Annotated in this window: 368 protein-coding genes, 7 tRNA genes and 6 pseudogenes (2 of these 381 cut by a window edge); 151 read left to right on the forward strand and 230 right to left on the reverse strand. The window is 55.3% G+C overall.

Annotated features, from left to right (window positions below; genetic code table 11):
- Together K7J14_RS10620 and K7J14_RS10625 are read left to right on the forward strand one after the other, a co-directional pair.
- Positions 1 to 72, forward strand: the 3' portion of a protein-coding gene (locus tag K7J14_RS10620) for a hypothetical protein (RefSeq protein ID WP_230756003.1). 327 nt of this gene lie to the left of the window's left edge; 72 of the gene's 399 nt are visible here — the last part of the coding sequence; its start codon lies off the left edge, out of view; its stop codon occupies positions 70 to 72.
- Positions 69 to 1,580, forward strand: a complete 1,512-nt coding sequence (locus tag K7J14_RS10625) for a LeuA family protein (protein ID WP_230756005.1) — start codon at positions 69 to 71, stop codon at positions 1,578 to 1,580. The genes K7J14_RS10620 and K7J14_RS10625 overlap by 4 nt, the downstream gene beginning before the upstream one ends.
- Here K7J14_RS10625 and K7J14_RS10630 read toward each other — a convergent pair.
- The 8 genes from K7J14_RS10630 to K7J14_RS10665 form a co-directional block, all read right to left on the reverse strand.
- The gene (locus tag K7J14_RS10630) at positions 1,540 to 2,136 is read right to left on the reverse strand and encodes a GNAT family N-acetyltransferase (protein WP_230756007.1); all 597 of its coding nucleotides are present in this window, start codon (positions 2,134 to 2,136) and stop codon (positions 1,540 to 1,542) included. The two genes, K7J14_RS10625 and K7J14_RS10630, sit on opposite strands and share 41 nt — an antisense overlap.
- Complete coding sequence (locus K7J14_RS10635) at positions 2,058 to 2,372, reverse strand: hypothetical protein (RefSeq protein WP_230756010.1); 315 nt, start codon at positions 2,370 to 2,372, stop codon at positions 2,058 to 2,060. Before K7J14_RS10635 ends, K7J14_RS10630 begins: the two co-directional genes overlap by 79 nt.
- On the reverse strand, positions 2,365 to 3,930 hold the full coding sequence (locus K7J14_RS10640) for a sigma-54 interaction domain-containing protein (RefSeq protein ID WP_230756013.1): 1,566 nt from the start codon (positions 3,928 to 3,930) through the stop codon (positions 2,365 to 2,367). Before K7J14_RS10640 ends, K7J14_RS10635 begins: the two co-directional genes overlap by 8 nt.
- Before the next feature lie 1,386 nt (positions 3,931 to 5,316).
- Complete coding sequence (locus tag K7J14_RS10645) at positions 5,317 to 5,658, reverse strand: P-II family nitrogen regulator (protein WP_230756015.1); 342 nt, start codon at positions 5,656 to 5,658, stop codon at positions 5,317 to 5,319.
- Between the two features lie 16 nt (positions 5,659 to 5,674).
- On the reverse strand, positions 5,675 to 6,973 hold the full coding sequence (locus K7J14_RS10650; protein WP_230756017.1) for an ammonium transporter: 1,299 nt from the start codon (positions 6,971 to 6,973) through the stop codon (positions 5,675 to 5,677).
- Positions 6,974 to 7,186: 213 nt separating this feature from the next.
- Positions 7,187 to 7,759 carry a DNA-3-methyladenine glycosylase I gene (locus K7J14_RS10655; protein ID WP_230756019.1) on the reverse strand — a complete coding sequence of 191 codons (573 nt, stop codon included), beginning with the start codon at positions 7,757 to 7,759 and terminating at the stop codon, positions 7,187 to 7,189.
- Positions 7,759 to 8,373, reverse strand: coding sequence for a hypothetical protein (locus tag K7J14_RS10660; protein ID WP_230756021.1), 615 nt, complete (start codon positions 8,371 to 8,373; stop codon positions 7,759 to 7,761). The genes K7J14_RS10655 and K7J14_RS10660 overlap by 1 nt, the downstream gene beginning before the upstream one ends.
- 62 nt (positions 8,374 to 8,435) lie before the next feature.
- Positions 8,436 to 10,730: a methyl-accepting chemotaxis protein gene (locus tag K7J14_RS10665; protein WP_230756023.1), complete on the reverse strand. Its 2,295-nt coding sequence runs from the start codon at positions 10,728 to 10,730 to the stop codon at positions 8,436 to 8,438.
- A gap of 323 nt (positions 10,731 to 11,053) precedes the next feature.
- On the opposite strand from K7J14_RS10665, the gene K7J14_RS10670 reads away from it, so the two are divergent.
- From K7J14_RS10670 to K7J14_RS16150, 6 genes are read left to right on the forward strand one after another with little or no spacing between them, the layout of a single operon-like run.
- On the forward strand, positions 11,054 to 12,172 hold the full coding sequence (locus K7J14_RS10670) for a serine hydrolase domain-containing protein (RefSeq protein ID WP_230756024.1): 1,119 nt from the start codon (positions 11,054 to 11,056) through the stop codon (positions 12,170 to 12,172).
- Positions 12,173 to 12,180: 8 nt separating this feature from the next.
- Positions 12,181 to 12,999: an ABC transporter permease gene (locus K7J14_RS10675; protein ID WP_230756026.1), complete on the forward strand. Its 819-nt coding sequence runs from the start codon at positions 12,181 to 12,183 to the stop codon at positions 12,997 to 12,999.
- The gene (locus K7J14_RS10680; RefSeq protein WP_230756028.1) at positions 12,996 to 13,781 is read left to right on the forward strand and encodes an ABC transporter permease; all 786 of its coding nucleotides are present in this window, start codon (positions 12,996 to 12,998) and stop codon (positions 13,779 to 13,781) included. Before K7J14_RS10675 ends, K7J14_RS10680 begins: the two co-directional genes overlap by 4 nt.
- 6 nt (positions 13,782 to 13,787) lie before the next feature.
- Positions 13,788 to 14,783 (forward strand): ABC transporter ATP-binding protein, encoded by a 996-nt coding sequence (locus K7J14_RS10685; protein WP_230756030.1) that lies wholly within the window; start codon positions 13,788 to 13,790, stop codon positions 14,781 to 14,783.
- A 54-nt stretch (positions 14,784 to 14,837) separates the two neighbouring features.
- The gene (locus K7J14_RS16145; RefSeq protein WP_269062455.1) at positions 14,838 to 14,972 is read left to right on the forward strand and encodes a hypothetical protein; all 135 of its coding nucleotides are present in this window, start codon (positions 14,838 to 14,840) and stop codon (positions 14,970 to 14,972) included.
- A 54-nt stretch (positions 14,973 to 15,026) separates the two neighbouring features.
- Entirely contained in the window at positions 15,027 to 15,161 is a 135-nt protein-coding gene (locus K7J14_RS16150; protein ID WP_269062456.1) for a hypothetical protein, read from the forward strand.
- A gap of 303 nt (positions 15,162 to 15,464) precedes the next feature.
- Here K7J14_RS16150 and K7J14_RS10690 read toward each other — a convergent pair whose 3' ends face one another.
- Complete coding sequence (locus tag K7J14_RS10690) at positions 15,465 to 15,779, reverse strand: helix-turn-helix domain-containing protein (protein WP_230756032.1); 315 nt, start codon at positions 15,777 to 15,779, stop codon at positions 15,465 to 15,467.
- 54 nt (positions 15,780 to 15,833) lie between these two features.
- Here K7J14_RS10690 and K7J14_RS10695 point away from each other — a divergent pair, with 54 nt between their 5' ends.
- Positions 15,834 to 16,244, forward strand: coding sequence for a hypothetical protein (locus K7J14_RS10695; protein ID WP_230756034.1), 411 nt, complete (start codon positions 15,834 to 15,836; stop codon positions 16,242 to 16,244).
- A gap of 10 nt (positions 16,245 to 16,254) precedes the next feature.
- Positions 16,255 to 16,701 (forward strand): hypothetical protein, encoded by a 447-nt coding sequence (locus tag K7J14_RS10700; protein WP_230756036.1) that lies wholly within the window; start codon positions 16,255 to 16,257, stop codon positions 16,699 to 16,701.
- Between the two features lie 87 nt (positions 16,702 to 16,788).
- On the opposite strand, the gene K7J14_RS10705 is transcribed toward K7J14_RS10700, so the two are convergent.
- Both K7J14_RS10705 and K7J14_RS10710 read right to left on the reverse strand, forming a co-directional pair.
- Complete coding sequence (locus tag K7J14_RS10705; protein WP_230756038.1) at positions 16,789 to 19,383, reverse strand: DEAD/DEAH box helicase; 2,595 nt, start codon at positions 19,381 to 19,383, stop codon at positions 16,789 to 16,791.
- 3 nt (positions 19,384 to 19,386) lie between these two features.
- A complete protein-coding gene (locus K7J14_RS10710; RefSeq protein WP_230756040.1) occupies positions 19,387 to 20,961 on the reverse strand; it encodes a site-specific DNA-methyltransferase in 1,575 nt (524 codons plus the stop codon).
- 213 nt (positions 20,962 to 21,174) lie between these two features.
- On the opposite strand from K7J14_RS10710, the gene K7J14_RS10715 reads away from it, so the two are divergent.
- Both K7J14_RS10715 and K7J14_RS10720 read left to right on the forward strand, forming a co-directional pair.
- Positions 21,175 to 22,026: a sce7726 family protein gene (locus tag K7J14_RS10715; RefSeq protein WP_230756042.1), complete on the forward strand. Its 852-nt coding sequence runs from the start codon at positions 21,175 to 21,177 to the stop codon at positions 22,024 to 22,026.
- 11 nt (positions 22,027 to 22,037) lie between these two features.
- On the forward strand, positions 22,038 to 22,961 hold the full coding sequence (locus tag K7J14_RS10720) for a sce7725 family protein (RefSeq protein ID WP_230756043.1): 924 nt from the start codon (positions 22,038 to 22,040) through the stop codon (positions 22,959 to 22,961).
- 59 nt (positions 22,962 to 23,020) lie between these two features.
- Here K7J14_RS10720 and K7J14_RS10725 read toward each other — a convergent pair whose 3' ends face one another.
- Together K7J14_RS10725 and K7J14_RS10730 are read right to left on the reverse strand one after the other, a co-directional pair.
- Complete coding sequence (locus K7J14_RS10725) at positions 23,021 to 24,448, reverse strand: UvrD-helicase domain-containing protein (RefSeq protein ID WP_230756045.1); 1,428 nt, start codon at positions 24,446 to 24,448, stop codon at positions 23,021 to 23,023.
- Complete coding sequence (locus K7J14_RS10730) at positions 24,441 to 26,147, reverse strand: ATP-dependent nuclease (protein ID WP_230756047.1); 1,707 nt, start codon at positions 26,145 to 26,147, stop codon at positions 24,441 to 24,443. Before K7J14_RS10730 ends, K7J14_RS10725 begins: the two co-directional genes overlap by 8 nt.
- Positions 26,148 to 26,323: 176 nt before the next feature.
- Between K7J14_RS10730 and K7J14_RS10735 the strand changes: the two genes are divergently transcribed.
- Positions 26,324 to 27,484: an IS4 family transposase gene (locus K7J14_RS10735; protein WP_230756049.1), complete on the forward strand. Its 1,161-nt coding sequence runs from the start codon at positions 26,324 to 26,326 to the stop codon at positions 27,482 to 27,484.
- A gap of 281 nt (positions 27,485 to 27,765) precedes the next feature.
- Here the strand turns inward: K7J14_RS10735 and K7J14_RS10740 are convergent, their stop codons facing one another.
- The 4 genes from K7J14_RS10740 to K7J14_RS10755 all read right to left on the reverse strand — a co-directional run bounded on the left by K7J14_RS10740 (position 27,766) and on the right by K7J14_RS10755 (position 33,737).
- Positions 27,766 to 28,500: a hypothetical protein gene (locus K7J14_RS10740; protein WP_230756051.1), complete on the reverse strand. Its 735-nt coding sequence runs from the start codon at positions 28,498 to 28,500 to the stop codon at positions 27,766 to 27,768.
- Between the two features lie 151 nt (positions 28,501 to 28,651).
- A complete protein-coding gene (locus tag K7J14_RS10745) occupies positions 28,652 to 29,365 on the reverse strand; it encodes a hypothetical protein (protein WP_230756052.1) in 714 nt (237 codons plus the stop codon).
- Positions 29,366 to 29,541: 176 nt separating this feature from the next.
- Entirely contained in the window at positions 29,542 to 32,250 is a 2,709-nt protein-coding gene (locus K7J14_RS10750) for a heavy metal translocating P-type ATPase (RefSeq protein WP_230756054.1), read from the reverse strand.
- A gap of 35 nt (positions 32,251 to 32,285) precedes the next feature.
- Entirely contained in the window at positions 32,286 to 33,737 is a 1,452-nt protein-coding gene (locus K7J14_RS10755) for an urease accessory protein UreH domain-containing protein (protein WP_230756056.1), read from the reverse strand.
- Positions 33,738 to 33,936: 199 nt separating this feature from the next.
- Here K7J14_RS10755 and K7J14_RS10760 point away from each other — a divergent pair, with 199 nt between their 5' ends.
- Positions 33,937 to 34,410 (forward strand): DUF2318 domain-containing protein, encoded by a 474-nt coding sequence (locus K7J14_RS10760; protein WP_230756058.1) that lies wholly within the window; start codon positions 33,937 to 33,939, stop codon positions 34,408 to 34,410.
- Between the two features lie 12 nt (positions 34,411 to 34,422).
- On the opposite strand, the gene K7J14_RS10765 is transcribed toward K7J14_RS10760, so the two are convergent.
- Together K7J14_RS10765 and K7J14_RS10770 are read right to left on the reverse strand one after the other, a co-directional pair.
- Positions 34,423 to 35,847, reverse strand: coding sequence for a sensor histidine kinase (locus K7J14_RS10765; RefSeq protein WP_230756060.1), 1,425 nt, complete (start codon positions 35,845 to 35,847; stop codon positions 34,423 to 34,425).
- Positions 35,844 to 36,536 (reverse strand): response regulator transcription factor, encoded by a 693-nt coding sequence (locus tag K7J14_RS10770; protein ID WP_230756062.1) that lies wholly within the window; start codon positions 36,534 to 36,536, stop codon positions 35,844 to 35,846. Before K7J14_RS10770 ends, K7J14_RS10765 begins: the two co-directional genes overlap by 4 nt.
- Positions 36,537 to 36,732: 196 nt before the next feature.
- Between K7J14_RS10770 and K7J14_RS10775 the strand changes: the two genes are divergently transcribed.
- The 4 genes from K7J14_RS10775 to K7J14_RS10790 all read left to right on the forward strand — a co-directional run bounded on the left by K7J14_RS10775 (position 36,733) and on the right by K7J14_RS10790 (position 40,801).
- Positions 36,733 to 38,916, forward strand: coding sequence for a methyl-accepting chemotaxis protein (locus K7J14_RS10775; protein WP_230756064.1), 2,184 nt, complete (start codon positions 36,733 to 36,735; stop codon positions 38,914 to 38,916).
- A 59-nt stretch (positions 38,917 to 38,975) separates the two neighbouring features.
- Positions 38,976 to 40,178: an HD-GYP domain-containing protein gene (locus tag K7J14_RS10780; RefSeq protein ID WP_230756066.1), complete on the forward strand. Its 1,203-nt coding sequence runs from the start codon at positions 38,976 to 38,978 to the stop codon at positions 40,176 to 40,178.
- Positions 40,179 to 40,275: 97 nt separating this feature from the next.
- Positions 40,276 to 40,587: a hypothetical protein gene (locus K7J14_RS10785; RefSeq protein ID WP_230756068.1), complete on the forward strand. Its 312-nt coding sequence runs from the start codon at positions 40,276 to 40,278 to the stop codon at positions 40,585 to 40,587.
- Positions 40,577 to 40,801, forward strand: coding sequence for an SHOCT domain-containing protein (locus tag K7J14_RS10790; protein WP_230756070.1), 225 nt, complete (start codon positions 40,577 to 40,579; stop codon positions 40,799 to 40,801). The genes K7J14_RS10785 and K7J14_RS10790 overlap by 11 nt, the downstream gene beginning before the upstream one ends.
- Before the next feature lie 455 nt (positions 40,802 to 41,256).
- Here the strand turns inward: K7J14_RS10790 and K7J14_RS10795 are convergent, their stop codons facing one another.
- From K7J14_RS10795 to K7J14_RS10810, 4 genes and pseudogenes are all read right to left on the reverse strand, one after another.
- The gene (locus K7J14_RS10795) at positions 41,257 to 42,555 is read right to left on the reverse strand and encodes a transposase zinc-binding domain-containing protein (RefSeq protein WP_456243438.1); all 1,299 of its coding nucleotides are present in this window, start codon (positions 42,553 to 42,555) and stop codon (positions 41,257 to 41,259) included.
- Positions 42,556 to 42,794: 239 nt separating this feature from the next.
- Positions 42,795 to 43,151: a transposase gene (locus K7J14_RS16395; RefSeq protein WP_408033986.1), complete on the reverse strand. Its 357-nt coding sequence runs from the start codon at positions 43,149 to 43,151 to the stop codon at positions 42,795 to 42,797.
- A 200-nt stretch (positions 43,152 to 43,351) separates the two neighbouring features.
- Positions 43,352 to 45,478, reverse strand: coding sequence for a heavy metal translocating P-type ATPase (locus K7J14_RS10805; protein WP_408033995.1), 2,127 nt, complete (start codon positions 45,476 to 45,478; stop codon positions 43,352 to 43,354).
- A 637-nt stretch (positions 45,479 to 46,115) separates the two neighbouring features.
- Positions 46,116 to 47,060: pseudogene (locus K7J14_RS10810) on the reverse strand (transposase); the annotation flags it as partial.
- 590 nt (positions 47,061 to 47,650) lie between these two features.
- On the opposite strand from K7J14_RS10810, the gene K7J14_RS10815 reads away from it, so the two are divergent.
- A complete protein-coding gene (locus tag K7J14_RS10815; RefSeq protein WP_230756074.1) occupies positions 47,651 to 48,019 on the forward strand; it encodes an ArsR/SmtB family transcription factor in 369 nt (122 codons plus the stop codon).
- Between the two features lie 4 nt (positions 48,020 to 48,023).
- Entirely contained in the window at positions 48,024 to 50,390 is a 2,367-nt protein-coding gene (locus tag K7J14_RS10820; protein ID WP_230756076.1) for a heavy metal translocating P-type ATPase, read from the forward strand.
- Positions 50,391 to 50,667: 277 nt separating this feature from the next.
- Here the strand turns inward: K7J14_RS10820 and K7J14_RS10825 are convergent, their stop codons facing one another.
- The 4 genes and pseudogenes from K7J14_RS10825 to K7J14_RS10840 all read right to left on the reverse strand — a co-directional run.
- Positions 50,668 to 51,054: a hypothetical protein gene (locus K7J14_RS10825; protein WP_230756077.1), complete on the reverse strand. Its 387-nt coding sequence runs from the start codon at positions 51,052 to 51,054 to the stop codon at positions 50,668 to 50,670.
- A gap of 227 nt (positions 51,055 to 51,281) precedes the next feature.
- Positions 51,282 to 52,109, reverse strand: a pseudogene (locus K7J14_RS10830) (transposase); the annotation flags it as partial.
- Between the two features lie 258 nt (positions 52,110 to 52,367).
- On the reverse strand, positions 52,368 to 53,030 hold the full coding sequence (locus K7J14_RS10835; RefSeq protein WP_013102105.1) for a CadD family cadmium resistance transporter: 663 nt from the start codon (positions 53,028 to 53,030) through the stop codon (positions 52,368 to 52,370).
- Positions 53,031 to 53,404: 374 nt separating this feature from the next.
- Positions 53,405 to 53,944: pseudogene (locus K7J14_RS10840) on the reverse strand (transposase); the annotation flags it as partial.
- Positions 53,945 to 54,036: 92 nt separating this feature from the next.
- Between K7J14_RS10840 and K7J14_RS10845 the strand changes: the two are divergent.
- Positions 54,037 to 54,168 (forward strand): annotated as a pseudogene (locus tag K7J14_RS10845) (IS256 family transposase); the annotation flags it as partial.
- A gap of 95 nt (positions 54,169 to 54,263) precedes the next feature.
- Entirely contained in the window at positions 54,264 to 55,466 is a 1,203-nt protein-coding gene (locus tag K7J14_RS10850; protein WP_230756082.1) for an IS256 family transposase, read from the forward strand.
- A gap of 493 nt (positions 55,467 to 55,959) precedes the next feature.
- Here K7J14_RS10850 and K7J14_RS10855 read toward each other — a convergent pair whose 3' ends face one another.
- The 3 genes from K7J14_RS10855 to K7J14_RS10865 all read right to left on the reverse strand — a co-directional run bounded on the left by K7J14_RS10855 (position 55,960) and on the right by K7J14_RS10865 (position 57,582).
- A complete protein-coding gene (locus tag K7J14_RS10855; protein WP_230756084.1) occupies positions 55,960 to 57,099 on the reverse strand; it encodes a tyrosine-type recombinase/integrase in 1,140 nt (379 codons plus the stop codon).
- Positions 57,100 to 57,317: 218 nt separating this feature from the next.
- A tRNA-Pro gene (locus K7J14_RS10860) sits at positions 57,318 to 57,389 on the reverse strand.
- A 119-nt stretch (positions 57,390 to 57,508) separates the two neighbouring features.
- A tRNA-Asp gene (locus tag K7J14_RS10865) sits at positions 57,509 to 57,582 on the reverse strand.
- A gap of 150 nt (positions 57,583 to 57,732) precedes the next feature.
- On the opposite strand from K7J14_RS10865, the gene K7J14_RS10870 reads away from it, so the two are divergent.
- Positions 57,733 to 59,220 (forward strand): hypothetical protein, encoded by a 1,488-nt coding sequence (locus K7J14_RS10870; protein ID WP_230756086.1) that lies wholly within the window; start codon positions 57,733 to 57,735, stop codon positions 59,218 to 59,220.
- A gap of 4 nt (positions 59,221 to 59,224) precedes the next feature.
- Entirely contained in the window at positions 59,225 to 60,889 is a 1,665-nt protein-coding gene (locus tag K7J14_RS10875) for a 6-hydroxymethylpterin diphosphokinase MptE-like protein (RefSeq protein WP_230756087.1), read from the forward strand.
- A 29-nt stretch (positions 60,890 to 60,918) separates the two neighbouring features.
- On the opposite strand, the gene lepA is transcribed toward K7J14_RS10875, so the two are convergent.
- From lepA to ispE, 9 genes are all read right to left on the reverse strand, one after another.
- On the reverse strand, positions 60,919 to 62,724 hold the full coding sequence (gene lepA, locus K7J14_RS10880; protein ID WP_230756088.1) for a translation elongation factor 4: 1,806 nt from the start codon (positions 62,722 to 62,724) through the stop codon (positions 60,919 to 60,921).
- Positions 62,725 to 62,736: 12 nt separating this feature from the next.
- Entirely contained in the window at positions 62,737 to 64,440 is a 1,704-nt protein-coding gene (locus tag K7J14_RS10885) for a S1C family serine protease (protein WP_230756089.1), read from the reverse strand.
- Positions 64,433 to 66,466: a tetratricopeptide repeat protein gene (locus K7J14_RS10890; RefSeq protein WP_230756090.1), complete on the reverse strand. Its 2,034-nt coding sequence runs from the start codon at positions 66,464 to 66,466 to the stop codon at positions 64,433 to 64,435. Before K7J14_RS10890 ends, K7J14_RS10885 begins: the two co-directional genes overlap by 8 nt.
- Entirely contained in the window at positions 66,463 to 68,328 is a 1,866-nt protein-coding gene (ftsH, locus tag K7J14_RS10895; RefSeq protein WP_230756091.1) for an ATP-dependent zinc metalloprotease FtsH, read from the reverse strand. The genes K7J14_RS10890 and ftsH overlap by 4 nt, the downstream gene beginning before the upstream one ends.
- Before the next feature lie 7 nt (positions 68,329 to 68,335).
- Positions 68,336 to 69,685: a tRNA lysidine(34) synthetase TilS gene (tilS, locus tag K7J14_RS10900; RefSeq protein WP_230756093.1), complete on the reverse strand. Its 1,350-nt coding sequence runs from the start codon at positions 69,683 to 69,685 to the stop codon at positions 68,336 to 68,338.
- Between the two features lie 86 nt (positions 69,686 to 69,771).
- Positions 69,772 to 70,326, reverse strand: coding sequence for a 50S ribosomal protein L25 (locus K7J14_RS10905; protein ID WP_230756094.1), 555 nt, complete (start codon positions 70,324 to 70,326; stop codon positions 69,772 to 69,774).
- A gap of 102 nt (positions 70,327 to 70,428) precedes the next feature.
- Positions 70,429 to 70,501, reverse strand: a tRNA-Gln gene (locus tag K7J14_RS10910).
- Positions 70,502 to 70,580: 79 nt separating this feature from the next.
- Positions 70,581 to 70,871 (reverse strand): septation regulator SpoVG, encoded by a 291-nt coding sequence (spoVG, locus tag K7J14_RS10915; RefSeq protein WP_230756096.1) that lies wholly within the window; start codon positions 70,869 to 70,871, stop codon positions 70,581 to 70,583.
- Between the two features lie 60 nt (positions 70,872 to 70,931).
- Complete coding sequence (gene ispE / locus K7J14_RS10920) at positions 70,932 to 71,816, reverse strand: 4-(cytidine 5'-diphospho)-2-C-methyl-D-erythritol kinase (RefSeq protein WP_230756098.1); 885 nt, start codon at positions 71,814 to 71,816, stop codon at positions 70,932 to 70,934.
- Positions 71,817 to 72,000: 184 nt separating this feature from the next.
- Between ispE and K7J14_RS10925 the strand changes: the two genes are divergently transcribed.
- Complete coding sequence (locus tag K7J14_RS10925) at positions 72,001 to 72,264, forward strand: hypothetical protein (RefSeq protein WP_230756100.1); 264 nt, start codon at positions 72,001 to 72,003, stop codon at positions 72,262 to 72,264.
- 106 nt (positions 72,265 to 72,370) lie between these two features.
- Here the strand turns inward: K7J14_RS10925 and rsfS are convergent, their stop codons facing one another.
- From rsfS to K7J14_RS11040, 23 genes are all read right to left on the reverse strand, one after another.
- Positions 72,371 to 72,730 carry a ribosome silencing factor gene (rsfS, locus tag K7J14_RS10930; protein WP_230756102.1) on the reverse strand — a complete coding sequence of 120 codons (360 nt, stop codon included), beginning with the start codon at positions 72,728 to 72,730 and terminating at the stop codon, positions 72,371 to 72,373.
- 7 nt (positions 72,731 to 72,737) lie between these two features.
- Positions 72,738 to 73,931: an LCP family protein gene (locus K7J14_RS10935; protein WP_230756103.1), complete on the reverse strand. Its 1,194-nt coding sequence runs from the start codon at positions 73,929 to 73,931 to the stop codon at positions 72,738 to 72,740.
- Complete coding sequence (gene yqeK, locus K7J14_RS10940; RefSeq protein ID WP_230756104.1) at positions 73,931 to 74,527, reverse strand: bis(5'-nucleosyl)-tetraphosphatase (symmetrical) YqeK; 597 nt, start codon at positions 74,525 to 74,527, stop codon at positions 73,931 to 73,933. Before yqeK ends, K7J14_RS10935 begins: the two co-directional genes overlap by 1 nt.
- Positions 74,505 to 75,089, reverse strand: coding sequence for a nicotinate (nicotinamide) nucleotide adenylyltransferase (gene nadD, locus K7J14_RS10945; protein ID WP_230756106.1), 585 nt, complete (start codon positions 75,087 to 75,089; stop codon positions 74,505 to 74,507). The genes yqeK and nadD overlap by 23 nt, the downstream gene beginning before the upstream one ends.
- Positions 75,086 to 76,258 (reverse strand): GTPase ObgE, encoded by a 1,173-nt coding sequence (gene obgE / locus K7J14_RS10950; RefSeq protein ID WP_230756108.1) that lies wholly within the window; start codon positions 76,256 to 76,258, stop codon positions 75,086 to 75,088. Before obgE ends, nadD begins: the two co-directional genes overlap by 4 nt.
- A gap of 95 nt (positions 76,259 to 76,353) precedes the next feature.
- Positions 76,354 to 76,611: a 50S ribosomal protein L27 gene (gene rpmA / locus K7J14_RS10955; protein ID WP_230756109.1), complete on the reverse strand. Its 258-nt coding sequence runs from the start codon at positions 76,609 to 76,611 to the stop codon at positions 76,354 to 76,356.
- A 21-nt stretch (positions 76,612 to 76,632) separates the two neighbouring features.
- Positions 76,633 to 76,965 (reverse strand): ribosomal-processing cysteine protease Prp, encoded by a 333-nt coding sequence (locus tag K7J14_RS10960; RefSeq protein WP_230758878.1) that lies wholly within the window; start codon positions 76,963 to 76,965, stop codon positions 76,633 to 76,635.
- A gap of 12 nt (positions 76,966 to 76,977) precedes the next feature.
- Positions 76,978 to 77,292, reverse strand: coding sequence for a 50S ribosomal protein L21 (gene rplU / locus K7J14_RS10965; protein ID WP_230756112.1), 315 nt, complete (start codon positions 77,290 to 77,292; stop codon positions 76,978 to 76,980).
- 128 nt (positions 77,293 to 77,420) lie between these two features.
- Entirely contained in the window at positions 77,421 to 79,223 is a 1,803-nt protein-coding gene (argS, locus tag K7J14_RS10970) for an arginine--tRNA ligase (RefSeq protein ID WP_230756114.1), read from the reverse strand.
- 96 nt (positions 79,224 to 79,319) lie between these two features.
- Complete coding sequence (locus K7J14_RS10975) at positions 79,320 to 80,060, reverse strand: polyphenol oxidase family protein (protein WP_230756116.1); 741 nt, start codon at positions 80,058 to 80,060, stop codon at positions 79,320 to 79,322.
- A gap of 3 nt (positions 80,061 to 80,063) precedes the next feature.
- On the reverse strand, positions 80,064 to 81,770 hold the full coding sequence (locus tag K7J14_RS10980) for a DUF5312 family protein (protein ID WP_230756117.1): 1,707 nt from the start codon (positions 81,768 to 81,770) through the stop codon (positions 80,064 to 80,066).
- A 55-nt stretch (positions 81,771 to 81,825) separates the two neighbouring features.
- Positions 81,826 to 83,667: a methyl-accepting chemotaxis protein gene (locus K7J14_RS10985; protein WP_230756120.1), complete on the reverse strand. Its 1,842-nt coding sequence runs from the start codon at positions 83,665 to 83,667 to the stop codon at positions 81,826 to 81,828.
- Between the two features lie 206 nt (positions 83,668 to 83,873).
- A tRNA-Glu gene (locus K7J14_RS10990) sits at positions 83,874 to 83,945 on the reverse strand.
- Between the two features lie 40 nt (positions 83,946 to 83,985).
- A tRNA-Gln gene (locus K7J14_RS10995) sits at positions 83,986 to 84,056 on the reverse strand.
- Positions 84,057 to 84,105: 49 nt separating this feature from the next.
- Positions 84,106 to 84,639, reverse strand: a complete 534-nt coding sequence (locus K7J14_RS11000) for an adenine phosphoribosyltransferase (protein WP_230756122.1) — start codon at positions 84,637 to 84,639, stop codon at positions 84,106 to 84,108.
- Between the two features lie 53 nt (positions 84,640 to 84,692).
- Positions 84,693 to 85,709 carry a tRNA (adenosine(37)-N6)-threonylcarbamoyltransferase complex transferase subunit TsaD gene (gene tsaD, locus K7J14_RS11005; RefSeq protein WP_230756124.1) on the reverse strand — a complete coding sequence of 339 codons (1,017 nt, stop codon included), beginning with the start codon at positions 85,707 to 85,709 and terminating at the stop codon, positions 84,693 to 84,695.
- Positions 85,706 to 86,842, reverse strand: a complete 1,137-nt coding sequence (locus tag K7J14_RS11010) for a divergent polysaccharide deacetylase family protein (RefSeq protein WP_230756126.1) — start codon at positions 86,840 to 86,842, stop codon at positions 85,706 to 85,708. The genes tsaD and K7J14_RS11010 overlap by 4 nt, the downstream gene beginning before the upstream one ends.
- An 89-nt stretch (positions 86,843 to 86,931) precedes the next feature.
- Positions 86,932 to 87,759 carry a sigma-70 family RNA polymerase sigma factor gene (locus tag K7J14_RS11015; protein ID WP_269062458.1) on the reverse strand — a complete coding sequence of 276 codons (828 nt, stop codon included), beginning with the start codon at positions 87,757 to 87,759 and terminating at the stop codon, positions 86,932 to 86,934.
- Positions 87,760 to 88,042: 283 nt separating this feature from the next.
- Entirely contained in the window at positions 88,043 to 89,278 is a 1,236-nt protein-coding gene (locus K7J14_RS11020; protein WP_230756130.1) for a M20 family metallo-hydrolase, read from the reverse strand.
- 29 nt (positions 89,279 to 89,307) lie between these two features.
- Complete coding sequence (gene galE / locus K7J14_RS11025; RefSeq protein ID WP_230756132.1) at positions 89,308 to 90,291, reverse strand: UDP-glucose 4-epimerase GalE; 984 nt, start codon at positions 90,289 to 90,291, stop codon at positions 89,308 to 89,310.
- Positions 90,288 to 92,303 carry an ABC-F family ATP-binding cassette domain-containing protein gene (locus K7J14_RS11030; protein ID WP_230756134.1) on the reverse strand — a complete coding sequence of 672 codons (2,016 nt, stop codon included), beginning with the start codon at positions 92,301 to 92,303 and terminating at the stop codon, positions 90,288 to 90,290. The genes galE and K7J14_RS11030 overlap by 4 nt, the downstream gene beginning before the upstream one ends.
- Positions 92,303 to 93,628 (reverse strand): SH3 domain-containing protein, encoded by a 1,326-nt coding sequence (locus K7J14_RS11035; RefSeq protein WP_230756136.1) that lies wholly within the window; start codon positions 93,626 to 93,628, stop codon positions 92,303 to 92,305. The genes K7J14_RS11030 and K7J14_RS11035 overlap by 1 nt, the downstream gene beginning before the upstream one ends.
- 24 nt (positions 93,629 to 93,652) lie before the next feature.
- Complete coding sequence (locus tag K7J14_RS11040) at positions 93,653 to 95,881, reverse strand: MFS transporter (RefSeq protein WP_230756139.1); 2,229 nt, start codon at positions 95,879 to 95,881, stop codon at positions 93,653 to 93,655.
- 23 nt (positions 95,882 to 95,904) lie between these two features.
- Here K7J14_RS11040 and pepF point away from each other — a divergent pair, with 23 nt between their 5' ends.
- From pepF to hisF, 4 genes are all read left to right on the forward strand, one after another.
- On the forward strand, positions 95,905 to 97,752 hold the full coding sequence (gene pepF, locus K7J14_RS11045) for an oligoendopeptidase F (RefSeq protein WP_230756141.1): 1,848 nt from the start codon (positions 95,905 to 95,907) through the stop codon (positions 97,750 to 97,752).
- Between the two features lie 44 nt (positions 97,753 to 97,796).
- Positions 97,797 to 99,515: a RecQ family ATP-dependent DNA helicase gene (locus K7J14_RS11050; RefSeq protein ID WP_230756143.1), complete on the forward strand. Its 1,719-nt coding sequence runs from the start codon at positions 97,797 to 97,799 to the stop codon at positions 99,513 to 99,515.
- A 158-nt stretch (positions 99,516 to 99,673) separates the two neighbouring features.
- A complete protein-coding gene (hisH, locus tag K7J14_RS11055; RefSeq protein ID WP_230756146.1) occupies positions 99,674 to 100,309 on the forward strand; it encodes an imidazole glycerol phosphate synthase subunit HisH in 636 nt (211 codons plus the stop codon).
- Entirely contained in the window at positions 100,303 to 101,067 is a 765-nt protein-coding gene (gene hisF, locus K7J14_RS11060) for an imidazole glycerol phosphate synthase subunit HisF (protein WP_230756147.1), read from the forward strand. The genes hisH and hisF overlap by 7 nt, the downstream gene beginning before the upstream one ends.
- 350 nt (positions 101,068 to 101,417) lie before the next feature.
- Here the strand turns inward: hisF and K7J14_RS11065 are convergent, their stop codons facing one another.
- The 5 genes from K7J14_RS11065 to queD all read right to left on the reverse strand — a co-directional run bounded on the left by K7J14_RS11065 (position 101,418) and on the right by queD (position 106,470).
- Positions 101,418 to 102,005: a DUF4340 domain-containing protein gene (locus K7J14_RS11065; RefSeq protein WP_230756150.1), complete on the reverse strand. Its 588-nt coding sequence runs from the start codon at positions 102,003 to 102,005 to the stop codon at positions 101,418 to 101,420.
- Positions 102,002 to 104,125 carry a GldG family protein gene (locus K7J14_RS11070; protein ID WP_230756152.1) on the reverse strand — a complete coding sequence of 708 codons (2,124 nt, stop codon included), beginning with the start codon at positions 104,123 to 104,125 and terminating at the stop codon, positions 102,002 to 102,004. Before K7J14_RS11070 ends, K7J14_RS11065 begins: the two co-directional genes overlap by 4 nt.
- Positions 104,125 to 104,847 carry an ABC transporter permease gene (locus tag K7J14_RS11075; protein ID WP_230756154.1) on the reverse strand — a complete coding sequence of 241 codons (723 nt, stop codon included), beginning with the start codon at positions 104,845 to 104,847 and terminating at the stop codon, positions 104,125 to 104,127. The genes K7J14_RS11070 and K7J14_RS11075 overlap by 1 nt, the downstream gene beginning before the upstream one ends.
- A complete protein-coding gene (locus tag K7J14_RS11080; protein WP_230756157.1) occupies positions 104,844 to 105,824 on the reverse strand; it encodes an ATP-binding cassette domain-containing protein in 981 nt (326 codons plus the stop codon). The genes K7J14_RS11075 and K7J14_RS11080 overlap by 4 nt, the downstream gene beginning before the upstream one ends.
- 286 nt (positions 105,825 to 106,110) lie before the next feature.
- Complete coding sequence (queD, locus tag K7J14_RS11085) at positions 106,111 to 106,470, reverse strand: 6-carboxytetrahydropterin synthase QueD (protein WP_230756159.1); 360 nt, start codon at positions 106,468 to 106,470, stop codon at positions 106,111 to 106,113.
- Between the two features lie 62 nt (positions 106,471 to 106,532).
- Between queD and K7J14_RS11090 the strand changes: the two genes are divergently transcribed.
- Genes K7J14_RS11090 through K7J14_RS11100 form a run of 3 tightly spaced genes read left to right on the forward strand, consistent with a single transcriptional unit; the run spans position 106,533 to position 110,217 of the window.
- Positions 106,533 to 108,089, forward strand: a complete 1,557-nt coding sequence (locus K7J14_RS11090) for a UDP-N-acetylmuramoyl-L-alanyl-D-glutamate--2,6-diaminopimelate ligase (RefSeq protein ID WP_230756161.1) — start codon at positions 106,533 to 106,535, stop codon at positions 108,087 to 108,089.
- On the forward strand, positions 108,086 to 109,192 hold the full coding sequence (locus K7J14_RS11095) for a D-alanine--D-alanine ligase family protein (protein ID WP_230756163.1): 1,107 nt from the start codon (positions 108,086 to 108,088) through the stop codon (positions 109,190 to 109,192). Before K7J14_RS11090 ends, K7J14_RS11095 begins: the two co-directional genes overlap by 4 nt.
- Positions 109,189 to 110,217: a diaminopimelate epimerase gene (locus K7J14_RS11100; RefSeq protein WP_230756165.1), complete on the forward strand. Its 1,029-nt coding sequence runs from the start codon at positions 109,189 to 109,191 to the stop codon at positions 110,215 to 110,217. Before K7J14_RS11095 ends, K7J14_RS11100 begins: the two co-directional genes overlap by 4 nt.
- A gap of 8 nt (positions 110,218 to 110,225) precedes the next feature.
- On the opposite strand, the gene K7J14_RS11105 is transcribed toward K7J14_RS11100, so the two are convergent.
- On the reverse strand, positions 110,226 to 111,296 hold the full coding sequence (locus K7J14_RS11105) for a FecR domain-containing protein (protein WP_230756167.1): 1,071 nt from the start codon (positions 111,294 to 111,296) through the stop codon (positions 110,226 to 110,228).
- A 24-nt stretch (positions 111,297 to 111,320) separates the two neighbouring features.
- Between K7J14_RS11105 and K7J14_RS11110 the strand changes: the two genes are divergently transcribed.
- The 3 genes and pseudogenes from K7J14_RS11110 to K7J14_RS11120 all read left to right on the forward strand — a co-directional run bounded on the left by K7J14_RS11110 (position 111,321) and on the right by K7J14_RS11120 (position 116,383).
- On the forward strand, positions 111,321 to 112,265 hold the full coding sequence (locus K7J14_RS11110) for a hypothetical protein (protein ID WP_230756169.1): 945 nt from the start codon (positions 111,321 to 111,323) through the stop codon (positions 112,263 to 112,265).
- 52 nt (positions 112,266 to 112,317) lie between these two features.
- A pseudogene (gene murD / locus K7J14_RS11115) lies at positions 112,318 to 113,681 on the forward strand (UDP-N-acetylmuramoyl-L-alanine--D-glutamate ligase).
- 23 nt (positions 113,682 to 113,704) lie between these two features.
- On the forward strand, positions 113,705 to 116,383 hold the full coding sequence (locus K7J14_RS11120) for a CHASE2 domain-containing protein (RefSeq protein ID WP_230756171.1): 2,679 nt from the start codon (positions 113,705 to 113,707) through the stop codon (positions 116,381 to 116,383).
- A 148-nt stretch (positions 116,384 to 116,531) separates the two neighbouring features.
- Here K7J14_RS11120 and K7J14_RS11125 read toward each other — a convergent pair whose 3' ends face one another.
- From K7J14_RS11125 to dapA, 7 genes are all read right to left on the reverse strand, one after another.
- Complete coding sequence (locus K7J14_RS11125) at positions 116,532 to 116,966, reverse strand: hypothetical protein (protein WP_230756173.1); 435 nt, start codon at positions 116,964 to 116,966, stop codon at positions 116,532 to 116,534.
- A 58-nt stretch (positions 116,967 to 117,024) separates the two neighbouring features.
- Complete coding sequence (locus K7J14_RS11130) at positions 117,025 to 126,351, reverse strand: Ig-like domain-containing protein (RefSeq protein WP_230756175.1); 9,327 nt, start codon at positions 126,349 to 126,351, stop codon at positions 117,025 to 117,027.
- A 3-nt stretch (positions 126,352 to 126,354) separates the two neighbouring features.
- A complete protein-coding gene (locus tag K7J14_RS11135; RefSeq protein ID WP_230756177.1) occupies positions 126,355 to 129,828 on the reverse strand; it encodes a tetratricopeptide repeat protein in 3,474 nt (1,157 codons plus the stop codon).
- Between the two features lie 17 nt (positions 129,829 to 129,845).
- A complete protein-coding gene (locus K7J14_RS11140; RefSeq protein ID WP_230756178.1) occupies positions 129,846 to 131,768 on the reverse strand; it encodes a tetratricopeptide repeat protein in 1,923 nt (640 codons plus the stop codon).
- A 232-nt stretch (positions 131,769 to 132,000) separates the two neighbouring features.
- Positions 132,001 to 133,272, reverse strand: coding sequence for a diaminopimelate decarboxylase (locus K7J14_RS11145; RefSeq protein WP_230756179.1), 1,272 nt, complete (start codon positions 133,270 to 133,272; stop codon positions 132,001 to 132,003).
- Positions 133,269 to 134,360: an aspartate-semialdehyde dehydrogenase gene (gene asd / locus K7J14_RS11150; protein ID WP_230756180.1), complete on the reverse strand. Its 1,092-nt coding sequence runs from the start codon at positions 134,358 to 134,360 to the stop codon at positions 133,269 to 133,271. The genes K7J14_RS11145 and asd overlap by 4 nt, the downstream gene beginning before the upstream one ends.
- A 52-nt stretch (positions 134,361 to 134,412) precedes the next feature.
- Positions 134,413 to 135,300: a 4-hydroxy-tetrahydrodipicolinate synthase gene (dapA, locus tag K7J14_RS11155; RefSeq protein WP_230756181.1), complete on the reverse strand. Its 888-nt coding sequence runs from the start codon at positions 135,298 to 135,300 to the stop codon at positions 134,413 to 134,415.
- 171 nt (positions 135,301 to 135,471) lie between these two features.
- Here dapA and K7J14_RS11160 point away from each other — a divergent pair, with 171 nt between their 5' ends.
- The 13 genes from K7J14_RS11160 to K7J14_RS11220 all read left to right on the forward strand — a co-directional run bounded on the left by K7J14_RS11160 (position 135,472) and on the right by K7J14_RS11220 (position 150,684).
- The gene (locus K7J14_RS11160) at positions 135,472 to 136,749 is read left to right on the forward strand and encodes a YhjD/YihY/BrkB family envelope integrity protein (RefSeq protein ID WP_230756182.1); all 1,278 of its coding nucleotides are present in this window, start codon (positions 135,472 to 135,474) and stop codon (positions 136,747 to 136,749) included.
- Between the two features lie 51 nt (positions 136,750 to 136,800).
- Positions 136,801 to 138,630 (forward strand): glutamine--fructose-6-phosphate transaminase (isomerizing), encoded by a 1,830-nt coding sequence (gene glmS, locus K7J14_RS11165; RefSeq protein ID WP_230756183.1) that lies wholly within the window; start codon positions 136,801 to 136,803, stop codon positions 138,628 to 138,630.
- A gap of 46 nt (positions 138,631 to 138,676) precedes the next feature.
- Entirely contained in the window at positions 138,677 to 139,210 is a 534-nt protein-coding gene (locus K7J14_RS11170; protein WP_230756185.1) for a cysteine hydrolase family protein, read from the forward strand.
- A gap of 195 nt (positions 139,211 to 139,405) precedes the next feature.
- Positions 139,406 to 141,313 carry a glutamine-hydrolyzing GMP synthase gene (gene guaA / locus K7J14_RS11175; protein ID WP_230756187.1) on the forward strand — a complete coding sequence of 636 codons (1,908 nt, stop codon included), beginning with the start codon at positions 139,406 to 139,408 and terminating at the stop codon, positions 141,311 to 141,313.
- 191 nt (positions 141,314 to 141,504) lie between these two features.
- Positions 141,505 to 142,029: an RNA polymerase sigma factor gene (locus K7J14_RS11180; RefSeq protein WP_230756189.1), complete on the forward strand. Its 525-nt coding sequence runs from the start codon at positions 141,505 to 141,507 to the stop codon at positions 142,027 to 142,029.
- Positions 142,026 to 142,796, forward strand: a complete 771-nt coding sequence (locus K7J14_RS11185; RefSeq protein WP_230756191.1) for a hypothetical protein — start codon at positions 142,026 to 142,028, stop codon at positions 142,794 to 142,796. The genes K7J14_RS11180 and K7J14_RS11185 overlap by 4 nt, the downstream gene beginning before the upstream one ends.
- 10 nt (positions 142,797 to 142,806) lie before the next feature.
- Positions 142,807 to 145,203, forward strand: coding sequence for a caspase family protein (locus tag K7J14_RS11190; protein ID WP_230756193.1), 2,397 nt, complete (start codon positions 142,807 to 142,809; stop codon positions 145,201 to 145,203).
- A 35-nt stretch (positions 145,204 to 145,238) separates the two neighbouring features.
- The gene (locus K7J14_RS11195) at positions 145,239 to 147,806 is read left to right on the forward strand and encodes a TonB-dependent receptor plug domain-containing protein (RefSeq protein WP_230756195.1); all 2,568 of its coding nucleotides are present in this window, start codon (positions 145,239 to 145,241) and stop codon (positions 147,804 to 147,806) included.
- A gap of 14 nt (positions 147,807 to 147,820) precedes the next feature.
- Positions 147,821 to 148,627: a hypothetical protein gene (locus tag K7J14_RS11200; RefSeq protein ID WP_230756197.1), complete on the forward strand. Its 807-nt coding sequence runs from the start codon at positions 147,821 to 147,823 to the stop codon at positions 148,625 to 148,627.
- Positions 148,624 to 149,274: a MotA/TolQ/ExbB proton channel family protein gene (locus K7J14_RS11205; protein WP_230756199.1), complete on the forward strand. Its 651-nt coding sequence runs from the start codon at positions 148,624 to 148,626 to the stop codon at positions 149,272 to 149,274. The genes K7J14_RS11200 and K7J14_RS11205 overlap by 4 nt, the downstream gene beginning before the upstream one ends.
- Complete coding sequence (locus tag K7J14_RS11210) at positions 149,271 to 149,681, forward strand: biopolymer transporter ExbD (RefSeq protein ID WP_230756201.1); 411 nt, start codon at positions 149,271 to 149,273, stop codon at positions 149,679 to 149,681. The genes K7J14_RS11205 and K7J14_RS11210 overlap by 4 nt, the downstream gene beginning before the upstream one ends.
- Positions 149,678 to 150,082 (forward strand): ExbD/TolR family protein, encoded by a 405-nt coding sequence (locus K7J14_RS11215; protein WP_230756203.1) that lies wholly within the window; start codon positions 149,678 to 149,680, stop codon positions 150,080 to 150,082. Before K7J14_RS11210 ends, K7J14_RS11215 begins: the two co-directional genes overlap by 4 nt.
- On the forward strand, positions 150,079 to 150,684 hold the full coding sequence (locus K7J14_RS11220; RefSeq protein WP_230756206.1) for an energy transducer TonB: 606 nt from the start codon (positions 150,079 to 150,081) through the stop codon (positions 150,682 to 150,684). The genes K7J14_RS11215 and K7J14_RS11220 overlap by 4 nt, the downstream gene beginning before the upstream one ends.
- A 98-nt stretch (positions 150,685 to 150,782) precedes the next feature.
- On the opposite strand, the gene K7J14_RS11225 is transcribed toward K7J14_RS11220, so the two are convergent.
- From K7J14_RS11225 to K7J14_RS11240, 4 genes are all read right to left on the reverse strand, one after another.
- Positions 150,783 to 152,558: an AMP-binding protein gene (locus K7J14_RS11225; RefSeq protein ID WP_230756208.1), complete on the reverse strand. Its 1,776-nt coding sequence runs from the start codon at positions 152,556 to 152,558 to the stop codon at positions 150,783 to 150,785.
- A gap of 265 nt (positions 152,559 to 152,823) precedes the next feature.
- Positions 152,824 to 154,044, reverse strand: a complete 1,221-nt coding sequence (locus K7J14_RS11230; protein WP_230756210.1) for an adenylosuccinate synthetase — start codon at positions 154,042 to 154,044, stop codon at positions 152,824 to 152,826.
- Positions 154,045 to 154,056: 12 nt separating this feature from the next.
- Positions 154,057 to 155,502, reverse strand: a complete 1,446-nt coding sequence (gene guaB / locus K7J14_RS11235; protein WP_230756216.1) for an IMP dehydrogenase — start codon at positions 155,500 to 155,502, stop codon at positions 154,057 to 154,059.
- Positions 155,503 to 155,612: 110 nt separating this feature from the next.
- Positions 155,613 to 157,052, reverse strand: a complete 1,440-nt coding sequence (locus K7J14_RS11240; RefSeq protein WP_230756218.1) for a lyase family protein — start codon at positions 157,050 to 157,052, stop codon at positions 155,613 to 155,615.
- A gap of 115 nt (positions 157,053 to 157,167) precedes the next feature.
- On the opposite strand from K7J14_RS11240, the gene K7J14_RS11245 reads away from it, so the two are divergent.
- Positions 157,168 to 158,670, forward strand: coding sequence for a DUF1538 domain-containing protein (locus tag K7J14_RS11245; RefSeq protein ID WP_230756221.1), 1,503 nt, complete (start codon positions 157,168 to 157,170; stop codon positions 158,668 to 158,670).
- On the forward strand, positions 158,667 to 159,278 hold the full coding sequence (locus K7J14_RS11250; RefSeq protein WP_230756223.1) for a transcriptional regulator: 612 nt from the start codon (positions 158,667 to 158,669) through the stop codon (positions 159,276 to 159,278). Before K7J14_RS11245 ends, K7J14_RS11250 begins: the two co-directional genes overlap by 4 nt.
- Before the next feature lie 14 nt (positions 159,279 to 159,292).
- Here K7J14_RS11250 and yihA read toward each other — a convergent pair whose 3' ends face one another.
- The 17 genes from yihA to K7J14_RS11335 all read right to left on the reverse strand — a co-directional run bounded on the left by yihA (position 159,293) and on the right by K7J14_RS11335 (position 178,588).
- Positions 159,293 to 159,880, reverse strand: a complete 588-nt coding sequence (gene yihA / locus K7J14_RS11255) for a ribosome biogenesis GTP-binding protein YihA/YsxC (protein ID WP_230756225.1) — start codon at positions 159,878 to 159,880, stop codon at positions 159,293 to 159,295.
- Positions 159,881 to 160,773: 893 nt separating this feature from the next.
- Positions 160,774 to 161,802 (reverse strand): ABC transporter permease subunit, encoded by a 1,029-nt coding sequence (locus K7J14_RS11260; protein WP_230756227.1) that lies wholly within the window; start codon positions 161,800 to 161,802, stop codon positions 160,774 to 160,776.
- Positions 161,799 to 162,875: an ABC transporter permease gene (locus K7J14_RS11265; protein ID WP_230756229.1), complete on the reverse strand. Its 1,077-nt coding sequence runs from the start codon at positions 162,873 to 162,875 to the stop codon at positions 161,799 to 161,801. Before K7J14_RS11265 ends, K7J14_RS11260 begins: the two co-directional genes overlap by 4 nt.
- Positions 162,872 to 164,419: a sugar ABC transporter ATP-binding protein gene (locus tag K7J14_RS11270; protein ID WP_230756231.1), complete on the reverse strand. Its 1,548-nt coding sequence runs from the start codon at positions 164,417 to 164,419 to the stop codon at positions 162,872 to 162,874. The genes K7J14_RS11265 and K7J14_RS11270 overlap by 4 nt, the downstream gene beginning before the upstream one ends.
- Before the next feature lie 93 nt (positions 164,420 to 164,512).
- On the reverse strand, positions 164,513 to 165,502 hold the full coding sequence (locus K7J14_RS11275; protein ID WP_230756233.1) for an ABC transporter substrate-binding protein: 990 nt from the start codon (positions 165,500 to 165,502) through the stop codon (positions 164,513 to 164,515).
- Positions 165,503 to 165,625: 123 nt separating this feature from the next.
- A complete protein-coding gene (locus K7J14_RS11280) occupies positions 165,626 to 167,215 on the reverse strand; it encodes a response regulator (protein WP_230756235.1) in 1,590 nt (529 codons plus the stop codon).
- Positions 167,208 to 168,668, reverse strand: a complete 1,461-nt coding sequence (locus K7J14_RS11285) for a sensor histidine kinase (RefSeq protein WP_230756237.1) — start codon at positions 168,666 to 168,668, stop codon at positions 167,208 to 167,210. Before K7J14_RS11285 ends, K7J14_RS11280 begins: the two co-directional genes overlap by 8 nt.
- Positions 168,668 to 169,597: an ABC transporter substrate-binding protein gene (locus K7J14_RS11290; protein WP_230756239.1), complete on the reverse strand. Its 930-nt coding sequence runs from the start codon at positions 169,595 to 169,597 to the stop codon at positions 168,668 to 168,670. The genes K7J14_RS11285 and K7J14_RS11290 overlap by 1 nt, the downstream gene beginning before the upstream one ends.
- 229 nt (positions 169,598 to 169,826) lie before the next feature.
- The gene (ilvB, locus tag K7J14_RS11295) at positions 169,827 to 171,569 is read right to left on the reverse strand and encodes a biosynthetic-type acetolactate synthase large subunit (protein WP_230756240.1); all 1,743 of its coding nucleotides are present in this window, start codon (positions 171,567 to 171,569) and stop codon (positions 169,827 to 169,829) included.
- A 244-nt stretch (positions 171,570 to 171,813) separates the two neighbouring features.
- Positions 171,814 to 172,311, reverse strand: coding sequence for a sodium:solute symporter family transporter (locus tag K7J14_RS11300; RefSeq protein WP_230756242.1), 498 nt, complete (start codon positions 172,309 to 172,311; stop codon positions 171,814 to 171,816).
- A 374-nt stretch (positions 172,312 to 172,685) separates the two neighbouring features.
- Entirely contained in the window at positions 172,686 to 173,393 is a 708-nt protein-coding gene (locus K7J14_RS11305; RefSeq protein ID WP_230756244.1) for an ABC transporter ATP-binding protein, read from the reverse strand.
- Positions 173,393 to 174,148 (reverse strand): ABC transporter ATP-binding protein, encoded by a 756-nt coding sequence (locus tag K7J14_RS11310; RefSeq protein ID WP_230756246.1) that lies wholly within the window; start codon positions 174,146 to 174,148, stop codon positions 173,393 to 173,395. The genes K7J14_RS11305 and K7J14_RS11310 overlap by 1 nt, the downstream gene beginning before the upstream one ends.
- Entirely contained in the window at positions 174,148 to 175,233 is a 1,086-nt protein-coding gene (locus K7J14_RS11315; RefSeq protein WP_230756247.1) for a branched-chain amino acid ABC transporter permease, read from the reverse strand. Before K7J14_RS11315 ends, K7J14_RS11310 begins: the two co-directional genes overlap by 1 nt.
- Positions 175,230 to 176,123: a branched-chain amino acid ABC transporter permease gene (locus K7J14_RS11320; protein ID WP_230756249.1), complete on the reverse strand. Its 894-nt coding sequence runs from the start codon at positions 176,121 to 176,123 to the stop codon at positions 175,230 to 175,232. The genes K7J14_RS11315 and K7J14_RS11320 overlap by 4 nt, the downstream gene beginning before the upstream one ends.
- Before the next feature lie 109 nt (positions 176,124 to 176,232).
- Complete coding sequence (locus K7J14_RS11325; protein ID WP_230756251.1) at positions 176,233 to 177,393, reverse strand: ABC transporter substrate-binding protein; 1,161 nt, start codon at positions 177,391 to 177,393, stop codon at positions 176,233 to 176,235.
- A gap of 137 nt (positions 177,394 to 177,530) precedes the next feature.
- Positions 177,531 to 177,749, reverse strand: a complete 219-nt coding sequence (locus K7J14_RS11330; protein ID WP_230756252.1) for an LPXTG cell wall anchor domain-containing protein — start codon at positions 177,747 to 177,749, stop codon at positions 177,531 to 177,533.
- Between the two features lie 62 nt (positions 177,750 to 177,811).
- Entirely contained in the window at positions 177,812 to 178,588 is a 777-nt protein-coding gene (locus tag K7J14_RS11335; protein WP_269062459.1) for a 4-hydroxy-tetrahydrodipicolinate reductase, read from the reverse strand.
- Between the two features lie 155 nt (positions 178,589 to 178,743).
- On the opposite strand from K7J14_RS11335, the gene K7J14_RS11340 reads away from it, so the two are divergent.
- Both K7J14_RS11340 and K7J14_RS11345 read left to right on the forward strand, forming a co-directional pair.
- A complete protein-coding gene (locus K7J14_RS11340; protein ID WP_230756253.1) occupies positions 178,744 to 179,925 on the forward strand; it encodes a DHH family phosphoesterase in 1,182 nt (393 codons plus the stop codon).
- On the forward strand, positions 179,922 to 180,629 hold the full coding sequence (locus K7J14_RS11345) for an epoxyqueuosine reductase QueH (protein WP_230756254.1): 708 nt from the start codon (positions 179,922 to 179,924) through the stop codon (positions 180,627 to 180,629). Before K7J14_RS11340 ends, K7J14_RS11345 begins: the two co-directional genes overlap by 4 nt.
- Before the next feature lie 20 nt (positions 180,630 to 180,649).
- Here the strand turns inward: K7J14_RS11345 and K7J14_RS11350 are convergent, their stop codons facing one another.
- A complete protein-coding gene (locus K7J14_RS11350) occupies positions 180,650 to 182,329 on the reverse strand; it encodes a SulP family inorganic anion transporter (protein WP_230756255.1) in 1,680 nt (559 codons plus the stop codon).
- A gap of 85 nt (positions 182,330 to 182,414) precedes the next feature.
- Positions 182,415 to 182,894 carry a Cys-tRNA(Pro) deacylase gene (ybaK, locus tag K7J14_RS11355; RefSeq protein WP_230756256.1) on the reverse strand — a complete coding sequence of 160 codons (480 nt, stop codon included), beginning with the start codon at positions 182,892 to 182,894 and terminating at the stop codon, positions 182,415 to 182,417.
- Between the two features lie 89 nt (positions 182,895 to 182,983).
- Here ybaK and dnaE point away from each other — a divergent pair, with 89 nt between their 5' ends.
- Genes dnaE through K7J14_RS11375 form a run of 4 tightly spaced genes read left to right on the forward strand, consistent with a single transcriptional unit; the run spans position 182,984 to position 192,073 of the window.
- Positions 182,984 to 186,421, forward strand: coding sequence for a DNA polymerase III subunit alpha (gene dnaE / locus K7J14_RS11360; RefSeq protein ID WP_230756258.1), 3,438 nt, complete (start codon positions 182,984 to 182,986; stop codon positions 186,419 to 186,421).
- 17 nt (positions 186,422 to 186,438) lie between these two features.
- Positions 186,439 to 187,029, forward strand: a complete 591-nt coding sequence (locus K7J14_RS11365) for a YggT family protein (protein ID WP_230756260.1) — start codon at positions 186,439 to 186,441, stop codon at positions 187,027 to 187,029.
- On the forward strand, positions 187,030 to 189,105 hold the full coding sequence (recG, locus tag K7J14_RS11370; RefSeq protein WP_230756262.1) for an ATP-dependent DNA helicase RecG: 2,076 nt from the start codon (positions 187,030 to 187,032) through the stop codon (positions 189,103 to 189,105). It abuts the gene before it with no gap.
- 13 nt (positions 189,106 to 189,118) lie between these two features.
- Complete coding sequence (locus tag K7J14_RS11375; protein WP_230756265.1) at positions 189,119 to 192,073, forward strand: TolB family protein; 2,955 nt, start codon at positions 189,119 to 189,121, stop codon at positions 192,071 to 192,073.
- A 58-nt stretch (positions 192,074 to 192,131) separates the two neighbouring features.
- On the opposite strand, the gene K7J14_RS11380 is transcribed toward K7J14_RS11375, so the two are convergent.
- Complete coding sequence (locus tag K7J14_RS11380; RefSeq protein ID WP_230756267.1) at positions 192,132 to 193,748, reverse strand: CTP synthase; 1,617 nt, start codon at positions 193,746 to 193,748, stop codon at positions 192,132 to 192,134.
- A 249-nt stretch (positions 193,749 to 193,997) separates the two neighbouring features.
- Between K7J14_RS11380 and K7J14_RS11385 the strand changes: the two genes are divergently transcribed.
- Positions 193,998 to 195,536, forward strand: coding sequence for a DUF1846 domain-containing protein (locus tag K7J14_RS11385; protein ID WP_230756269.1), 1,539 nt, complete (start codon positions 193,998 to 194,000; stop codon positions 195,534 to 195,536).
- Positions 195,537 to 195,663: 127 nt separating this feature from the next.
- On the opposite strand, the gene K7J14_RS11390 is transcribed toward K7J14_RS11385, so the two are convergent.
- The 5 genes from K7J14_RS11390 to K7J14_RS11410 all read right to left on the reverse strand — a co-directional run bounded on the left by K7J14_RS11390 (position 195,664) and on the right by K7J14_RS11410 (position 199,771).
- Positions 195,664 to 196,926 carry an ammonium transporter gene (locus K7J14_RS11390; RefSeq protein WP_230756271.1) on the reverse strand — a complete coding sequence of 421 codons (1,263 nt, stop codon included), beginning with the start codon at positions 196,924 to 196,926 and terminating at the stop codon, positions 195,664 to 195,666.
- A gap of 93 nt (positions 196,927 to 197,019) precedes the next feature.
- Positions 197,020 to 197,358 (reverse strand): P-II family nitrogen regulator, encoded by a 339-nt coding sequence (locus tag K7J14_RS11395; protein WP_230756273.1) that lies wholly within the window; start codon positions 197,356 to 197,358, stop codon positions 197,020 to 197,022.
- 64 nt (positions 197,359 to 197,422) lie between these two features.
- Entirely contained in the window at positions 197,423 to 197,998 is a 576-nt protein-coding gene (locus tag K7J14_RS11400; RefSeq protein ID WP_230756275.1) for an ANTAR domain-containing response regulator, read from the reverse strand.
- A 185-nt stretch (positions 197,999 to 198,183) separates the two neighbouring features.
- Positions 198,184 to 198,840: an HAD family hydrolase gene (locus K7J14_RS11405; protein WP_230756277.1), complete on the reverse strand. Its 657-nt coding sequence runs from the start codon at positions 198,838 to 198,840 to the stop codon at positions 198,184 to 198,186.
- Between the two features lie 70 nt (positions 198,841 to 198,910).
- A complete protein-coding gene (locus K7J14_RS11410) occupies positions 198,911 to 199,771 on the reverse strand; it encodes a sigma-70 family RNA polymerase sigma factor (protein WP_230756279.1) in 861 nt (286 codons plus the stop codon).
- A 294-nt stretch (positions 199,772 to 200,065) separates the two neighbouring features.
- Between K7J14_RS11410 and K7J14_RS11415 the strand changes: the two genes are divergently transcribed.
- A complete protein-coding gene (locus K7J14_RS11415; protein ID WP_230756281.1) occupies positions 200,066 to 200,335 on the forward strand; it encodes a co-chaperone GroES in 270 nt (89 codons plus the stop codon).
- Positions 200,336 to 200,398: 63 nt separating this feature from the next.
- On the opposite strand, the gene K7J14_RS11420 is transcribed toward K7J14_RS11415, so the two are convergent.
- The 7 genes from K7J14_RS11420 to cfpA form a co-directional block, all read right to left on the reverse strand.
- Positions 200,399 to 201,769, reverse strand: coding sequence for a hypothetical protein (locus tag K7J14_RS11420; protein WP_230756282.1), 1,371 nt, complete (start codon positions 201,767 to 201,769; stop codon positions 200,399 to 200,401).
- 251 nt (positions 201,770 to 202,020) lie between these two features.
- Positions 202,021 to 202,452 carry a transcription antitermination factor NusB gene (gene nusB, locus K7J14_RS11425; RefSeq protein WP_230756283.1) on the reverse strand — a complete coding sequence of 144 codons (432 nt, stop codon included), beginning with the start codon at positions 202,450 to 202,452 and terminating at the stop codon, positions 202,021 to 202,023.
- A gap of 4 nt (positions 202,453 to 202,456) precedes the next feature.
- Entirely contained in the window at positions 202,457 to 203,539 is a 1,083-nt protein-coding gene (locus K7J14_RS11430) for an MOSP complex formation periplasmic protein, TDE1658 family (RefSeq protein WP_230756284.1), read from the reverse strand.
- A 67-nt stretch (positions 203,540 to 203,606) separates the two neighbouring features.
- The gene (locus K7J14_RS11435) at positions 203,607 to 205,397 is read right to left on the reverse strand and encodes an alanine--tRNA ligase (RefSeq protein ID WP_230756285.1); all 1,791 of its coding nucleotides are present in this window, start codon (positions 205,395 to 205,397) and stop codon (positions 203,607 to 203,609) included.
- Between the two features lie 262 nt (positions 205,398 to 205,659).
- Positions 205,660 to 208,893: a putative PEP-binding protein gene (locus K7J14_RS11440; protein WP_408033987.1), complete on the reverse strand. Its 3,234-nt coding sequence runs from the start codon at positions 208,891 to 208,893 to the stop codon at positions 205,660 to 205,662.
- Between the two features lie 11 nt (positions 208,894 to 208,904).
- The gene (locus K7J14_RS11445; protein WP_230756286.1) at positions 208,905 to 209,960 is read right to left on the reverse strand and encodes a hypothetical protein; all 1,056 of its coding nucleotides are present in this window, start codon (positions 209,958 to 209,960) and stop codon (positions 208,905 to 208,907) included.
- A gap of 116 nt (positions 209,961 to 210,076) precedes the next feature.
- The gene (cfpA, locus tag K7J14_RS11450; RefSeq protein WP_230756288.1) at positions 210,077 to 212,143 is read right to left on the reverse strand and encodes a cytoplasmic filament protein CfpA; all 2,067 of its coding nucleotides are present in this window, start codon (positions 212,141 to 212,143) and stop codon (positions 210,077 to 210,079) included.
- A gap of 153 nt (positions 212,144 to 212,296) precedes the next feature.
- Here cfpA and K7J14_RS11455 point away from each other — a divergent pair, with 153 nt between their 5' ends.
- Positions 212,297 to 213,223 (forward strand): vWA domain-containing protein, encoded by a 927-nt coding sequence (locus K7J14_RS11455; protein WP_230756290.1) that lies wholly within the window; start codon positions 212,297 to 212,299, stop codon positions 213,221 to 213,223.
- Between the two features lie 10 nt (positions 213,224 to 213,233).
- The gene (locus tag K7J14_RS11460) at positions 213,234 to 214,745 is read left to right on the forward strand and encodes a pallilysin-related adhesin (protein ID WP_230756292.1); all 1,512 of its coding nucleotides are present in this window, start codon (positions 213,234 to 213,236) and stop codon (positions 214,743 to 214,745) included.
- A 41-nt stretch (positions 214,746 to 214,786) separates the two neighbouring features.
- On the opposite strand, the gene K7J14_RS16235 is transcribed toward K7J14_RS11460, so the two are convergent.
- Genes K7J14_RS16235 through K7J14_RS11485 form a run of 5 tightly spaced genes read right to left on the reverse strand, consistent with a single transcriptional unit; the run spans position 214,787 to position 219,206 of the window.
- Positions 214,787 to 215,839 (reverse strand): SPOR domain-containing protein, encoded by a 1,053-nt coding sequence (locus K7J14_RS16235; RefSeq protein WP_230756294.1) that lies wholly within the window; start codon positions 215,837 to 215,839, stop codon positions 214,787 to 214,789.
- Entirely contained in the window at positions 215,836 to 216,144 is a 309-nt protein-coding gene (locus K7J14_RS11470; RefSeq protein ID WP_230756313.1) for a hypothetical protein, read from the reverse strand. The genes K7J14_RS16235 and K7J14_RS11470 overlap by 4 nt, the downstream gene beginning before the upstream one ends.
- 25 nt (positions 216,145 to 216,169) lie before the next feature.
- Positions 216,170 to 217,534, reverse strand: coding sequence for a tRNA (N6-isopentenyl adenosine(37)-C2)-methylthiotransferase MiaB (gene miaB, locus K7J14_RS11475; protein WP_230756316.1), 1,365 nt, complete (start codon positions 217,532 to 217,534; stop codon positions 216,170 to 216,172).
- The gene (folE2, locus tag K7J14_RS11480; RefSeq protein ID WP_230756319.1) at positions 217,531 to 218,325 is read right to left on the reverse strand and encodes a GTP cyclohydrolase FolE2; all 795 of its coding nucleotides are present in this window, start codon (positions 218,323 to 218,325) and stop codon (positions 217,531 to 217,533) included. The genes miaB and folE2 overlap by 4 nt, the downstream gene beginning before the upstream one ends.
- 11 nt (positions 218,326 to 218,336) lie before the next feature.
- Positions 218,337 to 219,206 carry a bifunctional 5,10-methylenetetrahydrofolate dehydrogenase/5,10-methenyltetrahydrofolate cyclohydrolase gene (locus K7J14_RS11485; protein WP_230756322.1) on the reverse strand — a complete coding sequence of 290 codons (870 nt, stop codon included), beginning with the start codon at positions 219,204 to 219,206 and terminating at the stop codon, positions 218,337 to 218,339.
- Positions 219,207 to 219,322: 116 nt separating this feature from the next.
- Here K7J14_RS11485 and K7J14_RS11490 point away from each other — a divergent pair, with 116 nt between their 5' ends.
- The 3 genes from K7J14_RS11490 to K7J14_RS11500 all read left to right on the forward strand — a co-directional run bounded on the left by K7J14_RS11490 (position 219,323) and on the right by K7J14_RS11500 (position 223,362).
- Positions 219,323 to 219,925, forward strand: coding sequence for a TP0733 family outer membrane beta-barrel protein (locus K7J14_RS11490; protein WP_230756325.1), 603 nt, complete (start codon positions 219,323 to 219,325; stop codon positions 219,923 to 219,925).
- Between the two features lie 19 nt (positions 219,926 to 219,944).
- The gene (locus K7J14_RS11495; RefSeq protein ID WP_230756327.1) at positions 219,945 to 221,045 is read left to right on the forward strand and encodes a hypothetical protein; all 1,101 of its coding nucleotides are present in this window, start codon (positions 219,945 to 219,947) and stop codon (positions 221,043 to 221,045) included.
- 85 nt (positions 221,046 to 221,130) lie between these two features.
- The gene (locus K7J14_RS11500; RefSeq protein WP_230756329.1) at positions 221,131 to 223,362 is read left to right on the forward strand and encodes an AAA family ATPase; all 2,232 of its coding nucleotides are present in this window, start codon (positions 221,131 to 221,133) and stop codon (positions 223,360 to 223,362) included.
- On the opposite strand, the gene K7J14_RS11505 is transcribed toward K7J14_RS11500, so the two are convergent.
- Positions 223,319 to 225,634: a putative bifunctional diguanylate cyclase/phosphodiesterase gene (locus K7J14_RS11505; RefSeq protein WP_230756332.1), complete on the reverse strand. Its 2,316-nt coding sequence runs from the start codon at positions 225,632 to 225,634 to the stop codon at positions 223,319 to 223,321. The genes K7J14_RS11500 and K7J14_RS11505 overlap by 44 nt on opposite strands.
- A 117-nt stretch (positions 225,635 to 225,751) precedes the next feature.
- Between K7J14_RS11505 and K7J14_RS11510 the strand changes: the two genes are divergently transcribed.
- Positions 225,752 to 226,384, forward strand: a complete 633-nt coding sequence (locus tag K7J14_RS11510; protein WP_230756335.1) for an adenylate kinase — start codon at positions 225,752 to 225,754, stop codon at positions 226,382 to 226,384.
- A gap of 23 nt (positions 226,385 to 226,407) precedes the next feature.
- Here the strand turns inward: K7J14_RS11510 and K7J14_RS11515 are convergent, their stop codons facing one another.
- Positions 226,408 to 227,598 carry a tRNA-dihydrouridine synthase family protein gene (locus K7J14_RS11515; RefSeq protein WP_230756338.1) on the reverse strand — a complete coding sequence of 397 codons (1,191 nt, stop codon included), beginning with the start codon at positions 227,596 to 227,598 and terminating at the stop codon, positions 226,408 to 226,410.
- A gap of 84 nt (positions 227,599 to 227,682) precedes the next feature.
- Between K7J14_RS11515 and K7J14_RS11520 the strand changes: the two genes are divergently transcribed.
- Positions 227,683 to 228,900, forward strand: a complete 1,218-nt coding sequence (locus tag K7J14_RS11520; RefSeq protein ID WP_230756339.1) for an FprA family A-type flavoprotein — start codon at positions 227,683 to 227,685, stop codon at positions 228,898 to 228,900.
- 120 nt (positions 228,901 to 229,020) lie between these two features.
- Complete coding sequence (locus K7J14_RS11525) at positions 229,021 to 229,452, forward strand: (deoxy)nucleoside triphosphate pyrophosphohydrolase (RefSeq protein WP_230756342.1); 432 nt, start codon at positions 229,021 to 229,023, stop codon at positions 229,450 to 229,452.
- Here the strand turns inward: K7J14_RS11525 and K7J14_RS11530 are convergent.
- Complete coding sequence (locus K7J14_RS11530; protein WP_230756343.1) at positions 229,423 to 230,133, reverse strand: N-acetylmuramoyl-L-alanine amidase; 711 nt, start codon at positions 230,131 to 230,133, stop codon at positions 229,423 to 229,425. The two genes, K7J14_RS11525 and K7J14_RS11530, sit on opposite strands and share 30 nt — an antisense overlap.
- A gap of 60 nt (positions 230,134 to 230,193) precedes the next feature.
- Here K7J14_RS11530 and K7J14_RS11535 point away from each other — a divergent pair, with 60 nt between their 5' ends.
- Entirely contained in the window at positions 230,194 to 231,774 is a 1,581-nt protein-coding gene (locus K7J14_RS11535) for an SH3 domain-containing protein (RefSeq protein WP_230756345.1), read from the forward strand.
- Here K7J14_RS11535 and K7J14_RS11540 read toward each other — a convergent pair.
- Positions 231,743 to 232,642 carry a formylglycine-generating enzyme family protein gene (locus K7J14_RS11540; protein WP_230756347.1) on the reverse strand — a complete coding sequence of 300 codons (900 nt, stop codon included), beginning with the start codon at positions 232,640 to 232,642 and terminating at the stop codon, positions 231,743 to 231,745. The two genes, K7J14_RS11535 and K7J14_RS11540, sit on opposite strands and share 32 nt — an antisense overlap.
- Positions 232,643 to 232,795: 153 nt before the next feature.
- Positions 232,796 to 234,100, reverse strand: a complete 1,305-nt coding sequence (locus K7J14_RS11545) for an MFS transporter (protein WP_230756350.1) — start codon at positions 234,098 to 234,100, stop codon at positions 232,796 to 232,798.
- Positions 234,101 to 234,508: 408 nt separating this feature from the next.
- Here K7J14_RS11545 and K7J14_RS11550 point away from each other — a divergent pair, with 408 nt between their 5' ends.
- The 5 genes from K7J14_RS11550 (at position 234,509) to K7J14_RS11570 (ending at position 238,842) form a co-directional block, all read left to right on the forward strand.
- Positions 234,509 to 234,862: a hypothetical protein gene (locus tag K7J14_RS11550; protein ID WP_230756353.1), complete on the forward strand. Its 354-nt coding sequence runs from the start codon at positions 234,509 to 234,511 to the stop codon at positions 234,860 to 234,862.
- Complete coding sequence (locus K7J14_RS11555) at positions 234,862 to 235,152, forward strand: type II toxin-antitoxin system RelE/ParE family toxin (protein ID WP_230756356.1); 291 nt, start codon at positions 234,862 to 234,864, stop codon at positions 235,150 to 235,152. The genes K7J14_RS11550 and K7J14_RS11555 overlap by 1 nt, the downstream gene beginning before the upstream one ends.
- A 133-nt stretch (positions 235,153 to 235,285) precedes the next feature.
- Entirely contained in the window at positions 235,286 to 235,678 is a 393-nt protein-coding gene (locus tag K7J14_RS11560; protein WP_230756358.1) for a (deoxy)nucleoside triphosphate pyrophosphohydrolase, read from the forward strand.
- Positions 235,675 to 238,512, forward strand: coding sequence for a DUF3427 domain-containing protein (locus K7J14_RS11565; RefSeq protein WP_230756359.1), 2,838 nt, complete (start codon positions 235,675 to 235,677; stop codon positions 238,510 to 238,512). Before K7J14_RS11560 ends, K7J14_RS11565 begins: the two co-directional genes overlap by 4 nt.
- 117 nt (positions 238,513 to 238,629) lie before the next feature.
- Positions 238,630 to 238,842 carry a hypothetical protein gene (locus tag K7J14_RS11570; RefSeq protein ID WP_230756361.1) on the forward strand — a complete coding sequence of 71 codons (213 nt, stop codon included), beginning with the start codon at positions 238,630 to 238,632 and terminating at the stop codon, positions 238,840 to 238,842.
- Positions 238,843 to 239,270: 428 nt separating this feature from the next.
- Here K7J14_RS11570 and K7J14_RS11575 read toward each other — a convergent pair whose 3' ends face one another.
- The 9 genes from K7J14_RS11575 to K7J14_RS11610 form a co-directional block, all read right to left on the reverse strand.
- Positions 239,271 to 239,504: a heavy-metal-associated domain-containing protein gene (locus K7J14_RS11575; protein ID WP_230756364.1), complete on the reverse strand. Its 234-nt coding sequence runs from the start codon at positions 239,502 to 239,504 to the stop codon at positions 239,271 to 239,273.
- Positions 239,505 to 239,539: 35 nt separating this feature from the next.
- The gene (locus K7J14_RS11580; RefSeq protein WP_230756368.1) at positions 239,540 to 241,429 is read right to left on the reverse strand and encodes a heavy metal translocating P-type ATPase; all 1,890 of its coding nucleotides are present in this window, start codon (positions 241,427 to 241,429) and stop codon (positions 239,540 to 239,542) included.
- A 12-nt stretch (positions 241,430 to 241,441) separates the two neighbouring features.
- Positions 241,442 to 241,747: a hypothetical protein gene (locus tag K7J14_RS11585; protein ID WP_230756371.1), complete on the reverse strand. Its 306-nt coding sequence runs from the start codon at positions 241,745 to 241,747 to the stop codon at positions 241,442 to 241,444.
- Between the two features lie 93 nt (positions 241,748 to 241,840).
- Positions 241,841 to 242,113, reverse strand: coding sequence for a Fic family protein (locus K7J14_RS16400; protein ID WP_408033988.1), 273 nt, complete (start codon positions 242,111 to 242,113; stop codon positions 241,841 to 241,843).
- 92 nt (positions 242,114 to 242,205) lie between these two features.
- The gene (locus tag K7J14_RS11590; RefSeq protein ID WP_230756375.1) at positions 242,206 to 243,015 is read right to left on the reverse strand and encodes a substrate-binding periplasmic protein; all 810 of its coding nucleotides are present in this window, start codon (positions 243,013 to 243,015) and stop codon (positions 242,206 to 242,208) included.
- 51 nt (positions 243,016 to 243,066) lie between these two features.
- Positions 243,067 to 244,596, reverse strand: coding sequence for a hypothetical protein (locus tag K7J14_RS11595; protein ID WP_230756378.1), 1,530 nt, complete (start codon positions 244,594 to 244,596; stop codon positions 243,067 to 243,069).
- Complete coding sequence (locus tag K7J14_RS11600; RefSeq protein WP_230756381.1) at positions 244,593 to 245,369, reverse strand: outer membrane lipoprotein-sorting protein; 777 nt, start codon at positions 245,367 to 245,369, stop codon at positions 244,593 to 244,595. Before K7J14_RS11600 ends, K7J14_RS11595 begins: the two co-directional genes overlap by 4 nt.
- Positions 245,366 to 248,116 (reverse strand): efflux RND transporter permease subunit, encoded by a 2,751-nt coding sequence (locus K7J14_RS11605; protein WP_230756383.1) that lies wholly within the window; start codon positions 248,114 to 248,116, stop codon positions 245,366 to 245,368. The genes K7J14_RS11600 and K7J14_RS11605 overlap by 4 nt, the downstream gene beginning before the upstream one ends.
- Positions 248,117 to 248,138: 22 nt before the next feature.
- Positions 248,139 to 248,810 carry a TetR/AcrR family transcriptional regulator gene (locus tag K7J14_RS11610; RefSeq protein ID WP_230756386.1) on the reverse strand — a complete coding sequence of 224 codons (672 nt, stop codon included), beginning with the start codon at positions 248,808 to 248,810 and terminating at the stop codon, positions 248,139 to 248,141.
- A 284-nt stretch (positions 248,811 to 249,094) separates the two neighbouring features.
- Between K7J14_RS11610 and gpmI the strand changes: the two genes are divergently transcribed.
- Entirely contained in the window at positions 249,095 to 250,753 is a 1,659-nt protein-coding gene (gene gpmI, locus K7J14_RS11615; protein WP_230756389.1) for a 2,3-bisphosphoglycerate-independent phosphoglycerate mutase, read from the forward strand.
- 147 nt (positions 250,754 to 250,900) lie between these two features.
- Here the strand turns inward: gpmI and K7J14_RS16240 are convergent, their stop codons facing one another.
- Positions 250,901 to 252,775 (reverse strand): methyl-accepting chemotaxis protein, encoded by a 1,875-nt coding sequence (locus K7J14_RS16240; protein WP_230756392.1) that lies wholly within the window; start codon positions 252,773 to 252,775, stop codon positions 250,901 to 250,903.
- Between the two features lie 56 nt (positions 252,776 to 252,831).
- Between K7J14_RS16240 and cyaB the strand changes: the two genes are divergently transcribed.
- Positions 252,832 to 253,407: a class IV adenylate cyclase gene (cyaB, locus tag K7J14_RS11625; RefSeq protein ID WP_230756395.1), complete on the forward strand. Its 576-nt coding sequence runs from the start codon at positions 252,832 to 252,834 to the stop codon at positions 253,405 to 253,407.
- Positions 253,408 to 253,814: 407 nt separating this feature from the next.
- On the opposite strand, the gene K7J14_RS11630 is transcribed toward cyaB, so the two are convergent.
- From K7J14_RS11630 to K7J14_RS11640, 3 genes are all read right to left on the reverse strand, one after another.
- Positions 253,815 to 255,134, reverse strand: a complete 1,320-nt coding sequence (locus K7J14_RS11630; protein ID WP_230756398.1) for an MFS transporter — start codon at positions 255,132 to 255,134, stop codon at positions 253,815 to 253,817.
- Between the two features lie 67 nt (positions 255,135 to 255,201).
- Entirely contained in the window at positions 255,202 to 257,889 is a 2,688-nt protein-coding gene (locus K7J14_RS11635; protein WP_230756401.1) for a beta-mannosidase, read from the reverse strand.
- Between the two features lie 73 nt (positions 257,890 to 257,962).
- A complete protein-coding gene (locus K7J14_RS11640; protein ID WP_230756404.1) occupies positions 257,963 to 259,012 on the reverse strand; it encodes a TRM11 family SAM-dependent methyltransferase in 1,050 nt (349 codons plus the stop codon).
- Positions 259,013 to 259,070: 58 nt separating this feature from the next.
- On the opposite strand from K7J14_RS11640, the gene K7J14_RS11645 reads away from it, so the two are divergent.
- Positions 259,071 to 260,939: a methyl-accepting chemotaxis protein gene (locus tag K7J14_RS11645; RefSeq protein WP_230756407.1), complete on the forward strand. Its 1,869-nt coding sequence runs from the start codon at positions 259,071 to 259,073 to the stop codon at positions 260,937 to 260,939.
- Here the strand turns inward: K7J14_RS11645 and K7J14_RS11650 are convergent.
- The 5 genes from K7J14_RS11650 to K7J14_RS11670 form a co-directional block, all read right to left on the reverse strand.
- The gene (locus tag K7J14_RS11650; protein ID WP_230758882.1) at positions 260,917 to 261,492 is read right to left on the reverse strand and encodes a response regulator; all 576 of its coding nucleotides are present in this window, start codon (positions 261,490 to 261,492) and stop codon (positions 260,917 to 260,919) included. The genes K7J14_RS11645 and K7J14_RS11650 overlap by 23 nt on opposite strands.
- A gap of 81 nt (positions 261,493 to 261,573) precedes the next feature.
- Positions 261,574 to 262,230 (reverse strand): regulatory protein RecX, encoded by a 657-nt coding sequence (locus tag K7J14_RS16245; protein WP_230756410.1) that lies wholly within the window; start codon positions 262,228 to 262,230, stop codon positions 261,574 to 261,576.
- Complete coding sequence (gene rpsI, locus K7J14_RS11660; RefSeq protein WP_330165612.1) at positions 262,196 to 262,585, reverse strand: 30S ribosomal protein S9; 390 nt, start codon at positions 262,583 to 262,585, stop codon at positions 262,196 to 262,198. The genes K7J14_RS16245 and rpsI overlap by 35 nt, the downstream gene beginning before the upstream one ends.
- Positions 262,586 to 262,603: 18 nt before the next feature.
- Positions 262,604 to 263,032, reverse strand: a complete 429-nt coding sequence (gene rplM / locus K7J14_RS11665) for a 50S ribosomal protein L13 (RefSeq protein WP_230756412.1) — start codon at positions 263,030 to 263,032, stop codon at positions 262,604 to 262,606.
- A gap of 150 nt (positions 263,033 to 263,182) precedes the next feature.
- Positions 263,183 to 263,431, reverse strand: coding sequence for a hypothetical protein (locus K7J14_RS11670; RefSeq protein WP_230756414.1), 249 nt, complete (start codon positions 263,429 to 263,431; stop codon positions 263,183 to 263,185).
- 110 nt (positions 263,432 to 263,541) lie between these two features.
- Here K7J14_RS11670 and K7J14_RS11675 point away from each other — a divergent pair, with 110 nt between their 5' ends.
- Positions 263,542 to 264,225: an AzlC family ABC transporter permease gene (locus tag K7J14_RS11675; protein WP_230756416.1), complete on the forward strand. Its 684-nt coding sequence runs from the start codon at positions 263,542 to 263,544 to the stop codon at positions 264,223 to 264,225.
- Complete coding sequence (locus tag K7J14_RS11680) at positions 264,222 to 264,548, forward strand: branched-chain amino acid transporter permease (protein WP_230756419.1); 327 nt, start codon at positions 264,222 to 264,224, stop codon at positions 264,546 to 264,548. Before K7J14_RS11675 ends, K7J14_RS11680 begins: the two co-directional genes overlap by 4 nt.
- 47 nt (positions 264,549 to 264,595) lie before the next feature.
- On the opposite strand, the gene K7J14_RS11685 is transcribed toward K7J14_RS11680, so the two are convergent.
- Positions 264,596 to 265,024 carry a hypothetical protein gene (locus K7J14_RS11685; protein ID WP_230756420.1) on the reverse strand — a complete coding sequence of 143 codons (429 nt, stop codon included), beginning with the start codon at positions 265,022 to 265,024 and terminating at the stop codon, positions 264,596 to 264,598.
- A 123-nt stretch (positions 265,025 to 265,147) separates the two neighbouring features.
- Here K7J14_RS11685 and K7J14_RS11690 point away from each other — a divergent pair, with 123 nt between their 5' ends.
- The 6 genes from K7J14_RS11690 (at position 265,148) to K7J14_RS11715 (ending at position 271,923) form a co-directional block, all read left to right on the forward strand.
- Complete coding sequence (locus K7J14_RS11690; RefSeq protein ID WP_230756423.1) at positions 265,148 to 265,966, forward strand: aldo-keto reductase family protein; 819 nt, start codon at positions 265,148 to 265,150, stop codon at positions 265,964 to 265,966.
- Positions 265,967 to 266,098: 132 nt separating this feature from the next.
- Complete coding sequence (locus tag K7J14_RS11695) at positions 266,099 to 267,226, forward strand: ABC transporter ATP-binding protein (RefSeq protein ID WP_230758889.1); 1,128 nt, start codon at positions 266,099 to 266,101, stop codon at positions 267,224 to 267,226.
- Positions 267,223 to 268,113, forward strand: coding sequence for an ABC transporter permease (locus K7J14_RS11700; protein ID WP_230756425.1), 891 nt, complete (start codon positions 267,223 to 267,225; stop codon positions 268,111 to 268,113). The genes K7J14_RS11695 and K7J14_RS11700 overlap by 4 nt, the downstream gene beginning before the upstream one ends.
- Entirely contained in the window at positions 268,110 to 269,000 is an 891-nt protein-coding gene (locus K7J14_RS11705; RefSeq protein ID WP_408033989.1) for an ABC transporter permease, read from the forward strand. Before K7J14_RS11700 ends, K7J14_RS11705 begins: the two co-directional genes overlap by 4 nt.
- 43 nt (positions 269,001 to 269,043) lie before the next feature.
- A complete protein-coding gene (locus K7J14_RS11710) occupies positions 269,044 to 270,096 on the forward strand; it encodes an extracellular solute-binding protein (protein WP_230756427.1) in 1,053 nt (350 codons plus the stop codon).
- A 27-nt stretch (positions 270,097 to 270,123) separates the two neighbouring features.
- A complete protein-coding gene (locus K7J14_RS11715) occupies positions 270,124 to 271,923 on the forward strand; it encodes a sensor domain-containing protein (protein ID WP_230756429.1) in 1,800 nt (599 codons plus the stop codon).
- Here the strand turns inward: K7J14_RS11715 and K7J14_RS11720 are convergent.
- Positions 271,902 to 272,816: a M15 family metallopeptidase gene (locus K7J14_RS11720; RefSeq protein ID WP_230756432.1), complete on the reverse strand. Its 915-nt coding sequence runs from the start codon at positions 272,814 to 272,816 to the stop codon at positions 271,902 to 271,904. The two genes, K7J14_RS11715 and K7J14_RS11720, sit on opposite strands and share 22 nt — an antisense overlap.
- Before the next feature lie 49 nt (positions 272,817 to 272,865).
- Positions 272,866 to 274,308, reverse strand: a complete 1,443-nt coding sequence (locus K7J14_RS11725; RefSeq protein ID WP_230756434.1) for an NFACT RNA binding domain-containing protein — start codon at positions 274,306 to 274,308, stop codon at positions 272,866 to 272,868.
- Positions 274,309 to 274,376: 68 nt separating this feature from the next.
- Here K7J14_RS11725 and metF point away from each other — a divergent pair, with 68 nt between their 5' ends.
- From metF to K7J14_RS11740, 3 genes are read left to right on the forward strand one after another with little or no spacing between them, the layout of a single operon-like run.
- Positions 274,377 to 275,249 (forward strand): methylenetetrahydrofolate reductase [NAD(P)H], encoded by an 873-nt coding sequence (gene metF, locus K7J14_RS11730; RefSeq protein ID WP_230756437.1) that lies wholly within the window; start codon positions 274,377 to 274,379, stop codon positions 275,247 to 275,249.
- Entirely contained in the window at positions 275,246 to 277,714 is a 2,469-nt protein-coding gene (locus K7J14_RS11735; protein WP_230756441.1) for a homocysteine S-methyltransferase family protein, read from the forward strand. Before metF ends, K7J14_RS11735 begins: the two co-directional genes overlap by 4 nt.
- Positions 277,711 to 278,580 (forward strand): hypothetical protein, encoded by an 870-nt coding sequence (locus K7J14_RS11740; protein WP_230756443.1) that lies wholly within the window; start codon positions 277,711 to 277,713, stop codon positions 278,578 to 278,580. Before K7J14_RS11735 ends, K7J14_RS11740 begins: the two co-directional genes overlap by 4 nt.
- Before the next feature lie 55 nt (positions 278,581 to 278,635).
- Here K7J14_RS11740 and K7J14_RS11745 read toward each other — a convergent pair whose 3' ends face one another.
- On the reverse strand, positions 278,636 to 280,684 hold the full coding sequence (locus K7J14_RS11745; RefSeq protein ID WP_230756446.1) for a DEAD/DEAH box helicase: 2,049 nt from the start codon (positions 280,682 to 280,684) through the stop codon (positions 278,636 to 278,638).
- 417 nt (positions 280,685 to 281,101) lie between these two features.
- Between K7J14_RS11745 and glnA the strand changes: the two genes are divergently transcribed.
- The 7 genes from glnA to asnB all read left to right on the forward strand — a co-directional run bounded on the left by glnA (position 281,102) and on the right by asnB (position 292,769).
- The gene (gene glnA / locus K7J14_RS11750; RefSeq protein WP_230756449.1) at positions 281,102 to 282,433 is read left to right on the forward strand and encodes a type I glutamate--ammonia ligase; all 1,332 of its coding nucleotides are present in this window, start codon (positions 281,102 to 281,104) and stop codon (positions 282,431 to 282,433) included.
- A 374-nt stretch (positions 282,434 to 282,807) separates the two neighbouring features.
- Positions 282,808 to 283,890 (forward strand): carbamoyl phosphate synthase small subunit, encoded by a 1,083-nt coding sequence (locus tag K7J14_RS11755; protein WP_230756454.1) that lies wholly within the window; start codon positions 282,808 to 282,810, stop codon positions 283,888 to 283,890.
- Positions 283,890 to 287,165, forward strand: a complete 3,276-nt coding sequence (gene carB, locus K7J14_RS11760; RefSeq protein WP_230756457.1) for a carbamoyl-phosphate synthase large subunit — start codon at positions 283,890 to 283,892, stop codon at positions 287,163 to 287,165. Before K7J14_RS11755 ends, carB begins: the two co-directional genes overlap by 1 nt.
- A 208-nt stretch (positions 287,166 to 287,373) precedes the next feature.
- Positions 287,374 to 288,351: a hypothetical protein gene (locus K7J14_RS11765; protein ID WP_230756461.1), complete on the forward strand. Its 978-nt coding sequence runs from the start codon at positions 287,374 to 287,376 to the stop codon at positions 288,349 to 288,351.
- Between the two features lie 23 nt (positions 288,352 to 288,374).
- Positions 288,375 to 290,237, forward strand: a complete 1,863-nt coding sequence (locus tag K7J14_RS11770; protein ID WP_230756464.1) for a methyl-accepting chemotaxis protein — start codon at positions 288,375 to 288,377, stop codon at positions 290,235 to 290,237.
- A 40-nt stretch (positions 290,238 to 290,277) separates the two neighbouring features.
- A complete protein-coding gene (locus tag K7J14_RS11775) occupies positions 290,278 to 290,874 on the forward strand; it encodes a MarC family protein (protein WP_230756468.1) in 597 nt (198 codons plus the stop codon).
- 194 nt (positions 290,875 to 291,068) lie between these two features.
- Positions 291,069 to 292,769: an asparagine synthase B gene (gene asnB, locus K7J14_RS11780; protein WP_230756471.1), complete on the forward strand. Its 1,701-nt coding sequence runs from the start codon at positions 291,069 to 291,071 to the stop codon at positions 292,767 to 292,769.
- A gap of 46 nt (positions 292,770 to 292,815) precedes the next feature.
- On the opposite strand, the gene K7J14_RS11785 is transcribed toward asnB, so the two are convergent.
- Positions 292,816 to 293,883: an HD domain-containing phosphohydrolase gene (locus K7J14_RS11785; RefSeq protein ID WP_230756474.1), complete on the reverse strand. Its 1,068-nt coding sequence runs from the start codon at positions 293,881 to 293,883 to the stop codon at positions 292,816 to 292,818.
- A gap of 125 nt (positions 293,884 to 294,008) precedes the next feature.
- Here K7J14_RS11785 and K7J14_RS11790 point away from each other — a divergent pair, with 125 nt between their 5' ends.
- Both K7J14_RS11790 and K7J14_RS11795 read left to right on the forward strand, forming a co-directional pair.
- Entirely contained in the window at positions 294,009 to 294,587 is a 579-nt protein-coding gene (locus tag K7J14_RS11790) for a TetR/AcrR family transcriptional regulator (RefSeq protein ID WP_230756477.1), read from the forward strand.
- A 99-nt stretch (positions 294,588 to 294,686) separates the two neighbouring features.
- Complete coding sequence (locus K7J14_RS11795; protein ID WP_230756481.1) at positions 294,687 to 296,069, forward strand: alpha-amylase family glycosyl hydrolase; 1,383 nt, start codon at positions 294,687 to 294,689, stop codon at positions 296,067 to 296,069.
- A 4-nt stretch (positions 296,070 to 296,073) separates the two neighbouring features.
- Here the strand turns inward: K7J14_RS11795 and K7J14_RS11800 are convergent, their stop codons facing one another.
- Positions 296,074 to 297,102 (reverse strand): SDR family oxidoreductase, encoded by a 1,029-nt coding sequence (locus K7J14_RS11800; protein WP_230756484.1) that lies wholly within the window; start codon positions 297,100 to 297,102, stop codon positions 296,074 to 296,076.
- 143 nt (positions 297,103 to 297,245) lie between these two features.
- On the opposite strand from K7J14_RS11800, the gene K7J14_RS11805 reads away from it, so the two are divergent.
- From K7J14_RS11805 to K7J14_RS11815, 3 genes are read left to right on the forward strand one after another with little or no spacing between them, the layout of a single operon-like run.
- Positions 297,246 to 298,133, forward strand: coding sequence for a hypothetical protein (locus K7J14_RS11805; protein ID WP_230756487.1), 888 nt, complete (start codon positions 297,246 to 297,248; stop codon positions 298,131 to 298,133).
- The gene (locus K7J14_RS11810; RefSeq protein WP_230756490.1) at positions 298,130 to 299,215 is read left to right on the forward strand and encodes a hypothetical protein; all 1,086 of its coding nucleotides are present in this window, start codon (positions 298,130 to 298,132) and stop codon (positions 299,213 to 299,215) included. The genes K7J14_RS11805 and K7J14_RS11810 overlap by 4 nt, the downstream gene beginning before the upstream one ends.
- Positions 299,216 to 299,224: 9 nt before the next feature.
- Complete coding sequence (locus K7J14_RS11815; RefSeq protein ID WP_230756494.1) at positions 299,225 to 300,037, forward strand: hypothetical protein; 813 nt, start codon at positions 299,225 to 299,227, stop codon at positions 300,035 to 300,037.
- A 20-nt stretch (positions 300,038 to 300,057) separates the two neighbouring features.
- On the opposite strand, the gene thrS is transcribed toward K7J14_RS11815, so the two are convergent.
- The gene (gene thrS / locus K7J14_RS11820; RefSeq protein ID WP_230756497.1) at positions 300,058 to 301,815 is read right to left on the reverse strand and encodes a threonine--tRNA ligase; all 1,758 of its coding nucleotides are present in this window, start codon (positions 301,813 to 301,815) and stop codon (positions 300,058 to 300,060) included.
- A 451-nt stretch (positions 301,816 to 302,266) separates the two neighbouring features.
- Between thrS and K7J14_RS11825 the strand changes: the two genes are divergently transcribed.
- From K7J14_RS11825 to ispF, 5 genes are read left to right on the forward strand one after another with little or no spacing between them, the layout of a single operon-like run.
- Positions 302,267 to 303,682: a hypothetical protein gene (locus K7J14_RS11825; protein ID WP_230756500.1), complete on the forward strand. Its 1,416-nt coding sequence runs from the start codon at positions 302,267 to 302,269 to the stop codon at positions 303,680 to 303,682.
- Positions 303,675 to 305,291, forward strand: coding sequence for a peptide ABC transporter substrate-binding protein (locus tag K7J14_RS11830; protein WP_230756503.1), 1,617 nt, complete (start codon positions 303,675 to 303,677; stop codon positions 305,289 to 305,291). Before K7J14_RS11825 ends, K7J14_RS11830 begins: the two co-directional genes overlap by 8 nt.
- A gap of 34 nt (positions 305,292 to 305,325) precedes the next feature.
- Positions 305,326 to 305,940 (forward strand): CarD family transcriptional regulator, encoded by a 615-nt coding sequence (locus K7J14_RS11835; protein WP_230756507.1) that lies wholly within the window; start codon positions 305,326 to 305,328, stop codon positions 305,938 to 305,940.
- 3 nt (positions 305,941 to 305,943) lie between these two features.
- The gene (locus tag K7J14_RS11840) at positions 305,944 to 306,684 is read left to right on the forward strand and encodes an IspD/TarI family cytidylyltransferase (RefSeq protein ID WP_230756510.1); all 741 of its coding nucleotides are present in this window, start codon (positions 305,944 to 305,946) and stop codon (positions 306,682 to 306,684) included.
- A complete protein-coding gene (ispF, locus tag K7J14_RS11845; protein WP_230756513.1) occupies positions 306,681 to 307,160 on the forward strand; it encodes a 2-C-methyl-D-erythritol 2,4-cyclodiphosphate synthase in 480 nt (159 codons plus the stop codon). Before K7J14_RS11840 ends, ispF begins: the two co-directional genes overlap by 4 nt.
- Before the next feature lie 17 nt (positions 307,161 to 307,177).
- On the opposite strand, the gene K7J14_RS11850 is transcribed toward ispF, so the two are convergent.
- The 10 genes from K7J14_RS11850 to K7J14_RS11895 all read right to left on the reverse strand — a co-directional run bounded on the left by K7J14_RS11850 (position 307,178) and on the right by K7J14_RS11895 (position 323,663).
- Complete coding sequence (locus K7J14_RS11850; protein ID WP_408033990.1) at positions 307,178 to 311,233, reverse strand: SpiroCoCo family coiled-coil protein; 4,056 nt, start codon at positions 311,231 to 311,233, stop codon at positions 307,178 to 307,180.
- A gap of 36 nt (positions 311,234 to 311,269) precedes the next feature.
- Complete coding sequence (locus K7J14_RS11855; RefSeq protein WP_230756519.1) at positions 311,270 to 311,959, reverse strand: HAD family hydrolase; 690 nt, start codon at positions 311,957 to 311,959, stop codon at positions 311,270 to 311,272.
- The gene (locus K7J14_RS11860) at positions 311,956 to 312,948 is read right to left on the reverse strand and encodes a hypothetical protein (RefSeq protein ID WP_230756521.1); all 993 of its coding nucleotides are present in this window, start codon (positions 312,946 to 312,948) and stop codon (positions 311,956 to 311,958) included. Before K7J14_RS11860 ends, K7J14_RS11855 begins: the two co-directional genes overlap by 4 nt.
- Before the next feature lie 15 nt (positions 312,949 to 312,963).
- Positions 312,964 to 313,365 carry an ExbD/TolR family protein gene (locus K7J14_RS11865; protein WP_230756523.1) on the reverse strand — a complete coding sequence of 134 codons (402 nt, stop codon included), beginning with the start codon at positions 313,363 to 313,365 and terminating at the stop codon, positions 312,964 to 312,966.
- A complete protein-coding gene (locus K7J14_RS11870) occupies positions 313,355 to 313,978 on the reverse strand; it encodes a MotA/TolQ/ExbB proton channel family protein (protein WP_230756526.1) in 624 nt (207 codons plus the stop codon). The genes K7J14_RS11865 and K7J14_RS11870 overlap by 11 nt, the downstream gene beginning before the upstream one ends.
- Before the next feature lie 65 nt (positions 313,979 to 314,043).
- Entirely contained in the window at positions 314,044 to 315,717 is a 1,674-nt protein-coding gene (locus K7J14_RS11875) for a hypothetical protein (protein ID WP_230756529.1), read from the reverse strand.
- Between the two features lie 3 nt (positions 315,718 to 315,720).
- Positions 315,721 to 316,731 (reverse strand): tetratricopeptide repeat protein, encoded by a 1,011-nt coding sequence (locus K7J14_RS11880; RefSeq protein ID WP_230756532.1) that lies wholly within the window; start codon positions 316,729 to 316,731, stop codon positions 315,721 to 315,723.
- Positions 316,716 to 317,627 carry a tetratricopeptide repeat protein gene (locus K7J14_RS11885; protein WP_230756535.1) on the reverse strand — a complete coding sequence of 304 codons (912 nt, stop codon included), beginning with the start codon at positions 317,625 to 317,627 and terminating at the stop codon, positions 316,716 to 316,718. Before K7J14_RS11885 ends, K7J14_RS11880 begins: the two co-directional genes overlap by 16 nt.
- A 56-nt stretch (positions 317,628 to 317,683) precedes the next feature.
- The gene (locus K7J14_RS11890) at positions 317,684 to 319,027 is read right to left on the reverse strand and encodes a hypothetical protein (RefSeq protein ID WP_230756538.1); all 1,344 of its coding nucleotides are present in this window, start codon (positions 319,025 to 319,027) and stop codon (positions 317,684 to 317,686) included.
- Positions 319,028 to 319,139: 112 nt separating this feature from the next.
- Positions 319,140 to 323,663 carry a 2-hydroxyacyl-CoA dehydratase gene (locus K7J14_RS11895; RefSeq protein WP_230756540.1) on the reverse strand — a complete coding sequence of 1,508 codons (4,524 nt, stop codon included), beginning with the start codon at positions 323,661 to 323,663 and terminating at the stop codon, positions 319,140 to 319,142.
- Positions 323,664 to 323,752: 89 nt separating this feature from the next.
- On the opposite strand from K7J14_RS11895, the gene murJ reads away from it, so the two are divergent.
- Positions 323,753 to 325,321, forward strand: a complete 1,569-nt coding sequence (gene murJ / locus K7J14_RS11900) for a murein biosynthesis integral membrane protein MurJ (RefSeq protein ID WP_230756543.1) — start codon at positions 323,753 to 323,755, stop codon at positions 325,319 to 325,321.
- A gap of 5 nt (positions 325,322 to 325,326) precedes the next feature.
- On the opposite strand, the gene K7J14_RS11905 is transcribed toward murJ, so the two are convergent.
- Positions 325,327 to 326,703, reverse strand: a complete 1,377-nt coding sequence (locus K7J14_RS11905; RefSeq protein WP_230756546.1) for an MFS transporter — start codon at positions 326,701 to 326,703, stop codon at positions 325,327 to 325,329.
- Between the two features lie 92 nt (positions 326,704 to 326,795).
- On the opposite strand from K7J14_RS11905, the gene K7J14_RS11910 reads away from it, so the two are divergent.
- On the forward strand, positions 326,796 to 327,926 hold the full coding sequence (locus K7J14_RS11910; RefSeq protein WP_230756549.1) for a M24 family metallopeptidase: 1,131 nt from the start codon (positions 326,796 to 326,798) through the stop codon (positions 327,924 to 327,926).
- On the opposite strand, the gene K7J14_RS11915 is transcribed toward K7J14_RS11910, so the two are convergent.
- Genes K7J14_RS11915 through K7J14_RS11940 form a run of 6 tightly spaced genes read right to left on the reverse strand, consistent with a single transcriptional unit; the run spans position 327,903 to position 335,471 of the window.
- Positions 327,903 to 328,283, reverse strand: a complete 381-nt coding sequence (locus K7J14_RS11915) for a DUF1667 domain-containing protein (protein ID WP_230758893.1) — start codon at positions 328,281 to 328,283, stop codon at positions 327,903 to 327,905. The two genes, K7J14_RS11910 and K7J14_RS11915, sit on opposite strands and share 24 nt — an antisense overlap.
- A 5-nt stretch (positions 328,284 to 328,288) precedes the next feature.
- Entirely contained in the window at positions 328,289 to 329,407 is a 1,119-nt protein-coding gene (locus K7J14_RS11920) for an NAD(P)/FAD-dependent oxidoreductase (protein WP_230756552.1), read from the reverse strand.
- Complete coding sequence (locus K7J14_RS11925; RefSeq protein ID WP_230756555.1) at positions 329,404 to 329,586, reverse strand: FAD-dependent oxidoreductase; 183 nt, start codon at positions 329,584 to 329,586, stop codon at positions 329,404 to 329,406. Before K7J14_RS11925 ends, K7J14_RS11920 begins: the two co-directional genes overlap by 4 nt.
- The gene (locus K7J14_RS11930; protein WP_230756558.1) at positions 329,583 to 331,031 is read right to left on the reverse strand and encodes an NAD(P)/FAD-dependent oxidoreductase; all 1,449 of its coding nucleotides are present in this window, start codon (positions 331,029 to 331,031) and stop codon (positions 329,583 to 329,585) included. The genes K7J14_RS11925 and K7J14_RS11930 overlap by 4 nt, the downstream gene beginning before the upstream one ends.
- Complete coding sequence (locus K7J14_RS11935; protein WP_230756561.1) at positions 331,006 to 333,936, reverse strand: tetratricopeptide repeat protein; 2,931 nt, start codon at positions 333,934 to 333,936, stop codon at positions 331,006 to 331,008. Before K7J14_RS11935 ends, K7J14_RS11930 begins: the two co-directional genes overlap by 26 nt.
- A gap of 17 nt (positions 333,937 to 333,953) precedes the next feature.
- The gene (locus tag K7J14_RS11940) at positions 333,954 to 335,471 is read right to left on the reverse strand and encodes a LamG-like jellyroll fold domain-containing protein (protein ID WP_230756564.1); all 1,518 of its coding nucleotides are present in this window, start codon (positions 335,469 to 335,471) and stop codon (positions 333,954 to 333,956) included.
- Positions 335,472 to 335,515: 44 nt separating this feature from the next.
- Here K7J14_RS11940 and uvrC point away from each other — a divergent pair, with 44 nt between their 5' ends.
- Together uvrC and K7J14_RS11950 are read left to right on the forward strand one after the other, a co-directional pair.
- Complete coding sequence (gene uvrC, locus K7J14_RS11945; protein ID WP_230756566.1) at positions 335,516 to 337,576, forward strand: excinuclease ABC subunit UvrC; 2,061 nt, start codon at positions 335,516 to 335,518, stop codon at positions 337,574 to 337,576.
- Positions 337,573 to 339,309 carry a capsule assembly Wzi family protein gene (locus tag K7J14_RS11950; RefSeq protein WP_230756568.1) on the forward strand — a complete coding sequence of 579 codons (1,737 nt, stop codon included), beginning with the start codon at positions 337,573 to 337,575 and terminating at the stop codon, positions 339,307 to 339,309. The genes uvrC and K7J14_RS11950 overlap by 4 nt, the downstream gene beginning before the upstream one ends.
- A 27-nt stretch (positions 339,310 to 339,336) precedes the next feature.
- Here the strand turns inward: K7J14_RS11950 and holA are convergent.
- The 6 genes and pseudogenes from holA to rpoN form a co-directional block, all read right to left on the reverse strand.
- Positions 339,337 to 340,346: pseudogene (gene holA / locus K7J14_RS16405) on the reverse strand (DNA polymerase III subunit delta).
- 19 nt (positions 340,347 to 340,365) lie between these two features.
- Positions 340,366 to 341,490: a HAMP domain-containing protein gene (locus K7J14_RS11960; protein ID WP_230756571.1), complete on the reverse strand. Its 1,125-nt coding sequence runs from the start codon at positions 341,488 to 341,490 to the stop codon at positions 340,366 to 340,368.
- Positions 341,487 to 341,753, reverse strand: a complete 267-nt coding sequence (locus K7J14_RS11965) for an HPr family phosphocarrier protein (RefSeq protein WP_230756573.1) — start codon at positions 341,751 to 341,753, stop codon at positions 341,487 to 341,489. The genes K7J14_RS11960 and K7J14_RS11965 overlap by 4 nt, the downstream gene beginning before the upstream one ends.
- Positions 341,754 to 341,765: 12 nt before the next feature.
- A complete protein-coding gene (gene hprK / locus K7J14_RS11970; RefSeq protein ID WP_230756575.1) occupies positions 341,766 to 342,755 on the reverse strand; it encodes an HPr(Ser) kinase/phosphatase in 990 nt (329 codons plus the stop codon).
- A 52-nt stretch (positions 342,756 to 342,807) separates the two neighbouring features.
- On the reverse strand, positions 342,808 to 343,098 hold the full coding sequence (locus K7J14_RS11975) for an HPF/RaiA family ribosome-associated protein (RefSeq protein ID WP_230756577.1): 291 nt from the start codon (positions 343,096 to 343,098) through the stop codon (positions 342,808 to 342,810).
- A 92-nt stretch (positions 343,099 to 343,190) separates the two neighbouring features.
- The gene (gene rpoN, locus K7J14_RS11980; protein WP_230756581.1) at positions 343,191 to 344,657 is read right to left on the reverse strand and encodes an RNA polymerase factor sigma-54; all 1,467 of its coding nucleotides are present in this window, start codon (positions 344,655 to 344,657) and stop codon (positions 343,191 to 343,193) included.
- An 84-nt stretch (positions 344,658 to 344,741) separates the two neighbouring features.
- Here rpoN and K7J14_RS11985 point away from each other — a divergent pair, with 84 nt between their 5' ends.
- From K7J14_RS11985 to K7J14_RS11995, 3 genes are all read left to right on the forward strand, one after another.
- Positions 344,742 to 346,082 carry a DUF1015 domain-containing protein gene (locus tag K7J14_RS11985; protein ID WP_230756583.1) on the forward strand — a complete coding sequence of 447 codons (1,341 nt, stop codon included), beginning with the start codon at positions 344,742 to 344,744 and terminating at the stop codon, positions 346,080 to 346,082.
- 91 nt (positions 346,083 to 346,173) lie between these two features.
- A complete protein-coding gene (locus K7J14_RS11990) occupies positions 346,174 to 347,007 on the forward strand; it encodes a PAS domain-containing protein (protein ID WP_230756586.1) in 834 nt (277 codons plus the stop codon).
- Positions 347,000 to 347,821: a PilZ domain-containing protein gene (locus tag K7J14_RS11995; protein ID WP_230756589.1), complete on the forward strand. Its 822-nt coding sequence runs from the start codon at positions 347,000 to 347,002 to the stop codon at positions 347,819 to 347,821. Before K7J14_RS11990 ends, K7J14_RS11995 begins: the two co-directional genes overlap by 8 nt.
- 2 nt (positions 347,822 to 347,823) lie before the next feature.
- Here K7J14_RS11995 and K7J14_RS12000 read toward each other — a convergent pair whose 3' ends face one another.
- From K7J14_RS12000 to K7J14_RS12010, 3 genes are read right to left on the reverse strand one after another with little or no spacing between them, the layout of a single operon-like run.
- Entirely contained in the window at positions 347,824 to 348,054 is a 231-nt protein-coding gene (locus K7J14_RS12000) for a cysteine-rich small domain-containing protein (protein WP_230756592.1), read from the reverse strand.
- A gap of 7 nt (positions 348,055 to 348,061) precedes the next feature.
- Positions 348,062 to 348,412, reverse strand: a complete 351-nt coding sequence (locus K7J14_RS12005; RefSeq protein ID WP_230756595.1) for a DUF4180 domain-containing protein — start codon at positions 348,410 to 348,412, stop codon at positions 348,062 to 348,064.
- Between the two features lie 18 nt (positions 348,413 to 348,430).
- The gene (locus tag K7J14_RS12010; protein ID WP_230756598.1) at positions 348,431 to 348,967 is read right to left on the reverse strand and encodes a hypothetical protein; all 537 of its coding nucleotides are present in this window, start codon (positions 348,965 to 348,967) and stop codon (positions 348,431 to 348,433) included.
- A 159-nt stretch (positions 348,968 to 349,126) separates the two neighbouring features.
- On the opposite strand from K7J14_RS12010, the gene K7J14_RS12015 reads away from it, so the two are divergent.
- Positions 349,127 to 350,275 carry a sodium ion-translocating decarboxylase subunit beta gene (locus K7J14_RS12015; RefSeq protein ID WP_230756601.1) on the forward strand — a complete coding sequence of 383 codons (1,149 nt, stop codon included), beginning with the start codon at positions 349,127 to 349,129 and terminating at the stop codon, positions 350,273 to 350,275.
- Between the two features lie 2 nt (positions 350,276 to 350,277).
- Entirely contained in the window at positions 350,278 to 350,409 is a 132-nt protein-coding gene (locus tag K7J14_RS12020) for an OadG family protein (RefSeq protein ID WP_230756603.1), read from the forward strand.
- Between the two features lie 389 nt (positions 350,410 to 350,798).
- Here the strand turns inward: K7J14_RS12020 and K7J14_RS12025 are convergent.
- The 3 genes from K7J14_RS12025 to K7J14_RS12035 all read right to left on the reverse strand — a co-directional run bounded on the left by K7J14_RS12025 (position 350,799) and on the right by K7J14_RS12035 (position 353,366).
- Positions 350,799 to 350,881 (reverse strand) — tRNA-Leu (locus tag K7J14_RS12025).
- 27 nt (positions 350,882 to 350,908) lie between these two features.
- The gene (locus K7J14_RS12030) at positions 350,909 to 352,975 is read right to left on the reverse strand and encodes a heavy metal translocating P-type ATPase (RefSeq protein ID WP_230756605.1); all 2,067 of its coding nucleotides are present in this window, start codon (positions 352,973 to 352,975) and stop codon (positions 350,909 to 350,911) included.
- 1 nt (position 352,976) lies between these two features.
- On the reverse strand, positions 352,977 to 353,366 hold the full coding sequence (locus K7J14_RS12035) for an ArsR/SmtB family transcription factor (protein ID WP_408033991.1): 390 nt from the start codon (positions 353,364 to 353,366) through the stop codon (positions 352,977 to 352,979).
- A gap of 83 nt (positions 353,367 to 353,449) precedes the next feature.
- Here K7J14_RS12035 and K7J14_RS12040 point away from each other — a divergent pair, with 83 nt between their 5' ends.
- Positions 353,450 to 353,863: a DUF2721 domain-containing protein gene (locus K7J14_RS12040; protein WP_230756608.1), complete on the forward strand. Its 414-nt coding sequence runs from the start codon at positions 353,450 to 353,452 to the stop codon at positions 353,861 to 353,863.
- Between the two features lie 65 nt (positions 353,864 to 353,928).
- Here the strand turns inward: K7J14_RS12040 and K7J14_RS12045 are convergent, their stop codons facing one another.
- The 4 genes from K7J14_RS12045 to K7J14_RS12060 form a co-directional block, all read right to left on the reverse strand.
- Positions 353,929 to 356,022, reverse strand: a complete 2,094-nt coding sequence (locus K7J14_RS12045) for a glutamine synthetase III family protein (protein WP_230756610.1) — start codon at positions 356,020 to 356,022, stop codon at positions 353,929 to 353,931.
- 163 nt (positions 356,023 to 356,185) lie between these two features.
- Positions 356,186 to 357,196, reverse strand: a complete 1,011-nt coding sequence (locus K7J14_RS12050) for a glycosyl hydrolase family 18 protein (RefSeq protein WP_230756613.1) — start codon at positions 357,194 to 357,196, stop codon at positions 356,186 to 356,188.
- Positions 357,197 to 357,271: 75 nt separating this feature from the next.
- On the reverse strand, positions 357,272 to 358,558 hold the full coding sequence (locus K7J14_RS12055; protein WP_230756616.1) for a solute carrier family 23 protein: 1,287 nt from the start codon (positions 358,556 to 358,558) through the stop codon (positions 357,272 to 357,274).
- 63 nt (positions 358,559 to 358,621) lie between these two features.
- Positions 358,622 to 359,299, reverse strand: a complete 678-nt coding sequence (locus tag K7J14_RS12060) for a YkgJ family cysteine cluster protein (RefSeq protein ID WP_230756618.1) — start codon at positions 359,297 to 359,299, stop codon at positions 358,622 to 358,624.
- Between the two features lie 151 nt (positions 359,300 to 359,450).
- On the opposite strand from K7J14_RS12060, the gene K7J14_RS12065 reads away from it, so the two are divergent.
- A complete protein-coding gene (locus tag K7J14_RS12065) occupies positions 359,451 to 360,260 on the forward strand; it encodes a transporter substrate-binding domain-containing protein (RefSeq protein ID WP_230756622.1) in 810 nt (269 codons plus the stop codon).
- A gap of 144 nt (positions 360,261 to 360,404) precedes the next feature.
- On the forward strand, positions 360,405 to 362,291 hold the full coding sequence (locus K7J14_RS12070) for a methyl-accepting chemotaxis protein (RefSeq protein ID WP_230756624.1): 1,887 nt from the start codon (positions 360,405 to 360,407) through the stop codon (positions 362,289 to 362,291).
- Here K7J14_RS12070 and K7J14_RS12075 read toward each other — a convergent pair.
- Together K7J14_RS12075 and gltB are read right to left on the reverse strand one after the other, a co-directional pair.
- Positions 362,288 to 363,748 carry a glutamate synthase subunit beta gene (locus tag K7J14_RS12075; protein ID WP_230756626.1) on the reverse strand — a complete coding sequence of 487 codons (1,461 nt, stop codon included), beginning with the start codon at positions 363,746 to 363,748 and terminating at the stop codon, positions 362,288 to 362,290. The genes K7J14_RS12070 and K7J14_RS12075 overlap by 4 nt on opposite strands.
- Positions 363,741 to 368,357: a glutamate synthase large subunit gene (gene gltB / locus K7J14_RS12080; protein WP_230756628.1), complete on the reverse strand. Its 4,617-nt coding sequence runs from the start codon at positions 368,355 to 368,357 to the stop codon at positions 363,741 to 363,743. The genes K7J14_RS12075 and gltB overlap by 8 nt, the downstream gene beginning before the upstream one ends.
- Positions 368,358 to 368,637: 280 nt before the next feature.
- Here gltB and K7J14_RS12085 point away from each other — a divergent pair, with 280 nt between their 5' ends.
- Positions 368,638 to 369,330, forward strand: coding sequence for an amino acid ABC transporter permease (locus K7J14_RS12085; protein ID WP_230756630.1), 693 nt, complete (start codon positions 368,638 to 368,640; stop codon positions 369,328 to 369,330).
- Positions 369,323 to 370,060, forward strand: a complete 738-nt coding sequence (locus K7J14_RS12090; RefSeq protein ID WP_230756632.1) for an amino acid ABC transporter ATP-binding protein — start codon at positions 369,323 to 369,325, stop codon at positions 370,058 to 370,060. Before K7J14_RS12085 ends, K7J14_RS12090 begins: the two co-directional genes overlap by 8 nt.
- A gap of 13 nt (positions 370,061 to 370,073) precedes the next feature.
- Here K7J14_RS12090 and K7J14_RS12095 read toward each other — a convergent pair whose 3' ends face one another.
- Positions 370,074 to 370,781 (reverse strand): YfcE family phosphodiesterase, encoded by a 708-nt coding sequence (locus tag K7J14_RS12095; protein WP_230756634.1) that lies wholly within the window; start codon positions 370,779 to 370,781, stop codon positions 370,074 to 370,076.
- Positions 370,774 to 371,637, reverse strand: a complete 864-nt coding sequence (locus K7J14_RS12100; protein WP_230756636.1) for a DUF3798 domain-containing protein — start codon at positions 371,635 to 371,637, stop codon at positions 370,774 to 370,776. The genes K7J14_RS12095 and K7J14_RS12100 overlap by 8 nt, the downstream gene beginning before the upstream one ends.
- A 65-nt stretch (positions 371,638 to 371,702) precedes the next feature.
- On the opposite strand from K7J14_RS12100, the gene K7J14_RS12105 reads away from it, so the two are divergent.
- Entirely contained in the window at positions 371,703 to 373,364 is a 1,662-nt protein-coding gene (locus K7J14_RS12105) for a Na/Pi cotransporter family protein (RefSeq protein WP_230756639.1), read from the forward strand.
- 2 nt (positions 373,365 to 373,366) lie between these two features.
- On the opposite strand, the gene K7J14_RS12110 is transcribed toward K7J14_RS12105, so the two are convergent.
- Entirely contained in the window at positions 373,367 to 374,029 is a 663-nt protein-coding gene (locus K7J14_RS12110) for an MBL fold metallo-hydrolase (RefSeq protein ID WP_230756641.1), read from the reverse strand.
- Between the two features lie 32 nt (positions 374,030 to 374,061).
- Between K7J14_RS12110 and K7J14_RS12115 the strand changes: the two genes are divergently transcribed.
- A complete protein-coding gene (locus K7J14_RS12115; RefSeq protein WP_230756642.1) occupies positions 374,062 to 374,805 on the forward strand; it encodes a hypothetical protein in 744 nt (247 codons plus the stop codon).
- Here K7J14_RS12115 and K7J14_RS12120 read toward each other — a convergent pair.
- A complete protein-coding gene (locus K7J14_RS12120; protein ID WP_230756644.1) occupies positions 374,740 to 375,642 on the reverse strand; it encodes a DbpA RNA binding domain-containing protein in 903 nt (300 codons plus the stop codon). The genes K7J14_RS12115 and K7J14_RS12120 overlap by 66 nt on opposite strands.
- A 45-nt stretch (positions 375,643 to 375,687) precedes the next feature.
- Positions 375,688 to 376,602 carry a GNAT family N-acetyltransferase gene (locus K7J14_RS12125; RefSeq protein ID WP_230756646.1) on the reverse strand — a complete coding sequence of 305 codons (915 nt, stop codon included), beginning with the start codon at positions 376,600 to 376,602 and terminating at the stop codon, positions 375,688 to 375,690.
- Between the two features lie 70 nt (positions 376,603 to 376,672).
- Between K7J14_RS12125 and eno the strand changes: the two genes are divergently transcribed.
- Positions 376,673 to 377,971, forward strand: coding sequence for a phosphopyruvate hydratase (gene eno / locus K7J14_RS12130; RefSeq protein WP_230756647.1), 1,299 nt, complete (start codon positions 376,673 to 376,675; stop codon positions 377,969 to 377,971).
- 107 nt (positions 377,972 to 378,078) lie between these two features.
- Here eno and K7J14_RS12135 read toward each other — a convergent pair whose 3' ends face one another.
- The 3 genes from K7J14_RS12135 to pulA form a co-directional block, all read right to left on the reverse strand.
- On the reverse strand, positions 378,079 to 379,452 hold the full coding sequence (locus tag K7J14_RS12135) for an MATE family efflux transporter (protein ID WP_230756649.1): 1,374 nt from the start codon (positions 379,450 to 379,452) through the stop codon (positions 378,079 to 378,081).
- A 202-nt stretch (positions 379,453 to 379,654) separates the two neighbouring features.
- Positions 379,655 to 380,260 carry an ATP-dependent Clp protease proteolytic subunit gene (locus K7J14_RS12140; protein WP_408033996.1) on the reverse strand — a complete coding sequence of 202 codons (606 nt, stop codon included), beginning with the start codon at positions 380,258 to 380,260 and terminating at the stop codon, positions 379,655 to 379,657.
- Positions 380,261 to 380,369: 109 nt separating this feature from the next.
- Positions 380,370 to 384,875, reverse strand: coding sequence for a type I pullulanase (pulA, locus tag K7J14_RS12145; protein ID WP_230756651.1), 4,506 nt, complete (start codon positions 384,873 to 384,875; stop codon positions 380,370 to 380,372).
- Between the two features lie 113 nt (positions 384,876 to 384,988).
- Between pulA and K7J14_RS12150 the strand changes: the two genes are divergently transcribed.
- Entirely contained in the window at positions 384,989 to 386,815 is a 1,827-nt protein-coding gene (locus K7J14_RS12150; RefSeq protein ID WP_230756654.1) for a glycoside hydrolase family 13 protein, read from the forward strand.
- Between the two features lie 77 nt (positions 386,816 to 386,892).
- Here the strand turns inward: K7J14_RS12150 and K7J14_RS12155 are convergent, their stop codons facing one another.
- A complete protein-coding gene (locus tag K7J14_RS12155; protein ID WP_230756657.1) occupies positions 386,893 to 388,731 on the reverse strand; it encodes a hypothetical protein in 1,839 nt (612 codons plus the stop codon).
- Between the two features lie 100 nt (positions 388,732 to 388,831).
- On the opposite strand from K7J14_RS12155, the gene K7J14_RS12160 reads away from it, so the two are divergent.
- The gene (locus K7J14_RS12160; protein ID WP_230756660.1) at positions 388,832 to 389,923 is read left to right on the forward strand and encodes a hypothetical protein; all 1,092 of its coding nucleotides are present in this window, start codon (positions 388,832 to 388,834) and stop codon (positions 389,921 to 389,923) included.
- The gene (locus K7J14_RS12165) at positions 389,920 to 391,203 is read left to right on the forward strand and encodes an OmpA family protein (RefSeq protein WP_230756663.1); all 1,284 of its coding nucleotides are present in this window, start codon (positions 389,920 to 389,922) and stop codon (positions 391,201 to 391,203) included. Before K7J14_RS12160 ends, K7J14_RS12165 begins: the two co-directional genes overlap by 4 nt.
- 39 nt (positions 391,204 to 391,242) lie before the next feature.
- Here K7J14_RS12165 and K7J14_RS12170 read toward each other — a convergent pair whose 3' ends face one another.
- The 3 genes from K7J14_RS12170 to pth are packed head-to-tail and all read right to left on the reverse strand — an operon-like array spanning position 391,243 to position 393,182.
- Positions 391,243 to 391,719 (reverse strand): hypothetical protein, encoded by a 477-nt coding sequence (locus K7J14_RS12170; RefSeq protein WP_230756665.1) that lies wholly within the window; start codon positions 391,717 to 391,719, stop codon positions 391,243 to 391,245.
- Between the two features lie 16 nt (positions 391,720 to 391,735).
- Positions 391,736 to 392,563: a nucleoside triphosphate pyrophosphohydrolase gene (gene mazG, locus K7J14_RS12175; RefSeq protein WP_230756667.1), complete on the reverse strand. Its 828-nt coding sequence runs from the start codon at positions 392,561 to 392,563 to the stop codon at positions 391,736 to 391,738.
- A 34-nt stretch (positions 392,564 to 392,597) separates the two neighbouring features.
- Positions 392,598 to 393,182, reverse strand: a complete 585-nt coding sequence (gene pth, locus K7J14_RS12180) for an aminoacyl-tRNA hydrolase (protein WP_230756670.1) — start codon at positions 393,180 to 393,182, stop codon at positions 392,598 to 392,600.
- 74 nt (positions 393,183 to 393,256) lie between these two features.
- Here pth and K7J14_RS12185 point away from each other — a divergent pair, with 74 nt between their 5' ends.
- Together K7J14_RS12185 and K7J14_RS12190 are read left to right on the forward strand one after the other, a co-directional pair.
- Positions 393,257 to 394,930, forward strand: coding sequence for a putative manganese-dependent inorganic diphosphatase (locus tag K7J14_RS12185; RefSeq protein WP_230756673.1), 1,674 nt, complete (start codon positions 393,257 to 393,259; stop codon positions 394,928 to 394,930).
- Positions 394,927 to 395,817: an RluA family pseudouridine synthase gene (locus K7J14_RS12190; RefSeq protein WP_230756676.1), complete on the forward strand. Its 891-nt coding sequence runs from the start codon at positions 394,927 to 394,929 to the stop codon at positions 395,815 to 395,817. Before K7J14_RS12185 ends, K7J14_RS12190 begins: the two co-directional genes overlap by 4 nt.
- Positions 395,818 to 395,905: 88 nt before the next feature.
- Here K7J14_RS12190 and K7J14_RS12195 read toward each other — a convergent pair whose 3' ends face one another.
- Complete coding sequence (locus K7J14_RS12195) at positions 395,906 to 396,691, reverse strand: hypothetical protein (protein WP_230756679.1); 786 nt, start codon at positions 396,689 to 396,691, stop codon at positions 395,906 to 395,908.
- Between the two features lie 87 nt (positions 396,692 to 396,778).
- Between K7J14_RS12195 and K7J14_RS12200 the strand changes: the two genes are divergently transcribed.
- Genes K7J14_RS12200 through K7J14_RS12220 form a run of 5 tightly spaced genes read left to right on the forward strand, consistent with a single transcriptional unit; the run spans position 396,779 to position 402,184 of the window.
- Positions 396,779 to 397,828 carry a BMP family ABC transporter substrate-binding protein gene (locus tag K7J14_RS12200; protein ID WP_230756682.1) on the forward strand — a complete coding sequence of 350 codons (1,050 nt, stop codon included), beginning with the start codon at positions 396,779 to 396,781 and terminating at the stop codon, positions 397,826 to 397,828.
- Positions 397,825 to 399,306: an ATP-binding cassette domain-containing protein gene (locus K7J14_RS12205; RefSeq protein WP_230756685.1), complete on the forward strand. Its 1,482-nt coding sequence runs from the start codon at positions 397,825 to 397,827 to the stop codon at positions 399,304 to 399,306. The genes K7J14_RS12200 and K7J14_RS12205 overlap by 4 nt, the downstream gene beginning before the upstream one ends.
- Entirely contained in the window at positions 399,303 to 400,346 is a 1,044-nt protein-coding gene (locus tag K7J14_RS12210) for an ABC transporter permease subunit (RefSeq protein ID WP_230756688.1), read from the forward strand. The genes K7J14_RS12205 and K7J14_RS12210 overlap by 4 nt, the downstream gene beginning before the upstream one ends.
- Entirely contained in the window at positions 400,339 to 401,190 is an 852-nt protein-coding gene (locus K7J14_RS12215; RefSeq protein WP_230756691.1) for an ABC transporter permease subunit, read from the forward strand. The genes K7J14_RS12210 and K7J14_RS12215 overlap by 8 nt, the downstream gene beginning before the upstream one ends.
- Before the next feature lie 52 nt (positions 401,191 to 401,242).
- On the forward strand, positions 401,243 to 402,184 hold the full coding sequence (locus K7J14_RS12220) for a hypothetical protein (RefSeq protein WP_230756694.1): 942 nt from the start codon (positions 401,243 to 401,245) through the stop codon (positions 402,182 to 402,184).
- Positions 402,185 to 402,301: 117 nt separating this feature from the next.
- Here K7J14_RS12220 and lysS read toward each other — a convergent pair whose 3' ends face one another.
- The gene (lysS, locus tag K7J14_RS12225; protein ID WP_230756697.1) at positions 402,302 to 403,888 is read right to left on the reverse strand and encodes a lysine--tRNA ligase; all 1,587 of its coding nucleotides are present in this window, start codon (positions 403,886 to 403,888) and stop codon (positions 402,302 to 402,304) included.
- 134 nt (positions 403,889 to 404,022) lie between these two features.
- On the opposite strand from lysS, the gene ppnP reads away from it, so the two are divergent.
- The gene (gene ppnP / locus K7J14_RS12230; RefSeq protein WP_230756700.1) at positions 404,023 to 404,340 is read left to right on the forward strand and encodes a pyrimidine/purine nucleoside phosphorylase; all 318 of its coding nucleotides are present in this window, start codon (positions 404,023 to 404,025) and stop codon (positions 404,338 to 404,340) included.
- Positions 404,341 to 404,344: 4 nt separating this feature from the next.
- Positions 404,345 to 405,037 (forward strand): DUF2786 domain-containing protein, encoded by a 693-nt coding sequence (locus K7J14_RS12235; RefSeq protein ID WP_230756704.1) that lies wholly within the window; start codon positions 404,345 to 404,347, stop codon positions 405,035 to 405,037.
- Here K7J14_RS12235 and K7J14_RS12240 read toward each other — a convergent pair.
- Positions 405,000 to 405,791, reverse strand: a complete 792-nt coding sequence (locus K7J14_RS12240) for a hypothetical protein (RefSeq protein ID WP_230756708.1) — start codon at positions 405,789 to 405,791, stop codon at positions 405,000 to 405,002. The genes K7J14_RS12235 and K7J14_RS12240 overlap by 38 nt on opposite strands.
- Positions 405,792 to 405,917: 126 nt before the next feature.
- Here K7J14_RS12240 and K7J14_RS12245 point away from each other — a divergent pair, with 126 nt between their 5' ends.
- Positions 405,918 to 407,129, forward strand: coding sequence for an adenosine deaminase family protein (locus K7J14_RS12245; protein ID WP_230756709.1), 1,212 nt, complete (start codon positions 405,918 to 405,920; stop codon positions 407,127 to 407,129).
- A 9-nt stretch (positions 407,130 to 407,138) separates the two neighbouring features.
- Here the strand turns inward: K7J14_RS12245 and K7J14_RS12250 are convergent, their stop codons facing one another.
- The 12 genes from K7J14_RS12250 to K7J14_RS12305 form a co-directional block, all read right to left on the reverse strand.
- On the reverse strand, positions 407,139 to 407,852 hold the full coding sequence (locus K7J14_RS12250; RefSeq protein WP_230756712.1) for a peptidase E: 714 nt from the start codon (positions 407,850 to 407,852) through the stop codon (positions 407,139 to 407,141).
- 140 nt (positions 407,853 to 407,992) lie between these two features.
- Positions 407,993 to 408,529, reverse strand: a complete 537-nt coding sequence (locus tag K7J14_RS12255; RefSeq protein ID WP_230756714.1) for a 3-isopropylmalate dehydratase small subunit — start codon at positions 408,527 to 408,529, stop codon at positions 407,993 to 407,995.
- A gap of 145 nt (positions 408,530 to 408,674) precedes the next feature.
- The gene (locus tag K7J14_RS12260) at positions 408,675 to 409,958 is read right to left on the reverse strand and encodes a 3-isopropylmalate dehydratase large subunit (RefSeq protein ID WP_230756716.1); all 1,284 of its coding nucleotides are present in this window, start codon (positions 409,956 to 409,958) and stop codon (positions 408,675 to 408,677) included.
- Between the two features lie 181 nt (positions 409,959 to 410,139).
- On the reverse strand, positions 410,140 to 411,144 hold the full coding sequence (locus K7J14_RS12265) for a LacI family DNA-binding transcriptional regulator (protein ID WP_230756720.1): 1,005 nt from the start codon (positions 411,142 to 411,144) through the stop codon (positions 410,140 to 410,142).
- Between the two features lie 20 nt (positions 411,145 to 411,164).
- On the reverse strand, positions 411,165 to 411,581 hold the full coding sequence (locus K7J14_RS12270; RefSeq protein WP_230756723.1) for an ACT domain-containing protein: 417 nt from the start codon (positions 411,579 to 411,581) through the stop codon (positions 411,165 to 411,167).
- A gap of 9 nt (positions 411,582 to 411,590) precedes the next feature.
- A complete protein-coding gene (locus K7J14_RS12275; RefSeq protein ID WP_230756727.1) occupies positions 411,591 to 412,895 on the reverse strand; it encodes a phenylacetate--CoA ligase family protein in 1,305 nt (434 codons plus the stop codon).
- 87 nt (positions 412,896 to 412,982) lie between these two features.
- Positions 412,983 to 414,278 carry a POTRA domain-containing protein gene (locus K7J14_RS12280; protein WP_230756729.1) on the reverse strand — a complete coding sequence of 432 codons (1,296 nt, stop codon included), beginning with the start codon at positions 414,276 to 414,278 and terminating at the stop codon, positions 412,983 to 412,985.
- 77 nt (positions 414,279 to 414,355) lie between these two features.
- Complete coding sequence (locus K7J14_RS12285) at positions 414,356 to 415,675, reverse strand: phenylacetate--CoA ligase family protein (RefSeq protein ID WP_230756732.1); 1,320 nt, start codon at positions 415,673 to 415,675, stop codon at positions 414,356 to 414,358.
- Positions 415,676 to 415,679: 4 nt separating this feature from the next.
- Positions 415,680 to 416,246 (reverse strand): indolepyruvate oxidoreductase subunit beta, encoded by a 567-nt coding sequence (locus K7J14_RS12290; RefSeq protein ID WP_230756735.1) that lies wholly within the window; start codon positions 416,244 to 416,246, stop codon positions 415,680 to 415,682.
- Entirely contained in the window at positions 416,243 to 417,907 is a 1,665-nt protein-coding gene (locus K7J14_RS12295; RefSeq protein ID WP_230756739.1) for a thiamine pyrophosphate-dependent enzyme, read from the reverse strand. Before K7J14_RS12295 ends, K7J14_RS12290 begins: the two co-directional genes overlap by 4 nt.
- A 56-nt stretch (positions 417,908 to 417,963) precedes the next feature.
- Complete coding sequence (locus K7J14_RS12300) at positions 417,964 to 419,409, reverse strand: sodium:solute symporter family transporter (protein WP_230756742.1); 1,446 nt, start codon at positions 419,407 to 419,409, stop codon at positions 417,964 to 417,966.
- Between the two features lie 124 nt (positions 419,410 to 419,533).
- Positions 419,534 to 420,718: a hypothetical protein gene (locus K7J14_RS12305; RefSeq protein ID WP_230756744.1), complete on the reverse strand. Its 1,185-nt coding sequence runs from the start codon at positions 420,716 to 420,718 to the stop codon at positions 419,534 to 419,536.
- A gap of 86 nt (positions 420,719 to 420,804) precedes the next feature.
- Between K7J14_RS12305 and alr the strand changes: the two genes are divergently transcribed.
- Complete coding sequence (gene alr / locus K7J14_RS12310) at positions 420,805 to 421,941, forward strand: alanine racemase (RefSeq protein ID WP_230756747.1); 1,137 nt, start codon at positions 420,805 to 420,807, stop codon at positions 421,939 to 421,941.
- A gap of 286 nt (positions 421,942 to 422,227) precedes the next feature.
- Here the strand turns inward: alr and K7J14_RS12315 are convergent, their stop codons facing one another.
- The gene (locus tag K7J14_RS12315) at positions 422,228 to 423,127 is read right to left on the reverse strand and encodes a hypothetical protein (RefSeq protein ID WP_230756750.1); all 900 of its coding nucleotides are present in this window, start codon (positions 423,125 to 423,127) and stop codon (positions 422,228 to 422,230) included.
- Position 423,128: 1 nt separating this feature from the next.
- On the reverse strand, positions 423,129 to 425,330 hold the full coding sequence (locus tag K7J14_RS12320) for a DUF4954 family protein (protein WP_230756754.1): 2,202 nt from the start codon (positions 425,328 to 425,330) through the stop codon (positions 423,129 to 423,131).
- 135 nt (positions 425,331 to 425,465) lie between these two features.
- Between K7J14_RS12320 and deoD the strand changes: the two genes are divergently transcribed.
- From deoD to K7J14_RS16255, 4 genes are all read left to right on the forward strand, one after another.
- Positions 425,466 to 426,170, forward strand: coding sequence for a purine-nucleoside phosphorylase (gene deoD / locus K7J14_RS12325; RefSeq protein ID WP_230756757.1), 705 nt, complete (start codon positions 425,466 to 425,468; stop codon positions 426,168 to 426,170).
- Positions 426,171 to 426,175: 5 nt separating this feature from the next.
- The gene (locus K7J14_RS12330; protein WP_230756760.1) at positions 426,176 to 426,391 is read left to right on the forward strand and encodes a hypothetical protein; all 216 of its coding nucleotides are present in this window, start codon (positions 426,176 to 426,178) and stop codon (positions 426,389 to 426,391) included.
- Positions 426,392 to 426,448: 57 nt separating this feature from the next.
- Positions 426,449 to 426,532: transfer RNA gene (locus tag K7J14_RS12335), tRNA-Leu, on the forward strand.
- Positions 426,533 to 426,645: 113 nt separating this feature from the next.
- A complete protein-coding gene (locus tag K7J14_RS16255; RefSeq protein ID WP_230756763.1) occupies positions 426,646 to 427,869 on the forward strand; it encodes a tyrosine-type recombinase/integrase in 1,224 nt (407 codons plus the stop codon).
- A gap of 240 nt (positions 427,870 to 428,109) precedes the next feature.
- Here K7J14_RS16255 and K7J14_RS12345 read toward each other — a convergent pair whose 3' ends face one another.
- From K7J14_RS12345 to K7J14_RS12385, 9 genes are all read right to left on the reverse strand, one after another.
- Positions 428,110 to 428,460: a hypothetical protein gene (locus K7J14_RS12345; protein ID WP_230756765.1), complete on the reverse strand. Its 351-nt coding sequence runs from the start codon at positions 428,458 to 428,460 to the stop codon at positions 428,110 to 428,112.
- A 101-nt stretch (positions 428,461 to 428,561) separates the two neighbouring features.
- The gene (locus K7J14_RS12350) at positions 428,562 to 428,954 is read right to left on the reverse strand and encodes a hypothetical protein (RefSeq protein ID WP_230756768.1); all 393 of its coding nucleotides are present in this window, start codon (positions 428,952 to 428,954) and stop codon (positions 428,562 to 428,564) included.
- 209 nt (positions 428,955 to 429,163) lie between these two features.
- Positions 429,164 to 430,360, reverse strand: coding sequence for a tyrosine-type recombinase/integrase (locus K7J14_RS12355; RefSeq protein ID WP_230756771.1), 1,197 nt, complete (start codon positions 430,358 to 430,360; stop codon positions 429,164 to 429,166).
- Positions 430,357 to 430,998: a hypothetical protein gene (locus K7J14_RS12360; RefSeq protein ID WP_230756774.1), complete on the reverse strand. Its 642-nt coding sequence runs from the start codon at positions 430,996 to 430,998 to the stop codon at positions 430,357 to 430,359. The genes K7J14_RS12355 and K7J14_RS12360 overlap by 4 nt, the downstream gene beginning before the upstream one ends.
- A 46-nt stretch (positions 430,999 to 431,044) precedes the next feature.
- Positions 431,045 to 432,145: a hypothetical protein gene (locus K7J14_RS12365; RefSeq protein WP_230756776.1), complete on the reverse strand. Its 1,101-nt coding sequence runs from the start codon at positions 432,143 to 432,145 to the stop codon at positions 431,045 to 431,047.
- Between the two features lie 562 nt (positions 432,146 to 432,707).
- On the reverse strand, positions 432,708 to 433,277 hold the full coding sequence (locus K7J14_RS12370; RefSeq protein ID WP_230756779.1) for a hypothetical protein: 570 nt from the start codon (positions 433,275 to 433,277) through the stop codon (positions 432,708 to 432,710).
- A gap of 126 nt (positions 433,278 to 433,403) precedes the next feature.
- Positions 433,404 to 436,547 (reverse strand): type I restriction endonuclease subunit R, encoded by a 3,144-nt coding sequence (locus K7J14_RS12375; RefSeq protein ID WP_230756782.1) that lies wholly within the window; start codon positions 436,545 to 436,547, stop codon positions 433,404 to 433,406.
- A gap of 172 nt (positions 436,548 to 436,719) precedes the next feature.
- The gene (locus tag K7J14_RS12380) at positions 436,720 to 436,950 is read right to left on the reverse strand and encodes a YjzC family protein (RefSeq protein WP_330165600.1); all 231 of its coding nucleotides are present in this window, start codon (positions 436,948 to 436,950) and stop codon (positions 436,720 to 436,722) included.
- A complete protein-coding gene (locus K7J14_RS12385; RefSeq protein WP_330165601.1) occupies positions 436,916 to 437,158 on the reverse strand; it encodes a DUF2188 domain-containing protein in 243 nt (80 codons plus the stop codon). Before K7J14_RS12385 ends, K7J14_RS12380 begins: the two co-directional genes overlap by 35 nt.
- Before the next feature lie 265 nt (positions 437,159 to 437,423).
- Between K7J14_RS12385 and K7J14_RS12390 the strand changes: the two genes are divergently transcribed.
- Both K7J14_RS12390 and K7J14_RS12395 read left to right on the forward strand, forming a co-directional pair.
- On the forward strand, positions 437,424 to 438,614 hold the full coding sequence (locus tag K7J14_RS12390; protein ID WP_230756789.1) for a helix-turn-helix domain-containing protein: 1,191 nt from the start codon (positions 437,424 to 437,426) through the stop codon (positions 438,612 to 438,614).
- The gene (locus K7J14_RS12395) at positions 438,607 to 438,957 is read left to right on the forward strand and encodes a type II toxin-antitoxin system PemK/MazF family toxin (protein ID WP_230756792.1); all 351 of its coding nucleotides are present in this window, start codon (positions 438,607 to 438,609) and stop codon (positions 438,955 to 438,957) included. The genes K7J14_RS12390 and K7J14_RS12395 overlap by 8 nt, the downstream gene beginning before the upstream one ends.
- A gap of 14 nt (positions 438,958 to 438,971) precedes the next feature.
- Here the strand turns inward: K7J14_RS12395 and K7J14_RS12400 are convergent, their stop codons facing one another.
- From K7J14_RS12400 to K7J14_RS12430, 7 genes are all read right to left on the reverse strand, one after another.
- A complete protein-coding gene (locus K7J14_RS12400; protein WP_230756794.1) occupies positions 438,972 to 440,144 on the reverse strand; it encodes a DUF4268 domain-containing protein in 1,173 nt (390 codons plus the stop codon).
- A 1-nt stretch (position 440,145) separates the two neighbouring features.
- Positions 440,146 to 441,585: a restriction endonuclease subunit S gene (locus K7J14_RS12405; RefSeq protein ID WP_230756796.1), complete on the reverse strand. Its 1,440-nt coding sequence runs from the start codon at positions 441,583 to 441,585 to the stop codon at positions 440,146 to 440,148.
- Entirely contained in the window at positions 441,582 to 442,463 is an 882-nt protein-coding gene (locus tag K7J14_RS12410; RefSeq protein ID WP_230756797.1) for an Abi family protein, read from the reverse strand. The genes K7J14_RS12405 and K7J14_RS12410 overlap by 4 nt, the downstream gene beginning before the upstream one ends.
- A 124-nt stretch (positions 442,464 to 442,587) precedes the next feature.
- Positions 442,588 to 444,234, reverse strand: coding sequence for a class I SAM-dependent DNA methyltransferase (locus K7J14_RS12415; RefSeq protein WP_230756799.1), 1,647 nt, complete (start codon positions 444,232 to 444,234; stop codon positions 442,588 to 442,590).
- 19 nt (positions 444,235 to 444,253) lie between these two features.
- A complete protein-coding gene (locus tag K7J14_RS12420; protein ID WP_230756801.1) occupies positions 444,254 to 445,039 on the reverse strand; it encodes a hypothetical protein in 786 nt (261 codons plus the stop codon).
- Complete coding sequence (locus K7J14_RS12425; RefSeq protein WP_230756803.1) at positions 445,039 to 445,932, reverse strand: reverse transcriptase domain-containing protein; 894 nt, start codon at positions 445,930 to 445,932, stop codon at positions 445,039 to 445,041. Before K7J14_RS12425 ends, K7J14_RS12420 begins: the two co-directional genes overlap by 1 nt.
- Before the next feature lie 356 nt (positions 445,933 to 446,288).
- Positions 446,289 to 447,281, reverse strand: coding sequence for a Fic family protein (locus K7J14_RS12430; RefSeq protein WP_230756805.1), 993 nt, complete (start codon positions 447,279 to 447,281; stop codon positions 446,289 to 446,291).
- A gap of 293 nt (positions 447,282 to 447,574) precedes the next feature.
- On the opposite strand from K7J14_RS12430, the gene K7J14_RS12435 reads away from it, so the two are divergent.
- The gene (locus tag K7J14_RS12435; protein ID WP_230756806.1) at positions 447,575 to 447,985 is read left to right on the forward strand and encodes a JAB domain-containing protein; all 411 of its coding nucleotides are present in this window, start codon (positions 447,575 to 447,577) and stop codon (positions 447,983 to 447,985) included.
- Between the two features lie 8 nt (positions 447,986 to 447,993).
- Here K7J14_RS12435 and K7J14_RS12440 read toward each other — a convergent pair whose 3' ends face one another.
- The gene (locus K7J14_RS12440) at positions 447,994 to 448,314 is read right to left on the reverse strand and encodes a helix-turn-helix domain-containing protein (RefSeq protein ID WP_230756808.1); all 321 of its coding nucleotides are present in this window, start codon (positions 448,312 to 448,314) and stop codon (positions 447,994 to 447,996) included.
- Positions 448,315 to 448,712: 398 nt separating this feature from the next.
- Here K7J14_RS12440 and K7J14_RS12445 point away from each other — a divergent pair, with 398 nt between their 5' ends.
- From K7J14_RS12445 to K7J14_RS12465, 5 genes are all read left to right on the forward strand, one after another.
- The gene (locus tag K7J14_RS12445) at positions 448,713 to 449,915 is read left to right on the forward strand and encodes an IS256 family transposase (protein ID WP_230756810.1); all 1,203 of its coding nucleotides are present in this window, start codon (positions 448,713 to 448,715) and stop codon (positions 449,913 to 449,915) included.
- Between the two features lie 354 nt (positions 449,916 to 450,269).
- A complete protein-coding gene (locus K7J14_RS12450) occupies positions 450,270 to 450,641 on the forward strand; it encodes a DUF6573 family protein (RefSeq protein ID WP_230756812.1) in 372 nt (123 codons plus the stop codon).
- A 106-nt stretch (positions 450,642 to 450,747) separates the two neighbouring features.
- The gene (locus K7J14_RS12455; protein ID WP_230756815.1) at positions 450,748 to 451,647 is read left to right on the forward strand and encodes a recombinase RecT; all 900 of its coding nucleotides are present in this window, start codon (positions 450,748 to 450,750) and stop codon (positions 451,645 to 451,647) included.
- An 11-nt stretch (positions 451,648 to 451,658) separates the two neighbouring features.
- Positions 451,659 to 452,234, forward strand: a complete 576-nt coding sequence (locus tag K7J14_RS12460; RefSeq protein WP_230756817.1) for a host-nuclease inhibitor Gam family protein — start codon at positions 451,659 to 451,661, stop codon at positions 452,232 to 452,234.
- A gap of 342 nt (positions 452,235 to 452,576) precedes the next feature.
- Entirely contained in the window at positions 452,577 to 453,134 is a 558-nt protein-coding gene (locus K7J14_RS12465; RefSeq protein WP_230756820.1) for a hypothetical protein, read from the forward strand.
- Positions 453,135 to 453,227: 93 nt separating this feature from the next.
- Here the strand turns inward: K7J14_RS12465 and K7J14_RS12470 are convergent, their stop codons facing one another.
- Positions 453,228 to 454,388, reverse strand: coding sequence for an IS4 family transposase (locus tag K7J14_RS12470; RefSeq protein WP_230752762.1), 1,161 nt, complete (start codon positions 454,386 to 454,388; stop codon positions 453,228 to 453,230).
- Positions 454,389 to 454,596: 208 nt separating this feature from the next.
- On the reverse strand, positions 454,597 to 455,757 hold the full coding sequence (locus tag K7J14_RS12475) for an IS4 family transposase (protein ID WP_230752762.1): 1,161 nt from the start codon (positions 455,755 to 455,757) through the stop codon (positions 454,597 to 454,599).
- Between the two features lie 210 nt (positions 455,758 to 455,967).
- On the opposite strand from K7J14_RS12475, the gene K7J14_RS12480 reads away from it, so the two are divergent.
- The gene (locus K7J14_RS12480) at positions 455,968 to 457,161 is read left to right on the forward strand and encodes an ATP-binding protein (RefSeq protein ID WP_230756823.1); all 1,194 of its coding nucleotides are present in this window, start codon (positions 455,968 to 455,970) and stop codon (positions 457,159 to 457,161) included.
- 2 nt (positions 457,162 to 457,163) lie between these two features.
- On the opposite strand, the gene K7J14_RS12485 is transcribed toward K7J14_RS12480, so the two are convergent.
- Positions 457,164 to 458,324 (reverse strand): IS4 family transposase, encoded by a 1,161-nt coding sequence (locus K7J14_RS12485; protein WP_230752762.1) that lies wholly within the window; start codon positions 458,322 to 458,324, stop codon positions 457,164 to 457,166.
- Positions 458,325 to 458,418: 94 nt separating this feature from the next.
- Here K7J14_RS12485 and K7J14_RS16260 point away from each other — a divergent pair, with 94 nt between their 5' ends.
- The 4 genes in view from K7J14_RS16260 to K7J14_RS12505 are tightly spaced (at most 23 nt apart) and all read left to right on the forward strand, a layout consistent with a single transcriptional unit that may run on beyond the window.
- Entirely contained in the window at positions 458,419 to 459,438 is a 1,020-nt protein-coding gene (locus tag K7J14_RS16260) for a sensor histidine kinase (RefSeq protein WP_230756826.1), read from the forward strand.
- Positions 459,435 to 460,064 (forward strand): hypothetical protein, encoded by a 630-nt coding sequence (locus K7J14_RS12495; protein WP_230756829.1) that lies wholly within the window; start codon positions 459,435 to 459,437, stop codon positions 460,062 to 460,064. Before K7J14_RS16260 ends, K7J14_RS12495 begins: the two co-directional genes overlap by 4 nt.
- Positions 460,057 to 460,707 (forward strand): HNH endonuclease, encoded by a 651-nt coding sequence (locus tag K7J14_RS12500; protein WP_230756832.1) that lies wholly within the window; start codon positions 460,057 to 460,059, stop codon positions 460,705 to 460,707. Before K7J14_RS12495 ends, K7J14_RS12500 begins: the two co-directional genes overlap by 8 nt.
- Positions 460,708 to 460,730: 23 nt before the next feature.
- A protein-coding gene (locus tag K7J14_RS12505; protein ID WP_230756835.1) for an Eco57I restriction-modification methylase domain-containing protein crosses the window boundary here: on the forward strand, positions 460,731 to 461,373 show its 5' portion. It continues 926 nt past the right edge of the window; only the first 643 of its 1,569 coding nucleotides appear in the window; its start codon is at positions 460,731 to 460,733; the stop codon falls past the right edge of the window.

A 461,373-nucleotide genomic window follows, 5' to 3' on the forward strand; every position in this document is an offset into this window, starting at 1 on the left:
GACGTGCCACGCTTCATAGAAGCCCTCGATTCGCTCGCCGCGATGGCGGGCGTGCAACCAGAAGACGCATGAACGGCCGCCGGATCGCCGTTCTTGACACCACGCTCAGGGACGGCGCCCAGGCTGCGGGAGCGGGTTTTACCCTCGCGGAAAAACTCGCCCTCGTGCAGGCTCTCTCCCTCCTCCGCGTAGACATCATCGAAGCAGGCTTTCCCGCCGCATCCCGCCGCGAATTTGAGGCGTGCTCGCAAGCCGTTTCGCATCTGGACAGCCGGTCCGGCGCGAAACCTGCCGTAGCGGTCATGTGCCGCTCGCTTCCGGAGGACATCGTCCGGTGCGGCAGGGCCCTCGGCGGAGCCGAAAACGGAATCATCCACCTCTCGCTTCCGGTCAGCGATCTGCATATGCAGGCCAAGTTCAAAGCCTCCCGGCGGGACATGCTGAAAAAGGCGGAGGACGCGATAGCTTTCGCGCTCGGCCATGCGAACGCGATAGAAATGGGAGCCGAGGACGCGACGAGGGCAGACCCCGAATTTCTCGCCGACTACTGCAGCTGCGCGATACGGGCAGGAGCGGGAATCGTAAACATCGCAGATACGGTCGGAATATCTACGCCCCGAAAAATGCAAAAGCTGATCGCTCGTCTGCTCGAACGGGTTCCGGGGTTCGCACGAGGGGAAGCTGTTCTTTCCGTACACTGCCATAACGATCTGGGACTCGCGACGGCCAATACTCTTTCGGCGATAGAGGCGGGATGCGGGCAAATCGAAACGAGCCTGCGGGGAATCGGAGAGCGGGCGGGCAACGCCGCTTTGGAGGAAATCGCCGCCGTCATCTGCGCGAACGCCTCCGCCTTTCCCATCGAGACGAACCTGAATCTCTCGATGCTCGCGGAGGCCAGCGCCCTGGCGGGAAAAATCTCGGGCCTCGGCATACCGCCGTTCAGGGCTGTCTGGGGATCGACCGCTTCAGCCCACGCTTCGGGAATACATCAAAGCGGAATCCAAAAAGACGCTAACACCTACCGGGCCTTCCAAAGCGAGCTGCTCGGATTTTCCGGCAGCCGCACGGCAATCTCTCAGTACTCCGGAAAAGCGGGACTCGCCGCGTTTCTAAAAGAATATGCCGCGATCGATCTTTCTCAAGATCCCGACGGCTCTTCTGACGCGGCGACTCAGATTCTCCGCCGGATAAAAAAAGAAGGGGCCGAATGCGGACTCGCCGAAATCCTCGGCGAACTGCGGCATGCCGGCCTCTACGATCTGCCGGTTCTTGCCGCGGAAGTCGCGGAAGACGCCCGTACCTGCGCACAGAAACCGATTCCCGCTCTGAAACAAACAATCGATGCTATGCGGCGCGATATCGAAAACTCGGGAGCGGATCTGCCGGAGCTCTCTGATTATTCGATCATCCAGGGGCCGCTCAAGGCGAGGGTATTTCTTGAATTCAGGCATCCCTGCCGGCCGGAAGAAACGCTCGCCTTCGAGAGAACGGGCGAGGACGCCATGGACACTGTTCGACGCTGTTTCCTCGACGCGGCTAATTCGACCAGGGCCCTGCGTTCAGCGCAAGGCTCATGACGGAAGCGGGGTCGGCAGACCAGAGGCTCCAATCACGGACGGGAGAGCCGCCGAGAGAACGATAAAAAGCTTGAGCCGGAATGTTCTCGTCTAACACCGCCCACTCAACGCTTGCGCAATCTTCTTCAGCGGCGATTTTCGCGAGCGTCCCCAGGAGAAAACGGCCGACGCCCTTCGACCGATGCGCATGATGGACAAAAAGATCCTCCACGAAAAGCTTTCGCCTCCCCGCGAACGTCGAATACCCGAAATACCAGAGAACAAAGCCCATCGTTGCTCCGTCGCCGGATGCGTCCGCGTTTTCCAAGTCGTCTGCAAAGGCCGCATGGACGACGCCGTTCGGATGCAGGGCGGAAAAAAGATCCGCCTCGGTTGAAACGCAGAGAGCGCCGAGCCTTTCGTATTTCGCGAGGCGGCGCACCCACGCGAGAACCTCGCCAGAGTCTTCCGGCGTCGCCGTTCTGAATACCACTGCCGCTACGCCCGGGCAGAACAGGAAGGCCCGCAGGACGCGGAGCAGGCGGCGCATGAGCTTGCGCTCGCCGCCCGGCCGCATGAGCCGTCCATCGCCTGGAACCATCCCTTCAATTCGTCGAGTTCCTCGGCCTCTTCGGCGTCGACGGCGCGGAGCTTCAAGCTGGAAAACGCGTCTGCGAGCTCATGATCCAGAAACCGATAGCCCGAGACGGCAAGCCAGAAACGGAATCCGTCGGCTCCGTCCGCGTTATACGCCTCGCCGCGGAAAGCCGCGTCGGAACGGCACCTCGCAATGCATCTAAAAGCGTCAATCATCGACATCTTCCGCCCCCTTGTCTTTCAATCCGTATTTGACGACGCGCAATCCCATCATGCGCTCGGTGATTCCCAGATTAGCCGCCGCGCGAGACACGTTTCCGCCCGTTCGCTTCAATTCCTCGCGAAGTATTTCCCGCTCGACCGATTCCATCGTTTCCTGAAGTCCGCCGGTTCGGGTATTCGGATCGCGGCGAGTCTTTTGCAATCCGGCCGGCAGATGGTAGCTGTGAAGATTTCCGTCGGTGGATAGGATGACGGCGCGCTCGATGCAGTTCTCCAGCTCGCGCACATTGCCCGGCCAATCGTACGACATCAACAGATGCGTGGCCGGAGCGGAAATGGAACGTATCTTCTTTCCATGCTCTTTGGAGAACCGTTCGATAAAATGATTCGCGAGCAGCAAGATATCCGTCTTCCGTTCGCGCAACGGCGGAATAACCAGCGGAAACACGTTTATTCTATAGAAGAGATCTTCGCGGAAGCGTCCTTCGGCGATAAGCTTCTCAAGGTTCCGGTTGGTAGCGGCGATGATCCGAACATTCACCCGAATGGTGCGGCATCCGCCGACGCGTTCGAATTCGCGCTCCTGCAGGACGCGCAGAAAGGTCGCCTGTACGGCCATCGGCATCTCGCCGATCTCGTCCAGAAAAATAGTGCCCCCGTCCGCAAGTTCGAACCGGCCTTTGCGCGCGTTCACTGCGTTCGTAAATGCTCCTTTTTCATGGCCGAAAAGCTCGCTCTCGATCAAGCTTTCGGGAATCGCCGCGCAATTGAGCTTTATAAAAGGGGCCTCCGCACGGGGAGAATTATAATGAATCGCGTGGGCAATGCGCTCCTTCCCTACCCCGCTTTCTCCCAGGAGCAAAACGGTCGCCCCGGTCGAACTGACCTGGTCGATCTGTTGATACAAGAGGCGCATAATCTTTGAATTCCCGATCACGCTGGAAGGCCTGTACTGCGTCTGGAGCGCCGCCTGAAGCCGCTCGTTCTCTTCGCGCAGCTTGACCATCTCCTCCTCGCGCGCCTGCCTGAGCCTGACGGCCTGGCTAATCGACGCCGCGATGATCATCATGAGCTTCATGATTCCGTCGAGGGTATTGTCCGGATTATAGGGAATGTCTATGCCGATGGCTCCGATTGCCTCGGTTCCGGCCTTGATCGGCACGCACACGAAGGAAATGCTTCTGGTATCCTGATTTCTCCGCGCGCCCGTCCTGTCCAGAAAGTCCGGCTCGTCCGCTATCCGCGGAATGGCCACCGGGTTCCCCGTCTCGATGACCCGCCCGATGATTCCTTCCCCCGGCTGATAATGGCCTTTCTCGATCTCTCCCATGCCGTAGCCCCAGGCTTCTCCGATCGTGATGTCTCCGCGGCTCCGGTTCAAAATGGTGATGATGCCCCGCTGGATGCCGACATGCCGGCCCATCGTCTCCATTACCGAATTGAGAACGGTTTCTATATCCAGGGACTGGGAAAGGATTGCGCTGATTTCATAGAGGAGGCTGAGTTCGCACGAACAATGCTCAAGGCGGGACATACACTGCAAACCGGTCATCGACTCTCCTCTGGAGATTCGGCCCTACCGGCTCGCGCAGGACAATCCGGTATACCAGATCATCCTGAATATTTATTCATAAATACTGCATAAATACGCTCTTTGTCAAGGGCAGGAAGGGATACGCGCACTACCTTTCACTCGCCGCAAGCGCGCCACGCTCACCCGCGCACCCTACCTTTCACTCGCCGGAAAGCGCGCCACGCTCACCCGCGCGCGCACTACCTTTCACTCACCGTAAGCGTGCCACGCTCACCCGCGCGCACCACCTTTCACTCGCCGGTAAGCGCATCACGCTCAATCGCGCGCACTACCTTTCACTCGCCGCAAGCGCGCCACGCTTTCCGCGCGCGCACTACCTTTCACTCGAGTGTAAGCGCACCACGCTTTCCGCGCGCGCACTACCTTTCACTCGCCGGTAAGCGCATCACGCTTAATCGCGCGCACTACCTTTCACTCGAGTGTAAGCGCGCCACGCTTTCCGCGCACCATACCTTTCACTCACTACAAGCGTACCACGCTCAATCGCGCGCACTACCTTTCACTCGCCGCAAGCGCATCACGCTCAATCACGCGCACTACCCTTCACCCCCGAGTAAGCGCTCCACGCTCAATCGCGCGCACTACCTTTCACTCACCGCAAGCGTGCCACGCTCACGCGCGCGCACTACCTTTCACTCAGCGCATGCGTACCACGCTCACCCGCGCGCACTACCTTTCACTCGCCGGTAAGCGCATCACGCTCACCCGCGCGCGCTACCTTTCACTCGCCGGTAAGCGCATCACGCTCACCCGCGCGCACTACCTTTCACCCGCCGCAAGCGCATCCCGCTCGATCGCGCGCACTACCTTTCACTCATCGATAAGCGCATCACGCTCTATCGCGCGCACGACCTTTCACTCGAGTGTAAGCGCATCACGCTCAATCGCGCGCGCTACCTTTCACTCATCGCAAGCGTGCCACGCTCACCCGCGCGCACTACCTTTCACTCGCCGCAAGCGCGCCACGCTCACCCGCGCACCCTACCTTTCACTAATCGATAAGCGCGCCACGCTCAATCGCGCGCACTACCTTTCACCCGCCGCAAACGTGCCCCGCTCACCTGCGCGCACTACCTTTCACTCGCCGGTAAGCGTATCACGCTCAATCGCGCGCACTACCTTTCACCCGCCGCAAGCGCGCCACGCTCACCCGCGCGCGCTACCTTTCACTCGCCGTAAACGTGCCACGCTCACCCGCGCGCACGACCTTTCACTCGCGGGTAAGCGCATCACGCTCACCCGCGCGCGCACTACCTTTCACTCGCCGGTAAGCGCATCCCGCTCACCCGCGCGCACTACCTTTCACTCACCGGTAAGCGCGCCACGATCGATCGCGAAATACGCTTAGCCGATCGCTTCGCTGCCGCGTTCGCCGGTGCGGATGCGTATGCATTGCTCAAGGGGCATCACCCAGATCTTGCCGTCTCCGATGCGGCCGCTGCGGGCGCCCTTGATTATGGCGTCCACGGTCACGTCGACGAACTCGTCGTTCACGGCGATATCAAGCCTGATCTTCTTAAGCAAGTTTATCTCGGTTATGGCTCCGCGGTACTCTTCGGTGAACCCCGCCTGCTTGCCGCAGCCCTGGGCCGGAGTAACGGTCATCTTGGTGACTTTCGCTTCCACGAGCGCCTTCTTCACATCGTCCAGCTTCTGCGGCTGGATAAGGGCAACTATCAGTTTCATCGCTGTCTCCTCCCTGTCAATCGATAATCTGGAAGCCGGCATAGGCTTCGGATGCGTGTTCCGAACGGTCGAGTCCGGTCAACTCTTCTTCGCGCGTAACGCGGATGCCGACGGTGTATTTCAGGACGAGCCACACGGCCAACGCGACCGCGAAAGAGAAACCGGCGACTGAAACGACGCCGATCGACTGTTTCGCCAGCAAGCCGAATCCGCCTCCGTTCAAGAGGCCGTTCCCCGTGGCGGTTCCGGTAATCCCGTCAATCGCAAACAGACCGACTGCAAGGGTGCCCCACATGCCGTTCATCAAATGCACGGAAAGCGCTCCGACCGGATCGTCGAGCTTGCGCTTATCGAAAAAGAGAACGCTGAACACGACGAGCACGCCGGAAACGAGGCCGATCATCGCCGCTCCGCCGACATCGACGAAGGCGCAGCCGGCCGTGATTCCCACGAGGCCGGCGAGAGCTCCGTTGATGATCATCGAAAGGTCGGGGCGTCCCAGCAGGAACCAGGAAGCGATCGTGGAGGAAAGAATCGCGACAGCAGCGGAAGTGTTGGTCGTCACCGCGATGTGCGCGATGGCGGAACCGTCGCCCACAGCCATAGTCGATCCGGGGTTGAAGCCGAACCAGCCGAACCACAGCACAAGACCGCCGAGCGTCACCATAGACATATTGTGTCCGAGTATCGGAACCGTCGAACCGTCGGCCCGGTACTTGCCGTGGCGGGGTCCGAGAACCATTACGCCCGCGAGCGCCGCCCAACCGCCGACCGAATGCACTACCGTCGAACCGGCGAAATCGAAAAAGCCGAGGTTCTGCAGCCATCCGCCGCCCCATATCCAATGCCCGGTCACCGGGTACATGACCGCGACCAGAATAAACGCGAACACGATGAAGGAAGTGAATTTGATCCGTTCGGCGACGGCCCCGGACACGATGGTCGCCGCGGTTCCCGCGAACACGAGCTGGAAAAAGAATTTCGCCCAAAAGGGAACCCGGGCCCACGAAATCGCGCCGAAACCCTCGTCCACGCCGCCGTTGGCGAAGAACAGATTCGTCAAACCGACGAAGGCGTTGCCGTCGCCGAACATCAATCCCCACCCGATGAACCAGAAGGAGAGGGAGGCGATCGCGAACACGATAAAGTTTTTGGAAAGAATGTTGACCGCGTTTTTGCTGCGGCACAGGCCGGTCTCGACCATGGCGAAGCCGAGATTCATAAAGAAAACGAGGAATGCCGACAACAGCACCCACAGAGTATCCAGTCCCATGATCAGGGTTTCGACTTGCGACAAGCCGCCGACTGCGTCCATAGGAACCTCCAAAGAAAGTGATCCTACGTCATTGTAGTCGGCGCCGCACCGCTCTCGAAACGGCAACCTGAATTGCGCAAAACATAGCCTGTTCGCCCGCCGTGAGTCAAGATCTCTAAAACATGAAAAAAAAGAGGCAGGACGGGCACCGGCGGGAGAGAGCAAAAAGTTCGGAGCCCCCTCAACCGAAAGATCAAAGGAGGCTCGCGATCGTCACGGGGAAGAAAGAGGGCGGTACCGGAAACAGTCTGTCGTGTGCGCGTTTATCAGGCCGACGGCCTGGGCGTAGGCCTGCATGATCGTCGACCCGACGAACTTCATGCCGCGTTTTTTCAAGTCCGCGGATATCGCGTCGGAAAGTTCGGAGGTCGTCGGTATCTCCTGGATAGTCCGATAGGCGGGCTGAAGCGGCGCGCAATCCGCAAAGCGCCAGAGATACGCGTCGAAGGAGCCGAACTCTTCGCGGATCTTCAGCACCGCGAGCGCGTTGGTTTTCACCGAACCGATTTTGAGCCGGTTTCTCACTATCCCCGGATTCGCAAGAAGCGCCTCCTCGTCGGAAGCGTCGATCTTCGAGCACCGTTCAATGTCGAAATCAAAAAACGCGCGGCGGTAATTATCCCGCTTTTTCAAAATCGTATCCCAGGAAAGCCCGGCCTGCGCGCCCTCGAGAATCAGCATCTCGAAGAGCAGCCGGTCGTCGTGTACGGGCACTCCCCAGTCCCTGTCGTGGTACAGCACGTAGGCTTCATTGTTCGGGGGAACCCAGGCGCATCGCGTTTCCATCAGGGCTTCTGCAGGCTGGAAAGAAGAATTTTGATTTCGTTATACGTCAGACGGTTCGGCCGTTTGCCGCCCCCGAGGTAATAATTGACTACCTCGCCGTCCGCTTCGACACCCTCGTTGTACACGTACTGGAAGCGCATCTGGATGTACTCTTCGGGAACCGCGGGAACGCCGTCTTTCGAGGACGAGGAGGAAACCTCGCCGTTCGCGAGAACGCGGAAATCCATGTACTGGCTTTCTTTCTTGTTCTTGTTGTCGTAGGCGGCAATCGCCTTTTCGAGCCAGGCGGCGAGGCGCTTCGCCGATTCGGGAGTGATTATCGTCCCGGCGGCGGCCTCGTCCAGCGGAACAACCTTCGCGCCCGGACTCGTTTTGCCCTCGCCGATGGAAACCATCGTTCCGTTCACGCGGTATACATAGAGCCTGTCGCCGGGAGTGCTCATCCTGCGCGCGACCGTATCTTCCGTCGCGACTCTGGATTGAACGGGAGCCATGCCGTAGAAGCCGACGGTTCCCGGCTCCGGCCCCCTCGATACGGAAGGAACGCTGAGGCAGCCGGCGGCTCCGACTGCGAGCAGAAGGGCGGGAATACAGTTCAACACACTTTTTATCATACATCCTCCAAGACTTTGCTCTATTTTGCCTTGGGAGGACCGATTCTGTCAAACACAGTTTTTCAGCTCGTCTTGAATCTGCCGATTTCGCCCGTTACGGACTGTATTGCCGAACGGTTTTCTGACGCGAGCGTTACCACCTGGGCGATCGCCTTGTTGATCTCGCCGGTGCCGAGGCTCATCTCGTCCATGCTTTCGCGGATGCGCTGAGTAATTTCGACCAGCTGGTTCATTTCCTGCAGAATAGCGCGGCTTCCTTCGAGTATCTGGCTCGCCCGGTCGTTTACAATGCCGCTTTCGTCCCGCATGCGGCTGAGGCTCTCAAGCACGCGCGAATTGCCCTGGCTTTGCTCTTCCATCGATGCGTGGATATGCCTCTGCTGTTCGGAAACCGTGGACACCGATTCGCGCACGCCGTTGAAGGCCTTTCCCGCGTCCTCGGAGGATACGACCACCTTGTCTATGGAAACCTTGAGGCTCTTCAATTCGCGGGAAATCGTCTTTGACTGCGCGGCCGCGTTCTCCGCGAGAACCCGGATTTCGTCCGCCACGACCGCGAAGCCGGCGCCGGCCTCCCCCGCGTGAGCCGCTTCGATGGCGGCGTTCATCGCCAAAAGATTCGTTCGCGCTGCGATCGAAGTAACGATCGTATTCGCCTCGGCGAGGCTCGCCGACTGGCCTTCTATCGCCTTAACCAAACCGATTACATCCGAAATGCGGGAATACCCTGTCTCAGAAACATCCTTGAGCTCAAAGAAGCGCTCGTTGTTTTTTTCCAGATTCCGCCGAACCGACTCGACGTTCGCGATCATCTGCTCGACGCTCGCGGAACTGTCGGTGATGCTTTCTGTCTGCGCGTCGAGGCCGCTCGAAAGAGCGTCGATATTTTTCGTGATTTCCTGAACCGTCGCGGAGGTTTCGTTCACACCTGCGGCCTGGCTCAGTACCTGTTGTTTCACGCTCTCGATATTCGCGTTGATCTGAAAAACCGCCGCGGACGTTTCTTCCATGTTCGCCGAAAGCTCTCCTCCCAGCTCTCCCAGCCGCATGCCGGACGTCCGTATCGAGGCTATTATCTCCTGAAGCATCGATATAAAGGTATTAAAATCCCTGGAGAGCTTGCCTATTTCGTCCTCGCCCGCGACCGGAAGCCGCTGGGTAAGATCGGCCTCGCCGCTGGAAATATCCTCGAGAGCCGCGGCGGTTCGCTTGATCGGCGCGACAAAGGCGCTCGAAAGATAGCTCACGAGGGCGACCAACAGCGCAGCGCCGATGATAAAAGCGACCACGAGCCGCCGGGTGAGGGACCGGGAGCCATCAAGAACTTCAGAACGGGGAATGGAGGCGGCGATTATCCAGGGTTCCTGGGCCGTACCCATGCGCAGGGGAACGAAGGTTTTCATGAAGGGTTGCGCGTCGTCGGAGGCGGGATACGGTCCGCTAACGGTATCGCCCATATTGAACGCTTCGATCAAGCTCGAAGAATACTCGGCCTCGAATTCCCGGGCTACCTTCCCCACCTTCTCAGGATCGGGATCGTACACAACGGTTCCCGTCGCGGAGAGAAGACGCAAATAGCCGGTTTTATACAGAATTTCATTGGAAAAAACGCTGATGAACTTGGACACCGGAATATCAACCCCGGCGGCGCCGAGAACCCTGCCGTAGCGGTTCTTTATCGGTACGACGAAGGACGTCATCACGGCCGGCTCTCCGCCGATTGTTCCGACGAAGGGTTCAAGTATCTGTTCAAGCCCGGTTTTCTTCGCGGTCTGGTAATACCCGCCTGAATACCCGGAATCGTAGCCGGTCAGAATTTCCCTGGTCGGAATAATCTCGAGATCCACGACCTTGTCGGCGCCGGTGTCCTTGAACTGGGCGAGATTGCTGTTCGTGTCGACAGAATTCGAGGGATCCATCGTCCAGCGGAGATTGAAGCGCCCGCTGGGGTCCTGTCCGCTCTGTCCCGCGTACTTCGCGTCGAGGCCGTCGAAAAGGCCCGGCTCCCAGAGAGTCCAGACAGCGTAAAAACGGGGATTGGACTTGAGCTTAACGAGGGCATAGCTTTCCGCGTACGCTCTCCTGTCCTCCGGAGCGATGGTTTCAAGATTCGCAAGAGTCGATGAAAGATCGCGCGCCGTCGAAATAACCAGATTCATCTCAGCCGCGAAGTTTGCGGCCTTTCCCGAGGCAAGCGCCCGCATATAGAGCTCCGCCGCGGCGGAACTGTTCTTTTCCGTGTAGTAATTGATATACAGAGCCGTAGTCGTATACATAGCAATAACCGCGGCCGCTATGCGCACCGCGATCTTAACCGCGAGCCGCGTCCTGAATCCACTCATATGGGCATCTCTCATAGTAAAAAGTATATAGGCCTCATCCCCGCTTGTCAAAGCTGGTTTACAGGTCAGTACATACAATGTACCAGATAATGGAGATTATGGATATAACGTAAATTCAGTACAAAGAGAGTATGATATTCCCCGACCCGGCAAGGTCGTTCATACGCGCCGGCTGCGCGGTTTTTTTTCGCCCCTGCTGCGACCTTCTGCCTCGATCTGACTCCGGAATACCTTGATCACAGGATCCGATACAGTAGAAAAAAAACGGCTGACAAGCGCGCGTTCCGGTAATAAACTAAAGTTCATGGTTTTTCGATCAAAAAAAAAGGAGAACGGATATGGCGCAATGGATGGAAGGAAAAATAGACGTATCGGCGGAGAAGGCCGGGTATGACGAAAAGAGGATCGCCGTCCTCGCTGACTATTACGGAAATCTGATCGACGCGGGGAAGATCCGGGCCGCAGGCTTCCTGATGGCCAGAAACGGAGGCGTATTCTGCCACCGCGCGGCCGGAGCCCATGAGTACTCGGATCCTTCGCCGGCGGTTAAGCCCGACGCGATCAAACGGATGGCGTCCATCACGAAGGTGTTCACGGCGGCGGCGGCGATGAAGCTGGTCGAGGACGGCAAGCTCTGGCTCGAGCAGCCGGTAAAAACCCTTATCAAGGAATTCGACACGCCCCTTCACGGGAATATCACGCTCTGGCATCTTCTTACGCACACTTCGGGGCTGCCGGCAGACGGCGGGTATTTCCTCGAGCCGTATCCGATCGACCATTACGAGTTCATAAACAAAAAAGACTGGATAAAGAGGCTGCTCGCCGGCCCCATGCAGGCGAAGCCGGGCTCGCAGTGGAATTACAGCACGCTCGGCTATTCGATACTGGGCGAGGTCGTCGCGCGGGCGGCTGGCATGAGCGTGGGCGATTATATCGAACAGGAAATATTCAAACCGCTCGGCATGACGAGAAGCTTCTTCACGCCTCCGGCCGAACTCATCGGCGAGATCACGACCACCGAAAAATGGGAGAAGGACGACCTTTCCGGCGCGCCGGGAAAGCGATATTACTCGCTCGGCGGTTTCGGCGCCTTTTCGACCCTGTCCGACCTTATGCGCTTCGCCCAGTGTTTCCTCAACGGGGGAACCTTGGACGGAAACCGCATTCTCGGCCGGAAAACCGTGGAAACCATGACGCGAAACCAGCTCGACGGAGTGCCGTCCTTCCACTGGGGAAAGAACTGCGTCAACTTCAGGCAGGGCTTGGGTTGGGCGTTTTATTGCGACGGCCCGACCGTTTCGCCTGAATGCTTCAATCACGAGGGATGGGGATGGTGCTCGCTCTTCGTCGATCCGGCAGAAAAGTTCATCTTCGCGGCTTTCACCAATACTCACGAAGACTGGAATCCGGCCGTCATGGTGAATCCGAGGACGATCGCGTTCTCGGGAATCCTGTAAGCAAGGCGATGCCGTCCATAGTCTCCGGTTTTAAAACCCTACGGGCGGTCGCCTTCGTAACCTGGAAGGAATGGGCCGCCTACCGTTCGCACATGCTCCTCTCGCTCGCGATCGGGCCGGCGTACTTTCTCGCCCAGGTCTTTATCTGGAAATCCGTGTTCGCGGGGAAGGAAACGCTCGGCGGCTTAACGCTCGAGGGAATGCTCCTTTACTACGGAGCGTCCTCGGTAATCTACTACCTCACGATGGACTTCGCAGACTGGAACCTGCAAATGCTTGTACGCACCGGCCGCTTCCTCACCTATATTCTCAGGCCGATGTCGCACCGGTTTTTCGCCTTCTCGCAAAAAGCCGGACACCGGATGCTCGGCTTCGTCTTCGAGTTCATTCCGGTATGGCTCATCTTTTTTTTCGTATTCAGGATTCCTCTCGTTCCCGCCCGTCCGTTCTGGGCGGCGCTGTCGATCGCTCTCGCGTTTGTAATCATGTTTCTCATCAACTATTCCGCCGGCCTCCTCGCCTTCTGGCTCACGCGCACGGACGGCATACGCGCCCTTATCAGGCTCCTGCGCGATCTCCTCGCCGGTGTGTTCATCCCGCTTTCCTTCTTTCCCGAGGCGGCACAAAAAATTCTCTTCTTCCTGCCGTTCCAGTTCACCAGCTATGTTCCGGTACGCGTATTCCTGGGCTCGTACGATCTCGCCGGCATACGCCTGGAAATTCATGAAATCGTCGGCCTGCAGGCGATCATGGCTCTGGCGATGTTCGGAGTCACGGAGGCGTTATGGAGGCTGGGGATCAAACGCTTTACCGGAGCCGGAGCATGAAAAACTGGACGCTCATGCTCTTTATCCGTTCGATCAGAACCTCCTTCGCCGAACGGGCGGCGTACCGGGGCGACTTTTTTCTGAGCTTCGCCGTTTCGTTTCTCCTGGAACTGGTGACGCCGCTGGTAACCCTGCTCGTGTACCGCTCGGGAACCTCGTTTCCCGGCTGGACGATGGAAGAAGCGATGCTCATCCAGGCGATATTCCTGCTCTCGAGAGGCATCGCGTTTCCGCTGTTCTTCGGCATGGTGTGGGTGGTCTTCGATCAGGCGGTACAGGGAAGCTTCGAGATAACCCTGCTCAAGCCCCGATCTCCGCTGCTGCTGACCATGCTCAGGGGAATCGATATCGAAGGACTCAGCCGTTTGCTCGGCGGCTTGCTGCTCGTAGCGCTCACTATCGGAAATCTGCCCAAGCCGTCCGCCGCGGGCTGGCTCGCCTTCGTCTTTTTCATGCCGCTTTCGGTACTCGTCCTTTTTTCGTTCGCGTTATTCATGGCAGGGAGTTTATTCGTCTGGATAGGCAACAGCCGGGTGTTTGAGCTTCTTGAGGCGGTGCTGGTTTTTTCCCGCTACCCCGGCTCGATCTATTCGAAACCCCTGGAGTGGGCGCTCGCGGCGGGCCTTCCCCTCTCGGCTATCGCGCTGTTTCCCGCGGAAGCTCTCCTCGGCAGATTCAGCGCGCAGATGTTTTTCGCCGTTCCCTCGTCTCTCGCTTTTTTCGCATTGGGACTGTTTTTCTGGAAATCAATGATCCGCCGTTACGCGGGCGGAGGAGGCTGAACTCTCATGCAGATCGATATTCAGGGTCTTACAAAGACATATACGACATGGAACCGGGGAAGCACGTTTTCCGAGGTGCTAAAAAGCCTCGTACGGAGGGAGAAAACCGATGTTCATGCCCTCAAGGGAATCGACCTCTCGATCGATTCGGGCGAGCTGGTCGGATTTTTAGGACCGAACGGAGCCGGAAAATCCACGATGCTCAAAATACTCACCGGAGTCCTCTATCCGACTGCCGGCAGCGTCTCGGTCATGGGCGTATGCCCGTGGAAGGACAGAAAAAAATACGTCGCGGGAATCGGCGCGGTTTTCGGCCAGAAATCCCAGCTGGTCTGGGATATACCGCCGGCGGATTCCTTCATGATGAACCAGGCGATCTACCGCATACCCGACGCCAGGTTCAGGCGGACGATGGACAGGCTCGTCGATATGCTTTCCGTGCGCGATCAAATGAAGCAGCCGACGAGGAATCTCTCCCTGGGAGAGCGCATGAAATGCGAGTTCATCATGGCAATGCTTCACGAACCCCGCATTGTGTTCCTCGACGAGCCGACCATCGGCCTCGATGTGATCGCCAAGGATAAAATCCGCGCCTTCATCCAGGAGATGAATCGGGACGGAGTCACCTTCATTCTCACCACCCACGATCTCGACGACGTCGAGCGTCTCGCGCAGAGAGTTATCGTGATCAATCACGGAAGCATCGTCTTCGACGACGGCATATCCGCTCTCCGGCAGCACTTCGGCGCGAAGAAAATCATTACGGCATCCTGCGCCGCCCCGTGCTTCGTTTCAACCGAGGATGGCGTTTCCGCGCTACCATCCGGAGTCTCGCTTCTCTCCCGCCTCTCCGAATCCGACGTAGTACTCGAGTGCGACACCTCGGTCATGGATCTCCCCTCCCTCATCCGCCTCGTTTCCGAAACCTTCGGGCTTCGCGATCTCGTCGTAGAGGATATTCCCATAGAGACGGTGATCAAGGAACTGTACGCGAAGGAATAAAAAAAGACCGACCGGCGATGCCGATCGGTCTTTTGTAAGTCGGGCAAGGGGGAATTGCCTTCCGTTCGCCGACTTCCTGTCGCCTCTCTCCAGGCCGCCCTCGCCGCCTTCCGCCGCCGTCCCTGGCGGCTCTTCCTCGCCTTCGCTCGGCGGCGGCTCACGATCAATTCCCCCTGGCCCTGGGAATAAAAAAAGACCGACCGGCGATGCCGATCGGTCTTTTGTAAGTCGGGCAAGGGGGAATTGCCTTCCGTTCGCCGACTTCCTGTCGCCTCTCTCCAGGCCGCCCTCGCCGCCTTCCGCCGCCGTCCCTGGCGGCTCTTCCTCGCCTTCGCTCGGCGGCGGCTCGCGATCAATTCCCCCTGGCCCGGGGAATAAAAAAAGACCGACCGGCGATGCCGATCGGTCTTTTTTAAGTCGGGCAAGGGGGAATTGAACCCCCGACCTCTTGGTCCCGAACCAAGCATTCCAAGTTGTCACCCTTTAGCATCGCTTAGCTTGTCGCTCGCTGCCTTCGCTAAATTATTACGGTGTAAAGACTTATTCTTCCACCGCTTAGTATACTTTAGTGCCCTTTAGTTTTTCAGTCAAGTTTTTCAGGTGCAAAATTAGGTGCAAAGAGGTGATTTTCGAAAATTAGGTGCAAGAAGAGGTGTAAAATGAAGGTAACCAAGTGTTCAGTCAGAAGTATCTTGAAATGATCGACAGGACAGTTTTCTTTGCTTCTTCCCGTTCTTCTATTGGATCATCAAAGAGCACAGCAGGACTGATATTAAGAGCAACGGAAAGCTTCAATATCGTGTGTAGATTTGGTTTTCGTTTACCAGTTTCGATAAAATTGACCATATTCTGAGATAACTTTGCCTTCATGGCTAGATCGAGTTGGGAGATCTTTGCTCGCTCCCTTTCCTCACGAAGTCGTTTAGCAAATCTCACTTCTTGATCCTCAATCGTGGAACTCATGTATGTATCTTTACTTTCTTTTTGTGTTGACACAACACACAAGACTAACTGATAATTACATACTATAAAATTTCCAAGGAGCTAATAATGGAACCGACAAACGATGCAAAAGATGAAATCAGCAACAATGAAACAGAAACCACCACTGCAATGCTCACCGATATGCTAAAAAACAACATCGGAGCGGTAGCTTTTTCTTCGATTTTTTCAATACTCACGATCATTAGTGCTTTTAGTGGAACAGCCGAGATTTCTGGCGGACAAGCAATAATTTTTGTTATTCTGTCACTCATGCTATGTCCCATACTTGGTTTTATTGGATTTTTAATCGGTGAGAAACTTCGAGATGCATTACATCCCGACTTTGTCATAACCTCAGGATTCATGAGTCTACTCAAAGAAAAGGTGTTTTGGGCAATTGGGCCTCAAGTTATAGGCGGATTCCTGGGTATCTTGATTGCATCAGGAATCATTCAGCTACTCGTCGGAATTGAGTAACTTATTGAGTATGAACATGATGATTAATAAACGGATCAATCACCCCGTTCTTCAAGGATTTCTCCTTGTACTTATGTCTATGCTCGTAATCTCCTGTGGTTCATCAAAGATCAAAGAGAAAATCATTGCTACCGGAACCTATACATATCAAGATGATAGAATAACTAGTATTTATGCTGATTCATATGATTCTGGTGATGGTCTAAAAAAGTTAAACCCACCTCAAGATATGACAACAAGAGAAAGATATAGAATTAGCAATAACACACTAGAACACTATAATCCTTCAGGAAAGAAGGATCATACTTTTCATCGCGAGGCTAATAGCAATGATCCCAATCCGTTCTTAGGTACATGGATGACCTTAAAAGATGAACTTGAGTACCAAGGGTATGGTTTCAAAATTATATTTACTGATAAAAATTACACCCTTTCATTAATCAGTATCGAAGAATAAACACCAGAACCTGAAATCTCAAGAAGCCTTAGTTACCCCATGGCATAATGCCATGGGGTATATCAATACTTCATTTCCAGTAAAAAACTACAGCTCTTTAATAACACCCATAAAATCATCCATCTTGAGAGCACCATCTATAAGTTTTTGATCAAAAACCATAAAATATTTATAGTTTCGACCGGCTGCCGCTTGCCATGCTTTGCCTAGTTTAAGCTTTTGTTCGGAATCTGAGTTGTCTCGATCATCGCCTTTGGTTTCCATGAGAATAATATTCCCCCGAGTAGTGACGATGATAAAATCGGGAAAATGATTAATCCATCCATTCAGCCAAAATCCCTTCCGCTCGATGTTGCGATGCCAGAAAAGGATGTTGTCAAGATTTGCGACTTCATTGATAACACGAAGTTCGAAATTATTCGGCTTATCCTCTTCGAGATACAGGCTCTTCGGGAGACCTGCTTTGGTATCAAGCGGTCCGATAGTCTTTGGGAACGTCCAGCTTTCATAAGCGTAAATACGATTTGCGGAAATCGCGCGGTCAAATTGCGTTTGCCCGTAAGCGGCGGAAAGTTGATCGATCTGAAGTTTCAGCTTTGATGCGAAGATGTATGGATTCTGTTTGACGGTTTCGAGCTGATCGGGGTTGAGAGCCGAGAATACCTTGAGTACGTATTCTTTGAGTTCTGCGTCCGAGACATGATCGAAACGCGATAATTGTGGATAGATTTTTGCAAAAAGTTCGCGCTGTTGATCCTTGGGGGAAAGCGTGTTCAGGAACTTTGCGAACGCCTCAAGTTCCTTTGTTGCTAAGCGCGTATACTCAGGCGTAGATTCTCCGAGTTCGTAGGATGCGAGATCGACGCTATAGGCTTCCGCCGAAGTGCCGTCCATCGACAGGTTTACCGCCTGGCGGGAAAGCTTGAAGTCCTTGAGAAAGGACGATTTGGTGATGATTTTTCTGCTTTCGTCCCCATCGTTGAAAAGGCCTGCGTCTATGTCTTCAAAGAATTGCGGGATACTGATAGATGCAGCTTTTTCGCGATATTGCGGTTTTATTTCGTACATATCATATGCTCCCTGTAGATCAAAGGGAACCGCGAGCGAGGGATTCTCTTTTGACTGTTCTATTACTTCATTCATCGCGGCTTCGGATTCTAGAGCGATATTCTCTATATCCGCCACAACCTGTGCGGCGTTTTGTTCTGCGGTATTTGGAGTAGGTGGAGTAATCGAATCGATCACGTCTGCCATTGCCAGTTCGCGAGTAGCTTTCGCAGGAGGAGGCGTTTCCTGTGTCTGCTCAATGGTTTGGCCATCCTTGATACGGTAATCGTTCTTGGAAAAACCGGCATGATTGAGGCCGGAAACGATGTTGTCGAGGGTATCAAGAAAGGCTGAAGACGATGTGAGTACATAGGACATGTTGAGCATCGCTTTCTTGTGCGAGCGGACATACGGCTGCCGGAGAATGCGGCCGAGAATCTGCTCGACATCGACCGGGCTTGTCCGATTTGCGACCGTCGCGAGGATGTAGGCGAAGGGACAGTCCCAGCCTTCTTTGAGGGCGTTGACCGTAATAATATACTTGATCGGGCAGGCGCGATCTTCAAGTGTGATATTCTTGAGCTCGTTCACGTCCGCTGTTTTGATGGCAATCGATTCCTTCGGAATACCGAAGTCAACGAGCTTGTCCTTGAGTTTCGAGAAGGTGAGAGTATCGTCTTTTGATTTTGGTTCCGCCTGGAACAGAACGATCGGCCTGATATACGAGCCGCCGCTCGCTTCTTCCTCATCGGCGAGCCGCTGAAGGTTTTCGCGCAGGGCGATAGCGTTTGCGATGACTTCCGTCGAGTCATGATTGTTATAGACGACGACGGGGAGTTTGACCATCTGCTCTTTCTTTAGAGCGAGCGCGTCAACGTAGCTTATGATATTGCTCGTGTCGCGCGGGGTCGCGGTGAGTTCGAGGATAAAGCCCGGATTGAGATTTTCCAGCATATCGATGCTCAGTGCCGAGCCTGCATTGTGGCTCTCGTCGACGACGATCATTGGCGTCAGCGTGTTCAGAACTTGAGCGAGAGATGTTGGATCGGCGTTGGCGATAGCCTTGTTGATCGTATACAGATTGGCAAAGGTACTCAGGTTTCCGTTTTCCTGATATACCTTTCTACCTTCTTTGTTCTGTGCGCGGAAAGAGTCGAAACTCAACACGATTACCGAAAGCAGCGAGCGGACGGCCTCAGGCGAAAAGCCCGTTCCTGAAAGCGCCTCGTCCTTTGAAAGGATTTGCACTCGCCCCTGAAAAAGCGCGTCGAGCTTCATCCGGTAGGGATGTTCGGGATTACGGAAGTTCTTGATTGTCTGGTCAAGGATGGTTAGCGACGGAACGAGCCACACTACGACTTTTGGCGACGCTGGACGCGCCTGAAAATATCGATGGATCCCGTGAACGCCCAGAAGGGTTTTCCCTCCTGCGGTCGGGACTTTGAGGCAGACTGACGGAACGCCTTTGATGATCTCGCGGAAGGCCTTCAGAGATCGGGTTCCCGTTCCGACGCGGATTTGTCGGTCTCGCCAGTAGTCATTAAATGCGTTCGTCATTGAAGGCGACTTATTCAGGTGGACGAGGAAATCGTCAAGATCGGCAAGGACTGTTTTCTGATATTTTTTAAGTTCCATTTTTTAATACCTCGATATGTCACGCGGGATTTTCTTGAACGTAATATTCCGCGATTTCAGATATTCGGAATCTATGGTGCATGAGTCGGCATAGATGACATACTGCTCATCCTTATCCCTGACGGTTTTCAGAAAGTCGAAGTCAAGAACGGTTTCTTGACCCTTGATGTAGTAGAAATAATACGAAACGCCAAAAGCAGATCCGAGATGGAATTTATTCTTGAGCTTTTTCGCGGGCAATGCAGACTTCGTTTCGGCATACCAGATATATTGCCTGAGTGCTTCGTCTTCTACTTCAGGATTGAGTGCGCCTTCTGCGGTGAATACTGCAGGGCCAAGCGTGAGATACGAGAACCCACCACCGGTCCCGGGAACTTCCTTGCCTTCTGCTCCATACCCATTGATAACGCGGCGAACACGCTCCGCCGTGATAGTTTCGGCATAATCTTCCATCTCGATCATGATGAACTTACGATGCCCGCCGTCTTCCTGATTGAGCTTGAGCACGGCATGGGCCGTAGTGCCAGAACCGGAGAAGGAATCAAGGATGATGGAGTCGGGATCATCAAGTAATTGAATTATTCTTGTTGCGAGTTGAATTGGCTTAGGTGTTTCGAAAGCTTTATTACCTCCAAAAAGTAACTTTAATTCTGCACTTGCATTTCGCGTACTACCACCAAAGTTGTAGGGCCACCACGTTTGGTTAACAACACCTTGTTTCACTTCTGATAGAAACTTCTTTTCCATCGGAAATTTTGCATCTCCACTTTTACCCCACCATATTCTGTTTTCATTCTCAAGTCGTTTCATTTCGTCAGGAGGTCGCCGCCAACTACTTCCTTGCGGCGGATAGACAGAATCACCAACTTTGTTTTTTATTGTATAGAAGTCTCGTTCACGATACTCAACTCGTGTTAATGGGGTTGGTAGCCAATTCCCTCTTGGGTCATTATCCGGATTGATATATGTGCTTAGTTGTTTTTCATCTCGTGTCAAAAGAGTAAGTTCACATAACTCGCTTTTTCTGTATAAAAGAATATGATTATGGGTTTCTGCAATACCGGAGGAATTATTGCCTGGAGTATCCTTTGATTGCCAGACAATATTTGCCAAGAAATTATTGATTCCAAAGATTTCATCACAGATCAATTTCAAATGTGCATGTTCCACGTCATCTATACTTATACTTATTGCTCCATCTTCTCGAAGCAATTTTTGCAACAGTTTGAGTCTCGGGTACATCATGCAAAGCCACTTGTCATGACGGGAAAGGTCTTCACCTTCTTTACCGACGACTTCGCCGAGCCATTTCTTGATCTTGGGATCGTTGACGTTGTCATTATAAACCCAGCCTTCGTTGCCGGTGTTGTAGGGAGGATCGATATAGATGAGCTTTACCTTGCCTTCGTACTGTGGAAGAAGGGCTTTCAATGCTTCGAGGTTGTCCCCGTGGATTATAAGATTATCTTTCGTGGCTTCCGCGTCGCCGAAGGAATATGAAGGCACAAGCGTGCGAAACGGCACGTCCAGATGGTGATTTATGACTTTATCTTTACCGATCCAGTTCAAAGTGGGCATGAAAAGGGCTCCATGGGTGATTTTGCTACGATTTAGTCTATTGTATCTTGAAAAAGGGGTGTTTACAAGAAATTTGAAGAAAATGGCTAAAGCAAACCCTAGTTTTAAGACGAAAATCAGGTTGTAATGAAGGATTTTGTAATAAAAAACGCATAAAAATCTTCCATAATTGAGACCGAATCTGTAGTATAATGCTCTTTAAGAGGGGTTTATATGGGAAATAACAACACATCTGTATTAAATCGTGTTTTTTCCCGAAACACTTTATCCGCAATTTTAGCGGGCAAAGAAGAAAATCCTTACGCTATAGCAGTTCGTCGATATGTCGATGACCCACAGGGGAAAAAAAACAGGCAAATAATCAGTGAAATATATCGCGTCCTGAATGAAGACCATCGCAATGAATATTTCTATAAAAACTCGTTACTGAATAACCTATTATTGCATGATCCGCATCATAATCTTAGGAACACCATCGCTTTGACTGAAATACCTGTTGGCCGATCTAAAGTCGATCTAGTTCTAATTAATGGGCTGGCTCATGTATACGAGATCAAAACAGAATTGGATAATTTTGATCGACTGGATTCGCAAATCAGCAATTACTACAAGGCCTTTGACCATGTCAGTGTCGTGACTTGCCAAGAAAACGTTGAAAAGCTTTTATCAATATTATCTGGAACTCATACAGGCATCGTTGTTCTTCAATCAGACTCGACCCTGGTTACCGTGAAGCCATCTGTAGAAGAACAATCTCAACTTGACCACGTCACAATGTTCAAGATTCTGCGCAAACAAGAATACTCGAATATTATTATGCAAGAATTCAAATCGCTTCCGGATGTCTCACAATTTGAATATTTTACTGCCTACAAACAACTTTTCTGTCAGATAGACATTAACAAAGCGTATCGTTTATTTCTCAGTGAGCTAAAGAAACGTAGCACAATTACTGAAGAGAAGTATTTTATGATACCTGACGAATTGAAGTCTTTGGTTTATTTTTCGAAATTAAAAGTAACCGATTTCGAAAAAATTGAGAGGTTCCTTCATTCCTATTTCTAAAGGAGAAGACTATGTATTATCCGTATCTCCGTGGGCGACAATATGAGTTAATTGCACTTAGAGAGATGTTGGAACATGATTTACTCGGTACAAATATCATACCGATCATCGAACCCGTTAAAGCCTCATCGACGCTAATTTCTACACTAGAAAGCTTTGTTGAAAAAAAGAAAGAGGTCATAGTTATTCAGAATCCAATGGCAGGGTCGTTTTCATCAGAAATTAGTCGAAAAGCGCCGTATAAAGAAAAATATGAGAAACAATCAAACGATGCGAATATTATTCCGGCGTTTCTTGTTGAACCTAAATCTGCCAACTTGCTTGGGCCTTTTGTCGAAAAAGAAACTAAGGACACACTATTAATTAGTAATGATATAGACACGTTGCCTTTCTTAAAATCACTTCAGAATAGCCCCCGAATAACCGCATTCGTAATCCCAGATGAGAGTACCTTCCGCAAAAATATCAGCGCAAACAAAATATCACTTGGAGATCATTTTAAAAAGCGAGTAAAAAATAGTTTGTATTCTGAGATAACAGATGAGTTCTTTACTCACGATCATCTTTCTTTTAGAGAAGATGGATATTCTGGTTACTCGGATTTTTCCATTATTGGCGATGATTATACCGAGAATGGATTTGCACCGTATGCTGTTGCGATTCACATGGTCTATTTTGACATGGAGAAGAACTTACGCGTTCATCACTTCGTTTCAGATACGAATGGTGATATTTACGACACCGCTGGAAAGTTTGCAGAGGCTTTGTTCAAGCTAGTCGAGTTTGATGAACTCGAAACCTGTAATACTTATGCTATTCGCATTTTCCGTGAATTATACGAGGGGCAGGAATATCCAGGCTTGGGAACAGTAAAGAAACTTGCGATAATGCATCATCTTGAATTGATAAAACAGTATTTTGATAATGTAAACTAAATTATTGTTTGCTGTTTGTCTGGCTACCAGCATAAGTTTTTTTTGGATATGATCGAAAATTACGGTATAGCAGTTTTTGTTGTTATTATAGTCAACGACTTAGAAGCTCTTGTTAGAGCAACATATAAGTTTTTTTCATCTGCAATTCCTGTGTCGATATAAATTGCATGATCATATTCGAGCCCTTTTACTAGTAGTGTGGTTCCGATTAATCGTGGAAATTTTAAAGGACGCCCAGATCGACGAAAGATTGCTTGATATGATTCATTAGCTTCTACGAATGTCCTTATTGATTTTGCTGACATAAGATCTAAAACACACATGAAGCGATTGAATAAATCACGTCGGTATACTTTGCAATCTGGTGTGTTTTTAAGTAATTTAAAAAAATCCCGCAGTGTGGTACTACAGGAGGAATTTATAAAGTTGTTTACATATTGTGTAAGTTCTGGAGATTTACTTTTTTTTGTGATCGTGGCGATCTCTCCTCGGATGGTTCCGGCCGCAAGAACCTTATCAATACCTGTAAAGCATTTCTTTGAAAAATCAATAATTTGCAAGACTTTAGCTTGATTTGAGATAGTTGTATCAAGTTTTTGAAATATTTTCTTTAGTTCATTGCACTCGACTTCCTCTATTGACGAGAATACACCGCCTAATGATCTAGCAAGATTGTGCCCGGAATTCTTTGATCGTTGATCACCAGAATAAATAACAATATAAGAACCCGTTTTCTGTAACGCTCCATAAAACAGCCGATTTTTTTGGGGATCTGAATATGATGACATCGAAATAGGCATCACTTTAACTTGCGGTGGTAATCCCCGAGAGAGATCAATTTTTCTATGAGCTTCAAGATTTTTCCTAGCTGTTATTAACCATTCAGCAAATTCAGTCGAATGTGCATTCTCCCATCGCCATGGTTTATCCAGTTTTCCTAAACAACGAAAGTTTGGGTATATATCACTTTCCCAGTCAACCGATTCGTCTGCAAAACTAAAGATTCCTTGCAATGGATCACCAAGAACCCTACACGGTAGAAGATTTGCGAGAAATAATAAAACAGAATGCTGTTGTTTTGAGCAGTCCTGATATTCATCAACATACACACCATTATAAGATTCTTGAATTATCTGTTGAATGAATATTTTGCGAAGCAAATATTCAGTAGAATCATAAAGTTTGTTCCACTCTGTTGAAGACGAAGGATTGAGGATATCCCATTGACTGGATTTGGGGTATGCAAGGCAAAATCGTAATGACCAACTCGCAATCGTATCTATTTCATATAAGGAATGATCAACGTTAAGCATTGCCATTTTATTACGCAAGGAATATACTCCTGCATAGGTATGCGTCAAAACAAGTTGCCGTTCTTTTGCTAGTTTAACCGCCATTGCAATTAGGTGAGTCTTGCCATAGCCAGCAGGCGCGATAACGTATCCATTTGTTCGACAGTCTGCAAGCGTTTTCGCCAATTCACTCATCGTTTAGAATCCATGTTTTGAGTTGTTTCATTTTGTCATACAAATCGCATGAAGAATAATCCTGAGAATCAAATAATTCTGATATTGTTAAAAATAATATCGATGCATTAGTAATATTCTTGAACCACTTTTTTTTATTTGCCACTTCCCCAATTAGTTTTCGCAAGTCCTGTGATTCTGGCCACTCTGAGTGCTGCTTGTCCAGGGTTCCGGGAAACACAGATAAAAGCTGTTCGCGTGCAGGTATACCAAGACCATTAATAGCAAAATCAAGGCAGGAAAGGACATAATTCCATGGTATGTCTAACATTATACGTTCCTCAATGGAGACATTCCCAGCCCAAACAAAAGTTGAAATTGATAAAGCTTTTAGTTCTGCACAGTCATAATCGGATAACTGGTCTTGAGCATCCGAATCCGCAAACACCGCGACTTCATATCCTAATTGTTTGAACACTTGTGCCGTTTTTTTTACTTTCCCTCCACCATTAGCATCTACCAATGCTACACCGAAATAAGCAAATGGATCAAAAGCTTTAGTTACCAAATAATCATCAAAGCCTCGCAGAAAACCAACTTCCGTGGCGCCTTCGCACACAATTACTTTTTTACTTAGAAAAGCTTCTGCATTTGCTCGAATCTTTCCTTGAATTTCAAGTTCGCGTAGTTGGTTATCGTTAGCAGATTGTATCGTAACTTCGCCATTATAATTGTGGACAATATATAGTTCATCAATTGTTAACTCGCGGAGTACAATTGGAGAATGAGTTGTTATGAAGTACTGCCCTGATTTATCATTTCGGATACACTTAATCAGACGAGATATTCTATTTGGTTCTAACCCATATTCAATTTCATCAATAAGAGTTATATGCCCGTTTTCGAGATTTTGTTGTTGAATACCACATAGCACTAGTCTGCGAGAACCCAATCCCAGCAATCGCAAAGGGATGTCCTTGTCATGTAACGCAATTCCTCCGACTTTCAGATTAATTGAGCTTATATCTAATTGTGCCTTATATGTTTCTGATACATGTACACCAAAATGTCGTGCAGCGACTTCTGCTTTTTTTGCAGCATGGTCAAAACCAGTAAGAACAGATCGATTCATATCAAAGGTTTGTTTCGCTTCACGTGCAGCCGAAACGAGAGATTCATCAATATTATCTGCTTCCGTTATTCGAGCAATTGCTGAACCTGATGACCATGACAATTGCCTCTCCGAAAAAGCTCCAATAATTCCAACGCAAGCCTTAATACGATCACTCGTCTTAAATTCAATACCATCTGGATTACGAGAATTAACTACAATCCATTTAGGTTCCAAGGCATTACTTACAGATAGCCTGATGGTGAGAACAATTTCAAGGGAATCATCTGGTTCATCGAATACCTTTTTTTCTTTTTTATTCCAACCACGAAGCATAAGTCCGTACTTCAAATCTGAAATGAACTCCGGAATGATTTCACCAATTGTTAATTCAATACAAAGTTCTTTAGTTACATCATTATTGAAGAAGTCTGAATCAAAAATAGAAAGATTCCAATTAGGATACAAACAGTATCGTATAGCCTCTAATATTGTCGATTTTGATGAATCCCCTTTACCGACCAAACAAAATACTGAATCAGCTGGTAACCCCCATTCAAAATGATTGACCCCTCGAAAGTTACTAATACTTATATATCGGATTTTCATTTTTTACCCTCGGTTGCTACAATTTTACACCCGGTTAATAAAAAGCAAAGGAATATATGCTCAATCTTAGACAATTTTCCACTGCTGTCCAAGATAAATAGAACTATTTTAAAAACCCGATTTCCGTGATACAGTTTTGTTACCACACAAACCTTTACCACAAAAGGAAATCGGGTATGAATAACTATAACACACTTTTTGGACAGCTTCTATCACAAGTTAAGAGACCTGAATTTGATAAACTGTGCAAAACGATGGAATCAGACAAATTCCGAAAAGATTTCAATACATGGGATCAATTCGTTGTCATGGCCTTTGCGCAAATAACTAGACAAAACGGCCTGCGTAGTATTCAAAATGCAATGAATTGCCAAAAAAAATCTTTTTACCATCTCGGCCTGAACAAAGAAATAAAACGATCAACGATTTCATACGCAAATAAAAATCACGGCTCCGAGTTTTTCGAGTCCTTGTATTATCAATTATTTTCAACGCTTGAGCGCGGCGCACGTAAGTTGACGGAAAAGAAACTGTATGCCGTAGATGCAACCACAATCGGATTTTCTCTGAATGATTTCCCATGGGCGAAATTCAGATCGACAAAAAGCGGTGTTAAGATCCATGTGAAATATGACGTTGGCGAATCAGTTCCGGAATATTTGTTCATTACTAATGCAGAAGAGCATGAGAACAATACGCTTGGAAAAATGAATCTTAAGAAAGGCGATATTGTTACCTTTGATAAGGGATACAATAACTACGCTCAGTTTTCTGATTTTTGTGATAACGGTGTCTATTTCGTTACCAGACTTAAAGATAATGCCTCTTACAAAGTAATTAAACGAAGAAAAACGCATACCACAAAGATATCGAGCAACCATATCATTCAGTTTACCGGCCAGGTTGCAAAAAGCAAATGCCCAAATGAACTCAGGCGTATTCGGACCGTTGATAATGAGACTGGAAGCGCAATTATTTTACTTACGAACATGATAAGCTGCAGCGCGGAAAAGGTTGCTGAAATATACCGAAAGCGTTGGCACATAGAACTCTTTTTCAAAACTATTAAGCAAAACCTGAAAATAAAACGTTTTTATGGAACCTCTGAGAATGCGGTAAAAACGCAGATTTGGATTGCTATGATCGTTTACCTTTTGTATATAATGCTCAAAAAATCGACAGGCAGTATAACGAAATGCTTCACACATTTTATTTCGGAAATCTCTGTTTCATTATTCCAACGTATTGATTTGAACCTTTGGTTTGCCGGGTCGTCGCCGCCAGTTTCTGTTCACGCTCCAGATGTCAGTTGTATGCAATTTGAGTTTTGTCTATGAAATTATCTTGGACAGCAGTGAAATGGCATTTCTAATTTAATGGAACCCGATCGCTCAAAATAGATGGCGAACTGATTTAAAGCCAATCACAAATCGGCATCGCCCATTTTACCTCAAACCAATCAGCGGTAGATTTCTTGGATAATCCATTCGCGGTCATATACAGCTCAGCGTGCCGATCTGAACCGGGTCGGTTGACATGCTCGGGGTGATGGATACAAGCAATCGACATATCCATCCCCTTATTTCAATTTGGAAGAATCTTACGGTTGATGAGCCTATTATTTCTTTCCTCCGCCCATCATGCCGCCGCGATTTCCATTCATCATGCCGCCTTGATAACCGCCCATCATACCACGGTCGAATCCCGAGAACTCATACGTTTTTCCCTTAATCGTTGCCTTGGTCACCGAGAAGTATGGCTGACCGTTGGCGTTCGTTGATGAAAACTCATAGCCTTCAAGTTTAAGGGTCGAACCGGCTCTAATATCATTATTATAGGCGTAGTAATAAAAATTCGGAAAATCTAGTATATATACGGTGGTTCCGGATTTAATAGCGGGTTCATCATTCACAAACGAGAGTTTCCCTTCCAGCGTCTTTTTTGTTGCCGCAGTCTGTAATCCGGGTGCACCCCACATCATGCCAAATCGACCCATACCCCACATACCGCCCATCGTAACGCCGTTGAGTCCACCTTTCAGGAGGTATTGCTGTCCCAGATCGGTATGGAATGCATTGAGCTGCGCCGAACCATCGCCACCGAGCATCTTGTCCATCCTGTCATGCATATCGCTATTGCCGATTATTTCTCCCATCACGGCATCGCCCAGTTCTTCCAATACGCCCGGATCAACCTTATCAACGGTGACTTGGTCTAAAGTCGTTACATTTTGTTGCTTTTCGATATCACCAACGATCGTGTCCAGAGAGCGAGGTTCAGCCATTCCCATTTGAGCGAATATGCCTATCCCGAGGCCCAATGAAAGGAATATAACCAGAATTCCCTTTTTCATACAAACTCCTTCTCCGTAGAACGGATATACCTCAAGTATATGATTTAAGGATGAATAGCAAAACATTCATGAAAGGTTTGGAATGAATTTGTCACGCCCCGAGACGACGATTGTCGTACCAAAAGCGTGACACGTATAGATGTTTCGAACTTTACTTCAAGTTGAAGGGTTTCAGGAGTTTGTCCACCTGAATGGTCTTTCCTGCATCATCTTTGGTCTCGACCTTTGCGAAAACCCAGCCTTCGATTTTTGAGGGATCAAGGCCGGCGGCAATAAAGGGCTCCGGATTCAGGACAAACACGATATCCTTATCATTTGTTGACAGATCCTTAGCCCACTCGAACATGTTTCCGTTTCCGAGTTTAACTCCATAGTGATCGAGCTTTTCATGATAGCCGACCCGGGTCCGCTGGAATTTCACGATTTCCGCGAAAGTGGCGCCGAGAGACTTCTTCGCGTCAGGAGCAGCCTTGTCCGAGCCAAGTTCGAAATGAATCATGAACTCGCCGTCCTCAATCTCATATTTAATTCCGTCAACGGCGGGCAGCTTGGCGATATCAAGGCCCGCGGCGATAAACGGCGCGGCGTCAAAGACAAACTCAGCGTCGGGTTTGTCAAGATCCGCACCCGAGGCGTTGTTCCGCGAAAAATCCGACGAGAACAGAACCTGATCGCCGTTCGGGGAAGCGAGACTCCAGGCATAATCCTCCTCAGACCATGCGACGCGCTGGTCAGAGGCCGCAATGACGGCTGCGAAGGATGTGTTCGCGACCTTGGCGACAACATCGGTTGAATTACAACCGGCGAGAGCGACGGCGGCAAATAATGCCGAGCCGATCAACATAATGACTTTGGCAATTTTCATATTGAACTCCTTTCGGTCTCAAAGGACCATTAAATAAAACGAAATTATTAACCTTCCTCTGTCGGCACGCGCACAACAGAATAATCCAATATACCTGCTCCTGCTCTACGGTTTTATCATACCTCCTCTATAGAAAAAACCTGAAGATCGGCTAGCGTCACAATACAACACAGCAATCAGCCAATAATCCGGGAAACCCGATATCCAGCCGTTGTCACCACATGAGTAAGCACGACATCATTGAGATTCGAACCCTGAACCAAAGCGCTTTGTCTCGAAAGATTGACGTCGACGCTTTCAACTCCAGGGACATCACTGAGGGCAGACTCAACTTTCATAGTGCAATGACCGCAGCTCATTCCCTCGATCATCAGCATTTTTTTGGCAGATGCCGGTTTTGTTTCATCCTTTTTTTGCGCGCTTGCCGGAACAACAGCAAACGCGGGCTTGAATCTCTTAAGCCGTAGCGCATTCGTCAGTACGGAAACGGAGCTGAGCGACATCGCGATCGCGGCAAAAATTGGATTGAGAAGCGGTCCACCGAATATGTGGAGAAGACCAGCCGCTATCGGAATGCCAAGCACGTTGTACGCGAATGCCCAGAAAAGATTCTGCTTGATATTCCGGATGACGCTCTTCGAAAGCTTGATAGCCGTCGGAACGTCCATGAGGTCGCTCCTCATGAGGACGATGGACGCGCTTTCCATGGCGACGTCTGTTCCGGAACCAATCGCGATGCCGACGTCTGCCTGCGCGAGCGCGGGAGCGTCGTTGATGCCGTCGCCGACCATCGCGACCCGCTTTCCCTCTTTCTGTATCTTGGCGACTTCGGCAGCCTTGTCCTGCGGCAATACCTCGGCGAGGACGCGGTCGATGCCGACCTGCCTTGCGATTGCCTCAGCTGTCTTTCGGGAATCGCCGGTAATCATGATGGTTTCGATGCCCATATCGCGCAGTGCCTTGATAGCCCTTGCGCTTGATTCTTTGACGACATCGGCAACGGCGATAATTCCGGCGTAAGAACCGTTGATCGCGATATGCATCGGCGTCTTGCCCTCCTCGGCGTAGGCGTCTGCCATGGAGGCATTAACCGTGATCCGGTTTACATCCATATGCTTGACGTTGCCGAGCAGGATTTCCTTTCCTTCCACCGTCGCCTTTATTCCATGACCGGGAATCGCCTCGAATGCCGCCGCCTGATATCTTTTATCAGTCCGCGCATCGGCTGCCTTCACGATCGACTCTCCGAGCGGATGCTCGGAGCCGCGTTCAGCAGCAGCCGCCAGGGCGAGAATCTCCGTCTCCTCAAAACCGTTCTCGGTATGGATATCCGTCATTTCTGGCTGGCCCTTGGTGATCGTTCCGGTCTTGTCGAATACGATCGTTTTTATAGTGTGCGCGGTCTCCAGGGCCTCGCCCGACTTGATGAGCACTCCATACTCAGCCCCCTTACCGGTGCCGACCATGATGGCGGTTGGGGTGGCAAGTCCGAGCGCGCAGGGACACGCAATGGTAAGAATCGCGACGAACACGGTCAGGGCGAACACTACGCTGGCCCCGAAGAACAGCCACAGTCCCGCCGACGCAATCGCGATTACGAAAACGATCGGGACGAAATAGCCTGAGACGATGTCGGCCATCGCGGCAATCGGCGCCTTCGATCCCTGGGCATCCTCCACCAGCTTGATGATGCGCGAGAGAACCGTATCGGCTCCCACTTTTGACACGCGGAACGTGATTGAGCCGTTCTTGTTGATCGAGGCGCCTATCACCCTGTCTCCCGGTCCTTTTTCAACGGGCATGCTTTCGCCGGTAATCATTGACTCGTCAATCGAGGTGCGCCCGGAAACGATATCGCCGTCAACGGGTATCTTTTCCCCGGGGCGAACCATCACCGCATCGCCGACCTCGACTTCCTCAATCGGAATTTCTATTTCAGCGCCGTTCTGAATGACAGTCGCGGTTTTAGGCTGAAGCCCCATGAGCTTTTTGATGGATTCCGACGTCTTTCCCTTGGAAATGGCCTCGAGCGTCTTCCCCAGCAGTATGAGGGTTATGATAATGCCGGCTGTCTCGAAATAGAGGCTCTCGACCATTTTGAAGTTTCCGTTGGCTATACTGACCGCTCCGTAAAGGCTATAGATCACCGCGGCAGAGGTTCCCATCGCGATGAGCGAATCCATGTTCGGCGCGCGGTGGATAATAGCCCGGAATCCGACGAGATAGAACCGATAGCCGGCGGCCAATACGGGTATCACGAGGGCGATTTCGATCAATGCGTAGCGCAGCGGATAGTTCATCGCGTTCATGAAGGAGGGAAGCGGCCAGCCGAGCATCGCGCCCATGGCGACGTAGAATAGCGGGACGGCAAAGGCTGCGGAAACCGCAAACTTCGCCTTGAGCGTCTTTATTTCGCGCTCCTTCTCTTCCTTGTGCGCGTCTACGGAAGCGCCCGATTCGATCGCCAGCGGCCGGTAACCGGCATTCGTGATCGCCTGCTTAATCTCGGATAGCCGTACCGCATCGGGATCATAGGTAATTGAAGCCCTTTCGGTCGCGAGATTGACGCTGACGTTTTTCACTCCCGAAACTTTCTTGAGCGCACGCTCTATCGCGGCGGAACAGGAAGCGCAGGTCATGCCGCCGACCGGTATGACGACCTGTTTGTCGACAACGTCATCGACTGCCTCGTAACCCGCTTTTGAGACAGCAGCCTTTATGGCATTCACGTCTACGGCCCCCTCATCGTAGGTCACCGAGAGTTTCTCGGTCGAGAAATTCACCGAGGCATCGGCTATGCCGGGCAGTTTCTTGACGGCCCGCTCGGAAGCCTGCGCGCACGCGGCGCAAGTCATTCCGTTTATCCGTAATTTTGTCGTTTGCATCTTGATGTATCTCCCTTTCTTCTTTTTCGTTTAGCTTACTGCGGCAGCGCGCAGCAGCCGCTTCCCCCCGGCAACGCCAGGGGTTCTTCCGGAAGGGTTGCGGACGGCTCGTTGCCGAGCGCGTCGGTCACCGTGATGGAGCTTCGAATCATGCCCATCCAGCAGCTGTACGCGACCCTTCCCGCCTTTGTCGGCGTAAACTCGATGACGTTATCCCCCGGAACGAGCTTTTTTCTCACATCGTACGCCGGAATCACGATTTCATTATTGCATCCATTAAGGTCCTCGGCTGAAATCCGAATCGTCCAGGTAAGCGGCAAGCCGGATTGAGCGGCAAACGGGACGTACTGACCGTTCCTGAACTCGGTAAGCACCGTCTGTTTCCCATCGGATACATCCGCCTTGATAAGCCTTGCCCTCGCGACATTACCCGTCGGTTCAAGGACAGCGGGCGAGGAAACCGTGATGGCCGGCAATGAAATTCCCGCCAGCGTTGCGGCCCGGGCGAAGGTTACGGCGCCAAGGAACATGACGAGGACGGCGCTCGCCTTTACCATAATCGGCACGAACTTTCGAGGCAGAAGCGTCGCGGTCAGGCCGAAGAGGAGCATCAGGGGAACCGTGCCCAGCGAGAAAACAAACATCGAAATCGCGCCGGCGAGAACGCTGCCCGTTCCTAGCGCATAGAGCTGCATAGTCTGGAGCGGCCCGCACGGCATGAGGCCATTCAGTATTCCGACGGCAAACGGTCCGCCTCGCCGCAGGCGGCGCGAGATCGCGCCCGCCGCCTTGCGAAGCGGGGCAGGTACGACTTTCCCGATTTGGGGGAATCCGCGGACAACCCCGAGCATTTTCAGGCCGAGGAGTATCATAAATGCGCCCGCGAGAGCCGCGATAATTCCCTTTGACGCGGATGAAAAATTAAATGTGGCTCCCAAAGCGCCAACGACAGCGCCTATGGAAGTGTATGACACGATGCGCCCGAGATTATAGAAGAGACCGGGGCGCAATCGGCGAAAACGCTCGCCCATCGATACGGAATTGGCCGCCGCTTCCGGACCTTGCATTCCGACGCTCTGCGAGAGCGCGATTCCGCCGCACATTGCGACGCAGTGGATGGACGTGAGCAATCCGATGACGAAAAGCATCGCGTATCCGACATTTGCGGTTATTTGCGGTATCGTGGAAAAAACGCCGCTTACGCTCGCAATCAAATACGCGGCAACGAGCAAAAGCCCGATTCCTAGGGCAATAGCCGTTGCTGCCTTGTTTTTCCGGCGAATCGGATATCCTATATTCTCGATGGCGTTTTCAATTCTCGATAAATCGATTTGATCCTCGTCATACTCGACGATTACCTGTCCGCTCTGAACGCGAGCCTCGGCGGAAAGGACACCGGATAACGCACGTAGCGTCTTTGTGATCCGTGACTCGCAGGCTCCGCACGTCATTCCATCGACATGCAGCATTATGCGTTTACTCTTCATCGCATGACCTCCAGCGCATTCCGCGCTTCATATGTCTCAGAGTATACGGCCCCTGTGTGAATCCATTGTGAACGCCATACGCTCATTGTGTGCGTTCGAGCACCAGTTTCTTGCGGCATTTCCCTGCTACACGTAAAAAGCATGAAGCGTTCACGGTGCGTTCATAGTCGTGTGATAAACATAGTGACAGGAGTCATATATGTCAAACAAGAATAATGCACGATGTATCGGCGTGTTGTTCAGCGCTTTTGCGCTGGCGTTTTCGGTGCAAACTGCGTTTGCGGAAACAAGCACGAAGAAAGCAGCCGATTGGGGTGTCGTAATCGACAAGAAAAAGGTTACGAATGTGGCCGCGTTCATTCCGTATACCGCTAACGGCACAAAGATGGAGCTTATTGCGATCAGGGCATCTGACGGAACGATCCGAACAGCCCTTAATACCTGTCAGGTCTGCTATAACTCGGGTCGAGGTTTTTACAAGCAGGAGGGCGACGTGTTCGTGTGCCAGAATTGCGGAAACAGATTCAAGGCCGATCAAATCGAGAAGATCAAGGGCGGCTGCAATCCTGTTCCGATCCTGAGTTCCGACAAGACAGACCTTGGTGATACCATAGGAATTTCAAAGTCATATCTTGAAAGCGTAACCCCCTACTTCGCACGATGGAAGAAATAAGCCGCTGGTCATTCATAGTCGCGGAAGCGACACGGTAAAAAGGGCGCCTCCTAAATCGGAGGCGTCAATTTCTATTGATCCTCCATGCGCTTTGACGATCTCGGACGCTATCGCGAGCCCTAACCCTCGCCCTCCTGATTCCGTCGATCGCGATTTATCGATCCGGTAAAAACGCTCGAATACGCGGGACCGCTCGCTGACGGCGATACCTGGACCGGAATCTCCCACGCTGAAACCGACGTTTTTATCGTCTTCATTCAATTCCTCAATGCGTATGGTTCCGCCCGCTGGCGTATATTTCATGGCGTTCGAAATAATATTATAGAGAACCTCGTCCAGCCGGAATTGATCGCCCCAAACTTCGTACGCTCTCGTGTCGCACTTCTTCAGAACGAGAGAGATTGATTTTTGCGCCGCGCTCGGTGCGAATAGCGTCATGGCTTTCGACGTCATCTCGTGAAGATTGACGGTGTCCCTTTCGAGCTTCAATTCGCCCGACTCGATGACTTCAAGCTCCCGCAAGGTATCGATGAGACGCGAAAGCCTGATCGTTTCTTCATGAACGGATTTCAGAGTCGAGACATCGAGCGGGTACACGCCATCAATCATACCCTCTATCATTCCGCGAATGAGCGTGACAGGGGTCCGTAGTTCATGCGCGGAATCGGCAATAACCTGCTTTTTTGCCGCATCGAGTCGCCTGATTTCGGCGGTCATTTCGTTGAATGAACGGGAGAGCTCCGCTATCTCGCTATCGCCATTTTCCGCAAGGGGGATATATACCTTTCCGTTCATGACGATCCGCGTGGCCTGCGCGAGGTTTGCAAGCGGTTTCGTGATCCGGGCGGCAAAAAGAATTCCGAGCAGTAGCGCGAGAAATGCGGCGATACTCGTAGAGAACGCGAGCGAGCGGGTAATATCTGAAAGAAACCGCTCGGAGACGCCGGTCAAAGAGGAATCGATCATTGATCCGACGAGCACGGTTCCTTCGCTTTTCGTATCGACGACAATCGGGATACCATGCGAGATATGCGTCCAGGGATGTACCGTGCCGATCAATTGTTTCGCCGTGTCGGCGACTATAACGCCGCGCGCGTCGACAATAACGATCCTGTCGGATAGGAGATCCATGAACGGCGTCGACGTATACGCGAGGATTCCGCCCTGATCGCGTGAACCATGCATTTTCGTATTGGCTATGTCGGAAAAAAGTCGGGGGAAATCCTCGAGGAATAGCTGCGCCTCGGTCCATGTGCCTTCAGCCTGATAATATTCCCCAAGCAGCCTGGCGTATACTTTCGCCTTCGCGGAATCGCCCGAGAAGACAAACGAGCGGAATAAAGTCTCGCTCGAATTCCGCACGAGATAAAAAGACAAGAGAGCGCCCAAGGCCGCAACCGCAAGGAAAGACAAGGTTAAGCGAAATTTGAGTTTCATTCGGTTTTTTCCATGAATCGGTATCCAGCCCCGCGCACGGTTTCGATGAACCGGGGATTGTCGCTGTTATCGTCCAGCGCTTTCCGGATATTCTTGATGTGCGCATCGATCGTGCGCTCGTAACCCTCAAAGGTCGCGCCCGACGATGCCTGCAAGAGTTCTAGTCGGTTCCAGACCCTACCGGGAGAGCGCATCATGAATACAAGTATATCCAATTGCGCCGTGGTCATTTCGATTGGCTTTCCGGCGACGGAGCAGATTCGTTTCTCGAGGTCGACCGATATGGCGCCGTAGACGACAGTCTTTATCGCCGATTCCGTTTTGCCTTCGCGTCGTCTCAGCACTGCTTTAACCCGCGCGACCAATTCCCGGGGACTGAACGGCTTCGAGACATAATCGTCTGCGCCGATTTCGAACCCGACTATGCGATCGATCTCGTCGGTTCGGGCGGTAAGGAAAATGATTGGAACGTCGGATGTTTTCCTGACTTCCTTCGCGACCGAAAGACCGTCGAGTTCCGGCATGTTGATATCGAGCAGCACGCAATCCGGCTTTTTCGTAATGATGTCCTCAAGCGCGTCCTTTCCGTTCAGTGCGCTGATTACGGTAAAACCGTCTGCCTTGAGATAATTTGCAATAAGATCGACGATTTTGGTCTCATCATCGGCTACGAGAACGGTCTTTTTCATATTTCCTCCGTGATTTTAGCCTATACTAAGTATATGAATGCCCGATGAATGGCATGCGCTTTTTATGCGTGGATTCGTATTTATACACTTATTCGTATTGTCGTATAAAATAATCCGCAGTACAATTTTCAATGAAATTATACTGTAGTAGTAGGAAATGACAAGGGATCACCCAACCCAGTTTCAAGGAGCATTTATGAGAGGAAAGAAATTAGGTGTAAAAATTGCGCTTCTCGTTGCCGGAATCGTCTTGATTTCGTACGCGGTCACGATATCCATAATCGCTTCTATGATAAAATCGTCGTCAGAAGAGGCCGCGTACAGTGAAGCAAAAGGATTAGCCCTGACGCAAGCGGCCGTTGCGTCCACTGAATTAACGTTCGTCCAGTCATCGGTAACCGAGTTATCGCGAATTCTCGCGATGTATGATATGTTTCCAGCTTCCTCCTCCATGTCGCTCATTGATGAAATGCTGAAAACCACTTTAATTTACGAACCACGGATCATAAATACCTGGGCCTTTTTTCTTTCCGGAAGCCTTTCCCGTACCGAATCAACCAGCTTCAGTTGGCATAATATGAAAGGTTCCATCATTAAAAAGACGGATATGTCGGAAGAACTTCCGAAAGACGCAAAATATGTTTTGGAATCGGGAAAACCCATTATTGCCGAACCCTATGCCATCGAAAAAGCTACAAATGATATGGAAGGTATGTCTGGTGACACGGAAATGAAGCAACTTGCCAGTAGCATCATCGTGCCCATAACCGATCAAAACGGGAAAATACTGGGCGTGGTAGGCGCGGATTTCAGCCTTTCATTCCTGCACGAACGGATGGGAAAGACCAAGGTGTTTGTGAATGGATATGGTGAGCTTTTGACAAACGATGCACGGGTCGTCATGGGAACGAAAAAGGTTCCCATCGGAGAGATTGCGCAGGAACTGGAGGATGACACCGGGGATCAAGTCAAAAAGACGATAGCGGATGGAGCTCCTTTTTCCCTTATAGCAAAAGGCGATGAGCATGGCGTCAAGGCATTTAAATATTTCGCCCCCGTCAATACCGGCATCACGGAATTTCCGTGGAGCTATCTCATTGTCGTCCCGTACAGCGAAATCATGGCAAAGGTATATCGACTTATATCATTGACGATAGTGATTGGACTTGCCTCGCTTGGAATCGTGATAGCGATTATTATGTTCGTCATCACTCAAATGATGCGGCCGCTCAATTTTACCATGGTCGCGCTCAAAGACATATCTTCGGGAGGTGGCGATCTCACGAAAAAAATAACGGTCGATCGAACCGACGAAATAGGAATGCTCGCTTCTCATTTTAATGTTTTTTGCTCATCACTGGCGTCGATGATAGGGAGCGTCATAACCGCGACAGAGCGGCTCGCAAGAACCGGTGAGGCGCTCGACCAAAACATGTCGTCAGTTTCATCGGCCATTACGGAAATTACTTCAAACGTACAGGAAATGCAGCAAGGAGCCACGCGGCAAACGCAGAGTGTTATTGCGTCGTCGGAAGCGACGACGCTTATCCTGGGAAAAATCGAGCGTCTGAAGGAACTCGTCAAACGGCAAGCATTGTGCGTTTCGCAATCATCCGCCGCAGTCGAGCAGATGATTGCCAATATCGGGATGATGGCCACGAATGCCGTTGACGCGGGAAAGCAATATGCCAGTCTTGTGCAGGCATCGGAAAGCGGCACCTCTGTCATTACCGATGTAAACCAGATCGCCCAACAAATTGCGGTTCAGTCCGCGTCTTTGAGCGAAGCAAACGAGGTAATCGCTTCCATTGCGTCGAAAACTAATCTATTGGCAATGAATGCAGCAATAGAAGCCGCGCATGCGGGTGACTTCGGAAAAGGATTTGCCGTCGTTGCTGATGAAATCAGGAGCCTCGCCGAAAGTTCAGCGGAACAGTCAAAAGGCATCGAGAACAATTTGAAGGCCATACAGGATTCTATCACGAGTGTCGTATCGGCATCGGAAAAGGCCGAAGTGACCTTTAATGATGTTCGAGAACGAATCACTATTCTCTATACATTGCAAGAAGAGCTTCAGAGAGCGATGGTGGAGCAGAAAGAAGGATCTACCTCGACATTGGAATCTCTCGCTGATATCAAAGGCGCAACCGCTGAAGTTGATTCAGCGTCGGAAGAAATGCGGACCGCTTCTGCTAAAGTAGTGAGCGAAATGGACTCATTGGTTTCCGCCAGCGAGGAGTTCAAGCGAGGAATGGAAGAAATTTCCATTGGTGCCTCGGAAATAAATAATTCGGTGTTGGCTGCCGCAGAGCTGACGAGAGAAAACCATGAGAATATTCTTGAGGTCTCGAATGTTACCAGCGGGTTCAAAATATCATGACAGGAATGCGAAGACGCTTTATTGGCAGGGTAAATATTCTTTTACAGTATTCTGTCTTCATGCTTTTCGTGATAATCGTTACCTCGATGATTCTTGGCTCGATTCTGACGAATTTTGTTCGCGGTCACATTATTCGCATGCATGGCGATTTCTATTCCCGAACGCTGTCTTTCGACGTTAATAAACTAATCGAGCAGGGATCGCAAAAAGATTTTACCGAGCTCATATCGAGGCTGGAAGCAAGTGGGCAATTGGTACATGCTCGCCATATCGCGATCTGGAACAGTAAAGGAACGCTCCTTTTTGGAGATGGTGAGTTTTTGCTTTCGTCAGCGACAAGGAGTGGATTCAGACGGGCGTTGTCGGGCGAATCTGATTTCCAGTATTTGAAAATCTCTGATAAGGAACCTCATAATTCCGAGATCGCCATCTTCTTGCCGGTCATGGATACCCATGGCGTTGTCAGCGGTGTTATCGCTTTCCATGAATCAGACACGGATTTATCCGTTGATCTGAAAGTCGCCGAGAGAAAAATCATTCTCTATATTTTCATCACGGGTTTGACTATTTACGCGCTTCTTTTCATGTTTTATTTCCGGTCGTACCGTCAACTCCGAAAAGCGACACAGCGGGTTGAACAAAGCCAGGACAGCATCATTTTCGCAATGTCCAGCCTATCGAGCCTGCGTGACCAGGAAACCGGAGGGCATCTGGAGAGGTGCAGCAAATATGTGGCTATTTTGGCGGAAAATCTTCGCAAAACGAAACAATTCAAACCATACATAACAAAAGAATACATACTGACCCTCGCCAGCGTAGCTCCATTGCACGATATTGGAAAGGTCGGGGTCGCGGATGCTATCTTGCGAAAACCCGGAAAATTAACAGAGCTTGAATTTGAAGAAATGAAACGGCACAGTGCGATGGGATCAGAAATACTCAAGATGGCACGAAACAGATTGTTGTTTCAATCGAATCTTGACCTTGCAATCGAATTGACTCGGCACCACCATGAGCGCTGGGACGGAAAAGGATACCCGGACTCATTGTCAGGCGGCTCGATTCCCTTGTCAGCGCGAATCATGGCTATCGCCGACGTCTATGACGCACTCAGATCGGAACGCTACTATAAGACCGGACTTTCCCATGACGAAAGCGTAAAAATAATCCTGGATGGGTCGGGAACGCAATTTGATCCCGAGTTAATAAGGGTTTTTCAATCCTGCCATCGTGACTTCGAGTCTGTTTTTTCTTTTCGCTGATTCACCAACTCCCTACGTTCAATTCATATGAGGTTCACACTGCTGTAGTAGATTTATATCGAACAACGGAAGGCCAAACGGCCTAAAGGAGATGAATATGAACTGCTGCGGTGGAAATCACGATCATGGAAATCATGACGATGGAAAGCATGTTGAGAAGAAATCATCGGGAATCAATCATGTTTTGATGACGGTACTTTGCTGTGGGTTGCCGATTTTGCTTCTGGCGCTCGTTCCTTTTATTGGCGGCCTGAACGGCAGCATCGGCGGATTCATTCAGCGGTATGCTTTTTTTCTCTGCCCCTTGATGATGGTTGGCATGATGCTGATGATGCACAGAGATCATCAATCACATGGTGAACACGAAGATCATTCTCGTAACGAGAAAAGGATAGAAGATGTTCGGTAATATTTGTTCCGGCTTTATGGGTTTGCATGGAATCGGAGGCTTCATTGTCATGGCGATTTTCATCGCAATCGTGGTTATCGCGTTGGTCGTTCTTTTCAAGGGCCGCGGGTCTGATAAAATGACTAACGACAGCGCCATGACAGAGTTGCGTTTGAGATTCGCCAAAGGTGAAATCACGCAAGAGGAGTATGAGAGAACCAGAACTTCTCTCTGAGCGTTCTGATTGCCTCATCGTCCCGGCTGCCATGTTTTGGCAGCCTTTTTTGTTTCCGGCGATCTTAATAACTCGTAGCTCCAGCATAATCCGAAGCACCGCGCTTTATAGAGCATGTGATAATCAGTTTGGGATAGTCAAACACTCATATTATCGAGTGTTTGACAAATATAGCAGATAATAACTGGTAGGAACTATCATTTCGGGATTTTTGCGGTTTTGAGTCAAAATTCGGTTTTTTCCCCCGAACTACAACTATTTTCCAGCCCGAACAACTGAACCAATCAAAAATTTTCGGCAACGCCGACACTGCGAAGTATAATTCCAGTCTATTTCTGCCGTCAAGCCCTGATTCACGCCAATGTGACAAAGCTCAAAGATATAACTCCCCCGTGAAGCCGTATGAACTCCGTTTTTGAGGTGTTATCCTGTTCTGCATAAACTTCGTTTGGGTATTATACCGAAACCAATTCCAGATGCGGGGGAGAACGAGCACAGACAGTCACTGGCTGATCTCGTTCTTGCTGACTTACCCATTCAATAATCTTGGTAAGCTCCTTGGGATCCTCGATTATTGCCACAACCGACATTGACCCGTGGCATCTTGGGCAAACAAACGGGTCAACTTCGTAGACTTTTTGTAACAACCTTGCCCAACTTTGTTTGCGTAGTTTAGACCATGCATCAGGGACTTGTACCGCTTCCTCATTCTCTGGCGGTTTTGCTTGAACAATTTGGGACTGGCTTGGGTGGTCTTTTTGCCAACCCTCTGGTGCCAATTGGTAAATATTGGGTCGCTGTTGCCACTGCTTACGGACTTTTCCAGCATATACTCCATAACGACGGACTAATTGAACCCGCCTCGGCGGTAAATGGGCTACCAGCTGGTCAACAAACTCAAAACCTTTGAAGGTTTCTGACTTTCCTTTGTAGAAGCCCTTTAGGCTGGCTGTCCAAATTACAGTGTCAGAAACTGGATCATACTGGATTTTTTCTGCACAGGTAGCGCCGCGAACGACATACTGCCCGAGGGCTTCACGATCAGCTTTGCTGAATAGTCTGGTTTCGCTCTCAATACTAAACCCAGAATGTTTCCAGTCTTTTAGCATGTTCACACGAGCCTGATTTATCAGTTCCTTTCGTAGAAACAAAGCCAAAATTGCTGCTTGCCAGACCTTGAGCATCCCTTCGTCGGCTCCGATTGGCAAATATATAAAGCGGTCGTACTTGGTAAACCCACCTTCCAGTACTAAAACATGCCAGTGCGGGTGGAATCGAGCGAATTCCCCAAAGGACTGGTAGCTGACGACAGATGCACATAGCAGTGGTCGCCCTGCAGCAAGGGAGAAAAATTCAGACAATAGCGAGAATATTAGCTTGGACACCTCTCCAAACAATCGTTTATCGGATTTAAAGTATGGTCTGAGAATCTTGGGAATCGTAAAAACAAATTGTCGATGCGGTAGATCAAGAAGCAAATCCTCGGATAGGTATTCAGCATAGAGTAAGGTTCGTTTTTGGTCGCACGAGGGACAAAGGTGGAAAACCTTGCACGAAAAAGGTCTGAAGTACGAATGGCCACAATCCTCGCAGCGAATTCGTGCAACACCTTTGGACCAGTCCGCACAATCAGTAAAATGCTCTAGGCGGTCAAGGATAGTTTGCGATGGACTGGCGTAGGCTTGGTAACGGGTTAGAGAATTGCGGACTATGGTCTGGATTATCCCTTCCCGATGGGGAATGTAGGTTCCCATATATATACATACGCAGAAAAACGATCATTTACTGGCAATTTGGAAGAAAAAAGCGGAAAATGTGGACTGACGCCACCTAACAAACGGTTTGAGCGGACTCGCGGGACAAGCCCGCTCGCAGCTCAACCGAATGTTAGCTGGACGCTTCGCGCAAGGAGAAAAGAATCATTTGAAATTATATTTTGCAGGTCCACTATTCAGCATTGCTGAAAAAACGGGGCTTCCGGGTTTTGTGTGGGTCATGCTTGAATTGCCCCATTGGGCAGCATAGAAAGGCCCCCTCTATGGAATAATATGGCCAAGCGAAAACGTGCTCGTGAACGAAAACCGCAGGCTCTGGATTTTATCTTTTGAATGGTTGCATTTGTCGATTCGGCTATGGCATTAGTTGCTTGCATTGTTATCGCATTGAGAATACCCCATAGATGACGACGGACCATTCTTCCAACTTTGATCATTGGAGACAAGCGTGATCGCGACATCCAACCAAGCAATTGCTTCCAGTTTTTCTCTGCAACGCCTCGGTATTTGAAATGCCAAAGCCCATTCGCCGTTTCCTTTAGAAATGTTGTAAACCATTTGGTTTCAAATAACAATTGAATGTTTACAAATTGAAAACCCGCAACTCAATAAAAAGAGCTGCGGGTAAAATTGTGTTAAGAATTACTATCCGATATTGTCCTTGAAATCAGGTCCAGATTAAAATGATGGAGTCCTGTTTTTTCTCGGAAATCCGTGGGTGTACGTATATCCTTGTACAGCACACCAGCCAGTGTTTTTTTGTTCCTGCTTCGTTTTATTTCGGGTCTAATCTCAAAAGCATTGCATTGATCGCAACAATAACGGTCGATAAGGACATGAGGACGGCGCCGAAGGCCGGACCCAAGGTAATGCCGATAGGAGCAAGGAGGCCAGCAGCAATTGGAATCGCGATAAAATTGTAGCCTGCTCCCCATACCAAGTTTTGTTTCATTTTACGTGTCGTCTTGTTTGCTAACTCGATAAAGGATTCAATATCCCCTGGATCAGACTGAGTAAGGATAATATCCGCAGAATCCAAAGCTACTTGCGTTCCAGCTCCGATTGCAATACCTACGTCTGCCAAGGCAAGGGAAGGTGCGTCATTGACCCCGTCTCCCACCATGATAACCGTCTTGTTTTGGTTTTTCATGGACTCGACCAGCTTGTACTTATCTTCCGGAGATTGATTGGCTTGGTATTGAATACCTAGAACTTCTGCAACTCCTTGTGCAGCTTCCTCGTTATCACCAGTAGCCATGAGTGGTTCAATTCCGTATTTTTTCAGCACCTCGATCAAGTTTCTGCTGGTTTCTTTCAGTTCATCTCCCAATGCGACAGCGCCGATTGCTTCATTATTTTCTACAAGGATACTTAAAGTAGCGCCTTTCGGAATATCCATACGCAATGCTTTTCCGTATGCCTTTTGGCTGATTAATTGATAGTGGTGGCCGTTCGCCTCCCCTTCTATTCCTGCTCCCGAAACGATTTCAATGGAGTCAAAGGAAACTGACTTAATGCCTTTTGCTTCAGCGTGGTTCACAATCGATTGGGCAATCGGGTGACTGGAGCCCGCCTCTATACCCGCCAACAAGCCTGTGATTTCTTCTTCAGAATATTTATCACTCAAAACAGTGACGTCCAACACTTTAAATTCACCAGTTGTTAAAGTACCTGTTTTATCCAATACCATAACATCCGCTTTAGTAGTTAATTCCAAAGCTTCTCTATTTTTAACCAGTAATCCTCGGCTTGCACCCAAACTAGTACTACGTGATACTACCAAGGGAATAGCAAGACCCAAAGCATGTGGGCAGGCAATAACTAACGTAGTCACAGTAAAGATAACGGCTGTAGGTAAATCTGCAATGATCATCCAGGCTACTAGAGCGATTAAAGCTACTACAACGGCAATGTAGAACAACCAGCTAGCTACTTTGTGAGCCACATTCTCTGCTCGAGATGGTTGGCTTTGTGCTTGGCTAATTAATGTTTGTACTTGTGAGATAAAGGACTTATCCCCTGTTTCTGTTACTTCTACATATAGGACACCACTACCATTTGTTGATCCACCAATGACTTGATCTTTAACATTCTTTTCGATTGGCTTAGATTCACCTGTTAAGAGGGCCTCGTTTACACGGGATTCTCCGCGAATAATGATACCATCAGCTGGAACATTTTCTCCTGCTTGAACACGGATAACATCTCCAACCTGAAGTTCAGACACAGGACGAGTTTCAATCGAATCATCTTCTAAAACAACATGAGCGTCTTTTGGCAATAATTCTGCTAGAGCTTTTTGCGCATCCCCTGCTTCACCCAATGCCTTCATTTCAATCCAGTGTCCTAATAACATGATTAAAAGTAACGTTGCAAACTCAAAGAAGAAGTCCATGACATGTTCTCCGGTCACATATCGAGCGGCCACTGCGTAAACACTATAGGCATAAGAAACCGTTATTCCCAAAGTAATCAAGGACATCATGCCTGGAGCTTTTGAATTAAACTCATCTTTCGCACCCATGTAGAATGGTTTTCCGCCATAAATGTATAGAATTGTTGCCAATACAGCTGCTACAACGTCTGCATAAGGAAAGATGATTTGGAAAGGCAACTGAATATCCATCAAAGGAGTAATGAGCAAGATTGCAATTCCTAATGGGAGTGACTTCAAGAAAATCTCCTTAAAGCTACCGTGATGGTGGTGGGCATGCCCTCCCATTGCGCCATGATCCATTTCACTGTGATCCATCGCACTATGGTCCATCTTGCCTTGATCCATATTGCTGTGATCCATATTGCTGTGATCCATATTGCTGTGATCCATCTTACTGTGGTCCATCTTGCCGTGATCCATATTGCTGTGATCCATATTGCTGTGATCCATATTGCTGTGATCCATATTGCTGTGATCCATCTTACTGTGATCCATCTTACTGTGATCCATCTTACTGTGATCCATCTTACTGTGGTCCATATTTCCATCTTTAAGATTGTTATCTTTTTTATTCATTATTGGCCTCCTTGTAAAATCATACATTCCGTGAACTTGAAAGACTGTTGAGCGCCTCTATACTTCAATGAGATAATTATTAACCATTTGGTTTCAAATAACAATTGAATGTTTACGGGTATTCGGATTTTATGTGTAGAGTTACAATTGATGTGAGACTTTCAAACTAAAAAATAGAATAGCGAATGGAATCCTGTAAAATAGAGTTACCACACTTTATAGAAAGGACACCACTCGCATGTCTATTATAACTTACACTCAACGGTTTTTGCCTCATGAACTTCACACTCGTTTCTATGCCTGTAAACTTTATTCTCAAAACAACGTTTCTGTCGCTTTCGTCACTCGACGTTATAAGAAAATTTTCGGCAACGCCGACACTGCGAAGTATAATTCCAGTCTATTTCTGCCGTCAAGCCCTGATTCACGCCAATGTGACAAAGCTCAAAGATATAACTCCCCCGTGAAGCCGTATGAACTCCGTTTTTGAGGTGTTATCCTGTTCTGCATAAACTTCGTTTGGGTATTATACCGAAACCAATTCCAGATGCGGGGGAGAACGAGCACAGACAGTCACTGGCTGATCTCGTTCTTGCTGACTTACCCATTCAATAATCTTGGTAAGCTCCTTGGGATCCTCGATTATTGCCACAACCGACATTGACCCGTGGCATCTTGGGCAAACAAACGGGTCAACTTCGTAGACTTTTTGTAACAACCTTGCCCAACTTTGTTTGCGTAGTTTAGACCATGCATCAGGGACTTGTACCGCTTCCTCATTCTCTGGCGGTTTTGCTTGAACAATTTGGGACTGGCTTGGGTGGTCTTTTTGCCAACCCTCTGGTGCCAATTGGTAAATATTGGGTCGCTGTTGCCACTGCTTACGGACTTTTCCAGCATATACTCCATAACGACGGACTAATTGAACCCGCCTCGGCGGTAAATGGGCTACCAGCTGGTCAACAAACTCAAAACCTTTGAAGGTTTCTGACTTTCCTTTGTAGAAGCCCTTTAGGCTGGCTGTCCAAATTACAGTGTCAGAAACTGGATCATACTGGATTTTTTCTGCACAGGTAGCGCCGCGAACGACATACTGCCCGAGGGCTTCACGATCAGCTTTGCTGAATAGTCTGGTTTCGCTCTCAATACTAAACCCAGAATGTTTCCAGTCTTTTAGCATGTTCACACGAGCCTGATTTATCAGTTCCTTTCGTAGAAACAAAGCCAAAATTGCTGCTTGCCAGACCTTGAGCATCCCTTCGTCGGCTCCGATTGGCAAATATATAAAGCGGTCGTACTTGGTAAACCCACCTTCCAGTACTAAAACATGCCAGTGCGGGTGGAATCGAGCGAATTCCCCAAAGGACTGGTAGCTGACGACAGATGCACATAGCAGTGGTCGCCCTGCAGCAAGGGAGAAAAATTCAGACAATAGCGAGAATATTAGCTTGGACACCTCTCCAAAGGACTTCGTGCCTGATGCGAACGTCGACGCGGTATTTTGTCATGAAAAAAGCGCTGTCTCGCGGGGTGAGGTCTTCGATACGGGCGACTTCTCCACCAAGGAAATATGGCATACCGCAACCCGAGTACGAGATGAACCGGTCTCATTCGTACACGATAATTTCCGCTTCTTCGCTGTTTCTCTTTGCCTTTGCGGCAGCAGAGGTTCCCGCCGCGACCGCGCCGATTATCAGTATTCGCATTGTCGACTCCTTCATATTGACGATTGTCTATATAATTGAAGATACGGCCCCAAGAAATGAGCGTCAATGTGCGAATGATGAGAAATTGGTTAAAAAAAACCGTATTTTCTCGACGCAAAATAGAACCAAACGGAATTATCCCTCCAGCACAAATATGGATTGATGAGCCACAATGCTTCACCGCTATCATTATATCTGTAGTGAGGAAAAATGATTACAAATACTGTTCCCACATGACGGTTCTGAGACTGGACAAACCTTTTGAGGCAGTTGATTAGTCATTGACTAATTACCTTCTAAAGATTAACATATTCTTGTATACGAATATGAGAATATGACAAAGAGGAGAGAAACAATGGATTTTGAAACCGAGGACGAATGTAAAATCCTCATAATCCATGAAGATCGCGTTATCAAGGCGCGTCGAGACATGCCAGACGAGAAGTTGCTTCAAAAAGCAGGGGACTTTTTTAAGGCGTTGAGTGATCCTGCACGTATCAAGATCGTAAACGCACTTTCGAGTACCGAAATGTGCGTCTGCGACCTGACGGCCGTATTGAACATGAACCAGCCGGCCGTATCCCAACACCTCAGGACTCTGAAGCAGGCGGGCATTGTAACGTTCCGGAAGGACGGGAAGGTGGTCTACTACTCGCTCCATGACGAAGAGACCAAGTCAATACATGAGAAGGTGATGCGGCATATTAATGCTGAAAAGGAGTAATCACATGAGAAGCGGAGATGAAGTTATTCGGGAGGACAGACAGGAATCAAGACGGAAGGTCTTCCATGTTGAAGGCATTACCTGCCTTGATTGCGCGCAGAAATTCGAGAAATCAGTAGCCGGCCTACCGGGAGTGAAAGCGGCGATGCTTAATACCATGGCGGGGAAGCTTACCGTGGAAGGTTCGTGCGACCTGGAGGCGATTCGCAAGCTGGGACGTGAAGAGGACTACAAGATCACTCCAATCACTGAGGCGCCGCCAGAGACTGAAACCCTTCTGCAGGTTGACGGCATCTCCTGCCTCGACTGCGCGGGGAAATTCGAGAAGGCGGTGAATGAGCTTCCGGGGGTGGCGTCGGCAAACCTCAATACTATGACCGGCAGGCTGACGGTTTCCGGCAGCGTCGATCTTGCGGCTATTCGCAGGCTAGGCAGCGAGGAGAACTATACCATCAAATCCGTCACGCAGGGAACGAAATCTAAGCCGCAAGTCAAGGAAATAGACTGGGACAAGCGCCGGGCAATCCTTTCCGGCATAGCCTTGATCGGCGGTTATGCGGCAGAGAAGCTCGGCGGCCCAATCTTTGCGTTTCTTCCACTCTACCTCATCGCCATCTTGCTTGGCGGCTGGTCCAATTTTAAGAAAGCGTCGCGCGCCCTTCCCCGCCTCAACTTCAATATGAGCGTTTTGATGAGCACCGCCGTCATCGGCGCCGTCGCCATAGGCCAGTACGAGGAAGGTGCCGTAGTTGCCTTCCTTTATGCGATCTCCGAGATGCTCGAGGAATGGACAATGGACAAAGCACGGCGTTCTATCCGCCAGCTCATGGACATCGCTCCCAAGATGGCGATAGTTCGGAGAAGCGACGGTGAGGCATCTATCCCGGTCGAGGAGATACTTGTTGGGGACGTGATGATTGTGAGTCCAGGCGAGAAGATCGCCATGGACGGAATCATCCTCAAGGGCGAATCCTCGATCAATCAAGCCGCGATCACCGGAGAATCCATTCCTGTAGAGAAGGGCCCTGGTGCCGATGTCTACGCGGGTTCACTCAATGCCCAAGGTTCGCTCGAGGTCAGGGTAACCAAGCTGGTTCAGGACACGACCATCGCGAAGATAATCCACATGGTCGAGGAGGCCCAGGGAAAGCGCGCACCGACACAAGCGTTCGTCGACAAGTTTGCCGCGATTTACACACCCATCGTAATGGCACTCGCCGTCGGAATCGTCTTCATCCCTCCTCTCTTTATGGGAGTGGCTTGGGCGCCGTGGATCTATCGCGGGCTCGCGCTCCTGGTTGTCGCGTGTCCCTGCGCCTTGGTGGTATCCACGCCGGTTGCTATCGTAAGCGCCATTTCCAATGCCGCAAAACACGGAGTTCTCATCAAAGGCGGAATCCACCTCGAGGAAGCCGGCTCTCTCAGCGCCATCGCGTTTGACAAGACCGGAACGCTGACTAAAGGCGAGCCGGCGGTAACGGACGTGGTACCTTTGGCGGGACAGTCCGACTATGAACTTCTGCAGATGGCCTCCAATCTTGAGGCCCGCTCTGAACACCCCTTGGCTGCTGCCATCGTCAAGTTTGCCGTGGCGCATGGACACAAGATCGATCCCGTCACCGATTTCACCGCCATAGCTGGCCGCGGTGCGAAAGGCACAATTTCAGGCGAGGCTGTCTTTATCGGAAACCCGCGCCTCTTCGCCGATCTCGGGATAACATTGTCCGCGAGGGTCGCGCAAGAAGTGGATCGTCTGCAGGGCGAGGGAAAGACGGTCATGGTCATCGGAAACGAGTCGAGGTATTACGGGCTTATCGCTATGGCTGATGAAGTCCGCGCTTCCAGTGCCACGGCCATAGAAGACCTCAAGCGGGCCGGTGTCCGGCACACGATTATGCTGACGGGCGACAACGGCGCCACCGCCAAGGCGATGGCCGCCCAGGTCGGCGTCCATGAGTATCGGGCCGAGCTCTTGCCTCAGGACAAGGTCACTGCGATGCAGGAGCTGATCGGGAAATATGGCAAAGTTGCCATGATCGGGGATGGAATCAACGACGCGCCGGCCCTCGCCTTATCCACGGTGGGTATTGCTATGGGAGGAACAGGTACCGATGCTGCAATGGAGACCGCCGACATCGTGCTGATGTCGGATGACTTGGTCAAGCTGCCGTTTACCATCAAGTTGAGCAGGAAGTCACTCGCCATCATTCGCCAGAACATTTCCTTCTCTTTGGTAATTAAGCTTCTGGCTGTGGTCGCCGTCCTCCCTGGATGGCTGACCCTTTGGCTGGCAATTCTTGCAGATATGGGTGCATCGATAGTCGTAACATTGAATAGCTTGCGACTGTTGCGCGTCAAGGATCGGGAATAAAGCGGAATGATGTAGGGGCATGAAACACTAGAATAATTGCATTTATAAGGGAGGCAGAAATGCCTCCCAAGAAGAGGAACGAACGATGAACTGCCCAAGGGTTCCCGGAGTTTGATCTACATAGGAGGAGTATCAATTCATTACACTGGTTGTGTCTGCCGAATCTCTACAATAGTTTGCCGTTATCTTGGCTTCTAATCAATGAGTGTGATGGATACAAGCAATCGACATATCCATCCCCTTATTTCAATTTGGAAGAATCTTGCGGTTCATGAGCCTATCGGTTCTTTCCTCCGCCCATCATGCCGCCGCGATTTCCATTCATCATGCCGCCTTGATAACCGCCCATCATACCACGGTCGAATCCCGAGAACTCATACGTTTTTCCCTTAATCGTTGCCTTGGTCACCGAGAAGTATGGCTGACCGTTGGCGTTCGTTGATGAAAACTCATAGCCTTCAAGTTTAAGGGTCGAACCGGCTCTAATATCATTATTATAGGCGTAGTAATAAAAATTCGGAAAATCTAGTATATATACGGTGGTTCCGGATTTAATAGCGGGTTCATCATTCACAAACGAGAGTTTCCCTTCCAGCGTCTTTTTTGTTGCCGCAGTCTGACTGGTAGGAACTATCATTTCGGGATTTTTGCGGTTTTGAGTCAAAATTCGGTTTTTTCCCCCGAACTACAACTATTTTCCAGCCCGAACAACTGAACCAATCAAAAATTTTCGGCAACGCCGACACTGCGAAGTATAATTCCAGTCTATTTCTGCCGTCAAGCCCTGATTCACGCCAATGTGACAAAGCTCAAAGATATAACTCCCCCGTGAAGCCGTATGAACTCCGTTTTTGAGGTGTTATCCTGTTCTGCATAAACTTCGTTTGGGTATTATACCGAAACCAATTCCAGATGCGGGGGAGAACGAGCACAGACAGTCACTGGCTGATCTCGTTCTTGCTGACTTACCCATTCAATAATCTTGGTAAGCTCCTTGGGATCCTCGATTATTGCCACAACCGACATTGACCCGTGGCATCTTGGGCAAACAAACGGGTCAACTTCGTAGACTTTTTGTAACAACCTTGCCCAACTTTGTTTGCGTAGTTTAGACCATGCATCAGGGACTTGTACCGCTTCCTCATTCTCTGGCGGTTTTGCTTGAACAATTTGGGACTGGCTTGGGTGGTCTTTTTGCCAACCCTCTGGTGCCAATTGGTAAATATTGGGTCGCTGTTGCCACTGCTTACGGACTTTTCCAGCATATACTCCATAACGACGGACTAATTGAACCCGCCTCGGCGGTAAATGGGCTACCAGCTGGTCAACAAACTCAAAACCTTTGAAGGTTTCTGACTTTCCTTTGTAGAAGCCCTTTAGGCTGGCTGTCCAAATTACAGTGTCAGAAACTGGATCATACTGGATTTTTTCTGCACAGGTAGCGCCGCGAACGACATACTGCCCGAGGGCTTCACGATCAGCTTTGCTGAATAGTCTGGTTTCGCTCTCAATACTAAACCCAGAATGTTTCCAGTCTTTTAGCATGTTCACACGAGCCTGATTTATCAGTTCCTTTCGTAGAAACAAAGCCAAAATTGCTGCTTGCCAGACCTTGAGCATCCCTTCGTCGGCTCCGATTGGCAAATATATAAAGCGGTCGTACTTGGTAAACCCACCTTCCAGTACTAAAACATGCCAGTGCGGGTGGAATCGAGCGAATAGGATTGGAAATTTCCCAAGCAGCACCTGCATTTCGATGAGATGTTAATTGGAAAAAACCATTGATAATGGGAATGGATTGCCCGTAGTCCATAAAATTTCTAACTAAATATTTAACAAACTGATCAATACTTAGTGTGAGAATAATGATCCAATACAAAGTCGTCACCTCAAAGTTTATTTTCTATAAAGATTTATACTCATTACTTTAAAAGGAAAGGGGATATAACAATAAAATTTTTGAACTATTACGGTTAATTAGGAATTTAAATTTACGAAGTCAGACCACAGGTTAGAAAATATATTATTTTCTGCCATGATATAAAATCCTAATCCTATAAACACAATTGGAATAACCCATCGGCCGTATTTCTCAAGTGTTTCAGAAACATATCTAAATCTTGCTAGACGATAGCCGATTAAACACCAAACCGCAACCATTATAAAGAAAGTAACAACTGTAATGACCAGTTGGTTGTTATTTAAAGTAGAAAAGAATGGAACATAAATTCCAATATTGTCTCCACCATTGGCAAATGTGATAAATGCTACACTTAAATAGAACTTATTAAATTTATTTAAACTAGAAAGAATAGCACCTTCATCTTCATCTTCACCCTTTATAAACAGTTTAACTCCTAAATAGATCGGGATTAGTCCTAATAAACCCACCCATTGATCAGGAATGAGTGTTACTCCAAATGTAGCTAAAAGACTGATTAAAACTAAAAGTGCAAAACCAAGATATTGACCAATGACTATATCTTTAGGATAAATACGATTTCCCTTCACCGTTCGTCCATTACTTGCTTTAGCTTGTGAACTTGCCTGAGAGAACAGCAACATCAAGACAAAAATGTCATCGATATTGGTTACTATAAAAGACCCTAAAGCAGAGAGAATGGTTAAAATTAAATTCATAAAAAAACTCCTTTTTAAATTGCTCCATAAACGGAATAATAGATATTTAGTTATGTTAGTTTGTTACACATTCTGTTATTCTACCTTATTTGATAGTAGATTACTGGTAGGAACTATCATTTCGGGATTTTTGCGGTTTTGAGTCAAAATTCGGTTTTTTCCCCCGAACTACAACTATTTTCCAGCCCGAACAACTGAACCAATCAAAAATTTTCGGCAACGCCGACACTGCGAAGTATAATTCCAGTCTATTTCTGCCGTCAAGCCCTGATTCACGCCAATGTGACAAAGCTCAAAGATATAACTCCCCCGTGAAGCCGTATGAACTCCGTTTTTGAGGTGTTATCCTGTTCTGCATAAACTTCGTTTGGGTATTATACCGAAACCAATTCCAGATGCGGGGGAGAACGAGCACAGACAGTCACTGGCTGATCTCGTTCTTGCTGACTTACCCATTCAATAATCTTGGTAAGCTCCTTGGGATCCTCGATTATTGCCACAACCGACATTGACCCGTGGCATCTTGGGCAAACAAACGGGTCAACTTCGTAGACTTTTTGTAACAACCTTGCCCAACTTTGTTTGCGTAGTTTAGACCATGCATCAGGGACTTGTACCGCTTCCTCATTCTCTGGCGGTTTTGCTTGAACAATTTGGGACTGGCTTGGGTGGTCTTTTTGCCAACCCTCTGGTGCCAATTGGTAAATATTGGGTCGCTGTTGCCACTGCTTACGGACTTTTCCAGCATATACTCCATAACGACGGACTAATTGAACCCGCCTCGGCGGTAAATGGGCTACCAGCTGGTCAACAAACTCAAAACCTTTGAAGGTTTCTGACTTTCCTTTGTAGAAGCCCTTTAGGCTGGCTGTCCAAATTACAGTGTCAGAAACTGGATCATACTGGATTTTTGTTAGTGTACAATTCTTTCTGTAAATTGGGTTGAAAAAAGCAGGCCGATCGGGCTCAAATGGTAAGTGACCAAACCAACCATAAGGAGAACCCGATGGCCTACGAATCAGAGTATACACTTTTGGAGCAAGTGATCCAGATGCTGGCAGCGAATGGGGACAATAAATTTTCTCGTGTTATCGAAGTGGTCGTCAATGAGGCCATGAAGATCGAGCGAGCAAAGGCTCGTTAGTGTACAATTCTTTCTGTAAATTGGGTTGAAAAAAGCAGGCCGATCGGGCTCAAATGGTAAGTGACCAAACCAACCATAAGGAGAACCCGATGGCCTACGAATCAGAGTATACACTTTTGGAGCAAGTGATCCAGATGCTGGCAGCGAATGGGGACAATAAATTTTCTCGTGTTATCGAAGTGGTCGTCAATGAGGCCATGAAGATCGAGCGAGCAAAGGCTCTCAACGCCGAACCATATGAACGCACGGAAGAGCGTACTGGGCATGCCAATGGATTTAAAGACAAGACGCTCAATCTTGCGACCGGGAAAGTCCTCTTGAAAGTACCACAAGTTCGCGGGATGGAGTTTTATCCCAGCTGCATCGAGAAAGGCATGCGCAGTGAGCGTGCTCTCAAGCTCGCCATCGCCGAAATGTATGTCAAAGGAGTAAGTACCCGCAGGGTCTCGGATATCGTCGAAGTTCTTTGTGGCACCGAAGTCAGCTCGTCCCAGGTCAGCAGGCTGGCAAAGGAACTCGATGAAGAGATTACGTCTTGGAAGGCGCAGCCTGTCGGACAGATTCAATACTTGGTACTTGATGCGACCTATGAATCGGTTCGCGTCGGTTCCCAGGTGGTCAAGCAGGCGCTTCTAGTGGCTATTGGCGTTGATTACAGCGGGAATCGGTATATTCTTGACGCCGAAGTCGCGAACAGTGAGGCAGAGGTAAACTGGCGTTCCTTTCTCGAGGGTCTCGTACGACGAGGGATGCACGGCCTGCGAATGATCACCAGTGATGACCACTCAGGACTGCGCGCTGCAATCGATGCTGTCTTCCCTGGAATTCTGTGGCAACGCTGCCAGTTTCATCTGCAGCAGAATGCCCACTCCTACGTCACGAAAAAAGATGACATCCCGCTGATAGCCGCTGATATTCGGAAGGTGTTCAATGCACCTGACCGCGAGAACGCGGAACGATATTTGCAACAGCTCGTTGAAAAATATCAAAAAACCCATCCGCATTTAGCGGCTTGGGCCGATGAGAATATACGGGAAGGATTGAGTGTATTCAACATCCCGGAGAATCACAGGAGGAAAATGCGAACATCGAATCTGGCAGAGCGCCAGATGAAGGAGATCAACAGGCGAACGAAAGTAGTAGGCGTTTTCCCGAATGCGGCCAGTTTACTTCGTCTCGCGGCTGCCATGCTGATCGAGCAAAATGACCAATGGCAGAATGATAAACGGTACTTGCCGGAGTCAAACGATCGACCTGCTTTGAACGAAATTTACAGAAAAAAGGTTGCATAATCGAAACTATCCGAACTTCTTTTTTCTTCTTCTTATATTCATTAACCTCAAAAGCATTCTGTATTATACGGGATAGCCTATCTTCGGTTAAACGCTTTTCTTGAATACCACCAAAGATATCGCTTGCGGGAATATCTAAATACCTAAGAATTATGTCCATCAATTCTAGACGATTAAATAATCCGTTAGAGTCCTTGGTTCGTTCGTATTGTTTTTTGAAAGTCGTAAAAGAGTCACCAATTCCACATACTTTGACCAAATGTTTATAGAGTTTTTCGACTCCACCTAGTTGTTCGACTCTCTTCTTTAAGAACACAATTCGATTATTGTGTGCAGTAATATACTCATGTTCATTCTGTCTATAAGTCGTAATATTCATGTTATTCCTCGTATAACTCATTTAATAAGGCGACAAATCTGTCGTTTTCACGACAAATTTTTTCTACACTTGAGACCCTCAAAATGTCTCCGTGCAGAACCCAAACAGCTCGTTTTATGCCTCTTTCCCCTGGGAAACAGCCTTTTCCATCCGAGCCTTCGTATCGGCAAAATCTACATATCCTTCCGCGTTCGTATATCGTCGAACCATATCCAGGGTCTTATGACCGCTTAGACGGGCTACGATAAAATCCGGTAATCCGGTACTCTGCGCGAGAGTCACAAAGGTATGACGGAGTCCGTGATAGACAAGGTTCCGATTTTTCCGTTCATCTTCAGTTATGCCCAGAAACTTCAGAATTCGTGTAAAGGCACGATTTATTGTGACAACATCACAAGGCTTCTCAGAATCCACAAGATTCGGTACGGCATAAATACCTGTTGGATAGAGAGAAACGACAGTTTTAAGAGTTTCGATTAGTATGGAGGGCACAGGAACCGAGCGAATGCTATCACATTTTGGTGCTTTCAAGCCTTCTTTTGTGTTTACGAAATTGTGTCGAACATGAATTATGCCCTTCTCAAAATCAATATCATCAACATGAAGACCTCTCACTTCGCCGCGCCGTAATCCGCCAAGCGCACCAAGCAGGAAAATCGCTTTCGCTCGATAGTCATCATTATAAGAGACTACACGAGAGAGCTCGTCAACGGTAATGACTCCGCGTTCTTTGGGTGTTTCTTCGTGACTTTCAACGGATAGAAGGGGATCAGGGATTCCTTTTTTTTTGCAGAAAACAGCCATCGGCCGTTTAATAGCAGCTAATCCAAGATTGATACTTCGCCCTTTTAAACCGGTTTCGGCGAGCTTATCAGCGAAGGCATCAAGTTCGATAGGCGAGATTTCACTCATGCGTTTGTCACGGAGAAATTCTTCGAAATGCTTGAGACCGTACACACCCGTATACCGGTAAGATTCCGAAAGGGCCTTTCCTTTCAGCTTCCGGGATTTAAAGTACGGTGAATTCTCAGACCAGAACTCGGAACAATATTGGAGTGCAAGTGGATCCGATGAAGACGGTATGATACCGTGATGTAAATCCGCTTCTGCAAGCCTCATAGCTTGCAGTTTAGTTTTGGCTTCGGGATAACTTTTCGATTTGATCGTGTTTCCCGATTCGTCTTTGAAGCGTACCTGATAGTACTGCTTCCCTTTCGTGTTCCGTCGCTTTAGGACGATAAAGGTTGAGGGCATAATTCTCCCCTGGCATCGCGTAACGACAAGTCACCGAAACGCAGGGTGAATTATCCGCTCACAAAGAGATAGTGAACCGGACTTTCCGACTTTAGAAGGGCCATGAAAAAAAGGTTTGCGATTTTTTTTGGTGCAAACCCAGGTGCAAAGTCTTAAACTTTCCACTCCATAGCCAGAGAACTGACTTGCAAATCCTTACAACATAAGGACTTTTTAAGTCGGGCAAGGGGGAATTGAACCCCCGACCTCTTGGTCCCGAACCAAGCGCGCTACCCCTGCGCTACTGCCCGTAGAACCGGTCCGGGAAGGACCGGCGTATATGTAAACAGGATCCCATTAGTAAGCCGCTTTGACGGATCCTGCTGCGGCGTTAGAAAAAAAAAGCCCGTCAGAGACTGACAGGCTTTAGCGGGAGCGACGGGGATTGAACCCGCGATCTCCGGCTTGACAGGCCGGCGCGATAACCAGCTTCGCTACGCCCCCGTGATGAGACTCACTATATAAAAAGGCGGAAAAAGTGTCAATAGCTTTTAACAAAAAAACGCGCGCGTTAAATTTCCTTTAATTGACAGAGGGTACCAGCCGTGATAATCTAGTTGCTACCTATATATCAGACGTCAAGAAGGAAGTTCTATGTCAGCCCTTAAAAAAAATTTGATCTCTATAGGAGCGGTGCTCATTCTCGCTCTTTCCGTAGTTGCATTTGTCTTCATACCGGCTCTTGGCGGCTCTTCCGCAGGAAAGACGATTTCTTTCGGCGAGTGGGACGGCAAACCCATTGAATACGCGCAGGACACCTACCTCGTGCGGCAAATTCAAGCCATTTCCGACCAGGTCGAAAGCCAGGGCCAGGAAATCAATCAATTTACGTACTATCAGATCATGCAGTCCGCTTTCAGGTCTGCTGCTGTCCGCATGGCGGTGCTCGACAGTCTGGAGGAAGTTAACTATAGACTTCCCCGCTCGATCGTCGACAAAAACCTTGTTTCCTATTATCTCGACGAAAGCGGCCGGTATTCAGCAAAGAAATTCAACGAAACTCCCGAAACAACGAGAGCCGGCTACCGTGCCGTCGTAACCGAGGAGCTCACCGCCCAGCGATATCTCCAGGACACGCTGGGAACCGCGGTTCCCTACGACGGGGAAAACACCCTCGTATACGGTTTGAAAACCTCGACTAAGGAAACAGATCTTATCAAGTCCATGGCCGGTCCTGAACGAAGCTTCGAATATGTAGCGTTCAACACCGCCGACTATCCGGAAGCAGAAGCCGCAGCTTGGGGACGCGAGAACAGCGCCCTCTTCGTAAAGCACAGCTTTTCCGTTATCACTTCCGATCAGGAAGCCGTAGTCAAGAAAGCAGCAGCAGCGGTCGCATCAGGCGAATCGACGTTCGAAGACGCCGTCGCGACCTGGTCCACGAAGGCAGGCACCGACGCAACCGGCAAGCTCCTTAAATCCTATCGCGCAGACATTAATCAGCTTTTTACCGACGCGGCAGATCTTGAAAAAGTTCTCGCTCTCGCAGCCGGACAAACCAGCGAAGTGATAAAGGCCGGCTCCGATTTCGCTATCGTCCGCTGCGATGCCGATCCCGTCCAGCCAGACTTCTCCGACAAGGCGCTTCTTTCCGCAGTCAACTCATGGATGAAAATCAATGAAAAAGGACGCATCGAAGACTACTTCGTCGCCCGGGCTTCCTCGTTCGCGGCGCAGGCCCGGACATCCGGTTTCGACGCGGCTGCCTCATCCTTCGGCATAGAGAAGAAAACAACGCCCTCTTTCACCATCAACATCGGAAATCTCGAAATCATGTCGGGCATTCCGTCGGATTCCAACCCCGAGCTTTCAGCCGCTGTAAGCGACGAACTTTTCTACAAGACGGCGTTCTCGCTGGCCTCAGGCGCGGTTTCAGAACCGGTCGCGCTGGGAAGCTACACCGTCGTCCTCAAGCTTCTTGAAGAAAAAGCGACCGATTCCCAGATGCTTGAAATGGTGCCCCTTTTCTACAACTACTATGCCACGAACTGGGCGCAGGAAACTCTTTCGAACATGGTCCTTGCCGACAAGCGCTTCAAGGACGATTTCATGACGACCTACCTCGAGTATTTCCTGAACTGATAGAGTGGCTGATTCTCACGAATCCCGCAACGAAGGGCCTCTCCTGGTTGATACCGGGAAAGGCCTTTCTGTTTCCTGGAAGGGAAGGTTTCTCTATTCTTCCCGAGATCCGGCGGCCCTTCCCGTCCGAACCGCCCTGCAAGCTACAATTCGCCCGGAAACGCTCGTATTGTGCCCCTCTCCCCTTTTAGGGTACGGCATGCGCGAACTCCTCGATGCCATGCCAGCCTCCTGCTCGATCCTCGCCCTCGAAGAATCGGAAGAACTCATGTCCGTAACTGCTTCGATGCTGCCCGCCTCGATAAAAGACAATCCCCGATTCCGCTGCTTTCGCCTCGATTCGCCCGCGCAGGCGCTGCATATAATAGAAGCCATTCAGGGATTTCCCTTCCGCCGCTGCCTTCGTCTCGATCTTTCGGGCGGAGCCGCTCTTAATCCGAATTTTTACCGGGAAGCTCACGCCGCGATAGACGAGCATCTATCGCGCTGGTGGAAAAATCGTTTCACGCTGATGAGGCTCGGCCGCGGCTACGGACGGAATATCTTCAGAAACATGCCAGCGCTCCTGAGAAGCAGATCTCTTCAGGATCTCTTTCCCGACGCAATGAAAAAACCGATATGCGTCTGCGGAGCGGGACCGTCTCTCGACCGGCTCCTGCCGGAACTCCTCGCGCATCGAGCGGATCTTTTCATTCTGGCAGTCGACGCCGCCGTACCATCCCTCATCTATTCGGGCTTGAAACCGGATCTTATACTGGTTCTGGAATCCCAATTCTGGATCGAAGAATCTCTGTACGCAGCCGCGCGTTCAGGAATCCCGGTTTTGGGGGATCTGACGGCCCGCCCGGGGGCCCTCTCGATACCGTCTGGACCGGCTGCTTTCTGCCTCACCGAATACGCCGACATGGCGTTTCTCAAGCGGTTGAAACAAGAGTTCCCGTTGCTTCCGCGGTTCATGCCTCTCGGCTCAGTCGGCTTGACCGCCCTGCAGGCGGCTCGCTCTCTAGCGCATCCGAACAAACCTGTATTATTCTGCGGCCTGGATTTTTCATGGAAAGCCGGGTATACGCACAGCCGGGAAGCCCCTGCTCCCGCGCGCGAACGGAGGGAACAGTCCCGCTTCAGACCCCTTCAAGGCGATCCTTCTGAACTGAAAACGGGAGTGCGCAGGGCGGCGGGAAAGCAGGGCGCGGCGTATACCGATCCCGCGCTTTCCGGATACGCGCAATCCGCAAGAGAAATGATGAAAACCGGTAGTTTCCTCGATCTGGGAGAAGAGGGGCTGCCGCTCGGAGTCCCGGGAATCCGGCTCGGCCGAGCGATAGCGGAATGGATGGATCCGAGCGCAGAAAAGAAAGCAGGGCTAGCGACCCGCACGCAACAGACAGGAGCATCGTCATCCCGAGCAGATTCTTTTCTCCGCACGGAAAAAAAGACACTGGAAAACTTGCGCGGCATTTTGACGGGAGAGTCCGGCGAAACAAACGATTCGACGCCGGAAGAACAGAGTCTCAGAGTTCTGGAGATTCTCCGAAGCTGCGACTATTTGTGGACGCATTTTCCCGACGGACATCGGGGTCCTTCGCTTGAAAAAGCATTTTTAAACCGGGTCCGCGTGGAGATCGAATACTTTTTGAAGTCGATCGATACCGCCCTTTCGGAACTTTGAAAGGGCGTACCGCGGTAATCTTGATTCGGTCAGTTGTCTTTGGTTTTCAATACAGCGAGGAAGGCGGACTGAGGCAGCTCTACGTCGCCGACCATCTTCATCCGCTTCTTTCCTTCTTTCTGCTTCTCGAGCAGCTTTCTCTTTCGTGAGATATCGCCGCCGTAGCACTTCGCAAGAACATCCTTGCGCAACGCGTTAACCGTTTCCCTTGCGATAACCTGGCTGCCGATCGCGCCCTGGATCGCGATCTTGAACTGCTGGCGGGTGATTTCCTCCCGCAGCTGTTCGCAGACATGGCGGGCCTTGTCGTAGGCGTTCCCCCTGAAAGAAAGCTGGGACAGGGCGTCTACCGGCTTGCTGTTAATCAGAATGTCTATCTTGCACAGATCAGTCGGTTTAAAGCCGATCACGTCGTAATCGAAGGAAGCATAGCCCCTGCTCACGCTTTTCAGCCGGTCGTAGAAATCGAAGAGAACTTCCGCCAACGGCATTTCATAGACGATTTCCACGCGCTTTTGATCGAGATACTGCATGTTCGTCTGAATGCCCCGTTTTTCGACGCAGAGGCTCATGATATTGCCGAGATACTGGCTCGGCGTAATAATGGAGGCGCGGATATACGGTTCTTCAGAGCTCTCGATTTTTCCCTCGTCGGGATAGGAAGCCGGATTGTCGCACATCATTTCCTCGCCGGTTCGCAAATGAATCTTATAGGCAACGGAGGGCGCTGTGAAAATGACGGCCTGATCGAACTCCCGTTCAAGGCGTTCCTGAACGACTTCGAGATGGAGAAGGCCCAGAAATCCGCAGCGGAATCCGTGGCCGAGAGCTATCGAAGAATCCTTCTCCCAGGTGAGGCTCGCGTCGTTGAGCTTGAGTTTTTCAAGCGCTTCGCGAAGCTCGTCGTATTCGTTCGTATCCATGGGATAAATCGACGAAAAGACAACCGGCTTGACTTCCTTGAAGCCGGGCAGAGGGCCGGCAATCGGATCGTCGGCGTCTGTTATTGTGTCTCCGACTCGCACGTCCTCGATCGTCTTGATTCCGGCGATGATGTATCCTACGTCCCCAGCCGCGAGCTCCTTGGAAGGAACGAGCTTGAGAATGAAAATTCCGGTTTCCTCGACCTTGTATTCTGTTTTCGAGTTCATGAACAGAATAGTCTCTCCCGGGCGGATCGTTCCGGTGAATACGCGGATGTGGATGATTACGCCGCGGTAGGGATCGTAGTGGCTGTCGAAAATAAGGGCGCTCAGCGGATCTTCCGCGCTGCCTGTAGGCGCGGGTATTTTCGCGACGATGGCTTCAAACAGCTCGTCGATTCCGGTTCCCTGTTTCGCCGACACAGGAACGGCGAGATCCGGATCAAGGCCGAGATCGTGTTCGATCTGTTTCAGGGTTCCCGGAATGTCGGCGGCGGGAAGATCGATTTTATTTATAACGGGCAGTATTTCCAGATTGTGTTCGAGGGCGAGATACATGTTGGACAGGGTTTGGGACTCGACTCCCTGAGCGGCGTCGACGAGAAGAAGAGCGCCCTCGCAGGACGCGATAGCCCGCGAAACCTCGTAGGTAAAGTCCACATGGCCCGGAGTATCGACGAAATTAAGAAGGTAGCGTTTCCCGTCCGCGGCGACATACGGAATCGTCACCGCCTGGCTTTTTATCGTGATGCCCCGCTCCCGCTCGATGTCCATATTATCGGTCATCTGGGCATGATAAAACCGTTCGTCTACGACCTTCGCTTTTTCAATAAGGCGATCCGCGAGGGTCGATTTTCCATGATCAATGTGGGCTACGATGCAAAAGTTGCGAATAAGCTGGGGATCAGTCATATTCGCATGATATTAGAAATAAGATGGACTGTCCAGAGACGCGGAAAGGCCGATGAAGGCGTCCAGATAGCCGCTTTTCCGCCGTTTGGTGTACAGCTGGAGAGCGACGTATCCGTCTTTATGCTGAACGTCCAGATTGCGAATTTCAACGACGTCCTGCTCGGAAAAGCCCGATTCGTCGGCGACGCTTCCGCGCACAACGGAACGAACCATGTACTTTTTCGAGTTTCCGACGCGCTCAAGGTCCAGCCCCATTATCGGCAGAAGAGCCCGGTTTTCGATATCGCGCTCGAATATGAGCGAGCCCGGCCGTTCGGGGCGTTTATCCACCATGACGAACCAATCGCGGTATTCCTGTTCAAGTTCGCCGGTGAGCGCCGGAATGCCGGTAACCCGAACGATAGTGCCCGGGCGTTCGCGGATAAGCGCGTACTGGAGCTCCTCCAGGTTTTTGACCGGTTGTCCGTTCAAGGCGGTGACGACCGCTCCCTGCGGGATGCCGGCGATTTCCGCCGGTGAACCCGGAACCGAATACACGACGCTAACCCCGCCGGGCGCGGATGTCCCCGGAAGCGCGATGCTCTTTCCGTAGACTCCGAACCATGAATGCGAGACTTTGCCGCCCTCGTAGAGAACCGGGAGGATCACCCGCAGGTATTCGACGGGAATGGCGAAATTAAGACCTTCATAGGTTTCTATTCCGGCGAATACGACTGCCTGCACGAGGCCGGCTTCGTCGACGATGGGCCCTCCGGAATTGCCCTGATTTATCGGCGCGTCTATCTGAAGCACGCTTCCCAGAGACAGGAGCCGGCGATTCAGGGCCGAAACGATGCCGGAGGTGAGCGTCTGCTCGAGGCCGGCAGGCGAGCCGATTGCGTATATGCGATGGCCCGTCTTCAGTCCCGCGGACGAGCCGAGGCTGAATATGGCGGGAGGCTCGATCTCGACCTTCAACAATGCGAGGTCGAGAACCGGGTCCCATCCGATTACCCGAGCGGGTATGCGAAGATCGGGATCCTGCGGGGTTTTAACGTACAGCCTGGAATATCCCTCATAGGAGGGATCGACCTCGCTGGAAATTACATGGTAATTGGTAATCAAATATCCCCGCTGATCGATATAGAAGGCCGATCCGATGACGCGGTTCGCGTACCCTACCCCGCTCTCGATTTTCAAGCCCTGATCGACCCATACGGTTACGGTGCCCTTGATCATGCGGGACACGACTTCAGATGAAGGCGCGTCGTCCTCTGGAGTAGACGCAAGAGGAGCGTCGAGCTCGGACAAGGTGCGGTTTCCCTCGTTTTTCCAGGACTGGTTTCTTCCATTAATAAGCTGGCTTTCGGTCCACGCGTCGCTCTTCATTCCCAAAGCGGCAAGCGAGCGGTAATAGCGGATTGCGTCGCTCCAGCGGCCCGACTCCACAGCAAGATCGAGTTCGGAGCGGACCTTGCGAGATGCTTCGGAATACAGCGACTCGACGTCGGAATAGCCGGAGGAATTATCGACAAGGGCGCGGGCGCGGGCGAGAGCCTCGACCGGATGATCGGAGAGAACCTTTCTCGTCTTCTCGATCTCGTACTGAATCGCCCTGTCGTCGGCATAGCTTACATAATACGGTTTTTCGGGCGTCGAGAGGCATGATTGCAGAAGGACGGAAACGGCAGCTATCAATACGCCGGAGCGCATCCGCGCCGGAAAATGCTTATTCATCGGAGATCTCCACATAGGTATTCCCGCCTGAACGGAGCACGACGCATACGCGGCCGTCCTTCAGGACAATCGTAGTAACAACTGAAGAGCCGGCAGGGTTAAGGGATTTCATAATAGAGCCCGAAAGATTCCGCGCATCGGAAGGAATGGAACCGAGCCACCACAGATCCGCGGCGGGATCGCGGAGCACCGGAACTATTCTTTCGCCCCTGCGTACAGAACGGGGCTTTCCGTCGGCGAGGCTGACAACGACGGGATCGCCGTTTTCAGGATGAACGAAGGCAAGGGTTTCGCTTCCGTCTGTTTTTTTCTTCCAGGAAATTTCCGATAATCCGTCCTCGTCCGAGTCCCAGAATATCGACGTATTTCCCGCAGAATCGGCTTCCTCGCGATATTCCATCACCCTGTTCGCGTTCGAATCGATCTCGATCCGCGATATTCCGGTCGCGGGATCGGAGAACGCATGAGTCTCGAAATAGCCGTCGCCGTCGCGGTCGGTCATAGTGCGGACGGGATAGCCCTTTTCATAGGCGGTCCATGAATACACGAGGCTTCCCTCGCGGGATTCCGAAGTAAGGGGCACGCCGTTCTGCAGCGAAACGCGGGTTATACCGCCGGGACGGGACGGATCGGTTTGCGTAAAAAAGGCTGAATGCGCGACAAGGGCTGTTTCAGTCGGCACTGACGACGAGGATTCCGGACGGTAGATGACGAACGGAAAGAGCGAATCGACGAAGGACGGCGAGTACGAACGGACGGGCGCCCAGGAAAGGGAAAGAGGCTTGAGCATATATTCCCTGCCGGAAACGGCTACCGAACGTAGGCGGGGATATCTATCCCAGACAGCATCTCCCCTTCCTCCCGCGAACGAGGCGCGAACTGGCAAACCTCCGTCGCACTCAAGCTCGTAATCTGCCGCGCCGTCCTGGTTTTGATCGACGCTGATCGTTTGGGGAAGACCCAGACGGTAGGAGATCCGCGCATCGATTATGCCGTCTCCGTTGACGTCCTGAAGAATCGTTCCATCATAACCCTTCATCATCGTCTTGAAGCGGGCGACGGCGGAGGGAGATCCCTGCAGGCGCGCATACCGCTCGAGCAAATCAAGGGGAATTCCGGAAGAGCTCAAGGACGACAATTCGTCGAGAGCCTCCTCGGAGGAAATGAGTCCGTATTCAAGCGCGTCGACCGCGGAGAGGGGATTCGGATCATGTTCGAGGCGGTCGGTCCTTCCCATTCCCCGATAGATTCTGATGTACCGCTCGCGCGCCTCCGGATCATGCAGAAATGGAACCGCAAGCAGATACAGCTCGCGATTCTGATTTTCCCAAAGATAGAGGCGGTCCACGATTTTCGAGGCCAGGGCAGCCGCATCGGGAGTCGGCGAAAGAACGCGTTCCCGCGTCATAAAAAGAGCGGGAAAGCGCGAGTCGAAGGGCCAGCGCTCCAGGGCGGCGGATACAGACTCGCGGGCTTCCGGGATTCTCCCCGAGCCGTAGAGGGCGAAGGCTTTCACGTAATCGGCGTCCGCGGATGACCGATCGGAGACGAGAGACAAGAGCGAAAAGGCGTCGGAGTAGCGGAGGGTTTCCGCGTAGAACCGGGCGCAAAGCGTTCGGGCTTCAACCGGATCGTAGGCTCGCCAGACCATGCCCTCGGAGAGAGCGGCTTCCAGACGCGCGATGACATCGGCGCGGGGAGAATCCATGGCGATGAGGGAAAGCGCTTCTATGTAGGGAAAATCGGCGAGCGCGCGCTCGTACGACGAGCCCATCGCCGCGTGAAGAGAAGCGGAAGCGTAATCGGAACGGGATAGGGCCTCGACGGCTTTTTCAAGAAAGTTGACCGCGGTCGGAGACAACGGGCGCGAGGGAAAATCCGTACGAACCGCGGCGATAACCGGCTGAGCGGACGGTTCGGCAGGAGACTGAGAGTGCAACCCCGCAACACAGGCTGCGAGGAAAACGGCGGCGGAAAAAAAACGCCCTCTATTGCAGAAGCATTCAGCTGCGCCTTTTGTCGTCACTTGCCGGCAACCCCTCCGGATGCAGGACCGAAGCCGAGCATCGCGCGAATTTCCGCGTCGTCGAGAGTTTCTTTCCGAAGGAGCTCCTCGGAAAGCGCGTCTAGCTGGTCCCGATGACCGGATAATATATCTTCGGCCCGTTTCCGGGTTTCATCCAGTATTTTTCTCACTTCCGAGTCGATCTGCTTGGCGGTGTCCTCGGAAAATTCCCGATGCCGGGCTATTTCCTTTCCGATGAAAATCGGTTCCTCCTCCTGGCCCCAGGCGACGGCTCCGAGGGCGGAAGACATGCCGTATTCGCACACCATGCGGCGGGCAAGCTCGGTCGCCTGCTGAAGATCTGAGCGGGTTCCGGTCGTAGTTTCCCCGTACACGAGGGTTTCGGCGACGTAGCCGCCGTAGCAGATCGCGATGCGGTCGAGAATCCATCCCTTCGCGCGCGAATAGGAATCGTTTTCCGGAAGGGAGATGGCGACGCCGAGGGCCTGGCCTCGGGGAATAATCGTAACCTTATGCAGGGGATCGGCGAATTCGAGGTGATAATGCAGCAGGGCGTGTCCGGATTCATGGACAGCGGTCATGCGCCGGTCGCGCTCGGGCATCACCATCGAGCGGCGCGCCACGCCCATCAGAAGCTTGTCGCGAGCTTCCTCGAAATCCGCTGAATCGACTGTTTCCTTATCCTTGCGGGCGGCGAACAAAGCGGCTTCGTTCACCAGGTTCGCAAGATCGGCTCCGCTCATTCCGGGTGTCGCCCGCGCGAAGCGTTGAAGGTCGACTTCGGGGGACAGCGGTATTTTCGAAGCGTGTATGCGCAGGATCGCCTCGCGTTCGCGGATGTCGGGCATCGCGACCACGACCTGGCGGTCGAAGCGGCCGGGACGCAAAAGAGCCGGATCAAGCACGTCGGGGCGGTTCGTCGCCGCGAGAATAATGACGCCGTCCTTGGTTTCGAAGCCGTCCATCTCGACCAGCATTTGATTAAGGGTTTGTTCGCGCTCGTCGTGGCCGCCGCCGTATCCGGCCCCACGCGTGCGGCCTACGGCGTCGAGCTCGTCGATGAAAATGATGCAGGGCGCGTTCTTGCGTCCCTGTTCGAACAGATCGCGCACGCGGCTCGCGCCGACTCCGACGAACATTTCGACGAAATCGCTTCCGGAAATATTGAAATACGCGACGCCCGCCTCGCCGGCGACTGCGCGCGCAAGCATGGTTTTTCCGGTTCCCGGCATGCCGACCAGAAGAACGCCCTTGGGTATGCGGGCGCCCATCTTCACGAATTTCTGGGGATCGCGGAGAAACTGCACCACTTCCTGCAGTTCATGCTTCGCTTCTTCCTGGCCGGCAACGTCGGCGAAGGCGATCTTCTTGGAACCCTCGTACCGATGAGCCCGGCTTTTTCCGAATTGAAAGGCCTTGTTTCCCTGACCCTGATTCTGGCGCATCATCATGACGAGAAATACGATGAGGAGAATCGACGGTCCGAGCTGGAGCGCGTAGAACCAGAGCGATACCGGCGTTTTTCCGCCGGCAACGCGTACCTTGTGCTCTTCGAGCAAGCTGAGGAGAGCCGGATCGTCGTAGGGAATAGAGGTGACGAAGAGTCCTTCGCTGTTGCGGACTTCGCGCAGCACTCCCTGTATCCGCGACCCGTCGACTATTTTGACGGATTCGACCTGATCCTTCTGCACGCGGGAAATAAACTCGGAGTACGATATTTCGCGGCCGGTCTCGCGGCCGATGCCGGTAAAGAGGAACAGAAGAAAGGAGGCGACGGCGACGATGAAAATAATCAGAGCGAAGCGTCCGCCGGCGGGGGATTCGCTTCCGCCGCCGCGATTATCAGAATCTTTTAGTGCCATGATTTCCTCAGTGAGTTGTTATCAAGTCGGGGAAGCCGTACGGAGATCCCCAGACAGCGCGGACGGCGCCGCCCGCTTCGATGACCGGAATCGAATCCCGCAAGTGCATCGGGACGGCCCAGTCAGTATATATCTTTTTCAAAACTTTCCGCTTTCCGTCGGCCCTTACGACGACATCTCCCGGCTTGCGGGAACGGATGGTCAGCGGAAGGGGGAAAACACAGTCGAGAGAGCCGATTCTCGCACCCGATCCTTCAGGAACGATCGCGACTAGGCCGTGCGGCAGCTCGCATTCGCACGGACCGGATACCAGCACAGGATAGCCTCTTTTGGTATTGTGTACAATATCGGAACCGAAGAAAACCCCGCTCCGATCGGATATGAAACGCAGGCTGGATCCTGAAATCCGTACTGAAGAATGCGCTTCGGGGCGGGGAGAAGCGGCGATGGACATCAAGAGTTTCGCAGGAACCCGGTGAGAGGTTTGCAGCAAAGCGAGGCCCGCTTTCAGGAAACGCAGACGCCGGGCCGGATGAAGGGCATAAAAACGATCGGGGGAACACGTAAGTCCTGATACTTCAATTTTCCACTCAGGATATTCTGTCGCGGAAAAAAAGGATTCGTCCAGCTCGGCATGAAGGAGGCCCGTTTGCACGCCGGTGCGCCATCCGGGAAACTCGGAGTCGAGAAAGGGCATCAGCCGAGAACGTATGTGATTCCGCCTGTAGGAAATGTCCGCGTTCGTGGAGTCTTCCCGCCACCGGATGTTTTCGCGCCTCAGCCAGGACTCGATGTCGGAACGCTCTAGATGCAGCAGGGGACGAAAAAAGCGGCCGCGGATGGTCTGTATGCCGGCGCGCGAGCCGCCCTGCAGAAATCTCATGAGGACCGTTTCCAGCTGGTCCGAGGCTGTATGGGCGGTGAGAACCCATGATTGCGGGCGGGATTCCAGGCACCGCTGGAAAGCCTCGTACCGCAGATGCCGGGCGGCGTCCTCGATGCCCTTGCCGCGCAAGGCAGCGCAGGAGAAAACCGCTCCCTCAGCGAGAATTTCAGTTCGACAGGGAACGGGGGGACTGAGGGACGCGCAAAGCTCCACGACAAAGCGGAGGTCGCCGCCGCTTTCGCTTTCCGGACGCAGCCGATGATCGACGGTGACGGCTTCCAGAAGATACCCGAAGCGGCTCCGCAACGAATGGAGGATCATCAGCAAAAAAACCGAATCGGCTCCGCCGGATATCGCCACGATGAAGAGAACGCCCGCTAACGACGGCAAACCCGTATATTGCAGAAACCGCGATAGAGATTCCTCGACTGCTTTTTCCTGTACGCCCTGCATATGCCCGCTCTTGCTCATTCTTTACAGAATAGCAAAAAAAAAGAGTCCCCGAAAGGGGACTCCCTGCAATTGAAAGCGCTTTAGGGCGCTTCCCTCATGCGATCTTACTTCGCCATGCGGATGGTGGCGATGGTTTTTTCCTTGTCGGAAAGGATCTTCACGCCTTCGGGAAGAACAATGTCCTTCACATGGAGGGAATGATTCAGCTCGAGGTTTGAAACATCGACGATAGCCTTCTCGGGAAGGTTTCTCGGAAGACATTCGACTTCGATTTCCTTCGTTCCGTGTTCGAGAACGCCGCCCTGGCGGACGCCGACGGGAGCGCCGGAAAGCTTGACCTGGATCTTGGTGCGGAGAATCTTGCCGGCTTCGACTACGTAGAGATCGACGTGCTTGACCTGATCCTTGATGATATCGTACTGGACATCCTTGACGAAGGCCAGGACATCCTTGGCGCCGTCGAGGCTTACATCGATGATGGTACTCTCGGTAATGGTGGCGAAAAGCTTGGAGAATTCCAAAGCATCGATATCCACCATGGTGGACTTGCCTTCGCCGTTATACATGACGGCGGGAAGCCTTCCTTCCTGCCTCAGAGCCTTGGCGGGTCCCTTTCCCATTTTGGTGCGGGTTCGCGCGGACAATTTCTTTTCGTTCATGATGAACTCCTTTCATTGCGTGCCCCTTCCCCGATGCAGCGCATCAGGATCTGAGCCTCGCATGATAAATAGAAAGACCGCCTCAAAAAACGGGCGGTCTTACTGGGACGGAAGGATTCGAACCTTCGGAATGACGGTACCAAAAACCGTTGGCTTACCACTTGCCGACGTCCCACTGCAGTCGAACACGGCGGAATCCCGACGGCCAGACTAACACACTCAACAGCGGCAAATATATCAGGAAAGCATAATTATTACAAGTCGGCCGGGTCGGCGGCTACGGTTTCCTCGATATTCCCTGCTTCGAATTCCGCTAACACCTTATCCTGAAGCCGGGTTCTGAAATCGGGGCAAATGGGATGCGCGACATCCTTATATTCTCCGGTCCGGATCTTGCGGCTGGGCATGGCGATGAACATCCCCGTTTTCCCTTCGATGATTTTAACGTTGTGAATCACGAAGCAATTATCGAATGTAACGGTAACGTACGCTTTGAGTTTGCCTTCCGTTGCGACCTTTCGGATACGAATATCGGTTATGTCCATACTTTTAACTCCTTTGCAGTAGAAGCACCAGGCGCGGGAAAATACCCGTTTACCATTGTACTACTGCATTCGGCCGGACGCAAGCAAAAGAAATTGAAAGCTTTTTTCGAAACGGCAGGAGGCCGTCGTCCATGCATCGCGAGCCACCCGGGCGTCGTTAAAAAGCCCGTACACCGATGATCCCGACCCGCTCATGTCGGCAACGGCAGCACCGGCGGAAAGAAGAAGCTCCCGGGCTTCGCGAATGACCGGGTAGCGTTCCTCCAGAGGCGCGGTAAAACTATTTAAAAAACCCCATGACGCAGGACTCCCCGCGTAGCGGGAGGGAAGCTCGGAGAGAGGAGGAACCGAAGACAGTTCTGCCCTGCCGGCAGAACTCCACTCGTCCACCAGACGATAGCCCTCCGGAGTAGAGCTGTGAACTCCCGGCCAGATCAACACGCCGAACAAATCGGTTCTGGATCTGATAGGGCTGATCAGCTCGCCGCGTCCGGTAACCACTGCCGCGCCTCCGTAGATGAAGAAGGGAACGTCGCTTCCTACCCGGGAACCGATTTCCGCGAGAGAGGCCTGACTCAAACCGGTTCCGGCAAGCGAGTCGAGGGCGATCAATACCGAAGCGGCGTCGGAGGAACCGCCGCCGAGGCCGGCTCCCGAAGGAATTCGTTTTTCCAGATCAACCCGGACTCCGGCGGTGAAACCGGTCGCCTCCCGGAAATAACGGACTGCCCGGGTTACGGTGTTGTCGGGAGGCAGTTCCATTCCCCGGCAAGCAAAATCGCAGGAACCCTGTACGTCCGTCAGAGAGACGCGAAGCTTGTCTGAAAGCGAAATTGATTGAAAGATGCTTTCAATTCCATGAAAACCGTCGGCCCTCGGGGCAAGAACCCGCAGATGAAGATTCAGTTTCGCCGGAGCGAATATGTCGATTTGCTGTATACTCACAGTCCGCGATTATACAACACCCCCGGACTTTGTCAAATTTCAACTTTTTTTTGAAAGAAATTGCGAGAAATGGAAAAAAAACGTTTGCATAGTTGACATACATGAATGGTCTCAATTATGTTTCAAGGGAACCGCATAAATGCCCTCCCGGCATAATCACTGTAAACGGACGGGAAGAAAACGAATGCTTACCAACATTGATCTAGAACGGGATTCCACAAGAAAAACGTACGTTTTCGAAGATGCGTACGACGACTACGAAGACGACGACTTCGAAGACGACGCTCAAGACGACTTCGACGACTTCGGCGACGAGGAATCGTTTGACGATGAAAGCGACGACGACAGCGATTTCGACGACTTCGGCGAAGACGATGACTTCGGGGACGAGGACGACGATTTCGACTACGAGGACGACGACCTCGAGTACGACGATTTCGACGAGTAAAGCCGTTCTATCTGCAAAAAAAAGGCCTGTCCGCCGATGCGGGACAGGCTTTTTTCTTTATGAGCGCAGCTTGATGCGGACCGAACCGGCGCGCATCAGAGAGGTCTTATTCGGCAAGCAGATTCGGCGCGCCGAACCACAGCTTTTCCAGATCGTAAAAGCCGCGCGCCATAGGCGTCATCAGATGAACAATGACCGGACCGAGATCAATCAAAGTCCACTCGTCGCCGTCGGGAAGCTTGCGGCGCGCCGGATGAATTTCCAGATCGAGAGCCTTAAGCTGCTCGTAAATGTTCTTTTGCAAGCCCCGGGAATGGGCGCCGCTGGTGACGGTAGCGATCACGAAATAATCAGCCCATGAATTGCGGCCGGTAACGTCGAGAACGACGACATCTACGCCCTTGTGATCCTGTACCAGCTTACCCAGCTGTACGGCTGCATCGCGCAGGGACACTGTCTTTTCCATATTACTCCTATCGTACGTAACGGCCATTGAAATCCCGGCCCAGGATGATGGTAAAATCTACAATCGCTTCAGTTCCGTAATCCTCAGGATTCGAAGCATCCACGCTCGCGGTTTGCATATTATCGCATTGAATGACTTGAGCTATCGAAGAAGCCACCGTCGCGTTACCTATTCTATCAATAATTACTGTTTTATCCAACTCGGACTCTTCGGCGTTGCCGACTCGTATTACGTCGTAGCCGAAGCTCTGATACAACTCCGAGGTGTTTTTAGCCAATCCCTGGCTGCGCGTACCGTTGAGGATTTCAAGAGAATACACCCGCTCCTGCGCCGCGCTTCCGTCGGATGCAAGGCCGCCGAGGGTCTGCTTGACGATATCCTTGAGCAATTGCCCGTCGTAGAACGGAAAGAGCATGTCTTTTCCGTCGACGTTTCGCAGCGATCCGGTAACTCGCTGGGGAACCAGACGTTCCGCGTCTATCTGCGATAGCTCTTTCAGCAGAAGGGATAAAGACGAATCGGGCACGTTCGCGTCCACGCAGGATCTTACGACGGGAAACACCGACTTTGAGAACACAAGCGAAGATTGATCTGACAGGGCTCTGAAAAAAGCGAGAATCGCGCGCTGCTTTCTCGCGGCCCGCTCTCCCTCCTGATCGAGTGGATCGCTGTAGCTTATATAGGTGCGCAGCTTATCACCGTCCAGGGTGACGCCGCCGGAAGGGAGCAGGACGCGCGCGTCGCCCTCCGTCAGATCCACAGGAGTCGGTATGAAGACCTCCAGACCGCCCAACAGATCCGTCATCCGGGAGAAGCCGTCCACAGTCATCGAAATGCGGAACGGAACGGATATGCCGGTCAAAGTTTCGATCTCCCGGCGGAAATCCTCGATTCCTCGTTCTGCGTACAGAGAATCGATCCGGTCGACCCTGCCGAGGCTGCGGATGATCAAGCCGGTTTCGCCGGGTATGTCGAACATGGCTGCCCGCTTGCTTCCGGGATAGTACGCCACTATGTTCGATGAAACGGGAATTCCCCCGTCCTCGAGCACGATGAGCACTTTCAGGAGCTTGTCGTTGGCCAGGGAATCCTTTAGCGGATCAACCTTCATGGAAAAAACGAGTATCGCCACTGCGCCGATGAGGATCGTCAAAATCGCCAACAGAAACACGATGCTCCTGTCCACCCGAAAACCTTTCATTAGGAAGCCCTCCCCTGCAGATTCGCGAACATTGCGAGCGTGGTCGGGGAAACGTTCTTTCCCCTCAGGGTAAGATAGCGGATATTGTCTTCAAGAACCAGCCGGACCATGCCTAATAAATCCGAACGGAGTATGATGTCCCGAAAGTCGGGAGACACGCCGCTCCTGCCGGGTTCGATTTTATCCGCGACGAAGACGATCATGCCCAGCGCGTCCAGCTCAGGATGGCCGAAGGTATGATGCCTCACCGCTTCCAATATCGACCGGTCCGCGACTCCGAAATCCCTTTCAAGCAATACGGCGGCGGCCCGACCGTGCAGAAGCGAGGGCTTGTCTGCTTCGATGGCCGACAGCGGCAAGTTGTCCGAGGAAGCAATTTCCAACAGCCACTGCTCCTTGCCGGACTTGCACATGTCGTGCGCCAATCCGGCGAGAAAACCCGACTCGGGAGGAAGACCGAACCTCAGGCATAAATCCCGGGACATTTCCGCAACCCTCAGGGAATGTTCGTAGCGCAACGGCGCGAGAACCGAGGAAGCATACGAATCGATGCGGGAAATCAAGGTTGAAGGGTCAGCTGTTTTGATAGAGAGCATTGTCTAAAATATACCGGTATACCGCTTCCGGGACAAGAGATTCCCAGGAAGCCTTTTCACGAATCCGGGAGCGGATGTCCGAAGAGGACGCGTCTACCAGATCGTTGGCGAGCAAGCGATGCGGAAACTCCGGAGCGGAATTCTGATCTCCGCCGGGACGGCCCGCGAGTATGATGTCCGCAAAATGGGGAATGAGATCGGCCTCGCGCCACTGCGAAAAACCGGAGGCGAGATCCCGGCCGATGACTAAACCGATTTTCCCTTCCAATGAAGACGAATACCTGAGGGTCAGCTCGCGCAAGGTTTCGATCGTCCAGGAGGTTCCGCCCCTTTGAATTTCGCAATCGTCGACCTCGAGCCAGGCTTCGCCGGCGACGGCAAGTCGCAGCATCTCAAGGCGCTGTTCCGGGGTAGCGCCTGAAGACAGAGCCTTGTGCGGAGGCGAAGCGGCTGGTATCAGGAACACCCGCTCGTAGCCTAACAGCGAGTGTACCGTTCGCGCCAGCGAGAGATGGCCGTTATGGACAGGATTGAAAGAACCGCCGAGGACAGCAAGGGTCACTTGCGCTTTCCTCTCCGTTTTCTATTCAAGCTGACGGTAGCGCCGAAACTATCAGAGTCTTCGGATTCTGTCGGCGATTCCGTCGGATTCTCGGGTTCGTCCGGTTCGACAGTCATAAAATGGGGAATTCCCGCATATTCCATGGCTGCTTTTTCGGCCTCAGCCGCGAGTTCTTCGGCCTTTCCGTTCACCATGCGGATGAACTCTTCCCTAACCTCGTCCAAACCCCACCGGTTATGCACCGATATGCCGAATATCTTGAAATCGGGATACCGTTCTACCAAAGCCGCGAAACGCTCCCTGCCTTCCGGTACGTCGAGCTTGTTGGCAATGATGACCCGATCCTTGGAAACAAGTTCTTCCGAAAAGTTTTCAAGTTCCGCGGTGAGTTTTTCGTACGAATCGAGATAGTCCTCGGAATCAAGATCGATAAGGAAGGCGAGGCCCGCCGAGCGCGAAATATGCTTGAGAAAGCGGAAACCGAGACCGAGACCGTCGGAAGCTCCTTCAATGATTCCGGGAATATCGGCAAGTATGATGTCCTGTTCTTCGTCGACCCTGAGGACGCCGAGATTCGGAATCTTGGTCGTGAACGGATAAGGAGCTATCTTGGGCCGCGCGTTTGTAAAAAAGTCGAGAAGAGACGATTTTCCCGCGTTCGGGAATCCGACGAAACCGATATCGGCGATGATGTTCAGCTCGACCTTCACAAGACGCGATTCGCCGGGCTGTCCGGGGAGAGCCGTTCGGGGAGCCTGATTCGTGGAGCCCTTGAAATGGACGTTGCCCCAGCCGCCGTTTCCGCCTTTCAGGAAGACGAAGCGGCCGGAATCTTCGAGACCGAAGTCGTGGATTAGCTCGCCTGTTTCAGCGTCGCGTATGAGAGTTCCGGGAGGCAGGAAGATGACGCAGTCTTCGCCGTCTTTGCCGTGGCACTTCTTTCCCTGGCCGTCGCCGCCGGTCTTTCCCTTGAATTTCTGTCTGTGGCGCAGATGAACCAGAGTTCTCAGGTTTCGGCGGACTTCGAAGATCAAATCTCCGCCCCTGCCGCCGTCTCCGCCGGAAGGTCCTCCATGAGGAATATATTTCTCGCGGCGGAAGGCTATGCAGCCGTTTCCGCCCTTTCCGGAAGACACTTCGATAAGCGCTTCATCAGCAAATTTCACCATATGCGTACACTCCTTCGGCGGTTCGAAGCTGATTCATAGCCTGAAAAGCCGAAAAAAAAAGCCGGCGTCGACCGCCGGCTTTCACTTCGTTCCGATCAAGCCTGAACCGGCTCGACAGAAGCAAGGTTTCTTCCCTTGCGGGAATGGTATTTTACCACACCGTCAACGGTTGCGAACAGGGTATCGTCTCTTCCGCAGCCAACATTGTTGCCAGGATGGATTTTAGTTCCTCTCTGACGAACCAAGATTGAGCCGGAAGTAACGATCTGACCGCCGAACACTTTTACTCCGAGATATTTCGGATTCGAATCGCGGCCGTTTTTGGCACCGCTACCACCTTTTTTGCGTCCCATATCAACCCTCCAACAAGTCTTTCAATAGTCCGATCCGGTTTCCACCCGCATTACGACCGCCTTCGGGTATTCTTTCTCGATAGAAGAAATCCCTTCGCGTAAAAAAGCGGCCGCATATTGCAGAAAAGGAAGATCCTCTTCCCTCCAGGCTGTTACGCGGAATGCGAGCGACCCGCGTCCAGCCGTTTCCGCTTCCGTCTCCAAACCGGATCGGGAAGCGAGCATTGCCAGGGTGGTTCTCAGCAGAACAGTGACCGAGGCGCACACAATGTCCGCGCCTTTCGCTCCCTGACCTGCGTGTCCCCGGGCGGAGGCGGAAACCAGATTTCCCGACGCTCCAAGGACCACACCCACGGCTATCAAGGCTTACGCCCCGATAATATTCTCTACGGTTATCATGGTGTACCGCTGGCGATGTCCGATCGTCCGGTGATAGTCTTTCTTCGACTTATACTTGTACACGATAACCTTTTTATCCTTGAAGCTGTCTCCGACTACTACCTGAACCTTAGCTCCGGATACGTAGGGAGCGCCGACCGTCGTCTTACCGTCGGCGGAAACCATCAGGACAGTGTCAATATCGATCTTGGCGCCTTTTTCGGCGTCGATCAGGTCAACCTGGATCTGGGCGCCTTTCTCGGCTTTGTACTGTTTACCCTTATACTCGACAAGTGCGTACATCTTGAACCTCTATACAAAAAATATTCGTTTCTCCGGCGTATTAACGGGTGTACACCGAAGGCACTTTACAACACGTATCCGCATTTATATAACGAAAAGGCCGACAACGTCAACCCCGCGGAACAATTCTACATCGTCTCCAGGAACGGCACCAGAACCAGGTGCATCGCGTTCTTCAACACGATCAGCGTCGCCCTCACCAGTTCAAGCCGGGTTCTGCCCAGATCCGCGCTGCCGGCGGTGATTATCGGGCAATCATGGTAAAAACGGCTGAAGCACTTGCAGATATCGTAGAGAGAAGCGGTAACCGCGCTCGGATCGTGGTTTTCAGCCGCCCGGGCAGCCTGTTTCGGGAAATCCTCCAGCGCTTTCAACAGTTCCCACTCGGCGTCGTGTACGAGAAGATCGGGCTTGACGGAACCGCCTGCAAGCGGTCCTTGAGTTAAAACGCCGTCCGGCCCGGGAGCGCCGCCTTCCTCCACCTTGCGCAGGATCGAAGAGATGCGGGCGCCCATATACTGAAGGTAGGGACCAGTGTTCCCCTGGAAGGAGAGCGATTCCTTCGGGTTGAAAATCATGTCCTTTGTAGGGCTCACCTGCAAGAGGAAATAATGAAGCGCGGCGAGGGCGATTTTCTCGGCAACCTCGGCCGCATCGCCGACGGCCTCTTCCCTGCCCTTCGAGGCGATTTCCTCGAGGGCGCCGTCGCGGAGACTGTTGATGAGATCGTCGCCGTCGACAACGGTGCCTTCGCGGCTCTTCATCTTGCCTTCAGGAAGATTCACCATGCCGTAGGAAAGGTGATAGAGATCGCGGGCCCACTCGTAGCCGAGGAGCTTCAGGACGTAGAACAGAACCTTGAAGTGGTACTGCTGTTCGCTGCCCACCACGTAGACCAGCTGGTTGAAATCCCAGTCGCCGTGGCGGTATATCGCGGTCCCGATGTCCTGCGTCATATACAGGGCGGTTCCGTCCTTGCGAAGCAGAACTTTTTTATCGAGGTTGATGGGAGAAAGATCGACCCAAACTGAACCGTCTTCTTCTTTATAGAAAATGCCCTTCTCCAGGCCCTCGAGAATTTCATCGCGGCCTTTCAGGTATGTTTCGCTTTCGTAATAGAGCTTGTCGAAGGAAATTCCCGTCCGCTCGTAGGTTTGCGCGATTCCCCGCTCAGCCCAGCTGTTCATCGTTTTCCATAATTTCAGGGTTTCGGCGTCTCCGGCTTCCCAGGAGCGCAGCAGCTCCTGAGCCTCCTGTTCGGCCTGTTCGGGATGCTCCTTCGCGTAAGTATTGTACGCGACGTAGCAGTCTCCGACGAATCGGTCGGATTTTACCCCGCGGGATTCGGGCGTTTCCCCTGCGAAAAACTTCTGGTACGCCAGCATGGATTTGCAGATATGGATGCCGCGGTTGTTGATGATGTTTACTTTATACACCTCGGCGCCGCAGAACGCGAGAATGCGCGAAACGCTTTCGCCCAGTGCGTCGTTGCGGAGGTGGCCGAGATGGAGAGGCTTATTGGTGTTCGGGCTTGAGAACTCGATCATGATCCGCTTGCCCTTCTGCGTTTCGGGTCGGCCCCAGGAAGAACCGGCGGAAATGATCGCTTCGAGGGTTTTGCCGGCGGCGGCACCCTTTGCCAGAAATACGTTCAGATACGGTCCGACCGCCTTCGCGGTTCCGAGGGCCTGGACGGCCGGATCGGAAGAAAGCAGGGCAGCCGCTTCCGCGGCGATTGCGGGAGGCGCCATGCGGAAGGTTTTCGCGAATGAAAAAAGAGGGAACCCCATATCGCCCATGGCGGGGTCTGGCGGAATCTCGGACGAAAGGCTTTCCGCCTTGATCTCCGGCGAATCCGGAGCCTTTGCGAGCCGCAAGGTTTCAAGAGCGCCGGCTACCAGCGCCCTCCATTCTGTCCGCATATCTGCCATGTAACATCTCCTCGAAATAGAGGTGTATAGTACACAAAAAGAGAGGCCGTTTCAATGAGGATCATCGGTTAAAAGGGCGTCGGCTACGCTTCGGACTTAGAAAAAACCGGCAAAGGCTGCCATCTGGACGAAGTTTCCTGCGCCCTGGCGGCGGGACGAGCCGTAGCGCTCATTGCAGGAGGTGCAAGACCCTGCGTCGAGCAGATGCTCGGGAAGAATGCCCCGCTCGAGAGAGTGCAGGCGATTCGCCTCAGCGAGAGACAGCCGCCACGGCCAGGGGCTCTTATCGCGCGCGCGCTGTTCGTCCAGTACGCAGACCGTTTCGCCGAAGGAGGTTCTGAACCAATCGGCGCGCTCCTGATCGACGGTATAGCAGCACGACCTGATATGAGGACCGAGAATCGCCCGGACATCGGACGGCTTCGAGCCCCACTGAACGGAAGCAAGCGCAAGGGCTTCGCCGATGATTCCCGTGCCCTTCCATCCTGAGTGAAGCACCCCGAAAAAGCCTGAGACCGGATCGTAGAGATACACCGGCATGCAGTCGGCGACGGTGACGCAGGGAACGAGCGAAGGGTTCCGCGTGAGGACGCCGTCGCCCTCGGGAAAATGCGAAAGATCGGATGCATCGCGGGAAACCAGGACGATTCGCGAATGAGTTTGGCTCGCGGAAGATACCCTGGACGGATCGATGCCGAGGGATGAAAAAAACAGAGAGCGGTTATCCGTGTCGCGAACCGCTTTTTGAGAGCCCGAGGGAGCGAGGCTGATGGCGCATTTGGGAGCCTCCGCGTCGGCATTCAGGCCGGGGAAGGAAAAAAACTCGACGGCTTCCATCGCCTATTCCTTTTCAATACGCTGGATTTCTTCCAGGATCTCGATGATGTCGCGCATGAGCTGGCGAACGCCGGCAAGGTCCTTTCTGAATTTATCGTTTTGCTTGCCCTGTATCGAAGCGAGATTAATCAGCGTTTCGTAGGGACCGCCCCTGACGACGTTGAGAACGCCGCCGAGAATCGCGTCCATGCTTCGGAAGGCCGATATGACCCGGCCGGCTATCATTTCGGCCTCGGACTCGATGGAAAGCATGAGATTTTCCAGCCGGGCCTTGCCCTTGACCGTCGCGATCTTTTCGCGCTGGATGAGCTCGAAGCCTTCGCCGATGTCTCCCTTGGGCGAGAGGCGGGTCTCGAAGGTGTCGAGAACCTGCTGTTGATGTTCCAGGGTGCTGAAGGCGTCGGTATACTCCACCAGATTCTCGCGTCGATAGAAATCGCCCTCGATCAGGAGAACCTTGAGCGGCTTCATTATCACAGCGGGGTAGAGTTTTCTGAAAACGCCCTTCAAAAAGGCGATTGTGAGCTCGCGGGACAGCGACAAAGGAAGCCACATCCCTTCCCAGGGATGGTACAGGAGCGAAGGCAGCTCAGGCAGATCGAGCATGGTCAGAATCCGCTTTTCCATCATCGCCTTGCGATGAAGCCGGCTCCATTCCGTCCAGCGGCCGTCGAACCGTTTTTTCCACGCGAGCTTGTAATATCCAAACCAATCTTCCCCGCCTTCAACCGGAGACGGGCTCCACGCGACGTCCCTCAACGTGAATCTGACGAAGCCGGCTACCGGCACCGTGGATTTAAAGCGCCGGATCGTGGTGAGGTGGGCGGTCGCCGAGTCTACGAAAGAGCGGCATTCCCGGTCGATGTCGAATTTATCTTCCCCGAGGCGGGGTTGGATGGAAAACAGAAAAAGGCTTTCGAGCAAAAGCACGGGAACCCGCTTTCCGCCCGCGAGGATGTTCGCGAGAGCCCTGACGTCCTCTGCGATGGAATCGACCAAACAGCCGTCCTTTCCGGAACCGACGAAACCGAAGCGGGCGATCATCCGGTCGAAGGCCAGATCGCAGAATGTCTTAAGCCATTCTATGGCCTGTGCAGACTGGTACATGCGCAAGCGTTCCTGTTCGGAGATGGACATGAAGGCCTTTTCCATCGAGCGTGTGATCGATACGCGCAGGTCCCTGCCCGGATCCTCCTGAAACGGCACGGCGAAGGGATCAGAAGCCTTGACCAGCTCGGCGTCGCAGTCCTTCATCAACAGGGATCCGAGTATGAGATAAAAACCGCCCTTATCGTTTTCGTACGCGGTGAGAAGGGAGCGGAAAAAAGCCTGAGACCGGCGAAGCTCGCCCAGCTTGACCTGAAATCCGGATGAATAGGTGCGCGTCCGCGGCTCGATCATATCCCCGCATACGCGGGAAAGATCCCTGCCGAGAACCCTGACCAAATGGTCGGCGTACGCCCGGGTCGGCGAGGAGGACGAAAGAAAAGCGCGCATTGTATACCAGAAACGAACCCAGACGGGCTGCTCCAAAAGCTGCGCTTCCGGCGATATGCGATCTTGTCCGGGAAGACGCTTTGATTCGGCTGAGAGATTCGATTCCGCCTCGGACAACTCGGACAATTCCGCGAGCTTGCGCAGCATGTCTTTCCGTTCAGCGGATTCAAGGGAGATGACCAGGCGTTCGAAGGTGTCAAAAGTTCCGTTCATACCCTTCCAAGTATGCCCCATATCGCTGTAAAAGACCAGCACATTTCAGTATCTGTCAGACCACGATGAAACGGGAGGTATCCGCTTCAAGATCGTTGATGAAGGACCTGTTCGACTCCGTCAAATCAAGAATGCTGGCGACCGCCTTATTGATCTCTCCCGTGCCTGTTAATATCTCAGCGTTATTATCGTTTACCAATGACGTAGTTTCGCTCAACCGCGAGACAGAAGTCTGGATCAGCGAGTTCGCTCCCCTCATCTCCTCGGCGGCGATGCGCACGCGAGAACCAATGGCTCTCAGATCGCTGATTCCCGTTAATAGAGAGGTGCTTCCGGCATTTTGTTCTTCAAGGGCGATGCCGACTCCGTCTATCAGCTCGCTGACCTCCCTCACGTGGGCAAGAATTCCATGGAACGAAGAGTTCGCTTCCTCGGAAAGACCGGAAACGACTTGAAGACGATCCTTCGCCTCGCGCAGATCCGCCGATACCCTTTTGGCCTGCTCGGACGACTGATTTGCGAGACTCCGGATTTCATCGGCGACGACCGCGAATCCCAGGCCTGCGCTTCCGGCATGAGCCGCTTCTATCGCCGCGTTCATCGCGAGCAGATTCGTCCGCGCGGCGATCATGCTTATGACCTTGGCGGCCGCAAGAAGATTGTCGGAAGATTCGTTTACCGACCGCACGGCCTCGCTTACCGAGTCTATCCGTTCCCTGCCGGAATCGGCGATGAGAACCAAATCGCCCGCGGCGGAGCTGACCTTTTCAGTGGTGGCGGCAAGAGAGGAAATATTTGCCAGCAATTCCTCTACGGAAGACGCAGAATGCTCGATGACTCCGGCCTGCCGATTGACTTCCGCATCAAGCTGCTTAGTCTGTCGATCTAATAAAACAACCGATTCCGCAGTGTTTTTTACCGCTATCTCCTGTGCCTCGAGATGCAGCTTGTTATCGGAAATTCGTTCATTGATGCGGAGTATGGACGCCGAGGTTTCTTCCATTTCCGCCGACAGCTCAAGACCCGTCCCGCGAAGCGCAGCCACTTTGATTTTTGTATCGCGTATGAGCAATGAGAGATTATCCCTCAATCTGTTTACAGACCCGGCAATGGCAGATATTTCATCCGAACCCGATTCCGGGACGGCTGCGGTTAAATCTCCGTTGCCCATGGGAATCAACGCATCTTCGATCAACGATACCCGCGAGCCGATGGATTTTCCGGTTAACAGGGTATACGCAGCGAGAAAAAGCGACAACAGAATCGATATCAAAACCGAAATCCCCACCCCGAGAGTCTTTCGTTGCTCGACAAGATCGGTTATCAGGGATTCCTGCTCCGCTATGGTAGTCGTCAAAGAAGTCATGGTTGCGGAAGCCCCTGCGATCTTGGTGAAGAATACATCGAGCCGTCCATACACGTCGCTTAAATCATATTTTTGTCGGGTATACTCGTTCGTATAAAAACGAATCAGAGGGACCGACTGAATTTCAAAAAAATAGCGTTTTACATCCATCGCCAACAGATCGTATATTTCCAAAACTTCGGAAGAAGCCGCATCGGCGAGAGGTCGAAGATTTTTTACTATTTGCACGGCTGAAGCGAGTTCGCCGCCCGCTGAATTCAATTCAGTTATTCCGTCAACCCGATCGAACGCCCGGTCCAAAACTTCAGAAGCCAGAACGAATCGTTCGCGGGCTCCGGCCATCGTATTGCTGTCGAGAGAATTGGTGGCGGCGGTAAAATCAACGCAAGCGCGGGCCAAATCCGAAAGAATGGACCGTTCGCGGTCTATGCGTTCCATGCTGCGAAGAGTCGCGATGAAAATAACGGTTACCAGCACTACGGCAATAACTACAAATACGGTTTGCGATAACAAGGTTCGTCGTATGGTCATACAGATCCCCTTTGATCATTAACGCTTCACGCAAATGCGTTAACGTTACCTCACTACTGTAAGCCATGTAAGCGGATTTGACAATTAGAAATGAATGGTTGTTGAACAGGCAGAATATGAAAGAGAAAACGTTTTCTATACCTACCGGTAGGTATAGCGGAGACGGCAACGGACAATAAAAAAGCGCCGCTTGTTAGCGGCGCTGCCGGTCCCTACGGGAATCGAACCCGTCTTTAAAGATTGAGAATCTTTTGTCCTAACCGATAGACGAAGGGACCATAAGGAACTTTCGACTGGCGAAAGGACCGTGAAAGCGATTTCCCCAGGGAGGATTCGAACCCCCACAAACAGAACCAGAATCTGTAGTGCTACCATTACACAACCGGGGAATGCAAGGCGAGAATGAAACTATCATTTCCGCCCTTCTTTGTCAACAGGTTATTCGCCCTGATATTCGATTAAAGTTGTGACTTCCGCGTCGCCGAGAACCTTCTGATAATTCAGAAACGGTAGTCCGACCACGCCGAAAAATCCCGCAACCTCGGCTCCGCCCTGCTCCAAAACGTTCTTGGCGGCGTTGAGAGTTCCGCCGGTGGCGATCAAATCGTCCATGACGAGAATCCGTTCTCCCGATTTCACGTCAGTCTGATGGACCTCGATCTCTGCGGTTCCGTACTCAAGCGCGTATTTGCATGCCCAAGTCTTTCCGGGGAGCTTTCCCTTTTTTCGGATGAGAATCAGCGGAATTCCCATGCGTTCGGCGAAGGGCGCCGCGAAAATGAAACCGCGCGATTCGATCGCGGCGATCGCGTCGATTTTACGATCCTTATAGATTTCAACCATGCGGTCGATGCAGAACCGGAACGCTTCGGGATTCACCAGAATGCCGGTAATATCGTAAAACAGAATTCCGGGTTTGGGGAAATCGGGTATTTTGCGGATCGCATCGTCGAGCGAAAAAGTGCTGTTCATGCCGAGAATAGTAGTACAGGAACGCCGATCGCGTCAACGAGAGGGAGAGACTCCTATCTGCGGCCGTTTTTTCGGAAGCCTTCCACGCGGGCGCTCGCCGTTTCGGAAAACGAACTGACGATGCCCCGGGAAAGATACTGATAGCCCAGCCCGGCGACCATGGCGGCGTTGTCCCCGCAAAGAGACAAGGGAGGGAATACGCACTCTATGTCCGTTCGTTCGGCTAAAAGCTTGCGGAGACGGGAATTGGCCGCCACCCCTCCTCCCGCGACGACGGTTGTCAGACCAGTGTCTTCGACGGCGCGGAATAACCGGGACAGCAGTATTTTTACAGCCGCTTCCTGAAAGGCCGCGGCGAGGTTTTCATCGGTTCGTGGATACGAGGGATTCCAAAACTGGTCGATCTGGTTTATCGCCGCCGTCTTGAGCCCGGAATACGAGACATCGTATCGATGTTCGCCCTTGTGAAGGGAGGGCATCGGGAAGGCGGCCGCGCGCGGATCCCCTTTTTCGGCGAGGCGGTCGATGACGGCGCCGCCCGGATATCCAAGGTTGTAGAATTTAGCGACCTTGTCGAAGGCTTCTCCCGCGGCGTCGTCTATTGAAGTCCCGAGAACTTCGATCTGGTCGTAGCCGGCGACTTTGCAGATGATCGTGTGTCCGCCTGAAACCAGCAGGCCGAGATAAGGATAGGAGACATCGGCCGCAAGATGAGCGGCATAGAGATGGGCGAGCATGTGGTTGACCGCGATGAACGGCTTTCCGAGGGACCAGGAGAGGGTTTTTCCGAAGGTCAGTCCCACCAGCAGGGAGCCCATGAGTCCCGGCCGGCCGGTCGCGGCGATTCCGTCGATTTCGCCGGGCTTTAATGAGGCTTTATCAAGAGCCTCGCGTACGACGGGCAGAATCCATTCAGTATGCTTGCGGCTCGCGATCTCGGGAACCACGCCCATCCATTCGGCATGAAAGGGAATTTGGGTTGCCACGACATTGGATATGATCGTTCTGCCGTCCTCTACGACAGAGGCGGCGGTTTCATCGCAGGAAGTTTCGATCCCAAGGATTTTCATTCCTCGAAATCTCCCTCCACGGCTATGCGGGCTATTGTGGAAAGAGAAAACCCTTGAGCCGCTAGTTCGGGGTACATTTCAACGAGTATATTCGCCAGATCATTGGACCAGATATGGCCTATCATGATGGCCGTTCCTTTTTTTTCCGCTATGTGCATGCCGTTGCGCACGGCTTCCATTATCTCGATCCGATCCTGGCTATTGTCAAGAAACACTGCACGCTCCCAAATGGTCATATTCAAATCCCGAGCCGCGGCCGGAGCGGCCGTCGCGGAATTAGTCCGGGAGTCGAGGAAATAAATACCCCGCTCCCGCGCGATCTCCAATACGGTCTTCATGGCTTCGCGGTCGGCGGTGATCATCGATCCTTCATGATTGTTCATGCCCGCTACCGGCCACACCTCGTCAAGATTTTCCCGCACCACAGCGCGGATCTCGTCGGCGCTCATGCCCTGCCTGATCGCGCCCGGACCCGGATCCATCTTGAGATTCAGGGCTTGCATAGGCTGATGAAGAATAATTTCCTTTCCCGAGGCTCTGATCCGTTTCGCCGCTTCCCGAGAATACTGTAATCCCGGAAGAACGGCAATAGTGCACGGAAAGGGAAGCCGGAGGAAGGGTTCAAGCTGGGCAAGATTATGTCCCGCGTCGTCGAAAACGAAAAGGAGAGTTCCCTTTCTCTTCGGAGGCAGCGGTTTTTCAACCGGGGGAGCCGCAGGCGCCGCGACCTTTAGCGGTTCCGTTTTTTGCGGAGGAACCGGTTTCCGAGGCTGCGGAGCCTTGACAGCCGGCGGAACGCCCCTTGCGCCGGCGGGTTCTTTGACGGGCGGCGGCGATTCAGGCTTTTGTGCCGGCGCGGTGCGCTCGACCGCCGGCGCTGCGACCGGGGAAGAAGCGGATGGCGCTTCGACCAGGGGCGAAGAAGCCGGCGACTCGCGAGCGGCGGACGGAGGAGCTTCCGGCGGCGAAGCCCCGGGAGATGACGGACGGGAGACAGCCGGAGCCGACGACGCCGGCTGTGCGGAAGAGGCTGACGGGTTTTCCGGAAAATGGCGTACGGCCAAAAGGACGGCGGATATAACAAAAACCGCCGCAAGGAGAATCAGGTTGAACCTGAATTCCGCGGCGGTCATTTTCTTTTTTTGCGTGCGGTTTTCTTTTTACGGGTTGTTTTCTTTGTCGGAGCCATCGGTCTCAAAGATAAAGACCGGAAGCTCCGCTGTCAACCGTATACGAGCTCCCGCAGTTCGGAGGATCGGGTTTTAAGCTTTCGAAGCGCCCTGAGTTCGATTTGCCTGATGGTTTCCGCTGAAACGCCGTACTGGCCGCCGATTGTCTTCAGAGTCTGCGGTTTTCCTTCGTTCTGCAGATTATACCGCTTCATCATGATGTCGCGTTCGGTATCCTTGAGATCCGATAAAATATTCACCAGCGAATCCTGCGTGTACTTTTTCATAAATTCTTCTTCAGGATTATAGGTGGTGTCCGGAATCAGATCCTTGAGGGAGGCTGAATCCTCTGAATCGAGCTGCACATCGAGGCTGGTCACCGCGCCGGAGCACCGCATGATCTCGCACACGTCGCGCAGGGAAAGATTAAGATGGTCGGCAAGCTCCTGTGCGTTCGGCAGGCGGGAGAGCTTCTGGAACAGCTCGGACGACGCGCGGCGGATCCGGTTCGCGAGCTCCTCCTTGCGGAACGGCAGGCGGATGAGCCTCTTTTTATTCGCGATCGCGCGGGTGATGGACTGTTGAATCCACCAGCAGGCGTAGGTAGAGAATCTGACATTGTAGCCGAATTCGTATTTCTGGGCCGCGGTGATCAGCCCGAGATTACCTTCCTGAATAATGTCGAGCAACGGCATATCAGGTGCGGCGTATTTTCTGGCCACGGTTACAACCAGACGCAGATTGGACTCGATCAGTTTTTTTCTAGCGCAAATGTCTCCAGCCTGTATCTTCTTCGATAATTCAAGCTCTTCATCAAAACTAAGCAACGGATACTTTCTGATTTCTTTAAGGTACTCATTTATTGAATCTTGATCGCACATAATGCCCCCGACACCTAATAAGCAAGAATCATGCCAAGTTCATCAGGAGTAAAACAAGATGTACATTTCTATATATAGTAACGGTTTTCATCCAGAGAGATAAAGGTAAAGGATGCAATACTGTATCCTTTCGTGCACAATAATGGCGAGAAACTGTATGATAAAGTGTTACAGCATTGTAAATTCAGGCAGATAAACGCGATGCATAACACAGAAAAAGGTAAAAAACAATAAAAAAGGGCCGATAATTCGGCCCCTGTATACAAAAATGCACAGCTCTGAATCAGGAAGGAAGGCCCTTGAGCATGAGCGCGCACATGACTGACGAGTCGCCGACAAGATTATCCAAAAGACAATATTCATTCGGCTGATGGGCTGTTTCATCCATTCTGCTCCACACCACGGCGTCGTACCCGGCGTTCCGCAAATAGGCGCCCACGGTTCCGCCGCCGATGCCGATGGGCCGTGCTTTCACCCCGTAGATCGTCTCGATCGCCGCGGAGAGCGCTTTCACGACGGGAGCATCTACCGGTGTCGAACGCGATTCGACGGCCTGTTCCTCGATCCAGGAAATAGACACGCCGTGTTTTTGTTCGACAAGGCGGACAAGCTCCGTTATCCTTGTTCGCACCTGAGACAGGGGGTAGCAGGGAAGAATGCGGCAGTCCATGCAGAACACGTCGTCTCCGGGAATCGTATTTATGTTCGGCACATTCGCTTCTTTTTTCGTCGGCTGGAAAGTTGACCGGTCGGGCTCGAACAGGGGATCGCGGCGGTCGAACTCCTGCTCAAGAGCGTTCAACCGGAGCGCCAGATCGCAGGCAGCAAGATGCGCGTTCGCGCCCTGATCCGGGCGGGAACCGTGGGTTTGCTTTCCCTTCGTGGAAAATTTCAGCCACAGAAGGTTTTTCTCGGCGACTTCGATGGTCGCGCCCTGTTCGTCTCCGCCGTCGGGTATCACGATGATGTCCTGGGGGCGGAAGAGGTTGTGCTCGCGCAGGAGGTACTGGATGCCGTAGGCGGATCCGACTTCCTCATCGGCCACGAACAAGAGTTTCACCGTATGCGACGGAACGATGCCGGTGCGGAGAAACGCGAGGGCGGCGAAAATGGAAGACACCAGACCCTGCTGGTTATCCTCCACCCCCCTGCCGTAAATTTTTCCGTTTTCTTCCTTCACTGTCCAGGGATCGGTGTTCCATTTCGACAGGTCTCCCGGAGGCACGACGTCGAGGTGGGTCATGAACCACAGAGTCCTCGAGGGATCCTTTCCCGGTATGGTGACGACAAGATTTGGCCGTGTGCCGGAGGGAACGCGGGAATCGGGCGCGTCGTAGCGTTCGAACGAGGAAAAGCCCATTTCGCGGAGCGCGAGGGCGAGGGCTTCGCACTTTGCCAGCTCTCCATCTCCGCCGGACTCGGGAGCCAGGGCGGGAACAGAAGTCAACAGCGTTTCAAGGGAGACCATCTCCCGAACCTGCGAGGCGATAAAGCCCTTCAGGGTATCAAGTTCATTCATGTTTCATCCTTACAAGACGTTCTTACGATTCAAACCTTCGGAGCTTTCGCGTTTTTGTACACGGCCCAGGTGGAGCTGATGAGGGTGTCCACATCAGAGTATCGGGGATTCCACTCGATCTTTTCTTTCGCAAGGGCCGATGTCGCGTACAGGGCCGAGGCGTCTCCGGGACGGCGGCCGACGTACTTGGCGGGAATCTCCTTGCCGGTGATTTTCCTGGCGGCTTCCACCATCTCGGTCACGCTGACTCCTGTTTCGCTTCCCAGGTTGACCGTCAAACTCTCTTTCCTGGAACTAATATACTCAAGCGCCTTGACGTGGGCTACCGCGAGATCGGAGACATGAACGTAATCGCGGATGCAGGTGCCGTCGCGGGTGTCGTAATCCTGCCCGAAAATCTGGAGTTCCTTGCGCCAGCCGGCGGCGACTTCCATGATGATGGGAAGAAGATTCTGGGGATTCCGCTCGAGGCCGGTGATTTCTCCCGAAGGGTCGTAGCCTGCCGCGTTGAAATAGCGAAGGGCAGCGAACTTGATGCCGCGGATGACGTCGTACCATTTGAGAAAGCGTTCGATTTCCAGCTTGGTAAAGCCGTAGTAGCTTTCGGGATTCGTAGGGTGCTTCTCGTCCATCGGCACATACTCGGGCTGGCCGAATGTTGCGGCAGAGGAGGAGAACACGATGTTTTTGCATCCGTTGGCGCTCATCGCGTTCAGGATGTTGAGGGTTCCGGTGATGTTGTTCACCGAATATTTTTCAGGCTCGGACATTGATTCTCCGACGGCCTTGAACGCGGCGAGGTGGACGCAGGCGTCGAAGCCCTTCGCGAAGGCCCCGTTGATGTCGTCAGGATGGCGTATATCTCCGGCGATGAAACCGGCGCCCGGAAAGAGGTTCCCGAGCTGGCCCGACGAAAGATTGTCGAAAACGGTTACCGCATGGCCCGCCGAAAGAAGCGCTTTAACTACGTGGCTGCCGATGTATCCGGCGCCGCCAATTACCAATACCTTCATGATTTTTCCTCCAATTGAAGCAGGACTTCTTCCCACTGGGCGGATAAATCCGCTGCCAGGGCTTCCAGTCTCTCTATTTCGCTTTGCACAAATTTACTTTTTTCGCCGTCGGAATAGACCGCGGGATCGCACAATTCGGCCTCCCGAGTCGTTTTTTCAGATTCAGCAGCCTCTATCTCCGAAAGAAGACGCTGCTCTTCCTTCTCGAGTTTTCGCCGTTCAGCCTTATAGCGCTTTTCCTCTTCATAGGAACGGGCCCCGGAAGAAGACTGAACCGAAACCGAAACGGAAGAAGCGGAGGGCGATTTCTTTCCGGAGGGCGAGCCTTCGCCGGAAAACGAGCCGGCAGCCTCGGCTTCCCGTTCGAGCTGCGATAGATAATATCCGTAATCGCCCGGAAAGTTACGCACGCGCGACGGAATTCTCGTTCCGGCATCCGAAGCTGGGTCTCCGGCGGTGAGTTCGAGAACCCGGGTAGCCAAACCCTGAATGAAGCCGCGGTCGTGCGAAACAAAGATCACGGTGCCGCCGAATTCCTTGAGCGCTTCAAGGAGGACGTCCTTGGAATGCAAGTCCAGGTGGTTCGTCGGTTCGTCCAGGATGAGAAGATTCAGAGGCTTCAGGAGAAGGCGCAACAGGGCGAGACGGCTTTTCTCTCCTCCGGAAAGCACGTTCACCGGCTTGTAGATATCGTCGCCCCGGAAAAGAAAGGACGCAAGCATGTCGCGGAGGCGGGGAATGAGCTCTAGAGGGGCTTCGGACTCCAGAAGATCGAGAATCTTTTCCGGACCGGTAAGGGTTTCCGCGTTGTCCTGGGAGAAATAGCCGGCGGCTACGCCAGATCCGAGGGTTACGGTCCCGCCGGTCGCCTGATCCTGGCCGGCGAGTATGCGCAGCAAGGTCGATTTACCGGCACCGTTGCGTCCGACAACGACGAGGCGTTCGTCTTTTTCCAGCACGAAGTCGAGATTGTCGATAATCAGCCGGTCGCCGTAGCTTCTGCGCAAGCCCTTGGCGGTAAGGACCAACCGGCCCGAATGCGGGGCTGGAGGAAAACGGAAGCGCATTTTCTTGAGGCTCTCCGGGATTTCGATCCGCTCGATTTTTTCGAGCCTCTTGATCCGGTCCTGCACCATGGCGGCCTTCGACGCGTTATAGCGGAAGCGGCGGATGAAATCCTCAGTGCGGGCGATTTCTTCCTGCTGCTCCTCGTATTTTTTCATAAGGGATTCGAGCTCCTGGGCCCGGATCTGTTCGTAGCGGGTATAGGTGCCGGCATAACGCTTCAGCGCGCCGCCGAAAAGCTCGTACACCTCGTTGATGGTGACGTCCAGAAAATACCGGTCATGGCTGACGATGAGAAAGCCGCCAGAGAAATCCGAAAGCCAGGACTCCAGCCAGTTGCGGGCCTCAAGATCGAGATAGTTGGTCGGTTCGTCGAGAAGAAGAATATCGGGCTTTTCAAGCAGGATCTTCGCAAGCGCGACGCGCATCTGCCAGCCGCCCGAAAACTCGGAGACGTTTCGGCCGAGATCCTCGAGCGAAAAGCCCAAACCAAGAAGCGTTTGCTCGGCAAGGGTGTGGCGGCGGTGCCAGCCCGATTCCTCGAGGGCCTGCTGGGCTTCGTGGTGCTCCTCGACCAGGCGAGCGATGCGTGTTTCGTCGCCCCCGAGAGAACCGGTGCGGGCAAGCTCCTCGCCCAGGGCTTCCATCCGCTCGAGCAGCTCGCGGCCGCGGGAAAAAGCCGTTTCGACTTCTTCGATCAAGGGCCGGCCCGTATGCACAATACCGGATTGGGGAAGATAGGACACGCGGGTGCCCTTCTGGATCGCCCGTTCTCCGCCGTCGGGAGCGATGGTTCCGGCGAGCACCTTCATCAGGGTCGATTTTCCCGAACCGTTGGCGCCGGCAAGGGCCGCGCGCGTGCCCGCGGCGAGATTCAAAGAGACGCTGTCGAGTATATCGCGATTCCCGAAGGCCAGAGAAACCCGGGAAAACTGTACAAAAGCCATTAATAAACCTCGTTTGCGGGACTGAAAAAGAGAACCGTGGGAGTAAGATTCCGGGACTGCACGAGAGCGTCCTTCACGGAAAGGACATGTTCAAGCTTCAAGCCCTCGGAGGAAAGCTGATACAGGAAGTGAATCCAGGAATCCGAGCCGTCGAACTTGAAGGAGAGCACGCCGTCGAAATCGCCGGACCAGGAAGCGGGAATAAACACCCTGTTTTCGACGCTGCCGCCCGCTCCGGAACCTGCCGGGATTATCTGCGGGCTTAGCAGCTGGTATCCGCTCCAGAGGAAGCGTCCGGTTTCGGGGAACTGCAGCACTCCGTAATTGCCTGAACTGAAGGCGCGGCTCAGCGAGCGGATAGATTCGAGAACCGAGTCCCGGCGGGCCCGCTCTTCGCTGACGAGAGACTCCGGAGAGGAATCCAGGGCGGCGAAATAATGAGCCTGGGGCATGCCGTTCTCGTCGGTAAACTGGACTAAAATGGAATTGCGGCGGCGAACCTGAACAGACAGCGTCGAGCCTTCGAAGCGGTAGTCTCCGTCGTCTCCCCGTACAACCGAGGAATACGGGAAGGTCCTGACGCCGGTTTCGTCTTCGATCCTGGCCACCAGGGAATCCCGGCCGGGGAAAAAACCCCATTGGGGACTGATTTTATCAAGATCGATGCGAGAGCTTTCGATCATCGTTCTCCAGGAATCAGGGTACCAGGCGCGGGAAAGAAGGTTCTCCAGCACCGGATCGGGTCCCGAGTCGGTCTGAACGATCTGTTCGCCGGTGTATTCCCGTTCGTCGATTATCGTCAGATTATAGGAATAGCACCAGCCCAGAGATCCGTCGTCCGTCATCACTTCGTACCAATCGCCCGGAAGAGCCGAGTTTCCCGACATGACGGGGGCGCCCTCTCCCTTGCGTACCAGTTTTATCTGCTGGCCCGCGCGGAGGCGGTATACCTGGCGCGCCGTGTTCTCGGGGGCGCTGCGTATCGGAAGCCCGTCGATCTTGACCAGGGCGTAGGTGTACCGGTATTCGGCGTCACGTTGAGCGGCTTTTCGGGCGGCGGAACGCGACTTATAGAGCTGTATCTGCCACAGAGGCACTTCGAGGCGGTCCTTCGAGTCTTTCGAACCGATTACATAGACTTTGCCGATATTCGACTGGACGAAAACGGGAACTACGTCTCCCGCGTGCAAATCATGATCGGGAACCGACCAGGCGAGAACGCCGTAGCCGATTTTTCCGCCGCAGGAAGACACTGCCAAGAGAGAGAGAAGGAGAAAAATCCTCAGGATGTTTGCAGAAAAGCGTCTGTTTAGAGAAAAAATCATCACCACACAATACCTCAAGAGGAGTTACTTTTCAATCAGGGCCGGATTGGCGAAAACAGAGAGAGCCCAATAACAGAGAAAAAACCTGAACGACTCCTGCCGGTTGAGGCCCGCGTCGAGGGCAACGCTCACCAAAAGAGCCGAATACACGCCGGTGCGGCCGCTTCCGTAATCGAGCACCCAGCGGACAAAGGCCGAATCCTGATTCACATCGCGGATGAAATCGCTCACGATCCGCTGCAGCCTTCCGTCGGTCCGGTGGAAGCGCGAGGAATACTCGTCGTAGACTTCCTCCAGAATTCGGGGAGCGGCCGGATGGTCGCCGATATATTGTTCAAACAAATAAAAGAAGCGCTTGGGTACGCCCATGAGCTGGGAAAGAATTAAAATCGTTTCGTCGGTTATGTGTGCGGGCAGAGCTTCGTTCCGGAGCAGGTCGAGGAGGATGGGAACCGAGGCCGCGGTGCCGTATTCCTCCATTGCCTGAACGCCCCGGATCAATAAAAAGGGATTGGCGGTCGTAAGGAGCATATCGCTGACCATGAACTGTCCCTTTCCGTCCTTGAGCCGCGCGAGGGCGAGCATCGCTTCGCCGACCAACCGATAGTCGGGGCTTTTCAGGGCTTCGCGAAGTTTGGGAACCGCCTGTGAAACGCCGAATTTACCCAGAAACCGGGCAGCGAGGGCCGCCGTCGAAAAGGCGCCCTCCTCGAGCTCCCTGAGCAGGGCGTCGCGGATGCGCGAATCGAGGCGGTCGAGGGAGGAGACGGACTGGAGCGCTTCATAGCGGACGGCGAAGCGCGGGGACGAAAGATGGTCGAGAAGGCCGGATACCGAAACCCGGGATTTCACCTCGCCGAGCTCGGCGATTATTTCCGTTTCCTCGTCGGGATCCTCGTTCGCGTCGAGGCGCCTGAGCAGGGTGAGGGCGCGCATGTCCCGGGGAGAAAACAGAATCGCGAGGGTGTCCTTGACCGGATAGCTTCCCATGTCCTGCAGCTTTCGCTGGACAAGGGAGCCGAGCCAGATGAGCAGCACGCTTGCGAGGAAGAAGACTCGGAAGGCCCAGAGCCAGGGAAGCCCCGCTCCGGTGAGGAGGTCGAGAAAGGCGCCGCCGAAGGCAGAGCCGAGGGCTCCGGTTCCTCCGAGTATGAAATAATAGAGCATGCTGAGATCCATGATGGATTCTTTGGGCACCATGGCGAAAAAGTAGGTTTGAGCGGCGTTTTCCTGGCCCGCGAAGCCCATGTTCGTAGCCGCGGCGAAGAGGCAGAGGAAAACGAGGGAGAACAAGCCGAAGCCGATTCCCGGGGCGATAAGGGCGGGAATAAGGCTCAAGAGGCTCACTGTGGAGAAAATGATGTACATGGGCTTGGAGCCGAGCCGGTCTATCGCCAGGCGCATCACCAAGCCCATAGCGAGGGCGCCGACGCTCGAACAGAGCGTGAAGACGGTAACGAGGCTGTCCGTCTGGCCGTAGACGGTTTTGCAGTACACGATGATGAAGGGGCGCGCCATGCCGATGCCGAGTCCCATGATCAGATAGCTCAGGAGGAATCGCCTGAAATTCGGCTGAGAGAAGGATTCCTTTACGCGAGAAGCGAATGAAGAGCTCGCACTTCCCGGCAAATCCCTGGGCTTGCCCGGATCGGGAAGCCGGTATAACAGGGATGAGGCGATGATGCCGGTAATGATGCCGACGAGGGTTACCAGATTATAGGTATGCACTCCCGAATCCATCCACAAAAGAGCCGCGAGGCCGATCGTGGCGATAAGGGCGGTTCCGTTATTGATGAGCGAGAGGCGCACGATGTACTCGCCCCTATCCTTCCCGGGGGCCAGCACTCCGATGACGGGATTATTCGCAATGAGGCCGACGCCCCGGAACAGATTGAACAGGAAGACGCACAGCAGGAGAATGAAAATCGCGGCCCGGTTTTGCCCGCGGGCCGCGAGGTACGGAATGAACAGGAGGGGAACGAGAGACCAGTTGCGGAGCATCCAGCTGTTCGCGAAGGTCCGCACGAGGGTGCCCCGGCGGAGGGCCGCCTTGCCGAGCGGGATGGCGAAGAACGACAGATACATGAAGGCGCCGAGCAAACCGACGACGGTTCCGCTCGCGCCGATCGCCATGGCGTACAGCGTGATCGTATTGCCCGTCACCAGGGCGAAGGAAAAAGAGTTCACTGCGCTGTATGAATCGAAGATTCGCCGGCCCTGTTTGATTCTGAAAGGCGACAGTTGCTCAGTCATTGTTTTAATTGTATCTTTTCTGAATGAAACAGACAACCATACCCGCACGCAAAGACGTGCCGGCTCAGGATCAGTGGGATCTTTCGTCCTTGTTCCCGGGCGATGCCGAGTGGAATACGGCGCTCGACCGATTCGCTTCATATACAGACGCCGTCAACGCCTACCGCGAAAAGCTTTGCCCCGCGGAGGGCTCAGCCGCGCATTCAGGCGGCAGCCCGGCCGACTGGGCCGCGGCGCTCTCGCTCTGGGAAGAGGCGCAGCGGCTCGCGGAGCGGCTCGGAAACTACGCCTTCCTCAAAAAAAGCGCGGACGAAAGCGACAGCGCGAACCTCGACCGCACGGGACGCTACCTCATGGCGGCGAGCGCCTTCGAAGCCGCGCTCAGCTGGGTAGTGCCCGCCCTCCAGGCCCTCGGCGAAGACACGGTCCGTTCATGGATTTCGCCGGACGCTCCGGAACCGCTCAAATCGTCCTTTGCGCCCTTCGCCGTATGGATCGAAAAACTCCTCCGCCTCAAGCCCTTCATTCTTTCCGAAAAAGAAGAGCGGATTCTCGCTCTCCAGCTCGAAGCCCATCAGGCTCCCCGGAACGCCTTCTCCATTCTGACGAACGTCGACATCGATTTCGGAACCGTCAAGACCGAGAAGGGAGAAGAACCGCTGAGCCAGACGACCTGGTCGAAATTCCTGGAGAATCCCGACCGGGCCGTGCGGAAGCAGGCCTACGAAAAATTCTACGGAGCCTACGACGCCCACAAGAACACCCTCGCGACCCTCTACACCGGCAGCGTGAATCAGGACGTGGCGACAGCGCGCATCAGGGGCTACTCCTCAGCCCGCAAAATGGAGCTCTTTCCCGACCATGTCGACGAAGCCGTCTACGACAATCTCGTCAAGACGGTGAGATCCAACCTCGCCCCGCTCCACAAGTACTACGCGGTGCGCAAGCGCGCGCTGAAAGTAGACCAGCTGCGCCACTACGACGTATACGTACCCCTCGTCGGAGAAATCAAATCGACGACCCCGTACGGTCAGGCGGTCGAACTGATAACGGACGCCCTCGCCCCCCTCGGCGCCGAATATACGGACACCCTGAAAAAGGGCCTCCTCGGCGGATGGGTGGACCGGTACGAAAACAAGGGGAAACGCTCGGGCGCCTTTTCCTCCGGCGGCTACGACGGCTACCCCTACATCCTCATGAATTACAAGGAAGAGGTGCTCAGGGACGTGTTCACGCTCGCCCACGAAGGCGGACACTCCATGCACAGCCACTACTCGGCTCGCAGCAACCCCTTCATGTCCTACAACTACACGATCTTCGAAGCGGAAGTCGCCTCCACCTTCAACGAAGACCTCCTCTTCCGCCGCCTCATGAGCACGGCCAAGGACGAACGCATGAAGGCATACCTCCTTTCAACCCGCGCGAGCGACATTCTCGCAACCCTCTACCGCCAAACCATGTTCGCCGAATACGAACACCGCGCCCACGCGCTCGTGGAAGAGGGAACGCCGCTGACGGTCGAACTGCTGAGATCCGAATACCGCAGCCTTCTGGAAACCTATTTCGGACCGGAAATGGCCTTCGAAAACGAAAGCGATCTCGAGGGCTTGCGCATCCCCCACTTCTACAACGCCTACTACGTGTACAAGTACGCCACCGGCATATCCGCGTCGCTCGCCCTCGCGGAACGGGTGTCCTCGGGAGGAGACCGCGAACGGGACGACTACTTCGCCTTCCTGAAATCCGGAGGCTCGCGCTACCCGATCGACGCGCTGAAAGTCGCGGGAGTCGACATGCAAAGCCCGGCTCCGATCGAAGCCGCCTGCAAGTCCTTCGCCGCCATCGTCGATCAGCTGGACGCGATTCTCTAAATAAAAACAGGGCAGGATCTTCGATATGGGCGTAAGTGTTCCGCATGGAACCTGTCCATATTGAAGATCCGGTTGTTCTGGCTGCCCGGAATACCTTTCACATTTCCTACCTCTATCCCTGGCAACGGCTCGTGATAGCCAACATACTCGACGCCCTTGCGGCCGGCGAACACGCCCGTTCCTGCTCCCGCCCCGGAAACGTTTCCCCCGATGCCGAGGAAGAGCTTTTCGACGAAGACGGCTGCCTCCGCGGCCGCCAGATCATCCTCCTTCCCACGGGGGCCGGCAAATCCCTGTGCTTCCAGATTCCCGCCCTCTTCGCTGCAGGCCCGACCCTCGTAATCTATCCCCTGCTCGCGTTAATGGGAGACCAGAAACGCCGCATGGACGAGGGAGGACTCGAGCCCGCGCTGTTCAGGGGAGAGCAGAGCGCGGAGGAGCGGGAGGCGCAGTATCGCCGCCTGGAGGGACGCGACGGAAAACCGCCGGCCCGGCTGGTCATCGCGAATCCGGAGGTGCTCGCCGGAGAAAAGGTATTGTCGCGGATCGCGGCGATGAAGCCGGCTCATATCGCGATAGACGAGGCGCACTGCGTCTCCGAGTGGGGAGACACCTTCCGGCCCTCGTACCTGGAGTTGGGCCGCATCATAGACAGGCTCGGCGCTCCGGCGGTTTCAGCCTTCACCGCCACGGCCTCGCCGCCGGTGCTGGAGAGGATCGCGGAGGTGCTGTTCGGCGGGCGGGCCCATCTGGTGCGCGGCGAGGCAGACCGTCCGAACATCCGCTACGAGGCGGTGAGTTGCAGAATGAAGGAGGCCGCGCTGGCGAGAACAGTGCATCGATCGGCGCGGCCCCTCGTCGTGTTTTGCGCGACCCGCGGCGGAACGGAGCGCACGGCCCGCCTCCTCCGGAGCGTGCTCGGAGACCAGGACATCCGGTTTTACCACGCGGGCCTCCAAAAGGAGGAAAAGATCGAAGTAGAAGCGTGGTTCCACGGCCATGACCGGGCGGTGCTCTGCACGACCTGCGCTTGGGGAATGGGCGTCGACAAGAAAAACGTGCGCACGGTGATACACCGCGATCCGCCCCCGACTGCGGAGGCCTATATCCAGGAAGCCGGCCGCGGGGGAAGGGACGGAGGCCAGGCTCGCGCGGTGCTGTTGTGGAGTCCATCGGATTCGGCGAGAATCCGGCGGATGAAGGACGGAGCGGCGAAAGAGCGAGCGAAGGTTCTTGAAAAAGCGGCCTCGGGAGCGGAATGCCGGCGGCTGGTTCTCCTCAAGGCGCTGGGCGATCCGCGCGCGGGCGGGGACGGCAAAGGCGGCGAAACCCTTGCCTGTTCGGGCTGCGATGTGTGCGGCGGTACGGCCGCTCCGCCCGGGAAGGAAAGCGAAGACGGGCAAATCGTATTGGATTTTATCAGGAAAAACGGAAAGGCGTATTCGGCGACGGAGGCCGCGGGAATGCTCGAAAACGAAGCGAACCGGGCTTCAAGACTGAAGGACGGCATCGAATACTGGGCGCGGGGATATTTTATATCCGCTCTTACGGAATTCGAAAAAGAAGGAACGCTTACTACTTATCAATACTGGCCGTGGAAGGACCGCATCGGAGCGGTCAATCCTCGCCATCGTCGACTTCTTCTTCGTCGTCCTCATCGGAATTTTTTTTCTTGTCTTCTTTCTTCGGTTCGGCGGAGGCCTTCACCGGACGAGGACGGGGAGGTCTTTTCCGGTAGCGGACGATCCAGCTCACGATGTTGATATAGAGGGCGATCACGATGGTCACGCCGAGCACTTCGGGGGACAGAATCACCTGTTTCAGCAAAATCAATAGTTCCATCAGTGTCATTGTATTCGCAGTATCGGCAGAGATCCGCTTGCGCTTGACCTCCATTCCCCCTGAACGATAGGATGGGCTCATGACTGGAATCGTGGACTATAACGCAGGAAATATCAGAAGCGTGGAGCTGGCTCTGCTCTCTCTCGGAGTCGAATACCGCATTTCCAAGAACCCGAAAGACCTTGAAGGTTCGGACCGCCTCATATTCCCCGGCGTCGGAGAAGCGAAATTCGCCATGCAGGAATTGAGGAAGACCGGGTTCGACGCCTTCCTTAAAGACTGGGCGGCCGCCGACAAGCCGCTACTGGGAGTGTGTCTCGGTTCGCAGATTATTTTCGACCATTCGGAAGAAGGCGACACGGCCTGCCTCGGCCTGATTCCCGGCCGCATCCGGAGATTCCCCGAAAACTTCCGGGGAATCGGGCTGAAAGTTCCGCACATGGGATGGAACGACATTGCCTATGCAAACGGCGGTTCTCCCCTTTTCGACGGCGTGCCGGAAGGCCGCGACTTCTATTTCGTCCACTCCTATTACATCGATCCGGCCGATCCGAAGGCGATCTCCGCGACGGCTGATTACGGATTCCCCGTTCCCTGCGCAATCAAGCGGGGAAATCTGGAAGCAGTGCAGTTCCATCCGGAAAAATCGTCCCTCGCGGGACTCAGGCTGCTTTCGAATTTCTGCGGAAAAACTTGGGGAGGCCCGGCATGCTGAAAAAACGAATCATCGTCTGTCTCGACGTGAAAGACGGCAGAACCACCAAGGGCGTGAAGTTCCTGGACAACGTGGACATCGGAGATCCGGTGGTCATGGCTGAGGAATACTACCGGCAGGGCGTCGACGAACTGGTGTTCTACGACATCATGGCGTCGGCTCGAGACAGGGGTCCGACGCTGGATCTCATCAGGCGGGTCGCCGAAACCATCCATATTCCCTTTTGCGTGGGAGGCGGAATCTCGACGGTCGAGGATATCAGAAACACCATTCTCGCGGGAGCGGAAAAGGTGAGCCTTAATTCTCCCGCCGTCAGGAACCCGAAACTTCTTACAGAAGGAGCGGCCATTTTCGGAAACCAGTGCATCGTTCTCGGCATGGACGCGAAAAAAGATCCGGGGATGCCTTCCGGCTACCGCATCTACGTGAACGGCGGACGCGTCGCGACGGACCTCGACGCCCTTGAGTGGGCTATCCGCGCCGAACGGCTCGGAGCCGGGGAAATCGTGCTCAACTCGATCGACGCCGACGGCACCCGAGACGGCTACGAACTGACAATCACCAAAATGATCAGCGAAAACGTCGGCATTCCCGTCGTCGCCTCAGGCGGAGCCGGAAAGCCGGCGCATATGGCCGAGGTCCTCGGTCCGGGCAAGGCCGACGCGGCGCTGATCGCCTCGATGGTCCACTCCGGCGACTATACGATCGGCTCGATCAAAGCCGACCTCGCCGCCCGCGGCATTCCCGTCAGAAGATAGCGGGGCGAGCACGTCAGAGTGCTCGCTTACCGCCAGCCGGTCGCTTACCGCAAGCGGGTCGCGCATACCGCCGGCGTGCTCGCATACCGCCAGCGTGCTCGCATACCGCCAGAGTGCTCGCGTGCCGCCAGCGTGCTCGCATACCGCCAGCGTGCTTGCGTGCCGCCAGCGTGTTCGCTTACCGCCGGCGTGTTTGCTTACCGCCAGAGTGTTCGCATACCGCCAGAGTGTTCGCATACCGCCAGCATGCTTGCATGCCGCCAGAGTGCTCGCATACCGCCGGCGTGCTCGCTTACCGCCAGCGTGTTCGCTTACCGCCAGAGTGTTTGCTTACCGCCAGCGGAATACGCTTACTGGAGTGCGGCGCCTTCGAGGGGCTGGTCGGCAGCTCCTTCGACTGAAGGCGGGGGCGCGGTTTCTTTCTGTTTCATATCTTCCAAAGTCTCCCCGAACCGGGTCGGAAAGTCGCCCGACACCAGGAGAATCTCGGAATTTCCGTCCGCGCGGAGGTAGGATTGGCTCGGAATCGATGCAGTCTTGCCCAGAACAAGGGCGCGAACTGTCTTGCCCTTCGCCTTCGCGGTAACGCGAAATGCGGCGTCGTCGGCAAAACCGAATCTTTCTCCGTCGCCTCCGGCGGAAACCACGCTCAACACCCTGATCGATCCAAGAGATTCCGCAAGGGATTTCGCCTTGGCCTGATCGGCGGGGACGCGGTCGGTGGATCCGTCCAGAGAGCCCGCCGTCCACACATCGCCGGTCAGGGAAAGGGACCAGGCGGTCCCGTCCGTTTTCTCGACCGCGATGAAATCGATGCCCTCGGCAATCAGGCTTTTCGGGGAATCGCGGCCGTCGAGAACAAGCTGGAACGCGTACACTGTCAAAAGGACCCCGAGGGCCCCGAGCAAAACCGCCTTCCGCGGCGCTATTTTCATCATTCGGCAACCTCCGTGTTATGAGTGCGGGCGGGCATGTATTGATCCTTGATGCGCTTCCTGCGAGCGACCCGCAGGCGCCACACAGCGAATCCTATCAGAATGACCGCCGCGGGGAGTCCGTACAGGTTCACCGCGCGGACGGCGTCCCGCTGAGCCTTGGTGGTTTTATCGAGGGTATTTAGGGACAGGCCCTTGGTCCGCATCGGGATAAGGTCGCTGTTTCCGTTCAGCCAGTCGATCGCGTTGCGCACGAGAATCGCCACCGGCTGGCTGCCTTTCTCGTCCATGACGGAGGGCGTGGTAATGGCGGAAGATCCGAAAATTGCCACGCGTCCGCTCTGGGCCGACGAAGAAAGATGTCTGGTAGCCGAGAGATCTGCCGATTGGACCGGGGACGCCGCCTGTTTTTTCCCGGCGTCGGCTTCGCCCTCCTCGGCCGGAATTTCAGTGGTAGGAGGAGACGCGAACGCGCTCGGGAAGGTTCCCTCGATCAAGGCGGCGAGGGTCTTCGATTCCATCGCGTCCTCGGAAGGCGGCATGATGGAATACGGATTCAAACTCGTGATCTTCTCGGGAATCCAGGATTCGCGGGAGGACGAGGCAAGCGGGGTAAAGCTCAAACCCTGAGAGAGAGAGGGAGCCGAAAGGGCGCCGGTTTGCAGGAAAAGCACGTAGGCGAGATTTTTGGAAACCGGATGCTTCGGGTTAAGACCCTCTTTCGGAAGCTGGGGCACATAGTAGAGCGGCACGTCGCCCGCTCCCTGCTGCCGCGCGACGTAGCAGGCCTTGTCCATCACGTAGGACGAGCTGAACTCGACTCCCCAAGCAGTTAAAAGCTTCTGCAGTCCGGTATCGATCGACTCATAGGTCGGCTGGGCGCCGTACATCTGCATTTGCTGGTCGGGCAGGATTTCCGCGATCGGATCAAGGAGGAGGAAGAGATTTCCGCCCCGCATGAGGAACTGGTCGAGGGCATAGAGCTCGTCTTCGGAGAAGGCGGAGCGCGGTCCGTTGATCATAATGGAAGACACCGCCGCAGGCACGTCCTGAACCTTTTCATACTCGGTCAAACTGTAGCGGTCCTGCACCAGAGACTGAAGCCGGGCGGCGCCCGAGCGCGCGTCCCAGAGGCTCTTTTCGCCGTGGCCGGTCAGATAGGCCGTTTCCACCGATCGGGAAAGGAGGCTCTGCAGGGCTCCTGAAATGGAATCTTCGAGCGTCTCGAGGCCGCGGATGCCGTAGCCGCCGAACAGACCGCGCGTTAATTCAAGGGGAATCGAAATAAAGCGGTCGCCCTTTTCCAGCGTGAGGCCGAGCAGACCCGAACCCTCGGGCGTTCCGTCCCTGCCTGCGGCCCAGCTTATCTTTTGCAGACCGTACTTGCCGACGAGGGCGTCCATGTCGAGCGGGGCGGGATCCACGGAAGAAAACACGATCCGGTTGCGGTTGCGCTTATTCACCCGGTCGAGGGCGGAGGACACTTCGCCCGGAAGCTCCTTGAAGCCGCCGATGCCGAATTTGCCGAGAGAAGAGGAAGCGTAGAGGGTGAGCTGAATCTTTCCGTCGAGGCCGGCGAGGGTGTCGTTCATGGCGATCATCCGTCCGAGCGTGGTGGTGAGCCGGTACTCGAGTCCCTCGGTCGTCGTCAGGGAGTCGAGCACCTCGGCCCCGTCGCCGTAGACGAGGACAAGGCCCATCCATGCGGATTTGAGCCCGACCTCGGTATCCTTGACCTCCTGCACCTGAACGTTCTGGAGCCCCCAGGCCTGCGCCTGCTGGCGGTTCTCCGCCTCCTCCATGTCCAGGAACTGATAGGCGAAGCGGCCCTTTTTCGCGTGTCCGCGGTATTCGGACAATAAATCGTCGAGATAGCTTTCAACGCTGTTGTACGGAGACGGCAGATTCTTCGTGAAATACACGCGCACGGACACCGGCTCTTCAAGCGAAGACACCAGCTCCCGGCTCGCCTGCGAAAGAGAATACGACCCTTGAGAGGTCAGATCGAGGCGGAAGAAAGCCCGCGCGCCGACGAGGTTCGCGAGCGCGATGACCAACACGAGCAACAGAAAATCGCTTTTCGGGCCCATGAGCCAGGCGCCGAATTTCTTAAAGGAATGCATCAGGCTGTCCTCCTGTCGTCGAGGTTGCGCACCGTCATCGCGAGGAACAGCGCGGTGAGAGATGCGAAGTACAGAAGATCGCGGGTGTCGAGTATGCCCCGGCTCACCGCCTCGAAATGGGAGGAGGAGCCGAGGAATTCCACCGGAGCGACCAAAAAGGGCGGAAGGAAGATCGCGAACTGATGCGCGAGCGTCAACATAATGCAGAGGGAAAACGCGACGAAGAAGGCAAGAATCTGGTTCTTCGTTACGGACGACGCGTACAGTCCGATGGAGGCGTACGCGGCGGCAAGAAAGAGGGCGCCCAGGTATCCGCCGGCAATCGGGCCCGGATCGGGATTGCCGATCATGCCGATGGAAAACACATAGGCCAGGGAGGGCGCGAGCATCCCCGCGACGAAGACCACGACGGAAAGAAACTTGGCCGCCGTCACATGGGCGCCGGTAACCGGCAGCGTGAGCAGGGTTTCAAGGCTGCCGCTCCGGGACTCCTCGGCTAACAGGCGCATCGTCAGCGCCGGAAGAAAAAAAGAAAAGAGAATCGGCAAGAGGGAAAAGAAGTTCCGCATCTCCGCCCGGTTTACCAGGAAAAAGGTCGGAAAAAACAGAAATCCGGAAAAGGCTAAAAAAAGCACCGTCACGATCCACGCGACCGGGCTCTGATACAGGGCGCCCAGTTCCCGCTTCAGGAGAACGGTCCAAACCGGTGATGAACGCTTCATGAAAGGTCTCCTCCAGAGGTGAGAGTTCTAAATACGTCTTCGAGCGAATTGCGCTCAAGGCCGAGCTCGTAGAGCGTCCAGCCCTTGCCGTGGACCAGGCGCGAAACCGCGCCGCGAAGGTCCCCGTCTCCCTCGACCGACACCACAGCGGAAGCGAGCTTCCCGTCCGGAGTGTCCTCTCCCGCGGCCGCTTGCCCTCCGTCTCCGGCGAAGCCGTCGACGGCGGACGCCCCGGCGGCTCCCTCAAGCGAACCCAGGGCCGCGGCGAGCTCGGCGGAAGAGCATCCCGCCGCCGACACGCGCACCGCGGAGCTGCGGCCGAACCGCGTTTTCAGTTCGCCGGTCGGGCTGTCCGCCGCGATCTTTCCCCGGGAAATAATGATGACGCGGTCGCAGAGCATCTCGACCTCGCCCAAAATATGAGTGGAAATAATGACGGTCCGGGTTTTCCCGATCTCGCGGATGAGCTTGCGCACTTCGATGATCTGGTTGGGATCGAGGCCGGACGTCGGCTCGTCGAGAATCAGGATTTCAGGATCCTGCATCAGGGCGTGCGCAAGGCCGACCCGCTGGCGGTAGCCGCGCGAAAGGTCGCTGATGTTTTTATGCATCACCTCGGCAAGGCCGCACATCCGTGCGAGCTGGGGAACGCGCTCGGAAGCGTCCACGCCCTGGACGGCCGCCACGTATTCGAGGTAATCCGCGGTGATCATGTCGGAATACAGGGGCGCCGACTCGGGCATGTACCCGATTTTCCGCTTCGCTTTTTCGCTGTTCGAAAGGATGTTTTCCCCGTCGATCAAAATAACGCCCGCGGTCGGCTCAAGGTAGCCGGTGATCATCCGCATCGTTGTCGTTTTTCCTGCGCCGTTCGGCCCCAAAAGCCCGACGATCTCGCCCTTCTGAATAGAAAAGCTGATGCCGTCGACCGCCGTAAAGGTTCCGAACCGCCGGGAAACCTGCTGAACTTCGATCATGTTTCCTCCGGTTTTTATATTGAATTCCAAAACTGTGCCGTTTAACAAAACACAAAAAAAAGCGCCGAGTTACAAAAACATTTCGGATAACAAAAAAATCGAGGCAGACAAAAGGACCTTCGGCGCGCCGGCCTCAGGCCGGCTCACGGGCCATGCGCGGAGCCCCCGCGAAGAAAGTCCTTGCAAGGGCGCGTCTCCCCTCCCCGCCTCCTGCCTCCGGTTCACAACCGAAAGCACTCACCCGATATAGCGAGCTGAGCTCGCAGCTGAATCTCAGTGAAAGCCCTCACCCTATGTAGCGAGCTCGGCTTGTCGGGGTTTCCCAGACGTCGACCGCGTAAAGAGGAACTTCGGGAAGCATGGACTTGAGCTCGATGAAAATGTAGGCGGCGATCCGTTCGGCGCTCGGGTTGCGGTCGAAGGCAGCCATATCGTTAAGGTTGCTGTGGTCCAGGGCCGCGCATACGTCCCGCAGCGCTTTTTTCAGCACGCCGAAGTCCACCAGCATGCCGCCTGAATCGAGGGTTTCCCCGCGCGCGTGGGCGTGAACCAGATAATTATGACCGTGCAGGCGCTCGCACTTTCCATGGTAATCGGACAAAAAATGGGCGGCCGCGAAATCGGCCTCTACTCGTATCTCAAACATGCTCCGATACTACCGGGAAGGTGTTGCAAACACAAGATGGGGTTGATACAATCTGCGTCAGTATGAGTAAAAGACTATCCAGCTTCCTCAACGCGATCCCCGTCATTTCCGTCTCCGGCAACGCCGACCCGAAAATTTCCTCCCTTGCATACGACTCCCGGAAAGTTCTTCCGGGCGCCCTCTTTTTCGCCCTTCCCGGCCTCCATGCCGACGGTGCGCGATTCATTCCCCAGGCGGTCGCCTCAGGAGCGAAGGCTGTCGTGCACGCGGGAACGCTCCCCGCCGAAAGCGGATACGCCGAGCCCGGCGTGGTCTACGTCAGGGTGGAAGATCCGCGTTTCGCCATGTCGCCGCTCTCGGCGGCCTTCCACGACCATCCGTCGCGGGACATGGCCGTCGTCGGAGTAACCGGCACCGAGGGAAAAAGCACCACGGTGTCCCTCATCTTCCAGCTGCTCCGGCTCTGCGGCGAGAAAGCCGGCTTCATCTCCACGGTGGATTATTCCCTCGGCGGGGAGGTTCTCCCCAATCCCGAACACCAGACGACGCCGGAAGCGGTCACCATCCATGAAAAGCTCGCCCGAATGCGGGAGTCAGGCTGCGCCTACGCGGTCATCGAATCCTCGTCCCACGGCCTTTCGCCCCGGACGAACCGCCTGGGAGACGTGCTTTTCGACGTGGGAGTGATGACGAACGTAACCCATGAGCACCTCGAATTCCACGGGACGCACGAACAATACAAAAGCGACAAGGCGAATCTCTTCCGCGCCCTCGACCTGCATGACCATCTGAAAGGCGGAAAACAGATTCCCTCCTTCGGAGTGGTGAACGACGAAGATCCTGCTGCCTCCTATTTCCGCGCCGCGACGAAAAAGTCCGTGTACGGCTTTTCCACCTGGGCCTCCACCAAGCAGGGAGGACTCTCCGCGGAATCCATCGAAGCCGATGCCGCCGGGGTGTTCTTCAAATTGAACGAATCCGGAGACCGTTCCTATCCGGTTCGCATCAACCTTCCGGGAGCCTTCAACGTCCGCAACGTCATGGCTACCGTCATCGCGGTCTCGGGACTCCTGAAAAAACCGGTGGCGGAACTGGTTCCCCTCCTCCCGCTTCTCAAGCCGGTCGCCGGCCGCATGACAGTCGTCGATCAGGGCCAGCCCTTCGAGGTCATCGTCGATTACGCCCACACTCCCTCGTCCTTTCAAGCCGTATTCCCCTCCCTGCGCAAGCGCATCGGAGGAAGGATCATCTCCCTGTTCGGCTCGGGAGGCGAACGCGACACGCTGAAAAGGCCTGAACAGGGCCGCATCGCCGCCGACTATTCCGACGTCATCATCCTCGCGGACGAAGATCCGCGCGGAGAAGACCCGGTAGAGCTCCTCGAAATGATCGCGGCAGGGTGCCCCGAGAAAAAGCGGAACGAGGAACTCTACATCATTCCGAACCGGCCCCAAGCGATCCGCAAAGCTTACTCCCTGGCGCAGCCGGGCGATCTGGTGCTCCTGCTCGGCAAGGGGCACGAAAACTCGATTATTTACAAGGATCGCACCGATCCGTACGACGAGATAGGAGAAGCCCGGACGGCTCTGGCCGAAATGGGCTACGGAGGAAAAAAATGAATATTGCGGTACTCTACGGCGGAAAATCCGGCGAACACGAAGTTTCGCTCCGCTCGGCCTCGGCCATCGCGCGGCACATCCCCGCGGAAGCCAACGGAGTCGTTCTCATCGGCATAACCAAGAACGGCGCCTGGCACCTCCAAAGCGGCGAAGCGCTTCAGAAAGTGCGCTCGGACCACTCGGCCCTCCTGACGGTAGAAGAAAGCCCGGAAACCCTCGTGTCGGTCGTGCCGGGAGCAGGCGGCGCCGGAGCCCTCAGATGCGCGGGCAAGGCAATCCCCGTCGACGTCGTGTTTCCCGTACTCCACGGAACCTTCGGAGAGGACGGAACAGTCCAGGGCCTCTGCGAAATGGCGGACCTCCCCTATGTAGGCGGCGGAGTCATGGCGAGCGCCGTCGCGATGGACAAGGAAAAAACGAAGATACTGTGGCAGGCGGCAGGGTTGCCGGTAGTCCCCTTCATCGCGGTCAAATATGCGCACTGGGTAAACGAGGCCGAACGGCGCCTCCTTGTCCAGAAGGCGGACAAGGAACTCGGCTGGCCGATGTTCGTCAAACCCGCCTGCGCGGGCAGCTCGGTGGGCGCCGCGCGCGCCTCCAACGCAGAAGAACTTGAAAAGCGCGCGGGAGAAGCCTTCGCCTGGGACGACAAAATCATCATCGAACCCTTCATCCCCGCCCGGGAAATCGAATGCTCGGTCACCGGAAACGAAGCTCCGGTAGCCTACACTCCGGGAGAAATCATCCCTACCCACGAGTTCTACGATTACGACGCGAAGTACAACGATCCCGACGGCGCATCGCTTAAAATCCCCGCGGACCTGAGCGATCAGACGACCAAGAAAGTACGCCAGATCGCGGTGGAAGCGTACAAGACGCTCGACCTCTCAGGCCTTTCCCGCGTGGACTTCTTCATCGACAAACGCAACGACGCCCTCTATCTCAACGAAATCAATACTATTCCCGGCTTCACCTCGATATCGATGTTCGCTAAAATGTGCGAGGCTTCCGGCCTCCCCTACCCAGATCTGGTGATGAAGCTCGTTCATTTGGCAAAAGCCCGTTTCGATGCCCGGAGAAATCTCAGGACCAGCCGCGCATGACGCTTCCCTTCTATAAGCTGCATATCGCGGGCAACGGATTCGTGCTTATCGACGCCGGGCAGGTGGAACAAGACCTGCTCGAACGCCGGAAAAAGGCGGAATCCGACGCCGCCAGGGCGGATTCGCGCGGATGCTCAGGCTGCGGAACCGGCGCCCACGCCGAAGACGGCGCAGCCTCGAAGGCAGACTCCTCTCTCTCGCCGTCGCTCAAAGACCCCCTCTTTCTCAGAAAAGCAGGAAGGGCGCTCTGCGACCGCCGCTACGGAGTCGGCGCCTCCGGCGTCATATTTCTGTGGCCTGACAACAGCGTGCGGGTGATAAACCAGAAGGGAGAGGACATGCATCGCCCGGACGACGCGCTCTTGTGCGCCGCGCGCTATGCCTACGACTCGGGAAGAGCCTTCGCCAGGGCGAAGGGACACCCCAACTCGCAGGCCCTGCGCTTCATGCTGCCGAGGGGCGAAGTTCTGCTGGATGTGCTGGGAGCCCATGAATTCCGTCTCGCTCTCGGCGCGCCCTTTTCGATGCCCGGAGGAATCGTCATCGACCCTGAAACTCCCCGGCCTCTTGAAACCCTGGAAATCGACGGAATCGGAACCGGCATGGCGGCCGTCCACGCGAGGGAAGATACGGTTATCGCCTTTCCCCGAAGCGGAGCTGAGCTTTCCTGGGAAACCTGCGTCCGCCTCGTTCAAAAAGCCTTCCCGGACCGGCGAGTTCAAACCATAATCGCCCAGGCGGTCACCGCCGAAACGCTGTCGATAAAAACTCATCCCCTTCCCGAATCCGGCGCGTGCGCCGCCGCCGCGGCAAGCTTGACCGCGGCCGCCTGCGCGGGCATGACGGGAATGGAAGCGCTCGTGCTGTTCACGGGCCGGGGGGTCGACTCCGGTTCCGAGGAAATACTCTCTCCGGACAGAGGAAACTCGAGGAGGCTCGGTGTTCAGTGGGATGCGAAAGCCAACGAGCTGTACGTCGTCGGCTCGGGCGGGTATCTGTTCGAAGGACGCTTCGACCTTCCCTAGCGCTCAGGCTACGGAACGAGCGAAGAAATGAGACCGAGCAGGGAACCGGTTCCGATCATCACGAGGCCGGCTGAAAGAGAGCGCTCGGGTATCGAAGACGCGGAATCCACAGACGCGTCGTACCAGGCGCCGGTTACGCAGGCGGTCGATCCGAGCGTCATAAGGCCCGCGACTGCCCACGAGGGAATCTGCCTGTTTCGCATGAGAAGCTCTTCTTTTCTCCACTCGGGACGTATGATCTCGAGAACCGTCCAGGAACCTTCCTTCCAGGTCCGCGGCTCGCGGGGCGGAGGAAGCGCCTCGGCAATCGGTTCATCAGAAGCGGGAAGAGCGGGATCGAGGCCGAGCACCGGCCGCTTGCCCCAGAATTGCTCGACTTCGCCGGATACCGGCTGAGACGACAAGGGAACCGGCGCTTCGGAAGAGGAGCCGGTTTCTATCACCCGCTCGACCATGTCGCCGCCGGAAAGCTCGACAGGCTCGGCGGCAACGCCGGAACCCTCGTCCGTTATTTCCGACACCAGAACAGCCCCGGAAAAGCAAAATACGCGGTGCGTCATGCGCACGCCCGCGGCGGAAGAGGCGTCCTGATCGACCAGAAGATCGCAGCCGAAATCAGTGCCGCGGACGCCCGCGACCAGGGTCGGGGTAGACAGCCTGAAGGACGAATTGCCCGACAATGTTGCTACCTTCGCGCGAATACGGCCGTAATGAAGCTCTCCGGAAGAGGAGCGGCCGGCCGAGTCGGAGGAACAGAGAAAGGAAGTGTTTTCCGCTATTTGAATCGAGGCCCTGGGCTCCCGCACGGACAATTCAAGAAAGGTGGAAGGTCCGGTCTGCAGGATGTCGCCTGAAATCAATCGGGTGCCGATCGCTTCCAGATCGTCGACCGAATACACGCGCCGGGAAGACCCGCGAAGCAGCGTAAAAGTCGAACCTTCTGCCCATACGATGGATCCGAAGACGGCGCCGCTTCCATCGGGAGCGGAAACAGCTCCTCCGCGCGCCTGGGACAACACGGCGACGGCAGGGAAGAGAATCAGGAAGAGCGCGCAGAGCAAAAGTCTTTCATTTCGCATAGTTATGGTATAGTATAAAGGCCTATGAATCGGAACACAAGCAGGATCGATGTACAATATACCTCCGATTCGGTGAATGAAACCCTCCCTCCCCGCCTTCCGGCTCCGGACGCAGGCGCATCCGGAACAGGAGAAACCGGCGTCATACGAACGCTCTGGTACAATCAGGGAGAGGATCAGTTTCTCCGGCTCGACGACTCCATAGAAGTCCCCTCCTTTCCGGTGCATCACGACATCCGCTCGCATCGTCCCCCCGTTTTATATGAAGAAAATCTCGCAAAGGTGCTGCGCCAATGCGTACGAGCAATACCCTCTCTTTTCGCCGGCACAACCTGGTATTTCGATCCCGTTTCGATACTGACGCCTTCGTTTTTCAGGATCGACGAATGGAATGGCGCCCGATATCTCTACGTGTGCCGCCTCGATCTCGCCGCCCGTCCCCTGGAAATGAACATCCTCGCGCAGGGCTCGAACGACCGGACGCATCAATACCTGAGCCGGCGGCTCTACTTCGAATGCGACTGGTTTCCACTCGCCGGCGGCCCGGAAGGGGCATTCGACATAGAAGCTTCGATTCCGGCTACCTGGAAGGGAGAAGCCGGCCAGGGATACATGATCCACGGGATCTGGATGGACTCGGACATCAACAAGTTTTTCAGCAAGCTGATCCTCCCCCCGGGGATCAGGAACCACCCGTATTATCCGCTCACCTGCAAGCGGCACTGCGTGAGCATGAACGCGGCCGGCCGCCGGAATCCGGGAGCGCTCCACGCGGCGAGAAGCTTCATCGAACCGGCGCTCGAGGACATTCTGTCGTACCTCAATACCTATTCCTTTTCGGAACTCGCGCCGCTGTTCGTCGGTTTAAAAAAAGATGTTCCCGAAGAGCTTTCGCAAGAATGGAAAAATCTCAGCGTACGCCCCTACCTCAACGAACAGGACAACAAGGAGTATCAAATTGTTTTTTAACCCGCCCCCTTTCAAAACCCGCTCTGATCTCGCAGGTCTCAAGGTCACCGTCATGGGGCTCGGCCTTAACGGCGGAGGTTTGGCGACCGCGCGTTTTTTCGCCGCAAGCGGAGCCCTGGTGACGGTTACGGACAAAAAAACCGCGGAAGAACTCGCTCCGAGCGTCGCGGCTCTCGGCGACTTCCCGAGCATCCGCTTCGTACTCGGCACGCACGAGCTTTCCGATTTCCAAAACGCGGACATCGTAGTGAAAAACCCCGGCGTTAAAATGCAGGGAAACGAGTACCTCGCGGCGGCGAAATGCATAGAAACGGACATATCGGTTTTTCTCCGCTTCAGCGCATCGCCCATACTTGCGGTAACGGGAAGCAAGGGAAAGTCCTCGACCGTCAGCGCGCTTCACTTCGGCCTCAATGAAACAGGACCGAAGGCCCTGCTCGGGGGAAACATCACCGTCAGCCCGCTCACCTTCCTCGACGAGACGGGACCGGACGTTCCTGTCGTACTGGAGCTTTCAAGCTGGCAGCTCGCGGACCTGCGGGGACGAGGACTCCTCAAGCCCCGCATCGCGATACTCACGCCCATCATGCCCGATCATCAAAACTGGTACGGCGGAATGGAGCCCTACGTCGCGGACAAAAAGCTCATATACGCGGACATGGATTCATCGTCGAACCTTCTGTGCAACCGGGACGACCAGTGGGGTCCCGTATTCGCAGAGGAAATAGCAGAAAAACAAAACGGCCCGCGCGTTCGCTGGTATTCAGGAGAACCGCTGGATGAATATCTTTGCGGGGCATGGCTCGACCCGGACGGCAGAGGCCTCATGAGGAGCGAACCGTGCGGAACGCCGGTAGAAATTCTTCCCGCGGAACTCTCCGTTCCCGGAAGCCACATGCGCCAAAATCTTCTAAATGCCGCACAGGCGATGGTGCTGTTCGGACGCGATCCGGCGAAGACAGCCGAAGCCCTGTCCCGGTTCCCGGGCATTCATCACCGCCTGGAGTTTTTCCACGAATGGGGGGAGTAAAACTCTACAACGATTCGGCAGCGACCATACCGGAAGCCGTCGCGGCGGCCCTCTCCTCGTTCAGCGAACCGGTCGTCCTCCTCTCGGGCGGCACCGACAAGAATCTCGACTTCGCTCCCCTCGCCCGGGAAGCGCACCGGGCGAAGGCCGTCTTTTTGCTGGCGGGAACGGGAACGGATAAACTGATACCCCTTCTGCGCGAACAGGGAGTCGCATTCAACGGCCCCTATCCCGATCTCGGCGCCCTTCTCGAAGCGGCGAAGAAAACCGCCCGGGCAGGCGACCGGGTCGTGTTTTCACCCGGAGCGACCAGCTTCGGACTCTTCCTCAACGAATTCGACCGCGGCGCAAAATTCAAGGAGACGGCAATCCGCGTGTTTTCCTGAAAAGGGTGTATACTGACGGCACCATGAAAAAGTACCTGCCCTTCGCGGTTCCCGTCGGTATAGTCCTGGTCAGCTCCCTACTGTTGTTTTCATCCCTGGACAGAAAAATTCAGGACCGGTTCCACCGCGCCCTCCCCCCCCTCAAGGAAGACCAATCGATCCTCCTTTTAAACGTGGACGATCTCGCGATCGAGCAGGTCGGCCTTTTCCCCTGGCCGCGGGACATCATGGCGGACGCGCTCGTCTTCCTCAAGGAGATGGGAGCCCGCACGATCGTATTCGATTTAAGCTACCTCGACCGAAGCCCGCTCAAGGTCGATCCGGTCTACATCCAAGAGGAGCTGCCGCAATACATCGAATGGCAATTTTCTGCCGTGGACGAAGCCGTCTCTCAGCTAGTAAACGCCTTCAGCGAAAGAAAAATCGACCCGTCCGATGCCGACGATTGGAAGGGGCAAATGCTGGACATTACAGCCGAGGCGCGCTCGGGAATCGAGACCTCGGTATCCTACGCGGCACGGGATGTCGATGAGTACCTCGCCAAGGCGCTCGGATTTTTCGGCAATTCCTGGCTCACGCTCACCATGTACTCGGCCGATGAACTGGGAGGTCCGGACAAGGCCTTCAGCATGGACGCCTACAATCTTCCCTGGCTCAGGGAACACATCGCGCTTTCGAACATCTATCCCGAAAACGACTCGAAAACGCCTGAACAGCTGTGCTTCCAGAGCGCGCTTCCAGTGCTGATGCAAAAGGCGCGCGGTGCCGGCTTCGTAAACGCGTATCCCGATCCGGACGGCTACAGAAGGCGCGTCCATCTGGTGATGAAGCACGAAGGCACCTATTACGGGCAGCTGGTGTTCATGCCCCTCCTGGACATGCTCGGAAAACCGGAAATCGAAGTTACAAACGACCGAATTGTTTTGAAAAACGCCCGCGTCGGCGAACGGACGAAAACGATCAGCATACCGCGCGACGAAGAAGGCTCGGTCATCGTAAACTGGCCGCGCAAGCAATACGCGGACTACCACGGCATTTCAGTGTGGCAGCTCATCAAGAACACTGAAAAAGAACGCGCTCTTCTGACAAATCTGAAGTCGATGGAAGAATACGGTTTTCTGGGATACTGGACGGAGGCCGACACGCCGACAGAGCTCTACGCCCGATGCGACTACCTCAAGGAAGAACTGATGGAAGCCGGAGCCGGCCGGAACGAGCTCTCCGCGGACGACTGGCTTGCCTCGCGCGCGGACTTTTTCTCCTCCGTGGAACGCCTGCTCTCGGCGGAATACGAGACGACCATTCTCTCGGACATCGACACAGCCGATCTGGAAACGAGGGACTATGTGGCGGACTTCTTCGCCGGCATGCGTACGCAGTTCGCAGAGCTGCTCGCGTACCGGGAGGAAACAAGGAAGGTAGCCAAGGACGCGTTCTGCATCATCGGAACCACCGCGACGAGCACGACCGATGAAGGCCTCAACACCTATCAGGAGCGTTTCCCGAACGTCGGCATCCACGCGACGCTCGCGAACATGATCCTCTCGGAAGACTTTCTGGACGACGCGCCGTGGATCGCATCAGTGCTCAGCGCGCTGCTTCTTTCCTTGCTGATGGGCTACCTGATCCGCCGCTACGATTCGAAGCGGTCTCTCCTCGCGGGAGCAGGAGTGATCGTCCTGTCCTGCCTCGTGCCCTTTCTCGTATGGAGATTCGCCAGGGTGTATTTAGGGGTCATCGTACCGCTGGTCTCGACCTCGGGAACATTCGTCATCCTCACCGGCATGAATTTCTTCAATACCGTCAGGGAAAAATCCTTCCTCCGCTCCGCATTCTCGCGGTATCTCTCTCCGGAAGTAATCAACGAAATAATAAACGACCCCTCTCGTTTGAACCTCGGCGGAGAAAAAAGGGAGATGACCGCGATATTCACCGACATCAGGGGATTCTCGGGGATTTCCGAGCGGATGGACCCGGCAGAACTGGTCAACCTGCTCAACCTCTATCTCACCGAAATGAGCGACATCATTTTGGCGAACAGGGGAACGATAGACAAATACGAAGGAGACGCAATCATCGCGTTCTTCGGCGCTCCCATAAAAATGGAGAACCACGCGTCCCTTGCCTGCAAAACGGCGATCCAGATGAAACGGGCGGAACGGCTTTTAAACAGGCGCATCAGGGACGAAAACCTGAGTCCGGAGCCGCTGTTCACCAGAATCGGAATCAATACCGGAGACATGGTCGTCGGCAACATGGGAACAGCGAACAAGATGGACTACACGATAATGGGCAACGCGGTCAATCTCGCGGCCCGGCTGGAAGGCGTCAACAAGCAGTACGATACGCGGGGCGTCCTTATCAGCGAACATACGCGCCGGCAGATCGGAGACGAGTTCCTGCTGAGGCGGCTCGACAGCGTGCGCGTAGTCGGGGTAAACACCCCGATACGGCTGTTCGAACTGTGCGACATCGCAAGCCAGGCCGTGGATGAAGCGATGGAAGAAGTTAAAAACTGGGAAGCCGCGATGGATATGTTCGAAGGCCGCCGGTATCAGGAAGCTTCACTTCTTTTCGAACGCCTTGCCGCGGCCGACGAAAACGATGGATGCGCACGGCTCTACTCCAGGAGATGCGCCGAGTTCATCGCCCGACCCCCCGAAGAAAGCTGGGACGGAGTGTTTAACCTGACCCAGAAATAAGACATCGCAGGACAAGGCCTCGCCGGCGCCGGAACGGGCATCCCGAGGCTGCAGGTTAATTGCAGGCTTTTGCCGTCAGATAAAAAAAACGCCCCCTCACCAGCGCGATTCGCTTTCAGGGGGCGTTCGTCTATGATTCGCAGGTTCGTTATTCTTCAACCCACTCGATATCGTTCGTAGCGTCGCTTGCGCGGGTGGACGCCGTCGATACGCTCGAACGTCCTTTTTCCAGCTCCGTGCCGGTCGAAGATTCCTTAACCTTGGCGCCGAGTTTTATGCCGCCTTTTGCTGATCCTGAATCCGCGAGCAGTTTTTCAAGAGCGCCTTTCTGCATGGCCTTTATGGCGACGTTCCGGTTTCCCTGCACGACGACCAGAGAGGAGTTCAAGCCTACGTTGACGACGGCGGTAGGAGCGAGAACCGAGTCTTTAAGCACCGGCTCCCATTTGCCGGGAGAAACCTCGCGTTCAACTTTTCCGGTTACGGATTGAACCGTGTATCCGCCGACTGCGGCGTCCTGGGCAGTCAGAAACGCGCCGAACAGTATGGTCAGAGCAAGGACGAGAATTGCCGACTTTTTCATTCTTCACCTCCAGTGAATCTAGCTTAAGTATAGATCAAACAACCTCTGCGAACAGCGTTCACAGCGTAAAATCCATCAATCCTGCGGGATCGAACCCGCGCCTCTTCATGTACGAATATACACCCATGAGAAGAGGATTATCGTCCAGAATTCGATATTCCGTAAAATTGGACGTTTTTTTTACGAAATCTCCGTTTTCACCGTCCTCTGCATCCCACACAGTGTTTCGCATGAGCGTATTGGAACCGGTTTTAACAATCGCCCGGGAAGCTGCGCGTTGTTCAGAGTTTTGCTTAAACCGGGCGAGAGAAGCCGCATGGCGGGCTGAAATACCGCTGTTCTGCGCATTGCGCACGACAGTATCCGTCGCGTCGCGTTCAGGCATCACCGGCACGAATAGAGCGTTCGGCTGCACGCTTCGAACGTCTTGAGCCGTACGCAGTTGAGCTTCAGCGGCTGATCCGTTCGTAGACTCGGTTGAAGCTCGGCGCGTAAAGACTGCCGGCTTCTCGGTCCAAAGAGCGGCCGCCTTCCCTTCATCGGCAATAGCTTCTTTGTACGCCCGCGCGAGATACGCTCCGTTCTCCTTTTCTGCAGCCGCGAAACGCGCCCCGATAACGCTCTCGTTCACCGCTCCGGCGCCGGTATAAAGCGCTACGGCGGCAGGGCCTGTCGTCAAGGTGTAAGAAAGAGTGAGCGTTTTAGCCTTCGCGTCGGTAAGAACGAGGGTATAGTTCCCGGCCGCCGTTACGCCGGTTATCGTGGAAGTTCCGGTTGCCACAGTTCCCGTAGCGGCGCCGCCGACAACGGTATTCGTTCCCGAGGACGCCCCGGCAAGACTCAAGCCGGAAACAATACCGGCTCCACTGTTCCACGACCAGTTCATCGGGTGGTTGACCCGGGTAAGGGTGTGGGTCGAATCGACATACGAAGCCTTGAAAAAAACCTGCGCCTCGTTGCCCACCGCATCCGTTATGGACATGCGATACAGGGTATCGTACGCGAGTCCGGTCAATTCGTTGTATGCGCTCAACGAAGTCCAACCCGTATCGGTATATTTCTTGTATTGACCTACGGCGACATCCGTTGTTGAAGACACCATTGACGAAGTGATTTTCCAATCGTCCGTGGTATCGCTGGAAGACCAGGACGCGAATGCCGGGGGCGTCGTGTCAGGGGTATACGTAACGGCAACTTCGGCATAATTTCCGACCTTGTCGAATACGTAGATCTTTGTTGAATCGGCAGTAACAAGGATTACGGAAGTTCCGGTCGGCAGCGCTGAGGGCGTTGCCGTCGTGCTAAAGCCGGAGATATCAGAGGCTCCGGATGCGACCGCAAGACTGGAAACATCATAGCGGTCCGCGAGGCGATACGTCAGGGTCGGAGGGGCGCCCGTAGCGAATAGAGCCGTTCCGCTATGCGTCGTTCCCGTTGCGGGAGTGCCCGAAAGCTTATGAGTACTGTCTACGACGGGAGCGGAAAGATCCTTTTGCCACTTGTCGCCGGTGCCGGTATTGATGATTTCAGAACTTGAGGTTAATCCGACGGCGTCTTTCAAATGAATATACAGAGAGGTTGAGCCGGATGTCGTCACGCTTGAAGGAATGGCGATACCGGTCTTGGCAGTTCCGCTCGTCCAGGTCTGGTCGGCACTCGAAGCCGCAGTCCAATTCGCCGTTGTGGGCGCCGTGGTTGAAGTTGCGATGAGCCAGAGTCCCGAGCCTGCTCCGCCGTCCGAAGGCGTAAAAGAAAAGGTTCCGTCCTTGATATATACGACGTTTGACGCTTCATACATCCAGGTATGCTCCGCAGGCGTGAACGCGGGCCCTGTCGTGACAGAAGGCGCGTTAGAGTCTTTCGCCCACTTAGTATAGGTCGCGTCGTAGCTGAGTTGTTTCTGCAAAATGTTCCCGACGCCGTCCTTGACGTAGAGATATACTGCCGTAGGAGTAGTCTCAACTAGGCTTGTAAAGTCTACAGTCCTGGAAGCGCCGTTCCAGGCGTTCCATCCGTTCGTTGCAGAACCTCCATCAATGGAGTTGGCGGTTGCGACGCTCGCCGCGTCCGCGGCCGTCGAGACAGCGTAGGAAACAACGTCTGAAAGAGCGTCGCTCGCGGCGAAAGTCGTTGTAAAGCCCTGCCCGTAGCAGGCGAGAGTCGCGCCGCTGCCGCCGCCGGCTAGCGTTCCGGTAGTCGCGGAGAAGGTCGGACCGGTAGTAATCGACGGATTCGCTTCATCGTGAACATACTGCACCGCAACTTCGGCATAGTTTCCAACCTTATCGAATACGTAGATCTTCGTAGAATCGGTTGTCGAAAGATCGACGCTGATTCCCGAAGGACGAACGCCCGGAGAGGAAGTCGTGCTGAAGCCCGAAATATCAGCGGCCCCCGCAGCAACCGCCAACCCGGTAATCGCATAACTGTCGGCAAGCTTGTACGTTAATTTCGGAAAAGCTCCAGCTGTGAACAAGGCCGTTCCGCTGTGTGCGCTTCCGGCGGAAGGAGTGCCGGAAAGAACATGCGTCGCGTCCACCACCGGAGGAGTCGCGTCCAGCCGCCAAACATCGGAAGAATCGGTATTCTGAAGACGAACCCCGGGAAGAACCCTGCCGGTATCGTCTTTCACATGGAGCCAAACGGCCTGCGCGGCTGAAGCGGAAATTACATCCGATATGTTCACCGTTACCGGCGTATTGTGAGTCCACGCAAGCGATCCCCAATCAATCGGAGCGGTCGAAGTCGCAGTAAATGCGTACAGCCCGGAGCCGACCCCGCTGTCTGTTACGGTAAATCCGAGGGATCCGGATTTCACGTACACGGTGTTGGTCGCCGTATCCTCGTCGACCCAGGTGTTCGCCACCGGAGTAAAGACAAGACCTGCACCGAGCGCGGGAACATCGTCATCCTTGCGCAGCGTAACCTTCTTCTCGCACGCAAGCGATGTATTCCCGACATTATCCACAGCGTAGAAAGCATACTCAGTCGCCGTTCCGGTCGCCGTAAGAGTAACGCCGCTTGTCGTTCCGGTCACATCGGTCGGGGTGCCGCCGTTGTTCCAGACAGCCTTGAAATGTTTCAAGAGAGATCCGGAATCCGAGCCGCCGCCGAGTGCGAACGTAATCGTGTCGTTAGCGGTGAACCACGTTTCGTTGGCAGTTCCTTCTGTATTCGGATTGATAAACTCACCCGTTCCCGCGGCATGAGCGCTCAAGGTCGGCTTTCCAGGAGACGTCTTGTCAAGGTTGAGCTCAAGCACGACAGGCGTCGCGTTCCGGTTCCCGACCCAGTCCCGTTCAGAGAAGCTATAGACTTTCCAAACGTTCTCCGCTACCGCGCTCACTTCCACAGTAGGCGTTTCGGCATTGTCGACGGTCCATGTCTCGGTACCACTGTCGATCGTATATCCGTAGCTCCTGAAACCGGATGGATTCGTTCCCGTATCGCCGGCGTTTCCGAGGACTACATTAAAGTTCGTATCCGACGGGACATAATACCTTCCTGCGGAGAAGAGATACGCATTCGCGGGAAGCGTGGGAGTAATGACAGGATCATTTGGACGCGTGGTATCAAGTCCTATGCTCGAGCTGCCTACGGAACCGGCGTCGGAATTATTCGCAGAGTCCCTCAGGGCAACAGTGACTGTCTTTGCTCCGTCCGCTGCCGTATCGGTGAGAGTCATTCCTGAGATAGTTACTGTCTGACTTATTCCGATCGGCAGGGTCTGGCCGTCTTTCACCGAGAGCTTCGTCGCGGTCCTGTCGAGTTTTGTTCCATCGTACGTTGTACCATCCCAAACAAAGGTCGCGGAAGATACATTCACTCCGGTAAAGGTCAGCTCGCTCAAGCCTGAAGCCGTTTCGGTAAACGTGAAGGATGCCGTCACCGAAGGCGAAGGAGTAAAGCCGGCCTTAACATCGGAAGTTGCGGAGGTCGCAGTGAGACCGCTGATCGCAGGAGGTGTCGAATCGCGGCTGAAAACTAATACATTTGAGGCATCAGAAACATTACCCATCGCGTCTTCAAAGGTAAAATACATCTGAGTGTCGTTAGTCGAATTTTCAGGAGCATAGGATTTCGTGAAAATATCGCCGCTTGCAACCTCTGAAACCGGAGAATCTGATTGCACATAATCGCCTGTACCGCCGAGTTTAATAAACTCATAAACCTTCACGATTCCGCTTCCGTCGGGATCTTCCGACGGACGATCGGTCGCACGGGCGCGAATGTAAAGAACATCGGTATTGCTGAGCCAATATCGTCCGCCTTCGTATCGATAGGAAGTACCGGCGGCGTTGGTGCACTCGACGGCCGTTATTACCGGCTTCCGCTGATCGTACACATGGCCGACGCGGTGGACCACCACGTTACCAACATTGTCGGGCACGGTAATTTCCGCGAAATACTGTCCGCTGAGAGTAAAAGTAGTATCGGCGGATGCCGGTAAAACGATGGTCGCAGAACCGTTTCCCGATTCATCGAGAACGATCGAGGAGGAAGAGCCGATTGCTGTTTCAGTTCCCGAAGCGCTCTTTCGATACAAGGCATATGCCGTGGAAGCTATTTCTGAACCGCTGCCGTCGCTCGCGCCGGAAAGAACCAGCTTGAACGAGGGATGGGTCGCGCCGCCGGTATACGAGTAATCATTCAGCGCGAGAGCCGTCGCGGCAATTGTCGAGAACGGTTTGCTATAGAGTGGTACGCCTGCGGTCGTCTGTACTGCCGTATTGAAGGTCGGCGCTGTAGTATCGAGAGTAACGGGCCAGGATTGGGACGCTGTGCGTCCCGACCAGTCGGAGATTTCCAGGTCGATGGATTTCTCGCCGTCTCCTGCAGTCAGTGATATTGGAACTGATTCAGTTTTGCTCGTCGCGGCGGAAGGAGCCGGAGCGGTGCCCCATGACGCATCAGCCACCGTCGCGAAATCCCCTGAAAGTTTGCGTTTATACAAGCCGGAAGTTCCGTCCGTTCCTGCAAGATCAAGAGTTCTATTCCGCGTATTGACGAAGCGCGTTCCTCCGCCGGAAGTGAAATCGACGCTCGCCAGGTCGAATCCGGTTATTACAGGATTTGCTTCGTCGAGATAGATAGACCCTGTTCCCGCCGCTCCCCCGTTGTTTCTCAGGGCGTCGGCTGCGGCAACGGAGAATGCCTTCAACCCGTCGCCCGCATCGAGAGTCGCCGCCAGTTCGACGGTAAATGCTGTTCCGGCGGGGAGGTTGTCGGTCGATGTGAAGGTAATCGTTTTACCGTCTGCAGAGATCGAGGAAACCTGAGCACCCGACGGCGGCGTAACAGCGGTAACCGTATACGGGCCCGCGAGCGTCAGCGTTTTTACACCGACTCCGGTTTCAGTGATGGAAAGCTTGATCCTGACAGTGCGCGTCGTAGTAAAGTTAGCGGCTCCAGGGAAGCCCATTCCGTCGATACGCTCGACTACGGCGGAAACCGTCGGGCTCGTCGTATCCAAAACGAAGGAATTCGTTCCCGCTGAATCTAGGTCTCGCGTCGAATGATTTCCGGCAAAATCCATCAGATGGATGTAGCCCTTGACCGCTGTATTCTGGCTCAGGATGGAGCTGAATTTCGCTGTTCCGTTCACGGCACCCGAACCATATAGATTCCAATTATCGCCGGTCAGAGCGTCATCGAGAACGGAAGAAGCAAGGGAATACACCGCATTCGACGAATCGACCTTCCATGCCCGCACGCCGGAACCGTTCAAGCCGTCGGACGGAGTAAACTGCATGGAAGGGGTTTTCCCGTACCGTTTCGAATGATGAACGACTTCGGTTCCTAATCCGGCAGTCAAAGCCGAAAAAACAGGACTCGTTTGATCGAGGGAAACCGTGAAGGATGCGGCGGTTCCGGAATCGCCTTCGTTGCCGGCTGCGTCTGCGAAGGCTGTTTTAATCTGATACTTGCTGCCGTTCGCCAGGGTAAAGGGTTTCGCCGCTACGGCTGACGAAGAAGAACCGTTGACGCCGCTGCCGCTCCACAGGTACCGAAGTGCCGGGTCTGCCGCGGCAGGCTCGGAGGCGGCGGCGCTTTCGGTGGAACCGCTTGTCACGGTTCCCGAGCTGTCTGTTTGAGTCCAGAGTATCCGACCGGAGGAAATGCCGGAGCCTTCGGGATCGACGGAAGGCCGGTCCGTAGCGGCTGTTCTGAAAATAACCTGGGGCGTATTCACGAAAAGAGTACCATCGCCCGCTTGATACACCAAAGAAGCCGCTCCGCTCACGTTGAACACTGCAGGAGCTGCCGAGAACGAGGGAGGAGTCCGGTCGAAGTAATACCCGGCTCGTGCGGCTTTTTTATTTTCGACGTTATCGAAGACAGCGACCTGCGCTATGTAGGTGCCGCTCGAGGGTCTGCCGAGTATCCCGTTCACGGGCAGGCTGACCGCTGCGGAGGAAGAACCGAGGGCGACTGTTTTCTCCGAACCCGCGACGAGATTTTCCGCGCCCGAGTTCGTTCTATAATAGAGCGAGAATTCATGAGCCGCGCCTGCTTTCACGCCGGCTCCTGCAGACCCGTCGCCGGGGGCAGGATCGGAAGCTGCAAGATCCAGCGTAAAGCCGGACGCGTCTGTTCCGTTCCCCGAAACACCTGCGATCGAATTAGAGGCGATCGTTATCGACCCGTTTTTTAACACGACGGTCGCGTCGGGAGGCGTTGCATCGAGCACGACGGAAAAAGATTTTCCACCGCTGTTGCCGGCATGATCCGCCGCTGAAATCATCAGTTTTTTTAAGCCGTCCGTTCCGGAAAGAGAAAGGGCCTTCGCCGGAGACGCGGCGTAGAGATTTTCCGCCGCGGCCGATATCGATTCCGCAATGCTTTCTGAAAGAGCCGACGAACCGGCATCGTTCGCGATCGCGTAGGATTTCAGGCCGCTCACTGCTTCACCCGCCGTTCGAGCTTCCGTTGCCGAGAACGAAAGCGTTACCGCATTTGAGGCGGACCACAAGGTTCCCGAGGAGTCGCTGTAATAACCCGACCCGGCAACAGGCGCCGTTATTGCGACGCTGCCGACGACGGGAGGGCGGTTGTCGAATACGATGCGGTTTCCGTTCGTCACGTCCGCGCTTGAAGAGGACAGGCGAACCCGGTCGCGGACGCGGAGGGTTATCGAACGGCTGTCGTTGACTGCGTCGATCTTGAGCTTTCCGCTGACGAAATACAAACCGTTTCCGAGATCGGTTCTCTTGACCATGCTAACCGAAAGCGCGCCCGAGGTTTGAGCTTCGCTGAGTATTTCCCCGCTTCCAGCCGAGAAATAATCCGACGTTGCGCTTCCGATGGAATAACTGAACGAGCCTACTCCGGAGCCTTGCCCGTCCGAAGCGATAAATCCGAAATACCATTCATCTGAATTCGAGTACTGCGAACCGGGGTTCGCCATGGCCGTACCGCTTTGAGACGGAGCGGAGGCCGCGCGGAGGAAGAACGAGGAAACGGTCGGATCGGTATTATCGAGGAAGGCGGAGTCCGACGAAGGAGAAGCGGTGATGTTTCCGGCCTTGTCCATAAACCATGCGTTCAGTGCATGGCTGCCGTCGGTATTCGACACAGTGCACGAAGCGGTGACACCGTCCGAGTATGCAGTCCAGCGCGGATCTGCGTACGAGGGAGCGGCAGAGCCTTCGGCGACGAGATACTTCCACATCCCGCTGAGCGAGTCGGAGGCCTGGAGAATCGCCTTGAATTCCGGCGATCCGAGCATGCGATACTCGCCGATTTCTGTCGTTCCCTGAATCGATACAGGACCTGTGCCGGAAGGAACAGGAGGAGTCCTGTCCAAGAGCAGACCGTTCACGGCAGCCGCCTCCGAAGCGTTGCCGAGATCGTCCCTGAACTTCACATAGAGGGGAATTGATCCGTCCGCGACAGCGGCGGGAATAGCGAGAGACATCGTTCCCGAGGCCGAACTCCACTCGTCGAATCCTGCAGACGAGTTGAAGCTGAACGACCATTCGACGTTCGCGGAACGGGTTCTCAAAACAGAATCGGAGCCCGCAAAACCGGAGTCGGTTATCTGATTCGAGCCGGGCAGGCGTATCTGATTATTCGCCACTCCGTTGTAGTAATTATTTAATTGTCCTTCGGGTTTGAGCAGAGCGCTGTTGGCCGCGGCGTCCGGGGCGACAGTGTCGCGAATGAAGCGATAGACGGGAGCGTCTGCGAGCGCGGTTCTGTTTCCGTTGCTGTCTGAAACCTGAAGAGCCAGGCTGACGACGCCGTCTGTCGTAGTTTGCAGCTGATACGCGAATACAGGAGCCGTAGAACCGTCGTTGTCGTCGTCTATGTAATCGAAATATTTCTCGACCGTTTGGCTTGATTCAGGAATCGTGCCGTCGGCCAGATGGGTAAGAGTCTCGGTTACATAGAGGCGGCTTACGCTCGCGATGGCGTCGGCCGCGTCGACCGATAGATACACGGTTCCCGCGGAACCTATGCGGTGGCTCGCCTCGTCTGCGGAATCGAAGAATACAGCGGCCTGGGAACCGGCATTGATTGCGTTAAAGAACGGAGCCTCGTTGTCTTCGCTCGCTCCGACGTAATACGTCCAGTTGTAGTCTTGCGCCATGGAAAGGCCGGACGAATCGAAGATCGCCTTATCGAGGGTTACCGCGATTTTTTTCATGGGAGGAATCGCGTCGGCGCCGGAGCGCGGCTGGATCGTCAAAATTTTACCGCTTGCGCTCAACTCGGGATCATAGAAATATTTTTCATACGATTCGAATTCCGAATCGGCTTCCAGAGCGCTTTCCGTTCCCTGGATGCCGATATTCTTGAAAAGCCCGGTTACGGAGTCGCGTTTCACCTGCGTTCCGTCTGTGCCGGTAGAAAAGATGAACGAGGAGGGATCGATCGCTTTAGAAAAATATACTTTTACCGGGAAATTTCGAACGACGGCGCTTTGCACGGAACTCTCGGGAAGCTTGCTGAGAACAGAGGGGCGCTTTTCGCATACCGGCATTATCTGCAGATCGGCTGATTCTATTTTCAGAGTCGCGGTGGTTTCAAGGGCTAAGGGATTGCCGAACTCGACGGCGTCGGCCAGCTCGGTATTGAGGTCGTTTCGATAAAATGCCGCCCAGCGGACGAAGCCGTAATTGTCGTCCACCTTCGTAAGATATAAATTGAAGGGAACACCGACCTTGACTGTCGTTACGCCCGAGGGAGTAGTGGTCGTACTGCCTGCGTTCGCGATCACACGGATATCGACTTTTGCAGCGTTCGCAACAGTCACTTCCTGTTTTATTTTCGCCTTGAAATCCTTGTCGCCGGACATGAAGTTATCGCATCCGTTCAACATGAACAGCGCGGCGACGAACAAAACAGAAGCCGAAAAAAATGATCCGTGTAATCGTTTCATAGCCTACTTCCTTTTATGCCGGTTAAACCGAAACCGGCGGAATCCATATCCGACAATTCCTCCGAGGCCGGCGAGAGCGCCTGCTAGGGCGGCTCCCAATGGCACACGGGAAGATTTCTGTACATCGTCAATCCTGCTGTCAGCAACGGTCGCAGCTTCCACAGGCGCGGCAGCTTCCACAGGTGCGGCGGCTTCCACAGGCGCGGCGGCTTCCACAGGCGCGGCAGCTTCCACAGGCGCGGCAGCTTCCACAGGCGCGGCAGCTTCCACTGGCGCGGCGGCTTCCACAGGCGCAGCAGCTTCCACAGGCGCAGCAGCTTCCACAGGCGCAGCAGCTTCCACAGGCGCGGCAGCTTCCACAGGCGCGGCAGCTTCCACAGGCGCAGCAGCTTCCACAGGCGCGGCGGCTTCCACAACGGTGTCAGCTTCCTCAGGCGCTGCGGCTTCCGCAACAGTCGCAGCTTCCGCAACTATCGCGGATTCCACAGGCGCAGCAGGTTTCACCGGAACAGGGGAAGGAGCCAGGAGTGGCGGCGGAACGACAGGGGGTATTACAGGCGGAACTACCGCCGGAATAGCAGGGGGAATTACCGGAGCGATTACGGGCGGAAGCAGCGGCGCGCTAACGGAGCGCGGCTCCGAAAAGAGGCTGAGTTCTGAGGCAAGCGAGCGGCGAACGGGAGGAGCGGACGCGACAATCATCGGCTCCCGGGAAGGAAGGTCTGGCGCGGGGGCAGACGCCGGAGACTCGGAAGAAACCGACGGCGCCTCCGAGATCGCTTCCGGAGCGGCGCGGGCGACGGGTGCCGGTTCAGCCGAGACAGTCCGAGCGGCTGACGCGATCGGTTCGGCAGCCGGATGAACGAGCGTTTCCGCTGCGACTGCGGGGGCGGTTTCCGGAGAAACGTCGGCGACGGGCGCCGGTTCGGCAGAGACATTCAGAGCGGTTGACGCGATCGGTTCGGCAGCCGGAGGAGCGAACGTTTCCGCTGCGACACCGGGGGCGCTTTCCGGAGTGGCGGAGGGAGGGGCGACAGCCGCGGATAAAGCGGCGTCAGCGAGCGGCTGCGGGATGGGGCTTGATTCGTCGGTGTCGGGGTCGCCGCCGACGCCCTCCGGAGAAGAATCTTGAGATTCTTTGTTTTCAGGGTCGGCGGAGGAAGCGAGAGAGGCTTGAACGATCGGGACTGCAGGAACCGCCGGGACAGCGGGAGGAAGAGGGGTTCCGCTTCCGGGATTGCCGTCGGCCGGAACCAGGGGAGAATCGCCGCGGACATCGGAGACCGGGACGCCGCGATCAAGGATTTCTTCCATGGAATTTTGAAGGACAGGAAGAGGGGGGCGAACCTGCGGAGGAGGAAGGGCGGCGCCGGTTTTTTCCGTCCCGGAAGATTCGCTCCAGACGGTGGTTTCAAGACGTTCGGAGAAGGACCAGGCGCGTCCGGTTTTATCGAAGAAGGAGCCGAGGTAGGAGAAGTCGCGGTAGAGCGCCATGTCGCGCGTGCCAAGTTCCGCGTAGAGGGCGTCGGAGTAGCCGAATTCGTCCATCTCGTAGTAGCAGCGCGCGGAGCCGAGCAGCGCTTCGTGAAGGGACTCGTCCCGCGAAAGCGCCCACGAGTAATAGCCCAGGGCTTCCGAATATTTCTGCTCCATGAAGGCGACGTTTCCCAGGTTGACCCAGGCTCGCGAATATCCCGAGCCGGCGGCGGCGGTGAATTGTTCTTTCGCCCGGGAGAGCATGCCGTAGCGGCCGTAAAGGATGCCGAGAGAGTTGCGAACTGCGGGGTCGTCTTTTTTGACGAGCTGAGCTTCGAAGCCGCGAACCTGCGGGCGGATGAGGCGCTCGACCAGGGTGTCGATGGATACGTCGAAGGCGGCGGCGGTTTTCGAGTCCTCCGGCAGGGAGAATCGGCTCGCGGCGCCGGGGACGCTCACCGGACGATACTGGGTCCAGGCGGATCTGACCGGATAGAGGGCGGCCTCTCCGCGGGAAAAGGCGTCACCCCACTCTTTCGCGCCGATGCGCCAGGCCTTCGCGAAGCCTTCCTTGGTGAGGGTGATTTCCAGGGGAACCCAGACCTCGCCGTCGACGACCGCGAACTGGGAGAGGTCTCCGAAGACCGAGAGCGCTTCGGCCTCGGTGAAGCCGGAATCGAAGCCGATGAAGATGTGGCCGGGTATGGTGATGAAGGAGGCGCGGACGCCGATTCCTTCCAGGAGAGAACAGAAGAGGATGGAGATGTCGTCGCAGTCGCCGCCGCGGTACATGAGGGTTTGATAGGGATATTGCAGGAAGTCGAGGGAGGACCCCGAGCCCGAGAGGTCGGCGTAGGAGCTGGCCGGATCGATGACGTAATTCAGGCCGTACTGGTTGAGAGATTCGAATATGCCGATCGCGTACTGCATGTTGCGGCTTAAGCCCGGCCGGAAGCGTTCCTGCACGACGGACGACACGTAGCGGGAAAACCAGAGGGCCGCGGGGTCCTTGGCCGACACGAAGGCGGCCGCCCTGCGGTCGTCCTCCCAGGACATCGCGTTGCGGTGCTGAACCGGAAGGCGCACCTGGATTTCCGTATGGCGCTTGGAACCGAGCACCTCGTAGGAGAGAAGAAAGCGGCCTTCGGCTTCGATGGATTCGGTCAGATTGAGCATGGCTTCGTTGAAAAAGGCGGTGAGCGGAATTTCCGCCGACTGCCCCGGAGCAAGAGATTCGATTTCGGCGCATTGTTTGGGGCCGCTCATGAACTGCTCGAGGTAAAAACTGCCGCGGACGCCGGTGATCGTCGTATCTTCATGGTTGGTGATCCGCACCGAGCCGAATGGATTGTCGTCGTACCAGGAGTAAAAGACGGGGAATACGTTGCCGGTTTTCACCGGTTCGGCGAGAACGCGGGCGCGGGGGGAAACGAGTTCGCCGATGTCGACCGAAAGTCCCATCCCCAAGGACACCGAGTTCATGAAGGGTTCGGGGGAGTACATGTAGTGCCTGGCTGAAAGGTTGACGGACGCGGCGAGAGACGGGGTAAGCCGCCAGGCCGCGGATGCTCCGGCCCCCGCGGCGATTCCCGAGATGCTTCCCGTCGGCGCCGAGGCGCTGTACACGCCGCCTTCGAGGTCTCCCCGGACCGAGAGCCGCTCTCCGATTCTGCGCCTGAGGGACGCGCCCAGCGTGCCCTCAGTCAAGGCGATGCTTTCACCGGTGTCGAGCGGTATTCCGGTGTAGCCGGCGCGGAGAAACACGGCAGACCAGGTCGACGGCTGAACGTCGAAAGCGCCGAAGACCGCCGGCCCGCTGCCGAAAAGAGGGGCGCCGAGGGGGCGGAATACTGGGCGGAGACGCGGAAGGCGAAGGGGCTTTCCGCGGGAAGCTGCGGCTGATGAACGAGCATGACGATGACGGCGAGAGGAGCCGCCTGTTGCAGGCGGAAAAGACGGCGAACCGTCAGGGCAATTCTGCTTTTTGAAACCGCGTTCCACGCTCCCATGAAAATCTCCTAATTCACCTGATCCGCGAGCACCCGTTCAAGGCCGCTCAACGCGCCGCGATTATCCTCCTGAATATCCAGCGCCCGGCGGAACCACCGTTCCGCGGAAGACAGATCTTTTTCGAGAAGAGCTATGTTTCCCAGATTAACCATCGCCGGAACCGACTGTTTGTCGGCGGCCAGGGCGTAGAATTTCTTAGCTTCCGCGTACATTCCGGCGCGGACATAAAGGAGGCCCAGCTGATTGTTGAGCGCCGGGGTCGATCCTTCGGCAAGGATTTTTTCCTGTATTTCGCGGATCTTCGGTCCGAATTCCGCGCCGATATAGCGGCGGAGATTCGTTTCCACGGCCGATGAAATAAGCGCTTCCTCGGGTTTGTCCGATTTGACGCCGCTGCCGGTTATGCGCGCCGCGGGATAGGAAAGCCAGGCCGAGCGGAGATCGACGAAGTCGACGTCCCTCCCCGCTTCCGCTTCCGATCCGATGGCGGAAACGGCCGTATACCAGCTGTTGATGAAGCCTTCCTTCAGGGTTTTGCAGGAAAGCGAAATCCAGACGCTGCCGTCGATATCCAAAAGACGGTCGTAGCCGGAGAACAGGCCTTCCGCCGCCGCGGCGTCGATGTCGAGAGCGAAGGCGACGACGAAATCTTCCGGCAGGGGAATGAAGGCGGTTCTGATTCCCACCGACTCCAGAAGGGCGGCGAAGAGGATGCCGATGTCGTCCAGATCGCCCGAGCGGTACGAAAGGGTTTGAAAGGGATATTGAATGCTGTCGAGGGCCGCCGGATCGAGATGGAAGGCTTCATAGGGAGTATCTCCGCCGTTTACGGCAAGTCCTGAAATCCTGAGGCTTTCGAACAGATACATGGCGAACTGCATGTTCCGGTTCAACCCTGTTCGCAGGCGGTCGCGCGCCATCCCGACGACGTATTTGGACAGGTCCAGAACCTCCGGCGCGTTCGGAGAAATGAATGAGGCAAGGATTCTGCTATCCGTCCATCTTGCCATATTTCTATTATAAGTCTCCACGACCACGGGGCGCACGGATTCCCGCTGTTCTCCCAAAACCGTGTAGGAAACGACCATTTCCGCGGGAAATTTTCCGTTTTCGGTGAATTGCTGAATGGCTTCGGAGAAATCGGCCGTAACGGGGATGTCGCCGCTCTTTCGTTTAGCGAGAACGGGAATGGAGCCGCAAAACACGGTGGAAGCGGTATAATCGCCGGCGCGAAAGCTGACCCGGACGTTCCTGATTTCGGCTGTTTCCTGATTGGTTATGCGTACCGATCCGAGGCTCGAATCGCGATACACCGAATACACAAGGGGAAAAACCGGTTCGTCCTGATGCAGGAGGGCATCGACTCCGCCTGTGGAAGATCTGGTGTCGAGCAGGTAGCGGAGGCTCAGTCCGGCAGAAAGGCCGCTGTACATCGGGCCGCCGGTCTCGTTGACGGAGGCGTTGAACAGGTAGGTCGACCAGCCGGCCGCCGCGGAAACGCTCATCGAAGGCGAAAAGCGGAAACCCGCTTCGCCCCAGGCGCGATACCAGAAATCGCCGTAGGTTTCGCCGTCGTAGAACCACTCGTAGATTCCGCCTGAAACGCCGGCTTGAGCGAATACGCGGGAAAACGGATAGGCGGAAACCGTAAGGGCCGGCCCGAAGCGGACGAACTGGGGAAGGGAGGACGAGGCGTCGACGCGGGTGAGCTCCCACCCGGCTTCAGGTCCGAGGCCGATCAAGCCGGCGAATATGAAGTCCGCGTTGAAGCTGCCGGAGGCGCCGAGGGAATAGAGCTCTTTCTGATCGCCGCCGAAGGGAATGCTCGCCTGCGGAGTCAACCGGAAAGCAATTTCCAAAGCCGCCGCCGGGCCGATGCAGAGAAGAATACTGATGAATACGAACACATGAACTTTTTTATTGGGAGCCATAGCCTTCCCCTCTCGTTGATCCGCATCCGCTAAATCCTGACATGTCCTGGATTTACGCTGACGCCGGTGCGTTGAGGATGACAGTATAGCCCCTCCAAATCATAAAAAACGTCCAGAATTCCTTCTATACGGTATTTTTTTCTGGACATCTGTTTCTTTTACATTCGCAGGGCGAAAAAAAACCGCCCCGCGCGGAAAGCGCAGGACGGTTCGGTATTTCAGCGGTTTTCTCTTACGCCTTGAAGCCCGGAAGCTTCTTGAAATCAAGCGTGGCGAAATAATCGTCGATGATTTCCTTGCGGCGGATTTCGATGATCTTTCCGTCTTCGCGCAGGAGAAGTTCTCCGGCGCGGAGCTTCGCGTTGTAGTTGAACCCCATCGCCCGGCCGTGGGCTCCGGCGTCGTGGATCACGACGAAGTCGCCCTTCTCGATTTCCGGAAGCTCGCGCTGAACTGCGAATTTGTCGCAGTTTTCGCACAGGGATCCGACCACGTCGTAGGTTTTAGACGCGGGAGCGTCTTCCTTGCCGACGACCGAAACATGGTGATAGGCGCCGTACATTCCGGGCCGCATGAGGTCGGCCATGCTGGCGTCGACTCCGATGTACTCGCGGTAGATGTGCTTCTCGTGGATCGCCTTCGTCACCAGCCAGCCGTAGGGTCCGGTGAAGGGCCGGCCGCACTCGAAGCAGATCCGGACCGGATCAAGGCCTGCAGGCTTCATGACGGCGTCGTAGGCGGCCTTCATTTTATCGGCGACATAGTCGTAATCGATCGCCTTCTGCCCCGGCCGGTAGGGAATGCCGATGCCGCCGCCCATGTTGATGAACTCGACGGCAACGCCGGTTTTTTCCTTGATCTCGACGGCGAGCTCGAAGAGCATGCGGGCTGTCTCGACGAAATAGTCGGGATTGAGCTCGTTGGAGGCCACCATCGTGTGCAGTCCGAAGCGCTTCGCTCCCCGTTTGGCGGCTTCCGCGTACGCTTCGAGAATTTGGGGCCGGGTGAGGCCGTACTTTGCTTCCTCGGGCTTGCCGATGAGGGCGTTGCCGTCGCGGAGGGGGCCGGGATTGTAGCGGAAACAGATAAGCTCGGGCAAACCGCCCAAGGCCTTGTCCAGATAGTCGATATGGGTGATATCGTCCAGATTGATTATGGCGTTCATCAGATTCGCGTAGACGTATTCCGATTCGGGCGTCTCGTTCGAGGTGAACATCACCTGATCGCCGGTAAGGCCGGACTTCTGAGCCAGAATGAGTTCGGGCATGCTGGAGCAATCCGCGCCGAGTCCCTCGGCCGCGAGAATCTTCATGATGAAGGGATTGGGGCAGGCTTTTACCGCGAAGTACTCGCGGAAACCGGGGAAGCGGGAGCTGAATGCGTTCATAAAACGCCTGGCGTGCTCGCGGATTCCCTTCTCGTCGTAGAGATAGAAGGGAGTCGGGTACTGCGCGGTCAGCCCGCGGAGATCCTGCAGAGTCAGCGGGAAGGATTTTTCGCTCATGCGAGGTACCCCTTCGCCTTGAGGAGTTCGGCGTTCAGGATTCCGCCGCCGGCGGCTCCGCGCACGGTGTTGTGCGAAAGACCGACGAAGCGGATGTCGAACAGGGGGCATTCGCGGAGACGGCCGACGGAAACGGCCATGCCCTTGTCCTCGTCGCGGTCGCGCCTTGGCTGCGGGCGATTCGCTTCTGAGCGCACGATGATCGGCTGGCGGGGAGCGAAGGGAAGGTCCAGCTCCTGGGGCAGGGCGCGGAATTCGCGCCAGATTTTTTCAACCTCTGCAAGGGACGGCTTCTTGTCGCCGAATTCGAGGCTGATGCAGGCAGTGTGTCCGTTGATGACCGGCACGCGGTTGCAGTGGGCGGAAACCTTGAGGCCGCCGAAGTTGACGATCTTTCCGTTCTCGACCTTGCCGAGAATCTTGAGGGGTTCCTTCTCGCTCTTTTCCTCTTCGCCGCCGATGTAGGGAACCACGTTGTCGATCATGTCGAGGCTGGGCACGCCCGGATAACCGGCGCCGGAGACGGCCTGCATGGTGGTGACGAACATGCGCTTCACCTCGTAGCCGGCCTGCATGAGGGCCCAGATGGGGGTCATGTAGCTCTGGAGGGAGCAGTTCGGCTTGACGGCGACGAAGCCCTTGTCCCAGCCGTGGGTTTTGCGCTGGGCGTCGATGACGGAAATGTGGTCGGCGTTGATTTCGGGGATGAGCATGGGAACGTCCTCCGACCAGCGATGGGCGGAGGCGTTGGAGACGACCGGAATGCCGAGGGCCGCGTACGCATTTTCCAGGGCCTTGATTTCGTCCTTGCTGTCCAGCTCGAGGGCGCTGAATACGAAGCGGCAGCGGCCGAGAGCCTTCGAGGCGTCGTTCGCGTCTTCGATGATCAGGTCCGCGACTCCTTCGGGGATGTTCGCGCCGAGCAGCCACTTGCTCGCGACTACCTCGCGGTAGCTTTTTCCGGCAGAACGGGGGCTCGCCGCGATATACGAGACTTCGAACCAGGGATGGTTCTGCAGAAGATAGATATAATTCTGGCCGACGGCGCCGGTGGCGCCGAGTATTCCTACGGGTATCTTTTGACTCATGATAAAAAACTCCTGTACGATGCTGTTCGGTTCGGCTTTACAAGCCGCGTTATCAAAGAATTCCGGCGGCCTGGAAGGCGGCGCGGAGCTTGGGAGCGTTAGCCGGATCGAGCGGAGCCAGAGGCAGCCGGAGAGATCCCGCGGGCAGGCCCTTCATGTTCATGACCGCCTTGATGGGAACCGGATTGGTTTCCACGAAGGCAGCCTTGAAGGCCGGAAGCAGCTTGTAATGAAGCGTTCGGGCTTTTTCCATGTCTCCGTTCACCGCAGCCGTCGCGAGGGCGGTTACTTCCGCCGGAGCGATGTTGGACACGACCGAAATGACTCCGTCGCCGCCGAGGGCCGCGAGGGGGAGAGTCAGCGCGTCGTCGCCGGAAAGGACGCTAAAGCCGGGCTTTTTTCGGGCGATGGTTTCGATGACTTCCATCATCTGGTTGATGTCGCCCGAAGCTTCATTGACTCCCGCGATATTCGGAAGTTCGGCGATGCGGGCGAGCAGAGCGGTGGAAATATTCTTGCCGGTCCGTCCGGCGATGTTGTATACGATAATGGGAAGACCCACTTCCGCGCAGGCGGCGAAATGCAGGAAAATTCCCTCGTCGTTGGGCTTATTGTAGTAGGGAGTCACGACCAGAGCGTAGTCGGCTCCCTTCTGTTTGGCGCGTTTGACGTATTTGACCGCATCCCGGGTATTGTTGCTCCCGGCGCCCACGATGACGGGAACCTTTCCTTTGGCTTCCTCCATGGCAATGTCGATCAAGGTTTCTTCTTCGCTCTCGTCCAGGGTCGGGGTTTCGCCCGTGGTTCCCAGGGGAACGATTCCGGAAATACCGCTTTTGAGCTGGAACCGCACCAGATCGCGGAATCCCTCGAAGTCGACTGAGCCGTCTTCCTTCATCGGGGTGACCAGGGCGGTGAATGCTCCACGCAGTTTCATCATATCGCGTCTCCTTATGAGATACCCTCCAACGCGCCGGAGGAGACTATCTCTTGCAATTTTATACCAGTTTATTACATATTTATGCATAATGACAAGGGGCTGGATGTCCTTACGCGCGAAAGAATGCGCGCAATACACACGAATCGACAAAAGAGAGTATACTCGGTAGCCATGAAAAAGATGCTCAAAAACCCCGGAGAGCTGTTCAGAAAAATCTGGATTACCTCAGGCGCCTTCCTCGAGAACGATCTGTTTACCTACGCGGCCGCAGGAGCCTGCAATTTCATACTTTCGGCCCTGCCGATTCTGCTCATGACGCTTGCTGTCCTTTTGCGCGTGTTCCACGCTTCCCCGGAAGCCCTGCTCCAGCTGGTAGATTCAGTACTTCCCCAATTCCATGTCTTCGATTACGAGACTACGGTTTCATCCATATTATACGCGCGCACGACCAGTTGGGTGGAAATCATTCTGGGACTGACGATTTTCTGGATGGCCCGCCGGTTCTTCGCCTCTCTGCAGCGGGGCCTCGCGCAGATCTGGAGGAAGCGGGGCAAGGGACGGCCGATACGGGAAAACCTGCTGATCATCGCCGGAGAGGTGCTGCTCGTGGTATTGATTGTGAGCACGGCGATATCGGTCACCACCGCAAACGCGTTTTTCCGTTCTGCCCTCTCGCGCGAACTGATCAACCCCGCGGCCGCGAATTTCCTGTCGCGTCTGTTTCTCTACACTCCGCTGGGAGCGATTTTCCTCTTTCTCTTCCTGGTGTACGATCTGCTTCCGCGCGTGCGGCCGGCTCACCAGGACGCGGCTCTCGCGGCGGCGGCGTGCACCGCCTCGTTCTGGATCACGCAAACCCTGTATTCGCTGTTCATCGATATGACCCGATACAATCTGGTGTACGGCATCCTGAGCAACGCGATCGTGCTGGTGCTGGAGGTGTATACCTTCTTTTTGCTGTTTCTGTACTGGGCGCAGTTTCTGTACGCCAAGCAATTCTACGAAAGCTTTCTGGTTTCCCGGATCTGCCTGCTCCCTCCGGCTGACGAAACGAATCTGTTCCGCAGAATCGAGCGGAGGATCTTCCGGCGCCCGGAGCTTTTTTTCCGCAAATACGCCTGCGAATACCGGGCCGGGGACGCCGTCTATTCGAAAAACGACGAAAGCCAGGGACTCTTTTATATCTGGAAGGGTTCGATTTTGACGGAGACGAAAAACGAGATTTCACGACTCGGGGAAGGAAGCGTCTTCGGCGAAATAGAAAGCCTCTCCGGAGCCCTCAGGATATCTACCGTACGCGCCGAGACGGATTCGACGGTCCTGAAAATCCCGGAGGATATCTTCCTGGAAACCCTGGAAGTGGACGGAGAGCTTTCCCGCTGGGCCCTTTTTTCCATGACGGACTTTTTGCGTAAAAAACAGGGGAAAACTATTTCCATGCACCCGTGAATCGTGTTATCTCTGAAGGGCTTTGTTGTTTGATTGCAAAAGAGGTTAACTATGTGCGGAATTGTCGGATATATCGGTGACGAAGAAGCCACCCCGGTGTTGATTAACGCCCTTAAAAAACTTGAGTACCGCGGTTACGATTCTGCGGGAATAGCCGTTCTTGGAACCGAGAGCCTCATCGTTCGAAAAGCCAAGGGCGCATTGAAATTTCTTGAACAGAAAATAGCGACGGAGATTATCCAGGGATCCATGGGAATCGGGCATACCCGCTGGGCGACCCACGGAGAGCCGAGCGACATCAATTCGCATCCCCATACGGACGTATCAGGAAAAATAGCTGTCGTGCATAACGGAATCATCGAAAACCACGCGAAGCTTCGTTCCTGGCTCGAAGGCCACGGAGTCGTATTCCGCAGCCAGACGGATACGGAAGTAGTAGCCCACATGATAGACTTCCATTACAACGGAAACCTCCTTGAAGCCGTCCAGGAAACCCTGAAGCGTCTTGAAGGCTCGTACGCCCTCGCGGTGATTTGCGAAAGCGACCCGGACAGGATCATCGCCGTGAGAAAAGACTCGCCCCTCATCATCGGAGCCGGCGACGGAGAAAACCTCATCGCGAGCGACGTTCCGGCGATTCTGGAATACACCCGCGACGTATACTATCTCGACGACCGGGAGCTGGCGGTGCTCTACCGCGACCGGGTGGAGTTCTTCGACGAAGAGGGCAATCCGCGGAACAAGGAGCTGGTGCACGTAGAATGGGACGTGGCGGCGGCGGAAAAGGGCGGATACGAACACTTCATGCTCAAGGAGATCCACGAGCAGCCGAAGGCCCTCACCGACACCCTCCGCGCGCGCGTGAAAACATACTCGAACAAGACGATACACCTTGAAGAAATCGGATTCGACGCATCCTGGGCCGAGGCGAGCCGGGTGGTGATCACCGCCTGCGGCACCGCGTGGCACGCCGGAGTCGTAGGAAAGTACGCCTTCGAGCACTTCGCGCGCATCCCGACGGACGTAGACATCGCGAGCGAATACCGCTACCGCAAGCCCATCTTCAACCCGAAGGACATCTTCATCATCATCAGCCAGTCGGGAGAAACCGCCGATACCCTGGCAGCCATGCGCATGGCGAAAAAAGGCGGAGCCCGCATCATCGCGATCACCAACGTAGTCGGCTCCACGCTCGCGCGAGAGGCCGACCTCGTGATGTACACCTGGGCGGGCCCGGAGATCGCGGTCGCCTCGACCAAGGCATTCACCACGCAGCTCATGTGCGTGTATCTGATCGCCATGCAGTTCGGATCGCTCCGGGGAACCATCAGCGAAGACGAACTCACCGGCTACATCGACGCCCTCGAGCAGATACCAGCCCAGGCCGAATCCCTGCTCGCCCACAAGGAAGCGATTCAGCGCTTCGCCAGCCAGCAGTTCAACAAAACCAAGGCCTTCTTCATGGGCCGCCTCTTCGATTACGCGATCAGTCTGGAAAGCGCCCTCAAACTCAAGGAAATCAGCTATACCCACTCCGAGGCCTTCGCGGCAGGAGAGCTGAAACACGGACCGATCGCCCTCGTGGACGAGTCGACCCTGGTCGTCGCTATCTGCACGCAAAGCGCCCTGTTCGACAAGATGGATTCGAACATCAAGGAAGTGAAGGCGCGCGGAGCGACCGTCCTGGTGATCACCTACGAGGGAGAACCCTACTTCGACGGAACCGCGGACGAGATATTCCGCATTCCCCGCACCCTCGATCCGCTGACGCCGATTCTCTCGGTGATCCCGAGCCAGCTGTACGCCTATTACGCCTCGCTGCAGCGCGGACTCGATCCCGACAAGCCGAGGAACCTCGCGAAGAGCGTCACGGTAGAATAACAGAACTGTCAAAACGGAACGCAAAGGGGCGTTCGATATTCACGGAATGAAAATAGCACTTTTGATAATCGATATGCAGAAAGCTTCCTGGTCGGGAACGAGCAGGAAGGAAATGGACAAGGCGGCGGAAACCCTGCGGGGAATCCTCCCCTTTTTCCGGGAACGGAAACTGCCGGTGATCTGGATTCAGGACGTCAGCTCGATGAACAGTCCCGATCATCCGGGAGAAGCCTTCGACCTCATCGACGGCCTTGAGCCGCTCGACCGCGAAACCCGCGTCCGCAAGCGGTATTGGAACGCCTTCAACAAGACGGAACTGAAAGACGTCCTCGAAGCTGAAAAGGTTAAAACCGTTATTCTCGCCGGATACTGCGCGGAGTGCTGCGTGCTTTCCACGTACCGGGGCGCGCTTGATCTGGATCTGGAGCCGATTCTGTTGGAAGGCGCGCTCGCAAGCGAAAATCCGGATAACCGGAGGTTCGTACAACGGATCAGCAAAACGGCATCCCCGGTTATGGTCCGCCGGCTGGCGGGAAGCGCGGCGGAACCGGAAGCAACCCCGGACTGTTGCCCGCGATAAAAAATCGATACAGGATAGACGGCGCGGAAAGAAGGGGGAGCGGAAAAACGTCAAGCGCGCTTTCTATACCTACCGGTAGGTATAGCGAACCGGCAACACTCAAGACGTTCAAACTTTCGTTCCGCGGTACCGCCCGCGCTTGATCTTTTGGAGCGCGGGGGAGACTTCCCCCCGCAAGATTTGATATACTGCGACATGGATCACGACAAAATAGTAGTTTTGGACTTCGGCAGCCAGTACGCCCATCTCATCGCCAAGCGATTGCGCCTGATGGGTTTTTATTCGGAAATCGCCCTGCCCCAGGCGGAAGTCGCCTCTCTCGCGGCGGCGAAGGGAATCGTGTTTTCAGGCGGACCCTCTTCCGTCTACGATGAGCATGTTCCCGAATTTAATTCAGACATATTGAAGCTCGACATCCCTATTCTGGGATTGTGCTACGGCCACCAACTAATGGCGAAGGAATACGGCGCGTCGGTCGGCAAGGCCGAGGTCGGCGAATTCGGCATCGCGCATCTGACAGCTTCGACCGGCGCAGGAAACGCTATTCCCGCGTCTCCCCTTTTCGAGGGAATCGCCCTGCCCTCCCAGGTGTGGATGAGCCATCAGGACGCGGTTCTAAGCCTTCCCGCAGGATTCGAGACGGTCGCCTCGACGAAGGACTGCCCCTATGCGGCGCTGCAGGACCTGAAGAGAAAGCGATTCAGCCTTCAGTGCCATGTGGAAGTGAAGGACACCCCGGAAGGCGACAGGATTCTCGCTAATTTCGCGAACCGCATTTGCGGCATGGAGAAAAACTGGAGCCGCGATCAGGTTCTGGAAACGATAATGACGGAGATCCGCGATGCCGCCGACGGAAGGGGCATCGGAACGAACGGCCGGGAGCGGGACGGCAAAAAGCGCAAGGTGCTGCTCTTCCTCTCCGGCGGAGTGGACTCTACGGTCGCGTTCGCCCTCCTTAACGCGGCGCTCGGCCAGGAGCGCGTACTGGGCCTTCATATCGACAACGGCTTTATGCGCAAGGACGAAAGCAGGATTATCGAGAAGCGCTACAAGGAAGCGGGTTTTACGAATTTCATCGTGGAGGACGCGAGCGAGGCCTTTCTGCAGGCGGTATATAAGGAAGCCGATCCGCAGAAAAAGCGAAAGGCGATCGGAGAAACCTTCATCCGGGTCCGGGATTCGGTCGTGGCGCGGCTCAAGCTCGCCGAGGACGACTGGCTCCTGGGCCAGGGAACGCTGTATCCGGATATCATCGAGTCCGGCGGCACGAAAAACTCCCATGTGATTAAAACGCATCACAACCGCGTCGACGGCATACAGGCCCTGATCGAAAAGGGCTTGATCATCGAACCGCTGAAGGATCTCTATAAGGACGAGGTCAGGATAATCGGCAAACAGGTCGGGCTTTCCGACGAGCTGGTATTCCGCCATCCCTTCCCGGGCCCCGGGCTTTCCATCAATGTGCTGTGCAGCGACGGCGTGTTCGCCGACAGGGCGGAGTTCGAAGCCTCCGGAGAGCGAATCAAAGCGATTTCTATCGAGGGCGCTTTGACCAAAGGACGATTCAGCGGGATTTCCGTTCTTCCCGTCCGATCGGTCGGCGTCCAGGGCGATTTCAGAACCTACCGGTTCCCGGCGGTGCTTTCGTTCGGCGACATCTTCGGCGACTTTCCCTCTTGGGACGAGCTTGAAGAGCTTTCTTCCAAAATCACGAACGCCAGCGCCGACGTGAATCGAACAGTCGTGGAATTGTGGAAACGCCCGGGCGCGGAACCGGCGCTCCGAGAACTTTGGTGCGACAAGCCGAGGCTCGACCAGACGAGGGAGGCCGACGCAATCGTGCTCGACGAGCTGAAGAAGGCCGGCTGGTACAGCGCAATTTTTCAGCATTTGACGATTAATCTCCCGCTCGCCTCGGGACCGGACCGATGCTCCATCGTGCTGCGTCCGGTCGTTTCGGAAGACGTGATGACGGCGCGCTTCGCCCATCTGGACAGGGATCTGCTCAAGCGCATCGTCGAGAGGATCGTGGCGCTCGGATTCGTGGACGCAATCTATTACGATATTACGAACAAGCCGCCGGCCACCTTCGGGTGGGAATAAAAAATGGCGCCTAAAAAGCTGTTCGGCCCCCCGGTCGAACGGCTTTTTTTTGCGCGTTCGCCCCGGTCGAGAAGGCCTGAACGTGATACACTTATTCGACCCCCGGGAAACGGAAATTTTCTCTCCAGTCCGGTAACACTCCTTGAAAGACGATGTGTTATATCCTATGTGCACAGGAACTACAGAAAGAAATGAACGCAACGGGAACGATCACGATCGATGATTTCGGCGAACTATACGGCAAATACGGCCCGATGGTTCTGCGAAGGTGCCGCTTCCTCCTGAAAGACGAGGAACGAGCGCTGGACTGCATGCAGGACACCTTCGTCCGCATCATCGAACGGCGCGAACGGCTTTCCGGCGTCTGTTCCAGCTTGTTTTACACAGTGGCGACCTCCGTCTGCATGAACCGCATACGGTCCGACAGATTGCGCAGAGGCCCGCAGATTGAAAACCTGCTGCACGAGATCGAGGACTCGAAGTCCGCCCGCCATGAAGAAATCGTGGATACGGCGGCCCTCCTCGATCAGATATTCGAGGATACAAAGGATGATACACGAACTATGGCTGTTCTCCACTATGTAGACGGTTTAACGCTGGAAGAAACGGCGGAGGAAATGAGAATGTCGGTTTCGGGAGTCCGCAAACGGCTCGCCGTGCTGAGAAAGAAGGCTTTGCGGGACGCAGGGACTTTACAACAGGGGGCGTCGAAATGAAACAACATGCGCTTCATACGGAACAAATAGCATTGGGCGAACGCGCGAATCCCGGAACGATGGACGCGGAACTGAGGGAACTCCATGCTTCAACCGCTGATATTCTTCGCCGCTATCCGGCCGACCTGATAGAAACGGAAATACGGGCCCGGCTTTCGCACGATACGGAACGCAGGGCGAACGCTGCAGGTTCGCGGTTCCGCGCCGTTCAAACGATGGGATTCGCAGCGGCAGCCTGCCTGGTTGTCGCCCTCGCGGTCGGCGTCGTTCAAACGTCCGGAAGCGCATCGCTGGAAGGCAATATGGCCGATAACGGAGTTCTGCATCTTGCAGACCGAGCAAAGGGAAACGGCCCGATCCTCTTCGTTTACCGTAAGGAAGGAAGCGAGGCCGTACTGCTGCGGCAGCGGACGAAGGTATCAGAGGGAGACGTGCTCCAGCTCAGCTACGTAGCCGCGGGAGACGCCTTCGGCGCCATCATTTCGATCGACGGCAACGGAGTCATCACCCGGCACTACCCGGACGACGGCCTCATGGCGGGCCAGCTCCGGACGAACGGCGAAATCCCCCTGGACTTTTCCTATCAGCTCGATTCGGCCCCGGCGTACGAGCGGTTCATATTCATCTCGGGAAAGCGGAACTTCTCCGTTTCCAGCATCATAACATCGATACAAAACGCGGGCCGCTTCGCTCTCGCCGCGACCTCCGACCTCTCCGGATATCTTCCGGCGGGAGTGAGGATGACCGAAATCCTCCTTTTCAAATAAGGACTTCTGAATGAAAACACCGTATCTTGCCCTCGCCCTTTCCGCCGCGGCCTTATTAACGGCCGCGCAGGAGGGATTCTGCCAAACGACCGAGAAATCCCCCATCGACCGGTACGCCCTGTACGTAGCCTCCAACAACGGCGGCCCGGGACGGGAAGTGCTCCGCTACGCGGGATCGGACGCCGAGAAGGTAGCGCAAACCCTCTCCGAAATCGGCGGAGTTCCCGCCGCGAAAAGCATACTCCTGATAGACCCCGCCCGCTCCGATGTGGATCTCGCCTTCGAGTCCATCGCCGCCGATATCTCGCGAAACAAGGGAAAGGCGCGGCGCAGCGAGTTCATATTCTATTATTCGGGACATTCGGACGAAGCGGCGCTTCTTCTGGGAACCGAAACCTACGGATACGGAGAGCTGAAAGCATCCCTTGGAACGGTGCCCTCCGATGTGCACGTCGTCATGCTGGATTCCTGTTATTCGGGCAATTTCGTCCGAACCAAGGGCGGTTCGCGGCAAAAGCCTTTTTTGATGGACGATTCGACCATTGTCCAGGGACACGCCTATCTTTCGTCCAGTTCCGAATACGAAGCTTCGCAGGAATCCGACAAGCTCCAGGCCTCCTATTTTACCCACGCTCTGGTAAGCGGCCTGCGGGGAGCGGCGGACAGCTCGGGAGACCGGAGGGTTTCGCTCAACGAACTCTACCATTACGCCTTCAACGAGACGCTGGCGAAAACCGAATCCAGCACGATCGGCCCTCAGCATCCTTCCTATAACATCACCCTTGTCGGTTCAGGCGATCTCGTCATGACCGATATTTCGGACGCCGAGTCCATGATTCATATACCGGCGGATCAGGAGGGAGCGTATTTCTTCCGGAACAGCGGGGGCATCCTGGTTTCCGAGATAAACAAGATGAAGGGCACCGAAGTAGCCCTCGCCCTTCCGTCCGGCTACTACCAGGTTTCTCTGGTGACTCCGCTCGCCGCGAGCCAGGGTTCCATCCGCCTTGAGCGGGGACAGAAAATCTCGCTCGACCCCTCGCACTTTTCCTCCGTTATCCGCAGCCAGGGCAGAGCCCGGGGAATGACGGTGCAGCCGCTTTCAGGCGAGGAAGAAGAATACGATCCCTACGGCGAGTTCGATCCGAACAACGAAGCCGATCTCGCCGCCGTGCGCGAATACGCCAGAGCGAGGGCCGAGGAAGCCGATCATGCATCCCGGCAGGAACAGGCCGAAAACCAGGCGGGAGCAGGACTTCCCGGTCCGGGAACGAGATGGGAACCGATCAGCGTGTCCCTGTTCCCCGGATTAGAATTTCCCCAAAATCCCGGGGACTACGTCAACGTCGCGGTAAGCCCCTTCATGCTTGCCAACCGGCATATCAACGGCGTGCAGGCGGCGGGCTTCATGGCGATGAACGACGGATCGCTGCAGGGAGTTCAGGCGGCGGGCTTCATGGCGACGGCCACCGGCGTCATCAACGGAGTGCAGGCCGCGGGCTTCATGTGCACGGCGGATTCGGATCAAACCATGAACGGCATGCAGGCGTCCGGTTTTCTCAACAGCGTCGAAGGATCCCTCCACGGACCCCAGTTCGCCGGATTCCTTAATTCGATCAGCGGCGACCTCAAGGGATTCCAGGCAGCCGGCTTCATGAACAGCGGAGAAGGATTCATCGACGGCGGACAAGCCGCCGGCTTTCTCAACAGCGCGGACAAGGGCTTTAACGGATTGCAGGCGGCGGGCTTTCTGAACTCCGCCGGCGAAGTTTCCCGCGGCGTCCAGATTTCAGGCTTCATCAACGTAGCGAATGAAATCGAAGGCGCCCAGATCGGCATCGTCAACATAGCCAAGAAGAATCAGGGCGTCGCGCTGGGTCTGCTCAACTTTATCGCGGACGGCATCATGGCAGCCTCCGTCTACGGAGACACCAACGGAATGGGATGGGCGCAGTATCAGGGCGGAACCAAGCAGTTCTTCACCACCTTCTGCCTGGGAACGCCGGTCAGGTGGGATCGGCAGTGGGACTGGGACTTCACCGTTTTCGGCTTCGGAGTCGGGCATCGCCTGTTCGAATTCGGCAACATGAGCGTCGATGTCGAAATATTCTCGAAGCAGGTTATAGACACGAAAGAATGGGATAGCTACGGAGAGCTTGTGATCGAGACCGACGAGGAAGCGGAAAGATTCGGCTGGGAGCTGGCGCAAATGCAGATTCCTTCGGCGCGGATCACCGGCAACATGCATATCGCAGACCACCTGAGCTGCTTTGCGTCCTGGAACGCCGACGTCCTGATCCCTGGATACAACGATAAGGCGTTCACCTACGGAAAAACCGGAACGCTCCAGGAAATGAACGACAATCTGGCGGTGTATACCAGCTGGTCCTTCGGCGTGAGGTTTTAACGCTCCCGTCGATTCCCTGAGATTAAGAGGACAACATGAAAAAAATCGTATCAGCGGCCCTGGCCGCCTGGGCGGCAGCCCTTCTGGGAGCCGCCGGGCTCGAGGTGCGCGTACAGGACAGGGAGCTCGAGCTTCCTCTGGAAGGCGTGATCCTGCAGATTTCCCTTTCCGGTCCGACCCTCCCCGGCGGCATGACGATCAAGGGAGAAACCGGCGCCGACGGTTCGGCCGTTCTGGAAATTCCGGACGAGTTCGCCCGCGGCGTGCTGGGGGCTCAGTTTCCCGGCTATGAAACCGCGCGATTGCCGGTACGGCCGGGAGCATCCGAAATCCTCGTGGAAATGAATATCTCGGGCGTCATCGAGGGAAAGGAGCTGGTGGTCGAACGCAAGGCTCCCGGCGTCGCGGATGAAGAGTCGGGCGTATCAGTCGCGATGGACAAAAAGGACATGGAGACGACGGCGAACATCGGCCTCGTGGAGGACGTTATGAACTCCATCAAGACCCTTCCCGGAGTCACCTACGCTGGAGGATGGAACGCGCAGCCGTCCATCCGCGGCGGCTACCCCTCGCAGATGGGAACCGTTCTGGACGGCGTCTACATCATCGCTCCCTTCCACTGGGGCGGAGCGTTTTCGATCTTCAATCCGAATATGGTGGAGAGCGCGAAAATGTCCCACGGCATTTTTTCAGCGCGCTACGGCCGGGCAATGTCCGGACTGCTGGAAGTAACGACGATCAACCCGAAAAGCGAAGCCTTCCGTTTCGACGTGATCAACTCGACCACGTCACTGGAAGCCTTCGCCCAAATCCCGCTGGGTAAAAAAGCGGGGCTGTTCACCGGGGGAAAGATCACCTATATGGAGACGCTCGCCTTTCTGAACGATGAAATACTTAAAAGCGAACCGAAGCTCGGCGAAACCATTCCGACGATGCCGTTCATACGCGACATGTACGCGAAGCTCTGGTTCACGCCCGAGCCCGAGCTATCCTTTTCCTTCAACGCTTTTTTCGGAAGCGACGGAATCGGAACCTTTTTCGACGGAACGACCGACGGAATCCGCACGGTTTCTTCCTTCGACTGGCTCAACCTGATGGGCTTCGCGGCCGCCCATGCGCGATGGATGCCCGGCGACCGGACGGCGATTAAAGCACTTGCGGCCTATAACAACAACACGATGAACTTTTCCTTCGACAACGCGATATCGGGAACCCGCGCGTACAGCGGCTCTTTTCTGGATGCGTTCGATACAACCTACGACGCGGACGACGACGGCCTGATCCGGGGCAGCTCCGAATACGCGATGGACGGCATCGACTTAAAAGTCGACTCGGTACAGACTATTCAGCAGCTTCAGGGAAAACTCGAAACCGATATTCTGATTTCAGGATCGCATATCGTCTCCTTCGGCGCAGACGAAGTGTTCCAGTTTTTCACCTCGGATCAGGACGTAAACGGCATGACGGTGATCGGCGAAGCTCCCGGCCAAACGTACTATCCGGTTAACTCAAGCCTCAATCTCGAAGGAAACCGGGTGCTCAACACTTCAGCCTTCGCCCTGTGGTCGTTCGGGAACGAAAACTCGACGCTCCGCGGAGAGGCGGGAATTCGCGGGGACCACTTCTATCTCTGGAACAAGAACTTCGCCATCAATACCTGGCCCGTAGCGAATCCGCGGGCAAGCGCCGAGTGGACGCCGATCCGCGACGAGGGAATGCTGGAAGCCCTCACCTTCTCCGCCGGCACGGGATTCTTCTCCATGGTGCCGCTCGACTCTCTCGCGGCGGACGAACAGTTCGAGATAGAAAGCTTCAAAATCGGCCCTGACCGGTCCTGGTTCCAGATTATAGGAGCCCAGGCGGACCTGGCCGACGACTGGACGTTCAGAATCGAGGGATACTACAAACAGTACTTTAACCGGCTGTATTTTACGAACAGGTACATCTACAACGAATCCGGAGAACCCGAAACGCTCACCTACGACATCCATTCGGACGGCAAGGGGTTTTCCGCCGGCTTCGATCTCATGCTGCAAAAGAAAAACGGCCGCCATTTCGACGGGTATCTCAGCTGGTCGTATGTCGTGACGAAATACTACAATCCCGCTTCTCCCCAGGAAGAAGGCGATACGAGCGCTTACGGAGAACCGCTGGAGGAATGGTTCTACCCCTCCTTCCATCGTTTTCATTCGCTCAACCTGATCGCCAACTGGAAGCCGGTTTCAGGCCTTACCCTTACGGCGAAGGCCAGCCTCGCGACCGGCGCGCCCCGATCCAAACCCGGCGACATCACCGCGACGGGGATCGAATACAACGAAGCGATCATCGAGCGCTACACCCGGAGCGAAACCTACGACGAAGGCTTGCGGAACGGAATATCATGCCCGGTGGATTTCCGGATTTCCTACGCTTCGTATAAACCGGGCAGCAAAATTCGCACCGAGATTTATTTCGCCCTCGAAGACGTATTCGTGAATCTCTATAAGGCGAAAGGAAACACCTCCTTCGATCCGTATACCGGAAAGGAAATCGAAAACAGCGATTCCGCCGACTATAATATCGGGATACCGACTCCCTCGATCGGCTATAAACTCAGTTATTAAGGAAGGATCGGCAAATGATGCACACAAGGCAGACGAACAGAAAAGGCAAGACGCAGAGGCCCGCAGCAAGCAGGAGCATTTCGGCGGCGGCCGCTCTGCTGGTCGCGGCGGCGGTTATCGCCGCAAGCGGCTGCGCGTCAAACGCGTCGAAACGTGAAATCAACGGCTGGAAGCTTACAGAAACCGAAGAAGGCGCCGCCTTGGTCCGCTACGAAAAAGACCGGTTGCGAATCCTCGGAGAAATATCGGAAGAAGAAACAGAAGGCCGGGTCTTTACCGTTCGCGAGGTGCGCTGGTTCAGCAACTGGAACGACGGCTGGACAGAAGCGGTTCTGTTCGCCGACGGAACAGCCCGCCTGGTGCCGAGCGAAAAAAAAGGAGAGACGGCGGTATTCGAAGGGCCGGTCCTGCTCGACGAGCCCTATTCGGCCGCGATCCGCTACCGCGATACCGTTATCGTCGGAGCGGAAGCTGCGAGCGCGTTTAAAAGAAGGCTCGACCGCATCGAGGCCGCGGTCGAATTTCTCTCCGCCCGGGAAGAATTGCGCGAAAGGGCGAAGAGCCGGAAAACCTTCATCCGCGGCGCAGGCTCGCTTCTATTCCCCGAAGTCTACGGCTATCCGGACGGATCGCGGCCGGGCCCGAAACAGGCCGATAACCGATCGAAGGCCGAAGGAATTTCCTGGGATCTGGCGTACAGCGCGGAATATATTCCCGCCGAGCTTGCGGAAATCCGGAACAGCGGAACCCTATTCCGCGACTGGGAAGAAACCGCGGATTTGTTTTACTTTATATTCATCATGAGGAGCGATACAAAATGACCGAAGAATGGAGCCTTATTCACCTGTTCAACCTCGGAGGGGCCTTTATGTGGCCGCTGCTCGCCTTTTCCGTCGCGACAATCGCGCTCGTGATCGAGCGCATCGCGTACCTGCTGTACCACAGCCTGAACGTTTCCAGGCTGAGAGACGAAGTTTCTTCGCTGATACGCGAGGGAAAAAGAAGCGAGGCTCTCGCGCTTTTGCAGAACGCGCCGCGCAAACTCACCTGCGCCTCTATCTTCCTGGCCCTCGTGTCGAACGCGAAGCACGGCGAAGCGCGAATGGAAAAAGCCGCGGAGGCCGAGGCGCGCGAACGCATACGCCGGCTTGAAAACGGATTCAATTATCTGACGGCCCTCGCCTCGCTCGCGCCTCTGACGGGATTCCTGGGAACGGTCTCCGGCATGATCGGCGCCTTCAAGTCGATCGCGAGCGCGACCGAAGTGAACGCCCAGCTCGTCGCTAACGGAATCTACGAGGCGCTGATCACGACCGTATTCGGCCTGTGCATCGCGATTCTCGCCCTTGTGGCGTACAATCTGCTCATCCAGCGGGTGGACACCTTCGCCGCCGATATCGTGAAATCGATCAGCGATCTCACCAGCGATCTCCTCGAGCATGCGGACGGGGAAGGAAGAGGGGAATGATCCGTCTTCCGGAACGGCGAAAAATCGACGACCCCGGCTCTTCCGGAGCGCTGAACGATCTTTCGTTTATACTGATCATCTTTTTCATCGTCATCGCGGGATTCAACATCAACAAGGGATTCCTGCTGACGCTCCCGGACGCCGAGCGGCCGAGAATCGTGCAAACCGACGATCTGGTCAAATGCAGGATCGACGCGGCCGGCACGATTTCGATCGACGGAAACGCGCTGAGCGTTGAAAAGCTCGAGAACCTGCTTGTCGAAAAAAAAGCGAAGTGGCCGAACATGACCTTTCTCCTGATCATAGACGAGGATTGCGCATGGGAGCACGTCGTACGGGTGATCCATGAAGTTCGGAAGCTCAGGATAGAAAATTTCAGCTTTAAAATGGACGGAGAACGCAGATGATAGACCTGAAAAGACGAAACCGCAGGCCGCTCATCGCCATGTCTTCGATGTCGGACATCGGATTCCTGCTGCTCATCTTCATCATGCTGATTTCGCTCATTAATCAGCGCTATGAAGAACCGATCGAATATCCTGAAGCGAAGCTTCTGGAAAAAACCCAGGAAAAGGATAATCTGGAAATCTGGATCGAAGCGGGCGGAGCAGTCTCGGTGGAAGGAAATCGGGTCACGGGCGAACAGCTTGAACACATTATCGCGCAGTCCCTTGCGGAAACGCCGGGGATACGGGTGCACGTCATCGCGGATAAAAACGCGCCGTACCGACACATCGATTCGGTCGTAAAGGTATTGCAGAAACTCCAGCACCGCGTCGTCAGTTTCGTCGTGAAGGAGGAACTGTGAACAGGGAATGGATTATCCGACACCGCATGCCGGTGTTCCTCGCCGCGGCGGTCACGCTGCACGCGCTCGCGTTTCTTTTGATACGGTTCGCGATTCCCGCCGCCGTTGCCGAGGAAGAGCCGGAATACGCAGTGCTCAAGCTCGTCGATGTGGAGGAATTCAGGCCCCCTCCCCCGCCGAAGGAAGAAACGGTCATGCTCTACCAGAGGCCGGAAGCCTCGGAAGAAATAGTGGAAACGGCGAAGGCGGTCATTGAAACGGACGACAAGGCATACGACATCGTGGATGCCCAGCCGGAAATCGACTATCTGCCGCAGCACAAGATTTCGCAAATCCCTGAAGTGCCCTCGCGCGAGGTGCTTGCAAAAATCGTGTACCCCCCGATCGCGCTCAGGCAGAAAATCGAGGCCGTCGTGTATCTGGAGCTGTTCATAGATCAGACGGGCAAGATACGGAAAGTGCAGATTTTAAAGGATCCCGGCAACGGATTCGCGGAAGCGGCGGTCGCCGCCCTGGAAGGGGTTGTTTGCAAACCGGCGGCGGCGAACGGGGTGCCGGTCGCCGTGCGGTTCAGGTACCCGGTTCGCTTCGCCTTGAACTGAGCGGCGCGCGAAAATAAAAACGAGCCGGCTGGAATACGGCACGCGGCGACTGGCAGCTCGGCCTTTACGGTCGAGCCCCCGCCGGCGCGGAAAGCGTTTTACGATTTCGAGCCGATGTGCATGCTCTTTTTGAAGTTGTAAAGGTAGCGCTTGATTTTCTGGCTCGCGGTTTTTTCGAACTTGTCGATGAACTCGACCCGGTCGATGCGGGAAATCTTGTTGACGTTCTGGTTCACGAAGAACTTGATCTCGTTCAGAATCTGCTCTCTTCGATACGCGAGAGCCCTGCCGGCGTCGTTCGCGGCGGCGGATACGGCTTCTCCCATCTGGGCGCCCATCTGTCGAGCCTGTTCGACAAAACCGGAATTCGCGGAAGCATCGCCCTGAGAGATAACTCCCTGGGCGGCCTTCGCCGCGATGTCGGCGGCGAGTTTCTCCTCGTCGAGCTGGACGATCGCGACGAGGGAGGAGTTGTCTCCTTCCACGACGAGAGAGTCCGCGACGAAGGGATGCTGGTTGAGCACGAACTCGATATCCTCGGGATAGATGTTTTCCCCGGACGAGCCGAGAATCATGTTCTTGGATCTTCCCTTCAGCGACAGCCGCACGCCCTTTTTATCCATGACGCCGAGGTCTCCGGTGCGGAACCATCCGTCGTCGGTGAAAACGGAAGCGGTCATTTCAGGATCCTTGTAATAGCCCTTCATGACGTTCGGACCCTTCACGACGACTTCTCCGATTCCGGTTTCGGGATCGGGATCGAGGAGCTTCAATTCGATTCCGGGCATTGCAGGACCGACTGAGCCGGGAACGGTGATCTTCGGGCCGGAGCCGGCTAACAGCGGAGCGGTTTCGGTCAATCCGTAGCCGATCGCGTAGGGGAACTTCGCTTCCTTCAGGAATGTTTCGACGACAGGATCTACTTTCGAGCCGCCGATGCCGAAGAACTTGATCCGCCCGCCGAATGTTTTTTTCAGGGACTTTCCCGCGATCCGGTGCAAAATTTTGCGAAAAAACGGCTTGGCGTACAACTTCGCGACAGCTGGTTTGGAAGTGAAGGTGGGAACGATCTTATTTTTGTAGATTTTTTCCATGATGATGGGCACGCTCAAAATGAGGGTCGGCCGGACCTTTTTCAGGGCAGGCAGGAGGGTGCTGACGGTCGGCGCTTTTTCCAGATAGCGGACGCAGGCTCCGTTGAGGAAGAACATCAGGAAGCCGATAGTGAACTCGTAGACGTGGGAGAGCGGCAGAAAGGACAGGGCGACGTCGATTTTGTTGATGCGCTGGAAGAATTGTCCGCCGATCGCGGTGAATACGAGGTTTTTATGGCTGAGCTCGACGCCCTTGGAGCGGCCGGTGGTTCCTGAGGTGTAAATAATGGACGCGGTGTCCTCTTCTTCGATGCGGATTTCCCCCGGCGTTCCGGTGCGGGTTTCGGCTCCGAGAGAGAGTGAGAAATCCTCGATTCTGAGGATGCGGTTTATGCCGAGAGATGCGGGATCGGGAACCTTCTCCAGAAGGCGGGCCGAACCGATGAGGATCGAGGCGCCGGAGTGCTTGATGCAGGTTTCGATTTCTTTTTGGCTGAAGTCCGGCAGAAGGGGCACGGCGATCGCGCCCATTGTGACGATGGCGAAATAGCTGACGCCCCAGTTCGGCGCGCTGGTGCTCAGAATGACGACGCGGTCGCCTTTTTCCACTCCGAGCCTGTAGAGCAGGGCGCGGGTTTCCTCAACTCTTGCGCCGAATTCTGCGTAGGTGATGCAGTCGCCGGAAACGAATCCGAGCGCGGGACGATCAGCGAATTTTTTAAGGCTGTTGGCCAGCATGGCCGGAAAGGTATAAGTTCCAAGGTCGTCGATAGTTTGCATCGCTGAATAGTCTCCTGTAGCGTGTGATTTACATCGTTTCTTCTGCCGGCGCGTAAAGCGCCCATAACAAGGTTCGACACTGAATCGGCGGCGAAGGTTGCAAAAACGGATCGCTGACGCGCGAATCGGACTCCCGCAGGGCGAAAGCCGCGCGTTTTCAAAAAAAAGACGCGGCCGGGTTCCGGACGCGTCTTTTAGTTATTAAGCGATTGTACTTCAGGTTCGCCGCTTCGTCAAAGAAAAAGAGAAGCGGAGCGAAGGGTTGTTACCAGACGGTATCTCTGATGAAGGTGTCCTTTCGGTCGTAGCCGACGGATATGATGCCGACCTTGGTCGAAGTGTATTCTTCGATGAAATCCACATAGGATTTCGCTTCCGAAGGAAGGGCGTCGTAGGAGCGGCATTCCTTGAGGCAGGTTTTCCAGCCCTTGAAATGCTTGAGCACCGGCTTGGCCGCGTTCAGTTCTTCGATAGAGGCCGGGAAATCCTCGGTGATTTTTCCGTTGATGTCGTAGGCAACGCATGCTTCGATGTCCGAAAGCGTGTCGTAGACGTCGAGGTGGGTGAGAACCAGATCGTCGATCGAGTTCGACTGGCAAGCATAGCGGAGGGCGACCAGGTCGAGGTATCCGCATCTGCGGGGGCGCCCGGTGGTCACGCCGTATTCCCGGCCTGTTTCGCGCACGTAGTTGTACAATTCGCTCTGGCTTTCAGCGTCGAATTCGGTGGGCATCGGGCCGTTTCCGACCCTGGTCGAGTAGGCCTTGAAAACGCCGAGAACCTTATCGATGGATCTGGGACCGACGCAGCCGCCGATCGCCGCTCCTGCCGAGGAGGAGAAGCCGGAGGAAACGTAGGGATAGGTTCCCAGGTCGAGATCGAGAAGAGCCCCCTGGGCGCCTTCGAAGAGGACCTTCTTGCCGCGAGCCTTCCACAGTTCGCTTGTAAGGTTCACTTTCATAACGAGAAGGCGGTCGATGAAGGGAGCGAGGAATTCGCGGTCTTCCGCTTCCAGATCGGCCATTTTTTCCTTCCAGGTAAGGTCGGCGAGACGGATTCCGTCGCGTTCGCTCTTCATGGCGTAGGTGGTGCCGATGCCCCGGCCGGTGGTTCCGATGGGGCGCTTTCTCGCGGCGTCGCGCTGTTTATCGAGCGCGCGGTATCGGGGCAGCACAATGTGAGCCCGGTCGGAAATGAACACCCTGCCTTCCCAGGAAATGCCCTTTTCAGTGAGCATCGCAAGTTCGGCGAACAGAGCGTCCGGATCGATCACCATGCCCGCGCCCAGATACACCGTGTTCTGGGGGTGGAGGATTCCCGAGGGAACCAGGTGGAGAGCATACTGTACTCCATCGGACACAATCGTGTGCCCGGCGTTCGCTCCGCCGGAAAAACGCACGATACACTGGGATTCGTCTGCCAAATAATCGACAATCTTTCCCTTTCCCTCATCGCCCCACTGGGCCCCGATAACGACTACGTTCATGTCTACCCGCTTTTAAAACCGTGAATAGTTCGGAGCCTCTTGCGTGATGGTGACATCGTGCGCATGGCTTTCCCGAAGACCCGACGAGGTGATCCTAACAAATTTCCGATAATTCTTCAATTCCTCTACAGTTTTGCAGCCGCAATAACCCATGCCCTTTCTGAGGCCGGAAACCATCTGATGGAGGAAGCTCTTAAGCTCGCCCTTGTAGGGAACCCTGCCCTCGATGCCTTCCGGCACGGGGGATTCGTCCTTCGCGATACCGTAACGGTCTCCCGAACCGTCCTTGATGGCGCCGAGCGATCCCATGCCGCGATATTCTTTGTAAATTCGTCCGTCGAAGATGATTTCGCGGCCGGGAGCTTCCTTGAGGCCGGCGAAAAGGTTGCCGATCATGACCGCGTTCGCTCCGGCGCCGAGCGCCTTGGCGATGTCGCCGGAGAATTTGATGCCGCCGTCGGCGATGACCGGAATATTCGATTTGGACGCTTCCTCGGCGCAATCGCAGACCGCCGAGAATTGCGCGGCTCCCACGCCGGAGACGATGCGGGTGGTGCAGATGGATCCCGGTCCGACGCCGACTTTTACGGCGTCCGCTCCTGCTTCGATCAGGTGCCGGGTTCCGGCCGCCGTCGCGACGTTGCCTCCGATGACCGGAAGATCGGGATATTTCTTCTTGATTTCGCGCACCGCTTCGATGACGCCCTTGGAGTCGCCGTGGGCGGTGTCGAGGACGACGAAGTCTACATGGGATTCCAGAAGCAGGGGGATGCGGACAGACCAGTCGTTATTGCTGATCGCCGCTCCTACGATCAGGCGGCCCTTCGCGTCGCGGGAGGCGTGGGGGAACATCTCCTGCTTTTCCATGTCCTTCACGGTGATCAAGCCGGTAAGGTGGCCTTCACCGTCGATGACGGGAAGCTTTTCGATGCGGTGCTTGTCGAACTTTTGGCGGGCGTCTTCGGTGGAGGGCTTGCCCTCGGTAACGACGATGTCCTTCGTCATCACGTCGCGGACGAACAGGGAATCGTCGCGGCAGAAGCGGAGGTCGCGGCCGGTGATGATTCCGACAAGGCGTCCTTCGCGGGTGATGACGGGAAGGCCGGATACGTTGTAGCGATGCATGATCTGCTTCACGTCTCCGATGGTCCGGTCGTCTTCCACGGTGACGGGAGACTCGATCACCCAGTTGAGGTAGCGCTTCGCGTTCGAAACCTGCTCGGCCTGGACGGGAGGAGGAAGATTCCGGTGGATGACGCCGGCGGCTCCCTCGAGGGCGAGGGCGACGGCCATTTTTTCTTCGGTGACGGTATCCATGGCGGCGGAGATAACCGGAACGTTCAGCCGCACGTCGCGGACAAGAAAGGTGCTCACATCGGTTTCGCGGGGCAGAACCTCCGAATAACCGGGAACCAGCAGAACGTCGTCATAGGAAAGGGTTTCCTTCATTTCAATCATATCGATACCTCCAAATAATGTGCTCTCTATTCTCCGGGCTTACGTCCGGATACAAAAACCGGCTGTCCGCGGGGGCAGCCGGCTTCCCGGCCGCCGAACGGGACCGGTTGTTAGTTCTTTTTTTCCGCGCTCTTCATCAGCGCGGCGTATTTTTCTGCGATGCGAGCCGCTTTCTCCGCGGCCAGTCCGCGGTAGCGCTCCGGATTCTCGAAGAATCCCGCAGGATCGGCGATGCCCAGCTTTTGCAGCTGGCCTGAAATCCGGCCGAAGGCGTCAGGGTTCTTTTTAAGCGCTTCGTAAAATGAAATGGAATTGGTTTCCGCGTCGAGGGTGATTTTGCGGATCACTTCATGGCCGTCGGAGACGCCGGTTTCGGCGAGGAGAATGTAGGCGGGCTCGGCAAGGACTCCGCCTTTCACCTTTCCGCCGGCGTTCGCCAAATTGCGCGCCATGCCGTCGCGGTCCGCCTGAAGGCCGGAAACCACGCTTTTCATGCGGGAAACGGCGAGAGTGAAGCCTGCGATGTAATCCGCCATGAACCGCTGGCTCGCGGAGTTCGAAAGATCCCGCTGGTGCTCGGAGATCTGATCCATGAAGAAGGTCATGACGCGGGGAGCGAAGGCCTTCCACAGGCTTTTGACGTGTTCTGAATTCCAGGGGTTGCGTTTCTGGGGCATCGTGGAGGAGCCGACCTGGGTGGAGCTGAAATACTCGAATACTTCGCCGACCTCGGATCGCTGCAAATTCCGCAGATCGTCCGCAAGATTCGCGATGATTCCGAAGGCTACGTTGCATTCGAGAAGAAGGCGGAGCAGGTATTCCGGCTCGACGAGCTGGGTCGAATGCTCGGAAGGGACGAGGCCGAGGTAGCCGAGATAGCGTTTTTCCAGATCTTCCGGATCGCGTACGATCATGCTCGTCGCGTTGTAGGCGCCGACCGCTCCTGCGAGCTTTCCGGCAAGGCCTTCTGCCCGCGTTTCAATTTCGAGTATCGATTTTCCGAGGCGGCTCGCGTATTCGGCCATGGCGAAGCCGAAGGTTATGGGAACGGCGTGCTGGCCGTGGGTTCGTCCGACCTGGGGGGTAGCGGCTTCGCGGGAAGCGATTTCGCAGAGTTTGGTTTCAAGGGCGCGCAGTTCGGGGAGAACGGCGTCGCGCACGCAGTCGCGCATGCGGACGGAAAGGGCGGTGTCGAGGATGTCTACGCTCGTCGCGCCGAGATGCACGAGGGGGGCGACTTCCTCGGGAACCATCTCCTTGAGGACATTCACGAGAGCCCGTATGTTGTGGCGGGTTTTTTCTTCTTCTTCGTATACCCGTGACGGATCGATGGTAAGCGCTACTTCGTCGAGCTTTTTTTCCATCTCGGCCGTCAAGCCGCCGCGAACCGAAAGATGAGCCTTTACAAGGGCTATCTCCGCGCGCGCACAGGAGACGATCGATGCCTGTTCCGAAATATGCGAGGACAGCCGGTCGAAGACCGCAGATTCGGAGAGGGAATAACGATGATCCAGGGGGGAAATGTTCAGAAAAATATTACGTGTTTCCATAATCAATATTGCCGGAAAACCATTTATTATGTCAAGACAGCCCCGCGTTTCAGCGCCCTCGAAACAACCTCAGTCTTGCGTTCGCCCATCTTTTAAGCTACAGTGAAGCGCAATAATGAATTTGTTGAAAACCCTTCGCGAAACCGCGCTCGCGGTTCTTCCCGTCTGCGCGATAGTCTGCATACTCGCCTTCACCATCGCTCCGCTCGAGACGGCCCTCATCGGCGAGTTCCTGTTCGGTTCGAGCCTCGTCATCATCGGCCTTTCCTTTTTCCTGACCGGAGCCGAACTGGGAATAATTCCCGCGGGATCCTATCTGGGCGCAGCCCTCACCCGGTCTCGAAAGATTCTTCTTATTCTTGGATCCGGATTCGTCATCGGTTTTTTCATCACGATAGCCGAACCCGACCTGCATATACTCGGCTCCCAGGTCCAGGAAATTTCGGAAGGCATCACCGCGAATTCGCTGATCCTATCCATCTCGCTCGGCATCGCCGTCTTTCTCCTGCTCGCTCTGGCGCGGGTCGTCTTCCATATATCCTTCCGATTTCTGATCATCGCAGGATACGCTGCCGTGTTCGCGGCCGCGTCTCGAATAACGCCGGAGTTCGTTGCGGTCGCTTTCGACTCGGGAGGAGCCACTACCGGGCCCATGACCGTTCCGTTCATCATCGCCCTGGGCATCGGAGTTTCAGCCGTTCGCGAAGACAAGAGCGCGCTCGAAGACAGCTTCGGCTTCACCGGCATCGCGTCTATCGGCCCGATACTCGCCGTAGCGCTGCTTGGTTTGTTACGCGCTCCTCAAAAGGCGGCCTTGGCGGCGGAAACGGCCCTATCAGTCGCCGTAGAAACGCCCGGTTTTTTCGCGGAACTCCTGCACCGCATTCCCAAAACTGCCGCACATGTTTTTTTGGCCCTCGCCCCGATAGCCTGCATCATCCTGCTGTTCCAGATTTTTTTCATGAAGCTGCCGCCCAAACAGACGAGGAAGATCGCATTCGGATTTTTTTACGCCTGGCTCGGACTCGTATTCTTTTTCACCGGAACGGAAACAGCCTTTGTTCCGGCCGGCCGCGCGATAGGCTCGATTCTGGGAGCCTCGGAATCCTCTTGGATTCTCATCCCGCTCGGATGCCTCTTAGGAGCGATCGTTGTCTGCGCCGAGCCCGCGATCTGGGTATTAACCGAACAGGTAGAAGAAATCTCGGCTGGAAATATCCGCAAGCCGGTATTGCTGACGGCCCTCGCTTTGGGAGTCGCGGCGGCTGTGGGGCTTTCCATGTTCAGGATACTGGAGGGTTTCAGCATCTGGCTGCTCCTCCTTCCGTTTTACGGAGCGGCCCTGGGACTGACCTTCGTAACGCCGCGGCTTTTCACCGCTATAGCCTTCGATTCGGGAGGAGTCGCTTCGGGTCCGATGGCGAGCACCTTCATACTGTCGCTTGCTATCGGAGCGGCGTCCTCGTCGGGAGGAAATCCCGGCACCGACGGATTCGGAGTGATAGCCCTCATCGCGGCGACTCCGCTGGTCACGATTCAATTGCTGGGCATTCTCTATCAGCGCAGCGAAGACAGGGTTCTTGCAGCCGGACAAAAAAGCAAGGAGGCGCTTCGATGAACTACGAATGGGAGCTTCACGCAGTCGTGCCCCACGGCCGGGGAGAAAGGCTGGCCGCCGCAGCGAGAAAAGCAGGAGCGCGCGGAGGAACCATACTTGTGGGACGGGGGGAACATTCCTCGCCCGTGCTGCGCTTTCTCGAATTGGCAGAATATGAAAAAGACATGCTGGTCGTGCTGGTCTCCGCCGCCGATCTCGATCGCGTTTGGGACGCGCTGAAAGCCGAGGCCGACGGAGACGGAAAAAAATCGAAGGGCATTCTCTATGCCCAGCCTTCAGGGAGGACGCAGATGGAAGCCGACAACGGACATGAATTGATTACAGTGATCGTTAACCGCGGCTACGCCGAAGATATTATGGATAGGGCGAGAAAGGCAGGCGCGAAAGGCGGCACGATTCTCCATGCTCGCGGAACGGGGAAGCCCGAAGACGAAAAGTTCTTCGGCGTCGCCATCGTGCCTGAAAAAGAAGAAGTGCTCATTCTGGCCGATACGGACAATTCGGCGGCGATTCAGGAAGCGATTCTCGCGCTTCCCTGCCTGACGACGCCGGGAATCGGCATCATGTATACCACCCGGGTTTCGCGCTTCGCGCAACTGGGTCGATAAGGCGGGAACCCGGTTCAGGAGCGGCAGCGATCTTCTATCATTCTCAGAATGACGTCGCGTCCGGTTTTTTTGTCCGCCGAAGATACGGGCACCATGTCCGGAGTCCGGTTGCAGTAAGCGGCGATGGCGCGTACGGATTTCGCGATTTCATTGTTGCTGAGTTTGTCGGCCTTAGTCCCGACGATGACGACTTCCAGACCGAGCCGCTCGAAATACTCGATGGTATTTTTTTCGGTTTCGCCGGGGACCCTGCGAAGATCCATCAGAAAAAAAAGAGTTCTCAAATCGCTCCTGTTCGAAGCGTATTCGGCAAGCATTCTGTCGAAATCCTCGTTTTCTTTGGCGGACCGTTGAGCGTAGCCGTAGCCCGGAAGATCCGCGAGCATGAAGGTCTGATTTATCCTGAAAAAATTGATGACCCGGGTCATTCCCGGCCGAGAGCCGGTTTTCACCAGTGTTTTTCTGTTAACGAGCATATTGATGAGGGACGATTTCCCGACGTTCGACCTTCCGAAAAAAGCGAATTCAGGCAAACCTTCTCCCGGGTATTGGGACGCCTTAGTCGCTCCCTTCACAAAATCCGCAGACACAATCTTAAGCATGGCCACTCCAGTGTAAAAAAGCGCACATCCCGCATTGCATGCGGGCCGCTCGCATCCACTATACCGGAAACCGGGTTCGTCTTCCAGCCCTGAGAAAGGAGCCTGCCGGCGGTAAGCGTCCTACGCTTGAACGCGTGTTTCCACGGACGGTAAGCCTAGTACGCTCATGCGCGAGCTAACCGCACCCCGCAAGCGCAACACGCTCACGGCGCGCGGGGTTTCGCGGACGGTAAGCGTCCTACACTCATGCGCGAGCTAACCGCACCCCGCAAGCGCAGCACGCTCACGGCGCGCGGGGTTTCGCCGGCGGTAAGCGTCCTACGCTTGAACGCGTGTTTCCGCGGGCGGTAAGCGTAGTACGCTCATACGCGAGCTAACCGCACCCCCGCAAGCGCAGCACGCTCGCGGCGCGCGGGGTTTCGCGGGCGGTAAGCGTAGTACGCTCATGTGCGAACTAACCGCACCCCGCAAGCGCAACGCGCTCATGCGCGCGCGAGTTTCCGCCGGCGGTAAGCGTCCTACGCTTGAACGCGTGTTTCCACGGACGATAAGCGTAGTACGCTCATGCGCGAGCTAACCGCACCCCGCAAGCGCAGCACGCTCACGGCGCGCGGGGTTTCGCGGGCGGTTAGCGCAACACGCTCATGCGCGAGCTAACCGCACCCCGCAAGCGCAGCACGCTTATGCGCGCGCGGGGTTTCGCTGACGGTAAGCGTAGTACGCTCATGCGCGAGCTAACCGCACCCCGCAAGCGCAGCACGCCCACGGCGCGCGCGGGCAGCAAAAGGAGGAGGGCTGCCCTGAGCGGACAGCCCTCCTGAAGGAGAAAAACAATGAACAGGATGCGGCCGGAAAAACCGGAATTCATTCCGGCCGCACAGGGAGACCGGAGATCAGGACTTCTTTTTCGCCTTCCAGATCGCGAAGAGGCTTTGAAGGACGATAAAGAAGCACAGGAGAATCGAGAGCACTATCTTGTTCCACCAGGAAGACAGCGTTCCGTCGCACCTGATGAACGTTTCTATTGTAGCCTTGATGAGCACTCCGAAGAACGTGCCGACGACGGTGCCGACTCCGCCGGTGAGCAGCGTTCCGCCGATGACCGCCGAAGCGATCGCCTCCATCTCGAAGCCGCGCGCCTGCTCCACGAAGCCGGCGGAGGTATTCAGACAAAATACGAATCCGGCAAGCGACGCCAGAAAGCCGTTCAGCACATAGGCGCGAAGCTTGGTTCTCCGGACGTTTATTCCCATGAGCAGGGCGGACTGTTCATTTCCGCCGACCGCAAACAGGGCTCGTCCGAACCGGGTGTACTTGCAGACGTACCAAATCGCGAACAAGGCTACTATCGCGATGACGACGTTCGGATGTATGAAGGGGAACAAAAGCTTTCCGCGTTTATTCATCGTCGCGCCGAACGGAAGATAGATGTTTTTCTGAGCCATCGCGAGGAAGGTCGGATTCATGATCGCGATCTGCTCTACGCTGATCATCGCGGTAAGACCGCGGCAGAAGAACATTCCCGCGAGGGTGACGATGAAAGGCTGCAGCTTCAAGTACGCGATCAAAAATCCCTGGATAAATCCGAAGAAGGTTCCGAACGCGAGCACCAGGGCGATCGAAGTCCACGCGGGCACTCCCTGCTTTTCCATGAGCCAGGCGAGCATCATGCACACGAGGCCGACGACCGATCCGATGGAGATGTCTATTCCGCCGGCTACCAGTACGAGGGTCATCCCCCCGGCCGCTATGATGAGGCCGGCGTTGTCGATGAGCATATTCAGGAAGGTTTGCATCGTTCCGAAATTCTGATCGCTGTAAATGACCAGACCGAACAGATACATCAGCATGAACATTGCTATAGTAACGCTGAGCAGAAAGGTGTTTCCGCCGAAGCGTCTTTTTAACGAGCCGAGATTCATTTTATTCCTCCCGCCGGAAGCTTCCGGGAAAGCTGATACGTTCTCCACCAATTGCGGAATTCGGCGGACTGGATTATTACGATGAGGATGACGACGATCGCCTTGTACACGGGAAGCTGGTCTGCCGTAACGCCGACCGCGTAGAGGCTCGTGGTGAGCGCCTGAATCGTGAGCGCTCCGATCACGGAGCCGGCAAGGCTGAACTTTCCGCCTCCCAGGCTGTTTCCGCCCAGGGCCACGGCGAGAATCGCGTCCAGCTCCATGTACAGTCCGATATTGTTCGCGTCGCTCGAATAGATGCGGCTCGAAGAGATGAAGCCGGCCAAACCGGAACAAATTCCCAGAAAGGCATAGGTTCCGAAAATGATCAGGGCCGAGTTGAGTCCGACGAGTCGCCCCGCCTTCGGGTTTATTCCTACAGTCTTGATGTAGAGGCTCATCGCGGTGCGGTGCAGAATAAACCAGGTGACGATCACGAAGCCCGCGGCGATGAACACCGGAGTGGGCACCACTACCCCGTCCAGGAATCCGCCGAATTGCTTGAACGATTCGATGCGAACGTACAGGATCTGTCCCGGCACCATCTTCCCGTTTATCTCGCGGGCGCTGATGAGCTGGGCGATTCCCCGCCCGGCGGTAAAGAGGATGAGCGTCGCGACCATCGGTTGAATCTTGAGCCGCGCGACCAGAAAGCCGTTGAACATGCCGCACAACAGGCCGGCTGCTAACGCCGCCGTTACGGCGACGGGAATCGGGACGGCGTAGGCTTCGGGGCTCGAACCCAGAAGGCGCACGCAGATCGCCGCCGACAGGGCGCTTATCGCGCCGACGGAAATATCGGTTCCGCGCGAAGCGGCGACGACCAGGGTCATGCCGACTGCGAGGATTACGAGTTCGCTCGAGCGGTTCACGATGTCGACGATGTATCCGTAGAGAACCCCGTTCTGAATCGAGATATTGAAAAACGTCGGCGTGATGATCACGTTTATGACGAGCATCAGGACGAGGGCGAACAGCGGCAGGAACAGCGGTTTTCTCAGGATATCCTTAAAGTGCAAAAGAGAGCGGTTCATAGTATTTTTCCTCCCGCGATCGCCGCCATGACTTTCGGCCGATCCAGATTTTCGTTCACCAGTTCGCCGACCTTCATTCCGTCGCGCAGAACGCAGAGGCGGTGCACGGTGCGCAGCATCTCGTCGATTTCCGAGCTGATGAACATGATGGTCATGCCTTCGCCGGCAAGCTTGAGAATGAGCTTTTGAATTTCGGTTTTCGTGCCGACGTCGATTCCGCGCGTCGGCTCGTCGAGTATGAGGAAGTCGGGATTCGTCACGAGCCATCTTCCGAGTATGACCTTCTGCTGGTTTCCGCCGGAAAGCTGGCTTATCAGGGTTTCAGGAGAGGGCGTCTTGATGTTCAGCGCCTTGATGTATTTATCCGCGAACTCGATCTGTTTCGCCATCGGCAGGAGCTTGAACACTCCGGTTTTAGCCTGCAGCGCAATGATCAAATTTTCCCTGATAGAAAGATCCGCGATGATGCTTTCTTCCTTTCTGTCTTCCGGAAGAAAGGCCATGCCGGCCTTCATGGTGTCGATGGGTTCGTGGGCCTTGAGCTCGTTGCCGTTGAACCAGAGTTCGCCTTGATCAGGGCTGTCCGCCCCGTAGAGCGCCCGGGCGAGCTCTGAGCGTCCCGAGCCGAGCAGGCCGGTAAGGCCGATAACCTCGCCCTTGTGTATGTTAATGTCGAACGGCTGTATGCTTCCGGTGTGCGACAATCCGACGGCGCGGATGATCTCAGGAGTGTTCCGTTCGGCGCTTTCGTCGTAGTCGGGCACGCGTATCGCGGCGAGATCGTCGAACTCGTGGCCGAGCATCCGCGCCACAAGCTGAACGCGCGGCAGTTCGCTCACCGCGTACCGCCCGACGAGCTCTCCGTTTCGCAGAACCGTGATCGCGTCGCACACTTCGTACACCTGCTCGAGAAAGTGCGTCACGAAAATAATCCCGACGCCCCGAGATTTAAGCTCCCTCATCATCTCGAACAGCTTCGCCACTTCGATCTCGTCGAGAGAGCTCGTCGGCTCGTCCAGGATGAGAACCTTGCAGTTGATGTCGATCGCGCGAGCGATGGCGACCATCTGCTGCACCGCCACCGAGTATTCTCCCAGAGATCTCGTCACGTCTATTTTTTCCAGTCCGACCCCGGCCAATACAGCCTGAGCCTTTCTGTTCATTTCTTTCCAGTCGATTCCGCCGATCCTGTTTCTCGGATGGCGGCCGATATAAATATTTTCGGCTACCGAAATATTCGGGCACAGATTCACTTCCTGATAGACCGTGCTGATTCCGTTTTTCTGCGCGTCTTCTGGAGACCTGTTGTGGATCGGACGGTCTATGCCGTCGAGGACTATTTCCCCTGAATCCATAGAATACACGCCGGTGAGAACCTTTATCAGCGTGCTCTTTCCGGCTCCGTTCTCTCCCATCAGGGCGTGAATCTCGCCCTTGTTCAAAGTAAAAGCGACATCGTTGAGCGCTTTCACGCCGGGAAACGTCATATGTATGTTCTTCATCGACAAGACGACAGATCCGCCCGTCGAAACCTCGTTGTTCATTGAAACTCCTCCCCCTTGCCGGTTCCTGTACAAAAAACGGGACAGCGTGCCCCTTCCGGGGGGAGCGCCGTCCCGTCCTCGATCAAACTTCGATCAATATTTGCGGGTCGGGAGCTTGGCTGCCGCGTTCTCGGTATCGAAGACTTCTTCCACAACGTACATGATCTTCTCGACAGATCCGCCGTTCTCGAGGGTCTGGATGATTTCCGCGACGCGCGGGCCGTGGAGAGGATTGCATTCCACGTCTGCGTTGATTTCGCCGGCGATCATGCGGTTAAAGGCTTCTTTAACAGCGTCGAAAGAAATGATGATGATGTCTTTTCCGGGCTTCTTTCCGACGGCCTTGATGGCGTCGATCGCGCCGAACGCCATGTTGTCGTTCTCGGCGATGACGATGTCGATCTTCGGATAGGCTTTAAGGAAAGACTCCATTACTTCCTGGCCCTTGGCCTGGGTGAATTCGCCGGTCTGCTTGGCGAGCAGCTTGTATTTCGGATTCTTCGCGAGTCCTTCGGTAACGCCCTGGGTGCGTCCGACCTGGGCTGAAGAACCGATAGTTCCCTGCAGAATGACGATGTTCAGATCTTCATTGGTGCGGCCTGATTTTTTGACATAGGAATCGAGCCACTTGGCAGCGTCGCGTCCTTCCTGAAGGAAGTTTCCGCCTACCCAGCAAGTGTAGAGGCTGGGATCGGAGACCTTCATCATGCGGTCTGAAAGAATGACGGGGATTCCCGCGGCCTTCGCTTCTGCGAGAACCGTTTCCCAACCGGTTTCAACGACCGGAGCGACGACGATGTAGTCGACGTCCTGCTGGATGAAGTTGCGGATCGCCTTGATCTGGTTTTCCTGCTTCTGCTGGGCATCGTCGAAAATCAGCTTATAGCCGTTCGCTTCGACGAAGGTGCTCTTGAAGGATTCGGTGTTGGCGGTGCGCCAATCCGACTCGGCTCCGACCTGGGCGTAGCCGACCACGATCAGGTCTTTCTTTCCGGCCGCCGGAGCGTCCGCTTTTCCGCCGGCGAAAGCTGTTCCGCCGAGTACCGTCGCCAGGGCCAATGCCGCTGCAACAATCTTTTTCATATTTCTCCTCCTTGGGGATTCATGTAGCTGAATCCTACATCCGCCCCGGGGGGAAGTACATGAACAAATTACTCGACTTTGGTGGAATTTTTTCCGCCGCGCCGTTTTGAAAGGTGCGTTTTTTTATTCTTCAGGTTGATTTTTTTCCGCCCGGAACTCCCTCGGGGAAACGCCGGTTTTTTTCTTGAACATGAAGCTGAAATAATGAGGGTCGTTGAACCCGCTCTCGTAGGCTATGTCGACGCTCTTCATCCGGGTTTCCGCGAGCAGTCTCTTTGCATGTCCGATGCGCACGCAGGTGAGATACTCGATAAAGCTTTCGCCGGCCTCCTGGGAAAACACCGTGCTGAAATGGTTCGGGCTTACGTTGACCACAGAGGCTACCGAGTGAAGCGAAATATCGGGATCCGCGAAATGAACGTCGATGTAGTTTTTCGCCTTCAGGATCATCGACAGGTGGCGGCCGGCCGGAGATTCGTCGCGCAGCAACATGATCCGTTCAAGGATGCGGCGAACCTCCGCAAGAAAGGTTCCCCGCTCGGAGGCGATGCCGATGATCAGCTCGTGGCTTCGCGGAGAGGGGAAAAGAGCCGCGGGGTCTCCGCCGAGTTCGCGGGCAACCGTCGCCGCCGCGACTATCAGATCGTACAGAAGATAATAGCCGATATAGCTCGCCTGGCTCTCGTTCTTCCCGAGCATCTCGGCGTACTGCTCCACGAAGCAGTCGATATCGCTTCGGGACAGGGTGCGCAGCCGGTCTGCAACGGGGTCGGCTCCCGAACGCGACGCGGCCCGTTCGCTCGAATCCATATCGGCGAAACCCGCGATTTCCGTCCGGCCGGAAGCCGTAAGATGGCGGAGCGCCGCGTTCGCCTCGGCGAATGATCGGGGAATTTCGGCTATGCGTTCGGCAGGAAGGCCTATGCCGATAGTCAGCCGGCAGGAGGTCTTTCTATTCGTCTCGAAGCTCAGACCCTGAGCGAAGGAATAGGAATCCTCTTCAAGAGAGTTCTGTTCCGATTCCTTGATGATGAACGCGTACTGGTTCACGCCGAGCGGAAACGAAATCACGTCCGCCCTCGAAGACGCGAACCCCTCGACCGCCCTGCGAACCCGATCGAGCCGGGGAAAATCCTCCGGCGGCAGATGTATTTCAGCGGCGATCGCCGCATAGCCGCGGGCTATCAGATCGATGCCGTAGGATTGCGCGGTTTCGATCGCCTTCTCGGTCGAAGCTTCTCCGGTGACGAGGCCTGCAAGCCACTTTTCGCGCAGAGCCTGGGCATTCGTCCGCGCCTGTAAACGCAACCGTTCGATATCGTCAGACTCGCGTTTTTCGGCCTCGATGCGCAAGGCGACCTTTTCAAGGCAGCGAAGCATGTCCGCGGCTGATACCGGTTTTAAAAGATATTCTTCCACGCCCAAAGATATGGCCTCGCGGGCATATTGGAATTCGTCGTGGCCGGAAATAATGACGACCTTCATCCACGGCTGCGTTTTGCGGACGATGCGGGTAAGCGCGAGGCCGTCCAGAAAGGGCATTTTAATATCGGTCAACAGGATGTCCGGTTTGAGCTCCTGGAGCATGGAAAGCGCCATTTCGCCGTCGGGAGCTTCCCCGACGAGGGTAAAGTCAGTCTCATCCCAGGGGATGCTCGAGCGGATGCCCTCTCGAACGACTATTTCATCTTCCACCAGAAAAACGCTATACATTCTGCGCCTCCTGGGGAACTCCGAACGAAACCACGGTTCCCTCGCGATGGACGCTCTTTATTTTCAGGAACACATCCTTTCCGTAATACAGTTGAAGCCGTTTGCTCACATTATAGAGGCCGTACATATCGGCTACTCCTTCTCCCTCTCTGTCGGCCATGAGGCCTCTGCGCACCTCGGCGAGGCGCTCCTCCGTCATGCCGATTCCGTTGTCCTCGACGGAAAACCTGAGCTGGCCGGCTTCCCTGAAGGCCCGCACCCGCAATACGCCGCGTCCGCGCTTATTCTTGATCCCGTGGTACAGGGCGTTTTCGACCAGGGGCTGCAGCACCAGTTTCAACACCGGATACGAGGCCATGGCCGGATCGTACTCGATCGAATAATCCAAAATATCACGGTAGCGAATTTTCTGAATCGTCAGATAGTTTTCCACGTGGGCTATTTCGTCAGCGACCGTTACCCAATCGCGTCCGCGGCTAAGCGATATTCTGAAAAAACTGGAGAAGGCGCGCGTAATGTCGATGACCTGGTCGTACTGCTTGCCTTCCGCGAGCCAGATGATGGTGTCGAGCGTATTGTACAGAAAGTGCGGCGTGATCTGCGCCTGCAGGGCCTTCATTTCGGATTTCTGAAGATTTTGCTGTTCGAGAATGTTCATGTCGATGAGTTCGCGTATTTTAACCGCCATCGTGTTTAAATTGACGGCGAGGTTCTCGAGTTCCTGTATCCGGGGAATGTCGGCCCGCGCCTCAAGATCGCCCGATGCGATCTTCGTGGAAAAGAGTTCAAGCTCCTTGATCGGCATGTTGATCATGACGGACACGGACTGCAGCGCGAAAATGGCGAAGCCGGCGACGCCCAGCACGGTAACCGTCTGAAAAACCGCGAGCACCCAGACCATCGTTTTGATGCGTTCGTTGGTGCGCTCTGCCGATTCGATCTCGAGAACGATGAACTCTTCGAGAATATCGGAAACCAGGGCCGCTACGCCGCGGATTTCGTCCAGAAGCTTTTCGTTTTCGATGACCGGATAGCGATACTGGATTTGCAGCCCGATGCGTCCTACGTAGTTTGACAAGGTGTTCATGGCGCGCCCGGCGACCTCCAGCATCTGGCGGTTTCCGGTTACCGAGGTCGTTTCCAGTATTTCCTGCAACCCCTGGTTGATCGAGTTGATGATCTGGTAATGACGGCCTTCCTCGAATCGCCTGTTTCCCGCGACGATGTCCCACAACTCGTTGGAAATATCGGTCTTTACGATTTGATTGATGCGGTTCGTCTTGCTCACGTTCGATATCATCAGGTCGTACTGGGCGCTCTGAGCCAGGGAACTCAGGATGGTAGTGACCGGCAAAATGAGCATGAGCACGATGATTATCGTGTACGAATATTTGAGCATTCGCGAGAGGCTGGTCATCGGAAGAAAGCGGCTGCGGCGGAATGTAGCGAACATCAGTAACCCCGCGGAGGAAGAAGTTCGAGCCCGGGATCTCCCTCTTTGAACACCGCTTCTTCGACATGGATGAGGGGAGGTATTTTTTCGCCCTTCGCCAGCTTGCGGGCGAGATCCATGATGATCGGCCCCGTTTTCGGATTGCATTCGATGACGCAGTTCACTTCCCCGGCGACGAGGGCGTCGATCGCGGCCTGTTCCGCGTCTATGGTGACGATGATGTTGTCCCTTCCGGGCTTCAGCCCCTTTTCCTTCATCGCTTCAAGGATTCCGAGCGTCATGCCGTCGTTATGCGAAAACACGGCATCGAAGGCGACGCCGCTTTCCAGTATCGAGCGCATTATTTCGTAACCCTTCGAACGCAGGAAATCCCCTGAACGCGTATATACTATTTGAAAACCGCTATCGTCGCCGAGCTCTTCCCGAAAGCCGCGCGCGCGGCCGTTCGCCGCGGACGAACCCTCGGTTCCAGATATTTCCACAATCTTCATCGGCCTCGCCGCGTTCTTTTTTTCCCATGCGCCGCGTAAAAAAAGGGCCGCTTCCCTGCCCTCCTGTTCGCTGTCCGTTCCGATGAAGCCCGCAAAGAGAGTATAATCTTCTGTTTCGATTTTCCGGTCGGTTACAAGGACGGGGATTCCGGCATCCTTAGCTTCGCGCAGCACATTGTCCCAGCCGTTTGAAACGATCGGAACGAAGGCGATGACGTCGACCTGATACGCGATGAAAGACCGGATCGCCTTTATCTGGTTTTCCTGTTTTTGTTCGGCGTTTTCGAACAGGAGCTGGATTCCCGCGTCGTCGGCCGCTTCGCGTATCGAGCGGGTGTTGCAGTTCCTCCAGGCGCTTTCGGCTCCGATCTGGGAAAAACCAAGAATGAGCTGTTCCTGGAGAACCGGTCCGGACGCCTGTTCTTGCGTTGTTTTCAACGCCTTATTTGTGCCGCCTTCCCCGCGGGGAGTTGGGCGGCCGCAGCCTGAAAAAACAAATGCGAAAGCCGCGGCGAACAAAAGGGCCAAAGATACGGCCCGACCAGTCTGCAAAATCCGTATATTCACCATATGTAACCCGCCCCGATATAACTGCGTGTACGATAGACAAGCAGTATACCCCGGTAAAAACCGCCGGGGCAAGCTTTTTTCAGACAATACTGCCCGGTTATGAAAGAACGGCCGCAGGAGCGGTCATCGCTTCCACGTTCGCCTTCCCCGCCGGAACGAAAGGATACACGTTTTCCGCCTGCCGGATTTTCTTTACGACGAATACCGGCCCGGATGATGCGAAGGCGCGCTCAGCCCAATCAGGATCGTCGGCGTCAGCGATCGCGATCCCGAACCCTTCGGCGATCTTCAACAGATCGGGAGAGCGGGAAAAGACGCTCGCGGAATACCGTTTGTCGAATAACACCTCCTGCTGCTGCCTGACCATTCCGAGGGCTCCGTTGTCCAGAACGATGACGGTGACCGCATAATTGCGTTCGGCGAGCGTCGCCAGCTCCTGGATATTCATCATGATCGATCCGTCGCCGGACACGCACACCACCCGTTTATCGGGATTCGCCGCCGCCGCTCCCAGAGCGGTCGGAAGGCCGAAGCCCATCGTGCCCAGGGACCCGGAGGTTAAAAACTGGCGGGTCCGTTCAAAGGGATAGTGCTGAGCCGTCCACATCTGATGCTGGCCTACGTCCGTAGTGACAATGATTGATGAGGGATCGAGCCCTGCCCGTTCGGCTGCCGCGGGAATGCCGGCGATAAAGGAACAGGCGCTGTCGGCCCCGTCGGCTTCCGGAACGCGGTCGGCTTCCTCGTGGAGAGCCGCGAGCCGGGAAAGCCATTCGGCTCTTTCAGCCGCCCGCGCCGCGTATGGAGCCGGCGAAGAAAGCTCGTCGTGAACGAAGCGGGCGAGCACGGGCAGGGACGATTCCGCGTCCGCTACGAGGGAGAGCACGGCCGGAAGAATCTTGTTGATCTCCGCCGCGTCGATATCTATGTGGATGATCCGGGCATCAGGACAGAAGCGCTTGATGACTCCGGTGGCCCGGTCGTCGAAGCGCACGCCGCAGGCGAGCACTACGTCGGAATCATGCATGGCGCGGTTTGCGGCGATGCTTCCGTGCATTCCGACCATCCCCATCGCCTGCGGATCGCTTGTCGGTATGACGCCGATGCCCATCAGGCTCGTCGCTACCGGCATCGGCATCGCTTCCAGCAAGCTGCGGACTCCCTTCGACGCGGCGGGCGAAGCGCAACCGCCCCCGGCGTACAGGACCGGCCGGGAAGAGGAAACGAGTATCCGCGCCGCTTCCGCCAGGATTTTCCCGAAGTTCTCGGGGGAGGTATGGAAGCGGGAACCGCTGCGCTCGCCTTTTCCGGGTTCCGGCCAGGAATCGAAGCGGACTTTCTGAAGCTGAATGTCGCGGGGAATGTCTACAAGCACCGGACCGGGACGGCCGGAGGCGGCGATGCGGAACGCGTCGGGTATTGCTCGAAGCAGCTCCTCGGCCGAATTAACCATAATGCTGTGTTTTGTAATAGGAAACGAGAGGCCGAAGGTGTCGGCTTCCTGAAAAGCGTCGGTGCCGATCAGGTAGGTGTTGACCTGGCCGGTGATGGCTACCATCGGGATGGAGTCCGAGCGGGCGTCCGCAACGGCGGTGAGAAGGTTCATGGCTCCGGGACCGCTCGTCGCGATGCATACCGCGGTCTCTCCCGTTGATCGGGCCATGCCCTGGGCGAAAAAACCGCCGCCCTGTTCATGGCGAACCAGAATGTGGTCGATATCGCTTTTCATCAATTCATCGTAGAGGGGCAGAACAGCCCCTCCCGGGATTCCCGCCACTGTCTTGATGCCCTGCCGTTCCAACAGCGTAACTACGATTTGAGCGCCGGTTGCTTCGATCATTTTCTACCTCTCCTTTCCTGATGTCTTCGTTCGGAAGACTGTTTGCATCGTGCCGGATAATAAAAAAACCCCCCGGGCCTGCCGGAGGGTTTCGCATATTATGCGTACACTCACACCCGCGACAGACGCCCCTGAGAGCCGGTAACGACGACCAGTTCGACGACGAGAAGGACTACTGCTGCGAGCGCTAAAATCATATTCATAATGCTATGATACGTATAAATATACAGGCTGTCAAGCATATTTATGCATTCTCAATGCCATGAAAAGCTTTTTCCACGATTTTTTCATCCACCGGCGGAGTGAAAAAGGTCGTCGCGGCATAGACACAGGCTGAAACCGGCAAAGCTATGATGATCGCGTCCACGTTCGCAAGAGCCGGAAAGAGGCTGGGTACTCCGAAAAGAGCCTTGCACAGGCCGAGCGGCACCGCTTCCTTGGCGTGGATGAACAAGAGCCAGAACAAGCTCACGCTCACCCCGGAGATAAAGCAGGCGACCGCGGCTGCCCTGCTCGCCCGCTTAACGTAGAGCGCGCCGACAGCCACGAAAAACAAAAGCGCGACCTCGTAGGGAATGTGCAGCGTCTGCGAGACGAACTGGACGCCGCCGATTATCACTGAACCGGCGTACAACGGCATCGCCAGGAAGATGAGGACTCCGCCGGCAGTCTGCAGGAAGGTAGAATCGTACCGCTTACCCAAAAGCTCGGGGAAGGTGTGGGCGTCGAGGCTGTGGCCCATTTTTCTCGTCCGCCTTCCGCACTATCGTATCCAAACTGGTCTTTTCATAGCCGGACAGGGAAAATTCTTCCAAAACCGCATTCATGATGCGGGCCTGCTTTTCTTCGCTTAAATTAAAAAACGTTTCTTTCATTTCGTACCGACACCCCGCAGCGAATCGCCTGTCAAGCGGTTCGCTTAAAAACCGACTGACCAGTCGGTTCATGGTAAACCGGCGATATAGAGCTGTCAAGAAAAATGTATCTGCAGAAAGAAACAAAAAAAGCCGGAACCTGTGCGAACTTCGATTCGCACGGATTCCGGCCTCAAAATAAGCGAATTACTGTTTTTTTAGGCGCGAACTGCCCTCGCGGCGCGCCGTCGGGCGTGATATCTCAGATTTCGCCGAGATAGGCCTTGCGGACGCGGTCGTCCGCGAGAAGCTCCTTTCCGACGCCCTGCAGAATGATCGAGCCCGTTTCAAGCACGTAGCCCATGTCGGCCACCTCGAGCGCCGCATGGGCGTTCTGCTCCACGAGGAGGACAGTGGTGCCCTTGCGGTTGATCTCCCTGATTATCTCGAAAATCATCTTCACGATCAGCGGGGCCAATCCGAGAGACGGTTCGTCGAGCATGAAAAGCTCGGGGCGGGTCATCAGGCCCCGGCCGACTGCGAGCATCTGCTGTTCGCCCCCCGAAAGGGTTCCGGCGCTCTGGTTGATCCGCTCGCGAAGGCGGGGGAACAGATCGTACACCATCTCCCTGTCCTTTTTCACTTCCGAGCGGTCGGTGCGCGAATACGCCCCGAGAGCGAGATTTTCCTCGACCGTCAAATTCGGAAACACCCTGCGGCCTTCGGGAACCAGAACGATTCCCCGTCGCACGATATCCTTGGTCTGGGCGGCGGATATTTCACGTCCGTGCCAGCTGATCGAGCCGGAGGCAGGACGCACGAGGCCGACGATCGATTTAAGCGTCGTTGACTTGCCCGCTCCGTTCGCTCCGATGAGCGATACGATCTTGCCCTCGGGCACATCGATGGACACTCCCTGCAGGGCGTGTATGCCGTCGTAAAAGACGGAGACATCTTCAAGTTTAAGCATCAGTCCACCCCCAGATACGCGTCGATGACCCGCGGATTGCTGCGTATTTCCGCCGGCGTTCCGTCGGCTATGGTCAAGCCGTATTCAAGCACGTACATCCGGTCGCACACGCCCATGACCACCTGCATGTGATGTTCGATCAGCAGTATCGAAAGGCTGAATCGGTCGCGTATCGCCCGGATGAACTCCATCAGTTCGCGCGATTCATGGGGATTCATTCCCGCGGCCGGCTCGTCGAGCAAAAGCAGAGACGGCTTGGTCGCCAGGGCGCGCACGATTTCGAGCCTCCGCTGTTTACCGTACGGGAGGGAGGTCGCGGCCTCGTAGGCAAGGTCGGCCAGCCCGACAGAATCGAGCAGCTCCAGAGCCTCCTCCTTCGCAATGCGTTCGCGCTCCCGGTACACGGGAAGATGGAGAACGGAGGAGAAAAAGTTCACCCGATTGCGGAGATTAGCCGCGACCAGCACGTTCTCGAGCACGTTCATGCCCCGGAACAAGCGGATATTCTGAAAGGTGCGGGCCAAGCCGATTTCGGTTATCTTGTGAGGCGGGAGCCGGGAAATATCCGTTCCGTTGTATTCGACGCTGCCTTCGGTGGGCTTATATACGCCGGTTATCATGTTGAAGGCGGTCGTTTTGCCGGCGCCGTTGGGTCCGATCAAGCCGACGATCTCTCCGTCGGAAACACTCATATTCAGGGCGGAGACGGCTGTCAGGCCGCCGAAGCGCATTGTCGCGTTGTCTGTACGAAGCATCAGTTTCCTCCCTTCGTCCGGCCTGCGGATGGAGCGCGCGCGAATAAGCGTTTCGCGCCGGAGGCCGCGTCGGAAAGCATATTCCAGGAAAATTCCTTCTGCCCCATCAAGCCTTTTTGCCGGTAAATGACTACGATCATCAAAAGGAGCGAAAAGACGACCATGCGGAGTCCCGGCAATCCGTCGGTTTTGATAAAAATCAGGTTGAGCGGACCGTCGAGGAAGCGCAGAATCTCCATCATGAAGGTGACGACCACGGAGGCGATCACCGAGCCGGTGATGCTCCCGTTTCCGCCGAGCACGACGATGAGCAGGATATTGTAGGTAAGAGAGAACACGAACATTCTGGGGTCTATCGTCGTCATCAAATGGCCGAGCAGGGCTCCTCCTACTCCGGCCATGAAGCTTGAAACCACGAAGCTGACGATTTTCACATGGGCGACGTCGATTCCCATAGCCTGGGCGGCGATTTCGTTGTCGCGGACAGCCTTCATCGAGCGGCCGAAAGCGGAATGGATAAGAGAAAGCATGAACACGACGGAGAGGGCCGCGGCTCCCCAGATCACCCAGGTGGTCGAATACTTGGGCAGGCCTTTGAGGCCGAGGGCTCCGTTCGTCACGGTCTGCATGTTGGTGATCAGCACCCGCACGATCTCCGCGAAGCCGAGGGTGGCTATCGCCAGATAATCGTCCCGCAGACGGAGAACGGGAGCGCCGATGAGCCAGGCAAAGAAAGCCGCGGCGAGGCCGGCGAGAATCAGCGACGGAACGAAGGGCAGCTGGACATTCGCCAGAAACGGCACGATCGGAGCGAGGAAGAAGTTGAGCTCCTTCTGGGCGGGGCTCAGCGTTAAAAGAGCGCAGACATAGGCGCCGATCGCCATGAAGCCTGCGTGGCCGAGCGAGAACAGGCCGGTGAAGCCGTTGAGCAGGTTCATGGAAAGCGCGAGAACAATGTAGATCCCGCAGAGATTAAAGACCCGGAGCGTAAAGTTCGCGAACAGGTTGTCCGCTATGCCGACGAACACTAGGGCGGAAACGATAGCCGCCGCGGTCAGGATATTCTTTGTTTTGGAGTTCATCATACCTTCTCCACCTGGTTTTTGCCCAACAATCCGGCGGGCTTCAGCAGCAGAACCAGAATCAGCGCTACGAAGGCGAACGCGTCGCGGTATCCGGTGAGATCCGGCAGAAAGGCTATGATCATGATTTCAATAAGTCCGAGAAGGAAGCCGCCGAGCACCGCGCCCATGATGTTTCCGATGCCTCCGAGAACGGCGGCGATGAAGCATTTGAGTCCGGGCATAATGCCCATAGTCGGATTAAGCTGCGGATATTTCAGGGCCCACAGGATTCCGCCGATCGCCGCGAGAAGGGATCCGAGTCCGAAGGTGAAGGACACGACGCGGTTTACGTCGATAGCCTGCAGTCTGGCGGCGTCGATATCGGTGGAGACGGCCCTCATCGCCATTCCCGTTTTGGTTTTATGGACTATCCACAGGAGCAGGGCCAGGAGCGCGAAGGTGAAAACAGGTATGATCACGCTGACGGAGACGACTGAAACCGAGCCGAAGTGCAGAACCTTGCTGAAGAGGGGCGGAACGGGAAATCCCTTGGGCCTTCCTCCGAACAAAACAGTCGCCAGATTCTCTATTAAAAAAGACGCGCCGATGGCGCTTATCATAATCGAAATTTTCGGGGAATCTCTCAGGGGTTTGTATGCTGTCCTCTCGAGGCCGATTCCGAATAAAGCGGTGCACGCGATGGCGACGAGAAAGGCCGCCCACCAAGGAAGCAGGAAAAAGGTTGTAAGGTAGAAGGCGATGTACGCACCCAGCATGAAAACGTCGCCGTGGGCGAAATTGATCAGGCGCAGTATTCCGTACACCATGGTATAACCGATAGCGATCAGGGCGTATAAGCTGCCGAGCGACAGCGCGTTGGTCAGGTGCTGTAAAAATAATGAAAAAGTCATGTGCGTTTCCGTATGTACGGTTAGGGTAACCCGGCAGACTCCGGGCGGAAAGGGACCGCGGAAGGATCTCCTTAAAACAGAAAATCCCGCCGCGGTTCGGTAACCGGAATTAAGGCTGAACGACGGTCAGATACGTGAACTTGCCGTCTTTAACTGTTTTGATGAAGGCGCTCTTCGTGGCGTCTCCGTTGGCGTCGAGGGTGACGGTTCCCGCGGCTCCTTCGAATCCCTTGGTCGCGGCGATCGCGTCGCGGATCTTGACGGTGTCGAGGCTGTCGGCGCGCTTGATAGCGTCGAGGGCGACGAGGTATCCGTCGAAGCCGAGAGCGGTGACGGCTGCGGGCTCTTTTCCGTATTTCGCGCGGTAGGCGTCTACGAAGGTCTTGGAAACGCCGGAGGTAGCTCCTTCGGCGGCGAAGAAGGTGGAGAAGGTCGCGCCTTCGACGAGGTTCTTGCCTACATCGATGAACTCAGGGGTTTCCCAGGTGTCGCCGCCGAGGAAGGGCGCGGTGATTCCGAGTTCGCGGGCCTGCTTCATGACGAGGGCGCTTTCGGTATAGTTTCCGGGAGCGAAGATGACGTCGGGATTCAGGGACTTGATGGTGGTCAGCTGAGCGGTGAAGTCCTGGTCTCCGGTGTTGTAGTTGAGCACGGAAAGCACGCAATCCTGGTTTCCGGTGAGCGTGCGGAAGTTGTCGGTGAAGAACTTGGCCAAACCGACAGAGTAATCGTTGGAAACTTCCTGAACAATGACGGCGGTGCGGGCGTTCGCGACGGTGTACGCGTAGTTAGCCATGACGACGCCCTGGAAGGGATCGATAAAGCAAACGCGGAAGTAGTAGTCGTTTCCGAGAGTGACCAGGGGGTTCGTGCAGGAAAGTCCGATGGCCGGCACCTTTGCCTCCATCACGAGGGGACCTGCGGCCATGGAAAGAGAGGAACCCCATGAGCCGAGAATGACGGAAACGCGGTCCTTGTCGAGAAGGCGCTGGGCGGCGTTGGCTGCCTCGACCTTGTCAGACTTGTTGTCCGCGATCACCAGTTCGACCTTGTATTCTTTTCCGCCGACGGTGACCGTGGGGAACATTTCATTGGCGAGCTTGATTCCCTCGACTTCCATTGCGCCGCCGGCCGCGTTCGCGCCGGTCATGGGCTCGAATACTCCGATCTTGATCACGCTGGAATCGGCGGCGGCAGACTTGCTGCAGCCGATGAATCCGACAGAGGCCGCAAGCACGCAGGCGGCGGTCATCAGTATTGCTTTTTTCATGCGTTTCTCCTTTTTTCACAAAAAAACGCCGGGCGTATTAAACTCCGGCGTCTTTGCTCCCGGGGATTATACCCCGGGAAAAGGATGTCACGCAAGTTATCAGACTGATGAACCGCTTTATTTCGGTAAAAAAAGGGCTATTTTCTCCGCGAGGAAAGATATACGCCGGCGATTAACAGAAGGGCTCCCAGAATGAACAACACCCAGGTTGTTTCGTCGAATTTTAAGCCCCCCTTCCCGACGAGTTTCGAAAAGCCTGAAGAAAGCTTGTTTCCCGCCATCTGAGTCCGCTGCACCCCGGCGCCTATCAAACCTCCGCCGAGAGTCGTACCGATCATGCCCGCAAATCTGTTCATAGTCGTTCCCCTTTAATACAAGCGATTGCTGCCGGAGAAGTCCCCGGCCGTTAGTATCCATATTATACCAGAATACGGTTGACCGCTATCTTTTCGATGAAGGCCGCTCTCATCAGCTCTTCCATGGTGAAAAAACCGGTCTTTTGATCTTTAATGGCGCGAGCCGCGAACAGGGCTCCAGCTCCGAAAGCGCAACGGGAAATAACGTCGTGGGCGATTCTGATAGTCTGGTTCGGAAGGCCGAACACGACTTCGTGTTTCCCGACTATTCCCCCGACCCGGATAGAATTGATGTGCTGAACGGGATCGAGATTCAATTTCTCGGCGATTTTCAACGCGGAACCAGAAACGCCTTTTTTCTGTCTGAAGTGTTCTTCGATCACTTCAATATCGGCGTTCGGCACGATCTGTTGCAGGATCTGCGATGCGACCAGAAGAAAATTGATGCCGAGCGTAATGTTCGCTGAATATAATACTGCCGTCTTTTCCGATAGTTTTTTAAGAAAGTCTATTTCAGGCTGCTCGAAATGCGAAATCGCGGAAACGATGTGAATGCCGCAGTCCGCCGCGTGGGCGTACTCGTACAGCCCCTGCGTGGACGAAAAATCGATAATGACGTCTACCGGGTTATTGCAAAAAAACTCAGGATCCTTCGTTTCTTCCATAGAAAAGAAGTAACCTTGCCGGTTTTTCGGAAAGCCCAAAAAATCGCTGGCGTATTCATGATTGTTTTTATCGGACTTCCTCACAACCCAGGTCAACGTACAGTCAGGGTCGTTTATAATTTCCTCTGCCACCAGCCGTCCCGTGCGGCCGAATCCAAATAATCCTACCTTCAATAATCAACCTCCGTTCATTTTATTGTCCTAAAGATAGAATGATACGCGCGATACGTCAAGGAAAGGGCAAAAACCGGTTAATTCGGGGTAAAAACAGTTTTTTTTTCTGCTTTTAACAGAAAATCTGATATAGTGTAGAGTACGGATAATACTACATGACAGACACACACCCGCTGTCCGGAACTGCAAAAATCGGATTCGCGTCCATCGCTGAAAAAAACAGGACGATAGACAGGATTCTTGCGGTACTGGGCGAAAAAAACGGATTTCTCCTGCTCGGCCACGAGCTGCCCGACGAGGATTGCATATCCTCGCTGGTATCGATGGCTCTCGTCATCAAGAAATTCCACAAAAACGTCTCCGTCTGCATAACCGATAAAATTCCGGACCAGCTTTCCTATCTCGTCAACATCTGCGAATATAACCAGATCACCTTGCTGCGCGAATGCGACAGCCTCGAACACAGGCCGGAAGCCATCATCGTTCTCGACACCCCGAAGCCCGACATGATCGCCGCTCCGCCGTGCGCCAAAAAACTCATAGAAGACCGCGCAGTGAGGGTAATAGAACTTGATCACCACCTCTCCGCCGACGCCGCCTGCACCGGAGACCCGGGATACTGCCTCGTCGCCCGCGCCACGAGCACCTGCGAGCTGATCGCCCTTCTCTGTTATAAGCTCTCCTGCAAACCTGAACTTCTGGAGAAGCACAAGATCGACGAGCTCTATTCCCGGAATCTCGTGCTCTCCCTCCTCACCGGCATGATCGGAGACACGAGGCTGGGCCTCACCCTGAAAAAAAACAGGGATATTTTCTTCTATAAACACTTTACGCACCGGTTCAGCGGAATCCTGCAAAGCACGGTCCGAAAAAACAGCGGCAACTATTCCTCCATGACCGATATTTTCGATACCCTTCAGTCCCTCTCTCCGGTCGAACTCGACTTGTACCGGGAGCTTTTGGAACGGGCGCATTATTTCGGAAGAACCGGCTATATGGTCATACCGGAAGAGGAAACGGCAAAATACATGGCAGGGGTCGAATACCCGACCTTCGTGAAAGTAATCAAGGCGGTCACCGATTTCCTGTCGGAAAAATCCGGAACCCTCGGACTCACCGTCTATTACGATCCCCCGGAGGTTTCCGACCTCATCCAGTTCCGCGTGCGGATTTCCCGCCGAGTAACGGACATCGACCTGAGAAAATTGCTCATGGACTTTTCTATAACCGACGGCGGCGGACACCCCGGAGCCATCGGCTTCCGGTTTCCCCGGTCACAGCTTCCGTCGCTGACCGATTATCTCGTAACCTTGCTGGAAAAACTGGAAACCGTGTGAACCCTACCCGCTCTACCCAAAACTGGAACCGTCTCATGGAAGACGAAATAGCCTCGCTCGAAGGCCGAAGGCCGACCCTCCTCCTCCATTCCTGTTGCGCCCCGTGCAGCACCGCGGTAATCGCCCTGCTCTCCCGGCATTTCCGCCTGACCGTCTTTTATTACAACCCGAATATAGACGAAGAAAGGGAATATAGGCTTCGGGCCGCCGAACAGCAAGAACTCTTATCCAAAATGGAAGAAGCCGAGGGAGTTTCATTCATAGAAGGCGAATACCGGCCGGAAGACTTTCTCGACCATGCGAAGCATCTCGCGCACGAACCCGAAGGGGGAAGCAGATGCACTTTCTGTTACGCCCTGCGTCTTGAAAAAACGGCGGAGAAGGCCCGCGAGCTCGGATTCGAGTTTTTCACGACCACGCTTTCGATCAGCCCTATGAAGGACGCCCAGCGCATCAACCTCATCGGAAGCTCCCTTCAGGAAACCTGGGGAGTGCGCTGGCTGTGGTCGGATTTCAAGAAAAAAGACGGCTTCAGGCGGTCGGTGGAGATAAGCAAAAAATTCGGGCTGTATCGGCAGGACTGGTGCGGCTGTTCATGGTCGAAGGCGGAAGCCCTCGGACGGATAAAGAACACGGCTTCAGGCTCAGCCCCGGACGGAAACGCGGCGAAACCGCGCGAGGAAGAACTCCCGGAACGCAAGTAAGCATTCCAAATCAAACCCGATCACTCCTCGTCGGATACGGGAGATACCATCGAACGCGCGGCGTAGGCCAGGGCTTCGTCGAGATTGCCCAGTATCGCACCCGGGCTCAGTTTTTCTTCGAGCCCGGATTTGCAGGCGAGCATGTACGGCTGGGTATGGATGTCAGAAATCAGCAGCAGAATGCCTCTCTTTTTGCAATCTTCTCCGAGCTGGACGAGCATGCGGATTCCCGCGTCGTCGAGGTACACCGTGTTGCGCATGCGCAGAATCATCGCGCGGCACCCGTGCATCGATGAGCGCAGGGTTTGGCTGAACTTCTGGACGCTCCCGAAAAACAGCGGACCGGAAATTTCGAAGACCGCGGCGCCCGGAGGAATCGAGCGGGAGGCGACGCTGTTCGGATCGCTTTCCTCCGGATCGCGGTCGGCTTCCGAGAGCTCGGTCTTGATGGCGGAGAACGAAGCAAGGTCGATCATCTTCTTGATGAAGAAGAAAGCCGAAAGCAAAAATCCCACGCCGAGCGCGGTCGTCAAAGACAGGAATACCGTAACGGCAAAGGTGGCCGTCATGACGGCGGCGTCTGATTTCTGGCCCCTGAACACCGAACGTATGGAAACGGGATCGATCATCCTGAACGCAAGATGGACAAGAACGGCGGCGAGCGCGGGAATCGGTATTAGAGACACGAGGGGGGCGCAGCACAGCGTTATCAAAAACAGTAAGAGCGCGTTCATGACGCCTGAAACCGGGCTGGATGCGCCGCTCCTGATGTTCGCGGTAGTTCTCTCAACGCTGATGGAAACGGGAATTCCGCCGAATAAGGGAATAACAATATTCGCGAGGCCGAGGGCGGCCAGATCGGTATTTGCATTATGCTTCCTGCCCGTCATGCCGTCGGCAACGGCTCCGCTGAGCAGCGACTCCACCGCGATGAGAAGGGCGAAAGGCAGCGCCTTGGGAATGAGATCGTGGAGCAGCTGATAATCGGGGAGCGGCGGAAGGGAGGGCGTAAAAATACGGGAAAAATCGCCGTAGCGCGAGCCGATGGTCGCGACCGGAACGCCGAATGCCGCGGCGGCGAGCGTGGCGAGCGCGATGGCCGGCAGAGAGCCGGGGAATCGGGGGAGGAGCTTGCTCCAGAGAATGATGCACACGAGGGTTCCCAGCCCTACGAGAGCCGAGGCCGGATCGAATGATGAAATCGAATTAATGAAAAAACCGATTTTTCCGGCGAGATGGTCAGGGAGAAAGTATCGTTCTATTCCGAGAATATCCGACACGCCGGTGAGAGCGATTAGTACGGCGGCGCCGGCGGTGTAGCCGGTCACCATGGTGTACGGGATGAAATGAACAAGACCGCCCAGGCCGAGCAAACCGGTAACGATCAACAGAGAACCGGCCATGATCGATACCAGCTGAATGCCGGGAAAGCCGTACCGAAGGCCGATCGAATACAGCACGACGGCGAAGGTCGCGCTCGGTCCGGCTATCTGGAAGCGGCCGCCGCCGAAAGCCGACACGATCAGGCAGCCGAGAACCGCTCCGGCGAGACCGCTCGCCGGAGTCATGCCGCTGGCCATGGCGAAGGCGACGGCGAGCGGCAGCGTGAGCACGACCAGGCTTCCGCCGGCAAGGGCGTCGGCGAGGATTTCCCGGCGGCTCAAAGCCGGTGCGATCGAAAAAAGTTCAGGACGTTTCATCGTACGCCTCCCTTGGCGATACAACTTTCGCGCGGATTTTTAAGCATTCGCGCGAAAGTTTTAGTTTTCGCGCCTTGTTTCAGCTTCACAGGGTCAGATCGGCGTAGACGGCCGACGAGGCCTCGAGCAAACTCCCGGGGTCGAGTACCAGCTGGGTTCCGCGGATGCCGGCGCTTACATATACAGTCTCGTGCAGAATCGCGGTTTCGTCGATAAAGGTGCGAAAGCGCTTTTTCATTCCGAGGGGCGAACAGCCGCCGCGGATATAGCCGGTAAGGCCCAATAGCTCGGCCGGCTTTACCGGCGCGATTTCCTTCGATCCTGCCGCGGCCCGCGCCTTTTTCAGGTTCACCTCGGAGTCCGCGGGAACGCAGAACACGCAGATCTCGTTTTGATCTGTCCGCATCACGATGGTTTTGAACACCCGAGCCGGCTCTACGCCGAGCTTGCGCGCCGCCGTTTCCGCGTCCAGCGCGTCTTCGTCGACCTCGTAGTGCGAAACGCCGTAGGGGATGCCCCGCGCTTCAAGAATCCTCATGGGATTCGTCTTTTTTACTTCCGCCATATCGAGGAAAAGTATACCACACTCCGATACCGAGAGTCCGCAGGCAGCAAGCTGATTACAAAAAAGGCCTTCCGTGCTATTATCTGCTCATGCAGGATTTTGTCCATCTTCACGTTCACACCGATTATTCGCTTCTGGACGGCGCCTCGTCCTATAAAAAAATGATAGCCCGGGCCAAGGCCATGGGGCAGAAAGCGATCGCGATCACCGACCACGGAAACATGTTCGGAGCGCTCCGCTTTTTCCGCGAATGCAAGGAACAGGGCCTGAACCCGATCATCGGAAGCGAATTCTACGTTGCGCCGGGTTTCCGGGGAGAGCGCGGATCGAGCGAACACAACACCAAGTACTACCACCTGGTCCTTCTGGCGAAAAACGAGGAAGGCTACCGGAATCTCATGGTATTAAGCTCGAAATCCTTCACCGAAGGCATGTATTACAAGCCCCGAATAGACGAAGAACTGATTAAAACCTATTCAGGCGGCCTCGTGTGCCTCACCGCATGCCTTGCCGGACAGCTTCCCTCCCTCCTGCTCGAAGGCAAATACGCTGAAGCAGAATCGTTCGCCCGCCGGTACCGCGATTATTTCGGCGACGAAAACTTCTATATAGAGTTGCAGGATCACGGAATCCGGGAGCAAAAAGAGGTTGCGCCCAAGCTTATCGCTATGGCCCGGCGGCTGGGAATCCCTATGGTCGTTACGAACGACTCCCACTACGCAGAACAGAAGGACTACATCGCCCAGGACATCCTCCTGTGCATCGGAACCAAGAGGAACCGGAACGAACCGAACCGGATGCGCTTCGACGGAGACCAGTTCTATCTCAAGGACGGGGACGAAATGGCCCGCCTCTTCCCGGACTATCCGGAGATGCTGAGCAACACCGTGCGCATCGCCGAGATGTGCGAGCTGGAAATTCCGAAACCCGGCCCCATCCTCCCGATTTATGAAATACCGCCCGAGTTCCCGGATAAAAAAGACTTTATCACCCATATCGTGAACGAAGGCCTTAAAAAGAGATATCCGGTCATCACGGAACAAATCCAGGCGCGAGCGGATTACGAACTTTCCGTCATCATCAACATGGACTTCGTCGGCTACTTCCTCATCGTGTGGGACTTTATCCGCTGGGCGAAGGAGCACGAGATTCCGGTAGGCCCCGGACGCGGTTCGGGAGCCGGCTCCATCGTAGCCTACGCGATGGAGATCACCGACATCGACCCCCTTCGCTACAACCTTCTGTTCGAACGCTTCCTCAACCCGGACCGCATCTCCATGCCGGACTTCGACGTCGACTTCGACTTCGAACGCCGCCAGGAGGTCATCGAATATGTGCGCGAGAAATACGGAGAGGACCAGGTCGGCCAGATCATCACCTTCGGAACGCTCAAGCCGAAGGCCGCCATCAAGGACGTCGCGCGCGTTCTGGAGATTCCGCTCCAGGAAGTAAACGCCATCACCAAGATGGTTCCGGAAGACCTGAAGGCCCACCTCATCGACGCCTTCGTCGAAAATCCCAAATTCCAGGGTTCGGGCCAGATGGCCGGCATCCGCGAAGACCCGCGCTACAAGGAGCTGTTCGACATAGCCCTCGCCCTGGAAGGGGCGAACCGCAACACCAGCCTCCACGCCTGCGGAATGGTTATCGGAAAAACAATCCTGACCGACTACGTGCCGGTCTATAAGGACTCGAAAACCGGCAAGGTCGCCACCCAGTACACCATGGACCTGATCGAAGACTGCGGCCTGGTCAAAATGGACTTTCTCGGGCTCAAAACGCTCACCCTCATCCGCCACTGCGAGGAGCTGATCCACAAGCGGGGCGGAGAATTCGCCCATTTTTCCGTAAAAGAGCAAAGCGATTCGGATCCGGCCACCTTTAAAATGCTCAGCGAAGGCAAGAGCGCGGCCATATTCCAGTTTGAAAGCCAGGGCATGCAGAACATCCTCAAGCGGGCGAAGCCGGACAAGATGGAAGACCTCATAGCCTTGAACGCCCTGTACCGCCCGGGACCGATGGCCTACATCGACCAGTTCATCGAATCCAAGTTCGATCCCTCGAAAATCGAATACCCCGATCCCTGCCTGAAGGACATCCTCGAGGAAACCTACGGAGTCATCGTCTACCAGGAACAGGTTATGCAGGTCGCCCAGAGGATCGCCGGATACACGCTCGGCCAAGCCGACCTGCTCCGCCGCGCGATGGGTAAGAAAAAGCCCGAGGTTCTCGCCAAGGAAAAGGTCCCGTTCATCGAAGGCGCGGTAAAAAGCGGCTTCGACGCAGACCACGCGGCCGAGATCTTCGAAATCCTGGTACCCTTCGCCGGCTACGGATTCAACAAAAGCCATGCCGCCGCGTACTCGGTCGTCGCCTACCACACGGCCTACCTCAAGGCGAACTTTCCCGCGGAATTCATCGCGGCCAACCTTACGAACGAAATTTCCTCGACCGACAAGCTCCCGGAATACATCGCCGAAGGCCGGAAGATGGGCATACCGATCGATCCGCCGGACATCAACCGCTCGGACACGTATTTCACGGTAGTAGACGGCCACATCGTCTACGGACTTCTGGGAATCAAGGGACTGGGCGAACAGGCCGCGGAGGCCATCGTGCAGGAACGCGAAAAGAACGGCCCCTACGCGAGCATGATGGACCTTCTCGACCGCGTCGATCTCCACTCCGTCAATAAAAAAGCCCTGGAAGTGCTGATACAGACGGGTTCCTTCGACAACCTCGGCCAGTACCGCTCGGTTCTGCTCACGAATCTCGAGCGCATGGTCGAGTACGCTTCGCAGAAAAAAGAGGCGACGCGCTTCGGCCAGGTGAGCCTCTTCGAGGACACCGGGGTGCAGGAATTCGCCGAATTCCGCTACGACGAAATCGAAGATTGGCCGAAGATGGAAAAACTCCGCATCGAAAAAGAGCTCATCGGTTTTTATATTTCAGGACATCCCCTCGACGAATACCGCAAGGCCTTCGAGCGGGCCTCGACCCTGGATCTCAAGTACGCCGAGCGGGCTCAAAGCGAAAAGTCCTACACCATCGTCGGCATGATTAAAACCGTGCGGCCCTATCAAACCAAGAGCGGAAAGTGGATGGGATTCGGCTCCTTCGAAGACTTCAACGGAACCATCGATCTTACATTCTTCCCCAAAACCTGGGAGCAGTGCCGGGACAAGCTCCTGCCGGACACCGTCTGGGGAATAGTCGGCAAAGTAGATCAATCGCGCGAAAATCCGACCTTTCTGGTGGACAGCTGGGTGAATCCCGACGAACTGCAGGCTAAATCCATACGGGAAGTGCATATAACGCTCGACCCCGCTGTGCAGGACGAAAAACAACTTATTCCGCTGCGGGATTTTTTGTTTGAATCTTCCGGCGGATGTTCAGTATATTTGCATATTGAAGCCGGTCGGCCCTTTGTCGTAAAAGCGGCGAACCAGATTCAGGTGCCCTCCGACGATGATTTCATGGAAGAGGTGCTCACGATTCCCGGCGTCCTGCAGGCCTGGAAAGAATAATCCTTAAGGAAGGTTTCATGCTTCAATCGATATTTTATTCGCTCGCGTCCCTGGTCTCGGTGTACTCCTTCGTGTGCCTCCTGCGCATCCTCATGTCGTGGATGCCCCAGCTGGAATACAGCCCCGTCGGCCGCTTCATCGCCGGGCTCTGCGACCCCTATCTCAACTGGTTCAGGCGCTTCTCGTTCACCAGGACGGGAATGGTGGACTTCTCGCCCATCCTCGCGCTGGGAACCCTTTCCATCGCTTCGATGACCCTCACGACGCTCGCGGCGACCGGCCGGATCAGCCTCGGCGTGATTCTCGGCGGGGTGTTGCAGGTGCTCTGGTCCTTCTTCAGCTTCATTCTCAACATCCTGATTCTCTTCCTGATAATAAGACTGATATACGATATCATGAGCCGCTACAGCTACTCCCAGTTCTGGACGATGCTCGACCGCTTCCTGAATCCCCCCATTTCCAAGGTTACCTCCTTCTTCATGCGCGGACGCACCCTGAGCTACCGCATGTCCCTCATTCTGACGCTCGCAGTCATGATAGTCCTCAGAGGCGGTCTGGAAGTAGCGTTCCGGTATCTGCTCGCCCTCCTGTATTCCCTTCCGGTCTAAATGCGCGTACGGGAGATCCAGGTTCCCGCCTCCCGGGTACGGGGGGTAGGCCCCGCAACGGCGAAGCTCCTCGCGAATCTGGGTATTCTCACCGTAGGCGATCTGTTGTCCTGGTGGCCCCGCGAATGGGACGACAGAACGGTCAGAACTTTTTTCTCCTCTTGGTCTGAATCAGCTAAAATAAACGTCCTCGCAAAGGTGACCGCCCATGAGTGGTTCGGCTACGGGAGGATGAAAACCCTGAAGCTCATCGTAGAGGATGCCGAGGGAACGGAAGCGGAACTCGTCTGCTTCAACCGGCCCTTCCTTGAGCGGCTCTATCCGCCGGAAACAGAAATCGCCGTCAACGGGCGCTTTCAGCCGAAATACGGCCGCCTTCAGTCTTCTGCGTTCGATATAGAAGCCGCCGAGGACGCTCCGGCGAAGGTTCTTCCCGTTTACTCGCTCACAGCCGGCATCGCCCAAACGCAGATGCGGAAGATCATCGCGGCGGCCCTCGAAGAATACGGACGGGGAATCGATTCCGAACTGCCGGAAAAAGTGCGGAAATCGGAAGGCTTGCCGGAGAAGGCCGCCATACTCAGGACTATGCACGCTCCCGCATCCATGCAGGAAGCCGAGGCCGCGCGGGACGCGCTTATTTTCGAGGAGCTTTTCTTCTTCCAGTACGCGGTCGGCAAAGGCTCGCTCAAGAGGAGAGGACGCCTTCCGGCCGTCGACTCAGGATCGGCCGAAACCGGTTCAGAAGACGGGAAGCCGAACAGCGGAGAGGCTGCAGGCGCGCGCGAAGAAGCTCCCCTAAGCCCCCTGCAAAAGCATCTTCTTGAGCGCATCCCCTTCTCCCTGACTCCCGACCAACGATCGGTTGCGGACGAAATAAACCGCGACCTCGATTCCGGGCTGACCATGGCCCGCCTCCTTCAGGGCGACGTCGGCTCGGGCAAAACGCTGATCGCCTTTCTCGCGTGCCTGCGGGTGATCGATTCGGGCGGCCAGTGCGCTTTTCTCGCGCCGACCGAACTGCTCGCCCGCCAGCACGCCGAAAACGCGGCCCGCCTCCTGGAGAGCACGGGCGTCCGCATAGCGTTTCTGACCGGCAACGTCAAGGCGGAAGGGAGGACCAATGTGCTGTCCAGGCTCGCCTCCGGAGAAATAGATCTCGTCATCGGAACCCATGCCCTTTTTTCAGAAAGCGTGAAGTACCGCAATCTCGCCCTTGCCGTAGTCGACGAACAACACCGCTTCGGCGTGTTGCAGCGTTCGGCCATACTTGCGAAGGGCCCGGGGGCGGCGGCGGGAAAGGAAACCCACCTCATCATGATGAGCGCGACGCCCATACCCAGAACCCTCGCGCTTTCGGTGTTCGGAGACCTCGACGTCTCGGTGATCAAAACCATGCCGCCGGGGCGCAAGCCGATCGTCACCCATCTGGCGCGGCAGGGAAACGAGCAAAAAGTGTACGACTTCGTCAGGAGAGAGCTTTCGCTCGGGCATCAGGCCTATTTCGTCTATCCCCTGATCGACCAGAACGACGCGCTCGACCTTAAATCAGCCGAACGCATGCACGAACGCCTCTCCCGGGAGGTGTTCCCCGAATACGGTGCGGAACTCATCCACTCGCGGATTCCCGAGGACGAGCAGCGGCGGATCATGGAAAGCTTCAGGCTCGGTAAAACCGGAATTCTCGTGGCGACCAGTTTGGTGGAGGTCGGAGTCGACGTGGCGAACGCGACGTGCATGGTGATAGAACACGCCGAACGGTTCGGGCTTTCCGCCCTGCATCAGCTTCGGGGACGGGTCGGGCGCGGAGACCTCCAATCCTGGTGCTTCCTGGTGTATTCGGGAAATCTGACGGAAGAGGGAAAGGCCCGCATGAAGATCATGCACGAAACGACCGACGGATTCCGCATCGCCGAAGAAGACCTCGTCATCCGCGGACCGGGCGAGATCGCCGGAATCAAACAATCAGGCTACGCCGGCTTCGATCTTGCCGATCCCGTTCGCGACATGAAAATTCTCGAAAAAGCGCGCGCCGCGGCCTTCGCTCTCCTCCTCGAAGAAAATCGGGTTTCGTGATACCATCTCCGCTATGGATAATCGCATAGCACCCAAGTTTTTCGTATTGCCGGCGCTTTTATTCGCCCTCCTGCCGGCCGCGTACCCCTCCGATTCGCCCCGTTTCGACGGATGGAAGCAGGCCTCCACCGATCATTTCAGATTCATCTACGAAGAAGAATCGCTGAGCCAGCTTCGGGATCTGGCCGCCGCGGCCGACGGCATCTGGGAAAAAACCGCCAGGGCCTACAGCCCTCCTCCCGAAAAAACCGATGTATTGATTACCGCAAGAACAGATACGGTGAACGCGTTCGCGGAAGGCACCCGCCACTTCATGGGCGTGTACGCGAACTCCCCGCTTTCGCCCGAATTCGGCTTCCGTGCCGATTGGGCCGAGCTCGTATTCACCCACGAACTCGTTCATATCGCGAATTTCAAATTCCAGGGAAAACAAAATGCGGCCGCCCGGCTTTTCGGCCCCTTCATGAATGTTTTCGATATTATTTCGATTCCCGGCTGGATGATCGAAGGCATTACCACGGTGCTCGAAACCGAGCTCACGCAGGGAGGCAGGGGACGAAGCCCCTTCTTCGAGCTCTACTTCAAGGCCCCGACCCTAGAAAACGATTTTCTCGATCTCGCCGAAATCGGAAAGGAAACCGAGCCGCCCCGGGGCCAGATATACGTCTACGGCTACATCCTCGCCAGAAGCATCGCGGATCGTTGGGGCCTTTCGGCGCTGGCCAAGATTGAGGAAGTCAGAAGAAGCGGGAAATCTTTTTCAGCAAGCGTGAAAGAGGTCACCGGCGAAACGCCGGAACGCATTTTCCGCGATGCCCGGATCGCGCTCGCTAAAAACTACAGCGGCGAACGAACGATTCCCGAAGGAAACATCGTCACTCCGACGAACAAAAACGACTACTACCATATGCCTGCCGCGGTAAAAAAAGACGGAATCATTCTTCTGCGGTCGAGCGAAAAAAAAGATTTCGCCGCGGTCAGATGGGATCCGGCTAAAAAAGAAGAAACAGTCCTATTCGAAGCGCCCTTCGCCGATTCGGCTTCCCTCGCCGCCTGCGACGGCGATCTCGTAGTCGCGGCCCTCAGGACCAACCGCTTCGACGCCATGCCGGGCCTGCAGGTTTCCACAGACTTGTGGACCTGGACTGAAAAAACAGGGCTCGTACAGTTGACGAAAGGAGGAAGCCTCTTCCAGCCGGCTCTGAGCCGCGACGGAAAAAAGCTTGTAGCCGTCGAGCAAACAGGATTCAGGTATCGGCTGACGGAGGTCAGCCTTGAGGACGGCAGCAAGAAAGTGCTGGTGGAACTGCCGGGGCAAAGCTGCATTCAGCCGGCCCTCTCCCCCGACGGCGGCAAGCTCGCTTTTCTGATCCTCGACGGAACGCGGGCCAGGGTTGCCGCGGTAGATATGCCCCGCTACGAATTCGCCTATCCCGTTTCGGCCGCGACCATCGCCGCCGTCGACAACGATAGCGGTCCCATCATCGACGTAGCCTGGCCGCATTGGCAGGCCGACGGCGACCTCACCTGGGCTTCTAACCGAAGGGGACGGCTTGAAGTATGGGAATCTTCGAAAAAGACGAACCGCCCCTGCGTAGCCGATCCGATCGGCGCATTCTGGGCTGAGAAAACCGAAAGCGGAGTGCTCTACGCATCCTATTCCGCGTCGGGAGATATACTCAAAATTCTGCCGGGCGAAAGCTGGGGCACGGTGCCGGACTTCGAAGGCCCGTCCCTCCCCGGCAGGATTATGTCCTTCGGCGGCCTCGTTTCCGACTTCCCCGCCTTCGACGCCTTCCCGGCTCCGGAAACCGAGAGCGATGAAAAAACAGCCGGCGCGAAGATCGAGCCCCATTTCATCGACGAGTCCGGCGATGCGGGGCAGTCCCGATACGCATCAGGCTTCCCTGACGCGCAGAAAGCCTTTATCAATCTCCCGAAGCCTTTTCTCTGGCTCCCGAATTTTTCCTATACGACGCTTCCGGAAGACGAATCCGCCTGGGGAGGCGGAGGATTCGCCCTGTTGACGGGATACCCCATGCAGGCGGCGTCGCGTACGCCGATCGTCGCCGCAGGTGCCGTATACTTCCCGGGCGTCGGACAGGTTCAAGCAGACCTGATTGCCCTTCTTCCCGTCTACACCGGAACGCTGATCGGCATCGCCGGCCATGGATTCGGTTCTATCGATGATGACGGAACAGAGCGCTTTTACGACGGCAACGCGCTCACCCTCTCGTATTCCCTTCCAGTCGCTTCCATACAGAGGGGAAGAGACATCATAGATCTCGCCGCGGTATGCGGATTCGAAGCGGCGCTCGTCAGATATTCAGACGCGGCCTTTTCCCTGAACGAAGGTCCCTCCGGCGCATCGGGCTTCACCGGACGGCTCGGGCTCGACCTCTTCCGCGAAGCTAGCCCCCTTGAGGCCGCGCAGACGACGCTTCGCGCCTCCGGATGGATCATGGCGACAGGGTATGCGGACATGCCGGGAAGAACATTCATTTCAGCGGAATTGGACGGAAGCGGAGCCTGGGGCAGCAGAACCGTGCAGGCCGAAGCGGGCATCAGAACGGCATGGTTCGATCTTCCGGAAGATCATCCGGTTCCGGCTACGCTTGCGCAGCCGGGAGCGTCTGAAACAGGGACGACCTACCCGGGAAGAATGATTTTCCGGACCGCCGTCGTATTCCCGGGCATGGTGAAAACGCGCGTATACGGCGAAAAGCTCTTGCAGTTCGGAAAGAACAGCGCGGGAATCGATACTCCCGACAGGGGAACCTTTTTGAATCTTGGGTTTTCGCCTGAATGGCATCTGGGAGCCGAAGCCGATTTCGAGGCGGGAAGAACGAGAATGGCAGTGGGCGCGGCGTCGGAGCTCGACTTTGAAAGCGGAGAGGGCCGGTTTTCGTCCCTCAGTTTCTATATTACGTGCAAGCTCGACGCGCTGCTGATGAAGAGCGGCTTGTAGCAAACCGCCCTTCGGTCGTCAGTCTCGCTCCGGAATTGTAAGGCTTGACGGGAAACCGTCAGGCCTTTGCTTTTGCCGATTTCTCTACCGCGGCGCCGACGAAGTCCCTGAACAGGGGATGCGGCTTGTTCGGCCGGGACGCGAATTCAGGATGGAATTGAACGCCGACGAACCAGGGATGAGCGGGAAGTTCGACGATTTCAACGAGGTTTCGTTCGGGATTCCGGCCGGTAAGAGCCATTTCAGACTGTTCGAACGAGTCACGATAGAGATTGTTGAATTCGTATCGGTGTCTGTGCCGCTCGACGATGTCGTGGAGCCGGTACGCCTTTTCGGCCTTGCTTCCTTCAGCAAGCACGCAGCGGAATTCGCCGAGACGGAGGGTTCCGCCCAGTTTCACGCCCTGCTGATCCGGCATCAGGTCGATCACCGGATGAGGCGTCTGCTGATTAAATTCCGATGAGTTCGCGTCCGCGAGGGAAAGCACGTTGCGGGCGAACTCGATTACGGCGATCTGCATGCCGAGGCAGATTCCGAAATACGGCACCTTGTTCTCCCGCGCGTAGCGGGCCGCGACCATCATTCCCGCGGTGCCCCGGTCTCCGAAACCGCCGGGCACGATGATTCCCGCGGCCTTGCCCAAAAGTTCTTCGGCCTTATCGAGATCGGTAATCCGTTCAGAATCGATCCAATCGATCTTGACGCGCGCGGAGTGGTGTATTCCGCCTGCCGTAAGGGCTTCCGCTACGCTCAAGTACGCGTCGTGAAGTTCTACGTACTTGCCTACCAATGCGATAGTTATTTCCTTTTCGGGGTGATAATAGCGGCGGACCATTTCCTTCCAGTCCGCGAGATCCGGTTCGCTGTTCGGAAGGTCGAGCAGTGAACAGAGCGTTTTCCCGAGTCCCTCGTTTTCGAGCATCAGGGGAACTTCATATATGGATTTCGCGCTCAGATTTTCGATGATCGCGTTCTGTCCCACGTTGCAGAAAAGGCCGAGTTTTTCCCTGATCGATTTCGTGAGGGGTTTTTCGCTGCGACACATGATGATGTCGGGCTGGATGCCGAAGCCGAGAAGCTCTTTCACGCTGTGCTGCATCGGCTTTGTCTTGAGCTCGCCGCATTCCTTCAGATAGGGCAGCAGGCCGAGGTGGATGAAAATGCAGTTATCCTTGCCTACCGTATACTTGATCTGGCGGATAGCTTCGATAAAAGGGAGCGATTCGATGTCTCCGACGGTTCCGCCGACTTCCGTGATAACCACGTCGGCTCCTGTTTCCTCGCCGGTCTTCAAAATCCTGGACTTGATTTCGTCGGTTACGTGGGGTATGACCTGAACGGTATTTCCCTGGTATCCGCCGGACCGTTCCCGGTCCAGAATGGAAAGATAGACCTTGCCCGCGGTGGTGTTGTTGAAACGGTGAAGAGGAACATCGGTAAAACGTTCGTAATGGCCAAGATCGAGGTCGGTTTCTCCGCCGTCGACCGTGACGAAAACCTCTCCGTGCTGGTAGGGATTCATTGTGCCCGGATCGATGTTGAGATAGGGGTCGAATTTCTGGTTGACGACCTTCACGCCCCGGCTCTTGAGCAGAAGGCCTATGGACGCGGCCGTGATTCCTTTCCCCAAAGACGAAACAACGCCGCCTGTGATAAAAATAAATTTTGCTTTCATGATTCCCCCAGAATATCGCCCACGCACGAGCTTACGCCTATAGCGGCAATTTAAAAAAAAGACAGTCCAGGCGTAGCGCCTGGACTGTCCTCGTCTTTGCGAACAGTTGACTGTTCAACATGCCAGAAACGAGTCGCTTTTTCAAGGGGATATCAGTCCCGCTGCGCATTTTTTCAAAAAAAAATCCGCCTTGATATAGTCGAATCTACTCCTTCCGGTGTATTCTTATCGGGTTTTGGAGGTACTGCAATGGGGCAGACAGTGGGTTTTGACAACGAAAAATACATATCGGAACAGGCATCCTATATTCGCGATCGGATGAGAAATTTCGACGGACGCCTCTATATCGAATTCGGAGGAAAACTTCTCGCCGATTTGCACGCCTCGCGCGTCTTGCCCGGCTATGACCCGAACGTCAAGGCCCGCCTCCTGAAAGAACTTCAGAGCGACGCCGAGATCATCGTCTGCATCCACGCCGGCGCGATCGAAGAACGAAAGATGCGCGCGGATTACGGGATCACCTACGACACCGAGGCAATGCGCCTTATAGACGACCTCGGTGAATGGGGACTGACGGTATCCTCGGTCGTCATAACGCGCTGGCAGGGCGAGCCGGCCGCCAAAGCGTTCATGACCAAACTGCAAAACCGGGGCATCCACGTGTATACGCACAAACCGACCAGGGGATATCCCACTGATATCGACATGATCGTCTCGGACGAAGGCTACGGAGTCAACCCTCGCATAGAGGTAACCAAGCCGCTCGTCGTTGTCACGGGCCCCGGTCCGGGATCGGGCAAGATGGCGACCTGCCTCTCGCAGATCTACCACGACACCCGCCTGGGCCAGCGCGCCCTCTACGCTAAATTCGAGACTTTCCCGATATGGAGCCTTCCGCTCAAGCATCCGGTGAACATCGCCTACGAGGCCGCCACGCTCGACCTCCACGACGCGAACCTTATCGACCCCTTCCACCTCGAGGCCACCGGCGAAACCGCCGTTAACTACAACCGCGACGTCGAGTCCTTCCCGATCCTCCGCGCCATTCTCGCGCGGATCCGCGGCGGCGAGAACGTGTACCGCTCCCCGACAGAGATGGGCGTTAATCGAGCCGGCTTTGCGATCGTCAACGACGAGGTATGCCGTGAAGCCGCCAAGCAGGAGGTCGTTCGCCGCTATCTCCGCTGCGTCAGCGAGTACGCGGTCGGCGTCGCCGACAAGGCCCAGTTCGAGAAAGCCGACTTACTGATGAAAGAACTCTCGCTCACGCCGGAATACCGCAAGGTAGTGCCGGAGGCGCGGAAGGCCGCTGAAAACGCCCTTAAAGCGGCGGAGAGCGGACTGAACGACGAGAGGAAAAACCTGGCCGTATTCTGCGGCGCGGCAATCGAACTGCCGTCCGGAGAAATCATTACCGGTAAAAACTCCACCTTGCTTCACGCGGCCACGGCTGCGATCCTGAACGCGACTAAGTACCTCGCGGGGGTCCCGGACGACATTCCCCTGCTCTCGCCGCTCGTCATCGAGTCGATCGCCAAACTGAAGAGGGAGGTTCTTCACCGGAAGAACGCCAGCCTCGACGTCGACGAGATGCTCATCGCGCTGTCCATCGGCTCGGCCCTCACGCCGATGGTCCAGGTATGCGTTGACACGCTCCCCAGCCTCCGCGGATGCAAGATGCACCTCACCCATGTTCCCACGCCGGGAGACGAAGCCGGTTTGCGGAAGCTCGGGATAAATCTGACCGCGGACACGCTGTTCGCGTCAAAGAGACTTTTCGAAGAATAACGCGAGAATAAAAAAAAGTCCGGTCAATCGACCGGACTCTCTTTCACTGTCCATTAGCTCGCTGAGCTATTCACCTTTCGCAGGGCTTTCGCAAGACTGCGCTTTGAGTTCCAGCGCAGGTTTCCTCTTACTGGGTAATGCCCGTGCGAATCTCATGCGTCGAACCCCATTCGGGATACGCGGTCGAACCGTGCTCGACGATATCAAGCCCGATTTTTTCCTCGTCCGCTGGAACCCGAAGGCCGACGGTCTTTTTCAGAATCGTAAAGAGCACGAAGGTGGTTCCAACAGTCCAGGCTCCGTATGCGAGGACTCCGAGAGCCTGCACGCCGAGAAGGCCGAGTCCGCCGCCGTAGAACAATCCGCCTTCGACGGCGAATAGACCAACAGCGAGCGTTCCCCACACTCCGTTCAAAAGGTGCACGGAAGTCGCGCCGACCGGATCGTCGATCTTAACCACCTTATCGAAGAACTCTACGCCGAATACGATCAGAACGCCGGCTACCAGGCCGATGGCGATCGAACCGTATATAGAAACGTTGTTGCAGCCCGCGGTGATCGCTACCAGACCCGCAAGAACGCCGTTCAAGGTCATCGATACGTCCGGTTTTCCGTAGCGGAACCAGGTAAGGAACATCGTAACTACCGCCGCTGTCGCCGCTGCGAGATTGGTCGTCATCGCGATGTAACCGATGCGGTCGTTGACGGCCACGGTGGAACCGGGGTTGAAGCCGAACCAGCCTATCCACAGAAGGAACACGCCGGCCGCTCCGAGGGGAAGGTTGTGGCCGGGAATGGCCGTAGGCTTTCCGCTCGCGCTGTATTTACCGATGCGGGGACCGAGCACCGCCGCTCCGACGAGAGCCGCCCAGCCGCCGACCGAGTGAACGACGGTCGAACCGGCGAAATCGACGAAGCCGAGAGCGCTCAACCATCCGCCGCCCCATGCCCAGTGGCCGCTGATCGGATAAATCACCAGACTTATTATGAAGCTGTATATTACATAAGCCCGGAACTGAGTCCGCTCGGCCATGGCTCCCGACACGATGGTCGCTGCCGTAGCGGCGAACACCGTCTGGAAGAATATGAACACCCAGGGCGTCAACGCGTCGTAAATCCCGAGCCCCATGGTTTCAGGCCGGAAAAAACCGGTAATGCCGAGGAGGCCGTAAGCCGTCGCGCCGAACATCAGTCCGAAACCGATCACATAATACGCCAGAGAGCCGATCGCGAAGTCCATCAGGTTTTTCATGATGATGTTCGCTGCGTTTTTCGAACGGGTAAAGCCGCATTCCACGAGGGCGAACCCCAGCTGCATGGCGAATACGAGAACCGCCGCGATGAGCACCCAAAGCATATCTATCGATTTTACAAGATCAGCTAATTCCATCTTTCACTCCTTTGCCGTTTTACAAAAAAAAGGGGACAGGCTCACCGGATTGCTCCGGTCTCCTATCCCCGTTGATAGTAAAACATGGCGTTTTTAAAGGGCGGCGTTTCCGCTTTCCCCGGTTCTGATTCGAACCGCGTCCTCGACGTCCGAGACGAACACTTTACCGTCTCCGTGATTGCCGGAGGCGACAAGCTTGCACAATTCGTCGACGATCTTTTGCTTTTTATCGTCCGCTACTACCGTCTCGACCTTGAGTTTCGGCAGAAGGTTTACCGTGTATTCGGTACCGCGATAGATGTGAGTCACACCTTTCTGGTTTCCGAAACCCATGATGTTCGTCACCATCATGCCCGACGCTCCGGAATCGTTGAGAATATTCTTCACAACCTCTAGCTTCTCCGGGCGAATGATGATTTCCAGTTTTTTCATGGCTACCTCCAATTATCGGGGTTATTCCCCGCTGGTCACGACACAAGAGCCGGCGAAGCAGTCTTTAGACCGCGAGCGTTCCGGCGATCACCATGGTTGCGGCGTCGATGAGACGCAGGCCGCGATCCATGCTCGTTTTTTGAAGGAACCGATGCGCCTGCGATTCAGTCATCGCATTCGCCTCCATCAGCATTTCCTTCGCCTTTAGAATAATCAACTTCTCTTCAGCGGGCCGTTCCTTCGGTTGGAAAGCGCTTTTTCCCGCGCTGTCCTGCCGCGAACTTACCGCGCGAAACGCAGCCGAGCGCTCCATCACCTCGATCGCTCCGATCAGATCGGCGGCGCTCATAGGATAAGGAACCAGAAGCATATCGTCCCGGTTCAGGATGTCCCTCTGATGGGACAACACTACGGTCACCAGGGCAAGCCGACCTTCCAGCAGAGTAAACAGGTTTTCCGCGGTCATATCGGGAAACTGAAAGCCGCACACAGCCACCGGACTCGTGCAGAATTCGGACACGCGGATAAGATCGCTGCCGGTCTTGCAGACGTTCTCGATATGGTACCCGGACCGGGTTAAAACCGTCGAAACCCAGTTTGTCAGAATCGGATTGGAAAACGCTAATACTACACTCTTCATACCGATGCCCTGAATTCCTTTAAAGTAAAAAAAAGACGTTTCCACACACAGTGTGCAGAAACGTCTTTGTTTGCTTGCCTCATATAGGTATCCTACTAGACTGAAAAAAAATAGTCAAGCATAAATATACATAAAAATGCATATTTACTGTATATTTATTAACCCGCTGTATAATCAGCACAATATCAGTACCTAAAAAATGAATCGTGCGCAGCCTCCTCAAGCGAAGAAATTGTTTTCCAGACGAGTTTCTGTATTTCAGGGGAGACTTCAACCATATCGGGCACATGCACGGGACGCATTCCCGCGGCATGGGCAGCCCGAAGGCCGGCAGGAGAATCCTCAAACACTACGCATGCCGATGAATCGGATACGCCCAGACGGTCGCGGGCAAGAAGGAAAATGTCAGGGGCGGGTTTACCGGTCGCGACCTCGCTGCCGAATGCAAAAGCGGAAAACCAGGACTCGAGACCGGCCTTCTCTATCATCCAGCGAGCGGAAGGCTCGCTCGTCGATGTCGCAAGGCCGATCGGCACTCCTGCATCGCGCAGGTAGCCGAATAAGGCGCGTATGCCGGGTTTCTCGGGAGGGCCATTCTCATCCATCCGGACTCTCATCCATGTTCTAGTCTGATCGGCGAACTCCTCATAGGGAAAATCGCCGCCCATAGTAGACAGAACCTTTGTCCGGGTGTCTCGATTATTCAAACCCACGCATGAACGGAACAAACTATCGGGCATGGAAAAGCCCCTTTCCGACGATACGGTTTTCCACGCATCGGTGCACAGTCTCTCGGTGTCGAAAAGCAATCCGTCCATATCGAAAATAGCGGCCTGTATCATGGAATCACTATAATAAAAAAAGGGAGAAGACTCCATAGGCCCTCTCCCTCTCTCAAGCGCTGTAATCGGTTTACGCCACGTATGCTTCCAGGCGTCCCATCCTTGAAGGATGCTGAAGCCGGCGTATCGCTTTCTTTTCGATTTGTCTGATCCGTTCCTTCGTCAGATTGAAAAGATCGCCTATCTCTTTCAGAGACATGGGCTTATATCCGTTCAGTCCGAACCGGAATCTGATTACTTCGGCTTCTTTCTCCGTTAAGGTTTCCAAAACAGCGTCTATATCGCTTCTCAGGCTGTTGTCAATCGCTAATTGTTCGGGCTGTTCATAGATCTCGTCTTCCAGAAAATCTCCCAGGCTGCTCGAATCTCTATCGCTGAAAACCGGAGCGTCAAGAGATATCATGTCGCGGGAAATATTTACAATGTCCCGTACATGTTCGTCGGTCATATTCAAAAGCCCTGCTATTTCGGCTATTTCGGATTCCTCAGTGCGGGCGTTCTCGAGAACCTTTCTGGCCTTATCGATTTGAACCAACTCGTTTGCCCTGTTCAAGGGAAGCCGGATCATTCTGGATTTTTCGCAAACGGCCTTGAGTATGGCCTGTCTGATCCACCACACCGCATAGGATATAAAGTGGTAGCCCTTTGTAGCGTCGAAACGCTCGACGGCATTCATCAATCCGATGTTTCCTTCGCTGATGAGATCCATCAAAGGCAAACCCTGATTTTGATATTTCTTTGCTACGTTAACCACAAAGCGAAGATTAGCTTTTACCAGTTTGTCCTTCGCTTCCTTGTCTCCGGCGACGGCCTTCATTGCGTATTCATATTCCTGTTCGCGGGTCAGCAGGGGTATCGAGTTTATATCTTTCAGGTACGTGGAAAGAATATTGTCATCGAATCCAACGCGGCTTACAGTAGTATTTATCATACATTCCTCCACAATTAATCAGTATATATGTCTTTATATAGCAACTTACATGCCAACTTTTATCAATAAGATCACATACAGTGTAGAGAAGGATAACTCTTTACAATACAAAGATTTACAAATAAAACACGTTCGCTTTCCGTGTGCTTCGGTTATAGTATTATTTTGGCAGGTGATTCATTTTGACTCACTCAAAAAAAAACAGGTTACGACTGTATCATTATGAGTCATGCAGCTTTTTTCTTGACCCTCGCCGGTCAAAATACGTATATTTAGATCTGTAGGAGGATTAGAATGAAAATCAAGCCATTGGCAGACCGTGTTCTGGTCAAAACCGAAAAACTCGAAGCAAAGACAGCTAGCGGTATAATCATTCCGGATACAGCACAGGAAAAGACCCAGACAGCAGTCGTAGTAGCCGTAGGCGACGATTCTGAAAAGATCAAAGTATCAGCCGGCCAGAAGGTTATGTACGATAAGTATGCCGGTACAGCGGTAAAAATCGATGGAGAGGACCACCTCATCCTCAAAGCGGCAGATATTATCGCCGTTATCGAAGCCTGATCCACAGGTTCGCTGAACATCAACCTGCCGTAATTCGGCAGGTTTTTTTGTTTAAATCTTCTATTATTTGATTTTTTCCAGCTCGTCCAGTAATTGCCGAGCCTGATAGTTCTCGGAATCCAACTGAATCGCATACCCTAAAATGCTCGAGGCCCGATCTGTTTGGCGCATCAGATACAGAATTCGAGCAGCTTGATAATGCAACACGCTTTTAGTTGCGTCCGATTCGGCAATGTCGGCCGCAAGGGAAAAATCCTCGATTGCTTCAGGATATTTTTTCAATCGTTCGCGAACGAGCGCGCGATTAGCAAGAGCAGGCCAGACAAAATACGCGTCGTCCGCGCAGAGACTGTAGTTCGTTTCGGCGGACTCCAGATCTCCCCGGAGCGAAGCGGCGACTCCTTTCCAAAAGGGATGAGCGAACTCGGGTTCGCTCATCAAAACCGACAATGCGCTGTCCATATCTCCACGGGATGCGAAACACCATCCCGTCCACGACTGTATTTCCGGTTCGTTCGGATATTTTTCAAGAAGAGTCCAAAGGGATGAAAAATAGCGCGCTACGTCCGGAGCGTTTCTGAATTCGAAGCGGATCGACTCTGCTTCTATCCGGGGATCGCGATCTATTACGGAAAGAGCCCGTTCCAACCTCGCGGCAGCTTGTTCGGCTGTGGCGGGAGCATGCGCAAGCTTCCTGCGGATCTCGCGAGTGGTTATTTCCTGTTTATACAATTTCGCTTCGAGAGGATCGAGCAGCGAGACGCTCTCGAAATCAGAAGAGTTTCTTACATATTGCGACAAGGCGGGAAAATAAGCAGGATCGGCGTCGAGAGCCTGTTCAAGATAGGTTTTCGCGATTGATTCGTCTTCCGACACGACGGAAATGGTAAACAATAGAGACGGATCGGACTCAGCCGCGGAGCGGAGAGCCTTAAGCCAGAGATTTTCCGCTTTCCGGACATCTTTCAATAGCCAGGACGCGTCTCCCGCCAAACGCAGAGAAGCCGGGCTGGAACCTTCCCCGACCCGCTCGTAAAAAGCCGAATCGTAGCAAAGCAGCGAATAAAGCTCGTCGTATCCGGAGTCCTCGGCCGCTGCGCCGCTCAAGCCGGAATATTCAAGAAGGCCGACAGCTTCAGCCTTTAAGCCGTTGACAGCGGAGGCAAGAGCCGCGTTTTTCCATGCTGCCGGAGATCCTGTTTCTTCCGCGGCGATTTTCCATGCGGGAATGCTTTTAAAATCGAGAGATCTCCAATCATTCGATGACAGAATTGCGTACGCCGATAAGGGCGCGAATCTGGTTTCAAGAAGCAATGCCGCTGTTCGAGAGGCTTCCGCGCTTTTATTCTGTAAAATCAACGTGTGCAACAGAAGCGCTGTAAGCGTTTCGTTGCCTGGTATAATCGACAATGCTTCAGTTACTGAAGATTCCATGCCGGAAATATCGCTGAGCTGAAAATAGCGCTTCGCGATAGACAGCCATTGAGTGCTGCTTGTCGCGTTCTTGCGCAATTTAGGGAGCAGCTTCGCGGCCTTACGGCTATCATGCTTCTGCATATACCCGTCGAAGGTTTCAAGGTGTCGGGAGAAGTTCCGGGATTGAGAGGGTATCGAACATGAAATAAGCAACAATCCCCACAGGAACAGAATTAAAGGACCTGCTTTGTTCCGCGGGTTTATTGATATCACTTCACCTGATTCTCGGGAATTTTTTTTCTGATGCTGTCCAGCACCGCGTTGATGAATCTGAACGAATCGTCGGAACCGAATTCCTTCGATATGTCTATCGCTTCATCGATGACGATGGAAGGATGCAGGTCTCGTTGAAACAGCAGAGAATAGACGCTCATCCGGAGAATCGCAAGATCGACCCTGTTCAAGCGGTCGAAATCCCAATTCGTCAGATTATCATTGATAAGCGCGTCGATTTCCTTCAAGTGTTCGATTGTTCCGGCAATAATCAGACGGGGAAAAGCAATTCCGTCTTCGCCGAATTTATCCATTCTATCTTCTTCAAGCCAATTGAACTCGAGAAGCTCCGATAAGCTCATTTTATTAGCTTCCCAGGCGAACAGAGCCTGGAAAGCCAGAATGCGACCCTTTCTTCTTCCTGCCATACGATTACCAGGAAAGGGTTTTATCCAAATCCGAACCGCTCTTCAGAATCTGGAAATTATCGGGTTGACGAAGATCGTTGATCACTTGAACCAAAGCTTCATTGACTGCCGCGTTCTGAGACTGCGCGAGCATATTATTCTTGATGTATTCGTACACCGTGACCGTAGTCCCCGGCCTCACCACATCTGATAAATCGAGAATTTTCACGGGGAACTTTTCTTGAACGATAAAACACTGGAAATCGGTATCTGTCTCGGTAATGTCCGACACCTGATTCACGCCCATGTCGAAAATCTTTAGCAGGGCATCCATGGAAATACCGAGATTCTGAGCGGCGGTCGCGTTCTTGTTTATATACAGATCGCCGGCCTGGAAGCCGGAGTTCTCTCCCTGCGCGCGAATCTTCAACTCGGCGGCGGCCGCGGGCTTCGCGGCGAGCTGACGGTGCATTTCTGTGAGTTTCTCGCGGGAAGCGGGAGACGAATCCGCTTTCGGCACTACTACCAGAAAAATCTTCACCATATCCGGCTGAACGAAATTTTGTTTATACAATTCGTAATACTTTCGTATTTCCGTATCTGAAGGTCCGGGAAGATTTCTGAGCTGATCCTGCCGCTTCATAAGAACATAGCGCTGGGCCAGAAGCTGGCTCTTCAGGAAGCTTTTATATTCGACCAGACTCATTCCGTTCTGGGCCTTCATGTATTCATCGAGGGACAGTCCGGTTTTTTCCTTGATCAACTGCGCGAATTCGGATTCAGTTACGTTTTTTCCGAATTGCTGAGAGATCATTTGAATGAAGTTCTGGTTCACTTCCGAGTCGGTTATTTTCAAACCGTCTTTTTCGGCGGCCTGAACAACCAGACGCTCGTTTATCAGCGTGTCGAGCACCTGTTTCCGCTCTTCTACTGTCATGACTCGGCCCAGTTCTTTCTGGAGCGCCTCGACCCGGCTTTTCAACTGCTTAACGGTGATCGGTTCGGTTTTCTGCAGTTTGACGTTTGCGATCGGCTGCAAATCCGATTGCGCAAAAACTGCTCCGCTAACGCAAAAAACAAACGCGGCATATAAAAATAGGCGCTTCATCTATGATCCTCTTTTCCCTGATTTGTATACCAATAACAACAGCGCTTGGCTTGCAAGGTTACCGACGTCACTTTATTAGCACGGCTCGAATGCGGCGAACTCCGGAAGAAGACGACTGCTCCTTCTGGATCTTGAACGTTCCCATGGCGCCGGTTCGTTCCACATGAGGGCCGCCGCAGACTTCCTTGGAAAAGTTCCCGATCGAGTAGACCTTGACCGTGTCCTCGTATTTCTCGCCGAAGAGCGCCATAGCTCCATCGGAACGTGCCTTCTCGAGGGGCATCATTTCCATGGTTACGCTGAGATCGGCTGAAATCTGTTCATTGACGATTTTCTCGACCTGAGCGATCTGCTCGGGTGTCATCGGTTCAGGATGGGAGAAGTCGAACCTCATGCGTTCCGCGGTTATGTTCGAGCCGCGTTGGGCGACGTGATCGCCGAGAACCATCTTCAGAGCTTTTTGAAGTAGGTGCGTCGCGGTATGATACGCGGTGGTTTCATCGGAATGATCGGCCAATCCGCCCTTGAAAACCTGTTCGCTGCCAGCTCGGGAAAGTTCCTGATGCTTTTTGAACGCTTCGTCGAATTCTTCCCGATTAACAGACAGACCGTTTTCAGCGGCTAATTCCTCGGTGAGTTCGATAGGGAAGCCGTAAGTGTCGTACAATTTAAACGCAAGCCGTCCCGACATGATTTTCTGGGGATTTTTGAGCAGATTCGGAACCATCTTCTCGAATTCCGCTTCGCCCTTCTGAAGCGTTACGAGGAATTTTTCCTCTTCAGCGAGGAGTTCCTCGAGAATGACGGCTTCTTTTTGTCCAAGCTCGGGGTACGGGCCCTTATACATATCAATGGCGACGCGAGCGATCCCTCCCAGGAAGGTGCCCTCCACGCCGAGCTTTCTGCCGTGGCGGACAGCTCGCCTGATGAGGCGCCGAAGCACGTAGCCGGCGCCCACATTGGACGGAGACACGCCTTTCGGGTCGCCCAGAATAAAGGTAGCGGCCCGCGCATGATCGCAGATGATCCGGATTGAAACGTCGACGGATTCGTCCGAGCCGTATTTTTTGCCGGTCAGGGACTCGACCGCGCGAATGAAGGGAATAAAGATTTCAGTTTCATACACGGATTTCTTTCCGGAAAGCATGGCGACGGTCCGCTCGATTCCCATTCCGGTATCGACGCAGGTTCTTTCAAGCTTGACGTAGGAGCCGTCTTTCTGCTTGCTGTACTGCATAAACACATCATTCCAGATTTCAATGTATTTACCGCATCTGCAACCGGGCCTGCACTCCGGTCCGCACGAATCCTTGCCGGTATCGATGAACATTTCGGTATCCGGTCCGCAGGGTCCGGTTTCTCCGGCAGGACCCCACCAGTTATCCTCGCGGGGGAGAAAATGAATACGTTCCCGGGGAATGCCGAGGCTATTCCAGATTCCCGCCGACTGTTCGTCGCGGGGAACATCCGAATCGCCGGCGAAGACGGTTACAGAAAGCTTATCTACCGGGATTCCCAGCCATTTGGGATCGGTGAGAAATTCAAAACTGAATTTGATCGCATCTTCCTTGAAATAATCCCCGAGCGACCAGTTGCCCAGCATCTCGAAGCAGGTCAGATGGCTTGAATCGCCGACAGAATCGATGTCTCCAGTTCTGATGCATTTTTGATAGTCGGTTAGTCGTTTTCCGGCAGGATGAGGCTCTCCCATGAGATAGGGAACAAGCGGATGCATTCCGGCGGTAGTAAATAATACGGTAGGATCATTTTCAGGAATAAGCGACTTTCCCGATATCTCCGCATGGCCCTTGCTTTTAAAAAACTCGATGTATTTAGAACGTAATTCGTTAGCGGTCATAGTCTTTCCATACTAGAGAATGCACAGGGATTTGTCAACGAGAAGTATCTGAAGGACGCTCATTGAACAGAAACGGCTGCCTTTACCCGAGTATAACCGGATAAAAACAGCCGTTTACTGGCGGTTTATGCAAAGAACCCGGATTCAGTTATGGGCACCTCGAAAAACTCGGTTAGTTTTCCTCGGTGCCCTTGTAAATCCTTACAGGATTTACACCTATATTAAGGTAGACCTCTAAAAACTGAAGTTTTTAGAGGTGCCCTTATTTCTTTACAGGTCCTTTTTTACCATCAATCTTCTTGGCGGGAGCCTCTTTTTTAGCCGCCGCAGGCTTCGCTTTCGCTGCCGCCGATTTCGTCGCAGCATCAGACTTCTTTACGGCAGGTTTCTTCGCCGCTGCAGGCTTTGCTTTCTCGGCTACGGGCTTAGCTTTCGCTGCCGCCGGTTTCGCCGCAGCATCAGAGGTCTTCGCGGCGGGTTTCTTCGCCGCTGCAGGCTTTGCTTTCTCGGCTACGGGCTTCGCTTTCGCTGCCGCCGGTTTCGCCGCAGCATCACCCTTCTTCGCGGCGGGTTTCTTCACCGCTGCAGGCTTTGCTTTCTCGGCTACGGACTTCGCTTTCGCTGCCGCCGGTTTCGCCGCAGCATCACCCTTCTTCGCGGCGGATTTCTTTGCCGCTAAAGGATTTGCTTTCTCGGCTACGGGCTTCGCTTTCGCTGCCGCCGGTTTCGCCGCAGCATCAGAGGTCTTCGCGGCGGATTTCTTTGCCGACGCAGTGGCCTTGGCGGATGAGGCTTTGGTTTGGGTTTTCGATTCGATAACCGGTATTATCTTCTTCTGAACCAGTTTCCGGCCTTCTTTTTCAGCGTTCTCCAGTTCAATCTGCGCAATTGAGAGAAGGGCTATAGGAACAGAATAAGATGAACAAGAAACGTAATCGAGCCCGGCTTCCATGCAGAACCGGATATTCTCGGGGCGGGCTCCGTGCTCGCCGCACAGACCCTTCGAAAGGTCCGGCCGAGCGGCGGTTCCCCTGCGCACGGCAAGCTCGATGAGTTCGCGTACCCTCGGGTCGAGCACGGCGAAGGGATTTCCGTCGATGAGATCGTACATGGTGTAGTCGGGCATGAAGGAATTGAAATCATCCCGGGACAGGCCGAGCGTAGTCTGAGTAAGATCGTTCGTACCGAACGAGAAGAACTGGGCATACCGGGCGATCTCGCCTGCGCTGAGCGCGGCCGCGGGAAGCTCGATCATCGTACCAATTCGGTAATCGAGAGATTTCGCCTTCAATTCTTCGCGCATGCTTTCTTCGATGGAAACGATGCCCTGATAGGCGTGGCCCTCGATCTTCTTTCCGTAGACGATCTGTTTGAGCTCGCGGAAATTCATCACGATCGGCACCATTATTTCAGGACGTACTGAAACCTTCTCTTTCTGCAATGCCCAAGCAGCCTCGAATATTGCCCGAACCTGCATCTCGTAGATTTCCGGGAAGGAAATGGCGATGCGGCAACCGCGATGGCCGAGCATGGGATTAATTTCGGAGAGAGCGTTGATTTTCTCCTGAATCTCGGTCCTGGAAATCTTCGCTCCCGTTTTCCCCTTCAGATAGGCGATAAAACCGTCGAGTTCAGCGGCATTATGAGGGAGGAATTCATGCAAGGGAGCATCCAACAGGCGAATGGTGACTTCGCGATCGCCCATAGCCTTAAAGATGCCGTAAAAATCCTCTGCCTGCATCTTCTGCAGTTTTTTCAGAACCTTGCTCCGTTCCTGGGGAGATTCGGAAAGAATCATCTCTCGGAAAACGTTGATACGCTTTTCATTGAAGAACATGTGTTCGGTCCGGCACAAACCGATGCCTTCGGCTCCGAAGCGCAAAGCCAGTTCCGCGTCGCGAGGACTATCCGCATTCGCGCGGACATGGAATTCCTGGATAAAGCTTCTGGTCAGGGCTATAAAGTCCAGGAGGCCGGAGGTATGGGGATCGGGCTCGATAAGCACCGCTTTTCCCAGGAAAACCGTTGATTCTCCGTAATACGGAACATTGAGGGTGATATAGTCGCCCTCGTTGATGGTTAACCCGTCGAGAACGGCTTTATTGCCTCTGATGTGCATGTCGGGGCGGACCAGGGAAATCTTGCCGTATTGACGCGCGACGACGGATGCGTGCGCGGAATAGCCGCCTTCGTTGGAAAGCACGCCGGTTGCGACCTCGATCGCCTTAACGTCGCCTGCGTAGGTCGCCGGCATGATAAGTATGCATCGAGTATCCTCGCCGTTCTGCCGGGCAACCCGCTGAGCGTCGATCAAGGAGTCGGCGGAGAAGTACACGCGTCCTACGGCCGCGCCGGGAGCTCCGGCAATGCCGCCCACCGACTTTTTCAGGTCTTTTGTGCTCAGAAGATCGATGACCGGATGCAGGATTTCGTTGAGCTGACCGGGCTTTACGGTCTGAACGACATAGGCGTCGTCCACGATTTTGCGTTTATTGAGATCGAGCAAAAGCTGTATCAGGGAAATGGTGCTCTTTGCTTCGACCGATTTCTGCTCGATCAGCCAGAGCTTGCCGCTTTCGATGGTGAAACGGACCTGTCTGATGTCGCGGCTGTCGTCCTCGAGCATCCATGCAATTTGCTGAAGCTTTTTGAGGCTAGCCGCGTCGATGAGATTGATGTCCTTTCCGACTGCGTTGATGTCGTCGAATTTTTCTTCGAAAAATTTACCCTGAAGCACTTTTTCTCCGGTCACAATGTTGCGGCTGAAGAAAGAACCCGAACAGGAACCCTTTCCATAGTTGCCGTACACCATCGGCTGGACAAGCAAGGCCGTATCGTCGTCGTTCTGCTCGTCGAGCGAAAGAAGAAGACTGATTTCCTTCAAAGCGAGTTCGAGCTGCTGTTCGGGAGAATCGAAAAATCCTGAAGGGAGGAGCGGAGAGTATTTCTCCATTATTTCTACGCCGGAAAGAGACACTTTTCCCGACTTGAGAATTGAGCCTACTTCCGCCATAGCTTTATCCATTGCGGAAACCGTATCGGCTTTTTCCTGAAGCTCGGCCGATTGACGGATGATCGCCAGGATTCCCCTCAGAAGAAACAGCACTTCATGGGCGGCAAAGTTGCTTCCCACCCATTTTTCAAACCCGCCTATCGTTGTCCGGGCTAATCCGAAGTTATGAAGGGTCGGATAATTGGCGATGGCCAGGTTGGGGGAAATTACGATTTTAACCAGCAACGGGTTCTGCGTATCGCCGAATTGCTTTCCGACGAGATCGCTGCAGCGTTTCAGATGCGGGGCCGCGGCCTTGAAGACCGGTTCGCCCTTTAAAAGATGAGCGACCGAGGCGTCGAATATGAAGCCGGGAAGAATCGGCAACCCTAATTCTGCGAATTCATTTGCCTGACGGCCTCGAATACCCAATAGTTTCGGGTCGATTTTCTTGTTGACGGTTTCTTTTTGACTAAAGAAATGAACAGATTTTGGACTTATCATTCCGGTTTCTCCTAGAAAAGATTCATTACGGTGTCTGGGGATCCCTTCAGGAAGGCCTCAAACTGGGGGCTCGCGCCCTGACGGAAGTAACGGGACAATTTTGCCAAATCCTGGATATTTTCCCCTGCTACGCAAAATTGTATACAGCTGCCGTGCTTCACCTTGCCCCATTTGAAGAGGGTGTTGATGTCCACGATGCGTTCGCCGTCGTAATAAATGAATACCTGCAGGCCGGGATACCTGGCGTTGTAACTGCGGATAATCCGCTTCCAGGCTTCCACGTTTCCGTTATGGAAAAGCTCGTTGGACACGACCACAGAAACAAGGGGAGACATTTTCGACTGTCCGGGCATTGCGGGAGCAGCCGGAGCGGGACGCGCAGTCGCGGCAGCGGAAGAAGCGGCGGGGCCTGTTTGCATGACAGCCGCCGTAACAGCCTGCACAGGAGCTCTTCCTTTCGAAGGCGAAACGGTTTTGCCTGCTTTCTTAACCGGCTTTTGTGCCGCGGGCTTTTTCGGAGCCGAGAACGAGAAGGGGCCTGATAATAAAGAAGCGCTTACTTTGACTTTCTTTCCTTCGATCAGCGACATGAGAGCGGGAAGAGCTTCAGCGGCGCTTTTTTTCGCGGCATCGTTTCCCTGGGGAACGCCCGCGTAGAGGACAACCAGTTCGTTTTTTCTGAAACCGGCGATTGCAGACGCGCCTTCGGGGTTTTTCGGATTAATCAGAATAAAACCGAGGTCGGGATGATGATATCCGACAACCAGGTCGAGAGCCTTCCATTTGGACACTTCTGCCGATAATTCTGCAGGAGATTCCGTCACGGAAGAAACATTGCTGGAAAGGACAGAATAATTCCATTTTTCCACAAGAAGCATATTTGCAACGGATTGGGCTTCTTCCGCCTCGAATTCTTTTTTTGAGATCATGGAATTGATCTCGTCAGCGATATTGCGTTTTGGTCCGCAGGCGTCCAGCAGAGTCAACGTCCTTTGAATATGCCGGACCGAAGCATTAAAGCCTTTTCGATCCGCAAGACGTGTATAAAAACCGGGTGATTCGGTCATGATGGTCCTCCTATGTAACTAGTATATTCCCTGTTTACATTATTACGAGAAAAAAAAGCCCCCAAACTCAGGAAATTCTGTGTTCGGGGGCTTAATTCTACATCAGGGTAGCCTTATCAGATCTCTTTAAGGCCTTTTTTACCGCGAGCGGCGGGCGCTTTTCCGCGGCGACCGCGTCCGGAGTCTACAACGCCGGCTTTAGCGGTTTTTTCCTTTGCCTGTCGTCCGCGGGCAGGAGCCTTAACGGGAGCAGGGGCGGAAACGGGCTCTGCGAGTGCGGGCGCGGGCTCGTCGTTCAGCATATCGAGATATGCGGAGCGGCCGACGGGTTCTCCAGCCTTGGGATCGTCCTCGTTGGAGCCGAACGTCTGAGCGATATCGGCGCGAACAGTCGAACGTCGGCGGCTGAACGATGCGAACGCAGCGTCCTGGAAGCCCTTCGATACGCCGTGGAGGAATTCGTTGAGAACGTTGGCCATTCCGTCGAGGGTGGCTTTCTTTCTCTTGATCGAAGTGATGTCCACGTCAAGAAGCAGACCGGGCTGAAGATGGAACGGATTGATCAGGTAGTCGAACTTGTTGAATTCCTTTTCGAGGAACGCAAGGCGCTCTTCCATTACGCGGCGTTCTACCGGGTACTGATAATCGTACATATTCTTCAGCTTGTCGCGCATGATGACCAGTTTCTTGCGGAGCTTGTCCTTTTCGAAAATGAAGGTTCTGTTCATTTTCTCGACTTCGGTCTCTGCGGGCTTCACGAAGGAAATTTCGTCCCATACCTTGGCGATGTCCTCGTACAGGGGATCGCCGTTCTTCTCTTTAATGTTCTTGCGGATCTTCTTCTTGTAGATCTTGGCAAGGTCGTTGAAGTCGGTTACGCGGGTAAGGAACTTTGAATCCTCGTAGCGGGTGGTCAGAACATCCCAAAGATGCTCAACCTCGGTCTCGAAGGAGCGAATCATGACTTCGTAAGCCTTGCGCTCTTCGAGCAGCTGCTGTTGATCGTAGTAGCGGAGGCGGATCTGATAGCGCTCGTCGGGAAGAAGAGCCGCATTGGTGTCGTCGTACTCGCGGAGGATGAGTTCGCGGGCGTTCTTGAGGTTTTCAATGAACTGATAACCCATCTTCGAGGTATCGAGAATCGAGGTAAGAGAGTTGATAGCGGTATTGAATCCGCGGTTGCGGATATTTTCGATATCGATGATCTTCTTGAGATTCTCGCGGATGTTCAGCTGATCGAAGGTCGCCGGATCGATTTCGGCGCGAAGGTTGTTGATGCGGTCCATCAGCTCCTTGGCGATGACGTCGTAGCGCTTGCTCTTGGGATTGTCGACGTCGTCGGAAGCATGGTCCTTAACCTTGTTCATCCGGGCGAAGATGATTTCGCCGTCAGACATTTCCTCGAGACCCTGGTCGATGCGCTCGTCCTTGATCTTCTCGATTTCCTTGTCGATCTCGTCCATGTAGTGCTTGGAAAGGAGATCCTTGATCAGGTACTCGACGGTCGCCTGATACTGGAAGATCGGGCTGATGAGTTCGGCGTCAAGGATGTTTACTGAAAGCTTTACATCGGTAACGGTCTTCGGCTTATAGATATTGTCTTTGAAAGCGCATTTGACGATTGAATAGGCGTTTTCGCCGCGTACGAAGGCGCCGACGTCCGTCTTCTGGCGAAGAAGGGAGTTGGTGAGGGTTTCCAGATCGTTCACGCCGCGCTGGATATGGCCCTGCAAGTGTCCGTACATGTTGACCATGGATTTTTCGATTTCGCCGGTGTTGAACTTGTCAGCTCCTCCGACTTCATCGAGAAGGGTGGCGATCTCTTTCGGGGTATAACGGTTTAAAACCTTCATTTCCTCCCGATCCACGAAACCGCGAACCTTTTTTACCATTTCGTCTTCAGCGGTAACCATGTACCGGTTGAACATATTCTGGTAGTTCTGGTTGAAGTAGTTATACAGTTTCTCTTTAACGCCGCCCATAACATCCAGGCGCTGAAGCACTTCCGCGGGAAGTTTTGCGTTCATATGGTGAAGAACCTTGTTGGTTTCCTCTTCCAGAAGCTGATTAACTTCCTTCTGCTGATCGCGATAATCCTGTGCGAGAGAGTTCCTAGAACCTACTGCGCTCGGCTTCTCAGGGTGGAAGACGTTGGGGCTCCTGGGCAGATCTATACTTGCCATTCTTCTTTCTCCTTATATGAAGTAAGTTTCCTATGTTTACCAGTCGATATTGTTCATTATAAACATAGATCAAATTATGTAAAGCAATTTTTTTTTTTGTAGAATGCCAAATGACGTATAATAGTATAAAATAATCGATGGAGACGCAAAGCAATGAAAAAACACCTGCTTCTGTTCATCTTAGTGTCCGGTTTCCTCATTTTCCCCGTATGCGCAGGCGAACGCACCATACCGGTAGACATTTTTTTAATGGTAGACAAGTCCCTTTCAATGGCGGAACCGGGAAAATACGACTCGATGCAGGACTGGGTGAAGAGTCACTTTCTTGAACAGATGACCATTCCGGGCGACTGGATAATACTCTATCAATTTTACGGAACTCCCGAACACGTACTTACCGTCGAGATGAAGACGGAAGCGGAAAAAGAGCGGATTATCGGCGCTTTTATGGACATTCGGCCGGACGGACAGTACACCGACATCGGACTCGCTCTGGACACCCTTCAGGAAGCCCTTGAACCGAGAAAGGACAACGGCCGCTATAAAATCATGCTGCTCCTGACCGATCTGAAACAGGAAGCTCCCTGGTCTTCGAGGTACGCAGGGGTCTCGGACAGCTTCGACAGCCCCTATCTTGCTCAGGCCCGCACGGTAGCACACGACAATTGGTTCGAAATAACCCTTGACATGGACATTCAGGACCAGGTTGTAAAAACAAGCCAGGAACTGTTCGCCTTCCTTTCAGAAAACCGCGAAGAACGATCGAAAAGCGGTTCTGCAGGATCCGCCGGAAGCGGCGCGGAAAGCGGTTCTGCAGGATCCGCCGGAAGCGGTTCGAAACAAGGAGAAGCCGGGGCGGCAGACGGCGGACCGGAGGGAAGAGTCCGCGAAGACCAGGGCGCAGGAACTGCCGAAACCGGCGGCGGTACGGGAGACGGGAAGAAATCCCGGGGAATGCCGACAGGCCCCCTACCCTATGCAGCCGCCGCTGTGTTACTATCCGCCGCAGTCGTGTTTTTCATTGTAAGAAGAAAACCTTCCGACAAAACGGAAGAGAAACAGACGATAACACACAGCTGACGGGAACCACATGAAACGAAGCCTCATTCTGCTACTCACAGCGGTACTTATAGCTCTTTTCGCCTGGGCATGGACAAGCCGCATGCAGTATTCGCAGGGAAAATCGCAGCGGGAGTCCGCGAGAACCATCGTGCCGAGCCTTGATAAAGCCAGCCAAACCGAGCTGAAAGACGCGCTCACCGTGGCAAGCTACGACGAATCCCGACTGCAGCCGCTGGTGCCGCTCGAGAACGATGAAACATTCCTCCAGGCTGTCGCGGCGGATCTGGACAAGGACGGTACAGCCGATCAGATTTGCGCGGTAAAACGGATCAACGAACAGACGATTACGCTGGTTCCCGGCGTGCAAAATCCAATTACCGGAGAATACGCGAGGATGGAGGCGATTCCCACCGGAGTCACTCTGGCAAGGACCCTGCTTTTTTACACGCTCGATATCATCGGAGACCGCAGGCAGGCTATCGTGTATTCGGGAATGAACGGCGAGAATCTCCAGGTGCTTGCCGTGTATCTTCCGGCGAAAACGGCAGACGGAAAGCTTTCGTATACTGCTGTCGCGGATTTGAGATCGGACGGCAATATCGCCATCCAGGAAATACCGCGCTCGGACGCGTATAATCTGGGAGTCGCGAACGGCGAAAGTTATCCGATCCATACGTTCAATTCAGACCCCGAATCTCCGCAGTCGCTCAACCAGATCGAGCGGGTGTACCGATGGAATCGCGTGCTGAATCGATACGAGAAGGCGTCGGAATCGCGCATTGACGGAAAGAAAATAGAAACCCGGCTTATTCAAAAGCTTCAGGGAGGCGACCTGGCCTCGTTCGAGGATTTCCTGGACGGTTTATGGTACGTGCCGGCTTCCGGCAAGGCGGGAGAAGAGAAGTTCATCTTTTTCAACTCGAAGCAGAAGGAAATCATCTTTCATAACGGAACGACGGAAGAAGTGTTTTTCAGGGAATCCGGAGCTGCCCGCAGATACGGAATCTATTTGACCACCCGAAACCAGTCTATTTCGAGCATCCGGCGCCTCATCGACATCGAGCTGACTGGAATCGACGAGATCAAGATAAAGGTTCAGGAAGACGTAAAACTGAAAATCGGGGTGGCTTCCGTTTGGGACGGCGCTTACCGGAAAAAAACCGATCCCCTTGCCCTGCAGGATTCGCAGAAGGGCGATGAAGAGATGAAAAAACTCTCCGGCGCTTTGGCTTCGTGGAAAGGCGAATGGAAGTCCCAGGACGGACAGGCGTTTTCTGCGGAGAACGATGCGTATCGGTTGACGAAACACTCCGGAAGAACTGAGGAAGGGAACTTCGTCGTGCTGAGAATGCAAAACAACGCGATTCTCCAGCTCCGGCAACGAGATTCGGGCAACACGAGCTTTTTCGCCGTCGGCCTCGAGTACGCGAAGGAAGGGGATCCCATCCCGCAGACGATGACGCTGACAGAGGTGAAGATCGGGATCGGAACGATGAGCTTGACGGGAAACCCACCGACCGCCTTCCGTCCGGCTAAATAAGGCCGCGGGCGGCGGAATGTCCCGCCGCGAGAGGGGCGCTGTCAGTCGAAGACGAGGCTGCTTTCGAACCCGGCGTTCTTTAATTTTGCCGCGGTATTGAACGATGAATCCTCGGGAACCAGCACGGAATAATAGACCGTGCCGCTCGGCCGGGTAACCGGCCTCACGATCGGCTCGAAGCCGTGGGACTTCAACTTTTTAATTAAATCTTCCGCATATTCCCGATTTCTGAAAAAACCCGTCTGTTGCCAGACGAGGCCTGAAGACTCTCCCGCTTGTACGGCGGATGAAGCGGAAGCGGCGGAATTCGCGGAGGCAGTAGCTGCATTCGAGGACGAAGAGGGCGCTGAAACCGTTTCCGGCGGGCCGGCGGTCTCGGCGGGCGCCGCCTGCGAGTTGAACAGAGCCACCGATGACGGGCTTCGATTCATGAGATACCAGAACGAGACAGGCGAAATGCCCGCTTCGCCTCTGAGGACGGCGGCTTCAGGAGACACCGGCCAGGAAGAGAGGATCGCGTCCTTTGCGGAAGGGCGCAAACCCGACCAGTACAGGGTGAACAACAGGGCGGGCGCCCAATCGGAAAACGCGGGATTATCGGCGTACGAAAGCATGAGCGCCGAAGCGTCCTTTTCGTTGCCCTCCGCGAGCTGAATCCAGGCCGCAAGACAACGGGCTCTTACGAGAAGCTGTTCGTCGAAGGCGGACAGCAATACGGTTTGAACGAGAGACGAGGCCTGGGAGAGTTCATTCGCCGCAAGATAACAGCGGGCGGCGTCCAGAAGAAGGGAGTAGTCGCGGGCGGCCGGGTCGCTCCAGGACGCCTCGCTGTAATGCTTGGCCGCCGGCAAAAGCATGCCGGACCGTTCCTCCAGAGAAGCGAGGAAGGTTAGAATGGTCTTCTTCCCCGAAGCTGTTTTTTCCGCGGCGGCCTGAGCCCCCAAAGATCCTGCGACCTCGTCGAGCGAGCCCGCGGAAAGGGAGGATTCCAGGATTTTCGATATCCGGGACGATTCGGATTGCGGGAAAAGAAAAGAAGGAAGACAAAGCAGAGCGGCGAGAAGATAAGGCTGAACGCGGGATGCGAATTTCACTTGCGTTCCCTGGGGGAAGGAGCTTCCGGAGAATAAAGGTGTTCATCCCCGGAAACGGGGCCTTTCTTTTTTGGTCCCTTGGCTGAAGGAGGCGCAGGGGGTGCTTTCTTTTTTTTCCCGGACAACAGAAGGGGAATGACGCACACGGCTCCCGCGCAAAAGGCGAAGAGCATGCTGATGACGACGGGAACGTCCCGGAACACGTGAAAGACAAAGGACACATCGCATCGATTATCGAGGTTGAACCCCACAAAGAGGGTGAACACCACCAAACCGAAGATATACACGATTACTTTGAAGGGCAAAACAAGCCTCCTCTGCTTTAGAAAATCAATCGACAGGAGCCTCAGTCATTTTCGCATGAAACGTACGCCCGCGCAAGCTGATCAGTTCCGCCTGGACGAAACGGCCGATAAGCGCCGGATCGAGCTGATCCCGGAACACCACCATGTCGCCGAATTCGGTATGACCGAATAATTCCTTTTCATTGTTGCGGGAAACCGATTCGACGAGGACGGGCAGAACGGAGCCGACGCGCGCGCGCATCTGCTTCGCGCTCAACTCGTGCTGTAGCTCTATAACCCTGGCCAGACGACCCTTCTTGACGTCGTCGGGAATCCAGTTGTCCATTTCGTAGGCCTTCGTTCCTTCGCGGGGATTGAAGTGGTACATGAAGGCGCTGTAAAACTCGACGCGGCGGATAAGATCGAGGGTTTCCTCGACGTCCTCTTCAGTCTCTCCGGGAAAGCCGACAAGAATATCGGTGGAGATGGTGGCGTCGGGAATGCGCGTGCGGATTCGGTCCACGAGGGCGAGATAGGATTCGCGGGTGTAGCGGCGGTTCATGGCCGAGAGGATGCGGTTCGAGCCGTGTTGCACGGGGAGATGGATGAATCTGCAGTACACGCGTTCGCTCGCCAGCACATCGATGAGGGAGTCGGAGAGATCCTTCGGATGGCTGGACATGAATCTGATCCAGCGGATGCGGTTTTTTTCTTCGACCCTGCGGGCGATGCGGCGAAGCAATTCCGGAAAATCGACGATGGAGCCCGTATCGGGATCCTCCCATCGGTATGAATTGACGTTCTGGCCGAGCAGGGTCACTTCGCGGACGCCGCGGTCGGCGAGAAAGTCGAATTCGTCGAGAATGTCTTCCATATTCCGGGACACTTCCCGGCCGCGCACATAGGGCACGATGCAGTAGGTGCAAAAGTTGTTGCAGCCGTTCATAATCGGAACGAAGGACTGGAAGCTGCCCTCTTTCCAGGACGAAGGAGCGAAGTGGTACGCGTTTCCTTCCGGAATTTCGTCTCCGTGGTTCTGTTCCTCCGGAGTCCAGGTTCCGCCCGATTCTATTCGGGCGAAGATGGAATCGAATTCGTCGCGCTCGAACATGCCGACGACGTAATCGAGGCGGCGGTATTTTTTTTTCAACTCCGCGCGCAGGCGTTCGGCCATGCAGCCCATGACCAGAACGGTGAGGTTGCGGTGCTTTTTCTGGGCGCAGAAACGGCTGATGCGGCTCATCGCGCGGGTTTCGGCAGTGATGCGAACGGAACAGGTATTGACGACGACGAGATCGGCGACGTCGGCGGATTCGGCCACTGTCCAGCCGCGGGCGACGAGAAGCTGTTCGACCGAGGAGGATTCCGCCAGATTCATCTGGCAGCCGTAGGATTCAAAAAAGTAGGTCACCGGGAGCCTCCCTCAGCGTACGCGAACGCGTTGTGATTGTGAATGCTCTCGTAGTTCTCGGCTTCCACGCTGTACCAGGGAAAGTCCCCGAGGCGCGGGACGGCGAGCATCACGTCGCGGACGAGGTCTTCCACGAATTTCGGATTCTCGTAGGATTTCTCCGTTACGTATTTTTCATCCTCCCGCTTGAGGAGGGTGTACAAGGCGCTGGAGGCGCATTCTTCCACAAGGGCGACGAGGTCTTCTATCCAGAAGAAGGGGCCGAGCTCGAGCTTGACGCGGACGATTCCGCGCTGGTTATGCGCGCCGTATTCGCTGATCGCGCGCGAGCAGGGGCAGACGGTTTGCACGGGGACCGCGACCGAAACGAAAAAGGAGCGCGACGAGGGGCTGCCTTCAGGCGTTCCGGCCGAGACCGAGCCTTCGTAGGAGCAATCGTAGCTCATCATCGCCTTCTGTCCGGAGACGGGAGCGGATTTTTCCATAAAAAAAGGAAAGAAGATTTCGCCGAAGGAGCGGGACGCTTCAAGGGAAACGCGGATTTCCTCCAGCATGTCGAGAAAGTGCGGCATCGAGAGATTTTCCCGATGCTGATGAAACACCTCGACAAAGCGGCTCATGTGAGTCCCCTTGAAGTGGCGGGGAAGGTTCACATAGAGATTCACCGTCGCTGTGGAATACTGGCGGGAATGGTCCCGGTCCAATACGCGGACAGGATAGCGGAGATCCTTGATTCCGACTTTCTGTAAGGCTATGTCGCGGTCGTCCCGCTCGCTTTGTATATCTATCATTGCAATTCCGGTTACCTGTTTTTAGCGGCCTGAAGCGTGTTCTGCATGAGCATCGCGATGGTCATCGGGCCGACGCCGCGGGGCACGGGGGTTATGAAGGAGGCGACCTCGCAGGCGGGGAGGAAATCAACGTCGCCGACGAGACGGAAACCGTTTTTCGCCGTCGGGTCTTCGACGCGGTTGACTCCAACGTCGATGACGGCGGCGCCGGGCTTTATCATGTCCGCGGTGATCATGCGGGGACTGCCGACGGCGGCGACGAGTATGTCGGCCTGGCGGGTGATGGACGGGAGATCGACGGTTCCGGTGTGGCAGATGGTGACGGTGGCGTTGCACTCGCGGCGGGCGAGAAGAAGGGCGAGCGGCTTGCCGACAATGTTGGAGCGGCCGACCACGACGGCGTGGGCTCCGCGGGTGTTGATGCCGGCTTCGCGGAGAAGCGCGATGACTCCGTGGGGCGTGCAGGGAAGAAAGCCGGGCCGGTCGATGACGAGATTTCCGACGCTGACCGGATGAAAGCCGTCGACGTCCTTTTCAGGATCTATCGCCATGATGACGCGGGCTTCGTCAATATGCCTGGGAAGCGGAAGCTGAACGAGAATGCCGTGAACCGAAGGATCCGCGTTCAGGGAGGAAATGAGGGCCAGAAGCTCGGCCTCCGAAACGGTTCCGGGAAGACGATAGCTCCGGTCCGCCATGCCGACTTCCGCCAGGGCTTTTTCCTTTCCCGCCACGTACGAAACGGACGCGGGGTTTTCGCCCACAAGCACGACCGCAAGACAGGGAATAACGCCGCCCGCTTTCAGCGCCGCGACTTCGGCCGCGACTCTTGCGCGAACGGAGGCCGCAACGGAAAAACCATCGATAACTGTTGCGCTCATGAGTAATACCTCTTGTTTTGTGGATTGGAAGCCCGTAACGTGCGGACGATCTACTTTGTTGTAACACGTACCGCCTTTAATAGACAATAGCGGAATGAATGAGGTATAGTGTGAAAATGAAACAGGTGATCATCAGCGTGGTCCTGGCGTTGGCCGGGCTTTCTTTGGCAACGGCTCAGGAAACGGGGCCTTCTACTCAACCGGAATCCAATTTCGATTACGAACCGATACGCGCGGGAGACCAATACATCCGCATGGGCCTTGGAGCCGGAATACCTTTATTCAATATGACTCCGGACGGCATCGAAAGCGAAACGAACTTGAATCTCGGCGGAACCGGATCGATCGGCTATTCCAGATACCTTAATTCGAAAATCGCGGTCGGCGGGGAAATAACATTCGCCTTCAATACGACGATCGGCGGAAACATGTTTTTCTACCTCCCCCTGACGTTTAAAAGCACCTACGAGTTCGTCTACCGGAGGTTCCACTTCCCGGTCTCTCTGGGAGCGGGGTTCGCGTTCCAGACACACAACGCGAACTATTACTTCGGACCGATGCTGAAGCCCGAACTCGGGGCTTACTGGAAATACTCTCCGGACTGGTCCTTCGGCATGACAGCCGCCTGGTCTCTGGTCCCTCAATGGTATACGGACAGCGAATACAACCGGACGGGAAACTTCCTGGACATCAACGCGGGCTTCCGCTACCACTTCTAACGAGGGAGAACACATCATCATGAACAGATTTTTTAAAGCGGTCTGCATACCTGCGTCGATAGCCGCGTTCCTGACTTTCGCCTCCTGCGATGCCGATCCCATTTTCTCGGCCATAGAAGAGGAAGTCGCGATCGCTGACGCCTCCGTCAACGGCTCGGTCACCTCCCTCTTCGGATTCGGCGATTACCTCTGGCTGACCGACGGCTACCTCCGCAGGAAGCCTGCAATGTCCGGTTCCGACGGCGACTGGAAGTCCATGGACTTCCCCGGAAGCGCTACCCGCTGCCAGCAGATCGCCACGGACGGAACATACATCTATGCTATTTTTCAGAAAGGCACGAACTGGGATTTCGAATCCGTGCGGTACAGCGCCGACGGCGAAAACTGGACTAATAAGATCGTCATCGGGGAATTACAGGCAAGCGCTATATACAGCGGCGCAAACAGAGTGATTTTCTTCACCGATTCCCGCAGTGGTGCGGTCGATGGTTACGAAATCGACGTTTCAACGTTAGCCGTAACGGCGATAACGAACGCGACGAATCTAAAACAGATCACCGGATTCGCGGCAGTGGGAACGACGGTATATTTCTCTACGCGGGAACAAGTGTATTCTCTCGCCGCAGGCGACACCGCCGCGACGGCGATCGCGGGAAGCTCGGTTGCCAATGCGCCTTCGGCTTCGATCGCAGGCCTTGCCGCCGACGGAATCAATCTCTACGCGGTGAACGCGGGCTACTGCTTCCGCTGGGACGGCGCGAACTGGGGCACATTCGGACATGACACTTCTGACCCGACCGCCTTCGCATACCTTGCCTCAAAGCAACTCCTCCTGATCGGCGGAAAGTCCGGATACACCGAGGTGGATCTTTCAAACGGAAACGCTTCGCAAACGCCCGGAAAGGCGGCAAATTCTTCGATAGGAACAGACGATTATTCGCAGTACAGCGGTTCGATCGATTCCTATCGGGTCGGGAACTTCGTCGTAGTGGAAGATCCGGCGTACAATTCCGCCGGAGACGCGTACACCCTGTATCTTACGATCGTGTCGCCGGTAACCACGAGGGCGGGACTTTGGAGCTACTACCCCTCGACTCGTTCCGAGTGGAACCGGGAGTAATACCATCTCGAGGAATAAACGGGAAGCAGAGGCGGATTTATTTTCAGGGGCGAAGGCGGGAACGCATGAGCCTCTGGCCGCCCGCATGCGCCCCAGAAATCTTGAAGAATATATCGGCCAGGATCATATCATCGGCCCCGGCCGCCTCCTCCGCCGCGCCATTCAGGCGGATCAGCTCACCTCGGTCATTTTCTACGGACCGCCCGGGACCGGTAAAACAACGCTTGCCCGGGTTATCGCGAACCATACAAAAAGCAATTTCGTCACCCTGAACGCGGTGCTCGCCGGCGTTCAGCAGATACGCGACTCCATCGCCGCGGCCGAAGACCAGAAACGGCTCTACGGCAGGCGGACGATTCTCTTTGTAGACGAGGTGCACCGATGGAACCGCGCCCAGCAGGACGCCCTCCTGCCCTGGGTGGAGAACGGCACGATCATCCTGATCGGAGCCACCACGGAAAATCCCTTTTTCGAAGTGAACAAGGCGCTGGTCAGCAGAAGCCGGGTGTTCCAGCTCAAGGCGCTCCAGCGGGAAGACCTTATGAAAGCCGCCCTCGCCTGCCTCTCGGACGCAGAGCGCGGGTACGGCAGGTGGAAGGTCTCTTTCGAGGACGGAGCCCTCGAACATCTTGTTGATACCGCCTCCGGCGACGCGCGGAGCCTGCTGAACGCCCTGGAACTCGCGGTGGAAACCTCGGTTCCCTCCTGGCCGCCCGCAGACGGCGCGGTAATTCTGATAGACAAACAATGCGCAGAAGAAAGCATCCAGAAAAAGGTCGTCCTGTACGACCGGGACGGAGACTATCACTACGACGTAATCAGCGCCTTCATCAAGTCGCTTCGGGGAAGGGACCCGGACGCGGCGCTCTACTGGCTCGCGCGCATGATCGCGGCAGGGGAAGACCCTGCCTTCATTTTCAGGCGGATGATCATTTCGGCCTGCGAAGACACGGGACTCGCCGACCCGCACGCCATAACGGTCGTGGAAAGCTGCGCCGCGGCCTTCGACCGCATCGGACTCCCCGAAGGGAGATTTCACCTGACGCACGCCGCGCTCTACCTCGCGACCGCGCCTAAATCGAACAGCGCGATGGCATTCTTCGACGCGCTGGCGGCCGTTGAGCAGGAAGACACGGAAGTGCCCAACCATCTGAAGGACGGAAACCGGGACGCCGAAGGATTCGGCCACGGCCAGGGGTATCAGTATCCCCACGCCTGGAAGGACCACTGGGTGGCCCAGCAGTATCTGCCGGACGCGCTCGCGGGGAGAGTGTTTTATTCTCCTTCGACTCAAGGCCATGAAGGCCGCATCCGGGAAGAAGTTCTCACGAGGCGGGAGCTTCAGATAGCCTCTATTATAGAAGAAAATCCGCCGGAAGGTCCGGCAGAGCCGGGCCGCTACGACCGCTTCCATTTCGGGTCTCAGGAAGCCGCCTCGCTCAGGCCGGCCGGCAAGGGAGAGATTCTCACGTTCAGCCCCGGCGGAAGCCGGCGCGACGAATGGCAGAAACGAACGGAATCGAACCGCTCGGAGGCCCTCCTCCAGCTCAGAACCGCCATAACCGGGAACGCGGAAATTCTCAGGCATCACCGCATACTCGTCGACGGAGCGGACGACGGGCTTCTTATTTGGGAAGCCGGACGGCTCGCTCCGGAGGGCTATGCCTGCGGCCTGTGCAGAACGCCTGAGGGGAAAGCGCTGTTGGAGCAGTACGCGAAGAGCCTTGAAGAGCTCGACCGCCCCGAACTGATCGCGCAGAGCCCGGGAGAGGAAAATCCCTTTGCGGCCCCCTTCGATCGCATACTCGCCCGGGATCCTGCGCTCACCGCCGAAGGCGTTCTCGCCTGGATACAGGCCCGCCTCCCCTGGTGCGCTCCCGGCGCTCTCATCGTCTGCTCGCTCGCCGTTCCCTCCCGGGGAATGCGGCTTTCCTCGCTGATACCCGCAGATTCAGAAGGCCTGGTGGAAATCAGGGCGGCGGAAAACGATCTCTACGAGAATCCGGCCGACCCGATCTTTTCCTGGAACGCGGCCTCTCTCGCGGCGATGCTGAAAGACGCGGAGTTGAGAGGAAAACTGATTCCGCATGTCCGGAAAGAAAACAGATATGTGTCCGAAAAGGATTTGAGGAAATGGCTTTCGCCCGAATCGGCGTACGGAAACGCCCTGGGAAAAAGGCTGACGCACAGCCGCATCGACGACTATGCGAAAAAGCTGGAAGCCGCGATCCGAAACGGGCCGGTCGCCTGGGAGCGGTTCGAGCTTATCTGCGTTATTCCCGCTTCAGGTGAAGGCGCTCGAATTCCTGCGGATTGACCGGCTTTCCGAAAAAATACCCCTGAATCTCGTCGCATCCCAGATGATCGAGAATGGCGAGCTGGCTCTCGTCTTCCACGCCTTCCGCAATGGTGCGCAGCCCGAGGGCTGTCGCGATCATGACGATTGCTTGAACGATCTGGCGGTCGGTCTCGTTGTCGGCGAGGCCGTCGACCAGGGGTTTGGCGATTTTCAGGTAATCGATTTCAAAGCGTTTCAGATAGCTTAAGGATGAATAGCCGGTGCCGAAGTCGTCGATGGAAAGGGAAATATTCCGGCGGGAGAGCTCCTTGAAGAGATCCGCCAGCACTTTCTCGCCCTTCATGGCGCTGCGTTCGGTAACCTCGAGGTTGATCCACTTCGGCTCGGCGCCGGCTTCGGCGAGCAGGGCGTCCAGTTTCGAAACGAAACGGGGATCGTCGAGCTGCAGGGGGGAGATGTTGATTCCCATGGCAAGCGAGAGGCCGTATCGGCGGTTCCACTCGGTTATCTGGCGTATCGATTCCTTCATCACCCATTCGCTCAAAGGAATGATGACGCCGTTTTCCTCCGCGATGGAAATGAAGGCGTCCGGAGGAACGAAGCCGAGTTCCGAGGAATTCCAGCGGAGCAGCGCCTCCATCCCGATGAGCTGCTTGGAGTGCGCGGTGTACTGCGGCTGATACACCAGGCTGAACTCGCCAGGGATGGGCGCCTTTTTTAAGGCAAGATCTATTTGATGCTGGCGCTCTACGCCTTCGTTCGCGGTATGATCGAAGAAGGACACGCCGGAAACGCCGCTGCCCTTTGCGATATACATGGCGATGTCCGCGTGGCGCATCAGGTCTCCGCGGGTATGCGCGTCGTCCGGGAAAACGGCGACTCCGATGCTTACTCCGATATGAAGCGTGAAATTCCCGACCTGGACCGGCGCGCTGCACAGGCCCATGAGCTGCTGCACCAGGGGAAGGATCGGGTCGGCTGCGGGCTTCCGGCATACCACCCCGAACTCGTCGCCGCCGAGGCGCGCGAAAAGAATACGGTCTTCCGACAAGGTTTCGAAGCGCTTTCCGAACTGGCGAAGAATGAGATCGCCGACGTCGTGGCCGTAGGTGTCGTTAATCGTTTTAAAACGGTTGAAATCAAGGAGGATCATCCAGATTTTTTCCGATGCCTGCGCCTCTGCGAGCCAGCGTTCTACCTCGTCCATGAAAAACTTCCGGTTGTACTGTCCGGTGATCGCGTCCTTGTGAACGAGGTTTTCCAGGGTTTGGTTCATAATCTGCAGTTCCCGGGTGCGCTCCTGGACGAGGGCGTCGAGGCGCCGGGTCTCGATGTCTTTTTCTTCCAGTTCGAGCTCCCGCCTGACCAGACGGTGGATGATGAGGCTCACCGCCTGATGCAGGAGAATGACGGAGGCGAAAAATACGACTTCCAGGGAGGTCGGCGGCCGGATAAAGGAGGCTATCAAGGGAATAGCGAGCAGCAGGAGCGCGCGGTTAATCCGTGCGACGATGCCTTTATCGCGCGACGGCCCGATGGCGACAGCCGTCGGGAAGTCGATGAATACTATGGAGGCGAAGCCAAGCAAGGCTATCGAAACCATGTATACGACATCGATCAGGGAATTCGGAACGTACATATCATGAAAGATTTCATACACGTATACGAAATCGATGAGGGCGTAGGTAAAAATCGCCGTAAACATGATTTTTATATAGAAGGGAATACGGTCCCTTCTGAGGGTCAGGTAGACGGAGACGCCGAAGGTGATGAGGAAAAGATCGACGATCAGGTAGAGCGAGGCGCTTAAGACCTCGTGGTCGAAAGACAACATCGACAAGAACTGCTCGTGGAAGAATACCGTATACACTGATCCGATGAGGACGGAAAAAATGGCGGCGAGGTCGATCAGAAACTGGAAGGACGCCCATCTGCGCCGATCGTAGAAAGCGATGTACAAAAAGGCTAAAAGGTAGGCAACGCCGGGCAGCAGATAGAGGTACATGAGAAACACGTTTTCGTCCGGATTGCCGGGACCGGCTGCCTCCTGCACCGCCCAGATCAGATCGGCGATTCCCCAGATTCCGGCGCCCGAGGCTATAGAATACCAGGGAAAGCGGTTGTCGGGCATGGAGAGCGCCGCGCGGAGAGCGTACCAGGCGCACGCGAAGGACAACAGGGGGGAAAGAATGTTTCCGTACAGGTCGAGGCCGAGATACGACACCGCGGCATAGGACAGAAGAAGCGCGCCGATTATGGATGAACGAAGGACAGTGCGTCCCAGAATCATTGAATCACCTCTGCTACTACTGTATGCCGTAAGCCGCGTATTTGCAAAAGGTTTCGGCTACTTGATTCGCTCTTTTTTTCACGGTATCATGGGAAAATCCCAGTCAAGGAGTTGTCGATGAAGCTTATATTTTTGGGTCCCCCCGGAGCGGGCAAAGGAACTCTCGCCGCTCTCGTAGCCGGCCTGTACAAGATCCCCCATATTTCCACGGGAGAGATTTTCCGCGCAGCGATCCGGGAAAAAACGCCGCTCGGACTCAAGGTTCAGGCGATCATTGACGCCGGACAGCTGGTCAGCGACGACATCACCATCGAGCTGGTGCGCGAACGGCTGGCGAAGGCCGACGCCGGAAACGGATTCATCCTTGACGGCTTTCCCCGTACCATTCCCCAGGCCGAAGCCCTGGCGACCATCGTGGCCGTCGACGCGGCGGTCAACTTCGATATCGCAGACGGAGACGTGGTGTCCCGCCTTTCAGGCCGCCGCGTGTGCAAGGCCTGCAGCCAGAACTACCATGTCGACTACATGAGGCCGAAGGTGGACGGGATCTGCGATAAGTGCGGCGGAGAGCTGTTCATCCGCGAGGACGACAAGATCGAAGCGATCACCAAAAGGCTCGAAGTATACCGTGCCCAAACCGCGCCGCTGATCGACCACTACCGCAAAGCGGGCAAGCTCGTCGACATAGACGCACGACCGGCGAGCGGAGTCGTTCTGGAAAGCTTCCAGAAAGTATTCCCCGTTAAATAACCGTTCAAACACACAGTCCGCCCTTACCGGCGGAAGCGGTCTTGAGGAACCTCCTCGAAGTACCGCCTCAGCAAACCCCTGATTTCGTCGGGGGTTTGCGCGTTTTGGATCTTCATCTTGATGTGGTGGGCGAAGACGAAGTTTTCGCAATAATAAAAAAAGAAGCGGCGGGCGCGAGAGATGTGGAACTCGGGCGGTTGGCATTGGACGAGCGTGTCCAAAAAAAAGTCGGCGATTTCCAGATGGTCCCGGTAAGGGTCGGCGTCGGTCACGGAAGTTCCTGCGCACGGGGCGTCGGCTGCGGACGCGGAGCTGTCTGCGGACGCGCCGCGATCTGCAGGCACGGTGCGGTCTGCGGGCACGGTGCGGTCTGCAGGCACGGTGCGATCTGCGGGCACGGCGCGATCTGCGGACGCGGCGCGATCTGCGGGCACGGTAAGATCTGCGGGCACGGTGCGATCTGCGGGCACGGCGCGATCTGCGGGCACGGCGGCGGCGCGCTGGATGTCGCCGAAGATCCAGGGGGTGCGGACGGCGGCGCGGCCGATCATGATGCCGGCGCAGGGCCAGGACTGAGCGTAGGAGAGCGCGTCGGAAGCGTTCGAAATGTCCCCGTTTCCGTACACGGGAACGGGCAGTGAGGAAGCAAGGGCCCCGACGAAAGAAGGGCGAGCAGGGCGGCTGTATTTGTCCCTGCGAATGCGGGGATGAAGGGTGATGAGCTCGACCCCCTCGCTTACGAGCGTCCGGCAGAATTCCAGGAGGCGCTTTTCGTCCTCGTTCTCGCCCAGGCGAAGCTTGACGCTCAGGCGCCGCGGCGTTGCCGCCCCTGCCGTGTCGAGAGCGCGTCTGACGCCCCCCACCATTTCCGCAACTTCAGAAAGAGGCTTTCCCATCCACGCGACGCCGGCGCCGGTTTTGGCGATGTCGGGAGCCGAGCAGCCCATGTTTATATCCACCCCGATGCCGCCTTCGCGGGCGAGCAGAGAGGCGGCCTTAGACAGGGAATCAGGCGAGGCTCCGGTGAGCTGCCATACCATGCGCTCCGGGCAGGGAGCGGACCGGACGTACCAGTGTTCGAACTTGCCTCCGGCGACGAAGGTGGAGGCATTGATCATTTCGGAAAAATATTCGTCCGGGTCTCCCCAGCGGTGGATCAGAAGGCGGAGAGCTTCATGGCTCAGGGTTGCCATCGGAGCAAGAGCGGTTTTCATAGACGGTAAGTCTACCAGTTTTCGCAGGTTGTAAAAAGAAGGGTCCTTCGTTTATACTGCTGAAAATACTCATCGGAGGACATAATGAACGCTCACGAAATTACGCCCGGCGTATTCGCCATTCATGCCGATATAAAATCCGCCGCCCGGTTCGAGGGAATCTGGCCGATTCCGCACGGTGTCACCCTGAACTCCTACATTGTGAAGGGAGAAAAAACAGCCCTCATCGATCTCGCCAAAGACTGGTCCGGATCCATCGAACAGTACGAACGCCAGCTCGAAACGGCGGGAACCTCATTCGAAGCGATCGACTATCTCATACTGAACCACCTCGAGCCCGACCACACCGCCTTCATCGTGGAGCTCCGCAAGCGGAACCCGAAGGCCGAAATCCTTTCAACGCCGAAGGGAATCGCCCTGGTGAAGAACTTTTTCAAGATTCCGGAAGGACTGCGCGAGGTGAAAACCGGAGACTCTCTCGATCTGGGAGCCGGCCGGGTGCTCGAGTTTTTCGAAACGCCGAACATCCACTGGCCGGAAACCATGATGACCTACGACCGCGCGGGAGGAACCCTTTTCAGCTGCGACGCCTTCGGTTCCTACGGCACGCTCGGAGACCGGGTCTTCGACGACGAGTTCACCGCCGAAGAGCACGCGTTCTACGAGCACGAATCCCTGCGCTACTATTCGAACATCGTTTCCAGTTTTTCTGCCTTCGTGACGAAGGCGCTGGACAAGCTGAAAGCACTCGAAGTGAAAACCGTCGCGCCGAGCCACGGCATCATCTGGAGAAAAAACCCGAAGACAATCTGCGACCGCTACGCGAAGTACGCAGGATACAACACGGGAACCGCGCCATGCGAAAAGGAAATCTGCATAATCTGGGGATCGATGTACGGCTACACCAAAGCGGGACTCGAGGCGGTCATTGCCGGAATCGAAGCGGAAAAAGTCCCCTACACCATCCATCAGGTTCCCGACACCGACGCGAGCTTCGTGCTTGCCGACGCGTACAAGGCCGCGGGACTCGTCATCGCGATGCCGACCTATGAGTACAAGATGTTCCCTCCGATGGCCCACATCCTCGACCTCTTCGAGCGAAAGCACTTCACCGGAAAGAAAGCGCTCCGCATCGGAAGCTGGGGCTGGGTCGGCGGAGCGAAGAAGGAATACGAAGAGCGGATCGCCGCATTCAAGTGGACCAGCGTCGAAAGCGTCGAATGGCAGGGAGTCGCCTCCGAAGCCGACCTCGCGCTCCTGAAGGAACGCGGCCGCGAACTGGCGAAACTCGTAAAAGAGTAAACGGCATTACAGCCGCTGGACGATGAAAACGCCCCCTGGAAGCAGACGCTTCAGGGGGCGTTCTTGTCTCCGCGGGCCTGAACCGGGTATTCTGGAAACAACCGGAGGACCCGTGAGTACATGAAAAACATCGAAGCAGTCGCGGCCGTCATTATGCAAGGCGGCCGCGTCTTTTGCGCGCAACGCAAGGACGAAGGGGAGACCGCAAGGCTCTGGGAATTTCCCGGCGGAAAGATCGAAGCAGGAGAAACGCACAGCCAGGCGCTCGAGCGGGAAATCAGAGAAGAACTTGAAGCCGGGATTTCGGTGGAAGATTTTATAATGACGGTCAGCTATCAGTACGTCCATTTCAATCTGACGATGCATGCCTATCGCTGCCGCCTGACAAGCGGAGAAATAGTTTTGCGCGAACACCTCGAGTCGCGCTGGCTCGCCGCGGATGAATTGGATTCGCTGCCCTGGGCGCCGGCGGACCTCCCGATAGTCGCGCGGGCGAAGGAGCTGCTGGAGCGGGAGGGAAGCTCAGCGGACGACGGAATAGTCACGCGCTAAAATGTCGCGGATGCGGGACATGACCTCTTCGCCGGGGTCGCGCTTTACCGTGGGCGGGTAATCGGACCGCAGTTCGGCGAACTCGGCCAGGTGGGGGCGGCCTTCTTCCATATATTCGTGATGGCCGACGATGTAGCGCAGAGACGGATGGCGAAAGGCTATGTCTGCGGCGAGGGCGGCGCAGGAAGCGATCTGTTCGGCGGTGATCCGCTCGGCGGAAGAGCCGGTCATTTCGATGCCGAGCGCGCGGTGGTTATAGCCGATCGCGTGGCGGCCCATCTCGTCCTCGGGCAGCAGCGACCACACGCTACCGTCGCGCAGAATTACGTAGTGCACCCCGACGTTCACCTCTCCCCCGCTTTCGATGTCGCCCCGTGCGGAAGAAAGGCGGACGGGCGCGAATACGTCCAGCGAGTATCTGTCCGAATCGGTTCCGGTATAATGGATGATAAGCATGGACGGTTCGACCAGGCGCCAGTCGTCGAGCCCGTAATGGGAGAGGGCGTACTCGCGGGTCAGGGCGCGCCGCTCGGGAGACGATATCTCGAAATGGCCTGCGATCACCAGAGAGTCCGGCTCGGCCGGCTCGACCGGCTCCTCGGCGAACGCGGAGGCCGCCGGGAAAAGGGCGAAATACAGAATGAAAAAAACGCCGGAGATCCGGCTCGTCGAACGCTGCATGAATAAGAGTATACCACTTTCCGCTTGACAGGAAAGGCGCGGGGAGAGGACACTGGCGCCATGGCGAATCACTTGCACCGGAACAACATTCAGTCCAACCATTCATCGAAGCTCGTCGGCGGAGCAGCCGCTCCTCATCCTTCGTTCCCGTTTGCCCGAGCGGCGATTCCGCCAAGGGCGGCAACGCGTATGGCGGCTATGCTTTCCACCGTGCTTTCCGCCGGCCTTCTGGCGGCGAGCCTCGCGGGCTGCGCTTCCGCCCCGAAGGAAATTCTGCACAGCAGCGCACCGGCCCTCCTTGCGGGAGTATCGCCGGAGATGAACAGCCCCGGCTTCTGGATCGCGGCCCACCCTGCCCCCGACGCTCCGGTGCTCGACGCCGCCGGAATAGAACGGCTCAACAATCGCACCCGGGAAACGGGATTGATCCGGGACCTTTCCCTGCCGATCAAAAAAACGGGAGAGGAGCTGGCGAAGGATTTTCAGGGAACGATAGACTGGATCTCTAAAGCCCGCATCTATCAATCGAACGGGAAGCGCGTCTCGGCCTCCTTCATGGAGCCGATCGCCGCGCAAATGAACAGCGGCTCGATTCCCGCAATCGTCGTTCCCCGCTCAGGATTCCTCGCCGAGCGCGTAAACTGCCGCGTACTCCCGACAAACGAAGGCCTCTTCGACGAGCCGGGCGACGTCTACATCGACAACCTCCAGGCAAGCAGCCTCGAACCGGGAACAGCCGCTATAGTTCTCCACACAAGCACGGACGGAGCATGGCTCTATATCGTTACTGAACTGATTAGCGGCTGGATTCCCGCCTCGTCGTTCGCGGAAGCCGACCTTGAAACCTTCCTCGCGCGGTACCGCTCGGCAAATCAGCTCGCCGTCGTCGCCGCGCGAGCGGACCTCTGGGACGATGAAAACAATACAGTCTACGCCGGCTATCTCCGCATGGGAAGCTCTCTTCTCTCCCTGCCGGACGGCGAAGAAAACGGCGGCGCCTACAGGAGAGCTTCGCTACCCGGCCGCTCGCCGGACGGAGTATATATAGAAAGAATCGTGCGACTCAGGGCGGAGGACGTAACGGAGGGAGTACTCCCCTACACCCCGCGGCACATCTACGAGCAAGCCTTCAAGCTTCTCCACGCGCCCTACGGCTGGGGAGGCCTCTTCGGCGAGCGCGACTGCTCACAGTTTTTATGCGAAGTGTTCTCGACCGTCGGCATCGTCCTGCCGCGAAACTCGTCGAAACAGGCGCAAACGGGAACCGCCCTGGTAGGATTCACCAAAGACGCCGACCCGGAAGCGAAAAAAGACCTTCTCGCCGCCGGTGCCCTGCCGGGCGCGACCCTGCTCCGCCTTCCCGGCCACATTATGCTCTATCTGGGAACCGCCAATGGTGAACCCATGGTCATCCACTCGACCTGGGCCTACCGCGAACCGCGCGGCCGCAAAGAAATAATCCGACTGGTGAACCGGACAGTCGTGTCCAGCCTGCGCCCGGGAAGCGGAACCAAAAAGGGCTCGCACCTCGAACGCCTCACGACCGCCGCGATGCTGGTCGAACCGGAGCCGGCAGCAATCCCGGCAATCCCGGCAATCCCGGAACGCCCTATTTCGCCGGACAATTCCTCGCAACCCTGAACCCGACATACGAATCCTGATCGAAGGGGTCGCTTCCGCACCGGTAGTCAAGCGCCGTCAAATCATCCCAGCACGAACCGCCGCGCAATACGCGTCCGGCTCCGGCGCCCGGGCCTCTCCCGGCAACGCTGTCCGAAGACACGCGCCCCGCAGGATAGGCGGCGTACCAGTCCCAGCACCATTCCATCACGTTCCCGCTCATATCGAAAAGCCCGAGCTCGTTCGGCAAGCGAGTCCCCGCGGTCTGCGAAACCCGCAGAGCGTTGGAAAAAACCCAGGCATAGTCCTCGACCTTGTTAGTCCCGTCGCTCCCGGAAAACGGCTTCCGGTACCCCTCGCCCGAATCCCGGGCGCCCATCGCCGCCCACGTCCACTCCATCTCCGTCGGGAGCCGATACCCGTCAGCATCCCAGTCCGCCTCGACCGGAGAAAGCCGCGCGTCCTTGCTGTGCCCCGTCGGAAGCCGCCCGCCGACGAGCGAAAGCCACTGCGCAGGATCGGAGCTCCCCGCTATCGAATACACCGGCTCAAGCCCTTCCTTCAAACTCGCGCTATTGCAAAAAATCAGCGCATGATACCAGTTCAAGTATTTCGCCGGCGCGCCGCTCATCGAATTATTCGCGACAGTCATCCCCGTAGCGTCCCGAAACTGCGGATACGTAATCTCCTTCTCCGCCAAATAAAACGCCCGCGCGACCACGCTCTCATTCCCCTCGACCCCGTCCCGCGAAAACTCCCCCGCCGGAACCAGCGCCAAGGCCCCGATCGCCTCCGACCGAATCCCCCCCGCCGGTTTTTTATCAGGAGAAGCCGACGTAAAAAGAAATACCGCCCCGACAGCTATACCAATCAAATGTACGCGTTTCATGAATAACAGTATAACAAGGAAACTTCCTGACTACAGGCTCGCATGCCGGAATTTCCCGCCGGTTCCTGCGCCCAGGGCGGTTATTGATAACCGGTAATACCGAAATAACAACAAGCCCCCGCCGGGGATTCCGCGGCGGGGGGCTTTTTTATATCACTCGATCTGTTCCACGAACCGGAACCTCTTCAGGATACTTCCAAAAAACAGACAGATGCACGCTCCCGTAATTCCCAGCAGGAATATCAGCATCCCCGCTCCGGAGCCCTTTGCAGAACCGAAAAGAGAGGACGCCAGCCCGGCGCCCTGATCGGCGGCGACGAGCGGTTCAAAGACCTGGTCGACAAGAAATCCGCCCAGGAAAAAACCGACCGGGATGGTAAAAAACTGCAGCGAGTTCCGGCAGGCATACACCCGGCCCTGCATTGAAACGGGTATGGTTGTCCGCAGGATCACATCAAGATTCGCGCCCATGATCGGCACGACGAACCAGCCGAGAATTTGCCCCGCGCACCAGAGAACAGGTTCATCGGTAAGGGCTAGCAGAAAATTCTCGATGGTCAGGGAAAAGAACATAGTGCCTACAATAACCTTGATGCGGTTCTTCGGCTTCGGCAGGATGGTTACGGCCATGCTGCCCAGCAGCGTCGCGATTCCCGCAAACGAGGCAACCAGTCCCAGAATCCGTTGCCCCCCGTTCTCCCTCGGCAGAATATAAGCGGGCAAGGCCGCGTCGAACGCCGAGGCGACAAGATTCACCCCGGAAAGAAAGAGGATCAGATAGAGGATCATGGGATTGCGCTTAAGGTATCGCAAACCTTCTTTTGAGGAGGCGATCAGCGATTTCGTCCGGTTGCCTTCCTCTTCGGAACGCGCAATGTCCGGCAGTTTGATCAGGAAAAGCAGGACGCAAAACGCGACGAAAAAAGTTCCCAGATCGATCAGTATAACCCCGAAAATCCCGGCAAAGGCGAATACCGTTGTCGCGAGAACAGGATGCAGTATCGTAACCAGCGAATTGGAAAACGAGCGCATGCCGCTTGTCTTTTGATACTCTTCCCTGGGTACGATCAACGTCATGGCGACATCCGACGCGGGGCGCTGAATGGTGTTCATCAGCCCGTTAACCGCGCTCAGGATGTACAAGTGCGCAGGCCTCAGCAGCTCCGACCGTAACAGAACAAGCACCAGCACAGTGGTTGCCGCGGCGCACGCGTCCGACGCCAACATGATCCGCTTTTTATTCCAGCGATCGCTCAAGGCTCCGGCGAAAATGCTCATCAACACATACGGCGTATAGGAACATATTGCCAAAAAGGCTGTCTGCAGAGCGGAACCCGTTTTCTCGTACAGCCACAGCGCAAGCGCGAAATTCGTCATCGAACTGCCAAGCTGCGAAAGCCCCTGAGTGCTCCATAAGAGATAAAATGTTCGTAATTTTGAATGAAATACAGATTTCATAACTTTGCTCCTTTGATCTTTATTCAAGTCAAACTATGCAAAGTTTGAGGACTCTCATTCCTCCATGCTATGTCCTCACACTTTGCATGGAGCGCAATCAATGCACAAAATCATCTGTATCTTCCTGGCGAAGTATTTTTTTCACACATATGTATAACCAAGGCCCCGATTGTCAAGATCAGAAGAAACAGACGTAACAAGAAATACCGCCGCGCAAACTAAAACCGTCAAAGCTTAAGCGTTTCATGAAAGGAACTATACCAATGCGTCCCGCGAGCGGCGACCGCTTTTTCCAGGATATCACGCAGGTTCCTGACCACAGGCCGATAGGGTGATTCGGTGTGGCCAAAGTTTTACATTTCCTTGTTTCCTTGTTATCCTTAAACAAGGAAAAGGAGACAGATAGCTATGCCGCAAGCAATAGACCGTAAGCGTGTAAGTATATCCGTTAAAAGACAATTCACGATTCCTCAAAAATTTTATGAGGCTCTGGGCTTCGAATCCGACGCAGAATGCATTCTCCAGGACGGAGGAATCTTTATCCGGCCCCTTCGCAATGAGAGTTCGGACTTCTCCGAGGAAATTCTCGCAGATCTTGTCGCGCAAGGTCTTTCAGGCCAAGAGCTTCTTGCCCGGTTCAAGGAACAGACCAAGAAGGTCAGGCCGGCAGTCCAACGGTTGATCGAGGAAGCCGACGAGGCGGCGAAATCTGGCGCAGGAAAGCAATCCACCAATGATCTTTTCAGTACGGCGAAAAACTGATGTATGAACTCCGCTATCTCAAACCCGCAGAACGGTATTTCAAGAAAATCCGCGAGAAGGGCTTGCAGGACGCGTTTCGCTCAGCTCTTGAAAAACTATCAGTCGACCCCTTTCTCGGGGAGCAGAAAAAAGGCGATCTCGCTGGAATCTGGTGTTATGATGTTTTCTATAACAAGAAGCATTACGAAATCCCGTACCGTATCTATGAAGAAAAGAGACAGCTGATCGTAGTCATCATGGTCGGGACTCGGGAGAACTTCTACGAGGAATTGAAGCGATATATGAATTAGATGTAAATGTTCATAAACAATCTGACTGGATAAATATCTTTTTACTTTTCTTACAGCCATAGATAAGTCTCTCTTGTGAAAACGCTTGTTACCTGCTTCGAAACCTGGTATGCTGCCGTAAAGGTACTGATTAATGAAACATTTTGAAGTGGTTGCATCGGTCCTGATACAGGACAATCGTGTTTTCTGCGCTCAAAGAAAAGATGCGGGCGAAACAGCAAAAAAATGGGAATTTCCTGGCGGGAAAATCGAGGCAGGCGAAACCCATCAAGAAGCTCTTGAGAGAGAGATTTCAGAAGAACTGTCAACAACAATAGACGTCGGTAATTTCCTTACCACCGTCAATCATCAGTATCAAACCTTTGCTCTCACCATGCACGCCTATCTGTGTTCAATACGCAAAGGAAACCTGACACTTACCGAACATCTCGATTCCCGGTGGCTTACCCGAAATGAACTCGACAGCGTCGACTGGGCTCCAGCAGATCTTCCGATTGTAGAGCTAGTGAGGGAAATACTGTCGTGACAACGGCACAAGGAAGCCCGACAGCGTACGAACCACGGTTCATCCATAACAGCGGCTACCAGAATTTCTATGCAGAACTGCAAGACTCTCTTCTTTCGTGTAAGTCATTCCAAATGAGTGTGGCCTTCGTCCGTTATTCAGGCATTCAGCTGTTGCTAGAAACATTCGAAGAACTCGAAAAGAGAGCAATTCCCGGAAAGATTCTCACATCCACGTATCTCAATACTACACAACCCCAAGCTTTGAGAGCTCTTAAGCGTTTTTCGAACCTCGAATCAAAAATATACATCCCGACGAGGGACAGAGGCTTTCATTCCAAAGGTTATATTTTTGAGTATGCAGAAAAAAATAAAATTATCATTGGTTCAGCGAATCTCACCCAATGCGCGCTTAAAAGTAATATTGAATGGAATGTCAGAAACTATACCACACACGAAGACTCATTCGCGTGCGATGTTCGTAATGAGTTTAATTTACAGTGGAATGATAGCCGGTCAAAAATCGTCTCTGACGAGTTTATCACCGAATATTCGAAGTATCTCGCCCGGCTCGGAAAAAAGTCGATGCCAGAAAATGCCTTCGAATATGAAACCACAGCAATTGAACCAAACCAGATGCAAAAAGAAGCTATCAATAAGCTAGACCGCCTTAGAAAAAACAATGAATCGAAGGCGCTTGCTATTGCGGCCACCGGCAGCGGAAAGACCTACATGGCCGTATTCGACGCTCTTCAAGTTCGCCCAAAAAAACTCCTTTTTATCGTCCATCGAGAAGATATTCTTATAAAGGCAAAAGAATCATTCGACCGAATAATCGACAAGACCAAATTTTCGACCGGCTTTTTTACAGGAACTCATAAAGACGACGCAGATTATCTTTTTTCTACGGTTCAAACTTTACAACTGCATTATGAGAAGTTCGGAAAGAATGATTTTGAATACATCATCGTAGACGAAGCACATCACGCCTCGAGCCCGAGCTATGCGAAGATTTTATCACATTTTTCTCCGCGCTTTATGTTAGGTCTTACAGCAACTCCAGAGCGTTCCGACAACGGAGATATATATTCGATTTTTGATAATAATATCGCCGTTGAAATCAGATTACGGCAAGCTTTGGAATACGAACTCGTCGCACCATTTCATTATTTTGGAATTACTGAATTCAACGAAATCACTTATGAGAACGTTGATATCGACGATGTAGCAGCTGTCGCAAAGTTGCTCATGATTTCACGACGCGTTGAATATGTAATCGAAAAAATGGAATTCTACGGACATGACGGAGATAAACGAAAAGCTCTCGGATTTTGTGCGACAGTCGAACATGCGGAATTCATGGCACAAGAATTTAATAACAGGGGATTTGTGTCGCTGTGTCTTTCCGGAGGAAATTCAGTTACAGAGCGGACCGTGGCTATACAAAGATTAGAATCTGCAGACGATCAACTACAAGTGATATTTACCGTAGATATTTTTAACGAAGGAATTGACGTTCCCTCTGTAAACACTATACTGATGCTTCGCCCAACGGATTCGTCTATTATTTTCACGCAACAACTTGGCCGAGGATTACGCCGACTTCCAGACAAGGAATTTGTAACCGTTCTGGATTTTATCGGTAACCATCGTAAATCATTCCTGATGGCTATTGCGCTCATGGGTACTAAACAGTTCGACAAAGACACTCTTAAAGTAGCTGTAAAAAACAGCTTTGCGGACATTCCAGGAAGCTCCCATATCCAAATGGATGAAATCGCCCGCGATCGCATACTCGAGCAGCTTGAGAACGAGAAATTCTTTTCTATGAAATATCTCAAAGAGGAATATCGTGATTTTAAGCGTCAGATAGGCGATCAAATTCCGATGCTAGTAGATTACTTAAAAATTGATGGTGCCGTTGATCCGATTACCTTTATCAATTTCAGCAAAACCTATCTACAATTTGTACAAAAAGTAGAGAATTCGATAGAAATCACAGCGCTCTTAGCTAATCCAGATCTCATGAATGTCTTACGATTTTATTCTAACCTACTTCCTTGCAAGAGACCGTATGAATTTGTTATAAGCAAATATCTTCTACACCATGATACGATAAACCCAGAAGAAGCCCTGCTCGAACTGAAAAAATATATTGCAGAGCCGCGTATTGACACCATCTCCCACTCCTTTAACTATCTTTCACAAAATTTCTTTGATTCTGGGGAACAGAAGACTTTTTCAGGACTGCTATTCGAGAAACGCGGAACTACATTAACTACCACGGCAAGAATGCGTACTGTTTTTGAATCGATCAATGAGCGCAAATGGATTGAAGATATTCTATCCTATGGACTACTTCGATACGAGCAAGAGTTTAGCGATGCCGATTATGGCATTCCCTTTTTCAAGCTTTATCAGCAATATACCATGAAAGAAACTGCACTTCTGGTAAACTATCAAAAAGCCCATAGTGCTTTTCGCGGATCGGGACTGATCACCTCAGGGAAAGAGTTTTTACTTTTCGTAAATCTACATAAGAACGCAGATGTTAAAGAGTCTGTCAATTATAAGGATCTATTCTTAACTTCTAAGGTATTCCAATGGGAATCGCCGAACACAACGTCCCAAGACTCTGATCGAGGAAAAGATCTGATAGACAATTACAAACGCGGAACTAACCTACACTTATTCGTACGGAAATTCGAAGAAGTTGAAGGCCTGACGCAACCGTTCACGTACTTAGGTAAATCAGTTTGCCAGCACGCCGAAGGAAATAAGCCAATAAAAATGCTACTTGCACTCGAACATGAAGTTCCTGCTGATCTTTATTTTGAACTTGTAACCAAAGTCTAACCCAGAACACGTTACACAATTCCATTGTAAGTAAAAGAAGACACTACCACTATGTGGTATCTCTTGAAATATACCTTTGATACAGTATATTTAACTCTATTGGTTTTGGAGGTTACCATGAAACAGTGCGAATTAAAGGTTTTCGATGATGGAGAATGCGCTGTGCGTAAAGTAACTCAACCACCTTCTTTCCAAACGAATATGATGTTTGACTCACAGCAGGAATTACAAGAATATTTGAAATCTTTCTTAGGTATTCGATGGCCTATCAGAGAAGTGTTGGATTCTATTGAATCTAGCAAAGATTATGAGTGGGTAGAATTTAAGTAAACACATACACCTTCCACGCCGCGACATCGAAAAGAACCATACCGATACCGTGTTACCGTCAGAATAATTTAGATCGTCGCAAATGATGAAGTCGGTGCTCTTGATCTTCTTCCCGAAAGCACCTGCTACGATCTTCAGATTCTACATGCATTACATAAGCAGTGCAAAACAAATCATTTACCAGTGCAAAACAAATCATTTACCAGTGCAAAACAAATCATTTACCACTGGACTTCAAGTCATTTACCACTGGACTTTTAAAGTTTTTCCAGTGGACTTTAAAAGTTTTACCACTGGACTTTAAAAGTTTTCCCAGTGGTAAAATAAAATTTTATCAGTGCAAAACGATTCCATTTGCCACTGGTAAAATGAGAAATTTGACATACCCCCCTACACCCTCTCCAGTCCCAAAGAGGACAGTTCAATTTCTAGTTGTCTTTAACCTGCGTTTTTTTGACTTCGTAGCCGAGGGCGGTTACTGCTTTTTCTATGTCAGCGACCGCGATTTGTTCGGCGTTGAAGTCGAGTTTCAGTTTGCTGGCGTTGAAGAGGACTTCAACGCTGGCGGGGTCGACTCCGGGAAGGGATTTCGCGGCTTTTTCGATTTTGAGCTTGCATGAAGGGCAGGTCAACGATTCCAGTTGTATGATTGCTTTTGCCATGTGTATGCCTCCGTAAGTTTTCGGGAACTCCCGATTTATTGACTCGTTTTGTACCGGAGAAGCCGCATGCCGTTCAGGATGACGACGAGTATGCTGGCTTCGTGTACAAACATTCCGACGGACATATTCATCCACTCGCTGAATATAAGACTCGATATCAGGAGAACGACGACTCCGACCGCGATCGCGATGTTTTGCTTCATGTTCCGCGCAGTCGCCCTCGCAAGACCGAGAGCGTGGGGTAGCCTGCCGAAGTCCGAGTTCATGAGGACGACGTCCGATGTTTCGATAGCGACGTCAGTGCCGCCGCCCATCGCGATGCCGATGTGGGCAATGGCGAGCGAAGGGCTGTCGTTGACTCCGTCGCCGACGAAGGCGACGATGAGTCCTTTCTCTTTAAGGCCGGCGATGTAGTCGGATTTGTCTTCGGGCAGCATTCGCCCGTGAGCTTCGGTTAAACCGAGTTCGCCGGCGACGAGGTCTACGGTTTCCTGAGTGTCGCCTGATAGCACGACCAGGTTCCGGATGCCGAGTTTTTTCAAACGATGGAGATCTTCCCGCACCCCGGGGCGAACGGTATCGCGGATGCCCATAAGGGCAAGCAAACGGCCGTCTATAGCCGCGAGCACAAGAGAGTTCCCGTTCCGGGAGAACGAGTCGAGGTCTGCTCGCGCGGCTTCGTCGAGCAGGACGCCCTCCGCATCCATCAGCCGCGCATTGCCGACGGCGACGCGCCTTCCATCAACGGTAGCGGTAATGCCGAGGCCTTTTACGACGGAGGTTTGTTCCACAGTCAAACGGGGTACGTCGCCCAGATGATCTACGATGGCCTTCGCAAGGGGATGGTCTGATTCGGCTTCAACGCTCGCAAGAGCGCTCCGCACAAAGTCTTCGGATACCGCGGCAGAAACGCCGCCGGAGGAATCGCCCGCTCCGTCGTAGTATCTGGCCTCCGCGACCCGGGTCTTTCCGGTAGTCAGGGTGCCGGTCTTGTCGAACACGATGGCGTCCACTCTGCTGAAATCATGGATTACCTCGCTTCCTTTGAGAAGGATACCGGATCGGGCTCCGTTGCCGATGCCTGCCACGTTTGATACGGGAACGCCGATCACCAGAGCGCCGGGACAGCCGAGCACCAGGATAGTGATCGATAGTTCGACATCCCGGGTAAACGCCCATACAAGCACGGAGAGGAGGAGAACGGCCGGGGTATAATACTTCGAGAACCGGTCTACGAAGCGTTCAGCTTCGGATTTTGAATCCTGGGCTTCCTCTACCAGCTCGATTATCCTGCCGAAGGTCGTATCCTCGCCGACGCGTTCTGCGACTATCCGCAATGTGCCGTCTACCAGTATGGTGCCGGCGTACACGGACGATCCCGCAGTTTTACCGACGGGCAGGGATTCGCCGGTAATGCTCGCCTCGTCGACGTGTCCTTCGCCGCTCGCGACGCTTCCGTCCACGGGAAACCTTGCGCCGGTTTTTACCTGCAGAACATCCCCAACTTCGACTTCCTCAATCGGAACTTCCACAAAAAGACCGTCGTCCATCTGTTTCAGCGCGCTTTCAGGCGCCATTTCTGTCAGTTCCTTTATCGCGGAGCGGGTTTTGGTCAGCGTGCGCTGTTCGAGATACGCACCGAACAAAAACAAAAACGTAACGATGGCCGATTCCTCGAAGTTCCTGAGCGCGAAGGCCCCGGATACCGCGATGGTCACCAGCACATCGATGCTGACGATCTTTAATCGTATCGACTGATATGCCTGTATCGCGATCGGCAGGGCGCCGAGTACGGAAGCGGAGGCAAGAGCCGCTATCGCCGCGGTCTCGTTTTTCAATACGAAGGCGCTGAAAAAGCCGAGGGCGATAAGCGCGCCGCCTGAAACCATCAGATGGTTTTTACGTTTTAAAACAAACTGCTGCATATTCCGCCTTCCCTACCCCGCGCTGTAGGCGGCGTCGAGTTCGGAAAGCATCCCATATACAGCCTCGTACGATTCGCAGACATCTGACGGAACCGTGTAGTTTCCGGTGATTTTCCGGAGAGATTCGAAACGGCCGGCGAGGTCGGCCTTGCCGGCATCGCCTTTTTTTATTTCATCGACAATTTCATCGAAAATAGCGCGAACCTGATGAAATTCGTTATGGCTGCCGCCATGTACTCGCGCCACAACAGGAACATATTGCTCAAGCAGGCCAAGATTCTTCTGAACCGCCTGTAAAAAAGAATTATCTGTAATCATCGGAACACCTCCTGATACGGACGCTTGCGCGCTGTACCGTACCTTGAATATATCCAAATTGAAGGTTTAATAACGTTGCAAAAGCAACAAGTTCTACCGTCTTGCCTCCGGAGGAGTAGTAAATGCGAGTAGCGCAGAATAGTCGCCGCGATCAGCTTGCCGAAGAGCCTCTATGTAACGCGTACGAATTACGGAAACTTCAACAAGATTTGCGGACCCCAAGTCAGCCATCAATCGGGAGATTCGCCCATTCCCGTTAGGGAAGGGATGAATATATACCAACTTATGATGAAACCGTACGGCTATTTCTTGCTCCGGAAACGTGGCGTTATCTATCCAGAAGCGTCCATGCGCTAATCCTCCCAAATTTTGCTCAACGAACCATCAAGAAGTTCTTTTGCGATATCTTCAATCATTTCCTTCAATCCCTGTCTCCCTCGCCTCAAACCGCTTCTCCCCTACTCGTCCAATCCCGTAAGGTCTTTGAGAAGGGAGCGCCAGGAGGGGCTGCGGACGATTTCGGTTACAGCGGAGTTGATGCGGGGCCAGTCGGGGTAATGGGGGGATTTTTTGCCGAGGAGGAGGACGAGGCGGGTTTCGCCGATATGGACGCCGGTGCTCAGTATGCGGTTTTCTATGCCGAGGGCGGCCAGTTTGGAGTGCATGCTTACAGGGGTGTCGATGATGAGGTCCGCGCGGCGGGCGGCGAGGAAACGGAGCATGGTAGTGTCGTCGCTCACCCAGGATGTGGGGATGCCGAGCTTTTCAACGTTCTCGATGTGCCAGCCGTTCCCCCGGTTGGATACGGTGGAGAAACCGGAAGCGAGAACGTCTTCCAGGGTTTTCAGGGATTTGATCTCCGCCTCGCGGGGATGATCCTTTGCGTAATAAATCGTAAAAAAGAGGGTAAAGACCGCGGAGTCGCTCGCGGCGGCGTATTCGAGGCGGCCGGGAGTCGCGATCGCGATGAAGGCGTCAGCGCCGCCGAGCTCGACTGATTTCTGGGCGCGGGCCCAGGGAAGCGGCTCGAAGGCCGGCGTCCAGCCCATTTTTCCGCACAGGGCCTCGAGGAAGGAAGCATAGAGCCCGCTGAACGAATCCGGGCCGGTCCAGGTTTGAATGCCCGCCCATTGCTCGTCTCCGACGGCAAGAACGAAGGAGCCGTCCGCCCGGGGAGGAGGATCGCTCCAGGCGGCGGCCGAAAAAAACGCGGCGAAGAGAATAGCGAGCAGAGCGGACACAGGCCTTTTTCCCACAGAATACCTCACCCTGCAAGTCTAAAAGCCCGAGCCCTCCGCTGTCAACAATCCCTTATAGAATCAGAAATTGTACCTCATGGAAACGGTCGCGTAGCCGTTGTCCCGGTACTGGCCGAGGTTTCCTTCCTCGTCTCCGCCGAAGAAGCCGGCGCGTGCCGAAACGGCGGCGTCTCCGCGCGTCCAGACGAGCTCCGGCATGAGAAGCCAGTCGGCGTCCTCCAGGCCCAGTATGCCGGTGAACGACGCTTCGATCTCGTCGCGGAGAAATGTGCGGGAAAGGCGGGTTATGAGCCGGGTCGACGAGATGTCCGAGCCGCCTTCGCAGTCCTCCGGGGAGGCGCCGAGCTTGTCGTGCATGAGGCGGACGGAACCCGACCCTTGCGCGTTGAGGTTGATCCGGGCGAAAAGGTCGCGGTCGAAGCCGACCGACCAGAGGAAGGAGGGATTCGCCACGGAGCCGTCGTCCCCGGAAAGGTCGGAGGTGAGGTTGACCGCCGCTTCCGCGCGCGCGTTGAAGCCCGCGAGAACGGCCGCCCAGTCCGCGCCCAGCTGGTGGTAGCGATCGTAAGAAACGGTCACTGCCTCAGGATTGAAGGTCATGGTCGAGTCCGCGAGATCTGTTGGCTCCAGGTCGATCTCAAAGAGGTTCGCGGAGTCGACGGAGACGGACGGTTCGCGGAGGTTGCCTGAAAAATACTGGAAGCCGAGGTCCTGGGAGCCGAGCGTGGTCGTCAGGCGGAGGCCGTACTGCGCGTATGTGAGGGAGTCGGTGTCGGGCAGGAAGTATTCGATGCCTTCTTCTTCGAGGTCCGCGGTGGAAGCTGTTAGGGAGGTTTCCAGAGCTCCCCTGAGCTCCGAAACCGCAGCGGCATCGGTCGGATCAAGGGCGCCGGACAGCACAAGGCTCATGACGGCGCTTGAGGCGGCTTTCGTCGCGGCCGCTTCCATGGAACCGGTAAATCCTGAAAGGGCGGCGGGGGCCCAGCGGCCCGAATAGGCCAGGGAGTTGGGCTTGAAGGCGGGGAGGAAGACTCCTTCGACTCGGGTGAAGGAACCGGCGGCAAAGGTTGCGTGAACCAAGGGACGCGCTATTTTACGTTCCATTTGGTCGACTATCGTGAGATCCGAATAGTCGAGCGGGTTAATCGCGTCGAGGGGTCCTTCAGAATCGGCCTTTCCCCAGGTGAGTTTTTTGAGTCCCGCTTCGATGTCGAGCCTTCCCCAGAAGGTTTTAACCCAGGCTTCGCCGAGGGAGACCGGAGTTGCAGAGGAGGGGTCGAGTTCGAGTCCGACGGAGGCTTCCGCGTTGGAGGCGGAGGCTGAAAAGCCGAGGGAGCCCGAGAAGAGGTTGCCGGCGGAATAGTCGCTCGCCTTCGCGGCTGAGTCGAGTTCATCGAAGTAGCCGAGGACGGAGGCTTCCGCGGTTCCCGTTACGGAAACGGATGCGGGGCTCGAAGCGGCGGGGGCGGAAGCGTCGTCGCCGAAGCCGAAGCCGAAGGAGTCCTGGGCGGACAGACGCGCGGGAAGCAGGGCGGCGGCGAGAAGGACGGCCGGAGCGATGGTTGAACGGAAATTGAACGGGCGGCTCATCTCACCCTCCCGGTCGAAAGGAAGTCCGTGGTGAAGACGCCTTCGGGGATGGGGTCGTCGTACTTCATGATCTCCATGCGGATTTCCGTGGAGGTGCCGTCCGCGATGGTGGACATTTTGGTGACCATGGGAGTGAGGCGGCCCTGGACGTCTTTGGTTTCAAGGATGTCCACGGTTTTCACGTGGGTACCCTTGCGGTCGTAGAGTTCTATCCTGAGCGCGATGAGGCTGTCCTTGGCGATCCAGGAAATCATTTTGGAGTACTGGTAGCCTGAGTCCTTCGGGGTGGATTCGACTACGTGGCAGAGGGAGCCGCGGAGTTCTTCTTCTTTGAGGACTCGGTGCGAGTCCGCGGAAAAGTCGCGGGTGGCGGAGGAGATGTCGTCGTAGGAGAAGTCCGTGCCGACGAAGCGGCCCGAGCCTTCGGAAGCGGCGATGCGGCGGACCTTGCCGAGCGCGGGGAGGTAGATCCAGCGGTCGTCGGCTCCGGAGGCGGTTTCGATGGTGAGGAAGCGGGTGCCGGCGACGCTCGCCGGTTTCTGGAAGACGATCATGGAGCGGGTAATTCCCTTTGCATCGCTGGAGTACTGGTCGAGCAGGCGCTCGGAGGAGGAGCCGTCTTTCGCGGTGATGATCATGCGCGCGCGGGAGGAGACGGTGTCCGCCTTGATGCGGTCGCGGGAGGATTTAACGATCGAGTCGGCGTCCTGCGCGCCGAGCGCGAGGCTGAAGGCCGCGGCCAGTGCGGCGGCAAGTATGAGGCGGTGTTTCATTTGGTTGCTCCTTTGTCGAGAAATGCGGGTTTAAGCCAGTTCAGCAGAACCGGCAATACGATGAGGGCGGAGAGTGAGGCGGTGCCCATGGTGAAGGCGATGAGAAGGCCGAACTGGGCGAGAATGTTGAATTCCGAGAAGGCGAGCACGCCGAAGCCGGCGCCGACGGAGACCGCGTTGATCAGGATTGCCTTTCCCGACGAGGCGTATGCCCGCTCGAGGAAGCCGTCTTTTCCGCCTGAGGCGCGCCATTCGCGGTAATAGGCTTCCAGATAATGGATGATGTAGTCCACGCCGATGCCGATCGCGACGCTGGCGACCAGGGCGGTGCCGATGTTGAGCTTGATGCCCAGGAAGGCCATGACCGCGAAGTTGAGCAGGATGGAGAGAGCAAGGGGCACGATGCCGATCGCTCCCGCCAAAACCGAGCGGTAGCTCAAAGCAATGATGAGGAAGACCATGACGAGCGATATGCCGACGGAGACGAGCTGGGACTGGACGACGAGCTTATTTAACGCGCCTTCCACCAGTGCGAATCCGCCGATGGTGACGCTCGCGTCCTTGGGGAAATGGGCGGCGGCGTAGTCTTCGATTTCGCGGATCGCGCGGTCGGTGTCTATCTGGCCGGTGGTCCTGAGCTGCACGTTCATTCTGACGGCGCGCGGCTCCAGGGGATCGTCCGCGAAGGCGCCGATATCGCCTGAAAGGAGCATCATGTAGTTTCCGATTACGCTGCGCAGTCCTTCCGCGTCTGTTTGTCCGTAGCGCGCGGGGTCTGCAGGCACTTCGTAATACGAGGCGCCTTCGTAGTTCACCTGGCGTTTGACGCCGCGCACGAAATCGCGCACCGAAACGTCCCGCGCGTCCGAGGCGAGGAGAGAGGAGTCCAGCACGGGAGCGAGCTCCGCGAGGGTGCCTACGGAAATCGAGGAGTTCAGAGCCTCAAGGCCGCCGCCGGCTTCGAGCGGGGAATCGTTCATGGCAGGTTCGTCCGGGCCGAAGTTTCCGAAGTCTCCAAAACCGAAGGACGAGTCTGTCGCCTCCCCCGCATCGCCCGAGCCGAAATCGCCGAAACCAAAGGAATCAGGGCCTGCAGAGCTGGAATCGCTCTGCGAAACGCGGATGCCGGAGGGTTCCTCATCCGCGTTGTACACCTGATTTATGCGCTTTAATAAATGCGTAAAGGAAGTCACCTTGCCCACCTCGGGAACGCGGGTTTCCAGATAGGACGCAAGGCCGTCCATCGCGGAGAGCACGTCGGGGCGGAGGACTCCTCCCGGCTCGCCCGATTCCACCACGACGCTCACGAGCTTGGAGCCGCCGAACTGCCGGCGGATGAAGGCGTCGGAGCGGGCCATGTCGGTGTCTTCCTTGAAATACTCGACGAGCACGTTGTCCACCACGATGCGCGGAATAAGGAAGGCGGAGGCGGCGATAAGAACCGCCGTGAACACGAGCACCTTGCGTTTTCCCCGGACGATGCCGAGGAAGCTCGTCGTGATGGCGCGGCTCAGCGGATCGCCGCCGCCGAATTCCGGAGCGGATTCGCCTGACCCCGCGGCGGCTTCATCGGAGGCGGAATCGACCGCCCGGATGAACTGCTTGCGCGGCTTTAAGGGAACCGGGCCCCGAACCAGAAAGAGGGCCGGGATGAAGGTGAGCGCAACGATGAATGAAACGATTACCCCGAAGCTCGCGAAGTAGCCGAATTCCCGTATGGGAATGACGCTCGTAAAGCAGAAGGACACGAAGCCGACGAAGGTGGTGAGCGCCGCGAGGAAGACGGGCTTTCCCACGATCCTGACCAGATGGAACACCAGGGCCCGGTGGCTTTCCGCGTCGAGCGTTTTTGCTTTCTCACGCTCGTCGATGTAGTGCGAAACGACGTGGATGCCGTAGGCGCTGCCCACCGCGACGAGGATTACCGGGAGCACCGTGGTGAGCACGGACATTTTCACTCCGAACAGGGGCATGGCTCCCACCGACCAGATTGTCGCGACCAGAACGGTGATGATGGGAACGATGACGGCGAAGGCCCGCTTAAAGGAAAAGAAGAGAACGAGCAGCACGACGAGCACGACCAGGGGCACGAGGATGATCAGATCCTTCATGACCGATTCGTTGATGGTCGCGCTGAACACCGGCATGCCCGTCACGTAGACGCGCGTATCCGCTTCGTCGAAGAGGCCGCGGGCGACTCTGCGGATTTCGCGGAAGGTCGCCAGGGTTTCGGGGCTTCCGGCCTCGTCGCTCGCGACGTCCAGGGCGACCACGATCTGGGTCGCGGTGAAATCATCGGAAACCAGCATGCGGTCGTACATATCCCACGAGAGAATGCGAGACTTAACCGCGGCGACTTCTTCCGGGAGGCCGGAAAAGGTTTCCGGCACCAGCGGTTCCACCAGGATCGAGCCGTCGCGGCCGGTGATGTAATCCGTCGATACGAGGGAGACGGAGGCTTCCACGAGGGGCAGCTTGGAGAGGGCTTCGTCGTAGGCGCGGAGCTTGTTCAAAAACTCCGAGTCGAACACCGTGCCGTACCTGCGCTCCAGCCCGACGAGAATCGTGATCTGGTTGCCGAACACCTCGTCTATCCCCTCGGCGGTAACCCGCGCGGGATTGTCTTCCGGGATGAAGCGGTAATTGTTGTTATCGATCTCCACCCTGCCCAGCTGCAGGAGGAAGAAAGCCGTAATTGCCAGGATCACTGCGATGATCAGGCGCGGCCGCCTGAAAAATTGTTCCATATATATACGCTCCTTGTCGCGTTTATTCGATGGGCAGAACCAGCAGAGAGCGGTCGCAGCCGGGCGAAGCCAAACCGCGAAGCACGATCTCGAAGGTTTCCTTCATTTCTTCCAGGATTATCCGGTTGTTGCGCATGGCGAGCGGAAGGCGCGCCACGTTTTCAACGATGCCGCCGGTGATCATGATGATGGTACGTGTTACCCTGACCGGATCGATGGAGGGGTCGAGGCTGCCGTCCGCGACGCCGCGGGAGAGAATGTCCTGTATCATCCTGAACAGCAGGAGCGGCTCCTGCAGTCCGGCGCCGGAGTTCTCTTCCACGATGTAGGGGAAGCCGGGGTTGAGCGCGTTCTTTACGCCGAACAGCACGATGATCTCGCTCGATTCGCCGAATATCTCGAGATAGCTCAGCCACAGCGTGCGGATCGCCTGCAAACCAGAATCCTCCGGCCTGATTTTCTGCTGAACATAGTCGATAAAGTACGAGCCGGCTTCGTGGAAGAACTCTTCCAGAAGGGACTGCTTGTTGTCGAAGTAGAGGTAGAGGGCGCCCTTGCTCAGTTCGCAAGCGGTCGCGATGTCCTGCATGGAGACCGAATCGATGCCGCGCTCCAGTATGAGCCGGCGCGCGGTGTCCAGAATAAAGGCTCGCCGCTCCTCTTTTTCGCGTTCCTTGCGTTCGCTGATTCCCATGAACCTTCCTGTTTAAAAACGCCGGTCATTTACTGACCGCCGGTCATTTATATAAGCATACAAAATTTATATTGAGAATTCAAGAAGAAAACGACGCAAAAAATCGACGAAAAAGATCACGAGCCGGCAATGGATTTCGCCTCCGCCGGCTGCGGCTGCTAGAGCCCGCCCCTGCAGGCGCGTTCTGCCTCGGCCCTGATGTTCCGTATCTTCTTGTCTAACGGGGTTGAAATCGGTACAGTAAAGGTACGTAGCGTGTATTTTTTGAAAGCAGGAGATAGATTATGGTGAAAGCGTTAGAGAAAAATTCGAAATGGCAGGGACGCAAGGGACCGGTGGTCCTCGTCATCATGGACGGCGTCGGATACGGTAAATACAGCGAAGGCGACGCGGTCGCGGACGCCCACATGGAAGCGCTCGCCGACTTCCAGAAAAACTGGCCCACGACCAGGCTCAAAGCCCACGGCACGGCGGTCGGCCTCCCCTCGGACGAGGATATGGGCAACAGCGAGGTCGGGCACAACGCGATCGGCTGCGGCCGGGTGTTCTCCCAGGGCGCGAAGCTGGTGTCCTCCTCCCTTGAAACCGGCGCGATGTTCTCGGGCGACACCTGGAAAAAGCTCGTCGGCAACGTGAAAAAGACCGGCGGAAAGATGCACTTTATCGGGCTCTTTTCCGACGGAAACGTGCACTCGCATATCGACCACCTGAAGGCTATGCTCGTTCAGGCTAAAAAAGACGGAGTCAAGTCCGCCCGCATTCACGCCCTCCTCGACGGACGGGACGTCGGCGAAACGAGCGCCCTGGACTATATCGATCCGTTCGAAGCCTGGCTCAAGGAGCTCAACGCGGACGGCTCGGATTTCCGCATCGCCTCAGGCGGCGGCCGCATGTTCATCACGATGGACCGCTACAACGCGGACTGGTCGATGGTCGAGCGCGGCTGGAACGTGCACGTGTTCGGCAAGGGCCGGCTCTTCGCGAACGCTCATGAAGCGATCGAAACCTGGCGGAAGGAGATCCCCGGGATCATCGACCAGGACCTGAAGGAATTCGTGATTGCCGAAAACGGAAAGCCGATCGGAACGATCGAGGACGGCGACTCGGTAGTGTACTTCAACTTCCGCGGCGACCGCGCGCTCGAGCTCACCGCAGCCTTTGAAACCGGGGCGGACTTCGACAAGTTCGACCGCGTCCGCGTTCCCGCGGTAGAATACGCGGGCATGATGGAATACGACGGAGACCTCCATATTCCGGCTCAATACCTGGTCACCCCGCCGGCGATCGACCGCACCATGGGCGAATACCTCGCCGCCTCCGGCGTGCGAACCCTCGCGATCAGCGAAACCCAGAAGTACGGCCACGTAACCTACTTCTTTAACGGAAACAAGCTCGGCAAGTTCGACGAAAAACTCGAGGACTACGTCGAGATCAAGAGCGACGTCCTCCCCTTCGAGCAGCGTCCCTGGATGAAGTGCGCGGAAATCACCGACTACGTGCTGGAAGCGATTCCTTCGGGAAAATACGACTACATCCGGCTCAACTTCCCCAACGGCGACATGGTCGGACACACCGGCATCTACGAAGCGGTGCTCTGCTCGATGGAAGCGATGGACCTCCAGCTCGCCCGCCTCAAGAAGGCGGTAGCGGCGGCCGGCGGCGTAATGGTGATGAGCGCGGACCACGGAAACGCGGACGACATGTTCGAACACGAGAAAAAGTCCGGCGCGGTCTCCCGCAAGGAAGACGGCTCGCCCAAGGCGAAGACCAGCCACTCGCTCAACCCCGTTCCCTGCATCGTCTACGACCCCGCCTTCAAGGGCGAGTACAAGAAGGAGCTGAAGGAAGGCCTCGGCATTTCCAGCCTCGCGGCGACCTGCATCGAGCTTCTCGGCTACAAGGCTCCGGAAGACTACGACGTCTCCGTCCTGAACTGGAACTGATAAAAAGATAGACCAAAGCCGGGGGCGCGCGCAAAACGGCGCGGCCGGCTTTCGGCTGCCGCGAGCCGCGCCCGCGCCGAAGGGCGCGGCCGGCAACCTGCGCGCGGCGCGTTGAGCCTGACTTCGGCGAGCGGCCGGACGCGGGCTTTATTCGGCGTCGACGCGGAAGGCGCCGACTGCTTCGTCGAGCTGGGAGATGGTTTCGCCGGTGCGCTCGGCCATGGTGGCGAGGCGGACGGCACCCGAGTTGACCTCAGCGATGTCGCGGGTGATGCTTTCCACGCTCGAGGAGCTTTCGGCGGTGCTGTCCCTGAGCCGGGCGATTTCGCGCATAATCGTTTCGCTGCCGCGGTTCATTTCGGCCGAGCCGGTTTGCACCTGGGCGGTTATGTCGTTCATCTGTTTCAGCGCTTCCAGAATCTGTCGCGCGCCGTCCTGCTGCTCGCCTATCGCCATTTTGAATTCCTGCACGAGGGCGTCAGTCGAACCGATGCGCTCGGCGACCAGGGCGAACGACGCCTTCGAAGCGCCGGAAGACTCCACCACCATATTGATTCCCCGCTGAACCTCGGCAAGAACCGTGCTGATCTTCTTAGAATTTTTAGACGCGTTTTCCGCGAGCGATCTGATTTCGTTCGCGACTACGGCGAAGCCCATGCCGGCGCTTCCGGCGTGAGCCGCTTCGATCGCGGCGTTCATCGCGAGCAGGTTCGTCTGGGCGGCGATCGCGGCGATCACCTTGTTGGCGTCCTGCAGAGAACGCGAGTCCGCGGCGATTCCGCTGATTCTTTGAGCGGTCGCTTCCTGCATGCCCGTGCCTTCCCGGGCCGCTTCCGAAAGTTCGGCGAACTGTTCCGCCATGATGGATGTCGAGTTATTCAAGGCGCCGATATTGCCGACCATCTCTTCGATCGAGGCAGAGGCTTCCGTTACGCTCGCGGCCTGTTCGGTGATCAGGCGGTCGAGCGAGGCGATGTTTCCGGTAATCTGCTCGACGGCTCCCGACACTTCCTGAACGCTCGCCTTCTGAATCGAGTTTTTATCCGTTACGATTTTCGCTCCGGCCGATATTCGCTCGATGGACGCGGCAGAATCCGAAGCGTTGCGGGTCAATCCGGTTCCGAGCACGATGAGCTGGTTCTGCGCGTCCTTGATTTCGCGCACGCTGTTCGCAAGCCCTTCGGTAAAGCGGTTGATCAATCCGGTTATGGTTCCCAGTTCGTCGACGGATGAAAGATAGATGCGGGAAGACAGATTTTTCTCCGAACCCGCGAGCTGGTCCAGCTGGGTAATGATCTGCGTGAAAACCTCTCCCATATTTGCGCTCCACACCCGTACGAAGGCGATGGCGACGCCGATGAAAACGAGCATTCCGAAACCGCTCGACAAAACCGAACCGCGCGGAATGCCTGCGAGCGAACCCCACTTACCCATCAGAACAATTCCCAGGGACAGGGCGTACAGAATGCCGAGGATGATGCAGAAAAGCGGAATGATCATCGCCTTACCTTGCTGGCGGTGATCCCGGAGCTTTAAGGGAAAGGAAACCAGCTTCTGGCTTGAAACGAACTTGATGGTGAGCCTGTCGGTCAAATTGTAGATGCCGGCGGCTCCCAACAGAGCCCAGGAGTAGGAAATGCCGGCGATGGGAAACGTCAATCCCGGATACAGGCCGATGACTCCCGCGAACAGGGAAACAAGAGCGATCCATGCAAAAGCTATCGCAAGATAGACGACGAAAATCTGCAGGGGAATCGCGCCGGTGCGCTTCATCGTCGCCATCGCTTCGTCCTCGGTGATGCCGGGACGGTTATAATCGATTGCATAGAGCGGAGCCCACAGGGAGCTCGCGGCAATGGTCGCCGCGACTGTGAGCAAACCGGACAGGAACACGGTCAGGAATACCGGCAAAAAAGCCGCGGAAGGAGATCGGAAAAAGGCGCATTCTATCGCGACTGGAATTACCGCTCCTGCGCTGCAAGCGCCGGAAATGAGCCTGAAGTAGCCTGAATACGATTTCACATTGAACCTCCGCGGGACAACATTGACAAATTTCGGCATCCGGGAATACTGGAACGATGACTGAAATAGAAATTAAAGCGCATGTATACGAACCCCTTGCCGTAGAAAAAACAATTTCGCAATTCGCGGGCGAGCCCCGGCGTCTTGAGAAAAAGGATGAATACTGGGCTCATCCCGAAAACGGAAAGCGCGTCAGAATCCGCGTCGAAACCGAATTCGACTCCGGCGGAAAGACGGCGTCCGTTAGAAAAATGATAGCATATAAGAGAAAAGAACTCAAAGATACAGTGGAAATAAACGATGAAATCGAGTTCTCCATCGATTCGCAGGACGATTTCCAGGCGTTTTTAAGCGATCTCGGCTTCGCGCCCAAAGACCGGAAACAGAAGAAAACGCTTTCATGGACAGTTGCAGAAACCGCCCGTCCGCCGATTACCATTGAATTATCGGAAGTCGAACCGATCGGATGGTTCGTCGAGATCGAGATTTTGATGGAAAATCCGGGAGAAGAAAGCATCGCACGGGCGAGGGAAAGCCTTATGGACACCCTGGCGCGCTGCGGCGTAAGCGAAACCGAGCTGGAAACCAGATACTATACGGATCTCTTAGCGGATTCTGCAAAGAAAATGTAAAAGATCTCCAGATACATTTGCATCCTGAGAAGGGCGAGATTATACTCCTAATTAACCGGTAGCACCGGCGCCGGTTTTGGCGCTGATCTCGCCGGCCCTGGCTATTGCCAGCCATGGCTCTATGCCAGCCTTGGCTATTGCCAACCCTGGCTATTGCCAGGACCCTTCTGTGCGGCGCTTAAGTGACAGCCCGGCAACCGAAGGGAAAGACGGTAGAATATGTCCGGTTTCGCCCCGCAAGAGCTTTCCGGAACCTCCTTGAAGACCGTTTTTCCAGTTGACCGGGCTTCTTATTTATGGGCACCTCGAAAAACATTCGGTTAGTTTTCCTCGGTGCCCTTATATAATACGGACGGCTGTCGAATAGACAGCCGTTTTTTTTCTGAAGCGCCGGAATCGCTTCCGCTTTATAGATCCACCGGAGCGTCGTTTTTCTCGCCGCCGGTTACGAAGCCCATTGTGATGAAGGCCAGCAAAAAGAAGACGGCGCAGAACACGAACATGGTTTTATAGCCGCCCACGTCGATGAAGAATCCGGCGAAGGAAGGCGCGACGATTGCCGCAAGCTGGGAGAACGTGTAGTAGAGGCCGGTGTATACGCCGATGTTGTGATGATGGGCCATCTGCCAGAGCATCGGAAACGAGTTCGCGATGATCGCAATCCAGAAAATTCCGAACAGAAACATGAGTCCCCAGAACGCGAGCTTGAGGCCTGCCAGCGGAATGCCAGCGGCCGAGGCTCCCGTTTCAAGAAAGAACACGGCGAGAACCGCGACGATGAGCACGAGCAGAGAGAGGCGGATTACGCGCTTCCGGCCCCACTTGCTGGCGGCGTATCCCATCGGAATAGCCGCAAGGGCGGACGAGATGCCGACCATACCCATCGCCAGGGGGCCCTGTCCGGTGGAAAGGCCGAAGGTGACGATGCTGTATTGGGTCAGATAGGGAACCACGCCCTGATAGCCGACGAACCAGAAAAACAGGCTCAACAGAACCAGAAAGCCGCTTTTGTCGCTTGCGGCGAATACGAGCCTGATGCTCTGGAAGAAGGGAATTTTCTCCGGTGCGGGAGTGCCGTCCGCGCCGGAGTCTGCCCGGGAAGTTTTATTTTCGCGGACGAAGGCAACCAGAAAGACGACCGCGATCAGTACGAAGAGGGCTCCAGCGGGAAAGGCGAGTCGGTTCTTCGTCGCGCCGAGAAGGGGCAGCACCGTATCCACGTCCATGAGCCTGGCGAGAAAGAGGGTTCCCACGATCGCCGCGATGTTGCCCATCGTGTTGATGACGCCGTTCGCCTGGGAGCGGAACTTGCCGGGAATGGTGTCCGGCATCAGGGCGACGACCGGTCCGCGGACCGACTGCTTAAAGAGGTTCAGAAAGAGCAGAAGAACGATGAGGGCGAGCAGAGAAGTCTCGGCTGCGTACGGGATTCCAGCGAAACAGATTGCTGAAAGCGGAAGCAAAACAATGATCCACGGCATCCTGCGGCCGAGCGGCGTTCTCGTATGGTCGGACCAGATGGAAACGACGGGAATCAAGAAAAGGGCCAGAAGATTGTCGAGGGACATGATCAAGCCGATGATCGTTTTATACGGTATATAGTTCGAAAGAAAAATCTGTACGTAGCTGTCGTAGAGGGGATCCATCATCCCCATGGTGAAGAATCCGAAGCCTATCAGAAAGGTCAACGGCAGGTAGGATCGAAAATGTTTTGCTTTTGCTTCCATGCTATACACCCCTTTTGGGGGAAGTATAGCATGGAATAATGAGGTTATTGCGAGAAAATCATGAGGCTTAGCCGATGTCCGCGACTGTTCTGACCTTGAGCGCCCGGGCGAACTGTTCGGCCGTTACGGCGAGAACGGTTCCTTCGGCGGGAGAGTCCGACCAGATTTCATCCTTGCGGACGAAAACGGCGGCGGTTTCCCCCGGCGCGAGGTCGAAGTAATTATCGGAGAACAGGGCGTCGAAGCCGGCGGTATCGAGTTCGATCGAGCGGGCGCAAACAGCGGAAGACACTCGTATTTCGAACCGGTCGCCCGAGTCCGCGACAGCGAAGGTCGGCGTTTCCTTTTTCCACTCATAGTGCTTCGGCGGAACGAAGAGAACAGAGCCCCGGCTTCCCGGCTCGATGAACGGGCCTTCGACAGAAGAATTGACGGAAGAATCGTCCGGTGCCGGCAACTCGCCGTCATTCGCGACAAAGGAATAATAGAGAATCGCCTTCCGCCGCGCGTATTCATCGGCAAGGATATCCGAGAAATCGAGGAAGACCGCTTCCGCGTCCGTCCATGCGGGAACTCGAACAGCCCGGCTTCCGGCGGAGAGAACCGTTGTTCCCGAAATCGAGCCGCTCTCGTCGATAAGGCGCCACAGGACCGTGCCGGAAACATCCCGCGCGGTTTCGTTCGCGACGTGAAGGCTCGCGGAGGATCCCGTTTCGCAGGCGGAAAGGAGCACCGGGGCGAAAAAGCGGCGGGACATGTAGTGAAGCGCCTTCCAGCGCCCGTACCAGTCGATGCTCGCCCAGGAGGCGACCGGCCAGCAGTCGTTGAGCTGCCAGTACACCGCGCCCATGCAGCGGTTTCCGTTCCGGTTCCGCCGCCAGTGTTCGACGCCGTACCTCAAGCCTTCGGCCTGAATCAATTGAGAGGCGTACACCAGGGCTTCGAAGTCGCGCGGGTACCGGTAATTCGCGCTTATATAATGAAGAATCTTCGCGTTTCCAGAATCGCATTTTTGATGGGCTTCCATCACCGGGGAGAAGATATTGCGGTCTTCAGGCAAGGTAAACGCTTCGATGGTTTTCATCGAGGGAAAGGATTCTATGCCGAACTCCGACATAAAACGGGAATAGCATTCGCGGTAGGCGGTAAAGGGCTTGAGCCCGTGCCACACCGTCCAGTTGTGCATATCGCCGCGCTCTTCCGCGTTCGGTTTGAAAAACGAGCCGCCGGACGACGGAGACGAGAGCCAGTAGAAGGTTTCCGGATCGAGTTCGCGGTTCAACGCGGGAAGAATCTCTTCGTAGAGCCTGATGTAATCGGCCTTGAGCGCCGGTGAGTACTTCTCCGACCAGCCCCAGGAACACCAGGCTTCCTCCTGTTCGTTGTTGCCGCACCAGAGCCCGAGGCTTGCGTGATGGCGGACCCGCTTCACGTTGTCGATTATCTCGGCGACGATGTTCTCCCGGAACGAAGGGCTGAGCTCGTACACGCCGCAGGCCATCATGTGGTCGTGCCAGATCACAAGGCCGTATTCGTCGCAGAGATCGTAGAAATCGTCTTCCGGGTAGTTCGCCCCTCCCCACACGCGGATGCAGTTGTGACGGGCGGCGGCCGCTGAGCGGACGAGCCGTTCGGTCCGTTTGCGGGTATTCCGCGCGATAAGGGAATCCTCCGGCACGTAGTCGGCTCCCATGGCGAAGAAGGCGGTTCCGTTCGCCTCGAAGGCGAAGGATTCGCCCCATTCGTCCGCGTCCCGCCTGACGGAGAGGGTTCGCAGGCCGAGACGGAGCTTTTTCTCGTCGAGCGTTTGCGCGCCGGCGCCTTCGTTGCGCGAAAGAACGACGGTCAGATCATAGAGATGCTGGGCGCCCAAGCCGTTCGGCCACCACAGCATCGCCCGGGGAATGCTGAGGGCGAGAGTCTTCTCGTAACAGGTTTCGCCCGGGGTTTCGAAGCCGGTGAACGTTTTTTCGGCGCTATCGGCGAGGGCGCAGGAGGCAGAGAATTCGCTGCCGTCCGGAGCGGTCGCGCTGACGGTCAGACCCAGGTTCTTCCATCCGGGCGCTTGCGCCGAAGCGCGCAGACGCACGCGCGCGAAAAGCTCTACGTCGGCTGTTTCACCCTTGCGGTTCGAATGAGTTTGTACAATATAGACGTCGCGGATGTCGACTTCTTCCGGAAGCGCGATGTACGCCGGGCGCCAGATTCCAAGATCGGGGAGCACGGGGCCCCAGTCCCAGCCGCTCATCGAATGGGCTTTGCGCAGGTGGCAAAAACCGGGGTATTGGCCGCCTGAGCCGCCGGGAAGCGGGAGACGGGTTTGCTCGGCCTGCATTTGGGCTGTCGGCGAAAGAAGACGAACCGTCAGGGTGTTTTTTCCGGGACGAGCGAGGCCCGCGAGGTTGAATTTCCAGGTGCGGTGCATGTCGGCGGTATTTCCGATGTGCGCACCGTTCAGGTACACCTCGGAAAGCGTATCGATTCCTTCGAATACCAGCTCGATCAGGGATCGCGATGCGATTTCCGGCGAAAGGTCGAAATCCCGCGTAAGCGTCCAATCGGCGGCCGCCAGAGCCGCATAGAGGCGCTCGTTCTCCCTCCAGAACGGGTCGGGAGAGGAACCGGTTTCCAAACAAGCTGAAAAAAGAGAACCGGGAACGGTCATCGACGAAGGAACGGCAAAGCCTTCGAGCCCTGCGGTTTTTCCTTCAGGGCCTGCAAGAGTCCACGTTCCGTTCAAATCAATCGTGCGCATGTAAAAACTCCTCTAATACTGATGAAAATGATACTGCAATCGACGTAAAAAACGCCCGGATCCGGGCGCGAGTTCATCGGTTCAGCCGATACACGGCGGCCTTTTTTCCGTTTACCAGAATATCGGTCCGAAAGCCCTCGCGGGCGGCGCAGGCGGAAAAAGACGGCGATACGGCGGCCGCGCGCTCGAAGAGGTCCTTTGCTCCGGTAAGAACGACGGCCTTTCCGCCGGGAGCGAGGATTCTGTCCAGTTCCGCCAAGAAGGCCGAATAGAGGGAGCCGAGTTCTGCCGAGTCGGAATAGCCGCCCGCCTCCCATTCGCCCCAGGGAGGGTCGGCGGCAACGAGATCGACCGAAGCGGTTTCGATCATGGCGAGATTTCGCGCGTCTCCGCAGTGGATCCGAACGCGGGAATTCCCGGAAAAGCGGCGCTTGAGACCGGAGACCAGGGACGAATCCGAATCCACCGCGACGATCGCGGCGTTCGGACAGAGAATCTCGAGCTGGGCGGGAATCGAGCCGTAGCCGGCAAAGGGATCGCAGACGAGCTTCTCCGTTCCTGAAGGCTGCGCCAGGGCGGCGACAAGCAGAGCCGTTTCGCTCTTTAATTCTCCCGGCCGCGGAGCCGGTCCCTTTTTAGCCGGGTGCTGGGGAAGCTTGCAGGCGAAATACGCCGGACCTTCCTGGCGGATGAGAAACCAGAATTCGGCGCCGCCGGAAAGCTTGTCGAGCCGCATCCGCGCCGAAGAGGCGATGTATTCTTCCGCTTTTTGGACAAAGCGCTTATCCACGCTTTCAAAGCGGCTCGCCCGCGAAAAGCGCAGGCGGAAAGAATTTCCCGGGATTTTGGGAGCGGCGAAGCCCGCCAGCGAATCTTTCTTGATGATTCCGTGGATCATGTCCGGAAAGGATATGCCCGGCGACGCCCATTCGCGGACGACGGCGAACACATTGGTGAAAAAAAGCGGCGCTTTTAAAAGCGGATCGGCCGACGGGGCGCTGAACAGCACCATTCCGCCGGACCGGGAGACGATCTTGACTGATGGAAGAAAGCGGCGGAGCAGCAGGGGAACAATTTCTTCGAAGCCCGCGGGGAATGTCACCAGAAAGCGTAAGTCGCGCATGCGGGCATACTACACCATCGGGTTTGCATTTTCCAGCTCCCGGGGGTACTATGGGGGTATGAAGCTTAAAGCGAGATTTTCACTCATCATCGGTTCGTTGCTCTTCATCGCGGCGGCGCTGACCGCGTTCGTAATCTTTTCATTCTCCCATGTTTCCCGCCTGCAAACCTATCAGACGAGAACCAGCGATACGGTCACCGAATGGGTGAAGCTGCGCATCTTCCTTTCGGATATTTTCACCGTATCATTCGACGTCGATACGGTCGATTCGCGCTGGATGGATATAAATACGAATTTCTCCGGCTCGTTTTCGGGCATCGCCGAATCGCCTCTGCGCGGCCGGCTATCCGCCGAGACGAACGAGCTTATCGACAACGCCGGCAATCTTCTGGAGCTCATGCAAAAGTCCTTTACCGCCCTCGACTCCGAAATCGGCCAGCTCTCAGCGGCAGGGATCGCGTCGAACACCAAGCTCCAGCTGAAAAGCCGAGGACTCAGCTCCGTTTTCAATTCGCGCGAATCGGAAGATTCGTCCGCGGTGACGCTCTGCTATCTCCAGCTCAGTTCGTCGCTCTACAAAATGAACGTATATTCGGCGCCCTTCGAATCGATACTCGAAGAAATCAAAAACCATCTGGACCGGGACGTTTCGGCGAATATCCGCAGCGTTTTGCTCAGAAGCATACTCGTTCTCGCCGTCCTTTCCCTGGCCGCCTTCATCGTCATCTTCCGTATGACCTCGAAAATCGTACGGCGGCTCGACTCGCTCAGAGACAGCACGGAATCGCTCGCCGCGAAGGACCTGACGATCTCCGTCGGCGACCGGTACAAGGATGAAATCGGCGAACTTTCCGGCCATCTCGACACCTCCATCAAGGCGCTCAACGGCGTGATGAAATCCGTGCAGACGGCTGCCGACGACGCGACGGGCATGAGCGAGTCAATCAACTTCGCCGCGGGAGAAGTGACGACCGCTACCACAGAAATAAATTCCAACATCGAATCCATGGACAAGCAGTTCGACAATATCAAGACCGCGATGAAAAACGCGTCCTCCGCGCTGGAATCGATGTCCTCCTTCCTGGTTACGTTCATGACCGACATCGAACGCCAGAACAGTTCGATCGCCGACAGCGGAAAAGCGATTTCAGTCATGTCGGAATCGATCAACACCGTATCGAAGAAGGGCAGGGACAAAACGCGGCAGATGGATGAGCTTCAGCGGGTCGCGCAGGAAGGCGAAGAAAAAATCGAGAATACCGAGTCGATTCTCGTCGGCGTTACCGGCCAGCTCGACGAGGTTCATTCGTTCATCACCATGATCAATTCCATCGCCGAACAGACGAGCATTCTGTCCATGAACGCGGCGATAGAAAGCGCGCATGCGGGAGAGGCGGGAAAGGGATTCGCGGTAGTGGCGGACGAAATACAGAAACTCGCGGAGTCTACCACCGAGAACGCGCAGCTGATTACGACGACACTGACGGAAATCAGCTCCAACGTACAGGAAGCCCGGAATTCGAGCCAGAGCGCGACGGAGGCTTTCAGCAACACGACTTCCGCAATCCAGGAATTGAATGTAACGCTGAACGAAATCGTATCCGCGCTCGAGCTGATCGACGAACGGAGCGGGGAGCTCTCCCGCCAATCGAAGGAAGTTCTCGATACGACGTCAGGATTATCAGTTAAAACCGATAAACTGGATTCGTTGAGAAAAACCGCAATACATGAAATTATTCAGATGGACTCGATCATCGCAGAATCGAGCGGAGGGGTTTCGGAAATCGCCGCCGGAACGGGAGACATCCTGAAACGCATCATGGAAATACACGAGCTCAGCACGAAGAGCAAGGAAGCGATGAAGGTTTTAGATTCTATGCTCGAGGAATTCCGTACGACCGATTCTACAATTCAAGAGCTTGATTGACGGCTTCAACGAAATCGGGAAGAGAGACGGGTTTCTTGAAAAAGCGGTCCGCGCCCATTTGAGCAAGTTCTTCTTCAAGGCCGGGATCTTCCAGAGCGGTGATGACGATGACGTACGGCTTGCCGAAGGTAGCGTCGGTTTTGATTCTCCTGCAGATTTCCTGGCCGTTGACTCCGGGCAGGGCCAGGTCCAGAATCACGAAACCGGGTTTGCGGTCCGCAAGCTGGGCGCCGGCGTCGAATCCGTCGAAGGATTGAAGCACGCTCATGCCCTGCAGATTTTTTTCAAGATAGTTTTTTATGGCGTTATTGAGGGCGACGTCGTCGTCGATGACTATGAGGGATTTCCAGTTGGCTTCAGGGCCGATGACGTCCTGGAGTACTTCGGGCATGCGCATTCCGCGCTCTAAAATGAAGCTGACGAGATCGTCCCGATAGACGCGATATTGGCCGCCGGGCGTGTTAAAAGTCTTCAAATAGCCGTTTTTGATCCAGTTGATCGCTGTCTGATTGACGACTCCGCAAAGATTTGCGACTTCAAGAGCGGAAAAAATCTGGATGCGCCGTGTTTTTACTTCCTTGTTCATAATACCTCACATGGAAATATAGACCAAACCAAGGGTCATCTCAAGCACTTAATCAGTGTTTCCAGCCTTTTTAAGGCATGTTTTAATGGTTTGACGGGAAAACCCCGCGCGCGATAAAGAGGTTACCAATTTATTCCCCTCGCGGCCGCGCGCGATAAAGCGTTCTGCGGCCTTCATACAGCGCGATTCCTCGTCTTCGGGGGAAAGGGACGCCGAAACGCTTTCCTCGGCGATTTCCGCGGAAACGCCCCTGCTGCGGAGCTCCGCGACGAGACGAGAGCGGCCTTCCGCGCGATGAATTGACCGCGAGCGAAGCCAGGCTTCCGCGAAGCGCCTGTCCGAAAGCCAGTTTTTCTGCTCGAGATAATCGAGCGCCTGCGCGATCGCTTGTTGCGAATGGCCCTTTCTGGCCAATTTTACCGACAATTGAAACCGGCAGTGTTCAGCTCGGGCCAGGTATGCGACGGCGTCGCGCTCGGCAAGATAGCAATGCGAAGCGAAAAGAAGCGCTTGGGTTTGTTCCGGGGACAGCCGGAGTCCCGGTTTGAGAGCGGAAAGAAGGGACGCTTCTACGTATTCGTCTCTGAGAAAAAAAGAAGGGCCTTCGGCCGCGGATACCTTGAGTATCCCGGCTGAGGCCCATTCCAAATCGAGAAGAGTAGCCAGAATATCAGCGTTTGCTGAACTGGAATCTTCTGCGAGCACTGCGCTGACCGTACTTCTTTCTTTCAACCATGCGGGAATCCCGGGTAAGGAGTCCGTTGGCTTTAAGGGAAACTCTGTTTCCAAGATCGATCTGGGCGAGGGCGCGGGAAATGCCGTGGCTGCAAGCTCCGGCCTGTCCGTTGAGTCCGCCGCCGTATACGGTGATCACCACGTCGAACTTGGTGTCGCTGGCGGTAACCATGAGGGGCTGGCGAACAACCTGCACCTGCTCGGGGGTGGCGAAATAAGAGCTCGCTTCCTGATCATTGACCAGGAGCTTTCCATTTCCTTCGCGGATAAAAACGCGGGCAACGGCGGTCTTGCGGCGGCCGGTTCCCATTCCGATATTTTTGATCACGATCCTTACTCCTCGTTAGACTTCCACAACCTGCGGATTCTGGGCGGCATGCGGGTGCGCGGCACCGGCATAGATCTTCACGTTTCCGAGCATCCGACGACCGAGAGGTCCCTTCGGAAGCATTCCCTTGATGGCGAGCATCAGGGGATCGGTGGGATGGCGTTCAAGCAGCTTGTTATAGCTGAGAGCCCGGAGATGACCGACAAAACCGGTGTGGTGATAGTAAATCTTGTCCTGAGCCTTGGTTCCGGTTACGGCTGCCTTCTCGGCATTGATAATAACAACGTAATCGCCTGTGTCCTGGTGAGGAGCGTAGGTAACCTTGTGCTTGCCCCGAAGCATAGCGGCGGCTTTAGCGGCAACGCGTCCTACGGGCTTATCTGCCGCGTCGATCACGAACCAGGCGCGGGGAGCCTCTTGTTCCTTCAAAAAAATAGTCTTCATGTGCGTACCTTGAATAAAATTATTCCTCGCATCGGGGCTCAAGCATCAGACCCGATCCGTTTTGCGCAAGCGATGAAAATCACCGCAAGACGCAGATAATGTGGGTTACTCAATATATAAAAAGAAACCGGATGATGTCAAGGGCCGATGCTATTCCGTCTTGCCGCCCGCGGCTTTCGCGGCTTCCTCTTCCTTTTTTGCCTCTTCCTTGTCTTTCAGGTCGGCTATTCCGATGAAAATGGAAACGAGGCCGACAAAGGCGGCGAAAACCGGAAGGCCGCCGCGAAGAAACAAAATCATGTCAGCTCCCCAGCCCAGACCAAAACCCGCAAGTTCGGGGGGAAGAGCGGCGAAAACGGTGAACAACACAAGAATAATTCCGGCAATTAAGGCAACCATTGGAAAATCTCCTTATTACGGACGATCGATCATCCGTTTACATTCATAATATTCTCATATGCCGACGCTCTGGTCAACCGAAGCCTCTTTTCAGTATACTGACGCCCATCATGAATTCATCGTCTTCAGTTATAAAAGCCGCGTTTCCTGTCACGATTCCGGTTCTTTTCGGCTACATCGCGATCGGAATCCCCTTCGGCCTGATGCTCGTCAAGGCCGGGTATCCCTGGTGGCTCGCGCCGATCATGAGCGTTCTGATGTACGCCGGAGCGGGCCAGTATATCGCGATCGGTCTTTTCGCGGCGAACGCCCCTCTTGCGGGAATGCTCGTCACCATGCTGATGGTGAATATCCGTCATATCGTGTACGGACTGTCCCTGATAGAAAAATTCCGCGGCGTCGGCAAATGGAAGGCGTATCTGGTGTTTTCGCTCACCGACGAAACCTACGCGATCCTGACCGGAGTAAAAGCTCCCGACAATATAAAACCGGGATCGTTCTACGGGACAATCGCCCTTCTTGATCAATCATACTGGATTCTCGGAAGCGTCGTCGGGGCGCTTGCCGGAGAGCTCATCCCCTTCTCTTTCGCCGGGATCGACTTTGCGCTTACGGCTCTCTTCGTCGTCCTGCTGATGGATCAGCTCACCCGTACGCGGGATATGCTTCCGGCGGCGATCGGATTGCTCTGCGCGGTCGCGGCGCTGGCGCTGTTCGGGCCGGGACAGATGCTCATCGCGGCTCTCTGCGGAGGGCTCGCTATTCTGATACTGGTTCGGGGGAGGCAGAAATGACGCCGCTTGCAGGAACTATCGCAGCAACCGTATTAATGGGACTTACGATTCTCGCCACGAGGGCCTTTCCCTTCCTCCTCTTTTCACGGCGAGATCCGCCGAGGATCATCAGATTCGTTGAAAAATACATACCGCCGATGGTCATGGCGGTGCTCGTCGTCTATTGCCTCAAGGATATCCGCTGGACGGAGAGTCCGTCGGGATTCAGGGAGATTCTGGCGATCGCGCTGGTGATTTTACTCCACGCGCTGAAAAAAAACGCCCTGCTCTCCATTTTCGGAGGCACGGCGTTTTACATGATTCTCATTAATATATGGAAATAAAAGAGCGTGGAAGTCGCGTCTGATAGAGCGGCGCGCGGCCGGTTATATCAGGCGAACTTCCGGGAAACCAGAATCAGCGCGCCCAGTACCATCAGATGGCTGGAAAGCGTGCTCATATAGCGCAGAACGCTGGAAACATTGCGGAAAATCGTTCCGCCGCCGATGGGGGCGATAAAGTCCACCAGAACGATGTTCGCGATCCACAGGATAATGAAGATGAAAAGAATCATATCCGTGATGCGCAGATCCGTGGTGAACAGCTCGGTGAGCAAAAAGAATCCGGCGATGATCTCGAAGACGCTCAGAACGACGATCATGATCGTGACGATCGACCTGCTCTCGAACAGGCCGTTAAGAAAGCGGACGACGGGTTCCAGATCGCCTGCGCTCGAATTGAGGAGACCGGTAACTCCGCTCGCGAGCAGAAAAAGAGCAACCGCAACTTGAAGAATAATGAGTCCCAGACCGCGTTTCATTTGAATCTCCTTGATCTTTTGTGTACTATATCCCGTATGTTATACCGCCATTTACCCAAAATTACAAACGGGATTTTTTCTATTATTGCACCGGACTTCGCCTCCAGGCGCTTTTCCGCCCCGATGTCCGCATCGGCGAAGCCCGCCGCGAATCCGCTCGCGCCGAAGGCGAAAACGGCCCCCGAAGACGAAACCCCGGCAGTCATGAAACAGGCCGCGGAAGCGGGAATAAACGCGTATTACGCGGGCGAGAGCGTTTCGAGAATCCAGGAACTCAAGGCTTTGGAAGCTCAGGCCGGATTCGCCTCAGCGCCCTGGCGAATCATCGCCGCGCCGGAAGGAACATCCGGAGAAAAACTGAAACAACTTCTTGAAGAAGTGCGATCGGATGCGCGGACCTATATCGAAGTACGCATCGGAAATCCGCGCGCGGCTCTTGCCCTCCAGGGAAACGCTTTTCTCACTGCGGCACGCGCGCTTTTGAATGATGGAAAACTTGCCGGCATTGGATTCTCAGCGCCATTCCAAACTGAAACCCTGCGCACCGCGCTTGAGTCCTTCGCAGACTGGGATTTCTGCACCCTTGAACTCAATTATCTTGCCGAAGGTCCGGATTCGCTTCTCGCAGAAATGGCATCCAGGGGCATGGCGATATTCGCGAGGGATCCGCTTGCTTCCGGCAAGCTGGCACAGGTTCCTCCCGAGGTGCACGAAATTTTCCGCAACGCGACAGTGCCCCGGCGCCACGACGAATGGGCCCTGCGATCCCTGTGGGAACGCCAGGAAATTACCGCGATCCTCATCGAACCGGAGAATTCGTTTCTGTTCGGAGTCAGGACGATTTTGGCGGAAACCGGGAGGCCGAACAGTCTTCCTTCCGCGGAGCTTGCGGTGATCAGGAACGCGGCAGCCGAATTCAGGCGAATTCTCAAAAAGTCTTGACACAATCGAGCAAATCCAACACATTCAGCTTTGCAGTTATATACTATATATCGGATGCTGCAAGTTGAAATGAATTCAAGAGAATTCATCGAGAAACCGGCCGACGGTTTTCCGGGAGGACAAAGAAAAACATTGAAAGGGTGCGACGTTTCTATCGATAACGTGTCCAAGTCTTTCGGGACTTTCCACGCGCTTGATGCCGCGAACATCAAGATTAATAAGGGCGAATTCTTTTCGCTTCTGGGACCATCAGGGTGCGGCAAAACCACCCTGCTGCGCATCATCGCGGGCTTCGAAACTCCGGATTCCGGAATCGTCGCCTTTGACGGCAAGAATGTCATCGGTATTGATCCGAATAAAAGACAGTCGAACACCGTTTTTCAAAACTACGCGCTTTTCCCCCATTTATCAGTCTTCGAAAACGTTGCCTTCCCGCTTCGTATCAGAAAGCTGCCGAATGCAGAAATACGTACGAAGGTAATGGATTATCTCCAGCTCGTCCAACTGGACGCCCATGCGCATAAAAAGCCGAACCAGCTTTCAGGCGGCCAGAAGCAGCGGGTAGCCATCGCGCGCGCGCTCATAAACGAACCCAGCGTTCTCCTTCTGGACGAACCGCTTTCGGCTCTTGACGCGAAGCTTCGGCAGAACCTCCTGGTGGAACTGGATAAAATACACGACAAGATCGGAATCACCTTCATTTACGTTACGCACGACCAGAGCGAAGCTCTTTCGGTTTCAGACCGCATCGCCGTCATGAATCAGGGCAAGGTGCTGCAGATCGCCTCTCCGTTCGAAATTTACGAAACTCCCGCTACGGAATTCGTCGCGAAATTCATCGGCGAAACGAATCTCTTCGATTCGCGCGTAGTCGAATGCTCGGCGTATAAACAAGACGAGTTCATGTGCACCCTCGACGTACCCGAACTCGGAAAGCAGATCAAGGTGACCGACTACGACAAAACCGAAATCGGCCAGCAGGTGAGCTTCACCGTCCGCCCCGAAAAAGTAAGAATCACTCTCGAGGCTCCCCAGTCGGGCAATCGAGAGCTGAATGTGTTCAAGGGCGTAGTCGAAGAGCCGGTATACTCGGGATTCCAGTCGAAATTCTACGTAAAGCTCGAAAACGGCGCGGAAGTAAAGGTGTTCAAGCAGCACCAGAACTATCTTGAAGACGGCCCCGAGATCGCGTGGAAGGACGAGGTGTACGTATCCTGGAGCGCGAACGACGGATACATCGTCGAGGTGATCAATCAATGACCCGGGCAAGAACATTGTCCGGCCAGAATTTCGGCCCCCGCTACAGCTTCCCCATGGGAGCCTGGTTCACTCTGTTTTTCATACTCCCCCTTGCCATCATCATTTCATATAGTTTTATGAAAAAAGGGCTGCACGGCGGAGTCGAGCTTAAATTCACCCTCACCGCGTACGCGCAGATGTTCAACTCGAGCTACGGCAAGCTGCTGGTCAGAACCTTGTGGGTGACCTTTCTGGCAACGGTAGTGTCGATCCTTCTCGCGCTGCCCTGCGGCTACGCGATGGCGCGCAGCAAGAACCAGACCTTTCTGCTGTTTCTCGTAATCATCCCCTTCTGGACCAATTCGCTCATCCGCATCAACGCATGGATCGCGATTCTGGGAAACGAGGGCTTTATAAACGAGACGCTCAGAAAGTTCGGCCTGATTACGGAAAGCCTCCCGCTTCTCTATAATCAGGGAGCCGTGATTCTGGTCATGATCTACATGTACCTGCCCTACGCGATTCTCCCGGTGTTCACGGCCATGGACAAGTTCGACTTTTCCCTGCTGGAAGCGGCGAGAGACCTCGGCGCGTCTAAAAGCGAGTCGATGATGAAGGTGCTTCTGCCGAACGTGAAGTCCGGCATCGTCACCGCGATCATCTTCACCTTCATACCGATTTTCGGCGCGTACACCGTGCCGCTGCTCGTCGGCGGAAAGGATTCCTACATGATAGGAAACGTGATCGTCGATCAGGTGACCAAGATCAGAAACTGGCCGCTCGCTTCGGCCTTCTCGGTATTCATCACCATCGTGAGCACGGCCGGAGTGTTATGGATGATGGGAACCAGCGCCCGGGAAGCGGCCAGGAACAAAAGCCAGGCCGTCAAACAGGAGCCGACAGTATGAGCGCCCAGAAACCGGATACCCTGTACCAGCATTTCGTATCGCGCCTTTCCAAGAAAAAGCCGATGTCGGAACCCGCCAGGCACGCTCGCCGCGCCGAACAGAATTCCGCAATCAAATTTTCGCTGTCGAACACCCTGTTGGCTGTTTCGCTGATCTTTCTCTTTCTGCCCCTGATCGTCATCGTTTTTTATTCGTTCAACAGCGCGAAGGGAATGGTATGGCGGGGATTTTCCCTGGATTGGTACAAGAAACTCTTCCTTGACTCGGATAAACTGTGGTCCTCGTTCGGAAACAGCGTACTCATAGCCTTCAGTTCGGCGGCGGTCGCGACCGTGATCGGTTCGCTCGCCTCCATCGGCGTGAACTGGTACCGTTTCCGCGGACGCGCCTACATCCAGACGGTGAGCTTTCTTCCTATGGTTTTGCCGGAAGTGATCATCGGCATCTCGATGCTGATTTTCTTTTCGGCGGTGAATATTCCGCTGGGAATGATAACGATCTTCGTCGCGCATACGACGTTCTGTCTTCCCTTCGTGTTCCTGATGGTGCTGGCGCGCCTCGACGAATTCGACTACTCGATAATCGAAGCATCCCACGATCTGGGAGCCTCGGAGAGGCAGACCCTGTTCAAGGTGATAATTCCGGCGATTATGCCGGGAATACTTTCAGCCTTCATGATGTCGGTCACCATGTCGCTGGAAGACTTCGTCATCACGTTCTTCGTATCGGGACCGGGCTCGACAACCCTGCCGCTTTACGTATTCTCGATGGTTCGCTACGGCATTTCCCCCGTAATCAACGCGTTGTCGTTCATCATGATTCTGGGGACGATGGGAATCGCGTTCATGCTCAGGAATTTCCTGAAAAGCATCGCCGCGTCAAAGTAACCTGTTTCGCTCATTCGCTTAAAATAGAAGGAGGCTTTCAGCCATGAAAAAGAACATTGTCAACGTCCTGACTCTCGCTTTGGTCGCGCTGGCCGCGCTTTTCGGAGCAGCCGGATGCAAAAAGGGAGACGGAAAAACCCTGTACCTCTACAACTGGGCAGTGTACACGCCCGACTCCGTCATCAAGCAATTCGAAGAAGAATTCGGAGTCAAGGTCGTCTACGACGACTTCGCGTCCAACGAGGACATGTACGCGAAGCTCAAGGCGGGCGGATCCGGCTACGACCTCATCGTACCCTCCGGCGACTATGTCTCGATTATGAAAGAACAGGGAATGCTCGAGAAAATCGATCTTTCCAGGATTCCCAATGCCAAGTATCTCAAGAAAGAAACTCTCGAAAAAGCAACCTATGATCAGGCCATGGAATATTCCGTTCCGTACTATATGGGAGCGGCAGGCATCGCCGTTAACAAGGAAAAGGTTCCGAACTTCGAAGAATCCTGGTCGATCTTTGCCAGAAAAGACCTTGCCGGACGCATGTCAATGCTCGACGACATGAGAGAGGTGCTCGGAGACGCTCTTGCCTACCTCGGATATTCGGTCAATACGACGAACCAGGCAGAACTCGACCAGGCCCTCGCTCTTGTGAACAACGAATGGAAGCCTAACCTGGTCAAATTCGACGCGGAAGGATTCGGAAAGTCCTTCGCCGCAGGCGAGTTCTGGGTAGTTCAAGGCTACGCCGAAGTCGTATACGGAGAAATTCCTCCGGAAAAATACGATACCGTCGCGTTCTTCATCCCCAAAGACGAGGGCGGCCCGATGTATATCGACAGCCTCTGCATCCCCAAGGGAGCCCGCAACCCTGAACTGGCCCACGAGTTCATCAACTTCATCCTCCGCCCCGAAATCTACGCTGAATTCCTGGACAGCTTCGGATTCCCTTCGACAATCCACACCGAAGCCGGAGCCCTGCAAAAAGTACAGCCCTATTACAGCGCGGAGAGCCTGGCAAACTGCGAGTTGAAGGAAGATCTCGGCGCTGATCTCGAACTGTATAACCAGATCTGGCAGAAAATTCGCTTTACCGAATAATCCCCCGCGGATATACTGAGTCCACCCATGAACCCGGACACCGTATATCGATCAATACTTGACCGGATGCCCCAGCTCGTGCTGGCGGCATCCGTTGTTTCTTCGCCCGACGGCGGCATTCACGATTTTCGCATAACATACGTAAACAAAGCGTGGGAAACGCTGACCGGCTCTCTTACGGCCACTGTGGAAAACAAGCTGTTTTCCGAGACTGTGTACGCGAACTCGGGCATAGCCTGGGTCGACGCCGCAGGCCGTCTTTTTTCCGGCAAAACCGATGTGCATAGCGTACAGTTCAGCGAGCTTCTGGAAAAATGGCTCGATTTCCGTTTTACCCTCCTTGACGAACAGACTCTTATGGTTACGATCGACGACGTAACCGAAGCCAGACAGGCTGAAACCCGTTTAAAAGAGCAGAATCTCAGGCTATCCGCCCTGTCTGCCGAATTAGCCGAATCCAAGAAAAATCTGAAAGTTAAACTTGAACGCATCGAAAACCTCAATTCCAATCTTGAACAGATGGCGTTTTTCGACCGGCTCACCGGGCTCCCGAACAGACTCCGGTTCACCGCTGTTCTTACCGCGCAGATTGAAGAGGCGCGGCGAAAGGGCGAGCGCGTCGCGTTGGCGATTCTCGACGTTGACAATCTGAAAACCCTCAACGATTCTCTGGGCCACGAAGCAGGAGACGCCGTTCTTGCCCAGATGGGAGCGAGGCTGAAGGCCTACGAGTGCGATACAATACTCGCAAGCCGGTTCGGAGGCGACGAATTTCTTATAATTTTCCGGGAATTCGAGCACGAAGCGGAAATGCTTCATGTGATAAACGCAATTCGGGAAGACCTTGAAAAAAACTATTCATGGGAAGACGCTCCCCTCCATAGTTCGGTCTCCACCGGGGCGGCGATCTTTCCCGACGACGCCGACACCCTCGAAAACCTGCTGAAATACGCGGACATCGCCATGACGGACGCAAAACGACGGGGCAAAAACACGCTGTCTCTCTTCCATTCGGTCATGCAGGAAAATCTGATGAACCGGCTTAAAATGGAATCGAGAATGACGGACACCCTTGAAAAAGGCCTCTTTCAGGTTTTTTTCCAACCGCAGGTCGATTCCATAACCGGGGATCTTAAAGGATTCGAAGCGCTGGTGCGCTGGTTCGACACCGAACTCGGCTATATAAGCCCGGACAGGTTCATTCCGCTCGCCGAGGAAAGCAAGATCATCATTGCGTTGGGAGACTGGATACTGGATACGGTATGCAGAATACTCGCCTCGTGGAGGTCCGAGCTCGGGTTTACCGGAACGGTTTCCGTCAACATATCCCCCGTTCAGCTGAAATGCCGCGATTTCACGGAAAAGCTGAAAAGAACGCTCGACAAATACGGCATAGATCCGGGAGCCATAGAGATCGAAATCACCGAGGGGATATTGATAGATAATTTCGACCAGGTTATCGAGATTCTCAATGTCATCAAAAAGATGGGCATGAGAATTTCCCTGGACGACTTCGGTACCGGGTATTCATCCCTGAGCTATCTGCAGTTCATCCCGCTCGACACCCTGAAAATCGACAAGTCGTTCATCGCGAATATTACGAGAGACGGCCGAATCGAATACGAAATAACCAATGCGATCGTGACGCTGGTGAACAAGCTCGGTTTGAACACCATCGCGGAAGGCGTTGAAACAAAAGAACAGATGGACGTGATACGGGCGATCAACTGCCGTACCGTTCAGGGGTTTTATACGGGCAAGCCGGCCCCGGCGATCGAATGCGAAAGGCTCATCCGCTCAGGCGGCTACTCAGGCGTTCCCCGATAGCCCCATTTGCCCAGAACAATCAGCTCCGGTCGATACTCGAAGTGCATATTGTCCCACAAATGCCACTTCCCTCCCCACACGAAGCCTTCTTCTTCGAAAATTTCCACGACCGCGTCTGGAGGCATCCACCGGCGGTCCAGAGGTATCAGCATCCATTTTTCGTTCCAATAACTGATCCAGTTCCAATAGATGTTTTTCTGGCCCCAGCCGACGGGAAGAATATCGATGGCGATGCCCCAGCTATGCTGGCTCCTGCGCGTGCTGTCGCGGACTTCGCGCCAGTTGTAGCCTTCTATGCGGGAAATCTGGGAAAGAAAACGCGCAACCTCCGGGTTTGAACCGGCTTCGTCGTTCAATCTCTGTTCTATTCGCTTGAGAGCGGGCACGAGCGAGCGGTGAACAGAGACGCGGGCGGTGAGCCAGTCGAAACGGGTAATCGATGCTTCTATTTTTCGCCGGGATTCTCCGCCGTACAGAAGTGTGTAAAAAGCGGGATTGAAATCGAGAGCGTTTCTGCGCTGCTCCGCGAGCAGTTCGGCGTTCAGTCTGCCGATGGTTTCTTCGGTGAATCGGGACGGATCAGGGATTTTATCGGGATACAGATAGTCGACGTAGGCCCGCCACTGCGATTCGGTTCCCAGATCCTTCTTTAAAAGAAGCCTCCCCCGCGCCCAATAGAGACGGGTTCCGTCTATCTCCAAAAACCAGTCGCCCTGGACGGAATCGTAATCCACCAGGGATATCCGGTCCGGATACGAGACGAGCAGGGAGCGCAGCACGAGCCAGGGGTCGTCGAATACGCGCTCGGAAGGGTCGGACCATGCGGGAAGGGTCGACGACGGGCTGAACAAAAGCATGCAGAGCAAAAGAAGCGACAGGGCTTTTCGATTCATGGCGAGACTATACACCCGGGAACCGTTAATCCGCAAGACGAGGGGAGAATCACTCCTCCTCCCGGCAGCCTTCGAGGCGCTTGAGCCGCTGTTCGTCAAGACGAACGGAGAGATTCTTTTCATTCGACGGAAGAACCGTTCCCCGGGGAGCGCCTTTCGCGCGGCGAAGATATTTCACTCTGGTGTAGTACAGATCGGCCGATCCGGCCTTCCTGCCCTTCGAATAAAAAAGAGCGAGGGTTCCCGCGTCGATCATAATTTCCAGGGGAAAGGTTTTACCGGGCCGGTTTTTGATGAACACGTAGCCGCCAGGCCAATCCCGCGTGTGAAGCCACAGATCGAAACCCTTTACATGGCGGCGCAGCAATTCGTCGTTTTCAGCCGCGGTGCGGCCGACAAGAATGGTCCAGCCGTCCACCGTAAAGCACAAGCCGGGATATTTCTTTTCGATCTGCTGCCGGGGGCGGTTTTGTTTGCGGAGGGCTTTTTGGATGATGAGCGGATTCGGTTCGGATTCGAGGGAAGCAAGTTCGGAGGCAAGAGCTTCCAGGGTTCTCCTGCTCGACGCGATGTCCTCTTCGAGATTTGCAAGGCCGGACACCGCTTTCCGGTATTTTTCATAATAGCGCGCGGCGTTATCCTGCGGCTTGAGCAAAGGATCGAGGGGGATGAGCACGACGCCGCCGGTCTCCCAATCGGCAACCTCGATCGTGTCCATTCCCTGCTTGATAGCCCACAGATTCGCGGTCAAAAGATCGCCCTGTTTTCTCCAGCGATCCGCGTGCAGGAATTCCTCGCGTTTTTTTTCAAGGCGGACCAAGGCGGTCTTGATTCTGACGGAGCGGGTATCGAAGCGGCGTCGCGCTTCTTCTATCAAGGCTTCCCGCGACAGGGTTTGAGCGTGTTCGGCGTACCAGCGGTCTATCTTGTGGTTAAAGGCGCCTTCGCCGGGAAGGTCGCGGACAACCCAAACACGATCCTCCTGCTGTTTAGGCTGAGGGGGCTCGGGAGTCCAGCTTTCGCCGGTAATTTCGTTCCGCTTGGGACGGCGATAGAAAACGTCGAGAATCACGCCGGCGGAATCCGTCACGATAATGTTGGCCGCTCCGCTCCAAAGCCTGATGTACATCGAAAAGCGTTCGTCGCCCCGGGACAGGATCATCTCGACGATTCGATTCGAATCGAGCTGCCGGACCGAAACAACCCGGGAGCCGCGCAGGCGGGAACGGCAGAACTCCATGAAACGCAGGGGTTTTTCGCTCTTCGGCACTGCCCGCCGGGTTTCATGGAGGCGGCAGACGCCCGGAGCGAGGCACACCAGAAGCGTTACGGAGACCGCAGGGCTATCGGCGCCGGTAGATTCTCCGCGGGCGCCCTTGTACAGATGGAAAGCGATCGTGTCGAAAGACGGCTGGACAACCGCCTGAAGGAAGGATCCTTCGAGGCGCAATTCTTCGAGAATCAGGTCTATTTCAGCGCAGTTTAAGGACATAGCGGCTCCCACTATACACCGGAAAACCATCTTGCAGTAACCCCGGCCATCAGGCTACACTGGCCTCTATGAAAATCGATCATATACTGGACGAAAGAAAACTGACCGTTTCCTACGAGATATTTCCGCCGAAGCAGGATTCGGCCTTCGACTCCGTTATCGCGTGCGCGGAAGAGCTTGCCGAGCTCGATCCGGATTTCATCAGCGTCACCTACGGAGCAGGCGGCGGTACATCGGCCAATACGGTTAAAATCTGTTCGCATTTACAAAGCAGAGGCGTCACTCCCCTCGCCCATTTAACCTGCCTTTCCTCGACCAAGGACCATGTGCACCGCATAGTCGACGAGCTGAAGGACCAGGGCATAGAAAATATTCTCGCGCTCAGGGGCGACCGCCCGAAGGATCCCGATTTCGTCGCGCCGGGAGATTACCGCTACGCGTCCGATCTGGTGAGCGACCTGAAAACGAGGGGCGAGTTCTGCATCGGAGGAGCGTGCTATCCCGAGGGACACCCCGAAAGCGGACACAAGGACCGGGACCTCGCCAACCTGAAAACAAAGGTCGACGCGGGATGCTCCTTCCTGACGACGCAGATGTTCTTCGACAACAACATGCTGTACAGCTTTCTCTACCGCGCGCAGGCTGCCGGCATCAGGGTTCCCATTCTGGCGGGCATCATGCCGGTCACGAACGGCAACCAGCTCAAGCGGATGATGGAGCTTTCCAACGCCTACCTCCCGCCGAAATTCCTCGCCCTGGTAGACCGCTTCGGGGACAACAATGAAGCAATGAAACAGGCGGGCATCGCCTATGCCACCGAACAAATCATCGATCTGGTGACCAACGGGGTGCGGGGCATCCATATCTACGCCATGAACAAGCCCGACGTGATCCGGCAGATCGTCGGCAACATATCAGCGATTCTCCGGGAGGCGAGATGACCTTCAGGGAGGCGCTGAAAGAGGGATTCGTCTTTTTCGACGGCAGCATGGGAGCCCTTCTCCAGGGCATGCAGGCCGAAGGCCGCTGTCCCGAAGGATGGAAGCTGCCGGAAGAATTGAATTTGAGCAACCCCGACATAATCGAGGCTGTTCACGAGGAATACCTCGCAGCCGGCGCAAACGTCGTACTTACCAACACCTTCGGCGGAACCCGCTGCAAGCTCGACGAAGCAGGGCTCGCGGTCGAAGAGACGGTCTCCGCGGCGGTCGCGGCGGCCAGGAGGGCGGCGGCCAGGCATCCGGGAAGCTTCGTTGCCCTGGACATCGGGCCGACGGGAAAACTCCTCGAGCCGATGGGGACATTCTCCTTCGACGAAGCGTACGAAGCCTTCGCCGAACAGGTTCGAGCAGGAGCCGCGGCAGGCGCGGATCTCGCGCTCATCGAAACGATGAGCGATCCCTACGAAATGAAGGCCGCGATTCTCGCGGTCAAGGAACACAGCGATCTTCCGGTCGTGGCCTCCGCGACCTTTCAAGACAACAACCGGACCCTTTCGGGAGCCGATCCCGCCGCCGTCGCGGCGATGATGGAAGGGCTCGGAGCGGACGCGGTCGGCTTTAATTGCGGCGGCGACCTCGAGCATGCGAGGGAGCTCGCGAGGGAGTTCGTCCGCTGGTCGTCCTTACCGGTATTCATGGAGCCGAACGCCGGGCTCCCGACTGTGGAAAACGGAAGAACCGTATTCAAGGTAGGCCCGGAGGAATTCGCGCAAACCCTTAAACAGGGAGCGATGGACGGAGTCAGGCTGCTCGGCGGCTGCTGCGGAACGACGCCGGCCCACATCGCGGCAATGACGCGCGCCTGCCGCGGTCTCCAGCCTCTTCCCGTTCCGGACAAACGGAACGTGCTCGTTACCTCGTGGAGCGGAGCGCTCGAACTGGGCAAGGGCCCCCTTATAGTGGGAGAGAGAATCAACCCCACCGGCAAGAAAAAATTCAGGGAAGCGCTGCTCGACAACGATATGAACTACGTTCTGAACGAAGGAAAGCGGCAGCTGGACGCGGGAGCGCACATTCTAGACGTTAACGTCGGCCTTCCGGGCATAGACGAAGCGGACATGATGATCCGCGCCGTCCGGGAGCTGCAGCGCACCTTCCCGGCCCCGTTGCAAATCGATTCGAGCGAACCGGAGGTGCTGGAAAAAGCCCTTCGCTACTATAACGGCAAGGCTCTGGTCAATTCGGTGAACGGCAAACAGGCGGTCATGGACGCGGTATTCCCGGTCGTGAAAAAATACGGCGGAGTCCTGGTCGCCCTCGCGCTCGACGAAGACGGAATCCCCGATACGGCGGAAGGCCGGCTCCGCGTCGCGCGCAAAATAGTCGAGAAAGCCGAAGCCATGGGGATAGACCGGAAAAACATCATCGTCGACACGCTCACCATGACCGTCAGCTCCCAGCAGAAGGAAGCGATGGAAACGGTGAGGGCCATACCGATGGTGAAGAAGGAACTCGGCGTCGCCACCATCCTCGGCGTTTCGAACATATCGTTCGGACTGCCGCAGCGCGACGTAATCAACTCGGTGTTTTTCGGCGCAGCCTTGAACGCGGGGCTCGACGCGTGCATCATCAATCCCCTTTCGGAACCGATGATGGCCGTATGGCGCTCGCACCGGGCGCTTTTCGGACTCGACGAGAACTGCCTCGAATATATCGGAACCTATTCCGCGGCAGCTCCTGTTTCCATGGCGGGAGCAGGAAACGGCGTTCCCGGCCCGGCGCGATCGGAGGGAGGAGCGGCAGGGCCCGATACAGCCGGCGCTCCGAAGAATTCAGATCGAATCGAAGAAATGAAAGACGTCATTATTTCAGGAATGAGGGATCTCTCGAAGCCCCTCGCTGAAGAACTCCTGCAAAAATACGCGCCGGTAGAAATCATCGATCGATGCATCGTGCCGGCCCTGGACGCGGTGGGAAAGGATTACGAGAAGGGGAAAAAATTTCTTCCCCAGCTTCTTCTGAGCGCGGACACGGTTTCGCGAGCATTCGAAGCGATCAAGGAACATCTTGAGAAAACAGGAGCGAAAACGGAACCGAAGGGATCCATCGTCATCGCGACAGTCCACGGAGACATACACGACATCGGGAAAAACATCGTGAAGGCGATGCTGGAAAATTACGGATACGCGGTGCTCGATCTGGGAAAGGACGTGCCGCCCGAACAGGTGGTGCAGGCGGTGAAGGACGAGAAGCCGGGAATCGTCGGCCTTTCGGCGCTCATGACGACGACCGTCGCGAATATGGAAAAGACTATCCGCATGATCCGCGAGCAAAATCTTCCGGTGAAGATCATGGTCGGAGGAGCCGTGCTTACGCCGGAATACGCCGAGCGCATCGGCGCGGATTTTTACGGCAAGGACGCGATGGCGAGCGTAGCGATCGCGCGCGGAGTATTCGGAAAATGACGCCGACCACCAGAAACATCAACATCGCGCCGCTGTTCGTCGACGCTTTTTTCTCCAGGGAAACCCGGCCGATTTTCTTTTCCTACATGCGCACGGTGATCAAGGATTTTTTCTGGCTCCAGTTCTCGGTCAAGTTCGGATTCAAGAAGATACAGATAATCGACGCCGACCATCCTCTGGACGCCCAGGTGCCCTTCACCCCGGAACGGGTCGGAACCTATCTCGACTTCGTCGCCTTCTGGATACGTCCGCTCGGCTACATCGGAAAGAAATTCGGCAAGGAAAAGCAGCTCGAATATACGCGGTCCTTTCTGCGCTACGTGGACCGATGCTACCGGGACGCCGCCGAGGTATACCGGTTCAGAATGACGACGACGAAGAGGCCGAAGTACTATAAGGGCCGCTTCCTCATGATACACCTGTTCGATCCGCATTATCTGTGCGTTCCGAGCCTTCACGTCATCATCGTCGTGCTCGCCTATACCTTCTATAGAAGGGCGTTCGCCGAGCTGGGGATCGAAGGGGAGGAGCTGGAAGCCCTGAACAGGGAAATGTACGAGGGCGCGGTTGCCATCACGGAGACGGTGCTATACATCAAACAGCACAGCGTAAACTGCATTCCGGCGGCCCTCTACGCCATGACCCGCATATTCCCGGAAGAGGTCACTCCGACTGAAGCGACGCGCTTCATTGCGAGCCTCTTCGCCCGGGCTCAGGATATTCCTGCCGCCGAAGTGGTGCGGATTCAGGAGCATATCGAAAACCTCTACGAGATTTTGTTTCTGGAAGGCTGCCATGACTCGTCCTGGATCACCCCGCTCCAGAGATGGCTCATGAAATATCCCCTCCAGTCTTTCACAGACTAACCCCATCCGTTTAAAGAAAAAAAAAGCGCCGCCCGAAGGCGGCGCTTTTTTGAAATCAAATCTCTTTCCGTTTAAGGAAGGCTTCGGCTCCGCCTTCGGGGCGGGGTCCTCGGCTATAGGTCCGGGCTTGTCTGCGTCCGGCATCGGGTCTATCCCCGCCGCCGAAACGTCCGGGACCGCTGCCTTCGCTTCTTCCAAATCCGCCGGGATGGCCGCTTCTTGGGCGATCATTGCGGGGTCGGTCGTCGCGAGGGCGGTCATCGGCAGAGCGCGCTCCGCGATAACCGGGTCCGCGGGGTCGGGCATTGCCGTCTCCGGCAAAACCGCCGCCCGGGTATCCTTCACCGAAGCCCCTGGCAGGACCGCGACGGTTCCCGCCGCGGGGTCCTGAGTGGAAATCTCCGCCTGAATCCTTCACATCGACGTGCATATGAGGCACGTTTCTGCGCTGCTTGGACAGGTCCAGAGCAGCCGCGGCAGCGTCGGCCGGAAGAGTCGCGAGGGAGAACGCATCCATTACTTCGATGCGGTCGACCAGGCGCTCGGGCACTCCGATCAAATCGCGGAAGAACTGGGCGACTCCGCGGCGGTTCATGCCGTCGCGGCGTCCGAGACCGAGATATAAGCGCACATGCGACCGGTCGTTGCCGGGATTCCGCATGGTCTTGATTTCAGTATAGTGGTCGGGGGAGAGGGCATCCCCGTACTGCAGCGAGAGTACCGCGGCAAGAACCTCTTTCGGATCCCGCCCCTCGCTGAGGGATTCGGCGAACTCCAGAAATTCCGGAGCTACCGAGACAGACGCTGCTTCCGCCGACGGAGAAGCGCCATCGGCGCCTTCCGCATCCGCGGCTGCTGAAGTCTGGTCGAAGAAACGGGCAATGTCTCCGGTTGTCGCGCTCATCAAGCGATTGCGCTTGATATCGAGCACTTCCCGGACGGTCGGAACCTGTCCTTCTTTTAATTCGCCGCGCGCATGGTTTCGAAGATATCCAAGGCGGCGGCGTTCTTCCGGTCGAACGAAGGTGATAGCCATTCCCTTTGCTCCTGCGCGGCCGGTCCGTCCCACCCGGTGGGTGTAAGTCGGTCCGTCGTACGGAAGCGCATAGTTGACTACGTGGGTCAAACCTTCTATATCGATGCCCCGAGCCGCCACGTCGGTGGCGACCAGGATACGGGTTTTCTTTACTCTGAATCGGCCGAGAATCTTTTCGCGCTGACTCTGCGCGATATCTCCGTGCAACGCCGCGGCCTGATAATGGCGCTCATCGAGCTCCTTGGCAACGGCATCCGCATCGGCCTTCGTCTGGCAAAAGACAAGTCCGTAAAAATCGGGAGAGGAGTCGATAAGGCGGACCAGTGCTTCCGTCTTGTCGTCTTCCCGCACGAACCAGCAGAACTGTTCGGTTAGTATCGGCTCTTCGGGCCTGTTCTCTTCCTCTACGATTTCGTAATCGCCCATGAAGTTCGAAGCGATAGAAAGAATCGCCTGGGGCATGGTGGCAGAGAACATGAGGACGCGGGCTTCGGGATTGGCCCGGCCGAAGATGGCCTCTATGTCTTCGATGAATCCCATGTTAAGCATTTCGTCGGCCTCGTCGAGGATGAAATACTCTATCTTTGAAAGATCCAGCGAACGGCGTTCAAGATGATCGATCACGCGGCCGGGTGTTCCGACTACGATTTCAACTCCGTTTCTCAGCGTGCGCAGCTGGTCTACTATCGAGGCGCCGCCGTATACGGTCGCGGTTCTCGGATAGGTCTCGGAGCGCAGAGAGTCGATTTCGCCTGCGACCTGCACGGCGAGCTCGCGGGTAGGAACGAGGACAAGGGCGCGGGGACAATGCTTGTCGGCGCGGAGTTCCTGTACAAGGGGGATGCCGAAAGCGGCCGTTTTTCCGGTTCCGGTGCGGGCCTTCGCGATTACGTTCGCGTCTCCGTTCAATAAACGGGGAATCGCGAGAACCTGAATCGGCGTGGGCTCGGTAAAGCCTTTATCCTGGACGGCTTTCAGAGCGACGTCGTCGAGTCCGAGATCTGCGAAGGAGATAGTATCCTTCCCGTCGAAAGATTCTTCTTTCGTTTCCAATGAGGTGGTATCCATACATGGTCCTTGGGCGGCACTTATGCGTCCGCACGATGGTTGATCGGCATATCCGTTCGGGAATTCCGTCGCGAAAAGAGACAACGGAGGGACCCTCAGCAAGCCTCGATCAGGCCGTTCACATAAGTCCCCTGGGTATCATGTATCGCGCGATGTACTCGTTCGTATCTGTTATGCCGGTTGATAAACGCGGGAAGTTTTCTCCCGCTCCTCGGGACGAACAGGACCCATTGGGTTGTCCGCCACAACTCTCTATCTGACGAGGGTACAATAGCACACTACAATATTCGTGTATAGCGCATTTAATGTAAAACAGTGCGTTTTATCGCAAATTCGCTCTTTTTTACTATAATAACGCATAAAAAACAATCTTTTCGCCCACTTGAAAAAAATTACGACAGCCCGCTATTATACGACATGTACAGTTACACAAAAGAAGACATCATGAAGATGGTGGCAGACAACGACGTCCGCTTCATCCGGCTTCAGTTTACCGATATTTTCGGAACACTGAAAAACGTGGCGATCACGATCAGCCAGCTCGAGAAAGCGCTGGATGGGAAGTGTATGTTCGACGGCTCCTCTGTAGAGGGCTTTGTCCGCATCGAAGAATCAGACATGATTCTCAAGCCGGATCTGAACTCGTTCTGCCTCTTCCCCTGGCGGCCCTCCCCCAACCGGGTCGCGCGTCTTATCTGCGATGTGTACACCCCTGACAGAAAGCCCTTCCAGGGATCGCCGCGCCAGATTCTGAAAAACGTTCTGCAAGAATGCGCCGACATGGGATACAGTTTAAACGTCGGCCCTGAACTCGAGTTTTTCCTTTTCCACACGGATTCTGAAGGCGCGCCCACCCTTAAAACCCTCGACAAGGGCGGATACTTCGAAATGGGCCCAATCGATCTCGGAGAAAACGCCCGGCGCGACATGGTTCTTACCCTCGAGGAAATGGGATACGAAATCGAAGCGTCGCACCACGAATGCGCCCCCGGACAGCATGAAATCGACTTTAAATACGGCGATGCCCTTGAAACCGCCGACAAGATGGTCACCTTCAAGCTTGCGGTAAAAACCATCGCCCAGCGGCACGGACTCCATGCGACCTTCATGCCCAAGCCCATCCACGGAATCGCGGGCAGCGGGATGCACCTGAACCTTTCCCTTTCCAGCAACAAAGCCAACGCGTTCCCGAGCGAAACCGACCAATACGGCCTCGCCCCGATCGCCTATCACTTCATCGCCGGAGTCATGAAGCACATCAAGGGAATCACCGCGGTCACAAACCCCCTGGTCAATTCCTACAAGCGTCTGGTTCCCGAATACGAAGCGCCGGTATACATTGCCTGGTCGGCCAGAAACAGAAGCCCCCTCATCAGGGTTCCCTTCGCTGGAGGCCACTCAACCCGCGTCGAAATCAGAAGCCCCGATCCAGCGGCGAATCCCTACCTCTCGCTCGCCCTCGTTCTTGCAGCCGGTCTTGAAGGAATCCGGGAAAAGCTTGTTCCGCCCGCTCCGGTAGACGGAAACATCTACGAACTGAACCCTGCCCAACGGAAAAAGCTCAAGATCGAGAACCTCCCGGGAGATCTCAACGAAGCCGTTCAGGAAATGAAGAAAGATCCGCTTATCAAGCAAGTGCTCGGAAATCACATGTTCGAGAAATACATCGAAGCCAAGGAAAAAGAATGGCTCGATTACAAGGTGCGCATTTCCCAATGGGAAATCGACCAGTATTTGACGACATACTGATTCGCGTATAAGGAGGCTGCCGAAGGGCGGCCTCTTTTTTTTGCTCTTTCGTTTCCACCCCAAAAAAAAAGAAAAAAAAGCGTATTCGCCGCCGCTCGGGGATTCGCTTAAAAAAACGAGAAACCCGAAATCTTGCGGCTAAAATTATTAAAAACGCCTTATTAAAACACGATAATAAATCAAAACATGTTTACAGCGCTCATTATTTCGCTAAATACCGCAAGAAATACATCAATAAACAGAAAAAAATGCACTCAAAAAGCGTTTTTAAAGAATACAGCTTTTATCAAAGCGTTTTTTAGAAAAATATTGCATAAAGACAGAAAGAATGATACGGTTCTGAGCGGGAAAGCTGTAAACCGGGGGAAACGATCATGAAAGGTTATCTGATACTGGAAGACGGTACGGTCTTTGAAGGGACGCTCCAGGGCGATGAAAAAGAAACGCTCTGCGAAGTCGTATTCACCACGGGAATGACCGGATACGGAGAAACCGTAACCGATCCTTCGTTCGAGGGACAGGCGGTCGTTATGACCTACCCGATGATCGGGAATTACGGTTCGAACCGCGAAGACCGCGAATCTCTGCGTCCCTGGATATCGGCGCTCATTGTGCGCGAACTCGCCTCCTTTCCCAGCAATTTCCGCAACGAACAGCCCTTTGCCGACTATCTCGGGGAGAACGGGATTCCGGTTCTTTCTGGAGTCGACACCCGCTCGCTCACCCGGCGGCTGCGCGACAAGGGAACGATGAACGGGCTGATCACCTATAAAAAACCGGGAGACATCTCCAGCCGCCTCGAAGAAATCCGCAAGCATACGGTCAGGCACAGCGTCATCCGCGTGAGCAGGAGACACCCTGAAACCTTCGGAACAGGGGCGAGGAAGATCAGTCTTCTGGATTTCGGCGCGAAGGAAAACATCATCCGATCCCTCGTTTCCCGGAATTGCACGGTTACCGTATGGCCCTGGGATACGCCGGCCTATGTGATACTCGACTCCGAGCCTGACGGCATTATGCTCTCCAACGGACCGGGAGACCCGAAGGAATGTTCGGGCATCCTCCGGCACATCCGGGAGCTCATGGATTCGGGAATTCCCCTCTTTGCGATCTGCCTCGGCCACCAGCTCCTCGCCCTTGCCTCGGGATTCGACACGGGCAGGCTGAAGTTCGGCCACCGCGGATGCAACCACCCGGTGAAGGACCTTGAAACCGGCCGCGTCTACATGTCCAGCCAGAACCACGGCTACTGCGTGCTTCCGGACACGGTCGACGCGAAGCAGGCGAAGATCAGCCATGTAAACGTCAACGACGGCTCGGTCGAAGGGCTCAGATTCCTCGATAAGCCCGTATCTTCCGTACAGTTCCATCCCGAAGCGAGCCCCGGACCCCGGGAAACCGCATATCTCTTCGATCAGTTCATCGCGCAGGCGGATTCCTGCAGGGAGACGAAATAATGCCTCTGAATACCAATATAAAGAAGGTTCTGGTCATCGGCTCGGGACCCATCATCATCGGACAGGCCGCGGAATTCGACTACGCGGGAACCCAGGCATGCCGGACGCTCCGGGAGGAAGGCCTCGAGGTCGTGCTCGTCAATTCTAATCCGGCGACCATCATGACCGACCGGGAGATGGCGCATAAGGTATACATCGAGCCGCTCACCGTCGACACCGTCAAGCGGATCATCGAAATAGAGAAGCCCGACTCCATCCTCCCGACGCTCGGCGGACAGACCGGACTCAATCTTGCGATGGAACTCGCTGATTCGCGCTGGCTCGAAGAACACGGCGTCACCCTGCTGGGAACGAAGAGCGAAACCATCAAGAAGGCCGAAGACCGCCAGGAGTTCAAGGACACCATGGAGTCCATCGGCGAGCCGTGCATACTTTCGAAAGTCGTCACCACCTGGGAAGACGCACGGGATTTCGCGCGCGAAATCGGATACCCGGTAATCGTGCGGCCCGCATACACCCTCGGAGGCTCGGGCGGCGGAATAGCGAACGACGAAGGCGAGCTTGAAGAGATCGCGCCGAACGGACTCGCTCTTTCCCGGGTCGGTCAGGTTTTGATCGAAAAATGCATTTCAGGCTGGAAGGAAATCGAATACGAAGTAATCAGGGACGGCGCGGGAAACTGCATCATCGTATGCAACATGGAAAACTTCGACCCGGTCGGCGTGCACACCGGAGACTCGATCGTCGTAGCTCCCAGCCAGACGCTTTCAGATAAAGACCACCAGATGCTCCGCTCGAGCGCCATCAACATCATCAACGCCCTCGGCGTGGAAGGCGGCTGCAACGTCCAGTACGCCCTGCATCCCGATTCGAGCGACTACGCCGTCATTGAAGTCAATCCGCGCGTCAGCCGATCCTCTGCCCTCGCGTCGAAGGCGACCGGCTACCCGATCGCGAAGGTCGCCGCGAAAATCGCGCTCGGCTACCGGCTGGACGAAATCCAGAACACGGTCACCGGAAAAACCTTCGCCGCCTTCGAGCCCGCCCTCGACTACTGCGTCGTGAAAATTCCCCGCTGGCCCTTCGACAAGTTCGTGAACGCGAAGCGGAAGCTCGGCACCCAGATGCAGGCCACCGGCGAGGTCATGGCCATCAGCTGGTCCTTCGAAGGCGCCCTGATGAAGGCGGTGCGATCCCTCGAACAGAACGTGTGGTCGCTGTGGCACCGAAAGTTCGAAAAACTTTCCACCGAAGAACTGATGAAGAAAATCACCGAAAAGGTGTCGGACGAGCGGCTATGGGAAATCTCCGAGCTCATGCGGCGCGGAACTCCGGCGAAGACCATCCACGACATCACCATGATCGACTACTGGTTCCTCGACCGCATCTCCCACATTCTCGACATCGAAAAGCGCATCTCCTTCGGCGCGAAGGATCGGGACACCATTCTCGAAGCAAAGATCTGCGGCTTCCCCGATCGGGAAATCGCGCGGCTTTTGAACGTCGACGAAAAGGAAATCCGCTATCTGAGAAAACGGCTCCGCATACAGCCGGGCTACAACATGGTCGACACCTGCGCCGGAGAATTCGAAGCGGTCACTCCCTACTTCTACTCAGCCTACAACACCGCCAACGAGGCGCTCGACGAGGAGTTCGAAAGCCACGTCGCCGCGGACACGCATACGCCCTCGGGCCCCGGCGCGCCGGAAAGCAAGGGAAAGGTGCTCGTGCTCGGCTCAGGCCCCATCAGAATCGGACAGGGAATCGAGTTCGACTACTGTTCGGTGCATTCGGTATGGGCGCTGCAGGAACTCGGCTATCAAACAATCATCGTGAACAACAACCCTGAAACGGTTTCCACCGACTTCGACATCGCCGACAGGCTTTACTTCGAGCCGCTCACCCCGGAAGACGTCGAGCACATCGTGGAGAACGAGCGGCCGGTCGGCGCCGTCGTGCAGTTCGGCGGGCAGACGGCCATCAAGCTCGCGGCTACCATCGCGTCGCTCGGCGTGCCTATTCTGGGAACATCCGCGAAAAACGTGGACCGGGCGGAAGACCGCGAGCTCTTCGACCGGGTGCTCCACAAAACCAAGGTGCCCCGCGCCGCCGGAAAAACGGTGTTCACAACGGAAGAAGCGATCGAAGCCGCGCATGAACTCGGATATCCGGTGCTTGTCCGCCCCTCCTACGTGCTCGGCGGCCAGGGAATGGAAATCGCCTGGTCGGACTCGGACATCGTCGAGTTCATGGACATTATCAACCAGATACAGCAGGACAATCCCATCCTCGTAGACAAGTATATAGAAGGAACTGAAGCCGAGGTGGACGCTATCTGCGACGGTACGGAAATCCTTCTTCCCGGAATCATGGAACATATTGAACGGACGGGCATCCACTCGGGCGACAGCATATCCGTCTATCCTGCGCCCAGCCTCACCGCGGCTCAGAAGGCCAAGATGGCCGAATACTCGGCGAGCCTGGCCAAAGAGCTCGGCGTAGTCGGCTTGATCAACATTCAGTTCATCGCCAAGGGCGACGACATCTGGGTCATCGAGGTCAATCCGCGCTCGAGCCGCACGGTTCCCTACTTAAGCAAGGTCACCGGCGTTCCGATCGTACAGCTGGCGACCAGATGCATGCTGGGCGAAAAGCTTGCCGACATGGGCTGGGGAACCGGCCTCGTCAAGGAATCCCCCTGGTACGCGGTGAAAATGCCGGTGTTCAGCTTCGAAAAACTGTACGGCGTTGAAACCGCCCTCGGGCCTGAAATGAAGTCCACCGGAGAGGCGCTCGGCATCGCGAAGCGCTGGGAAGACGCCCTTTACAAGGGATTCCGCGCTTCCGGCATCAAGCTTCGCCCCGGAAAAGACGGAAAGGGTACCGTCGCAGTATCGCTGCGCGAGCGGGATTGGGAGGAAGGCCTGCCCATCGTGCAGAAATACGCAGGCGCCGGCTTCCAGATCGTCGCGACGAAGGGAACTTGCGATTTCCTGAACTCTCGCGGCGTCCAGGCCGAGCTGATCAACCGGCCGGGAGAGGAAAGTCCGAACATCATCGAAGCCCTGCAGAAAGGAATGCTGACCCTCGTCATCAATACGCCCACGCGGGGACGGGACAAGTCGCGCAGCGGCTTCCGCATCAGGCGGGCGGCGGTCGAACATAACTGCGCGTGCCTCACCTCCCTCGACACCGCGGCGGCCTTCGCCCGCTGCGTAGAGCGGGGCCTGGGACAGGTGCTCGAACCGGTAGACATCGCCCATATATTCGAGTAAGCGGCTTTTTCAAGCAAAATCGCGCTTTATTCATATTCGCACAAGAGGAACTGTCCGGTATTAATTACCGGACAGTTCTTTTTTTTATGCGGATGAACAGAAATGTAAATAAAACTTGACTGAAAAATCACCTCAATGTTATCCTTGAGACTATGCATTTTCCGATCGTAAAAAGTTAAAAATCCACCGACCGTAAAAGGAATTTGCCATGTGCGCACGCGATTTCATCAAACCGTGGTTCGACGCCTCCGAAGAGTTGGGCGATTTCATCGGCATCCGCTTCGGACGAATCCCTCCTGAAAGCACAGAGCCTGAATGGATGTTCAAATCTCATGCAGAATACGACGGAATCGGCGGACTGGCCGACATTCTCCGCTCGAAGGGAGCGGGAATCGAAACGCTTCCTGAAAACACGCATCCTGCGATGCCCTCCTGGAAACCGTTTTTCGCTATGGCGCATGAATACCTTTTACCCAGACAGCGGGTGCGCATAGCAGAGTCGCGGCGGTCCGCGGGGAAGGCTCATCCGCAGAAGGCGCCTCAGGCGGCGGCATGGCATGTTTTTTCGCGAGAGGAGACGGCGCGCATCCAGAAAACAAGCAAGAAGCGAGACATAACCGTCAATTCGTTCCTGTTCGCCCACCTGAACGCCGCGGTCTTTCCGGATATCCCGGGAGAGCACGACAGCATACCATGGATGATTCCCGTCAACCTGCGCGGGAAAACAGCCCGGCCGAAGGACACGGACAACCACGCAAGCTTCGTTCGGGCCGAAATCTCCCGCAGCGACGATATGCAGGCCGTCCACCGAAAAATTTACGCGGAACTCGAAAAAGGCGCCCATTGGGGAAACTGGAAAGCGTATTCGGCGACAAGAATGCTTCCGCAGGCAGCTAGAAAAACGCTCATCCGAGGAGACCGCATAACCTCCAAATGGCTGTTCGGAGCTTTTTCCAATCTGGGCGAATGGAACAGCGGAGGAGAGCTTTCCGTTTCGGAAACCGACGGAGACTGGCTGTTCGCCCCTCCAGCGGTGAGTTTTTTCAAGGCGGCCGCCGGTTGCATCACCTGGAACGGAAAACTGTCCCTGTGCATGAATCTCCATCCGGAAATATCGACCGACCCCCTGTTCGCCCGAAGCTGGATAGACCGGTGGGTTGAAAGCATCGAAAAAAACTGGCACTAAGCATCGTCAAGGAGCATCGGACAATGAACGCATCAGCAGACACTTCTCGCTATCCTCAAATCGGGACATTGCAATTCGAAGCGGCGATCGTCGGAACGGGAATCGCGCTGTTTCCCCTCATCTTGCTCGCTCCCTTCGCGTATCTGACCGGGTATTTCACCCTTGAAGGATTGCTTTCGGTGCTCTCCATGCCGTGGAGCTATCTTCTGCTTTTTATCGCCATAGGTGCGCACTTTCTTGCCAGCCGGGCGATTCTCCGCAGCGCGGCCGCTGCCGAAACGGCGAAGGATCTGTCTTCCCGGTTCAACATGCTATTCATTGCGTCGGGCATCGAACTCGCCGCGGTAATCGGCATTTGCCTGGTCATCGTAATCGGCCTCGCCCGGATCGATTTTCCCCATATTTATCCGATAACAGCCGGCTTCATCGCTGCCTTCGAAATGATGATCATGATACCCTTCATCGCGAAGCAGATTCACGACCTGGAGCGGCATCTGAAAGGGCGATTTCCCGAAAGCGGAGGATGGCTCGGGATACGAACGAAACTCACGTTTTATGTTTCGACTATTTTCAGCGGCACCTGCCTCTTTCTCTTCATGACGAACGTCACCGCGAGCTTTGTTCCGTTGACCGGAAGAAGCCTCGTCCTCGGAATCGTCCACCTCAATATGATCGCCTGCGCGGTCGCGCTTTCGATGGTCTTCGTTCTCATGAGCCAGCTGGTATCATACATCATCAATCCGCTGAAAAGCCTCGTAAGCGGATTCGAAACAGGCGCGGGCGGCGACCTCAGAGCCCGATCGATACCCACGACTACCGATGAAATCGGCGCGGCCATGCTGTCCGCCGACCGCTTTTTTACTGGACTGCGGAGCAACATCGGCACCCTGAAACGCCTGCTCGGCACGCTTGCGGAATTGCGCGACCATTTGACCGCCCAGGTCGACACGACGGCGAAGTCCATACTCCAGATCACCGCAGTTTCCGCGCAAACGCGGGACAAGGTGGACGAGCAGGCCGGAAGCGTAAACGAGACAGCCGCCGCGATAGAACAGCTCACCCGAAACATCGATTCCCTTACCCGGCAAATCGAGATTCAAAGCCAGGAGGTTGAACGCTCCGGGTCCGCCATGCTGGAAATGACCGGCGCGGCGCGAAAGATGCATGAAGCGACCGGAGAAAACGCGAAAACGACGCAGAGTTTGGTGAATCTCGCCGACACGAATCAAGCCCTTATCGGCAAGATGATGGAGGAAATTACCCGCATATCCAGGAGCTCGGAACACCTTGCGGAATCGAACCAGCTGATCGCGAACGTCGCGAGCCAGACGAACCTTCTCGCCATGAATGCCGCGATCGAAGCGGCTCATGCCGGGGAGGCGGGAAGAGGCTTCAGCGTCGTCGCCGACGAAATCCGCAAATTGGCTGAGCTCTCGACGCAACAGTCCAAAAGCATTTCCGAAAACCAGAAAACGGTGGTCGCTTCGATCCATGCCATCGTGCAGGATTCCGCGAAGGTCGAACATGCGTTCAGGGAAATGAGAGAAAGCGTTCGAACCGCAGACTCCCTGAACTCCCGGATGAAGGAATATACCGAGCTAACTGCGGAAAGAAGCGCGGACGTGTCGCGGGCGTTGACGCAGATCGGGGACGTTACCGCTTCCGTGCTCAGCAACTCCCAGGAAATGAGGCAGGGCAACAAGGAAATGCTGGAAGCAGTGTCGCATTTGAGAAGACTCACGCAGGAAATCAACGATTCCATCAGCTCGCTCGGCGACGATATCTCGAAGGTTTCCAGCGCCGGAGAGCGCCTGAGAACGGACAACGAGAGGACGGTGGAGGCGACGGGAGAACTGGACACGATCGTATCCCAGTACAAAATCTGACGCGATTGATTTCCGACTCCGGGAAGAGTATTATCGAGCCATGAATGTTCTTACGCAAATTTGGTCGTCGGCCCTTATACTCCTGTTCGTCATCGATCCCTTCGGCAACATACCCCTCCTGTTGGCGATCTTGAAAGATATGCCCCGTAAGAGGCAATTCAAGGTGATCCTCCGGGAAATGCTGGTCGGCCTTGCGGTCATGACCGCGTTTCTCTTTTTCGGCCGCTCGTTCCTCTCGCTGTTCGGGCTTGAAACCGGAGCGATCAGAATAGCCGGAGCCATCGTTTTTTTCGTCATCGGGCTCAGAATGGTCTTTCCGGGTCCTGAGGGATCGCTTCCCGTTCCGAACGGAGAACCCTTTCTCGTACCGATCGCAGTACCCCTCATTGCCGGACCGTCGGCCCTCGCCACCCTCATCATCATGGGAGAAGGGCAAGTCCTTCCCCGCCCGATGGTGTTCGCCGCCCTCGTCGTCGCCTGGAGCTTATCGTCTGTCATCCTGCTGCTCTCGCCTGTCGTCTACCGTTTTCTGGGAGACCGCGGACTTGCGGCGATGGAGCGCCTTATGGGGATGCTCTTGCTGATGCTCTCGGTCCAGATGTGCATCGACGGAGCTCGAGCCTTGGGGATATTCTAAGAAACGTAATTAAATACAGATTTACTGCATATTTATTCAATACACCCCTTGATTAAACAGCCCTGTTTTCGCTACTATTCGTGTACACCAGAGAGGCAACGGGGCTTCCTGCGCACAGTCATGTTCCTGACGTGACCGCGCGCAGGGAGCCCCCTTTTTTTGGCGTATATACATCGATCGAGGAGGAATGAGCAATGTGCGGCATCGTTGGAGCATTTGACATTAAGACTAATACGGAGCCATTCCGTAATCAGATTTTGAAAATGGCCAAGACTCTCAGGCACCGGGGACCGGACTGGTCGGGCATATGGTCGGGGGAAAAAACCGTTCTGGCCCACGAACGATTGGCGATCGTCGATCCCCTTTCGGGAAAGCAGCCGCTGTTCAGCAGGGACGGAACCATTGTCCTTGCGGTGAACGGCGAAATTTACAACCATCAGGAGATACGGAAAGACTTCTCCGGGAAATACGATTTTCTCACTCAATCGGATTGCGAAGTCATAATCCCTCTCTACCTCGAATACGGGACCGATTTTCTCGATAAACTCAACGGCATCTTCGCCTTCGCCCTCTACGACATCAAGAAGGATGTCTACATAGTCGGCCGCGACCATATCGGCATCATCCCCCTCTATCAGGGATGGGACGAAGCAGGCAGATACTACGTCGCAAGCGAACTCAAGGCGCTCGAAGGCGTCTGCACCGAAATTCGAGAGTTTCTTCCGGGAACCGTGTTCAGCAGCGCGACCGGCAAAACAGAAACCTGGTACTCCCGGCCATGGATGGACTATGAAGCGGTGCGGAACGCTCAAACGGATCTCGCGGCCCTCCGCGCGGGGCTCGAAGCTGCGGTAAAACGGCAGCTCATGAGCGACGTTCCTTACGGCGTGCTTCTTTCAGGAGGACTCGATTCTTCACTGATCGCCGCGATCACGCAGAAATTCGCGCCGAGGCGTATCGAATCGGGAGACTCCCAGGAGGCCTGGTGGCCGCGCCTGCACTCCTTCGCGGTCGGACTCGACGGCTCTCCCGATCTTGCGGCTGCCCGAAAGGCGGCGGACTTCATCGGAACGGTGCATCACGAGATACACTTCACGGTGCAGGAAGGTCTCGACGCGATCCGCGACGTGATCTACCACCTGGAAACCTACGACATTACGACCATCCGCGCGTCGACGCCCATGTATCTCCTCGCCCGGGCGATCAAATCCATGGGAATCAAAATGGTGCTCTCCGGAGAAGGCTCGGACGAACTGTTCGGCGGATACCTCTACTTCCACAAAGCGCCGGACGCGAAAGAACTTCACGAAGAAACGGTGAGGAAGCTGGGGAAACTCCACCTCTACGATTGTCTGCGGGCGAATAAATCGCTTGCGGCTTGGGGAGTCGAAGGCCGGGTGCCCTTCCTGGACACCGAATTCATCGATATCGCCATGACGCAGAACCCGCGGGACAAGCTGTCGGGCAAGGCCAGCTCCGCAGTCACAGGCGACGGATCGGTCAGAATCGAAAAATGGATGCTCAGAGAAGCCTTCAAGGACATCCTCCCGCCTGAAATCTGCTGGCGGCAGAAGGAACAGTTTTCCGACGGCGTCGGCTATTCATGGATCGATTCGCTTAAAAAGCTCTGCGAAGAACGGGTCTCGGACGAGCAGTTCGCCCGCGCCGCAGACCGCTATCCGGTGAATCCGCCGATGACCAAGGAACAGTACTGGTACCGGAGCATCTTCGAGGAATTTTTCCCCTCCTCGAGCGCGGCGAAAACAGTCGCTTACGAAGCGAGCGTCGCCTGTTCGACGGCCAAAGCCCTTGAATGGGACGCGGCTTGGAAGAACATGAACGACCCTTCAGGCCGCGCGGTCTCCGGAGTGCACGACAGCGCATACGGAAAATAATACGCATTTATAAAGGCGCGCCCCGGAATCGGGCACGCCTTTTTTTTCAGTCTCCGTGCTTGCTCGAAATTTCCTTGAACGACGCGTGGCAAAAACGGAATACCTCTACCAAGTCAGGATCGAAGGCCGTTCCCTTGCCGTCGCCGATAATAGCGCAGGCATCGTCGAAATCGACCGCTTCCCGATATACCCGCTTCGTCATTACCGAGTCGAAGGTATCGGCAAGAGCGATGATTCTCGCGACGAGCGGAATCTTGTGCTCGCGGAGTCCTTCAGGATATCCGGTGCCGTCCCACCGCTCATGGTGATAGAGGATGAGATCCCGGGCGAAATCCAGGAACCCGTAATCGGGAAACGTAAGGCGAATCATATCGATAGTACGAGCTCCGTCCGACGTATGTTTTTTGATGAAATCGAATTCGCGCTCGGTGAGCGGTTCGCTCTTGTGAAGGATATAATCCGGAATGTTCACCTTTCCGATATCGTGGAGACAGGCCATTTCCCCGATTTTCGAAATAAAGTCCTCGGTGATTTCGCCCCGGAACCGGGTAGTCCGTGAAGCGGAACGGGCGAGCTCCGCCGCATACAGGCCGATGCGTTCCAGGTGGCGGGTATTTTCGTTGTCCCGGGCGGACGCGAGCTCCTCAAGGGATTTCACCAGGGAACCCTGGGCGGAGGTGAGCGCGGAAGAGGAGTCCGCTTTCTGCGTTTGCGAAGCCCCGGCAAGCAGCTTGAACAGCCTGAGTATCCGCAGATCCAATTCCTCCGGATCGTAGGGTTTGCGCACATAATCCGCCGCTCCCCGCCGAAACGCTTCCTTGATATCCTTCGGCTCATTATCGCCGGACACGATGATCACCGGAATCCTTGAATAATTCGGTGTGAACCGCAGAATATCAAGAAACTCCAGCCCGGTAACGCGGGGCATGTTCATATCGAGAATGATGAGATCGGGATGCGACGCTGAAAGACAGGCAACCGCTTCTTCATAGGTTTCCGCGCCGGTTACGGTGTACATGCCCTCAAGCTGGTCACGGTAGAGGGCCAGCTGACTTTTACTGTCGTCGATGCATAAAACGTGAAGCCCGAAGGTGTCGAAATCTGAACTTGCCATGCATGATCTCCTTTTGTTTGAAGTATGGTGGAGATATTTTGATTTTTCCAGTTAAAATAGAAAGGAGTTCTATACCGATCGGTATAGAAGTTGACAGTATACCTACCGGTAGGTATACTGCGAATATGAGTGAAGAAAAGACCACCCGCCGCACGATTTTAGAGACCGCCCTTGATTTATTCGCCCTTCAAGGGTACGAGGGAACTGGCGTTCAACAAATCGTCGACAATTCAGGGATAACAAAACCGACGATGTATCACTACTTCGGCCATAAACGAGGATTGCTCGACGAAGTGATTCACACTTGGGGACGATCGCTTTTCGACATCTATGAAAAAAGCGCCGACTATCAACATGATTTGGTCATGAATCTGAATCTGTTGACGAGGGAAACCATAACCTTTGCCTTGGCGAATCAGTCATTCTACCGGTTGCACTGCGCGCTGTCAGCCGCTGCGCCGGGGACTGAAAGCCATGCCGCGTATGAACCGCTGAGAAAAGATATCAACGCATGTATTGAAACCCTCTTTGCGAAAGCCTCGAAAGATCATGGAAACATGAAGGGCCGCGAAAAACTTTACAGCGAATCTTTTCAGGGAATGCTTAAAGCCTGGACACTCCCTGTTCTCAATACAGAATTGCAGCTGACGGACGATCTGTTGCACCGGGTGGTGCATCAATTCATGCATGGAATTTTTTCTTAAAAATTTGTTAAGAGGTTGATGAAAATCAGCCTTTTTTTGTGATCATCCTCTATACCTACCGGTAGGTATAGAAAGCAAACTTTACATCAGGAGTAAAACATGAAAGCATCAATCGATTCGAGGATCTTCTACCACATATATCCCCTGGGAATGTGCGGCTGCCCCCCGCAAAACGATTTTTCCTCGCCCGCCGGTTCCGGTCTCAGGGAGATCGAAGGCCACCTCGACCGCATTGTTGACCTCGGCGTTAATGCGCTCTATATCGGCCCTTTATTCGAATCGACCGCCCACGGCTACGACACCCTCGACTATTTCCATGTAGACCGCAGGCTCGGCAACAACGACGATCTCAAACGCCTTGTCAGCGCCTGCCATGACAGGGGAATAGCAGTCGTTCTCGACGCGGTGCTCAACCATGTCGGAAGGCACTTTTTCGCGTTCAAGGATCTCCAGCAAAAAGGAAGAGAATCCTCCTATCAATCATGGTTCGCGGGAGTCGACTTTTCCAGGCGCAGCCCCGCCGGCGATCCCTTCCACTACGAAGGATGGAGCGGCCACTACGATCTGGTTAAACTGAACACCGGCAATCCGGACGTTGCAAATCATCTATTCTCCGCGGTGAAATTCTGGATGGAAGAGTTTCATATCGACGGGCTGAGGCTCGACGCCGCCGACGTGCTGGAAGGCGGCTTCATGGACAGCCTGAGCTCTTTCTGCCGCGGCATCAATCCCGATTTCTGGCTCATGGGAGAGGTCGTCCACGGGGACTACCGAAACTGGGCGCGGCCGGGCAGGCTCGATTCAGTCACGAATTACGAGGCATACAAGGGCTTATGGTCGAGCTTCAACGATAAAAACATGTTCGAAATAGCGTGGTCGCTCAACCGACAATTCGGAAACGAGGGCATGTACCGCGATTTTCTTCCCTACAATTTCGCGGACAACCACGACGTACCCCGGGTCGCATCTGTTCTCAAAGATCCCGCCCACCTTTACCCCCTCTACGGTCTGCTGGCGGCGATGCCGGGCATTCCGTCAGTATATTATGGAAGCGAATGGGGACTTAGAGGCGAAAAGAAGGAGGGAAGCGACAGGCAATTACGGCCTCGAATCGAATCGCCTTCCGCCGAACAAGCCGTTTCGCGGATCGACAGGAATTGCGCGCCGGCAACAGACTACCGCGCCCTCGAAGAAACGATTCGACATGTATTCCGCATCAGAAAAGAAAACGCCGCGCTGAGAAACGGCGGCTTTGTTCCAGTCCACACATCGGCCCTGCAATACGCCTTTATCAGATCAAACCCGGAGCAGACGATTCTCGCCGCGGTGAACGCGGACGGCTCGGCTCAGGAGATATCCGTAGCGATTCCCGAAGGAGTCTGGCAGGATCTCCTGGACGCAAGCTGCACAATCGAAGCCCGCCGGGGAGGCGCGAAGGTCTCCATACCGGCGAACTGGATCAGGCTGCTGCGAAAACTATAGCGGTTCAGCGGGTGATGCTCGAGAAAAAGGCCGAGCGAGCGCCTTCCTGGCAGGCGATAACCCGATCGCAGAAGGCGTCGAATTCGGGATCGCTTACCTGGGCGCGCGGCGTTTCCAGCAGGTATCTGACGCATCGGCGGGCCCCTTCGTCGAAGCGGATGCGGGCGGCATAGCCGGGAACAAGGCGCTTCACCTTCGTGTTATCGAAAACCACCGAATGGGATTTGTCGCCCGCAAGGGTGCCTAAAAACTCAGGATCGCAGTGGGCAAGAAAATCGGTCGACACATGGTATTTCTGAACGCTCATGCCCAGGGCAGAGCCTATCCTGTCGTATATCTGATCCCAGGGCAGTGATTCGTCGGATGTAATATGGAAGGTGTTTCCGACGGCTGCGGGATTGCCCATCAAACCGCAAAAAGCGCGCGCAAAATCCTCGGCATGGGTCAGCGTCCATAAGGACGAGCCGTCGCCGTGAACCAGAACGGGCTTTCCTTTCAGAATCCGGTCGATAACCTGCCAGCTTCCTTTTTTGCCGTGTACGGCGACGGGAAGATACCTCTCGTCGTAGGTATGGCTCGGACGGACGATGGTGCAGGGAAAGCCGTGCTTGCGGTACTCTTCCATCAGATAATTTTCGCAGGCGATCTTGTTTCGCGAATACTCCCACAGGGGATTGGAGAGGGGCGTCGATTCGGTGATCAGATAGGAACCGAGCGGTTTTTGATATGCGGAAGCCGAACTGATGAAGAAGAACTGCGTCACCTTTCCGGCGAACAGGCGTACATCCCGTTCTAGCTGTTCAGGCACGAAGGCGATGAAATCGGCAACTATGTCGAACTGATGTTCTTTCAGGAGTTCCGCGACCCGCTCTTCGTCGCTTTGAATATCCGCCTGAAACACGGTAGCTCCCGGACACACGCGGTCGCCCCGCGTCCCCCGATTCAGCAGAAACACCTCAAAACCTTCAGAAACTGCGCGGGCTGCGACCGCCGAACTGATCGTTCCGGTTCCGCCTATCAGCAATACCTTCATATCCGCCTCCTTTGCCGGGAGCGCGCATGCCGTGGAATCGACCGACGCGCACCGATCCGTCTCTTTCAGTATGAGTGCGGGATCACGGGATGTCAACGACGGGAACACGGGCAAGACCTCGGATCGTCTCTTACGAATCCGTCATGAATCATATGTTTTCCCGAAGCCTTCAAACGCTTATCTTGTTCGCATTTTTTTCAGGATGCGCTCCGGTGCACCAGGAGCTCATTCTCGACGGCGCATTCTGCTCGGTCGAAGTAGTTCTCCCGGAAACGGGCGAGTCGTATCCGCGCGAGTCGAATTCAGCACATCGAGAGTGGCTCATTATGTGGAGGGACGCAGACGGCGATCTCCGTTGCGTGAATACCGATAAAAGCAGAGTGCTCATCAGCGTTGAAAGAGGCATCCCCGTGCCCATTCGCGCCTGGTACGCGGAAAAAGACGGACAGCGGAAAACCGCCGAATTTTCGGCGCGCAGCGTATTACCGGACGCGGGGAGCATATTTCCGCACTACGCGCGATGGGAAAACGGATGCGGAACCGTGGAGCTTTCCTTTCTGGACGGAATCGCCGCTGAAACCGCGGATTCGGCGATCAGAAACGCGGCGGGCGGCGTCGGATCGGGACAGGCGATAACGGTTCGATTCAACTGGAACCGCTTCCGGGACGAACTGACGAAGAAAACCTATCCGCATTTAGCGGATATCGAAGCCGCGGCGAGCTCGATTCTGTCGGGAAGCTTTACCCTTCGGAACCTGCGCGAACAAAACCATATCATCGCGTCCGTTAAGTTGCACGGACCTGAGTGCGGTTCGCCCTTGAGGATGGGCAGCCCGTTCGGAAGAGAGCTTGTTGCTACAGACCCCCCGGAGAACACGGCCCTGCTTCCCCTGGCGGAAGGCGTAAACTTCTTTTATTCTCCGAAAGGCGCATTCGCCGTCCTTCGCGCACAGGACGGCGACATCGTCTGTATTTATGAGCCCTATCACTTGCCAGATTCTCCGTCCTCGGATACTGTAGATTCAATATGAAACGAATGCTGATTCTCGCCGTCGCGGCGTTATTCATCTCCTGCGGCGGAAACACTTCCCGACAACAGACCGAGGTCTCCGCTGAACAACCGGCGGAAGCAAGCGTAAAAACAGGCCCGCAGTGGTTCTATCTGAGCGAAAACGGAATACATCAGGCGGATAATCCGGCCTCGATTCCCGCCAGAACCTTCCGCCCGTGGACTGAAGCCGTGCGCGTCACGGATGCGGCCATTATCCAGGGCGCGCCGGTTTTTCTCATCAATAAGCTCGGGATCATGGCCGGAGGAGCCGCTGGTTCAGCGCCCGCACTGCACCGCGATTCGCTCCTGGCGGCGGCCACGTCCGGCGGAATATACCGCACGGATACGGGAGCAGGAATCAGACTCTTCAGGAATTCCATTTTCGCGGAAGGAGAGGGCCCCGGCGGAGAACAGCCCTGTATGATCGAATGGAATCCCTCGACCGGAAGCGTGAGCCCCTGGCTGTCGAGCCTCGACTTCGGATTGTCTAAGGAAGCGCAAATGGTCGCGCTCGACAGAATCGGGACGCGGTGGTACGCATCGTTTAAAACAGTCACTTCCTCGAAGGTCGATTTCGACTACATCGAATTTCAGCAGTTCCCTCAAAAGGGCGCTCCGGCGTCCGCGGGAATGCGGAAAATAAACCAGGACCAGTATATTTCCGCCATAACCCCCTTTTCGTTCGCCGACGCGCCGGAACAGCTCGTTTCTCTTCTTGAGGTAATACCAGAATCCACCGGACTTACGGTGAGAACCTATTCACGATCGGCGAAGGCGGGACAAACCTACCAGCGCTCGGGAGAAGGGGTTTCCGTAGACGCCTCGGCCTACGTGTCCGACGACCGGACCGCGGTCCTCTTCTCCGACGGAACCTTTTACTATCGGCCGGACAACACCTCCCAGAAACGTGTGATTTTGCGCCTCCCGGCCCTTTCCAGCGGCTATGTATACACGTCCTTCATCATCACCGGTAAATCGCTTCTCGCCTCCTGGGAAGAACAGCGGTTCTACGAGACCGGAAGAGCGGGTTTACTGGAAACTTCGCTGCCCGATGGGGTATAATAGAAAGCGATGAAGCGGAAAACACGGATATTCCTGAGTTTCGCGATCTGCATACTCGCAGCCCGCCCTTCCTTCGCGGAATACTCGCGATGGTCGCTTCTTGCCGGCCTGGATCTGATTATCAATACGGATGGAGAAAACCTCGCCGCTCTGCCGGGCATGGGCGACGACGGAACTCCCGGCGGCCTCGACAGCGGCCCCTCGCCCATCGCAACCTTCGTGGGAGCCGAGTACCGGCTGCCCGTCAATTCCTGGCTGTCCTTCGCTCCTTCGGGAGTTCTTTACGCAGTTCAATACCGCTTCGAGGAGCGCCCGCTCCCCACCGAGATAGAAAACCGCACCGCCTACGTTCCGTCTCTCCTTCTCGACATTCCCCTCGTGGCTCAATGGGAAAACGGCCGCTTCAGCTGGTTCGCCGGCGGAGGACTGGGAATTCTCGCGCGATGGGCCTTCCTCGAGCCGGGAGTTCCCGCCGACGCGATCAATACCGACGAAACCCTCACCGCCTCCGAGCAGGTTTCGGAAATCAACGGCTATAACTGGGCGTCGGCCCGCTGGTTCTACCCCACCCTCCAGGCAGGACTCAAATACCGCCTCGAAACCGGCTGGGGCGGCGGACTCGCGCTCCGCACAGCCATCCCCGTCTTCAATCTCTGGTCCTCTCCGGAAGTGCCCTTCATCGATTCCCTCATGATCACCGCAGCCCTGACCATTACGCCCCCCGCATCCTCGCGTAAAAAGGGCGCAGACGCTTCAGCCGAACAAAAAGAAAACCCCTCCGGTTCGACCGAAGGGGCTCCTGAAGTTTTCTTGATAGAATAGAAAATCCCGCGCTTCGAGCCTTACAGCTCGATGGACCGGCTCGAAACCTTTTCTTCTATATAAGAGACGAAGGAGTCGAGGGTCATAACCTTCTGTTCGCCGCTTCTGAAGCGCACAGCAACGGATTTTTCGTCCATTTCTTTTTGCCCCACAACCAGCTGGTACGGAATTTTGAAGCCCTGATGCTTGCGGATCTTCGCGTTCATCCGGTCGTTGTCCACGTCCGCTTTGACGCGGATGCCGGCGGCGCTCAGCCGATCGGCGACTTCGACAGCATAGCCGTCGAATCCGGGTGCTACCGGAATGACCACGACCTGGCGGGGCGCGAGCCACACGGGGAAGGCGCCGGCGTAGTTTTCGATCAGGATGCCGATGAAGCGTTCAAGAGAGCCGAGAGCCGCGCGATGGAGCATAACCGGAGTATGCTTCGAGTTATCCTCGCCGATGAATTCTGCGTTCAGGCGCTCCTTCGAGGGAAGCTGATAATCTACCTGAATGGTGCCGCACTGCCACTGGCGGCCGAGGGCGTCGACCAGGGTGAACTCGAGCTTGGGTCCGTAGAAGGCGCCCTCTCCCGGAGCAACTTCATAGTCGAGGTTCGCTTTTTTACAAGCATCGGCAAGGGCTGCTTCCGCGCGGTCCCAGGTTGCGTCGTCACCGACCCGTTTTTCCGGGCGGGTGGAAAATTTCACCAGAATGGTATCCGGATCGAAGCCGAAGTCGCGGTACATGCTCTTCAAAAGCTCGCAGAATTTCGCGACTTCCGAGGGAATCTGCTCCTCGGTGCAGAAGATGTGCCCGTCGTCCTGAACGAAGCCGCGCACGCGCATAATGCCGTGCAGGGAGCCCGAAGGTTCGTTGCGGGTGCAGGAGCCGAACTCGGCGATGCGCAGGGGCAGATCGCGATAGCTTTTGATTCCTTGCTTGAAAATCTCGATGTGGCCGGGGCAATTCATCGGCTTGAGGGCGAACAAGCGCTTTTCGCTTTCGGTGATGAACATGTTTTCGCGATATTTCGCCCAGTGGCCTGAACGCTCCCAGAGGCTCTGAGGCATGACGAAGGGAGTGTTCACTTCCTGGTACCCGTCGGCGCGGATGCGGGTGCGCACATAGTTTTGAACCAGAAGATATACGAGCCAGCCGTCGTTGTGCCAGAAAATTTCGCCGGGGTTCTCGTCGTCGATATGCAGAAGGTCCAGTTCGCGGGCAAGCTTGCGGTGATCGCGCTTTTCAGCCTCCGCGAGCATGTCGAGGTACGCCTTCAGATCGTTCGGCTTTTCCCATGCAGTGCCGTAGATGCGGGTGAGCATGGGCCTCTTTTCGTCGCCGCGCCAGTACGCTCCGGCGGTTTTCATAAGCTTGAAGGATTGGGCGTTGATCTCGCGGGTGTTCGCGACGTGGGGGCCCCGGCAGAGGTCGAGAAACGCTCCGGATTGATACACGGAAATGATCTCGCTTTCGGGAAGGTCCTGAATCAGTTCGGTCTTGAACGGTTCGTCCTTAAAGAGCTCGAGGGCCTCCGCGCGGGAGACTTCCCTGCGGACGAAATCGCTGTGCGCGTTGATGAGTTTCCGCATTTCTCGCTCGATCTCGGGAAGGTCGTCCGGAGAAATCGCGCGGGGAAGCTGGAAGTCGTAGTAAAAGCCGTGGTCGATGGACGGTCCGATCGCCACTTTAGCGCCGGGAAAGAGGGTTAAGACGGCTTCGGCCATAACATGGGCGGTGCTGTGCCGCACCAGATCGAGTCGTTCGCTTTTCGGGGGAAGGGTTGCGTTCATAAAAGGCTCCTTGCGTTTCGGGAATCATCCAGCCCGACGGCTGAATGCGGCATATACCGTCTACGCGGGGACGAAAATGCAGGATCCGGTTCGATCTGCCTTTCCGCGGTTCCACCCCGCTTCGATTCCCCCTGACGGGGAGCGCTCTCATCGCCGTTAACGCACGGAAAACGGCCGCAGATACATAGGCTTGAATACAAGCTGTTCCCCGCGGCGGCTCGGGAGGGGTTTTCATCGGGACCGGAACCGGCGGACTCTCAACCTGTGCGGGAATGTCGATTCCAGCAGCTGATCCGCTTCTCTCATGGTTCGGTTCTCCGGCTACTCGTCTCCGTTATCGCCTGTAATACGAGAATAGCCCCCGTTTTATGCCATGTCAAGATCCTTTACGGCATCAGGGCTAACCTATGCCTTGCCGTTTCGCGGTTTTTAACCGATAATGGTACCAGTTATGGAACAAAACCAGTCTTTTAACGACCTCCTTTTTCAGGCGATCATGGAACGCCAGCAGTATTTCGACTCTATGCTTCTCCCAAAGCTCCAGGAAGAATTCCGGATAATGCAGAGCGCGTCGAAAACGATTCTGACGGTATTGCAAAAAAAGGGCGTGATCAGGGATGATCCGTACAACTACGACAGCAAGCGGGCTGATATAGAAGTTCCGCCCGAGGACACGTTCAGCGATAATGAAAAGGCCGCGATCATAGGACGACGGCTTTCGCAGTACGAAGCCATGCTTGATTACCTCAACAACTACTATCAGTTCAACTGCGATTACCTCGCTACCGACCGTATTCAAAAAATGGTGGCGCTGAACCGCACCTTCACCTGGGAATCGTTCTCCATCACCTCGACCCGCCCCAACACGAAGGGTCTCGCGGATCTCGTGAACAACATACGGAACGGCTCGGATCCCCTGTCGATCAGCATCATCAACGACGCCCTCACCCAGCTCAGCAAATCTTCGATCTCGATCACCAAAACGCTGAAAATGCTCACCGATTTCCACCGCGAACGCTATAAAACAGCCGTTCGCAAGATGGTCATGCCCGGAGCGGTGATCAATCCGGCAAGCCTTTCAAACGGAACATCCGCGGCGCTCAAGGAAATTAAAAAATCTTTCGCCGTCAACATGAAAGACCAGCCCTTCTACACCGAGCTGATCGAAGAAATTCTGAAAGAAGAATATTCCCCCGAACACGCGGTTCTGCAGCAGGAGCTTCTCGCCCGCCTCGCGATTTCCAAACAAAACCAAACAAAAACCGCTTCCGCCGAAAGCCTCAAGCCTGTCCTCCTCGACGGAATCAGAACGCTCGGCAGCGTCTCGCCTCAGCTCGACGAAATCGTCGCAAAACTCGCGGAAAACAACCATCTGCTCGCGAACATCGAAAAAAGCTTTTTCGAGAAGTTTTCAGAACTCCTGAAAAAAGCGTTCAACATAAAAAAACAGGACGAACTCATCTGGATTACCTCGATCGATCCGGCCACTCAGACCGGCAAGCGCGAGCAGCTCAACCTTACGGAGTTCATCGAGGACATCCGCCACCGTTCAAGAATTTTCACCGGCTTCACCCTGCGCAGTTCCCCGGCGTTTCAAAAAATCGAACTCATGGACGAGTCCCAAATTTTGGATCTTCTCACCCGTAACCTCGCAGAACTCGGAACGGTTTTGAAGCAGTGCGCGGGGCTCGACGATTATTTTAAGCAGAACGCCCCGCCGGAAATCAGAGACAGAGTGAGGGGAATTAAGGTGGAAATATCCGCGATCCGCAACAATATCGTAAAAGCCAACCAATGCAGGGCCGAATACGCTTCCCAGGTGGAAGAACAGCAACAACTCAAAAAACTGGGAATTACTCATGGTTAAATGCACCAAAACGCCTCTTCTTCTCGCCGCGAGCATCCTGTTCTTTCAAAGCGTCGCCTATGTGTTTTCCGCAGAACCCTACCCGCAGGAAGAATTCGTCGCCAACATCTCGGCGTCCGCGCCGGAATGGCGCCCTCATTACGCCTATAACGCGGACGAGGCTCAGATTCTTTCTGCCGTGTTCGAAGGACTCTTCGTATACGACCCCTTCGATCTTGAACCCGTCCCGGCGATCGCCGAATCCTGGACCGTCAGCGAAGACGGAAAAAAATGGACCTTCACGCTCAGGGAGAACGCGAAGTTTTCCACGGGCGAGCGGATTACTGCCGAACACTTCAAAAACTCTCTTATCGCGCTTTTAAATCCCGATCTCAGCGCTCCGTACGCGTCCCTGCTCGATCCGGTCGCGGGGGCCGCGGCATACCGCAACGGCGAAACGTCCGATCCGGCTCTCGTAGGAATCACGGCGAGCGGTCCGCGGACTCTGGTGATAGAGCTGGTTTCGAGAACCGAGCATTTGCCGAAAATTCTGTGCCACCACGCCTTCAGCGCGGTTCATCCCCGGGATCTTGCGTTATCCGCAAAAGCCGGCGAAAAACAGGAACCGCCGATATCGAGCGGAGCATTCTCCGTTGCAAGCGTCGACGGCGAACGGATACTCCTGGAAAAAAACCCGCAGTACTGGGACGCAGACCGGGTGGAGCTTCCGTCGATCAAACTCGTCCTTTCGGACGATCCCGACGTTCTCACCTCCCGTTTCAACCGGGGAGAGATTCACTGGCTCGCCGGATCGGTGAATGTTTCGCGCGTACTCGACAGCGCGTCGATCCACATCAATCCCATGTTCGCGACCGAGTACTTTTTCTTCCGCACCACCTGGGGCCTCGGCTCGAACAAGGGCGTCAGGCAGGCCCTGCTCAAGGCAGTGCCATGGGAAGAGCTCAGATCAAGCTATCTGATCCCCGCGAAAACCCTCGTGTTCCCGATCGCCGGATATCCGGAACTCGACGGAGTGAGTTCCAACGACCCGGCTGAAGCCTCTCGTCTCCTCAAGGAAGCGGGAATTCTAAATCCTGAAACCGAACTTCCGCTCGTAATAAGCATCCCCGAAGCAGACTCGTTCAAGAAGCTTGCGGAAATACTGAAAACAGCCTGGGAAGAACTAGGCTTTTCCGTCCAAATCAGGGTCATTCCCTACGGAACCTACTACAACACCCTGAGGCGCGACGATTATTCCCTGGGAATCACGTCATGGATCGGAGATTTCGCCGATCCGCTTTCTTTCCTGGAAATGTTCAGGCCTAATTCCTCGTTGAACGATTCGGGATGGAAGAACGACGCATATGAACAGCTCATTCTGGACGCCTCAGGAAAAAAACAAACGAAAGACAGATACTCGGCCCTGGCGGAAGCTGAAAAACTCCTGCTCGGGGAAGGCATAATTCTGCCGGTCGCACACAACCCGTCTTTCAACGTAATCGATCTCGACGGAATCGCCGGCTGGTACACGAACGCGCTGGATATTCATCCCTTCAAGTTCGTCCGCTTCGTGGCGGCGAAGCCCCTTCCCGGCGTGGCGATGGCGGTCCCCGGAGCCCGCGGGCTTTGACCAGAGCAGTTTTCTGTGCTATAATCGATAAGATATGAGCGAAGCCGCAATATATTCTGTAGACCAGAAAATCGTGTATCCCAGCCAGGGCGTTGGGAGAATCACCGAGATTAAAGAGAAGTCCTTCAAGAACGAAGCCGTCATGTATTACGTGATTTATCTTGAAGTGTCCGACATGACCGTAATGGTTCCCGTCAAAAAGGCGGCCGAACTCGGGATACGAGCGATCGTTTCACCCGAGGAAGCGCGGAAAGCCCTCGATTTGATCTCCGAAGAATTCGAACCCATTCCTTCCGACTGGAAGCTTCGATATCAGATCAACCTCGACCTCCTGAAAAAAGGCAGCGTCATCGATATCGCGACGATTGTCCGCTCCCTGTACCACCGCAGCAAAATCAAGGAGCTTCCGATCCTTGAAAGAAAACTCTACGATTCAGCGCGCAAGCTCCTTGAAGACGAAATAACCTACGCGCTCGACATGCCCCGCAAGGAAGTCGAATCGCTCATTCATACGCATCTTGAACCATTCGGAGTAGAAACCGTTAAACCCGTAAAGGGCGCGGCCGCAGTGGTGGAAGACGACGACGACGACTTCATGGACAACGATCTTGTGGAAGAGGAAGAAGAAGCCGACGAAATCGACGATTGACATATGAATCGCTCAGTAGTCATTACCGCGGCCGGAAGCTCGTCCCGTATGGGTTCCGGCCTTAAAAAAGAATACCGAACGCTGCCGGGTTTCCCGGCAGGCAGTCTTCCGGATCCTTCCAGCGGCGCGAAATCCGGTCGCGTGAGCGTCTTGTCGGCCGCAGTGCACGCCTTTCTGTCGTCCGCATACCGATTCGACTCGATAGTCGTCACGGTCCCCGAGCGCGGAGAGGCCGATGCGGCACGTGTTCTCGCCGAGGACCCGCGCATCGCTCCTTTGATAACCCGAAACAACACACGCCTTTCATTCATATCAGGCGGCTCTACCCGCCAGGAGTCGGTATTCCGCGCGCTCGAATCCCTTTCGGGCGACGATGCGCCGGGCACCGTTCTGGTACACGACGGCGCCCGCCCCTGGATCAGCTGCGACCTCATAGACGCGGTGCAAAGAACGACCGAGGAAAGAGGAGCCGCCGTTCCCGGAATTGCCGCGGTGGATACGCAGAAGGAAATCGACGAGGAAGGCAGAATCATCCGCCACCTGGAGCGCAGATTCATCGCCGCCGTACAAACTCCGCAGGGATTCCGCTTTTCTCCGCTGCTGGAAGCCCACCGAAAGGCCGCCGGAGACGGCAGGACCTATACGGACGACGCTGAAATCTGGGGTCGTTACGAAGGCGACGTATTCGTGTGCCCGGGAGACAGGGAAAACAGAAAGATAACTTTTCCGGAGGATCTCGCATGATACGGATAGGACTGGGATACGACCTTCACCGGCTGGTCGAAGGAAGGGCCTTCATGCTCGGCGGAATCGAAATACCGTACAGCAAGGGCGAAGACGGCCACTCAGACGGAGACGTGCTTCTGCACGCCGTGACGGACGCCGTCCTGGGAGCCTCCGGCCTCGGCGACATCGGCGAGTTTTTCCCGCCCTCCGATCAGCGCTGGAAGGGGGCGGATTCGAAGATGCTCCTCGAGGAAGCGTGGAAGGCTGTCGTACGGGACGGCTGGACGCTGGAAAACATCGACTGCGTCATCGCCCTGCAGGAGCCGAAATTCCTGCCCTGGCGGAAAGAAGTGCGGGAGTCTATAGCGCAGGTGCTGTCGGTGCCCGCGGAGAAAATCTTCGTAAAAGCGAAAACCGGAGAGGGCATAGGGTTCATCGGCAGAGGCGAAGCCGTCCAGGCGTGGACGGTCTGCCTTCTGAGCAAGCCGGACTAAGGCCGATCCGCAAAGCCCTATTTCTGAGGCAATTCCAAAATCAGTTCAACCTCGCCGCGCGACAGATGCAGGGCGCGAGCTATTTCGTCGACCTTCCAGCCCTGATGCGCCAGCTTCACGACATTCTCCCGTATTCCGACGGGAGGAGCTCCCTTCGTCTTTTTAGCCGGTCCGTCTTCCTTTAGAATGTCTCCCAGAAGCTTCAACTGGTCTTGGGACTGTTTGGAAATTTCTTCGAGCCGGGTCTCGGTTCGGGCGAGCCACTCGCGGGATTTCTGCATTTTTTCTATGCGTTCTTCGATATCGGAGAGCGTGGAGTCCAGCGTCGAAAGACGCTCGACGGCGGTTCCGATCTTGTTCTTTTCTTCGAGCAGGGCGTCCACGTCCCCGCGAAGTCCGGTAAGCTCGCCGGGCATGACGGACATGGACTTGCGGTATTCCTGCAGCTCGGACTCGAACTCTTTCAGCATTTCAAAGGCCCGGTCGATGCCGACGACGGTTTGATCGAGCACGAGGCCCTTTTTCTCAAGCCGTTCGTATCTGCCGTTGACCTCGGCGATGGAATCCTCGAAGCGCCTGATCTGCACCTGGTACTGCTGAATATCGTCGTCGGTGACGGTGAGTTCCGCCATCTTCCGGTCGACCGATTCGGAGAGGGCCATGAGATTGGTGAAATCGGTTTCCAGAAGATCGATGCGCTTTTTCTCCGACAAAACCTTGCTGACTTTCTGCGTCGCTTCCTCTTCGAGCTTGCGCACCCTGTTGTACTGCTGTTCGAGCGAGTTCATGCTGTCGCGGTATACGTCTAGACGCGAAACCTCTGCCCGCAGGCTTTCGATATCCGATTCCAGGGCGACCTTGAGCTGATCCGCCCGCTCGAAAATCTTCGTCTGGGCGATGAAGCCCTTTTGCTTCCGGTCGATTTCCTCGAGGTTCTTTGAAAGATCCGCGGCGTCAGACTGGAGCTTCTGAAAGAGCTTGTCCCGGTTCTGGTCGACTGTTTCGCGGATTTCCTGCACCATGAGCTTGAGCGACCGCAGCGTTTGGTCGGTTTCGATTCCGGTTTCGCGGATCTGGCGTTCGGTCTCGGCCGACATGGTTTGGTACGACGCCCGGAACTCTTTGAGGGCCTCGGCGGATCGATGGTTGAAGTCCTCGCCGGCCTTGGACATTGCATCGCGGAGGGAGGAAATTTGAGCTGCGAGTGCGGCGCGTTCGTCCTCCGTTCCCGCGAGGAATTCCCTGAAAGATGACTCCCAGGACGACTGTATGTTCGAGATGGATTCCGCGGCAGAGGTCTCCAGAGCGGCGACGCGGTCTTCGACCAGGGCGCGGGCCGAGGCCAGATTCTGTTCGTTCTTGGCCTGCCAGGCGGAGAAATCGGAGCGGATGCCTTCGATAAGGGTTTCCGCGTCCGACCTGGACGCGTCCATCGAGTGCGCGAATTCCTTAGTGCGCTGCTCGATTTCGCGCTCCTGCCTGCGGAGGGCTTCCTGTATGCTGTGCGCGTGGGCGTCGAGTTCGGTCTGGGCGTGCTGAGCGGCTTTGGAACGAGCCTGTTCGAATTCGGCGCGGTATTGTTCGACGAAGGAAAGCAGGGACTGATCGCTCGCGGTGATTCGGCCCCTGAGCTCCGATTCGATCGCAGAAATCTGCTCCTCCAGCCGATCGGACTGGACCCGGTACTGCTCCGCGATGTCCGACAGCCGCTCCTTGAACTGGACGGCCTGGCGGGCCTCTGTTTCCTTGAGCGAAGATTCGCTTTCAGCCGTGAGCGCGTCGAGGCGGGCGTCGACGTTGGATTTCCAGTTGTCGAGGGCGGCTGTGATAGCCTCGCCGCGGCGGGCGAGGTCGGAGAAGAAGTCGTCCTCGAAGACCTTGAGCTTTTCGGAGACGTTCTCGTAGGCGCGGGCCTTCAATTCGTTCAAGCCCTGTTCAAGCGACTGCATTCTTGAGGAAAGCGTTTCGCCGGAAGACAGGAAGCGTTCCGAGAATTCCTTGTAGCGGTTTTGCTGTTCCTGGACGAAGCCGGAAAAATCGTTTTGCACCTGGCGGGCCGTATCGGCCATCCGATTCCTGAGTTCGCCGTCCAGGCGCTCGACGTCTCCGATATGCGTTTCGAAGCGTTGGAGCCGGTCCGCGAGTTCCGAGCGCAGCAGGGAAAGAGAGGACTGAACCTCGCCGGAGGCGCGGCTGAAATCTCCTGAAATTTTCGATGAAACCTGTTCGAGCTCTTTTTCGAGCCGGGACGAGGCTTCCGAGAGTGACGCGGACTGGGACTCGTCCATAGATGCGATGCGGTTGAGTATCGCCCGGGAAGAGTCTTCCGCTCCGTGGACGGCGGTTTCAAGCCGTTCGCGGACGCTCCGTTCGAAGGTTTCAATCTCGCTTTCGATGGCGGAGGAAATCGAAGCGACGCGCGAATCGAGCTCGCTGACCCGTTCGTTCAGGCCGCCGAGAAGGGTTTCAGAGCGCTCTTGAGCGGCGGATTCCGAATCCCGCAGAGAAGACTCGAGAGACGCAAGACGGGATGAGTGATCCTGTTCGGTTGCCGATATTTTGGTTTGAGCCGCCTGTACGAAGCGGGCGATCTCGGATTTGATCGAAGAAAGACGCTCTTGAGACTCGTCGCGCAATTCGTCGATGGAAGACGAGACTTCCTTTTGCGCGGCGGAAAGAGAGGAAAGAAGCTCGGTGCGGGACGCATCCAGCGCGTCGAAGGTTTCGCTTCTCAGCGTTTCCACGGACTCCCTGGAGTGAGAGCGGAGGGCGGCGATGTCCCGCTCGGATTCGCTGCGCAGGGTTTCGATGATGCGCGCGGATTCGGTTTTAGCGATTTCTGCGGCCTTCGACGTATCTGTACGTACGGCTTCCTCGAGCCGGGCGATGTCCGCACGGGCGGCCGCGAGGGCTTCCGCAGTTTCGGTTTTTAGGGCGTTCGAGAGCGAAGCAGTTTCGGTTTGCAGGGACTCCGAGAGCGCCGCAGTTTCCCCGACGACGGCGATTTTCAGGCTGTCGATGTCCGCGCGGGCGGCCGCGAGGGCTTCCGCAGTTTCGGTTTTAAGGGCGTTCGAGAGCGAAGCAGTTTCGGTTTGCAGGGACTCCGAGAGCGCCGCAGTTTCCCCGGCGACGGCGATTTTCAGGCTGTCGATGTCCGCACGGGCGGCCGCGAGGGCTTCCGCAGTTTCGGTTTTAAGGGCGTTCGAGAGGGCTGAGGATTCGCTCTGCCAATCGGAGCGGAAGGCTTTCAACTGATGCTGGGCATCCTGCAGCTTTTCGCGGGCCAGTTCGTTCAGGGCCGCAGTTTTCTCTTCGATGGCGGCTTTATATTTCGCGAGCCTTTCGGAGGCCTGCTCTTTCAGTTTCTGGAAGGAGGAATCCTCGAGGGAGTCAGCGCGCTTGGCGGCTTCCGCGAAGCCCTTTTGGAAGAGCGCCGTGAGGCCGGTCGTCGTCTGGTTCAGGATGTTCTCGGTTTCGCTCCGGGTGGATTCGATTTTTACGGAAAGATCCCGGACGGTTTCCTTCCAGCCGGTGATGGTTTCGGCGTGAATATTTTCAATAACGATTTTATTCTGTCGGGCGAAGTCGTCGCGCAGAGCCGGGATCGCGGCGGAGATTTCCTCGATCTGTTTGCGGGATGCGAGGATTTTCCGTCCGAGGGAATCGGCGAAATCCGATTCGGAGGCAATGCGCTTCAAGTTTTCCTCGGCAGCGGAAGTCATCTCCATCAGCTGCTTGATGGTTTGCTCGTAGGTGTCTATGCGCTTTCCCATGTCGGCGATCGCCTGGGTGCGCTGGAGGAGCGCTTCTTCCCGGCGGGTTATATCTTCGCGAATGGACTCGAGGCGCTTCACGGCGGCTATCGCGCGCTGCTGCTCGACGTCGAGGGAAATAGTCGATTCTTCCAGCTTCCCGGTTTTTTCCTTGATGAAGGCTTCCAGGTCTTCCTTGAGCTTGTCGCCGAATTTTTTAACTTTTTCGATAGAGCGGTTACTTTTATCCAACTGGCGGAAAACGATAACCAGGGTACATGATAATATGAGGGTTATGATGTTTCCGGGAGTAAAAAACATTGCCGGGCCTGCCCTTTTTGTACAGAATAATATCAGTTATTCTAGCACAAACCGCTCTAATTGGCGATAGGAGTAAAAGGAAATATCGGCTTCGGGAATTCTCTTGCCCAACAGCCAGGCAAGGGGACTGACGATGCAGGCGGTGAGCATGCCGGCGTTCGAAGCGCCGCGCACGTCGGATCGGACAGAGTTTCCGACGTAGAGGATGCGGTTCGCGGGAACGCCGAGAGCCTTCGAGAGATCCTCGAAGGGAGCGGCAGAGGGCTTCAGGGCTCCCGAATTTTCCGAACCGAGAACGGCTTCGCACAGTGGAGCGAGGCCCCACACGTCTCCTTTCTGTTCGGGAAGAAAATCCGATAAGAGGCCGAGCTTCAATCCGTCTTTTTTAAGGGCCAGAAAACATTCACGGACGTGAGGAAAAAGGGGCACGCGCGAAAAGACGGGCTGCCAGCCCCGATACACGAGAGAGTCCAGGCGTTCGCGCTCCTCTTCAGGAGTTCGTCCCGTCCGTTTCGCGAGGAGCCCCGCCTGCCATTCGAAAAAATCGGATCTGGTTTGGCCGGGGTGTTCTTCCTGCCATATCCGCATTTCGGCGCGGACGCGTCCGAACTGAGCGAGCCAGAGGCCGCGGCGCAGCACGAAGGGAATCAGGCGGACGAAGAGGGACGGGTCGGGATACAGGGTCCCGTCGATATCAAAGGCAACTGCGTCGATTCTGGATCTCATTTTATTTTTATACTATACAGAAACCCTGCCTGTCCATCGGAAGAACCGGCTTCGAACCTCCACCGGGAAAACTCTCTCCGGAGAAAATCCTGCACCTTGGGGGGAAGGCTCGCGGAGGGAGTGAACGAGACGCTCCCTGAAATGACAGAGCCATCGGCGCGAACCCGGAAGCCGATGGTCACATCGAGATTAGAAGTGATGAGGACAATGAGTTCCGGGGGAAGCTCTATTTTCGGGTTTGCAGGACTGAGAAGCCTTCTCGCGGCGCCTTCGAACGAAAGTTCCGGAATGGTCGAGACAGAGCGGGAATCGGATGCCGACGCCGAGGAAGCGGAAGACGACGATCCGTCGCGGGAGCCGGCCGTTGCGGCGCCGATTTCTTTGAGGCTGCGTTCTGTGGACTCCGAGGCGTCGGTTTTTTGCCGCGCGGTCGAAGAAACCGCCGAGACCGGACCCGAGGGAGAAGAGTCCACCCTTCCGGCGCTTCCTTCGAAAACCTGATCCTGCCGGCCGCCCGAAGGGAGGCTCTTCCGTTCGACGGGAGAGGATTGTTCGGAAGCGGTAAAATCGAGGAATTCGGCCTCGCCCGTATCGCGGCTAGACGAAACAACCGGTTTATCGAAGTTTGGTATGCCCAGGCCGGAGGATTGCCGCGCCGGTTCGGCCGGCTTGGCCTTCGCGGCGGCGGGCTTCGCGGGAGCAGATTTCGCGGGCGCGGGCGGGGCTTTCTTCGCCGAAGAGGGAGCCGCTTTGTTCGCCGCCGGAACGCGTTCGGGCTCCTGAACTTCCGCGATTTTCTGCGGAGCCGGGGGCGGAATTTCGCGCTCAGGGGGGTTAAGGAGAATTTTCACCGATTGGTATTCGACAGTCTTCGGCGGGCGCAGGGTTTCCGGAAAGAGCATGAAGAAAAGCCCGATAACCGCGTAAAAAAGAAGAGAAAACAATGCGCTTTTCTTGAGGCGATCGCGGTCCGACTGGTTAAAATCCATCACTTCGGCAACCCCTTACTCCCGCGTCCGGAGATTTACGCCGACGAAGCCCGTTCTCCGCAGGGAGTCCAGGACGTTGACGATCCGTCCGTTCGGCACGGCAGAGTCGGCTTCAAGGCTCACCGGGACGGCATCCCGTGGAATGTCCGTGCCGAGGGCTTCGAGGGCCGCGTCCAACGCTTCCATCTCCACCCGTTCGGTGTTGACGTAGAGGCCGCCGTCTGCTTCCACCGTGATGGTGATGCCGTTCGTGCGCACGCCCTGGGCGGTCGAGGATTTTGGAAGATCGAGGGAGATGCCCGGCAGCACCGCGAAGGTTGTGGAAACCAGAAAAAAGAGGATGAGCTGGAACACCACGTCGATCATGGGAACCAGATCGACGACCGCGCGCGTTTCGAGTCTCCGCTTAAACTTCATGCTTTTTCTTCTCCGCGACCAAAAGGAGAACCAGGTCGCTCACGGACGCTTCCATTTCCGTTACCATGCGGTTCACCTCCGCGATGAAGTAGTTGTAGAAAATGATGGCGGGAATGGACACGATAAGGCCGGTCGCGGTGGTAACCAGGGCTTCTGAAATGGCGCCGGCGAGAACGGCGGGATTTCCCATGGAGCCCATGTCCCCCAGGACGCCGAAGGCCTGGATGTTGCCGGTAACGGTTCCCAAAAGGCCGAGGAGGGTCGCTATGTTCGCCACGGTGCCGAGGGTGGAAAGATAGCGTTCAAGCCGGGGAATTTCCCGGTTCGCCTGATTCATCACCGCTTCCTTTATGGAAGCCTCTGAAAAATCGCGGTAGGCGATTCCCGTCTTCATCAGCCGGGACACGGGGCTTTCCACGGTATCGCAGATGGCCGCGGCTTCGTCGTAATGGCCCTTGTCGATGCTCGCGCGGATGCGCGGAAGGAGATCCCGCTCCCCCTTTTTAATGCCGCTGTAGAAAATGAGCCGCTCGATGATGATCACCGTGGCTATCACGGCGCTGAGCGCTATCGGAATCATTACCGGGCCGCCGCCTATTAAAATTGAAAACATGTACAACCTCCAGAGTATTGAGCGCTTCGGAAAAAAAGCGAGTTTTTTTTCGAAGCGCCCGTGTATTAAAAGTCCACGCGGGCAGACGCTGAAAAAGATCCGCTGCGCAGGGCGTAATTTCCAAGCCGGTACCGGGTTTCTCCCAGCATCGGAGACAATCCGTCTTCTACGGACACGATGAAAGACAGCATGTCGGCGGGCCGCAGGGTCGCGGTTACGCCGATTTCGGGCAGGGCCTCGTAATCCAGCGCGACGAGGGCTTGCGCGCGCGCGTCCCAGAGGGGACGCGGACCGGGGGACTTAACTCCGGCTGAGAAGCGGGCCTCGTGGGCGCCGTCCTTCCAGAGAAGATCGAGCCACTGGGCGTTCCAGGCGGCTTCCAGTGTGAAGACCGACGGCGTCCAGGCGAGGGCAAGCGAGGACTCCAGGCTGTTGCGCTCGACCCGGGCCGTTTCTAAAAGCGAGGACTGATCAAGGGTATCGGTAACCGCGAGGACGCCGCGCCCGAAGGCAGTCTTTTTCCACGCAAGGGCGGTCGAAAAGGAAACCCGCTCGGCCGGCGTCACCGAGGCTTGCGCTTGAGCGAACCAGTCGGAAGAAAGCGCGCTTAAGCGGTTCCGCTCGACGAAGGGATGATCGGGAGCGAGATCCCAGGGGGACGCGCGGTCGGCGCTCAAGCCCGCCGAGACGTGGATAAGACTCAACGCCTCCAGAGGATGGTCGAAGTCGAGAGCCGTGGCAAAGGGGGCGAGAACGCCGTCTTCGCTATCGTAGCGGAGTCCGCCTGAAAGCGACGCGCGGAAGAAGCTCCGTTCCCAGAGGAGAGACAGATCCCCGGAGCCCTGATGGAATTCGCCGATATCGGCCATGCCTTCGAAAAAGTAGCCGCCGAAAAGAGATATATCGGCGGTTCCGCCGAAAGCGGAGCCGGCCCAGCCGGCTGAAATGCCGGGGATGATCTGATAGGAGGCGGCGTCGGTTATTGTTTCGTTAACATAGGGTTCGACTGATCCCGCAAGGGAATCGGGAGAAGCCAGGCGGGAAAGGCCGGCGAAGGAGGCTCCCCAATAGGCTCCGGGAGCGGATTCAGTCCGGGATGAATAGGCGCCGTTCCAGGCGATTTCACGCGAACTCAAGGACCAGTAGCGGTCGTTTTTGCCCTGAAAACCGTCCGATCCGGAAGAGAGGGAGGAGTCGAGGGACCAGACGCCGGTTTGGATTCCGGGTGTATGGCGGACGGAGGCGCGGAGATCGATCGACCGGTCGAAGAAGGCTTCGCCGACGGATGAGCCGGTGTAGGCGTCCGCCGCGTCGTAGGCGAAATGCAGGGATGCCTCGGGAGAGCCGGAAGAGGCGCTTCGAGCTTTCGAGCCGTGGACGAAGAGTTCGCCCTTGAGGAGTCCCGGATAGCCGGCCCCGAGAAGAGCGTAGCCTATGACCGGGCGCGGGGCTTCGGGAACGTCCGGGACGGGAAGCTCCCGGGAAACGGGTTCCGCGGGAAGCGGTTCGGCTTCCGCGGCGGGAGGATCTTGCGGAAGCGGAACGGGAGGATATTCCGGGACGGCCGCCGGAAAGGGGGACGGCAGCGAAGGCAGCGCGCCTTCAGGAACGGCGTTGCCGGTGTTGCGTATGCGGGTTTCGATGTCCGGCACGGAAATGTCGGAGGCGAAAGCCCTGAAAGCAGTCAAAATGAGAAGAGAAGCTGCATATCGGTATTTCAGTTTCAATTGTTTGTTCATTCATTACTCCAGTAAAAGAGAGGCCCGGCGGGTCCAGAGGGAGTCGGGCCATTTTTTCTCCATCGTCGCGAGGGTTTTATCCGCGTCGCCGGTTTGTCCGGATTGGAGGAAGCTGTCGACGGCGCCGTAGAGGGCTTCGGCGGAGCGTTCGGCGTCGAGGGAGGAGAAGATAGCGCCGGCGGAGAGGAAGGCGGAGGAGGCTTCGCGGAAGGAGCCGTTTTCTCGCAGCGCGCTTGCCAAAAGGGTCCAGGCGGTACCGAAAATACTGCGGTCGTTCCGTGAGAGAGAGTCGAAGGAGGACGGGCTTCTGGAGGTGATTTCGCGCAGCAGGTCCAGGGCTTCGCTGCGTTTATTCCAGTCCGCGAGCCAGACGCGGGCGAGGCGCAGACCGGCGGAGCGGCCTTCCGCTGTGGAGGCGCGGCCGGAGCGGAGGTAGGCGCTGTGGAGGGAGGCGACGTCCGGGGAGAGCCCCTTCGAGAGGGAGGAGAGTTCCTCGATTTCGCGTTCCATGTCGTCGAGGCGGGCTTCTTCGCTCCAGGCGGACTGGTAGGCGCGGGCGTGGGCGAGAGCGGCGGCGTATTCGCCTTTTTCCTTGGAGAGGCGGATGAGGATGCGGTAGGACTGGGGCGCGGCGGAGCCTTTGGGAAATTTTCGGACGCATTCTTCGAGCCAGAGAATGCCCAGGTCGGGGTTGCCGGAAGAGCCCAGGGACTCGCCGCCGAGGCGGAGGACGGGTTCGAGGTAGCGGCCGGAAGGCCAGGTTTTGCGGTATTTTTCGAAAAGGGCGACGGCTTTGCGGAAGTCGCCGGCGACGAACCAGTTTTCTCCGGCGCGGAAGAAGGCTTCCTCCGCGAGCGGATCTTTGGGGAAATCGGCGTGGACGCGGAGCCAGCGTTCCTCCGCCAGGGCGGGTTTGTTCTGGCGGGCGGCTATTTCGCCGTACATGAACCAGGCGCGGGGCGCGAGGGCTGTTCTGCCGCGGGTCGCGGAGCCGTCGGCTACGCCGGAAAGCACTTCGCCGGCGGGGGCGTATTTCTTTTTATCGATGAGGATCGAGGCCTTGAGCAGGGACGATTCGGCGATTTCCGGGCCCGAGGGGCGAGGCGCACCGCGCGTTCGGCGAGCGGAAGGGGGTCGATTCCGGCCTGAACGGCCGCGAGGGCGGCGGTGGTCGCGCCCTGCCAGGAAAGCGGGTGGGAGTTCCAGCCGTCCAGGTAGCCGGTGAAGGTGCGCACGGAGTCGGCCCAGAGGCCGAGCCGGTATTGGCTGTAAGCCAGATAATAGCGGCTCCAGGGCGCAAGGTCGGGGAAGCCGGCTTCCTGATCGGGGGTAAAACGGGACAGGGAGTCGACGGCCTGTTTCCAGTCGCCCTCGCGGACGGCGGAAAGCCCTGACAGGTAGCGGGAGAGGGCCCAGGCTGCAGGATCGGTTTGGCGGAGAGAGGGAAAGGCAGCGTCGAAGCTTGAAAGCCGGGCCGCGGTTCCTTCGTCAGCGACGCGGAACCAGGAGAGGTAGACCTGGGGATCGGCGGTTTTACCGGAATCGAGGCGGGATTTCAGGATCGAGCGGGCTTCGCCGGTTTTACCGAGCTTATAGAGGGCTTCTCCGTGCCAGCGGGCCGCCTGATCGGCTATTTCCTCCGGAGCGGCAGTTTGGCGGCTGCTCCAGGAGAGAGACTTGCTCCAGTTTCCCTGTTCGCCTTCAAGGCGGGCAAGCTCGAGGAGGTACCAGGGCTGGAGTTCTCCTGCACGGGGCAGCGCCTTTTCCAAATGAGCGACGGCCTCGCGGGCGGGAAGCGCCCTGGCGGCCAGAAGATCATCGCGCGGGTCGGCGGCGAGGCTGCCCGGGAAAGCAAGCAGAAAAGCGAGAATAGTTACGCTATGAACAACGCACGATGCGGTTTTCGGCACAAAATCCTTCCTTGCGATTAAAAGTAACGAAGACGGGCGATGGTAACACCGTTTTTCTACGGCCAGAAATAGCCGGTTTGCGGCACGCGCACGCGAACCAGGTGCACCCAGGCGTCGGAATTGGCAGAAACGAACTTCTCCGGAGGCGTTTCGAGGGCGCTTTCGAACACGGCGACATGAAAGGCGCCCGCGTCGTCGAACCAGGGGAAAAAGAGGGCGATGTGATGATATTGGCGGAGAAGCGGCTCCCCGCGTTCGCGGCTTATCGCGCCGAGATAGAAGTGGCCGCCTTCGCTCGCGGCGAGGTAGTAAAGATAGGGCATGAGCTCGGAAACCTTGTAGCCGACCGCCTCCTGGTAGCCTGAGGAGGCGGAAAACGGTTCGACGGTCACGTCTACGCCCGAATTCGAAGGAAGCTTGGTCCGCCTGAGGCGGGCAGAAACCGCGGCGGAGGCGAGGTGGCGGGTCCAGTTCAGGCCGAAATACAGGTCGCGCGAATCGCGGAAGGGCTCGGTGAAGTGCGTTTTCGGGGAAGAGGTTTCACCCTTCAGCGCGTCGATGCGGGTGTTCGAGCCGGTGATCGGTTTTATCGCGCCGTCTACGACCCATTTGGCGAAACCGGAGCAGTTCACGCCGCCTTCAAGGGCGCCGGGAAGGCTGCCTTCGGGGAGTGCTTTCAGTATATCGGCGGGAGTCTGCGGCTCTCCCGAAGCGATGAATACGGGGTTTCCGTCGTGGTCGAAGGCGCCGTCGTCGAGGTAGACAAGAGAGGGAAGGCGTTCGCGGAGGGTTTCGACGGCAGAGGCCATGTCGCGATAATCGGCGCCGACGGGGCGCAGCAGATGCCAGGGAACTGCGGAGGCGGTAAGGGAGACGATGTGTTCGAAGGGACGGGTGAAAACCGACGAAAAGGGAATGCCGACGGGTATGTCGCGGACCAGGGGAAGGCCGTGGATTTCCAGAGTCAGGCGCGAAATGGAATCGTTTTCGGTTCTTCCTGCGGCCCCGGGCGCAATGATGACTTTCACTTCCGGGTCCGGAACCGGATACACGACGATGCCCAGGGGTTCTCCCGAGCGGAGATCGCGTTCGAGAATCCAGGTTCCCTGCCGGCCGGAGGCGTAGAGGGGAGAAAACGAGACTTCAAGGGTTGAACGGTCGGCCGATTGCGAGACGGAAAAGGAAAAGGGATGGACGCCCGATTCCATGCACAGCTCGTCCTTGAGGCCGAGAACGGAGGACGGGTCCGCCGACAAGCAGGATTCCGCCATTTTCGTGCGGATTCCCGCCGATTCGACGAATCCGGACGGGACGGCGGCGGACGGAGGAGAAGCGTAGACTGAAATCGCCGCGCCGAGGCACAGGAGGGCGGCGATGGATCGCGTATGTAGTCGTTTCATATCCCTTTGGTTATCGGCACGCCGGCGATAAAGCTGAACCGGAGCCCGGGCGCGGGCCCGGACTCCGAAACGGTTCAGCGGTTCAGCGGTTCGCGCAGGCCCGGACCGGCGGTCAATGGGCGCCGGCTGTCTTCGTTTCGTCCGGGTGGGCGCCCTTGGGAGCGTTCGCCAGCAGAAGCTTCAGACGGTTCAGCTGGTTGACCTCGCTCGCGCCCGGATCGTAATCGATGGCGGCGATGTTCGATTGCGGGAAGCGGCGGCGCAGCTCCTTGATCATGCCCTTTCCCGTGACGTGGTTCGGGAGGCAGGCGAAGGGCTGAACGCAGGCGATGCTGGGAACGCCGGTGTGGATCAGCTCGATCATCTCCGCCGTGAGGAACCAGCCCTCGCCCGTCATGTTGCCGAGCTGAACGATGTCGTCGACCCCGTCCTGGAGTTTGTAGATGGACTCGGGCGGAGTGAAGCGCACGCTCGCGGAAAGCTCCTTCTTGATCTTCCATCGGTACAGTTCGAGGAACCATACCAGAAGGTGCGCGGTGCGCTCGGAGGATTTCGGGAAGGCGAGCTTTTTGTGCTTGTACACGCCGTTCACGAACGAATAAAAGAGGAAGTCCGCGAGATCGGGAACCACGCACTCGGCGCCTTCGTTTTCGATGGTGCCGAAAATGTCGTTGTTGGCGGTGGGGTGGAACTTGACCAGAATTTCGCCGACGACGCCGACCCTCGGCTTGTGGACCTGTTCGAGGGGAAGGGAGTCGAAATCGCGGACGATGTCGCGGACGAGCCGGTGGTAGCCGGAGATCGACAGGGACTTCAGCTGGGCCGCCGCTCGGGTGTTCCATTTTTCGTACATCTCGTTCGCCGAGCCAGGTACGCTTTCATAGGGACGCGTGCGGTAGAGAACCCGCATGAGGAGGTCGCCGATCATGACGGACATCATCGAGCGGTGGATGAGAGCCGGAGTCATCTTGAACCCCGGGTTCTTCTCGAACGATTGGGCGCTCAGTGAGATGACCGGGATGTGGCCCCAGCCGATGTCCGAGAGGGCGCGCCTGATGAAGCCGATGTAGTTCGTAGCGCGGCAGCCGCCTCCGGTCTGCGTGATCAGAAGGGCGACGCTGTCGAGGTCGTATTCGCCCGATTTCAGCGCGGAGATCATCTGGCCGGCGACGAGGATCGACGGATAGCAGGCGTCGTTGTTGACGTACTGGAGACCGTAATCGACCGCCTTCGTGTCCACGTCAGGCAGAATCACGAAATTGAAGCCCGAATATTCGAAGGCCTTCTGCAGAAGGCGGAAATGGATGGGAGACATCTGCGGAGCGAGAACGGTGTACCGCTTCTTCATCTCCTTCGTGAACACCACCCGGTGATGGGCGGAGGACTTGAATTTCAGCTTCGTCGCGTTGCGGTCGCGCTCGCGAATGGCGGCGATGAGGCTGCGCATGCGGATCCGCACGGCGCCAAGGTTGGAGCCTTCGTCGATTTTGACGAGGGTGTACATCCGGCCCTTGGCGTCGAGAATTTCCTGCACCTGGTCTGCGGTTACCGCGTCGAGGCCGCAACCGAAGCTCGTCAGCTGAACCAGTTCGAGATCGGGATTGGACGTGACGTACTGGGCCGCGCGGTAGAGGCGGTTGTGGTAGGTCCACTGGTCGACGATCCTCAAGGGGCGTTCGACGGCTCCGAGCTGGGCGACTGAATCTTCCGTCAAAACCGCGAGGCCGAGCCCCGTGAGGAGCTCCGGAATTCCGTGATGGATTTCCGGGTCCAGGTGGTACGGGCGGCCGGCGAGAACGATTCCCTTCAGGCCGCGTTCGTGGATTTCGGCAATCGTCTCCTCTCCCTTGCGGGCGACTTCGTCGCGGAAGGCGTCCTGCTCGGCCCAGCCGTCGCGGACGGCGGAAGTTATTTCCTCGAGGGAAATGCCGAACTCGCCGCCGAGTTCTTCGAAGAGGCGCTCGACCAGACGCTTTTCGTCGTCTATGGGAAGGAAGGGGTTCATGAAGCGGATGGAGTCGTCCTGCCTGAGGGCGTCCATGTTGTTCCTGAGAACTTCCGGGTAGCTCGTTACGATCGGGCAGTTATAGTGGTTTCCGACGCCCGGATCCTCGACCTGCTCGTAGGGGGCGCAGGGATAGAAGATGAACTTCACGCCGGCTTTGAGCAGGGCCTCGACGTGGCCGTGAGTGATTTTTCCGGGGTAGCACACCGATTCCGAGGGAATCGATTCCAGGCCCAGTTCGTAGATGTGTCGGCTCGACCGGGGAGAGAGCCGGACGCGGAAGCCGAGCTTGGTGAAAAAGGTGAACCAGAACGGGTAGTTTTCGTAGAGGTTGAGAACCCGGGGAATTCCGACGTCCCCGCGGGTTGCGGCTTCGTGGGAGAGCGGCTTGTAGCGGAACAGCCTGCGGTACTTCCAGTCGAAGAGGTTGGGAACCGGGGGCTTTTCGGGTTTTTCAAGGCCGTGGGGCTCGTCGTTGTTTTCCGCGATCATGTGGGCGGAGCTGTCCGCGTGGGTCGCCGAGCCGGCTTCCGGTTTTACGGACAGGTCGATTTCAAGGCCGCGTTCGCATCTGTTTCCGGTGATGAAGCGCCGGGGAGGCGCGACCATCTGTTCAACGGGACCGGAGGTGACCACGCCGGAGGTGAAGGTATTGATCGTAAGCAGGCAGTTGTTCGAGCACTTGCCGCAGCGGCGCAGTTCGAGTTCGACCGCGAAGCTTTCGAGCTGTTCGGGAGTCGCGAGTCCTGTGCGGGCGTCCGCGGGCGAGCCGGCGTCCTTCCACTGGTCCAGGGCGATGAGGGCGGCTCCGTACGCGCCCATGAGGCCGGCCACGTCCGGACGGAACACGTTGCGTCCGGAAATTTTCTCGAAGGCGCGGAGAACCGCGTCGTTATTGAAGGTTCCGCCCTGCACGACGACTTTTTCGCCGATGGCGGAGGCGTCGCGGAGCTTGATAACCTTGAAGAGGGCGTTTTTGATGACGGAATACGACAGGCCCGCGGAGATGTCGCCTACGGACGCTCCCTCCTTCTGGGCCTGTTTGACGCGGCTGTTCATGAATACGGTGCAGCGGCTTCCCAGATCCACCGGCTTGTCGGCGAGGAGGGCCTTGTTGGAGAAGGCGTGGATGTCCATTCCGAGGGAGCGGGCGAAGTTGTCGAGGAAGCTTCCGCATCCCGAGGAGCAGGCTTCGTTCAACTGGATCGAGGTGATGGCCCCGTCCTTCATGCGCAGGCACTTCATGTCCTGGCCGCCGATGTCCAGAAGGAACTCGACTCCGGGGACGAAGAAGTCCGCGGCGCGGTAGTGGGCTATCGTCTCAACTTCGCCGGCGTCGACGCCGAGAGCGGCCTGGAAGAGGGCTTCGCCGTAGCCTGTGGAACAGGAGCGGACGATGCGGACGCCAGAGGGAAGGCGGCGGTAGAGGTCCTTGAGGACGCGCACCGCGAGGTCTACGGGATTTCCGCCGTTCACGTCGTAGAAGCGCCAGAGAATGCGGCCGAGCTCGTCGACGAGGACGGCCTTGGTGGTGGTGGAACCGGCGTCGAGACCGAGGAACACGGGGCCCTTGACCGTATCGAGATCTGCCGAGGCGGCCATTTCAGACGCGTGGCGGACGCGGAACTCCTCTAATTCCCGCTCGTTCGCGAACAGGGGCTCGAGGCGCTGAACCTCGTGCATTTCCGCGTTCACCAGGGTCTTGAGGGCGGTCCGCAGCTCGCCGATTTCGAAGAAGCGCGCTCGCGGCGCCTTTCCCGGAACGGAGGGAGAAGCTACCGGGGTGAAGGTCATCGCCGGTCCGAGAGATTCGGCTTCGGGAAGCTCGGCCGACCAGGCGGCGCCGGCTGCCACGAAGAGCTGGGAATCTTCGGGGATCAGGATTTCATCGTCCTTGAGCTTGAGGGTTTCGATAAACCGGCGGCGGAGCTGGTCCATGAAGTGCAGCGGTCCGCCGAGGAAGGCGACGCGGCCGCGGATGGGTTTTCCGCAGGCCAAGCCGGAAATAGTCTGGCTTACTACCGCCTGGAAAATGCTCGCGGCGATGTCTTCCCGTCTCGCTCCCTCGTTGATGAGGGGCTGGATGTCGGTTTTCGCGAACACGCCGCAGCGGGCGGCGATGGGATACAGGATGGTCGCGCCTCTTGCGAGGTCGTTGAGGCCGTCGGCGTCGGTTTCCAAAAGGGCCGCCATCTGATCGATGAAGGCTCCCGTTCCGCCGGCGCAGGTGCCGTTCATGCGCTGCTCCACCCCGCCGGTGAAGTACGTGATCTTCGCGTCTTCGCCGCCGAGTTCGATGGCTACGTCGGTTTTCGGAATGATTTTCCGCACGGCCGTCGTGGCGGCGACCACTTCCTGGATAAAGGGCACCGAGAGCCAGTGCGATACGGCGAGCCCGCCGGAACCGGTGACTTTCACGCTCAGCTTGGGCGAGGCGTCTCCCCGGGAGCGGAATAAATCTTCTATTATAGTCAGAGCATTGTCCACGACCGAAATGATGGTGCTCCGGATATCGGCTCTATGTCTTTCGTATTTGCTGTACAGAGTCGAGCCGTCCGCATCGAGAGCGACGACCTTTACCGTAGTTGAACCCACATCGATGCCGACGCGTATTACAGATTGTTCTTTCATGTCACGCATGATGCCACAGATGCAAAAGACCTTCAAGCCGGATTTCCGCTCTGTTCCTGAAGGAAAGTCTGTGGTATTGTCAGTGTTCTATGGCTAAATCACTGGTAAAAAGCGGGTCGAGCCTGCTTGTCCTCACCCTTGGATCCCGCGTTCTCGGACTGATACGGGAGATGACGAAGGCCGCGTTTCTGGGAACCTCCGCCCTCTCGGACGCGTTTTCCGTGGCCTTCGTGATTCCGAACCTCCTGCGCAAGCTCTTCGCGGAAAACAGCGTGTCGGTCGCCTTCATCCCGACCTTCCGCAGCTATCTCGACGAAAAAAGCGCGGACGAAACCCGGCAGTTCGTTTCGGCGACCTTCACCTTCCTCGCCTGCGTTACGTCTCTTACGACTGCGCTCGGAATGCTCGCCGCTCCCCTAATCGTGCCCTTTTTCGGCACCCCGACGGGCGAAACGGTCCTTTTGACGCGCATCATGTTCCCCTACCTCGCAATCATTTCGATCGCGGCCCTCCTTCAGGGAATCCTCAACGGACTGAAAATTTTCTCTCCCTCGGGATTCACCCCGATACTCTTCAACCTCTGCATCATCGGACTTACCTGGCTGCTCTCCCCGTTCACGGAAAACCCGGCGCGCGCGATGGCGATCGGCGTCATCGCCGGAGGAACGCTGCAGGCGGCCTTTCAGCTCCCCTTCGTTCTCAAGCAGGGCTACGCCCTTCGCTTCGTCTCGCTGAAAAAAGCCTTCACGAATCCGGGAACCAAACGGGTAATCAGACTGGTCGGCCCGACTATCATCGGAATGGCCGCGTATCAGCTGAACGACCTCGTAAGCACCATTCTGGCGGGAAACGCCGGGCCCGGAGTCGTGTCGAGCCTCGGCTATTCGCTTCGCTTGCAGGAACTGATTCTGGGAGTGTTCGCGGTTTCCATCGGCACGGTGATTCTGCCGGATCTTTCGGCCCAGGCGAATAAAAAGGATTGGGCCGGCTTCGCAGGACTTTTATCGGTATCCATGAAGATCATCGCGCTCATCACCATACCGGTGACCTTTTTTTCGCTGATCTGCGGAGAAAACATCATCCGCCTGGTGTTCCAGACGAGAAGCTTCACCGAAGAATCCGTGCGCCTCACGCTTTCGGCCTTTACCTGGCACATCGCGGGGCTCTACTTCATTGCGCTCAACAGGATAGTCGCTCCTGCCTTCTATGCCCAGCAGGACACGAAGTCGCCCACCTACGCGGGACTGTTTTCATTTATCGTCAACATCGCCCTCGCCCTCGTCCTCGTCGGACCGATGAGGGGAGGCGGCATCGCGCTGGCCCTCAGCCTCGCGAGCGCGGCGAATACGGCGTTTCTTTTTCTGTTCATGAGAAAAAACGGCTCGATTTCGGCGGGAAGCATTCTCAGGTCGACGGTCGGCTACACGCTGAAAATGGCGCTTTTTTCAGCCCTGGCCGCCTGGCCCGCGGCTCTGGCCCTCCCGCGTCTTCAAGACCGGTTCGCCGGCAGCGGAAGGCTGATCGCCCAGGGAGTTCCGCTCGCGGGAACTCTCTTCCTGTTCGCGGCGGCAGGAGTGCTGCTTCTCGCGATCACCCGCGACCGGATTCTGCTCGGAATACTGTCGAAACTGAAGAACAGAGGAAGCGGAAAGAATTAGCGTCGTCAGGGATTTTTTTCCAATAGCACCGAGACTTCCTTTTCGTGATAGCCGAACAGGAAGAGGAAACCGGTGAGGGAGAATACGGCGGCCAGAACGAGGGTGACGCGCATTCCGGTGATTCCCGCCCGGCGCGCGAATTCGGAGGCGCTTCCGATCCTGAGTAGCAGGGGTACCAGAACCACGGCGGCAAGCTGGGCGGACCGGGTGGCGAAGCCGTGGATGCCGAAATACATTCCGCTGCGGAATACGCCGGTTTTCCGCTCCGAGGCGACTGCCAGATCTGAAATCAGGGCATTGGGCACGACGGAAAAGACCGACAGGGGGATCGCCAGAAGAAAGGCGAAAAGATAGCCCTGGCTCATCGCGGAGATCGGATATTTTCCGGCGAAGGCTCCGCCCGCTATGAACAGCATGAACATGAAAAAGGCGATGAACAGAATCTTCCTCTTTCCCAGCCGCTGCGACACGACGTATACCGGTATGTAGAGCGCGAGATTCGCGAAGAAGATGACCAACAGGAGGAAGGCTCCGCTTTCCTGGGGCAGGGAGAGCAGTCCCGTGACATAGTACGAAAATCCGTACACGATGAAGGCCGATGAAACGCGGTAGAGAATGTCGGCTATCAGATAATGCTTGAAATGAGAATCATGGAATACGGCGGAGACGGCGTCCTGAAAGCTGTCACGCACGGGAGAGGCCACCGTTTCCGCGCTTTCGTTCAGGAAGAGCACGGGAAGAAGCATGCAGACCGCCGAAAGCAGGGCAAATACGGCGAGAACCGCCCGATAGCCCGCTTCCATCGACATTCCGAAGCGCGAAGAAAAAAGGGCGCCGAAAGTAAAGGCTCGGTTTCCGAGGAGGCTCGCGAAGGCGGTGGCGCAGGCCATGAGGGTGGACAGCTGCATGCGCACGCGGGGGCTTCTGCCGATCTCCGCGAGCAGGGCGAGGTACGGAACGGTATATAACGAAAGGAATACAAAAAAAAGAAGCGAGAGGACAAGAACGAATACTGAATTGAGGCGGTACAGTTCTTGAGTCGGGGGAGTGAAAACGAGAACGGAGAAGAGTGCCACGGGCAGGACGGAAAAGGCCATGAAACCGGTTCTTCTGAAGCCGCGGACCGGACTGAAGCGGTCCGAAAGCCAGCCCGCGCAGAGACAGGCGCAAGCATCTACGATGCGGCTCAACGCGATGATCAAACCGGCTACCGTGAACAGGCCGAAGAGGTATCCCTGATACAGGTGGACGGGAAACACGGAGTCGCTTCCGGGACGGCTGACGTAAAAATCCGAAAACTGTCTGAGAACGCCGTATGAACTCAAGACCAGTCCGAACTGGCCGAGGGGAAAAAGGAGTTTCTTGCCGCGGGAGAGGGCCATGCCAATGTTCCTTTACAATCTGCGTTTTTCCGGCTCATGATAGCCGATTTACTTTACCCTGTCAAAGAAATTGAAGTATATTGACAGAACCTATGGATGAAATTGATGTTTACCTGAGACGCCGCTCGGAAATATACACCTGGATGGCGAGAAACAGCATCGCGATGGTGGTGCTTGAAGATACAGAAGGCCGCAGAGACCCCGCGGTTCGTTATTTTTCCGGCCATCCCTCCGATGCGCTGCTGATTTTAACCATCACCGGACACTGCGTTCTCTGCCCCTGGGATGAAAACCTCGCTTATCAGAAGGCCCAGGTGGATGTGGTCGTACCATACACCGATTTCGGCCGCCATCCAGTGGCTGCCATAAAGGGAATCGCCGAACAGGTGGGAGCCCCGCATCGCTCGCGCATAGAAATACCGGCCGTCACGCCGTATCCCGTATTTCTCCGCTACGTCGAAGCGCTCCCCGAATACGACGTGCTGTGCCGGGAAACCGGCGTACATACCGAAATAGCGCGGATGAGATCCATAAAGGACGAAACCGAAATCGCTCTCCTGGAAAAAGCCTGCGCCATCACCAACGATATCATGGACCGCATCGAAGACCAGGTTCGCTCAGGCAAGATCGCGACCGAACTCGACGTTGCGCTCTTGATCGAAAAGGAAGCGAGAAAGGCGGGAGCCGAGGGCACGAGCTTCGAAACGCTCGCCGCAGGACCTTCGCGGAGCTGGGGAATCCACGCGTTCCCGGCGTATACATCGGGGGCTTTCCCCGCCCAGGGTCTTTCGATTCTGGATTTCGGCATCAAATTTGAAGGATACTCCAGCGACGTCACCATGACCTTCGCCAGCGGCCCGTTGACGACCGCTCAGGAAAAGCAGATAACCCTCGTGGAAAAAGCGTACAAGGCCGCTTTGGAAATATACAAGCCGGGAAACTTTACAAGGGACGCTTCGCTCAAGGTAGACGAAATATTCCGAAAGGCGAAAAAGACGATGCCGCACGGGCTCGGACACGGGATCGGGCTTGAGCCGCACGAAGGACCGGCGGTGCGAAACCGTGAAGACAACGACTGGGTGTTCGAGCCGGGAATGGCGGTCACCCTCGAGCCGGGCCTCTACGACCCAAAGCACGGCGGATGCCGGCTGGAAAACTCGATCCTCATCACGGAACAGGGAAACAGGCCGCTCACCCGCTCACGCATCGTCAGGCTCGGGTAGAGACAAAGACCGGGTCGCGACGACCGAAACATCGGTTCCCTTCCATTTATCGAGAATCAGCTGCCCTTCCTTCACCGGAAGGGTTTTTTGTATCTTCATCAGCTCGGCGACGAGAGAAAAGACCTCGTCCTTCGGGATCGGCGCCGTGGTTCGGACCGGAATGCGGCGGGGGAAGGACAGGGGTATGTCCGCGGGAAGCCCTGAGATAGCGCAGGTCGCGGTTACGGAACGGCGGGGATCGGTCGCCTCGCTTTTTCCGTAGGCCTCTCCGCGGGGGCAGGCATTGCCTGAAACCGAGAGCCCGGGCTCATCGGAAACGGTCAGGCGGCAGCCCCTCGGGCACACGATGCACACCATCTGTTTCAATTGGAACCTCCTTCGTCTCCGGTCAAGGACACGGTGCAGGCGCCCTGCCCCGCCGCGTCTCCGGCTGAAAGGCCCGCGGGAATATCGCAGGCGATCATCTCTCCCGGGGTCACCCACGACAGTTTGCGCGACCACACTTCCCTTCCCTCGCGGGTCAGGACAAGACGCGCCCGCTCGAAGGGAACGAGGGAGCGCAGGGACACCCGGGTCGCCCGGGAGGGATCGAAGGACGAAGGCACGGCATAGCGGACATTGGTTCCTGCGCGGAGCGGAATTTCCGGGCCGCGCTCATGTCCGCCGGAAGCCGGATCGCCGGCCGAATCGAGCCAGTCGGCGCAGGACTTGCCGGCCCTGATGGCTTCCTCGGCGACCCGGTCGACCAGATCATGTATGTGCAGGACGTTTCCCGCCGCAAATACGCCGGGAACGGAGGTCATCAGGCGGGAGTCGACCAGCGGTCCGTTGGTCACCTGGCTGAGCGCGACTCCGGTCCGGGCGGAAAGCTCGTTTTCCGGAACCAGGCCGACGGACAGGAGAACGGTGTCGCAGCCGATGACGAAGGATTTTCCGGTTTGCACCGCCCCGTTTTCCATCGGCGCGATCTCGACTCCGGTTACGCGGTCGCGGCCGAGGATGCGCAGCGTCGCGTGAGACAGATGCAGGGGGATGTCGAAGTCGTTCAGACACTGGGCGATGTTGCGGGTGAGGCCGGAGGGCGAGCTTTGTATTTCGACCACTGCCGCGACCTCGGCCCCCGAGAGGGTCATGCGCCGGGCCATGATGAGGCCGATGTCGCCCGAGCCGATGATGACGGCTTTTTTTCCGGGCACATAGCCGTCGATATTGAGAAGGCGCTGGGCGAGGCCGGCGGTGAAGACGCCGGCGGGTCGCGAACCCGCGATGCGTATGTTTCCGCGGTTCCTTTCGCGGCTGCCCATCGCGAGAACGACGGCGCGGCACTCGATCAGTTCATAGCCCCGGCGGGAGGAGGATAGGCCGAGCGCGAAGCCTGAGTCGGTCCGCTCGAGGGACAGCACGGTGGTTCCATCGCGGAAGGGGATTCCGGCGGCGCGGACGCGCTGTTCAAAGCGCGAAGCGAATTCCGGGCCGGTCAACTCCTCTCCGAAATGCTGAAGGCCGAAGCCGTTGTGGATGCACTGGAGGAGGATCCCCCCATGGCTTCCTCGCGGTCGATCAACATGACGCTTTTTCCCCGTTCATGAAGGGACAGGGCCGCGGCCATTCCGGCCGCTCCGGCGCCGATTACCGCGGCGTCGCAGGAAAATCCGTTCACAGTTCGCCCTCCAGAACGAAGCTGCTTCCGCCGCGCTTCGTCACCTGATCCCAGGTCATGCCGGTTTCCCGCATGATCAGCTTGATAATCTTGTAGCTGCAGAATCCGCCCTGGCAGCGGCCCATCTGAGCCCTCGTATAAAACTTTACGCCGTCGAGAGTCGTATGCCCGCGGCGGATCGCGTCCACGATTTCGCCCTCGCTGATTTCCTCGCAGCGGCAGACGATGTTCCCGTAGGCGGGATTTTCCGCGATGAGGCGGGAGCGTTCAGCGGCGGCGAGAGCGCGTACCTTCACGGGAGAAGGAAGATAGGGGTCCCAGGAGGGATCTTCAGACAATTCCAGGCCGTCGCGGAGAAGGAGATTTTTCACGTATTCGCCGATGGCCGGCGACGCGGTAAGGCCGGGGGACTGAATGCCCGCTACATGGACGAGGGCGGGAACCTTCGCCGAAAAATCGATGTAAAAATCCTCTCCGAGAACCGGCCGCAGTCCCGCGAAGCTGGTTATCACGTCCCGCTCGGACACAGAGGGGACGAGGGAACGGGCAGAGGCGGTGATGAGGGCGAGCTTTTCGGCCGTCGTCGAAACATCGGTTTTATCGTCGACGATGTCGGCGGTCGGGCCGATGAGGGTGGTTCCCTCGACTGTCGGGATAACGAGCATTCCCTTGGAAACGCTCGAGGGAACCGGAAACACGACCCGCTCCGGACGGCAGGGCGCGAGACGGTCGAGGAGAAAATATTCCCCCTTGCGCGCGCTGATTTCGAAAGATTCGGCTCCGAAGCAGCGGGAGACCTCGTCGGCGAAAAGCCCTGCCGCGTTCACCGCGTACCGGGTTCGCAGAGTTCTTCCGTCGGCGGACTGCAGGACCCATTCTTCGCCGCTCCGCTGTGCTCCTGAAACCTGAAAAGAAGCGAACAGCTCGACTCCGTTTTTTTTCGCGCTTTCGACCATTGAAAATACGAAGCGGTAGGATTCCACGATGCCGCCGGAGGGGGCGTACAAACCGCCGATCACTTCCGGAGACAGCTTCGGCTCGAGCTCGAGGATCCGCTCGCGGGAGCACAGTTCGATTCCCGGAGCGCCGTTTTCCCTGCCCTGCCGATACAGGTGCTCGACGGCGAGCATTTCATCCGGATGAAGGGCGGCGACGAGTATGCCGCACCGCGTAAAGGGAAAGCCCAGTTCCCGCCGCAGACGGTCGAACTGGGCGGCGCCTTCGATTTCCAGCCGGGACTTCAGGTATTTTCCCGGATGATGAAAGCCGCCGTGGACGATTCCCGAATTCGCCTTCGAGGTGCCGAAGGAGACGTCGACCTCTTTTTCCAGGAGGGCGACGCGGATCTTATAGCGCGAAAGAGTTCTCGCTATCGAGGCTCCGCACACGCCGGCTCCGATGATCGCTACGTCGTAGGACTCAATTCCGTTCGCTGTTTTGTCCATTATACCTGCTCCGTATCGTTTCGAGCTTGTTTTTGAACGTCGCCACGAAGCCCTGGTCGGGAAGCTCGGAGACGAGATTTTCCAGAATGCTCAAAATTTCATCGAAATCGGTTATCGATTTCACCTTCGCCTCGCCCGATCTCACCCGGCCCAGATGCACGGCGTCGCGGATGCGTTTAACCCGCACATCGTTCTTCAACCCGGGTTTTCCGGAGAGGCGGTCGATGATGTATTCCATCTGGATGCGCTGCCCGCTGAGAAGATAATCGGCGAGCTCTTCGTCCGGAAGGGCGAGGGTGATTGTTTTCAGGTAGGTGAACAGACCCAGAAGATCGGTCGGGCTGAGGGCCGAGAGAACCTCTTCGTACTTCGGGGGGCCAAGAACCGGCGCGCACACGGGGAATCCCGACGGGTGCCGCTGCCGGCAGGGGCGGTCGAAGGCCGATTCGTCGCCGATGACCGGATTCTCCCCGTCCGCGCCGAAATTTTCTGCCCCGATTGCGGCGCCGATCGCCGAGTCGGCGGCTTCGCCGGGCGCGAGGGAGATTTCTTCGTCGCCGGATGAGAACGATTCCTCTTCTTCGGACACTCTCATTTCATCCGGATCAAGCTCGATTTCCGATTCAGGTAGAGAGTCCGGCTCAAAGGGAGCTTCAGGCTCGATTTCCGGTTCAGGCAGAGAATCCGGCTCGAAGGGAGCTTCAGGCTCGGGAGGGAGTTCCAGATCGGGATCCGGCTCAAAGGGAGCTTCTGGTTCGGGGGGGAGTTCCAGATCAGGCTCCGGCGGAAGCGACTCGCTCGGAGGCTCGGGGCTTTCCGGGAACGGGGCAGGCTCGGCCGATTCGACCGGCTCGGCAGGCGGAAGCGGGGGTTCGCGGCGAGGGGGCGGAGCATCGAGCGGATTGCGGGCCGCAGGAGGCGGAGGGGAATACGGAGGGTTCGGCGAGCTTTGAACCGGCGGTTGCCGCGGAATCTCCGGAGGAGCCGGAGGTTCGTCCGCGGTTTCGGCGTCCGGTTTCAGCTGCAATTCGCTATTTCCGTCGTCGTCTCCGGAAAATCCCGGCTCGTCTTCATACCCCGGCGCCGGCTGGCCGGTTGATCCGTCCATCGGTTCTTCGAAATCCACGAGGCTTTCCAGCGGGTCGGATTCGAAATCGTCTTCCGGAGTTTCGGTCAGGTCGAGAAGTTCGTCGAAGGGCATTTCGCCTTCTTCGATCAGGTCTTCGTCTTCGAACAAATTCATGGCGTCGGACTCTTCGTCGACCGGAATGAAGGGCTCTTCCGCGGCGGATTCTTCTCCCGTTTGCTCGTCGACAGCGTCCAGGCCTTCGTCGGGAATCGAGCGCGAGCGGAGGAGTTCGAGGTTGCGGCTGATGGTCGAAATATTGCTCGAACCGTAGCGCTTTACCGCTTTTTCGTAGAGGTCGAGGGAGCCGGCGAGGTTTTGCAGGTCATCGGTGGAGGCGCGGCCGCCCTGCATGTTGACGATGTCGTCGGCGATTCGCACCGCTTCGGTGTTGTTTCCGGTTTGCTGATAGAGGAGGGAGAGGGCGGTCAGCGCGTCGACCTGTTCGGGTTCGCGCGCCAGGACTTCCTGATAGGCGGCGAGGGCTCGGTCGAAGTCGCCCATGTGTTCGTAAATCTGGCCGAGCGAAATGCGGACTTCATGGTCGCGGGGGCGCTCGTTGAGATAGGCTAGCAGCTGTTCCTCGGCCTCCGGCAGTTTTCCGGATTGCAGAAGCTGTTCGGCCAAGTCGATCCTGAAATCGATGCCGGCCGGGTCGAGGGCGAGGATGCGGGAAAAGCAGAGTTCGGCTTGCTCGTTTTCGCCGAGCTGGGCGTACATTCTGCCCTGGAGCCTGAGGGCGGCGATGTTTTCGGACTCCGTTCCGCCGAGATCGCGGAACACGGCTTTCGCCTCGGGATACTGCTGCAGCTTGACGTAGAGGCGGGCAAGATGGATCAGCACGTCCGGAAGGCCGGGCGAGCGGGCGTTCAGGGACTGCAGATCGGCAAGGGCGTCGTCGAGTTTTCCTTCCTTCTCGCGGAGCTGGACAAGGCCGAGGGCGGCGGGAATATGAAAGGGGTCGGCCTTGAGCGCGGACGAATAATAGGCCGCGGCCTCGGCGGTTCTGCCGTTCTTGGACGCGATCGATCCCATTTCGACGAGGGCGCGGGTATCGGAGGGATCGACGGCCAGGATGCGGCGGAGAGTCGAAAGGCAGGAGGCTTCGTCCTTTTGCCGCAGATAGAGGCTCGCGAGATCCCGGAGCGCGTCGAGCCAGCCCGGCTTCGTCTTGAGGGCCGCGGTGAACTCGCCGACGGCTTCGGACGGGCGGCCGAGCGCCTCGTAGGAGTGGGCCATGTTGTAGTGGATGAACGGATGGTTGGGGTCGATCTGGAGACCGCGGCGGTAGGCCTGAAGGGCGAGGTCGTGGCGGCCGCTGAGGGCGTGGATGCTTCCCAGATGGTTATAGGCCAGAACGTCGTCGGGCTTGTTGTCGATTACGTCCGAAAAGCACAGGGCGGCCTGGGCGTAATCGCCCATCTGCTTCCAGGTGTTTCCCAGGTTATAGAGGACGGTTTCCGTGTCCTGCCCTGTTTCCCGGGCCCGGGTCAGGACGGAGATGGAATCCTCGTACCGGCCGATTCTCCGGTATATGACGCCGAGGTTATTGAGGACCTCGACGTTGTCGGGATTGATTTCGGAGAGTTTGAGATAGACGGACAGGGCCTGCTCCCAGCGGTCCGAGCGGGTGTAGACGGTTCCCAGCAGGTCCAGGGCCTTTCCGTGGGAAGGCTCTTGCCTGAGGAGATTGACCAGCAGTTTTTCCGCGTATGTAAAATCCCGGGCGACGAGGGCTGAGTTCGCCCGTTCCAATACCACTGTTGACTGATCTGCCATGCTCTCTCTCCTGAACATCACCGGGAAGGTGATTCTGAAATGATTCCCGCCTCGGGCCGGGCCCATGTTTCCGCGGACAGCGGGCCAGGACGGCTGGTTCCGGCGGAATCGTAGGCCGCCACCGAAAAATAATAGGTTTTGCCGTTCGCGAGCCCGTCGACGATCAGGGCGCGCGAAGAGCCGGCGTCGATGGGAGAGCGGGCCCCCAGATACTCGCCCGGCCTGTCGCCGTAATAGACAAGATAGCCCGCGGCGTCCCCGTCGACCGAGGGAGGCCAGCTCAGAGCGACGGCCTTGTCCCGGGGAGACGCCGAAAGCTTGACCGGCGGCCAGGGAGCCTCGTCCTCAAGGTAGCGCACGGTGAGCGAGGTAAGGGACGGAGTTTTGCTCCCCGTTCCGTCCGGATAGAGCTCGCCGGCGATCTGGAAGAATCTGCCCGTAAGCCCGGAAAGGGGCGCGCCGCCTGCAAGCGGGGTCCAGGGGGGATCCGATTCGGTCCATCGGTACATCTCGTCGCCCGCGCGGGCGAAAAGGGATATGCCGGTTTGAGGCGGAACATCGGAGACGGCCGTGACCGTTTTCAGAACGGAGCCGGCTCTGCCGGAGTCGATGACCGGGGTTTCAAAGCGCCCTCCGCTTTCCGGATACCGCGAGATGAGCTTCCGCCTGTCCTCGAGGGAGTCTGCGGACAGGCTCTCGCGCGAGATGAGGAACTCGTCGATGAGGCCCGAAAAGCGCGGGGCGATTTCTATATCGGCGGGAGATCCGAAAACCGCCGCGTGAACGTCTCCCGTCTCGGTTCCCGAAGAGGTAATATGGCGGATATCTTCGGTAACGCCGTTGAAACGGTACTCGAGCGCGCCGGACTGTTCGTCCCAGATGAGACGGTGATGGCCCCAGGTTCCGGGAATGAGGTTCGTCCGCCCGGTCATGGTGATCTCCAGGGGCATTCCCGCGGAGGTGACCCAGATATTGGAAAAATCCCACACCATCCGGTTATTAAAAAGGCTCGAGCGGATGTATTGATAGAGGGAGCCGACGCGGCTGGTCCGGGAGGAACGCCACTGGAAGAGAACGCTTCCGTTTTCCGTTACCGCCGGCTGCATCCAGAATTCTATGGTAAAAGACCCCGGATTTCCGGGCGTTGAAAACAGGCTTCCCGTTTTCCCCCGCAGTACGAGGCCGGAGCCCACCGTATTGCACAGGGCGGCTCCCCTGCCCCGCATTGCCCGGGCCTGGCCCGTCTGCAACAGAGAGGAGGAAACGGAATCGTAAAAACCGCTTCTGTCCGAAAAGGGGGCGCTGTCGAAATCGATCCGGAGATCGGCTTCCCCTACAGAAGCGGAGGCGGCGCTCGAAAGCACGAGGGCGCTTTCGCCCAGACGCCCCGGAGCGGTGTCGAGGTTCCGCACATACGAAAGACCGTCCCAGCCGGACGAGCCTCCGAAGGTCGCGGAACGCTCCGAAGCCGGGAGGGGAGACAGGGAGGAAATCAGGAGAAGCGCAACGGGTACAAGGGTGGATATTCTTTGCATAACAGTACTTATCAGAGTATCGGCAGGATGGTATGATAAATCCAATGAAAGAGCAGACGGAAATTCGCAAAAAACTCCATGCGGCTGCCCTGGACGCGCCGAAAACGAGCGGCGTCTATTTGTGGAAGGATGAAGCCGGCGTAATCCTGTATGTCGGGAAGGCGAAATCGCTGAAAAACCGTCTTTCATCCTACTTTACCTCTCATCGGGACATTAAAACACGCATTCTGGTGTCCCGGGCGTCGTCGATCGAATATATTACCACGGAAAACGAGTACGAGGCTCTCCTTCTGGAGAACACCCTCATCAAAAAACACAAGCCCCGATATAATATCAACCTCAAGGACGGAAAAACCTATCCGGTCATCAAGATTACCGGCGAGGACTTTCCCCGCATCTACCGGACGAGGCGGATTCAAAACGACGGCGGGCGGTATTTCGGCCCCTTCCCCGACGTGAACGCCATCGACGACTTTCTTGATTTCGTAAAACGCAATTACAAGATGAGACAGTGCCGCGTCCTGAAAAAACGCGCTCAGCCCTGCCTCTACTATCATATCGGACGGTGCAGCGCCCCCTGCTGCGGAAAAATCGACAAAGAAGGATACCGCGCAGAAATGGAGGAAATCCTCCTCTTCCTGGAAGGAGACCCCGCGGACACCGTGCCGAAACTTGAACGGATGATGAAGGACGCCGCCAAAAATCTCGAGTTCGAAAAGGCGTCCCGCCTGAGGGACGGCATCCGGGCGATCCACGCGCTGCGCGAGCAGAACGCCGTCGTGGACATGGACCCGGAATCCCGGGACTACGTCGCCTGGGCAGCGGAGGGCACGATGGTTACCTTCGCCGTCCTGCGCATGCGGGGCGGCAGGCTCGTTTCCCGCGACCTCTACCGGGTGCGGAGCCTCAAAGACGAAGAGGAAATTCTGCCGGAATTTCTGATGGCCTGCTACACTGATCCCCTCCAGGTTCCTCCCAGCATCTTCGTTCCCTCCGAAAGCGGACTCGCCCTCGCCGAACGCTGGTTCGCCGAAGAACTCGGAGTCGAAACCCGGATCGAGGCTGTCGCCGGAACCGATTCAGGAGAGGCCGAAGCGCGCGGCGAAACCGGGTCTCGAGCCGAGGCTGCGGACGCCGAAATCACCGCGTCAGGCGGCGCGCACAACGCGTCATCAGGAACGACCGAAAACCGCCACCGAGCCGCGATGGCGATGGCCCGCTTCAACGCCCGCGAAGACGCCCGGCGGCGCCTGCGCGAACACGGGGACTTCCCCGCCCTCGAGGAACTGCGCAGCCTGCTCGGCCTTCCCCGCGTCCCCTCGCGCATCGAAGGCTTCGACATCGCCCATATCGGCGGACGCCTTCCGGTCGCGAGCCTCATTACCTTTAAAGACGGAAACCCCGACCGCAAAAACTACCGCATTTTCCGCCTGAAAACCACCGACGGCGTCATCGACGACTTCGCCTCGATGCGGGAAGCCGCCACCCGCCGCTACACCCGCCTCATGAACGAGGGCGAGGATTTGCCGGATCTGCTGCTCATCGACGGAGGCATCGGCCAGGTCAACGCCGTCACCGGAGTGCTCGACGCTCTGGGCGCCGATATTCCGGTCATCGGCTTGGCGAAGCGCGACGAGGAAATCTATCTTCCCGGCCGCTCCGAGCCTGTTTCCCTGCCCCGCCGCTCGGACGCGCTCAGGCTCTTGCAGCGGGTTCGCGACGAAACGCACCGCTTCGCCACGACCCGCAACCAAAAGCTCAGAACCAAGGAAAACACCACCCTCGTCTTCGAGTCCCTCCCCGGAATCGGGCCGCGAAAGGCAGTCAAACTCCTGGACGCCTACGGCTCCCTCGAAGGCCTCGCTAAAAAAGCCGCCGAACCGGACGGAATCGCGGAAATCGCCCGTACCGCTCAAATCTCGCTCGAAGCCGCCCGAACAGCCGCGGCCGCCCTCCCCGCCCTCCTCGAGGAGCGAACCCAAGAACGGAAAAAACGCGCGCAAGGGATGGATTCCCGAACGGCATCGGGCAGGGACATGGCGGCTCTCGCCCTTCTGGCCGCCGAAACTGAACGCGACTATCCGCAAAAAGGAACCGAAAAATGAAACGACTTTTCACGCTCTGCGCCTGCGCATTCGCCGCCCTCGCCCTCCCGCATCCAGCCTTCGCGCACGACTCGCGCATCCGCCTGTTTTCCGAACCGTCCTCGCTGTGGAACCGCTTCCGCGCTATAGAAAACGGGCGCAATCTCCCCACGACGATCCGCACCCTTACCGAGGCGGAGCTTCTCTATTCTGGGCTTCTGGAAGACATAGACCGAAATACTGACAACGGCGGCGAAACGGCAGGATTCGCGCCGATTCTCGCGTTCAATCCCTACCTCCTCGGCTGGAGCGGCCTTGAAACGCAACGCTGGAGCGCAGACGCCGGTTCCTCCGACCCCCTTCCCTCCGCGGGAAACCTCTCCAGAAGATCGGACCCTTTCTATGCGAACGCGTTCCGTCTCGCCGATCCGGTTATCGCCTTCGGCGTAACCTTCGCGAGCGAACATCTGTATGCCTCGACCGAGATAGACTTCAATACCGACACCATCGCCTCGAAAAAGGGAGCGTCAGGCTACAGCGCCGTCTGGAAGCCGCTTGATTGGGCATCCTATATGAGCTTCCCCGAACAAGCCTATCTTTCCTGGACGGGAGAACAGTCGTCGATCGTCGCCGGCCGCATCGAAACCGGCGTGGGCTTGGGCCGCTCGAACCTCTTGTTAAACGGGCAGGCCCGATGGTACGACCAGATCCAGTACAACTGGTGGTCGGACGCGTTCCGCTTTTTCGCCTTCTGGGGAACCTCGGCCACCCACCTCATGAAAGACGAGCGGGAAGTCCAGTACACGCTCAATACGCCGGGATCGGACGAAACCTCGAACACAGGCTGGGACCCGGCGAGCAACCACGACTACGCCAGCGGCGACCTCGCTCCCGTCAAGCTGTTCACGGCCCACCGGGCGGAGTTCAAACCCCACCCCCGCCTCGGGCTCGGCATTTCCGAATTCCAGCTGATCGGCGGCAAGGTCCCGGATCTGACGAACCTCCTTCCCGTCGTGTACTGGCACAACACCTATACCGCCGGAGTGAGCAACGTCATCCTGCACGTCGACGCCTGGGGCGTGCCCGTGGACGGCCTCCTCCTCAGGGGCGAATTTCTCATGGACGACACGAAGTCGGCCGCGGAGCAGGACGCGGAGTCGAAACCGAACAGCTGGGCCTGGCAGCTCGGCGCGACCTGGGTGCTCCCGCTTTCATCCCGGGACTGGAAGGTCGCCGTCGAGGCGGAATACAGCCATGTGGACACGTGGACATACAACCGCTGGCAGCCCTGGCTCGTCATGTACCAGCGGCAGATGACGGCCGGCGGCTGGTACGGTTACGACATCCCCCTGGGACATCCGGCGGGCGGAAATCTCGACGAGGGAACGTTGAACGTGACCGGAGTTTCGAAAACAGGAATCAGAGTAGAAGCCGGCTACAGCGTTATGATCAAGGGGCCGGTCTACCTCGGGCAGATTATTACCGGAACAGATTCAAAGGGAGATCCTGTCTATATTCCCGTCTATTACGATTTCGACGCCTACAAAGACTTCACGGGGCTGACCCTCGCGGACATCGAAGCGAAGCCGAACCTCTACCGGCACACGATCAGCCTCTCGGCGGAGGTTCCGCTGGCGAAATCCCTGACGGCTCAGGCGGGAGCGGAATTCCGCTTCACGCAGAACGCGGGCCATGTGCGCGGCGAAACCGCCTTCGAGTCAATCTGGAAGGCGGGCTGCCGCTGGAGTTTATAGCGAGATTTCAGTGCCGGACGCCGGGTCTCAGTACCACACGCCTGACTCGAGAACGGCCGGCGATTCTCCGTTTTTTTCAAGGATGGCGTAGAGGCAGAGATCCAGCAGGCAATCCTGAATCGCCGTTCCTCCGGAGCGGAGCGAGAGATCCGTTGAGGCCAAAAGGGCCAGGATGCGGCCGGCGGCGGAAGCGTCCCACCGGCGAGCGGCCCTGCGGTACTGCTCGATCGCGCGCTTGCCGGAAAACCCGGCTTTTTTCAGGGAAAACTCGTCCATCGAGCCGGTCCGCGCGAGGCGGTGCCAGTCCGCAAGGCGCCTGAAGCACCAGGTAAGCCCGGCTATCAGCTGAACAGGCGAAGAATCCTTGGAGAGAGACAGTTTTTGAGCGATCTCGACGGCGCCTTCGAGGTCGCCTTCGGTCAGGGAGTCGAAAAGGGTGAACGCGCTTTCCTCGCGGGTATGCTCGAGGATGTTCAGAACATCTTCTGCGGTAACGCGGTGTGCGGGGGATAGAGCAGTACGAAGCGGGAACAGGCGACGCGGAGAGCGTCGGTATTGTTTTCCACCAATTCCAGAATGGTCTCGACGGCCTCCTGGTCTACGGAAAAGCCTTCCTTGCGGAAGAAGCTTACGATCCATTCTTCCTTGCGGTTTTCGAACATTTCCCAGAAAATGCGCTTATGATCCTTGGGGACGCAGTTTTCAAGCTTTTTATCTACCGAGGTTTCGTCGGATACCAGCACGAGACAGGCGTCCGTAATCCCGGCCGATTCCTGAATCCAGGCGGAAAGCTGGTCGATATCGTCTTTTTTCTTGATTATTTCCGCGTTTCGAAGAACGACGAAGCGGGCGTCGGCAAAGAGAGACCCGTTCTGCAATAGGGAGATCACCTCTCCGATGCGGACATCGGCGGCGTACAGAGAATGAATGTCTAGATTCCCGGCTTTAGCGGCGCCGGCTTTCAGTTGCTCGACGGCGGCGTTCCGCTCTCCGATCTCCGGACCGGTAAAAAGCCATACAGGCGCGACGGACGGCATGAGTTCCTCCAGAACGGCATTATAGCTTAAGAACCGCCCGTTTGTCCCCGGGTTTGCGGGAATGTTCCCGGGTTTCCGCCAAATGATTCATGCGCGCCGCTGCCCGGCCGAAATCGTCCCGGGTGGAGGCAACGACCCGCCAGGAAGAATCGCCGGCAGAAAGGCGGTCGGCCGCTTCGGAAAGAGCCCGGGCCGGGTCGGAAAACCTGCGGCTTAAAAGCCAGCACAGGCTTACCAGAATCAGCAGGGGCGGCAGCGAAAACAGAAAATAAATCCACATTCCCATGAGCGGAAGAAAGGGTTTCAGGGCGTCGATGATGACGGCCCGGTCTCCGCCCTCGGCTATCCGCTCGCGAAGGTCCTGAAAACCCTTCGGCAACACAGTCGTGTACACGCAGGCGTAGGTTTGCCCGCTGTAGCGGATTATTCTCCCCACTCTCAAAAGATCCTCGTCGCCTTCAAGGTCGAGCGGGCCGTGCGCTATCTGATCAAGGCGGGAGCGCTCCAGAAAGTGCGCGGAATCGCCGCTCTCGACGATCGTCTTCGCGCTTTCATCGGCGGGAGCCTCGTCCCCGGGGAGCAAATACACCTGGCAGGAAACCGCGTCGGGATCGATCGCCCTGATCAGGGGCATCCAATCGACGGGACGCGAGCGGTAATTGCTGATCGACAGCCCCGTCAAATACTGGTCGGCGACCCTGTTCGCGAGCCTCAGCCTGGATTCGGAATACAGCGCGGCTATCGACTCCGAATCGGCATAGGTCCGGGATACGGACAGATCGAACCACGAATCCAGGGCGGAGGAAATATACCGGGAGGAAACAAGGGATTGGGGGAAGGAGGAAGCCGCGACGAGCAAACAGAAGGCAAGGAAGAGCCTGTTGCCGGTGCGGGATCCGTCGCCGTTATGCAGAGACTCGGACACCTGCAGCCAGAAAAAAATGGACAGAAAGACGAGAAGCCCGGTAGGCAGGAGCACGAGAATCAGAATTCCCCGGGGAGAGGTAAAGCTCTCGCCTGAAAAAACGCCGGGGAAGGAAGAAGACGCGAGCACATAGGAGGCAGTCGTCAAAAGCAGATATAAGAACAGGAGAAACGGAACTGTGTAGAGGGCCGAGGGAGCCCTGCGCCTGATTTGTTTCAATCTTCCTCGAATTTGTTGTCGAAGAGGGCGACGATGGCCCCGACAGCGTCTGTTTCGTCCGGTCCCGCGGCGCAGATGGTCAGCACAGAATTATAGCTGGCTGCCATGGTGATGATTCCCATGATGGACTTCGCGTTGATCCGGGTATCCTCGCGTTCGATAAGTATTTCTGAAGAAAAACGGTTCGCCGTCTGGGCGATGAGGGCTGCGGGGCGGGCGTGGATGCCGGCTCTATTCTTGATCGTCACTTTCTGTGTAGTCATCTGCTCTATCCTTCAATATGAGTCATCGACGCCGTAGTAAGGCGCCCGTGCGGCGTCAGTTTCTATCCATTTCAGTACGTTTTGATTAAATTCCTTGGCGGAGAAATAGCCCATGCTCTTCAACCGCTCGTTCATGGCGGCTGTTTCGAGAATGATCGGCACGTTCCGGCCGGGCTTCACCGGAATCTCGAGCTTCGGAATGCGGACGCCCAGGATTTCCATGGTCAATTCCTCGGTGCCGAGGCGGTCGTACACCTTGTTCGCATCCCACTCTTCGAGCTTCGCGACGATCTGCACTTCCTTGCGTTCGCGGATGGAGCCGACGCCGTACAGCTGGGTAATGTTGATGATGCCCAGGCCCCGGATCTCCATATGATGGCCGATGATCTTGTTCGCGCCCTGTCCGATCAAACTGTTGCCGTTCACGCAGGAGATTTCGACCACGTCGTCGGCTACGAGCCGGTGTCCGCGCTCGATGAGCTCCAGGGCGGTTTCGCTTTTTCCTACGCCGGAGTCTCCCATGATCAGGATTCCCAAACCGTAGACCTCAACGAGAACGCCGTGCATGGAGACCTTGGGCGCGAAGATGTTGGACAGAATGCGCAAGAGCCTGGAAGAAAACTCGCTCGATTCCAGGCCGGTCTGAAGCACCGGGCATCCGGACTGTTCCGCCATGTCGATAAAGGCCTGCGCGGGCTCGAGGTTATGGGTGAATATGCAGCAGGGCAGCTCGAAGGTGAACAACTGGTCCACCGTGTCGAGGCGGCCCTCCGATAACAGCTTGTTCAGGTAGGCAACCTCGCCCCGTCCGAACAGCTGAACCCGTTGCCAGGCGAAGGAATCGTAAAACCCGGACAGGGCGAGTCCGGGCCGGTTAAGATCCGGTATGGTTATACCCCTGACCAACCCTCTGCGTCCGCATAGACAGCGCAGATCAAGGGAATCGTGTTCCTTGAGGTTTAAGCCAAGCAAGTCGAGTACGGAAAACCGTTTCTGGGGCATACCTGACTATAACCATCCCTATCCGTCTTGTAAAGACGGATAGGGTTTTGCGTTATTTCTTTTCCTGAATCTTGTCTTTTTCCTTCTTGATCTTCTGGTCAAGAACATCCATCAATTTATTCACGCCTGCGGCGAAATCGAAGTCCTCGCTCGATACATGGGCATTGCCGCCCCATCGGAAGTTCACTGTACAATCAAGCTGGAACGTTCTGTCGTATTTGATCACCATCAGAACATCTGTAATCAATTCCTCGGCGTATTTAATCCGCTCGAGCTTCTTGTCCACAAAGGCTTTCTGATCCTCGTCCAGAGAAAACTTGACGTCCTGTACTTTGATATTCATGGTGAACCTCCTCAGATGAAATCCCCGGCAGACTGCCGGGCTCGATTAAATAATAATACGGAACCGGCGGTAATGCAAAAGGAAGTTGTTCGTTATCGGTCGAAGGAGGATTGTATGTTGAGTTCGCCCCGGTATTTGGCAACGGTTCGGCGCGCTATTTTTATGCCCCGGAGGGCGAGCTGGTCGGCAAGTTTCTGGTCGGAAAGATTTTCGGTCGATGACGCGATTATTTCCCGCAGGATTTCCTTCACCCCCTGTTTCGAATGCAGGCCGGAAGCGGCAGGCGAGACGAAAGCGGGGGAATCGCCGGAGGCCGGGCGAACGCGATGCGCGTAGGGAGACGGGGCGGAGGACCCCACTGAATTGCTGAAAAAATAGCGGAGCTCGAAGACGCCCCATTCGCATTGCAGGTATTTTCCGTTGGCCGCACGCGAGACGGTCGCTTCGTGGAGGCCGATCTCTTCCGCGATATCCTTCATTCGAAGGGGAGTGAGCCGGGTCGGTCCGTACCGGAAAAAATCGCGCTGGAACACCACGAGGGCGCGGGCGAGTTTGAGTATCGTGAGATTCCGCCTGCTCAGCGTATGGATGAACCACTGGGCTTCCCTGACCGATTCCCGCGCGAAGTCCCGCGCCTCTTTTTCGGTCCCGTCGGCAGAAGCGGAAGACGGGTCTCCCCCTTCCAGATCCATGAAAAACGGTGAAATTCCCAACACGGGAATTTCCTCTTCGTTGATGATCACGGAAAAATCGTCTTCCTCCCGCGTCACGTAGACGTCGGGAACGATGTAGGAATCGGGCGCTGAATCGAACATCCTGCCCGGATAGGGATCGAGGCTGCGGATGACCTCGAACACCGCCTCGGCGTCCTCGAGATCAAGGGCCAGTCCCTCGAGAGGCTGTTTCGAAAGCGCCCGGAGAAGGGCTTCCGGCTTTCCCTTGGCCAGGAGGTCTATCCGTTCCTCGAGAATCCGCACCGTGGCGTAGAGAATCGGATCGTCCTTCCAGCCGTCGGGGCCTCTCCCCAGCAAACGCGCCTGGACGGAAAGGGATTCGGCGAAATCGCGGACGGCGCAGCCCCGGGGTTCGAACGACCGGATCATCGCCAGAGCTTCTTCCAGATCCGCCGCGTTATCCGCGCCCGGAAGCTCTTCCGGAGGAGCGAGATGGAAGCCGTTCCTGTCGAGATTCTGAATGAGAAGGGCCGCGAGAGCAAGCACGCCTGCTTCTGCCCTCTGATCGGCGAGCTGGGAAAGCAGATGCTCCTGCAACGTCGCGTTATGGTGAAGAACGCCCTCGATAAAGTTGCGGTGCTCGTCGCTTTCATCGTCGGATCCCGCCTGGACGTAGGTCGTCGCCGGGGCAAACTGTTCGAAATTGCGCGGAGGCTGCATGACCGGGTCGCGGATGATCTCCAGAGCGGGGTTTGTCTCAACCTCTTCCATGATCCGTTCCCGCATTTCGGCGAAGGGCATGGCCATGAGCCGTATGGATTGCACCATACGGGGACTGAGAGACAATCGCTGCTGCTGTACTAAATTCTGTCGCTGGCCTTGCATGCTATCCTCATGATACGCAGGAAAACCCCGCAGGGTCAAGAAAAGCCTCTTGTCCGCCCGAGCGGTTTTCCGTATCATAATCGCATGAAAACACCGAATACCATGGCTCGATACGCCCTTGCCCAGCCCGAGATACTCATGCCGCGCCCGGGCGCCGATCTGTCGCGCTGGGCGGTTATCGCCTGCGACCAGTATACCCAGGACCGCGAGTATTGGAAAAAAACCGCAGAAATAGTCGGAAGCGATCCTTCGATCCTGAACATCATTCTTCCGGAAGTGTATCTGGAAGACGCCGGACGCTCCGAACGGCTTGCCTCCATACGCGCCGCGATGGCTGGATATCTCGGAACGGGTACCGGTTCCGACGGTGTTTTCGGCCCTCCCGTCCGGGCCTTCGTCTATCTCGAGCGGAAAACAGCCTACGGACGCACCCGCAAGGGTTTGATGGCCGCCGTCGATCTCGATTCCTATGAATGGAAACCGGACTCGAAAGCCCTCGTACGGGCGACCGAGGCGACCATCGTCGACCGGATTCCTCCGCGCATGGAAATACGCCGCGGCGCGCCCATCGAATCCCCCCACATCATGCTTCTGGCGAACGATCCCCGCAAAAGCCTGATCGAAGCGGCGGGAGAGCGCGTGCGCTCGGAGAAACCCCTGTACAGCGCGGAGCTCATGCACAAGGCAGGATCGGTAACCGGATGGGCGATAACGGATCCCGGACACATTGCATTGATGGAAGACGCCCTTGAAAATCTCGCAAAGGAAAATACCGCGGAAGACGGATCATGCTTTCTCTTCGCCGTCGGCGACGGAAACCATTCACTGGCTACCGCCAAGGCCGTCTGGGACGAATTCAGGGCCGCGCATGCCGAAGAAGCTGCCGCGGGGGAAATCGATCTCGAAAACCACCCTGCCCGCTACGCGCTGGTTGAAATCGTAAATCTGTACGACGACGGACTCACCTTCGAACCGATTCACCGGGTTCTCTTCGGAACAGACGCTCGAAGCCTTGCGGCCTTCCTTGCGGAAAAACTCGGCGGGACGGTCTCGAAAAACATCGCCCCGGCCGAAATGGAAGCCCTTGTCGCGGATCCGTCGGTAACGCGGTTCGGCTTTGTCTGCGCCGACGGATGCTTCGTCCTGGAAACGCCCCACCCCGCCCTGGCGGTAAGCCGCCTGCAGCCGGTTCTGGACGATTTTCTCTCGGCGGGAGAAAAAGTTAAAATCGACTACATCCACGGCACCGACGAGGTATTCCGCCTCGGAAAGGACGCGGGAACGGTTTCCATACTCCTTCCACCCGTCGCGAAGGACAGCTTCTTCAGCACCATCGCCGGAGGCGGCCCCCTTCCCCGGAAGAGCTTCTCGATGGGAGAGGCAAGCGAAAAACGCTTTTATATGGAGTGCAGGAAGCTGTTTTAAGGCGAACGTACTGACTGCCCGGCGGTAAAAAAGCGAGCGGTTTGTATCCCCCGCTCTTGCAAAACGGGTTCGGGTGAGCGAAATTCAAGCTATGAATTGTTTTCGCCTCCCGGACCCGTCATCCGTAGTAGATCAGCTATTCGAGATGCGAAGCTGTCTTTTCCCCCTGGTCGTTCTATTAACCCTCTTTTCCATGGCCCTGACCCTTTTATGCCTGACCTTCGGCTATGTCATCGTATTCCAAAATTTTTATTACATACCGATTTTGCTCGTCTGCATGGCCTGGCCCGAAAAAGGAATCCTCTACACATCCTTCCTCGGCGCATTTTACGTCGCTCTATGCTTGATCATCCCGACCGGACGGGACCTTTTAACGCCAGCCCTCATCCGGCTGTTCTTTTTCGAACTGGTGGCGCTCTCCACCGTATTTCTCCGCACCTGCTGGATGAAAGCCCAGGCCGGCCGGGAGGAATTCCGCGACGAGCGGGAATGCAGGCTCAAGAAAGAAGTCGAAACCCTTCAAATGCAGCTCGACAAAAGCCTGCAGGCGAACGCGGTATACGCGGAAAAAGTCGAACTGATGAATACGGTTATAGACAACATACGGACTCCTTTGATAATTTGGAACGGAGGCGGATACATTACACGAACGAACAGCGCGTTTAAGGAATTGTTCGGAATGCCGGATGCGGAGCTCTTGGGCAGAAAGATTTCCGATATTCACGACGTCTACGACGCATGGAGGCAATCGGGTTTTTCGCCGATCGAACCGGAAATGGCCGATTCGTCGGGAAAGCCGCGGAAAATGCATTGGCTGTTTTCGCCGACTATGAAGCCGAACTCCACCGAATATATCAGAGTCGCGGCGATAGCCCTGGAAGTTGCCGACGCAAACGACTCGCAAGGACTGAAAGATAATGGCTGAAACGGATCTCGGCAGAAAGGTTTTTTTTCTCTACCCGCCCAGCGTAATACGCGACGATTTGATAAGCCGCCTCATGGAGCATGAATACGAAGTATACATGCTCAAGGATATAGCAGTAGCCGACAAGGTCATCAGGCTCTATCCGGATTCCATCTGCTTCGTCAACATAGACGCGGGAATGGAAGAAGAAAAATGGGAAGAATGGATTACCAAAACGCTCTCCGACCCGTCCTTGTCGACTCTCGGCATAGGAATAGTTTCATATAATACCGACGAAGGCCTGCAAAAAAAGTACCTGATGGATATCGGGATTCAATGCGGTTTCATCAAACTGAAGCTTGGACTGGAAGAAAGCACCAGGATACTGTTGGCGACGCTGCAGGCGAACGAGGCTCGCGGAAGGCGGAAATACGTCCGGGCTAACTGCGCTCTGGATAATCTGTCGGCGATCAACCTCCGGCAGGGGCCGATACAGGCCGCCGGAAACCTCCACGATATCAGCGTCGTCGGGTTTTCCTGCATTCTCGATCCCGATCCGGCCTTCTCCAAGGGCACCGTGCTCAGGGATATTCAGCTGAAGCTGCGCGCGTCTCTGGTGCGCACCGAAGCGGTCGTGTACGGCATGCGCCAGGTTGAAGACAGAACGATGTATGTAATGCTGTTTAAAAGCAAACTGGAAGACCACGCTACGAGCAAGATACGGAACTATATTCAGACTGCCCTGCAGATGGAGATCGAACTTCAGGCTGAACAGGCCGAATCGCCCGCTCCCGCGAAAACAGAAGAAATTCGCGACGAATTCCTGTCCCTTTAATCTTATTTTCGAAACGCCTCTTTCAATTTTACCTGAACGAATTCAAAACTCCCCTCGCCGTGGACGAGAACGCAATCGGAACAGTCCTTCACTCCGTCCCTGACGGTATAATTGCCGCCGCACTCGAAGGTATACAGCGGGCAATAGCAAAAGAGACAGTTTTGATTTTCCAGATGATGGCATGGATAGAATTCGCAAGCAGTATTCGAAAAGTGCTTAAACCCTTCCGGCATGCAGGCCCTACTTTACGAACGCGCGAAGAACTTCCTTCACGGTTTTTTTGAACACTATCTGCCGGGTTTGATTGCTTTCCCAGATGAAATCCCGCAGACTCTTGCTCTCCAGATTCTCGAAATCCCCGACTATGCCGATGTACAGTTTATAATTGCTCGCCTTTTGCAGAATTTCGCCGGCTAACCCGGTAGAAAGATCGAAAAAATCCCCGGTAATCTGCTCTTTCCGGAACACGATCCGTTTTATCGAATAATCCGACACAATGTCCAGAAGGTCCTGAGGACCGTTCAGTATCAAATCTTCATCAAGAATTTCGAGAATCCGTATTCCCTGAATATTGAATTCGCGCGTTTCCATCTTTTCATCTCCCTATTTTCAATCGTTTTCAGCAGCCGGCGAAGACAGAATTTCTTTCGAGGCCTGTTCAATTTCCGTACGCAGGGCATCAGATACCGATCCGGCCTTGCAGACTTCGTCAAGAAGAGGACGCAATTTTCGGTAGGGACAGGATTCGGCCAGTTCAGGCCGGGTATCGAGCCAGGCGGTCAAGGTTGAAATCTCCTTATCGTTGACCTCGCCGTCCGCGAGAATCCCATGTAAAATGCCCTCGAAGCGCTGCATTGCGGCCGACAGGCAGGTACGATACCCGGAAGAGCAGCTCAACTGGTCGACGAACCACTTCAAGTCTTCGATTTCAGCCGCCGACAGCACCCCGTCGTCGACTATGCGGTCGATATAGGGCAGGAGCTGTACGAAAGGGCTCCTGTCGCCGTAGGGACGATACTGATCGCACCACCGGGACAGCTCCTGTATCTCTTCGGTTGTCACCTGGTTATCCAGAAGAATGCCGCTCAGCAAGCCTTCAAGATGCTGAAAGGCAGACGACACCTCTTTTTGGTCGATTTCCGCCACAAAACGCTCCCGATTCCGCAAAATTGTATGTGAACTTTAAGACTTATCATTCTATCCTATTTTTCGAACTCTGGCAAAAGATCGAAAAACAGCCGTTCTTGACCCTTATCGGCCAGACCTTTACAATTATACGCATATATTTATAAGGCGGTGCATTTTATGCTCGAAGAAATTGTACGATTTTTTTCAGCGGGGATACTCTCCATCGGACTGAAAGAAATCGCCATGTACCTGATCGGAGCGGCCCTGATCTGGCTTGCTATCGAGAAGGACTATGAACCGATGCTCCTGCTCCCGATCGGTTTCGGCGCCATCCTCATCAATCTTCCGCTGGGAACGGTGTGGGAGATGTACGGAGAGCCGGGAATCCTGCAGACGCTTTTTAACGCGGGAATTCTCTCGGAAGTATTTCCACTCCTTATCTTCATCGGCGTGGGAGCGATGATCGATTTCTCTCCCCTCTTTCAGCGCCCCTGGCTCATGCTTTTCGGAGCGGCCGCGCACATCGGCATTTTCGTCACGGTAATCATCGCCATGGCCTTCGGCTACGACCTGAAGGAAGCGGCATGCATCGGCGTAATCGGAGCGGCGGACGGCCCGACGACTATCATCGTAACCAAGCAGTTCGCAAAGGACCTCCTCGGTCCGATCATGGTGGTCGCCTATTCGTACATGTCGCTGGTCCCCATTATTCAGCCCCCGGTCATACGCGCGCTAACGACGAAAAAAGAGAGGCTGATCAGGATGCAGGCGGTCGATCACCAAATTCCCCGCTCGGTTACCATCAGCTTTCCCATCATCGTTACCATTGTATCCTGCCTCCTGGTACCCATGGGCGCGCCCCTCATCGGCTTTCTCATGTTCGGAAACCTGCTGCGCGTCTGCGGAGTGCTGGAAAAACTCTCCTCGACCGCCCAGAACGAGCTGGCCAACATAGTAACCCTTCTCCTCGGCATAAGCGTCGCGGCTTCCATGCGAGCGGACGCCTTCCTCCGGCTGGAGACACTGGGAATCATGGCCCTCGGCCTGATCGCCTTCATCATCAATACCGCCGGAGGCGTTCTCTTCGCGAAATTGATCAACCTCTTCCTCCCGAAGACTAAAAAGATCAATCCGATGATCGGCGCCTGCGGAATCTCTGCCTTCCCGATGTCCAGCCGGGTTATTCAGAAAATGGCATTGAAGGACGATCCGCACAACATCATCCTGATGCACGCGGTTAGCGCGAACGTATCGGGACAGCTCGGTTCGGTTATCGCCGGAGGTCTTCTTTTGGCTCTGGTGCCGCTTTTAGCAGGAGGAATGTGATTATGGCTCAAATAGAACAGGGATTGATTCTGCTTGCGGTCGGCATGGCGGTGCTCTTCATTTTCATGGGGCTGATGATCGTCATCCTCCACTACTTCCAGAAAATCGCCGCGCGCTTTTCCCCGAAAGACTGATCGCGCCTCGGCGCCCGCCTCAACTCAGGCGGGCGCTCACGATCAAGTCCCGTCGCCGCACTAATAGAAAAAGCAGCCGCTAGGGCTGCTTTTTTTGTGCCGGCGATGGGACTTCCCTACGGGCACCCTTTGCGAATCCGACTCAGGGCGCAAAGGGTATCCCTCGCGCCCTCCTCCCTCGCCTTCGCTCGGCGGGCGCTCACGATCAAGTCCCATCGCCGCACCAATAGAAAAAGCAGCCGCTGGGGCTGCTTTTTTTGTGCCGGCGATGGGACTTCCCTACGGGCCGCCCTCGCGCCCTCCTCCCTCGCCTTCGCTCGGCGGGCGCTCACGATCAAGTCCCGTCGCCGCACTAATAGAAAAAGCAGCCGCTGGGGCTGCTTTTTTTGTGCCGGCGATGGGACTTGAACCCATACATCCTCGCGAATAGTGGATTTTGAGTCCACCGCGTCTGCCATTCCGCCACGCCGGCGGGAATGGTTAGGATGTTAGCATAAAATCACCGGCTTTGTCTATTGCCGGCGGAAACTCCCTTCAGGGAGGGGACCCGGCGGGCTCGGAGCGAGTTGAGCGTGGCAAGAAGCGCTACGCCGACGTCCGCGAACACGGCCTCCCACAGAGTCGCGATGCCGAACGCGCCGAGAACCAGGAAACCGAGCTTAACGGCAAAGGAGAGAACGATGTTTCCGGCTACGACGCGGCGGGTCCAGCGGGCCGATTGAATAGCCCAGGACACGGACAGGGGATTATCGTTCATCAGCACGACATCGGCGGCTTCCACCGCGGCGTCGCTGCCAAGGGCTCCCATCGCGATTCCGGCGTCGGACCGGGCAAGCACCGGAGCGTCGTTTATGCCGTCTCCGACGAAGACGGCAGTGCCACGACCCTTGTCTTCCAACTTCGTTTCAGACTGAATCCGTTCGAAAAGGGCGACTTTTTCATGCGGAAGAACCGCCGAATGCCACTCAACTATTCCCGCCTTCTTCGCCATCGCCGCGACGGCAGGCTCGGTATCTCCGGATATCATGACGATCCGCTCGATGCCGAGACTCTTCAGAGACGACACGGTTTGAGGAACATCGCTCTTGAGCATGTCCCCCAGAACCAGCGAGCCGAGATAGACGGAGCCCGCCGCCGCGGCGATCAACGTGCCGTCGTCCCCGGAAGAGGACGCGTCATCAGGGACGGCGACCCCGGCCGAGCGCAGATAGGTCAGAGAGCCGACAAGCAAACGTTCGCCCTTATATGCGGCTGATACTCCGTATCCCGCTTTTTCGGAATACTCTGTTATATCGGAATCGCTGACGGAGAGGCCTTCGGCCTCGGCGAATTTACGCACAGCGACGGCTGCCGGATGCGTTGAATGCAGTTCGCCGGCAAGAGCGAGCTCAAGAAGGCGTTCGGGCGCGATTCCGGCCGCCGGACGCACGGAACGAACCGCGAATACGCCCTTCGTAAGGGTGCCCGTTTTATCGAAGACGACGGTTTTCGCCTTGGCGAGCACATCGATGAAGTCGGCGCCTTTCACCAGAACGCCCAAGGAGGCAGCGCCGCCGATCCCTCCGAAATACCCCAGCGGGACCGATATTACAAAAGCGCAAGGACAGGAGATGACCAGGAACACCAGCGCTCTGGATACCCACGCGCTGAAAAGAGCCCAATCCAGCACCTCCGCGCGGCCGAGCAAAAACAGAGCCGCCGGAGGAAGAAGCGCCAGTAAAAGAGCGGAAACGGTAACTATCGGAGTGTAGATTTTCGCGAAAGAAGTGATCATTTTTTCAGCCCGGGCTTTTCGGTTCTGCGCCTCTTCTATGAGATTAAGCATTTTGGCGGCGGCTGTTTCGCCGTACGTGGAGGTCGTCCGGATTTCAAGCAATCCGCCGCCGTTTACGAAGCCGGCTAGGACAACGGACCCTGCAGTTATTTCGCGGGGGAGATTTTCGCCGGTCAGCCGGGAAGTGTCGGCGGAGGAACTGCCCGCGGTCACGATGCCGTCGAGGGGAATTTTCTCCCCCGGCAGCACGCGGATGACGCTTCCTTCCGGCACTTCGGCGGGATGCCGGATTTCGCCCGATTCGGCTATCCGCGCCGAATCCGGGCGGACGTCCACCAGGTCGGTGATGGAGCGCCGGGAGCGGTTTACGGCGGACTCCTGAACCATCTCGCCGAGGTTGAAAAAGAGCATGACGGCCGCGCCTTCGCTCCACTGCCCGATTATAAAGGCTCCTATAGTCGCGACGGACATGAGGAAGTTTTCATCGAACACCTGGCCCCGGACAATGTTTCGAAGCGCGCTGTATAGTACGCGATACCCTGAAATCAGCCAGGAGAAAACAAAAAGAAGGCGGGGAAGCACTATCAGGGCTGATCCCGGGATGAAGGCCGGCTGCAAGAACTGAATTCCAAGCGCGACCGCGAAGAGTACCGACGAAGAAATAAAACGAGCCGCAAGAAGACGAATCTCGCGGCGCGCCCGTTTTTCAAGTCCGGACGGAACGCGCGAAGCCGGAGAACCGCCCGACGCGGAGGGCCCGCAGGAACCGGTTGAACAACAGGAACAGGACATATTACCTCCCCTCTCGCAAGTGCTCGAGGCCGACGCTCACGAGAATTCCGACATGTTCGTCGTCTATAGAATAGAAAATCTGCTTGCCGTCCCGTCGGGAGCGGACGATCTTCGCCTGTCTGAGGACTCTCAGCTGATGCGAAACAGCCGACTCGCTCGCGCCGAGGGTCGCCGCTATGTCGCACACGCAGAGTTCGCCGTACATCAACGCTGATACGATGCGTATTCGGGTCGAATCCCCGAAGGTCTTGAAAAAATCTCCCAGCTCCGCCAGCAGTTCTTCGGCCGGCATGCGGGACTTCACGCAGGAAACCATATCCTCATGTATGCACTGAGTTTCGCACGCCTCTATTCCGGAGGCTGTTGCGTCTGATTGTATTTCTTCTTTCATACATATGAATATATGTTCATATGATCACCTTGTCAATAGACGATAACGGAGAAAAAAACTATATTAAACGAAAGAGGTATCGTATGGATTTCAATATAACTACGCCGACGCTCCTGTTCTCCGCGATTTCGTTGTGGATGCTCGCGTTCACCAACCGGTTTCTGGCGGTCGCCGGTCTTGTCAGGCAATTCGTCGCAAAATATGAGACCGATCCCCAGGAGGGGATTCGCAAACAGCTCAAAAATTTCACCCTCAGGCTGAAGCTGATCAAATACACCCAGCTGTTCGGCGTGTTAAGCTTTCTTCTGTGCGTCGTCTGCATGCTTCTCGTATTTACCGGTTCGATTCTCGTAGCCGAACTGGTATTCGCGGGAAGCCTTGTCGCCCTCATGGGTTCGCTCTTTTTTTCCTTCTGGGAAATACTGATTTCGATCGGCGCTTTGAATCTTGAACTCGCCCGCCTTGATCAGGAAAGCCGAAAAAAAACCTCCCGGTAAAACCGGGAGGCGATGATTTGGGAGAGAATCGATGAAGAAGCCGGGAATCATTTCCCGGCTTTTTTTTATAAACGGAACAGCAGGTCTTCGTAGGTCGGCATCGGCCACAGATCTTTGGGCATAAGCTTTTCAAGGCGGTCGACGGGAGCGCGAAGTTCTTCCATCGCGGCGAATACTGCGTCGCGGCTGGCTTCAGCCTGTTCCAGCGCATCGGACACGCCTTTTGCCTTGATTCTCGCGGCGTCGAGCTTGACGGCAATTTGCGCGGCTTCCTCTACGGCACCTGCGATGTCCGCAAGGCGGGTCTTGAGCGAGGCGCACGGCACCTTGGACGCTTCCAGCGCGGAAACCTGGGCAGCCAAATCTACGGCGTATGCGGAACAGACGGGAAGGATTTCGCGGGTAGCCATTTCAAAGGCTACGCCGGCTTCGATATTGATCTGCTTGGAGTATTTTTCCAGGACGATGTCGAGCCGGGCGTGGATTTCTTCCTTGGTGAACACCTTGTGCTTGGTGAAAATGCGCACCGATTCGTCGGAAGCGAAGTGGGGCCAGGCGGCCACTGAGCTGGTCAGGTTCGGCAATCCGCGGCGGACTGCTTCGGTCACCCAGTCTTCGGTATAGCCGTTTCCGTTGAACACGATGCGGCTATGCTTTTTCCACGTATCAGTGACGATGTCCTTGACCGCTGAGGGCAGATCCTTCGCTCCTTCAAGTTTCCCGGCGATGCCGTCGAGCACTTCCGCGACTATCGTGTTGAGTACGAAGTTCGGGCCGGAAATCGATTCAGACGAGGGAACCATGCGGAACTCGAACTTGTTGCCGGTAAAGGCGAAGGGACTCGTTCTGTTGCGGTCGGTCAGGTCCTGGGGAAGCTTGGGCAGGGTATTTACGCCGAGAGCGAGCTTCTGGCCTTCCTGGGACACGACGGGTTTGCCGTTCGCGATGCCTTCGAAAATAGCCTGCAGCTGATCGCCGAGGAATACGGAGATGATCGCCGGGGGAGCTTCGTTGGCGCCGAGGCGGTGATCGTTACCGGTGTTCGCCGCGGAAAGGCGGAGCAAGGGAGCATAGGTATCAACGGCCTCGAGTACGGCGGAAACGAAGACCAGGAAGGTCAGGTTTTCGCCCGGGGTTTGTCCGGGATTCAGGAGATTGAGCCCGTCGTCGGTGCCGATCGACCAGTTGTTGTGCTTTCCTGAGCCGTTCACGCCGCGGTAGGGCTTCTCGTGAAGGAGGCAGACCAGGCCGTGATGGCGGGCGACCTTTTTCAGCGTCATCATTACCAGATGGTTCTGGTCGGTGGCGACGTTGGAAACGCCGTAGATGGGCGCGAGCTCGAACTGATTGGGGGCCACCTCGTTATGCTGAGTTTTCGCGGGGATTCCGAGCTTCCACAGCTCTTCATTGACTTCAGTCATGAAGGCGGAGGCGCGCTCCGGAATTTTTCCGAAATAGTGGTCTTCCATTTCCTGGCCCTTCGGAGGGAGGGCGCCGAACACTGTGCGTCCGGTAAGGAACAGATCCTGGCGGGCGTTGAAAAATTCCTCGGAGACCAGGAAGTATTCCTGTTCGGGTCCGACCGAGGTGATGGCCCGGCTGGAAGTGGTGTTGCCCATGGCACGGAGCACCCGCATCGCCTGGGTATTGATCGCCTGCATCGAGCGCAGAAGCGGAGTTTTTTTATCGAGGGCTTCGCCGTGATAGCCGACGAAGGCGGTGGGGATGACGAGAGTCTTGCAGCTGCCGTCCTCGCTCAGGAAAGCGGGGCTGGTGACGTCCCACGCCGTGTATCCGCGGGCTTCGAAGGTCGCGCGGAGGCCGCCGGAGGGGAAGCTCGACGCGTCGGGCTCGCCCTGAAGAAGCTCTTTTCCGGAGAATTCGAGAATCGCACGGCCGTCGCTGGTGGGGGAAATGAATGAATCGTGTTTTTCGGCCGTCAGGCCGGTCATCGGCTGGAACCAGTGAGTGTAGTGGGTTGCGCCTTTTTCGATGGCCCAATCCTTCATGGCGTTCGCCACGACTTCGGAACAGGCGACCGTCAACTCGGTCTCGCCGGCCTGAACGCTCTTGAGTTCCTTGTAAATCGCCTTGGGAAGACGATCCCTCATGACTGAATCGCCGAATGCATTGATGCCGTACATTTCATTAAAGGGCATACCTCGACCTCCTCGTATCCGGTAAACCGGAAGTGGCCTGCATACCCCTTTGCATACATGGCTGTTTCTACTGTTTTGAATATTTATACCATATTTCAGTTTTTTTATGCAATTGCCTGAAAAGAGGAATTCGAATCAATAGACGTTTTTCTGTAAAAACAGATCATCGACGAACCGGACGCTCGAGGCTCAGCCTGTCCCAGACAAGGGGATCTTCCTGTCCGAGCTTCCAGAAGCCGATTTTTTTTACCCCTTCGTCCCGATACAGGCGGGCACGGGAATACGCCGACAACCAGTCCTCGAAAAAAACCGTGACGAATACGTCCTGGGTATAAGTAAAGGTGGGGATTCCGTCCAGGCGTTCTACGCCGGAAACCGACTTTTCCTCCATCACCGAACGGAGCGTGCTGAACCGGTAGGCCTTAGCGGGATTCACGTCCGCCCAAGCCCTGCCGTAAAACGGGAGGCCCATCACCAGTTTTTCATCGCCGAAGCGTTCAAGGGCCCAGAGCGAAACCTTCCGCCCCCATTCGAGGGTCGCGATGGGACCCGGCTTGCTGCCGCTCCAGTGTTCGTCGTAGGCCATGACGAGAACCCTGTCCGCGACGAGGGAAAGGCGCGCGTAATCGTAGGCGTCGCGGGACAATTTCCTCGTTCTCGCCGGTATCGCGACGCTCAGCGTTTTTTTGCCGATTCCGCGCTTGAGCTCCTGCAAAAAGGAAAAGAACCATTCATCGTCTTCGGGAAGCACCATTTCAAAGTCTATCTGAAGGCCGTCGTAGGGTTTCGCGGCCGCGACGCAGTCCGCTATGAGCTTGCTTCGCAGCGGAAGAGACGGGTCGAGGCAGAGGTGGGTAAGCGCGCGGTTCGTAACTTCGGCTACGACGAGATGAACGCGCCCGGGGAAATCCTTGATCGCCGAGCGGACAGGAACCCCCGTCAACCGCCCGGAGAGACTGAGCCCCGCTCCGAAGAAACCGATGTCCGAAACGGCCGGGGGAGCAGAAAAAGAAGGAGCTTCGACGTCGTAGACATACCCCCATATTTCAGAAAAACCCGCTTTGGGCCACTTGCGATCCTCGCGTTCAGGAGAAACGTCTGCAAAAAAGGGAACTGAAAGAGCTGCAAGAAGGATGAACAGGATTTTTCGATAGGCTGACGCTGCGGTATTCATGGATTCAGAATACCACAAGAAGAGGAAGGGGAGAATGCTAAAATCCTCCCCTTCGGTTAAACGGCTTGCGCTAAATCAGTCTTCCTGAACTTTAGAGTCGAGAGTTTTCGGAAGGATGAGGTTTAAGAGAATTCCGACGACGGTAGCGAGGGCTACTCCGGCGAGCTGGAACTGGAGACCCTGTCCGATCGGGAAGGCGAGCTTTCCGCCGCCGATTCCGATCACCAGGATGACGGAGGTGATGGTCAGATTGCGTTTGCACTTGAAATCCACTCCGCTTTCCGCGATGGTGCGCAATCCGCTGGAAGCGATGATGCCGAACAGCAGCATGGAGATGCCGCCCATGACGGGGGTCGGGATGGTCTGGATGACGGCGCCCACCTTGGTTACCAGGGAAAGCAGAACCGCGACGACGGCTGCTCCGCCGATGACCCAGACAGAATAGACGCGGGTGATCGCCATGACGCCGATGTTTTCGCCGTAGGTGGTGTTAGGCGGTCCGCCCCAGAAAGCTGCCCAGGCGGTCGCGAGGCCGTCTCCCAGGAGGGTGCGGTGCAAGCCGGGCTTCTTGTAAAAATCCGCTCCGACGACGCGGCTGGTCACCATGATGTCGCCGAGATGTTCGCAGATAGTGGCGAGCGACACGATGATGAAGGTAAGCGAGGCCATCGCATTGAATTTCGGCATCTGGAAGGTCGGAAGGCTGAACCAGGCGGCCTTCGCCACTACGTCGAAATTGATCAGGTGATAGGCCGGAAAGAAGGCGCCCATGACGAGGGTGAAAAGATAGCCGGCGACGAGGCCGAGAAGGATGGGAATTACGTTGAAAAAGCCCTTGAAGAAGATGTTCGCGACAATCGCGACGGCAAGGGTGAAGCCCGCGATGGAGAAATGAACCAGGCTGTAGTTTCCCGCGCTGTCGTTCATGGCCATGCCCATGGCGGTGGGCGCGAGGTTGAGTCCGATGACGATGATGACGGAACCGATGACGACCGGCGGCATGACCCGGTCGAGCCAGGAGGTTCCGGTCAGCTTGATGATCCCCGCGACGACGGCGTAGAACAGGCCCGCCACTACGGCGCCGCCGAGGGCGTAGGCTCCGCCGAAGGCCGCGGTAATCGTGATGATCGGGGTGATGAATGCGAAGGACGAACCAAGGAAGGCCGGTACCTGGGCGCCGGTGATCAAAATGTACAAAAGCGTTCCCGAGCCGGCGGCGAACAGGGCCGCCGAGGGACTGAGACCGGTGAGCATGGGAACGAGAACCGTAGCTCCGAACATGGCGAATACGTGCTGAAAGCTCAGCGGTATCCATTTCTTCAGCGGGGGCCGTTCATTGACCCCGATAATCTGGTGTGACATCTGTTAATCCTCCGCCGGGCAGGATAGCATGAAGAAAGACGGCGACACAAGAATAAAAAAGCGTCAGGAGGCGCGCGGCTGGGGCGCTTCGGGATTCGGCTCGGGAGGAGACTCCAGAAAGCGGAGAACCATGACTATTTTTCGCAACGCTTCCGGCAGGGCTTCCCTCAGAGGGCGCCTGAAATCCGGAGACTCCGGGGAAAGGGCGACGACCCGGCCGGATATGTCGGTCATCTGCGGAGGAACGGCGCCGAAGCGTTCGAGAAGCTCCGCCGCGGAGTACTGTTTTCGGAGTGACGCTCCGCCGTCGCGGGCTTCAAGGGGAAGGAACTTGCAGGGCTTCCAGCGGGCGAGGCCGTCTTTTCCGCGATCCCCGGTATAGCCGAAAAGCCGGCAGATCAGGTTTCGGCCGCCGTAGACCGTACAGTGATAGGGAGTCGCAGGGTCGAAGAACATGCAGCCGCGCTCGGGATCGGAGCGGGGAGACCGGAAGGCGTCTTCCAGTATCGAAAAGGCGCGTTCCCTTTGATGATGGAGCATCCATACGGCAAGGTAGAGCGCCTCGCTTTCGAGCACGTCCGGTTCGAAATCGACGCAGCATTGTCCGCAGCCGTCCGCGCACGAGAACGGCGAGACTTTTTTCCATTCGCGCTGCTGCGAATCTATCTCAGCGTAGACGGCATCCAGTCCGTTTACGATTTCCCAAATGCGCGTGCCTTCAAAAACATCAGCCTCGATCATGAGTGTCTCCAGGAGCAGGATGATACACGAAGCGAAGGATTCGTTTCAATCGAGGAAGGCCCCGCAACGGAAGAAAAACGGCTTGCCTGACGAGGGGGTAAACCGGTATAGTGAAGCCGCATTGTGGTGTACACTAAATGGAGGTAACTACATGAAAAAGTCGACAGCTATCGTTGCTGGTCTCGCGTCGCTTCTTCTCATCGCCGCCGGATTTACCGGCTGCGCGAAAAAAGAAAGCGGCAAACTCGTCCTCGGCACGTCCGCGGATTATCCCCCCTATGAATTTCACGCGCAAATCGACGGGAAAGACACGATCGTAGGATTCGACGTGGAAATCGCCAAGGAAATCGCGAAAGACCTCGGTCTCGAGCTCGAGATCAAGGATATGGATTTCGACGGCCTCCTTGCGGCCCTCGCGACCGGCAACGTTGATCTCGTCATCGCCGGCATGACTCCGACCGAAGAACGCAAGCAGAACGTCGACTTCTCGGAAATCTACTACTACGCCGAGCACGGCGTGATTATCCGCAAAGCGGACGCCGAGAAATACGGAACGGCGATGAACTCGCTTGAAAACGTCATGATCGGAGCGCAACGGGGCGCCATCCAGGTCGGTCTCGCGAAAACATACCTCAAGGGCGTTCCCGCCGAAGAAGCCGAAGCTCCCCACGCTCAGATCAAGGAATTGGGAAAGCTTCCCGACCTCGTCATGGAATTGAAGAACTCCAAGATCGAAGCGGTCGTCGCCGAGCTTCCCGTGGCAAAGGCCTATCTCGGAGCGAATTCCGACCTCATGCTCGCGTCCTACACCATCGTCGACGACGCGGGCGGCTCAGCCGTCGCCGTGAAGAAAGGAAACGCGAAGATTCTCGAATCCGTCAACAAGACGGTAGCCCGCCTCGTTTCCGAAGGCAAGATCGAAGCCTTCGTCGCCCAAGCGAGCGAGATGGTCGAGTACTGATAGACCGAATCGTCCGTTTCGGATGACAGGCCCTCGTTCCGCCGAACAGCGTCGGAACGAGGGCTTTTTTTTATTCCCGGAAATTTGTATCGAAGGAGCGCGCATCCTATACTGTTAATGATACCAGACACAGAGGAGCTTTTCATGAAAAAGATTTCCCGGTTTATCACAGCGGTCAATACGTCGATTTTTTCTGCGGTTATCGCTGTATTCACCCTGATCGTCGCAGTAAACACCGTGTCCATCATCCAGAAAGACTATGAAGCGATGTCCGAGGAATGGGCGGTCGCCTGGGGAAACAGGATAGACGGCCTGTTCCAGGAACGCATCGCCTTCATCAAGAGTTTTCAGAGTTATATAGAAGCGAACATTACGGAAGAGATTCTCGCGGACGAAGACCGACTCGCGGCAGAATTTAAAAATTACGACCGCCTTACGATTCCCGTTATGAAGCAGGAAAATTTTCTGGACCTGTACGTCTGGTTCGCGCCGGAGGTCACCGGCAATGTTCAGCAATACGCCATTCAAAACTACAAGCTCGACGGCGAACTGTCATGGACGACTAATTCTCGCTACGCGAGGGCGGATATGAGCGGAGGCGCATGGGCCTGGTACACCGACGCCGAAAAGAACGGAATGACGATCACCGAGCCCTATGAATGGGAGGGCTTCGAAGATCTCATCGTTTCGATTTGCCTCGACGTGAGGCTGAACGGGAAGCATATCGGGGTTGTCGGCTCGGACATGTTCATCGGAGAGTTCCAGAACGATTTCTACGCCGAAAAAATCCTTGAGACCGGATATTTCGCCATCATGGACGACAACGGCAAGCTGATCTTTCATCCCGAACTCGCCGGGCAGAATATATCGGAGCTCTTCGGCGCGAACAGCGAAGCCGTTCTATCACGGATAAACGGATCTGAAACAGGCAAGGGAATACTCACGCTCCGCGACGGACTGAATACGAGGCTCGTCGGCTACACGACCCTCGTCAACGGCTGGAGGCTGATCGCCGTCCCCACCCTTTCGGAGATTTACGCGCCCATGTACCGCTTTATCATGGTTCTGATACTCATCGCGATCGCGGGAATCATCCTGCTTGCGCTGCTGTCCATTCTCGCCGGAAGATCGATATCGCGGCCGGTCGCCGCCATCGCCGAGGTGCAGCAAGAAATCGCCGGCGGAAATCTGGGAGTCAAAATAGAGCAGAAATACAGCGACCGCGAAGACGAGCTGGGCGTTCTGGCCAGGGCGAGCAGCAGCATGATAGAAAATATTACGCGAATCATTGAAAACACCCGGGATTCCTCCGCCGTTGTTCTGGCAAGCTCCAACGAAATAACCGGAGCCTCCCTGCAGCTCAGCTCGGGCGCGTCCGAACAGGCCGCTTCGATGGAGGAGGTCTCGAGCTCGATGGAGCAGATGGCCTCGAACATACGGCAGAATTCCGAAGGCGCCGAGGAGACCTACCGCATCGCGAAGGAAACGGCAGTCGAAGCCGGACGCGGCGGAGAGATGGTTGACAAATCGGTGAGCGCGATACGCCAGATTGCGGATAAAATTTCGGTTATAGAGGAAATATCGCGGAGCACGAACATGCTCGCGCTGAACGCGGCGATCGAGGCCGCGCGCGCCGGCGACGTAGGCAAGGGATTCGCCGTAGTCGCGAGCGAGGTCCGCAAGCTAGCGGAGCGCAGCCAGGAAGCCGCGGCGGAAATCAACGAGCTTTCAAACGAAACCGTGAAGACCGCCGAGGAAACCCTCGTAATAATTCAATCGATCGTACCGAAGATTTCCCAGACGAGCGAAATGCTGCAGGAAATATCCTCGGCGAGCCATGAACAGAGCATCGGCGCCGAGCAGATCAATCAGGCGCTCAGCCAGCTCGACAAGGTCGTACAGCAGAACGCCGCATCGAGCGAAGAGCTTTCCGCCACTGCCCAGTCGCTGACCTCGAGGGCGGAAAACCTTCAGGAAACCATTTCGTACTTCAGGGCCGACGGCGCTCTCGCGCTCGATGAGCCGGATTAAGGCAGCGAGGTCTCTCCCATAAGGAAGAGATCTATCGACCGGGCAGCGGCGCGGCCCTCGTTGATCGCCCACACGACCAGAGACTGGCCGCGGCGGGCGTCACCGGCCGCGAACACTTTGTCGGTTGCGGTAGAAAAGGCTCCGTACGCGGCGGCGGCGTTTCCCCGGTTGTCGCGGGCGACTCCCAGAGACTCGAGCAGCTTTTCCTCGGGGCCGACGAAGCCAAGCGCGAGGAATACGAGATCGGCTTCGAAATATTCTTCGGAACCGGGAACTTCCTGCATAACGAATTGGCCGGCTTCGTTCTTTTTCCACTCAACCCTGACGGTTTTTATTCCCTTCACGTTGCCGTTTCCGTCGTCCACGAATTCCTTCGTGGAAATGCAATACTCGCGGGGGTCTTTTCCGAAGGCGTATTCCGCCTCGGCGTGTCCGTAATCGATCTTCAGCGTACGAGGGAAGGTCGGCCAGGGCATCTCGGGAGTGCGGCTCGCGGGAGGCTTCGGCAACAGCTCGAAATTGACGACGCCTGAACACCCCTGGCGGATGGCGGTTCCCAGGCAATCGTTGCCCGTATCACCGCCGCCTATCACCACGACTTTTTTACCCCTGGCGTCGATGGCCGGCCGGGCCGACGATCCGGAAAGAAGATTTTCGGTGGAACCCTTGAGGTAGTCCATCGCGAAATGCACTCCGGAAAGGGAGCGGCCGGGAACGGAAAGATCGCGGGGCTTGGTCGAGCCGGTCGCTATCAGAACCGCGTCGAATTCCTTCATGAGGGATTCGGCGGAAACGTCCACCCCGACCTCAATCGATGTCTTGAAGACGACGCCCTCGTCCTTCATCACTTGTACGCGGCCGAGCACCAGATCCTTGTCGAGCTTCATGTTCGGGATGCCGTACATCAGCAGGCCGCCGGGACGGTCGGCTCGTTCGAAAACGACGACCGAGTGGCCGGCGCAGTTGAGCTGATCGGCGGCGGAAAGGCCTGCCGGACCGGAGCCGACTACCGCGACCTTTTTCCCGGTGCGGAACTTCGGCGGCATGGGCTTGATCCAGCCCTTTTCGCGCGCGTTGTCGACTATCCAGCACTCGTTGTCCTTGATGGTCACGGGATCGGAACCGATGCCGAGGACGCAGGCGCCCTCGCAGGGAGCCGGACATACGCGGCCGGTGAATTCCGGAAAATTATTCGTCTTGCGAAGGCGGTGCCAGGCTTCCTCTTCGCGTCCGCGGAACACCAGATCGTTCCACTCGGGGATGAGGTTGCTGATAGGGCATCCGTAGCTCGACTGGCAGAAGGGCACGCCGCAATCCATGCAGCGGGCGCCCTGCTCTTCGCGTTCGCTTCTCTCAAGCGGCAGGACGAATTCCTTGAAATCCAGAGAGCGGACCTCGCTCGGCCGCCAGGGAGTCTTGTGCCTGCCATACTCCAAAAAACCGGTTACCTTACCCATTCACAGCCTCCTTGCCGGCAACGTTCGCCTGAGCGAGCACTTTTTTGTAGTCGTGCGGAATGACCCGTACGAAAGATTTCTTCATTGTTTCCCATCCGCCGAGAACGGACGCCGCGACTCCGGATCCGGTCGCCTCCCTATGGCGGGAAATCAGATCCTTGAGCTCGGCCCAGTCTTCCGCGGCGGGCTCTTCCAGAGACACCATGCCGGTGTTGCATCTGTCGCGGAAGGTTCCGTCCGAATCGAGAACCCAGGCGATTCCGCCGGACATTCCCGCGGCGAAATTGCGTCCGGTTTTTCCGAGGACGACGGCTCGTCCGCCGGTCATGTATTCGCAGCCGTGGTCTCCGACGCCCTCGACGACGACCCGCGCGCCCGAGTTTCTGACGCAGAACCGCTCCGCCGCGATGCCCCGGATGAAGCCTTCTCCCGAAGTGGCGCCGTAGAAAGCGACGTTTCCTACGATGATGTTCTCCGACGGCTCGAAGGGAGACGCTTCAGGAGGAGCGATCACGAGGGTTCCTCCGCACAGGCCCTTGCCGACGAAGTCGTTCGCGTCGCCGACGAGATTGAAGGCTATTCCCGAGGAGAGCCAGGCGCCGAAGCTCTGGCCCGCGGAACCGCGGAAGTTCACCCTGACGGAACCTTCCGGAAGGCCGCGGTTTCCGTTCTTCTTGGCGACGGTGTGGCTCAGCATGGTGCCGACTGCGCGGTCCGTATTGCACACCGCCGAATCGACGACGACAGACGTGCTCGATCCTTCGATTACGGCGGAGCATTTCTTGATAAGTTCGCGGTCGAGTACTGAATCGATGCCGTGGTTCTGTTCGATGGTCTTCCGCACGGGGGCGGAAGGATCTGCTCCGACGATCGGCGCGAGAAGGGCGTCGAGCGTAATGCCGGCGGACTTCCAGGTGCGCACCGACCGGTCCTCTTCCAGAAGATCGACCCTGCCCACCAGTTCGTTCCAGGAGCGCACACCGATGGAGGCCATTACGGCGCGCATATCCTGAGCCACGTACCGGAAGAAGTTTTCGATGTACTCGGGCTTTCCGGTGAACATTCCGCGGAGCCGGGGATCCTGGGTCGCGATTCCGACGGGACAGGTGTTTTTATGGCACTTGCGCATCATGACGCAGCCGAGGGTGATAAGGGGCGCAGTCGAAAAGCCGCACTCCTCGGCGCCGAGAATCGCCGCGATAACGGCGTCCCGCCCGGTCTTGAGCTGGCCGTCCGTCTGCAGGGTGACGCGGGAGCGCAGTCCGTTGAGCACGAGGGTTTGGTGCGTCTCGGCGATTCCCAGCTCCCAGGGCAGGCCCGCGTTGCGGACGCCGGTGAGCGGAGACGCTCCGGTTCCGCCGTCGTGGCCGGAGACCAGAATGTGGTCGGCATGGCCCTTCGCGACGCCGGCGGCGATGGTTCCCACTCCGACTTCCGATACGAGCTTTACGGAAATGCGGGCGCCCGGATTGGCGTTCTTCAGATCGAAAATCAGTTCCGCAAGATCTTCGATGGAATAAATATCATGATGAGGGGGCGGGCTGATGAGTCCGACTCCCGGAGTCGAACCGCGGGTCCTGGCGATCGCGGGGTCGACCTTGTGGCCGGGCAGCTCTCCGCCTTCTCCGGGCTTCGCGCCCTGGGCCATCTTTATCTGTATTTCGTCCGAGTTCGTCAAATACTCGATCGTGACGCCGAATCGGCCGGACGCGACCTGCTTGATCGCGCTCCGCTTCGAGTCTCCGTTCGCAAGAGGCTGGAAGCGTTCGCGGTCTTCGCCGCCCTCGCCGGTATTGCTCTTTCCGCCGAGGCGGTTCATCGCGATCGCGAGCGTCTCGTGCGCTTCCTTGGAAATCGAGCCGTAGCTCATCGCTCCGGTAACGAAGCGCTTCACGATGGACTCGACGCTTTCAACTTCGTCGATTGAAACAGGAACAATGGGCTCGCCGCGGGCGTTCTTGCCTTCGCGGAATTTCAGGAGACCGCGGATGGTCGCCTGCTCGGCCGAACGGGCGTTCTGCCTGGCGGAGAACCTCGCCCACGCGGCGGGATCTCCGCTGCGGCAGGCCTGCTGGAGGTCAGCGATCGACTCGGCGTCCCACATGTGTTTTTCTCCGCCCGAGCGGACATGGATGTCGCCGGCGCTGCGGTACTCGTCGTAGGGGCGCGATTCCCGGGCGGGCCACGCGTCCAGATGGCGCTCGAGGGCCTCGCGGGAAAGCTCGGCGAAGCCGGCTCCCCCGATCCTGCTGGCTGATCCGGCGAAGCAGCGGTTCATGACCTCTTCTGCCAGGCCGACTGCCTCGAAAATCTGGGCGCCCTTATAGGATTCAAGCGTCGAGATGCCCATCTTTCCGAACACCTTCCGCATGCCCTTGGCGACGGCCTTGATGTATCGGCCTTCGATCTCGCCGGCGGGGACGGGCTCGGACCAGGATTTGCGGGCGTCGATCTGACGGAAGGCCTCGAATGCGAGCCAGGGGTTTACCGCGTCGCAGCCGAAGCCGACCAGGGCGCAGAACTGATGTATTTCGCGCGGTTCGGCGGACTCGAGCACGATGCCGATCCGGGTGCGCGAGGATTCCCGTACCAGATGCTGATGGACGGCTCCCACCGCGAGCAGGGCGGGGACGGCGAGGCGCGCAGAGGATACGGAGCGGTCCGAAAGAACGACGAGGCGGCAGCCCTCCGCGATGGCGGCGATTGTTTCGTCCTCGATGCGCGAAAGGGCGGCTTTGAGCGCGGTTCCGGGAGCGGAAGAGGCGTCCTGAGAGGACGCGGCATGCTTCGCCTCGGCCGCCGCCGCTTCGACCGGATAGGTGATGTCGATGACGCGGGTTTTCCAGCCCGCTCCGCCTGTGTTCTTCAGCCGGGCGAGTTCGGAGTCAGTGAGTATCGGGTAATGGAGACGCAGTCGCCTGCAATGTTCCGGAGAAGGCTCCAGGAGATTTCCTTCCGGTCCGATGCAGGATTCGAGGCTCATGATCAAATCCTCGCGGATCGAGTCGATCGGGGGATTTGTAACCTGGGCGAAAAGCTCCTTGAAATAATCGGAGACGAGCTTCGGCCGCGACGAGAGAACCGCTAGCGGAGTATCGTTGCCCATCGAGCCGAGCGCTTCCTGCGATCCTTCGACCATGGGCTTGAGCAGCATTTCTACGGTTTCCAAACTGTACCCGAAAGCCCGCAGGAGCTTCAGATAGTCTTCTTCTGACGGCGACGGGGAAAGCCGCCCGGCGGGGAAGGATTCGAGGGCGAGCTCGTTGTTTTTCAACCATTCTCCGTAAGGATGGGCGGTCGCGATCTTGCCCTTGATTTCCTCGTCCCCGATAATCCGGCCTTCCTTGAAATCGACCAGAAACATCTTGCCGGGTTCGAGACGGGTTTTCTTCACGATGCGGGAGGGATCGATGTCCAGAACACCCACTTCGCTCGCCATGATGACCATATCGTCGTTCGTGATCCAGATGCGGCTCGGGCGCAGCCCGTTGCGGTCGAGCACCGCGCCGATCCATTCGCCGTCGGTGAAGGAAATGGAAGCGGGACCGTCCCAGGGTTCCATCATCGAGCTTGAATAACGGTAGAAATCGCGCTTGGAAGAATCCATGTCGGCATGGTTTTCCCAGGCTTCCGGAATCATCATCATGACGGCTTCCGGAAGGCTTCTGCCGCCGAGGAGGAGAAGCTCGAGAACGTTGTCGAAATTGCCCGAGTCCGAGAGATCGGGTTCGGTCACCGGAAAGGCCTTCGCGAGATCGGGACCGAACAGGGGGCTGGACAGCATTCCCTGGCGGGAAATCATTTTGTTGACGTTCCCCCGAAGCGTGTTGATTTCTCCGTTGTGGGCCATGTAGCGCAGCGGCTGCGCCCGGTCCCAGGAGGGGAAGGTGTTCGTGGAGAAGCGCGAGTGAACCATCGCGAGATGGGACACGTAGTCGGGATCCGAAAGATCGGGAAAATAGGGAACGAGCTGGTCTGGGGAAAGCATTCCCTTATAGACCATGACCCGGCAGGACAGGCTGCAAATATAGAAATGGCTGTCGGGGTCCTTGTCGGTTCCGCGCAAAAGATGGGTCGCCTGTTTTCTGACGACGAAAAGCTTGCGGTCGAAGGCCTCCGGATCGGGGGCAGCGGCGGGATCGGCGCCGGCGAAGAGCATCTCCATGACCGGTTCGCTCGCGAGGGCGGAAGGACCGAGCCCGGCGTTGTTCACGGGAACGCGGCGCCAGCCCAGGAGCGAAAGCCCGGCTTCGGAGAGAAGAGCCGAGATGGACGCCTTGCAATCGGCGCGAAGCGTTTCGTCGACGGGAAGAAATACGATCCCGGAAGCGTAGCGGCCTTCCGGAGGAAGGGAGAAACCTGATTTTTCAGCGGCTTTTCTCAAGAACAGATCGGGAAGAGCGGTGAGCATGCCCGCGCCGTCGCCGGTGTTTTCCTCGGCTCCGCGCGCTCCGCGATGATCCATCCGGCAGAGCACCTTGGCGGCGTCTTCTATAATTGAATGGGTACGCTTTCCCTTGATATGGGCAATGAATCCGACACCGCAATTTTCTTTTTCGCAAGCAGGATCATACAGACCGCACTTTCCGGGACGTTTCACAAAAGGCATCTTTGTCTCCTCTTAAACTGGTACCCGGAATTCCCGGGAATACTTCGACCAACCCTGGAGAAAGAACGCCTTTGCTCTTTCGAAGGACAGTTACAGCTATTGAAATGTGTACCAAAACAAGGCAGTATGTCCAGAGGAAAAAACGTCAATTTACCGAATTTAATGAATAATTATGCATCTTATGCATTTTTTTACGTATAAATAGTCAAAAATCCAGCTGATCGACTCAATAACAAAAGCCCCTGTGCAGGAAGAAAAAAACCGTCTATAATCCACGTTTATGAAATTCACGTTTCTCACGAAGTACTGGTCGTACTATCTCATCGGAGCGAAAAACACCATCCTGCTCGCGTTTCTCGCGGTTATTTTCGGAGTCATGATCGGGTTGATCCTCGCGGTATTCAGGGTCGGAAAGAACCGGCCCCTGCGGTTTCTGGGAACAGCCTACGTCGAGTTCATCCGGGGGACGCCCCTCCTTGTCCAGCTGTTCATCGTCTATTACGGACTTCAGGCTATCGGAATCCGTTTTCCGGACAGCCCCTTCATGAACCGCCTTCTGGGCATCAATTTCGCGGATTTCATGGCCGGAGTCATCACCATGGGCATCAACTCGGGCGCCTATGTATGCGAAATTTTCCGTTCAGGGATTCAATCAGTCGACAAGGGACAAAGCGAGGCGGCCCGCTCGCTGGGGATGTCGTACGCGAAGACGCTGCGACACATCGTCATACCGCAGGCGGTCAGGAACGTCCTGCCGACCCTCGGAAACGAGTTCGTCGTCGTTATAAAAGAATCGTCGATAGTTTCGGTGATCGGAATCGCGGAGCTCATGTACAAGGCGAACACCGTGAGGGGAAACACCTTCCAGCCATTCGAGCCCCTGCTGATCGCGGCCCTCGTATACTTCCTCCTCACCTTCCCGCTCTCGAAATTCCTCGCACGCGTCGAAAGGAGAATGCGCACCCATGATTAAAGTAGAAGCACTGCACAAGAATTTCGGCAAGCTCCACGTTCTCCGCGGCATAGACGAACATATCGAACAGGGAGAAGTCGTCGTAATAATCGGACCCTCGGGTTCCGGAAAAAGCACCTTCCTCCGCTGCCTCAACCTCCTGGAGGAGCCGACCGCCGGAAAAATCTGGTTCGACGGAGTCGAGATAACCGACAAAAACGAATGGAAGCGCGGAGGGCTCGACGCTCACCGCAGGGACATGGGGATGGTTTTCCAGCATTTCAATCTTTTTCCCCACATGAACGTGCTTGAAAACATAGTCCTGAGCCCGGTTAAGGTAAAGGGAGTTCCGCGGGCGGAAGCCGAAGAAACAGCGAAGGAGCTGCTTGAACAGGTCGGGCTGATGGACAAAATCCTCGCCCATCCGGCCCAGCTTTCAGGCGGGCAAAAGCAGCGCATCGCGATAGTGCGGGCCCTCGCCATGAGGCCCAAGGTCATGCTCTTCGACGAACCGACGAGCGCCCTCGATCCGGAGATGGTCGGGGAGGTTCTCTCCGTCATGAAAAATCTGGCGGGACAGGGGATGACGATGGCCGTTGTGACCCATGAAATGCGCTTCGCCCGGGAAGTCGGGTCGCGCATTCTGTTCATGGATGAAGGAATAATCAGGGAACAGGGTACGCCGGAGGAACTCTTCGGAAACCCGCAGCACGCCCGTACACGGGAATTCCTCGCGAAGGTGACCGGCTAAAGCGCATCGCGCCCTAGGACTGCCGATAGGCGGAGTCGAACCAGTAGCGGCCCATCAGACCCTGGTTGGCGATGTAAAAATCGGCGCGGGGCGCGAGCTCGGCCCGATCGATCTGCAAGACGGCGAACCCGGCGGACGAGCCGCCTCGGGGGCGGGCGGCGCTTCCGGGATTCAAGGCGGCGATCTTGCCGTATTCCTCGAAAAAAGGAACATGGGTGTGGCCGAATACCGCAACGTCGCAATCCAGGGCGCGCGCGGAATCCACGAGAATCTCGGGGCTCACGTCAACCGAATGGCGATGCCCGTGAACAAGCAGTATCGAAGAGCCGGCGACCCGAACAACCTGGCGGGAGGGAACCGGTATCGTCCGCCCCGGGGCTTCTTCGGGACTGGACTCGGGAAAGCCCGAAGGCAGGCCGACCCGATAGCTGTCGCCGTCGCCGTTTCCCGCGACGAAACAGACGAGAGGCGGAAGCGCATCCCTGAGCCGTTCGTTTTCGAGAACGTTTTCAACATATTCGGCGACATCCCACATGCCGTCTCCGGCAAAAAGCAGAACATCCGACTGCGGCCCGAATTCCCTGACGATAGCCTCGAAAACTCCGTAATGCCCGTGAGTATCCGAAATAATCATTACAGACGCCCGCTCCGCTGAGGCGATCCGCTCGGCATCCTCTTCCGACCCCAGATACCCTTTGGCAGTCAACGACAGTTCATTCATCCAGTCCGCCTCCCGGAAGCGCTTCCTCGGGAGCCTCGTCCGGCGCGGTTCCTCCGGAAACAGGCGCCGCGCCGCCGGCGGCATCGGCTATCCGCATGTCGAGAACGGCATGATTGAACGAGCGCAACCCTGAATCGGAATCGATCCAGGGCTCGAATCTCCATGACAGCGCGTATTTTTTCTTTCCCGACGCTTTTCTCGCGGCGAGGAGGCTTTCGGAAAGAATCGGGACAGGATTCGCTCCCGCGTCGAGTTTTTCGGCGGCGAGGGCTGCAGCGAGCAGGAGAAAGGAAATGTCGCTATCGGATAGCCCGGAGCCGGTTTCATCCGCAAGGATGGCTTTGTCGGCAAACTGGTCGACCACGAAGTCGGAAGAAGATTCGGCCGAAAGGGGGTCGTCTTCCGGAAGGAGCGACGCTATTCTGATTCCCGGCCGGGTATTCCGTATCCGCAATAGCTCTCTGAAAGTTCCTTCAGGACATCCCAGGGCAAGAACCGTCGAAACGCGCGAGTCGGAGGCTTCTGCGGCCAGGGCGGAAAGGCGAACCCGTCCTTCGACCTTGAAATCTTCGGGGTAGCGCATCACGCGCAGGCTTCCTCCGTCGGCTGAGCGCCCGTATTCGGCCGCAAGATCCGCGAGAATCTCCGGCCGCGCAGCCCAGGATTCGCCCATGGCAAGCAAGACGGCAGGACCGCCGGAAGGCCGCCTGAAACGCGGTTTCTCCGGGGTCTTCGACTGGGCTCCATCGCCTGAAAGAACGAGGTTCGACGGAGATTCGCCGCGCGGTACGCAGGATGAAAAAGAGACAAGCGCGATAGACAGCGCGAAAACGGCATAAACTGGAAATTTCTTCATGAATTATCATGATACTCCTTTCCCCGCGCGTTGAAAAGCGCGTTTTATTCTGATATTGTGCAATCATGCAGATAACAATCATCGTTTTCGAGATAATCGGCAGTCTGGGGCTTCTCCTCTACGGAATGAAGCTTATGAGCGACGGCATCCAGAAAAGCGCGGGAGAGGGCCTTCACCGGATCCTCAACTTCATGACCGGCAACCGTTTCATGGCGGTTCTGACCGGCCTCGGCATCACCGCGATCGTCCAGTCCTCGAGCGCGACGACGGTCATGACGGTTTCCTTCGTCAACGCGGGACTCCTCACGCTCACCCAGTCGATCGGCGTCATCTTCGGCGCTAATATCGGAACGACGATTACCGCGTGGATAGTTTCCCTCGTAGGATTCAAGTTCAAGCTGGCCCTCTTCGCCATCCCCGCGTTCGGCGTCGGATACTTCATCACCTTTTTCAAAAGACTTCACAGGGACGGTCTCGGCGAGGCGATCATGGGCTTCGGACTCCTGTTTCTCGGTCTCGACCTGCTTTCCAAGTCCATTCCGACCGTATCCGCCGACCAGCTCGAATTCGTAGCATTCTTCGCGGACAAGGGAACGCTGGGACTCGTTGCAGGCGTTATGGCGGGATTGCTCATTACGATCATCCTCCACTCGTCGTCGGCCGCCACCGCGGTCATCCTGACCATGGCCCACAACGGACTGCTCGACTGGCCCTTCGCAGCCGCGATGGTGCTCGGAAGCAATATCGGAACGACGATAGACGCTGTCCTCGCGGCGATAGGAACCAAGGTGAACGCCCGACGGGCAGCCGCGGTCCACGTGCTTTTCAACCTTACCGGCACGGTTCTGGCCATGATCTTCTTCAACCCCTTCCTCCGCCTTGTCGAATTCGTGGTTCCCGGCGGCATGGATCTTGAATCGATCACCGTGCACCTGGCAATGCTCCACACGGTATTCAATACAGTCAACACCCTGATCTTCCTGCCCTTCGTAAACCAGATCGCGCATCTCGTGGAATGGATCATCAAGCCGGGGGCCTTCGAACCGCCGCCCGCGTACAAACTGGAATTCCAGAGCGCGGGCATCAAGGAAAACGCAGAATCCTACGTATTCCGGGCCGAAAAGGAAATTCTCGAAATGTCCAGCTTGGTGCAGAAAATGGTAACCTGCATGAACAGCATCCTCGAGGACCGGTCGGCGGAGAATCTCTCACAGATCGTACCCCGGCTCGCCGTGCAGGAAGACTACGCCGACCAAATGCAGGAAGAACTGTCCCGCTTTCTGGTCAATACGTCCCACCTGCCGCTTTCCGAAAAAACGGTGCACAACGTGCGCCTGATGATACGAATGGTCGACGATCTCGAAAGCATGACCGACGAAATCTACGCCATCTCTATGCTGTTCCAGCGGAGCGTCGATAAAAAGATGAAATTCCGCGAAGAAGACATCAGCCTCCTGAAACCCTATATGGAACTTGCCGAACGCTTTATCCGCTTCGTCCACGAGCACCTCAACAAGCCGCTTTCCTCCGAACAGCTCGCACTGGCTCACGGAATGGAGGAGCAGATCGACATGTTCCGGAAAAACCTGAAAAAAATCGCGCGCAAGCGGCTTGAAGAAGGAGCGGACGTCAAGGCCGAACTCCTGTACATCGATATCGTGCGCTACGTAGAAAAGCTCGGAGACCACGCGTTCAGCATCTCCGAGGCGCTCGCTTCTACCAAATAATCCTACATTTTTTCGTCGCGGACGAGGGTTTCCTCGCCGTGACCCGGCAGCACGCGAGTGCTTGCCGGCAGGGAAAACAGCCGCTCGAGGCTCCGGGACAGCGAATCCATGCTGCCTCCCGGCCCGTCCGTCCGCCCGTATCCTCTGCGGAACAGCGTATCGCCCGATACCAGAATAGAAAACTCTTCATTATATAAGCACACAGAACCGGGCGAATGGCCGGGGGTATGAAGCACCTTCCATCCGCTCATCCCTGGAACCAAATCTCCGGGAAGGGCTTCGCCTTCCGACAGGAGAATGTCGGGCGCGGGCAAATCTCCGCCGTAGCGGGCGACCATCCATCCGCAACCAAGGGCCTCGAAGAAAGCGCGGTGCCGCTCATGAGCTCCCGGTCCCAGCCACTCCGAGTCGGCCGGATGAATCGCGACGGGAACGCCGGGCCACCTCCTCTTCAGGGCAGGAAGCGCCGACAAATGATCGAAATGTCCGTGCGTAAGAAAAAAAACCGAAGGTTCGGCGTTCAACGCGGACAGATGTGATATAATCGAGTCGGCATCGCCTCCCGGATCCACTACAACAGCGCGGCCTGAGCCGCAATCGATGAACCAGGCATTGACCCCAAGCGGGCCGACGACCTCTCGGGAAACGGATGTAACAGCATTCATGATTACAGATTATACACCGGAGGACAGCGGGAATGATACCCAGACTCATCCTGGTAATCGTCGTTGCGATCGTGTTTTATTACGCCCTCCCCCTCTCGTTCAAAAAGCTGACGATGCGCCGCAGGGCGAAGGACGTCGGGCGTCTTTTGAGCCTGACCGATTCAAAACCGGTGAAAGGAACGCTTGTTTCCCTCAATGAAAACATTATGACCGCGGCCCCTGCCGGCTCCGGCGAAGAAATCCGCGTCGTGCCGAACCGCACCCGCTTTTATCTACGGGAAGAAAACGGGGTCATCGAACAATTAAACTGGGACTCGGTGTTTCTCGCCCAAAAGGGCTTGTCGATTCTCTGGCTTCCCGCAAAAAACCGCCTCGGCAAAAATCTCTGTCTGATTTCGCCTCCCGGCGAAGGGAGCGGAAAACAGGAAGAAGACGCCAAATTTGCGGAGATGCGGGAAGACGAAACGGCAAAGAAATGGTTCGTGGCGGCGGGAGCCTTCCTGGAATTCCTTTTTCTCGTAGAAGCATCGCGCTTCTCAGCCTATAAAGACATCGGAATCGCGGCTCTCATCGCCGTATTCGGAAAAGCCCTGCCCTATTGTCCGCCGGGCCTGATACTCACGATAACCGCACATTACCTGAAGGCGCGCAATGAAAATCCGGACATAAAAAAAAGCCGGCTTCAACAGAAGACCGGCTTTGCGCTTGCCTTACTCGGCATTGTCCTCAACTGGGGGATTCTCTTCGTTCTCATCCGTGAAATCGGCTTCCTCTGAAGAGGAGCCGTACTCGTCGGTGGCTTGGTCGTCTTCATAGGAGGATTCCGGGCCGGACGAATCGAAGGAATCGTCTGCTGCGGAAGATTCCTGTCCGTCGGAGTCGGCGTTATCCGGCGCGCCCTCTTCCCGCTTGCGGGAATAGCTGACCGCGAGCTTTCTGCCCCGGTATTCTGATTCATTCAAGGCCGAGATAACCGCTTCCGCGTCGTCGGTGAGAACCTGCACGAAGGAGTAGTTGTCCAGAACGCGGATTTCTCCGATATGTTCGCGCTCGATCTGCGCGGTCTGCATGATCAAACCGATCAGGTCCCGGGGGAATACCCGGCGGTTGCGGCCGATGCTGACGAAAAGGGTGGTGGAAACGTCTTCGGGAAGGACGGGACGGGGCTCGCTGACCCTGGCTTCCGAAGAGCGTTCGGAGAGGCGAGCCTTCCTGTTGGACGAGGCGTTGTCCTCGCTGCGGGATCCGCGCTCAGCGCGGGGGTTTTCGCGCGGGGCCTGTTTGCCTCCGCGCTGGCCGTTTTCGGATTTCTCCTGGCGCGGCGACCGGTCGTTTCGGTCCTTGCGCGAAGAGCGATCTTCGCGGCCGCTTCTGCCTCCCCGTCCATTGCGGGAGGTTGACTGAAGCTTCGCAGGCATGACGCCTTCATCCAGCTGTTTGATGACCCAGGCCGCAAAATACGCGCGTAAGGTAAAAGGAACTGCCTTACGGAAAAGACGGCGATACTCGTTCAATTCCAAGGGGTCTATCTCGGTTTTGATTGCATTTACGCCGTTCTGAAGAAAGGCGAGGATTTGATCTTCGTTCAGGTCGGGTTTCTTGTTATTAGCCACGATACATTCTCCTGGATTCTATAATGCCACATATCGGAAATATGCTCAATGGCAGGATGATTCGCTCAAATCGAGCACATGCAGATGGCCCTTGTCGGCAAAACCGCTGCGTATCAGCACCGGTTCAAAGGCCGAAGGATAGACGGGAGGAGAGAACAGCAGCCAGCGGTAGCCTCTGGACGTCCAGTACTGGATAGTGCGCGACAAAAGCTCCTTGCCGATGCCGAGACCGCGGTATTCGGGAAAAACAGAGAGATCGACAAGCTGGGCCGACAAGAGGCTTCCTTCAGGGACCGGATGGGAAAAGGCCGAGCCGACTACTTCGCCTTCCGAGTTCTCGGCGACCATCACGCAGGAATCGTCTTCTTCATCCTGAAAACCGCGGATCCTGTTCCACACATCCAAAACCGATTCCGCGAGCTCCCGGGGCATTTCCGCCGCGATCTCCCGTTCCACGGAAGACAACAGAATGTCCAGCTGGCCTTCGTCGTCGGGGCCGAATTCCCTGAACAGGAAGTCCTGGCTCACAATATCCGCCGTTTCTTCGGGCTCCATGCCGATCCGCTCGAGACCCCAGTATTCCCGGAGGCTGTTGTACCAATCGAAGACGATGCGCCTGAGCTCCCTCTCCTTGAACTGATACCATAAACGCTCGACTTCAGGATGCCCCCGCAGAATATTCTTGAAGTTCCTGAACACGCCGTGGCCCGCCGAAAGCGCCGATCTGAGCTCCTCCCGAACGACGGGATTGCGGAGCTGCGCGGCGAAGCGGTCCATCATGCGAAAACCGCTCACCGAATCCCAGACGGGAATAGCGAAATAGCGGTCGTCGTCCTCGTCGGATTCCTCGCGGACGGACACGCAGCGGCATTCGGCCGAATCGTAGAGGAAATGACCGGTCTGGTCCTCCATCGCGAAGATTATCTCGTCGGTTATTTCCGGGGTTAAATCGAATTCCATGATAATTTGATTTTACCACGGTTTACCCGTATTATAAAGTAAGACTGATTAAACATACGGGAGGCATTCTATGAGCAATATCGCATTTATCGACGGCCGCGAGATTCTGGATTCGCGCGGAAATCCGACTGTCGAAGTAGACGTATATCTTGAAGACGGATCGAGAGGACGGGCCGCCGTTCCCTCGGGAGCCTCGACGGGCGAGCATGAAGCCCTCGAGCTGAGGGACGGAGACATGGACCGCTACAAGGGAAAGGGAGTTCTTGACGCGGTCGAACAGGTGAACAACGCGATCGCCGAAGAGCTCGACGGGGCGGACGCCCTCGACCAGGCGGAAATAGATCACATTCTGCTCACCCTCGACGGAACCCCGAATAAATCGAAGCTCGGCGCGAACGCGATTCTCGGCGTTTCGATGGCTGTAGCCCGCGCCGCGGCGGATTCTCTGGGCATCCCGCTGTACCGCTATCTCGGCGGAGCCCACACCATGCAGCTTCCCCTTCCGATGGCGAACATAATCAACGGAGGGCAGCACTCGGACAACAAGATCGACTTCCAGGAATTCATGGTTATGCCGGTCGGGGCCGACTCCATGAGGGAAGCGGTCAGAATGACGGCTGAGGTGTTCCACGCGCTCAAGGGCATCCTCAAGGACGCCGGCCTCGCGACCTCAGTAGGCGACGAAGGCGGATTCGCCCCGAACATGGGAAACGAAGACGCCCTCGGCTACATCATGAAGGCCATTGAAAAAGCCCATTACCGCCCCGGCGAAGACATGATGATCGCCCTCGACTGCGCGGCGAGCGAACTCTACGACGCCGGCGGACGGAAGGGATACAAATTCTGGAAGTCTAATCCGGACAAGCTGTTCACCGCCGACGAAATGATCGATCTCTACAAGAAGTGGATCGGCTCCTACCCCATCATCTCCATCGAAGATCCCCTGGACCAGAACGACTGGGCGGGATACACCCGGCTCACCGAAGAACTCGGGGGCAAGGTGCAGATAGTCGGAGACGACTTTTTCGTAACGAACACCGAACGGTTGAAAAAGGGAATCGCGGAAGGCGCATGCAACTCGATCCTGATCAAGCTCAACCAGATCGGCTCGGTCACGGAAACCATCGACGCGATCAAAATGGCGCAGAACGCGGGCTACACCGCCGTCATTTCGCACCGCTCGGGCGAAACCGAGGACACCTTCATCGCGGATCTCGCGGTGGCGATGGAAGCCGGACAGATCAAGACAGGCTCGATGAGCCGATCCGACCGCGTGGCCAAGTACAACCAGCTGATGAGAATCGAGGACGAACTCGGGGTAACCGCCCGCTTCGCCGGAAAGGAAACCTTCGCAAGGCTGCTGAAATAAGAAAAGCCGGACGCTCGAGCGTCCGGCCCCTTTCAAACGCCCGGTTGCAATCAAACGGACTACTGCCGCTCCCCTCCGGGGGAGCGGCTTTTTTTTACTTCGCCGCGCTATTGTTGAGCCGAGAGGCGAATCTTCAAACGGCCCGAGGCGAGCCCGTTGAAGAAACGACCGCCCGCGAGAAAGGTGAAACCGAGGGACACAACCGACGAAATGAAAATGGCGATCATGACCGAGGACAGATTCCGGCCGACGACATAGGCGCCGATGAAGCAGGCCGGCACATTGAATACGTAGATCCTGACGATGGTGAGGCCGAGACTCCATCCGGCGAAACCGGAGGACGAAAGAATGGTGTTTATCATGAATATCGGAACCGAAGCGAACGAGGCGGCGGCCATCCACACGGTGATCTGTCCGGCAAGCGAGAGAATTCCGGGATCGCTCTGGAATACGGCGTACAGACGGGAGCTTGAGAGGACGAAAGCCAGCAGCAGAGAGCCGGTGACCGCGAGCCCCATGCCGGAAGAAACGGCGGCGGCTTTTTTCATGCGGGGAATGTCTCCCGCGCCGGCCGCCTGCCCCGCCAGGGAGGAAAGCGCGCTCGAGAGGGACCAGATCGGGATGAGGGCGATTTGCTCGAGGCGGGAGTAGAGGGTGAAGGCCGTCAGGATCATCGGATTGATGTCCGTCATAATCCTGTTGTAGAAAATGAAGCTGATGGACGACAGAAAGTTGAGAACGCTCTGGGGAAGCCCCACGCGCAAAATTTCCCCGACGACGGGAAAGGAAACGTTCGAAGCTTTCCAATGAATTTTCACGCTCGAACCCGGAGCGAGGAAGACCGTTACCAGGTAGATGAAACTCATCGCGTTTCCGACGGCGGTCGCCAATCCGGCTCCGGCCACGCCCATCTTCAGAACGAAGATGAATATCGGGTCGAGTATAATATTGGCGACGGTGCCGATCATCATCGCGGTCATCATGTAGCGGGTCCGGCCTTCGCCTTGCAGGATTCCGGTAAACACAGCGGAGAGCAGCATGAAGGGAACGGTCGGCAACAACCAGAGAAGGTAGGAAAGACCGTACTCCAGCAGCTTGCCTTGCCCGCCGAAGAGCGTAAGCAGCGGGGTAGCAAAAGGATACATGAGCCCCAGGATGATGATGCTGGCCGCGAGAGCGAGAAAGATGCCGCTCTCGGCAGTTCGATCCAATTCGTCGGTCTTGCCCGCCCCTATCGCCCGGGATACAAGCGACGAAACGCCTCCGGAGATGCCGAAGCTCGACGCGAGAAAAATGAAAAAGAGCGGGAACACGAGGCCGGTCGATCCGACGAGCCAGGGATCGGCGGTGTCGATGCGCGCGATGAACCAGGTGTCCACCAGGCTGTAGAGAAGATTGAACGCCTGTCCGATCAGAACAGGAAGCGAAAGCCGCACGAGAACCGGGCCGATGGGACCGTTGCGAATATCTGTTGTACTCATAGGGAAAGAAGGTAGTTCAAGATTTTTTTTGTTTCAAGCGGAAATTAATAAATGGTCGGTAATTTTTAAAAAAGGACTATCCGAAGAGGACAATAAAAAAGCCCCCTCCGCGCAGATGCGAGAGGGAGCCGTATTACAGCCGAACCGCTAACAAGACAGTGTTCCCGGGTCACAACGCCGTTGCGAGCGCCGGACCTGAACATCAGGGAAGTTCGGCGCGGGAGGTTATCACCTTGGAAATGAGACCGTAGGAGGCCGCCTCGGGGGCGCTCATCCAGAAATCACGGTCGGTGTCTTTGGAAACCTTTTCGATGGAAAGTCCGGTTTCCGCGGCGATCAGTTCGTTGATTCTAACGCGCATTTTCTCGAGCTCGAGGGCGTGAATCTCGATTTCAGTCGCGACTCCCTTGATGCCGGAAAGCGGCTGGTGAATGAGGTAGTGGCTGTTCGGCAGGCCGAAACGGCGCTCCCTGGGAGCGGCGAGCAGGATGATGGAGCCGGCGCTTGCGACAAGGCCCATGCCAACGGTGATTACCGGGGCCTTGATGAAGCGGATCATGTCGAAAATTGCGTAGCCCGCGTCCGCGTCTCCTCCGGGGGAGTCGATGAAGATGCGGATCGGTTCATCGGAATCGGCTTCGAGAACCAGGAGCTGGCGGACGATTTTCTCCGCAAGGGGTTTGTTGATTTCGCCGGATAAAAGGATTTGGCGGGTTTTCAGGAACTTGTGCGCGAAGGGATCCATTCCTTCGGTTTTTTCGGACTTTTCTTCGTCTTCCGATTCTTCTTCGTTTCTGACCGCGAGGATGGGGCGTATTTTTTTCCCGTTCTGATAGGGTGTATGCACAGGGATCTCCTTGAAATATGACTGGAAGAGGACGGCCGGGGCCGGCCTTATGCCGCTTCCAGACAATGTACTAAAATTCCGCGTATAAGTACAGGGCTTTTTTCGGAACGGTTACCGGCCGGCCGCCTTCCGCTCCCGCGCGCGCGCCTGAGTCTCCCTTGAGCACGCCTGTTTCATCGCAGACAAGGCGCCAGGGGCCTCCCTTGAACGACGAGGGAAGCGCGACGATCTGCGGGATTTCCGCCGGATTGACCAGAACGCAGACGCCCTTCCATGCGTCCTGAACCGCATCCCCGTCGATGGTCCAGCCGAGTATGGGCGGGGCCGCAAGGCAGGACGCCGATTCGGCGGACGTTCCGGCGGCGGAATCGGCGGAGACGGCACCGTTTCCGGCTGCGGGATGAGGAGCGGGCTGTGAGGCGCTCTCCAAGAAGGAAAGTGACCGGGCAACCGCTTCGGCTGTTCCGAGCCGGAACAGGGGGTGAGCCTTCCGCAGGGCGATGAGGCCGCGCGTATATTCCACGACAGAGTCTTTTTCAGCCCGGCGGCTCCAGTCGAGGGCGTTGACGGCGTCTCCGAGGTTGTAGGTATTGTGGGAGAACGCCCGTTTTTTATCGCTCGTGCGCCACAGGTCGTAGAGGTCGGGGTGTTCTGCCAGAATGGAAGGAGGTATCTCCTTCGTGCGCAGAAATTCCATGCCCGCGTGAAGGATGGGCATTCCCTGGGACAGGACGACGAGGGCGATCGACAGCTTGGCGAGCGCTTCGTAGCGGGACTCGTCGGCTCGTTCCTCTACCAGGACAAGCTTATCGTAGAGCGTGGCGTTGTCGTGAATCTCCGCGTAATTGACCGAGGTTCCGGGATGGTCCGACCAGGGATTCGGATTGGCAGTGCCGTCCACCTTCCGGTTATGCACCTGGGGATGGAAGACCGCGCCGACCAGACCGAATTTAACGGCTTCGCGATGGCTTCCGTCGTGGACGAATCCTCCTTCCATGGCGTTGAACACCGGACCCTTTATTCCGCAGCGGAAGGCGTCGTTGAAGAAACCGATGCCGGGCATCTTCCGGGCTTCCTTCATGCTCGCGCCGACCATTTTACCGGCGCGGTACATGTCCCAGCCTTCGCCGTATACCAGCACATCCCCTTTGATCCTGCGCAGCTCGCGCATGATTTCGTTCATGGTTTCCACATCGTGGAGGCCCATGAGGTCGAAGCGGAAGCCGGATAGCTTATACCGGGAAAGCCACCAGCACAGGGACTGTTTCATGTACTCCCGGAACATGACGCGCTCGCTCGCGGTATCGTCTCCGGCCCCGGAATAGCTGTCCACGCGGAAGTAATAGCCGGGGACGCAGATGCCGAGGGGATGGTTCTGGGCAGCGGGCACGTGGTTGTACACGACGTCCATAATGACGCCCATTCCGGCCGCCGCGTAGTCCCGGACGAGGGTTTTCAGTTCGCGGATTCTGGCGGCTCCGTCCGAAGGATCGGACGAATACGAGCCCTCCGGAACCGAGTAGTTCCCGGGGTCGTAGCCCCAGTTGTATGCGCCGGAAACAAAACGCGAGCGGTACTCGGGATCGCGGGAACGGCTCTCGTCGACGCTGGAAAAATCGAAGACCGGCATGAGCTGCACGTGGGTGAAGCCCATCGTTTTCAGATGGTCGAAGCCGGTGGAAAAGCCCTTGAAAGAAGTTCCGGCAAGGGCCGCGCCTTCGTATGTCCGGCGGCTGGATTCAGGGCCGTCCCAGGTCGGGGACGAGGTGAGATCCGCGACGTGAACCTCGCAAACGACCGCGTCGCTCGGCGAACCGAGAGAAGGGGCGGCCGTCTTGTTCCAGCCGGGAGGATCGGTCGCCTCGGGGTCGACGACCTGGGACCGCAGTCCGTTGCATCCGCAGGCGCGCGCGTACGGATCGGGGGACTCGCGCGTGATTCCGTGCGCCGTAACCCGCCAGGCGTAATAGAGCCCGTGCTGGTCGCCCGGAAGAGAACGATCCCAGATTCCGGCCCTTCCTTCCTGGACTGTGCCTTCCCGGGCGGGAAGAACGGCGTCGGGTTCCGCTGAAGAATCGCCGCGGTAGAGAACCAGCTGAACGTTCCGGGCCGTCGGAGCCCACAGGCGGAAGACGGTTTCATCGCGAGAATAGACAGCGCCCAGCTCCGCCTTCGTCCGGTATTTCTCGATAAAATAATCGGAATCGAAAAACCATTCGAGGGCCGCGGCGTTCGAGCCTCCTCCGTGCGGGCTTTTCATTCTCCCGGATAAAATCAGCTGTTCAAGCCAGTCGTCTCGATGTATAGCGCCGCAGAATTCTGCGTCGAAGCGGCGGGCGGGAAAGGACGGAGGAAAGGAGACGCCGGGTTCGGCGGCAGGCAAAAGGAATTCCAGGCTCTTGTCCGCTTCCAGCAGGCGGCCGCAGACCATGAGCGGGCGTAGGGAGAGACGGGATCCCGTTTTATCAGGCGAGACGCCGGGATTCCATAGAAGAGAGCACCACACGCCCCCGTCGGCATCAGGACGGCGCAGCTCGATCGACAGCTTCCATCCCGGCCCGAAAAAGACTTCGGCGGCGACCCGGTTCATTCCCAGGGGAAGACAGGGGCGCAGTTCGATCTGGCGATCGATGAGCCGGGGATTGAAACCGACAAGGTCCTGAAAGGCGTTTCGGGCGAATTCAGAAACGCTCCATGCCTGGGACCAGGTTCCCGAAAGAACAGGTTTGCCGTCCGCGCCGGGCTCCGCATGGATGTTTTCGCTCAAGGAGCCCGCGCAGCCGTCTTCCAGAATCATGCGGGCTTCTTCCCTCAAAAGGGCGGCCGCGAGATCGGGAAGCGTCCCTGATCCGGTGCCGGCGCGGGTTTGGGACAGGGCGGCGGCGGTTACGTAGGGACCGGTGTTCCACACCCAGATTGTTCCGTTATGATAAGCCGCGTCCTTGTGGTAGCGGCCGGGATACTCGTGGCGGGGATGAAAGAGGGGATCCTCCGGGGAGAGGCTGAACAGGCCGAACGGTGAAGCGAGTTCGCGGGTGACGTTTTCCAGCACGGCGTCGGACTGCGCGGCGTCCAGAAGGGCAGTTTCAAAGCCCTCTTTTCCCGAGGTTTGCGGGGAATCCAATATCGCCGGAGCGGTGAGCGCGAACAGCTGATTCGGCCGTACGCGGAAATCCCGAAGCCATTCGCCGTGAGGCCCGGGGGGAAGATGATCCGCCAGGGCTTTTCTCGACGGACACCAGAATAGACGGCGGAAAGAGTCTTTCACCCTCCGGGCCTGAGCCGCGCGTTCCTCTGCGAGAGCGGGAAAGCCTTTCAGCCGGGCGATGCGGGATCCGATGACGAGGGCCGTATACCACAAGCTTTGAATATCGTTCGCCCGGTCCCCGCGGGGAGACCAGGGCTCGTTGCCTCTGATGCGGGCGTCCATCCAGGTGTCCGCGTCGCCGTGGAGAAGCAAACCGTTCGAGTCCGTGCGGCGCGTGGCGTCCGACTGAAGGGCCAGATCGACGGTCGGACCGAGCTCCTCGAGAATCTCGAGATCTCCGGTATACTGCAGATACTCCCAGAGAGAACGGATGAACCAGAGAGTTCCGTCTGCCGTATTATATATAACGTCGTTCGATCCGCGGAACCGGTTGGGAATCCGTCCCCAGTCAGGACTCTCCGGATCCTTATTCTGATGGCAGGCGAAGGAGACGAGAACTTCTCTGGCTTCCTTAAACCTGCCGGACGTCAGCAGAATGCCGGAAAGAGCGATGAAGGTATCGCGGCCCCAGTTATCCCTGAACCAGGGAAGCCCGGCCCATATGCCGGGGCCGTGGTCGTTGACGGCGAGCATCCAGCCGGAAAAACGAGCCCATTTTACCGCGGAATCGAAGGCAGGATCGCCTGTATCGAGGGCGCAGGAATCAACGAATTCTGCAACACTTTTCCGATGGGCGCACACCGCGTCCGAGGCGGCGAGAAACGCGGCTTTCGCGCAGGCGCGCTCGGGCGTCGATTCGAAAGCGAGATACCATCCCGGATTGGTCGAACCTTCGGCGTAAAGCACAGCGCGGTCCCGGTCCGGAGATTCCACGGTGAAGGGAGAAACGGAGGCGATCGCGGCGCCCGCATGATTGTGCCACACGACGGCCGACCCGTGCTCTGCCCGGGTCCAGCGGCCTCCTGAAAGAGAGGAATCGAATACAAGGCCGAAGCCCGCGTGGGGAACGGCCGCTGAACCGCGGGATGAATCGAATACGCGGGAGGCAGAAAGGGAGAGCCAGAACGCCTGTTCATTTATCAGAAGGGAGACGTGAAGCCCGAGCGAGCCGGAAGGATGGGCGGAGCTGGGGCGGTTGAAAATGACGGTCATGCCCTCGGGCCGGACAAGGGTCTCAGCGGCGTTGATCCGGTATAAGTCGGCGTGGTCCTCCGGACAGAGGAACACATCCGCAAGATAGCGGGTCTCTCCGCGGAAATACCCCCCGCCGCAGGAGTCGGCGGAACAGGAGAGAAGCTCGAAATAGCCGTTTTTCCGATCAGTCCATGCCATTCTGCGGGAATCGCCCGGAAGAATACGTATCATCATGAAGCTTATGATAGCAGGAGAATTGCGAAATCTCAAGGTAAAGCGGTTTACCTGCCAGAAAAAAAGACATATACTCCGTTGCATCGGGCTTTTTTCCCGATCTGGAGGACAGGATGAAGATGAATGCCGCGGCAGTATATCATCATTGCGGCGACGCCTGGTGTTCGGCATTGGACGCCGAAACCCTATTGATTCGCATCAGAACAGCGCGGGACGACATCGACCGCATAGACCTGGTCTACGCAGATCCCTTTGAATGGGATCGAAGCGGAACAGAAGCGCACTGGAACAGCGTTCTTTCTCCCATGGCCATATGCGGAAAAACCGCCGTCCATGATTACTGGGAGGCGCGGATTTCCCCTCCCTACGGCAGGCTGAAATACTGGTTCATCCTGAATAAGGGCCGCCAGGCCTACGAATTCGGCGAGAAGGGAATCGTGGAGACGGTGGACCGGTGGAATACCTGGAACACCTTCATCTTCCCCTACATCCAGCCGACTGAAGTTTTCCATGCCCCGGACTGGGTAGCGGGCACGGTGTGGTACCAGATTTTTCCCGAGCGGTATCACAACGGAAACGGGGATCTCAATCCACGGAACACCCTCCCCTGGCACCACGGGCCGGTCACCAACGGGGAGTTCTACGGCGGAAATCTTCCCGGCATTACCGCGAAGCTCGATCATATCGCGGAGCTCGGCTTCACCGGAATCTATCTCACGCCCATCTTCGATTCGCCGTCCGTTCACAAATACGACACCCGCGATTATATGAAGATCGATCCTGCATTCGGCTCCGAGGGGGATTTGAAGGAACTGGTCAGAAAGGCGCATGCCAAAGGAATACGGGTGATTCTCGACGCGGTGTTCAATCACAGCGGGCGAAGTTTCGGCCCCTGGCAGGATGTACTGGAGAAAGGCGAGGAATCCCGGTATCGCGACTGGTTCGTCATCAAGGGTTTTCCGATTTTCGGCCGCGACCCCGAGACAGGTGCGGCTCTTTCCGATACGGGTGATTCCCACGGAACGAACCTGAGAACCTTCGCCTTCACCACGGGCATGCCGAAGCTGAACACGACGAATCCGGAAGTCAGAGAGTATCTCCTGAACGTCGCGGAATACTGGATTAGAACCTGCGACATAGACGGCTGGCGGCTGGACGTCGCAAACGAGGTCGACCACGAATTCTGGCGGCATTTCCGGAAGAGGGTCAAGGCGGTCAAGAGAGATGCCTTCATAGTCGGGGAAATCTGGCACCATTCTATGGACTGGCTGCGCGGAGACCAGTACGACGCCATCATGAACTATCACTTCGGCCAGGCCGTCGTCGATTTTTTGAACGAGTCGGCCGAAATACCGGACGCCCTGGCGCTCGCTCACCGCTTCACGACGCTGGAAATGTCGTACCCGCCGAACGTGGTGCGAAACAGCTTCAATCTTCTGGACTCCCACGACACGCCGCGGTTGATCCATCAAGTGAAGGACAACATCGAAGCCGCGCGGCAGGCATGGCTCCTGCTCGCGGTTCTGCCGGCTCCGCCGTGTTTCTATTACGGAAGCGAATTCGGAATCACCGGCGGCTACGATCCGGACTGCCGGCGCTGCATGCCCTGGGACGCCTCAGGCCAAACTCCCGGACAGTTCGGATTCATCAAAGAGATCGTCGCGCTCCGCAAGGACAACAGCGTTCTGATCAACCGGGGAAAGCGCGAGTGGCTCGCAAGCCGGAAAACGCCCGGACTCTTCGGCGTGCGGATTACCGAAAGCCCGGACACGAAGGGACTCATCCCCGAAGGAAAGCCCCGTTCCATAACAGTGCTCATAAACCGGAGTAAAAAGGACGCCTCTGGAAAAGACCTTTCAGCCCTCCTCCTCCCCGGCGAAATCGACGATCAAGCCTTCCGCAGGCTCGCGCCGAACGGCTTCGCCTGGCGCGCAAAATAAAAAAAAAGCTGTCCGGTCCTTTCGGACCGGACAGCGGCTATCCATGGGGGGCCATGGAAAACGCTCGATTCTAAATGCTAGAACAGCAGGCTCAAGAAGAAATCCGTCTGAAAATCGGACGCGAATGCCTCCAGATATTCTTCGGCTTCAACCGAGGCCGGGCCTTCGATATAATCGCGGGCTTCCTCGGGAAGCTTCGTCTCGTAGAGGGAGCCGAGCTCGGTCTGCAGGTCCGACAGCATATCGGACAGCTCGGCGGCGTCGGGAATGCTGATCTCGGAAGCGATTTCCGCGAAGAATTCCGCGCCGTAGCCGAACTCCTTGAACCACACTTCCACATCCGCAGTCTCTCCGTCCTTCTTGGGGCGCCAGGCCGAAATCGAGGCGGCGAGGCCGTCTTCCCAGACAATCTGATACCAGCCGTTAAGCTCATCGGCCGCGTCTCCAACGCCCGGTTTATAGACCGACACCCTGAGGCCGGCCGGATCGTCGACGGGAGCGAACACGAAATACTGGCTTTCCCTGTCGTCGGGGTCGGCATCGTCGACTGCATCAACCTCGTTATCGGCGCCGGTTTCATAGAGGCGAACCGTGACGGAACTGTCGAGGAAGTCTTCGAGGGTGCCGAAAAGGTCGGTTACGAGATTAAAGGGGTCGATCGAACGGGGACGGGCGATGTCTGTCTCGGGAAGGCTGATGTCCGCGTCGTATTCGAAGGCGAAATAGTAGAGCTTTATCTTATTACGGGAGATCTCAATGCGCTCGGGAAGGTTGTTCGCTTTCCACACCAGGTCGTATTCCATCGGGGTAAGGAGAGCCGCTCCGCTCGTCTCGACGCGGGTCGGGAAGCCGGCGAGAGCGCCGGTTCCGCCCCAGTCCACGTCCACCTGGAGGGCGAGCGTATCTCCGTAATAGCTTTTTTTCGAGGTGATGCGATACTCGTCGTCGCGTTCGAGCTCGACGCGGAGAGCTTCTTCAAGGCGCTTGTCGCTGCGCGATACCGACACGGGGTACCAGTCTGAGTCGAGATCGACGGTTCCCGTCCCGAAGCCGTCTTCATAGGAGAATGCGAACGTCAGCGCGCGGCCGTCGGTCATGCCTTCGATCGCTCCGTAGGAGGGCATGGAAAGAGATGGTACCGTTAAGGAAACGGGAGCCGTTACATCGGACTTGAGGCGGAAATCCGCGGGAAGGGCCGGAGTCGAATCTGTAACGGCCTGGGCGCAGGAAACAGAGGGAACGCTGACGGAATCGGGCGAGACGAGCTTTGAATCGCCGTTTACCGAAGTTATTCGCATATTCCAGCTGTCGGATTCAGGGAGGAAGTACCAGCGGGACGCGTCGTCGAATTCAGTTTCATTTGCAGAAAAATACGCAGTCGCTTCGAGCTTTCCGGCGGAGTCGCCGGATTCGGACCACTGGTAAAGCCAGGAATCGGTTCTATTGTCCGAAGCGTCGAACTTGTGCTGGGCGGTTAACAAGAGAGTCGGACTTCCGCTGACCGTGATGGTTTCATACTCGTAGGAGAACGTGTACTGGAGAACGGGAGAGCCCTCCAGGTAGCCGTAGTAGCTTGCCGACGCAAGGTCGCCGTCTTCGGTATAGGTGAAGGAACGGCTTTCGCTCAAAGAACCGGCGGCGTTTACGCGGTCTATCTGGGAAACCCGGCGCGAAGGCGCGGGGGCTGCGGAATCGACCCACCAGTATTCGGTGTATTTCAGGGTTCCTTCGGTCGCGGTATCCGAGGGATACCACCATGATTCCTGGACTTCGACCTCGGCGTAGGTAGTTTTTTCAACCTTTGTATAGGCGGTGCTCGCCGGACCGCCTGAATCGTCGTCCTTGTCCATGAAACTGAAATCGCAGGAAGTAAGAACGGCCAGCATAACCGCCGCAAACACGAAAAATCGCTTCATATAATACCCCTTTACAAGCGCAGATTTTCAACTTAAGGTTAATCCCGCAAGCGACTTTTTTTCTCATTCAGAAGTATACCCTAGAGGAGAGCTAAAAACCATGAAAAAAGCCTGCAGGCAGTTCTTTTTACCGTTTACCCTCCTCTTTTACATTTCGTTTTATTCACCCGCGGAGCCCCTCGTGGTAATTACGCCTCCGACGCTCAACGGCGAGGGAAACGACAGTTTGCAGGCTATGCTGAACGCGGCGTGTGCCGACTTCACCGGAGAGCTCGCGAACCTCGCCTCGGAATCGCTTGATAAACCCCTGTTTATGGAAGGATTCGTGAACGCGGCGGCGCGAACTTTGCTCGTTCCGGGAGCGGTTCCGGGCAACGGAAAGATGACGATCTCGGTAGGAAGCACCGTTGCCGTATATTCGGAAGATCTCTCTCCTGCCATGATAGAACGCCTCGGCGAGCTGGACACCGAGTCCGACGAGCGGACCGGAGCCTGCACCCAGCCGATCACCATTTCCTTCGAAATGCCCCTCGACATGATTTCGCCGCGGCTGCGGGCGGGGGTCTCGGGAGGCTGGATCAAGGCTGAAACGACCGAATACGGGCTTGAGGCATGGACGGTCGGAGGAGGCGCGAGCTGGAGAGTATTCCCCGCGCGTTCGGGGATGGCAGCGTGGGACGGCCTCGACGTCTCGTTCGGAGCCGATTACGGAAAAAATAAAATCACCGCCCTCGTCCAGCCCGGACGAATGACCCAGACTGTCACCATCGACATAGACGACGACGGCCCCCTGGTCGGCATAGATACGATTCTTTCGATGGAGCCCGATATCCTCGGAGGAGTGGAGACCGGAGCCTTTTCCTTCAGGTTCCGCGCCTCTACCGGGGCGACCTTTTTCAGGGCGCTCGGACTTTCCGCCGGAGCCGGCTGGATGGCGGCGCGCGGAAGTTCCGCTGTAGCGATCGACACGGACGCGCCGATTGAAGTAGAAGGCACCCTCGGGGGAATGATCGAAGAAAACGGGAGCATAGTCATTACGGGGACGACGTCGAAGCGGGACTTTTTCACGCAGGCGTTCTTCCTGCAATCCGCGCTTTCCTTCGAAGTCGGCTCCTTCCGCCTGAGCATTCCGGTAATCTGGACGCCGGCGGACGGGGTGGGCGCGGGAGCCTTCGCGGGAGTGAGCTTTTGAAACCGATCCGACGGACATTGAGACCCCTCCTGCGCGCGGCCGCGCTCATGGCTGCCGTAACTCTGCATGCTGAAGAACGCGAATGGCCGGGAACCACCCTGCTCACGGAAACCTCATGGGAAGGCCAGGCTCTCCCCGGAGGCTTCGGAGCGCGCGCCGGTTTCGCCGTCGGCGGATGGCCGCGAAAGGAAACGGTATTCTCGCTTTCAGGCGATTACCGGTGGGAGACTCCCGACGGCGGAGAACCGATTCCCCAGCCGGGAGCGAACCTGTCGGCCGGCTGGCGGATGCCCCTTTTCGGGTTGCTTCGAGTCATGCCCCGCGCGGGGCTCGGCGCCGGAGCGGTTTTTTCGCCTTCTAGCGCCGCCTTCGTTCAATACGCCGAATTCGGACTTCAAGCCTCGGTGCGGCTCGGCGGACGGGACTATTTTTCTGTCGAACCGGCGGTCAGAGTGCCGTTTTTTTCCTCCGGCGGGGCGTCTTCGCCGCAGTTTTCGCTTGCCTTCGGGTTGAGAAAGGAAACGCCGTGGATCATGCCGCTCAGGCGGGTGCAGCCGGCGCTTTCGATCTCGCCTGAGCGTTTTTCCCCGGACGGGGACGGCATCGACGAAACGGCCCGCATCGGCGTATCGCTCAAACGGCCGAAAAACGCGGTCCGGTGGAAGGCCTCTATTCTTGACGCCGGAGATGCCGAACTGTGGACCGCCGAGGGTTCGGCTGCGCCTGAAAACGGCTTGGAATGGAACGGGACGGGGAAAAACGGAGCCGAGCCCGAACCCGCCTTCGATTACCGCTGCGTCCTGGAAACCGAAGACCTGATCGGGAGAACCGAACGGACCGAGGCCTTCATAACAGTCGACATTTTGGTTATTCGGGACGGCGACCGGTACAAGATCCGCGTTCCGGCCATCAAATTTCCATCCTACGAAACCGACTTCGCCGCCGGCCAATCGCGGGAGCTTCTGGAAGAAAACCGCGCGACCCTGGAACGCATCGCCCTGCTGTTCGCGCGCTTTCCGGAGTATACGCTCACCGTGGAAGGCCACGCGAACGCCGTCTACTGGGCCGACCCGAAACGGCGCGACCGCGAACAGACGGAAACGCTCGTTCCCCTTTCGCGGAAACGGGCGGAGAATGTGCGGGAAGCGCTGATATTGCTCGGAATAGAAGAAAACCGGATCAGGGCGGTCGGCATGGGCGGCTCGCGGCCGGTGGTTCCCTTCGGGAAAAGCGACGAAATATGGAAAAACCGGAGAGTCGAGTTCATCCTCTCGAAGTAAGGAGATACACCGGGGACGGAAGGGAAACCCGCGCCGGATTTAGTCGGAAGAAGCGCCTCCGCTCTGATCCGGAACGCCTTCCGGATTCGCGGGTTCGCGCCGGATATCCGACAGGATGAGGCGGAGGGCGGAAAAGCCCGCCGCGAGCACCGAACCGGAAACGGCGAAAGAGAGGCCGCGATGGAGGCGGCCGCTGTCAGGGCCCCGGGTCAGGGACGAAAAGGTTTCGCTTATGCCGAAGACCGCGAGCGCCATTCCGCCGATCGTGCAGGCAAAGGCCGCCCGCGAGGCGATCTTTTTCGCGCGGGGAGAAAGGCCCGAGGGCACCGCCGAAGCGGTATCGGGCGGCGGCGGAAGCCACTGAGGGAGCGGATCGCCCGGAGAAGGGCCGGCAGACGGTTCACTGTGCGCAGGAACAGGCGTTTCAGCCGCAGCGGGGCGCGGAGTTTGCCCTGACAGCGGAATAAGAGTCGAGACAGTTAAAACAGCAAGAAAAGAAGCGATACCACGTTTCATGCCGCGTACTTCCTTTTTAGGATTTATTTTTTTCCATTTTTTTGGCTTCGTCCCAGTAGCGGTCCATCGTCGCCAGATTGTCCTGAGTCATGGGGATTCCGGCGGCCTTCATGGATTTTTCGACATGCTTGAAGCGGCGGGTGAACTTCGCGTTCGTCCGGGTAAGGGCGACTCCGGGATCGACCTTGAGGCGGCGCGCGAGATTGACGACGGCAAAGAGGACGTCGCCCAGTTCGTCTTCGATCGCTTCCGCCTGTCCTGAGGAAACGGCATGGCGCAGTTCGGCGAGCTCTTCGTCGACCTTGGGCCAGATGTCGTCGAGGGAAGCCCAGTCGAAGCCGGACTTGGCCGCCTTTTTCTGGAGCTTGTGGGACCGCTCGAGGGCGGGCATTCCCCGGGAAACCTCGTCGAGAACCGAGTCGGCGGTGCGGCCTTCGATGCCGCGCTTGATCTGATCCCACTGGGCGAGAACCTTCTCCGCAGTATCGGTGCGTCCGGCGGAGTCGGGGCCGGCGAAGCCTTCGGTCGCGCCGAAAACGTGGGGATGGCGGCGGATGAGCTTGTCGGAAACGCCGTCCAGCGCTTCTGCGACGGTGAAGGATCCTTCCTGTTCGTACATATAGCCGAGCATCACCGCGTTGAGGAATACGTCGCCGAGCTCCTCGCACACGTGGCCGCTTTCGCCGTCGGTGATCGCTTCCACGGTTTCGTAGGCTTCCTCGATGAGGGTTTCGCGGAGGGAAAGCGGGGTTTGCTCGATGTCCCAGGGGCAGCCGCCCGGGCCGCGCAGGCGTTTGATCGTTTCGTAGAGACGCTCGAAGGAACCGCACAATTCGGCATTCATATTGTTTCTCCCTTTTGTATCGACGGCGCCGGATTCAACCGGTGATTTTCTTTTTCGCCCATTCCTTGAGATACGCTTCCGGGCCGTTCGCAAGAACGTTCTCCAGGAGGTCTCCGGCGGGGGGCCAGACGAGAGACAGGCTGATGCGCTCGTCCGCGGTGAAATCCGAGAGCACCCACGAGGAGACGTCCGGATGCGGTGGCCGGCCGATGCCGAACCTGAGGCGCCAGAAGTCCGGAGTGGAGAGCACGGTTTTGGTCGAGCGGAGGCCGTTGTGGCCCCCGAGGCCGCCGGACCATTTGAGGCTCACGGTTCCCAGGGGAAGTTCGAGTTCGTCGTGGACGACCAGGACCTGCTCGGGTTTCAGCCGGTAAAAGGAGCACGCCTCCCCGATCGCCTCGCCGGAAAGGTTCATGAAGGTTTCCGGCTTCAAAAAGTGGATCTGAACGCGCTCGCCGTTCTGTTCGACGGAGAGGGAGGCGTATTTACCGCGGAATTTCTTCTGCCAGGACAGGGACGACTCGAAGGAAAGGGACTCCGCGAACTGCCAGGCGACGTTGTGCCGGTTGCCCGCGTACTGCTTTCCGTGGTTCCCCAAAAAAGCCACAAGTTGAATCATGATGAGCCGGATTGTACCGGAAAAAGCGTAAATAGTGTATACTTTTCCCGAAACATACGAGAGTTAAGGAAAACATGAAACCGAACACGCACCAAAGACGAGTGTACATTATCGGACACCGGAATCCGGACACCGATTCCGTCGTATCCGCGGCGGCCTACGCGGCCCTCAAGCAGGCTCAAGGCCAGGCGGATTACCACGCTGCCCGCGCCGGAAAGCCGACGCCCCAGACAGAGTATATCTTTAACCGATTTAAGGTCCCTCTGCCGGAGTTTCTGGCCGATCTCGTGCCGAAAGTCGCCTACCACTACAAGCCGAACATCCGCACCATCGGAGAGGGGACCTCGCTCTGGGAAGCGATGGAAGTTCTGGAAAAAAACGAGATACGCGCGCTGCCGGTAGTCGACGGCGAAGGCCGCTATCATTCTCTCCTCCATTACAGCTCCTTCGCCCAGAAAATCCTGAAGATGATCAACCCCCAGCAGAAGACGGTCATCCAGACGAGCATAGACCTCTTGTCCTCGGTGCTGCACACCCAGGCCCTCGTGGTCAGGAACGAGAAGGAAGTGCGCAAAAGCCCGATCGTAATCGCCGCCGCGGAGTTCGACACCTTCAAGGAGCACCTCGGAGCGCACATTCCCGCCAACACCATCGTCATCACCGGGAACCGGAAGGACATCCAGGAGCACGCGATAGAAAGCGGAGTGAGGGCCCTGATCATCACCAACGGGAACATGATCAGCAAGGAGCTCCGCTCCCGAGCGGAGGAACGGGACGTGTCCGTCCTCATCAGCCCATACGACACGGCTTCCACCGCCCTCCTGATCATCTACTCCATGCCGGTCACCTGCATGTCGAACGCGGCGGTCAAGCCGGTAAGCAGGAACGACACGACGCGCAAGGTCGCTCCGCTTCTGGCGAACTCTCCGGGGAAAAGCCTTCCGGTAGTGGACGACTCGGGCGCCGTCATCGGGGTGATCTCCGAGAGCGACCTCTACGGAGACCCCAACATCGAGCTGATAATGGTCGACCATAACGAGCAGAGCCAGGCGATCGAGGGAGTCGAGCACTATCGGATTCTCGAAATCATCGACCACCACCGGCTGGGAAATCCGCCGAGCAGGGAGCCCATCACCTTCATCAACAAGCCGGTCGGAGCGACGAGCACGATCATCACCACGCTGTACCAGGAACAGCGCATCCCCATCAGGCCGGAGATTGCGTCCATTCTGCTGTGCGGAATTCTCGCGGACACGCTCGTCCTGCAGTCCGCCACCACGACGCAGATCGACCGCTCGGCGGCAGAATACCTCTCGAACATCACCAATCTGGACATCGAAACGCTCGGCAAGGATCTGTTGAACGCCGCGAGCAACATCTCCGGCCGTACGGAAGAAGATTTGATCGGCCAGGATATGAAGGAATACGCCGAAGGCGAATACAGCTTTACCGTCAGCCAGATCGAAGTGGAAGACCCGCATGAAATACTCGGCAGAAAGAAGGCCTTCATCGAGAATCTGGAGGCGAGAAGACAGCGCGGAGGGCATTTGTTCAGCGCCCTGCTCGTAACGGACATCACCGAGCTTTCGAGCCTCCTCCTCGTGGCAGGGGACTCGGGATTCGAGCAGTCCATGGGGCTGCCGAAGATGGAGGATTCCGTCTACGTGCTGAGGGACGTGGTGTCGCGCAAAAAGCAGCTCATGCCGATTCTCTCTGAAATAACCGAACGGTTCAGGGACGAGCGATGAGCGAACGCATCGAAATCCTTTTCGAGGACGACTGGATCGTGGTCGCGCGGAAGCCTGCCGGAATGCTTTCTGTGGGGTATCCGGGATACCGGGGAAAAAGCGCTCAGGACATTCTCACCGAACGGTATAAAAACCGCGGGAAAATCCGCATCGCGGTGATTCATCGGCTGGACAGGGAGACGTCCGGCATTATGGTGTTCGCAAAAACCGGAGAAGCGAAAAAACGCTTCATGGACAGCTGGCAGGAAATCGTCACGGAGCGGACCTACCGGTGCGTGTGCGTTCGCGCGCGCGGAGCCGAGCCCCTGAGCGACTCGGGAACGATAGACGCACCGATTTCGTATAACGCCCAGGACAAGGGTTATGTAGATAAAAAGGGAGACCCCAAGGCTCAGCGGGCGGTGACCAGGTATCGGGTGATAGAACGCGGAGCAGAGAGGGATCTGCTGGAATGCGAACTTGAAACCGGAAGAAAAAACCAGATCAGGGTCCACATGGCGCATCTCGGCCATCCGGTATCCGGCGATTCTTTGTACGGAATCTCTTCGAACGAGGGCGGGAAGGACGAACAGCTTGCACTGCACGCCCGGGTGCTCGCCTTTAATCATCCGTTCACCGGCGAAACGCTCCGGTTCGAAGATCCGGAGCCGGCCTTTTTCAAAACGCTGGCAGGCGGAGAACCGAAGAAAGGCGCGGTAAAAGCCGGAACGGCGAAGGTTGCGCCGGACGCGCGCAAGCTGAAAGGCGGAGCGCCGAGCTCACGAGCGCCGAAAGAACGAGACGCAAAAAGGACTGAAGAAATCAGGCCGGCAGCCGAGCGGACCGCGGAGGGAAAGCTGCGGCCCCGAAAAGGCTCGGGCGGCAGCCGCTTCATCCCCGGCAAATAAGGCCGTTCTCATCGCCGTCCGAACGGACGCCCTTCAGGACATCCCGTCATGAAGATCAGCAGGGAACGCGCCTTTTAATCAAGTTTTTTTAGTCCTTCCAGGGGAAGATAAAGCTCTTGAAGCTCCGGTAGCCGACCGTTTCAACATCGTCGGCTATCAACTCCTCCCAGGGAATCGATTTGCGGGCGATACGGGCGTCCAGTTCGGGGTGCTTTTCCATCCAGTCGTATTTATAGAGCCTCAGGCGGAATGCTTCGTTCTGCGCGAGCATGATTCCCGTTATTCCGGGAAGGAGCATGACGCACACGAGAGAAAGCCCCAGCAGAACCAGCGAATAAAAGAACATGAACAGGGAAAATCCCGGGTTGTCGAAAAAGACGATGAAGGATTTTTTCAGACATTTCACGAAGTTGTCGTCCAGCTGCGAGCGTATGGGAAGAAACCACTGGAGAGACAGGAGGACGATGATCGCGAGCCAGAACAGCAGCATGCCGAGGGCGAAGCCGACCATGTTGCCTATGCCGAAATAGTACGGCGTTGTCACGAAAAACAGCAGCGCGATGCCGACGGCGAGCAGGGAAAAAAGGGCTCCGTGCTTCCAGGTCGAACGGATCGCTTCAAGAAAATCCTTCCAGCCGAAACTCCGGTACGAGGCGATCCGGGCCAGCATTTTAGAGGCGGCAGTCCACAGGATGCCTTCGGCGATCGCGGTTGCCAGCAAAATCCCCATGGAAAGAAGCATCATGTCGGAGGCGGCCCCGGCGAGAAAAAAGCCGCCGAAGCCGACGCACAGAAATATCACATTCAGGATTAAAATCTGGAACAGATTATCCCAGCCGTCAAAAAAAGCCTTCTTGATAAAAAAACCGATCATGGATTCAGAGTAGCATAACAGTCCTTTTTTTACTATATTCGAATGATACGGAACGCGCATTCGTTCCGCGTGACTAAGGAGATTTACATGACACACCAGGGAAATAGATCGCATATAGCTCTTGCCGCGGCCGTTCTTGCCGCGGCCGCTCTTCTTTCTTCATGCGCGCCGAAACAGAAAAATGCGGACGAGGCTTCGATTGCCGTTTTCGTTCCCGGCGTCGTGTCGGGCAGCCCGGTGTACGAGATGCTCGTTTCCGGCGTGGAAAAAGCCGTGGAGAAAGCCGCTGCGGGCGGACGGAAGGTCTCGCTCCAGATAATCGAAGCCGGCACCAAGCAATCCGAATGGGGAACGAGGCTCACCTCTCTCGCAGCGGAAAAGAAATACTCGCTCATCATTTCCTCGAACCCCTCGCTTCCGGAAATCATAGCCCCTGTTTCCGAACAGTTTCCCGACCAGCGCTTCCTGATTCTGGACGCCTGGTACGAGGGGAATCCTAAGATGGCGACCGTCAGATACAACCAGAGGGAGCAAGCCTATCTTTCCGGCTACATGGCGGCCCTTGCGAGCTCATCTTCCATGCAGTACGCAAATCCCCAAAAAAAGATCGGCCTCATCGCCGGTCAGGAATATCCGGCCATGAACGGCATCATCCTTCCGGCCTTCCTCGAGGGAGCGAAAGCCGTGGATCCCGGCTTCGATGTGGATTTCCGCGTCGTGGGAAACTGGTACGACGCTGCGAGAGGAGCCGAGCTCGCCCGCGCGATGAAGGATTCCGGCGTAGACGTGATAATGCCGATCAGCGGAGGCGCGAATCAGGGAGTAATATCGGCTGCCCGAGAGCTCGGCTTTTACGTAGCGTGGTTCGACGACAACGGCTACGCGAAGGCACCCGGCTACGTAGTCTCGAGCTCGGTGATGGAACAGGAGCGGCTTGCCGAAGAGCAGACATCCGCATGGCTTGAAGGAAAGCTCGTCTTCGGGACGGCTTCCACCGTCGGCATGAAGGAAGGCTACATCAGCTTCGTGCTGGACGATCCCCTGTACGAGGAGCATGTTCCCGCGGAACTCCGAGACAAGCAGAGAGCCCTCGTATCCCGCCTCGAGTCGGGAGAATTAGTCCTCGGCTCGGAATGAAACGGGCTGAATTACAAAACATACGCAAAACATTCCATACGCCCGCGGGCCCCGGATTCCCGGCGGAATCGTTTCAGGCCCTGGGAGGAGTGGATATTGTATTCCACCCCGGGGAAATCCACGCGCTGCTGGGCGAAAACGGAGCGGGAAAATCGACCCTTGTGCATATTCTCTCCGGACTCTATCAACCGACGAGCGGATGCGTGCGCATAGGCGGCAGGGATTTCTGCTTCACCTCGCCCTCGCAGGCCTTGTCGGCAGGCGTGGCGATGGTGCATCAACAGCCGCTTCTTTCAGACGAACTGACTGTGCTGGAAAACACCCTTCTCGGAGTTCCTGGGTTTTTCCTTTCCAAAAAGAAAGCTCTTCGCACGTACGCAGAACTCCAGAAGCTCTGGAACATCTCGCTCGATCCGGAAACGCAGGCCCGGACGCTGACTCAGGCTGACCGCCTGAGAGCGGCTCTCCTCGCGGCCGTATATCGGAATCCGGATTTTCTCATACTCGACGAACCTTCGAGCGTTTTCAGCCCCGAGGAGCGCGATGCGTTCTTCGAATCATTGCGCGCCGCGGCAGAGCGGGGAATGGGCATCATATTGATCACCCATCGCATCGGCGAAGCGGTACGCTGGAGCCACCGGATATCGGTGCTCAGAAAGGGAGAACTCATTTATTCGTCGAATCCGGAGGGCGGCGAGCAGCCGACGGTCGAGCTTATTTCGGCCTTACTCTCCGGCGAAGAGGACTTGCCCGGAACAGGTCAAGCGAAGAAAAACGAACATTCGAAAAACGACGCTGCACAGACAGGAATCGGCTTTTCCGTCGAGGGACTGTCCCTGAATCCTCGGAACCGGCAGCCGCTTCGGGAAATAGCTTTTACCGCGAAAGCCGGCTCGATCACCGCGATAGAAGGACTCGCCGGAAGCGGACTCGATGTTCTCGAAGACGCGCTCACCGGCATGCTGACGGCCGAGGCGGGGGTATTCCGGGTCGGCGGCCGGGAAATTCAGGCGGCTAAAGCGAACGCGCGGCTGCTGAGAAAAGAGGGCGTCGCAATGGTTCCCTCGGACAGAAGCTTCAGAGGCTCGCATCCTGCTCTGCCGGTTAGGGATATCGCCGCGCCGGCCCTTCCGCTTGCGGGAATAATCGATCTGGATGCAATCGATTCCTTCGCCGGGAAAATCCTCGACTCGGAATCTATCCCGGCCCGGAGTAAGCGCGCGGCGGGAAGCCTGTCCGGCGGCCAGCTGCAGCGGATCATTCTCGCAAGGGAAATCGCTCGAAAACCCAAGGTACTGATTCTTTCGAGGCCCGAATGGGGACTCGACATCTCGAGCACGGCCCGGCTTCAAAAGACTCTCACGGAAGAAGCCCGGGAAGGGACGACGATTATCGTTTTGACAGACAATCCGGAAGCCTTCGATGAAAACGGCTTCTTCGACGCCCGATATACCCTTTCCGACGGGAGGCTGTCTTGAAACGAGCGCTCATCCCCATCCTCGCCTTTCTTTCTGCCATCGCCGCGATTATCGTCGTATTAAGCCTTTCGTCGCCCCGGCCGGTCGATTCCCTGCAGGCGTTTTTCGCCGGCCCGTTCTCCTCGCCCTGGCATCTGGGAGTTCTGCTTGACCGAACTGCCCTCCTGCTGCTCGCCGCCCTCGGAGCCTCGGCCGCCCTCAAGGCGGGGGCCTTCAATCTCGGCGGCGAAGCGCAGATCTACGCTCCGGCCCTGCTTACCGCAGCCCTCCTCGCTCCGGGAGGCAACCCTGATTTCGCTCGCCTCATGCCGGCGGCGGCCTTTGCCGCGGCGATAGGACTCGGCGCACTCCTGGGAGGAATCCCCGGAATCCTCCGCGCCCGCCGGGGAACCAGCGAACTGCTCACTTCGTTTCTTCTTTCGGCTGCGGTCGTGCCGGTAGTGGATTACCTTATCCAGGGGCCGCTCCGCGATCCCGAGAGGAATCTTCTCGCCACACGAGCGATCGCCCGCCAATGGCGCGTCGGAGATCTCCTCCCGGGTCTTCAGGCGAACATATTCCTTCCGTTTTCTCTCCTGCTCGCCGCGCTCTTGTTCTTCTTTTTGCGGAACACGGCTCCGGGCTTCCGCTACAGGCTGACCGGAACCGCTCCCGAATTCTCCCGCTCGCTCGGATACCCTGCCCGGCTGATCCCGGCCGCGGGAATGGCTCTTTCGGGAGCCTTCCACGGAGCAGCCGGCTTTGCGGCGGTTACGGGAACCTGGTTCATGTGTCATACGGGGCTTACCGCCGGAATGGGCTGGAGCGCTCTCGCCGTCGCCCTCATAGCGCGGGCGAATCCGCTTGCGGCAGCAGCCGCGGCCTTTCTCTACGCCTGGCTGGAAACCGCGTCGGAAACCGCCCTTCTTTCGTCCCGGTTCAGCTTCGATTCTGCCTCTCTGGTCCAGGGACTCATCTTCCTGGTGGTCTCGGCGCGAACCCTGAAGCTGCCGTCGTTTTTCCGCGAATTCAAACCGAAAAAGGCTCGCGCACATGACTGAGATTCTTTCTGCCGTACTCGCCTCTTCCGCCCCGCTTCTTTTCGCCGCCCTCGGCGCCCTCGCGACCGAATACGCGGGCGTGCTTGCCGTGTTCATGGACGGCGCGATCAACCTTGCGGCCTTCATCTGCATCGCGGTAACCGCGTCGACCGGTTCGCCTCTTGCCGGATTCGCCGCCGCGGCTGCCGGCACGATCGTCTTCGTCGGAGCGGCCGCCCTCTATACCGAGGCGACCGGAGCCAATCCCTTCCTCACCGGTTTGTCGCTGAACCTTTTTTCCGCGGGGATAACATCCCTCCTGTCGACGCTCGTTTTCGGCACGCGGGGAGTCGTCCCCCTGCCCTTCTCCGGCGAGGCGGAGTACATCGCCTTTTCCGCAGGCCTCAGGCAGTTCGCCTTTCCGGCCGCGCTGGCGGCCGCCGTCCTCATGGCCTTCTTCTTCCATAACACGAAACCCGGCGCCGCCCTGCGAGCCTCGGGAAGCTCTCCGAGGGTTCTGGAAGCCCGCGGACTCCATCCTGACCGCTACCGCGTCTTTTCCTGGATGATAGCGGCCGTATTCGCCGCTCTGGCGGGAACCGCTCTCAGCCTGCCGCTGGGGGCCTGGGTGCCGAACGTCAGCTCTGGCCGCGGCTGGACGGCCCTCGCCGCGGTATATCTCGGACTCCGCAACCCGCTCGGATGCGTGCTCGCGGCGCTGCTTTTCTCCGCGGCCGAATACGCGGCGAACATCCTTCAGGGAACCGGGCAGGTTTCCGGAACCCTCATATTGGGACTCCCCTACGCCCTCGCCCTGGCGGTTTTTATCCTGAAAAGAAAGGACCTCGGAACTCAAACAACGTAAAAAGAAAGCATATTTCAGTGTTTTTTTCCCCCGGCGGGCTATACTTAACCCGATGAAATCCGATTCCGGTTCTTCGACAGACGAATATCTCTCCAGACTCTTCAATCCGGCTAACCGAGAAGATGTTATAACCGAGGATTTCGAAATAATCGAGGCGCGTCTGGCTCCGGAAGAAAAAAACCGCCTCGAACACTGCTGGAAACTGACTAAAGACCTCTATTACGGAAACTTTCCCGGATACCGTTCGTGCAACACCGAATATCACGATTACAACCATACCTGCGATGTATTCGGCGCCTCGGCACGCCTGTGCGACGGAATGCTCGCCGAAGGAAGAGATCTCCCGCCCGAACTCTACGCCGATATCTGCATCGCGGCGATGCTCCACGACGCCGGCTATATTCAGGAGGCCTCCGACACGGAAGGCACCGGAGCCAAATACACCCGCACACACGTCAAACGAAGCATGGAGTTTTCCCGGCGGCACCGCGAAGATTTTCATCTTTCGGAAGAACGCTGCGACAGAATCTGCCTTATGATAGCGGCAACCGATTTGGCGACGCCGATCCCGGATATTCCGTTCGAAGACGAATCGACCCTCTATGCGGCGAAAGTGCTTGCCACCGGGGACCTTCTGGGGCAGATGGCCGACCGAACCTATCTGGAAAAGCTGCTCTTCCTGTATTATGAATTCTCGGAGGCGGGCTTTCCCGGCTACGAAACCGAGTTCGATATGCTGAGGAAAACCCTCGGCTTCTATGAAATGACGAAAAAACGCCTTTCTGAAACCCTCAACGGCGCCGCGGATCTCGCGAGATCCCATTTTAAAGCCCGCTACGGCCTCGACAGAAACCTCTACATCGAATCCATCGAACGACAGATAGACTATCTCGGCTCGATAATGGAGGATTCGTCCGTTAATTTCAGAAAGAAACTCAAGCGGATGGATCTCGAAACCATCAGCAGAACGCATAGGGAAAGCGTCCACGCCTGAACGCCAGGACCCGAAACCCGCGCGCCGCGTAAATCGCCGGCGATCCGCCCACGCTCAAAAAAAAGGCTGCCCGCGCAGACGTCTGCAGGACAGCCTTTTTAGCTAGCCGACTCTAATTCAATATCCGGCGAGAATCTTTTCCAGCCGCTCGCGTCCGATTATTTTCATGAACGAGGCAAGCCGGGGGCCCTGATCCTTTGCGATGAGAGCCTGATAGGTCGCGGTAAAAAGGGCTTTCGCTTCGATTCCGCATTCCGTCGCTACGGCGTAGCAAAGCTCGGACAGGGCCTTTTCGTCGACGCCGTCCATCTTCGGCACCACCTCGTCTCGAAGCTTTCGCACTGCCTCGAGCTCGGCTCCTTCAAGGGCGGCCTTCGAGCCGTCGAGGCGGAGAGCGAAGCGGAAATCCTCCGGAGAGCACTCGGTAATCCAGTACCAGGCGCACCTGGCGCGGGTGCGGAGCCGGTCGATCTGGGCTTCCTCGACGCCGGGGAGCGACGCGATCACCGCTTCGATGTCTCCGCTCGCCGTCTGCAGAAGGTTGCACAGATGGCGGAAGGGCACCTGATAGGAAATGCAGGACGGCAGTTCGCCCACCTGAGAAAGCTCGTAAATGCGGCGTTCCTTGGCGAAGACGTCGTCGTTCTTGGCCTTTTCCGCGCCCCAGGCAATGCGTTCGGTTTTGTCGAAATCCTCGTAAATCTTGATGACGTCGAGGTCGAAGCTGATGACGAATTCCGTATTGGGCCGGGTTCCCGCGAAAAGATAACGGACGACCTCCGGCTGATACACGCGCAGCACGTCGTACAGGTCGACAACCTTGCCCTTCGACGAGGACATCTTTCCCGGAGTTCCCTTGATGCCGATGAAATCGTAGCGGAAGGTGACCGGCGGGTTCCAGCCGAATACCTGCTCGGAAACGAGCTTTGCCGTGTCGAAGGAGCCGCCGTGGGAGTGGTGGTCCTTTCCGGCGGGCTCGAATACAGTATTTTCATGCGCCCAGCGCATAGGCCAGTCGACGCGCCAGCCGAGCTTCGCGCCCTTGGTCTTGCGGAGGTCTACCGTCTCCCGGTTGCCGCATTCGCACGAATATTCAAGGCCCCAGTCGCCGTCCCAGCCTTCGATGGTCGTGGTGTCGCGGTTGCATTTTTCGCAGAACATCGCGACCGGCCAGTATTCCTCGGATTCGGGGATTTTATGGGCGTCGTCGCGGTAGTGGTTGAGGCATTCCTTGATCTTCGCGCGGGAATTCATGGCGAGCTTCATGCCGTCCGCGTACAGATGCGCGCGGTAGCGGCTTGCCTGATAGAGGAATTCGGGCTTGATTCCGACTGCGGGAAGGATGGTCTCCACGTCCACCTCGTGATGGCGGGCGTAGCTTTCGTCGCGCTCGAAGGGATCGGGAACCATGGTGATCGGATAGCGCAGATGCTTTTCCAGCACGTCCTGATTCGGCATGTTGACCGGAACTTTTCGGAACACGTCGTAATCGTCCCATGAATATATGAAGCGCACGTTTTTTCCGCGCGCGCGCAGAGCCCGCACAACGAGGTCGACGGAGATGATCTCCCGGAAGTTGCCGATATGAACCGTTCCGGAAGGAGTGATTCCGGACGCGCAGGTGTAAGAGTCGAGATCGCCCCGCTCCCGTATGATCTTGTCGGCGGTTTGATCCGCCCAATGCGATAGTTGAGCCTTTTCCATAGTCTTTCAAGTATAACGAAATATCGTTCTCAGGTGAAGTGCCTCTTGGAAAAAGGGGCCTTTCAGGCTACACTGCCGGCGTCTATCCTTCCAAGGGCGGATGCGAAGACGAAACCCTCAACAGGAGAACACCAATGGATGCATTTGAAAACGTAACCGCGGTCAAAAAGGCGAACGTATATTTCGGCGGAAAGGTCACCAGCAGAACCATTCTCTTTCCCTCGGGCGAGAAAAAAACCCTGGGAATCATGCTCGCCGGCGACTACGAGTTCTCCACCGGCAACGCCGAAATAATGGAAGTGCTCTCAGGATCGATGGACGTTCTTCTTCCGGGCGAAACCGAGTGGAAAACCTTCGCCGCGGGAACCTCCTATACGGTGAAAGCCGATTCGTCCTTCAAGCTCCGCGTCCCTGAAATCGCCGACTACTGCTGCTCCTACCTTCCCCGGTAACCGCATGGACAAGGCCGCCGGAGACGTTCTCGACAAGGTAAAAAAACTGATGGCTCTGGGAGCCTCTCCGAGCGAAGCCGAAGCCGCGAGCGCGATCGAAAAGGCCCGCCTTCTGCTGGCCCGCCACGGCCTCACCCTTACCGACCTTGAAGCCCACGATCCGGAAATCGTGGAAGGCGTGCTTCTTGAAAAAAAGCGCCTGCGGTCCTGGGAATCCATGCTCATACAGGTCGTCGCCCGCGCCACCTTCACGCAGGCTCTCCACGTCCGCAGGGGAGACTGCGCGCAGATCCTCCTGATCGGACGGGAGGTGAACACCGCCGCGGCGGAAAACCTCTTCGAATACCTGTATCTGATCGTTCTCAAGCTGGGAAGGGAGCATAGTTCTCAGGTTGCCCACCTGGAAAGCTTCAAATGCGGCGTAGTCGAGCGGATCGGAGAACGCCTGATCGAGAGCATCGCAGGCGAAGAAGCGGACGCAAAAGCCCAATCGCCTGACGGAGAAAAAGCTCTGGCGCTCAGGATGGACAAAACCGCGGAAAAAGAAAACAAGAACTTTATAGAAAATAAATACGGAAAAACAGGTTCGAAACGGATCGGCCGCCGGGTGGAAGCCGAATCCTATCTACGCGGAAGAACAGAAGGCGGAAAGGTCTCGCTTAATCGGCAGATCCGCTCTGATCAGGCAGGGAGATAGCCGAAGAAGGCTCCATGGTTTCCCGGGCGAGATTAATCCTGATAAACCACCAGGAAAGCGCGATCGACCAGAGAATATCCGAGCCGTACAGCGCGACGGACGCAAGAAACAGCGCAGGCTTCGAATCCGTAATCATGACGAAGGCAGAAAGCGCGATAAGAATTCCGTGGTACGCGGCATACGCGCGAAGCAGCCGCTTCCCGTCGAACGAAATCATTTTACGGCTTATTTCCACCGCCCGCGCCGGCGGCAGGGCATTAGTCGAACAGCAGATATGCGGCACGAAAATCAGCTTGAAGGCGACGACCGCGTAAATAGCCAGGTACAAGGAAAGAAGGATCGTAAACAGAACCGCGAAGGAAGATCCGACTGCCTCGCCGGTAAAAGAGGCGGGATCCGCGAACATCATATACACGAAGACGACCCCGATCGACGCCATGAAAAACCAAAGCGTCGCGCGCAGAAAATACGCGGCGTAGATTCTCAACGTTTCCGCCGCCGATACCGCGAAACGGGTTTTCACCTCCCGGTACGACGAAACGATGCGGTAATAAAAGTACATCCGGTTAACCAGTATGAGAACCGACGCCGCCAGCGAGATGAACGCGTAGACGGATATCGAAAGCGAAGACGCGTCAGCACCTTCCGGGCCGGTGAGCAGATTCGACATGACGGAAAGAGCGGCGTAGACGAGCGTGAAAATCCCGACTGCCCGTGTATTGCGTTTGATGAAATCGATCAATTCGTGATGCATGGAAACCATAGTGTCATATAACAAGCGATTGGAAAAGCCGTCCGTTTGTCAAAACCGCGGCTTCCCTTTACACTAGAGCGGTGCGGCTCATCAGGCAAAACGGCCCTGAATTTCAAGGAGGCTCCCATGCAGACTTTTCCAGACGCGTTTTTGCGCGAAATCCCCAAAACGGACGTGCATCTCCATCTTGACGGCTCGCTCAGAATATCGACGCTGATAGAACTCGCGCAAAAAAAAGGCGTCCCGCTTCCCGCCGCCGACGAACAGGGATTGCGGGAAACAGTGTTTAAGGATTCCTACGCCTCCCTCGACGAATACCTCAGGGGATTTTCCCTCACCACAGCCGTGATGGACGACCGGGAGTCCGTCGAACGCATAGCGTACGAGCTGGCGGAGGATTCCTTCGCAGAAGGAGTCAGATACATCGAGGTGCGCCTTGCCCCGCAGCTTCATATCAGGGACGATTTTCCGATGGAAGATGTGCTCGGCGCCGTCGATTCGGGGCTGAACAAGGCCAAGGAGGAATGGAACCGCGCGCTCGCGGAAAACGAGCCGGAATACGACTTCGGAATCATCGTGTGCGCCATGAGATATTGCAACGGGCACTTCTCGCCCTGGTACAAGTCTTTTTTCGAGACCCACCGCTACTCCGATCCGGAAGAAGTAATGCGCCTCGCCTCGCTCGAGCTCGTCAGGGGTGCGGTAAAAATCCGGGATTCGCAGGGCTTGAGGATCGTCGGCTTCGACATTGCGGGAAGCGAAAAGGGCTACCCCGCCTCGAATCACAAAGACGCGTACGAATACGCGCATAAAAACTTCCTGCACAAAACCGTTCACGCCGGAGAAGCCTACGGCGCGGAATCGATCTTCACCGCGATAACCAAGTGCCATGCCGACCGCATCGGCCACGGCCTCCTCTTGTTCAGCGAGGAGGACATCGCCGACCCGGACATCGCCGACAAAAAAGCCTATGCGCAGAATCTGGCGAACTACATCGCGGACAGGCGCATAACCATAGAAGTCTGCCTCACGAGCAATCTCCAGACGAACCCCCGCTTCCGCGACATCCGGGAGCACTCGCTCGGCAAAATGCTCGAGGCGGGAATTTCCGTCTCGTTCTGCACCGACAACCGCCTTGTCTCGAACACGACCGTCTGCAAGGAGCTCAGGCTGGCGCTGGACAATTTTCCGATCAGCGGGCGGAAGCTCAGGGACATCGTCGTCTACGGGTTCAAGCGGTCCTTCCGCTTCGGCTCCTACCGGGAAAAAAGAAAATACGTTCGGTCATGCATCGACTGGTACGATTCCGTCGCGGAAAAATACGGAATCTCCGACTGACGAACGCGTCTACTTGGCGAGGACGCTCGCCTCGCCGCCGTCGACCGCGATCGCCTGCGCGTTGCTGATCGGCCGCAGATTCAGCTGGGAATCGTAGCGGGCGATGATTTTCTCGGCGGCCTTTTTAAACGGAAAGTTCGTATAGTGCGGGAGGGGATAAAAAGGAACGAGGCCGAGCGAGTCGTAAGAGTCAAGGCCGGGCGCGGCGGCGCAGTCGTCCATATCTTTCGCGTACTCGATGTTCGGCGACGCGATTATGGAGCCGGCGGATTCGCCGATGTACATCTTGCCGCCTTTCACCTCTTCGAGAATCGCCGAATCGGCTCCGGTTCGTTTTAATTCCTGCAGAAGAAAAAAGGTATTGCCGCCGGAAACGTAGATATACGGGCTGGCTCCCAGTTTGCGGACGATCTCGCCGCGCGGCGCCGTCGAGACATCGAGTTCGTCGATCGTCATGCCGAGCTTGGCGAAAGCCTTCCGGGCCCTTTCCACGTAGAACACCACTTTTTCCGTGTTGCTCGCGGTGGGGATGAATACGACGGATTTTCCGCGCAATTCCTCCCCGACCCATTGTTGAAACACTCCGCTCACGTCCGCGAAGGACGAAGCCAAAAACAACCTGCTCATGGATAGCTCCTTTCCGTCGACCGCGGCCGCCAGCGCGATCCGCGCCTCGCCGCCGTCGACAGCGATCGCCTGAGTCTGCCATAGAAAGCATGACAACTGTGTGTCATGCTTTCGCGCGATTTTTAGGGCACCTCGAAAAACTCGGTTAGTTTTCCTCGGTGCCCTTGTAAATCCTTACAGGATTTACACCTGTATTAAGGTAGACCTCTAAAAACTGAAGTTTTTAGAGGTGCCCTTTAGTAATTAGCGGCGGCGTAGGCAACCCAGCCGCCGGCGGACACCAGGGCCGACTCGAACTCGCCGAGCTTGAACGAATACTTTTTTTCCGACACCGCCCCGTTTTTTACCGCGCGGAAAGACAGCGTCCCCGCCGCCATATCGACCGAAAGCTCGGTCTCCAAACCGGCAAAGGTTTTAAACACCTCGTCGATCTCTTCGGCCTTCAGCTCGGTCGCGATCATTCCGCAGTTGTACATGTTCTGCCGGAAAATGCGCGCGAAGCCCTCCGCCACGACTATCGTGATTCCGTTCACTTCCAGCGCCCACGGCGCGTGCTCGCGGCTCGAACCGCAGCCGAAATTCGCCCGGGTCACGATCGCGGTTTTCCCGGCGATATCGGTCTTCGGATTAAATCCCTCGACCTTCAAATCCTCCAGGCAGAACGGCTTGAGCGCCTCCTTGGAAATCTCGGTCAAATACTTCGCCGGAATGATCTCGTCGGTATTTATATCGCTGCGGTCCAGAAACAGAACCTTGCCGTTAAAATTGTTCATCGCATGCTCCTTGCCTTCAAAAGAATTCAGCCGGACTCTCCGGGGCGGCCTGCGCTCCGCGCAGCCGCGCCGGCTCCGGGCTACGGTTCCGCCTTTCGGCGGGAACACGGCCTTTCGGCCGTCCCTCCGCGTCGCTGCCGCGGTTCTACGCCTCGCAGATGCTTCCGGCTATCGCCGTGGCGGCGGCGCTCGCCGGGCTCATCAGATGAACCGTTCCGCCCTTTCCCATGCGGCCGAAAAAGTTGCGGTTCGTGGTGGACGCGCACACCTCGCCGTCGGCGAGAACGCCGTTCGACATGCCCAGGCACGCGCCGCAGGTCGGATTGGTTACGCAAAAGCCTGCATCCATGAAAATCTTGATGATTCCCTCTTCCATCGCCTGCTGGTAGACGGCGGGAGTCGCCGGGCTCACGATGCCGCGCACTCCGGGAGCGACGCTCTTGGCCTTCAGCACGGCCGCCGCCTGGCGGAGATCCTCGATGCGGCCGTTCGTGCAGCTTCCGATGTACACCTGATCGACCTTCGTCCCGGCGAGCTCCTTGATCGTCTTCACCTGATCGGGCTTGAAACCGAAGGTGGCGACGGGCGAAAGGGTCGAAACGTCGATCTTGTGAACGGCGTCGTACTGAGCGTCCGGATCGGAATGCCACTTTTTAAAGTCGGCAAGGGCTTCTTCCTTCGTGCGGTAGACTCCCTCTCCTTCCGGTCCGATGAATTTCCACAGATAGTCGACGGTGACGGCGTCCGGCATGCAGACTCCGCTGGTTCCGCCGGCCTCGATCGCCATGTTGCACATCGTCATGCGGCCTTCCATGGACATTGAATCGATCGCGCTGCCGGCGAATTCCATCACCTTGTTCGTCGCTCCGTTCACGCCGATCATCTTGATGATGGAAAGGATCGCGTCCTTCGGAGTAACGCCGCAGGGGAACTTTCCGTCGAGCTCGAAGCGTATCGTTCCCGGATACTGGAAGGCGCATACGCCCTTCAGGATTCCCACTTCGAGGTCCGTCGTTCCGACTCCGGCCGCGAAGGCGCCGAAGGCTCCGTGGGTGCAAGTATGGCTGTCGCCCATGATGACGGTGAACCCGGGCCGCACGAAGCCCTTCTCCGGGAATATCGCGTGGCATACGCCGTTCTTTCCGATATCGAAAAAATCCTTTATCGCATGGCGTTCCGCCCACTTCCGGATCACCCTGCCCTGTTCGGCTGTTTTCGAATCCTTGGCGGGGGTTACGTGGTCGATGACTGCCTTAATCTTGTCCGGATCGAATACCGTATCCATGCCGCGGCTGACCAGATCGTTGATGGCTACCGGCGTGGTGATTTCATGGCAGAACACCCGGTCCAGCTTGAGAACCCAGGCTTCGCCGAACGGCTTGTCCACTACATGGGACTCGAATATCTTCTGCGCAAGCGTTTTACCCATTCTTGTCTCCTCTTACGAACAGTACTTCGTATTTAACTATACTGTATATATTGAAGCTCTGCTTAAGTCAAGAGCAGAGCCGAACTATACCAACCTATCAAAAAAAGCGATTTTCATACAGGGGACGTGTGCGGATTCCCGAGCGTACACAGCCCGGGGCAGAGCGGGAAAAGCCCGGGATTCAGGCGGTTTCCCGGGGCACGATTTCCGGAACGATGATCAGATCCGATCCAGGTCCGAGCACTGCGGACTCGAGGGCGAGCACGAGGGCGCCGGCTCCCGCTATCATCAGACGCTGGCGGATGGTGGTGAGCGCCGGAGATACCAGGGAGGCAAGAGGCAGATCGTCGTAGCCGATCACCGCGATATCGGAAGGAACCTGCACGCCGTTTTTTCTCGCCTCGGTTATGAAGCCGATGGCGGTCATGTCTCCAGACGCGCAGACGAGTCCGTCCGGCAGGGGCCTTCGGCCGGAAAAATACTCGAAGCCGTGGGCTCCCGAATCGCCGTCGTAATCCTGGGTTTCGTAGACGAGCTTCTCGTCGAAGTTCATTCCCAGCCGGTGGAGGGCCATCAGATATCCGATCAGGCGCTCGGAGGGGCTTGAGCCGGGTTCCGCGACGCTCGAAGGCCCGTTCATCAGGGCGATTCTTCTGCATCCCCGGTTATAGAGATAGTCGACAGCCATCGACATGCCCTTTTGATTCTCCAATAGAACCGAAAGGCTGCCCTGAACCTTCGACTGGCACAGAACGAGAGCCTTTCCAACGCTTTTGTATCGTTCAACGATCGATTCCGAGGGAGACACGTTCAGGGTAATGACCGCGTCTATCATATTAAAAGGAAGAAGGGAAGCAAGAAGCTCTTCCCGAAGCGCGGGAGAATGGCGGGTCGGGAAGGTCATCATGTTCAGATTTAAACCCAAAGCCGACATGGCGCGGTCGATGCCGCGGTATATTTCGGTTCCGGAAAGCGAATCCACCGAAGACGAGATGACGGCGACCATCGATCCCTTCGATCCGCCCTTCCAGCGCGAAAATGTTTCAAGATAGCCTGTTTCGCGGATGACGCGCATCACATGGCGCACCACTTCAGGCTCCAGAGAAGACGGGCTGACCAGAACTTCGAGAATCGTTTCGCAGGACAGAGACGCCGCGCGCGCGACGTCCCGAATCGTAATAGCCATATCTCGTCCCCCCGGGACTTTTAGAAAGAAAGAGGCATGCTCAGGCCGTTCGCTTCCACGACCGCAAGCCCGTCGGCGATATTTTCCACCTTGAAAATAATCACCGCGGTTTCGCCGACTTTGTCGAGAGCGGCGTACAGGTACTCGATGTTTATGCGGTTTTTTTCAAACAGGGACAGCACGTCGGCAAGGCTTCCCACCTTGTCTGAAACGGTTACGGCGAGCACGTCGGTCGTCTTCGTGGTGAAATGCGCGTCGGTCAGGATTTTCAGCGCCTTCCCGGGATCGTCCACGATCACCCGAAGGATGCCGAAATCGGCCGTGTCGGCAATCATGATGGCGCGGAGATTCACCCCGCCGTCCTTGAATACGCGGGTTACCTCGGCGAGCCGGCCGGAAGAATTTTCAAGAAATATCGAAATCTGCTGTATCTTCATGTGTACTCCTTACAGGTGGCGTTTGTCGATGACGCGCTTGGCCTTGCCGATGGAGCGTTCGAGGCTCTTGGGCTCCACGAGCTTGACCTTCATGGAAATGCCGAGCTTGCTCTTCATGACGGACTCGATCTTGTTCCGCATCGCTTCCATATCCTTGGTTTCGTCCGAGAAGGCGTCCGGATTGACCTCCACGTGGAGTTCCGCTTCGTCCAGGTGCGTCTGCGCGCTCCGGTCCACGATGATGAGATAGTTCGGCTCGACTCCCTGGATTTCGATGAGGGCGTGCTCGATCTGGCTCGGGAATACGTTTACTCCGCGGATGATCAGCAGATCGTCGGTTCTGCCGAAGAGGCGGTGGATGCGCCGGGTCGTCCGCCCGCAGCCGCAGCGTTCCGGGATGATGAAGGTGATGTCTCGCGTCCGGTAGCGGATGAGCGGGGTGCCTTCCTTGGTGATGGTGGTGATGACCAGCTCGCCCTTTTCGCCGTCGGGAAGGGGCTTCCCGGTCGCAGGATCGATGATTTCAGGATACCAGAGGTCCTCGTTCACGTGCATGCCGTACTGGCCTTCGCATTCGAAGGCGACTCCCGGTCCGGTTATTTCGGTCAAACCGTAGATGTCGTAAGCCTTGATGTTCCAGGCCTTTTCGATCTCCTTGCGCATGTTCTCGCTCCAGGGCTCAGCTCCGAAGCAGCCGGCGCGGAGTCCGAGCTTGGTCGGATCGATGCCGAATTCCTTCGCCTGCTCGGCCATGTACAACGCGTAGGAGGGAGTACAGGTGATGAGGGTGCTCTTGAAATCGCGGATGAGCATGAGCTGTTTTTCCGTATTGCCGGAAGAGATCGGGATGATGGTCGCGCCGATGCGCTGGGAGCCGTAGTGGGTTCCCAGGCCTCCGGTGAAAAGACCGTATCCGTAGGCGTTCTGGACGGTGTCGTTGCGGGTGGCTCCGGCTCCGGAAAGGGTTCGCGCCATGCCTTCTGCCCAGTCGTCCATATCGCGACGGGTGTAGGCGTCGACTACGGGCGTTCCCGTCGTTCCGCTGGACATGTGGATTTCCACGATTTCCGACTGCGGAACCGCTAAAAGGCCGTAGGGATAGGTGTCGCGAAGATCGTCCTTCGAGGTGAACGGCAGCTTCGCGATGTCTGAGAGGGTTTTAATGTCGGCGGGACAGATTCCCGCCGCTTCCAGCTTTTTCCGGTAGAAGGGCACGTTGGTGTACACCCGCTCTACCAAATTTTTCAACCGGGCGAACTGCAGCGTCTGCAGCGACTCCGGACTCATGCATTCGTGTTCAGGGTTCCAGATCATAATGGAATCGATTATACACCGATTCCCCGAATGAGACCATAAAAAAGAAGCAGAGAATCGGCGCTACAGCCGCATGCCGAAGACGCGCTACATCTGCATTCCGACGGCGGCGCTGAAGGCGAGGCGGGACGCGGCGGCGTTCCATCCGGCGCTTATGCCGACGGCGGGAACCGCGACTTTCCGCAGAAAGATGGTGAAGGCCGCTCCCGGTCCGTGAAAGAAGCCGCCTTCTTTTTCGCCTTCCAGACCCTGGGATGCGAAGCCCGATTCATAGAAGGCTCCTGCCGTGAAAATTCCCCAGGAGGTTTGGGCGAACGGATAGTCTATCGAGGCCCTGCCGGCGATCCATTTGTCGGAGCGGAGCGTAATGCCCTGAAGGAGCTGCAGGCGGGTAAGCTCGGTTTCCGCCGAGGGCGGGCGGTCGGAGAATTCGCCGGCGGCTAAAATCTGGAAGGCTGTCTCTTTCGGGAGTTTGAAACCGGCCGCGAGGTTCGCCCGCGCGGAATTCCATTGAGACTCGCCCTCCACGGGAAATCCGTGCCTGAAATCCAGAGAGGCCGAAAGGCCCGAATCATAGAAAAGCCGGCGCGTTTTGTCTGACCAGTAGACGCCGACTACCGGCGATATCCACAGGGAATCCTGAGGGGCGGCGAAAGATTGAGAGGCGTCGTAGAGGCGGGAAATGCGGGCCTCGGTTCCGGCAGTGACGCCGAACTTGGGAGACAGGGGAAAGGCGGCGTCTGCGCTGACCCGGCTGTCCAGAGACTTCCAGGACCGGTAGGAAGAGCCTTCTACGAAGTCGGTCGTTTCCTCGCCCCGCGTGAGGTTGGAGAAGAAGGTGAAGCCGGGGCTTTCCTTGTCTATCTGGTAATTGACGAGAAACATCGCGAATTGCTTATCGGGGGAGCCGAAGCCTCCCGTTACAAGGGTCGCGCCGGTGGAAAAAAGGTTCGCCTCGATGACGAAGAGGCCGAACATCTGCGTGCTCGACGAGGCGTACACGAGGGGTACAGGAATAAAAGTCCGCTTTTCCTGAAGCGTTACCACCAGAAACACCGCTTCCTCCCGTTGGTCGAGCGCGAGCTCTACTTCGCTGAAAAGACCGGTTTTCAGGTAGCGTTGTTCTATTTCTTCCAGAGCAAGAGTAGAAAGAGGGTCTCCCCGGGAAACGCCGGAAAGCTCGCGCGCCCGCTCCGGGTCGAGTTTGAACTTTCCGCGAAGCTCGACGTCCGTTACGGGAAGGTCGCCGAGCTCGGCGATGAGAGACTGCTGGCGCTCGCGGGTGAAGGCGGCGGCTTCGGCGAACGAGAGAGCGGAAAGGAAAAGGAGAGCGGCGCAGAAAACGGCGTTTTTGTTTCGAAGCACGGTCATACTGTCCTCCATACTGCGAATATACGCATGGTCGAGCGGCGACGACTATGACTTAATCACACTGAGACACCGAAAGAGCGACATGCTCGTCACTCTTTGGGCCGCAAATCGCTCACCCGTTTCGCCTTGCCTTCCGAGACGGGCAAACTGCCGGGCTGTTTTATCTCCAATACGGGATTTATCGTTATGAGGGCCTGCAATTCGCTTTTAAGCCGTTCGCGCAGGGCGTTGATGACGCGGGAATCGTCGGCGAACATTTCCGGGGTTATCTCTACCTGGACGGTGAGCTTGTCCAGGACGCCGTCCTTGTCCACGATGATGAAGTAGTTCGCGCCGACGCCCTTTGTGCGCAGCAGCACTTCCTCGATCTGGCTGGGGAAGACGTTGACGCCGTTGATGATGAGCATGTCGTCGGTGCGGCCGGTGAAGCGCGCGATGCGGCGGTGGGTGCGGCCGCAGGCGCAGGGTTCGGGGATGAAGCGGGTGAGGTCCCGCGTCCGGTAGCGGAGAAGGGGCATCGCGTCGCGGCAGAGGATGGTCAGCACGAGCTCGCCGATTTCGCCTTCCGGGACGGGAAGCAGGGTGTCGGGGTCGAGAATTTCGGCGATGTAGCGGTCTTCCCACACGTGCATGCCGGCGCGGTGGACGCATTCGAAGGCGACGCCCGGGCCGTTCATCTCGCTCATTCCGTAGCAGTTGTACACTTCGATGCCGAGCTTGTCCTGGATTTTGAGGCGGAGTTCCTCGGAATGGGGCTCGGCTCCGGTGACGGCCATGCGGAGGCGGAGGTCGCCGCGCGAGTAGCCTTCGTCGGCGATGGCCTGGTGGAGGTGCAGCAGATAGCTGGGAGTGGCATGCACCATCGTGGTGCCGAAGTCCTTCATGAATTTGAGCTGGCGCAAGGTGTTGCCGGCGCTGGTCGGAATGACCATGGCGCCGAGGAGTTCGGCTCCGTAATGGAAGCAGAGCCCGCCGGTGAAAAGGCCGTAGGTCATCATGTTTTGCACGACGTCGCCGCTGGTCGCTCCGGCGGCCGTGAGGCAGCGGGCCATGGTGTCGCTCGCGAGATCGAGGTCTTTCTGGGTAAGGTAGATGACGGTCGGCGTTCCGGTGGTGCCGCTGGAGGCGTGCACGCGGACGACCTGGTCCTTGGGCACTGCCAGGAGGCCGAAGGGATAGGCCTCCCGGAGATCGCCCTTCGAGGTGAATGGTATCCGGGAGAGGTCCGCAAGGCTCCGGATCTCGTCCGGGGAGGAAAGGCCGGCCTCCTCCAGGCGCGGGCGGTAGAACGGCGTTTTGAGGGCCTGGGCTATCTGGGTTCTCAGCGCGGCCGTCTGGATCTTTTCGATTTCAGGCCTCGGGGCGGTCTCTATCGCTTTGTCCCGGAAGGGAACGGATCTTTCAGCCATGCTCTTACGCCTTTTCCCCGAGGGCGAGCGCTTTCATGTTGATGTCCACGAGCTTCGGGTCTTTTTTGGCGAAGGTATCATGCACGCTTTGCGCAAGGGCTTTTTCGCTCACCGGGAGGGAAGAACTCGCCGCGCCGATGAGGACCATGTTGACGGATTTAAGGTTTCCGGCTTCGCGGGCAAGGGCTTCGGCGGCGACAATGCGGCTGCGCTTGAGAGTGCGGATTGCGGCGTAGAGGGTTTCGACCTCCGGATAATCCGGAATGTTGACGAAGGGCTCGGCAGCCGTAACCAGGATGCCTTCAGGCTTGAGCCAGGACAGATAGCGCAGGGATTCCATGGGCTCCATGGCGAGGATCATATCCGCCCCCCCGGTGGGGATGAGGTCGGAGGAGATGGGGCCGTCTGCTATGCGCATGTGGGCCTGGACGCCGCCGCCGCGCTGGCTCATGCCGTGAACCTCGGATTGGCGAACCGTAAGGCCGTCGATCATGGCGGCCCGGGCGATTATCGTCGCGATGGAGAGAACTCCCTGTCCGCCGACTCCGGCGAGAATAATATCGTATGTCATTTCGAGGCCTCCCCGGCGGCGGATTCTTTTTTCTTTCTGAGACGATGGGCTTCAAGGCATTCGCGCACCATGATGATGACGGAAAGGCCGCGATGCTCGGCTTCTTCCATGAAAACAGCGGCGTTCTGCTCGATCATGTTCGGCTTCGCCTCGATCACCCGCAGGTGGGCGGGGTCCACGCCGAGGCCGATCACGGCCTTTTCCAGCTGGTTCGAGGGGAGCATGGTCGGCTGGCAGCCGGTCATCGCGACGATGGAGTTGTCGAGGATGATGACGGTCATCGGCGTTTTGGAGGCGACGGCGTCCACGATGCCGGTCAGGCCTGAATGGAGGAAGGTAGAGTCTCCGATGACGCCGAAGGCGTATTTGTATCCGGCGTCCGCGGCTCCGCGGGCCATGCCGATGGAGGCGCCCATACAGACGATGGTTTCGATCGCCTTGAGCGGGGCGACGGCTCCGAGGGCGTAGCAGCCGATGTCGGCGGCCACGACGGTGGACACCTTGCCTTCTTTCGCGTTCAGCCGTTCGACGGCAAGATTGAGCGCACTGTAGGAGTCGTGGTGGGGACAGCCCTTGCAGAGCTGGGGCGGACGCGCGGAGAGAGCGGGCATCTTGAAGCCGTCGAGGGCGGTGGCCCGGGCGGGAAGGCCGAGGGCGGCGCGAACGAGTTCGGGATTAAGCTCGCCGGTGCGAGGGAGGCTGCCGGTAAGCTTGCCGATCACTTTGACGCGTCCGGGCAGGATGCCCGCAAGCTGGCGCTCGAGGAAGGGCATGCCCTCCTCGATGACGAGGATGGTTTCAACCTTCTCGGCGAGGCTGCGGATAAGGTCGGCAGGGAACGGAAGGGCCGCAACATGGAGGATCGAGGGAAGCCCCTCTTTTCCGCAAAGATCTGCGTATTCGGCCATGTTTTCGGCGAGGTAGTTTTTGCCCAGGCCGCTGGTGACGATGGCGAGGTCTTTGCGAGCGGGATTGAGCGCGAGCGTGTTGCGCGGATAGTCTTTGGCCCACTCGCGGAGCGTTGTCTGCTTATCGAGCATCTTGGCGTAGTTTTTGCGGGCAAGCGCCGGCAGGAGCATCCAGTCCGCGGGGCTGCCCTTCTCGAGCGCGTTTTGCGCGCGCGCGGTGTCCGCGACATGAACGACGGCGCGGGAGTGCGCGAGGCGGGTGACCATCCGCATGATGACGGGAACGGCAAGGCGCTCTGAAAGCTCGAAGGCCTCGGCTACCATCTCGTAGGCTTCCTGCTGGTTCACCGGTTCGAAGAGGGGAACCATGGCGAAATCCGCGTAGTAGCGGGTATCCTGTTCGCCCTGGCTGGAGTGCATGGAGGGGTCGTCGGCGACGACGCAGATCAGGCCGCCCTTTATCTGGCACAGCGACGAGTTCATGAAGGGATCGGCGGCCACGTTGAGACCGACGTGCTTCATGGTCACGATAGAGCGCTTGCCGGCGAAGGAAACGCCGAGAGCTGATTCGTAGGCGGTTTTTTCGTTCGCGCACCAACGGGCCACGGGACCGCCCCTGGTTTCGAACTCGTCGACCAGATATTCGAGAATCTCGGTGGAGGGGGTGCCGGGATACCCGTAACTGCCGGACACGCCGGCATGAAGGGCGCCCAGGGCAAGGGCCTCGTCTCCGAGCAACACTAATTCTTTCATGAAAATCACCTCTTAAAAATATATATGCGAGAGAAAATTATCCTGTTTTTGCCGGATCAATCGGAAAACGCGCGATCGATCACCGAGGAGTCAACCTTCGGTGTGACGAGGCTCACCGCCGGAACCACGATAAAGGGAACCAGCATGGCGATGCTCGAAGCAAGCGGAGAACGAGGCGCGCCGAGCACGAAAAACAGCGTTACGGCCGTTCCGGCTCCGGCGAAAAAGCCCGCGTAGGCGCCGGCCTTGGTCACTCCCTTCCAGAAGATTCCCAGAATGTATGGTGCCATAAAAGCTCCCGAAAGAACACCCCAGGACAGGGACATGAGGGTGACGATGAAGCCGATCTGCATCCTCGAGATGGCCCAGGAGCAGAGAATGAACACGCCGCTGAGGATTCTGATCATCAGGAGGGAGGTTTTATCGCTTACCTCGGGATGGAGATAGCCCTTGTACAGGTCGATGGTGATCGCGGAAGAAGAAACCAAAATCATGGACGCGAGGGTGGACATGGATGCCGAAAGAACCAGCAGCATGATGAGGGCCATCAGCGCCTCCGGCAGGTGGGTCGTCAGGAGAGTCGGTACGATGAGATCGTAGTTGACGGCGCCCGAGGCGAGCCGGGGAACCGAGTCGAGGTCGAGGAACACATGGCCGAGCATGCCCGTGCCGTAGGCGCATACGCCGATGATCAGGGCGAACACGGTCGTGATCACCGCCGCGCGGCGGATCATCAGTTCGTCCTTGATGGCGTAGAATTTCTGGACCATTTGAGGCAGTCCCCAGGTTCCGAAACTGGTCATGAATATGAGAGAACCCATGGTCAGCAGAGACGGCCTGCGGCCTTGGGGAACATGTTCCTCATACCCCTGAGCGACCGCCTGCAAGGCGCTTTGGAGCCCGCCGGCCTTGGAAACCAGTATGACGAGCATCGATACGGCTCCGACGATCATGATGAAGCCCTGGATGAAATCGGTGAGGGTTACGGCGAAGTAGCCGCCGAGAATCAGATACAAACCGGTGATTCCGACCAGCACGAGAAGGGCGAAGTCGTAGGAAATGCCGAAGGTGGACTCGAACAGGTGCCCCAGCCCTTTGAATACGGATGCCGAATACGGAAGCAAAAAAACGAAGATGAGAACGGCGGCGATCATTTTAAGGTGGTCTGATCCGTAGCGGGCTTCAAGAAACTCGGGCATCGTCATGACGTCGAGGCGCTGCGTCATGCGGCGGGTTCGCTTGCCGAGGACGAGCCAGGCGCCGAGAGCTCCGAACAGCGCGTTTCCGACGCCGATCCAGATCGCATTCAAACCCATATTCCAGCCCTGATTTCCGGCGAATCCGATGAAGATGACGGCGGAAAAGTAGGTGGTTCCGTACGCGAAGGCGGAAAGCCAGGGGCCGAGCGTTCGGCCGCCCAAAAAGAAATCCCCCAGGGTGCTGGTCTTTTTCATTCCCCAGACGCCGACGGAAACCATAACGACAAGAAAAGCTAAAAGCATTACCAGACTATACATGACTCTACTCCGCTCTCAGTGATGAAGGTGGAGCCAGTATAGCCTGAAATTCGGAAAACGGGAATTGAAAATTGCAGTCTCGCTGTAGAAACTGCTTTTTTACTGAACGTCAGAGACTGTAGATCAGTTCCCCGGCAAGAATTTCTCCGGCGAGTTTTTTCCGGGCGGCGTCAAGGGCCGCGCTTTTGGTTTTAGCCGTCTCGGTGTGGGAAAGCGTCGTTCGGAACAGCTCGGAGCCGTCCAGAAGATCCCGGGCCGCGACGCTTGCGGTGATGCTGCAGGTCCATAGACCTTCCGCGTTCTGTTCAAGGGATTCGATCCGGGTGGTGCCGAAAATATATCGGCGCACGGCTCCGGCGAACTGATTTTTTGCCGCCTGAACGATCGTTTCTTCGCTTTCGCTTGCGAGCCTGGCAGGGAAATCCGCCATGCCGATCCGTGAAAATCCTTTTTGAACCAGGGGCATCAGGAGGGCCGTGGCGCTCGCGTTAGAGGAGAGCACCGGCTTTCCGGCGGCGTCGTGGTCGAGAATCGCGATAGTCGTGGGCACGGAGCGTGCCGAAGCGGAGACCAGATACGGGAAGCCGGCGCCGAGGGAGCCGGAGCGCTTCAAGGCTTCTATTTTATCGGAAACAACCGGATCGCGCGAACCCATCGAAGCGGCGATCGCAAGAGTGCCCTTTGCCGAGCGTTCGGGAACCGGGGCTGCGAACGAGCAGAGGCCGGCCTCGTCGGTTACGAGGTTCCGGGTTTCCATGGCTATTGATCCGTCCGGCGAACGGACGGGAAGCCAGACCATGCAGGACAAGCCGGCTGCGGGCGCGGATTCTCCGCCGATCAGGCGGGTCGCGCGGACCGCGAAGTCTTTTTTAAAGGCTTTTCCGGCTGTCGTTTCGGGAGGAACAGACACCGCCTCGAAGGAAAGAGATTCCAGTGCGGCGGTTATCCGGGCGCGAGCGGACTCCAGGCGAACGGCGGCCGCGGGCGAATCCGAAGCGGAAAGCAGCGAATACAGGGATTCGCCGGCGGAAAGCGCGAGCGCAAGATCGAAGGCTCCCAGAGCCTGATCGAGATCGGCTTCGTACAGGCTTGCGCGGGCGAGCAGATCCTCGTCCCGGGTCTTTGAAATACCGGAAAGATGGGCGCCTTTTTGCGGATCCCCGGAAACTTCCTCGGCCGAGCCCGACAACAGCGAAAACCGCGAGGCCGAAGGCTCGAGCCTCAGGGACGGAACAGTCGAACAGGAAACCAGCAACAGCGCGGAGGCGCTCACGATCAATAAACGGCGAATCATCGAATAAACCTCATCTCATGAATAACTTTTGTAATCAGGATATCACGTATTCTTGCATAGAACAAACTCAAGGGATAGAATACCGTATGCGTGCAACCCGAGCAATCATACATTTGGAAAATTTACAGTACAACATCGGCCTTATCCGCGAGAGGCTGCCCAAGGGGACGAAGCTCTGCGTTCCGGTCAAAGCCGACGCCTACGGACACGGAGCCCTGCGCGTGGCGGTGGCGGCAATCAGGTCGGGAGCCCATTTTCTCGCGGTTGCCTCGGTGCAGGAGGGGATAGATCTCCGGGAAGCGGGAATCGTCGCGCCGATACTGTCCTTAAGCCTCCCGATACCGGAAGAAATCCCCCTCATCATAGAACACGAACTGACTCCCCTTGTAGTCGACGGAGAGTTCATCCATCAGCTCGGAGAAGTCGCCAAGCTGATGGGAAAGAAAGTTCCGGTTCATCTGAAAATCGACACCGGCATGAGCAGGATCGGCTGCGCGCCGGGACAGGCGGCCTTTTTAGCCAAACAGATCGCTCAGGAAAAACACCTCGTTCTCGAAGGAACAGCCACGCACCTGGCGGCGGCCGATTCGACCGCGCCGCAAGACATCGCGTTCACGCGCGGACAGCTCGCGCAGTTCGACCGGGCGCTCGAGGAAATCAGAAACGAAGGAATAGATCCGGGAATCGCCCACGCCGCGAATTCAGGAGCTGTTTGCCAATATCCCGAGGCCGCGTACGGAATGGTCCGGCCGGGAATACTCATTTACGGGTATCCGCCGTCGGAAGATTTAAAGGACTGCATTCCCGTAAAACCGGTGATGGAGCTGGAAACCAGAGTAGTCGCCATCAAGAAGATCGAAGCGGGGACGGCAGTGTCCTACAACCGGACATGGACGGCCCCGGAGGACACCTATATCGCGACGCTGCCGGTCGGGTACGCTGACGGCTTGCTCCGCCGGCTCTCGCCGGGAATGAGCGTCCGCATCGGAGACAAGCGGTTTCCCGTGGTGGGAAGAATCTGCATGGATCAGTGCATGGTGGACATCGGGCCGGACCCCTGGGTTCAGCGCTGGGACGTAGCCACCATATTCGGCCCGGAACCTTGCGGAGAATCGGCGAGGGATCTGGCCGGGCTGGCCGATACGATTCCCTACGAAATTACCTGCGGCATAAACCGCCGCGTTCCCCGCGTCTATCTCGGAGACGAAGCGAGAAACTGGTAGGCCTAGGCGGAGCCTTGGCCGGGACTAGGCGGAGCCTTGGCCGGGACTAGGCGGAGCCTTGGCCGGGACTAGGCGGAGCCTTGGCCGGGACTAGGCGGAGCCTTGGCCGGGACTAGGCGGAGCCTTGGCCGGGACTAGGCGGAGCCTTGGCCGGGACTAGGCGGAGCCTTGGCCGGGACTAGGCGGAGCCTTGGCCGGGACTAGGCGGAGCCTTGGCCGGGACTAGGCGGAGCCGCGCCCTGCAGGGTTCCGGCAGCGTTGCGCCGGCAAAGACCCCGGCGCGGCCTTATTTTTTTCCCGCGGTCCACACCCGTTCCCAGGTCATGATGTCGCCGCTTTCGATTTTAAATGAATAAAAGAGCTCGGGGCTGATGACGCCCGCGTTGCCCCACAAATGCACGCCGGACGGCTTGAACGAGCCGCATTCGCAGAGCGACAGGCCGGTTCTCTCGTCGGTAAGCGTCCAGCCGGCGGCGAGGCCGTCCTTCTCGCCTACTCCCTCGGACAATCCGCCGAGGTAGAAATCATGGCGGGGCCGGCAGCGGAACTCGATATCCTTTTCATTGAGGGCGAGCACGCCGTCGGGATTCACGTTTTCGATCAGCCGCGAAGGCTCGGGAGCGAAGGGCAGGATGAGCCGGTATCCGGGACCGACAGGACGTCCGTCGAAGGACAAAAAGTTGTGTACATATTCGTCGGTCTCGATGACCTTCTCGCCGATGTTCTCGAGCGTATAGGAAATCTTGAGGGAGGGTCCTTCGATGCGGACTTCTTTCGTGTACCGCCAGCCCCAGCCGTTGCGAACGCCGGAATCCGAATGAAATACGGCCCGGTCTTTAGCCGGGTTTTCCCAGGACGTTTGAACCGGCTCGACCTGGTACCGGGTATAAAAGAAATACGGCTTTTCATCGCGGCGGAGCCAGCCGGTCCCGATTTTCGGGAACCATTCGCCGGGAGCGACGTCGTCGTATCCGAGAACCTTCTTAATCCCGAATTCGTTGTGCAAACCGCGGCCGAAAATCTTCGGATTCCGATGGAACGCGGGCTTCTCCTGGCCGAGCAGCTCGTTTCCCTTCCATCGAAAGGACGAAACGAGGCCGTTCCAGTCGAAGCGGCTTCCCCGGTATCGCTCGCCGGCTGTTTCAATCTGTATTTTCAGTTCATCGTTCTTCAGTTTTATTGCCATATTACGCTCGCACCTTTTCAACCATGGCCGCGAAATCGACCGACTCTTTCCGCGCGGTTTTAATGAATGAATTGTCTTCTACCTTGCCGAGAACGGCGTCTCGTTCGGCGTCGTTCCGGTAGGTTATGCCCCGGAAGGGATTGGCGTAATCCTTCTTTTTGGTGATGTATACCTGCTCTTCCACGTATTTGCGGATTTCCAGTCCCTGATCCAGCAGCCCGTTCCATTCGGCCTTCGATATCGAGGCCTTTCCGGTAAGGCGGCGGAGAATCTCCCAGGCGTTTTCTGCCTTGTCGCGGGGATACACGGCCCACCACTGGTCGTATTGGGCGTGCACATCCTTCCACGAATCGATGATGCCCGAACGCACCGCGTCGCGAAGTCCGTCGACCTTCGCCTCCGGAGCGAGCTGGCCGCCCAGATTAACCCACTCGAGGGAGACTTTCGCGGGAACCTGCGCCGCGAAATAGTCGAAATGGATGGCGTACTTCGAGAGGTAGGAGGCGACGGTTCTTATGCCGTAGAAGAGGAGCATTTGCCGATAGGCGCGCCAGGCGCGGACGGCTTTCACGATCCTGACCGGGCGCTTGCCCTGCTCCATTTCCTCGGCGGAAATAAAGAGCGCGTCGACTACTTCAGGCTGGCCTTCCAGGAGCTCCCGGCCCTTCGCCGCCAGTTCTGCGTCGGAAGGCAGCGGTTTGGAAGAAGCGTCGTTCTGCGCGCGATACCAGGCCCGGCCGGTCAAACGCTCAAGAATGAGAATTCCGTCCATCAGCTCCTTCGCCGTGTCGGGGGCGAGGTGGTCGGCTTCGATGCGCTGGACTATCGTTTTCCGCTTGTCTCGAGTGCTGTACTTCCAGCTGTTCCGCTCGAGGGCGTACATGTTGTACATCCAGTAGTACGCGGGCATGATGTTGAGGGTGTCGGATTTGCGGTCTTCGTACACCATGCTGAACGGCAGGGGGATGTTCATCTCCGCCGGGTAGCTTCCCTTGGTGAGCAGGGTGTAGCTCGCGAAGCGGCAGTTGTGCTTGAGGGTGCTGGAAAGCCCGGGCCAGAAGCCGCGGCCTGCGATGATTTCGCCGTCGTTTCCGCGGCTGTTGTGGTTGGAGCCGACCGTCGCTCCGGCGGCCATGTTCGATTGACCCATCACCAGGGTCGCGATGAGGAAGGAATTGTTGTGGTGCTGTTCGTGGGCCGGGAAAACGAGATTGTTCAGAACCTCGCAGCAGGAAATCGTCGAGTTGTCTCCTAAAATGGAATGGATGAGGCGGGCTCCGTATTTCAGGGACGAGTTGTTGCCCAGCACGAAGCGGACGGCCTTGACGCCGTAAAATACCCGGCAGCCGTAGCCGATGATGCCGTTGACGAGTTCGCAGCCCTCTCCGATCTGGGTGGGTTCCTGCGGACTCGACTTGATGGTGAGGTTTTTCAGCTTATTCGCGCCCTTTACATAGCTCGAAGGGCCGAAATTGACGTCCTTGACGACCTGGCAGCTCTTGACGACCGAGCCGTCGCCGACGACGCCGTACCAGCCGCGGCGGGAGTCGGCCTGATTTTGCGTGATTTCCTTAAAGCGGTCCATCAGCTTCGCGTCGTCGCGGTAAATGGTCCAGAGGTAGGCGTCTGCGCAGATCATGTCGGCGAAGGGCAGGACAGAGCGGCCGCCGGCTTCGTTGAGCGGATCTATCCAAATTCGGACGTCCTCGCTCTCGCCGTCTTTTATGATGCCTTCTCCGAATTTCGCGTGATTCGTCGTCGCCATCTCGTCGATCCGGCTCATGATGACCTTCTCTCCGATGATGTAATGAGCCAGATTCGCGCAGTCGTGGATGGCGCAGTCCTTCCCGATATCGCAGGCGATGATCCGCGAATTCGTAACTCCGACGGGCACGACGAAATCGTGGTATTGCAGATATTTCGCCTCGAGCGGACCGAAGCGGACAAGGCCGGCGAAGAGGCTGTTGCGAATGAGGCCGGGATCGAAAGGATCCTCGACCAGAAACTGCATCCAATCGGTGCAGGTGTTTCCGTTGCGCGCGAGGGTTTCGATCTCTTCGGACGAAAGGTGCCTCCATTTTCGCGAGGCGGCGTTGGATTGCATGTCGCGGAAGGCATATTCATGCGGATTCCCGGCTAGATATTCAGGAGGAATGAAGCCGTAGCCGAACTGGTCGGCAGGCAATGTCGTTATTTCGCTCATAGCTTTCAGGCTAGCACAGAATTTGCATAATCTGCAATTCCCTGCTAGTATACTCCTTGCGTCTTTCGGGAACGACTCAGCCCCGGAAACAAATGATGCATAGCGCGGAGTGATAGCCGCGCGAAGGAGAAACACATGAGTACGCACATCGGAGCGAAACCCGGAGAAATCGCGGAAGCGATCCTGCTGCCGGGAGACCCCCTCCGGGCGAAGTTCATCGCCGAAACCTATTTGGAAAATCCTGTCTGCTACAACGAAATACGGGGCATGTACGGCTTTACCGGCACGTACAAGGGCAAAAAAGTGTCCGTTCAGGGAACCGGAATGGGACAGCCGTCCCTGTCGATCTATGTCAACGAATTGTTCAGATTTTACGGCGTTCAGAAAGCCGTCCGCGTCGGAACGGCCGGTGCGGTCCATGACTCGACGAAGCTCCGGGATATCGTAATCGCCATGAGCGCCTGCACCGATTCGGCTCTCAACACCCACCGCTTCGAGGGCCGCCATTTCGCTCCCACCGCAAGCTGGAACCTGGTGAAAAAATCCTGGGACGCCGCCGCCGCGAAGGGAATCACGCCTCTGGTTGGTTCGGTCGCGTCTTCCGACATGTTCTACGACGACGATTCCTTCTGGAAACGCTGGGCACAGTACGGAGTTCTCGCGATAGAAATGGAAGCGGCCGAGCTCTATACCCTCGCCGCCCAGTTCAACCGCGAAGCGCTCGCGATCCTGACGATTTCCGACCATATCGCAAAGGGAACCGCGACGACCGCAGAAGAAAGGCAGACCACCTTCAAATCGATGATGGAAGTCGCGCTGGACGCGATTACGGCCGACTGACGGACATGACCGAACTTCAGCCGACTGAAATCGAGCTGACGAACAGGAAAAAGCCCTCTGCCGGCAAACCGCGGAAGCGGGTTATTTTCCTGGTCTCCGTCCTCGTGATCATACTTATTGTAACTGTATTGACGGGCATCCTGGCCAACCAGGCGTCCCGCGATCCGTCCATCGTTCAACCGGGAGAGCTTCCCGTGGCGGAAACGCCGATCGCGCCCTGACTTGACAGCTTCCGCCGATTCCTATATATTCGATTTTGCCCTGTAACGCAGGGCGATCCCCGGATGGTGGAATTGGTAGACACGCTAGTTTCAGGTACTAGTGCTCTCACGGGCATGGAAGTTCAAGTCTTCTTCCGGGGACTCAGGCAAATCCTTATGGTATAAGGGTTTGCCTTTTTTATTTCCCAAGCCCTAAAAGCTTCGGAAATGCCACTGTCAGATAGAATGTCAGATGGACTGACGAGGTATCTTTCGTGTGGCATACTCCCTTTTCCCTGTACCGCCGCCGCGTTTCCTACAGCCGAAAGCGCTCCTTTTACGTTCAATTTTGGGATCCCGAAAAAGGATCCTATCGTACCGGCGTATCCATACGCCAAATCGCAGTCAGAATGAATCTCGATCCCGACGAATGGGACATCGCAAGCCCTGCCGGTGCCCGCGCCGTGGCCACGGAAGCCATCAAACGCGGGCTCGTCGCCACCAGGGGCCTCGGAGACCGGAAGGCGGGCGACTACCTCGCCGAGTTCTGGGACTGGGATACCAGCCCGTACATCAAGGGACGACTCGCCCGAAAGAGCGATGCCCTTGGCAGAACCTACTGCCGAACCTGCAAGAGCTGGGTGGTCAGGTACTTCAATCCCTCCCTGGGAGAGCTGAAGCTCTCCCAGATCACCACGGGCAAGCTCGAAAGCTGGTTCATGGGCCTGAAGGACAAGAGTGGGCTGCACCCGCAGACCCTCAACAACATCCTCCAATCCGTCTCCATCGGCTTCAAGGAAGCCTACCGTCTCGGGATCATCCCCAGAAACCCGGCTGCCTCCATCCGTCCTCTCGGCGCTAAAACCGCCGAAAAGGGTATCCTCGACACGAAGGAGGTCAAAGCCCTCCTTGCCCTCGATTGGCCCGACGAACGCGGACGCCTCGCCTTTACCCTCGCCCTTATGGCCGGGCTCCGGCTTGGCGAGATCCAGGCCCTCTGCAAGGAGGACATTATGGACGACCACCTTCTCATTAGTCATTCCTGGGATAAAATGTACGGAATGAAATCCCCGAAAGGCAAGCGTTCCCGCATCGTGCCGGTACCCGAATCCGTCCTTTCGGAACTTCGGGATTTGGCTGGCAGGAATCCCTGGCTTAACGGGTTCGTCTTCTGGGACGAGAAAACGGGAGAAAGACCCCTCGTTACGAGGCGCATCGAGAACTGGTATTACGCCGCCCTTGAGAGAATCGGGATTCCCGGGGATACCGGCGAGAAACCCTCGCCCAAGAGCAGGCATGGCCGCGCGCTGTATTTCCATGGTCTTCGTCACCTTTGTAACTCCCTACTCCGGGGCGTATTGCCCGACGACAAGCTCAGGGCCGTCATCGGGCATGCCGACATATCCATGACCCGGCACTACGATCACCTGACCGACGTGGACCGGAAACTCGTGCTTGAAGCCCAGAAAGAGCGTTTCCTGGGCCTCATGCCGAAATGAGGGAGAGGGCTGTTTAGTAGACCCTCTCCTACAGCACACGGAATGCTGCAGGAGAGGTGTCGTAAAAAAGACCTACCTCATGATAGGGTAAGAAATCGAAGTGATAAATCAATAAGCTATTCCCCAAAATTCGTGAGAACCGCTTACCAAGGAAAAAGGTATTGATTGCGAACCTCTCATAAAACACCGAAAATACAGTATGAGAGGTTTGAAACCCCTTTGAAACCCTGAAGTGTAGGATTAACCCTCAACCACTTCAACAAAACCTAACGGCATATAGTCAGATCCCCAAGGATTGGAATAGACAACCTCCGGAGGCCAAGTGAACCCGTCTTCATCAATATATGAAGCCTTCTCTTGATTCCATTCATAATCGAGATAGTAGTTCCTCACAGCATTTTCTAGGACCTCCATAGCAGGTTCTTCTATAAGCGGAGGGAGATTAGGGAAAAGCGCAATCAAATTTTTCCATTCCTTAATTGCGTCTTCCCTAAGATCGGCAGCCCATTTATATCGTCTTGATAACCAAACGAACTGCGAAACCAAGAGAGTAAACTGAACTTGAACCCAAGATTCCATAATACTGTCCATAAAATCCATCCTTTGAGGCCAAACCTTCTGGCCTCGTACTGCGAATTTGTGATGCGGGGTTATCCACCCCGCTATGCTTTGATATTTAAATCGCCTACGTATTACTCATCAACATCGTCGTCATCGTCATCTTCGTCGTCATCTTCATCATCTTCAAAATACAAAGGAGGCCTGCACCAGTCGTCTCCCAACAGGGTAAAAAACGAATCATCCTGAAAACAGATTGAGTCGTCCTCATTCGTTAGTGATGCGTTTGGCTGCGACGCCCCAATGCATAACACAAAATAATTCCTTAGGGATTTTTCCATAAATTCCCAAGCGCCAATAGGAATCGCCGATGGGATATCGGGATGAAGCTTGTTCAGTTTTTGCCACTGACCATCAGCTATTTCGAGTAGCTTGTCAGCTAGCTCCTCATTGCCAGATAACCTAACGAACTCCGAAAAATAGCGTACGGCATGGGCCTTCGCCCAACGTCTCATGATCTTCTGCATGCATTCACTCCTTAGAGGTCGTTCCTTGTGACCTCACAATGTTAGTCATTCGCGCGTGCGGTCCTATGCCCCGCCCTAATACTTCTCAGCTGTGATAAAATCCAGGTTCAAATGAGTAAAGATGTTACTCGCCTTAACCGCAGATCTTCCATTCATTCTCACTGCCAGAAATCGAGGGATGCTCTTCTTGGAAGAGCATCTCTCATTCATCACGCAGTTGCCCCCCTTGCCGTGAATGGAATTATCGGGAAAGCTAACTCCTGGGCATCTTTTACCATTCGCAATTCGATGTCTGTGACGTGATGATAGTGGTCGGTCATTTCGGGGCTACTATGCCCGATGACCTTGCGTAGAGCCTCATTCTGAAGATGCGGTGCCATCATCGAGTTGAAGTAATGCCGCGTACTATGGAACCGAAGATTTCGTTCCCGTTGTTGTTCTTCGGTTATGCCAATCCCTTGAAGAGCACGATTCAGAGCCCACCTTGGTAATTTGTCGGACACGGGCTTTCCCGAATTTGATGAAGCGAAGACGAAAGCATCGTCATTCTTTTCCTGACCGACAAATGACCAGAGCTGATTCCACAGCCATGCCGGAATTGGTACGGTCCTCGTTTTCCCGCTCTTCGGGGATTTCAGCCCATGCGTCTTCGACCAGGAGTGCGTTATTGCGACGAGATACAGCTCGCCCGTCCCGTTTACACGGCATTGAAGATCTCCCTTTTTCAATGCAAGGATCTCCCCCATGCGCATACCCGTATGTATCGCGACCATGAACATAAGCTTACCGATGAGGGATTCCCATCCTAATGACAACAAGGAATTCACTTCGAACTGCTCAAAGCAGCCTGTAATTTTACGGCGTGCCGCAAAAGCAAGGATATTTTCAGTCGGATCCCGTTGGATTATCCATTGCGTTGCAGCGTACCGAAGTGGCTTTGTCAGGGACGCAAAAATCGCGTTGATCGTTTGTGGCGTTAGCTTTGGATATTTGTCACGAAGTTCCCGTTGGACTCTCCTTAACCAAAACGGCGTGACCTCAGCCAGGATGATGTCGTCACCGATAATCCTTTTTAGGTACCGAGCGAAGTAACTTCTCGTTGCCCGTATATGGTCCGACAAGAAGGCATTCTCATCCCGTTCCCTTTTTTCGGCGTACCATGATGAGTTCTCTTCTCCATAAAACCACTCAACGTAACGTCCGACGGGCATCTTTGCGGTAATTACCGTCATGCGCTGTTCATCGAGAAACTGCCTATACGCACGAGCCGCAACCTTTTCAGCTTCTGACCTATTTCTGGCACCTGTTGAACGGGCTTTCATCTCCTTTCCGGTGATGGGATCAAAGAAAATGTAATAATAGACTCCGTTACTCCGGCGGTAGATACGGTATTTTCGAAGTATCATAGTACGTCCTCGTTGCTCCTTTCGTTCATAAGGTACATCGCCAGCATTACCTGACTCGCAGGGTTGGCATTTTGTAGGGTTAACGCCTTCTTTTCAGTCATCTCCTCAAATGCGGAAACGATGAAGGGGTTTGCAAAATCTCGGAAGGCTTCCACAGACGCAATCGAATCTTCACCTGTCTTGATACGATCCAAAGACTCAAGCAGGACGTCAAAACTCTTTAGGAAATCTCGCACCGCCGGTACATGCAGCCAGAAAATTAACAGGTCCTTTACGTAGACATTCGGATACCCATAACCCCGGGAGGATCGATTTTCAGGATGTGCAGCTCCGAGGTACTCATCCATTACCTTCCTGAAGTCCTTGATAGTGAGAACCTTGATTTGAAGAAAAATCTCATGATCGCTCATCAAATTTCCATCATCGTCGTACGCGTAACCGAACTCTATAGCCAGATGCCGATAAATGAGCTTTGTCGATCTCACGTACGCATCGTACAGCTGGAAAATAGTCTTTGGCTGAGTGCTTCTCCCAAGCGGTGAAGTACCCGAAACGCATAGGTACACAAGAAAAAAGAGACCAGAATTCCTTATCAAGAACAGGAATTCTTCGTAATGAACCATAAGGGCTGTTCTCATACAACTTCACTCCATATCGCATTTCGCAGGCTGTACGTATTACGAATCATGACAGCCTCCCGTTTATTGCAGCCGTCGCGTAGTTCTGGATGAGCCAAGTAAAATAGATATCCAGATTCTCCTGCGTCGCAAGCCTTGACTCGAAGAAAAAATCCCGTTGATCTTTCTGGATTACTTTTCGGAAGGGAATATAGAAGGTTCTGTCAGAAATCGTCGATTCAGTTCCGTACTGCGGTTTCAAAGGATAGTTAGAATCACAAAAGAATTTGCACTGCGGATAAAACAGACGAAGCGAGTGAGTAACGAATGGATTCACTATTCCATCCCGGCCGGTAACTCTCTTGATAGCTGCCTCATTGAAAATCGAATCCTTCCCTAGCTCATCGATTCTCAAAAACCGAATACCTGAGCTTGTAAAGAGTTCCTTTGCCAAACGTTCTTCTTTTGATGGATGAAACCAATCGGGAGGAAATGTTGCGGAATAAGATCCGAACATCTTTTCGATAAGCTTGAATACCGTGCTTTTCCCAGCATTCTTTGGCCCCACGATACTCACAAACATCTTCAGAGTTTGCCAACCAATGAGACAGGTAGCAAAGAAAAAATGCAGGAGGTTTGACGTTGCTTCATCCCCTACGCATGAATCGATATAGTCCTTGATGGCTATAGTTCTAAGCCCCAAGTATTCAGATTCGAATTTCGCTCCTGTTTGGTACGTCAAACGATGAGCGATATAACGTCCGCTATCATGGATCCATTTATCCAGTCTACTTAGCGGGTCCTCGCCCCTTTCCAAAAGATTCATGAAGGCAGCAAAATTAAGTACCTTACGATTGGGCATCACTAGGAGGTGTTCAGACATGTAATTCATGAACTCAACCCGCAATTCAGGAAATTGCGCTAGGAGATCCGTCGGATTCCGTGGGACGGATCCTCCAGTACAGATAACGGCTTCCCTTAGAATAGTGAAGAGAACCCCCATACCAATCAAGAAATAGAGTCCGAATAAAATATGGAAGGCACGGTAACGGCCACCGCCATCTTGGGTATAGGCATAATTGTTCGGATTCATATCTTGATTTCCCTTTTCATCCTGAGGGATAAAATTGGGAACAGGTAACCCCTCTTCCATTTCATGCCGGTACATTATCACCTCCCTCATAATCATCAAAATCGGAAGGCTCATATCCAGCAAATGAACAGCAGGGTTTTACCAGCTCGAGTACGAGATTGGATCGAGAGGACTGTGCGGGAGTAGTTTCGATAAGAAAATTCTCGGCACCAAATCTTTCGCCAAACTCATGGGAAACTTGCACTGGCCTCACATATAAAACGAGATTGGGCGTGATGGGAAAATTGTGATGTTTTACCGAGTAGAAAACACGGAAAACCCTAGATCGCTTGTAACAGCGATACACGCGAACACGCATAGACAATTTCTGGAATAGGGTACGTATCATGTACACCTCCTTGGCCACTAATCTGGCGCAAAAGGCGCACCTCAAGAAATTGAGATTGATCAGATTTATCGAAGCACTGAGTCTCTTGATTACTATTTTTTTTGGAATTTGGAAAAATCTATAATGTAAAAATAAAGTATTGTATTATATATATTTAAGTAACAATTCAATTTAAAATTGAGAAAGGCTCTTTCAGTTTTTACTTCTTCGAAAGAGCCTTCCTGAAAAAAGATTTTATCTTTTTATTTCTCAAGTCTTCTTTTTAGTGTCTTTTGTGGGTAGGTGCGGCAGTACAAGTTGCAAGAAATCTCGTGTTTCATCTTGATCATCATGTCTGACCGAATGTATAGATTTTACTGTACAACTAAACTCAGTGGACTCAAATAAATCACCCCAGAAAGAATCAGGCATCCGTTTTTCAGACAGTGAATTTAATAAACTAATTACCCTTATAAAAGCTTTCTCTGAAAATTCCGGTTTTATCTTGATGCGAGGTCCATTATTGGAAGCTGTAATCTTTTGAATTACATCTTCATACGATTGAAGTTTTTGTGGGAGCGTAATTTTAATGAACTCGAGATACGGGTTCATATCCTTTTCTTCATTATTTTCGAATTCGGCTATCCCTTTACGACATAAATCACAACCTTCTAGAGCATACGCAATCGCTTCTTTCTCAGTATATTCATTTGCAATAAATTTCTTCATGATCTCAGGTGCCAGTGGATCATATTGGATTGCATTTTGAGCGTTATAAGGGGCAACCAAATTTCTCTTCTCTTCACTTTTTTGAATTTCAGCTTTAGCGGTATTCTCCATAAATTCCTCTATTCCCCCCGCCTCGCCCCTCCTCGTCTTTCATGACTTTCCGCCGAGGGCGTAACCAGATCCGTCGACGAAACTCATGAAAGGCGAAAAGTGGCTCGGCGGAAAATTATGCGGGCTCTACAGCCCGCTAGTCCACTCGTTTGAAAGTACTTCGGCTTGCTTGATCACGAGGTCAATCGCTTCCTCGGTTCGGTCGGGCGGGTACTTGTACTTGCGGAGCGTAATCCGCACCAAATTCCTGAGTTTTGCGCGTACGCTATCCCGGCGTTGCCAGTCTACCGTGGTGCTTTTCCTGAGTTTTTCCGTGATCTCATGGGCTATCTTCTTCAAGACATCATCGCCTAAATCCCGGACGGCGCTTTCGTTATTGGCGAGGGCGTCATAAAAGGCCATTTCATCGGGGTTGAGACCGAGATCTTCCCCTCGTTTCATCCCTTCCCTGAACTCTTTGGCGAGATTGATGAGTTCCTCGATGACCTGAGCGCTCTCGATGGACCGATTTCGGTACTTTTTCAGGGTATCCATCAGCCGATCGGAGTATTTCTTCTCCTGTACGAGGTTGGTACGCATCCGGGACTTAATCTCATCATTCATGAGCTTTTGCAGGAGCTCCACGGCAAGGTTTCGGGCGGGCATACTGCCAACTTCAGCCAAGAATTCATCAGAGAGTATCGATAAATCAGGACGGTCGAGTCCCGCGAGAGCGAAGATATTATCGATTCCCTGGGCGACGACGGCGTTATCCAGGATCTGCTTGAGAGCGTTATTCTTCTGATCTTCCGTAAGTTTTGAATCCGAGCCTGAAGCCTTCGTAATAACCGCCTTTACGGCCTGGAAAAACGCGATTTCCTCACGATTCGCACGGGCCTCATCCAGGGTCGAACAGAGGGAATGGGCCTTGCTGAGGGCGAGTACGGCATCAAAGAAACGCTTTTTCCCGTCATCGATACCCAAAACATGGTTCGCAGCGGGTACTAAAAGGGGTATCGGTTGGGCTTCATAGGCTGAATAATCGAATCCGTGGAATAATCCACGAATCACGTCGATATACTCAAGCATCATCGCATAGGCGTCATGGGTATCGACTGTCGGCTTACCCTTACCCCGTGATTGGGTATAGGTTACCAGGGCATTTCTGAGTTCATTGGCGATTCCGATATAATCGACGACGAGACCGCCCTCTTTTCCCTTGAAAACGCGGTTAACCCGGGCAATCGCCTGCATCAGGTTATGCCCTTTCATGGGCTTATCGATATACATGGTATGGCAACATGGCGCGTCGAAGCCGGTAAGCCACATATCCCGTACTATTACGATATTGAGGGGATCAACGGGATTCTTGAAACGTTTTTCGAGTTTCTTCTTGGTTTTAGCGTTATAGATATGCGGCTGAATAAGCGGTTTATCAGAGGCTGAACCGGTCATGATGATCTTGATTCCCCCCTGTAAGGGATCTTCTGAGTGCCATTCCGGCCTCAGCGCGACGATTTCGTTATACAAGTGGGCGCAAATTTCACGGCTCATACACACGATCATCGCTTTACCCGCGACAGATGCGGTACGTTCCTCGTAGTGCTCCACGATATCCCGCGCAACCTGTTCCAACCGGGGTTTTGCCCCAACGAGCTTTTCAAGGGCAGCCCACTTGCTCTTCGTCTGTTCCCGGGCCTTGAGATCCTCGTCATCCTCGATAATCTCGTCGATTTCGTCGTCCAGAACCGGGATTTCCGCTTCTTTCAGGTCCAACTTGGCTAGTCGGCTTTCATAATAAATCGGAACGGTTGCGCCATCCTCCACAGCGTCCTGGATATCATAGATACTCACGTACTCGCCGAAAACCGCCACCGTATCACGATCTTCCTGGGATACCGGCGTTCCCGTAAATCCGACGAAGGTGGCATTCGGGAGGGCATCCCGCATGTTTTTCGAGAATCCGTAGGTATATTTACCAGTTTTCCGGTTTAAGATCGCCTTATCGCCATATTGGCTCCGATGTGCTTCATCGGCCATAACCACGAGATTATGCCGGTCGTTCAAGATGGGGAAACGATCCTCATCTTCCCGAACCTGGAACTTCTGGATGGTAGTGAAGAAGATTCCACCTGACGGCCTGGTCGAAAGGAGCTCCCGAAGATCATCCACGTCTTCAACCTGTACCGGGATCTGCTTCAACAGCATTTTCGCGCCCGTAAAAGTCTCGAAAAGCTGCCCGTCCAGATCGTTCCGGTCGGTAACCACGATGAGGGTGGGATTCTTCATCGAAGCCTGCTGTAAGAGTTTCCCCGCGAAACAGGCCATGGATATGCTTTTCCCCGACCCTTGGGTATGCCAGATCACCCCGCCCTTCTTGCAGCCAGGAACCACACGGTCAGCATAATCCGCCCGAGGCTCTGCGGCCACATCCGGGTCATTCTCGGCGGCGATTACGGTGGCCCGAACCGCCTCCCGAACGGCATGGAATTGATGGTATCCAGCTATTTTCTTGATAATCGTGTCGCCATTAGTCTCGAATAGCACGAAATACCGGATGTAATCGAGAAGAAGCTCCTTATCAAAGAAGCCCTTAACCAAGGTTTCAAGCTCGAAGGATAGGAGCGGACGATCATTCTCGTTTTTGATGGTCCTCCATCGCATGAACCGCTCTTCATCGGCAGTAAGGGATCCAAGCCGGGCGTTTGTCCCGTCGGAGATGATTAAGGCTTCGTTATAGATAAAAAGGTCGGAAATCTCGGCTTTATAGGTCTGAAGCTGCTGGAAAGCGGCCCAGATATCGGCTTGCTCATCGGCGGGGTTCTTGAGTTCGATGACCGAAATGGGGAGTCCATTGATAAACACGACGATATCCGGTCGTCGCGGCTGCTTCGTCCCTTGGATTGTATACTGATTCGCGACGAGAAATTCGTTCGCATCGGTATTCGCGAAATCTATGAGCTTAACCCTATCCCCGGTTTTCCGCCCATCTTTCGCGTATTCTACCGGGACTCCATCAAGAAGCCATTCTTGAAACTGCCGATTATTCGCTATCGCGGTCAGAGCCCCGGGTTTCTGCATCCGGGCCCGAACTTCATCGAGGGCATGCGTCGGGATGGAAGGATTTAACCGTTCAAGCGCGCCGATTAGGCGCTTCGGAAGCACGACCTGGTGGTAATTATCCCGTTCAGGATAATCCCCGTCATGCGCGATATCCGGCCCGAAGGCATAATCGTATCCCTGATCCCGAAACCAGGAAAGGGTAAGCTGCTCAAGTTGGTCTTCGGTCATGTTTTGTTATCCCCATTTCAGGCAATATTATCTCTATTTTATCATAAAATACGGAAAAGAGAGGGAAAAGCAGAAAAGATCGAGGCAGATAGTCCTTGCAGGGGCAAAAAAAAGTCCTCCCGTTTTTACAGGAGGACTTGCGAATTCACTTTACCTCATACCTAGTACAAGGTTACCGGCTAGATGAGTACACCCAGTAAGCGCCTTTACCACACGATTTTATCGGAGGAAAGGTTTCTCCAGTTTCAAGGGGTATTCGCTTCTCGTCTTGTGTCGGGGAAGGAGTTCGAGTTCCGTCGGTATAACCGTCCCAGTCATACCAAGCTTTGTAGGGGGCTTTATCGCCCGTTTTGTATCGTGTAGCCATGTCAGTGCTCCCGATCTTTAGGAGGGAAAGGATCATTTCCGAGAGGGATTGTATCCTTACTCCGAATACGACCGTTAAGACCTTTTGTGATCAGCTCACCTCCACCCTGATTTACAAGGTTTTGATGAGCAACGGCTAACGCTTCTCCTTGTGTACCATGAAGGCTGGAAGCCTTCCCTGCGTCATTACGCTTGTTAACCCATGTACCGTCACTTCGACGATACACCATTCGATCATTAGCCATAAAATGGCCCCTATAAAAGGGAGCTTGACGAGTAGACCTAAAAGCGTTTACTTTTAACCTGAACTTACCGTTTTGCTCCCAGAGTAGAACAAAACCGATCGACGATCGGCTCAGGCCTGAAAGTAGCAGCTTTCAGGCCTTTTTTGTCCTTATTCACGAAGATAACTAATTGAACTACAAACGTCAACTTAAATATCAATTTTTTCTCATAATATTTGACAAAATGTCATAAATAGTCGATATTGTAAACAGGAGTGTAAATATTATGATTGGGGACCGTTTACGTCAAAAGCGTATTATTAACGGGATGTCTCTCCAGGACGTAGCAAATGAGCTGTCGAATCGGGGGAGAAAACTATCCCGAGCTATCCTTTCTAAATATGAGCTTAATCAATCCACGCCGAATGCCCTGGTGCTTCGCGATTTAGCCGCCATCTTAGGCGTAAAAACGGACTATTTTTTCTCTGAATCTGATATTTCCATAAACTGGCAAGCTTTTAGGAAGAAAGCATCTGTTACGCAGGTCACACAAGAGCGGATAAAAATTCTTGCAGGGCAAAAGGTTGAACGGTTATTACAAGTTGAGAGTGTCTGCGGCATAGAAGCAGAGAGCTCAGATCTTCCAGTATTCCGTACGATTACCACCCTGGATGAAGCTGAAGCTATCGCTGAAAAATTACGAATTCGATGGAAACTTGATGATTTGCCGATTAAATCGCTTTCGGAATTACTCGAGAGTAAGGGCATCGTATTAGTGCCTCTGCCCTCAGAAATAGCGGGTATGGATGGTCTTGTTGGTTCATTGGCAGGTGACAGAAAGATAATCGTCTATGACTTGGGAAAAAGCGTGGATCGAATCCGCCTTACCATCGCGCATGAGTTAGGTCACTTAGTTGGGGGAAATGAAGACTATAAATTAAACGAGAAGATCGCTAATCGTTTTGCGGGGGCTTTTCTTGCCCCTGCGAGGATGCTTTACCAAGACATGGGGACATCTCGTACATCATTTTCCATTCCAGAATTATGCTTACTCAAAGAGAAATATGGAATGAGTATTCAAGCGCTTACCTATCGAGCAAAGGACCTCGGAATACTAACGGAATCGGCGTTTAAAAGTATGTTTATAAGCTTCCGAAGCAAGGGAATTAGTACTGTAGAACCCGGAATATGGAATTACCCAGAGGAACCGACTCAGATAAAGCGTTATATTTTTCGCGCCGTTGCAGAAGGACGGATTTCAGAAACGAAAGCCCAAGAGATATATCCTGACTATCTTGAGGTGAAATCGGAGATGGAAATTGTTCCAGAATCGTCAATCCAGGCGTTCTTAGCTTTAACGCCCGATGAGCGTGAAAAACAGTTATTGTTGGCTTCAGAATCAATTGCAAGCTTTTATGAAAAGGGCGGGGCGTTAGGCGAGTTTGACATTTTGGATGACGTGGAGGAGTATGAATAATCCCCGGCGAGGCGAAGTATGGTTGGTCAATTTTGATCCAACCATAGGGTCTGAGATTAAAAAAACGAGGACTGCGGTGGTGGTGTCTTTAGACACCATCGGCCGACTCCCCCTCCGCATCGTCGTTCCAATCACAGGTTGGCAAGATGCATTCTCGAAATCACCTTGGCTTGTCCCACTAAAAAGATCCGTCACAAATGGTTTAAGAAAGGAATCAGCAGCGGATTGTTTTCAGATGAAATCTGTATCGGAAGAAAGATTTTCAAAGAAAATCGGATCCCTATCAGAAAACGAATTGGATGGAATTTGTACCGCAATCCAAATATGCATCGGTGCGATTTAACATAACATTCCTTATTAAATATCCGAAGGTGTTGACGAACTAGCTTGAGGTAAAGTTCGAAGTTCTTTTGATATGGAATCAAGGTGGCTCTGCATAGCCTGTTCCAATTTAGTCATATTTGATACCATCCATTGCACGATTTCGACCCAATTCTGTCTCGTATAACCATCAAAAGCCTTTGCATATTGAATTCGAGAGGACTTCTTACCAGGCAATTCTAACCAATCTAACGATTGCCCAAAGTCATGCTCTATTACTTCTTTTTTTTCTAGCAATTTATTAAAAGCGAATAGATTTTGTGTAGCATCCTGTCTTACTATATTCACTTGAATCCGGGATTCGTCCTTCCCAAAAATAAGTTCATAAATCAAGCCACTTGTTCCAGAACCGGCTGAAAGCCAATGATCCTTAGAAGGGCTAATACTATCAAATAGTCGACATTTACTCTTACGAAATGCCTCAAGAGCTGATTCCCAAAACGCTAATCGTAATAAATGACGTTGTTTTAATTCTTCTCCAGTCGCCTTTTCTTCCTTTTCTTTATCGGCCATGCCAATCATAAAGTCTTTACCTTCAGGGGGCGGAATAATTTGCTGGATATCCAAGAACAATTCATCTCCCCAAGCATAGGGTGTAGCTTTGAAGCATTGGCAGGATATACCATATTGAATAAGCCATAGTACTGTATTTGTAACTTCCTTCCGATAGTTTGCTGCCACGAGGAAGAGTCGTTGGCTTTGTGCCCGATTCAATACAACTTCGTTTATATCATTTTGGTCAAGGAACTCGAGTATTTTATCTTCCGCTTTTGCAGGTCCTATTCCATCTATTTTAGGAAGATCATTGAGGTATTTCTGATAGATGTCGATTATTTGACTTTTACTTAAATTCGCGCAATAACTCGCGTATTTCTGAACTTGCCAAACGACATCGCGTCCCGAATCATCCAGTTTATTCTCTATTATAACGAGCGACCCTTCCTTATCCAAAGCCAGTAAATCAAGCCGTTCTCGCGTTTCATCAAAACCATCAAATTCTTTTTGAATAAATAGAAGCTCTTCCCCAAAAACTTCGGGAGCATGCTCCAGCCATTCTTGGAGATGTTTTCGTTCTTCAAACTGGAGTTCTAAGAACCGTTTCACTTCAAGGGGAATAATTCTATTTGTATTTGGATCAATTTTGAACATATCACACTCCTTGATAATTACTAGGAATATTTCTGACCGATATTTTCCCAGACATCAGCTTGGGGATGAGGGTGTCACGAATATTTGCTAAAACTTTAATTTCCTGATCCTTTTGGGTTATCAGGTTAATGGTTTGGTGAGCTATTCTTCCAAATGCCGTATAAATTTCAATCGGGGGTATTACTACTAAATACTTTTCGAAGATATTAACCGGAACACGTTGCCTTCCACTCGATCCGGTCATATTTGCAATCGCAAATGCACGAAATGATTCATCTCGAGCAAAAAAATAACCAATTTCTGAAGGTATGGTAGATTGTGGTCGAATAACAATAAATTCAGTCGAACCCCAAGCTACTTCATTTATTTCAAGTGTATTAATGTATGCAGTTTTACCATTTTCAGTACATGGCGTAATTCTTGCAAAAATAGTATCTCCATTAACAAATTTTGATCCTGAAGTAAATTCACGATAGGTCATATCAATAACGGCAGGCCCTGCAATAGGAATATTCTTCATATCGATGTAACGGGCATTTTTCTTGGCCATCTTCGTAGCAGGATTAAACAGCAATAATTGAGTAATTGGCTTAATTTCCCACCCTTGCGGGATCAATCCGAGTTCTGACTCTACTAAGTTGTCAGGGAAGAGGGCCGCAGTGGCGTCATCCATACCCACGGGGTGTTCGCCTCGGGTTTTAGCGTAAACTGGATCAAAGTCCACAAACCAGCTCTTGAAAAGGGCTTTGGCTATTTCTTCGAGAGTTTGATTAGTCGTGCGATTGAGTTCCATTTTTGCATCGAGAGAAGAAAGTATTTGGGAAATTTTATACTGTTCTGAAAGTGGTGGTAATGATATCTCGATATCACGTAGAGAACTTAAAGGTTGTCCAATTCCAGGAGTTCCGACTTGTGATGCGTTTTTCAGCAACTCAAATTTACCCTTGGAGGATTTAAAGAAATAATACAAGTAATCTGACAAAGCCTTAGTTTTGTCACATCGAAGCATCATTAAGCTTGAGGAGATAACATATCGGTCTGGATTGGGAGGGACGACACCTACTTCACCGATTGAACCTCGATGAGGAAATACTAGATCTTCTTTGGTTACTACGCAATTAGATAATTCATCAGCAAATTCCTCAGAAATATATACCCAATCTCCCGATAGTAATTTACCGTTACTCAGATTTGTTCCTCGTATTACTGGAACACCGGACTTAGTATATGTCTCACTTTTCATCCTAGAGCCAAATGGGCCAATGGTTGTTTTTTGTGCTATATCATTAACCGAAACAATACGCCACCCCGTTGGTAGCTCTTCGTGGGGGGGAGCGGAAAACCCCGCAGGAGGAGCCGAAGGTGACGACGAGGAGTTTGCAGCGAGGGGGGAGACTTCCCCTCCTTTATCAATTGTATTTTTTAGAAGGTTTTTAGTCATGAAATGCTCCACCACGCAGAAAGTCCAAGATCATCGGGTTTTATATAGGGACAACTCATAAGGAGCTGACTTAGACGCGCTTCCCAGTCGGGAAGCGCGGATATTGTCGTAAGTAAATCTATAATAAACGGAATGAGCGAACCTAGACGATTCTCCCCGTCTGAACGAAAGGAAAAACGCCGCTCGGTCTTGCGAATCTTAGGGGCATTCACGAAAACCTTATTCCAGAGTCGCGAATGATGAGCACAGGTATTTCGAAGCTCCGTGATCGCCCTAAGCCAAGAAACCAATAATATGTGATCTACATCCAGCTCATGGGCAATTTGTTTCTGCAAATCAGTAGTAAGGCTATCATAAATCCAGGAAACGGACCCGATGGAAAGTATCTCGGTCATCACCCAAATTGGAGGAATGGGATCTTCGTAGGTACTCGTGAAATGCGAGATGAAAGGCTCATTTTCATGTTCCGTTAATGCCTTGTTTAGTGTTTTCTGTAGATTCTCATACCGATATTTTTTTTTCAGGATTTCAGGGTTCTCAAGACAAAACGGCCCATATTTAAGGGATACAATACGGGCTAAAGTACATCGAATAGCGACCTCTATCGGTTGAATAGCCGAAAGGACTAGTTCCCGCAAAGTCTGATCAAAGGTCATGAGCGCCTGTACATCAGAAAACATGAAAGGCGCGGAGAGTACATGGGTTCGATATTCGGCTTTTTTCTCAAAATAGTAGATATACCCACTTACGTAGTAATAATTATGAAATGTGAGATATTTATCAGCATTTTCAAGGTTATCTATCGTCAAGCCACGATTTTTAAGAATTTCTAGCTGAGCTACGACAGGTAATGCGGGTTTTTCGTACTTTTTTCTCATTAAAACCCCGCCAAAGCTTGGTGAGGGAATAAAAAAACAACCCGCACTGGTGCGGCAGCCGAAGCTGTCCCGTTGCGGGTCCTATTGACTAAATAGTATCTCACCATTTTTATGTTGTCAACAGTCATTCGGGAATCTCAAAACCGATGGAGGCGAGTTGGGTACGGATCTCCAATTCCAGGCGGCTGCCTTCGGCAAACTGATGCCCAAGAATGGTTGTTAGGCGCTCCATTTTCTCGACAAACGGTTCATCATCGGTTTCTACCACGGCAGAGCCGACATATCGGCCGGGTGTAAGTACAAAATCGTTCTTTTTGAGTTCATCCATGGAGGCAGACTTGCAAAATCCGGTTACGTTTTCGTATGACTTACCGGTCTTCCAAGCATGAACCGTTCCAGCTATCTTAGCGATATCATCGTCCGAAAAGATGCGCTGAACCCGGCTCACCATGGACCCCAAATTTCGTGCATCTATGAAGAGGACTTCACCCCGACGATCGCGGAATGTACCTTTCGCAAGGGTTCGTGCCTTTTTATTCTTGGTAAGGAACCAAATACATGCGGGAATCTGCGTATTCGTGAAAAGCTGGCCAGGGAGGGCGACCATGCATTCCACAAGGTCATTTTCTAGCAGCTTCTTCCGAATCTCGTCCTCGCCATTAGTCGCAGAACTCATGGAACCGTTGGCAAGAAGGAGCCCCAGAGAGCCGTTTTCGTTTAGGTGATAGAGCATGTGCAGAAGCCAGGCGAAATTCGCGTTACGCTTTGGGGGTGTTAGGAAACCCTCCCACCGGCGATCGCTTGCGAGGGATTCGTCCCACCATTCGTCCTGGTTGAACGGCGGGTTTGCCATTACGAAATCGGCCCGGAGATCGGGGTGCATATCGCGGGTGAAGGTATTCCCCGGCTCGCCGCCGAAGTTAAAGTCGATCCCCCGGATGGCCATATTCATGGCCGCAAGCCGCCACGTTGTGGGATTCGATTCCTGACCATAGACTGAGATCGTGCCCCGGGTATCGGAGTGCGCCTCGATAAACTTCTCGGACTGGACGAAAAAGCCGCCAGAACCCATGGCCGGATCATATACGCGCCCGGCATAGGGTTCAAGGATCTCGACTATGAGGCTTACGATGGATTTTGGGGTATAGAATTGCCCACCCTTCTTGCCTTCCGCGCTTGCGAACTCGCCAAGAAAATACTCGTACACATGACCGAGAATGTCCTTCGAACCAAGGGTTTCATGGGTAAAGGGAATCGTGCTTACGATATCGCTGATCAGTTGCCCGTATACCCGATCCTCGATTCCCTCCCGGGCAAAGTCCTTGAAAAGGATATTCTTGAGTTTCGGGTTCTCGCGCTCAATGGCGTCCATCGCGTCATCAAGAAGTTTACCGACGCCCTTGAATTCGTCGCCCCAGGGGAGCTTTAAGCCGAGGGGGAGTCGGCAGGTTGCCTCAATATTTTTCCACCGGGCACATTCAGGTACCCAAAATACATTTTTTTCAGTGTAATAGTCACGGTTTTCGAGCTCCCCAAGAAGGAGGTTATTATCGACGTCATCGCCAAGAAAATAGTCGGCATCTGGGTCGCTAAAGTCCTTCGTAAGCTCATCAACCCGGATATTGAAGGAGTCCGAGACGTATTTCAAGAAGATAAGTCCGAGCATGATATGCTTATACCGCGCGGCATCTAGGCTCGGGAGTAGCTTATTAGCGGCAGTCCAGAGTTTTGTTTCAAGAGAGGAAAGAAAAGCAATTTGTTCAGGTGTCATGAGTTTTCCAACTTATTAGCTACCAAGTCATATTTTCAGTAACATTCTTCATATGATTAAGAATTGTTCTGAAACCACTAAAATCGACTGTTTTACGTCTTGAACCGATGACTTTTTTTGCAAAATCTCTTTTCCCATAAAATTTTTCTTGATTGAACTCATTCTCCTTACTAAAGGGTTTTCCGTCTAACTTTACCGTTAAAAGATCAGGTGGAAACAAATCTTCAATAGTTCCACCCGTTATCTCAGTAGAAAAAATAACACCGATATTATCAAAAAGCCTATATACTGAATTTGAATTCATTTCTTTGGGATCCACATTTGAAAAATTCTTTAACTTTCCTTTGATTTTTTTGGCTCCTTCATCATTATCGTATATAAAAATAACAGGCTTTCTATCAGCGTCCAGAGCAAATATTTTACGCTGGCTATAGTAGTGCTCAATAAGATAATCCAAACCAGAACTTCCAGACGGTACATGGAATATTCTTTGAAAACTTTTAGTAATTGTGCACAACTTTACATGATAATCAATTTTCTCTTTAGTAACTGTAATTAAACTTGGGTAATCATTATGGAGCATTTGTAAGGCATATCGAATATAGAGAGGATCAGTTTTTCCTTCAAATATAAAAACAGGCATGTCATTCCCAATAATCAGCTTATAAAGAAGGAATTGCTGGTATAATTTTTCTATTCCGGTTGAATTTTGACCAAATACAATATTTACATCTTTTCCTGAATGCCGTATATGGTGAGTATATGAAAGTCGTCCTTCAATTGTCTGTTTTGAGATAGGCTGCATTAGAACCTCCCCGAGGGGGATAACAGTTTATCGTATGGAATACCTCCCCCAAAAAGAGCTTTACAAGCAGCTCTGAGGTTTTTGTAATACTCTTTTGGGACATTAACTGATTTATTCACAACAAGCCCTGTTACGACCTGTCGCGAACGTCGGTATTGGACTGAGATTTTTTCTGGGTTATATAAAAAACCAGCACGTTCTATTTCTTTACGTAATACTTTCCCAATTTGCCATATTCCATTTTCATTTTTCTTTGCCAATTCTTTTGGAAAACACTTCATATTTGTAGAGAAGGTAATATCATCTACATAACGCGTATATGTACACCTTGATTTTTTTGCCAGTTGTACAAGCCGTGCATCCAATACACTTGCGATGAGATTTGACATAATAGGAGAACTTGGGCTTCCTTGTGGGAGTTCATTATTATCACATATTATTTGTGCTAATACGGTTGCCACAGATTTATCTAACTTAAAGATTTTACTTGAAATAAAGAAACCACGAACTCTTCCAAAATTTATCGTTGGGAAAAAGTCCTTTAAATCCACATTAAGTATATATCGTTTACGTACATGTCGCCGTGCATTGGTTATACATGATCTGTGCTTGATATAACCATGGATAAGTTGGCGTTGTAGTTCTTGTTGGGAAACTAAAACATTATCATTGAAGATGGCATATAACTGATCCCCCACTCTCCTTTGTAATAATTTTAACTTCTCATTCGGAGATTTAATCTCTCGAAAACCACCGTTCTTTTTCGGGATAGTCCAAGATTCATACTTCTGATCAGCTGGTATTTGGAATAAAATATATGTAAGCGTTTGAGGCTTGTACCCTAGAGAAATCGCTAGATCTGATCTATTTTGTGCATCAATTAGTTTTTCCATTTTATAAAAGGGGCTCATGGGCACTCTTTTTGCGAGCATAGGTAACAGGGACCGATGCGATAAAGGGCAACAGTAAGGAAGCAACACTTCCTAACCTTATTTTCATTTGTCACGAAACATGACATAAAATCTGCCCATGAGCCTATTTACTACTCTAAACTGATCGTCATTTCGCGTCAACTCTTTCTATTTTGTTTATTTTCTCAATTCAGTTACATCCTTTTCAGTGAATCACTGAAAATGCATCAAAATTGAATAACAAAACCCTATACTTCTTTATAGAAATAAATTCATAGTGAAATTCAACTTTTTTTTGAAACAAACGACTTCTATACTGGAAATCCACCTTGATTGGATTAAGGATTTGACTTCTTATACTTCTGTAATCGACTATTCGGCTTATCCGGTACCGTCATATCTACATAGCCACCCGCAAGGGCGGGTAATAGGTACTTCTGTCGGAAGTTCTTCTCGTCTTTCAGCCCAAGCCGCTCTTGAAGCTCCTTGCGTGTCAGCTCCTCCCCTTTCTTGAAAACCTTTATCAATCGTTCGACTTCGGGGGTGACTTCATGGCTGACTTCGGGGGTAACAGCGTGCTGGGCTTGGAGTGCTTCAAGGATTGCCCCTAAAAGAAACTCGACGAATATACCTGCATCCGTCTTTTCGGTACTGTCGCCGATGGCTTGGTAGTATTCCGCTTGGTGGGCATATACAAGGTTTTCGATAGGTACATGGGCAAATACCGGCTTCCAGGTACTTAAAATAAGCGTTTGCCACAATCGACCCATACGTCCGTTCCCGTCAGCGAAGGGATGTATGAACTCGAATTCGTAATGAAAAACGGAGCTTTTCACCAAAGGATGATCTTCAGACTGCTTTAGCCAGCTCAATAAGTCGTTTACGAGAAATGGAACCCGATCGGCAGGGGGTGCGAGATGAATCACCTCGGTTCCGGCGATAACCCCGACACCGCCATGTCTAAATTGCCCTACTTCGTCGATTAGCCCCTTCATCATGCAACCATGGGCAGCGAGAAGGTCTTTTTCCGAATATGGGTCCCAATTCGTGAATCTATCATAGGTATCTATGGCGTTCCGGACTTCCTGAACCTCTCGGAGTGGCGCGATTACGTGTTTTCCCTCCAGGATGGCGGTGATTTGCTCTTCACTTAAGGTATTCCCCTCTATGGCGAGGGATCCCTGTATGGTTTTGATTCTATTCGCTTTTCGAAGCCTCAGGGAATCGCTTTGCTCCATCCTGATCGCATACCGTTCAAGCTGTGCCGAGATTTCGGCTATTAGGGTGATGCTTTTCGCGGTTATTTTAAAAGGAGGAACATAATTGCCCATCTACCAACTACCTCGCTAAAAGGTCTCCCAAAATTTCGTAATAAATCGAGTATACCATAAAATGGAGTTTTAGACGTTAATGATCTCAACTCTCCATAAACGGCTAATATAAGCTTTCTTAGATTACCACCAAATACACCTAGATATTCCCCTTCAAGAACCACAAAAAAGGAGGGGAACGATGTTTCCACCACTGAAAAGCGGGGGCAGATCCCCATTATTGGACGTACTCCAGGCAATTCTGCGGGTACTTTTCGAGCGAATCACTCATGGACCGGGGAGGTATTGAGACTATGCGGTATGACGTTGTAGCCGATAGGAAAGGGCCGGACATGAAGATTGGCAAGGCCGAGGACGTGTGGAAGGCAACTGAGCGCTTTCACAGGGCCAGAAAGGAACATTTCCTGGTCCTCACCTTGAATGGGGCTCACGAGGTGATAAGGCTCAGGATCATCACGATAGGGATAGCTAATCGTTGCCTGGTCCATCCCCGTGAGGTATTTACCCCGGCGCTCCAGGACGGCGCAGTAGCGGTAATTCTAGCCCATAATCATCCATCCGGGCAGCTTGATGCTTCCGAGGAGGATAAATCCATCACAAAGCGGCTCGTAGAAGCTGGCCAGGTCCTCGGAATCCCCGTTTTGGATCACCTGATCGTCACGAAAGGCGGTTGGTTCTCCTTCCTGGAGTCCGGACTCTTGTAATACCTAGGTTATCGCGTGAGGTAATCCCGGATGGTTTCATCGATATCGCGATGAATTTTATCTGACAAGTCCTTTTTCAGATCCGTTAGCAGGGTTTGACGTTCGGCAACCTCGGTGGGCGCTTCAGTCAATAAGAGCTGATATACCTCAAGCCCCAGGGCATGGGCGATTTTCCCAAGGTTCTCTAGACTTGGGCTTTTCCGACCAATTTCAATCTCCCCAATGAATGCGACCGAAGTCTCGGCTAATTCGGCAAGTTTTGCCTGACTTATGCCCAATCGATCCCGGGCGGCCTTCATATTTTTAGCCAATACGGCCTTTGTATCCATGTTTCGTACCCTCTTGTAGCTATCTTATGATTAAGCTACAAGTAAGTACTTGCAATACACACAAAGCTATAACACTCTATAGCCACAAGCAGGTAATAATAGACATTCATGAGAAGCAATCGTTGGAAAGCAGCAAGCTTCTCCTAATTACCTCCTCTAGCAAGAAAACTATCTTGTGTAACAAAAAACGGATTTAACCGGAAAGACCGGCGAAAAAGGAGAATCGAATGAGCGATGTTGATGAAAATGGCAGTGGCGGGTCGGTATCGGTAGTAGTATTCCCGATACTCTCCACTATTGTGATGTTAGTGTACAATTCTTTCTGTAAATTGGGTTGAAAAAAGCAGGCCGATCGGGCTCAAATGGTAAGTGACCAAACCAACCATAAGGAGAACCCGATGGCCTACGAATCAGAATATACACTTTTGGAGCAAGTGATCCAGATGCTGGCAGCGAATGGGGACAATAAATTTTCTCGTGTTATCGAAGTGGTCGTCAATGAGGCCATGAAGATCGAGCGAGCAAAGGCTCTCAACGCCGAACCATATGAACGCACGGAAGAGCGTACTGGGCATGCCAATGGATTTAAAGACAAGACGCTCAATCTTGCGACCGGGAAAGTCCTCTTGAAAGTACCACAAGTTCGCGGGATGGAGTTTTACCCCAGCTGCATCGAGAAAGGCATGCGCAGTGAGCGTGCTCTCAAGCTCGCCATCGCCGAAATGTATGTCAAAGGAGTAAGTACCCGCAGGGTCTCGGATATCGTCGAAATTCTTTGTGGCACCGAAGTCAGCTCGTCCCAGGTCAGCAGGCTGGCAAAGGAGCTCGATGAAGAGATTACGTCTTGGAAGGCGCAGCCTGTCGGACAGATTCAATACTTGGTACTTGATGCGACCTATGAATCGGTGCGCGTCGGTTCCCAGGTGGTCAAGCAGGCTCTTCTAGTGGCTATTGGCGTTGATTACAGCGGGAATCGGCATATTCTTGACGCCGAAGTCGCGAACAGTGAGGCAGAGGTAAACTGGCGTTCCTTTCTCGAGGATCTCGTACGACGAGGGATGCACGGCCTGCGAATGATCACCAGTGATGACCACTCAGGACTGCGCGCTGCAATCGATGCTGTCTTCCCTGGAATTCTGTGGCAACGCTGCCAGTTTCATCTGCAGCAGAATGCCCACTCCTACGTCACGAAAAAAGATGACATCCCGCTGATAGCCGCTGATATTCGGAAGGTGTTCAATGCACCTGACCGCGAGAACGCGGAACGATATTTGCAACAGCTCGTTGAAAAATATCAAAAAACCCATCCGCGTTTAGCGGCTTGGGCCGATGAGAATATACGGGAAGGATTGAGTGTATTCAACATCCCGGAGAATCACAGGAGGAAAATGCGAACATCGAATCTGGCAGAGCGCCAGATGAAGGAGATCAACAGGCGAACGAAAGTAGTGGGTGTTTTCCCGAACGCCGAGAGTTTACTTCGCCTTGCGGCTTCTATGCTGATCGAACAAAACGACCAGTGGCAGAATGACAAACGGTACTTGCCTGAGTCAACCGACCGACCTGCTTTGAACGAAATTTACAGAAAAAAGGTTGCATAATCATTGTGATCCACCTAGTGTTTATCTCCCAAAGCACTCAACGCGCAGGGGTATTCACGTGGATTCTGTATTACCTCACAGGAATAGTAGGGGGCTTTATCGCAGCAGCGATCGCAAATAAGCTTCGGCTTGCGGTGATGCCTGATGCCGTCTACACCTCCGATGGTTTTTGGGGTTTAGTCAAACAGAAGGTATTCTGGGCGGTCGGGCCTCAATTCGTCGGATCCTTAATCATACCTTTCGCTTGGCTATTCTTACGTTTCCCATCGTAACCGAACCGTAAGAAAGAAAGGCTCAAACCAAGGGCGCGGGGACTTACCCCCGCGCCCTATTTATTTTAAAGGAAATCCCAAGATGGAGATGATCTATTCCTATACACGGGCTCAAGCCCTTGAAGACGGCGTACTTGTGGACGTAACCCATACTGCCTCCGCATGCGGTTTACGTGTTCCCGTAGCTATAACCGACACCCTATACCACGGATACATAGAAGCATCTGCGACACAAGCAAAGCTCGGCCAGACCACCGAAGGGAGATTGAAGGACGTACTGATACTGCTTCTCTTCAATGCGGCCTCCTCAGGCAGAAATAAGGCAGAAATTCGGTACCCGGTTACGTTCCTCATGACGGAGGATAAAAGGGAAACCATAACCGTGAAGGCTGTAATAGACGGTGGTGATGACGGAAAACCCGTTATCACGGTCATGCTGGAAAATGAGGATTAACTAATCTCATGCGTACCATACTCCACCCTGGCCCTGAACACGATTCAGGGCTTTTTCATATCCGAGGCAGTCGACGCCACGTGACCAGAGTTAACAGGAGGTTTTCATGGACAAGACATCAGAATTCCCGACAGTGGATCGCGAATTGGTCGAGAGGTTCCTCTCATGTACAGAGGATGGGGCTAATCTTTCCGAGGCAGATAAGGAACGTCTAATCGGAATCAGTATTAGTTGCCAGCTTAATCCGTTCAAACGCGAAGTATACATTAGGAAATCCCTCGCCAAGGGAATTCCAACCGTACAAATCATCACGGGCTACGAGGTATATATCCGTAGGGCAGAACAAACTTCGCTTCTTGACGGTTGGAAGGCCTGGATAGAAGAAACCAAGGACGGATTAAAAGCGAGTGTGGAAATTCGCAGAAAGGACTGGTCCCTACCCTTCATCCATGAGGTCTTTTGGAACGAGGTTGCCCAAAAGACCGCAGATGGCTCTATCTCGGCGTTCTGGGAACGGATGCCCCGATTCCAGCTTAAAAAGGTTGCCATAAGCCAAGGATTCAGGCTCTGTTTCGCGCAGGAGGTTGGCGGCTTTCCGTATGAAGGAGCTGAACTCCCTGAACTAACGGCTCCTGAGACCGCTCAGAATGAAAGGAGAATGAGCACGGAGATACCGGGTCAGAAAATCGCCTCCTCAGCGACGATACAACCTGAATCAATCCCCGACCTGGTTGCGTCCATACATGCCCTGGCCATGAGCAATATCAAGATCATCTCCCAAACCCATCTCGAATGGGTGGAAAACCAGCTTCGAATGGAAAAGACCGAACCACAGCTTCGGGGTCTCCTGAAACACCTTCAGGAAACCATAGATGCGGGCGGCGATATCAACGGAAAACCAAAGCGGATTCCCGCCAAGCGATCCTATCAAGGAACGCCGCGGCGGCCCCGCATTCCCGCAATGACGGGGAAATCCCCAATTCCCCAGGGGACACCTATATTCTAAGGAGGTAATCCATGAACGAACAGGAACGACAGGATCTCGACGAACTCGAAGCGATCCTTTTCAGGATCGAAGGGACGGCCTTACCCGTAACGACCGGCTTCCGCATCGATACCGCAGACAAAGCGGCCTGGGCTGGAAGAAAGATCGTTGAGGCTGAGGATCGTATCGACCATCAAAGGACAGTCGCGGAAGAATACAAACGACGTATTGACGAATGGTTCGAACGCACAATCCGGGAAGATCGCGCTTCGATCAATTACCTTCGGGAGATGCTCAAGCCTTTCGTACTCGCCGAAATTCAGGGGCTGAAGAAGGGGAAAACCCTAAAATACTTCGGCGTCAACATTGCCATGCGGAAACTTCCGGACAAAGCGGATATCGAGGACGAAGACGCAGCAATCCTTTACTGCGAAGAACATCTCCCCCAAGTCGTGGAAATTCGGAAGACTCTCGTAAAAAGCGTGCTTAAAAGGGCCCTCGTCGAGGGATACGAAATCCCTGGTGTCGAGCTAACTCCCGGACCGGAAGAAATGTACATCAGCGGAGATAAAAGCCATGCGACATCCGGGCAGACTAACGCCGCTTAAGGGAGGACCTGATGAGCCCAAATGTCCCAAGTTTCCTCGAACCGCATTGTCCCCATTGCCATTCGCGACACTTGCTCCCGCTCTCAAACAAGACCTTAATAGGGGCCGGAATGGGAGCCGGTCTTGGCGGTGTACTGGCTTGGCTTGGGACCGTCAAGGATCCTCCGACGCTGGAGGTACAGGATATACCCGCAATCCTGGCAGGAGCCCTCACCGGGGCTCTTGCCGGGGCTGCCTTGGGAAGCGAGACGGCCGGGAGCATGATTCAAGACTATCTGTGCCTGAGCTGCTTCCACCATTTTACCTGGATTCGTGGCGCACACAACGATTAAGGAGTAAGAAATGATCGAAATCAGTAAAAACACGGGAACCGGTCTCGACTACGAGAACGCGCTTTTCGTGATCAAATCGATCTCTACGGATGAATCCCGCCCTTTTATGTGCGTGGTCCATGCCGAGGAGACCGAAACCGGCAGCCGCCTTGTCTGTACCGACGGACGGCGGCTCCATCATGCCGAAATCGCCCAAAAGATCCCGACTGGCGAGTATAAACCCCTCATCACGAAAATCGCTGTCTATCTTAAAGGACCGGTCGATGAAGGCCAGTTCCCGAACTGGCAGCGGGTCATCCCCGAAAACGGTACTGATCGCGGTATTATCAACCTTGAAAAAACCTCAATCGGCCGAAACCTGTCCCAAAACGCCGGATTTTCCATCGCCTTTTCCCAGATCATCGAGAAAACCGGCGAAGTCGTCAATATCCGGTACCTGGAAGACCTACCGAAAACCGAGTGGAAAGTTCTTTCGAGCGAGGAAAAGAATCGTCCGCTTGTTTTCAAGAGGCAGGTCTCGGGAAGGGAGATCGTGGCGGTGATCATGCCGATGATCGGGGCGGCTTGAATAATAAAAGACGCATATCACAAGATATGCGTCTTTTATTAGAAAGTATGGTGAATAATCCATCAGATATTTTCACTGCTGTCCAAGATAATTTCATAGACAAAACTCAAATTGCATACAACTGACATCTGGAGCGTGAACAGAAACTGGCGGCGACGACCCGGCAAACCAAAGGTTCAAATCAATACGTTGGAATAATGAAACAGAGATTTCCGAAATAAAATGTGTGAAGCATTTCGTTATACTGCCTGTCGATTTTTTGAGCATTATATACAAAAGGTAAACGATCATAGCAATCCAAATCTGCGTTTTTACCGCATTCTCAGAGGTTCCATAAAAACGTTTTATTTTCAGGTTTTGCTTAATAGTTTTGAAAAAGAGTTCTATGTGCCAACGCTTTCGGTATATTTCAGCAACCTTTTCCGCGCTGCAGCTTATCATGTTCGTAAGTAAAATAATTGCGCTTCCAGTCTCATTATCAACGGTCCGAATACGCCTGAGTTCATTTGGGCATTTGCTTTTTGCAACCTGGCCGGTAAACTGAATGATATGGTCGCTCGATATCTTTGTGGTATGCGTTTTTCTTCGTTTAATTACTTTGTAGGAGGCATTATCTTTAAGTCTGGTAACGAAATAGACACCGTTATCACAAAAATCAGAAAACTGAGCGTAGTTATTGTATCCCTTATCAAAGGTAACAATATCGCCTTTCTTAAGATTCATTTTTCCAAGCGTATTGTTCTCATGCTCTTCTGCATTAGTAATGAACAAATATTCCGGAACTGATTCGCCAACGTCATATTTCACATGGATCTTAACACCGCTTTTTGTCGATCTGAATTTCGCCCATGGGAAATCATTCAGAGAAAATCCGATTGTGGTTGCATCTACGGCATACAGTTTCTTTTCCGTCAACTTACGTGCGCCGCGCTCAAGCGTTGAAAATAATTGATAATACAAGGACTCGAAAAACTCGGAGCCGTGATTTTTATTTGCGTATGAAATCGTTGATCGTTTTATTTCTTTGTTCAGGCCGAGATGGTAAAAAGATTTTTTTTGGCAATTCATTGCATTTTGAATACTACGCAGGCCGTTTTGTCTAGTTATTTGCGCAAAGGCCATGACAACGAATTGATCCCATGTATTGAAATCTTTTCGGAATTTGTCTGATTCCATCGTTTTGCACAGTTTATCAAATTCAGGTCTCTTAACTTGTGATAGAAGCTGTCCAAAAAGTGTGTTATAGTTATTCATACCCGATTTCCTTTTGTGGTAAAGGTTTGTGTGGTAACAAAACTGTATCACGGAAATCGGGTTTTTAAAATAGTTCTATTTATCTTGGACAGCAGTGAGATATTTTAAACAAACACTATTTTTTTTGCAAAAAAGACCAAAAACATATACAATTTTAAAAATATACTTTTTCAACTGCTAAATAATACCACTGCTGTCCAAGATAATTTCATAGACAAAACTCAAATTGCATACAACTGACATCTGGAGCGTGAACAGAAACTGGCGGCGACGACCCGGCAAACCAAAGGTTCAAATCAATACGTTGGAATAATGAAACAGAGATTTCCGAAATAAAATGTGTGAAGCATTTCGTTATACTGCCTGTCGATTTTTTGAGCATTATATACAAAAGGTAAACGATCATAGCAATCCAAATCTGCGTTTTTACCGCATTCTCAGAGGTTCCATAAAAACGTTTTATTTTCAGGTTTTGCTTAATAGTTTTGAAAAAGAGTTCTATGTGCCAACGCTTTCGGTATATTTCAGCAACCTTTTCCGCGCTGCAGCTTATCATGTTCGTAAGTAAAATAATTGCGCTTCCAGTCTCATTATCAACGGTCCGAATACGCCTGAGTTCATTTGGGCATTTGCTTTTTGCAACCTGGCCGGTAAACTGAATGATATGGTCGCTCGATATCTTTGTGGTATGCGTTTTTCTTCGTTTAATTACTTTGTAGGAGGCATTATCTTTAAGTCTGGTAACGAAATAGACACCGTTATCACAAAAATCAGAAAACTGAGCGTAGTTATTGTATCCCTTATCAAAGGTAACAATATCGCCTTTCTTAAGATTCATTTTTCCAAGCGTATTGTTCTCATGCTCTTCTGCATTAGTAATGAACAAATATTCCGGAACTGATTCGCCAACGTCATATTTCACATGGATCTTAACACCGCTTTTTGTCGATCTGAATTTCGCCCATGGGAAATCATTCAGAGAAAATCCGATTGTGGTTGCATCTACGGCATACAGTTTCTTTTCCGTCAACTTACGTGCGCCGCGCTCAAGCGTTGAAAATAATTGATAATACAAGGACTCGAAAAACTCGGAGCCGTGATTTTTATTTGCGTATGAAATCGTTGATCGTTTTATTTCTTTGTTCAGGCCGAGATGGTAAAAAGATTTTTTTTGGCAATTCATTGCATTTTGAATACTACGCAGGCCGTTTTGTCTAGTTATTTGCGCAAAGGCCATGACAACGAATTGATCCCATGTATTGAAATCTTTTCGGAATTTGTCTGATTCCATCGTTTTGCACAGTTTATCAAATTCAGGTCTCTTAACTTGTGATAGAAGCTGTCCAAAAAGTGTGTTATAGTTATTCATACCCGATTTCCTTTTGTGGTAAAGGTTTGTGTGGTAACAAAACTGTATCACGGAAATCGGGTTTTTAAAATAGTTCTATTTATCTTGGACAGCAGTGAAATAATACGATTTAAAGGTATTCTGTATAAGTTCCTATTATTACTAAAAAAGTATAAACCATGATAAAATAATCTAAGGATTTCTGATTAATATAGAGTAATTGGAGTATTTATGGCTGAACCGTTAAAATATATTGTTGAGGATAATACAATAGCTGAACTTTTAGGGGTCCAGAACTTTACTTCTAAAGAATCAGCAATTCTTGAGTTGGTAAAAAATGCGTATGATGCACAAGCCAAAACATTATCGATAATTTTTGATCATAACATCTTATCCATAATTGATGATGGTATAGGTATGGATAAAGAAACAATACTGTTCAACTGGATGCATATCGGCAAAAGTGATAAAGATTACTCAATAATTGATCATCAAACAAATATTGAACGTGTCTTATCCGGATCTAAAGGTATTGGAAGATTTGCACTAGCAAGATTAGGTTCATCAATTAAGTTAATCAGTTCACGAAAGAATTCCTCACCAATAATCTGGGAAACTGACTGGAATTCAAGCTCAGTAGAAAATATACAAAAAACCTCAAAAATTAATACTGGTACACACATCGATATTTTTGAATTACGAGACAGATGGACAGAAGGGTCCATACAAAAATTAACTGACTATTTATCAATAACTTACAATGATACTCAGATGTCAATTAAAATAAAATCAATAAATAAAAATTATGAAGTATCTCAATACTTCCAATCACCAAAGATCGGAAAGAATTTTGTCACGCATATACATATGGACTATAATAGCGAAGACACGTCTTTAATTTGTAGTATAAAAAGCGATGAATTTCGTCAGGATTCTCAAAATATTTGCAAAGAAGTAAATATAAATCATCACCAAAATAAAATCGTCATTATTGATGAAATTGAAAATTCGTTTTCCCATTTTGGAAATAGAGAAGAACTAAAGAACCTATTAGTAAATTTAGGAAATTTTTCTACCGATCTCTATTTTTCCTTAAAGGGACCTAGTCAGAATGACTGTGAAAGATTTTTATACAAGCATGACAATTTAAGCACCAGATATGATAGAGGTGTAGTACTATATCGCAATGCTTTTGGTATCAGTTCATTCGAAGGTGAAAAAGATTGGTTAGGATTCGGAAAGCGATCTCGAAAATCGCCAGCTGCAGCATCACATCCAACTGGTGCTTGGCGAATAAGAGAAAACCAAATCTCTGGAATGGTATGTATAGATAAACGAGAAAATAAATATCTCAAGGATCTTTCAAATCGCCAAGGCCTTGAAGAAAATGAATATTTCGATTTATTTCACTGCTGTCCAAGATAATTTCATAGACAAAACTCAAATTGCATACAACTGACATCTGGAGCGTGAACAGAAACTGGCGGCGACGACCCGGCAAACCAAAGGTTCAAATCAATACGTTGGAATAATGAAACAGAGATTTCCGAAATAAAATGTGTGAAGCATTTCGTTATACTGCCTGTCGATTTTTTGAGCATTATATACAAAAGGTAAACGATCATAGCAATCCAAATCTGCGTTTTTACCGCATTCTCAGAGGTTCCATAAAAACGTTTTATTTTCAGGTTTTGCTTAATAGTTTTGAAAAAGAGTTCTATGTGCCAACGCTTTCGGTATATTTCAGCAACCTTTTCCGCGCTGCAGCTTATCATGTTCGTAAGTAAAATAATTGCGCTTCCAGTCTCATTATCAACGGTCCGAATACGCCTGAGTTCATTTGGGCATTTGCTTTTTGCAACCTGGCCGGTAAACTGAATGATATGGTCGCTCGATATCTTTGTGGTATGCGTTTTTCTTCGTTTAATTACTTTGTAGGAGGCATTATCTTTAAGTCTGGTAACGAAATAGACACCGTTATCACAAAAATCAGAAAACTGAGCGTAGTTATTGTATCCCTTATCAAAGGTAACAATATCGCCTTTCTTAAGATTCATTTTTCCAAGCGTATTGTTCTCATGCTCTTCTGCATTAGTAATGAACAAATATTCCGGAACTGATTCGCCAACGTCATATTTCACATGGATCTTAACACCGCTTTTTGTCGATCTGAATTTCGCCCATGGGAAATCATTCAGAGAAAATCCGATTGTGGTTGCATCTACGGCATACAGTTTCTTTTCCGTCAACTTACGTGCGCCGCGCTCAAGCGTTGAAAATAATTGATAATACAAGGACTCGAAAAACTCGGAGCCGTGATTTTTATTTGCGTATGAAATCGTTGATCGTTTTATTTCTTTGTTCAGGCCGAGATGGTAAAAAGATTTTTTTTGGCAATTCATTGCATTTTGAATACTACGCAGGCCGTTTTGTCTAGTTATTTGCGCAAAGGCCATGACAACGAATTGATCCCATGTATTGAAATCTTTTCGGAATTTGTCTGATTCCATCGTTTTGCACAGTTTATCAAATTCAGGTCTCTTAACTTGTGATAGAAGCTGTCCAAAAAGTGTGTTATAGTTATTCATACCCGATTTCCTTTTGTGGTAAAGGTTTGTGTGGTAACAAAACTGTATCACGGAAATCGGGTTTTTAAAATAGTTCTATTTATCTTGGACAGCAGTGGATTTATTTCTAAAAATAATTGATTCCGGTATTAGTATTTTTGAACGTTACCGGCAAACAATCATACGAGCGATTGTCAAAAACGAAATTACTAATGAACCACATGACACTTCTACACTTCTTCAAAAAGTGCTAGCCAATCCAGAAAAAGCAAAAACACTAACAAACAAGGAAACTCATGCTCTTGCAAGAGAAATCGAGGACATTCAACAAGATTCAAAAAACTCGCGTGATGAAAAAGAGTCAATCGAAAAGAGATATCGATATGATGTCCGTATTCTGAATGTATTAGCAACCTCAGGTTTAAAAGCCACTTCCATTGCACACGAACTTAAAAATGACAGGAACAGCATAAGTGTGAATTATGATTGTATATTAAAAGCCCTCAGGAAGTATGAAGTTTGGGATATTTTATCAACACCAGAACATACCACACATACATATGACAATGTCCCTCTATTGCTAGATCGGAATAGAAAGATAAATCAAAAAATATTAACATTCATGAATACTATGCTAGATGAAGCTGAAAAAGATAAATTTATTACAAAAAAATTAAATATAAAAAAAGAACTCCTTTATATTCAAGAAAAATGGATGAGAGACTATAGAAGCTTAAATATTACACTTTCAATCGATGATGAATTAACATATGATACCACAGAAGATGCAATTTCTGTAATTCTAGATAATCTTATATTGAACAGCATACAACAAAATGAATTATCAAATCAAATTAAAGTTTACATCTCCATTCAAATGCAGAATGATATGTTATTTTTTTCGTACAACGATGATGGTATAGGACTCCCCAAAAAGTATCAGAATGATCCGATGAGAATCTTAGTTGTACACGAAACCTCAAGGAGAAATGGTCACGGTCTAGGTATGTGGATAGTTAATAATACTATACAAATGACTGACAATAATACTATACAAATGACTGGCGGACAAATCAAAAAAATCGAAAGCAAGAAAGGCTTTTTAATATCTTTTGAATTGGGAAACAAATTATGAATACAGAGATCAAAATAGTGTATATTGACGATATTAGTGACGAACAAATATCACAATACTTAGATGAAATTTATTCAAAAGAACCATTAATATTTCAAGAAAACCAAAATGTAAACATCATTAAACACACGCTAGAAGTCCCATTTACTCATAACTACAAAGAGACACTCAACGATGTTCGCGTAAAATCAGCAAATGTCATTTTAGTTGATAACCATCTTTTTGAAGAACAAGCATCTGATGGAGGAAAGTTTTCTGGAAAGCAGTTTAAAATAATACTACGAAAAATACTTCCATTTGTAGAAGTCCTGATTATTACGCAGGACACAAGTTTAAAGGGAGAAAATATTATCTATAAATACCCAGGGGGAAATATTCCTGAAACATATACTGATTATTACAATCGAAATCTTGCTCCGGCACTAGATAAAGCCATACAAGAGAATTGCTATTATCAAGAGCTTGCTGAAGAATTACAACAAAACACAGAGATAGAAAGATTCCTAATTGAGAAAGTATTACAATCTGTGCATGGTGATGATTCATATGATGATTTGTCAAAACAGGATATAGATGTATTAATTCAAAATTTTAATGAGCTAAAAGAAAAATTAACACATGAATAATGACTACCGGCTAACAAAATCATGTCCTCAGTTTTGTAATATCAAAGAAAAAAAACAAGAATTAACTAATAAAATTAAACGCGAGCACCCTCGATGTAAAAATATGTATAATAAAATTCATTTACGAAAAGAAAATTATTATCACCTATTTTCTGAAATATATAATCACCGATGTGCTTATTGCGGAGCTTCTACAAATTTTTCTGGTATACTTCTCTTTGAAATTGATCATTTTATATGTGAATCATCTTTCTCAAATGACACAAAGGGAAAAGCAGAAGCAGGCAAAACAAGTAATCTTATCTTTTCGTGTTATACATGCAATAGAGAAAAAGGTCAATTACATATAACTCAACAATACTTTGATTTACTTAATCCAGATAATGGAGCGATTACAAATATTTTTTTTAGAGACGAATTATTCAATATAAAAATATCAGAAAGGTTTCAAGGTGATAAATTTATTAATGATTTTCATTCTAAATTATTACTTGGTAATCAAATCAGACGCCTCGACTATTTATTACTAGAAATACAACAACTAGTGGATTCATTATGCGATGATTCAGAATATTCTGGCCCTTTATACAAATGTATTAATTTACTCATTTTTAAAAAAAATAATATGTGTTACCCACAATGATTTACTGATAACAGGATAATTATATGAATGAAAAACACTCTGGATCATATTACACACCTAATGAAACCATTGCTTTTGCCTTATCTTATATCACAGATCAAAATAAAAAAATCAGTACTATTCTTGAGCCCTGCTTTGGAGATGGAAGATTCATTGATTACCTCTCTTACCTTCCAAATGTTACAAAAATAACTGGTATTGAGCTTTATAAGAATAAGATTACTACATATATGAAAAAACAAAAAAATAAAATAGTGACATTAATTCACTCTGATTTTCTTAAGTATGCAAATACCACCAACGATAAATTTAATTTGATTATCGGAAATCCGCCTTATATCAATATTAAAAATATGTCAAAACAAACTTTAAAACTAGGCAAGAGTATATGTTTAGAACATAAACTACCTGAGAACATTTTTCAAAATATCTGGGTTGGATTTCTTCTTGCGTCAATTGAACTTTTAATTTCAAGCGGAAGTATTTTCTTTATACTTCCCAATGAATTCCTCCAAGTCCAATATGCTGAAAAACTTCGATTATTCTTAGAAACTAAATTCAACACAATCCATGTCATCACTTTCAAAGAATTAATGTTTCCCAAGATTGAACAAGAGACATGTCTAGTCTATCTCACAAATAATGAGAAAGATCTACCATATATCC

Source organism: Teretinema zuelzerae (genome assembly GCF_021021555.1).
Taxonomy (GTDB): domain Bacteria; phylum Spirochaetota; class Spirochaetia; order Treponematales; family Treponemataceae; genus Teretinema; species Teretinema zuelzerae.

Bases quoted from the DNA above. Each gene is read 5' to 3' on its own strand.
- K7J14_RS12460 (WP_230756817.1), top strand. From the start codon at position 451,659: ATGAACGAACAGGAACGACAGGATCTCGACGAACTCGAAGCGATCCTT.
- K7J14_RS12200 (WP_230756682.1), top strand. From the start codon at position 396,779: ATGACACACCAGGGAAATAGATCGCATATAGCTCTTGCCGCGGCCGTT.
- K7J14_RS11275 (WP_230756233.1), bottom strand. From the start codon at position 165,502: ATGAAAAAGATTGTTGCAGCGGCATTGGCCCTGGCGACGGTACTCGGC.
- K7J14_RS12290 (WP_230756735.1), bottom strand. From the start codon at position 416,246: ATGACATACGATATTATTCTCGCCGGAGTCGGCGGACAGGGAGTTCTC.
- K7J14_RS10625 (WP_230756005.1), top strand. From the start codon at position 69: ATGAACGGCCGCCGGATCGCCGTTCTTGACACCACGCTCAGGGACGGC.
- K7J14_RS12100 (WP_230756636.1), bottom strand. From the start codon at position 371,637: ATGAAGAAATTTCCAGTTTATGCCGTTTTCGCGCTGTCTATCGCGCTT.
- K7J14_RS11430 (WP_230756284.1), bottom strand. From the start codon at position 203,539: ATGAAGCGCCTATTTTTATATGCCGCGTTTGTTTTTTGCGTTAGCGGA.
- K7J14_RS12235 (WP_230756704.1), top strand. From the start codon at position 404,345: ATGGACAAGGCCGCCGGAGACGTTCTCGACAAGGTAAAAAAACTGATG.
- K7J14_RS11825 (WP_230756500.1), top strand. From the start codon at position 302,267: ATGGAACAAAACCAGTCTTTTAACGACCTCCTTTTTCAGGCGATCATG.
- K7J14_RS12035 (WP_408033991.1), bottom strand. From the start codon at position 353,366: ATGAAAGAAGAAATACAATCAGACGCAACAGCCTCCGGAATAGAGGCG.
- K7J14_RS11285 (WP_230756237.1), bottom strand. From the start codon at position 168,668: ATGTTCGCTACATTCCGCCGCAGCCGCTTTCTTCCGATGACCAGCCTC.
- K7J14_RS11510 (WP_230756335.1), top strand. From the start codon at position 225,752: ATGAAGCTTATATTTTTGGGTCCCCCCGGAGCGGGCAAAGGAACTCTC.
- K7J14_RS11245 (WP_230756221.1), top strand. From the start codon at position 157,168: ATGAATTTGTTGAAAACCCTTCGCGAAACCGCGCTCGCGGTTCTTCCC.
- K7J14_RS11690 (WP_230756423.1), top strand. From the start codon at position 265,148: ATGTCCGCATCGGCGAAGCCCGCCGCGAATCCGCTCGCGCCGAAGGCG.
- ispF (WP_230756513.1), top strand. From the start codon at position 306,681: ATGATACGGATAGGACTGGGATACGACCTTCACCGGCTGGTCGAAGGA.
- guaA (WP_230756187.1), top strand. From the start codon at position 139,406: ATGGATCACGACAAAATAGTAGTTTTGGACTTCGGCAGCCAGTACGCC.
- K7J14_RS11725 (WP_230756434.1), bottom strand. From the start codon at position 274,308: ATGTCCTTAAACTGCGCTGAAATAGACCTGATTCTCGAAGAATTGCGC.
- K7J14_RS12050 (WP_230756613.1), bottom strand. From the start codon at position 357,196: ATGAATACCGCAGCGTCAGCCTATCGAAAAATCCTGTTCATCCTTCTT.
- K7J14_RS11550 (WP_230756353.1), top strand. From the start codon at position 234,509: ATGCCGCAAGCAATAGACCGTAAGCGTGTAAGTATATCCGTTAAAAGA.
- rpoN (WP_230756581.1), bottom strand. From the start codon at position 344,657: ATGCAAGGCCAGCGACAGAATTTAGTACAGCAGCAGCGATTGTCTCTC.
- K7J14_RS11030 (WP_230756134.1), bottom strand. From the start codon at position 92,303: ATGGCTTTTGTACAGTTTTCCCGGGTTTCTCTGGCCTTCGGGAATCGC.
- K7J14_RS10660 (WP_230756021.1), bottom strand. From the start codon at position 8,373: ATGATAAAAAGTGTGTTGAACTGTATTCCCGCCCTTCTGCTCGCAGTC.
- K7J14_RS12260 (WP_230756716.1), bottom strand. From the start codon at position 409,958: ATGGGTAAAACGCTTGCGCAGAAGATATTCGAGTCCCATGTAGTGGAC.
- K7J14_RS12370 (WP_230756779.1), bottom strand. From the start codon at position 433,277: ATGGAGAATACCGCTAAAGCTGAAATTCAAAAAAGTGAAGAGAAGAGA.
- K7J14_RS11160 (WP_230756182.1), top strand. From the start codon at position 135,472: ATGAAAAAGATGCTCAAAAACCCCGGAGAGCTGTTCAGAAAAATCTGG.
- K7J14_RS12150 (WP_230756654.1), top strand. From the start codon at position 384,989: ATGAAGATGAATGCCGCGGCAGTATATCATCATTGCGGCGACGCCTGG.
- K7J14_RS10925 (WP_230756100.1), top strand. From the start codon at position 72,001: ATGCTTACCAACATTGATCTAGAACGGGATTCCACAAGAAAAACGTAC.
- K7J14_RS10705 (WP_230756038.1), bottom strand. From the start codon at position 19,383: ATGGAACTTAAAAAATATCAGAAAACAGTCCTTGCCGATCTTGACGAT.
- K7J14_RS12105 (WP_230756639.1), top strand. From the start codon at position 371,703: ATGCAGATAACAATCATCGTTTTCGAGATAATCGGCAGTCTGGGGCTT.
- K7J14_RS11180 (WP_230756189.1), top strand. From the start codon at position 141,505: ATGAACGCAACGGGAACGATCACGATCGATGATTTCGGCGAACTATAC.
- K7J14_RS10855 (WP_230756084.1), bottom strand. From the start codon at position 57,099: ATGCCCTCAACCTTTATCGTCCTAAAGCGACGGAACACGAAAGGGAAG.
- K7J14_RS11435 (WP_230756285.1), bottom strand. From the start codon at position 205,397: ATGACCGCTAACGAATTACGTTCTAAATACATCGAGTTTTTTAAAAGC.
- K7J14_RS12085 (WP_230756630.1), top strand. From the start codon at position 368,638: ATGAAATTCACGTTTCTCACGAAGTACTGGTCGTACTATCTCATCGGA.
- cfpA (WP_230756288.1), bottom strand. From the start codon at position 212,143: ATGGCAAGTATAGATCTGCCCAGGAGCCCCAACGTCTTCCACCCTGAG.
- K7J14_RS11935 (WP_230756561.1), bottom strand. From the start codon at position 333,936: ATGGCAGATCAGTCAACAGTGGTATTGGAACGGGCGAACTCAGCCCTC.
- tsaD (WP_230756124.1), bottom strand. From the start codon at position 85,709: ATGAAAATCCTTGGGATCGAAACTTCCTGCGATGAAACCGCCGCCTCT.
- K7J14_RS12205 (WP_230756685.1), top strand. From the start codon at position 397,825: ATGAAACGGGCTGAATTACAAAACATACGCAAAACATTCCATACGCCC.
- K7J14_RS11795 (WP_230756481.1), top strand. From the start codon at position 294,687: ATGAAAGCATCAATCGATTCGAGGATCTTCTACCACATATATCCCCTG.
- K7J14_RS11975 (WP_230756577.1), bottom strand. From the start codon at position 343,098: ATGAATATCAAAGTACAGGACGTCAAGTTTTCTCTGGACGAGGATCAG.
- K7J14_RS12220 (WP_230756694.1), top strand. From the start codon at position 401,243: ATGAAATCCGATTCCGGTTCTTCGACAGACGAATATCTCTCCAGACTC.
- gltB (WP_230756628.1), bottom strand. From the start codon at position 368,357: ATGCCTTTTGTGAAACGTCCCGGAAAGTGCGGTCTGTATGATCCTGCT.
- K7J14_RS12480 (WP_230756823.1), top strand. From the start codon at position 455,968: ATGGCTGAACCGTTAAAATATATTGTTGAGGATAATACAATAGCTGAA.
- nusB (WP_230756283.1), bottom strand. From the start codon at position 202,452: ATGGCAGGAAGAAGAAAGGGTCGCATTCTGGCTTTCCAGGCTCTGTTC.
- K7J14_RS11910 (WP_230756549.1), top strand. From the start codon at position 326,796: ATGGATGAAATTGATGTTTACCTGAGACGCCGCTCGGAAATATACACC.
- K7J14_RS11680 (WP_230756419.1), top strand. From the start codon at position 264,222: ATGACGCCGCTTGCAGGAACTATCGCAGCAACCGTATTAATGGGACTT.
- K7J14_RS11855 (WP_230756519.1), bottom strand. From the start codon at position 311,959: ATGAGATCCAGAATCGACGCAGTTGCCTTTGATATCGACGGGACCCTG.
- K7J14_RS11230 (WP_230756210.1), bottom strand. From the start codon at position 154,044: ATGAACGTAGTCGTTATCGGGGCCCAGTGGGGCGATGAGGGAAAGGGA.
- K7J14_RS11790 (WP_230756477.1), top strand. From the start codon at position 294,009: ATGAGTGAAGAAAAGACCACCCGCCGCACGATTTTAGAGACCGCCCTT.
- pth (WP_230756670.1), bottom strand. From the start codon at position 393,182: ATGATTCAACTTGTGGCTTTTTTGGGGAACCACGGAAAGCAGTACGCG.
- K7J14_RS10700 (WP_230756036.1), top strand. From the start codon at position 16,255: ATGAACATGATGATTAATAAACGGATCAATCACCCCGTTCTTCAAGGA.
- K7J14_RS10850 (WP_230756082.1), top strand. From the start codon at position 54,264: ATGGCCTACGAATCAGAGTATACACTTTTGGAGCAAGTGATCCAGATG.
- K7J14_RS12365 (WP_230756776.1), bottom strand. From the start codon at position 432,145: ATGTACCGGCATGAAATGGAAGAGGGGTTACCTGTTCCCAATTTTATC.
- K7J14_RS10775 (WP_230756064.1), top strand. From the start codon at position 36,733: ATGAGAGGAAAGAAATTAGGTGTAAAAATTGCGCTTCTCGTTGCCGGA.
- K7J14_RS11040 (WP_230756139.1), bottom strand. From the start codon at position 95,881: ATGACTGAGCAACTGTCGCCTTTCAGAATCAAACAGGGCCGGCGAATC.
- K7J14_RS11240 (WP_230756218.1), bottom strand. From the start codon at position 157,052: ATGGAAACACGTAATATTTTTCTGAACATTTCCCCCCTGGATCATCGT.
- K7J14_RS11915 (WP_230758893.1), bottom strand. From the start codon at position 328,283: ATGGTGTGCATCGTGTGCCCGAGGGGCTGCCGCCTGACCGTTTCCGAT.
- K7J14_RS11895 (WP_230756540.1), bottom strand. From the start codon at position 323,663: ATGAAAGAACAATCTGTAATACGCGTCGGCATCGATGTGGGTTCAACT.
- K7J14_RS12470 (WP_230752762.1), bottom strand. From the start codon at position 454,388: ATGAATAACTATAACACACTTTTTGGACAGCTTCTATCACAAGTTAAG.
- K7J14_RS12360 (WP_230756774.1), bottom strand. From the start codon at position 430,998: ATGAGAACAGCCCTTATGGTTCATTACGAAGAATTCCTGTTCTTGATA.
- K7J14_RS12015 (WP_230756601.1), top strand. From the start codon at position 349,127: ATGCTCGAAGAAATTGTACGATTTTTTTCAGCGGGGATACTCTCCATC.
- K7J14_RS11490 (WP_230756325.1), top strand. From the start codon at position 219,323: ATGAAACAGGTGATCATCAGCGTGGTCCTGGCGTTGGCCGGGCTTTCT.
- K7J14_RS11420 (WP_230756282.1), bottom strand. From the start codon at position 201,769: ATGGAATCTTCAGTAACTGAAGCATTGTCGATTATACCAGGCAACGAA.
- K7J14_RS11375 (WP_230756265.1), top strand. From the start codon at position 189,119: ATGGATAATCGCATAGCACCCAAGTTTTTCGTATTGCCGGCGCTTTTA.
- K7J14_RS11990 (WP_230756586.1), top strand. From the start codon at position 346,174: ATGAATTGTTTTCGCCTCCCGGACCCGTCATCCGTAGTAGATCAGCTA.
- K7J14_RS11755 (WP_230756454.1), top strand. From the start codon at position 282,808: ATGAAAGGTTATCTGATACTGGAAGACGGTACGGTCTTTGAAGGGACG.
- metF (WP_230756437.1), top strand. From the start codon at position 274,377: ATGAAAATCGATCATATACTGGACGAAAGAAAACTGACCGTTTCCTAC.
- K7J14_RS12060 (WP_230756618.1), bottom strand. From the start codon at position 359,299: ATGATCGAGGCTGATGTTTTTGAAGGCACGCGCATTTGGGAAATCGTA.
- K7J14_RS11390 (WP_230756271.1), bottom strand. From the start codon at position 196,926: ATGGAATTAGCTGATCTTGTAAAATCGATAGATATGCTTTGGGTGCTC.
- K7J14_RS10975 (WP_230756116.1), bottom strand. From the start codon at position 80,060: ATGGAAGCCGTCGAGTTTTTTTCCTTCCCCGGCCTGAATGCCGACGCG.
- K7J14_RS11130 (WP_230756175.1), bottom strand. From the start codon at position 126,351: ATGAAACGATTACACGGATCATTTTTTTCGGCTTCTGTTTTGTTCGTC.
- K7J14_RS11870 (WP_230756526.1), bottom strand. From the start codon at position 313,978: ATGTTTTCAATTTTAATAGGCGGCGGCCCGGTAATGATTCCGATAGCG.
- K7J14_RS11685 (WP_230756420.1), bottom strand. From the start codon at position 265,024: ATGAAACGCGGTCTGGGACTCATTATTCTTCAAGTTGCGGTTGCTCTT.
- K7J14_RS11325 (WP_230756251.1), bottom strand. From the start codon at position 177,393: ATGAAAAAAGCAATACTGATGACCGCCGCCTGCGTGCTTGCGGCCTCT.
- K7J14_RS11765 (WP_230756461.1), top strand. From the start codon at position 287,374: ATGTGCGCACGCGATTTCATCAAACCGTGGTTCGACGCCTCCGAAGAG.
- K7J14_RS12125 (WP_230756646.1), bottom strand. From the start codon at position 376,602: ATGGAATTCGATTTAACCCCGGAAATAACCGACGAGATAATCTTCGCG.
- K7J14_RS10785 (WP_230756068.1), top strand. From the start codon at position 40,276: ATGAACTGCTGCGGTGGAAATCACGATCATGGAAATCATGACGATGGA.
- K7J14_RS10680 (WP_230756028.1), top strand. From the start codon at position 12,996: ATGAAAAACTGGACGCTCATGCTCTTTATCCGTTCGATCAGAACCTCC.
- K7J14_RS10725 (WP_230756045.1), bottom strand. From the start codon at position 24,448: ATGAGTGAATTGGCGAAAACGCTTGCAGACTGTCGAACAAATGGATAC.
- K7J14_RS11460 (WP_230756292.1), top strand. From the start codon at position 213,234: ATGAAACGAAGCCTCATTCTGCTACTCACAGCGGTACTTATAGCTCTT.
- K7J14_RS10790 (WP_230756070.1), top strand. From the start codon at position 40,577: ATGTTCGGTAATATTTGTTCCGGCTTTATGGGTTTGCATGGAATCGGA.
- K7J14_RS10650 (WP_230756017.1), bottom strand. From the start codon at position 6,973: ATGGACGCAGTCGGCGGCTTGTCGCAAGTCGAAACCCTGATCATGGGA.
- K7J14_RS12075 (WP_230756626.1), bottom strand. From the start codon at position 363,748: ATGGGTAAGGTAACCGGTTTTTTGGAGTATGGCAGGCACAAGACTCCC.
- galE (WP_230756132.1), bottom strand. From the start codon at position 90,291: ATGAAGGTATTGGTAATTGGCGGCGCCGGATACATCGGCAGCCACGTA.
- K7J14_RS12485 (WP_230752762.1), bottom strand. From the start codon at position 458,324: ATGAATAACTATAACACACTTTTTGGACAGCTTCTATCACAAGTTAAG.
- K7J14_RS11530 (WP_230756343.1), bottom strand. From the start codon at position 230,133: ATGCAGCGTTCGACGAGCCGGATCTCCGGCGTTTTTTTCATTCTGTAT.
- hprK (WP_230756575.1), bottom strand. From the start codon at position 342,755: ATGCCCCAGAAACGGTTTTCCGTACTCGACTTGCTTGGCTTAAACCTC.
- K7J14_RS11735 (WP_230756441.1), top strand. From the start codon at position 275,246: ATGACCTTCAGGGAGGCGCTGAAAGAGGGATTCGTCTTTTTCGACGGC.
- K7J14_RS12065 (WP_230756622.1), top strand. From the start codon at position 359,451: ATGAAAAAGTCGACAGCTATCGTTGCTGGTCTCGCGTCGCTTCTTCTC.
- K7J14_RS12040 (WP_230756608.1), top strand. From the start codon at position 353,450: ATGGATTTCAATATAACTACGCCGACGCTCCTGTTCTCCGCGATTTCG.
- K7J14_RS11265 (WP_230756229.1), bottom strand. From the start codon at position 162,875: ATGAACCGCTCTCTTTTGCACTTTAAGGATATCCTGAGAAAACCGCTG.
- K7J14_RS12425 (WP_230756803.1), bottom strand. From the start codon at position 445,932: ATGGAAAAACTAATTGATGCACAAAATAGATCAGATCTAGCGATTTCT.
- K7J14_RS12295 (WP_230756739.1), bottom strand. From the start codon at position 417,907: ATGAAAGAATTAGTGTTGCTCGGAGACGAGGCCCTTGCCCTGGGCGCC.
- K7J14_RS12475 (WP_230752762.1), bottom strand. From the start codon at position 455,757: ATGAATAACTATAACACACTTTTTGGACAGCTTCTATCACAAGTTAAG.
- rpmA (WP_230756109.1), bottom strand. From the start codon at position 76,611: ATGGGACGCAAAAAAGGTGGTAGCGGTGCCAAAAACGGCCGCGATTCG.
- K7J14_RS10885 (WP_230756089.1), bottom strand. From the start codon at position 64,440: ATGAATAAGCATTTTCCGGCGCGGATGCGCTCCGGCGTATTGATAGCT.
- glmS (WP_230756183.1), top strand. From the start codon at position 136,801: ATGTGCGGAATTGTCGGATATATCGGTGACGAAGAAGCCACCCCGGTG.
- dnaE (WP_230756258.1), top strand. From the start codon at position 182,984: ATGCAGGATTTTGTCCATCTTCACGTTCACACCGATTATTCGCTTCTG.
- K7J14_RS12430 (WP_230756805.1), bottom strand. From the start codon at position 447,281: ATGGGCAATTATGTTCCTCCTTTTAAAATAACCGCGAAAAGCATCACC.
- K7J14_RS11775 (WP_230756468.1), top strand. From the start codon at position 290,278: ATGAATGTTCTTACGCAAATTTGGTCGTCGGCCCTTATACTCCTGTTC.
- K7J14_RS11815 (WP_230756494.1), top strand. From the start codon at position 299,225: ATGAAGCGGAAAACACGGATATTCCTGAGTTTCGCGATCTGCATACTC.
- K7J14_RS12115 (WP_230756642.1), top strand. From the start codon at position 374,062: ATGATACCCAGACTCATCCTGGTAATCGTCGTTGCGATCGTGTTTTAT.
- K7J14_RS12320 (WP_230756754.1), bottom strand. From the start codon at position 425,330: ATGAGCGAAATAACGACATTGCCTGCCGACCAGTTCGGCTACGGCTTC.
- K7J14_RS12185 (WP_230756673.1), top strand. From the start codon at position 393,257: ATGAAACCGAACACGCACCAAAGACGAGTGTACATTATCGGACACCGG.
- K7J14_RS10835 (WP_013102105.1), bottom strand. From the start codon at position 53,030: ATGAATTTAATTTTAACCATTCTCTCTGCTTTAGGGTCTTTTATAGTA.
- K7J14_RS11670 (WP_230756414.1), bottom strand. From the start codon at position 263,431: ATGGTTGCCTTAATTGCCGGAATTATTCTTGTGTTGTTCACCGTTTTC.
- K7J14_RS12330 (WP_230756760.1), top strand. From the start codon at position 426,176: ATGACCGAACTTCAGCCGACTGAAATCGAGCTGACGAACAGGAAAAAG.
- K7J14_RS11415 (WP_230756281.1), top strand. From the start codon at position 200,066: ATGAAAATCAAGCCATTGGCAGACCGTGTTCTGGTCAAAACCGAAAAA.
- K7J14_RS11195 (WP_230756195.1), top strand. From the start codon at position 145,239: ATGAAAAAAATCGTATCAGCGGCCCTGGCCGCCTGGGCGGCAGCCCTT.
- K7J14_RS10770 (WP_230756062.1), bottom strand. From the start codon at position 36,536: ATGAAAAAGACCGTTCTCGTAGCCGATGATGAGACCAAAATCGTCGAT.
- asnB (WP_230756471.1), top strand. From the start codon at position 291,069: ATGTGCGGCATCGTTGGAGCATTTGACATTAAGACTAATACGGAGCCA.
- K7J14_RS11015 (WP_269062458.1), bottom strand. From the start codon at position 87,759: ATGTGCGATCAAGATTCAATAAATGAGTACCTTAAAGAAATCAGAAAG.
- K7J14_RS11635 (WP_230756401.1), bottom strand. From the start codon at position 257,889: ATGCGCACGATTGATTTGAACGGAACGTGGACTCTTGCAGGCCCTGAA.
- K7J14_RS12270 (WP_230756723.1), bottom strand. From the start codon at position 411,581: ATGAAGATACAGCAGATTTCGATATTTCTTGAAAATTCTTCCGGCCGG.
- K7J14_RS10745 (WP_230756052.1), bottom strand. From the start codon at position 29,365: ATGAAAATTGCCAAAGTCATTATGTTGATCGGCTCGGCATTATTTGCC.
- K7J14_RS10730 (WP_230756047.1), bottom strand. From the start codon at position 26,147: ATGAAAATCCGATATATAAGTATTAGTAACTTTCGAGGGGTCAATCAT.
- K7J14_RS11500 (WP_230756329.1), top strand. From the start codon at position 221,131: ATGCGCCCCAGAAATCTTGAAGAATATATCGGCCAGGATCATATCATC.
- K7J14_RS10735 (WP_230756049.1), top strand. From the start codon at position 26,324: ATGAATAACTATAACACACTTTTTGGACAGCTTCTATCACAAGTTAAG.
- K7J14_RS11455 (WP_230756290.1), top strand. From the start codon at position 212,297: ATGAAAAAACACCTGCTTCTGTTCATCTTAGTGTCCGGTTTCCTCATT.
- K7J14_RS12420 (WP_230756801.1), bottom strand. From the start codon at position 445,039: ATGCAGCCTATCTCAAAACAGACAATTGAAGGACGACTTTCATATACT.
- K7J14_RS11075 (WP_230756154.1), bottom strand. From the start codon at position 104,847: ATGAAGCGTTCATCACCGGTTTGGACCGTTCTCCTGAAGCGGGAACTG.
- K7J14_RS11495 (WP_230756327.1), top strand. From the start codon at position 219,945: ATGAACAGATTTTTTAAAGCGGTCTGCATACCTGCGTCGATAGCCGCG.
- K7J14_RS11630 (WP_230756398.1), bottom strand. From the start codon at position 255,134: ATGGAAGCAAAAGCAAAACATTTTCGATCCTACCTGCCGTTGACCTTT.
- K7J14_RS11090 (WP_230756161.1), top strand. From the start codon at position 106,533: ATGAGTAAAAGACTATCCAGCTTCCTCAACGCGATCCCCGTCATTTCC.
- hisF (WP_230756147.1), top strand. From the start codon at position 100,303: ATGCTGAAAAAACGAATCATCGTCTGTCTCGACGTGAAAGACGGCAGA.
- K7J14_RS11800 (WP_230756484.1), bottom strand. From the start codon at position 297,102: ATGAAGGTATTGCTGATAGGCGGAACCGGAACGATCAGTTCGGCGGTC.
- K7J14_RS11595 (WP_230756378.1), bottom strand. From the start codon at position 244,596: ATGAGCCGCCCGTTCAATTTCCGTTCAACCATCGCTCCGGCCGTCCTT.
- K7J14_RS11350 (WP_230756255.1), bottom strand. From the start codon at position 182,329: ATGAAACGTCCTGAACTTTTTTCGATCGCACCGGCTTTGAGCCGCCGG.
- K7J14_RS11305 (WP_230756244.1), bottom strand. From the start codon at position 173,393: ATGCTTAAACTTGAAGATGTCTCCGTCTTTTACGACGGCATACACGCC.
- K7J14_RS12455 (WP_230756815.1), top strand. From the start codon at position 450,748: ATGGACAAGACATCAGAATTCCCGACAGTGGATCGCGAATTGGTCGAG.
- K7J14_RS12245 (WP_230756709.1), top strand. From the start codon at position 405,918: ATGCAGACTTTTCCAGACGCGTTTTTGCGCGAAATCCCCAAAACGGAC.
- K7J14_RS10980 (WP_230756117.1), bottom strand. From the start codon at position 81,770: ATGAACGGAACTTTTGACACCTTCGAACGCCTGGTCATCTCCCTTGAA.
- K7J14_RS11810 (WP_230756490.1), top strand. From the start codon at position 298,130: ATGAAACGAATGCTGATTCTCGCCGTCGCGGCGTTATTCATCTCCTGC.
- K7J14_RS11405 (WP_230756277.1), bottom strand. From the start codon at position 198,840: ATGATACAGGCCGCTATTTTCGATATGGACGGATTGCTTTTCGACACC.
- K7J14_RS12285 (WP_230756732.1), bottom strand. From the start codon at position 415,675: ATGGCTGAAAGATCCGTTCCCTTCCGGGACAAAGCGATAGAGACCGCC.
- K7J14_RS11330 (WP_230756252.1), bottom strand. From the start codon at position 177,749: ATGAACAGATTTGCGGGCATGATCGGTACGACTCTCGGCGGAGGTTTG.
- recG (WP_230756262.1), top strand. From the start codon at position 187,030: ATGCGCGTACGGGAGATCCAGGTTCCCGCCTCCCGGGTACGGGGGGTA.
- rplU (WP_230756112.1), bottom strand. From the start codon at position 77,292: ATGTACGCACTTGTCGAGTATAAGGGTAAACAGTACAAAGCCGAGAAA.
- K7J14_RS12240 (WP_230756708.1), bottom strand. From the start codon at position 405,791: ATGCATCACGAATTGATCGATTTCATCAAACGCAATACACGGGCAGTC.
- K7J14_RS12305 (WP_230756744.1), bottom strand. From the start codon at position 420,718: ATGATTCGCCGTTTATTGATCGTGAGCGCCTCCGCGCTGTTGCTGGTT.
- K7J14_RS11830 (WP_230756503.1), top strand. From the start codon at position 303,675: ATGGTTAAATGCACCAAAACGCCTCTTCTTCTCGCCGCGAGCATCCTG.
- tilS (WP_230756093.1), bottom strand. From the start codon at position 69,685: ATGAGCAAGAGCGGGCATATGCAGGGCGTACAGGAAAAAGCAGTCGAG.
- K7J14_RS11310 (WP_230756246.1), bottom strand. From the start codon at position 174,148: ATGCTTCGTACAGACAACGCGACAATGCGCTTCGGCGGCCTGACAGCC.
- K7J14_RS11600 (WP_230756381.1), bottom strand. From the start codon at position 245,369: ATGAAACACCGCCTCATACTTGCCGCCGCACTGGCCGCGGCCTTCAGC.
- K7J14_RS11505 (WP_230756332.1), bottom strand. From the start codon at position 225,634: ATGATTCTGGGACGCACTGTCCTTCGTTCATCCATAATCGGCGCGCTT.
- K7J14_RS11645 (WP_230756407.1), top strand. From the start codon at position 259,071: ATGAAGCTTAAAGCGAGATTTTCACTCATCATCGGTTCGTTGCTCTTC.
- K7J14_RS12135 (WP_230756649.1), bottom strand. From the start codon at position 379,452: ATGAGTACAACAGATATTCGCAACGGTCCCATCGGCCCGGTTCTCGTG.
- K7J14_RS10715 (WP_230756042.1), top strand. From the start codon at position 21,175: ATGGGAAATAACAACACATCTGTATTAAATCGTGTTTTTTCCCGAAAC.
- K7J14_RS10670 (WP_230756024.1), top strand. From the start codon at position 11,054: ATGGCGCAATGGATGGAAGGAAAAATAGACGTATCGGCGGAGAAGGCC.
- K7J14_RS12110 (WP_230756641.1), bottom strand. From the start codon at position 374,029: ATGAATGCTGTTACATCCGTTTCCCGAGAGGTCGTCGGCCCGCTTGGG.
- K7J14_RS11365 (WP_230756260.1), top strand. From the start codon at position 186,439: ATGCTTCAATCGATATTTTATTCGCTCGCGTCCCTGGTCTCGGTGTAC.
- K7J14_RS11875 (WP_230756529.1), bottom strand. From the start codon at position 315,717: ATGAACAAACAATTGAAACTGAAATACCGATATGCAGCTTCTCTTCTC.
- K7J14_RS12190 (WP_230756676.1), top strand. From the start codon at position 394,927: ATGAGCGAACGCATCGAAATCCTTTTCGAGGACGACTGGATCGTGGTC.
- K7J14_RS12215 (WP_230756691.1), top strand. From the start codon at position 400,339: ATGACTGAGATTCTTTCTGCCGTACTCGCCTCTTCCGCCCCGCTTCTT.
- argS (WP_230756114.1), bottom strand. From the start codon at position 79,223: ATGGCAGATATGCGGACAGAATGGAGGGCGCTGGTAGCCGGCGCTCTT.
- K7J14_RS12435 (WP_230756806.1), top strand. From the start codon at position 447,575: ATGCGGTATGACGTTGTAGCCGATAGGAAAGGGCCGGACATGAAGATT.
- K7J14_RS11110 (WP_230756169.1), top strand. From the start codon at position 111,321: ATGAATCGGAACACAAGCAGGATCGATGTACAATATACCTCCGATTCG.
- K7J14_RS11585 (WP_230756371.1), bottom strand. From the start codon at position 241,747: ATGATTACAGATAATTCTTTTTTACAGGCGGTTCAGAAGAATCTTGGC.
- K7J14_RS11995 (WP_230756589.1), top strand. From the start codon at position 347,000: ATGGCTGAAACGGATCTCGGCAGAAAGGTTTTTTTTCTCTACCCGCCC.
- K7J14_RS12440 (WP_230756808.1), bottom strand. From the start codon at position 448,314: ATGGATACAAAGGCCGTATTGGCTAAAAATATGAAGGCCGCCCGGGAT.
- K7J14_RS12410 (WP_230756797.1), bottom strand. From the start codon at position 442,463: ATGAGAAAAAAGTACGAAAAACCCGCATTACCTGTCGTAGCTCAGCTA.
- K7J14_RS10870 (WP_230756086.1), top strand. From the start codon at position 57,733: ATGTCAGCCCTTAAAAAAAATTTGATCTCTATAGGAGCGGTGCTCATT.
- K7J14_RS11860 (WP_230756521.1), bottom strand. From the start codon at position 312,948: ATGGATTTTAACCAGTCGGACCGCGATCGCCTCAAGAAAAGCGCATTG.
- cyaB (WP_230756395.1), top strand. From the start codon at position 252,832: ATGACTGAAATAGAAATTAAAGCGCATGTATACGAACCCCTTGCCGTA.
- K7J14_RS11445 (WP_230756286.1), bottom strand. From the start codon at position 209,960: ATGACCGAATCACCCGGTTTTTATACACGTCTTGCGGATCGAAAAGGC.
- K7J14_RS10780 (WP_230756066.1), top strand. From the start codon at position 38,976: ATGCTTTTCGTGATAATCGTTACCTCGATGATTCTTGGCTCGATTCTG.
- K7J14_RS11835 (WP_230756507.1), top strand. From the start codon at position 305,326: ATGAGCGAAGCCGCAATATATTCTGTAGACCAGAAAATCGTGTATCCC.
- K7J14_RS11100 (WP_230756165.1), top strand. From the start codon at position 109,189: ATGACGCTTCCCTTCTATAAGCTGCATATCGCGGGCAACGGATTCGTG.
- K7J14_RS11965 (WP_230756573.1), bottom strand. From the start codon at position 341,753: ATGACTACACAGAAAGTGACGATCAAGAATAGAGCCGGCATCCACGCC.
- K7J14_RS10795 (WP_456243438.1), bottom strand. From the start codon at position 42,555: ATGGGAACCTACATTCCCCATCGGGAAGGGATAATCCAGACCATAGTC.
- K7J14_RS11785 (WP_230756474.1), bottom strand. From the start codon at position 293,883: ATGGCAAGTTCAGATTTCGACACCTTCGGGCTTCACGTTTTATGCATC.
- K7J14_RS11380 (WP_230756267.1), bottom strand. From the start codon at position 193,748: ATGAAAGCAAAATTTATTTTTATCACAGGCGGCGTTGTTTCGTCTTTG.
- K7J14_RS11545 (WP_230756350.1), bottom strand. From the start codon at position 234,100: ATGAAATCTGTATTTCATTCAAAATTACGAACATTTTATCTCTTATGG.
- K7J14_RS10675 (WP_230756026.1), top strand. From the start codon at position 12,181: ATGCCGTCCATAGTCTCCGGTTTTAAAACCCTACGGGCGGTCGCCTTC.
- K7J14_RS11095 (WP_230756163.1), top strand. From the start codon at position 108,086: ATGAATATTGCGGTACTCTACGGCGGAAAATCCGGCGAACACGAAGTT.
- obgE (WP_230756108.1), bottom strand. From the start codon at position 76,258: ATGGTGAAATTTGCTGATGAAGCGCTTATCGAAGTGTCTTCCGGAAAG.
- K7J14_RS11950 (WP_230756568.1), top strand. From the start codon at position 337,573: ATGAAACGACTTTTCACGCTCTGCGCCTGCGCATTCGCCGCCCTCGCC.
- K7J14_RS10820 (WP_230756076.1), top strand. From the start codon at position 48,024: ATGAGAAGCGGAGATGAAGTTATTCGGGAGGACAGACAGGAATCAAGA.
- glnA (WP_230756449.1), top strand. From the start codon at position 281,102: ATGTACAGTTACACAAAAGAAGACATCATGAAGATGGTGGCAGACAAC.
- carB (WP_230756457.1), top strand. From the start codon at position 283,890: ATGCCTCTGAATACCAATATAAAGAAGGTTCTGGTCATCGGCTCGGGA.
- K7J14_RS11125 (WP_230756173.1), bottom strand. From the start codon at position 116,966: ATGAAAAAGTCGGCAATTCTCGTCCTTGCTCTGACCATACTGTTCGGC.
- lepA (WP_230756088.1), bottom strand. From the start codon at position 62,724: ATGACTGATCCCCAGCTTATTCGCAACTTTTGCATCGTAGCCCACATT.
- K7J14_RS12395 (WP_230756792.1), top strand. From the start codon at position 438,607: ATGAATAATCCCCGGCGAGGCGAAGTATGGTTGGTCAATTTTGATCCA.
- K7J14_RS12000 (WP_230756592.1), bottom strand. From the start codon at position 348,054: ATGCCGGAAGGGTTTAAGCACTTTTCGAATACTGCTTGCGAATTCTAT.
- K7J14_RS11770 (WP_230756464.1), top strand. From the start codon at position 288,375: ATGAACGCATCAGCAGACACTTCTCGCTATCCTCAAATCGGGACATTG.
- K7J14_RS11575 (WP_230756364.1), bottom strand. From the start codon at position 239,504: ATGGCAAAAGCAATCATACAACTGGAATCGTTGACCTGCCCTTCATGC.
- K7J14_RS11605 (WP_230756383.1), bottom strand. From the start codon at position 248,116: ATGGAACAATTTTTCAGGCGGCCGCGCCTGATCATCGCAGTGATCCTG.
- K7J14_RS12500 (WP_230756832.1), top strand. From the start codon at position 460,057: ATGAATAATGACTACCGGCTAACAAAATCATGTCCTCAGTTTTGTAAT.
- K7J14_RS10750 (WP_230756054.1), bottom strand. From the start codon at position 32,250: ATGCAAACGACAAAATTACGGATAAACGGAATGACTTGCGCCGCGTGC.
- K7J14_RS11745 (WP_230756446.1), bottom strand. From the start codon at position 280,684: ATGGATACCACCTCATTGGAAACGAAAGAAGAATCTTTCGACGGGAAG.
- K7J14_RS11145 (WP_230756179.1), bottom strand. From the start codon at position 133,272: ATGAGCGAAAAATCCTTCCCGCTGACTCTGCAGGATCTCCGCGGGCTG.
- asd (WP_230756180.1), bottom strand. From the start codon at position 134,360: ATGAGTCAAAAGATACCCGTAGGAATACTCGGCGCCACCGGCGCCGTC.
- K7J14_RS12450 (WP_230756812.1), top strand. From the start codon at position 450,270: ATGGAGATGATCTATTCCTATACACGGGCTCAAGCCCTTGAAGACGGC.
- K7J14_RS11570 (WP_230756361.1), top strand. From the start codon at position 238,630: ATGAAACAGTGCGAATTAAAGGTTTTCGATGATGGAGAATGCGCTGTG.
- K7J14_RS11205 (WP_230756199.1), top strand. From the start codon at position 148,624: ATGACCGAAGAATGGAGCCTTATTCACCTGTTCAACCTCGGAGGGGCC.
- K7J14_RS11580 (WP_230756368.1), bottom strand. From the start codon at position 241,429: ATGCAGCAGTTTGTTTTAAAACGTAAAAACCATCTGATGGTTTCAGGC.
- K7J14_RS11210 (WP_230756201.1), top strand. From the start codon at position 149,271: ATGATCCGTCTTCCGGAACGGCGAAAAATCGACGACCCCGGCTCTTCC.
- K7J14_RS12070 (WP_230756624.1), top strand. From the start codon at position 360,405: ATGAAAAAGATTTCCCGGTTTATCACAGCGGTCAATACGTCGATTTTT.
- ybaK (WP_230756256.1), bottom strand. From the start codon at position 182,894: ATGGCGGAAGTAAAAAAGACGAATCCCATGAGGATTCTTGAAGCGCGG.
- K7J14_RS11385 (WP_230756269.1), top strand. From the start codon at position 193,998: ATGGGGCAGACAGTGGGTTTTGACAACGAAAAATACATATCGGAACAG.
- K7J14_RS12390 (WP_230756789.1), top strand. From the start codon at position 437,424: ATGATTGGGGACCGTTTACGTCAAAAGCGTATTATTAACGGGATGTCT.
- K7J14_RS11560 (WP_230756358.1), top strand. From the start codon at position 235,286: ATGAAACATTTTGAAGTGGTTGCATCGGTCCTGATACAGGACAATCGT.
- gpmI (WP_230756389.1), top strand. From the start codon at position 249,095: ATGGTGAAAGCGTTAGAGAAAAATTCGAAATGGCAGGGACGCAAGGGA.
- K7J14_RS12465 (WP_230756820.1), top strand. From the start codon at position 452,577: ATGATCGAAATCAGTAAAAACACGGGAACCGGTCTCGACTACGAGAAC.
- K7J14_RS10710 (WP_230756040.1), bottom strand. From the start codon at position 20,961: ATGCCCACTTTGAACTGGATCGGTAAAGATAAAGTCATAAATCACCAT.
- K7J14_RS11675 (WP_230756416.1), top strand. From the start codon at position 263,542: ATGAATTCATCGTCTTCAGTTATAAAAGCCGCGTTTCCTGTCACGATT.
- K7J14_RS11185 (WP_230756191.1), top strand. From the start codon at position 142,026: ATGAAACAACATGCGCTTCATACGGAACAAATAGCATTGGGCGAACGC.
- K7J14_RS10645 (WP_230756015.1), bottom strand. From the start codon at position 5,658: ATGAAACTGATAGTTGCCCTTATCCAGCCGCAGAAGCTGGACGATGTG.
- K7J14_RS12020 (WP_230756603.1), top strand. From the start codon at position 350,278: ATGGCTCAAATAGAACAGGGATTGATTCTGCTTGCGGTCGGCATGGCG.
- K7J14_RS11850 (WP_408033990.1), bottom strand. From the start codon at position 311,233: ATGTTTTTTACTCCCGGAAACATCATAACCCTCATATTATCATGTACC.
- K7J14_RS11525 (WP_230756342.1), top strand. From the start codon at position 229,021: ATGAAAAACATCGAAGCAGTCGCGGCCGTCATTATGCAAGGCGGCCGC.
- K7J14_RS12275 (WP_230756727.1), bottom strand. From the start codon at position 412,895: ATGATCTGGAACCCTGAACACGAATGCATGAGTCCGGAGTCGCTGCAG.
- K7J14_RS12345 (WP_230756765.1), bottom strand. From the start codon at position 428,460: ATGGACAGTATTATGGAATCTTGGGTTCAAGTTCAGTTTACTCTCTTG.
- folE2 (WP_230756319.1), bottom strand. From the start codon at position 218,325: ATGATAGATATACAAAGCGAGCGGGACGACCGCGACATAGCCTTACAG.
- K7J14_RS12030 (WP_230756605.1), bottom strand. From the start codon at position 352,975: ATGTCCTGTTCCTGTTGTTCAACCGGTTCCTGCGGGCCCTCCGCGTCG.
- eno (WP_230756647.1), top strand. From the start codon at position 376,673: ATGAGCAATATCGCATTTATCGACGGCCGCGAGATTCTGGATTCGCGC.
- dapA (WP_230756181.1), bottom strand. From the start codon at position 135,300: ATGATGAAACTGCGTGGAGCATTCACCGCCCTGGTCACCCCGATGAAG.
- spoVG (WP_230756096.1), bottom strand. From the start codon at position 70,871: ATGGACATAACCGATATTCGTATCCGAAAGGTCGCAACGGAAGGCAAA.
- K7J14_RS12495 (WP_230756829.1), top strand. From the start codon at position 459,435: ATGAATACAGAGATCAAAATAGTGTATATTGACGATATTAGTGACGAA.
- guaB (WP_230756216.1), bottom strand. From the start codon at position 155,502: ATGATTGAAATGAAGGAAACCCTTTCCTATGACGACGTTCTGCTGGTT.
- K7J14_RS11320 (WP_230756249.1), bottom strand. From the start codon at position 176,123: ATGACTTTTTCATTATTTTTACAGCACCTGACCAACGCGCTGTCGCTC.
- ftsH (WP_230756091.1), bottom strand. From the start codon at position 68,328: ATGGCACTAAAAGATTCTGATAATCGCGGCGGCGGAAGCGAATCCCCC.
- K7J14_RS11300 (WP_230756242.1), bottom strand. From the start codon at position 172,311: ATGGGCCACAGCCTCGACGCCCACACCTTCCCCGAGCTTTTGGGTAAG.
- K7J14_RS11280 (WP_230756235.1), bottom strand. From the start codon at position 167,215: ATGTATAGCGTTTTTCTGGTGGAAGATGAAATAGTCGTTCGAGAGGGC.
- ilvB (WP_230756240.1), bottom strand. From the start codon at position 171,569: ATGATCGAAGCAACCGGCGCTCAAATCGTAGTTACGCTGTTGGAACGG.
- K7J14_RS12005 (WP_230756595.1), bottom strand. From the start codon at position 348,412: ATGGAAACGCGCGAATTCAATATTCAGGGAATACGGATTCTCGAAATT.
- K7J14_RS12400 (WP_230756794.1), bottom strand. From the start codon at position 440,144: ATGTTCAAAATTGATCCAAATACAAATAGAATTATTCCCCTTGAAGTG.
- K7J14_RS12090 (WP_230756632.1), top strand. From the start codon at position 369,323: ATGATTAAAGTAGAAGCACTGCACAAGAATTTCGGCAAGCTCCACGTT.
- K7J14_RS12415 (WP_230756799.1), bottom strand. From the start codon at position 444,234: ATGACACCTGAACAAATTGCTTTTCTTTCCTCTCTTGAAACAAAACTC.
- K7J14_RS11700 (WP_230756425.1), top strand. From the start codon at position 267,223: ATGACCCGGGCAAGAACATTGTCCGGCCAGAATTTCGGCCCCCGCTAC.
- murJ (WP_230756543.1), top strand. From the start codon at position 323,753: ATGGCTAAATCACTGGTAAAAAGCGGGTCGAGCCTGCTTGTCCTCACC.
- K7J14_RS12095 (WP_230756634.1), bottom strand. From the start codon at position 370,781: ATGAATGAACTGTCGTTGACTGCCAAAGGGTATCTGGGGTCGGAAGAG.
- K7J14_RS11020 (WP_230756130.1), bottom strand. From the start codon at position 89,278: ATGAATGAACTTGATACCCTGAAGGGCTTTATCGCCTCGCAGGTTCGG.
- ppnP (WP_230756700.1), top strand. From the start codon at position 404,023: ATGGATGCATTTGAAAACGTAACCGCGGTCAAAAAGGCGAACGTATAT.
- K7J14_RS11225 (WP_230756208.1), bottom strand. From the start codon at position 152,558: ATGCAAACTATCGACGACCTTGGAACTTATACCTTTCCGGCCATGCTG.
- K7J14_RS11140 (WP_230756178.1), bottom strand. From the start codon at position 131,768: ATGGCTCCCAATAAAAAAGTTCATGTGTTCGTATTCATCAGTATTCTT.
- K7J14_RS10815 (WP_230756074.1), top strand. From the start codon at position 47,651: ATGGATTTTGAAACCGAGGACGAATGTAAAATCCTCATAATCCATGAA.
- pulA (WP_230756651.1), bottom strand. From the start codon at position 384,875: ATGATGATACGTATTCTTCCGGGCGATTCCCGCAGAATGGCATGGACT.
- K7J14_RS11065 (WP_230756150.1), bottom strand. From the start codon at position 102,005: ATGATGAAAATAGCGCCGCGGAAGGCGGTTTTGCTCGGGGCCCTCGGG.
- K7J14_RS11105 (WP_230756167.1), bottom strand. From the start codon at position 111,296: ATGCGAAATGAAAGACTTTTGCTCTGCGCGCTCTTCCTGATTCTCTTC.
- K7J14_RS12170 (WP_230756665.1), bottom strand. From the start codon at position 391,719: ATGAAACGTGGTATCGCTTCTTTTCTTGCTGTTTTAACTGTCTCGACT.
- K7J14_RS11640 (WP_230756404.1), bottom strand. From the start codon at position 259,012: ATGCGCGACTTACGCTTTCTGGTGACATTCCCCGCGGGCTTCGAAGAA.
- K7J14_RS11340 (WP_230756253.1), top strand. From the start codon at position 178,744: ATGACAGACACACACCCGCTGTCCGGAACTGCAAAAATCGGATTCGCG.
- K7J14_RS11035 (WP_230756136.1), bottom strand. From the start codon at position 93,628: ATGATTTTTTCTCTAAACAGACGCTTTTCTGCAAACATCCTGAGGATT.
- K7J14_RS12055 (WP_230756616.1), bottom strand. From the start codon at position 358,558: ATGTCACACCAGATTATCGGGGTCAATGAACGGCCCCCGCTGAAGAAA.
- K7J14_RS12280 (WP_230756729.1), bottom strand. From the start codon at position 414,278: ATGGAGGACAGTATGACCGTGCTTCGAAACAAAAACGCCGTTTTCTGC.
- K7J14_RS11555 (WP_230756356.1), top strand. From the start codon at position 234,862: ATGTATGAACTCCGCTATCTCAAACCCGCAGAACGGTATTTCAAGAAA.
- hisH (WP_230756146.1), top strand. From the start codon at position 99,674: ATGACTGGAATCGTGGACTATAACGCAGGAAATATCAGAAGCGTGGAG.
- mazG (WP_230756667.1), bottom strand. From the start codon at position 392,563: ATGAATGCCGAATTGTGCGGTTCCTTCGAGCGTCTCTACGAAACGATC.
- thrS (WP_230756497.1), bottom strand. From the start codon at position 301,815: ATGAACGCAACCCTTCCCCCGAAAAGCGAACGACTCGATCTGGTGCGG.
- K7J14_RS11170 (WP_230756185.1), top strand. From the start codon at position 138,677: ATGAAAATAGCACTTTTGATAATCGATATGCAGAAAGCTTCCTGGTCG.
- K7J14_RS12265 (WP_230756720.1), bottom strand. From the start codon at position 411,144: ATGGCTATTACGATTCGGGACGTCGCGCGCGCGGCGTCTCTGTCCTGC.
- K7J14_RS11260 (WP_230756227.1), bottom strand. From the start codon at position 161,802: ATGAATCTCGGCTCGTTAAAAAGACGCTTCGGCGGAAACACCTTTCTG.
- K7J14_RS11400 (WP_230756275.1), bottom strand. From the start codon at position 197,998: ATGAAGAGTGTAGTATTAGCGTTTTCCAATCCGATTCTGACAAACTGG.
- K7J14_RS11215 (WP_230756203.1), top strand. From the start codon at position 149,678: ATGATAGACCTGAAAAGACGAAACCGCAGGCCGCTCATCGCCATGTCT.
- K7J14_RS11395 (WP_230756273.1), bottom strand. From the start codon at position 197,358: ATGAAAAAACTGGAAATCATCATTCGCCCGGAGAAGCTAGAGGTTGTG.
- K7J14_RS11705 (WP_408033989.1), top strand. From the start codon at position 268,110: ATGAGCGCCCAGAAACCGGATACCCTGTACCAGCATTTCGTATCGCGC.
- K7J14_RS11190 (WP_230756193.1), top strand. From the start codon at position 142,807: ATGAAAACACCGTATCTTGCCCTCGCCCTTTCCGCCGCGGCCTTATTA.
- K7J14_RS10935 (WP_230756103.1), bottom strand. From the start codon at position 73,931: ATGAAAGGTTTTCGGGTGGACAGGAGCATCGTGTTTCTGTTGGCGATT.
- K7J14_RS12315 (WP_230756750.1), bottom strand. From the start codon at position 423,127: ATGGCAATAAAACTGAAGAACGATGAACTGAAAATACAGATTGAAACA.
- K7J14_RS11840 (WP_230756510.1), top strand. From the start codon at position 305,944: ATGAATCGCTCAGTAGTCATTACCGCGGCCGGAAGCTCGTCCCGTATG.
- rsfS (WP_230756102.1), bottom strand. From the start codon at position 72,730: ATGGAAAAGACAGTGTCCCTGCGCGATGCAGCCGTACAGCTGGGTAAG.
- yqeK (WP_230756104.1), bottom strand. From the start codon at position 74,527: ATGCTCTCTATCAAAACAGCTGACCCTTCAACCTTGATTTCCCGCATC.
- K7J14_RS12155 (WP_230756657.1), bottom strand. From the start codon at position 388,731: ATGAAGCGATTTTTCGTGTTTGCGGCGGTTATGCTGGCCGTTCTTACT.
- K7J14_RS12255 (WP_230756714.1), bottom strand. From the start codon at position 408,529: ATGAACAATTTTAACGGCAAGGTTCTGTTTCTGGACCGCAGCGATATA.
- K7J14_RS11485 (WP_230756322.1), bottom strand. From the start codon at position 219,206: ATGAGCGCAACAGTTATCGATGGTTTTTCCGTTGCGGCCTCCGTTCGC.
- K7J14_RS12300 (WP_230756742.1), bottom strand. From the start codon at position 419,409: ATGCTTTTAGCTTTTCTTGTCGTTATGGTTTCCGTCGGCGTCTGGGGA.
- K7J14_RS10760 (WP_230756058.1), top strand. From the start codon at position 33,937: ATGTCAAACAAGAATAATGCACGATGTATCGGCGTGTTGTTCAGCGCT.
- K7J14_RS11535 (WP_230756345.1), top strand. From the start codon at position 230,194: ATGGCGAATCACTTGCACCGGAACAACATTCAGTCCAACCATTCATCG.
- K7J14_RS10665 (WP_230756023.1), bottom strand. From the start codon at position 10,730: ATGAGAGATGCCCATATGAGTGGATTCAGGACGCGGCTCGCGGTTAAG.
- K7J14_RS11540 (WP_230756347.1), bottom strand. From the start codon at position 232,642: ATGAAACGCGTACATTTGATTGGTATAGCTGTCGGGGCGGTATTTCTT.
- yihA (WP_230756225.1), bottom strand. From the start codon at position 159,880: ATGCTTAAGATTGTGTCTGCGGATTTTGTGAAGGGAGCGACTAAGGCG.
- K7J14_RS12445 (WP_230756810.1), top strand. From the start codon at position 448,713: ATGGCCTACGAATCAGAATATACACTTTTGGAGCAAGTGATCCAGATG.
- K7J14_RS12195 (WP_230756679.1), bottom strand. From the start codon at position 396,691: ATGATCGGTTTTTTTATCAAGAAGGCTTTTTTTGACGGCTGGGATAAT.
- K7J14_RS10905 (WP_230756094.1), bottom strand. From the start codon at position 70,326: ATGAACGAAAAGAAATTGTCCGCGCGAACCCGCACCAAAATGGGAAAG.
- K7J14_RS11905 (WP_230756546.1), bottom strand. From the start codon at position 326,703: ATGGCCCTCTCCCGCGGCAAGAAACTCCTTTTTCCCCTCGGCCAGTTC.
- pepF (WP_230756141.1), top strand. From the start codon at position 95,905: ATGAAACAGACAACCATACCCGCACGCAAAGACGTGCCGGCTCAGGAT.
- K7J14_RS11930 (WP_230756558.1), bottom strand. From the start codon at position 331,031: ATGGACAAAACAGCGAACGGAATTGAGTCCTACGACGTAGCGATCATC.
- K7J14_RS11805 (WP_230756487.1), top strand. From the start codon at position 297,246: ATGAATCATATGTTTTCCCGAAGCCTTCAAACGCTTATCTTGTTCGCA.
- K7J14_RS11520 (WP_230756339.1), top strand. From the start codon at position 227,683: ATGAACGCTCACGAAATTACGCCCGGCGTATTCGCCATTCATGCCGAT.
- K7J14_RS10640 (WP_230756013.1), bottom strand. From the start codon at position 3,930: ATGACCGGTTTGCAGTGTATGTCCCGCCTTGAGCATTGTTCGTGCGAA.
- K7J14_RS12375 (WP_230756782.1), bottom strand. From the start codon at position 436,547: ATGACCGAAGACCAACTTGAGCAGCTTACCCTTTCCTGGTTTCGGGAT.
- K7J14_RS10755 (WP_230756056.1), bottom strand. From the start codon at position 33,737: ATGAAGAGTAAACGCATAATGCTGCATGTCGATGGAATGACGTGCGGA.
- K7J14_RS12045 (WP_230756610.1), bottom strand. From the start codon at position 356,022: ATGCCCTTTAATGAAATGTACGGCATCAATGCATTCGGCGATTCAGTC.
- uvrC (WP_230756566.1), top strand. From the start codon at position 335,516: ATGAAAGAGCAGACGGAAATTCGCAAAAAACTCCATGCGGCTGCCCTG.
- K7J14_RS11720 (WP_230756432.1), bottom strand. From the start codon at position 272,816: ATGAATCGAAAAGCCCTGTCGCTTCTTTTGCTCTGCATGCTTTTGTTC.
- K7J14_RS11250 (WP_230756223.1), top strand. From the start codon at position 158,667: ATGAACTACGAATGGGAGCTTCACGCAGTCGTGCCCCACGGCCGGGGA.
- deoD (WP_230756757.1), top strand. From the start codon at position 425,466: ATGAGTACGCACATCGGAGCGAAACCCGGAGAAATCGCGGAAGCGATC.
- K7J14_RS11715 (WP_230756429.1), top strand. From the start codon at position 270,124: ATGAACCCGGACACCGTATATCGATCAATACTTGACCGGATGCCCCAG.
- K7J14_RS11940 (WP_230756564.1), bottom strand. From the start codon at position 335,471: ATGCAAAGAATATCCACCCTTGTACCCGTTGCGCTTCTCCTGATTTCC.
- K7J14_RS10635 (WP_230756010.1), bottom strand. From the start codon at position 2,372: ATGATTGACGCTTTTAGATGCATTGCGAGGTGCCGTTCCGACGCGGCT.
- K7J14_RS10720 (WP_230756043.1), top strand. From the start codon at position 22,038: ATGTATTATCCGTATCTCCGTGGGCGACAATATGAGTTAATTGCACTT.
- K7J14_RS12380 (WP_330165600.1), bottom strand. From the start codon at position 436,950: ATGATCCTTTCCCTCCTAAAGATCGGGAGCACTGACATGGCTACACGA.
- alr (WP_230756747.1), top strand. From the start codon at position 420,805: ATGCGTGCAACCCGAGCAATCATACATTTGGAAAATTTACAGTACAAC.
- K7J14_RS11315 (WP_230756247.1), bottom strand. From the start codon at position 175,233: ATGATGAACTCCAAAACAAAGAATATCCTGACCGCGGCGGCTATCGTT.
- K7J14_RS10630 (WP_230756007.1), bottom strand. From the start codon at position 2,136: ATGCGGCCGGGCGGCGAGCGCAAGCTCATGCGCCGCCTGCTCCGCGTC.
- K7J14_RS12405 (WP_230756796.1), bottom strand. From the start codon at position 441,585: ATGACTAAAAACCTTCTAAAAAATACAATTGATAAAGGAGGGGAAGTC.
- K7J14_RS11610 (WP_230756386.1), bottom strand. From the start codon at position 248,810: ATGGGAATCAGCGAACGCAAGGAACGCGAAAAAGAGGAGCGGCGAGCC.
- K7J14_RS10655 (WP_230756019.1), bottom strand. From the start codon at position 7,759: ATGGAAACGCGATGCGCCTGGGTTCCCCCGAACAATGAAGCCTACGTG.
- K7J14_RS12350 (WP_230756768.1), bottom strand. From the start codon at position 428,954: ATGCAGAAGATCATGAGACGTTGGGCGAAGGCCCATGCCGTACGCTAT.
- K7J14_RS11865 (WP_230756523.1), bottom strand. From the start codon at position 313,365: ATGAAGTTTAAGCGGAGACTCGAAACGCGCGCGGTCGTCGATCTGGTT.
- K7J14_RS11515 (WP_230756338.1), bottom strand. From the start codon at position 227,598: ATGAAAACCGCTCTTGCTCCGATGGCAACCCTGAGCCATGAAGCTCTC.
- K7J14_RS10685 (WP_230756030.1), top strand. From the start codon at position 13,788: ATGCAGATCGATATTCAGGGTCTTACAAAGACATATACGACATGGAAC.
- lysS (WP_230756697.1), bottom strand. From the start codon at position 403,888: ATGGAAAAGGCTCAACTATCGCATTGGGCGGATCAAACCGCCGACAAG.
- K7J14_RS11270 (WP_230756231.1), bottom strand. From the start codon at position 164,419: ATGAACAACGAGGTTTCGACGGGCGGATCTGTCGTCTTGTCGATGAAG.
- K7J14_RS10805 (WP_408033995.1), bottom strand. From the start codon at position 45,478: ATGGATCACAGCAATATGGATCACAGCAATATGGATCACAGCAATATG.
- K7J14_RS11070 (WP_230756152.1), bottom strand. From the start codon at position 104,125: ATGCATTCCTTTAAGAAATTCGGCGCCTGGCTCATGGGCCCGAAAAGC.
- K7J14_RS10765 (WP_230756060.1), bottom strand. From the start codon at position 35,847: ATGAAACTCAAATTTCGCTTAACCTTGTCTTTCCTTGCGGTTGCGGCC.
- K7J14_RS12160 (WP_230756660.1), top strand. From the start codon at position 388,832: ATGAAAAAAGCCTGCAGGCAGTTCTTTTTACCGTTTACCCTCCTCTTT.
- K7J14_RS11010 (WP_230756126.1), bottom strand. From the start codon at position 86,842: ATGACCGCCGCGGAATTCAGGTTCAACCTGATTCTCCTTGCGGCGGTT.
- K7J14_RS11890 (WP_230756538.1), bottom strand. From the start codon at position 319,027: ATGAAACGACTACATACGCGATCCATCGCCGCCCTCCTGTGCCTCGGC.
- K7J14_RS11410 (WP_230756279.1), bottom strand. From the start codon at position 199,771: ATGATAAATACTACTGTAAGCCGCGTTGGATTCGATGACAATATTCTT.
- K7J14_RS11080 (WP_230756157.1), bottom strand. From the start codon at position 105,824: ATGATCGAAGTTCAGCAGGTTTCCCGGCGGTTCGGAACCTTTACGGCG.
- K7J14_RS11440 (WP_408033987.1), bottom strand. From the start codon at position 208,893: ATGATAAGTCCAAAATCTGTTCATTTCTTTAGTCAAAAAGAAACCGTC.
- K7J14_RS10695 (WP_230756034.1), top strand. From the start codon at position 15,834: ATGGAACCGACAAACGATGCAAAAGATGAAATCAGCAACAATGAAACA.
- K7J14_RS11985 (WP_230756583.1), top strand. From the start codon at position 344,742: ATGAAAACACCGAATACCATGGCTCGATACGCCCTTGCCCAGCCCGAG.
- K7J14_RS11120 (WP_230756171.1), top strand. From the start codon at position 113,705: ATGAAAAAGTACCTGCCCTTCGCGGTTCCCGTCGGTATAGTCCTGGTC.
- K7J14_RS10985 (WP_230756120.1), bottom strand. From the start codon at position 83,667: ATGACCATACGACGAACCTTGTTATCGCAAACCGTATTTGTAGTTATT.
- rplM (WP_230756412.1), bottom strand. From the start codon at position 263,032: ATGAAGACTATTTTTTTGAAGGAACAAGAGGCTCCCCGCGCCTGGTTC.
- K7J14_RS10740 (WP_230756051.1), bottom strand. From the start codon at position 28,500: ATGAAAAAGGGAATTCTGGTTATATTCCTTTCATTGGGCCTCGGGATA.
- K7J14_RS12355 (WP_230756771.1), bottom strand. From the start codon at position 430,360: ATGATACTTCGAAAATACCGTATCTACCGCCGGAGTAACGGAGTCTAT.
- K7J14_RS11710 (WP_230756427.1), top strand. From the start codon at position 269,044: ATGAAAAAGAACATTGTCAACGTCCTGACTCTCGCTTTGGTCGCGCTG.
- K7J14_RS11050 (WP_230756143.1), top strand. From the start codon at position 97,797: ATGGAACCTGTCCATATTGAAGATCCGGTTGTTCTGGCTGCCCGGAAT.
- queD (WP_230756159.1), bottom strand. From the start codon at position 106,470: ATGTTTGAGATACGAGTAGAGGCCGATTTCGCGGCCGCCCATTTTTTG.
- K7J14_RS11200 (WP_230756197.1), top strand. From the start codon at position 147,821: ATGATGCACACAAGGCAGACGAACAGAAAAGGCAAGACGCAGAGGCCC.
- K7J14_RS11000 (WP_230756122.1), bottom strand. From the start codon at position 84,639: ATGAACAGCACTTTTTCGCTCGACGATGCGATCCGCAAAATACCCGAT.
- K7J14_RS12385 (WP_330165601.1), bottom strand. From the start codon at position 437,158: ATGGCTAATGATCGAATGGTGTATCGTCGAAGTGACGGTACATGGGTT.
- K7J14_RS11740 (WP_230756443.1), top strand. From the start codon at position 277,711: ATGACGCCGACCACCAGAAACATCAACATCGCGCCGCTGTTCGTCGAC.